Genomic DNA, 461,373 nt, shown 5'->3' on the forward strand with positions numbered 1-461,373 from the left:
ACTCAGACAACAATTACTACAATTTCAGTAGTGACAAGTTTTGTGTTGATTACAATCATGCACATTGTATTTGGTGAGCTTATCCCAAAATCAATTGCGATCAGAAAATCTGAAGCAACTACAATGGCAACTGCTGTTCCCCTAAGAGTTTTTTACACGATTTTTAAACCGTTTATCTGGTTGATGAACTCAATGTCAAACGGTTTCCTGAGATTGGTTAAAATCCACCCGGCTTCCGAACAGGAAATTCACTCCACAGAAGAACTTCAGCTTTTGGTAAAACAAAGTGCTGACAGCGGGGAGATTGAAGAAGAGAACTACGAAATCATCAAAAATGCATTTGATTTTACGGATCATTCTGCTAAGCAGATCATGGTTCCAAGACAAAATATTACTTCCATAGATTTTGAAGAAGATGTGAATGATATCATCAATAAGATTATGGATAGCGGATATTCCCGTATTCCTGTATACATCGACTCCATTGATAATGTTATCGGGATTTTCTATACAAAAGAGATCATCAGGGAATTTGTAAAAAGAAAAGGAAATCTGGATCATGAAGATCTTAAAGATTTAATGCGTGATGCCTTTTTTGTTGTGGAAAGTAAAAAAGTTTCAGATTTACTGAAAACGTTCCAGCTTAAAAAACAGCATATCGCTATTGTTATCGACGAATTTGGTGGAACTGAAGGGATTATTACATTAGAAGATATTCTGGAAGAACTGGTAGGGGAAATTCAGGATGAAGAAGACGATGAAGAAAAAATCGTAGATAAAATATCAGATAATACGTATTGGGTACAGGCTACACAGCCTTTGGATGAAATCAATGAATTTTTACCTAAAAAACTGCCTCTTTCAGAAGAAAGTGAGTACAATTCATTAGCCGGATTCATTCTTTATGAGTTGGAAGACATCCCTGAAGAAAACCAGGAATTTGATCTTGAGGACTACCATTTCAAAATTCTGAAAATGAATAATAAAAGTGTGGAACTTGTAGAATTGGTCTATGAAGAACCCAATGCTATAGATCATTTGGCAGATAAAATTGGAGAAGTTTAAAACAAACAGTTAGAATGAATTTTTATAACAGCATAAAAGATTACGAAGACCCAAAACGCCAGTATGAGGAAGAAGTCCTCGTTCTGGATGATACGGATGAAGTCTATAAACTGGTACTGCATAATGATGATGTTCATACATTTGATTATGTAATAGACTGTCTGATCGAAATATGCAAACATACGCTTGAACAAGCTGAGCAATGTACGATTCTAGTTCACTACAAGGGCAAGTGTACCGTAAAAACAGGCTCAATGGATGTTTTAAAGCCTATGCATGAAAAATTAATTTCGCGCGAATTAACAAGCGAAATCGTATAAAATAAAAACCGGTAAGTTTCTTGCCGGTTTTTTTATTGAATCCGAAGGTGAAAGTTGAAGAATAACAATAAATGACAAAGAGTAGCAGTCTTCAGCAAAGTCTTTTAATCTTTAAATGCTTTAATCTTTTAATTTCTCAATACTCTTACATTGTCATATTTTATCTAAAATAGTATATTTGTACCAACTATAAAGAAACAAAAAAATAATGCTTGTAATAGGAATTGCCGGTGGTACAGGATCCGGCAAAACTACAGTTGTTGATAAGATACTTCAGCAGCTTGATATTGAAGGAATGAATATCCTTTCTCAGGATAATTATTATCATGACAACCAAGGTCTTACATTGACAGAAAGAGAAGCTCTTAATTATGACCATCCGAAATCAATAGACTTTGACCTACTGATAAAACATGTAAAAGCTTTAAAAAATAATGAGCCTATTGAACAGCCCATTTACAGCTTTGTTACTCATTCCAGAACAGGAGATCATGTCACTGTAGAACCTAAAAACGTATTGGTAGTAGAAGGAATTCTGGTTCTTACCAACAAAGAATTACTGAAAGAATTTGATTTGAAGGTATTTGTTCACGCAGATTCTGACGAAAGGCTGATCAGGAGGATCAGGAGAGATACCCAGGAAAGGGGAAGAGATCTGAGCGAAGTATTACACCGTTATCAGACTACATTGAAACCAATGCACCAGGAATTCATAGAGCCATCTAAAAATGATGCCGATCTTATTATCCCTAATATGAAGCAGAATTCCGTAGCGATTGATTTTTTAACTACTGTTATTAAAAACTCGTTGAAAAAACATTAAAAAAATGGAAGAAAACAACCTTATCAAAGACATTCAGCCGAAATCTGAAACATTCAAACTTATACAGAAATATGTTTTGAACAAGTATACCATTACGATCTGTCTGTTTTTGGTATGGATGATTTTTTTCGATAAAACCTCATTTCTTGTAATTAATGAACTCAATGGTGAGATCAGAAAATATGAAGAGCAGCTGGACTTTTACAAAAAAGAATACGAAAAAAATGATGCTTTTTATAAAAAACTGATGAACAACAAATCAGAGAAAGAAAAATACGCAAGAGAAAATTATTTCATGAAAAAACCGAATGAAGAGATCTTCATTTTGGTGGTAGACAGCACAAAAGTTGCTAAAAAGTAATAAAAGTTGAATAGAATTACGTTAATGACGAAAAGAATTTTTAGTTTTTAAAATTCACTTGCGAAGCAGAATTCACCATTGACCATTCACAAATAAAAAAGCTAATGTCAAATACAGATATATTTTCAAACTGGGAGAATTTAGTCAAAAAACAACTTAAGACAGAGGATATTTACCCAATTTTAGAAAAGCAGAATTTGGAAGGAATAGAAGTGAAGCCGTTTTACACGGAAGTTCAGAAGCCTTTGGTAAATCTGCCCAGAGTTGAAGAGAGTACCCATTTGGTAGCAAAATACCATGAAAGTTTAGAAGAAGAAGTATTTGCATTTATCCTTGATCATAACGTAGAAAATCTGGATCAGAAAACTCTTTTTGTCAATAACAAAGAATTGGCAGGGCACATCAGTCCCAAAGAAGAAGACCAGTATTTTTCATTGATTGACATTTTTAATGAAAAAGAAGGAAATATAGACGACCAGCTGGCTAAAGAATTACTGGCTAAAGACTTTAAAAGAAATATCTGTGTTGATATTTCACTGCATCAGAATGCCGGAGCAGCTATTTATCAACAGCTTGGTATTGCGCTCGCAAAAACTAAGGAGCTGGTAGAAGCTTATGGTGCTGAAATTTTGAATAAACTGATATTCAGAATAGCCGTAGGAGGAAATTATTTCTTTGAAATGGCAAAACTGAGAGCCTTTAAAATCATTTTCAACCAGCTTTCCAAAGAATATGGGATGGACGAAGTTCCATACATCTTTGCAGAGACTTCATTGAGAAATAAGGCTGTTTCTGATAATGAAAACAACCTGATCCGTTCTACATTAGAACTTGCTTCCGCAATGATCGGAGGAGCTGATGCTGTTTTTACCAATAATTATCTGGTAAACAGAAGTACGGATAATTCGGAAGAAATCTCTTTTAAACAACAGATTGTGCTGGCTTACGAAAGTATCATCAATGTATTTGAAGATGCAGCGAACGGAAGTTATTATATTGAGGATATTACAAAACAGTTTGCAGAAAAATCCTGGGCATTATTTGTTGAAATTGAAGAAGCAGGAGGTTACCTTGAATTGTTAAAACAAGGCATTATTCAGAAAAAGATCTATGATCATGCGGTTCAAGAACAACAATGGATTGAAGAGGGGAAAATAAAGCTGATTGGAGTGAATTTATACCCTAAATTAGACGTTAAAAAGTCTATAGGAGATCTTTACAACGAAAAAGAAATAAAAGCCGTTCGTTGGGCTGAAATGTTTGAGTAAATTTAATTGCTCCCACAGATTTCTCAGATGACACAGATTTTTACAGTACAACTGTAGAAACTAAATTATACACAAATGAATGAAAATGAGATAAGTTTTTATATCAGAAAATCTATTTTTTCTGTATATAATGAATTGGGACCAGGTTTATTAGAAAAAGTTTATGAGAAAGTCTTGGCATTTGAATTAAAAAATAACGGTTTAAGCGTTAAAACTCAAGTTCCAATACCCATAACATTTAAGGGAATTTTTATTGATTCAAGTTTTATTGCTGATATTATTGTTGAAGACAAAGTTATTATTGAAATAAAATCAATTCCTGAAATAATTAATGTTCATCACAAGCAGCTCCTAACCTACTTAAAATTAACCAAACTGAAATTAGGAATATTGGTTAATTTCAATACTGATTATATTGATAAAAGTATTATTCGAAAAATAAACGGAAACATTTAATAAGCACCATAATCTGTGCAATTTGTGAAATCTGTGGGAAACAAAATATCAACTAAAGAAATCCAAAACTATATCAATGCAAATCTGAATACGGATTTACATGCATTGCTGCTAAAAAAATCGCCTTTTCCGGAAGTTTCTATGCAGGAAATTGTACAGCAGATCAAAGGAAAGCAGGTTGCTGAAAGAAAATTTCCTTTTCTCTTAAAAGAAGGGATCATTTTTCCACCACAGCTTAACCTGGAGCAGGCATCATCAGAAAAAACGGCCCTTTATAAATCCAAAATATTGAAAGGGAGTACATTTATTGATCTTACGAGCGGTTTTGGTATTGATGCCTATTATCTGTCCCAAAACTTTGATCATGTCACTTTGGTAGAGCAGAATACAGAACTTTTAGAAATTGTTGAGCATAACTGGGGTACCTTAGGACGTCAGGCAAGTTTTATCAACAAAAAGCTTGAAGATTTTCTGAGCCAAAATCAGAAACATTTTGATGTTATTTACCTTGATCCCGCCAGAAGAGATCAGCAGAAAAACAAAGTTTTTCTTTTAGAAGACCTGTCTCCTGATATTCTCGAAATTCAGGGAAAATTGCAGTCTATTTCCGATCAGGTAATTATTAAACTCTCTCCGCTTATTGATCTTAAATATCTTGTATCAGTGCTGCCGGGTATTTCCAGAATAGAAATTATTGCCCTGAAAAATGATGTAAAAGAAGTTGTTATTTTTTTATCCAACGAAAATACAGATGAGATTATCTGCAGCTGTGTGAACCTTGAGAGTGGAGAATCTGGCTTTACCTTCAGATTTGGAGAAGAAGAAAGGGCAGAATCGGAATATTCTGAGCCTGAAAAATACATTTACATCCCCAATAACTCTATTTTGAAAGCAGGAGTTTTTAATTTGATTTCACAAAAATTCGGATTGAAAAAGCTTCATCCAAACAGTCATTTTTATACCTCTAGTGAAAAGAAGGAAGATTTTCCAGGAAGAATTTTGGAGATGGAACCGGTTGACTCTAAAAATATTAAGAAAAAAGAACAGTTTAATATCATTTCAAAAAATTACCCCTTAAAACCTGAAGAAATCAAGAAAAAATATGGGTTGAAAGATGGAGGAGATCATTACCTTATTTTTACACAATCCAAAAAAGGGAAAATAATATTAAAATCAGTATAAAAATGTTGCCGAAAAAAGCAGGATTTCTTACTTTTGGGCAATCAAAAATTTAAACATGAAATCGCCGCTGTTTGGATACATCAGAATAGGTTAAAATAGTGCGGTTTCATATGATCTTAAAAAAAATAATTTTACATATGAAAAAATTAGTTATATGTTTAGCAATTGCAACAGTAGCGGTAAGTTGTAAAAAAGTGCCAGCTGGTGGAAATAAAGGGACTTTGAAACTGGAAGAAGGAGTAGAAAGATATTCTGATGCTGCACAGGGAGAAGGTCACGGACATGCAGCTGCTGCAGAACATAAGGAAGAAGTTGCTGTAAAGCCAGAAGCTGTAGCTCCTAAAACAGACAGTACTGCTGCTGCAAAACCTGCTGAAACTGAAAAGGCTCCAAAAGCTGAACACTAATTAGAAGTACAAAATATATAAGTGCCCTGTTTTTGCAGGGCATTTTTTATTAAAAAAGATGGCTATAAAGCTCATTAGCATAAGGTTGGGAAAATCCTCCCTTTTTGTTTGTTCCTGCCGGGCATTTTTTTTAATTTTAACAAAATAAATTTTTACAATGCAAGAGACATTAAATTACATTAACGAAAACAAACAGCGTTTCGTGGATGAATTATTTGAGTTATTGAGAATTCCTTCTATTTCTGCAGATCCGGCGTATAAAGATGACGTTTTGAAATGTGCAGATGTAGTGGCGGCGCACCTTAAAAATGCAGGAGCTGATAATGTTGAAGTTTGCCAGACTAAAGGCTATCCAATTGTTTTCGGAGAGAAAATTTTAGATAAAAGTTTACCTACAGTATTGGTGTATGGACATTATGATGTTCAGCCGGCAGATCCATTAGAATTATGGACAAAACCACCTTTTGAACCTTATATTGAAAAAACGGAATTACACCCTGATGGAGCCATTTTTGCAAGAGGTTCTGCGGATGACAAAGGACAGTTCTTCATGCATCTGAAAGCTTTTGAAGCTATGATGAAAACCAATGCTCTTCCTTGTAACGTTAAATTTATCTTAGAAGGAGAAGAAGAAGTAGGTTCTGTAAGCTTAGGAGACTGGGTGAATGAAAATAAAGAGAAGTTAACTTGCGATTGTATCTTAATTTCCGATACTCATATTTACAGTAATGAACAGCCAACGGTTACAACAGGGTTGAGAGGTTTAAGCTATGTAGAAGTAGAAGTGGAAGGTCCAAACAGAGATTTGCATTCAGGTCTTTACGGTGGGGCAGTTCCAAACCCTATTCACGTTCTTTCAAGAATGATCGCTAATCTGATTGATGAAAACGGTCATATTACAATTGACGGGTTCTATGATAATGTAGAAACGGTTTCAGATGCAGACAGAGCTGATATGAACAAATTGAAAGACAATCCTGAAGAATTCAAAAAATCAATTGGATTAAGTAATATAGAAGGAGAAAAAGGATATACAACTTTAGAAAGAACATCTATCCGTCCTACTTTAGACTGCAACGGAATCTGGGGTGGTTATACCGGAGAAGGTGCAAAAACAGTCATTCCTTCCAAAGCTTTTGCTAAAATTTCAATGCGTTTGGTTCCTTACCAGACTCCTCAGGAAATCACGGAAAAATTCACGAAATATTTTGAAAAAATCGCTCCGGATACCGTAAAAATTAAAGTAACGCCTCACCATGGAGGAATGCCTTATGTTTTACCAACCAATACCAAAGAATTTGCAGCGGCAAAACAGGCGATGGAATCCGCATTCGGAAAAGAAGTTCTTCCATACAGAGGAGGAGGTAGTATTCCAATTACAGCGATGTTTGAGCAGGTTTTAGGAGCTAAGTCTGTATTGATGGGCTTCGGGTTGGATTCTGATGCGATCCACTCTCCAAACGAACATTATGGATTATTTAATTTCTATAAAGGAATTGAAAGTATTCCGTTGTTCTTTGAAAATTATTCAAAGTAATTAAACGAAAATAAGATAAGGTAAGGTATTTCTGGAAAGAGATACCTTATTTTTTTGTTCCTGATTGAGCTGTTTTATCTTTGTGGAAAGACGTTTTTAATAGATTTGAAAATTAAATTCACTGAGAATAAAAGCGTTATTTTTTATTTGCAATAAGTTATTTCACCATTCGAGGAAAGTTTATATTTTTAATACAAAACTTGATTTACTATGAAAAAATACTACTCAATTGCGTTTTTGCTATTGTCAGCCTGCGTTTTTGCACAACAGACTATATCCTTTGAGTTCAATGAAGGATTCAACGTTGGTGATATCCATGGCCAGGCAGGATGGATCAGCACTCCCACAGGAGGAGTTCCTGCAAATGTAACCCATCAGGCCATCAGTGTAGATAAAGCCAGCGACGGAAGCAGTTCCCTCAAAATTGTAAAAGAAGCCACCTACGGAACCCAGTCTGATCCTATTATCGGAGGCTTTTATAACCTGCCGGCACCTCTTGCTTACAACAACTTTTCCGTATCATTTGATATCAATATATCGCAGCTCAACGGCTCTGATTTTGGTTTTCAGGGAGTAAATAGCGTTGATGATCAGCCTGTAGTGAGATTGGATTTTGATAAAACCGGATTGTTCAAGATTCTGAATACAGTATCCGGCATACAGGATTTGATTTCAATATCTTCAAACTGGCTGCCTAATATCTGGTATAGAGTAAAAGTCATAGGAACTGCCACAGATGTCAGGTATTACCTCAATAATATTCTTATTTATACAGGAACTGCTGCAAGTTCAGTGAATATAGACCAGCTGCGTTTTGTGCATAATAATGTCCTGGGATCAGCCTATATTGATAATATTAAAGTAAATAGTGAACTATTGGTTTTAGGGATTAAAGATTCCAGAGTTACCACCAAAGAGATATCAGTTTACCCTAATCCTGCAACTGATTTTATCCATATTAATTCTCTTAGTACAGTAAAAAGTATTGAAATCTATGACGAGTCAGGAAAGCTGATAAAAACTGAAAAGAACAATAGCAGAATGGATGTAAGAGGGCTTTCTGCAGGTGTATATATGGTTAATATCAAAACTGAAGGAAGGAATTTTACAGAAAAAGTAATCATCAGATAAATTATTAATTGATTCTGAAAACCTGTATTCTTTCTATACTGCGACTGTATTTATGGATGATTTTTTTGAAATGATGCTTTTCTTTAGGTTTAATATCTTTATTTGTTTAAGTTAAAATATATTATGTTAATTATTGATTTGGTTTAAAATATTCGCTGATTTTGTCTTTTTGATTAAAATACATATATTTGCTCAAAACTAAAAAATATCATGAAAAAACTTTACATTTTCGCAATTTCGTTGATTTCCTTATCATCTTATGCCCAGCAGACTATCTCTTTTGAAGCCAGTGAAGGATATACAACAGGAAATATTAATGGGCAGCAGGGTTGGATTACTACAAATGATGGAGGGACTCCACCAGTATATTTGACAAGCCAATTGGTATCAGCTGAAATGGCAAGCCAGGGTTCAAATAGTTTAAAAATAACACCAGATTTACCTTATGGACCACAACAAAGCCCTGTAATGGGTGGTTTCTATACCTTTACTACACCATTAACCTATAATAGCTTTACACAATCATTTGACGTAAGACTTACGCAAAAAAGTTCATCAAGCTCAGATTTTGTGTTCAGAACAGTGAGTACAACAGGAGCTGGAGGAATCGTTACTTATATTGATTTTTCTTATGATGGAAGTATTTTAATTGCTACAGCAGGATCTGGTAATTTGGTAAATACAAACCAAACCTGGAATGCCAATACCTGGTACAGAGTAAAAATAGTTTCTACGGCCACAGGAATTCAATATTTCCTGAATGATGCTCTGATCTATACAGGACAACCGTTCAGTAATAATAATATCAATAGAATGGATTTTGTGCATGATAATTATGGAGGTTCTGCCTATATCGATAATATCAAAATCAATAATGAAGCATCACTATCTACAAGAGATGCTGTTAAAAACGATGTGAAACTATCCATTTATCCAAATCCTGCTACTGAAGTGATAAAAATTACAACTCCTAACAAGATAAAACATGTTGAAGTATATGATATGTCAGGAAAAAGAGTAGATGTAACCTTAAGCGGTGATCAGGTGAATGTAAGAAACTTATCTTCCGGAGCCTATTTACTGAATGTAGAAACGGAAGGAAGAAACTTCACAGAGAAATTTATAAAAAAATAAATCCTGATAAATCTTAGTATCAGTAAAACGCTCCAATTGGAGCGTTTTTGTTATTTTAGAGAATTAAAATCGGGAATCAATGGCAGAGAATAAAACAGCTTATATAACAGGAGGAACCAAAGGAATTGGTTTCGGAATTGCTAAAATTTTACTTGAAAATGGAATCTCAGTAGCATTTTCAGGAAGAAAACGAGAAGATGTCATGAAGGCGGAAGAAGAACTTAAACAATATTCAGAAAATGTTTTGGGAATTGTTTCTGACGTAAGAAGCCTGGAAAGCGAGCAGGAAGCAGTAAAATATACTGTTGAAAAGTTTGGAAGACTGGATTATATCATTGCTAATGCAGGATTAGGCATTTTTAAACCCGTAGATGAACTCACTGCGGAAGAATGGAATGATATGATAGAAACCAATCTTACGGGTGTTTTCTATACCTTAAAAGCATCTGTAGAAGAACTGAAAAAGACAGAAGGTTACTATGTTACCATCTCAAGTCTCGCAGGTGCTAACTTCTTTGAAAACGGAACAGGATACAATGCCTCAAAATTCGGAGTGGTAGGTTTTACACAGGCTGCAATGATCGATTTAAGGAAATATAATATCAAGTCTACGGTGATTATGCCGGGTTCGGTGGCAACTCATTTTAATGGAAATATTCCGTCTGAAAAAGACAGTTGGAAGATTCAGCCCGAAGATATGGGGAATCTCATATTGGATATTTTAAAGATGAATCCAAGGGTTTTGCCAAGTAAAATAGAGTTTAGGGCAACAAAACCAGCCAAGTAACTACATCTAATGTATTGAATAATAATTTAATAAGTATTATGCATGCATAATATATTTTTTATTTATATTAGCAAAAATTAATTCAAACAAAATCTCTGCATAAACTGTCATGATTTTATGCATCAAAGGGAAAAAATAAAATAGTACACGTGAAACCTTAAGGTTACATATGACCAATAAAAAATTAAGAACAACATATGAAAATATTAGTTTGCATTAGTAGTGTTCCGGATACTACTTCCAAAATTAACTTTACAGCAGATAAATCTGCTTTCGACAAAAACGGAATTCAGTGGGTAATCAACCCGTTAGACGAATTTGCGTTGACAAAAGCGGTTAAACTTCAGGAATCTCAGGGAGCAACAGTAACAGTAATCAACGTAGGAGATGCTGCTACAGAACCTGTAATCAGAAAAGCGTTAGCAATTGGTGCTAATGATGCTGTAAGAGTAAATCTTGATCCTAAAGACAGCTATTCTACAGCAAAAGAAATTGCAGCTGTAGCTCAAAACGGAGGATATGACCTTATCCTTTGCGGAAAAGAATCTATCGACTATAACGGGGGTTCTGTTCCGGGAATGGTGGCTCAGCTATTGAATCAGCCTTTCGTAAACGCTTCAGTAGGATTAGATGTAAACGGAAGTGAAGCTACTGCAGTAAGAGAAATTGAAGGAGGAAAAGAAACTATTTCTGTGAAATTACCGGCTATCATTGCAGGTCAGAAAGGATTGGTAGATGAAAAAGACCTTATCATCCCGAATATGAGAGGAATTATGTCTGCAAGAACAAAACCTTTACAGGTAGTAGAGCCTACTTCTTCAGAAGTAAAAGTTCAGGGAGTATCTTATGACAGCGTTCCGCCAAGAGCAGCTGTGAAAATGGTTTCTCCTGACAACCTGGATGAATTGGTAAGATTACTTCACGAAGAAGCGAAAGTAATCTAATCTTTAAATTTTTCAATCTTTTTAATTTTTAAATGTAAAACAATGGCAGTATTCGTATACGCAGAAAATATAAACGGAGTTTACAAAAAAGCAGCTTTTGAAGCAGTTTCTTATGCTAAAGCTGTTGCTGATAAAGCTGGAGATACCGTTACGGCAATCTCTGTAAACCCAACAGATTCTTCAGATTTATTATACAAATATGGAGCATCAAACGTCATCAATATTAAAGACGAAGGTCTTAAAAACTTCTCAGCAAAAGCGTTCGCACAGGCTGTAAGTGAAGTAGCAGACGGAAACATTATCGTTTTCCCTCACACAACTGATGCTTCTTCAATTGCTCCTATGCTTGCTGTAATGAAGAACTATTCTTTAATTACTAACGCTTTGGAAGCTCCTGAAAGCCTTTCTCCTTTCCAGGTAAGGAGAAGAGCATTCTCAGGAAAAGGTTTTATGCATGCAAAAGCTGAAGGAAACGGAGTAATCGTTACGGTTTCTCAAAACGCTTTCGGTGTTAAAGAAAATGCAGTATCAGGTTCAGAGGAAGTGAAAAATTTATCAGTAGCTAATGAAGATACTAAAGTGATCTCTCACGAGCAGAGCTCAGGAAAATTAGACCTTAAAGAAGCAGAAGTTGTTGTTTCTGCTGGTAGAGGGATGAAAGGACCTGAAAACTGGGGAATGATTGAAGATTTAGCAAACGTTTTAGGAGCAGCTACAGCATGTTCTAAACCGGTTTCTGATATCGGATGGAGACCTCACACAGAACACGTAGGGCAAACAGGTAAAGCTATTTCTCCGAATCTTTACATTGCTGTAGGGATTTCAGGGGCAATTCAGCACCTTGCCGGTGTAAACTCTTCAAAAACTATCGTAGTAATCAACAGCGATCCTGAAGCACCATTCTTCAAGTCTGCTGATTATGGGGTAGTAGGAGATGCTTTCCAGATTATTCCTGCATTAACAGAGAAAATTAAAGCAATAAAAGGATAAGAAAGTGAATTGTGAATAGTCAATTCGCTTTGCCCGTCAATTTTTAATTAAATAATTCACTCGCGAAGCAAAATTCACTATTGACGTTTGACAATCATCAACAATACAGATAAAAGCTCGGCTTTCCGGGCTTTTATTTTTGCGTAAAAAAGTAAAATCACAATGAAAAATTAATCTATATTTGTAGTTATGGATTATAAGCAGCTAATTATTCGCGGAATATCGTACAGCCAGACACAATCAGGGGCGTACGCATTGTTACTGGAGCATGAAGAAACACACATAAAATTACCTGTTGTTATAGGAAATTTCGAAGCCCAGTCTATCTCTCTCGGATTGGAAAAAGATATTCATCCGCCGCGTCCTCTTACTCATGATTTATTTACAAAATTTATAGTCTCTGCCAACTATGAACTGATCTCTGTGATCATTTATCAGATTGTAGACGGAGTATTCTTCTCCAATATCAACTTTAAAAATAAAGTGAACGATGAAGAATTGATCCTTGATGCCAGAACTTCAGATGCTGTTGCAATGGCAGTAAGATTTGATGCGCCGATATTTACCACACAGCAGGTTCTGAATGAAGCCGGGATCTTATTAGAACTGGAAGATGTTGCCAAAGAAGACCAGTCTTTCTCAGAAACTGTACAGACAGAAGACAACTTAAAATCTCTTTCTATGGAAGAACTTCAGAAATTACTGGAGGATGCCGTTAAAGAAGAAGACTATGATACTGCTCTTGAAATCCAGGAAGAAATCAAGAGAAGGAAAAAGACAATTGACTAAAGAGATACTTTTTATATAAACTATGAATTTAAAATTACGACTGACTGTCCTGAATTTTCTTCAGTTTGCAGTTTGGGGAGCTTATCTAACTTCTATGGGAAATTATTTAGGTTCTATAGGACTAGGCTCCAAAATAGGTCTTTTCTATGCAATGCAGGGAATTGTTTCTATTTTTATGCCTGCAATTATGGGAATTATTGCAGATCGATGGATCCAGGCACAAAGACTCCTTGGAATCTGTCATTTACTTGCTGCGGTATTTTTACTGGCTGCAGGATATTATGGGATGTCAGCTGGAAATAACATTGAATTTTCCAAATTATTTGCTTTGTATAGCTTGAGTGTGATGTTTTATATGCCTTCTATTGCATTGTCAAACTCTGTAGCCTATACGGTTCTTGTTAATAATAATTTTGATACCATCAAGGCTTTCCCTCCAATTCGTACTTTTGGAACTATTGGGTTTATCTGTGCAATGTTATTTGTAGACTTTACAAGTTATCAGAATAATTATTCGCAGTTTTTTGTTTCAGGTGTTTTAGGAATTATCTTATTCCTATATTCATTTACTTTACCTGAATGCCCCGTTAACAAAAGCGATGAAAAAAGAAGCTTATATGATGCTTTGGGATTAAAGGCTTTTAGTTTATTTAAAGATAAAAAAATGGCAACATTCTTTATCTTTTCTATGCTATTAGGAGTTTCCCTTCAGATCACCAATGGTTATGCAAATCCTTTTATAACTAGCTTTAAAGATATTCCATCATTTAAAGATACTTGGGGAGCTAATCATGCTAATGCTTTAATTTCCTTGTCTCAAGTGTCTGAAACAGCATGTATTTTGTTGATTCCATTCTTCTTAAAAAGATTTGGAATTAAAAAAGTAATGCTAATGGCTATGTTTGCATGGGTTTTGAGATTTGGTTTATTTGGACTTGGAAATCCTGGAAATGGAGTCTGGATGTTTATTTTGTCTATGATCGTATATGGTATTGCATTTGATTTTTTCAATGTATCCGGCTCTCTTTTTGTAGATAAAGAAACAGATAAAAGTATAAGATCCAGTGCACAAGGAGTGTTTATGATGATGACCAATGGTTTTGGAGCAACAATTGGGATGCTGTTAGCGCAGGAAGTTGTGAATCATTATGTATTTTCTCAAACTGACCCTTTGTTACAGCTTAAAGGATGGGAAATGTCATGGTATATTTTTGCAGGATATGCTTTAGTAGTTGCAGTATTATTCGCAGTTATTTTTAAACACAAACACAACCCGGAAGATGTTTCATCAGTAAAACATTAATTAAAACTAACATTCTTAAGATATTAAATTGCATTTTTTAAAAAATGCAATTTTTTTTATTTTAAGACCGGAATGTTGCTTTCCGGAAAGACTTTACATCCACTTTCGATGACAAGTCTTTGCTGAAGAAAAAATATGGACTTCAGATCGGGATAAAGATCGTAAATATTAATTTTTAATTTAACAATAAATAGCCTTTTTCTTTGTGTAATAAATAATAATATTAAGGCTTTTTTATAACTAACAAGTGTTCGGGTAAAGAAATCCTATTTTTAAAACACACTATCTAAAAGTGTGTTTTTTTTTGTATTTTGGCACTTTAGTAAATATGAAAAATATTCAGTTATTAGGATTACTGTTAGTAGTAGCAGGCAGTTTTTTACCCTTGGTACACGTGCCTGTTATTGGGAACTGGAACTATTGGAAACTTGATCATTATCTGGCTATTGCATGCTGGATATTTGCTGCATGTGCAGTTTTTGGAATTGTCAATAACAGCGTAAAAATCGTAAGATTTTTTGGTATTTTGCTTATCCTTTTATTTGCATTTACCTTATTCGCTGTGAAAATGCAGTCTTTGCAATACTTTAGCTTTTTACCATTCAAATCATGGCAGGAAACTTTTGCCGGAATCGTTAAGCTGAAATGGGGCTGGGCTGTAGAATTTTTAGGAGCTTTCCTTTTGGTTTTTGCAGGAGGAAGCAAAAAAGTAAATAATCGAACACAACTATAAAGATGAACTTCTTAAAAATATTTTCCGCAGGAATTTTCTTGATGGCAGCTACACAGATTAACGCGCAGACTGCAAATCAGAAAAAACCGGATAATCCGCCTAAATGTGCCAATATAAAAGAAGGTAAATTTGTGAGACCCAATTACCCGGAAGGAATATGGCATATGACCATTAAAGATAATGTTCAGACTGAATATTTCAATAATGGAAAAGACTATATCAAATCAACATTGGTTTTTGTGGATGACTGCAACTACAAAGCAATTATTATGGAGAAATCTGATAAAGATAATCCCATACAGATAGGAGATGTCTTCAATAATAAAATTATAGCAACTCAGGATAACCTTCTGAAAGTTAATACTAAAATTGAAGGAACTCAGTTTGATGTGGTTTATGTAAAAGTGAAATAAATTCAACCTAATAAAACGGAATCTTTGTTCCGTTTAGCTAAAAATAAAAATTATATACATGAAAGAAGTATTCATCGTTTCCGCAGTAAGAACACCTATGGGGAGTTTTATGGGAAGCTTGTCAACAGTTCCGGCTACAAAACTGGGAGCAACTGCTGTAAAAGGAGCACTGGATAAAATTGGTTTAGATCCTAATGCTGTTCAGGAAATTTATATGGGGAATGTTCTGCAGGCAGGAGAAGGCCAGGCGCCGGCTCGTCAGGTAGCTTTAGGAGCAGGTCTTTCAATCAATACACCTTCTACTACAGTTAATAAAGTTTGTGCTTCAGGAATGAAGGCTGTAACAATGGCTGCTCAGGCAATCAAAGCTGGTGATGCAGAAGTAATTGTTGCCGGAGGTATGGAAAATATGTCTTTAGTTCCTCACTATTACAATGCAAGAGTGGCTACAAAGTTAGGCGATATCAAAATGCTTGATGGAATGGTGCTTGACGGTCTTACAGACGTATACAACAAAGTACATATGGGAGTATGTGCAGAAAAATGTGCAGCAGACTATAATATCACAAGAGAAGATCAGGATAACTTCGCTGTAGAATCTTACAAAAGATCTGCAAAAGCTTGGAGCGAAGGGAAATTCAGTGAAGAAATTGTACCGGTTTCTATTCCTCAGAGAAAAGGAGAGCCTGTAATTTTTGCTGAAGATGAAGAATACAAAGCAGTAAACTTCGACAGAATTTCAACCCTTCCTACCGTATTCAAAAAAGAAGAAGGAACAGTAACAGCAGCTAACGCATCTACTTTGAATGACGGTGCTTCTGCATTGATCCTTGTTTCTAAAGAAAAAATGGAAGAACTTGGATTGAAACCTCTTGCGAAAATCGTTTCTTACGCTGATGCAGCACACGAGCCTGAAAACTTTACAACTGCTCCGGCAAAAGCATTACCTATCGCCCTTAAAAAAGCAGGATTAGAAGTTTCTGATATCGATTTCTTTGAATTCAACGAAGCTTTTTCAGTAGTAGGATTGGCTAACAACAAAATCTTAGGATTAGATGCTGCTAAAGTAAACGTAAACGGAGGAGCTGTAGCATTAGGACACCCACTGGGAAGTTCAGGTTCAAGAATCATCGTTACATTAATTAACGTTTTGAAGCAAAATAACGCTAAATACGGTGCAGCAGCAATCTGTAACGGAGGTGGTGGAGCTTCTGCTATCGTTATTGAAAATATCTAACATACAGATAAAGCCATAATTTATGGTTTCAAAGTAAAAAAGCAGGGTTTCATAACCCCGCTTTTTTGGTTACAGAGTGTTTTCTTACGGTTATTACTATACTCTTTAGGCTATTATAGTTAAACTTCTGGTTATATAACCCTACGACAGTATCGATGACATCCGCAGAGGTGTTCAGAACCGGTAAAGAGAGCTTCCACAATCTTATGGTATGTCTGTTAAACCATATTAAATAGTCTTCATGAAGGTATGATTAAGATCCACAGGATATTAAATATGCTGATTTTAGCCGATTTGTTCATAACTGGCACCATAAAAATAATAGTAACTCAACAATAAAATACATTTATCAATATCTAATATTCTGTTTAAGAATATATTACCATTAAGGAATCGATAATTTTTTTAAAAACTTATCCATTTGTTAATGGTTTTTTTATTTTTGTGCTACTAATATATATTTGAAATGTCTGAAACTGAGAATCGACAGCCTAAAAACATAAAGAATAATCCGAAGATTATGAAAGCCTGGGCTGTATATGACTGGGCAAACTCCGTGTATTCCCTGGTGATTACCTCTACTATTTTCCCCATTTATTATTCCATACTTACCACAGCGTATGAGAAAAAGGAATACGTAGCAGAAACCAAAACATGGATTGATGTCCCGGTAAGACATATGATCAAAATTTTTGGAGAAGAATACAAACCGGATACGGTGTACGGATATTCATTAACGATATCTTTCCTTATTGTTGTATTGCTTTCACCGTTTTTATCTTCCTTGGCCGATACAATCGGAAACAAAAAATCCTTCTTACAGTTCTTTTGTTATTTAGGAGCTACATCATGTATGGGATTAGCCATGTTTACAGGAATGCATAACGTATTTCTGGGGCTTCTCTTCAGTATCACGGCAAGTGTCGGCTTTTGGGGGAGTCTGGTGTTTTATAACTCCTTCCTTCCGGATATTGCAACACCGGACAGGCAGGATGCACTTTCTTCCAGAGGATATGTATACGGATATATTGGATCTGTAGTTTTAGTTGTAATCTGCTTGCTGCTGATTCAGGTTTTTGCTAAAGGGGCTGCACAGCAGTTATTATTTACAAGAATCAGTTTCTTGCTTACAGGAGCTTGGTGGTTTGGTTTTTCTCAATATACATTCAAACATCTTCCACAGTTTGGAGATGTAAAAGATAAACTTCCTAAAGATCTTGTATTACTGAACTATAAAAATATTTTCAAAAAACATGAAGAACAGGGAGGTTTTTTTGAAGTATTAAAAGATAATATGAGTTTCTATAAAGATATTGCTAAAGAAAGTTTTCATGAACTCTTTAAAGTAGGAAGAGATCTTTTCAAAGACAGAAACCTGAAGTTCTTTTTGTCAAGTTTCTTCTTTTACAGTGTGGGAATGCAGACGATCTTCCTTATGGCAACTTTATTCGGAAAAAGTGAGATCAATCTGGCTCAGGATAAACTTATCGGAACACTTCTGGTAATTCAGATTGAAGCTATTATTGGGGCTATTATTTTCTCAAGACTATCAAAAAGAATCGGAAACAGGAATGTTATTTCCATTGCAATCATATTATGGATAGCTGCTTGTATATGGGCTTACTTCCTGAAGAAAGAAAGTCCAACAGTAGAATATCAATTTTATGGAGTAGCTGCAGTAGTCGGTTTGGTAATGGGGGGGCTTCAGGCGATGTCCAGATCTACATATTCAAAACTGCTTCCGGAAAATTCAATGGAAAATACAACGTATTTCAGTTTCTATGACGTATTGGAGAAAATTGCCATCATCATTGGAACATTCATCTTTGCAACATTGATCGAGTATTTCAATAATATGCGTATCGCAGCATTATCCATGACTCTATTCTTTGCAGCAGGATTGGTTTTAATACGATTCCTGAAGGTTAAAATGAGAACCGACAGAGAAACATTATAAAATTGAAAGACGTTATTTTTAACGTCTTTTTTTATTTTAAAGAATAAAAAACATTTATTTGATTAATTGATTTGATTTATTTATAGAATTGCCATTAATACTAGTATATAGCTATGTTTTTTCACTATGTTTTGATTTTTTTTGTTTATTTGTAAAAAAACGATAAAAATTATCAAAATCATGAAAAAGCTTCTATTAATTTGTTTTTTGCAGTGTTTTATTCTTTGTTTTTCTCAAAATTTAAAACCTGTTGCTCAAAAAGTTTTGGAATTTCATAATCGAAAATCAGAACTTAAAACCTATGCCTTATTTGAGATAGATAAATCTGCAGATAAAATAGCTGAATACAAAAAAGCAGCAACAGATATTACGGTGATGTCTTTGAAGCCTGCAGAATTAAAAAGATTAATCCAAGATAAACCTGATTTTCTTGAAATCTCTTTTCCCTTTGATGGAGGCAGACAAATCACTGTTGAAATGTACAGACATCAGATCTTAACCAACGATTTTAAAGTAGTTACAGATAAAGGGATAGAAGTACAGTATACACCAGGAGTGTATTATCAGGGAATTGTGAAAGGGGATAATGCTTCTATCGTGGCCTTTAGTTTCTTCAATAACGATATTGTAGGAGTTGCTTCTACCCTTGAATTAGGAAATATAGTTGTAGGAAAAGCTAAAAATTCTGAAGATTTTGTAAGTTACTCGGATTCTAAATTAACAGGATCTAATCCATTTGCCTGTGATGTAGACGGATTGAAAGAAAATCAGGTTCAGAGACCGGTTTTCAACCCTAATAATACCAGCAAAAAGAAAACAGACAACTGCGTAAGAATGTACTATGAAGCAGGTTTCGGCCCTTATACCCAAAATGGAAGTAATACCACAACTACAACCAATTGGGTAACTGCTATGCATAATAATGTTTCAACACTGTATGCAAATGAGAATATTAATGTGGCTTTAAGTGAAGTTTTTGTTTGGACAACCACTGATCCTTATGCAGGCTCACCAAGCACAATTCTGAATCAGTTTAGAACCACCAGAACCTCTTTTAACGGGGATGTGGCACAATTATTAAGAAACCCCGCTACAACAAGTATCGCCTATGTAAATTCATTATGTACTGATTACAGATATTCTTATTGTGGTACAAATTTCACCTATCAAAATGTGCCAACCTATTCATGGAATATAGAAGCTATGACGCATGAACTTGGGCATAATTTAGGTTCACCGCATACCCACGCATGCTTCTGGAACGGAAATAATACAGCTATTGATGGCTGCGGACCTGCTTCAGGAAATAACGAAGGTTGCACGGCTGCACTTCCTGCTGCAGGCGGAGGAACTATTATGAGTTACTGCCATTTGGTAAGCAGCGTAGGGATTAATTTTGCGAATGGTTTTGGTGTACAGCCTGGAACATTGATCAGAAATATAATAGATTCAAAAGGATGCCTTGGTACCAACTGTACCGCTTCTTGCCCTACGTCCATCACGAATTTTAACATTAACAATATCACACAGACTTCTGCAAACGCCACTTTTACAGACGCTCTTTCAACAGCATGGAAATATAAGCTTACAACAGCAAACGGAGCGGCAGTATCTTCAGGAAATGTTAATACACAGTCTTTTAATTTTTCAAATCTACAACCGGCATCTTATTACAGACTAAGTGTAGGAACAGATTGCAGCGGGCCAAATGCATTCCAGTTATCAAAACTTTTTCTGACGGACGGAGCATGGTGTGATGGAACTCAGTTTTTGGACACGGGAGGTTCCACCGGGCAATATAAAGATAATGAAGACCTTGTAAAAACATTTTATCCTACTCCCGGCTCATCTATGACAATGACATTTACAGCATTCGATCTTGAACAGGGCTATGATTTTATGTATGTGTATAATGGCCCTTCTACAGCTTCACCATTATTCGCCAATGGAAATAATCTGAGTGGAAGTACTGTACCCGGTCCGTTTACATCAACAGATCCTTCAGGTGCTATAACCGTAAGATTTGTTTCAGATGGAGCCGTTACAGGAAACGGCTGGAATGTGAACTTCTCTTGTAGTGTCTTAGCAGTAGAAGATATCAATATCAAAAATAATTCAATAGATATTTATCCGAATCCTGCCAAAAATATAATAATTCTCTCTTCAAAAGAAAGATTAAAGGGATATAAAATCTATGATGAAGCAGGAAGGCTGGTTGCTTCCGATTCTTCTTTAAAAGGCAATAAACAGGAAATAAACCTTTCCTCAATTCAGACAGGAAACTATGTGATTACTGTAGAAACAGAGAAGCAGACCATTAATAAAAAGCTGATCAAACAGTAATTTTTAAATAAAACTTTGTAAAAGCCTGATAATATCAGGCTTTTTTCATATATTTATATAGAAAAAATTCGGCCTGAGTTTTGCTTATATTCAGCGGAATAATTTTTAACTTTGCAAAAAGATTTATTGTCAATATGACCAACCCTTTATTTTATGCAAAAATAATCCTGTTTGGAGAATACGGAATGATTGAAGATTCCCAGGGACTTGTAGTACCCTACAGCTTCTATAAAGGAACTTTAAAATTTTCAGATTTGAGTTCAGAATTTGAATTGAACTCCAACAGGCATCTGCAGAAATATTCTGAATTTCTTACAGCACTTGATCTTTCCGATGATTTTAAATTAGATATCGAGAGCTTCAAAAATGATATTTCTAACGGACTTTTCTTTGATTCCAATATTCCTCAGGGATATGGAGTGGGAAGTTCCGGAGCTTTGGTTGCTGCTATTTTTGAAAAATATTCAATCAGCAAACTCAATCCTGAGAATATCTCAAAAGATAATCTTAAAAAATTAAAAGCTATTTTCGGTGAAATGGAAAGCTATTTCCATGGAAAAAGTTCAGGAATGGATCCTTTGATCTGTTACATGAATCTGCCAATCCTTATCGAAAATAAAGAAAATTTAGACAGGGTAAATATTCCGGAAGGAGAAGAAGGAAAAGGAGCTATTTTCCTTATTGATTCCGGGATAACAGGCGAAACAGGTCCTATGATTCAGATCTTCTTTGAAAAAATGAAGACTGAAGGTTTCCGTAAAACCCTGAAAGAAGAATTTATCCGTTACAACAACGCATGTATTGAATCTTTCCTTAAAAAAGATATGAATCCTTTCTTCAGAAATCTGAAAAAACTTTCTCACTGGGCGTATGAACATTTCCGTCCAATGATTCCTGAAAGTATTTTTAATATCTGGAAAAAAGGTCTGGATTCTAACGCTTATTATCTGAAACTCTGCGGAAGCGGTGGAGGCGGCTATATCCTAGGGTTCACAAAAGACTATGCAAAAGCAGAAAAAATGCTTGAAGGCTTCCAAAAAGAAGTGATTTACAGATTTTAAACAGGTTGGAATGAATTCTGAAAAAGAAACTTTCCAATCTAAAAATTATATATCAAAATCTTTACTGTACAGATTTTCACAATTCGTGGGCTTTTTGCTTGGAGCGCGTTTTTTTGTAGCAGCTCTGCTAACATTTGCCCTTTATGTTTCCACTTTTTTCCTGTTCAATCAGGATGAATCTTTCAGAAAATTTGTCTTTGATTTCAAAGTACATGGTATTATTTTCTGTACAGTTCTAACCATTCTCGCCGGTGGCATCATCAATCAGTTTTATGATCTGGAGAAAGACCATATTGTAAAACCTTTCAGAACAAGGGTTCAGAGTTTTATCAAGCAGAAATATTTTCTATACGCTTATCTCGCACTCAGCGCTATTTCTTTAGGAGTGGCGTGGATGATTTCCCATAATGTCTTTGTTTTTTTTGTAGTTTATCAGTTCTTTATGTGGTTTTATAGTCACAAATTGAGCAGAATACTCATTGTAAATAATCTTACCTTTGTCAGCCTTACCCTGTATCCGTTCTTTGGAATGATGGTGTACTACGAAACCTTTTCAAAAAAGGTATTCCTGATGGCAGTTTTTCTTTTCCTTATTTTACTTTGCATTGATATTGTGAAAGATACCCTTACCAGAAGTGTGGACAAAACATTTGGATATACTACAATTCCTAATTATTTTAAAAGCAGAAATACAAAACTTATCCTGACGTCTTTACTCATGGTTACCATGGCCGTTTCTATGAAACTTATTACAAAAACAGGCGTTACCGGATTCATGGCCTATTATTTTGCCGGAGGACTTTTTATCATGATATTATGTATTTATCTTCTCATCAATGATTCCCGGAGAAGTAACTTCTTTACTTTGAATATATTACGGTTCTGGGTTTTCGTAGGAATTATTGCAATGCTTTTAAACGGAATAGAGCATAAATTATAAAAAAAATCTTTAAATAAACTGAGGTTATTATTACCTTTGCATAACTAAATTTAATAAATAGGAATGCCCATTTTTAATGATACTAAAGTTGCATTTGCAGACAAGTCTGATGCACAATTGAGAAAGGCTTACTGGATGTTTAAAATGATTGAACAGCCCGCTCTTACAAGCCTTGGAACATCTATCCTGAATTTTACAGTACACAACAATTTTCCTTTCGTTAACGGAATTGTAAAAAATACCTTATTTGAGCAGTTCTGCGGTGGTGAAACGCGTGAAGAAAGTATGAAGGCTGTAAAACAGCTGTTCAAAAGAGGAGTTGGAAGTATCTTCGATTACTCTATTGAAGGGAAAGAAGATGAAGAAACTTTTGATGCGGTTTGCAAAGAAATTAAGGATATTGTTAGATTCTCAGTGGGAAATCCGGCCATCCCTTTTATCGTATTCAAACCTACAGCTTTTGGAAGAATTGATCTTTATGAAGCCGTTGGAAAAGGAGCGGAGCTTACTACCAGCCAGAAAGAAGAATGGGAAAGAGTGGTAAAAAGATTTGATGAAGTATGCAGTCTTTGCCACGAAAATGATAAAAAAGTAATGGTAGATGCTGAAGAAACCTGGATGCAGGATGCAGCAGACCATCTTTGTGAAGAAATGATGGAGAAGTATAACCAGCAAAAACCTATCGTTTGGAATACCATCCAGATGTACAGAACAGGAAGGCTGGAATATATGGAAGCTAATCTTCAGAGAGCAAGAGAGAAAAATTACTTTATCGGGTACAAAATTGTTCGTGGTGCTTATATGGAAAAAGAAAGAGCCAGAGCAGCAGAAAAGGGATATGCAGATCCTATCCAGCCAAGCAAAGATGCTTCAGATAAGAACTACAATGCAGGAATCGACTTTGTTATGAATCATCTGGATAAAGTTTCTGCCTTCTTCGGAACCCATAACGAAATCTCTTCAGAGCTGATTATGGATAAAATGAAAGCGAAATCTTTGGACACTGACAACCCACACGTTTATTTTGGGCAGCTTTACGGGATGAGTGATAATATTACCTTCTATTTGTCTGATAAAGGCTATAATGTGGCTAAATATCTTCCATATGGACCTGTAAAGGATGTTGTACCATACCTGACCAGAAGAGCCAGAGAAAACACTTCTGTAGCCGGACAAACAGGAAGAGAGCTGGGACTTATCAAAAAAGAACTGGAAAGAAGAAAGAAATAATAGTATTGCTTTACTATACCTATCAGGCCTGCAGATTTGCAGGCTTTTTTATGCAATCAACTTCAATACAGAAGCTCAGTTATCCCTGAAGAAGTAGACTTTTAATCAAATTAATAATAATCGATATAATTATTGTTTACATTAATTATATGTTAAAATAATATGATTTTCATTGCTGATTTGATTTTTAATTTTTATATTTGATAGAGCCATAAAAAACCAATGCATGAAAATGTTTTCATTTACCATCAGGATACTGTTCTTTAACAGAATTTCTCAAAATACATAAGCAAAGTATTATCCTTATAAACAGCCAAAATTATAAAAACATATTTGTGGGATAGATAATCATAAGAAGATAAAAATTCTATCACTGGATATCCATCTCATTTCAAAAAACAAAATAAAGCAATAGCTTTAGTTTTCTTCTTCAAATATTTTTTAACCTGATCATTTTCTTTGATCAGGTTTTTATTTTTAAGGCTCAAAGCTCTCAAATTTTCCGTTTTCATAGAACAAAACAATACGTTTTATCTTATTAGTCTGATTACCAAGTATTTGTCCTAATATTTGATCACTGGAATTTTCTAATCGCTGAGAATCGGATATTTTTTCCGGAGCTTTATTCTGGGCTGGTATAAACGATTCTCCAGCACTTGATGTGGAGGCTTCCATCTCTGTTTCATCACTTCCGAATTCATCATCGTCATTCATCATCGTAAAAAGATCGGGTAGTGGAGTCGGTTTTATTTTCTCCTCTTCGGTATGTTCTTCGTTAATTTCAGATTCGGGTAGCTGGGATTTCAGCATTTCACCTTCACCCGTAACCAACCAATCCCACAGAAGTTCCGGGAAACGGGATTTTATTTTTATGATAAATTCAAGAGACGGTTTGTTTCTTCCTGACGTGATATGCGAAATGGACGAACGCTGCACATCAATCTCATCAGCAAACTCAGAAGGAGTAAGATTAGAATACTCTATAATTTTGGAAATTCTTTCATTTAAACTCATAAAAATAAGCCTTTAATTATTTTACAAATGTAACTTATATAATTTACAAATGCAAAATACAAATGTAAATAATTGAAATTATTATCTATATACATTTGTAACATGGTGACAAAGTATTTTAAATCAATATATTACAAATAAATTACAATTGTATTTAATATATTATTAATCTTCCGGGGGAAATTCTATATGAGCATTCAAGTACTATATTTTACTTATATTAAATGTTTATAAATGTAAATTATTAGATTTTAAAAGGTGATTTAGTCCCTTAAAATGAATCCTTTTTACTGTTTACATAACTAATCGACCGAATTACTCCTTCGGGAGTCAAGATGCTGATAAATGTCCATTTTAAACGATATAATAGCTATATTAAGGGTATTACAGTAGTAAATTACTAATGTAAATACCTTAATTTAAGCCGATATAACACCATATTAAAGAAAAATTGAACCTATTCTAAACAACTATTTTTATTGTCTGTTAATTAACGCTCAGAAATATAAATTAATTAGAATTCCAGAGAAGATTTCTAATTTTTTGAACTATTTACATTTGTATAATAAGATAAACGGCAGAGTTTTCCACAATAATTATGTTTGATAAAATACTCCTCAAAGAAGCTAAAAAAGCCTTTTTTACACTTCAAGTAATATTCTAAATGTAATTTAGATAAACTTTATAACTTGTTGATTTAATGTATTTTAAATATATTGAATTAAATTATTCGCAATCCACAATTTTATCAACAGACAATATGTCATTAGAGACTGTTTGATAGTATTACAGATGTTAATTATTGTTTATTGAATAAAAACAGCAGTATTTAATACTTGTAAATTATTTTAAAAACATGTGTCAAATGTAAATTTTTGCATTTTTACTATTTTTACAAATGTTAATTTAAGTTTTTGCCTAAAAATGGTTAAATTTGATTCTTGTAAATTATTTCTCAAGATGAATTTTGAACAGATCTATTCTCAGACACCCGATTTCTCAAATCGCTATATTTCCCCTGAAAAATTATTTTCTTATCTACAGACGAATCTCAGCGATTATATTAAGGAGATCGGAACATCGTATTTGGATAAGCCTATTTATCGGTTAACTATAGGAACAGGAAAGATTCAGGTACTAGCCTGGTCACAAATGCACGGAAATGAATCCAACGCTACCCATGCGATGTTGGATCTTTTAGTGAGCCTTGATAAGGCACCTGAAATGAAAGCAGAACTGTTCAGCAAAATACAGCTTGATTTTATATTCATGCTGAATCCGGATGGATCTGAAAGATGGACAAGACTAAATGCTGCTGATATTGATCTGAACAGAGATTTTCATAACGAGGCCAGTAAAGAGATTAAGTTTCTGAAACATGCTGTGGCTTCAAAGAAATATGATTATGCATTAAACCTTCATGAGCAGAGAACCATATTTACCACTGACGGTATTCATCCCGCTACGCTTTCCTTCCTGGCACCTTCAGAAAATGTAGAACGGACTGTTACAGAAAACAGAAAAAAATGCATGGCAGTGATTGCAAGTGTATACAACCACTTGAAGGAGATGATCCCGAACCAGATCGGAAGATATTCTGACGAATTTTATCCTACTTCCACAGGTGATAATTTCATCAAAGCCGGAATGCCTACGATCTTATTTGAAGGCGGACACTTTGTAGATGATTATACCAGAAAAGGAACGAGAAAATATTATACTATCGCTCTTTATTATGCACTAAAGGCAATTAGTGAGCTGAACTCTGATATTACAGGCTGGGAAACTTATCTGGATATCCCTGAAAATCAGGAAACGCATTATGATATCGTTTACAGAAATGTAAGGTTGAATACAGACCATGAATGTATTTTGGATATAGCAGTTCAGTACAGAGAGGTCAAAGAAGAGGGGAAAGATGAAATCTCTTTTATTCCTTTTGTAATGGAGGCCGGAGACGTGAAGAAGAGAAAAGGCTGGCTGGAAATAGACTGTACCGGAAAGAAATTTATTTCCGCCACTAAATATCCGAAACTGGATTCTGTAGTGGATTTTAAAATTGAAGACTAAATCAAAAAATTGAGTAAATAAAATCATCAGATTAATATCATCTAATAAAAAACGTTCTCAAAATATTTTGAGAACGTTTTTTATTATTTTCTATCTTTTGTGAAATTAAGATAATATTCAGATTGCACATATCTATTCAATAGGAATGGGCTTTAGCCCATTTACATTAAATAAAGATTCATCCGGCTTTAGCCAAAACTTAATTTCAGAATATAAAGTTTAGTTAATTACTTTAATTCCATTAGCTACAAACCTGATTTCTTCTTTAGGCTGAGTAATCGCATCAATTTCAGCTTGCGGCTTTTTAGCATCTTCAGCATAATGTTTCTGCTCATTCACAGAAGTTACTTTTCTTTCTGCGTTACCTTCCAATACCACGTTTTTACCCTTTAAAGCTGTAGGAACAAAGAAGGCATAGTCTTTCATTTTTACAAAAAACTTAGAATTGTCCTCAGTCTGAATGGTAAGCCAGCATCCTTTTTTATCACAAACATCAGTTACTTTTCCTTTAACAGCTACATTTTCAACTTTTTTATTGTCTTTTTTAAGCTGTTTATTCAATTTATCTACTGTGATCGCTTTAGATTCAGCGGATGGGGCTACCTGATCTCCATAAGTATCACCAATCAAAGCTTTTCCTTCCGGTGGACCAGATTGAGCAAATGCTAATGAAGAAGCTGTTAGAGCTGCTGCAAATAATATTGCTTTAAATTTCATGTTTAATATTTTTCCCAAAAATACTAATTAATATTGAATCATAACCGATTTAAAAATGATAAAAAACAGCTGTTTCAAGGATTTTTCAATAAAATTCAAAATCAAAGACAGATTTGATTATATTTGACGCCTATACTTGACTATGCAAAAAAAACTGAAACTATGGGACGCCATTATGCTGGTGATGGGTTCTATGATCGGAAGCGGGATCTTTATTGTAAGTGCTGATATGACACGAAACCTGGGATCAGGGTTTTGGCTGATTGTGGTGTGGGTTATCACTGGAGTGATGACCGTAGCAGCAGCTATAAGTTATGGAGAGCTCTCTGCACTCTTTCCGAAAGCCGGCGGACAATATACCTATCTGAAAGAAATTTTCGGAAAAAGGATGGGGTTCCTTTATGGCTGGGGATTGTTCACCGTAATACAAACCGGAACGATTGCTGCAGTAGCAATGGCTTTTGGTAAATTTACTGCTTACCTTATTCCTTCACTTAACGATGCTGCTCCAATTTTTCAAAGTGGTGAGTTTAAAATCACCTGGATACAGATTCTTGCGATTGCTGTTATTGTTTTGCTTACTTATATTAATACCAGAGGGGTAGAGAGTGGTAAAATCCTTCAGAATATCTTCACGGGTTCTAAAATTATTGCATTATTAGGCTTAATAGCAGCCGGATTTATATTAGTAGATATTTCCCATTTATCAGAAAACTTTAGCTGGGGAACAGATTCTTTTAATAACCTTAAAAAAGATTTGAGTGGTAATTTCCTTAAAGAAGGATGGGAACCGATTGGAGGAATGACTTTGCTGGGTGGAATTGCAGCTGCCATGGTAGGTTCTGTTTTCAGTTCTGTTGCCTGGGAAAGTGTGACCTTTGTTTCCGGGGAGATTGAAAACCCTAAAAAAAATGTAGTAAAATCGATGATTTATGGCACATCTGCTGTAATGATCCTTTATATAGCAGTCAACTATGTGTACTTGAATGCCCTGGACAGAGACGGAATTGCATTTGCAGCCAATGACAGGGTAGCGGTTGCTGCATCTCAGAATATTTTTGGAAGTGCAGGAACCATTATCATTGCTTTATTGGTAATGATTTCTACATTTGGATGTAATAACGGATTGATTCTGGCAGGAGCGAGAGTTTTTCAGACGATGGCAAAAGACGGAATGTTCTTCAAGTCGGCAGTCAAAAACAATAAAAATGAAGTTCCTGAAAATGCTTTATGGATGCAGGGAGTTTGGGCTTCAATTCTGTGTCTGAGCGGACAGTACGGGAATTTATTGGATATGATCTCTTTCGTAATCGTTCTGTTCTATATGATTACTGTTTTTGGAGTTATTTATTTAAGAATGAAACAGCCGGAACTGGAAAGACCTTATAAGACATGGCTTTATCCGGTAACACCTGTTATTTACCTTATCATAGGAACATGTTTCTGTATTTTACTGTTAATTTACAAACAGCAGTACACATGGCCGGGCTTTGTACTGGTATTGCTGGGACTTCCGGTATATTATTTTATCAACCGGAAAAAGGTAGACGCTTAAATAAAATAAAAGATATAATAGATTCAGGGCTTTCAATTCAGTTTGAAGGCCCTTCTTTTTGAATAATATTTTAAGGTATTATAACAATTATTTGGTGAAAATGCGTATTTTGGTATTCCGTTTTTAAATAAGCGGGACCATGAAGTAAAAACTATAAGTTATGGATACACCAAATTACAGAATGCCTTTCGTACCGTCTACTTTAATGACCGAAGGCGGAAGTATCGATACCTGCGATATGGGGGAAAGTATTGCTCACAATATTATGCTGCTGATCACCACAAAAAAAGGGGAGAACAGATATGATGAAAACTATGGAAACGATGTTTGGAACCTTGAATTCGACAACGGAGTGACAAGTGCCATCTGGGAAAACGTTTTTGTCAAAAGCCTCAGAAGACAAATTCAGGAATATGAACCAAGAATTGTAAGCCCTCAGATCGATGCCCATATACAATTTGTAGAGCACAGCTACGATACTAAAGAACACACCGAAATTAAAAAGAAAGTAAGAATTGCCATCAATGCAAAAATGGAGGAAACAGGAGAACGTTTCAGTTTTTCAACAGAATTGTTTCTAAGCCCGATGTCTATTGATTAATATTTTTAACAGCGAAAGAAAATTATGAATTTAGATCAGAATATTTATTCCAAAGAATCTGTAAAAGCAAGAATGCTTCAGAATGCAACTAAAGTATGGGGATTAAGAAGTCCGCAGTCTTTAGATCCTTTTGTAAAACTGTTGATAGATGCATTCAGTACAGAAGTTTTTAAAGCGAATAATGAAATACAGACGGTAAATGCCCGTATATTGGAAAAACTGGCAAAACTTCTTACACCATCCATTTACACACATCCTATTCCTGCTCATTCAGTGGCTTTTACACAGCCTTATGATTCATCGGAGGTTTTATTGGAACATACGGAGTTTTTCTTCCGTAAACAGATGACTTCCACAGTAAAATCAGAATCCGATAAGCAGCTGAATATCCCTTTTACACCGGTAGGAAATGTAAGGATCAATAAAGTTCATACCTCTGTTATGTTTGTAGGAAATACCTGCTACAGCATAGATGACCGATTTAATAAAATTCCTATTGCAAGATTTCAGGGAAAACCTGAAGATTACAGAAAAATCACAATAGGAGTAGATGTAAGCAAATATATAAGTGAAAACTTTCCTAAATACCTGAGCATATTCTGCTCCAATCCGGCTTTTGAACACCTTGATTTTGTCTATAAACTATTGCCGTACATTTCAGTGTCCAGCAATGGAAGTCCTTTATTTGTAAGAGAAGGATTAAGCTATCTTACAGAAAATCATACGGACGGTTACGAACAGATGTTCAAAGAGCAGTCCATCAGAAATAAAGTGATTAATGATATTAAAAGTATTTACCGCCATAAATTTATTGAAGTAACTGGAATTTCCCAAAGCCTGTTCTCAGAACCCGGACAGCTTCCTCAGAATCTTGATTTCTTAGCAGGAAAAGAAGAAATTACAAAATTCCTGGATAATAAAAGTTTCCTGTGGCTTACTTTTGAATTCCCGCCGCAGTTTTCAGCGGAAATCCTTGATAACTTCTCGTTTGTGCTGAATGCTTTCCCGATCTACAACAGAGGTTGGAAAAAAACAGAATACAGTCTTGATATCATGGGAAATAATATTCCTTTGGTAACTGATGAAGGCGAACATTTCCTTTATGTAGATGAGGTACAGGACGGTGATGGAAGAAAGTACACAGAAATCCCTTTTACACCTGCAGATGATCTTAAAAAAGGTTTATACACTGTAAGAAAAGGAGGAATGGAACGCTTCACAAGCAGAAATGCAGTTGATATGATTGCCAATGTTCTTGAATTGACAAGAGACGAAATTGCAGCATTTTCCCTTTTGAACAGAGATAACGTAAAAGGAGTTCTCAGCGAAATGTCCGATAAAATGAAAACCATGGTGCAGAAAGTAAACAATGCCAAAAGGAATATCAGACAGGAACTGAATTATGTTATCATGGAACCGGTAGAAAAAACCGATCATACCTATGCTTCTTTCTGGGTTACGCATTGTACTTTGGCCAATCACATGCGTCCGGGAACTGAACTATCCAACCAGTTGAAGTCGCAAACCGTTGTATTGCTTACCGAAACATTGGGTGGTGCTGAAGAACAGAAGGGAACAGACAGTATCCAGGCTTATAAATATGCACTTACAACAAGAGATAAGATCATTTCTTTAGAAGATGTCAAAAATTATTGCCGTATGATTCTGAAAGATGAGGTAAGAGAAGTGAGAGTAAGAAGAGGAACCATGATCAGCAACAAACCTAAAGAAGGTTTTGTAAGAACCGTTGAGGTAGAAATTATTCCGCAGAACTATTCTTTCTATGGAAGAGCCTATTGGGAAAACATGGCCAATATTATCAGAAATCAGATCATCGCCAAAGCCATTGACGGGATTGAATATGTGGTAAGAATAAACAATGAAGATGTCGATTTTCAGGATATGTAAATCTTTAAAGAAAATTAAAATCAGTTTAAAATATAAATGCCGTTGTTAATACGGCATTTTTTATTTTGCTGCATTGAAAATCTGCGCTAACCAAAGCATTCAATAGGAACGGGCTTTAGCCCGTTTAACAAAAAGAATATATTCATTAGGCTTTAGCCAAAATCTATATTACCACCTCACAACATTACTATACAAACCTCTATGAATTTATGAAATTTTTATACATTTTATATTCAAAAAAAGTCTATAAAATTTCGTATTTTTGCACGTTGTGATTTTCAGGCAAAGTCACTCCGAATTATGAGCAAATCAACAGAATATATAGAAGTTTACGGAGCACGTGAACACAACCTTAAAAATATTAATGTTAAAATTCCACGCAACGAATTGGTCGTTATTACAGGCCTTTCCGGAAGTGGAAAATCCTCATTGGCTTTCGACACTATTTTTGCTGAAGGTCAGCGTCGTTATATCGAAACATTCTCAGCCTATGCACGTCAGTTTTTAGGTGGATTGGAGCGTCCTGATGTAGATAAAATTGAAGGACTTTCACCCGTTATTGCGATCGAGCAGAAAACAACCAATAAAAACCCGCGTTCTACCGTAGGAACTGTAACAGAGCTCTACGATTTTCTTCGTCTTTTGTATGCAAGAGTTTCGGATGCGTACTCTTTGTCTACCGGACAAAAATTGGTAAGCTATACAGAAGATCAGATTCTGGATACCATCAAAGAAAATTATAAAAAAGAGAAAATCATGCTTTTGGCACCAGTCGTGCGTTCCAGAAAAGGGCATTATCATGAACTTTTTGTACAGATGGCTAAAAAAGGCTACGGACAGGCAAGAATTGATGGCGAATTGCAGGATATTGAATATGATTTAAAGCTTGACCGTTATAAAACCCACGATATTGACATCGTTATCGATCGTTGGATTATCGGGGAGAATGCTTCAGAAGGTAGAATGGAAAAATCATTGCGTACTGCGATGGAAATGGGGGAAGGAATTATTGGAATTCAGAAATTGGGAAGTAAAGACATCGAATACTTTTCCAAAAACCTGATGGATGCAGAAACAGGGCATTCTCTGGCGCTGCCGGAACCGAATACTTTTTCATTCAACTCTCCGAAAGGAAGCTGCCCGAACTGTAAAGGGTTGGGAACCATTAAAAAGATCAATACCGATTACTTTATTGATAATCCAAAACTATCCATCAATCAGGGAGGATTATTGCCATTGGAAGATATCAAATCAAACAAATGGATTCTTTCCCAGATTAAAAATATTCTTGAGATTTTCGGACTGGGATTAACAACGCCTTTGCAGGATATTCCTGAAGAAGCATTGGATTATATCTACAACGGATGTCATAAAGAATTCAATAAAGACCTGAAATACGCCGGAATTACCAAGAAAATTAAGATTGGCTTAGACGGTCTGATTGCTTTCATGGAAGAAATTATTGAGGAAAGAGAATCTTATGAAGCCATTTTGCTGGAAAGACACTTCACAACAGAAGAAACCTGCCCGGAATGTCATGGAACACGTCTTCAGCCTTCAAGCTTAAGTTTTAAAATTGACGGTAAAAATATTGCTGAGATCAATGGTTTAAGCTTATCAGACTTAAAAGACTGGTTAGCTGATGTTAGAGATAAATTCTCAGAAAAAAATAAAATCATTGCTCATGAGATCTTAAAAGAAATTGAAACCAGACTTCAGTTTTTGCTGGATGTAGGATTGGATTATTTAAGTTTGAGCAGAAGTTCAAAAACCCTTTCAGGAGGAGAATCACAGAGAATCCGTCTGGCGACACAAATTGGATCTCAGTTGGTCAATGTACTATACATTCTTGATGAACCGAGTATCGGGCTTCACCAGAGAGATAACGAAAGACTGATTCATTCCCTGAAAAACCTTAGAGATATCGGAAACTCTGTATTGGTGGTAGAACATGACAAAGACATGATTCTTGAAGCCGATGAGGTATTGGATATTGGTCCAAGAGCCGGAAAATTTGGTGGAGAGATTCTATGGCAAGGAAAACCGAAAGATTTGTTGAAAGCAGATACTATCACTGCTCAATACATCAATGGAAAAAGAAAAATTGCAATTCCTGAAGAAAGAAGAGCGGGAAGCGGTAAAAATATTGTTTTAAAAGGAGCTACAGGAAACAACCTTAAAAATGTAACCCTTGATGTTCCCCTTGGAAAACTGGTAGTAGTAACCGGAATTTCAGGAAGCGGAAAATCCTCTTTGATTAACGGAACATTATATCCGATCCTTAACAAACATTTCTACAGAGCAGTTCAGGAACCTTTGCCTTATAAAAAAATTGAAGGGTTAGAGAATATTGATAAAATTGTAGACGTTGACCAGACTCCAATCGGAAGAACGCCACGTTCTAATCCTGCTACTTATACCGGAATGTTTACGGATATCAGAAACCTTTTTGCTGAACTTCCGGAAAGTAAAATCCGTGGTTACAAGCCGGGAAGATTCTCTTTCAACGTAAAAGGCGGAAGATGCGAAACCTGCCAGGGTGGTGGATTGAAAGTGATCGAAATGAATTTCCTTCCGGATGTATATGTACATTGCGAAACATGTAACGGAAAACGTTTCAACAGAGAAACCCTTGAAGTCCGTTACAAAGGAAAATCAATCTCTGATGTTCTGGATATGACCATTGATGAAGCAGTAGACTTCTTCCAGCCGATTCCTAAGATTTTTGCTAAAGTGAAAACATTACAGGATGTAGGTCTTGGGTATATTACCCTTGGACAGCAGTCAACAACCCTTTCAGGAGGTGAAGCACAGCGTATCAAGTTAGCAACCGAATTAGCGAAAAGACAAACCGGAAACACCCTTTATATCCTTGATGAACCAACAACAGGACTTCATTTTGAAGATGTAAAAATTCTGATGGAAGCCATCAATCAGTTGGTAGAACTTGGAAATTCATTCATTATCATCGAACATAATATGGATGTAATCAAATTAGCAGACCATATCATCGACGTTGGACCAGAAGGAGGAAAGCATGGCGGACAGATCGTAGCACAGGGTACTCCTGAAGAAATTGTGAAATCCAAGAAAAGTTTGACGGGGAAGTTTTTGAAGAGGGAATTGGAATAGAATTATAAATATATATTACGGAAAACCACAATGAAAATTGTGGTTTTTTTATTTACTTTTGGGAAAAACGATAATACATGAGCTTTAAACTTTTAGCCATTAGGCCTATGAAAGGTTGTAATCCGAAATTTCTTAAGAATTTAGAGGAGGGAAGAATTTATAAATTTTATAATGATTATAAATTTTGTTCGAATGAAATTGAGTTAATTGGAAATGATTTAAAAGAAATAACTGAAATTAAATTAGAAGAAACATTAATAGAAGACTTCTTCTATCAAAAAAACGAAGATGTTATTACAAAAATAAACGTATCTGCTATTGTTGGGAGAAATGGTAGTGGTAAAAGTGCTTTAATTGAATTATTAGTTGCTTCTATTGTGAAAGTATCCTTAAAAATAGATAAAAATTTTATTAATCCCCATATGCTGTATGAAAAAGGAGAAGATGAAAAGAGCAAGATTAAATTTAATAATAGCATACCGCAAAATTTTCTGAATTGCTTGATTTAGCAATTAAAATAGATAAAATTGGATTTGATTTAACATTATTGAACTCTTATTTCAAGAAAGGTGATGACTATTTATATAATAGCTTTCAAAGAACAATTGCTGATTTCATAATTGAAAATAATTTTTTTTTAAAAACTTGTCATTATTGTAATATTAATTATATCAATGTATTTAATCAATTTATAATATATGAAACTCTCGAAGATTTTTTTCACAGTGCAACAGAACAAGAATGGAAAAAATTACTTGGCAAAAAAACAGGATTAAAAATTTATGATTTTATTTATAAAAATCCTAATTGTAAAACTGATGAATTAATAAAAATAAAAGGTGTAACAATCAATACAATTAGTAAAATTAATTTGAAAGAGATAAATAAGCTAGAAACATCTAAAAATCACTTTACTCTAGATCATGTACTTTCCAAAAAGAACCATGTTTATCTCTCATTATCTATTTATAATTTAGTTCCATCTTGTAGCCCGTGCAATTCTAAATTTAAAGGCGAAAAGGATTTTGTTGATTTGAAGTTTATAAATAGTATATCTCCATCATCAGAAGACTTTAAATTAGATGAATATCTCAATTTTAAATTGAATTTAAAAAAAGATATCAGTAATATAAATCACTTAGAAGATATTGAGGTGAAAATTAAAAATATAAATAGACATACTGATATTGATAATTTCATTGAGATGTTTCAATTGAAGGGAAGGTATGAATGGCATAAAGATATAGCATCTGATTTGATACAAAAAAGGAAAAAGTATTCTAATAGTCAAATTGAAGAAATACTAAAACTCTTCAAAAGAAATCATATTCCAATAAATAGAGGAATGTTTATGAGACATATATTTGGAGATAATATTTTTGAAAAAGAATTAACTTATGAACCGTTTGAAAAATATAAAAAAGACATTGCTAAACAACTAAGGATTATTTAATTATCAATTTCCAATATTAAATTTTCAATTATTTTAAAAATTTATTCATCTGAAAATCAATTAATTATATTTTAATGTTAACTCAATGTTAACTCAATGTAAAATTAATATGAATTATTTTTAATAACTTTGGGTAAGAGATACAAAAAAGGTTAGTATAATATTTAAAACCAATTAGTTATGAAAAATCGAATTCAAATATTGTTTGCTTCACTTTTTGTTTGTGGATTTGCTGCCGTTTTGAACACTGCCAAAGCCCAAACTACCAACCATAATACCATTGAGCCTATTCAGTTGAATAGGAGCGAAACTTTTACAGATATAAGAAATAAACTGGAAGCCAATTTTGACCTTACCAATCCTGATTACAAGCAGGGAACCGTAAACTCAGTAGTGAAATTTGATATTGCAAAAAATGGTAAAATTGTAAATGTTCACTCTACGGGGGACTGTAAAACCGTAAGCAAAGAAATTGAAACAGTATTAAGCGATCTTGATTATAAAGTAGACCGCAATAAACTGACTGATAATATGGTTGCTTACACTTACGTAATGCCTGTGACTGTAGAGATCCACAGCAGATAATATTCTTTGCATATTATTCATGAAAGTGTGAATAATGAAAGCTTATCAGATTAAGTTGTAATAAAAAATAATCAGATAGATTTTAATTTTGCTCTACCATAAAATTAAAACTATATGAAAAATTTAAAGAAGCTGACGAAGTCAGATTTGAAGTCAGTGTACGGAGGAGAGCCTAAAAAATACTGTACGTTTTGCGAATGGGCAAATAAAGTAATTTGCAGTGATGTTCCAATCGTTCAATGTCCGTAAAAAAAATAAAGCCGCTTTATAAGCGGCTTTTCTATTGCTGTGTACTTTGAACAAACTCTGTTAATCTCGTTTTAAGATCTTTGGAATTTCCAATTTTGTCAAAAGTAATATTGTTTATTCTCCATCCTTTTTCAGTATTGATGAGGTGTATGGTATCCGTCCATATAACTTTAGGTGTGGTCATATTGTACTCAAACTCTATCAACGCTTCTGCTGTCTTATCATGTCTTGTAACAGACTTTATTTTATAACCGGTATACCCTTCGTATAAACTTGAAAACATTGCACCTTCAAAGATCAGGGGTTTCTCATCAGGATGATCACTGTTTTTTACTTTCTCAATATCTGCCTTTGAAGCATATATGGCATCTTCCAAAGCTTTCTTTAGATCCTTAGAAAATAAGTCTCCGGAAATTGCCTGATTATAGACAGCTTCATTAGATTTACCATATTGAGTGTAAAGCTCATTCACTTTTTCATTGATCGCTTTATCTGCAGGCTGAATATCATTTTTTTTACAGGCAGTAAAAAACAGAAAAATGGCCAGATATAAAAATAATTGTTTTTTCATCTTTGAATTATAATGTTATGAAGGCTGTCAAATCTTATACCAATAATCTCTTTTTATAAACGATCAATCACTATCCAGTAGTTAGCAACATATTTATTCCGTAGCATTCATACAATAACAAAAAATCAATACATTTGAGTAGATAAAAAAAATTGTGGATCCTATTCTTAACGTTGCTGTCCGTTCCCTCTGCGTTTACCTTTTCATGGTAATTGCTATCCGTTTATTTGGTAAAAATCAGCTTTCTCAGCTCAATGCAGGAGATGTTGTATTGTTGCTGCTGATTTCAAATGCAGTCCAGAATGCGATGGTAGGCCCTGATACTTCTCTCCAGGGCGGAATTATTGCGGCATTAGTTTTGTTTGTCGCTAACTTTATTTTAAAAAGAATCATGTTTTCCAGCCGTTCCTTTCAGACTTTTATGGAGGATGAGCCGGTAATTCTTATCAGAGATGGTGTTGCAGATCAGGCAGCGCTGAACCGTGTAAAAATTACAGAAAGTGAATTGGAAGAAGCAATAAGAGAACATGGAATTGAAAACATAGACAATGTAAAACTTTCCGTTCTGGAAGTGGATGGGAATATCAGTGTCGTTTCTCAGGATGAGAAAAGCAAACAGACCCACTATTCAAGAATTAAAAGGAAAATAAAAAGAAAATACCATTAAATAAGATGAATTACGAATTAAGAGAAATGCTTCCAAGTGATGAAACCCGCGTGTTGGAGATTTTCCGTCAGGGAATAGATGGTGGAATCGCCACTTTGGAAACAGAAGTTCCTACCGCTGAAGCCTGGAGTATGGAATATTTCAATGACTGCCGCTGGGTACTTGAAAATGAAAATAATGAAGTAATAGGATGGTGCGCCCTGAAACCAATCAGCAAAAGAGAAAGTTTTAAAGGAGTTGCAGAAGTTAGCATTTATTTTGATAACGAATACCAGGGAAGGGGATTGGGTTCCATATTGCTTAAAAAGATAATTCTGGACAGCGAGGACCACGGATTCTGGACATTGCAGACCAATATCTTCTCCGAAAATGAAATGGCCATCAAGTCTCATCAGAAAAACGGCTTCAGAGTGGTAGGAGTCCGAAAAAAAATTGGAAAGCTTAACGACGAATGGAAAGATCTTGTTTTGATGGAGAAAAGAAGCGAAATTCTTTAAAGAATTATGAATTATGAATTATGAATTATGAATTATGAATTATGAATTATGAATTATGAATTATGAATTATGAATTATGAATTTGTTTGATAAGCACTAATCTCCATAGTAAAATTCACTATTGACTTGCGAAGCAAAATTGACCATTGACCATAAAAGGCTGTATATTCCAACCTTAAACCTTAAACCTTAAACTCTGAACTCTGAACTCTGAACTTTCCAATTTGGCATTACCCTTGTAATAGTAAAGTTGAAAAAATAGAAATAATGAAAAATTTGATTAAAATTACAGGAGTTCTTATTGTAATGTTTTTGCTGTCATCATGTGTAGTGCATGACAATGGGCGTCGCGTTAAAACAGTTCCGCCGGGACAGGCTAAAAAAATATATGGTGGAAGTGCAAAAGATTATGCTCCTGGGCAGGTGAAAAAAAGAAGCGGCTATTAACAGGTCGTGTAAAATGAAAACTAAAAGCAGGTTTTAACATATATTAGCTTAATTTCAATTTCTTTTGGCATTAACATTGATATATTTCGCTATCGAAATTGAAAAAGTGAAAATAATGAAAAGTTTGTTTAAAGTAGTTGGGGCAGGCGTGGTACTATTTATGCTGTCTTCATGCATAGTGCATGAGCCTCATGGAAGAAGAATGCCGCCGGGTCATGCAAAAAGGTATTATGGTGGAAGTGCAAGATACTATGCACCTGGCCAGGTAAAGAAAGTGTATATTTATGACGATCGTGGTCATCATCACAGAGGCCGTGGTCATGGGCATCACAGATAAAAAAGAAAGCACTGATTTTTCAGTGCTTTTTTATAAATTATAATCTCGATTTTTTCGGATTCAGGTAAGTATTAAAGATCATCACTTCCTGGCCAAACTTTTTCTCAATTCTTTCAGAGATATTCAAAAGCTCACTTTTAATGAAATCTTCCCGCAATTCATCATTTTCAAAGATTAATAAGAGATTGTAATTTTTACCATCTTCAATATAATCACTATGTACTTCAGAAAGAATATATTTGTCTACATCCATTAGGTTTTCAGTCATTAAAACCAATGTTTCATCAATATAATTTTCCCATTCTTCCAGGTTATCTTTCGTACAGTGGAAAGTTATACTTAATACTCCCATATTTTTATGAATTTTTAAGATTTTTTGGATAAATTCTACAGCAAAAATCGGCATTTTTTTCGTAAATTAGCCCGTTAATAAAAATTGGAAATAAATAATTTTCAGACTTACAGCTAAGAGTTTGAATATCATTACAATAAAATTTGTTTATGCAAAAAGAAGGAGAAAGACTGATTCCTATCAACATTGTTGATGAAATGAAGTCGTCTTATATCGATTATTCGATGTCCGTTATCGTTTCAAGAGCGTTACCGGATGTAAGAGACGGCTTGAAACCCGTTCATAGAAGAGTACTTTATGGTATGTATGGATTAGGGGTGTTTTCTAATAGAAAATATTTAAAATCTGCGAGAATTGTTGGGGATGTTTTGGGTAAATATCACCCGCACGGAGATTCCTCTGTGTATGATGCTATGGTAAGAATGGCCCAGGACTGGAGCTTACGTTATCCTCAGGTTGATGGCCAGGGTAACTTCGGTTCAATGGATGGTGACCCGCCTGCAGCAATGCGTTATACTGAGGCAAGATTGAAAAAAATCTCTGATGAGGTGCTTTCAGACTTAGACAAAGAAACAGTTGATTTCCAGAATAACTTCGACGACAGTTTACAGGAACCGACAGTAATGCCAACTAAAGTTCCGAACCTTTTGGTAAACGGTACTTCCGGTATTGCAGTAGGGATGGCAACCAATATGGCGCCACACAACTTATCAGAATCTGTAGATGCAATCTGTGCTTATATCGATAATAAAGAAATTACGATTGATGAGCTGATGCAGCACATCATTGCACCGGATTTCCCTACAGGAGGTATCATCTACGGTTATGACGGTGTAAGAGATGCGTTCCATACAGGAAGAGGTAGAGTTGTTTTAAGAGCTAAAGTTAGCTTTGATGAAATAGGAAACAGAAACGCTATTATCGTTAGTGAAATTCCTTATCAGGTTAACAAAGCAGAAATGATCGCAAGAACAGCTGAGCTTGTTAAAGACGAGAAAATCCCTGGTATCCACGAGATCAGAGACGAATCGGACAGAAAAGGACTTCGTGTTGTTTATGAATTGAAAAACGATGCTATTCCGAACGTTGTTCTTAACCTATTATATAAATATACGGCACTTCAGACTTCTTTCAGTGTAAACAATATTGCATTGGTACACGGAAGGCCGGAGCAGCTGAACCTTAAAGATATCATTCATCACTTTGTAGAGCACAGACATGAAGTAATCGTAAGAAGAACTCAGTTTGAGCTTAAAAAAGCAAAAGAAAGAGCACATATCCTTGAAGGGTTCATGAAAGTGATCGGAACTCAGGATTCATTAGACAGAGCGATTTCTATTATCCGTCACAGTGCAAACCCTCAGGCAGCAAAAGAAGGCTTGATTGAGGCATTTGAACTTTCAGACATTCAGGCTCAGGCGATTCTTGATCTTAGATTGGCTCGTTTAACAGGAATGGAGCTTGATAAGATCCGTGATGAATATGATGCGATCATGAAAGAAATTGAAAATCTTGAAGATATCTTAGCCAATGAGCCAAGAAGATTCCAGATCATTAAAGAAGAATTGATCGAAATCAAAGAAAAATACGGAGACGAAAGAAGAACTGAAATTGATTACTCAGGAGGTGAAATGTCTATCGAAGATATTATTCCGAATGAAGCTGTAGTTCTTACCATTTCTCACGCAGGATATGTTAAGAGAACTTCACTTTCAGAATATAAAATTCAAAGTAGAGGAGGTGTAGGAAATAAAGCGGCTACAACCAGAGATTCCGACTTCCTTGAATATATCGTTTCTGCAACCAACCACCAGTATATGTTATTCTTTACAGAAAAAGGAAGATGTTACTGGTTAAGAGTATTTGAAATTCCGGAAGGCTCCAGAACAGCAAAAGGAAGAGCGGTACAAAACCTTATCAACATTGAACCGGATGATAAGATCAAAGCTTATATCAGAACCAACAACCTGAAGGATTCCGAATATGTAAATCAAATGAGCGTTGTGATGGTTACCAAAAATGGTACAATCAAGAAAACATCATTAGAAGCTTATTCAAGACCAAGAGTAAACGGGGTAAATGCTATTGAGATCAGAGATAATGACCAGTTGTTAGGAGCTTACCTGACCAATGGAAATTCTCAGATTATGATTGCTACTAAAAATGGTAAATGTATTCGTTTCCCTGAAGAGAAAGTAAGAGAAGTAGGTAGAGGATCTATCGGGGTAAGAGGAATCCTGCTTGAAGACGGTGACGAAGCTATTGGTATGATTGTTGTGAATGATGTAGAGAACGAAACAGTACTTGTAGTATCTGAAAAAGGATATGGAAAGAGAACTGCAGTAGAAGACTACAGAATTACCAACAGAGGAGGAAAAGGAGTTATCACCCTGAACATTACCGAAAAAACAGGAAATCTGATCGCTATTCAAAACGTAACAGACGAAGATGGATTGATGATTATCAATAAATCCGGCGTTGCCATCAGAATGGGTATGGATGAAATGAGAGTAATGGGTAGAAATACTCAGGGAGTAAAACTGATCAATCTTAAGAAAAATGACGAAATTGCAGCTATCGCAAAAGTAGCGATGGATAAGGATGTAGAAGAAGATTCTGAAGAAATTGAAGAAGGAACAGATATTGTAGCTGATAACCAGGAAAACGATACAATCCCTCAAGCTGAAAATGAAAATGCAGCAGAGGAAAATGAGAATTCTGATTCTGAAGAATAAATTGTACAATATAAATATAAAATAGTTATTATGAAGAAACTAATTTTAGGAATGGCTATCGTAGCGTCTGCTTTTGCTTTTGGGCAGAAAAAAGATGCCAATGCTTTGAATGCCCAGCTTCAGGAAGCTAATAAAGTTGCTATGGATGCATATAATGCAAAAAATTATGCAGCTGCAGCACCTAAGTTTATAGAAGTTTATGACCTATTGAAGGCTAATGGACAGGACAACAAAATATATATGTATTATGCTGGACTTAGTCACGCATTAGCGAATAACAGCGACCAGTCTATCAAAATATATACAGACCTTGTTAATTCCGGATTTACAGGAGTAGAAACTACTTATACTGCAAAAGAAAAGAAAACAGGACAGGTAGTGAATCTTGATAAAGCGACTTGGGAGCTTATGAAGAAGAACCCGGACTATACTGATTTCAAAACTGAACAGACAAAAAGTATAGAATCAGACTTATACGAAACTCTTACTTCATTACTTCTTAATGCGAAAAAAGCACCTGAGGCTCTTGCTGTTATTGAAAAAGGATTAGTTAAGTTCCCAAACAGCGCTAAGCTTAAAGAAGCTCAGACTACAGCATATCTTCAATCAGGAAATACAGATAAATTTGTTTCCGGATTGAAAGAACAATTAGCTAAGAACCCAAATGACGCAACAAACTGGTATAACCTTGGGGTAATGCAGGCTAAAAACCCTGCTACTGTTAATGATGCTTTAGAAGCGTTTAAAAAAGCAGTTGAGCTTAAGCCTGACTTCTCTGATGCATATCAAAACTTAGTATATACAACTATTGGTGATGATGCTAAGGTAGTAGGAGAGATCAATGCATTGAGAAAAGACAAACCGGATGAGGCTTCTAAATTGATTGATGCAAGAAGAGAAAGATTTGGAAAAGCATTACCATACGCTGAAGGATGGTATAAAGCAAATCCAAAGAGTCTTGATGCAGTTACAGCGTTAAAGGAAATTTACATAGTAACTAAAAATATGGATAAAGTTAAAGAGATGAAAGCTAAAGAAGCTGAGCTTAGTGCTACAGCAACAAAGTAATCATTTGATAACTCAATCATAAAAAGCCGGAACAGGAAATGTTCCGGCTTTTGTTTTTAAGAATAAAGGGGGATGGTTCATTCTGAAAATACATTCTTATTCGATATTTATAAACAGAAATTTTGAATGAAAAAAAACTCTTCTTTGTTTAAATGATAGGTAAATTTCACACAGAGAATTTCTCTGTAATTCCGTATCTTTGAGAAAAATTTTTATAAGATGATCGAGTGGAAAACCGCCAAGGAATACGAAGATATTACCTATAAAAAATCTAACGGAGTAGCAAGAATTGCTTTCAACAGACCAGAGGTTCGTAATGCATTCAGACCCAAGACTACTTCAGAACTATATGATGCTTTTTATGATGCTTCTGAGGACCCTTCAATAGGGGTTGTTTTGCTTTCAGGAGAAGGACCAAGCCCTAAAGACGGAGGATGGGCATTCTGTAGTGGAGGAGATCAAAAAGCCAGAGGACATCAGGGATATGTAGGAGAAGACGGAAGACACCGTTTGAACATTCTTGAAGTTCAGCGTTTGATCCGTTTCATGCCGAAAGTAGTTATTGCAGTTGTTCCGGGATGGGCAGTTGGTGGAGGACACTCACTTCATGTTGTATGTGATTTGACTTTAGCGAGTAAAGAACACGCTATTTTCAAGCAGACAGATGCCGACGTTACCAGCTTTGATGGTGGTTACGGTTCTGCTTACCTTGCTAAAATGGTAGGTCAGAAAAAGGCCCGTGAAATTTTCTTTTTAGGAAGAAACTATTCCGCGCAGGAAGCTTTCGAAATGGGAATGGTAAACAAAGTGGTTCCGCATGCGGAATTAGAAGATACAGCTTACGAATGGGCTCAGGAAATTTTAGGAAAATCTCCGATGTCTATCAGAATGCTGAAATTTGCCATGAACCTTACAGATGATGGGATGGTAGGCCAGCAGGTTTTTGCAGGAGAAGCAACTCGTCTTGCCTATATGACAGAAGAAGCTCAGGAAGGAAGAAATGCATTCCTTGAAAAAAGAAAGCCAAACTTCGGAGAAGATCAATGGATATCCTAAAAATATAACTGATAATTGATAAATGATGATTCATGTATCATTTATCAATTATCGTTTATCAATTATAATTATATGACTGATTGGATAAAAGCCGCAAGGCTAAGAACTTTACCGCTTTCCTTAAGCGGAATTATTATGGGAGCCTTCATTGCAAAATGGAGACTTTACGGAGAAGGTGGAATCTGGGACTGGAAGATTCTGGCACTTGCTCTTTTGGTAACGCTTTTATACCAGATTTTATCAAATTATGCCAATGACTACGGCGATGGGGTAAAAGGTACCGATGCCAAGAGAATCAATGAAGCTGAAGCAAGAGCCGTAGCATCAGGAAAAATTACGGCAAAACAGATGAAAAATGCAGTAATTCTTTTCGCAGCATTGTCTTTCATTGCCACCATTGCTTTGTTGTATGTTGCTTTCATTCCAAATTATATGAATGAGTTTTATATTTTCATAGGATTGGGAGTAGCGAGTATTTTGGCGGCGATTGGGTATACAGTAGGTAAAAAACCTTACGGATACATGGGACTGGGAGATATCTTCGTATTTATCTTTTTCGGACTTGTTTCTGTGTGTGGAAGCTATTTCTTATTTACAAAAACTTTCAGCTGGGATATGTTATTACCTGGAACAGCTGTTGGAATGATGAGTATGGCAGTTCTTAATCTGAACAATATGAGAGATATTGAAAGCGATAAACTATCGGGAAAAAACAGCTTTGCGTTGAGAATAGGATTCAAAAATGCAATGATCTATGAAATGATCCTGTTACAGCTTCCATTGATACTGATCCTTATTTTTTTAGGAGTAAACGGATTTATACAACAGCAAAATTATTATGTTTTCATCGTAATGATCCTGTTGTTCCCATTATCAAAGCTGAGAAGAAATATCATGTCGGTAAAAGAGCCAAAAGAATTAGACCAATATTTAAAGCAGGTAGGTATCATGACGTTTGTAATGGCCATTCTTACGGCAGCCGGACTTAATTTATTTAACTAAATCTAAAAATAGTATATCATGAGTTCTAATGTCTATGTTGAAGCTCAAATGCTTATCAGAAAGCCGGTTGAAGATGTTTTTGAAGCATTTATCAATCCTGAAATAACAACGAATTTCTGGTTCACAAAATCTACCGGAAAATTAGAAGAAGGTAAAACTATTACCTGGGAATGGGAAATGTATGGTGTGAAAAACGCAGTAAATGTACATAAGATCATTCCGAACCAGCTGATCAGAACAGAGTGGGGAGATCCTTCAACGAATGTAGACTACGAATTCAAAACTATGGAAAAAGGAACTCTTGTTATCATTAAGAGCTACGGATTCAGTCAGACTGGCGAAGATCTGCTGAAACAGATTAATGACAATACAGGTGGTTTTACAACGGTTTTAGACGGCTGTAAAGCATATTTGGAACATGGGATTAATCTTAGACTTATTGAAGACAAATTCCCATCGAAATAATAAATTAAAGAAAACACGAATGGCACGAATGCTTTCACGAATATCACTAATCTCATGGTGTTGTTTGTGAAATTATTTGAGTCATTTGTGTTTAATAAACAATTGAAACTAAATTTAAAATGAAAATACAATTCTTAGGGCAAAATTGTTTCCTGTTCACTTACAAGGACAAAACAATTCTGAGCGACCCTTTTTACAACTACAAAAAAGCAGAATCAGGGTTTGATATTACTGCTCAAAAAATCGATTACATCCTGCTGACTCATGCACATGGTGATCATATTGCCGATGTAGCAGAGGTGTTGCAGCATTACCCGGAAGCTACCATCATTGGAGTTCCTGAAGTATGCGGTTACTTCCAACAGGCAAAAAACAAAGACGATGTGAACCTCGGAGGATCAGCAAAAATCGACGATCTTAAAATTTCCATGGTTCCGGCCCACCACACAAGTTCTTTTCCTGATGGAAGCTATGGAGGTGTTCCTGTAGGGTATATCTTCAGACTTCCTGAGGGTAAGAATATCTATTTGGCTGGAGATACAGGAGTAATGGCTGATATGGAACTGTTCCCAAGATTATATGGAAACATTGATCTTTCTATCCTTCCTATCGGGAGCCACTACACAATGTGCCCTCGAAAAGCTTCTTTTGCTGCTGCTGAACTATTGAAAACTCCAAAAGTAATCGGATGTCACTTTGACACTTTCCCTGCAATTGAAATCAATCATGAAAGTGCATTAAAACATTTTGCAGATAAAAATGTAGAACTTGTTTTACCGAAATTAGGCGAGACGTTCGAATTTTAATCAATAACGGGAGTCGGTAATCTGAAAATTAGAAAAATGAAAATGATGCGTAAGGTATTAAAAACAAAAAAAGATAATTATCAAATTACCTCTCTTCTCACTTTAAACCAAAAAAAAATGGCAAGCTACCTAAATCACACCGCTACGACCGATTACCTTTGCTGCGTTCCCACCCTGGAGGATTCTCAGGAGCTGGTTGTTTAGGACTTGCCGTTGCAAAGGTAGGAATATTTTATAAACTTCAAAACTTTATTAAAGAAAATTAGTTGAAAAAATGCAGTGGTAAAGCTAAACGCCTGACATTTAGAGGGAAAATTTTTCAACTTTTTTCTAAAAATTTAAATATGACGAAAAGTCCATCAACACTAGGAATTATACTTTTTATCGCTACAATGATCGTTTTCTTTGTAGTATACACTTTTTTCTCAGGAATCAATTATTTTGATATCTCTTTGAAAGCCAACGCTTTTGTTTTGCCTCTTCTCTATGCGGGGGCTGCTTTCTGGTCTGTAAAATCCTATTGGAACAACCATAGAGTAGTAAAATTCAAAGATGCTTTCAAAAGAGCATTCGTTCCGATGTTTGTCGGAGGAATTCTTTCCATCTTCAGTATTTATGCCTTTTTAAACTTTGTAGATCCGGCGGCTAAAAAGCTGTTGAACTACCAATATGTTCAGAGACAAAAATCAGAATTGGATACAGAATATACTTCTGCAAGAAAAATCCTGAAGCATCAGAAAGATATTGATGAGCTGGATCAGAAGTACACAGAAAGATTACAAAGTTTCACTCCAGAGGCAGTTAAAGGAAAAGATATGCTTACCGCAAGTCATTTTTCAGGATACTTTGCAGCAATTCTTATATTTTACGTAGTTTTGTCGGTGTTTTTCGGAGCGTTTTTCAGAACAAGAACAATACATCAGCCCGAAGAAACAAATCAAGCCTAATTTTTATTAAAATTAAATGAATTTATCTATAGTTATTCCGTTACTGAACGAAGAAGACTCTCTGGAAGAGCTTTTTTCAAGAATTGATAAAGTATGCACAACCAGCAATTTATCTTACGAGATCTGGTTTGTAGACGATGGAAGTACGGATTTGTCGTGGAGCATTATTGAGAATATGAAAGTTCAGTATCCTCAGATCCACGCTATTAAATTTTCCAGAAATTATGGAAAATCACAGGCTCTTCATGCAGCCTTTGAAAGAACAAACGGAGATGTAGTGATTACCATGGATGCCGACCTGCAGGATTTCCCTGAAGAAATTCCTGAACTGTACAATATGGTGATTCATGATAATTATGATATTGTTTCCGGTTGGAAAAAAAAGCGTTTTGATAATGTAATGACGAAAAATATCCCGTCAAAACTATTCAATGCAGCAGCAAGAAAAGTTTCAGGAGTTTATCTTCATGACTTCAACTGTGGTTTGAAAGCCTACAAAAAGCAGGTTGTAAAATCTGTTGATGTTTACGGAGATATGCACCGCTATATTCCGGTACTGGCTGCCAATGCAGGTTTCAGAAGAATCACGGAAAAAGAAGTACAGCATCAGGCAAGACCTTACGGAACATCAAAATTCGGTACTGAAAGATTTGTAAGAGGTTTTCTGGATTTGATAACGCTGTGGTTTGTAAGCCGTTTTGGAGGAAGACCAATGCATTTCTTCGGAGCAGTAGGAACGTTAATGTTTATTGTTGGTTTTCTTTCTGCACTTTGGCTGGGAATTTCTAAACTGATTGACGTTGCAAGAGGAATTTACGGACATTTAATTACCAATAATCCCTGGTTCTTTATTGCTTTAACAATGATGATTTTAGGAAGCCTTCTGTTTGTAGCAGGATTCTTAGGAGAAATGATTATCAGAACCAATCGTGAGCATAAGAATTATAATATTGATGAGGTGATATAATTTTTAAACACTAATGGCACGAATGCTTCACAAATGACGCTATGGTATTTGTGATATTAGTGTAAAAAATTAGTGTAATTTGTGGTTTTTGATAATACATCACAATTCATTATAACAGCTTCATCTTCAAATAAAAGCACTCTGTCAGCAGGGTGCTTTTTTGTAATTTTATAAAAACTTTGAATCAGGATGTTTAAACTCAAACCTATTGTTTTTTATTTTCTTTTACTTTTTGCAACTTCATGTTCATCCAATAAACTTTCTGGTTCATGGGAATTTATTGACATTTATGATGGGGAAATCCATCAGGCAGATACGTTGAAAACCAAGACAAACAATTCCAGATACGGAACAGGAATTCTCACTTTTTATCAGGATAAAACTTTTAGTTCAATGGGGAATAGCGGGACCTATGAAATAGAAAATAATCTGTTGAAAATGAAGTATAATGATGATAAAGAAGCAACTTCAATGAAAATTTCAGGTATAAATAAAGATTATCTGCTTTTGTTTTCACTGGCTGGAAGTCCTAAAACTTGGTTTTATAAAAAAGTAAAAGGAAAGGAGAAATAGTCTTTCCTGAAAAGCAAAAAATTGAAAATTATCAGGTATTTTATTGTCAAAAGACAAAGATTTTTAGAAATTTTAATCCTATTTTTGTTCAAAAGTAATATTGAAAGTCCATTGAGAGCTATGAAAAATGCTTTCATAGATTTTCAATAAATATCTTTACGGTTATAATATAGAATATTTAAAATTAAATATGAAAAAAGTTGTATACACATTGATGCTGATGGCAGTAGTTTCCTGTGGAAAAGTTTCTCCGAAAGGAAATATTGAAAAGAAGGATGTGGATGTTTCGGAGTTCGTCAACCTTGATCTGGAAGGGAAATTCCGTGTATTTTATGCCAAAGGGCCCAAGAATTTTGTAGAAATTGAAACCTATCCAAATGTGGCGAGCAATTTGGATGTGGATGTAAAAGACAAAACACTTTTCATTAAAGAAAAAAGAGGTACAAAAGGCGTAGATTTTTATAATGTAACGATTTATTCAAAATATAATCTGGAAAAAGTAGCCATTTCTGACTCTGTGGAAGTGAATATTTCAAGTGAAATAAAGACCGACAATTTCAGACTTAATATGAAAAATAATGCAAGTTTCATGGGATCTGTCAACACAAGAAGAGCAGAAGTGGAAATGCACAACAGAAGCCGTGCGAATTTTCTTGGATTGTCTAAAGAAGCGGTTATAAAAATCTCAGATACAGCAAGTTTAATTGCTCCTTACTGGAAAATCACCAATCTGAATATCGATTCTAAAAACGGAAATTATGCAGAAGTAAATGTAAAAGATTCTTTGAAAGGGAATATCCAGAATACTGCAAAATTTGTTTACTATAACGATCCTATCAGGGCGTTCAAAATCGATAAGACGACGAAAGTTGAAAACAAAAAACTGGATTAAAAACAGTATTATTTAAACTAGAAACTTTACAAACTATAAAAGAACAACATACAAATATGAATACATTAGAAAAAGCGAAACTTTGGTTAAGTGATACCTTCGATAAAGAAACGAGAGATGCTGTACAGTCATTGATCGACAGCAATTCTCCGGATCTGGAAGATTCTTTCTACAGAGAATTGGAATTTGGGACAGGAGGTATGCGTGGAATAATGGGAGTAGGAACCAACCGCTTGAATAAATATACATTAGGACAGGCTACACAGGGATTGGCGAACTATATGCTTCAACAGTTTAAAGGTGAGGAAATTAAAGTGGCTATCGCTTATGATGTTCGTAATAACTCAAAAGAATTCGGAAAGCTGGTAGCTGATGTTTTGACTGCAAACGGAATTAAAGTACTGCTTTTCAAAGATCACAGACCCACTCCGGAATTGTCTTTCACCGTTCGTGATAAAAAATGTAACGGAGGAATTGTACTGACAGCTTCTCACAACCCGCCGGAATATAACGGTTATAAAGTATACTGGAATGACGGAGCGCAGATTGTTCCGCCTAATGATGAAGCCATTATTAAGGAAGTATATTCTGTGAAATTTGAAGAAATTAAATTCAACGGAAATGATGATCTGATCGAATGGATAGGAGAGGAGCAGGATGATGTATATATCGATGCATGTATTGAAAACTCTACTTATCAGAATGTTGGAAAAGAAAATTTAAATATTGTTTTCACATCTATTCACGGAACAACCTATACAACGATTCCAAAAGCTCTTGAAAAAGCAGGATTCAAGAAAGTTGATCTTGTAAGAGAACAAATGATTCCGAGTGGAAATTTCCCAACAGTAGACTCTCCAAATCCGGAAGAGCCTGCGGCATTGGAAATGGCAATGGATCTTGCAAGAATTACCAATGCAGATATCGTGATCGGAACAGATCCGGATGGGGACAGATTGGGAATTGCGGTAAGAAATCTTGATGGTGAAATGCAGCTGTTGAACGGAAACCAAACCAATACGATCCTTACTTATTATATCCTGAATGAATGGAGAAAGCAGGAAAGAATTACAGGAAAAGAATTTATCGGTTCTACGATCGTAACGTCAGATATTTTCTTTGATATTGCTCAAAAATTCGGAGTTGAGTGCAAAGTAGGTCTTACCGGATTCAAATGGATTGGAAAAATGATCCGCGAAGCAGAAGGAACACAGAAATTTGTGTGTGGTGGCGAGGAAAGTTTCGGATTTATGACCGGAGATTTCGTTCGTGATAAAGATTCTTGTGGAAGCATCCTTTTAGCTTGTGAAATTGCAGCATGGTGCAAAGCCAACGGAAAAACAATGTATCAGTACATGATCGAGATCTATGAAGATCTTGGAATGTATTACGAAGGATTAATCAACATTGTAAGAAAAGGAAAAGAAGGCGCTGAAGGGATTGAAAATATGATGAAAAACTTCCGTGAAAACCCTCCAAAAGAACTTGCAGGATCATTAGTGGAAGAAGTAAAGGATTTCAAAGAACAGACAAGCCTTACCATTTCTACCAACGAGAAAAAAGTAATGAATGATATTCCAAAGTCTAACGTATTGATCTATTACACCCAAGATGGAACAAAAGTATGCGTAAGACCTTCAGGAACAGAACCTAAAATTAAGTTTTATGTTTCTGTAAAAGATTCTGTTACTTCAGAAGCGGATTTCAGAGATAAATTAAAATCATTGGAAGCTAAAATCGGAGCCGTTAAAACAGATTTGAAACTGGATTAATTTCACCTAAAACAGCAGATGATCAAAAAAATAATAGCAGTTTGCCTACTTTCTGCAGCTGTAGTTTCCTGTAAAAAGGAAACTGCAGTTTCAGAGACAAAACTTGAAAATGATTCGATTGCTACTACAGAAACCAAAGAAGATCAGTACAAACCGATAGATACAGCATGTTCTCCCGCTCATAAAACGGAGGATTATATCACATCACTTCAATGGTACCGTACAAAAATCGAAAAAGAAATGGCTGGAAACAGTCCGGAGCAGAATGACAATGTATACGAAGATTATTTAAAAATAAGAGGAAAGTATACAGAATGTCTGATGAACCTGCATACTGATATTTTAGATAAATATGTGAATTATTATAACTATGATAAGGATCAGTACAACTTACCGGACAATGTTAAAAAATTAGCTTCAGAACTGAAAAAAGAAGGCCTTGAGTTCAGGGAAGTAGGAGAAGGAATGACTGAAATCTGGACCGTTCCGGGATATTATTCTTCCATGTTTAAGAATAAAGTAACTCCTGATTATGAAGTCTATATTTCACAGACTGATAAAGAAAGTGAATCCAATTATGCAGCTGATGCTGGATTGATAATTACCTGGGAACAGCTGGGAGACAGGCTTATGTTCTGGGAAAACTTTATGAACAAATATCCTAAGAGCAATCTTATAAAGGCTGTCAAACAGGATTATAAAATATATTTGTCTGATTATCTTTTGGGAATGGATAACACGCCAACCTTTGAAAGAGACATGGACAAAGGAACCGGAAAACTAAACGATGAAAACAGAGCGGAATTCAACAGGATAATTAAAAAATATCCGAATTCCAATACGGCAAAAAAAGTAAAAGAAGCAATAACCCTTTTTGATACACAAATGCCGGTAGATGAAATATATGAGAAGATCAATGGAGAAAGATAATATAAATTTAAAATAAGAAAAAGTGAAAGTTTCAAAATTAGCAGCGAACCTGATCGGTTCTGAAATTGTAAAAATTGGTAACGAAGTAAATGATCTAAAAGCAAAAGGAGCAGAAATTGCCAATCTTACTATTGGTGATCTGAATTCTAATATCTATCCTATTCCGGCATTGCTGAAGGAAGAGATTCAGAAAGCATATCAGAATAATCTGACGAATTATCCGCCTGCAAACGGACTTTTATCTTTAAGAAAAGAAGTTTCCAAAGACCTTAAAAAAAGATGGAATCTGGACTATTCTCCAGAGGATATTTTGATCACTGCCGGATCAAGACCTTTGATCTATGCCGTATACAAAACAATTGTAGACGAAGGTGATAAAGTAGTTTATCCTACACCATCATGGAACAACAATCACTATGCTTATCTTACTTCTGCCAATGCTGTAGAAGTAAAAACAAAACCTGAAACTAACTTCCTTCCAACAGCAGATGATTTAAGACCTCATTTGGATGGGGCTGTATTATTGGCATTGTGTTCTCCATTGAACCCTACGGGAACTATGTTTACAAGAGAGCAGCTTTCAGAAATCTGTGAATTGGTGATCGCTGAAAACAAAAAAAGAGGAGCAGACGAAAAACCGCTATACTTAATGTATGACCAGATCTATTCTTGCCTTACTTTCGGTGCTGAACACGTAGATCCGGTTTCTCTTTTCCCTGAAATGAAAGATTACACGATCTATATCGACGGTATTTCAAAATGCCTTGCAGCAACAGGAGTACGTGTAGGATGGGGATTCGGACCTGCGCATATCCTTGATAAAATGAAGGCACTTCTTACTCACGTTGGAGCATGGGCACCAAAACCAGAGCAGGAAGCAACCGCTAAATTCTATGAAAACTCAGAAAATGTAGATTCTTTCGTTGAGGATTTTAAAGGTAAACTTGAAGAAAGCTTAAAAGTTCTTCACAACGGAGTTCAGGATTTAAAAGGAAAAGGACTTTCAGTAGACAGTATCGAACCAATGGGAGCTCTTTATCTTACCATTAAGTTAAACTATATCGGAAAAACAAAACCGGACGGAGCTGTGATCCAAAACTCTTCAGACCTTGTATTTTACCTGATCAATGAAGCAGGGGTGGCTTTAGTACCATTCTCAGCCTTCGGAGAAGACAAATCTGAACCTTGGTTCCGTGCTTCTGTAGGAGGATTGGCTACCGATGAGATCAAAGTAATGCTTCCAAAACTGGAAAGTGCTTTGAATAATTTAAAGTAGTCTTTACATAAAAAATATATGCTTCGACTCTGTCCGGCATGGCATCGTTAAATCCCAAAATGAGTATTAATTGTGTCATGCTGAGCGGAGTCGAAGCGTTTCAAATATAATATAAACATCAAATATTTGAATTAGATGTACGTTTATCTGTAAAAAATTAAATAAATATTAAAAATTAAACAACCACTTTGTACAACACTCATCTAGGAATTATCTTTGAGACTTTTACACACCTAAATATAATAAAGTCGAAAATTGCACGATGAAAAAACTGAGATTTCTACTCTTACCAGTTTCAATATTGGTATGCTCACAAGAAGTTGATACATTGAAAATAAAGGAGCTGTCCAAGGAATCTGAGCTGCCAAAAGTACAGACTTACACTTTGAAAGACGGCTCTGTCAGAACTTACCCAAAGCCCAAATTATTGGATTTTGTAACGAAATTACCCAGAAACTTTATCAATACAAATAAAGACTTTGTTGCCAAAGATCATGCTTATTATCTTGGCGGTGCCGTTGCAGCTACTCTGATTCTTTTACCATTTGACCAGAAGCTGATTGACAATTCAAGAGAGTTGGGAGAAAGATGGGGAATGGATAAAGATAATAACTACAACAAAATAGGCGGTGTTTTTAAAATTCCCAAGGATATTGGTTCTACTTTATATCTGGTTGGGAATGGTTCTACATTGGTCTTGCTGGGAATTGGTTTCGGAACATATGGTTTGATTAAAAATGATTATAGGGCGCAGGCTACAGCCAGTGGTTTGATGGAAAGTTTAATTCTTTCCGGAGTTTTCACCCAAACCCTTAAAAGAATTACCGGGAGAGAAAGCCCTTTTATTGCTGAGATAAACGGTAATAAAGGCGGTGCCTGGAATCCTTTTCCAAGCTTTTCAGAATTTGGCAAGAATACCTCAAATTACGATGCAATGCCGTCCGGACATTTAACAACCTTTATGGCCGGAATCACTGTGATAGCAGATAATTACCCGGATGCAAAATGGATAAAACCTGTAGGGTACACCTTAGCGGGAGCCTTATGTTTTCAGATGATGCAAAGTAAAGTTCACTGGGCTTCAGATTACCCACTGGCTTTATTAATGGGATATTTTATTGGAAAAACCATATCAAAAAGCAGATATACTTCCTCAGAAGGAGCCATAGGAAAAACAAAATACAATCTCAACTTTACAGCATCCCGCCAATGGGAATATAATATGGTAGGCGTAAAACTCTCTTTTTAAGCTGTCGAAATCTCTGTTTTGTAGAGTAAATAAGATACTTTTCACTACATTTGATCTCAATATAAAAGGAACATTCCAGCGATTGTAAATACTGGAATGAAACCTGTTGAATTAAAGAGAATTACTTAATATTTTTATTGAATGAAAATAATCGCTGTCATCCCTGCACGTTACGAAGCAAGCCGTTTTCCCGGGAAACTAATGCAGATTTTAGGAGAAAAAACCGTTATTACGACTACCTATCAGAACGTAGTGGAAACCGGACTGTTTGACGAAGTATTTGTAGCAACAGACTCTGAAATTATTTTTGATGAAATCGTACAAAATGGCGGAAAAGCCGTTATGACAGGACAGCACGAGACCGGAAGCGACCGTATTGCCGAAGCTGTACAGAATATAGACTGCGATATTGTGATCAATGTTCAGGGAGACGAACCTTTCCTTAAACTGGAACCATTACAGCAGCTGATTGAAGTCTTTAAACATGATGATCAGCAGGAGATCTCCCTGGCATCTCTGAAAATACAGCTGCATGAAAAAGAAGAAGTTGAAAACCCGAATAATGTAAAAGTTATTACAGATAATAATAATTTTGCGCTGTATTTCAGTCGTTCCGTAATTCCTTTTCACAGGGAAGTTTCTTATGATATAAGTTATTTTAAACATATTGGGGTATATGCTTTCAGGAAAGAAGCGCTGTTACAGTTTTCAAAACTGGAAATGAAACCATTGGAAATCTCAGAAAAGATTGAATGTATCCGTTACCTGGAATATGGAATGAAAATCAAAATGATAGAAACCAATTTCATAGGAGTAGGTATTGATACACCGGAAGACCTGGAAAAAGCAAGAAAGCTGATTTAAAAAATGTTGAGGCAAAAAGCAGATTCACAGATTTGCTCTTTCGCCTTTTTTTGCAATTTTACATAAATCCCCCTATATTTGAATTTATAAATAAAATTAATGAAGAAGTTACTATTAGTATTTGGACTGATATTTTCGCATGTGATATTGGCACAGACCGCAAAGGAAATTATAGACAAAAACATTGAATTATCCGGAGGGTTAACCAATTGGAAACTTTTAAATTCTGTATTGCTTCAGGGAAAAGTGGTATTGGGAATCAAAGATGAATATCCGATAAAAATTTATCAGCAGCGTCCAAATCTTACTAAAACATTAATTACTACCGGGGGAAAAGAAACGGCAATTGAAGGTTTCGATGGAACAAAAGGGTATGCAATGAACTATGCTGCAAATAAACTTCAGGAATACCCTGAATATATACCGGAAAGTTTTGATAATGACTTCATTGATTGGGAAAATAAAGGTTTTGATGCCAAATACCTTGGAAAAGAAAAAGTTGGAGACATCTACTGCCATAAAGTAGAACTTACCAAAAATGTGAATAAGAATATGTATTATTTTGATACAAAGACTTATATGCTTTTAAAAGAAGTGAAAAAAGATGAAACACTGATCTATTCTGATTTTAAAAAAGTTGGAAACATTATCATGCCTTTCAGAATTGAATCTTCCAGTACCAAAAAAGACGGAGATTATGTGATGCTACTAAACAAAGTAGAAATCAATAAAGTTTTTCCGGCTAACATTTTTAAATTTTAATTCAACTGCAGCCCGCCTGCATAAAATGATAAAAAATGAAAAATATTTTTTTACTGCTGCTTTCCTGTATAGCATTCCTGCAAAGCTGCACCAACCAAAAAAGTGAAATTTCTAAAGCCAAAACCACTGAACTTATGGGAAAAACAATATACGACTTCAAAGTAGAAAGTCTTGACGGAAAAGAAATCAATTTTGCAGATTTCAAAGGAAAGAAAATCCTGATCGTCAATACCGCTTCAGAATGTGGGTTTACCCCTCAGTATGCTGATCTTGAGAAGGTATATGAGGAATATAAAGATAAATTGGTTGTCGTAGGATTTCCTGCCAATAATTTTGGAGGACAGGAACCAGGAACCAATACCGAAATTGGCGCTTTCTGCCAGAAAAATTACGGAGTGACATTCCCTTTGGCAGCTAAAGTTTCCGTGAAAGGAGATGATACGGCTCCAATATTCAAATACTTAACAGAACAGGAGTTAAACGGAGTAAAGAACACAACTATTCTTTGGAACTTTACCAAATTCTTGGTAGACGAAAATGGAAAACTGATTGATTCTTTTGTAAGTACTACAAAGCCTACTGATCAGGCCATTACAAAATATCTGAAATAAAGAGAAAAAGTATATTTTTACAAGTGGGTGGTTACATCCACTTTTTTTATTTTATAACCATTAATGATTCCTTATGAAGAAAATAATTTTTACCCTTTGTGTCCTGGCTTCCTTTATATTAGGATTTGCTTTTAAAGCCGTTACAGAAAATAAATCTGATGAAACGAAAAGAGTAACCGGTATCGGTGGAATCTTTTTTAAATGTAAAGATCCTAAAAAAATGAGAGAATGGTATCAAAGTCATCTGGGACTTGCCACCAATGAATACGGATCTGTATTTGAGTGGTATCAGGGAGCCGATAATTCTAAAAAAGGATTTAGCCAATGGAGTCCTTTCAGTGAAAAAACAAAATATTTTCAGCCTTCAGAAAAAGATTTTATGATTAATTACCGGGTACAAAACCTTGAAAAACTAATCGGGCAGCTAAAAAACGAAAATGTCACCATTGTTGATAAAATGGAGACTTATGAATATGGAAAATTTGTTCATATAATGGATATAGAAGGAAACAAAATAGAACTTTGGGAACCTAATGATATTGAATATGAAAAGTTAGGACAGAAAATGAACAGCAAAACCACAAAGTAATTAGGAGGTTGCAGGATTTAGGGTTTAGAGAAATTAATAAGAAGGTTTTCATCTTTGGCATGAATCATATTACCTCGCGTCCCGAACCCCGAATCTTTTAATTATTCATTGGTCTTTTCCGCAAAACAAAAGATGTTACCCAGCTTTATGCTGGAGTATCCGTTACTTTTTATTTTTGAAGATTTGATCATTGCTTTTGCAAGAATATTGGTGGGTAGTGGCTTTTGACTTTCTAACAACCCCAGTTTATTGGCAAACTTTATAATCCGGCTGCCTAAAACTTCTCCGGTTCGCTCAGAATTTGTTCGTTCCAGCATTCCTGGTTTGAAAATAGTGATCTTATTGAAATGCAGCTGTTTTACAGCTTCTTCCAGTTCACCTTTCATTTTAGAATAGAAAATCTTAGACTGTGGATTCGCTCCGTAAGCCGAGACCAGAATATAATCTTCTACTTCATTATCTTTCGCAGCTTTCGCAAATTCATATTGATAGTCAAAGTCTACTTTTTTCTGGGCTTCTTTGCTTCCGGCATCCTTTAAAGTGGTTCCCAGACATGAAAACGCTACATCTCCTTTCACCATATCTTTCCATTCCTCTGGTTTTTCAAAATTCACCACATGAACTTTTAGCTTATCATTTTGAATATCAACAGGCTTTCTTACAAAGATATCCACTTCATCAAACTCTTTGTCATTCAATAACTGATTGACAAGATCTTTTCCTGTGGCACCTGTAGCACCTATTACCAAAGCTTTCATAATAATTGTGGTTTTGTGAGATTATTTCTTTCTTAAATTTACTAAATTTGAATTAAAGATTAAAGAATTATATCATTTAATCATTACTAATTGCTTATCACCCATTACTAATAATTGCATGGATGCCAACGAAATTTTAGATTACTGTCTTGCCAAAAAAGGAGTTACGGAAAGCTTTCCGTTTGATAACGAGACTCTTGTACTGAAAGTAGATACCAAAATGTTTTTACTGATGGGCCTTGAAAGGCAGCCGTTATCGATAAATGTAAAAACAGATCCGGAATGGAGTGCAGAACTGCGTCAACAGTATCCTCAGATCACAGGCGCTTATCACATGAACAAAACTCATTGGAATTCCGTAACAGCAGATGGTTTGAAAAGAGATCTGATCTTTAAACTCATTGACCATTCCTATGATTTGGTTTTTAAATCCCTGACAAAGAAGGCTCAGAATGCAGTAAATTCTCTATAAGATAGTAAGAATAAATTGAGGTATGAAATTTGTTATCTATGACCAGTGAAATATACTTTACCTAGTAACAAAATAAAGAACAAATGAGAAACCACCTTTTATTATTCGTAGCAGCGGGTACATTGATGCTGTCAAGCTGCACCAAGCCAGTAAAGAAAAGTACTGCTGAAAATCCAGCTTCAGCTGTCTCAGCTTCTGAAACACTTCCCGAAAATATTAAAATAGAATTTTCAGGAACAGATAATTTTACCATAAAGAATGCATTGCTAAAGGTAAGCTTATATGGAATGGACGAAAAGCTGGCTGATGCTCCCGCTACTTTAATTACAGAAAAAGAATACGAGCAGAAATCGATACCTTTCACCATCAATCTGCCAATACCTAAAGATGCTGAAAGCAAGATCAATCCAAAACCTGCAGGACCTGCAAAATATTATGTAACAATAAGCTGGGATTCTGATGGCAACGGAAAAGCTGATGAAAAAGGAGATATATTTATTGATTATGATAAGCAGTTTCCTACTGTGAAACTGAATAATGAAACTCAGAAAGTTTACCTAAAAGTATTGAAATAAATAAAAAGGCTATTCATCACTGAATAGCCTTTTTAGCAAATAAATCTTTATAACTTAATGCTCTCTTTTCAATCAGATGCCATGAAATATATCCAAGTAGAATTGAAAGTGGCAATGAAAATATAAATAGCATAACAGTGTCAAACTTAAAAAAATAGACTAGCGCCTGCTGTATCGGAAAAGAATAAATATAAATTCCGTACGATGTGTCTCCAATTACTTCTCCTACTTTATTGAGATATCGGGTAGATCTCTCCCCAATAAGAATAACCAGTAAAGGCAGTGTAATATAACAGGTATATTGGGAAATATTCAAATATACACTTACAATAAGAACAATAAAGGAAGCTATAATAAGTATGTTTTCTGTCCTTTTACTGGCATTGAGGTAAGTCAGTACCATTCCTCCTGCAAAAAAGCACATCAGATTGTAAAAATGATTACTTCCCAGTCCCAGTTTCACGAATACTCCATATAGAAAATAAGGCTGAAAAATAGTTAAGATATAACTTGATATAAATAACAGGATAACAACGGTTTTTACAAAAGCTTTTTTACGGATAAAGAATAGCAAAGAGACCATTACATACATGCTGAATTCGTAGCATATGGTCCATAAACTCCCATTGATACTATGTTTGTAAGGATTGTTTTCAAAAACACCGTCAATACCTTTCTGACGGAAAAACAGGGTTAAATTTTGAGGAATGTAAGTGTAAACGGATTTGTTCTGTAAATAAGGAACAGAACTTTCATACACTGCAGGTGCCAGCAAAACGGTGAGAAAAAGCACTACAAATAACGCAGGAAACAGTCTTAACAGTCTTTTCCAGTAATAATCAAGCAGACCTTTGCAGCGAAGCAGGCTTTTGAAAATTAAATATCCGGAGATAATAAAAAAACCATGAACTCCCAGATAAGAGAATTCCATCTGGCTGTTGGTAAGTTGTGATAAAGGATCGCCTTGAGTAGCTCCGGAAAGAGCATAGGAGTGGGTAATAATAACAAGACTTGCAAAAACAAGCCTTAGAAAATCAAAATTATTACTCCTTGAAATCATACGCCTGTGTTAATCTTTTATCCTCATCCAGCCTTTCAATCAGTTTTTCAAGACCTTCAAATTTTATTTCGTCATGAAGAAAATCCCTGAAGCTTACCGTAATTTTCTCATCATAAATATCATCATTAAAATCAAGGATATAAACTTCAACAGTTAATTTCTCGCCATTTACTGTAGGATTGGTTCCGATGCTCAGCATTCCTTTGTATTGGTTGCCTTTTACGAATACTTCTACAATATAAGCTCCTTTCTTAGGTAAAAGCTTAATAGGTTCCGTATCAATATTTGCTGTGGGATATCCAATTGTTCTCCCAATTTTCTTCCCATGAACAACAGTTCCTGAAACAGAGTAGGAGTATCCCAGCATTTCATTGGCATCCTTAATATTTCCTGTTAAAAGGGCATTACGTACTTTCGTAGAACTGATATTATTTTCGTGAATATTGATTGCTTCCATTTGTTCCACATCAAAATCAAGCTCTTTGGATAATTTCTGAAGAAGTTCAAAATTTCCGCTTTTGTTTTTTCCGAAAGAATGATCGTATCCTATAATAAGGTATTTAACGTTGAGCTTATCAATTAAAATCTGACGTACAAATTCTTCTCCGGTTAAGTTTCTGAATTCTTCATCAAACTCCTTCAGGAACAGATTATCAACACCGTATTTTTCAACCAGCTGCTTTTTTTCTTCTAAGGTATTCAGAAGTTTTAAATCTTCATTAGGATTAAAAACAAACCTTGGATGTGGCCAGAAAGTAAGGATAGCAGTTTCCAGATTGTTCTCTGTACCTACTTTAGTCAGTTCATCAATAATGCTCTTGTGCCCGAGATGTACCCCGTCAAACATTCCTAAAGACAATGCTAAAGGCTTCTGCGAGGAATAATCTGTAAAATTCTTGAAAACTTTCAAAACGGAAAAATTTGACTGCAAATATAGAAATAATGTGCCAATGTATCAATATAACAATGGTGTAATCCCTATAACCTTAATATTGCAGTACAGTTTCATTGTTTTATCCGTATAATAGTAAAATAATCTATTCTCAAAAGCATGATAAAAATCTTTTTTTTACCAATTGCGGGTTTATGAAGAATCACTATATTTGCACCAAGAAAAAATTTAGCAATGGCAAACCAAATTAAAGGTAAAATTTCTCAAATTATTGGTCCGGTAATCGACGTTGTCTTCACAGATGTGGAAGCTGTTCCAGCAATCTATGACGCGTTAGAAATTACAAAAGAAAACGGTGAAAAAGTAGTTTTAGAGGTAGAACAACATATTGGCGAAGATACAGTAAGATGTATCGCAATGGACGCTACTGACGGTCTTAAAAGAGGGCAGGACGTAATTGGATTCGGAAATCCTATTATGATGCCAATCGGAGAGGCTGTAAACGGAAGACTATTCAACGTTGTTGGTGATGCTATCGACGGACTTCAAGATATTTCTAAGGATGGTGGTCTACCAATTCACAGACCAGCTCCAAAATTTGATCAACTTTCAACTTCTGCAGAAGTTTTATTTACAGGTATTAAAGTAATCGACTTAGTTGAGCCTTACGCAAAAGGAGGTAAAATTGGTTTGTTCGGTGGTGCCGGTGTAGGTAAAACAGTATTGATCCAGGAGTTGATTAACAATATTGCAAAAGGACACGGAGGTCTTTCTGTATTTGCCGGAGTAGGTGAAAGAACGAGAGAAGGAAATGACCTTTTGAGAGAGATGTTGGAATCAGGTATTATCAAGTATGGTGATGATTTCATGCACTCTATGGAAAACGGAGGTTGGGATCTTTCTAAAGTAGACTTAGAAGCTATGAAAGATTCAAAAGCTGCATTCGTTTTCGGACAGATGAACGAGCCGCCTGGTGCAAGAGCTAGAGTAGCACTTTCTGGTCTTACATTAGCTGAGTACTACAGAGACGGTGGAGAAAGCGGACAAGGTAGAGATGTACTTTTCTTCGTAGACAACATCTTCCGTTTTACACAGGCTGGTTCTGAGGTATCTGCACTTCTTGGTCGTATGCCATCAGCGGTAGGTTACCAACCAACTCTTGCTTCTGAAATGGGTGCGATGCAGGAAAGAATTACTTCAACTAAAAACGGTTCAATTACTTCAGTACAAGCGGTATACGTACCTGCGGATGACTTAACTGACCCGGCTCCTGCAACTACGTTTGCTCACTTGGATGCAACTACGGTACTTGACAGAAAGATTGCTTCATTAGGTATCTATCCAGCGGTAGATCCATTGGCTTCTACTTCAAGAATCCTTGCTCCGGAAGTTATCGGTCAGGAACATTATGACTGTGCTCAAAGAGTAAAAGAAATTCTTCAAAGATACAAAGCTCTTCAGGATATCATCGCAATCCTTGGTATGGAAGAACTTTCTGAAGAAGATAAATCTGTTGTATACCGTGCAAGAAAAGTTCAGAGATTCTTATCTCAGCCTTTCCACGTTGCAGAACAGTTTACAGGTATCCCAGGATCATTGGTAGACATCAAAGACACAATCAAAGGATTTACTATGATTATGGATGGTGAACTAGATCACTTACCAGAAGCTGCTTTCAACTTGAAAGGAACTATCGAGGAAGCTATCGAAGCAGGACAAAAAATGTTAGCTGAAAACGCTTAATAATTAGACATAAAGATAAAAGATACCAGACATGAGACTTTAACGTTGTCTGAAATCTGAAATCTGAAATCTTCAAATCTAACTTAAAATGAATATAAAAATTTTAACACCAGAATACGTAGTTTTTGAAGGAGAAGTAGACTCAGTATTATTGCCTGGGAAAAATGGTGAATTTCACATCATGAAAAACCACGCGGGAATTGTTTCTTCTTTGATCGGAGGTAATGTAAAGCTTTTTGCTAATTCTATTGATGAGGCTTTTGCTAAAAACTTTACCAAAGAAGCTGGAAAAGACTCTGTTTTTGCTTATGCTATCAAAAGCGGTGTTGTAGAATTTAATCATGATAAAGGAATTATCCTTTGTGAATAATTAAATGAAAAGCTAAATATATTTTCAAGAAAGTGTAACTTTGTGTTACACTTTTTTTATTTGTAAAAGTCTGATTGTATGAAGAGAGGCATAGTCATATTCTTTACAGTTCTGGGTGTTTTCCTCCATGCTCAGAATATCAAAACAAAGAGAGGAATTGTCAATCTGGACGGCATTCCGGTAGCGAAACTGTCCAGCAAATCCAGCGAATATACGTTTATGGATCTCAAGGAGACCCCGATGTATACCATAAAATTCATTGATAAAAGTATCGTTGATTCTGTTCGCGACAGCTATATCAGCATCAATAGAGTATATAACAGGGACAAAACGATTGAGATTGATTATTCATCACCTTCGGCGTTCTCCGGTGAAGAGAAGTCAGCAGTTTTTACTTCGGTTAAGGATCTTAAAATCATTGATAATAAAGGAATCAATGTGAAAAATCTTGACGAAATCTTTTCAAATGTTCCCAAAAGAAAGCTGGATACTAAAACTAAAGATGCTTATGCCATCAGAAAGAAAATCGATAAGATGAATATTGAGGTCAATAAAGTGGGAGAGATCTTAAGTAATGGTGTTCCGGTAGGATATTTTACCAATCTGCCTGTAAGTTTCGGCTCAGATGATACCATCATGGATAAAACATCCATAGATATTGAGATTTACGATGCTAAAAGTAAACTTATCGGGAGATATATTACTACCACAAAGCAATTAAAGACCGCAGGCGGAAAATCTTTCACCATTTACAAGGAAATGTCTGGGAGAGCTTCTATTCTAAAGTTTCCAACTTATAAAGCACTTGCAGAGCGCATGGCTATCATGGATCCTAATTTTATTAAAATACAGGAAAAAGTATCTGTGGGTACTGTTTCAAAAGAAAGTCCTAATTAAAAGAAATATCTTTTGTATCAATAGTAACGGGCTTTAGCCCGTTTTTTTATTATAGATGATATTTCATTTGGTTTCTTAATCTACCACCCCGTCAAAAATTCTTTGAATTTTCGCCACCCCTCCGGAGGAGGGGAATATTTTGCCGTTTTTATTCGATGATGGTGAGAAATTTTGATGTATGTTTTTTGTGAGATATTATGATCCTATCAAAACAGATTTTATATATTCAGGAAAAGAAAACTCAAAGAAAATTCTCAATTTTAAAAATCCCTGAGAAAAAAATGAAAATTTTTATAAACTTAAAATCACTCCATTTTCTTTCAATTGCTGCATCGGTTTTGAAAACCAGAACAGTTCAAAATCTTCAAAATTCTCTTCAAATTGGTTCTTAAGTTGTTGAATAGTAGGTTTTTTTGCGTTTTCAATAGAATTCTCTTTCAGTACATTCATCAGCCATTCTGCCTTTTCCTGTTCCAGTTCCACCTTCACTATATTGGTTTTTAAGTGGAATGTAAGTAATGTATACGTACCAGAATATTTCTTTTTATTTTTTACGCGATTCTCAGCGATTACATTTTTTGTCAGAAAGACAACTTTGGAGTTGGTCTTCAATTGAAACTGGCCATCATCTAAAAGACAGTCGTGAATATAGTCCGGATGAATTGTTGTTCTTGGAATTTTAAAATCAAACCATTCCTGAAGTGGTAATTCAAAATTCACTCCATGCATAAAATTGAACAATGATTTTTTTAATCCGAAGCTGAACTTGCTGTGATCGATTCCGGTTTTATCCTGAAAGTCTATATCGTTATTGGCAAACAGAATTTCTTGTTTTACCGGAACAACGCCAAAATCTTCCGGCTTCATTCCGACAGGTGAATGGGCAGTCATGGCAAATTGATGCCAGAAACCACTTTGAAGAATTCCCATTTCAAACATTTGCCGAATCATTTCCAGAGAATCAACCGTTTCCTGAACAGTTTGAGTAGGGTAGCCATACATCAGATAAGCATGTACCATAATTCCGGCTTCTGTAAAATTTCTTGTTACATTGGCAACCTGTTCCACAGAAACTCCTTTGTCAATTAATTTTAACAATCGGTCGCTGGCGACTTCAAGCCCTCCGGAAACAGCAACACATCCTGAAAGTTTTAGAAGGTAGCATAAATCACGGGTAAAGCTTTTTTCAAAACGGATATTCGTCCACCAGGTAACGACAAGATTTCTTCTGAGGATTTCCAGAGCAACTTCTCTCATCAGGGCAGGCGGTGCAGCTTCATCCACAAAATGGAATCCGGTTTCACCTGTTGTTTTAATTAATTCTTCAATCCGGTCTACCAGAATTTTAGCAGAAATAGGTTCGTAGATTTTTATATAATCTAATGAAATATCACAAAACGTACATTTTCCCCAATAGCATCCATGAGCCATCGTAAGTTTGTTCCATCTTCCATCACTCCATAAACTGTGCATGGGATTGGCGATTTCGATAACGGAAATATATTGATCAAGTCTTAAGTCCGTATAATCCGGAGTACCGATATCAGCTTGTTTGTAATCGTGTCTTTTAGAATTATTCTTATAAACAACTTCTTGATTTTCGATGAGAAAAGTTCTTTTAAATTCACCTTCCTCATTGGAAATTTCTAAATTTTGGTGAAGAAGTTCAATAGGAAGTTCACCATCATCTAAGGTAATAAAATCAAAGAATTCAAAAACTCTCTGGTCTTTAATTTCCCTTAACTCGGTATTGGGAAAACCACCACCCATTGCAATTTTGATGTGAGGATGATTCTTTTTGATCCATTGTGCAGATTTAAAAGCAGAGTACAGATTGCCGGGAAAAGGGATTGAAAAACAAACCAGTTTCGGCTGAACCACTTCTATTTTTTCACGAAGAATTTTTAATGTAAATTCATCAATAAACGTTTGACCACCAGATAATTTTGAATATAATTCATCAAAAGAATTGGCACTTTTTCCGAGACGTTCAGCGTATCTGCTGAAACCAAAATCATAATCTATATTTTCAACAATATAATCTGATATGTCTTCTAAGTATAAAGTTGCCAAATGTTTGGCTTTATCCTGGAGTCCCATATTTCCAAAAGCAAATTCCATATCGTCCAGCTGGTTGAAACGGGAAGCTTCAGGAAGGAAATTCATACTGCAGATCTGTCTTGCCAACGTGGGCGTTTTGTCCTGTAAAAACAGAATAACCTGATCTATGGTTTTGATGTATTCTTCTCTTAATGCAAAGATTCTCTGAGAATTTTCAGAGATATTCTGGAGATCAATTTTCTTGCTGAAAACTTTCTGAATTCCGTCTTTTGAGAATAATTCCAATATAACATCAATCCCCAAATCTATCTGATACGCGGAAATATTTTTGGTATTTAAAAATCCTTTAATATAAGCCGTTGCTGGATAAGGAGTATTGAGTTGGGTAAAAGGCGGAGTAATAAGAAGCAGGTCTTTCAACAGAAATTTTTTGCAAAGTTATTCTAAAGTTTTTTCAGAAAAAAATTTTTTCTCCTGATTATAAACAGTGAAGAAAAGTCTTTGGCGCTTTGGTTTCTGAGAATCAGCTCCTATGGGGATTTAATCACTTTACCATTCTGCAGCAATTGTGAATAGTAGTTACTCCTACAGAATGATGATGTTAGGATAATCGATGTATCAAAATAAGTTAGTCGGTTTAACAAATAAGGCATCCGGAGGATTGTGATCAATAAAGTTTAAAAAAGAATCTTCATCAAAATATCCGTCTTCGTCCAGAATTTCGGGGTTCAGTAATCCAATTTCACTGGGTTTTTCCAGGCTGATATTCTCGATGAACTTTCCTGTTTTTCCTGTTATTTCATTATGAAAACTAATTAAATATCTGGAATATATATTTCCTTCGGCAACAGTATAGTGTCCGTTTTCTGCAATCAGAGAAGTCATAATACTTCCACCGATATACGTTTCATTATCATTGCCTGATGCTCCGAATAATACTTTGCTCGTAACATTTCCGGCACAGTAAAGTGAACCGTTGATGATGATATTTTCTGCCTGTATATTACCTGTTGTAATGAGAACGATATAGTCTTCAACAAAAAGGGTTTTGGATAAATGAATATCATCTTCTATGAGAATGATTTTATAACCTTCATTTTCTTCGGTAATCAATTCAAGGGAAGTGCTGTTTTCGTTCTCTATAAGTATAATTTCAGGAGCGTCGTCTTCATTATTAATGTGAAGTGAAGCGTCTTTTATTTTTTCTGCTGTTTCATCATCCAGCATTTCAAGAAACTCGGCAAGACTTTCTTCATCTAAAGAGCTTTCATTGAAGAAATTGTTTTCCAGAGCTTCGTGAGCGATCGTATATAGATTTTCGGATTTTTCTTTGAGTCTTTTGTATAGTTGATCTTTCGTGAGTTTTTGTAATTCTTTCATCGGCTTTTAAACTAAATGCATTGATCTGTTATAGGAGGGAATGCCCATCAATAGACCATTGCAATATAGTCAGATAAATTTTTTTATGCCAGAGAGACGGCCTTATTTTTTAATATTTTTCAAATCAGATACAAAGATACTGGTAAGTTCTTTTTTTAATTAATAAATCGATCTTATTTGTATCATAAATTACTATTCAGAGAAAGAAGTATTACCAGCAGATAATGCCTAGGCAAGCCTTACAGTTTATGCATGATTCAGATTTTTACGGTCTGTAATGACATTTAAAGTAACGCCCATCAAAATAAGAGTAATCCCGATCAGTAAGTTGCTGGTGAACTTTTCATGGAACATCAGTACACTGATCAGCACAGCAACTACCGGTTCAAGAGCACCTAGAATAGATACAGGAGTAGATCCGATATATTTGATTGCATATACAAGACAAAGGCTGGAGATCACTGTAGTAAGGAATGCAAAAATAAGGAAGTTAAAAAAGGTTTCTGCTGAAGGAATGGCGAACGACTCATGAGCGGCCACAGCTTTGGTCATAAAGAACGTGGATGTGAAAAGCATAGAGTAGAAAGTAAGCTTAAATCCGGAAACCTTCATATTCGATTTGTTAACAATAACCATATACAGCGCATAGAATAATGAGCTAAGCATTACAATTCCCAATCCTGTAAAATTAATTCCCAATCCGTTACCTTTCAGGCACAACACAATAACTCCTGTGAAAGCAAGAAGCAAAGAAACAACGGATAATCTGGTAAGCTTCTCCTTGTAAAAGAAAAACATAATCAAGGCTACGATAACCGGATAAATAAATAAAACAGTAGAAGCAATTCCGGCAGTAAGAAAATCATACCCTAAAAACAAAAACTCTGAAGAAAGAGCATAGCAGACTCCAAGTATGGCCAGGATTAATGCTTCTTTTTTATTGATTTTAAAACTTTCTTTGGAATACAGCAAATATCCTCCAACCATTAAGGCTGAAAAGAAAAATCTATAGAACAGAGTAATATCCAATGAAAAATGTGCCTGCTTGATAGGCAGAATAAAAATCGGAATCAGTCCATAGGAAACAGCTGACAGAATCCCCAATGCGTAACCTCTAAGTTTCATGTATTGTTATTGGTATTTAAATAAAAAACCACTGAATCAATCAGTGGTTTTTTTATTTTTAAATTAAATCGGTTTAAAACTTAATCCTTGTTCCTGCAGTAATTTTTGTTCCTGCTCTTTATAGTAACCACTTACTAATTTATCATGAATTGCTTCAAATGCAGCCAGAGTTTCATTAATTTCTGCATCCGTATGGGAAGCGGTAGGAATTAATCTTAAAAGAATCATTCCCTTTGGAATGACCGGATATACTACCACAGAGGTGAAAATACCGTAATTCTCTCTTAAGTCTTTTACCAGTAGAGTTGCTTCTACCGGAGTTCCCTGCATCATTACTGGAGTTACACAAGTGTTGGTATCTCCAATGTTGAATCCTCTTTCTTTAAGTCCGTTCTGTAGTTTATAAACATTCTCCCAAAGTTTAGCTTTGATCTCAGGTTTTGATCTCAACAGCTCCAATCTTTTTAATCCTCCGATTACCATTGGCATCGTAAGAGATTTTGCGAAGATTTGTGATCTAAGGTTGAACTTCAGATATCTGATGATTTCTTTGTCACCCGCAAGGAATGCTCCGAAACCAGCCATTGATTTAGCAAATGTAGAGAAGTATACATCAATCTGATCATTACAGTCCTGTTCTTCACCTACACCGGCACCTGTTTTACCAAGTGTCCCGAAACCATGGGCATCATCTACTAATAGTCTGAACTGGTATTTAGATTTAAGATCGCAGATTTCTTTGATTTTCCCCTGCTGGCCTCTCATTCCGAAAACCCCTTCTGTAATCACAAGAATACCTCCTCCTGTTTCTTCAGCTACCTTAGTTGCTCTCTGAAGGTTTTTCTCAAGACTTGCCATATCGTTATGCTTGTAGGTAAATCTTTTCCCGGAATGAAGTCTTACTCCATCCACGATGCAGGCATGAGAATCCATATCATAAACAATTACATCATTTCTGCTCACCAAAGCATCAATGGTAGAAACCATTCCCTGGTAACCGAAATTCAATAAGTATGCTGATTCTTTTTTTACGAAGTCTGCCAATTCTCTTTCCAGCTGAAGGTGCTGATCTGTTTCTCCAGACATCGCTCTTGCTCCCATTGGATAGAACATTCCATATTCTGCAGCCGCTTTTGCATCCGCTTCTATTACTTCAGGATGATTACACAATCCTAAATAGTCATTGGCACTCCAGAAAATTACTTCTCTCCCCTGAAACTGCATTCTAGGGCCGATAGGTCCCTCTAATCTTGGGAAAATAAAATAGCCTTCACCATAATCTGCAAATTGTCCAAGTGGTCCTGGATTTTCTTTTATTCTTTCAAAAATATCCAACATTGTATCATAATTTTTAAGTAATAAAGCCTTTTTTGTCTGTATACGCAAAAGGCTTTATTTGTATCGTGATTTTATTCGTTTTTATTTGATAAACTCAGTTTTGAAAACTTCGTCATAATTGTGAACACAGTTGTTGACAAATCCCTGTTCGGCCATCCATTGATCACTGTAAACTTTAGTGATGTATCTTGAACCGTGGTCAGGATATATTAAAACAACCATGTCATTTTCTGTAAGCTCATGAGACTGGGCATACTGCATCAATCCCTGTGTTACAGCTCCGGTAGTATAACCTCCCATAATAGCTTCCTTTAAAGCAATTTCACGGGTTCTGTACGCCGACATTTCATCATTTACCCTTACAAATTCATCCACCTTGTCGAAAAGCAGGGCAGCAGGAATCAGGTTTTTACCCATTCCTTCAATCTGATAAGGATGTACATCTTCTTTGTGAATTTCTCCTGTCTCATGATAGCTTTTTAGTATAGAGCCATCTGCATCTACTCCGATAATCTTGATATCAGGGTTTTTCTCTTTCAAAAACTTTGCTGAACCCGATAGCGTACCTCCGGTTCCGGTGCAGGCAAAAAGGTGAGTGATCTTACCTTCCGTCTGTTCCCAGATCTCGGGACCTGTAGTCTGATAGTGCGCATCAATATTCAGCTCGTTAAAATATTGATTGATGTAAATAGAATTAGGAGTTTCCTGGGCGATTCTTTTAGCAACTTCATAGTATGATCTCGGATCATCTGCCGGTACATTGGCTGGGCATATATACACCGTAGCACCCAATGCTTTCAGATAAGCAATTTTCTCAGGTTTTGTTTTATCACTTACTGCAAGAATACACTTATATCCCTTAATGATACATACCATCGCAATAGAAAACCCGGTATTACCGGATGTAGTTTCTACAACTACAGAATCTTCTTTTAAAAGGCCTTTTTTTTCTGCGTTCTCTATAATGTGAAGTGCGATTCGGTCTTTGGTGGAATGTCCAGGATTATATGATTCTAACTTGGCATAAACGGTTGCTGGAATATCTTTTGTAACAGTATTTAGCTTCACCATAGGAGTATGTCCTATTAGGCCAAGAATATTATCGTAAACATTACTCATTATTTGTTATTTTCAATAAAAATCTGACTGCAAAAATACAAAAAAATAAATAATTACTAAACTTTTGTTTGATTTCTAGGGCTTAGTTTTATAAAACTTATTTTCTTATTTGCAGTTTTGACAGGTCTATATTCGCAAATACTACGCCAAAATTTTTAAATTTTGTTAAAACCCGCATAAAATAAGATAAAAGCCTTATTTTCGCATAATTGATTTAATACTATGAAAAATTGGACTTTTAGGCAATGGAACACCGTTTTAGGATGGGTGATTTTCGTCATTGCGTTTTTCACGTACTTGTCCACCATAGAACCCAATTTCAGTTTTTGGGATTGTGGCGAGTACATTTCTTCTGCAGTAAAACTTGAAGTAACGCACGCTCCCGGAGCTGCTTTATTCCAGATAGTGGGTGCCGTGGCAGCCATTTTTGCATTAGGGAAAGGCGAAAATTATTCCATCGTGATCAACGCGATGTCTGCATTGTTCAGTGCGCTGACTATTTTATTTTTGTTCTGGACGATAACTCACTTTGTGAGAAGACTTCTAAACAAAGATTTTGAAGAAATTACAAAACATCAGGAAATCTCTATTTTATTTGCAGGAGCAGTAGGAGCACTTTGCTTTACCTTCTCAGATACCTTCTGGTTCTCTGCAGTAGAAGGAGAGGTTTACTCTATGGCTTCTATGTTTATTGCGCTTTTGGTCTGGTTAATCACCAAATGGGAAAATGAGTACAAAGCGGGAGACAGTGAAAGATGGATTATTCTTATTTTCTTCGTTTTAGGACTTTCTGTAGGGGTGCATATGATGGGTATGCTGGCAATTCCTGCAGTATGTCTGGTATATTATGCAAGAAATTATAAGTTTACCTGGAAAAACTTTATCTGGGCAAACCTTATTACACTGGGAATTTTGATTATTGTTTTCAAAATTATCTTCCCTTTGATTATGACGATGTTCGGAAGACTTGAGATTTTCTTTGTAAATGGCCTTGGACTTCCTTTCCACTCCGGAACAATTGCTGCTTTTGTTTTAATGGTAGCGATCTGCTATTTCTTAATCAAATATGCAAGAAAAGCAAAGAAAAACATCTACCAGACTGCTGCGTTATCTGTGGTTTTCATGATGATCGGGTTCTCTTGCTGGATGGTTATTCCTATCAGAGCCAATGCTAATCCACCGATGAACCTTAATGATCCTGATACTGCAATTGGTATGCTGGACTATTATAACAGAGAGCAGTATGGTGACTGGCCAACAATCTATGGACAGAATTATACAGCTTTCCTTGATGCTAACGGAATCGAGAAAAATGAAGACGGAAGCTTTAAGACACAAAAAACCGGTGAGATCTACGAAAAAGACGAGAAAACCGGAACGTACAGAAAGACAGGAGACCGTTTCAATTACGTTTTCAACAAATCTCAGGTAAGCTTAATGCCGAGAATGTTTAATGAAGATAAGGATGTAATGGCTAACTATATTTCAATGTATGGTGCCCCTGATTTTACATTCAATTATGGAAATGAAGATGTGGCAGACAATCCACAGGCTAAGCAGATTTTTGATGAGCTGAGAGCAAAATACGAAGACAAGTCGATCACCGCTTCAGATTATCTGAAAGTAAAACCTTATAACCTTATCAATGTTCAGAAGCCTTCATTCCTTCAGAATATGGAGTATTTCATTTCTTTCCAGAACGGATACTACTTTGTAAGATATTTGATGTGGAACTACGTAGGAAGACAGAACGACCTTGAAGGAAACATGGAGAGTACAAAAGGAAACTGGATTTCCGGAATTCCTTTCGTAGATAATGTAAATGTAGGAAATCAGGATAAACTGCCTGCTAAATTCAAAAATGAAAGTACGGTAAAATTCTTCTTCCTTCCGTTGATTTTAGGTCTGATTGGGTTCTTTTTCCAGTTAAACAGAGACTTCGGAAGATTCTATGCATTGTTATCTTTATTTATATTAACAAGTGTAGGGATTATTTTCTATACAGGGGTAAAACCTTTTGAGCCAAGAGAGAGAGATTATGCAATGGTAGGTTCATTCTACGCATTCGCGATATGGATTGGTATGGGAGCAGGAGCAATTCTATGGTTTTTGCAGTCTAAAATAAAATCAAACGGAGCTAACATTGCTCTAGGTGTGGTTTTATTAGGTGTACCTTTCATGATGGGCTTCCAGAACTACAATGTTCATGACAGAAGCAACAGATATACCGCTTACGATTATGCGTATTCAGTTTTAAAATCATTACCGAAAAACGATATCCTTTTCGTTTACGGAGATAACGATACTTATCCGGTTTGGGCGATCCAGGAAACAGAAAGATTCAGAGATGATGTGAAGGTAGTGAACTTTACCCTTGCTTCAACGCCCTGGAACCTTGATCAGATCAAGAGAAGAACTTACAACGCTATGGGAATCCCTAGCCAGCTGACCCACGAAGATTACAGAGATGGTGTAAATGACCAGATCTATATGATGAAGAAAGAAGATTGGGAAGGTGTTTTCTCTATGCTGAAAGAACAGGGAGCACCGGAAACAGAATTCCAGTCTTTCAGAAAGTATCTTACTCAGGATTCTTTAACATTGAAACAGGCTATTGAATTCATTAAATTCAAATCTCCTGAAAAAGACGAGTTGTTGAAAATGTACTTCGGGGAAGAGAAATTTGAAAAATACAATATCCTTCCGGTAAATAAATTCATTCTTCCTGTCAATAAAGAAAATGCTTTAAAAGCAGGAATCATCAACAAAGAAGATCTTCCGAATGTAGCCAATCAGATTATGATTACTTACAAAGGAAATACATTGTATAAGAACAACCTGATTCTGATGGATCTTTTAGCGAACTTCGACTGGAAACGTCCGATCAACTTCTCATCAGGAGGTATCTATGACAGTGAAAATATTTTCTATCTTAACGATTACCTTCAGTTTGACGGATTCAGTTACAGATTAATTCCTATCCAAACACCTCCGACAGCTGATGGAGATATGGGAAGAGTAGATACGAATTCTCTTTATAATGTAGTGAAAAACTTCAGATGGGGGAACTTCAAAGACTTAAATGCTCATTTTGATGAAACGGCTACTTCCAATATCATCAGCTACAGAATGTCAGCGAGCAGAGCTGCAGCAGCACTTGCATTGAGCGGACAGAAAGCTAAAGCATTAGAAATTCTGGATCTTGCAGCCAAAGAAATTCCTGCTGAGAAATATAACGACCCTCGTTCATTAAGCTCTATTGTATCAGGATATATCATTGCAGGTCAGGAGCAGAAAGGTCTTCAGATTGCTGAGGTTCTTAAGAAAGGAATCTTTGAAGAATATGATTATTATTTAAGCCTTTCCAAAGCAGATCAAAGCTACCTGAGAAGACAGATGAGAACAAAGCCTATGGAATATTCTCTTGTAGTAGCTGCCGTAACGGATGCTTACACGAAGATCGGGCAGAAAGAAAAAGCATATGCTTATCTTGTAAAATCTATTGAGCCTATTGATAAGAAGTTCAATATATTTGTCAAAGATCTTCAGGAAATGGGCAAAGAGAAGGCGATGAAAGAGTCTGAAAATGTACAGCAGATCACGCCATTCTATCAGTATTTATTTGATGTCATGGAACCTTATGATTCTACTTATTCAAAAGAAAAAGAAAATCAGATTACTACTGCGATTATCAAAGCAACTAAATAAAATACTTAAAACGGGACTTCGGTCCCGTTTTTTTATTATTGGGATTAAGGCTATATTTGTGAAAGTAAAAATACATAATGGCTGAAACACAAAATAGCAAATTCCCAATCTATGCCGTAATTGTTACGGTTCTTTTTAAACTTCTTTTTTTATTAACACACTATATTCAGGAAGATGCATTTATTACCTGGAGAGTGGCTCAAAATCTACTGGATTACGGAGTAATCGGATTCAATGGAGATGTCAAAATCTCTGCATCTACCACTCATCTTTATGTTTTTGTGTCTTACCTTTTCAATTTTGTTTTTGGAAAAGAAAACTTTATTGAACCTCTTTTGATTTTTAATTCTATACTGTTTACGATAGGAACTTTACTGCTTTCCCATTTGGTTCTTAAAAACCCGTGGCATAAAGCAATCTTTATATTTTTGATCGGTATTTTACCGCCAGCAATTAAAATATCAATTCTCGGAATGGAGTACGGAATCCTGTTTTTCCTTGAGATGGCATTGCTGTATTATGGTTTCCATAAAGGGAAAAAATGGGTATTGACACTTCTTCCGGTATTAATCATGTTTACAAGAATTGATACCGTCATATTCCTGGGAATTGTATTTCTTGTAGATATATTCTGGAACAGAAAAATCAGATGGAATTATATTTTTGGAGGTATTCTTGGTGTTTTATCCACGGTTGCTTTCAACTGGCTTTACTTTGGTGAGTTGGTTAATAATACCATTACAGCGAAAAAACTACTTTATAGTGAGAATTTTACGATCCAACAGCATATCGGTTACTTTTTTAAGAGTTTCGGAAACTTTTGGGGAATGCTGAAAGTTCCCGGAGATTTCAATCCTATGACTATTGTGATCTTGATTTTTGAGTTACTTTGCTTTATTTATCTGATCAGACAAAGAGAAAAGAGAAACTACTTTTTATGGATGATCTATCTTTTCGGATGGGTAAAACAGATTATTTTCATTTCTCAGAAAAGCTTGTTCGACTGGTATTATTGGGTACCGCAGCTGCTGCTTTTCGTTCCTGTTCTTATTTTTGTCCTGGAACAAAAGGAGAAGAGAAACCTGTGGTTGTCATTACTTGTTATTTTCTATATTTTCCCAATGCTTATTTTCCAGACTGTTCACTGTATTGCAACAGGAAACGGAGAGTGGAACTACCGCAGAACAATTGGAACCTTTTTAAACCAATATGAAAAAGATAAAAACCAATGGATCTTACTGGAACCTGCGGGTTATGTACCTTACTTTTCAGGATTAAAAACAATTGATGAGGTTGGATTGGTTGATAAACAGATTCAGGAAGAGATTAAAAAAGATAAAGTAAACTACTGGATCAATACCGTAAAAACAAGAAAACCGAAATATCTTCTTTCTTACCAAAACCTTTACGAAGGGAACAGTGCAAATTCATTGTATTATCAAACTCATTACAGACTCTTGAAAGAATTCCGTGTGAAAGATCATCTGAAAAGTGATAATAAGATTCTGGAAAAAATTTACAACCTGAAACCTTCCGGAACAGACTATAATTTGTACATTAGGGTTGATTAAAAGATTGAAATATTTAAGTATTTAAAGATTAAAAAATAAGGAGTTCTCATAACTTTTTCACTCTCAAACCCTCAAACCCTCAAACTTACAACCTGCAACCTAGTATCTAATCCCTAATCCCTGAAAAAATGAAATACTGTGCTTTTCTCCGTGGTGTCAATGTAAAAGGAACCAATATGAAAATGGCTGATGTCTGCCAGGTTTTTAAAGATGCCGGTATGAAAGACGTGAGCTCAATATTGGCTTCCGGAAATATTGTGTTTTCTTCAGATAAAAGCGTGGAAGAACTAAAGACCATTCTTGAAAAAGCGATGTCTGAATATTTTTCGTATGAAGCTTTTTTGTTTGTAAAATCTCAGGCAGAGACAGAGGTTTTTTGGAGCAGTATTCCTTTTGAGAAAAATGAAAACTTCCATATTTATAGTTTTGTAGGAATTCCGGGTGTGGAAAAAGTTTTGATGGAAGAGTTTCAAAAAGCAGTCCAGGCAGAAGACGAAAAAGCGAAGATTATCAATGATATATTTTATTGGCAGGTTCCGAAAGGGAATACCTTAGATTCTACCTTTGGGAAGGTTTTAGGAAAGAAAAGTCTTAAAGATCAGTTGACCAGCAGGAATGTAAATACATTTGAGAAGATTTTGAAGAAATTCTAAATAAATTATTGCGGATGCTTCGACAGGCTCAGCATGACACCGTTAAAAAATAACATTAATGTAATGTGGCCTCGCCGTGTTTGTACATTGATTGTTTTATATTGTTTATTATAATTTTCACATTAATAAAACAGCTGGTATTAGAGTTGTCATGCTGAGCCTCTCGAAGCATCTGTCAATTCATAACCGGAAATTCAATCTTCTTTTGATTACCATATTGTCTATTGTAAGGTACACATTAATAAAACAGCTAGTATTAGAGTTGTCATGCTGAGCCTGTCGAAGCATCTATCAATTAATAACCAAAAATCCAAAAGAGTTAAAAACTATTGCAACCATAGCCTGTTAAAGCAACCAAATAATTTCCAAATCTGAAACTTTCTCAGTATTTTTACTGAACTTTTTAATTACAACAAAATGATTCAGTATTTAGATAATATTTCGCACAAAGATTCAAAAAACTTTTTCCTTATTGCCGGACCTTGTATTATTGAAGGGGAAGATATGGCATTGAGAATTGCTGAAAAAGTAATCAATATCACAGATAAATATAATATTCCTTATATTTTCAAAGGGAGTTTCAAAAAGGCTAACAGAAGCCGTGTAGACTCTTTCACAACCATTGGTGAAGAAAAATCTCTTGAAATCCTTAAAAAGGTGGGAGAGACCTTCAATATTCCTACAACAACGGACATTCATGAAAATGAGCATGCAGCGCTGGCAGCACAATATGTAGATGTTCTGCAGATTCCGGCATTCCTTGTTCGTCAGACTGATTTATTAATCGCAGCTGCGAAAACAGGAAAATGTGTTACCCTGAAAAAAGGACAGTTCCTTTCACCGGAAGCAATGAAGTTTGCCGTTCAGAAAGTAACAGATTCTGACAACCAGAAAGTAGCGATTATTGAAAGAGGAAATTCTTTCGGATATACAGACCTTATCGTAGATTACAGAGGAATTCCTACCATGAGAGAATATGCTCCGGTTATTTTAGATGTTACACACTCTTTACAGCAGCCTAACCAGAATTCAGGAGTTACAGGTGGAAGACCAGACCTTATTGAAACTGTTGCTAAAGCAGGAATTGCAGTAGGAGCAGACGGAATTTTCATTGAAACACATCCTACACCGGAAACCGCTTTATCTGATGGTGCCAACATGTTAAGATTAGATTTATTAGAAGATTTGTTACAAAAATTGACAAGAATTAGAGAATCGATTTTGTAATTGTTAAAAAAACATTAATTTTAGAAATTCTAAAACATTTCTTTTGAAAAAACTAGTTTTACCGCTAAGCCTTATGGTCCCGTTTCTGATTTTCTCCCAACAAAGAAAAAAGGATACAGCGACCACTAGAGTAACCGATATAGAGGAAGTTGTCTTCCAGAAAAAAGCAACAGGAAGAACAAACGACCTTACCAATGTGAGAATTTCAGCAAAAGAAGCAAAATCTGTGGCTTCTATCAACGGTGGAATTGAAGGATTGCTTAAGACACTTCCTTCCGTAAACTCCAATACCGAGCTGTCTTCCCAATATATGGTTCGTGGTGGAAACTATGATGAAAACCTTATCTACATCAATGATATTGAGATCTACAGACCTTTCCTGATCAGAAACTCTCAACAGGAGGGGATGAGTATCATCAATCCGGATATGGTTTCTGCAGTTAATTTTTCTGCAGGAGGATTTGAGGCCAAGTATGGTGATAAAATGTCTTCTGCTTTAAATATCTATTACCGTGAACCTGAAAAATTTGAAGTTTCAGGAGAGGCCAGTTTAATTGGAGGTAGGCTGACAACAGGCCTAGCTTCAAAAAATAAAAAATTTACAGCCTTATTTTCAGGAAGATACAGAAACACCAATCTTGTTCTTAATACCTTGAAGGAAGATACGGACTTTAACCCGACGTATTGGGATTTCCAGTCTTATCTGAATTATCATGTCAGTGATAAATTCTCCATGTCATTTATCGGATATTATTCCAAGAATGATTACGAGATGATCCCTAAGGCAAAAAGTGTTACTTTCGGAAGTCTTCAGCAGCCTATCACTGTAAATATAGGATATGCGGGTAAAGAAAACGACCAGTATAAAAATATGATGGGGACATTCTCCATGAATTATAAGCCGGCTGACAAATGGAAGCTTACTTTGGATGCTTTTGCGTATCAGAATAGAGAAAGAGAATATTATACCATTCAGTCAGCATATGAACTTCAGACGTTTGATCCGGTAACACAGCAGCCTGTGACCTCTTTCGATGTTGGAGGCCAGATAGAACATGCAAGAAATGATTTATTTGTAAGAACATACGGTACACAGTTCAGAGCCAAATTTTCTCCTAATGTAAACACTGACTTTGAAGTTGGATTTAAATATGAGAAAGAAAACCTGAAAGATCTTACTAATGAATGGAAATTGGTAGATTCCGCAGGATACAGCCTTCCAAGACCGGAAATCATCGATCCGAGAACGGGAACTACCGGTGATCTTAAACTGGCTTATTATATTGCAGGACAGAATAATATTGAACCTACAAGAGTTTCAGCATATGCACAATATTCACAGAAGTTCTACTGGGGAGCCAGTAAAGTATTTGTAAATGCCGGAGTACGTGTTGCGAATTGGAGCTTCAATAAAGAAACGATATTCTCTCCAAGAGCCCAGTTTGCTATAAAACCTGATTGGGACAGCGATATGTTGTTCAAAATTTCAGGAGGAATCTACTATCAGTCGCCTTTCTATAAAGAAATTAAAGATTTGGATGGTAATTTTAACTCCAATATAAAGTCACAGCGCTCTATTCAGGTGATTCTTGCCAATGATTATGAGTTCCAGATGTATGACAGACCATTCAAACTAACTACGGAGCTTTACTACAAGAAAATGGATAATCTGATTCCGTATTATATGGATAATGTGAGGATCCGTTATTCCGGGCAGAATAACTCCAAAGGATATGCGTATGGTATTGATACAAGATTATTTGGAGAATTTGTACCTGGTGTAGATTCGTGGTTATCTGCGAGTTATGCCAGAGTATACGAAAATATTGATGGAAAAGGCGATATTCCAAGACCTACAGATCAGAGATTAAGATTTGCGATGTTCTATCAGGATTATATGCCAAGCTTCCCGTCAATGCGCGTAAACCTTACTTTAGTATATGCTATGGGATTGCCTACAGGTGCTCCTGTACTATTCAACAGTAATGGGCAGCCGGATTTTAATGCGGCATATAATTATCAACAGACCCTTCCTTCTTATAAAAGAGTAGATTTAGGATTGACAAAAGTATTCATTGATCCAAAAGAAAAAAATAAGAGATCAGGATTCTGGGGTAATTTCGAGGAGCTGACATTAGGCGTTCAGGTTTTCAACGCATTTAACATTAACAACACTGTAGCGAACCAATGGATCACTGATTATAACAGCAATTATATGTATCCTGTTCCGGTACGTCTTACAGGACGTTTCTTTAATGTGAAGTTAGAGTTTAAACTGTAAAAAATTAAAAGATGAGGTTGATGTTAATCTCTCAAAAAATAAATAAGAGCTTTCGGAGAAATTCGGGAGCTTTTATTTTACCCGAATTTTGTAACAACATTACCAAATTTTATAACAACGGTCTCAGAGATATTTTTATCTTTGTCCTATCAATGAAAAAGATTCTTGCCATATTGTTTTCTATTTTCTACTTCGGTTTTTCTTCCGGAGCAGCTTTTAGCATTCATTATTGCATGAAGGAATTTGTTTCTGTAAGCCAGAAAACAGATGGTATCTGTGCTAAATGCGGTGTGAAAGACAAAAAAAAATGCTGCAAAACAGAGATCAAAGTAGTAAAAGTAGATGATTCCCAGAAATCAGATCTGCTTAAAATTGACTTTTTAGGCCAGATTTCAGAAATTCCTGTGAAACATCAGTTTCCTATTATTGATAAGTCTTTTTCAGCTACCAAGTATACTCAAATCCAGATTAATGGACCACCTGAATACCGGCCGGTCCCAATCTACATCAATCATTGTAATTTTAGAATTTAGAATTCGTCTGTCGTTTTCTGTATCATTACCATGTACAGTTACAGGCGACATGTCCTGACGCATATTCCTGATGCGTTACCCATTATTCTTTATTAAAAATTAATTCTAAAATTTAAAACAATGAAAAAATATATCATTACAGCAGCCTTATCTATATTCTCAATCATTTCATTATCAGCACAATCTAAAAAGGATGCTCAGGTTTCTAAGCTGTATCAGAACTATATTGCAATCAAATCAGCACTAGCTTCAGATGATGCTGACAAAACTTCAAAAGCCGCAACAGAATTCATTAAAACAGCTTCAGCCATTGACTATAAAATGGTTTCGGAAGGGAATCTGAATGTTCTTAGAAAAGATGCTTCTGTTATTTCCGAAGCAAGAAATGTTACCGCTCAAAGAGAAACCTTTCTCAATCTTTCAGACAATATGATCGCTTTAACCAAGGAGTTCAAACTTTCTGAAAATCCAGTCTATGTACAATATTGCCCAATGGCAGATGGCAGCTGGCTGAGCGATGAAAAACAGATTGCCAACCCATACTACGGGAAGTCTATGCTTTCATGCGGAAGCGTAAAGTCAGAGTTTAAATAATTAGTCTATTATTCTTTAAAATAACAAGTTGTATAGCTTAATTTATAATTGACTTTAAGTTGTGCAACTTCTAAAAACTTTGAAATATTATGAAAAAACTGATAATGTTTCTGGTGCTGTTATTCTCTGTTTTTACTTTCGCACAAAATACAAAAACGTATTATACCTGTCCGATGCACGCTGAAGTGGTGTCCTCAAAACCTGGGGACTGCCCGAAATGCGGAATGACTCTGGTTAAAAAGACAGCCGTTGTAAAACCGGAAGCGAAATCTGCAGCTAAAACAGAAACAAAGGCAAAACCTGCAGAAACAAAAATAAATAAGGCAAATAAAGTAAAGGAAACAACTAAGATTGAGCAAGCAAAAGTAATAAAGCCTTCTGTTCAGCCAGAAAAAAAAGTTATATCAACAGTTAAAGCTCAAACTACTTACACATGCCCGATGCATCCTGAAGTAGTTTCGGATAAGCCGGGAAAATGTCCTAAATGCGGGATGGATCTTGTAGAGAAAGAAGATCATTCTCATGTACAGGCTGAAAATCCAAAGGAAGAAAAATCTGTTTTAAAACGTAATTCAGAAAACGGAAGAATTACTTTTGGTGGGAAAACGGTTCGTTACGATCTGTATGTAAAAGATACCATTGTCAATTTCACCGGAAAAAACAGGAGAGCGATTGCGATCAACGGGAAACTTCAGGCTCCGACTTTATATTTTACGGAAGGAGATACAGCAGAAATTTACCTGCACAATATGCTTAAGGAAAATACAGGATTGCACTGGCACGGAGTAATTCTTCCTAATGAACATGACGGAGTTCCATATCTTACGACAAAACCTGTAACGCCCGGAGAAACCCATTTATACAAATTCAGAGTTTCCCAAAACGGAACGTATTGGTATCATTCCCACGAAGCACTTCAGGAACAGATAGGAATGAATGGGATTTTGGTTTTTAAGAAAAGAGAAGGTGAGCCGAAAACAGAATACAATGCTGAGATTCCGGTATTGCTGGGAGATTGGAGTGATGATAATCCGATGCAGATTGCAAGAAGACTTCATATGGCCAATACAGACTGGTATGCTGTAAAGAAAAATGCAGTACAGAGTTACTGGGAAGCCATCAAGTCCGGAAATTTAGGGACAAAAGCATTGAATGAATGGAAAAGAATGGAGGCGATGGATGTGAGTGATGTCTATTATGATAAATTCCTGATCAATGGAACTCCAAGTTCAGATTATTCCAATCTAAAGCCTGGAGACAAAGTAAGATTAAGAGTGGCCAACGGAGGTTCATCTACCTATTTCTGGCTGAATTACGGAGGCGGAAAGATAAAAGTAGTCGGAAATGATGGAAATGATGTAGTTCCGACAGAAGTTGACCGTTTGATTGTCGGCGTTTCTGAAACCTATGATATTGAAGTCACGATTCCGGAGAATAAAAGCTTTGAATTCAGAGCGACTTCAGAAGACAGAATAGGACACGCTTCCCTTTGGCTGGGTTCAGGTGAGAAGGTAGAAGCTCCCAATCTTCCAAGGCTGATGCTTTTTGAAGGAATGAAAATGATGAACGGCATGATGGAAATGAGCGGAAATATGAAGCCTATGACCATGACGATGGGAAATCAGATGATGGATATGAACGAAGTAATGTACCCGGAATTATCTGAAAATCAAAGAAAAACTACAGCCAAACACATCAATGAGATGATGGGAGTGAAGACGAAGGAAGATAAAAAGGAGGATCATTCTCAACACTCAGGAATGGATATGGCAGAAGAGAAAACCATTAAAAGACTGTCTTACAATATTTTAAAATCTCCTGAAAAAACAATTCTTCCTACAGACAGCATCCGTGAAATGAAGTTTACGCTGGAAGGGAATATGAACCATTATCTGTGGACTCTGGATAATAAAACCGTAACGGAAACAGATAAGATCCTTATAAAAAAAGGAGAAGTTCTTAGAATTAAAATGTATAATAATTCTATGATGCGCCACCCGATGCACCTTCACGGTCATGATTTCAGATTAATCAATTCAAAAGGAGAATATTCTCCATTGAAAAATGTGGTAGATATCATGCCAATGGAAACCGTAACGATAGAATTTGCAGCCAATCAGGATGGTGACTGGTTTTTCCACTGCCATATCTTATACCATATGATGGCGGGAATGGGAAGAATCTTCAGTTATGAAAACTCTAAACCCAATCCACAGCTTCCGAACAGAAAATTAGCCTGGAAAAACTTTATACAGGATAATAAAATGACCAGTTCTATGGCGATGCTGGATGTAGCAAGCAATAAGATTCATGCAGAAACGATGACGATGTTCGGACCAAGATGGGCTAACCTGAATGAGTTTCATTCCAACTGGAATTTTGATCATTTTGAAGGAAGTGCAAAAGTAGGACGGTTTTTAGGAAAATTCCAGTGGGCGCTTCCCTATGCAGGAGTAAGAGTTCAAAAAAATCATGAGATCATGGAAAGACAGATGGCAGAGGATATGGGTATGGATTTTCATGGGAAAAAGACCTGGTTCGGACAGCAGAAAGCTTCCAAAAACAAATTTGCATTCATGGTAGGTATGCAGTATGTACTTCCCATGTTGATTACAGCTGATGCAAGTGTAGACCAGAACGGAAAAGTACTGTTAGAACTGAGCCGTGAGGATATTCCACTTTCAAGAAGACTGAGAGGAAACTTCAGCGTCAATTCTGATGGTGAATTCTCAACAGGAATGAGGTATATTCTTCAAAAATGGTTATCCGTTTCCGGAAACTATGATAATGAAATGGGCTGGGGTGCAGGTGTTACTTTAACGTATTAATTTTTTTAACCATATTATTTAAAAAACAATGAAAAATATAATAACCGTACTGTTTGTGGGAGCCACATTATACTCTTGTAATAAACCCAACAGTAAAATATCTGAGAAGAAAGCAGAACCGGAAATTAAAACGACGGGCAAAACTGAACCTGCAGAAATCTCAAATCAGGAGGTAAAAGAAACCCCGGAAGAAAGTAAAAAAGAAACCGGCGAGCTTTCAGCTTTTCCGATTCAACAAATTATCAAAGGCTACCTTCCTCTAAAAAATGCCCTGGCTCAGGATGATTCTAAAAAAACTTCCGATGCGGCTAAAAGTCTGTTTTCTATATTAAAGAAAATAGATATCAGTAAAACCGATGCAAAAAGCAATTCTGAATTGCGTGATATTGTAGAAAGTGCAGCGGAAAACGCAGAGCATATCGGTGAAAAATCTGATGATATAGCTCATCAGAGAGAACATCTGTTATCCTTGAGTAATGATATTACTGATTTAATAAAAGAAAAGGGAACTGGCGGATTGAAATTATACCAGGACTTCTGTCCAATGTACAATAATGGAAAAGGCGGAACCTGGATCAGTGAATCAGAAGAGATTATCAATCCATATGAAGGACAGAAAATGATTAACTGCGGATCTGTAAAGAAAGTATTTTAAAATAGTAAAAAGAGATGAACCGACACATGAAAAACATATTGCTAGGGTTTGTTCTAATTTTTTTACTTATTCAGATTATTCAGCCTGCCCGTAATATTGATTACGGGCAGGTTCCTTCTACAGATATCTCAAAGGTTTATAAACTTCCTGAGAATGTGCAGTCTGTTCTTAGAAATTCATGCTATGACTGTCACAGCAATTCTACTCATTATCCATTTTATTCTTATATACAGCCTTTAAGTTATTATCTTGAAAAGCATATTAAAAAAGGAAAAGAAGAATTGAATTTTAATGAATGGGGGAGCTACAGCCATCGTAAACAGACTAATAAATTAGAATCTATTGTGAATCAAATACAGCAGAAAAAAATGCCGCTTACTTCTTATACTTATCTTCATCCGGAAGCGAAACTTTCCGAAAAACAGATAGGAGAAATAGTTCATTGGATAGAGCTGACGCAGGCTGAAAAGGAAAAATAAGAACTTAAAAACAAAAGCCATCTCGTGAAAGTGAGATGGCTTTATTTAATTGAATACAGAAACTTTATTTAGAAGCTCCTGCGGTTTTTTCGCTTTTTGGTGTATAGGTCACTTTTGAAATATCCACCGTCATTTCCTTCAGACGTTTTGCCACATTATCAGGCATTTCTTTCTGATATCTTCCACCGATTACTTCAGCAAGGAATTTCTCGGTTTCAGCATACATCGCCATACTGTTAACCGGCTTACGGAATCCGTGGCCTTCATCATCGGCAAGGATGTAATTTACCTTTTTACCTTTATCACGCAGTGCAATGACAATCTGATCGGCTTCAGCCTGCTTTACTCTTGGGTCATTCGCTCCCTGAACAATCAGTAATGGCTTATTGATTTTATCTACACTGAATAACGGGCTGGCATCATGCATACGTTTCTTACCTTCTTCAGTTTTAGGATCACCTACCATTCCGTAAAGGAAAGCACGGGCAGCTTCCCAGTAAGCAGGTACAGAATCCAATAAAGTAAAGAGGTTGCTTGGCCCTACAATATCTACTCCAGCAGCATATACATCAGGAGTGAATGCTAAACCTGCGAGTGTTGCATATCCACCATAGCTTCCTCCCATAATTACTACTTTATTTTTGTCTGCGATTCCTTGATCAATCAGGTACTTTACGCCCCAGGTGATATCATCCTGCATTAGTTTTCCCCATTGAAGATCTCCGCCGTTCTGGAACTTTTTACCGTATCCGCCACTCGCTCTGAAGTTGGGCTGTAATACCGCATATCCTCTGTTGGCTAAAAACTGTACGGTTGAATTATATCCCCAATAATCTCTTGGACCTTTCGGACCCCCATGAACGAGAACAACTACAGGTACATTTTTACCGGATGAACCTACAGGTAAAGTCAGATATGCCGGAATTTCAAGTCCGTCACTGCTTTTATAAGAAATAGGAGTCATTGCAGCCAGGTACTTTTCAACTTTTTTCAATTCTGTTCTTGGTGTATACTGAAATAGCAACTGTTTTGTTTTTGCATCAAAAAAGTAAGCTTCAGAAGCATATTTATCACCTCCAACAGCAACTAAGAATTTAGAATAATCATTCGTAGAACTTGAAAAATTAACTTCTCTTCCAGGAAATTTACTTTGCAGAAATTTATAATTATCTTCCCATGTTTTGTCTTTCCAGTAATACTCTGTTTTATCTCCGGTGTAAGAAGTGTAGATCATCTTCCTTGTATTTCTGTCCAGAAACAGTCCTCCAAAATCTACTTTATCTTTAGGATCGCTTTCTATTTTTGTAATCTGTTTTGTTTTCGGATCCATCAGGAATAGGGTTGATTTATCAAGATTCCCTTTATTGGTTACCAGATAGAATTTAGAATTATCCTCGTTCCAGTTTGAAATATAGGCGCTTTCCGTTATCAATGTTTCATAAATAGGCGTAAGTTTATCTCCTTCTTTATAAAAAAACTGGGTAGTTCCTTTATCATCTGTTTTGGACAGCACTCTTAATTTTTCATCCCAGTCAAATTCATAGCTTGTGATGCGGTCTGTATTTTCATAAATCTTTTTCAGTTCGCCTGTTGAGATCTTCAATGAATATAAATCATGCCATGCTTTATCACGGTTATTCAGTCCAATCATCAGTAAATCAGGATCTTTTCTGCTTACCATGTAGATTTGTGCTGTTACCTCTTTAAGAGGTGTTATATTCCTTGATTCCGGAATTCCTGTGGTTACTTTTGCCATAGGATCTACGGCGAAAATATTCATGTTCTCGTCACCATTTCCATCTTTTACATAAAGAATATACTTTCCATCTTCAGACCAGAAATATCCGTTCATCGGACGTTTGCTGTCTGTGAGTGGGCGGGCTTTTTCAAAAGGTTCATCAATTTTTTTAACCCATATATTCATGATGCCACCATATTCTTTCGTAAAGGAAATCCATTTTCCATCCGGGCTCAACTGTCCTCCGGAAATTTCCGGGTTTCCAAAAAATAATCCTCTGTCCAGTACCGGGACCTCCTGTGCTCGTGCTGTATGTACTCCTATGAATAAGAGCAATACATAAAAGATTTTTTTCATGCTGTTAATTTTTAGTTGTTATTAATAAATCGAATATAATTTTTGAAATTTTATCTTTTCCTAAACAGTATTTCTACATTTCCAGTTCTATAATCTTTTTAGCCATTTTTTGATGCATACTTTCCGGAATCATACCCATGAGAAAATTACGTATTGAATTTCCTCTTTCCCATTGAGAAACCTTGCCTATGCTTCGACTTGTGTTGACGATATAATCTACTTTTTTTCTTCTGATACTTTGAAATGCTTCAAAAACAACATTGAAATCCTGATTTTTTTCCAGCAATTTTCCGATGATATAAGCATCTTCAATGGCCTGGCAGGCACCTTGCCCCATATTAGGAGTTGTGGCGTGAGCAGCATCTCCGATAAGACATAGATTTTCAGAATACCATTTGGGAATAGGAGCGAGATCGGAGATTGTATTACAAGTAATATTTTCGTTTGCTGTAGCTTCAATAAGTTGTAAGACCAAAGGATCAAAATCATTAAAAATCTCTGCAATTTCAAGAGATCTCCCGAAGTTTTTTTCATTGATACAGGCATACCAGTATACTTTTCTATCAGAAATTTTTACAAATCCAAAACGTTTTCCTTTTCCCCACATCTCAAAGGCTTCCTGATGATATTTCTCTGGCAGATCGAAATCTAAAAAACCACGCCAGCATTTCTGTCCTGAGTTACGGATTGTTCCGGTTTTTAAAATCTGGTTCCGGATAGGGGATTTTATACCATCAGCTCCAAAAACAATCTGGCTTTCAAATTGATTTCCGTTTTCAAAATCTAAAATATAGTTTTCTCTCTTCTCAATTTTTTGTAGAGAATGATTAAGCTTAATGGAATCGGGAGAAAGGTTTTCAGCTAAGATCTTTTGGAGTTCAGCACGGTGGATCGCAACATTACATGAATTGTATTGAGCCTCAAGTTCCAGAATTTCTGTTTTGGAGATAGGCTGTAAAGATTCGTTGGCAATAACAATTCTATGGATTTTATTACCTGCTTTTTCAATTTTTTCCTTCAATCCCAGTTGATCAAAAACCTGCATTGCATTGACGGCCATCATAATTCCGGCTCCTACAGGTTTTATTTCGGGAGCAGATTCATAAATCGTGAAATCATACTGATGCTGTTTCAGTATATTTCCGAGGGTCAATCCTCCGATTCCGGCTCCGATGATTGAAATGGTGCTCATAAGACATCATTTAATTTATATTGTTAAAATATAGCTTTCCGATACCTTTTTGAAACCATATTTACTAAAAAAGTTGTGCGCTCCATGGTTGTTGACTCCGCTTTCCAATAGGATGAAACTGATATTCCAGTTTTTAGATTCATGGATGGCTTTCTCTAACAGTTTACTTCCCAGTGACTGGCCTCTTACAGACTGATCCAGAAGCATATCTTCTAAAATCGCATACTTTTTAAAAGGACTGTTGATCACATTAAAAACCATCATTCCGACAATTTCCCCATTTTCATTTTCTGCAATCAGAATATTCAGCTTGGAACTGCCATCAGAATTAAAATCAGTAATCAGCTGTTCAGTAAGAATCAGTTCAAGATCCGGATTCCAATGGTGGGAATCGATGGCCCTGCCGGACATCATTTCGCCATGGGAAATATAAGAATCTGTTTTATGGGTAATAAAAAAGTCTACCAGTTCTTTAACGCGGGCTTTATCAGTGAGCCATTTTGTAGTATATTTCATGAGTTGTGTTGGTATTTATTTTAATTTTTTCAATTCTTCTAACAGTTGGTTTTGCTTATTGATGAATTGATTGAGGCTGTCTGTTTTCAGAGGATGGGCATTCTGATACTTTTCAATTTCAGGAAGCGTTTTTCTGATTTTGAAAGCAGTGTATAAGCTATAAATACTTTGCTTGTTACGATAAATTTTACTCTTAAGTTCCTTTATCTTTTGAACTTTTAGATAATACTTATCTGAACTTTCTTTGATGAGGTTCATCATTTCCTTTCTTAAAACTGAATCATTAATAGATTTTGCCTCATTTTCTGCAATCAAATAATAATCTTCTGAATTAGAAATGACGCTGCTATATATACCTTGCATTTTATGAGCATCTTCCTGCATTAAAAATATTTTTTTATCTACTTTCTTAATTTCATCATCATTTTTGATTTTTTCATAATAAATACCGTTAAATATATCCTGAGTTTTACTTAACCTCTTTATTGGCATACTGGATTCCGTGTTCTCAGCGGCTTTTTCTACAATATCATTATTTTGGGATTTAGTTTCTCTGCAGGAAAGTACAGATAACGCAAGTATAGAAGCGAAAAGTATTTTTTTCATAGTCTGTTTTATTTTGGTGTTCTCAACATCATATCCCGTCGACTAAAATTAATCATTTAGAATTTATCGCAAATGAGTAAAGGATATGATTTTAATTAGTTGAATAAACGGTGAAAAATGTTACAGAAGTTTACGGACTGGATGTATGAATACTATCTAAATAAAAAGCGGAGCCTGAAACCAGACTCCGCCTATAAAATTTTTTACGCTAAAAATTATTTACCCAGATAAGATTTTAGGATCTTGCTTCTGGTATTGTGTTTTAGTCTCTTAATTGCTTTTTCTTTGATCTGACGAACTCTCTCTCTTGTAAGATCGAAAGTCTCACCAATTTCTTCTAAAGTCATTGGGTGTTTTCCGTTCAGTCCGAAGTATAATCTTACCAAATCAGCCTCTCTTGGCGTCAAAGTATTCAATGCTCTTTCAATCTCAATTTGTAGAGATTCAAGCATCAGATCTTTATCAGGACTTGGAGATTCTCCTGAACGTAATACATCATAAAGATTAGAATCTTCACCTTCTACTAAAGGTGCATCCATAGACAGGTGTCTTCCGGAGTTTTTCATTGATTCTTTAATATCTTCCTCGCTCATGTCAAGAACTTCAGCCAATTCTTCCGGAGAAGGTGGTCTTTCATTTTCCTGCTCAAGGTGAGCGTATGCTTTATTAATTTTATTGATGGAACCAATTTTGTTCAACGGAAGTCTTACAATTCTTGACTGTTCAGCCAATGCCTGTAAAATTGATTGACGGATCCACCATACTGCATAAGAGATAAATTTGAAACCTCTAGTTTCATCGTACCTTTTTGCCGCTTTCATCAATCCTAGGTTACCTTCATTGATCAAATCGGGTAAAGAAAGACCTTGATTTTGGTATTGCTTGGATACAGAAACTACGAAACGAAGGTTGGCTTTGATTAATTTCTCCAGTGCGGCTCTGTCGCCAGCACGTATTCTTTGTGCCAATTCTACTTCTTCGTCCGCAGTGATCAGTTCCACTTTACCAATTTCCTGCAAATACTTGTCTAATGAAGCAGTTTCCCTGTTGGTAACCTGCTTAGTGATTTTTAATTGTCTCATTTATTTTATCCTCAAAAAAGAGTTACTATAATATATACGTATGAAAAGGTAAAAAGGTTACACGAGATAGAGTATTTTTTGTATAATGTGAACCGTAAAATGTGTAAATATCTTCATGTTTTGGTTTAATTTATTGATATTCAGTATTTTATTTGAATTGTAAAAAAACGGTTTTTTTGTATAATGTCCGAAGTAAAATATATAAGTGTACTTTAAATTAACTAATGTGCTGATAATCAGTTGTTTTGTTCCGGGTTGGATGGTTTTAGATTTGTAATAATGATATTAATTAATTGATAATGAGTGTATTAATTTCTTTTTTGAAAATTAAAATATGTGTCAATAATAAAAAATGTAATTTCCCTAAACCCTAAACCCTAAACCCTAAACCCTAAACAAAAAAAACGAAACCGAAGTCCCGTTTTTATATCTTGAAATACAATTTTAAGCCGCCTTTGGTTAATGAACCCGCAACTCGAAACCCGTATTTAGAAAAGTTCGTTTAATACTTTTGCCAGTCTCAATCCTCCGTATAGAAGCTGTCTTTCCAAAGTATCATTGAATTTATACTGGTAGTCATAAGATAATTTAGAGTCGTTAGGAGTCTGTGCATAAATTTTATTAGCAATCTTATGAGAATCATATAACCAGTCTTCCAGCGTCCCGGACTGTATCTGTGCTACTTCTTCTTTAGATTTGATATCCAAAAGTTTAGAATATTCTGTGTAGCTGTATTTTTGAGAGTCTACCAGTTTTCCGTCCCAAACTGAGTGTAAATTGGTTTTGTCTCCGAAATAGGTAACATTGATTTTGTTTCCTCCCAAATCTTCTGCTCTTCCCACGTGAAGGGGCTGTGCAAGATCTCCCATAATATGGATAAGGAAAATTAAAGCAATTTTTCTGTCTTTTTCAGAAGTGTTTTTGTCTTTAATCTGGCTGGATAATGTGTTTACCTGAGTGTAAAGACTTGGTCCTGCCTGCGCTTTTAAATTTTGTTCAAAAGCTTTAAAGTCGGTCATCGGATCAATGTTTACATAATGCCATGATGAAGCCTGTTTCCATGCTCCTGTGGTATCAGATTTAATGAAATCCGGCCAGTTCGCCCAGTAAGCCAGACGCTCTTTTCCCATGATCTTTTTAATTTCTCTTCTCGCTTTACGGGAAAGATGGTTTTCTGCAATGTCTGCAATAACCCTGTGTCCCGTTAATCCCCATGCATAAGAATAAAGTGAAGAGGCCATGAATGCTAAAATCAGAATTTTAGAATAGATACTTTTCATTTTAAATAACAATTTTCAGTCTGCAAAGATACGGCCCGCTTTCGGAATGAGCATGCATTATCCTGAATTTATTCTATAAGATGATGTTAATAAAACTTAATCTGCATAAAAGAGGTATTTCTACTACGTTTGAAAACTTATATTTTGTTAGATGAAGATAAGAAATCAATAATAGCAGGGATAGGAGAGTGGAGAAAGAGAGAATAGTATCCTTATATATAAGGAAGAATTAAAATATAAAAACTTACCCCGACCTAAAACTTTAACCTTTAATTATCTGATTCTGAATAGTTAATTTTAAATTAAAAAAAACAAATAAACCTTTTATTTACCGTATTTTTACGGAATTTGCTGGAAGTTATTCCTTTTAATGTCAATAAATTATTATTTTTAGGATAAAATTATTTGTAAAATATTTTTTCAAACTTATGAGATATATTATCTTTACAAGTCATAATCAGAGGAAACACTATGTATGAGACTAATATTGTAGATATGCATTACAATAAGCTGCAGACAGACTTTAAGGCTGAAGCTGTGGCTGTTAATCTATTGAAATACCATCGTGCGGTAAGCAATATATTCATTGAGCGTGTTGGCGTGAACGACCGTGCTTACCTGAAGGATATTAAGAGTATTTCAAGCAGTTATTTAGGATTTGACGAAGAAGTATTTACCATAGAGAGTTACAGGGAAGGCATTTATGACTATCTTCCGGAGGGTTTATTCCACCCGCCGTCTCTTGGAGCTTCCAGAAAGAACGTAGATACTGTAGTAAGGGAAATCCGTAAACAAAAAAGGGTAGAAGATGATGCCCGTAAGTTTTTTCGTCCTTTTGAGCTGGAAGTTTTTTTTACGGAAATCAGTGCTTTACTTAAAGAATCTGAATTTGATATTACAAGCAATACGGATTCTTTATTGGAAACCGTAAGTGAGCTTTGGCCTCTGATAAAGATGCTGGATAAGCAGAATGCTTATATCTTCATGCATATTCTTCCTTTTTTCCACCAGATAAGAGGAGATAAAAAATGGTTTGAAAGATGTATGACTGCTTTTCTGCAGGTACCGGTAAATGTTACTTTTTCACCCAACATCATTGATAGGATTGAGAAAAATGATAATTCCATGTTATTGGGAAATTCAAGATTAGGAGTAACCTACATTCCAAGTGGTCCGCATATGGACGGGCAGCGAAACTGGGTGGTGAACATTGGTCCTATTCCTTATGAAGACATGAAGAAGTATATACCAGGAAGTCCGTTCAGAAATGTACTTCAGTCACTGTATGATTATTTTCTTCCGGTAACAGTGGATGTGGAAGAGAATTTTGTTACAGAAAAAGAGGAATATTCATTCAGCCTTGAAGACGATGGAAGAAATGCCAGCCGCCTTGGATACTCTACATTTCTCTAAATTATTTTATTATATTTACAACTACCAACAAAGTATAAATTCGAAAAGAAACAAATGGAAATTTCTTCAGTAAAAGGTATTTTTTTAAGGTATATCTTAATGCCTTTAATCGCAATTATTATGATGGTTATACTGGGTGTAATCCGTAGAAATAAACCTGCGATCAAAATTAAAGTAATTATTATATACGTGCTTCTGTGCAGTTTATGCCTGGCTATTCCGGGATTTTTCGGATTTGCCGGAAATCTCTTTAATCCGTACTGGTATCTCATCGCACAGGTTGTTTACCTTATTTTCGGGATTATTCATGTGAATTTGTTGCATAAGTATTTCAAAAAGCACATCGAATCCCTGGCAATGAGTATTCTGTTTGAGTCTCTGCTTTCATTGACGTGTATCGCTTTGGGTGGATATCTTTTCACTCTGATCTTTAACTGGATGAGTAAAGGAACAGGATATGCTGTAATGGCGGCAACAAGTATGCTGATCTTTGTAGTTCCCATGGTATTTTATTACTGTTATATCCAGTTTATCACGATTCCTTTTGATATTTATAAAACATGGAGATATTCACCGGAGCAGAAACTGCCTGATTTTGAAGGAGCAGATTTTGACAGATTAATGGTATTGAATGTTGAATTGAGCAAAAAATTAGAAGATACCAACCGTTTCAGAATCAAGGCAAAAACACTTCCAACGGGAGTTACTTTCGGAGATTGGTTCTACAGGGTAGTAGATGATTACAACCATAAGAATCCGGGATCTGTTATTCACCTTTCAGACGAAGGAAACGAGCCTTACTATTGGATCTTTTACACTAAAAAATCGTTTTTCAGTTTCAGAAAATACATAGATTTCGACCACGACATTACAACAAACAGCATTTCTGAAAATGAAGTGGTGATTTGTAAGAGAGTCATTCAGCATGAAGAGGAGGGAGTCGCAAGAAAATCATAATCACAAAAAATTAAAAAGTATTAAACATGATACAGCCTATTAAACATTTTGCAATCAACTGGGTGGATGGGATGAAGGTTTCCCAGAGACACCTTAATGATCAGGATAATTTCTTAATTGATACCATCAGAGATTCCAATTCCCTTGGAATTACTACATATAACTACGGACTTCTGCCTATTTCCAATGAATTTACAGACCGTACCATTTTTGATGTTCACAACACTGCAACCAATGATGTACAGCTTGTTATCAAGCGTTGTAGCGCTGTTACGATGGCGGGTTACCGTATTGAGCTGACAGACAGAAGAATCAGCGTAAAGTCTTTGGCGAAATCCATGAACGAAGAACAGGCAGACGGAGAATATTATATCTTAATCTCTGTAAATCCTTTTGATAAAGTTCCTTTTGGAGATATTGACCCTGAAGAAATTCCGCCGCGCCATCCAAGTGCACAGCCTAATCATCATATTGAACTACTTCCTGTAACTTCTCTTAACAGCAGCTACTCGGGAGGTAATTATCTTATCATTGGAAAAGTAGACTTAAAAGGGAATATTGCTCAGGTAGATTCCAACTTTATTCCACCTTGTACGTCTGTACAGAGTCACCCGGCATTAGTGGAATATTACAGCAGCTATGCAAAATCTATCGGGAATCTTCAGCAGTATGCTTTTAAAATTATTCAGAAGACTTCCCATAAAAATCAAAATACAGCGTTGGCACAAAACGTGAAGTTCCTGTGCAGTACAATGGTGAATACCTTTGGAGATATGTATTTCCAGTTCAGAAATATTACGCCTTGGCAGCCGCCAGTATTTCTGATTGAGTCTTTTGCAAGATTGGCCCTTCATTTATATAATTCAACACAGCTTCTTGTTCCTGCTGAATTGGAAGAAATGCTGAACTATAGCCTGGAGTGGAGTGAGATTGCTCCTCATACTTTATTGAACCAGCTTTCTATTGTGGCAGAGACCAATTACGATCATCATAACTGTGGTGAGCCGTTGCTTTATATTCAACAGATGCTGAGAAGCCTTGAAACCATTTTCTCTAAACTAAGCGAACTTGATTACATCGGTCAGAGAAAAGAAAACATCATCGTTAACGAGCAGGAAGTTTCTACCAATACAAATCCTAAGAGAGGTTGGAGTGTATTAGACTAATACAACCATCATTAAAATATAAATCCCGAATGAAAATTCGGGATTTTTTTATGGTATATGAAGTTTATAAAAATAAATTATTATTCCTGTTTTTTGTTTTTCTCTAAAAGCTCAAGCGTATGCTCAACATGTCCGCCTCCTTTCCATTCGTCATGACCTGGAATCACAAGAGTGGCCTGTGAATATTTGTTTTCCAATTTTGTCATGGTTTGTGGCCATTGTGCAACATTGGCTTCTCCTGTATAGCCAAGATCAACTGCTGCTTTGCTTTTCACAAGACATCCTCCATCCAGTATTTTATATTTTGGGAACCATACCACTACATTATCGGCTGTATGTCCTTCTCCAAGAAAGTCTACCACAAATTCTTCCCCGCCAATACGATAAGGTTTCCCTGTTTTGATGATTTCTGTAGAAGTAGCTTTTCCGTCTTTCTTCAGCAGTTCATTGGTTTTTGCTGTTGCATACGTTTTAATTCCTTTGTTGTTATAAAAGCTTAAATCTCCGGCTCTGTCTTCATGTGAATGCGTTGCAAATACTGCGATAACAGGAAGGTTATGGCGCTTTTGAATAGTGTCCAGCAAACTTTGATATTGGGTTTTCTGCCATGGCACATCGAATAAAACAACTCCTTTTTTGGTTACCAGATAAACAGCATTGGTAGAATATTCTTTACCTCCAAATACTCCGAAAGTTTTATAAATATAAAAGTTAGGTTTAATCTGAGGCTCAATCACAAAATCTCTCACCTTGGTGTCCTGAGCGTTTGCAAATGGGCTTAATAACATCGAAATAATAAAAAACGGAATGCTTTTTTTCATAATTTTTTTAGTAATAATTAAATGTTGGGATTTGTCAGAAAAGACAAAGTCTGTAGAATATTTTGCAAACCTAATTAAAAATTAATTTTCAGGTATTTTATGAAGGGGAGTTTAACCGTTTTTTAACGATTTTTGTTAAAATTGGCTTCAGAGAATCAACGGTTTTTATTGTCACAACAAAATATCAATAGGGATTTCAAGCCCTGCCTTTACTGTGTTCATTGATACTAATGTTCTGAAGTGTTTGATATTCTCATTGTTGTAAATATTCTCCGTGTGAGCTTTTCGTAGTCTTTCATAGAAGGAACTACAACTACCAGTACAAAATCTGATTCTCCGGTAACATAATAACACTGCTGGACTTCAGGAGCTGAAGTAAACAGTGTTTGAGCCTGATCTATCAAATCTATTTTATCCCTTTCCAGGAAAACTTCTACAATAAGGGTAACAGAGTGCTTTAACTTTTCTGTATCAATGACGGAAATGTCTGCTTTAATTATTCCGGTTTCCCGCATTCTTTTGATTCGCCTTTGTACCGCAGCAGCTGAAAGACCTATATGATCTCCAATATCTCTTTGTGGAGTAAGATTATTCTTTTGCAGGATCTTAAGGATTTGAAAATCAAATTGGTCAAGTTCATTCATTTTTTTAGAATTAAGGAGTTTAGTGAAACAAAATTGCAAATTAATACTCAAATTTCGTGAAAAATCAAGCAGTATTTGATGCAATTTTGCATTTTAAATAGAATTTATCACTATGAATGTACTAAAAGGTTTTTCTTTGGCGGTATTAGCCGCTTTATTCTGGGGTGTTGCCGGAACATTTGCACAATTTCTTTTTCAGCAGCGGGGAGTTAATATTGAATGGCTGATTACCATACGTTTACTCATTTCCGGGATATGTCTTTTGCTGTATGCAAAGTTTTCTGATAAAACCGAGCTTTTTGAGATCTGGAAAAATAAAAAAGATGCCATACAGCTTGTTATTTTCAGCATAACAGGAATGTTGGCAGTTCAATATACCTATTTTGCGGCTATAAAATATTCTAATGCAGCCACTGCCACTGTTCTTCAGTATGCAGGCCCTGTTATAATTGCTGTATATCTTGCTTTTAAAAATAAAAGAGTTCCTGTTTTGGTTGAAATAGCAGCAATTGTTTTAGCAGTTTTAGGAACTTTTTTACTGGTAACTCATGGAGATACATCCAGTCTTTCTATCTCCGGAACAGCTTTGTTCTTTGGCCTTGCTTCAGCTGTTGCATTGGCTGTTTATACATTACAGCCGGTGAAACTTTTATCAAAATACAAATCTTCTCTTATCATTGGATGGGGAATGTTTTGTGCAGGCATCATATTCAGTTTTGTAAAAGCTCCATGGGACATTCAGGGAGTATGGGATATGCAGACATTTGGCTATACTGCATTTATTGTACTATTCGGAACATTAATCGCTTTTTATTTTTATCTATCAGCAGTTCAGATTATCGGAGGGCAGAAAACAAGTCTTCTGGCATCTATGGAACCACTTTCTGCTACAATTTTAGCAGTGCTTTGGCTTAATGTTTCTTATTCTTTAATTGACTGGATTGGAAGTATATTTATTATTTCAACTGTTTTTCTGTTGAGCATAAAACCTAAGAAGGTTAAAATAATACCGGAGGAAGCAAATTGATCTGAATTATTTTAAATTGAAAAGAGATAGTTCAAGAATCTTATAATAGTGTTTTATGAAATGACAAACTTCACAGGTTTTATAATCTGTGAGGTTTATTTTAAGATGTGCTAAGATTATTTCTTAACCAATATTTTTTCAGTCGCCTTTTTGCTTAAAATTTCCGTTTTGCCATCAATTTCTATCGTCATTGATTTATCAAAACTTTCCACTTTAACGACTTTTACTTTTGTATTCAGGAGAAGTTTTCTGTCATTCAGATAAGTAAGGAAAGCATCGTCAGATAAAGTAACCGAGGCAAAAGTAACATTTTCACCAGGTTCACAGTGGCTCAGTTTCTGCAGATCCTGGGAAATAATATTTCCGTCTTTATCAGGAATAGGCTCTCCATGGGGATCAAATTTAGGATAATCCAGAATTTCATCCATTTTATCGAAAAAGATTTGAGAGTGTACGTGTTCAAGCTGCTCGGCAATTTCGTGAACATTTTCCCATCCAAAATTCATTTTTTTTACCAGAAACATTTCGGTAAGTCTGTGTTTTCGGACTACCAGAGCGGCTTCACGTCTTCCGCCTTCGGTAACGATTAAAGGTTTGTAGGTTTCATAAATGACCCACTTTTTCTCTGCAAACTTTTTCATCATATTATTGACACTCGGCATTTTTACATTCAAAAATTTGCTGAGTTCATTAATCGTAACCTTTCCTTCATTGTCAACTAAATGAAACAAAGCTTTCAGGTAATTCTCTTCTGTTAGGGTTGTTTTCAAAATGTTAGATGATTTTCAATACAAATCTAACAAAATAAAATGAAAGTTTACTCTTGTTATTTTAACTTTTTTTACTTTTACTCTATGAAATTTTCATTCAAAAACGACTATTCAGAGGGATGTCACCCGAATATTCTACAAGCGCTTACAAAAAGTAATTTTGAACAGCAGGCCGGATATGGAGAAGATGAGTATTCATTAAAAGCTAAAACATTAATTAAAGAAAAAATCAACAATCAGGATTCTGAAGTTTTTTTGGTTTCAGGAGGAACGCAGGCGAACTTAATTGTTATTTCAGCGATTTTAAAGCCATATCAATGCGCGATTTCTGCCGCTCCCGGTCATATTCTGAATAATGAAACAGGAGCCATTGAAGCCACTGGACATAAGGTATTGAGCATTGAAACAGCAGATGGAAAATTAAGACCGTCGGACATTATTCCGGTTTTGGAAGGACATAGTAATGTACCACATCAGGTGATGCCTAAGCTGGTGTATATATCCAATTCTACAGAGCTGGGAACCATTTATCAGGCAAAAGAGCTGGAAGAGCTTTCAGCATTTTGTAAAGAAAAGAAATTATACCTGTTTATGGACGGAGCAAGGCTGGGACATGGGCTGACTTCAGAAATCAGTGATCTTACTCTGGAAAAAGTAGCTCTTCTGACGGATGTTTTCTACCTTGGAGGAACCAAAAACGGGGCGTTGATAGGAGAGGCTATTGTCATTAATAATCCCGTTCTTCAGGAAGATTTTGCTTTTAATATCAAACAGAAAGGAGCGTTATTAGCTAAAGGAAGACTGCTGGGAATACAGTTTATGGAACTGATGAAAGACAATCTGTATTTTGATCTGGCGAAACATGCCAATCAGCAGGCTATGAAAATTAAGAATGCATTGCAGAAAAAAGGAATAGCATTTCTTGCTGATACCTATACCAATCAGATTTTTCCTATTGTAAGCAATGAACTTATAAGCGTACTGTCTGAAAGTTTTGAATTTTTTGTCTGGAAAAAAGTAGATGAGAATTCTTCGGCAATACGTCTTATTACTTCCTGGAATACAGGTGATGAAGCAGTAAACCGGTTTATTGAAATCATTGAAACAGAATTACCATAAAATGAAGAGGTTGTCTCAAAAGTATCATTCTGAACGAAATGTAATGTAGTGAAGAATCTCACACAGTTGTTTATTATAGAGATCCTTCCTTCGTCAGAATGACAAAAGGCCGCTATTGGACTTTTGAGACAGCCTCTTTTTGTTTTATAATAATGTATTATTTCTTTAAAGCTTCGCTCACTACTTTACAGTCTGCGGTGTTTAGCTTCTGTCCGTCTTTATAGCTGATTTTTTTCTCATCCGCATATTTAGACTGTCCGTCTTCCTCTTTATGATCTCCAATTCCTTCTGTCAAAGCATTATCTTTCTGGATGAAGTAAATATCTCTTTTGCTTTTTTTACCTTCAGAAGCAAATTCGTAAGTCAGTTTCAGGGTATCTCCGGATTTGAAACCAGTTACATCTCCTGTTGAACTGTCTTTCTCACTGTTTTTATAAGATAATTTTCCGGTGATAGTTCCTAAATTGTCATCAATGGAAGCAAAAACACTGTCTTTTCCTGTCACCCCGATATAGCAGAACGATTTTGGTCCAAGAGTATCTATTACAGGTTCTTCAACAGCGATAGTATCTGCCACTGCCTTGGGAGCCGGAGCTTCAGTTTTCTTATTACAGTTGATTAAAAAAGCTGATACAGCACCCAATAAGATTAATTTTTTCATATCCTTAATTGTTAAAAATCAAATTTCTATTCTGCTAAAATAATAATAGTATTTGTATATTAAAAATAGGATATGAAGAGATAATGATTTTATGATGAAAATTAATATTTCAGAAAATAAATTTTAAGGAAAAATATTAATTAAAAATATTGTTTGGTATGTTTAATTAATTTTTATTTTTCTATCACAGTACTGTGTTCCTGTAATGTTATTCTCCTGATCTCTGCTTATAAATTTTTGTATCAGATTCATTATTATAGAATAACGGTCAGTGTTTTTTAATTGTGTGAGTTTAAGATCTTTGATATCAAAATCCCCAATTAGACGATAGGTTAATTCATTATAGTTATCTAAATTTAAGATATTTAATTCAAAAGCATAGTAATCATTATTATAAGAATAAATGATTTTTTTATCTTGCGAAATTATAGGCTTACTTCCAAAAAAATAGAATAAACGATCCTTTGCATTATACATTTGGTAACCACTGATTTCAAATCCAGAATACTTAAAAAAATAAAAGTTGTCTATTATTGAAACAAGTTTAAATTTTCCTAAAGTGCTATGACGGTCTTTGGGAATTTGGTCTCTTTGATCTTTGTCGCAGAAAAAAAAATCTTTTGATTCTCCTTTTATATTTATTTTTAAACATTTGCCATCATATATGTCTGGGAATTTATTTTGAAATAACTTAAGATTATCCTGACTATTTTCTTCTATATTGATTACTTCGGGAATGGTTTCAGAGAAATTATCAAAGAGTTTTTCTGTAAAAGATATATTGAAATGACCATTAGAATTTATACTTTGCTGTAAGTCCATGCATTTTTGTGTGTAGAATACTGTAGATAGGAGTACAGAGATAAAAAGAAATATTTTTTTCATACCCAAAATTGATACAATTAAATTTTGAATTCCAAAAATAACAATACTACTTGTATTTTAATAATATTGATCATGATAAAATACTTTTTTTAATGCTCTTAAAAATGTCTGATGTTTTTAGGCACGGAAAATGATTGACTATGCAAAATTGATTTTAATGAAAAAGATTGCTAAAGCGCTGGGACTGGGATTGCTGATGCTTGGTCTGCATTTTATATCAGGGCAGACGCCTCAGAATTATATTTACACTTCATCAGGGGATCTTAGGAAAATAGAAAAAATAATTACCCGTCAGGATATCGGAGGAGTACAGATTGTTTATAACTGGAGAGCTTTGGAAACCTCAAAAGATGTGTATGATTTTTCTGTGATTGAAAAGGATCTGGAATATTTAACTTCCATCAATAGAAAGCTATTTATTCAGCTTCAGGACAGGTTTTTTGAGCCACAGGCCAGATATATTCCTGATTATGTGTTGAATGATAAAGAGTATACAGGAGGATTGGTTCCTCAATATGATAATCCGGGGGAAAATAAACCTGTTGGAAGCGGATGGGTTACCCAGCAATGGAATCCTGCTGTCCGGGAGAGATTTCAGAAGCTTATAGGAGCATTGGCACAAAAGTTTGATGGTAAAATTCAAGGAATTAATCTTCCCGAAACATCAATAGATATAGAAATGAAAGCAGATAAAACCGGTTTTAGCTGTGACCGCTATTTTCAGGCTGAACTGGAAAATCTGAAGTTTGCGAGAAATGCTTTCCATCAATCCAATGTACTGCAGTATGTCAATTTCTTTCCCTGTGAATGGGACAATGACCATCAATACATGTCCAGGCTGTTTGATTTTGCTTATAAAAATAATATAGGGCTGGGAGGGCCGGATATTGTTCCGAATAAAAAAGGCCAAATGAAAAATTCTTATCCTTTCTTTAATCAATACAAGGGAAAGCTGCCTTTAGTCGCCATGGCAGTTCAGGAGCCGACTCTCACTTATACAAATCCAAAAACTAAAAAGCCTTTTACCAAAGAAGAATTTGTAGAATATGCTGAAAATTATCTTGGTGTGAAAATTATTTTCTGGAGTGTGGAATCTCCCTGGTTGAGAGATTCCTAATGTATTCTGATAAAGATAATTCTCCTATATTTTTAGGATTCCTCTAAATCCTCTTGCTGCATAATAAGAATCTGCACCATTGTGGTAAGTAAATACAGTATTATATCGTCTGTCACAGAAAAGGGCACCTCCGAGTTCTCTTACCTGTGATGGCGTTTTTATCCAGCTTGAGGTCTTTTGATCAAACTTTCCAAGTTCCTGAAGACTGCGGTATTGTTCCTCTGTTAAAAGTTCAATACCCATTTCTTTGGCTTTGTCGATGACGTTGCTTTCCGGTTTGTTGGCTTTTCTGGCATCCCAGGCTGGATAATCATAGCAAAGGCTTCTACGTTTTGGGCTTTCCGGGGAACAGTCTACGAAAGAGTACTCGTCTGTTTTTTTATTGTAATCTACGATGTCGGGTTCACCTTCTGTAGTTTCCATTTCGTGTAAAGACCAGATTTTTTCGGGATCGGCTTCCAGTTTTTGCTGGATTTTTTCCCATTTCAGATCCTTATGACGATTCATGTTTTTTTCAAAACGGGCTTTTAATGTTTGTAAAAGTTCGTTGATTTGTTCTGGTGTCAGTTTCTTTTTCATGTCAAATTTTGTTTTATTATTGATTGAATTGGTTGGTAGTGTTGGGTCATCGCAAAGGCGCAATTTTTACAAATAAGAGTTTTTTTAAGGCGCAAGGATTTTATCTGCGATAAAATTTCTTTCTTTTTTAAAATGATTAATCAATTATAGTGATTTTTCTGTCTGCAGGTCTGAAATACCAGGAAATAATGACCAATACCAATAATAATACTGCCGGAAAAGTTCTTCCTGCTGTATCACCTACAATAAGATGGGAAATTACAGCGCCTGACATCACGAAGAAAAATCCTGCATAAGCCCATTCTTTTAGCAACAGACGTTTGGGAATCAGGATGGCAATAACGCCCAATATTTTCCATGTTCCGATAATGGTCATCAGGTAAGAAGGATAACCCAAATTGGTGAAATTGAGCAGTTCATCTTTGCTTTTCATCAGCTGCACAATTGCTGTGGAAACCATTCCCAGAGCCATCCAAAGCGTGAATACCCAATAGATGATCTTTGTTCTTTTTTGTGATTGTTGTGGTGTGTTCATGATTTATTTTTTATAGTGAATCGTTTAATCCTATTCCGTCCATGATTTGTGGAATGCATTTTTCAATGCGGGCTTCCCGGGTTTTGGACTGTTTGGCAGAGGAAAAGTGGAGTAGGTAAGCTCTTTGTCTTCCCGGAGTTAATGCCTTAAAAGCTTCCTGCAATGCCGGATCCTGATCCAGTTTGTTCTGAAACTCTTCAGCCATATCAAATTCTTTAGTTTTCTTCATCTCAACTTTAGCACCTGATTCTTCAATCTCAACGGCCTCAAACATATAGTTGAGAAGAACATCTTCCAAATCATTGATTTGCTCTACGTCTGTAAAGCGCACCTGTCTTGCAGCCTGTACATTTTTAGACTGCTGGATCAGAATCTGGTCCGGGTCTTTCATCAAAGCGCCTTTAAAGAAGAGAATCGCACAATATTCTTTAAAACCGTGGATCAGGAAAATATTTTTCCCTTCATAGGTATAACATGGGCATCCCCATTTTAAATCTTCTACAAGTTCGGTGCTTAGGGCTATTGTTCTTAATTTTTCAAATTCTTTGTGCCATTGCTGGCTTTTATCAAAGAAGAAATTGACTTTTGGATTCATGTGTTTTGGGTTTGAGGGTTTGAGAGTATTAGAGTGGGAGTGTTCTAGAGTTTGAGAATATAAACGTTCAAGGTTTAAAGTTTAATGTTCAGGGTTGTTATCCTTTCAAGGGAAATTGACGAGTCACTTGCAAAGCAAAATTTACTATTAACATTCATAATTTGAGCTTTGGTGTTCACTATCTCTCATCTCTTCGTCTATTATCTATTTTCTCTTTTTGACGAGTCACTTGCAAAGCAAAATTTACTATTAATATTCACAATTTGAACTTTGGTGTTCATTGTCTCTCTCTTCGTCTATTATCTATTTTCTCTCTTAAACATTTCCTGCAAACGATTATGCGCCATATTGATTCCCTGGGCGAAAGGTAATTTCAGCATCTGGTCTCTGAAATCTACGGATTTATAGATCGTCTGGATTGTGATTTTGCTGGTGGTATCCGTTATTTTTTCAAATTCTAAAAACTCCATCTGAACAGGAAAAGGAGTGTTTTCCATCTGAAAAGTTCTTATAATTTTCTCATTATCTGTCACTTCGTGAATGGTTCCATTGGCGCTGAAAACTACGTCACCTTGTGGGTTGGAGGTTTCAAAGCGATAACTTCCGTGTTGTTTGTTTTCAAATTTTGTCACTTTGGTGCCCATCCATTGTTCAAAGAGTTCAGCTTCCGTATACGCTTTGAAAAGGAGTTCTACCGGAAGATCAAATTCTCTGGTGATGAAAATTTCCTGTTTTCCGTCTTCTGCGTGGATTTTTGTTTTAAGTTCCATATTTTGAGTTTTGGTGTTGAGGGTTTTCTGAGTATTAGAGTGGGAGAGTTCTAGAGTTTGAGAATACAATCGTTCAAGGTTTAAAGTTTAATGTTCAACGTTGTTATCCTTTCAAAGGTAATTGATGATTCACTTGCAAAGCAATATTCACTATTGATATTTATAGTTTAAACTTTGACGTCCATTGTCTCTCATCTCTCCGTCCATTATCTCTTTATCTCTTATCACTATTGCTTTGATACGCTTTCATTACACTTTCCAGCTTATTGAATTTCTCGTCCCACATTTTGCGGAAGGGTTCTATAAAATCGGCTATTTCTTTCATTTTATTGGGATTTAGGTGATAGATTATTTCGCGGCCGTTTTGTTCAGATCTTAGCAGTTCGCATTCTGTAAGGATCTGGAGATGCTTTGAAACGGTAGGTCTCGCCGTATCAAAATTAGAAGCAATGGCTCCCGCTGTCATCGACTGTGCCGCCACCAACATCAATATAGATCGTCTTGTAGGATCCGCTATTGCCTGAAAAACATCTCTTCTTAAATTCATCGTGTAGTTATTTGACTACAAATATATGTGTAGTTATTTAGCTACGCAAGTTTTTTTTGAAGAAATTTTATTGAAGTCTGTGTAATTGTGATTATTAAAAGAAAAATGGAGAACTGAATGCTCTCCATTTTGTTATGTAAATAATGCTTTTGTAAATTTTTTATTGACTACTTTGTCTCTCATCGATGCTTTATCTGTGAAATTTCTAGAAATATTTCTTATCATTTCGCTATAGTTATCAGTCCCATCATTTTTTTGACGATAGTAAGGTTTAACAGAACTACAGTTTTTGTGTTCAAAGAGAGTGTTAAGTAAAGTCCTATCTGAAATTCCACAAGAATGACCAAATATGAAAACTTGATAATTATTTGAATTTATAAAATCCAGTAGTCGTTTATAAGAATCACTTTCAAGATATTTCATTGACTTAATATTTTGTAGATATTCATTGTCATCAAGATCTTCAATTTCTAAGTAATCTTTATCTATCTCATCTCCAAAACCAAAGATTATTTTATTATCCATTTTATTATTTAAAATCCCATGTATATGTATTACATCAATTGCTATATCATTTTCAAATTCTTTATCAATTGGAGGAGTATGATAGTGAATCTCTGTTGATGTATAATTAAAGTTTAAGAATAAAACTTCATCCGGTCGATATCGAAAGTAATTTGCTGATGCTTCAGATTTTAGTAGTTTTTTGATTTTTGTTTTAGTCGCTTTATCATCTAAACTGCTTAATGCTTTATATAATCTCTTTTCTCGATCTGATAAATCTAGTTCTTGAATGTGAATTCTATTTGAATCCAAATCTTTAATATTTGGGTAAACATTCTGAAAAATTTCTTCTGTTAAATGATTAATAGATAACTCTGAAAAATCTCTAAAATTAAAGTCGGAATATATTACTTCATGTATTGATCTTTTTAAGCATATCTCATCATCAGTACTAGCAAAACTCTTATTAAATTCTGTTTGAATTATTGTAAGATATTCTTCTAATAAAGATTCAATAACTTGGAAATGTTTATTCAGGTCACTTATATCATATCTTCGTGCAGATAATTCTTTATAACTCTTTTTTAATAGTGAATAATATTCCTTTTCAATATCAACCCAATTAAGAGAATAATTTTTTTCTGTTAAAATTTCTAGAAATTTATTTTGATATTCTATGTAACTCTTATTAAATCTTAAACTTGTTAAAAAACTTTTATACTCGGATTCTCCTTTAGCTGCTTCGTTGTATAAGAGTGATGGAACTCGTTTAATTATAATATTATCATCTTGATAGGTCTTACCATAATATTTTTTGTCTAAAACCTCTTTTCTTTTATTTCCCCAATAATCATTAATAAAAGCTCCATAACTTGTTGACATCCCGTGAGCAAGGTCAAAACCATTCCCAATTAAAATTATACGATTCATTATTATTAGTTTCTGTAAAAGCGTTTTTGATATTATTTCTTTTCAATCAGCCTCTCCAACTTCTCAATCATTTCCCTCTGCTGCTCCAGCATACGCTCATAAAGCTCCACCATTTTATCAAGAGGATTGAAAGTAGGCTGTACATTTATTGCATTTAAAGTTGATGTATCATTACTTGTGAAAGTATTAGAAATAATATTCACCGCTTGTTCCTCATCAAAATTCTCAATGGCTTCCGCGGGAACTTTCAAGATTTGAGCTATCTGTGTCAGAATATCAGATTCTACGGTTTCTTTTTGCTCTAAAAGGGAAACTTTCTTCTGGTTCCATTCATCACCTAGTTCAAAAGCCAATGCTTCCTGTTTGATGCCCAGCATTTCGCGGAAACGCTTTATATTTCTACCTTGGTGTATTTTTTTATTTTGCATATCTGTGTCAATCATAATAACAAATATAAAGCTTTAGAACAAAAAAATAATGCTCCTTTTTAAAATAAATGATATTCTAAAATATTCCTCTTTCTGAATAAAAAATACCTCTCCTAACTATAATATCCCCGTAATTATTTCTTGATTTGCTGAAAAATACAAAGATGAAAAAGATGATTAGTATTCGGGGTAAATATAAAATAATTACCTATCGTAACCTTACGGTTTTCCATAAAGGATTTGAGAGAGCCTATCGCAGAATAGTTTTCTTTCCGGAGATCAGAATGGCAGGGAAGTGGCTGCAGGATTGTGGTTTTGAGCCGGGAGATAAGGTGTTGGTGACGGTCAGAAAAAATCAGATTATTCTGGAAAAACAGGTAGTGAGCTATGAATTATAGTTAACAGCTTAATATATTCTTAATGGTTTAATATATAGACTCATCCTGATTTTGATTTTTATTTAACGCAAAGTTTTATCTGATGAGGTGCTTCATTTTAGGGAGCAAAGAGTGGGCAAGTGAATTTGCCTGATGAAGCGGTGTGAATCGTTTTCCGCATATTTGGTGATTAAGCGGATTTTTGAAGTGTATTATTAATCTGTGATATTTGCGTGATGAGTGGGGCAATTATTGTTTTATAAAAATGCCGATGTATTTTCCGCTATATTCTACAACAGTAGTGTTAATATTTTTTTTAGCACAGAAATCCTGATAGGCAGAATTGTCGCCAATATCATCACTGATAAAAACTGCACCGGATTTCAATCTTTTATAAATCTGTTGGTAAGCCCACATTCTTCCGTGGTAGCTTTTATCAGAATCATAATGAAAAACATCAAAAGAAGAAACCTGTTTGAAAATTTTCGGTAAAGATTCTCTATCTGCAAAACGGAATAGCTGCCAATATTTTTTAAGGTCTTCAGGAACAACATATCCTACATACTCATCACCATCCTGAGCAAGATAAGGCATATCTGAGCTGTACAGTGTTCCGTTTCTCTTTTGAAGTGAAAGCAATATGGCTAAAGAAGACCATCCGTAAGCTACTCCGGTTTCAAGTACATTTTGAGCTTTTGTATATTCACAGGCATAATAAATTAGCTCCAGTGCGCCAGGACCGCCCATTGTAATAGGGCATTGTGCTTCTTTTGTAATTGCTATTTCCAGAATATCAGCATAGGTATTTCTGAAATGATCAGTATCCATGGAGAAAAGCCTGGAAACTGCTGTTTTTTGAGAAACTGCTATGGATGCAGCCCAGGAATTTGTTTTTGCTTTTCCTTTGAATGGACTTCTTCTGCTTACCGTATTTTTAATGATTTTTCTGCCCAGTTCAGGATAAAGAGCAGGCCTTTTGAGATACGCTACAAATGTTTTGAGAACTGTTGACATTTCATTGATTATGTTAAAGTTACAAGACAAATGTATTTTTTTTAAATCTATATTGCGTTGAGACAATATAATTTTTATGTTAAATCTGTTCAAGATTTTTTAATACTATAATCCGGTAATTTGGCATAGCTTTTTAAGTGATGAGGTGCTTTATTTTAGGTAGATAAAATTGGTCTCATAAAATTATGAGATTGTGGAGTAGAAATAGTTTCGGCCGCCAAAGGCGGCCGAAATATATGTTGTTATGAGAATGGTATTGTAGGAGAAAGTTATCATCTGTCAAAGGAAAAATTTGTATTTCTTTCCTTCCCAACGATATTTTTATAAAATACTGTACAGATCCACTTTGAGTCTGATTCTTAGTCTTAAAGGTTTTTTTCTGTCTAAAGTTAAAATAGTTTCTTTATACTTAAGGAAGAGTTTTTGTTTTTTTCTTTACAAAAATGTCGGTCCAAAAATATATGGATTACGGTCATAAAAACGGTGATGCTTTTCTGCTTTTTCACTTGGGTAGGTATTTGTCATTTTTATTAGCACACTAAAAAGTGTGTTGTTCAATGACTGCAAATGTATAAAATAATTGTATAAACAGAAAGATAAATTAAACGAAATATTTCAATAATTTTAACTATTTGTTACTTCCAATGCATTGCATGGCTGTATGAAAACGCAAAAATTCTGTTATGATTAGCAGAAAAAAGAACATCATTTATAGTATTTTCTTAATAGGAGATGGCTGTTTGACCACTGAGAAAAGCAGTCCTCTTGAAAATAACTACCTTTGCAGTCCTGTGTTTTCTATCCATTAATCAATATTATCATAGATGAAATTTTTACTAGACCTTTTATTTCGTGTTTTACAGCTTTTTACAGAACCTTATTTCTTATTATTTCTCGCGATAGTTATAATCGCTCTGCTGAAAAGAAAAAATAAACGCAAAAATCTGAGAATAGGAATTGGTATATTGGTAGTTTTAATCATCATCTTTATTGGGAATGGTTTTCTGGGAAAACTTATCTCAGGATATTTACAGAATAGCTATACCCATACTTCGGAGGTGAAGAATATAACTGCTCAGAATCCGGTTATTGTTGTCCTGGGTGGTGGAGTTGTAGACGTTAACAATACCGAAAAACTGCATACGATGTCTTATTCCAGAATCGTTACAGCTTATCAGTTGTATCATGAATTCAAGAAAAATAATACACCTTGTAAAATAGTAATTTCCGGAAAGGGAAGTGGCCACACAAGTGAAGCAGAATTATTCAGTGAAAACTTTAAAAAAATGGGAGTATCAGATTCTGATATTATTAAGGAAGATAAAAGCATGAATACGTATCAAAATGCAAAATTCTCAAGTCCGATTATAAAGAAGCTGGCTCCTGCAAGTGTGTATCTGGTTACTTCGGGTTTTCATGTGAAAAGATCTGTTTCTCTGTTTCAGATATTTGGCTTAAAACCTATTCCGCAGGCATCAGATTTTATTGATACTGAAATAACGGCTTTTCCCAACAGCTATAACGCAGCATTTACTTTTGTCATGCTTAAGGAGGTCGTGGGAATATGGCAGGTGCAGTTATATAACAACTTAGGAGTGAATAAATAATATTTTACAGCTTATTACAGATAAAACCGGACACTTAAAGTTAATTTGAGTGTCCGGTTTTGTTTAAATAAAATGATTTAAACTATACATTTATTATTTTGTTTTTCTTCAGTGAAATTAATGTCTGCAAAACTACAGACGCAATAATAAATGCCAATCCGATATAAAACGAAAGATTAACTTCTTTGCTTTCATCAAAAAATAAAAAGGCAATAATAATAGCATATACCGGCTCCAGATTGAAAGTTAAGTTCACCGTAAAGGCTGGAATTTTCTTTAAAACTTCTGCAAATATCACATAAAGTCCTACAGTACAAAAAAGTGCTAATAGCCCCAAATAAGCCGTGTCTTTTAAGTCAGGAACTATGCTATCTGCTTTGAAATAGAGGAGGTATATGGGCAAAATTGCTCCAAGACATACAGTACCGGCAAGCATCTGATAATAGTTGATAATAATACTGTCAAAACGCTGAACCAGACGTTCATTATAAATAGTATAAAGCGCAGCAACTGCAGAAGAGAATACCCCTAGAATAATTCCCAATTGATAAGATGCATCGAAATGGAAGATGAGACTGATTCCGAGAAGTGTTAAAGCGCTGAGTCCCAATTCTGATAACCGGAATTTTTCTTTGTCAATGACTGGCTTCAGTAAAGCTGTAAAAAAGCTGGTGAGACAATAGCATACAACTCCAATTGATATATTGGAATATTTGATACTTGCATAGAAAAGTACCCAATGTAAAGTAATAAGAAGTCCTGCCTGTGCTATTTTCAGTTTTTCTTTTCCTGAAGTGGTATTTGGAATTTTAAATATTTTCAGGATAAAAAATAAAATAATACAGGAAAACAGAACTCTGTACCAGGTTAAAAGCCCTTCGTTAAGCGATATTAATTTTCCGAATACTCCTGTAAATCCGGCAAGTACTACGGCCAGATGCAATAATAAATATGATTTTTTCATTGAGAATGAACTGTAAAGATTTGAATTAATATTTTTTGTAAGAATTAGAAGCATAAACAATCTTGTTGTTAATTAGTTAACAACACAAGTACACTTCAAATTAATTTGAAAATATTAAGGTGCCGGAGGAGGCAGACAGTTCGAGCGGTTCATATGTATCTGTTGAATGTCAAATATAGAGAAAATAAGGTAAAGTCTACATAAAAAATACATTAAACTTGTGCCCATCAGGGTCTGCAAATACAAATCCATAATAGTTTTCTCCAAAACTCTCAGGTTCTGAAACAATAGTTCCACCGGCATTTTTAACCTCTAGTGCCCATTCATCTACCTGTTCTTTACTTGCTGCGGAAAGGGTAAAGATGATCTCATTAGAAGTTTGAGGATCTCCAAATTTCATTGTTTTTAGGTTTCTTTCTATGATATTTTTTAAGAAAAAATGTATAATAAACTCATTTTCACCTGCAAAAAAGCTTACCAATTCATTAGAAGAGTGCGGGTTATTGGGTTTGAATCCCAGCTCTGTGTAAAATTTATGTGTGCGTTCAAGGTCGGCTACGCCCAGGTTGGCCCAGATCATTTTAGGTTTCATATTATTTTATTTTTTGGTTAGGATAAAGGTATTGAGTTTCATAATGATAAAAGCTGTCATGTGGCAAGATTTTGTAATTTTAAGATCTTAGAGTGAATTTTTTACGACTTCAATTTAACATAATATATATCCGAAAATAAATTATAGGAATATGACTGAGAGTATTGTAAATAAAATCAAAGAGTTAGGAGGAAATACAGATGCCGTAAGTATTGACAAAAATTTTGCCGAGAACTGGCGGAGTATTAGATTTGGACATCATCTTTATGACAGAGATTGGGATGTTTACGGAATAGATGAGTATTATGAAAAATATAAAACCATATATCATAATGATCAGGAAGGCTTTTACAAGAATTTATTAGAACATTATTTTTCTGACCATGAATTGCCGTATGGACAATATTTTCCCAGAGATTGGTTTTTCACGCCGTTTAAGAAAGATACAGAGGATTACGAAGAATTGGACGGTCTTATAGACGAACATGAAATAAAAGAAATTGTAGAAGGCTCTGAAATGGAATTTATTTGTCTATTTTATTTTTACGGTTATCCTGATCATTTTTTTGTCTGTACAACTGATCCGGACCAGGATAATCCTATAGTGTACAGTACAGATCATGAAGTTTATTTTCAGGAAATTGAAAACGAAGGAAGCCTGGAAGATTTTCTGGATCGGTTTATAACCAAGGAAAAGTTCCTAGAAACGGTTAAAGAATATTTGAAAGAGAAATGATAAGAATATGGGATTCTGAAGCGTTTAATACTCTCTTTCAAACAATAATAAAAATCCTATAATTTATATTATGTTAAATTGTGTATATTTTAGGTTTTTCAAATCTGAAATGATCTATTATCTATTTAAGGCTTGATAACAGCTTATAAATTAAAATGGAGAATATTCAAAGATATCCTCCACTAAAAAATATATTAAAATTGCATGGAATGAAATTAAAGAATCATAGCTTACTGAAGCTTAATAATCGTCACGCTGGAAAGGCTCACTCCATCAAAGTTTACAGTTCCGTTAGTACCATTAGCAGCTCTGGTAGATTGTAATGTTAAAACTTGTCCGGCTGTGGCATAGATATAAGATATTGATCCAAATGCAAATCTTCCGCTGGTATTAATATCTGAAGGGTTATTCTGAGGAACCACAGTAGAAATATTTGAAGAAGCAAGAACTCCGTCCAAATTGAAATGGATATAGTCTTGAACTTCAGAATCTTCAGCTGCAGGATTTTGTCTTAATGCAAGATTGGCACTCACCAAATATAACCCTGAAGCATTCAGACGAACCTGATAATTATTCAGCTTCTCAATAACTACAGGGTCATCATTAAATGCTGTAGAGCTGAAAATATCAATGTTTACAGGAGTACTTACAAGATTTGGATTAAAATTCGTAGTACTTGATGAAAGATTATTGAATTTTGCAGCCTTTGTATTGATTGTTGTACCTACTGCAGCCGGAATAATCCATCTATTATTGATCCAGATATAAACTCCAGGAATAACAGCAGTTGTACCTGTCCCCGACTTTCCTGTATTAAAAACCATTGTTCCATCAGGAATATTTGCTGATAATGGAGAGGTATTATTAGTTGCCAGCAAGGCAACCCTTGGAATTAAAACTCCTTTATTAGAAGATGTTACATCTAAAATTGATGAAGAAACAGGATTGGCAGTACCTATACCCACCTGCCCGAATGAAAGGCTACTGCCGGAAAGCAATAGAATTATGTTAAATATTTTTTTCATTGTGTTTTTTGATTGTGAGATTATTTTAGCGTATGCGCGAAATTGCTATGCTGGATTGACCATTAAGGTTGAACGGAACTGCAGCAGAACCGTCACTTCCTGAATAGGTTCCGGTAGTTTTTTTAAGTCTTATACTAATGACATCTCCATCATTAAGTTCAAGATATTCTGTGAATGAATGTGAGAAAAAGCCATAACCATTATCAACTCCTGCAGTGTAATCAGAGTTAATAGCTTGTTCGGTCCCTACCGCTACATTATTGAGGTATACTCTGGCACTTAACGCAATCCTTCCATCATCTCCACCATCAAGTTTATTAAAAGATAACAGTGCAGAAATAGAATATAATCCTGATTTTCCTATCGTTATGGTCTGGTTTGAGGTATTGACTGCATATATGGTAGTACTTTCATTAAAAATTTTGTTTCCAAATAACTTGGCGTTTTGCCATGTAGTCGTATTATAATTGGTACTCACCTCGGAATTGGTGTACTTTACAATTGCATTTTCAATATTGGTATTAAGGCTGGTCCACTGCTGCTCTTCAGCGCTCCACCAGTGCAGCCCTTGTGTGATGGTATTGGGAAAAACTCCTGTAGTTGCTGTATTAAAAACCATAGTTCCGGTAGGAATACTTGCCGCTAAAGGGCTTGTTGATGTACGTGAAACTAATGCAATTCTTGGAAATAATACTCCTTTGTTTGTTGACTCCAACTGAAGAGTTACACCGTCATTAGCTGTTGGAGTATTTATCCCAACCTGACTATAGCCTGAAATTGGACATAATAATGCACTAAAAATGCCTATATAGATTGCTTTCATAATTATCTTAGTCTTTGTATAGAAATAGTTGATGTGTTTGGATTCTTAAAGTAAACCTCAGTCCCTGGGTCTATTTCATATGCCTGAAACCTTAATGTACTTCCTACGGTATTAATAGGAATATAATAGACCACTGATTTACCTACTGAAGCATTTTCGGTACCTCTCCCAGGAATATAAAACTGGTCAGTAACAATATTAGTAGCATTATTTACCAATACTTTAATTCCAAAATTGTCATTAGTTCCGTCTCTGTTGGTAAGATCCAGGTTTAGTATAACTTTATAATATCCTACTTCATTAATTTTCAACGTGGTATTGTTTACTTTTTCATAAAGAGTGATGTCATTATTGAATCTTATATTGGCGAAAAGATCGGCATAGTTTACACCATCATTTAAATCTGTATTAATGTCCTGGTTAGAAAATAGCGCAGTATCATCAGCATCTTTCTGGGCCATTCTGTACCAGAGAGATTTCGTATTATCCCAAAAATAAAGTCCTGGAGTAACTGCATTGATTCCTGTTCCGCTTGTAGATGTATTATAAACCATCAATCCGGTTACTGGGGTTCCGGTTACCGGAGCAAAAACGTTGGCTGCAGTAAGTGCAATTCTTGGAAATAAAATTCCTCCGTTTGATGTACTGCCGGAATAAGGAATACTTTCTACTTGTAGTATAATGTTGGGATTTATAGAGCTGGTTCCGATTCCAACTTGTCCCCAAAAAAAGGGTGCAATTGCAGAGCATGCAATAGTTAAATATTTTTTCATCATTTGTGTTTTATGTTTAATTCTAATCAGTTTATTTCTTTATTTATCCTAAATCTGGTATAAAAAAATATTTCTGTGATTTAATGTTGCAAAGCTATTGCTAAACAAACAATTATACATTATAAATTGATTGTCACAACTTGTCGAATGCTGTCAAAACATGTCATTTTATAATGCTTTTTGTGTCATGAATTGTTGTTGAGCATGAAGTAAAATACATTGTCATAAATGAATAATATTTAGCTGAATATTTCTTGAATTGTGTATCATTTAATTTTAGTAATCGCTCATTTTGAGGCATAAAAAAACCACTCTGAAAAGAGTGGCTGAACTATTAAATTATAATATTATAAACTTGTTTAATTTCAATCTGCATTAGTTCGGATATTTTATAGCATCCGTCAGCTCTATCGGATTATTGTATTTTTTCAGACGAGACTGGATTGTTTTGGTCATTTCTCTGAAATCAGGCTTCACCTCTTTTCCTTTTTCATCTATAAATTTTGCTTGCACATTACTTGATTTCATTTCTCTTAAAGGGTCATTATAATAATCTAAAGACACTTTCTGTAACTGCTTTTGCGGAACAGTAAGTGCTCCTTTGTACATATCCTCAAAATCTAAAGTATCAGATTTTTTCTTTATAGAATAAAGATTAAACTTATAAGAGCCGGTAGAATCTGCCATCTCGATAATCAATCCGGGTAAATTTCTAAAAATATAAGGTCCAGCCTGAATGGGTACATCTTGAGTATACCATGCTTCCCAGGTTCTTCCTTTATATTTTAAAATTGCTTTTCTACATAGGTAGGTACTTATTTTTTTGGTCTCAGGTTTAAGTTCCCAGTTTAGATTTACCAATTCTTTTATTTTATATGTATCTCTGAAAAAGAAATAATATTTAAAACTTAAGTTTTCTTCATCGTTAATAACTAAAAAGCTGTTATCTCCTATCGCAGGTCCTTTAAATCCTGTACTTCTAAGTGAATCTACCTGATATTGTTTTTCAGTCAGAAACTTAGACTTTCCTCCCTGAACGAAAAGCAGCATGCTTTTATTCGTTGTTTCCGAGCTTAAAGAGTCTTCTTTATAAGAAAGTTGATAATCAATCCGGAAATTCTGGGCAAAAAAATTAGAGGATAGAAAAATGAGGACTAGGTTTATTAAAATTTTATAATTCATAATAAAGATGGATTTATCATTTAATTGAATTCTGCGGTATAGGGATTATAATTGCAGTTTACTTTATATCCGATGTTAGCTTTCTCCGGAATATAGGTTGTTGTGCAGCAATATCTGAATTCACAGACATTACAAGGCTCAATATCATCTCTTTTAACATTCCATAATTTCGATAATTTTTTTACAGTACTGGTTTTTATTTCTTCAAAATTATCCAAGATATTTCCGTAGCTGTTTTTATCTGAAAAATTATGTTTTATATTTCCGTCTTCATCAATAAATATAGTCTTGAACAATGCTAAATTATAATTTTTTGCCACATTATACGCATTAATACTTATGGCAATATCATACAGATTAAATTGGGTTAAAAATAATTTAGAATCATCACAGGTGATATAATTTTTAATAATATCATTACTTTTTACAGATCGTTTTCTTGGAGAATTAAATAACGTAATAGAAGTAATCCGTTTATTATCATACACTCTGTTATTTATTTTTTGGTTGGGAAAAGAAAGTGATAAATTAACAACCCTAGAATATTCCAGGGCTGACAATATCTCCAGTAGCTGTTCCATACAGCTTTCATTATCTATATGAAGGTGCAGTCTTCTGATTCCCAATTGCTGAATATTTTCCGCAAACGTGTCCATATTATCATAAATATGCTGTGATAAAACAACTGTTGCAAAAAGAATTTCTGAGGTATCCTCATTGATACTGATATCAGATAACTCAGGAAAAGATGGGTTGCTGGAATAAAAAATAAATTCCTTTTTTTCTAAAAAAATCAGATATTCTTTGGCTATCTTATTGAATTTATATTCTTCCAAAACATCGCTAACTTTTCTCCCTTTTATATCTTCAACAAAATCTATTAAGGTATTAGGTATGAATTCTATAGTTTCTCTTTGGATATCATATATTGTACTTCTTTCAAAACCTCTTACCAATATACAACAGGAAAAGAAGTTGACATATTTGTCTTTATTGCTCTGTATATAAATTGATCCCATCTTTGTATATTCTTAAACAGTGTATTTCCGATTGATGAATGGATGTTGTGACTTGTCTACTCAGATTATTCCTTCTTGCCTTTTTAGTATCTGGAAAAGGAAAAATATGTGAAAAAACAACAGGAAACAATTCCTTATTATGCTTTAATTCTTGTATTAAACTTTTTTTCATGTGTTCATAGTTTTTAGACAATGAGCGACTTCATAATGAAGATTGTAATTACATGGTAAAGAAGTCATTCTGAACTGCCCGGAAGGATTTACTTCCAAAAAATAATATTCGCCGTCATCAGCTTTTATCATGTCTACAGAGCCCGTATTCAATCCTATTTTTTTCATCAGAGCAGATATTTTTTTATCCACAGAATCCGGGAGAATATAAGATACATATCTGTTAGGACTCTCATAGTTGACTTGTCTGTAATCTGTTTTTGTCTGGGCATCATTTTGAGAAAATATAGCCATACTGTAATTCTTTCCGTTCAGGTGGAAGATCCTAAGTTCATATTCTTTGTTGATCATTTCCTGAAATAAACTCGGAAAGAAGTTTTTATAGCTTTTAATTCTTTTCTCGCTTAATTGAGTGGTGAAAAAAAAGAAAGCTTTATCATCAATACCGATGACCGATCCTTCATTTATAGATTTAGTAATATACGGCTGGTCATAGTTTAAGTTATCCGAATTGTTCGTTATATACGTTTTAGGAATTTTAATGCCTATCTCATGAGCGGCCATTAAAGTTCCTATTTTAGTCATGGATTCCAGTTTCTGATAATGATTAAGCCATTTTTTATCTTTTAAAAATTCAAAAAATATATTTAATGTAGAGATATATTCTGATTCTAAATAATTTAATAATTCTATATTTTTTTCAGTTTTTATATTTTCTTTATACCTGTTAAAAAATCCGAATTTCCTAAACCAAACACATTTGATTTCTGACATATCCACTTTTCCAAAAAAATGATTTTCTACAATCAATTTAGGATGTGGCTGTAATTCAACATACATTTTGGTTTTTCCGGTAAATAAATCCAGGTCGTTAATTCTTATATACTTTTCACCAAGAATTGACAAGTGTTCCATTACCCAATTTGTATCATCATCTTTGGGGGTAGACAAAATTAAAATCATGCTATAATAATTTGAAAAAATTATTTGAAGTAAGTGATAGAGAATGAAATTTGCCTATTCTAAAGGCTTTTTTCTCTATGGAATTACAAAAAAAGACAAAAAAAGTCACCTCAATACAATTGAGGTGACCATTTTTAGCCTGTAATTACTTACGATCCCAAGATGAATCATCAGCTGTACCTCCATTATAAATAAGGGTAATACAGTTGCCCATTTCAGCATCCAGCACTAATTGATTTTGTTGATTTTGTAATCCTGCATAAACAGTTTTTAAATCACCTAATTTTTTACCTTTTAAGGATTCTAGTGATTTTTTAGAATTTTGATTTTCTTTTTTCATGGTTAAAATGTTAAAGATTAGATTTCAAAAGTATAGAAAAAAAATAATGTTAACTCTAATAAATGGTGATTTTTTTATTATGTTAAATCCTTTATACAAAGGATTTTATGCCGTAATTCAATAATATGTGATTATTTTTAATCACGTAAAATAAATAATTTTAGACACCAAATAGTGTTCTATTATAGGTAGTTAGCACATGAATTTTATCATGTGATGATGTTCATTTTTACAGATTAATTTTATAGTAATGGAAGCTAAAAACTAGAAAAAAAATTTATGGAACAGTAATTTTTTTTTTCATTTTGTTGTTTTTTCTATAGCAAATACTTAAAATTTTAAAAGTATAACTGCACATATTGGAAAATTTCAGATAGTTATCAGCAAATTTGGAATCACAAATAATAAAAACCAGCTTAAAAACTAATATAAGGCAGATGTGATATAATCTGGATTGATGCTTTTTGATATCAATTGAAAATAGAAAAGTTAGAAAGTTGTCTTCCATGAAGGAAGCTCTCATGATGTTATTTTAACCGCTGAAATCTTAAAAGTTATAAATAGAAAGGTTCTTTAAGACTCAGTCTGACAGGATCATGCAATACACAATGATTAAAATTAAATGGGCCAGTTATTTAATTTTTAAAATAAAAAAGAGACTGTCTAATAAGACAGCCTCAAATTTTTTTACATGTAATGCTTATTGACTAGCAAGTTGATCCGCACTCAAGTAATTTGATGTGGATTACACCATTAACAACACATTGTGTCTGGCATAAAGCGTTAGTTACAACAGTGCTTACACCGCCAACTACACCACCTACTGTAGATCCTACGCCAGTAACTACGCCACCAACGATAGTACCTACTCCGCCTACTACTCCACCTACAACACCTCCTAGTCCACCTAGAAGTCCGCCGATTGGATCTAGTAATCCGTTACCTGAAATAGCTTTTAATTCGTTTCTGTCTAATTTTTTTAAGTTTTTCATAACTATAATTTTATATGATTATTACATCACGAATATATGAATAATAATATTACAATTGCAAATTATTTTCAATAAATTAATTATATGTTTTTATTATTTAATATTTCATTAATATATGTGTGTTTTAGTAAAAATATGATTTTCACTTATATGTGATTGATTTACTAAATGTTAAAAATAATAACTCAATTTGTGAAATTTAGAGTTATTATTTCTGTACTAAATTCTGTTTATTAATGATGATTATTTAACCTATGTAGAGCTTTGTATATTTGTTCGGAAATCTGATTTTAGGCTGCGAAAATTAAGTGTTCAAGTGTGAAAATTTCCTGGCTTTAGTAAAAATGGAGAGATGAGCTGCTAAATTTCCTTATATCTTAGAGTAAAACAAGGTTTGGTGGTTGGTAACGCATACAAATTTTGTATTTTTGCTTACATACTTTTATCAATGTCAATTTTTTCAAATAATATACGCTTCTTAAGAGCCAAGAGAAAGCTCTCCCAACAAAATGTAGCTGATGAACTGATGATTTCCAGAGTCCGTTATTCAAAATATGAGAACGGAATATCTGAACCTCCTATCGAACTGCTTGTAAAAATCTCCAAATATTTTCATGTAAGTATTGATCTTATGCTGTCGGTAGATATCCAGAAGTATCCTATGGATGATATGCTGAAATTGCCGGACAACAGAATTGTGCTTCCGGTTGCGGTAGACACACATGGAAATGATACCATAGAGATTATCCCTCAAAAAGCTTCTATGGGATATCTGGAAGGTTACAGTGATGTAGATTATATTGAAAGTCTTCAGCGTATTGCTCTTCCCTTCCTTACGAACGGAAAATACAGAGCATTCCCTGCAGATGGGGATTCTATGCCTCCATTCAGAAGCGGCTCCTATATTGTAGGAAAATATGTGGAAGGAATTAATGATTTGAAACAGGGAAAAACCTATGTTTTTGTTACGTTGAATGATGGGATTACCTATAAACGTTTTAAGGAAAGAAAAGAAAATGCAATCTGTGTAAGTGCTGACAATTCTTTTTATGAGCCTTATGAGATTCCGTTTGAAGAAGTTGTAGAAATCTGGCAGTATGCTTCAGGAATTTTTCCGGAAGATTTTGAGCCGGGTGACTATGAAAGCTATAATTTTAAAGAAATGTTCCGTGAGCTGAGACAGGACATCAGGGATCTTGATAAAAAGGTTTCCGGTCGTCGCCGTAAACAATCTTAGTTTTCAATCAACCATATTATATACTATACTCCTGATTTTATAAACCGGGAGTATACTATATATGATCTTGTTATTCTTGAGTTACAATTAGTCTGCGAGCTCAATCCATACCGGAGCATGATCGCTGCTTTTTTCCCAGCCGCGTACATGACTGTCTACTCTACCGGACTGCAGTCGGTTCTGCAGATAAGGACTCAGTAAAATATGGTCCAGCCTCATGCCTGCATTCCTGTCGTAAGCTTTGTATAAGTAGTCCCAGAAGGTGTATATTTTTTCTTCGGGATAAAGACTGCGTATCGCATCAAGCCATCCTTTCTTCTGAAGATCTTTGTAGGCTTTTCTTACCTCTGTTCTGTACAGGGCATCATTTTCCCAGCGTTCAGGTTTGTACACGTCAATAGGTTCGGGAATGATATTAAAATCGCCGATAAGAATAGCGGGAAGTTCCATGGTGATAAGTTGGCTGGTTCTTCTTTTAAAACGTTTGATCCAGGATAATTTATAATCGAATTTTGGTCCAGGATAAGGATTGCCATTCGGGAGATAGAGACAGCAGATGACCATTTTATCAATGATTGCTTCAATATAACGGCTTTGAATGTCTTCGGGATCTCCGGGTAAAGATCTTTGTACCTCCGTAATTTCTTTGTTTTTCGCTAGTATAGCAACTCCGTTCCAGCTTTTTTGTCCATTCCAGATCGCCTCATAGCCTGCTTTGTTAATTTCTTCTACCGGAAAACGTTCCTGAGGTGCTTTTAATTCCTGAAGGCAGACAATATCCGGCGAGGCTTCTTTAAGCCATTTCAGTAAGACAGGCAGGCGTCCGTTGACTCCATTAACATTATAAGTGGCTATTTTCATGATGGAATTTTTTGAATAAATCAGTTTTTTTAATTACGGCAATAATTATTCCATCATAATTGCTTTTTATGGGTTATTTAATTGAAAAATAATCTAAAAAATATAAGTTCTGACGAATAATTTCTGGGTTGTGATGTAAAAATAGAAAATGCACGGAGGTGGTGAGAAACATAGCTGTAGTTTAATCTACCTCTTTGGTTTTTAGGGTTTCGATAGCATCTTTACCATTGCGGGTTAGGATCACTTCGTGCCCTTCTTTTAATAATTTGTGCTCTATCGTTTTTAGAATCAGTTCGTCGTCTTCAGCGATTAGAATCAACATAGTTTTATTTTTTTTATTGTATTAAATTGTTAATTAATTGTAATCCTATTGTTATTTCCTGGATAATTTCTTTTTCCATAGAAGCAAAATCCATATCTGGATCTGCTTTATTTTCCCAGCTGGCCGTATTTTTTGCAAGCTGTACCAATCCCGCTGTTCCTGCTGTTCCTTTGAGCTTGTGAAGGATCAATTTCAGATTGGTGCTGTCTTTTTCTGCTGTGCTTTTTTTAATATCTTCTTCAGCTTGGGTAAGTTGTTGTATTACGAGACCCAAAAATATTTTTCTGAAATCTTCATCATCATCGCCTATTTGTTCATTCAAAAGATTAATGTCCAGGTATTTTGTCTGATCTATAGAATCCTCAGAAACCGTATAATTTTTATTCATAATGTATTTCTTCAGCATTTCCAGAAGATCGGCCTGTCTTAAAGGTTTAGGCAGAAAATCATTCATCCCGGAATTCATACATTTTTCTCTTTCACCCAATACATTTCCGGCTGTTACTCCAATAATCGGAACATCGGCATAACCGGGAAGTAAACGGATTTGTTTTGTAGCTTCAATACCATCCATTACCGGCATCTGAACATCCATTAAAATGATATTGAATGCTTTTTCTTTACATTGTTCCCAAGCCTGAAGACCGTCTGTAGCTTCTGTGAGTTCTGCATCGGGAATTAATGAACGTATCATTTTGTGGTTCAGGACCATATTTACAGGGTTGTCATCTACCAGCAAAACATTAGGCGCCTGCATCAGTAATGAAGCTTCTGTTTCCGGCTGTGGAATTTGGCTGATTTCCTTTTCTGTGTATTTTACGGCCTGTTTCAATGTTTTATACAGCTCTTCAGATTTGATAGGCTTCAGCAGGAAGTAAGAATTGTTTTCCTGGCGGAAAGAATTGATGACATCATGCTCTTCAGAAGAGGTATGAAGGATAACCAAAGGTGAAAGTTCATTTTGCTTGTTAAACATTTCCTTGATTTTTTCTATTGTTTCCAGTCCCGAAATGATCGGCATATGGTAATCCATAAGAATAACATCGAAACGCTCTCCTGCAAGAAGTATCTGAAGGGCTTCCATACCATTGGCAGCAAGCTTTGAATCTATATTTTTATAGGCAAGCATATGCTGAAGAATCACTCTGTTGGCCTCGTTATCATCAACAATAAGAACTCTGTTTATTTTCAGATCTTCATCTTCAGGGCGTTCTGTCATTTCACAAGGAATCTGAATGTCAAAATAGAAAACAGAACCTTTATCAACCTCGCTCACCAGTGACAGGCCGCTTCCCATATATTTCAGAATATTGTTTGAAATGGTAAGTCCAAGTCCTGTTCCACCATAACGTTTGCTGATAGAGCTGTTTTCCTGTGTAAAGGCATCAAAAATAAACTGCTGTTTCTCTTTAGGAATACCGATTCCCGTGTCCCGAACTGAAAATCTTAATGTGATATCTTTATGGTCAAGCTTCAGCTTTTCTACTTTAAGCTCTATTTCCCCCTGTGCTGTAAACTTGACAGCATTTCCAAGGAGGTTGATCAGAATCTGCTTGAGTCTGGATTCGTCCACCCAGATGGTTTCAGGAAGCCCCTGTTCTATATTTAACAGTAATTCTATATTTTTTTTCTGGGATTGATAAAGGATCACATTGATCACCTGACTTACAATATCATATACATTGGATTTTTCAATTGAAAGATCCATTTTTCCGGATTCTATTTTAGAGAAATCAAGAATGTCATTGATGATGTTTAAAAGGTTTTCTCCGGATTCATTAATATAATTCAGGTATTGGGTCTGTATTTCATTCAACGGAGTTTTTAGCAGAAGATCAGAGAACCCGATGACACCATTCAGCGGAGTTCTGATTTCATGACTCATATTGGCCAAAAATTCTGATTTTGCTTTATTGGCTATATCAGCCATTTTCTTGGCGGTTTTAAGCTCTTTATTGATTCTTACCGATCCTGTAATATTTTGTGCAGAAACAATGATTCCGCCTATTGTATGAGTGGAAAGATACCATGGTGTAACTTCTATATTGTAATGCTGAATGACTTCTTTATCAGGAATTTCTATGGCCATATCTTCATTTTTATAGGCAATTCCTGCCAGGGCATCCTGATAAATCCTGATTCTTTCATCCGGTACATCCGGAGAAATTTTAAACATATTTTCTCCGATCAGTCTGATATCATTCATCTGGAATTCATCTTTCCAGCTGCTGCTTACGGAAAGGTAATTGAGTTCTTTGTCAAACATAGCAACCGTTGCAGGAACATAGGCGACAAATGACTGAAGCATCGCCTCTTTTTTGGCCAGTTCAAGGTAGATGTTTTTGAAATTATCAATATCCTGAATAATTCCATATACTCTGATACAAGTTCCGTCTTCAAACTCAGGTATTCCTTTTACCCTTACCCAGATCGTCACACCGTCATTCCGTACAAGTTGTAATTCTTCATCGTAAGGAATACCTTCTTTTACAGCTCTTTCAAATAATAGTTTCAGTTTTTCGCGGCTGTCTTCGCTATAGAAGCCGAGTGCATTTTCCAGATCAGGCTGGAATGTTTTATCTATTTTGTGTATTTCTCTGGTAGACTGTGACCAAAATACGGTATTCTTTTTAAGATTCACTTCCCATCCTCCCACTTGAGCCACAGCACTTGTCTGTTCCAGCATTTTTTTGGTATGAACAAGATCTTTTTCCAACGTCATTCTTTCGGTGACATTCAGTGCAGTACTTACTACATAAGGTTTTCCTTCTTTGTTGATTTCTACCAGATTGTGGTACATCCAGATGACTTCTTCACCTCCTTTGGTTTTCAGGATCATGGTTCCAAAATCTTCCTGGTTTTTGTTAATTCTTTCCAGGTACTGTTCCAGTAGCGGCCAGTTTTTTTCAGGGACAAGATCTTTCAGGTTGAGTCCTTCCACCTCTTCTACGGAATATTGCAGTGTTTCTCTTCCTTTTTCGTTTACCTCAGTGATATTCCCTTCCATATCATGCATACTCATCAGGCCTATTGCATTTTCGAAGAAGCTTCTGAAACGGCGTTCAGAACTTTCAAGTTTGAGTTTTTCATCGATACGTTGGGTAATATTGATTCCGAAACAGAAAATTTCAGAGTGCTTCTGATTCAGTTTCAGATACCATTCTACAATAATAGTCTGTGTATCATCTATGTTTGTAGAAGTAGTGAATGTTACTTCTTCATCTGTAGTGGGAAGATTTTTAGTCAGTAATTGCAGTTGGGAGTTGTGGCTGCCTAAAATATTGAGGAAATTCTGGTCAATAACCTGAGACTTCTCCAATTGGAATATGCTTTCAAAAGCCGGATTGACGTCTTTTATAGAGAAATCCTTATCCAAAACACAGATCAGGTTGTTGGAAATACTGAAGGTCTGTTGAAAGTATTCAGCCTGAATATTTTTTCTTTTCCCCATCAGGACTTTTGTGATGGCCTCTCCTATTTTTTTAAGGGTAGAAATCTGATCGTCTGTAATTGTTTTAGGTTTATAATCGATAACGCAGATGGTTCCTAATACGAAACCTTCATCATCAATCAGGGGGATTCCTGCATAAAACCGGATTCCACCCGCCAGAATAAGTGGATTATCAAAAGATCTTTCGTCTAATAAAGTATCATTGATAACAACAACATCTCCATTTGCAATAGAATATTGGCATAAAGTACTCTTCCTGTCAACAAAATCAAGATCAAGACCCACACAGCTTTGAATAGTCTGAGTTTCGCTTTCCATCATGGCAATAAGTGCTGCAGGACAGTCGGTCACCAGGCATGCCGTTTCTGCAAAAATGTCTAACTGGGGATCTTTTTCAAGGTTTAAAAGATCCAAAAACTCCAGTTTCCTCATTCGGGCTTCTTCATTCCCAGGAATTGGATACTTCTTCATATATTATTTCAATGATTAGAGATTTTTCTTTTTTGATTATTAAAAAATGATAATCAGAACCTTAAAGTTTATATTTTAAACATTTTTAGATACCTTAAATTATTATTTTAATAAGTAAACCAAAATACGAAATTATTTCCTATTCCATTATAGTAAATTTGACAATAAAGGTATATCTCTGTTTATTTCAAATGAATTGAAGTTGATTTTGTATTTTGAAGGAAATAAAGGGCATTATGAAAAGAAAAAGTACCATATCTTATGATAGGGTACTTATGTTTGAAACCGTTAAATAAATTGAACTTATTGATTATTGTTGGTTTCTTTTAAATTGAACTGTATTTATATTGTATTTGAGTGTTTTATGAATTAACTGTTATGTTTTGATTTGAAACGGCAAATGCTACAGCAGCATCTACATGAATCTGGATGGTATCAAATACCGGAACGGCAACATCTTCCTGCTTGATCAGAAGTGGAATTTCTGTACATCCTAAAATAATACCCTCTGCTCCACGATCTATAAGCTCCTGAATGATTTTCAGGTAATTTTTTTTAGTTTCAGGGTTAATAATTCCTCTGCTTAACTCATTTCTTAAAATATCCTCGATATAATCTCTGTCTTCACTACTCTCAGGAATAAGAGGTTCCAGGCTGGCTTCTCTCAGTTTATCCTTATAAAAGTCCAGCTCCATCGTATAGCTTGTTCCTAATAAACCGATTTTTTTTAATCCTTTCCGTTGAACAGCATTAGCTGTAGCCGTTGTAATATGAATGAGTGGTAATCCTATCTGTTCTTCAATCCTGTCGGCAACAATATGGGCTGTGTTGGCACAAAGTACAATAGCTTCAGCTCCGGACTTTTTTAAATTTTCGGCGGCATTATACAGAAGTTCATAAGTAGCATCCCAGTCGTAATCTGCATTAAATTGCTGAAAATGGTTAAAGTTGACAGAATAAATAATACATTCCGCAAAATTCAATCCGCCTAATTGCTGATTAATTCCTTCATTCAGAAGGCGGTAATAGTCTAAAGTAGAAGCCCAGCTGATACCTCCTACTAATCCTAATTTTTTCATATCTTCTTATTTTTTGTTCAGTAAAAGTAGATATCTTTGCCGTATTGTAACAGATACAAAGAATGAATATATTATTGTAACAGATGAAGGATTTTCAATACATAGCATTGGCGGATAAGTTTGAGCTTTCCATTAATAATGGAACGTATCCGGTTGGAGCCAAGCTTCCATCATTACGCAGTATACGGCAACAATCTAAAACAAGTGTTGGGACTATTCTGAAAGCTTTCACTCTATTGGAAGATAAAGGTTTGGTGGCAGGAAAAGAAAGATCAGGATTTGTTGTCCTCCGTACTTCAGTTTCTTCTGTAAATCTGCCAAAACAGGCTGAAAACAATACTCTCGCTCAAAAAATAGCGATTGGGAAAGTATTACAGGAAGTATCATTTCCGGATTCAGAAAACAAATCTTATGTTTCATTTTTTAACGCTGTTTTACATCCGGACCTTCTGCCTTTTAATGCTTTACGGAGAAGTTTGCAGCAGGCTTCCAGAGATTTAACAGGACAGCATTTACAGTATGAACCTCCTGCAGGAAATAGTCAGTTGAGAACCGAAATTGCCCGCAGATCTTTCCTTTGGCAGGGTAATCTTTCAGCTGATGATGTGATTGTCACCAATGGCGCATTGGAAGCTGTCAGCTTATGTCTGCGTGCTGTAACAAAAGCAGGTGATACTGTACTTGTGCAGTCCCCCATCTACCATGGTATCTTGCAGACAATCGAAAGTCTTGATCTCAAAGTCATTGAATTCTCAGGCTGTCCTTTGGCCGGAATCAATATTCAGGAATTGAAAGAAATCTGCAGCAGGCAAAAGACTTCGGCATGTCTGTTACTTTCGAATTTTAATAATCCAAATGGTATTACTTTAAATAATGAAAAGAAATCAGCAATAGCCGCTTTTGCTGAAAGAATGCAGGTTCCGGTCATAGAAGATGATATTTATGGGGATTTACATTTTCAGTCACAACGCCCAACAACTATAAAAAGTTATGATGAACATGGCTGGGTTATGCTTTGCTCCTCTTTTTCCAAATCAGCTGCACCTGGTTACAGAATCGGCTGGTGTGCTGCTGGACGGTTTTCAGAGCAGGTCGTCAAATTAAAAGCTGTTACTAATGTTGCTACGGCAAGCATTGTACAATCCTCTTTATTACAGTTACTGAAAACAGGAGCTTATGATCGTCATCTGCGAAAGCTTAGACCTGAACTGCACAGATTGATGTTATTGACGATTCAGACGATAGAAAAATATTTTCCATCTGATATCCGGATGAGCCGGCCCGAAGGAGGTCTGGTAGTATGGATAGAGCTGCCTGCCCATATTGATGCATTTGAGCTTCAGAAAAAAGCCATTGATCAGTTTGTAAATTTTGCTCCGGGACCGCTGTTTTCCAATAATGGTGATTACAGAAATTATATCCGGATCAGCTGCAATAATGTTTGGAATGATAAAGTAGAAAATGCTCTGAAAAGATTAGGCAGTATTATAAAAAGCATGTAAATAAATCACAAAAAAACAAGGCGGACACAATCAATCCGCCTTGTACTCTCCCAAATAATTAAATATGAAAAAATATGAATGTCTATATCAAGCAGGCTTTCAGCATTAGATCATGCAGGTCTGTATTTTTAATAAAAGGCTGTAAAAGTTCATTTCCGGGACCATAGGCTGCCACTTCCACATAATCTCCGGAATGATCCATACTGATCCACCCTACAGAATTCCTGCTTTTCTGAATTTCCGAATAAAGCTTGAAAGGCAGTTTTTTATAATTATAGAGCCCTTCTTCCTCTTTCTCCAATCCGTTGTAAAAACTCAGAAGATGTTTGGCTTCATCATCATTCAGAATGATTTTGTTGCCTTCGTAGATCCAGTCTTTGATATCTTTAACTGAATAGTCCTTCTGAATCTTATTCAGAATATATTCGTTAGTATACTTATAGTCTGAAATGCTGTTAAAGTTTTTGGTGGCATCAGTTCCGTAAATTGTTCCGGGATTGGCATTTCCATGATCTGTAGTGATGATGACTAATGTGTTTCCGTCTTTTTCGGCAAAATCCATTACCGTTTTTACTGCTTCATCAAATGCCAGCTGATCGTGAATGAGTGCAGCTACATCATTGGCATGGGCAGACCAGTCTACTTTTCCGGCTTCTATCTGAAGTACAAAACCACCGGAATGATCTTTCATCTGATCAATTGCGGTCTTTGCCATTTCAGCAAGAGTCGGTGTATTTTTAAATTCCTGAAGATGGGTTCTGTCAATGCTGTACGGCAATGCTCCTGTACTGAATATTCCTAATAACTTCTCTCCTTTTTTGATTTCTTTCAGGTCGTTTTGTGTTTTTAGAATTTGGTACCCTTTTTTGCTGTATAGGGAATAGACATCTTTCTTGTCTTCTCTTTTTGCAGGATTGAAAAATTCGTCTCCGCCTCCCAGCAGCACATCTAATTCCAGCTCGGCATACATTTCAGCGATTTGGGGTTCTGCATTTCTTTTTGAAGAATTTACACAGAATCCAGCAGGAGTAGCATGGGTAATGGTAACGGTTGTTACACAGCCTGCTTTCTTTCCTGCTTTTTTATATTGCTGCCATATGGGAAGATACTTTTCTCCGTTGGGTCCCATGTTCAGGGTTCCGTTTTTAACCCGTATTCCGCCTCCGAAGGCTGAACTTGCCGCAGCAGAATCTGTAACGATAGAAGTTGCTGAAGCAGTATCCATCAAGGCACGGGTTACTTTTTTGTCGTGATACAGATTAAGCCAGTTACTTCCCTTTCCCAAAATATTCCGGGAATACAGGTCTGCCATTGAAAGCGTTCCGAGGCTCATCCCATCACTTACCATAAAGATGATGTTCTTTGCTTTTCCTGCCCGGGGATTTTCACTCGTTTTCCCGAAGCTCCAGAGATCAGACGGTGATAAGGTCAATAAACCTGAAAGTAATGCTGAACCTTTTAGAAATTTTCTTCTGTCCATATTGTTTTGAAATAATGTGGTAAGTTATTGCATTTAATTTTTTATCGAAACCAAGTTGCATTAATTAAAAGTTAATTTTAAATGTTCTTTGGAAAAGGATCTTCAAAAGGTATTTTTTGTTCAAGCAATTCTTTTTCCTGTTCATTAATAAGACAATCCTGAAGATCTGATATCATTTGATCTTTATCCAGATTCTGCCCGATAAATACAAGCTCATTGATTCTGTCGCCCCAATTTTTATCCCATCTGCTTTCTATAAATTCCTGATTTTCTGTAAATGAAGAATACTGTACCCGTTGGTTCATAGGCATACTGCCCCACCATACTCCTGCCTTTTCAAGTCGGAAAGAGCCGCCAGCCTGGGAAAAGTTCAAAGCATCACTTGGTCTTGAAGCCAGCCAGAACAGACCTTTTGCTCTTATTGTTCCTTCCGGATAATGATAGTTCAGGTATTCCCAGAGTCTTAAAGGGTGAAACGGTTTTTTATCCCTGAACACCATTGAGCTTATTCCATATTCTTCAGTTTCCGGGGTATGATGCTCGGATTGTAATTCTTTTTGCCAACCTGCTGAAGATTGTGCTTTATCAAAGTCAAAAAGTTGGGTATTTAAAATCTGCTGAGGTTCAACTTTTCCAAATTCGGAATTCAGGATAACAGCATCAGGGTTTAATTTTTTAATGGCAGCCTTTAAAAAGCCAAGTGTTTCAGCATCTATAAGATCTGTTTTGTTTAAAATAATAACGTTCGCAAACTCAATCTGGTCGGTAAGAAGGTTGACAATTGTCCGGTAATCTCCTTCCATATCGGTAAGGTCACGATCCACCAGCAGTTCATTGGAACCGAAATCTTTCATAAAATTGAAGCAGTCCACCACTGTTACCATTGTATCTACATAGCTGAAGCGGGAAAGGTCTATTCCACTCTCTTCATCAATATAAGTAAAGGTTTGGGCAACCGGAATGGGCTCACTGATTCCTGTACTTTCTATTAATAAATAATCAAAGCGATTTTCGTGGGCAAGACGTTCTACTTCTACCATCAGGTCTTCACGGAGTGTGCAGCAGATGCATCCGTTACTCATTTCCACCAGTTTTTCTTCTGTTCTGGAAAGGGTATTTTGATTTTCAACAAGGCGGGCATCAATATTAACTTCACTCATATCATTTACAATGACAGCTACTTTCAAGCCTTGTTTGTTGTGCAGAATATGATTAAGCAATGTGGTTTTTCCAGCTCCCAAAAAGCCGCTGAGTACCGTTACAGGAAGTTTCTTCGTCATGTATTTAATGTTTATGATTTTTAAAATTGATGATATGACCAGTGATTAAACCGGCTGTTCCAAGATAGATCAGAGGGATATGAATCTCAAATATCAGATCTGTCAATACAGAAATAAAAATGAGTGAAACAGATATCCAGAATAAAAGTTTCAGCCATCGGTTGGTTATTTTTTTGGTAACCCTGAACACGACAACGGTACCGATGCAAAGGAAGGCTAAATCGATATAGGGATTATGGGATATGCCCAAAGGGACAATCAGCAATAACGGAAAGACTATACAATGAATCAGGCACAAAACAGCAGCGGAGATTCCTACAGCATCAAGAATTTTTGACTTCATAATAGTATGGATTAATTTTCTTATTGTAACTTTGTTGCAAAAGTATACATAAAAAATCAAATAAAGCAACTTTGTTGCATTAAAATATGAAACAGGTCAGAAATACGCATGCTAAAACTGAAATTTTAAATCTTATCAATGACTCAGATATAGCCCTTACCCACTCTGATATTCAGAAGAAATTGGGTGATCTATGCAATAGAGTAACCATCTATAGAGTTTTGGAAAGACTTGAAAACGAAGGGGCTATCCATAAGATCGTCAATATTGATGGCGTGGTGAATTTTGCGAAGTGTAGCGGGAAATGTACTCATGAGCAACATTTTCATAATCATGTTCATTTCAACTGCAAAGAATGTCATTCTGTGACGTGTATTGAAAACGCAATCCCGGAAATCAGTTTGCCGGAACATTTTATCGCACAGGAATATAATTTTATTATCAGCGGGATCTGTCCGAAATGTGCTGATGCTTAGTTGATATATAATAAACAGGCAGATTCGCTAATTTGCAAATCTGCCCGTTTTTTTATCACAATAAAATCTCTGCTATAAAGAAGAGATATAGACTTCTATTTTGGTACCATCATAATTGAAAGTGCCGTCAGAATTTCTTTTGCCTAATACCCATTTCATATCTACGGGTACAGACCATGCAGAACCTAATGAGAATCCGTTAACAGATCTTATTTCATTTCCTTTTCCTGTTGTAACAGCTGAATGAAAGAAGGTTTTATCAATAAGCCTGTAAAAACCAATCGCTTTTCCTGCCGGGATGGGTGAATATCCATCCCATTTTTCTCCCGCCGGATAATTGAATAGAGTTAACCATTTTTGTCCGGCTGATTCTGCCAGCTGAGCAGGACTTATAGAGGCACCCCGCATATATAAAGCATAGGCAACCACATCATGACATACTCCACTGTTGTATTTCGAGATATTCTCTGCTCCTGAGAGAATAGCATGAGCAACGGGTGCTCTTTCGGATAGGGATAGCTGAGCCTTCCTGGCTCCTTCCGGTGTAATAAATGACATATAATATTTTGTTTGGTAGCGTAAAGATACAGCTTTAAATTTAATCACCTTTGTTGGAGAATAAATGTGTTTTGAAGAATAAAGAAACCGTTTTTAAGTTTTGGCTAAAGCCGATGAGTTTTATGTTTAAATTATTAAAACGGGCTAAAGCCCGTTCCTATTGAATATCTATGATTTCCATGGATATTATATTTTTTATTATTTGCTAGATAATGATAGTGTATACTTTTTAGACTGATTTTTATATCAATAGAAGTGGGCTTTAGCCAAAACCTACTACTCTTTTTAGATAAATTTCCAATCCCATTTTCTTTCTTATGACTAAAAATAATTTAACAATAGTACATACATTCATAGCTGAACAGTTTCCCATCTTTGAAAGTGAAAATAAGAAGGCCTGCATCACCATTCTGAATGTGATATTCGTGTGGAGAAGAGATCCAGCGTGCAGATAGCATATCACCGAAACGGGTTACAAAATTCTTTTCATCATAACCGGAATCCATACGTTCATTTCCCAATACTAAAGCTTCACCATTACTGAAGGACATTTTGTAGATACTTCCGGAAACTTTTCCTTTATATTCTTCAAAAGCAATAATGATATTGGGTGTTCTGTAAAAATATTGAGGATCCCAGCCGCATTCCGGCATATTGGGAATGTCTTTCACTTTCTGCATCTCCAGTTGTTTCATCTGTGTATCTGTGATTTTTCCGTCAAAAAGGGCGGTTCCCTTCCACATAAAATGGAGATTCAAAGCTTTTAGTTTTTTTTCATAGGCTTCTGTTCCCGGTTTTTTTGCGAATTGATCTGCCAGAAGAAGTTCAAAGTCGATATCTATCTTTGGATTTTCTATGCCGGTATTAGATTCTTTCCAATATTGTAAAGCTTGTTTAAGGTTTTTATCCTCGATCCATGCTATTTCACGTAATCTTCCAGCCTGAGACAGTTCTTTTTCCCTGTCTTTGCCTTTTACTGCCAGATAGTCTTTTAGTACTTTTTCATAGGTAAGTTCAGTACCCAGATATTTCATTTGGATATATTCGGGATTTTCGTGGAAATGATCCCCCATGTAGATCCAGCCGTCCTGATATAAAGGGACATAATCAATACATACCATTTCATTTAAAGCGGCTCTCCTTACCGGTATGCTTTCTGTGGTAGGAGCTTTTCTTACGCGTAATTCCGATACCTGTACATAGAAATGAGGACATTGGAATCCTTGTGATCCTCTGTTAAAATATTGGGCCGGCTCTCCGGCAGATTTTTTGCCACGCATGGTTTTTTGTAAAGGCTGATGATCTATGAAACCAATATCACCATTACTTACCTGTACTTTGTATTGTGTTCCGGTAGAATCGAGAAGGTAAACGGGTGCCTCGGTAGAAAATATTCCCAGAATATCTTTATTATTTCCCTGATCACGAAAGAGATGTCCCCATTCGGATGTATAAACCGGGTGCTGGCCAGCACTTTGAGCCATGGTATTGTAAAAGCAACAGTGAATGATGCCGGCTCCTAAGAGTATCTTTTTCAATATTTAATAACTTGTAAAAGGTGTAAATCCTCAGTTTTTACCGATGGATTGGTTATTGTTATAGGGTTATTTTCTTCAAAAATACTGAAAAATGAAGGGCTGTCCTATACTTATTGTTATTCAGAATGGGTATAAATTCCATCCTATTCACTTCCTTCCATTGGGTAGAGTAAATAAAAATACTATTTTTATCGGCCAAAAAAAGTAAAGACTAATTTATGCCGACTGATGCTTCTCATAAGCTGATTCCGATGACCACTTTCGTGCTGGAATATTATTCACACGAAGGATATGCCGATCTTCAGATTTTGAATCTGATGAATAATTATGCCAATTTTTTAAAGAAGCGTTTGACTCTTGGAATGTTTGTTCCCTTAGATCGTGAGGGAAATATTCTGAAAGAACCTAAAAATTATACGGCATGGAAATCTCTTGACCATAATGACGGAAAAAGAACTGATATTGCAGGATTTGAAGAATATGCCGAATACCAGAAGGCAGAGCAGAACTGTATGTTTGAAGCTTTCAAAGTAGATTATAACGGATATTCAAAAGTTCGTATTACAGCTGCCTATGATTCTTCCATAGAGCTTTCTTTCAATAAAAATGACCTGCTTCCTTCAGGATTCAATGATGTAGAATCCCTTACGGTATTTGATGATATATTTTTGACATCCAGTGCGTTAAGGGCGATCGGAATAAAAAGGTAAAACTTTAGATATAATAAAAAACGTTTATCACCTGATAAACGTTTTTCTTTTTGATATACTATCTTACACATTCTCCTGAATGGCAGTGATAGCCTGAGGGACACAGCCCGTTGATACAGGGCCCCGCAGCATCAGGATAGCATCTTTCATCTGCCCGGCAATGAGAATGAGGCGGGCATAGGGAAAGCAGGTTTCCAAGGCAAACGCCTACAGGAAGAGGGAGATTAAGTTCAATACCGATTTCTCCAATGATGTTTTTCAATGTTTTTCTGTTTAATTTTTTCATGGTCTTTGTTTTAAGGTGTTATTGTTTGTTTACTATGTTTTCAAGTTCTGTAATGAAACCTTTCTGTGCAGCATTGATCCGTTGTTGTGCTTCTTCCGAAGAGAACCATTCCCATTGATTTACTTCAGGAATTTCTATTATTTTGCCGGATTTGGGTGGCCATTCTAATGAAAAGGTATTGCTGTAAAGATCTGAAGTGTCAATATCTCCTTCCAAAGCCCATGCATAAACTATTTTCCCACCTTTTTGCTTAATAGGTGATAATTCAATAAAGTTTCCTTCCGCTGTTTTTCCTGTTTCTTCTTTAAATTCCGTTAATGCACGATCCAATGAATTTTCATCTGGAAGCATCTCTCCTTTTGGAATAGACCATGCTCCGAGGTCTTTATTTTTCCAGAAAGGCCCACCGGGATGAACCAGAAAGTAATACAGACTGTCTTTATCTTTTTTAAAGAGCAAAATCCCTGTACTAATTTTCATAAGCTTAAAGGTTTGATTATTAAAGATATGAAAAAATAAATATTAATTGAATGCAAAGAAAGTCTATATATTTTTCCGGATTTTTGCGTTTTCAGAGATTATGTTACAACTTCCATGGATTAAGCTACTCTGTTTTTATAATTATGCCCGAATTTTGTATCATAAATAAAAGCAGCTAAAATATCCTGTTTATTTTCAATGCAATACATAACCCGAAAAATAGAAAACAATGCAAACTATATTAGGTGCCAATGGACAGATTGGTGAAGAACTGGCAAGAGAACTGAAAAGAAATTATACTTCAGACATCCGTATTGTCAGCAGAAACGCTAAAAAAGTAAATGATACAGATACTGTTTTCTCAGCAGATTTATCAGATAGAGAAAAAGCAATAGAAGCCGTGAAAGGAAGTGAAATCGCTTATTTTACCCTTGGCCTTCCTATGGATACGGATTTATGGGAAAAACAGTTTCTGAACATTATGAAAAATGTTATTGAAGCCTGTAAAATCAACGGAACCAAACTGGTGTTTTTTGATAATACCTATATGTATCCTCAGAATAATCAAGTGTTAACGGAACAAACCGGATTTGCTCCTGTGGGAAGAAAAGGAATGGTAAGAAAGCAAATGACAGACATGCTTTTAAAAGAAATGAAAGCCGGAACCATAGAAGCTGTTATCTGCAGAGCTCCTGAATTTTATGGTCCCGGAAAAACGCAGAGTATTACCAATAGCCTTATTTTTAATGCTATTAAAGAAGAAAAGAAACTCAAAGTTCCTTTAAGAAATGATAAAGTGCGAAGCCTGATCTGGACACCTGATGCCAGCCGTGCGACTGCTTTGATCGGAAATACACCCGATGCCTACGGACAGACATGGCATTTACCGGTAGATGATCATAAGCTGAATTATAAAGAATTTATTGCTTTGGCTTCTCAGATCTATGGAAAAGAATTCAGGTATTCCGTAATTCCGAAACTGTTTTTTACAATAGGATCTTTATTCAACAAAAATGCAAAAGAATTACTGGAACTGCTTCCGAGATACCAATATGACAATCTTTTTGATGACTCAAAATTCAGAAAGAGATTTCCGGAATTTACGGTAACGACTTACAGAGAAGGAATTGAGAAGATCAAAAAAGAACAGCAATCAGCAAAATAATTTCGTTAAAATAAGTAACTTAGAAATAACAATACCACAACCGAAGGGCAAAATATTCCCCTCCTTCGGAGGGGTGGCGAAAATTCAAAGAATTTTTGACGGGGTGGTAAAAAAGAAATAAAATGAAAGCTCCGGAAAAAGTAAACTCCATCACCGCATTACACAGATACCTGAATCTAAAAAGGCCTTCCAACCCTTTGATCAGTGTCTTTGATTTTAATGAAGTGAATATTGATCCTGAAACTATTTTAAGTTCGGTGACTACGGATTTTTATGTAGTTTCCATTAAAAAAGACTGTGCAGGCAGATGTAAATACGGACAGCATTATTATGATTTCGAAGATGGTATTATGTATTTCATTGCTCCCCACCAGGTATTACAGTTTGAAGATATTCTGCTTTCTGAAGTAAGAGGAAGCGTGCTGGTTATTCACCCTGACTTTCTGCAGGGATATCCGTTAGCTTCCATAATAAAAGATTATGGCTACTTCTCCTATACTGCAAATGAAGCTTTGTATCTCTCCGAAAAGGAAGAAAAATCCGTAACGGATATTATGGACAATATCAGCAGGGAGATAGAAGCTAATATGGATGGTTTCACCCAGGATTTACTGGTATCCAATATCGATTTGCTGTTAAAATACTGCGACAGATTCTACAACCGCCAGTTTTTAACCCGAAAAAAGGTGAATCATGATCTTTTAAGCCAGCTGGAAAATCTTCTCGATGATTATTTTAAAGATGAAAACTTATTGATTAATGGCATTCCTACTGTACAGTTTGTGGCGACGCAGATGAATATCAGTCCCAATTATTTGAGCGATATGCTAAGAGTTCATACAGGACAGACTACCCAGCAGCATATCCAGAACAGAGTAATAGAAAAGGCAAAAGAACTGCTATCCACCACCACACTGTCTGTTTCTGAGATTGCTTATAATTTAGGATTTGAACACCCGCAGTCTTTTCACCGTTTATTTAAAAACCAAACCACTGTTTCACCTTTAGAATTCAGAAAATCTTTTAATTAATAGTAGCATGATGAAAAAAATATTACTAATCGTAACGAATGTAGATCAATATGCCAGCGGTAACTTTAAAACCGGTTTATGGCTGAGTGAACTTACCCATATTTATCATGCAGCAAGGGAAAAAGGATGGCAGATTACCATAGCTTCTCCTAAAGGCGGAAATACTCCTGTTGATCCGGAAAGCCTTAAACCTCTGGTCCTTGATGAAATTTCAAAAAAATATTATGAAAATCCAGGGTTTATGAATGAACTAACACATACAAAAAGTCTCAATGAGGTAAAGAGTGAATCTTTCGACTGCATTTATTTGGCTGGAGGGCATGGAACAATGTATGACTTTCCTGACAATACAACTCTACAGATTATACTAAGAAACCAATATGAAAATAATAAAATGGTCGCAGCGATCTGTCATGGAGTTGGAGGATTATTGAACGTAAAGCTTTCTGATGGAGAATACATGATCAAAGGTAAAAATATCACTGGATTTGACTGGTTTGAAGAAACTTTGGCAAGAAGGAAAAATGAAGTTCCTTTTAATCTTGAAGCAGCTCTTAAAGAACGGGATGTATATTATAAAAAAGCTTTTATTCCGATGACTTCCAATGTTGTGGTGGATGGTAATTTGATCACGGGACAAAATCCGTTCAGCTCTAAAGAAATGGCTAAAGTGGTAATTCGTGAACTTGAAAAATAAAAGCGGACAATGATATAATGTATTTAAATTTCTTTAGACTATGCAAAAGTAAAACGCAAAATTTAAAGATGTAAGCTTTTTATTAAAGTGAGCAAAGATTACGACTGTGTCGTTGATGAAGCTTTGAACTATACACCACTTAAAACAATCAATTGCTAAATCTAAATAATTGTTGAGAGACTAAGATATCCTGTATTTAATTTTATCGAAGATAAAATCCTTGCGCCTTATAGCAGCCTTTTTTAATCATGTTGCGCCTTTGCGTTTCCAAAAACATTTTATATAAAAGCATTCAAAAAAAACGCAAAGTTTTAATGGTTTCAGATTTTTACTAAAAATGAGTAATGATAGTGTCAATAGACGATATCATGAATTTTTTCCCCCTTTGATTCCTCAAATTAAAGTAAAACATTAAAATCTTTGCGTTTAATTAAAGCACACTTTTTCCCTAAGGTTTATTATGATCAGTTTTTATGATAAAATTGATTTTGTTATCGTGATGAGACTCATGGCAATAACTACCATTCCTACCACAACAAACATTTTCTTTGTTGGAAGTTTTGCAGTAAGCATCGCAGAAAACGGAGCTGTAAAAACACCACCCAGTAAAAGTCCCAAAACAATATTCCAGTGATGAATTCCAATAGTGAAAATAAATGTTATCGCACTTGTTACGGTCAGTAAAAACTTGGCTACAGTGGAACTTCCCACGACATAACGGGGGATCCTTCCCTCTTTGATCAGTGTTCCGGTTACCAAAGGTCCCCAGCCACCGCCAGCAAAGGAATCAATAAAACCTCCTGCCAATCCTAATATTCTGAGATTGGTTCTGCGTTTGGTTTTTGTTTGCCCTGATTTTTTATCTTTAAATGCATTTCTTAATATATTAATCCCAAGGTATAATGTGTAGCAGGCAATAACAGGTTTTACAATATGAGCATAATGTTCCCCATAGTGAGACAGCGTCAATGCACCGATAACAGAACCTATAATAGCCAGCGGGAATAACACCCACACCATTTTCTTATTGACATTTCCCAGTTTGTAATGGCTGAAACTTCCTGCTGCTGTGGTAAACGATTCTGCAGAGTGGATGCTCGCACTCACAACAGGAGGTGGAACATTCAGCAGTAGAAGAATGGTGGTACAAATCACCCCATAGCCCATTCCCATGGATCCGGCGACAATTTCCGCCATAAAACCTGCAAATAGCATCCAGTAAAAAATATGTCCATCCTTATTCAGAAAATACTGGATATCACCTGCAAGACTAAACTGATACACTACAAGTCCAAATAACCCGAAAAGAAGTAAAACACCAATGATTGCAAGGTAAATATTGGCTTTTCTTTGGGCTATTTTGGTAATATTAATCAGTTTTTCAATTTCCATATCCGGTTTTAAAGAAACTTTTCCATCGGACAGATATTCCGTAGTGATTTTGTTGAGTTCCTTCACTTTATAATTGAAATCTCCCGTCAGTTTGTTTCGGATATGCTGCATATTATCCAACACATGATCCATTTCGTCAGGAATGACTTCGGTAAAGGTTTCCCTTAATCTCTTGGCGATAGTCGGAGATTTTCCGTTGGTAGAAATAGCAATTTTGAGGCTTCCTTTTTTGACAATGGAACCTAAATAAAAGTCACACAGATCAGGCTTGTCAGCAATATTCACCAATACATTTTTTTGCTGGGCTTTTTCTTTGATTTCTCCTGCCAGTTCAATATCATTTACTGCAATAATCGCAAGATCTGCATCATTAAAATCATAATCATCATAGCCTCTTTCATGCAGGGTTAGATTAGAAAATTCATGTTGCAGGGTTCTGACTTCAGGAATAATTTCTTTAGCCACCAGTTTGATGGAAGTATCCGGAGAGTTTCCAAGTACCGACTCCAGTTTTTCAAGGGCAACCTTGCCACCGCCGATGATCAGCAGTGACAGGTTTTCAAGTTTTAAAAATATGGGATATAGAGAATTGCTCATCCTGATTACAGTTTTAAGTCATAAGTAAAAGCGAGATAATATAGTCCTCCGATTTCTGGGCCCGCTGCATACTGGAAATAACGGCGGTTAAGCAAATTGGTGGCTCCAATTTTAATATTTGCATGAATTTCAGGGAGTTTCCATGTTGCCTGTGCATCAATCGTATAATAAGCAGGAATTGATCCTGATGCTAAAGGACTTTCCCACATAAAACCGCTCTGCCATCTTGCCACAAGGGTAAAACCTATGTTTTTAACAATCTCTCTGTTTCCTACACTTACATTCACCATCCATTTTGGAGTGTTGAAAGCTGTGATAAACAGATCTGAATTATTATTGGAAGCAAGATCATTATAGGAAACATTGGTGTTCACATTATAGTTTCCGGTAATATTATATCGGATTCCTAAAGAGGTTCCATAACTTTTGTAAGTGCTGTTACTATTGGTATAAACCCTGTATCTGTCCTGTTTACTTCTGTCGAGCATTGCAAGTACGGCTGCATTGCTTCCCACCTGGCTGTTTTTTGGAACTGCCACTTCTACCTGTCCCAGGAATCCTTCGTAGATGTTGTAATAGAAATCCCAGTCCAGCACCAGTTTGTTATTGAAAAACACAGAATTATATCCTACTTCAAATGAATTGATTTTTTCCGGCTGTAGTTTTTGTAAACTGGCTACCGTTAAAAGCTGTTTATTATCCTGAGCAGCCTGGCTTTGGGTTTTTCCTGCATCCACATCTGCATTTACCGCTGAGGTGAACCGGTCAATAGAAGCCAGTGTATAAGAATTTTCAAGATAGCCTAATCCGTCATTTACTTTTGAAAGCCCTCCTACTCTTCTTACATTCCCGTTATTCACGAAAGAAAGTGCTTCAAATAACGAAGGGAAACGATATCCGTTTTGAAAAGACGCCCTGAAGTTATGCTCTTTAACAGGAGAATACACCACACTGATTCTTGGATTCAGCTTTGCTTCAAACTCCGGGTTTCTGTCGATACGTAATGCGGCATTGATTTTTAATTTATCATCAAAGAAAAGCTTGGTAATCTGTGCAAAAGCTCCATATTTCTGATAGATAACATCTTTCCCGAATGTACCGTTGGCTAAAGGAATATTTCTTTCACTCACAGGACGGTTGAAATCAACAAAGTTATTTCCATCCGGAGTAATGCTGTACAGTCGGTAATCTACACCAGCCAGAAGGCTGAAAATTTTCACAAATCTGCTGAAATCATAGGTAAGTTCACCCTGATAAAACCGGGATTTCTGTTCAAGCTTTGCTCCTCCTGTTGCCGGAGCTCCTGCAATTCCTGCATTGGCTGAATCCCAGTTATTGATTCCGATAATGGTATTTTTTAACTGTTCAAAGGCTGCGGTTCCGGGGACTGCCCTGTTTTTATCGGCTTCCTGACGGGCGAGAATAAATGCGTCATTAAGATTGGTTCCAGCATTTAAGCTGTTCTGAAGAGCAGTCTGAAATATATTTTTCCAGTTGGTATTGGAAAGATTCGTAAGGTCCAGATTGTCTGCCAAAGGTTTCAGGTTATAAGAATCTCCTGTATTTTCAATAGATACATAAGCTCTGAAGGTTAATTCTCTTCCTGTCAGTTCTACTTTATGGTTCTGAACCGTAGCGTTCTGCAAGCGGATTTTATTTCCTCTCTGGAAAGTTCCGTCCAGCAAGCCGTACCGATACACATAAGAAGTTCTCCACTGATCTCCGAAACGGTAATATAATCCTGCATCGAATTTGATATTCTTCACATCAGGACTCACAAGATCTTTCTCAAGATATCCTGTTCTGGAAACGTTGAATGTAGTAGGTTTACCGTTGTAATCCACTTTTACGGCAACACGGTTGTTTCTTTCGTCACCATATTTATTCCAAAGGTCTTCAGCCGGATTATTGGCCAGCGAAAAATTAGGATTGGCTGTTACCGATGAACCGGAATTCTGATCAGTAAGATTGTTGGAAATCCAGTCTGTTCCACTGAAATACGAAGCATTCACCTTTACTGCAAAGTTTCTATTGAACACTTTTGCAAAGCGGATGGCACTTTCTCCCAGAGAACTTATTTTATGATTGACATTGTCCACATGATTCACTCCGCCACGGAAATAAACACTTATTCCTTCAGAAGTAAACGGATCTTTCGTCTGTAAACTCGCCAGTCCGTTAATGGCATTCATTCCGTACAGTGCTGAAGCGGCTCCCGGGGTTACTTCCATCGACTGGATATCCAGTTCGGTAGGTCCTATTGCATTTCCCAAAGGAACTCCCAGCGTTGCAGACTGTACATCTACACCATCTACCAACTGCATAAAACGAAAATTATTAGGTGAGTTAAATCCTCTTGAATTAGGAATTTTTAAGGTAAGACTGGAGGTTAAAAGCTGTAACCCTTTTACGTTTTCCAGCGTTTCATAAAATGATGCTGCCGGACTTTCCCTGATCGTTTTGATATCAATTTTTTCAATCGCAATCGGAGATCTTAATATTTTTTCCGGAACTCTGGAAGCTGAAATCACGACATCATCAATGATGGTATTCTGAGGGTTCAGCCCTATTGTTATTTTGTTGGAAGGAGAAAGAATTTCAACCGTCTGGCTGCTGAACCCGTCTTTCTGAATAACCACTCTGAATGGAATAGTAACTCTTGTTCTGAGCTTAAAATTACCCGATTGATCGGTTAATACGGTGTCCTGTGTATTTTCGATCTGGACTTTTACAGAATCGAGACCTTTATGTGTTCCTGTATTTTTGATGCTTCCGCTAAGCTCTATAAGCTGCTGCTGTGCTTCTGCCAGGTTAAAAAATAGAAATGTAAATGCTATAATGCCTGCTTTAGGTAGAAAATTTCCCTGCTTTTTGTTTTTCATTTTTTCTTCATTTTTTAGATTGAGAATGAAGCTGTCTGAACTTTTACCTTTAATGATGAAAATTTTCAATATCGTTTTATGTTACAATTGAAGGGCTTAAAATTCCCCTCCACAGGAGGGGTGGCAAAAATTCAATGAATTTTTGACGGGGTGGTTTATGCCGTTAATATCATGCTGAAATTGCTTTGCCTTATGTTCGCAATGACAGGATGTCGTATTAACTTTTCCTCATAGTTCAAAAAGTTGAAACAGCTTTTTATGTATTGTTATTTAAGAATCAACAACACATACACATTCGTCTGCCTAAAAGAAGAGGTTGATTGTTTTTGTTTTTTTTCAGATCATAATGAAAATTAGCCATATAATTAATTTAAGGTGTGTAAGTAACGGTATGAAAAATCACCAAATGTTTCCTCTGTAAGTCTTTTCTGTACATAAATTCCGAAAAGTTCATCCAGTGTGGTCAGAATTTCTTCTTCACCAATATTTTCTTTAAATTTTGTATTCAGTCGCATTCCCAGACGGTCTCCTCCGATGTGGAGATTATATTTCCCATAGGCTGTTCCCACAAATCCGATTTCAGCATTGGGAGATCTTCCGCAGCCATTTGGGCAGCCGGTCATACGGATCGTGATATCTTCTTCCAAAAGGCCATATTTTTCAAGAATAGGTTCTATTTTTGTGACCAGAGAAGGCAGATAACGCTGAGCTTCTGCTAAAGCGAGTGAACAGGTGTTTAAAGCTACGCAGGCAACAGAATTTTTACGTAAGGCACTTGCACCGTTTGTATAATTAAAGATTCCGTATTCTTTTAAAATATCTTCAATTTCAATCTTATCTTTTTCATCAATATCAGCCAGAATAAGGTTCTGGTTGCAGGTAAAACGGAAATTAGCTTTTCCCGTTTGTGCGATTTTTAATAATCCTGATTTTAAAGGATATTCCTCTGTGTTAAGAATTCTTCCGTGCTCTACAAATACGGTATAAAACCATTTTCCTTCGTGATTCTGAATCCAGCCATAACGGTCTTTTCTCTGTTCAAACTTAAATTCGCGGGCCGGTTCGAAACTGAATCCTGTTCTTTTTTCTACTTCAGCTCTGTACTGGTCGATACCCAATTTATCAATGGTATATTTTAATCTTGATAATTTACGGTCGCTTCTGTTTCCGAAGTCTCTTTGAACCGTGATGATTTCGTAGACGGCCTTCAATACTTTTTCTTCCGTATCCACAAATCCAAGGATGGATGCAAGACGGGCATAAGTGGCTTCATTACCGTGGGTGGCTCCCAATCCTCCTCCGGCAGCAATATTGTAACCCACAATTTTATCATTCTCAATAATTGCGATCAGTGCAATATCATTGATAAATACATCTACATCATTATTGGGCGGAACAGCAATTCCTATTTTCAGTTTTCTTGGAAGATATCTGTCCTGATATAATGGATCTTCTTCTGCTTTACGATCAACCAAAAGTTCGTCATCAATCCAGATATCGTAGTAAGATTTGGTTTTTGGAAGACACATTTCACTGATTTTCCCTGCCAGTTCGTAAGCTTCCTGCTGTAAAGGGGATTCTGAAGGATTGGCTGTACAGGTAACATTTCTGTTGACATCTCCACAGGCTGCAATAGAATCCAGATACTGAAGATTGAAGCTCTGAATGGTAGGTCTTAAATGAGATTTTAAAATACCATGCAGCTGAATCGTTTGTCTTGTCGTTACTTTGATGGTTCCTGTTGAGTGATCTTCGGCCGTTTCATTCAATCCTACCCATTGTTCCGGAGTTAAAAAGCCGCCGGGAAGCCTTAATCTGATCATGTAGGAATATAGCCATTCCAGTTTTTTGGAGACACGCTCTTCCCTTCGGTCTCTGTCGTCCTGCTGGTACATTCCATGGAATTTGATCAAAGTTTGGTCATCTTCCCGGATAGCTCCGGTAAATTGATCAGCAAGGCTCTCTTTTAAAGATCCTCTGAGCCCGTTACTGCTGGTTTTAATCCTTTCTACCGGTGAAAGGTTTTCTTTATTGTTGTTCATAATTATTTCCTTTAATTTTTTACGAATACTTCTTTACTTCGTTTAATAAACATCTTTGGCATATCTGCCGTCAAGCTCCATTTCTTCCAGATAGTTTACAGCATCTTCTTTGCTGCGTTTTCCTTCATTCTGAATAATGGTCAGAAGTGTTTGTTCCACATCACGGGCCATCGGTTCTTTAGCGCCACATACGTATACTGATGCGCCTCCTTCCAACCAGTAAAATATTTCCTGAGATTTTTGCTCCAGCCTGTGCTGAACATATACTTTTTCATTTGTATCCCTGGAAAAAGCAAGGTCTAAATGCGTTAAGCTGCCTGTTTTAAGGAAATCCTGAAGTTCAGCCTGGTAAAGAAAATCTGAAACAAAATTCCTGTCCCCGAAAAACAACCAGTTTCTTCCTTCCGCACCCGTTGCATCACGTTCCCAAAGAAAAGACCTGAAAGGTGCAATACCTGTTCCCGGTCCTATCATGATAATATCTTTATCGGCTTCCGGCAGTTTGAAGTGTCCTGCATCCTGAATATAAAACTCCACCTCTTCTCCTTCTTTGAATTCACTCAGAAAGCCACTGCATAAACCATTATGTTTCTGATGATCGATAAAGAATTCTGATCTCGCAACCGTAATATGAATTTCCGTGTCACCATGAGCTTCCAGCGACGAAGAAATTGAGTACAGACGCGGTGCCTGGGCGGTTACTATCTGTAGGATTTCTTCAAATTCATCTGCATTTTTTACGGGATAAATTCTGAGGAGATCAAGAAGGCTGAGTCTCACTTCCGGGATGGAATGTCCCGTTATTTTTGCATATTGAGCAACAACAGATTTGAGTAAATAGCTGATGTTAAGATGCTTGTACAGCAGTTCTTCAACAGAAGCTGTAACCTTTGATGTTTCTATTTGTTTTTGAGGATCAATTCCTGTCAGCGTAATAATTTCATCCACTACTGGTTTTGAATTGAACGGAATAACTCCCAAAGCTGCTCCTGGTTGATAGACAAGTGCTTCTTCAGTTTCAATTTCAATATGATACGTTTCTTTTTCAGAAGTAATATCGTTCAGATTAATGATAGCCGAAACTTTCCCATGATATTTCTTTCTACCGGAAGTAATCTTTGGTGCTGCAACATTTTTTGTACTCTGACCAGCATTTTTATTAACGGTGTCGAATACATGCTCTATCCAATGGGAAGCTTCCTGCTCGTAATCAATATCACATTTTTTTAATGGAATGATGCGTTGAGCGCCTAATATTTCAAAACGTGAATCTACATCTTCTCCGGTTTGGCAGAACAGAGGATAACTGCTGTCTCCCAAGGCCAGTACTCCATATTTCAGTCCGCTGAGATTGATTTCATTTTCATGAATATAATCGTAGAATTTTTTGGCAAGAGCTGGTGGTTCTCCTTCTCCCTGTGTACTGATGACTACGAAAAAGAATTCTTCTTTAGCCAGATCTTTTGGTTTGTATTGAGAAAGGTCAGCAAGCTTAACCTGAAGTCCTTTTTTCTTCACGATACCTGCCAATGCTGTAGCCAGTTTTTTGCTGTTTCCGGTTTCTGTTCCGTAAGCCAGCGTTATTTTTTTTACGGCATTTTGAGTGCTGTTATTGAGTTGCTGTGGCGGTAGTGCGGCGGTCAGCGAAGTTCCTCCGGCAATGCCTGCAAGATATCCGCTTGCCCAGATGGCTTCATCTCGGGAAAGGTCTCCGGAGATTTGTTTTAATACATTTAATTTTGTTTCAGACAGCATATTCAAAGAAATTTTGAGTTGTAGGGATTAGACTTCCGTTTTCCACTGATTTGAAGTAAAGACCTTCCTGTTCTGCATTTTCAAGCCATGAAAACTCTTCGTGCAGATTGACAATCTTGCCAACCACAACCAAAGAAGGTGATGCAAAGACTTTATCTCCGAATTTTTCGTTAAAATCATCAAATGAGGAAGTGTACACCTTTTGATAAGGCGTTGTGGCCTGTTCAATGACTGCAATTTTTTTATCACTTGAAATCCCTAGCTGTATAAGTTTTTCTACAAGAGGAGTAAGATTTCCTTTGGACATGTAGAAAACAAGAGTATCATTAGTAAAAGCAAGTTCTTTCCAGTATTCTTCAGTTACAATTTCTGATTTATAATAGGTCAGAAAACGAACGGATGTAGAATATCCTCTTGCTGTTAAAGGCATCCCTGCAAATGCTGCTGCTCCTAAAGCTGCTGTAATTCCCGGAATGATCTCGTAAGGAATATGATTTTGCTTTAAAGCCTGCAGTTCATCCAGAATATTGGAAAATATGGAAACATCTCCTCCTTTCAGCCTTACAATGGTTTTATTCTGACGGGCATATTCCACCATCAATGTATTGATATGAGACTGAGGGGTGGAAGCATTTTTGCTACATTCTTTCCCTACATAGATGATTTCTGTATTTTCATTGACGTATGTTTCCAGAATTTCAGGACTTACAAGGCGGTCACATAAAATGACGTCTGCTTCTGCGATCGCTTTTACTGCTTTTACAGTGATCAGTTCAGGGTTGCCGGGCCCTGCACCGATAAGGTAAACCTTTGGTGATTTTATATTTGTTTTCATTGAAGTAGATGTTAATTAAGGATTTAGAAGAGTCCTTCCACAGACAGATACCTTTCTCCGGTATCGTAATTAATCGTCAGGATTTTAGCGTTAGATGGTATTTCAGGTAACTGTTTTGCGATGGCTGCTAAAGCGGCTCCGGTAGAAACTCCCACAAAAAGGCCTTCTTTTTTAGCGGCATTGAGGGCGTATTCATAAGCTTCTTCCTTCCCTACGGTAATCACGCCGTCTAAAAGAGTTATATCCAGAATGGAAGGAACAAATCCAGCTCCTAGCCCCTGTAGTGGGTGTGGTGCCGGGCTTCCTCCGCTTAAAACAGGAGATAATTCCGGTTCTACGGCGAATACTTTTACGTTTGGGTATTTTTCCTTTACTGCTTTTGCAATTCCGGTGATATGTCCTCCGGTTCCTACTCCGGTAATAATATAGTCGAGCCCATCCGGGAAGTCTTTTAAAATTTCCTGAGCAGTAGTCTCAACATGGACTTTTACGTTGGCAGGGTTATCAAACTGTCTTGGAATCCATGAATTAGGAGTGTCCTGAGCCAATTCATTAGCTTTCTCGATAGCGCCTTTCATTCCTTTTTCTCGTGGAGTAAGCACGAATTCTGCACCGTAAGCTTCCATAATTTTGCGGCGTTCTATACTCATGCTTTCCGGCATGACAAGAATGAGTTTGTATCCTTTTACAGCTGCTACCAGGGCCAGACCTATTCCTGTATTTCCACTGGTAGGTTCTATGATGGTGCTGTCTTTATTTAGTAATCCTTTGGCTTCTGCATCTTCAATCATGGCCAGGCCAATTCTGTCTTTAATGCTTCCGCCAGGGTTGCTTTTTTCAAGTTTAATCCAGATTTCATGATCTGAATTGAATAATTTATTAATTTTTACGACGGGAGTATTTCCAATCGTTTCTAATGCGTTCTGAAATCTCATATCAATTTATTTTTTTGTTTTTTTAAATGACAAAGGTTAATGATTCCGGTAATGAAGTATTATCCTTTATTTTTATTTCACTTTTGTGGTAAACGAGTGAATTGGCAGGAACATCCTGTGTTATCCAGACATTTCCTCCGATAATGCTTTCTCTGCCTATGGTAGTTTCGCCTCCCAAAATGGTTGCTCCAGAATAGATAATCACATCATCTTCAATATTGGGATGCCTTTTCTGGTGAGCTTTTTCTTTGGAAACATTCAAGGCTCCGAGGGTAACTCCCTGATAGATTTTGACATTATTTCCAATGACTGTTGTTTCCCCGATCACAATTCCTGTCCCATGGTCAATAAAAAAAGACTTTCCGATGGTAGCTCCCGGGTGAATATCAATTCCTGTCTTGCTGTGAGCATACTCTGAAATGACACGCGGTACTATTTTCACTTTCTGACTCCACAACTGGTGTGAAATACGATAGACATAAGTGGCAAAAAAGCCGGGATATGCCAGATAGACTTCTTCCAGAGAATCGGCCGCGGGATCAAATTCTACAATAGATTTTGCATCCAGTACCAACTGATCATAAAGGTCAGGCAGAGATTCAAAAAACTGATTCACCTGTTTCTCAGTACTGTCCTGATCACCTGTTACGGTATTGATCTGTTCTGAAAGAGTTTCCCGCAATGCTTCAAAATTTCTTTTAAGCTGATCTTCAGTATTATCATTCTGAGGAAGGAAAAGTGTTTCATACAAATCCTTAACCCATCTTTTAGTCTTTATCTTATCAAAGAATCCATGATTACTATTTTGTTTGGTCTGATGAATTCTTTCTATTAAGTGATCGGAAATTGCCATTTTTTCTATTGAATTATACAGGCTGCTACCGTTGAATTGGACGTTTCATCCACCAAAATGGCAGAGCCCGTTGTTTTATTATTGGTAAAGCTGTCATAGACCAAAGGCTGTGCCGTTCGCAGGGTAACTTTTACAATTTCGTTCAGTTTAATTTCGCTGTCTGCCTGTTCCTGGATCAGGGTGTTGACATTGATTTTGTAATCTACCTCTTTTACAATTGCTTTCACAAGTCTGCTGTTCTGCTGCAGAAGGTATTTATTCCCCGGTTGTAAAGGTTTCTGATCAAGCCAGCATAAGAGAACTTCCAGGTCTTTTTCAACGGACGGAATCTGTTCTTCCGTGACAAAAATATCTCCTCTGCTGACATCTAAATCATGAGCAAGATGGATCACTGCAGGCTGTCCTTCAAAAGCTTCCTCTTTTTCAATACCATTGATCTCAATTTTAGTAATTTCAGTGGTCAGATCTGCCGGAAGAATATGGATTTTGTCTCCTTTTGTGAATTTTCCACTTAATATTTGTCCGGCGTATCCTCTGTAATCATGCAGTTCTTCGGTCTGAGGGCGAATTACATACTGAACCTGAAAACGGTTTCCGTTGTTTTTTTCTTCATTCAGGGTTACTTCTTCAAGATATTCAAGAAGTGAATTTCCTTCGTACCAGTCTGTTCTGGTAGATGTTGAAACGATATTGTCTCCTTTCAATGCTGAGATCGGAAAATAAGTGACATCGTTTAATCCCAGATTTTCTGCAATTTTTGAATATTCAGATTTAATAGATTCAAAAACTTCTTCCGAATAATCTACCATATCCATTTTATTGATGGCTACAGCCACTTTCTTTAATTGTAATAAAGAAGCGATAATAGAATGTCTTCTGGTTTGTTCAATCACGCCTTTCCTTGCATCGATCAGGATAACCATCAGATCAGAGTTTGATGCTCCGGTAATCATATTACGCGTATACTGCACGTGGCCGGGTGCATCAGCGATGATAAATTTTCTTTTTGCGGTTGAAAAATAACGGTAAGCAACATCAATGGTGATTCCCTGTTCTCTTTCTGCGCGAAGACCATCCGTTAAAAGGGCAAGGTCTACTCCGTCTTCATTTTTATTTTTTGAATGTTTTTCAAGGACTTCCAACTGGTCCTGTAAAATACTTTTGCTATCGTAAAGCAGTCTGCCGATAAGGGTACTTTTGCCATCATCAACGCTTCCTGCTGTTATAAATCTTAATATATCCATACGATTTTAATTATAAATGATAAGTGATAAATGATAATTGATGAAATACTTTGTGTAATCATTGATTAATTATCTTTTATCATTGATTAAAAATAGCCTCCTTTTTTTCTGTCCTCCATAGCGGCTTCTGTCACTCTGTCGTCAATTCTTGTTTCGCCGCGTTCTGAAATTCTGGTTGCTACAATTTCTTCAATGACGGCATCTATTGTGACCGCATTGGACTCTACTGCTGCGGTACAGGTCATATCTCCAACGGTACGGTAGCGTATTTTTTTGGTAGCGATGATGTCTTCAGGTTCTAATACAACATGTGAAGAATTGGCAAGCCACTGGCCGTTAAAATCTACCACTTCCCTTTCATGCGAGAAATAAATAGAAGGAAGTTCAATTTTTTCTCTTCGGATATAATTCCAGATATCGAGTTCTGTCCAGTTGCTGATAGGGAAAACTCTTACATTTTCTCCTTTGTGGATTTTTCCATTAAAAATATTCCACAACTCAGGACGCTGAAGTTTAGGATCCCATTGTCCGAATTCATCACGAACTGAAAATATTCTTTCCTTGGCGCGGGCTTTTTCTTCATCTCTTCTGGCTCCTCCGATACAGGCATCAAATTCAAATTCTTCAATGGTATCAAGAAGAGTGTAGGTTTGCAGCCAGTTTCTGCTTGGGAATTTACCTTTAGCCTCGGTTAGTTTTTTACTTTTGATAGTGTCTTCCACTTTTCTTACTGCCAAAGTAACATCTAGCTGCTTTACCAGCTGATCACGGAAATCCAATACTTCCGGAAAGTTGTGCCCGGTGTCCACATGAACAAACGTAAACGGGATTTTTCCGTGAAAAAAAGCTTTTCTTGCCAGGTGAGCCAGCACAATACTGTCTTTTCCTCCACTGAATAATAATGCCGGACGTTCAAATTGACCTGCTACTTCTCTTAATATATAAATAGATTCGGCTTCTAACTGATCTAAATAGTTTAACTGCTGTATTGACATGTTTTTCTTTTTTATTGATGAATATGCAGACCGCATTCTTTTTTATTGGCATCTTCCCACCACCATCGGCCTGCCCTGAAATCTTCCCCTTCTTTGATCGCTCTGGTACATGGTTCACATCCTATGCTTACAAATCCTTTCTTGTGAAGGTAATTGTAGGGTAAATGATGTTTTTTTACATATTCTGCCACCTGTTCTGTCGTCCAGTGAAGGATGGGATGGAATTTTATGATCTGATTATCCTGATCCCACTCCAGCTGGGGCATATTCTGCCGGTTTGGGGAATGTTCGGATCTAAGACCGGTAATCCATACTTTATAACCTTCCAGTGCTTTTTTTAATGGATGAACCTTACGGATGGTACAGCACGCTTTCCTCTTTTCAACAGACTGATAAAAAGAATCAGGACCGTTTTCTGTTACAAATTCTCTGAGCTCTTCCATATCCGGATAATAGGCTTTGATGTTCTTTTTGAAGAAAGCTTTTGTGGAAGTCCAGGTTTCGTAGGTCTGCTCAAAAAGTCTTCCTGTATCCAGAGTAAAAATTTCAATATTTAAATCTTTTATCAGATGAGTGATCACCTGATCTTCGTAACTGAAGCTGGTTGAAAAGATCACTTTATCCGGAAATCTTTCAGCCAGTAATTGCAGTCCATTAGTTTGAAAAGAAGCTTCAGTAGCTTCTCTCAAAAGGTTTTCGTATTCATTTTTCAGACTGTTTTCCATTTTGAATTGAGATTTAAGTCCTGCAAATATATACAAAATTCTATAACTCCTATCAAAATAGTAGAATTTAAATAAAAAAATTTTATTCTTGAGTAATAAACTTAGTCAGAGTAGCCTCCATCATGCTTGTTCTGGTCTTTTCACGAACGATCATTAATTCTTTTCTTAGGTAACAGACTGCTTCATCCACACAATCATCACAGGCCTCGTAAAAGTTTAAAGAGACACATGGGGTTAATGCAATTGGACCGTCAAAAATGCGGTAAATATCTGCTAGTGAAACTTCATCGGGTGATTTCAGTAAATAGTACCCTCCTACTTTACCCTGTTTACTGTTGACAAGTTTGGCTCTTTTAAGTTCAAGAAGGATTTGTTCAAGAAATTTTTTGGGGATGTTCTCGTCTTGTGCAATAACAGAGGTTGGCAGAAAGCCCTGGTTATAATTCCTTGCTAATCTGACCATTGCTTTAAGCGCGTATTTGCAACGTTTTGACATCATAATTTCTGCAAGTTATGATAAATATCTGATAAATGAAATGTTTTCTGTGGAAGGCTTTGATGTATTTCAACCAAAAAAGTCACAAAAGATTAAAAAAACATTTAAGTATATTTTAAGTGACAGGTAGGCTGTTGAGAAGTACACTGAAGCTTTAAAAATCAAAGATTTTTATTGATTGCTTTGTATAACCTAAAGGAAAGAATATATACAATCATCTGTGTAGATCTGTGAAATATGCAGTGAAAGATAACCACCCCGTCAAAAATTCTTTGAATTTTCGCCACCCCTCCAATGGAGGGGAATTTGCGGACCTCCGGTTCTAAGGATCAGAGATGTTTACTATTTCTGTAATATAAAGTAAGCCAGCTCCCTATCTTCCCGTTTTAGGTTTTCAATTCTCTTAAAGTTGTTGTTCAGAAGAACTTTCTGAGAACCTATATTATCAAGATCGGTTACAGCAACGATATCTTTCTGATGATTTAATGATAAACAATAATCAACAAGGGCTTTACAAACTTCAGTTCCAAGGCCTTTTCCCCAATAATTATCACCCAAAGTATATCCTATTTCCAGCTGATCGGGATTATCAAGGAAGATTCTGGCCAGACACATTCCTACAAAATCGTTATTTTGAGTGTCGAATATTCCCCATCTGCTGAATGGTCCTTCTTTATAATCTGCCACTGCTTTGTCAAACATTTCCTTATATTCTTCAGGAGTTTTATAAGGCAGATAGCGGGTAACATTCTCATTTTCAAAAAGAGTGGAAAACAAAGGAAATTCTTCAGGTGTAAATTCACGGATGATGATGGTGTCGTTTTTATAATGCATTGGAATTGTAATTACAGAATAAAAGTACACAAATAAATGAAGAACTGCTCATAAATAGAATAAAAAATTGGGCTTACAATGAAGCCCAATCAACTGCATATGAATAGTAAACTGTTATTCATATTTCTGAGAAAAGTGTTTTGTTATTTAAAAAATTTTAAACCAATCTGTAACTGCTTTGAAGTAATAATCAGCAGGTTGATGGTGTTGCAGACCACCGCCGCCAGAATATTGTCCATAGGTTACCGTTTGATCCTATTTTTTAATGAATTTTTGGGAAGATTTCCCTAAAGAAGTTTCAATATCAATTAAATAAGTTCCGCTTAGGAAGTGTTTAACATCAACCTTCTCACCCATAACTTTAGCATTCATTTTTCTTCCAAACATATCATAAACAGAAATTGACTTAATTTCACCTTTTGTTTTAATATTTAATACATCAGAAACCGGATTTGGATAGATAGAAGTTTCTGAGTTTATTGTATCAACGTCTGCAGTGGATAATGATAATGCACAAGGGGTTGTAATACTGCCATTTGGTTGTGTATTGTATCCAAACGCAGTTACAGAATAACCTGAACCATTGGCCCCAACAGTCAGTTTGAAATAGCCGTTAATATTGTAGCCCTCGAATTGGTTTCTAAAACCAACATAAGCGGTTTGGCCAGACCAGTTAGTGTATGTAGGAGTGTACACGTCAAGTTGTCCGGGAGTACCAATTGGGTAACCTATATTATTTGCATTAGTTATAGTGGTGCAAGCCGGAATTAAACTGATATTTCGTGTTCCTGTCTGGCAAACTAATCCTTTCCAATAGGTTTCCAATTTTAATTGATTGGCTCCATAGTACCAGGTGCCATACCCTGCATCATCACTAAGCTCCGGGTTAATGATAAAATATTTCCAAGTTGCCCCTGAGTTGGTGGTTACTGTTGTTGGTGTTGGGTTGGCATAACTTTCCAGAGGAGTTCCTGTAACTATTTTATAAGGATCTTTGTAAGAAAAAGTTAATGCCAGAGCTGTCGTTGATCCTAATGAAGTTACGCCTCCTGTTATAGCCGGATTCAGGAATGTAATTGATGAATTCAGGACCTGACTTTTAGGATGACTGGTTGCCGCACCATTTATGCTAAGTGTAGCAGTAGTAGGGCTTGTAACCGCTATAGCTGCTGTTAGTCCTGCTGGTAATGAAGAAGTGAAATGTGTTCCTGCAGTAAGAGTTGTTCCATTGGGAACGGCAAATGTAGCTCCCTTTAGCGTAATCGTTGATGTAGGGACAGATGCTACTGTTCCATCTAATGACACGGCTCCATTATTGTTTAAGTTCTCTGTAAATGTACTGTTGCTAAGGGTTAATCTAGGTGGAGTATTGGCAACTCCGGTAGCGGCTAAGTTAGCAGGCTGCCATAAATTCATTCGCGAAGGATGGTTTAATGCTGCCAGCATTCTGTTAACCTGTCCATTGGTAAACATTTTATAACAACCGGAAGAACCATTGTATCCCATATAGTTTTCAACGTTTACTTTTTGTCCAAGACAATTGTTTCCAGCTGAACATCCTAATCCGGAAGAAGTATTTTCTACAGGGGTGTCAGCAACTCCATCACCATCATTAGTTGGGTTTGCAGTTGAACATGGAACATTAAATGTGTGTTGAAGATTTAACCAATGCCCGAATTCGTGAGTAAATGTATCAGAAAACTCGTTTGAAGCCACTGTTCCTGCAGCATTAAATATATAACGTCCATTATAAACAACTCTGGCTGTATTTACTGAAGTCATGTATGAATCCGGATACCAGGCAACTCCTGATTGATATAAATCTTTATTAGCATATAGGTCATTTTGAATATACACATTCATATACTTTGTATTATCCCATGCATCTGTGCCAATTTGTGCATCATATCCACCTCCGTTGCCATATCCACCTTTGAAAGGGTGAAATACCACTCCGCTTGTTGCTTTTCCGGTTGGATCAATTTTAGCTAATCGGAATTCAATACTTAATGCTGCTCTGATAGATTGGAAATCAGGATCCACAGTATTTGAATCCGTGTTAATTCCATTGAAATTTAAGTTGATTTGTTCCAGTAAGTCAACTACTTTTTGGTAATTTACTTTTACATTACTTTGAGATTCTCCATACACATGAAAAACCACAGGGATGATGTAGGTTGGATTGCTGACCCTATTATTCAATGAGTTTTTGGCTGAACCCATTTTCTTTACGAAATTTTGGGTGTATTTCTCAAAATTTTCATATTCAGCCTTAGATTTAGGGTGCAGTTCAAAATGTTTTTTCATCATTTCATCTGCTTTACACTCACGAGGTCTGTTTTCTTGCGCAAAACCTATTATTGGAAATAGGGAAACAAGTACTAGTAATTTAAATTTTTTCATAAATTTTGGATTTGGTTGTTAATAAATTATTTGAATAATCAAATTGTTTTGTGCTTAATTTTGTGTTTTATGTGATGTTTTTTAACTAAATCTTTCAGGGTTGAATATCTTTATCTCAACCGTCGGCTTTTGGTCATTGGCAAGTTCTGAAACTGTTTTCCCAAAAATGGGTCCTAAACTTAAACCCATCATACCGCCGCCGCCTGCGATAATCAGGTTTTTGAGTTTGGAAGACTGTCCCAGATAAGGCAGCCCATCCGGAGCACAGGGTCTGTAGCCGAACCAGATTTCAGATTCTTTGGGTTTTTCAATCTGAAAGTCAGGTAAATATTGTGGAATAGACCTGATGATCCCTTCTACCCTTTTCATATTAATTTTGTCATGATGGGAAGCCAGTTCCATCGTTCCACCGAAGCGGATCTGCCCGTTCATAGGAGTGACAGCCACTCTTGCTTCCAGTAATAAAGCAGCATGATTCAGGGTGTTGACCGGATTTTCAGGGGTATGCATGAAAGAATATCCTTTTCCGGGCATTAATTGAATTTTGATTCCTGCCTTCTGAGCCAGTTTAGGGAGAAATGAACCTCCGGTTATGACGAAACGGTCTGCTGTAAACTTTTTATCATTGGCAATTATGGTTTTAATCATATTTCCTGATTTTTCAAAGCCGGTTACTTTGTGATGAGTATGAAAAACGACACCATTACTTTTAAGATAAGAGATCATTTGTTTCATCAGTTTCATGGGATTCATGTGACCATCACATTTGTAATTGATCCCTCCGATAACATCCAATTGAACATTGGGTTCAAGTTCCTGAATATCTTTTTTATCCAGAATATCAACGGGTAAACCCATCCTGGTTGCTTTGTGGGCAAGCTCTATCTCTTCTTCTGCAACTTTCTCTGTTTTATAGAGCATTAAAATACCATTCTGATTAAGCTCAAAATCAAATTCATCCTTTGTGGCAATCTCGTTGTAGAGGATGCTGCTCGCCAGATTAAGGTCTCTGATGGCTGTTGCTGAGTGGTCCACATGCTTTTGGTTAGAGTGTTTTAAGAATTTTATCCCCCAGAAAAACAGGTCAGAATTCAATGAAGGCTTTACATAAAACGGACTTTTGCTATCAAACATCCAGCGGATTCCTTGTGCCACAACACCTGGTGCCGCTAACGGAGTAAAGTGGCTGGGTACAATCATTCCCGCATTGCCATAAGAACAATTGTTGGTAAGATCGTTCTGCTCCAGAATTTCTACACTCCAGCCTTTCTCTAAAAGGTAATAGGCGGAGCTTAAACCTGCTATTCCTGCACCAATAATGAGTGCTTTTCCTTTATTCTGTGTCATATGTTTGTTTACATAACCTGAAATCCCTGCCAGTAAGGATCTTCATCATCAATAATAATATGATTATAACCGGTGATTCTTGCCCAGCCTTCTACTGAAGGGATAATTGCCGGTTTTCCGCCAACGGTAGCCGTTCCTTCAATTCTCCCGATAAACTGGGATCCGATATAGCTTTCATGGATAAACTCTTCGCCTTCTTTTAATTTTCCTTTAGCATACCATTGAGCCATTCTTGCAGAGGTACCTGTTCCGCATGGTGAACGATCCAATGCATTCTCTCCTACTAAAACAGCATTTCGTCCACTGGCTTTAGGGTCTTTGGGATTACCCGTCCATTGAATATGGCTTAATCCGGTAATGTGTTCATTCTCAGGATGAATAAACTGGTATTTTTCATTGAGTAGTTGTCTGATGATTTTTCCATAATGAATAAGCTGGCTGGCTGTAAAATCGGAAATATCTCTGAAATTCTCCTGAGGGTCTATAATTGCATAGAAGTTCCCGCCATAAGCTACATCCGCTTTTATCAATCCGAGATCAGGACAATCAACTTCCAGGTTTTCAGCATACAGAAAGGATTTTACATTGGTTAGTTTTACAGAGGCTACTTTTTTGTCTTCCTGTACATAATCAATAAGAATAAGTCCTGCCGGTGTTTCCAGGCGCAGCTTGCCGGGAATTTTGGGAAAAATCAAACCTTCTTCTATAGCAATGGTTACTGTACCTATCGTTCCGTGTCCACACATGGGAAGACATCCGCTGGTTTCAATATATAAAACTCCGATATCGTTTTCTTCGTCAAAAGGCGGATACAAAATACTTCCACTCATCATATCATGGCCACGGGGTTCAAACATGAGCCCTTTCCGGATCCAGTCATATTCTTTCATAAAATGAAGGCGACGTTCCATCATGGATTTTCCTTTTAAAATAGGACCTCCTCCTGCTACAAGACGTACAGGGCAGCCACAGGTGTGTGAATCTATACAAAAAAATGTTCTGTTCATGTGGTTTGTAATTTTAATGATTCTGAATTGACTTCTCCATCTACTATTCTGCTGATCTGTAACGGATTTTCATTTCTCAGCTCTTCGGGTAAAAATTCATCCGGCCAGTTTTGGAAAGAAATAGGACGGATAAACCTCTTTACAGCATCAGGTCCTACGGAGGTAAAACGGGAATCAGTAGTGGAAGGAAAAGGGCCTCCATGCTGCATGGCATAAACAACTTCTACTCCTGTAGGCATTCCGTTGAAGAGTAACCTTCCGCATTTATCCTTCAGAAGATTAATAAGCATCAGATGATTCCGGGCATCTTCATCGGTAGCTGCTACGGTAATTGTTAACTGTCCTTTCAGTTGTTTTGCGATTTCCGTTATCTCTTCCTGGGTTTCGCAAGTTACAATGATACCAAAAGGCCCGAAAACCTCTTCACTTAGTACATGATTTTTCATGAAGTTTTTGGCGTTGGTTTCTATCACGATAGCACGTCCGTACTCTTCATTAATTTCTGTATGTGCTGTTGCAATAATGTGTACTTCAGGCTGTTCTGCTGCTCTGATTTTATATTTTTCAAAACTTTCAAAAATTCCCTTGTGAAGCATCTTTGCAGGAATAACCTCCTGAATTTCATTTTTCAGGGTAATGATAAAACGGTCCAGAGATTCTCCTTTAAGAGCAATACATACTCCCGGATTGGTACAGAATTGTCCCATTCCTAATGTTAAGGATGAAAGATATTCTTTAGCGAACGCTTCTGCTCTGTTTTCAAGCAAATCCGGCAGGGCAAATACTGGATTGATGCTGCCCATTTCTGCAAAAACAGGAATAGGATCTTCACGGTGATTCGCCATGTCGAACAACGCCTTCCCTCCGGCAAATGAACCGGTAAATGCAACGGCTCTGATCTCTTTATGCTGAACTAAATAAGCCCCAATGTCATTGGATATTCCGGTAATATGGCTGAAGATTCCTTCAGGCCAGCCACATTCTTTCACGGCAGCTGTTATAGCATCAGCCATGAGTTGAGAGGTCTTAGGGTGAGCCGGATGAGCTTTTACAATAACAGGACAACCTGCTCCAATAGCACTTGCCGTATCACCGCCCGCTGTAGAAAAAGCAAACGGGAAATTACTGGCCCCGAAAACAACTACAGGTCCTATACCCACATTGTATTTTCGGATGTCTCCTTTTTGTTTGTCAGATTGTGCAAGATCAATTCTTGGTTCTGTATATATTCCGGTGGCTACCGCTTTGGCATAGCTTCTCCATTGTCCTGTTGTTCTTGCTTTTTCACCAGTAAGTCTGGCTAAAGGCAGCGATGTTTCAGTATGAGCCGTTGTCAAAAGTTCTTCTCCCAGTGCTTCAATTTGATTGGCGACTGTGTTCATGAAGGCAGCCCGTTCTTTTATAGTGGTATTCTTCAGGAACTGGAAGGCTTCAACCGCCATCTGAATTCTTCTATCAATATTTTGCGGTGATGTTTCTTCTATCATATCTGTATTTCCGGAGTTAGTAGTTTCGGACGATTCACTCTGCCTTCTTCAATAATCTTTTGAATTCTTTCAGCTTCCTCTCCATGAAGTTCCAGACGTGGAGCTCTTACATACGGACTGCTTATTCCTTCCGCTGTAGCAGCCAGTTTGATATACTGAATAAGTTTTGGGTGGATATCAAGTTCCAGTAATGGCATAAACCATCTGTAGATTGATACGGCTTTGTCGTATTCATTTGCTTTCACATAGTTGTACATGGCCATGGTTTCATTAGGGAAAGCATCTACAAGACCTGCTACAAGTCCGTCTGCACCAAGCATGAGGGTTTCCAGACAAATGGTGTCTACTCCTCCTAGAATTTTAATTCTTTTTCCAAAGCGGTTGATCATTCTGGTTACATTGGCAAGATCTCTAGTAGATTCTTTAACAGCCTGAATGGTTGGATATTCAATAAGTTCCTCAAACATTTCAAGGGTAACATATATTCCGTAATCAACCGGATTGTTATAGATAAGGATTGGAAGGTCCGTAGCGGAAGCCACTGCTTTGAAATATTCTACTACTTCACGATTATCGGCTTTATAACGCATCGGAGGAAGCAGCATGAGCCCGTCAGCACCTGATTCTTTAGCTTTTTGAGCAAAGTTTACTGCATTTTTGGTAGTATTTTCAGAAAGGTTAAGAATGACAGGAATTCTTCCCTGTGTTATCTTTTTTGCATATTTCAGCAGTTCAAATTTTTCTTCAGTTTCTAACGCGCTGGCTTCCCCTAATGTTCCCGCAAGGATAATTCCGTGAACACCTGCTTTGATCTGGGCTTCTGTATTGAGAGCAAACATTTCAAAGTCTATCTCACCTTCTTTGGTAAAAGGAGTTAATACAGCAGGATAAATACCTTCCCAGCTTAGTTTTGTACTCATATCAAATAATATTTATTCAAAACTAGGTGAATTTTAAAACGGTAAATGTTAATATTTTAATAGATACTAACCGTATTTTAACAAGTTGCTTTTTATTGCTCTATGGTAGCCTCTTTATAGTGTTTAAGGTATTCTTTAGGCGAATATTTCATAATGGACTTGAAAACCCGGTTAAAATTGGTAAGACTATTGAATCCACTGTTAAAAGCCACAGAAGAAATACTGTACATATTGCTGGATGTCAATAGTCTGCAAGCTCGCTGTACCCGGAGTTCATTAAGATATTCAATATAAGTGATTCTGGTTCGTTTTTTAAAAGATCTGCAAAATGCCTGAGGAGTCATACAGGCTTCCTGAGCAATACTGTCAAGGGTAAGTTTTGTCTGGGCAAAATTCTTCTTAATAAAGGTTTGGGCATCTATAATTCTTTGATCATAGTCTGAAATATGATTTGGCAGATTCTTTTCTGAAGATAAGGGAATATGCAGATGCCTGTTTTGCATAAGATGGTTTAAAATCCTGATAAAATCTATGATCTGTTCTACTCCTTCTGTTTTTTGTAATGCTGCAATGTTTTCCCCGATACATATTTTTAATTTAGGGGCGACCTGGAAACCGACTTCTGAATGGGCTATAAAATTTTTAAGTTCTCCAAATTCCGGTAAGTCAAAAAATGCAGCGATCTTTTTATACGGATCAAAAAATATAGAGATGGAATGAACTTTTTGTTTTTCATCTTTATCAAAAGTACCCCGGAAGACATGTGATTGATTAGCTCCCAGATAGAAAATATCGCCAGCCTCAAAATTAAAGAGATTTTGTTCTATGGCCAGTGTTCCGTGTCCTTTAAGGATCCACATGATCTGGGTTTCCGTATGGCGATGGAAGTAAGGATAAAAATTGGGCATTATATCTTCCTGAATACGGATACTTTTGTTGGTATCAGCAGGGACTGAAAACTGAAGACTCTTCATAGAATCAATATTTTGATGTAAAAGGTTAAAATATGACCGAATTTAAGCAAAATATGAACACTGGATATCATATTAAAATCCAAACTTTACACTATTCTTTATTTTACTAAATAAAGAGCGGTCAATAGTACAAAATCGTACCTTTAAAGCTTTAAATTAAAAAGTATTCATAATATGTTTTCAACACAAACCTATCAAGATAGAAGAGCAGTTTTACAAAGTAATGTATCGGGCGGAATTTTATTGTTTTTGGGAAATATAGAGAATCCGGTGAATTTTGAACACAATCCTTATTATTTCCGTCAGGACAGTACCTATTTATATTATTTTGGAATCCAGGAACCCCGTATTGCGGCCATTATTGATATTGATGAGAATAAGACCATTGTTTTCGGAGATGAATTAAGTATAGATGACATCGTATGGATGGGCAGACAGGAAACCCTTAAAGAAAAAAGTCTGAAATCCGGAGTACAGGAAACCATGCCGTATGCAGAACTTTCTCAATATATTCTAAAAGCACAGACTTCCGGCAGAAAAGTACATTATCTTCCTCCTTATCAGTCTTCCAATAAAATTTTACTTGCCGATCTTCTTGGGATTAAAATAACAGAATTACAACCTTCTGCAGAAATGATTAAAGCCATTGTGAAGCAGCGGTCTATAAAAGAACCTCAGGAAATAGTGCAGATAGAACAGGCCGTGAATGTATCCAATGAAATGCATTTGCTGGCGATGCAGATCGCAAAACCGGGCCTTAAAGAATATGAAATTGCGAATGCCATTCAATATCTGGCTGCCAATAAAGAATGTCAGATGTCTTATCCTCCGATTGTAACCATAAACGGAGGAATTCTGCATAATCACTATCGCCTCAATACTTTGAAAGAAGGGGATCTTTTCCTTAACGATTCCGGAGCGGAAACGGCAATGGGATATGCGGGTGACCTTACCAGAACATTTCCTGTGAGCAAAACTTTTAGTACAAAACAAAAGGAAATGTATGAAGTGGTTCTGAATGCTTTTAATAATGCGCAACAGCTTCTGAAACCGGGTGTTCGATTCAAGGATATTCATTTGAAAGCTTCTCAGCATCTTGTAGAAGGTCTTATTGATCTTGGATTGATGAAAGGAAATCCTGAAGAAGCGGTAAAAAACCATGCCCATACCCTATTTTTCCAATGCGGATTGGGACATATGATGGGACTTGATGTACATGATATGGAAGATCTCGGAGAACAATACATTGGCTATACCGAAGAAGAACCAAAAGATACCAAAACATTCGGTCTTAAATCCTTACGTTTAGGAAAGGCTCTTGAATCTGGATTTGTAGTAACGGTTGAACCCGGTATTTATATGATCCCGGAACTGATTGATATCTGGCAGGCTGAAAATAAAAATGCAGATTTTATCAATTACGATAAAGTAAATGAATACCGAAACTTTGGAGGAATCCGTGTGGAAGATGATTTCCTGATTACTGATGACGGGTACAGACTTCTTGGGAACGGACTGATCAAAACAGTTGAAGAAATTGAAAATTACAGAGCTGAACATTGAGCTTAATCAAATAATAACTATGAAGAATATAAAAAAACTAACCGTTATTGCATTATACTTCCTGTGTTTGTCACCATTGGCTGCACAAAAAACACAGTGGACTCCGGATGGCAATGCTTATTATTCATTTACTAAAAAGGGGGTTGAAATTGTTGATGTACTGCATCCCGGAAAAGATCAGACTCTTTTAAACAGCAATGAACTTGTTCCTATGGGAAGTTCTGAACCACTGCAGGTACAAAGTTTCCAGGTATCTCCTGATGACAAAAGTTTATTACTCTTTGCCAATACCCGAAAAGTATGGAGAGACAATACCCGTGGAGATTACTGGATTTTTGACAAAAACACTAAAAAACTTACCCAGCTTGGAAAAGAATTGCCTTCTTCATTGCTGATGTTTGCAAAATATTCTCCGGATGGAAAAAAAGTAGCGTATGTATCCAAGCATAATATGTATGTTGAAGACCTTTCAAACAACCAGATTACCAAAATCACAACTGATGGTACAGACGGCATGATCAACGGTACTTTCGATTGGGTATATGAAGAGGAATTTGGAACTCAGGATGGTTTCCGATGGTCACCGGACGGAAACAAAATTGCTTACTGGAAGCTGGATGCAAGAGGTACAAAAAACTTCCTGATGATCAATAATACAGACAGTCTGTATTCATTTACTGTTCCTGTAGAATATCCGAAAGTAGGAGAAAATCCTTCAGGCTGCAGCATCTGGTTTTATGATCTTGCTTCTAAATCTTCAAAGAAAGCAGATATTGCAGGAGATGAAATGCAAAACTATATTCCGAGAATGGAATGGGTGCTGGATTCTAAATCTGTTATTCTTCAGCAGCTGAACAGAAAACAGAATCAAAGCAAAATCATCGTGGCAGATGCCAACTCTGGCAGCAGCAAGACTATTCATACGGAAACAGATGCTGCATGGATTGATATCAAATCCCGTTGGAACGATAATGACCCAAGTGGCTGGGACTGGATTGAGAATGGAAAGGAGTTCCTTTGGCTTTCTGAAAAAGATGGATGGAGACATATTTATAAAATAGATATGAGCGGCAAGGAAACATTGATTACCAAAGATGCTTTCGATGTGATAAAACCTGAGTTTTTTGATGTTCAGAACAAACAGATCTACTTTTCAGCATCACCCAATAATGCGACTCAACAGTACCTGTACAAAGTAAATATGAAAGGAGGAAAAGCACAAAAAGTAACTCCTGAAGCTTACACAGGTTCCAATACATACACGATATCACCCAATGGGAAAATCGCGATGTTTACCAACAACAGTGTCAATGCAATTTCAATGGGTTCTGTAATATCACTTCCGGAACATAAAGAACTCGTTGCTGCTAAGAGAACAGCAAAAGCAGATCCTGCAAAGTCTAAAACAGAGTTTTTCCAGATTACCACACAGGATGGTGTTACACTAGACGGATGGGTGGTAAAGCCTAAAAATTTTGATCCTAATAAAAAATATCCGGTTGTTTTCACAGTTTATGGAGAGCCGGCAATGCAAACAGTTACAGATAGTTTCTATACAGGCTGGAACCAATTATACGTTGGAGATATGGCTGAAGATGGTTACCTGTATGTTTCTCTTGAAAACCGCGGAACACCTGCTCCAAGAGGACGTGAATGGAGAAAATCGATTTATCGTAAAATAGGACAGCTTAATATCCGTGATCAGGCAATGGGAGCTAAAGCTTTATTTGCAAAATGGCCTTATGCAGATACTTCAAGGGTTGCCGTATGGGGCTGGAGCGGCGGAGGTTCATCTACCCTGAACCTTTTGGGACAATATCCTGATATTTACCAGACCGGGATTGCTATTGCTCCGGTAGCCAATCAGTTGTTCTATGACAATATCTATCAGGAAAGATATATGGGGCTTCCACAGGAAAACAGAGAAGATTTTGTGAATGGGTCTCCACTGGCTTATGCTAAAAATCTAAAAGGAAATCTTTTACTGGTTCATGGAACAGGTGATGATAATGTACATTACCAGAATACGGAAGTCTACATCAACGAGCTGGTAAAATACAACAAACAGTTTCAGCTGATGTCATATCCTAACCGTACACACTCCATTGATGAAGGGGAAGGTACGTCAGAGCACCTTGCTACTCTATTTACAAAATATTTAAAAGAACATTGTCCTCCGGGAGGAAGATAGAAAAGAAAAAACCAGATATCAAATTATCTGGTTTTTCTTTTAAATAGAGGTAATGAATATTGATCCTGCTTATTATAAACTGTAAGCCAGCCCTACATTTCCTATTCCTTTATATCCAAAACCTGCTTCAGCACTTACTCCCAATCTGCCTCCTAATCTAATTCCGAGCCCTGTAAGTTGATAATTAAAATGTGAGATACTTTGTAAAGGATTCCTACTCTTTTCCAATGTTAATCCTAATCCCAATCCGGAATACATACGAAATTTTGGTTTGGATATATAGTTGTAGTTACTTTTTACGGCAAAAGTATAATTGTGTGATTTTTCCGTTGATTTATCGGAATATTCTCTCGTTACCTGTTGATATGCGAGGTCTGTCCCAATAATCCATTTATCCTTTATTGCATAGTTATATTCAACAACAAAAGCTCCGGAATTTTCTGTCTCATAAGGGCCATAACCGAATGTAAAAACACTGGTAAAAGCATTAATAAAATCTGTGGTCGTTCCAAGTCCATAGGCAATTTTTATCTCTGAAGTTCCTTTACTTTGGGCTTTAATCACGGTACTGCCAACAATTAATAATAACAAGCAAATAGTTTTACATAAAGTGGTAAATAAATTTTTCTTTTCCATTTTGCAAAATTAAAGCTAATAATGCAGCAGTAGAGCTTTATCGCATTAGAATACAATTAGAACTCACTTAAAATATGGTTAAAGACATCACCTCTTTTGAAAGTTTACAGATAAATGTTGGGTTCGTTTTATCTTCTTTTAAATACAATGGTCCAGGTTATATGAAAAGGCTCTCCTTTGTATTTGTCTGTCTCTTTCATGACAATCTTCATTGTTGTTTTATCCAGCTGGGCGATTTCAAATCTTCGCTCATAATTACCCCCGTCAAATAAAGATAAGATTTTGTCTTCAGGATGTAATTCATACGAAAAATAAAGCTGTCCGCTATCAATAATGGAGCCGTCAGCATTAAACTGCATGAGGTCTTTGCTGTTTAATTTGTAATTTTTTACCGTTCGGTTTCCATTAGCTTCAATCCCTTCACTTTCTGAGAGTACCGGCTGCCACTTCCCGACAATCATTTTTTGATAAGATTGCTGATAAGGAATACTGAATGACAATGCTGTCAGACAAAAAGTAACCATAAACAGCGTCAGGTTGAAAAATTTCATCATAATTTTGCTTTTGGGGTGAGTGAGTGTCATTAACTCATGTTCAAATGTAGTGACAATCTGTTTAACTCTATGAAAATTGTTTTTATATCCTTACTTTTAACTTATTAAATACATAAAACCACTCATTTGAAACTGCCACTCTCCTATTATTCAAACCAAGACGTTCTTTTTCTTGCTCAGAATCTTCTGGGGAAAGTTCTTTTTACAGATATTAATGGTGAAATAACAGCCGGAATTATTGTAGAAACAGAAGCCTATTTCGGAGTTCTGGATAAAGCTTCCCATGCGTATGGCGGCAGACGGACAAACCGCACGGAAACGTTGTACAGTCATGGTGGTATTTCCTATGTTTATCTATGCTACGGAATTCATCATCTGTTCAATGTTGTAACTTCTGTAAAAGATGAGCCTCACGCTGTGTTAATCAGAGCTGTTGAGCCATTAATAGGAAAAGACATTATGGAACTCAGACGGAATATGTCTGCCGATAAAGCAGCTATTTCTTCCGGCCCCGGATCTGCAGCCAAAGCTTTAGGTATTGATCAATCTTTTAATAAAAAAGATCTGGATGGAAATGAAATATGGATTGAAGATCACGGAATTCAATATCCTGCCGATGACATTATAAAAGCTCCCCGTATAGGCGTTGCGTATGCTCAGGAAGATGCCCTTTTACCCTGGCGTTTTTTTGTGAAAGGAAATAAATATGTGAGTAAACCTAATACAATATAACAATTACAATTCGTGAATTGTATGATAAAACTCTTTATAATAAGCAACAAGCTGATCGAGTGAAAACCCCCGGTTCAAACCACTGGTATTGGGCAAAACCCAGACTTTTGCTCCACTGAAATCTTCTGTCTGCAGTCCCCATAGAATTTCTTTCTTTTTAGAGAAAGCTTTGTAAGCAGCCTTACCGAGAAAAGCTACATATTGAGGCTTATATTCTGTTATTTTTGTTTTAAATGTATCCAAAGCATTGTCAAACTCTTCTTTTGAAAGTTCATCAGCACGGGAAGTTGCCCTTGCGACAGCAGTTGTGAGTCCCAGCCCGAAATCCAGAATAGAAGTATCATTCACCGCTTCAATTTCATAAGAAGTAAACCCCGACTGGTGAAGGACTTTCCAGAAACGGTTACTCTTTCCCGAAAAATGATGGCCGTCATCCGATGATTTTAAACCGGGATTGATTCCACAAAAAAGGACGTTAAGATGACTTGTAATGATATCTGTTAGCATAAATGAGATGAATAGGTCTGAAGAAAAAAAAGATTTCTGCTCACTCTTTTCCAAGGTATAAAGATATTAATATTAGGAATATATTCAGACTTACATTCATTATGGAATATTGAACGGTTCACTGTCTGTATCATACGTTCTATCTCTCTTTTTTGCAGTGTCACAAAGTTTATTATATTGAATATGAATGGGTAATGGTAATTTTGTATTATTAATTGAGATGGAGCCTTTTATTGTAAAGAACTTCATTTTTAATGAAATTTTCAATAAAAGCAACATCATTAAAAATAAGTAGTATGAACTGGATTGCATTAATTATCGCAGGAATTTTTGAAATTGGATGGCCTTTGGGACTTAAATTATCTCAACAACCGGAAAATAATAAATGGATCTGGATCATATTTTCTATCATATGTATGTCCGTTAGTGGCGGATTTCTCTGGTACGCTCAGAAAAGTATCCCTATTGGAACAGCCTATGCAGTTTGGACCGGAATTGGTGCTGTAGGAACTTTATTGGTGGGAATTCTGTTTTTTCAGGACTCAGCAAGTATTTTACGATTGCTCTCTGCATTACTGATTGTTGTAGGAATAGTTGGGCTTAAAATATTTTAAAATAAGATATTCCTCCTGAAAAAGAAATTGGCTTAAGATTATCACTAATCATTAAGCCAATCATCATTCAACATTAGCATAATCAACTAACCACATTTATCTCATTTGGTTTTCTATATTCCGGTGATTTTCACTCTTTTTTTGATTTCTCATCAAGTATCTTTTGCTATGTAAATTTGGATAAAAAGTAAAGAATTGAGTCAAAGATATATATCAACAACGCGATAAAATCTACTAAAATTATAAACTAAGAAAGAGAAACAGCAAAATTGCCGGTTTCCTGAATTTTGAATTGAACGACTGAAAATTCCCCTCCCTCGGAGGGGTGGCAAAAATTTAAAATTTTTGACGGGGTGGTTTAGACACTTCCCTCTTAAAGCTCCAACAATGGTTTATACGTCCTTCCCACCGGAAGGTTTTTCCCCCTAATCTGAATGACATTGGCCGACTTAACTTCTATTTTGGCTTTTGAAATGATATACGACTTATGAATACAGACAAACATTTTGGGATTTAGAATCTTTCCTATTTTACTGATAGGCATTTTAAAAGTGAAAGTTTCTGTTTTTGTATGAATGTGAATATACTCTCTTAAGCTCTCAATGTAGAAAATATCCTGCAGAATAATTTTAATTTGCTTTTTCCCGCTATTGATGAAGATATAATCACGTTCAGATACTTCCAGTAATGCATCCTCCGCTTCCATTAAATATTTGAACTTCCCGATAGCAGCCTGAAAGCGCTCATAGGGAATAGGTTTCATCAGATAATCTGCAAAATCAAGTTCGTAGCCTTCTACGGCATACTGATGATAGGCCGTGGTAACAATAACGAATGGAGGATTTTTTATTTTCCTCAGAAAGTCAAAGCCTTTTACCACGGGAAGGCGGAGATCCAAAAACATCAGATCCACCTCATGAACGCTTAAAAGATTACTGGCATGTACAGCATCAGCACATTTTATATTCTTAATTCTGAATTAAAGTTTTCTTTAAAAATTCCTCCAGATCTTTGCCATGAAGATTCTTAGCTAAAATTGTTCCCTGTCCGTCGATGATGATATTAAAAGGAAGTTCATCAATTTCGTAAAGTTTTGCGACAGGACTTTTCCAGAATTTTAAATCACTGATCTGTATCCACTGGATATTAAATCTGTCAATTGCTTTCTGCCAGCTTTCCTTATTTTTATCTAAAGAAATCCCCAGAATTTCAAACTTATTATTTTTTACCTGTTCAGAATAGGTATCATAAAATGTTTTCAGCTCAGGCTGTTCCTCTACACAGGGAGCACACCAGGTTGCCCAGAAATCAATCAGAACTATCTTTCCTTTTAATGTTGAAAGGGCAAATGAAGTTCCGTCTGCCTTGGTCATTGTAATTTCAGGAGCTTTTTTGCCTACTTCTATTGTACTTTGAGCGGCAACAGATTCTGAGAAAATTATTAAAAGTAACAGAGTTAAAGCATTCTTCATATTAATCATTTGTAGGATAATCTTTATCCAGCCAGTCTGTTTTGATGTTTTTCGGAAGATTTAAAAGCTTCGCGTTTTTAAAGCCCATTTCCATCAGTAAAGCAAAAGCAGGACGTATATTAGGACATTTTACAAAAGGACAACATCCGCAGTAGATTACGATTTCTCTGTTTTTAGGAATGTCTTTCAGATAGTTTCTCAGTTTTTCCAGGTTCTCAGGCTCATGCGTTGGTCCTATATCTACAGAACCTTTGATGATGGCCTCAGGACCCACCGAAATGATTACCAGATCTTTTGTTTTATGCTTTTCGATTCGGGAAGCCAGTAACGCCGGGTCCATCAGCTGGCTGTCTTTCCATGGATCCTGTTTTTGCTGTGCCTGACTGAAAATGGAACAGACAAAGCAAGCGATAATAAACAAATACTTCATACTTCTATTTTTCACAAAGATAGAAATGTTTTATAGAGGATTACAGGAAAATCAGCGTTTACGGGATATTTTGAAGAGAACAGTTTTTTTTGAGTGATATGAATCACATTCTAAGTTCAAGATTCTATAATGAACAGTGTTCCCCGTGAATGGCTGATCCAATAATGAAGTTAATTTCCCTGAATAACAGTGTTTTAAAATGAAAATTTTTTGTGATTTTGTCAAGTTTAAACAACTCTAGTATTAAATACTGAATATTTTGCAGCTTATATTTTTTTGGTTTTAAATATTTAATACATTTATAGTAAGTATCATTCAACAAAAATACCTAAAAATGGAAGAAACATTCCGGCCTGATGCCATCATCATAGGAAGCGGACTGGCAGGGCTTACTGCTGCCATGGAAATTACCAATGCCGGAAAAAAAGTACTGCTTTTGGATCAGGAAACTGAACAGAATATAGGAGGACAGGCATTCTGGTCTTTCGGAGGGCTGTTTCTTATTAACTCGCCACAGCAAAGGAAAATGGGGATCAAAGATTCTTATGAACTGGCACTTCAGGATTGGAAAGGAACAGCAGGTTTCGATCGTCCGGAGGACTACTGGCCCCGTCAATGGGCTGAAGCTTATCTGAAATTTGCTGCAGGTGAAAAGTATGAATACATTTCCAGATTAGGCATCAAGCTGATGTTTATGGTAGGTTGGGCAGAGCGTGGTGATGGTTCTGCAACAGGGCACGGGAATTCGGTGCCTCGTTTTCATGTAAGCTGGGGAACCGGGACAGGTGTAGTAAAGCCTTTTGTAGAAAAAGCATACAAAGCTCAGGAAAAAGGATTGCTGCAGATGAAGTTCAGACATCGGGTGACGGAATTTATCTTAGAAAACGGGAAGATAAAAGGTCTCAAAGGAGATATTCTGGAGAATGATACTAAAGAAAGAGGTGCTGAAACGAACAGAAATGTGATTTCATCATTTGAATATACCGCTCCGAATATCATTATAGCTTCCGGAGGAATTGGCGCCAATCATGAGCTGGTAAGAAAAAACTGGCCGGAAAGACTTGGTAAAGCACCGGAAAATATGGTTTGTGGCGTTCCTGCTTATGTAGATGGCAAAATGATTGGTATTGCAGAAAATACAGGAGCTCATATTATCAACCGTGACAGAATGTGGCATTACACAGAAGGGTTGCAAAACTGGAATCCGATCTGGCCTAACCACGGAATCCGCATATTGCCTGGGCCTTCTTCGTTATGGTTTGATGCAAAAGGAAAACGTCTCCCCGCTCCTTTTCTTCCCGGATTTGATACACTGGGAACTTTACAGTATATACAGGAAACAGGTTTTTCTTATTCATGGTTTATCCTCACTCAGAAAATTATTAAAAAAGAATTTGCCCTTTCAGGTTCAGAACAGAATCCGGATATCACGAACAAAGATTATGTTCTTTTTCTGAAAAGGATTTTTGGTAAAAGGGCTCCGGGACCGGTAGAAGACTTTAAAGAACATGGAAAAGACTTTATTGTATCAGATAATCTGGAAGATTTGGTTAACAGGATGAATGAGCTGGCCGGAAATAACCTTTTGAATTATGAAAAAATAAAATCTCAGATTGAAGCCCGTGACAGAGAATTAGACAATAAATTTTCAAAAGATACTCAGGTTAATTATATCCGGAATACCCGGAATTATTTAGGGGATAAACTTGGGCGTGTAGCTGCTCCCCATAAGATTTTAGCTCCTGAAAACGGACCTTTGATTGCTGTACGGCTCAATATTTTAACCCGTAAAACATTAGGAGGTATAAAAACCAATCTGAATGGTCAGGTTTTAAAAGATGACGACAGCATTATTGAGGGATTATATGCTGCCGGAGAAGTGGCTGGTTTTGGAGGTGGCGGAATGCACGGTTACAGAGCGTTGGAAGGTACATTTTTGGGAGGCTGTATCTTTTCAGGAATGAAAGCCGGAAAATATATTGCAGGACTTAAAAATTAAATAATAGTAAAGAATGAGCAGTTATTTCGATCATAAAGTGATTTGGGTTACCGGAGCCTCATCAGGTATCGGAGAAGCTTTGGTAACAAGTCTTGCAAAGAACAGCAATGCTAAAATCATCCTGTCGTCCAGAAAAGAAGAACAGCTGCACGCGGTGGCTGAAAAAGCAGGATTGAATACAGATCGGTATGCAGTGATTCCTTTAGACCTGAAGAATTATAAAGAAATGCCTGCCATTGCAGCAAAAGCCTCAGAACAGTTTGGAAAGATTGATATTCTGATTAATAATGCAGGACTTTCTCAACGTTCTTTAGCCATGGAAACGGATATTGAAGTGGATAAACAACTTATAGACATTGATTATATCGGAACGGTGGCCCTTACTAAAGCAACAGTACCTTATATGATCCGAAACAATGGAGGGCAGATTGCGGTTGTATCCAGTCTTATGGGAATATTCGGAGCTCCTATGCGAAGTGGTTATGCCGGAGCAAAACACGCCTTACATGGTTTTTTTGATGCTTTACGGGCGGAATTATTCAATCAGAATATTAGGGTTACGATTATTTGTCCGGGTTTTATACAGACCGATATTTCCATTAATGCAGTTACAGGAGACGGTTCATCACAAGGCACAATGGATGATGCCACGGAAAATGGAATGCCTGTAGATATTTTCGCAAAAAAAATGCTCCATGCCATTGAAAAACAGAAAAAACAAAAAGCCATAGGAGGTAAAGAAGTAATGGCTGTTTATCTGAAGAGATTTTTTCCGAACCTGTTGGCAAAAATAATTCGCAGGGCGAAAGTAGTATAAATACAAGCACCATTCAATACTGAACCGTGCTTGTATGTTAAAAAGTTTTTACTAAACCTATTCCTACAGTTTTATTCTGATAAAATGGCATTACCATTGTGGAAGAGAGTGTATTTTTACTCTTGTTCTTCCCTCGCAATAAATTATCAATTTTTGGAAACAGCCAATAGGCAAGTTCGGTAGACAGAATTCCAAATCCGGCTCCTGCCACAACATCCCCCAGCCAGTGTTTATCATTCAGCATTCTGTATACCCCTGTGAAAATAGCAAACGGATATCCTGAAATGCTCAGCCAGAAATTGCTGTCTTTATATTCCCTGAACATAAATTGTGCTGAAGAAAATGCTGTCGCTGCATGTCCTGACGGAAAAGACAAAGTATTAGATCCGTCCGGTCTTTCCTCTTTTACAAGATACTTTAAAGGCATTGTAAAGGCTGCTGCAATTAATTGTGAAGAAGCATAAATGATAGTGCGGTCTCTCAGGTTATGTTTCCCTTTTATCCCGGCGGCATTCAATCCATATACAATGACCGCAGGAGCATACTGGGTATAATTATCCAGTTTTATTTGTGTGGGCTGATGTTCGCTGATCTCCACTTTTGTAGAAATATTAAGTTGTTTCAGATTATTCATCGTCAAACCTGCTACTCCATAGACAATGAATGCTGTTGGAATAATCAGGCTTTTATAATTCAATTTGCTCTTTTGAATTTCTGTAGTGATTATGCTATCCTGTAAAGGTTTCTGAACTTCAATAGTGTCATTTGTATTCTGAGCATTGATTGTGCTTAAAGCTGAACTCAAAACCAAGATATACACCAGTGTTTTTTGAAAGTATTTTTTCATCCTAAATCACATTTATAATTATTCAATTCCGTATCAAAATTTATAACTATACCCAAACCGGATCACCTGAGTTTCATAATAATCATTGCTTGTATAAGCGAACCCGCTGCCGTGAATTGACTTTTTGATGACCATTGTATTGAGTAAATCCGAAGCATTTAAAAACAGTTCGCCCTTCCCTTTCTGAATGGATTTTTTCACTCCTGCATCCATAGAAAACCTTGATTTTATTCTTCCCTGCGGAATAATATCCGGAGCCAGATAAACCAGTGTAAACTGCATGTCCAGGCCTTTTGAAAAATGAAAAACGTTATTCATTTTGACATTCCCTGAAATGGCAGTCTGCTGGTTTGCCGAGAAAGTATTAGGTTTTGGATACAGATTTTCTACAGTAAATGCATTGATCTGATTACGGTATAAATTCCCGTTGACATTAAAGGTATAGACACCCGATATCTTTTGATTCCATATCGTTTCAATTCCTGTATTATAGCTTTTTCCGGCATTCTGGAATATGGCATAAATAAGAGTACTGTTCGGAACAATACTTGAAATTCTTGTGATGGTTCCGGCAGCAAAACGGTGGTATAATGCAGAATAAAAATATCCGTTATCCCAATTGTGTTTATATCCCAATTCAATGGAATTTGTAAACTGAGGACGCAGTGCCGGATTTCCTACCTTAATGATTTCTGCATCATCATACTTTGGAAAAATACGGATGTCCACTTCATTAGGACGGTCTACCCTTCTATTATAAAATACAGAGAACTTATTGCGGTCATCAAGCTTATAAGCAAGTCTGAAATTCGGGAATGGCTGGGTATAATTGTATCCGTCACTTTTATAAGTTGGGTGGTTGGGATTTACATCATATTGAATTTTTACGTATTCCAGTCTCAGTCCCAGTTCTGCTTCCCATTTTTCATTTTCAAAAACATAATTTCCGTACACTGCAGGAATAAATTCTTTATAATCGGCTTTTCCTCCTGCAGAAGCATCCAGCACAGAGTTGGCACCGGGAATAAAATTCATGTTGGTAGGAATGTTTCTGTTTCTTAATTTAATCCCGGTTTCTATCCGGCCGTATTTTAAAGGTTTTACATAATCTACGTTGAAATCGTAAACCTGTTCATCAGATAATAATTTGAAGGCATCAGTTCCTGTGGAAGAAGGAAGATAATTATCATAGAAATACTTTTCATCCTCTCTGTGGAAAGTATAATTGAACCCTACGTTCAAAACATGTCCGGCATCTTTGAATTTATGCTGATAAGAAGCGGTTCCCATCACGGTTGTTTTCAGCTCGTCTTCCAAAAACTGCCACAGACGCAGACGTTGAGACATGTCTCCATTGAAAAACGGCTGATCTCCCCTGTCGATGATCTTTTCGCTTCCATACATTCCTGAAATGGTTAAGGTATTTTGCGGATCAATAGTCCAGTCTATTCCTGTTTTAGTGGTGAAAAAATTCGTATTTCTGTTTCTTTTCAGCTGAGAATTAATAACGGTTCCATCATCATAAGTACGGGTTACAAATTCATTTTTATTAAGGGTTTCGGTATATAAATTATCGGCCTGCAAAAATATATTTACCTTGTTTTTTCTGTAATTAACAGACAGTGAAGGATTTATTTTAGGTGTTAGTGTATATTGCGGTCTTATTGTGGGAAGGTTTTCTTTTCTTACCCAAAGAGAACCTAAACCTGTTGTAAATCCTGCTTTTCCGTTCCATCCGTTCTGTTTATTCTTTTTCATGATGATGTTGATGATTCCCGCATTTCCATTCGCATCATATTTTGAGGAAGGATTGTTGATGATTTCAATTTTATCAATAGCAGAAGCCGGAATATTATCCAGCCCTGTCTGGCTTCCAAATCCGGTGAGAGCAGTCTGTTTACCGTCAATAAGTACCGTTACTTTATCATTTCCTCTTAATTGTACTTTACCATCTTGCACAGTAATTCCCGGAAGGTTCTGCATGCTTTGTAATACCGATCCGCCACTTTGGTTGATGTTGTCTGCTACAGAATACGTTTTTTTATCAAGTCGGCTGTCTATCTCATTCTTTTTAGATGCCGTAATAGTGATGGCTTCTATATTGGTTTCATTTTCCTGTTTCTGATTCAGTTCAATAGCAGGGATTTCCAGAAACTCTGAAAGACTTCCTATGAAAACAGGCTGAGTGTACGTATCATATCCGGTGATGGAGGTTTCCAGAAGATAATGGTCCGGTTTTATGCCTGTAATAGAAAATCTTCCTTCCTCATTGGTAATGGTTCCAGCAGTAAAAGTGCTGTCTTTTTCTTTTTTTAAAATAATATGGGCGTAAGGTATTGCAGTTTTATCTTTATTCATGATTCTTCCGGATGCCGTTACAGAAGCTGTCTGCGCTGAAACAAGGGAAGAAATTACCATACAGGTTGGAAAAAATAACAAGGCTGTCTTATTCATTCTGCTAGTCTTTATTTTCTATAAAAAGTTTGTTATAAGGGAAATATTAATTATTCGTTTTGAAGAGGTAATTCCCGGCTGTGTTTTCTTTGTGAGATGATAATCATCAAAATCATCAGAGCAAGCGATATCAGGGAAGCATTGAGTGTTCCAAGGTCCAGACCTCCTGTAGCTAAAGGTTTTGTCAAAAGATCTCCGAATGTGGCACCAAATGGTCTGGTAAAAACAAAAGCAATCCAGAACAGAACAACATGATTGATTTTTGTTAAATAATGAAGTGCCACTACTACTAATATAATGAGCCCGGTGATTAAAGCTCCAGCCATGTATCCAAGTCCTAAATTATCACTCAGAAAATCTCCAAAAGCTGTTCCCAGGCTATTGGAAAATAAGATGGCCGTCCAGTAATAGAATTCTTTATTTCTTTCAAAAATGGGATAAACCTCAAGGTTTTTATATTTTCGATACCATAAGAATAAGGAGTTTAAAAGACCAAAAAGCAAAATCAGACTCCCCACCAGATATCCTGCTTTTAAAGTACGGTCGATAAAATCGGAGATTTCTGTTCCCAAAGTTGTTGTTGCGATAATCACGATCCAGTAAACTGCCGGAATATATTTTTTTACACGAAGCTGTACGGATAATATGAGAATGAAAAATGCGAGGGTAACCAAAATTCCTACAACATATCCCAGATTAAGAGTCATAGAAATAAAATCACCCAAAGTTTCCCCCAATGTAGTGGCTACAATTTTCATAAGCCAGAAAAGGAGTGTAACGGCTGCTACTTTGTTTGCTGTTCTCATTTTGCTTTGTTTTTAGATGCCACAAATGGCATTGATTCAGAAGACCAGATAATTATTGTGAATGAAGATTTGTTTTTCAGTCATTACAAATAAATATCTGCCTCAGTATTTTCCATACAAAGGTGCAATGCGATTTAGAAGAAATTTTGAATTGCCGGAGCCGTGAAATTCTTTAACTATAATTTAACAGTGAAGATATGGCGATTGTTTTCAAAGCGATAGCTGATCGTCCAATGATGAAACCTGCAGATTTCCTGAATGATAGCGAGTCCCAGCCCGCTTCCGCTGTTATCTGTTGAAAGTTTTGAAAACCTTTTGAATAAAAAATCCGTATTCAGCTTTTCAGCTCCGGAATTGGAAACTTCAAAAGATAAACCCGTCAATTGTATAGAAATAAAACCTCCGGGAGAAGTATGGCGAATGGCATTGATGATGAGGTTGTTGATCAGTATTTCTGTTAGAATGCTGTTTCCATTCACCTGTACACTGCCAGAGATCTCTTCCTGAACGGAAATATTTTTTTGCTCAAAATGTTCCCCGAGCGTATCAATACTTTGTTGAAGTAAATGGTCAAACAAAACAATCTCAGAACTGTCAAACTGGTTATTTTCAATTTTAGCAAGCAGCAAGAGGTTTTTATTGATGCGGGAGCTTCTTGTAAGAGCCTTGTTTATATCTTCAGCAATTCTGTACTGCTTTTCAGTGAGATTCTGATCCTGAAGCAAAAGATCAAGTTTATTCTTAATGATGGCCAAAGGAGTCTGCAGCTCATGGGAAGCGTTTTCTGTAAATTCTTTCTGGGTTTTATAAGTAGAAATATTACGTTCTATCAGTTTATAAAGAGACTGATTCAGTTCTTCAAATTCTGTGGTGTCAGAAGCTGGAAATTGTATGGTATTCTGACTGTTAAGATTGAAGGTTTTCAGTTGATCCAATGTATCTCTGAATGGTTTCCAGATAGATGAAGAAAGCTTTCTGTTCAGGTATAAAAGTCCTAAAACAATGATTACAAAGAAAAAAATGGTAATCATCGCAATCACAGCTATTGTTTCGTGTGATTCCTCAATATTGGTCTGTATGGTAAAAAGATAAGGTTTGTTCTGAAGATAAACGACTTTTTTCAGGCATCTGTAGCGCTCCTTTTTTTGTTCCGAAATAAAAGGAAGGTGCTTTTCATAAGTATAAACCGTATCCCTTTTTATTTGTTGATTTGAAATTTTCTCAATATTCGTTTCAGGCTGGATGTCATTCCATAACGCAAGGCTTTTATCCAATTCTTTTTCAGACAGCTTTAATTGATTAAATTCATACGCCGTTTTCTCTACGATAATCTGATTATGCTCATCCAGTTCACCTTTCCAGATGGTATCCACCACAAAATAATATACAGGAATACTTATCATCAACACAATAAGTACGTAGATGAGAAAGGGTTTTGTGGTTTTGGTGAGTAGAGGCTTCAACATAATTATAAATTATAAATGATGAATTATAAATTATGAGTTATGAATTGTTATTTTCTACGGAAGACTATTTGTTTTTTGATGTAATGATGATGCTTCGGATTATTTTTAATATTTCTATGGCTTCATTATTTATGCTTTCAAATTCAGTAGATGATAAATATTCAGTATGATATAAAAGTTCAATCCAGTAAATAGATTCATCACATTCTTTTTGAGCAACAGCGAGTTTATGAATAAAGTCAGCTTTACTTTCTGCATTCTGTGACTCCCTTATTAAAGCTCCTACTGCTGTTCCACTTCTTAATAACTGTTTACTCAGAACATATTCATTCCTAGAAGTAGAAAGATATTTAAAAAGATTAATAATCCTTATTGCAAAATTAAAACTCTTATCTTTCAGTACATTTTTCTTTTCACTCATAATTTATAATTCATCATTTATAATTCATAATTCATAATTAATCTAGCTTTCCCACTTATACCCCGTTCCATACACCGTTTTCAGATAATGTCCACATCCCGCATCATACAGCTTTTTTTTAAGATTTTTTACGTGAGCATATACAAAATCATGATTATCAAGCATGTCTGCAAGGTCTCCGGAAAGATGTTCTGCGAGTGTACTTTTGGAGATGACTTTATTTTTATTGCCGATAAAATAAATTAAGAGATCAAATTCTTTTTTAGTTAATGAAATGGCTTCATCATTTACAGCAACTGTTTTAGCCAGCAAATCAATCTGAAGTTCATTTTGTTTTACCACATTGGAACTGCTGAACTGCTTTCTCCGGATAATAGAATATACCCTTGCCATAAGCTCGGAGAGATGAAAAGGTTTGGTAAGATAATCATCCGCACCCAGTTTTAAGCCCTCAATTTTATCATCCAGAGCATTCTTGGCAGAAATAATAATTACGCCGTCCTGTTTCTGTTGCTTTTTTAATTCTTCAAGTATTTTCAGACCATTTCCATCCGGAAGCATAATGTCCAGTAAAATGCAGTCATAGTCAAATATCTCTATTTTACTCATAGCTTCACTGAATGTACTGGCTGCTTCACACAGGTAGTTTTCTCCGGACAGATATTCGGAAATACTTTGGGTAAGTGCTGCTTCGTCTTCAACGATTAGGATTTTCATGCCATAAAACTATCATTAAATTTTGAAGAAATTTTGAATTTAAGCGAATAAACATAAAAGATACAAACTATTTATTTCCTCCCGGAACCTGTGCCTTCTCATAAATCAATCCTTCATTTTTTAACTCTGTCCAGAATTCAACAGGAATGGTAGTATTGAGAGCTTTCATATTATCTTTTACCTGTTCAGGCTGGCTGGCTCCGGGAATAATAGAAGCAAATTCATCAGAAGCCAATACAAAATGAAGAGCAGCATCAATAATACTTATGTTGTATTTTTCTGCAATAGAAGCCATCCGGGCTCTTTTCTCATGCATTCCTTTTGGGATCACATCTTTATAATTGTAGCGCTCTCTTCCTGCCAGATACCCTGAATTATATCCTGCTCCCGAAACAAGTTTTACCCCCGCTTTTCTCACAACGGGAAGCAGCCGGTCCACCGCATCTTCATGCTCCAGAATAGAATACTGCGTTGCAGAAAGACAGATATCCGGATCCGCAGAATCAATACAATCTAAAATAGGTTCTATCTTATTCACACCCATTCCCCATGCTTTGATAATTCCCTGTTCCCTAAGCTTTGAAAGAATTTTAAAAGCCCCTTCTCTAGCCTGTTTCAGAAAATAGGGATAGCGGTCTCCTACCTGATCTTCAGACAGGTCATGAATGTAAACAATATCAATATGACTCAGTCCGGTTCTTTCCAGGCTGTCTTCAATAGATCTTTGCACAGCATCAGCCGTATAATCATGGAAGAAATCATAATGAAGAGGATTTTTCCACATGGTAGGTGGAACTTCGGATTCAGGAACTTCATGAAAAAGCCTTCCTGCTTTGGTTGAAAAAAGAAAATCATTTCTGTCTTTATCCTTAAGAAAATCTCCGAATCTTCGCTCACTCTTAGTCAGTCCATACCAAGGAGACGTATCATAATATCGGATTCCGGAATCCCAGGCTGTTTGCAGTATCTGATGAGCCTGTTCATCTGTAATATTTTCAAAAGCCGTTCCTATCGCTACTCCACCTATTCCCAGTCGGTGCTTTTCTGTTAAAATCTCTGTTTTCATATGAATATATTTAAAGTGTTGGATTCTTAAACAGGCTGCAAACATCGTGCGAAACGTTAAAAGGAAAATAGACGGTACATCCTGAAACTCTTGTTTCTCATTAAAACAAGGTAGGTTTTGTTGTTTTAAACATTATGTTAAATATTTATTTTGGAACTTCTTTGGTCCTGTTATTGAATCTCTTTCAGTACACCATTTCAATAACAATTTATTATGAAAAAGCATATTCTAATCATAGGAGGAGGATTTGCGGGCATCAATCTTATCAAATATCTCAAAAATGATAAAAGATTCAGAATAACCCTGGTTGATAAGAATAATTATCATTTTTTCCCGCCACTCATCTATCAGGTTGCAACTTCCTTTATAGAAGCTTCCAATATCAGCTACCCTTTCAGGAAACTTTTTTCCAACGATAAACATGTGAAATTTCATATGGGAAGCCTGTTGAAAGTAAACCCTGAAAGTAAAACAATAGAAACTGATACGGGAAACCTGAACTATGATTATCTGGTATTGGCATTAGGAACAGAATCTAATTTCTTTGGAATGGAGAATGTAAAGAAATGTGCCCTGCCTATGAAAAATATTGAAGAAGCTCTTTATCTCAGAAATCATATCCTGCTGACCCTGGAAGAAGCTGCCCGGAATAAAGACATCAAAGAAGCAGAAAAACTTCAGAATATCGTGATTGCAGGAGGTGGTCCTACAGGAGTAGAACTGGCAGGGATGCTGGCCGAAATGGGAAAATATATTGCTCAGAAAGAATATCCTGAAATAAAACTGGGGCTTTCTAATCTTTATCTGATTGATGCTTTGCCTACCTTACTTTCACCCATGAGCCGACTCGCCCAGGAAACAGCCTATGAAAAACTGAAAGAATTAGGCGTTAAAATTCTGCTGAATGTTTCCGTAAAAGATTATACAGACAATAAAGTCATATTAAGTGACGGAAATTCTATCGAGACAGAAACCCTGATATGGACTTCGGGGGTGATAGGGAAAGAAATCCCGGGTTTACCGGAAGAAAGCATTGGAAAAGGAAGACGGGTTTTGGTGGATGCCTATAACAAAGTAGAAGGAATCACAAATATATATGCATTGGGAGATATTTCTTTAATGCTGGCCGAAGAAAAATATCCGAAAGGCCATCCTCAGCTCGCTCAGGTTGCCATTCAGCAGGGTAAAAATCTCGCTGCTAATTTTAAACGGATAGAAGACGGCAAAGTTCTGGAGCAATTCCGGTACAATGATAAAGGCAGTATGGCCATTATTTCAAAATACAATGCTGTGGTAGATCTTCCAAAGCATTCTTTTAATGGATTCATAGCGTGGCTCACCTGGCTTTTCATTCATATTATTCCTTTGGTAGGATTCAAAAATAAAATTCAGATGGCAATGGACTGGTTCCGTCTGTTTATCACCAACAATCCATCCATCAGGCTTATTCTCTTTCCGAAAAGAAATACAGGAAACGGATAATTAGAAAAAATACCAACACTTAAATCTCTATTATTATGAAAAATCAAAGAAGACCTCCTTTTTTTGGAGAAACAGTGGTCATTACAGGTGCTTCAAGTGGTATTGGGAAAGCAACAGCAGAAGCTTTTGCGGAACAGGGAGCAGATCTTGTGCTGGCAGCAAGAGGTGAAGAAGCTTTGAAAGAAACGGCAGAACTATGCAGAAAACTTGGGGCTACGGTGATTGTTGTTCCCACAGATACTTCTATAGCCGGAGATGTTCAAAATTTAGTTAAAGAAGCCCTTGAATTTAGTGGTAAAATTGATTATTGGGTTAATAATGCCGGAGTGCTGGCATTTGGTAAATTTGAGGAAATTCCGGTTGATGTGAGCGATCAGATCGTGAAAACAAACCTGCTGGGATATATGCACTCGGCCCATGCAGTGCTTCCTGTCTTTAAGAAACAAAAAAAGGGAGTATTGCTTAACAATATTTCCATTGGCGGATGGATGCCTGCACCGTATGGAACAGCCTATACGGCCTCAAAATTTGGAATCCGTGGTATGGTGGAAACCTTACAGGGAGAAGTTTCAGATTTTCCTGATATTCATATCTGTGCGCTTTACCCGGGATTTCAGAAATCATCAGGAATAGAACATGCCGCTAATTATTCAGGAATAAAACTCAGTACACCTCCTCCTTCATTTGATCCGCGTAAACTGGCCGCTTCCATTGTAGAGACTGCCAAGAACCCAAAAGAAGCTACCTATCCCGATTGGTCTGCAGTGGTATTTAAAAACCTATATGAAATGTTTCCGGGAGTCATCCGCTATGTCTCTTCAGCAGGAATGCGGATGGTCATGAAAAAAGCGCATCAGGATAAAAATACCGGCGGAAATGTACAGGAACCTTCTAAAGGAAATATGAGAATTGATGGGAAAACATTGTTTTCCATTCCCGCAAAACCTTTGATCTGGGCAGGTGCAGGACTTATTGGAGCAGTAGCTGCAGGATTATTATTGACGGGTAATTCTAAGAAAAAATGATAAAGTTTGTCATAAATAAAGATGATGAACAGAAATTGAGAAAGGTGTTTTTAGGTATTTTTGTAAGATATTTCATAAATTTACGGAGCTGTATCCATTCATAGCAGCATAAAAATGTTTCCAAGGTGAAAATTCACAACAAAAAAAAGTACCTGAGCTTCCTTAAATTTAAAAGAGATTTCCAGAAATACGGATTAGAAAAAGCACGCAGCTATGAGCTTATTCTGCATTGGCTGAACAACAGGCTGAGCCGAAATCAGTTTCTTGTTCTTTCCGGGATTCTGGTAGGCTGTACGGCGGGTCTTGCAGGAGTTATTCTGAAAACGCTGGTACACTACATCCACAATTTTATTACCAATAAAGTCCACTTTGAATATCAGATCCTGTTCTATATTGTTTTTCCTTTTTTAGGAATTGTTCTTACAACCATGATTGTTCTGACATTGTTCAAAGGACAGGACCGTAAAGGTATCGGGGCTATTCTCTATGAAATTGCACAGAATTCCAGTATCGTAGCTTCCGTTAAAATGTATTCTCAGGTGATACAAAGTGCGGTTACCGTAGGGTTGGGAGGTTCAGCAGGGCTGGAAAGTCCTATAGCCGTTACCGGAGCTGCTATTGGCTCAAACTATGCACAGACCTACAGATTAAGTTACAAAGAACGTACTTTATTGCTGGCTGCAGGTGCTACAGCAGGGATTGCATCGGCATTCAATGCGCCTATTGCCGGAATTATGTTTGCCTTTGAAATTCTGTTGACGGGAGTGGTTTTTACAGACTTTATTCCTTTGGTTGTGGCTGCTGTCTGCGGAAGTCTTTTGTCGAGGATTTTGCTTCAGGAAGATGTTCTTTTCAGGTTTTATACAAGAGATGCGTTCAACTATAAAAATGTTCCTTATTACCTTATCTTAGGAATTGTAACAGGCTTGTATGCCCGTTATTTTGTAATTATTTCTCAAAAAGTAGAACATTTTATAAAAGGGCTTCAGCTTTCCAGAATGCGTAAAGCAATGTTTGGAGGCGCTGTACTTTCGTTATTATGTGTTCTTTTTCCTCCCTTATTCGGAGAAGGATATGAAACCGTGAAAGCATTTACCAACGGAAATACCCATTCTATTATTGAAAACAGTTTTTTCAGATATTTTGAGATCGGAGAATGGACCATTATTATATTTTTAGTTCTGGTATTGCTGTTAAAAGCATTTGCCACTTCTTTTACGATATTCAGCGGAGGTAACGGAGGTAATTTTGCTCCATCCCTTTTTGCAGGAGGAACTTTAGGCTACTTATTTGCTTTGGTTTGCCAGCATATAGGTTTTACAGATGTTCCTGTAACGAATCTTGTTCTGGTAGGAATGGCCGGAGCAATGAGCGGCGTTTTGTATGCACCTCTTACGGCAATATTTCTGATTGCTGAATCCAGCTTCGGGTATGATTTGTTCATTCCTCTGATGATTGTTTCTGTGATGTCTTACCTTATTGCCAAATGGTTTTCCCCAATTTCTCCGGAACTGAAATCATTAGCAGATGAAGGAAAGATTTTCACCAATAAACATGATAAAAACCTTCTTTTTGCTTTGAGAACTGAAGATTTTATTGATAAATATTCACAGACAATTAATGAAAATGCTCCTGTTACAGAACTTTTTGAAATGGTAAAGAATGGCGACAAAAATATTTTTGCCGTTGTGGATGAAAATAGAAAACTGAGAGGAGTTCTTACATTAGATGATATAAGACCTTATCTTTTTAACAAAGAGATGGATACTTCCCAACTGGTTGCCCAGATTATGAAAACCCCACCGGCTATCCTGCACCGTGAAAATAAACCGCTGGATATTCTTCAGACTTTTGATGATACAGGCGTATGGAATCTTCCGGTAGTGAGCGAAAATAATGATTTTGTAGGCTTTATTTCAAAATCTTCAATATTGATGAGCTACAGACAGCTGTTGAAAGAATATTCTGATTAATATTAAATGTTGAATATAACAACCGAAAACCTGAATTCCCTTCCTTTGGAGGGGTGGCGAAAATTCAAAGAATTTTTGACGGGGTGGTTAGCGTCGTCACATCATAAAAAATCCGTTCATCACTGAACGGATTTAATTTTAGTCTATAATGAAAGTTGAAAAATTAGTTGCTCGCTTTATTCAATAGATCGATATCTTCCTGATCCAGAATAAGTTTTGGGGCATTGAATACCGTTTCAAGCTGTGATGCACTCGTAGCACTTACAATAGGAGCCGTGATCAAAGGATTGGATAACAGCCATGCCAGAGAAACCGTTCCCTGGGTAGTATTGTGTTTTGCGCTTACCTGATCCAATGCTTTTAACACTTTAAGCCCTTTATCATTTAAATATTTTCTTACGCCCTCTCCTCTCGCACTTTTCACAAGATCGGCTTCATCACGGTATTTACCCGTTAGAAAACCTGCAGCAAGAGACCAATAAGGAAATACGCTTAAATCAAACTGTTCTGCCAGAGGTGCATAATTTCCCTCAAAACCTTCTCTTTCCATCAGATTATAGTGAGGCTGCAATGCAACATATTTTGGAAGATTATTCTTTTCTGCAGCTTCAAATGATGCTTTTAATCGCTCAGGTGATAAATTGGAAGCAGCAATATAACGAACTTTTCCAGCCTTTATGATCTCATCATACGCCGAAAGCGTTTCTTCTACCGGAGTTATATTGTCATCAAAATGTGTATAATAAAGATCAATATGATCGGTCTGAAGCCTTTTCAGCGACTCATCTACTGATTGTAAAATGTGTTTTCTGCTGATATCATAGCCATGTTCTTTGGTTTCAGAACCTACTTTGGTTGCCAGAACGATATCATTACGGTTAGAACGGCTTTTCATCCACTTTCCGATGATCTCCTCAGACTGTCCCCCTTTGCCATTTACCCACCATGAATAAGTATCTGCAGTATCTACAAAATTGAATCCTGCTTCTGTAAAGCGGTCCAGTATATCAAAAGACTGTTTTTCATCCAATGTCCATCCAAAAACATTTCCTCCGAAATTGATTGGCGCAATCGTTAAATCGGTGTTCTTGATCTTTCTTTTTTCCATAAAAATAATTTTACTAAGTGACCTCTAAGGTAAGGAATATTAAGCCCTGAGGATATTCAAAATAGCCATTCCCATTATAGTTATTATTAATGAAAATGCTGATGTTTACACGATTTTTTTGATTATTATTTTTGGAATAATTAGAAGTTAGGAAAAACGCAAAGACGCAAAGAATTTTTATCTGTAACATCGTTTATAAGGCGCAAGGATTTTATCTCCGATAAAATTGTATGCTGTAAAAATTAGACACACACTTGCTGAAAATCTTTGATTTTCTGGCGTCTTAAATTTATAAAGTAATATTATAACCTTTTGCGCCTTTGCGATATTCCAACAATATACTTATTAGAAAAAGCAAAATCTGTTTTTAACACTTTATTAAATGATTGGAAGTTGGATAAACGCAAAGACGCAAAGAATTTTTATTTGTAAGATCACTTATAAGACGCAAGGATTTATCTCCGATAAAATTGTATCCCGCAAAACTAGACACGCGCTTATTGAAAATCTTGATTTTTTATCGCCTAAGATTAGGCATACTATTATAAATCTAGCATCTGTACGATTCTTCAACAGAACAGAAAAAAACAAAAACAGCCTCCGCGTTGAAAGCTGTTTTTATTATCTATCAATTAAAAAATACGGTTATTTTTCAACCTGTGGAACCTCAATAGAAGTAAGCTGAAGTTTATACTCCTGTAATTGCAGGTTGATGGTTGATAATCCGTTGCCGAAGAATGATGATCCTTTAAAAAGATCATGATAATATTCTATTCCTTCAAGTATATTTTTCTTGAAAGTATTCCATTTTTTTGTTTGGGAATGGGTAATCTCTACTGATGATGTGATTTCCTTTCTCAGATACTCAACATACATTTTCAGTTCGTTGATGAACATATTCGGGCGTTGAGTATGGGAAAGAATATTGGTATTTCCATAAATATGTTTTATCATCTCCGAAAGTGAAACTTCTTTATCAAAAAAGGCGATATTGGGTCCGGGACATATCACAACACCTTGTTTTTCTCCTTTGATTTCAAGATTTTGCTCCATATATGCCGCATTCACAAGTCCTACACACAAACATGCTTTATCGGTTATTTGAGACTTTCTTCTATCGAACTCCTTTTCTGTTAAGGTTTCCCGGTCAGTATACAGTTCTTTCAGTTTTATATCCTGATATTTTTTGGAAGCGGTGCAGGTTCCTTCGGGAGAGAATTCTTTGCTTAATGCCAAAAGTTTTTTGGGACATGAACTTCCATATTTACCTTTGGCTTCTTTTTCATATTTCAATGTTTCATTAGAGGTACCTTTTACCGTGTTGAAAGGAACTCCCAATGGCGAAATATTACTCAGATACAGATCCTGTTCTTTTGATTTCACAAGCAGATTCCGGGTTTCGGTGTCTACAGATGTTGCTTCTGGTACCAGTAAAAATGGTGAGCCCCATCCTACACTGTCTACATGATAATTAGACAGCAAAAACTCATGTTCTTCGGAAGTTCCTACTCCGCCCTGAACGGTAATTTTCATTTCCAGAGGTTCGGAAACAGTACATTTTCCTTTTTGTTCCAAAGCAGCTGTCATTAAGGCATGTGCTGACTGTATAAGCTCATTTTTTTTCTGCTTAAATTCTTCCATGATTGGACCAAGAAGCATTCCTTCGGTTGCAAAGGCATGTCCTCCGCAGTTCAATCCGGATTCTATTCTGTATTCTGAGACCCACAATCCTTTTTTAGCCAGAAAATTTCCCTGGATCATTGCAGAACGGAAGTCGCTTACTTTAAGGATGATCTTCTTTTTAATATTTCCGTTTTCATCAGGATAAAAGTCTTCAAACTCTTCCATGTAGCTGTACAGACGAGGATTCATTCCTGCAGAAAGAACCATTGATGATGACAGTTTGCTTTTGGCAAATCCTCGCAGTGAAGCATGGGCGTCATTATACATTACCGGAAGCTGTTCGTTGTTCTGATAATTGTCTTTATCCACTTTCGTCATGATATTGACGTCAATACTTCCCGGTTTTAGGTTAGATTCTATGAAGTTCTTGATGTTGGAGCTCCAGTTATCTTTTTGATTGATAAGATTCTGAAGTCCGTTTTTAAGGTCCGAAGTATTCGGAAGTATGGCCATGAAGTCTTTTAATGCCTCAGTATTTTTGCTGATTTCCTGTTTGAAAGATTCAAATTTTTCATTCACGATATCATCTACCATATCCAGATAGGCAGTAATTCTTTTTGCCCTGTAATCATCTGTCTTTGTTGAGATTCCAAAATAGTCGAGATTAAACTTTTTATTATAAAAGTTCTTCATCTTTTCAAGGATTTCATCATCAATGATGGAGATCACAGAAGAAATTCCATATTGGGCAACACGAATCGGGCTGTCTATGGTGTAAGCCAGTCCCATTACCGGAATATGGAAATTGTGCAAAGGTTTTTTTGTCATAAATTTTCGATAAAAGTTCTTTTCTTATTCATCTAAAAAATCCTTTAAAAACTATTCACTTCTTAAATGTATTATTTTAAAATGAATTATGCATTAAATAATATTTTGTAAAATGAAAAACATGTCAAATATCATTTTTTTCAATTGTTTGAAATAAAAAAGATCAGCCGGATAACTGATCTTTTTTTCTTGTATGTTTATTTTAACCGCAAAAGTCACAAAAGTTTTTTACACTTAAGTCTTTCATAAGAACCTTGCTTAAACATAATAAGTACACCTAAGTTTTTGAAAATCTTTGATTTTCGCTTATGTGAAATTTTCTGCGTCATCATTTTAACTGGCCTAATTAAGATGTTTCAAAGTAAAAGCTTTTGTGACTTTTGTGGTTTTACTTAATTATTCTGCTTTGTTTTTAAGCATCATCAGAAGGCTGTAAGCCCCTTTCTGTACAATTTTCTTATCCTTTAAAACATCAGCTTTTAATATCTCTGTAAACCGATCATCAGAAATTCCCATTACTACCGGAATCATTTTGTAATTGGATTTTCCGAGATCTTCAAAAACATAATTTTTGTTTTCAAAAGATACTACCGCTTCGTTGGGAAGCCCTTGTGTGTAACGGCTGCTGATATTTACTTCAGCATTGATGTACATTCCTTTTACAAATTCAGAATTTACCGAAGACAATTTAGCAATTGCCGTTGCAGATCCCCCATTTTCAATACTTGGAACTACACTGACGATTCTGGCGTTGGATTTTACATCCGGATTCTGATTGTTGTACACTAAAATTTCCTGGCCCACTTTCACATCATTCACATCATTTTCAAATACTTTTAACTCCAAAAGTAATCCTGCCGGATTGATCAGCTCAAATAATGTATCTGCCGGATTGATGTATTGTCCATTGTTCACAAGAATCTTGCTTACAAAACCGGTAAACGGAGCATAAATATTGATTTTACTTCTGATATTTCCGGTACTCAAACCTTTGGCATTGATTCCGATGATTCTGAGTTTTTCTTCAAGTCCTTTTAAAGTAGCATTAAGGGTAGAATAATCTGCCTGAGCGGTCTGCATAGTCTTATCACTGCTTGCTTTACTCGTATTAAGGTCTTTCTGGCGGTTAAAGTTCAATCTTGCCGCTTCAAGCTGTGCTTTTGTCACCAGATAATCCTGCTGAAGCTGTATAAACTGTGGATCTTCTACAACGGCGAGAACCTGACCTTTGTTGAAATGACTTCCATTAATTACGTTGATAGATTTAATATGTCCGCCCATAATACTGGAAACCGAACTGATATGGGATGGTGCAATTTCTGCTTTTCCATTCAGTCTTACCAGCTTTTCCATATTCCTGTTCTGAATGGATGTGGTGGTAATTCCTACAGACTGAATTTGTTTTTCTGTAAGATGAACCGAATTTTCATTGTTTTTGGTAAATTTTGTGTTTTCGTAAACCGTTTTTTCTTCCTCTTTTTTTCCTGAACATGAAGATAAAGTAAGGATTAAAGCAAGGCTGTATATTGATATATTCTTGAAATGCATGACGTTGTTATTTTGAAATTAAGAAATTAAGTTCGGCACTGATCTGATTCAGTTTTTCCAGCTGATCAATATAGTCTGCTTTGGTTTTTACGGCCTGGTTCACCAATATTACCCAATCCAGATAATCAATTTCTCCCACTTCCATCTGTTTCTGGGCTGTTTTTAAAATAGTTTCAGATTTTGGAAGTTGTTTCTGCTCATAATTTTCAATGATTCTCTGTTGGTTCATATAATTATTCAGCTGCTGTCTCAATCTGTTTTTAAGTTCAATTTCTTTTCTTTGGTATTGATTTTCAGAGATGGCAATTTTAGCCTGCGCCGCCTTTGCCAAAGCTCTTTGTCCTTTTGTAAACAATGGAATTCCTACGCCCACCTGAACTGAATTGAAACGGTTATTGTTGATGTTTTTCATACTCTGATTGGTGTATCCGACAAGAAGGTCGGGAAGAAGTCTGCTTTTCTCCAGCTGTACTTCGGCCTCTCCTATTTTGATCTGTTGCTGCAGATACTGAAGTTCAGGATGTTGTTTTACCATTTCCTCGGAAATCTGAAGGCCGATATTCATCGTTGGTTTATCCGCAACAGGCTGATAAGAAGTTTCGGACTGAAGTAATAACTGAAGCTGAAGTTTTGCCATATTCAGGTCATTTTCAAGACTGTTTAGCTGTACTTTCACCTGTTCTTTCTGGATTTCAGCGGTTGATTCTTCCAGAATGTTGGCTTCTCCTTTTTTTAATCTTAATCCGGCCTTGTCAGCAAAATTATTGTACATCTGGCTGATATATTCCAATACTTTTTTCTTCTCCTGAAGTACCAATATTCTGTAGAAAACGTCTGTAACTTCTTTAGTGAGCTGCGTTTTGGTCAGATTCTGATTGATGATACTGGCAGACCATTCCGCATCCAGCATCTGTTTTCTTTTTGAATATACGGTAGGAAAGTTGAATCTTTGAGAGATTCCGAATGAATTATCGGTTTCCTCTCCCTGAATCTGCCCGAATCCTCCTGTAACTTCCAGCTGCGGAATATCCAGATAACTGGCTTTCAGTTTTTCCTGATAATCTGATACTAATTTTGAATTTTTAAGGGTTCCGTTTTGCTGATAGGCCTTTTCCAAAGCTTGGTCATAAGTAATGTTTTCCTGAGCCTGAAAACTTCCGAAAGAGATAAGCAATAAGAAAACTGACAGTTTTTTATAATTGGTTTTTTTAGAGAATTTCATTTTATCTTTATTAATATTTTCAAACAAAACATAGAGAATAGGAAGTACAAAAAGGGTTAAAAGTGTAGCGAGCATCAAACCTCCAATAACCACAGTTGCCAAAGGTCGCTGTACTTCTGCTCCGGCACCGTTACTGATCGCCATGGGAAGGAATCCTAATGAAGCAACAAAAGCAGTCATTAAAACCGGACGAAGCCTGATTTTTGTCCCTATCAGTACAATTCTGTTGGTGTTGGTTATTCCGGTCTTTTTCAATCGGTTAAACTCTGATATCAAAACTATTCCATTAAGTACAGCAACTCCGAATAAAGCGATGAATCCTACCCCCGCGCTGATGCTGAAAGGCATTCCTCTCAACGCCAGAAAATAAACACCTCCTATGGCTGACAATGGAATGGCAGTATAGATCAGTAAGCTGTGTTTTACAGAACCAAAGGCGAAGAACAGCAACAGGAAAATCATCACTAATGAAATCGGAACGGCAACTCCGAGTCTGGCTTTGGCTTCATTTAAATTTTCAAAGGCTCCTCCATAAGAAATAGTATAGCCAGGTGGTAACTTCAGGCTTTTACCTGATTTTTGCTGAAGCTCTTCCACGATACTCTGAACATCCCTTCCTCTTACATTAAATCCTACGATAATTCTTCTTTTGGTATCTTCTCTCTGGATCTGGTTCGGGCTGTTTTTAAGCTCAACTTTTGCCAATTGTGACAATGGAATCTGTTCTCCCGAAGAAGTAGGAACCAAAAGATTCTGAATGCTGGTAATATCTTTTTTATGCTCATTATCCATTCGGACAACGATGTCAAACTTTTTCTCACCTTCATATAAAGCCCCTGCTGTCTGCCCGGCAAAAGCCATATTGATCACTCTGTTGATATCTGCTACCGAAATATTATATCGGGACAGTTCAGAACGGTTATAATCAATCACAACCTGTGGAGCACCTACAACGGGCTCAATGTAAAGATCCTGAGCACCTTTTACCGTATTGATGATACTTCCCATCTTTTTTGCATAAGCAGCAAGGCTGTCGAGATCTTCTCCATAGATTTTGCATACCACATCCTGTCTGGCTCCGGTCATTAATTCATTGAAACGCATTTGTACAGGAAACTGGAAGCTGGTAGTCAATCCAGGAATAACGTTCAGAGCTTTACTCATTTTATGAGAAAGTTCGGGAAATGTTTTGGCAGAAGTCCATTCCTTTTTAGGTTTTAAAACAATGATCATATCTCCGGAATCCATAGGCATCGGTTCTGTAGGAATTTCTGCGCTACCAATTTTCATGACTACCTTTTGTATTTCAGGAAACTGGGTTAAAAGGATATTGGCGGCCTGAGTGGTTGCTTTTTTGGTTTCGTTAATATTGCTTCCCTGAAGGATTCTCATTTCAACTGCAAAATCACCTTCTTCCAAAGATGGAATGAATTCTCCACCCATTCTGGAAAGGGTAAGAACAGCACCAACAAACAGGGCTAATACTCCCAGAATAATGGTTTTTCTATATTTAAGGGCTTTTATCAGGAATTTCTGGTGACTCGTTTCCACTTTGCCCATTACGCGGTCTGAAATATTTTCTTTTTCCTTCTTTTTTCTGCTCAGTACCAGAGAGCTCATCATGGGAATATAAGTAAGGGAAAGAATAAATGCTCCAATCAGTGCAAAAGCAACGGTTTGAGCCATTGGTTTAAACATTTTTCCTTCAATTCCCTGAAGCGTAAAAATCGGAAGGTATACAATTAAGATAATGATCTGCCCGAAAACCGCACTGTTCACCATTTTGGTAGCAGAACCGGAAACCTGGTCATCCATTTCTTTTTTGCTGAGCATATTGTCTTTTCCGAAATGCTTTTTATGGGCCAGCTGATGCAGCACAGCTTCTACGATGATGACGGCACCATCTACGATAAGTCCGAAATCAAGTGCTCCAAGACTCATCAGATTTCCTCCTACGCCAAAAATATTCATCATGATGATCGCGAAAAGCATGGCTAAAGGAATCACAGAGGCTACCAGTAATCCGGCTCTGAAGTTTCCTAAGAATAAAACCAGAATGAAAACAACAATCAAAGCTCCTTCCATCAGGTTTGTTTTTACTGTACTGATGGTGTTGTTTACCATTTTTGCACGGTCAAGGAAAGGTTCAATGACAACGCCTTCAGGCAATGATTGCTGTATTTTTTCCAGTCTTTCTTTAATATTTCCAATCACAACATTGGCATTCTCCCCTTTCAGCATCAGTACAATAGCTCCGGATACTTCTCCGGTATCATTATAGGTCATGGCGCCATATCTTGTTGCGTAACCTATTTTCACAGAAGCAACATCTTTAATGTGTACCGGAATACCTTCTTTGGTTTCTGCCACCTGAATATTTCCGATATCTTCCGTACTTCCCAGAAGCCCTTCACTTCGGATAAACAGAACGGTTTCTTTCTTTTCAATATAGGCACCTCCTGTATTTTGGTTATTCTTCTCCAATGCCCCAAAAACATCGTTGATATTGATATTGAATGCCTGAAGTTTGTTTGGATTAATGGCAATTTCATATTGCTTCAGTTTTCCTCCGAAGCTGCTGACATCTGCCACTCCTTTAGTTCCCAGAAGCTGTCTTCTGACCACCCAGTCCTGAATGGTTCTGAGTTCAGTTTCATCATAGACATTTTCATATCCTTTTTTGGCCCTTACAACATATTGGAAAATTTCCCCCAATCCTGTGGAAATAGGACCTAATTCCGGTTTACCGATTCCAGCAGGAATGTTGTCCTGAACAAGCTGTAAACGTTCCTGAACCTGTTGACGAGCCCAATAGACATCAGTCTTATCATCAAAAACTACCGTTACCAATGAAAGCCCAAAACGTGAAAAACTTCTAAGTTCTGTAATTCCGCTGATGTTGCTGGTAGCCTGTTCGATAGGAAATGTAACAAGACGTTCTATATCTGCAGCACCGTAAGAAGGCGCTGTGGTAATGATCTGGACCTGATTATTCGTGATGTCCGGCTGAGCATCGATGGGTAATTTGGTTGTTTCATATACCCCAAAAAGGACAAGCCCCACTGTAAACAGAGCAATGATGAGTTTATTCTTTACAGAAAACTCAATAATTTTATTTAACATGGAAAAACTATTAATTGATAACCCGAAGTGTCTTATTAAAGTTGCTGAAGTCTTTATTTGTAAAATAGCAGAAGATATCATACCCGTAAGTAAGAATATCTGCCTGATGCTCATGTGCTTTGTTGTAAACTTATCATGATGAAAAATTTAAACAAAATTTAGTAAAGACATCATAAACAGTGTTATAATGCACAACAGGTTAAATTGATGTAATAATAAATAAACTGCTTTAAGGCTAAAGCAATGTCAGTATAAAATCTGTTAAGAAAGTCGCGGAGGCTGGAAAATCTGAGAAAGGTAATAATTAGAGAAATCTTTTTCCTTATAAATACTGTTTTTCTTGGAAACAGTAATTTCTTTAGGTTTTTTTATTTCGAATGTAAGTTCCGGAAGCTGGGCATGTACAGTCAGTACGATGGGAGGATTGATAAACGGCAGTTTCTGATCGGTATCCCAGTCAGAATCCTGTTTGTGGTTATCATAATGCTCCATCACAAATTCTGATAAGCTTCCGTGGTATTCCATATAATGTTCCACAAACATAGGCACCTTCAGTACTTCCCCCGCATTGGTGGTAGCCAGCACATACATCATCGAGCATAATATGGAGAACCATTTTAACATGGGTACAAATATAAGGCTTAAATTTTTCTTAAACAGGCTCTGGTATTAATTTTTTGATAATTTTAGCCAGTTTAAAAGTGGTTTAAATAAATAATAGCTATTACTAATAATGTTAGATTTATCAAACAAAAAATCATAGTTTTGATTTCAATCTGCTTAGGGTTTCCTGAGAAATATTTAGATAGGAGGCTACCATTTTGTTAGAAAGCCGTCTTACCACAACAGGATTTTCACTCAGCAGCTGACGGTACTTTTCAAGGGCATCCTGAACAAGGAAAGACATCAGTCTCTTTGTGTTGCTCACATAGGCTGTTTCCAGATATATTCTGTAAAATTTTTCCCATTGCGGAATAATTTCCAGGAGATGGTAAAAACTTTCATGACTAATGTAATATACTTCTGAATCCTCCACGGCCTGAATAAATTCGTCGGAGGGTTCAGAAGTAATAAAACTGGTTAATGCGGTTGCAAACTGATTTTCAAATGCAAAATACCGCGTGGAATCCTGGCCTTCTTCATTGATGAAAAATATACGGAGACATCCGTTTACAACAAAAAATGTCCGTTGGCTGTGTTGCCCGTTGGTAAGGAGCGTTTCGTTCTTTTTTAATTGAACAGATTTGAAATAAGAAAGAATGGTATTCAATTCTTCATCCGTTACTGATATTCTATTTTTAATATATGAAGCTAAAAGTTCCTGCATGTAAGCAAAAGTAGTGATAAAAAGGTTTTGCTTACTATTTTTATCTAAACGGTCTACATATTTTCTGCCTGTCCGGCTTTCCAGTACGAGCAGATATATAAACCATGAGGATCCCATTGCAGAGTTGTTTTAAAATAAATACGAAGTTCATGTACTGTTGCATATTCTGCAGCGATATACACATATTCTTTCAAAACTCCGGGTGGAAACTGAACCGATTTTACAGCTTCTGCGAGCCGGCTTCCCTCTTCCGGATGAGGATTATGAAGCCATTCAACGGATATATCTGCTGCGGAACACAGAATAAGTTCATCTTCCTTGCCTGCTACCTCTAATAGTATTTTTGCTGATACATAAGGAGGAAATTGTTCTGCAATGGCACAAATAACGGGTAATGCTGTTGCATCTCCAGCCAGCAGATAAAAATCGGCATCAGGAATCAGAGGTCTTGTACTTTCTTTCATTCCTATTTCCAATGAATCACCAGAATTTGCTTGCAATGCCCAGGCAGAAGCAGGTCCGTTATCACCATGGGCAACGAAATCTACACTTAATTCCCGATTTTCCAGATCGATTTTTCTGTTAGTATACGTTCTGATTAAAGGATCGCTTTCCTTTTTAGTTGGAATAAAGATTTTGTTATTAGAACCAGACCGTACATTAGCCAGCATTTCAACCTGATTTTCATTGATTTCAAATACTACACGGATAAGATGTGGAGTAAGATAATGTTTATTTTTAACGATAAATGCAGAACGTATTTTTTTTGTTTTTTCTGCTTGAGTAATTATAGAATTTTCCATTTTTATTTTTTATTACATAGTAGAATAACCATAGACACAACACAGCTGATTCCCCCGAAAAGGTACACTGCCTGATAATCAAACCAGCCGGCAATAAGTCCGGCAATAGGTCCTGCCAATCCTAATGAAAGATCAACAAAAGCAACATATGCCCCCAAGGCTGTTCCCCTCATTTGTGGTTTTACTTTTTGAATGGCAAGAACTCCCAAAGCTGGAAAAACCAATGAAAATCCAACCCCGGTTAATCCACATCCGATAATGGCCAATGTTTTGGAAGCAGACGTCCAGATCAGCAGCTGTCCTGCCACTTCGATGATCAGAGAAATGAAAGCAATCTTAAAACCTCCGTATTTATCCGGAAATGAAGCAAAGAAAACCCTGGTAAGAACGTAACATATTCCGAAAACCATAAAGGCAAGTGAAGCGTCACCCCAATTCTTTTGCGAGAAAAATAAAGCAATAAAAGAGGCGATACATCCAAATGCCATTGATGAAAAAGCAAGACTCAGTCCTTGGCCTGATATTGCACCGATTACTTTGTAAAAAGGTGTTCGCACATGGTCTTTATCTACAGGAATAGAAGGAAGTTTTGCGGTAGAAAGCCAGCTTACAAGCGGAAGTAAGGCTATAAGGATAAAAGCAGGAAGAATATTGTATTCTTTACTCAACCAGATACTCACAGGAGCTCCGATTGCGATTCCCGCATACATAGCAATACCGTTCCAGGTCATTACTTTTCCGGAGTTAGAATGTCCTACAAGCCCTATTCCCCATGTTAATGCTCCCGTAACCAGAAAGCTTTCACCAACACCATGGATGATTCTTGCTAGTAAAAGAAAGATAAGCGCCATTAGCGGATGAGCCTGAAATAGTACCGCAAGTACATAAACAATCCCGGCAATAACCGCTAATATCACACCGGACATTTTACTTTTCTTAGCTCCTCTGGTATCTGTAATTTTGCCGGAATAAGCGCGGGTCAAAAGTGTTGACAACGACTGGAGGCCAATAACAAGCCCCACAATAATGCTATCAAAGCCTAATGTGTTCTGGACAAATCCGGGAAGTACTCCCAGAGCAATTCCTATCGTAAGATAAACCCCAAACACCGAAATGATAATGGGAGCAGTCACCTGAAAGAAATTAATAGTCTGTCCTTTTTCTAATGTTGTACTCATAAATTTTGTTTAAAATATTCGGGTGCAAAGGTCCCTGTACAACAAATACTAAACTTTGATCTAGATCAAAAAAGGCAGAAAATAGCTATTCAAAATCCAATAACCCGTCGCTGAGCTGTTTCCATTGTATTTTAGCAGCTCCCATCATTCCTCCGGCAGCGATAGTAAGATTCCTGATAACATCAAAGAATTTGGCATTCAGATTAGGTCTTTCATTTCGTCCATACACTGCGGCTTTTAAATGAGCAGGACTTTTTGATATCATGAAAGTAGAGGTTGATCCGGAACTGTAAAAATGAGCAATATGGCGGTTTTTTTTATCTTCCGGATTTCTGGATGGTCTGCAGGTCATTGTTATACTTTCAGCAAAGCTGTTCTCATAAAAACAGATATCTGTAATCTCTACCCAATCATATCCTTTGGCCTCAGATTCTCCCGGTCCCGGAATATCAATCCTGATAAAATCTCCTTTCTGTGGTTCACGATCCACGGGACGGCCATTGAAATCGTAAAGTTTAAATGCTGCAAATGCTTCTCCACAATAACTTTGCCACTTATTGACTGAAAAAAAACGCTCTTTTAATGTTTCAAATTTCAACGCCATAGAGTCCTGATCAAATAATTTTCTGGTTTCCGTATCATGGAAACCTCCGAATTTTTGTTTAGGAACTCCTTTAAATTTTTTGGGACTCATGCAATATGTTTTGGAGAAATTACTGTAAAAAACCTATAGAATTTTATGAGTAGAGTCACAAAAAAGTTAAACATTTGTTTGAAAAACATGCTAAAGAAGCTTTGTTTTTATAATAATTCACTTTTTGCAACTTTTCAATTTGGGTTAAAAAACGGCATACAATTCATTAGGAAGCGAATTATATTTAACAGGATATGTTTTTTGCATAAAGAATTTCGGAATCCTAAAGAAAACTAAAATCATTTAGAGAATAATTATTTTCACTTAAAATAGATATTTTTTAAAAAAAATGAGCTTATGATGTTTTGCATAACACGATTTTTGTTTATATTTGTGAATCGAAATAATTTTTTTTCATCATTTGTGTTTTTTTAAGGTCTCCATTCGTGGAGACCTTTTTGTTTTCAATAATATCATAATTGAATATTGACTGTAGAAGTGGAAAATAATGTAAAATGTGAATTATATCCTTTTTCAAACAAGTCAATTGCTTTTATATAAAGGAATACTCAAAGTTTTAAGATCTCAATAACTCTCTTTTCAGCTATATTTTGACCGCCTCTGCCGTGCTTTAAACGGCTATTGAATTGTTTTGATAAAATCTGTGGGTCTGAACTGCATGACAGAACAAAAACTTCTGGTATAGGCCTGTACACTCTTGTACCCTACTTCATAAGCAGTTTCTGAAATGGTAAGATGACCGGCGCTCAGAAACTCCAGACTTTTAATGATACGCAGCATCTGCTGGTATTTACTTAAGGTGAGCCCGGTTTCTTTTTTGAAAATACGTTCTAATGTACGGAAAGACAAAAGTGCAGTATCGCTGAGATCTTCCATTTTAATTTCATCCCGGTAGTGGTGATGAAGATGCTCAATAACTTTGGTAAGACGCTGATCTTTTGGAAGACTGATATGAAGAGTTAATGAATGCTCTACAAATCGTGGAAGTTCGTTGAACAATGCTTTCAGAAATAGGTTTTCATCGTCATCTGAATTCATCTGCTTAGACCATTTTTCAGCATATTTTATCATTTCTTTTAAAACCGGGGGTACAGAAAACACATTGATTTCATGATAAAAAGGATTTTTTGTCCTGATATCAGCAAACATAATCATCAGTTTGATCTTTTCGGAATGTGAATTGGTTTTATGAACGGCGTTTGGAGGAATCCATACTGCATGATTTTGTGGGAGCAGGTAAATTTTTTCTTCAATAGTAATGTATTGAAAACCGCTTTCCACGTATACCAGCTGGCCTTTCTGATGATGGTGAAGAACATCATCATGAACCCAGTTTTCTTCAAACCATACAAAATAAGGCTTCTTCAGATCATCAATATTTATGCTGTCGCTAGCGTTCATGTCGTTTTAGGTTAAAACTTTGGCAAAATTAAACAAAATTACTGTACTAATTTTGTGGAAAAGTTTTTATTATGATGAAGAATGAAGTAAAAAAGAATGCTTCGTATGTTTTATTAATCATTAACGTTCTGGTAGTTATATTAATTTCCAGTAACCTCCGCTCACCGATTGTGGCCGTAGCTCCTGTATTGGGTGAAGTAAGAGATGCATTGAAACTGGATAATTTTCAGGTAAGTCTGCTTACCTCTATTCCACTGTTTATGTTCGCGGCTTGCTCTGTATTGGTCAGCAAATTTTCTAATAAGTTCGGAATCAGTAAACTTCTGATGTATTCCCTGATTATTTTAAGTTTTGGCTTATTTCTAAGAATCAGCGGATCTCTTTGGCTGTTATTTTTAGGATCTATATTCATTGGGTTAGGGATATGCATTGGAAACGTGGTCACTCCCGGATATGTTAAAAATAATTTCCCAAAGCAGATTGGCCTTATGACAGGTATTTTTGCCGTATCCATGAATCTTACAGCAGCTTTGGCTTCTGGTTTTAGTGTGAAGATAGGGGAACTGACAGGGTTTGGATGGAAAGGTTCTTTAGGAATCTGGCTGGTGATTGCAGCATTGGGTTTTCTTGTTTTAGCATTGGAATTTATCTTTAATAAAAGAAATCCAAATCTGCCGAAAACAGCACTCAGTACTTCTGATTTTAATATGTTCAGATCTGCTCAGGCATGGAATATCAGTATTTTTATGGGCTTGCAGTCTTTATTTTATTACTGTCTGGTGGCCTGGCTGCCTTCATTTCTTGCAGATTTTAATATGCAGGGAGAAAGTTCGGGATGGGTTTTCTTTGTGATTCAGATTACGATGATTCCTGTGACGTTCTGCTGCCCGATTATTGCCAGCAAGATGAAAGATCAGAGACTGATGATTCTTTTTATATGCACTCTGATGTTCGGAAGCACGATGATGTTTGTGTTCCTGAAATCTCAATGGATTTATGTGAATGCTGTGATCATAGGGATTTCCAACGGTTTATCTTTCAGCTTATCTATTCTGTTTTTTTCTACGAGAACGAAAAGCAGTATCAATGCTGTTAAGATTTCCGGAATGGCGCAGTCTGTTGGATATCTGATTGCAGCATTTGGGCCTCCATTATTTGGAAAACTGCATGATTGGGATATTTCCTGGAACAGCTCATTTTATTTATTAAGTTTTGCAGTAATGCTGATGTTGTATTTTGGATTGAAGGCTGCGAGAAATAAATGTGTAGAGGATTAGTATAGTCAGGTTACACGTCTTTTATTGCTGGAAGCTACCCATTCTTCTTTTTGGCATCTTGGGCAGCTTCCGGCATTACCCGCTTTTTTAGGTTCTGTAAACCCACAGAATATACAAGAGTAATGCTTTTCCTCATGAATATATTTTAACGGATTATCTAATGAGCCTGGCATAATAGGAAGCCCGTATCTTACAGATTCACCTTCTAAAAAGAATACACTAATCTCTCCTGATATTTCTTCTATAGCCATTTCAATCTGCCCGAGTTGCGAAACTCCTTTTAGTCTCAACTCTGCAAAGAATTCGTCACTCCCAAGATTTTCTTTTTGAAAGTTTTTAATTGAAAATTCGCCATTTTCTACCAGGCAGATGGATTTTCCTTCAACCAGATTTTCAAAATTTTTACTTTTTCCTATAAAATGGGTCACAATAGAATATAGGAGAATAATAACAATAAAAACAATAAGGGATGAAATAATTCCGACATCTTTATTAAACATAGGGTCTCCTGCTGCCGATCCCAGGCCGATAATAACTACCAATTCAAAGATTGAGAGCTGTTTTACACCTCTTTTTCCTAAAATTCTAAGTCCAATGATAATAGCCAGAAACATAATCATGGTACGAAGAATAATCTCTAAAAGAAATGACCATTCTTCGTGTCCCAATAATAATTCTTTCCAATCAAGATTTAAGAGAAAAACTGACAGCATACAAATTATTTATCAGGGAATATTCAAAAAATAAGCCATAACTTCTGTTGTTTATTTCAGGTTTACTTCTTCGCCATCTTTTAGTATGAAACATTGGTTTTCGTATCCTTTTTCAATTATTTTTTTCTGGATAAAATTCCGGTCTTCCTTACAATGGCTTACGGTTTCAAGATGAGTTACCCAAACAGTGGATTCCGGAGCGTAATCACAGACTTTTATAATGTCTTCACTGGTCATAATAATAGGATCTCCCACTGAAAAAGTAGCGGCCCCTCCTGCAACAATGATGTGCTGTGGCTGATGTTTATCAATTTCCTTTGCAATTTCATCATACCAGATGCTGTCACCTGCAATATAAACGGATTTATTATCTGCTTTAAAAACAAAACCATTCACAATTCCCATTTTTTCTCCAATCTCTCCGGTTCCATGCTGGCCTTTGGTTATAGATATTTCAGTGTTTCTCCAATGGAGTTTATTATTCACAACGATAACGTTTGTAAAACCCTGTTCTGTAATTTGTTCTGAGATGACATCCGAACAGATTATCGGAATGTTTTTGTCCAGAAGTTCAATAGCTGCAGTGTCCCAGTGATCGGGATGAAGATGGGTAACGGCTACAGCATCTATTTTTTCCAGTTTTTGATTTAATTCTTCCTTGCTAAAAGGCAGGTCTACCAGAGGATTCAATAATTCGTTGTCTACCATTGGGAATTTACCGAGAGACCCTTTTTCTCCAAGCATTGGATCTACGAGGATGGAAATTCCATCAATATTCAACAGCAATGTTGCATTGCGCCATAATTGTAATTTCATTTTGACTAAGTTTGTACGGCAAAGCTATTGCTCAACCAGGATAAAACAATCGAAGGTTACCAAAAGGTTAACCATAAATATTCAACTGACTTATGAATTTTGAAGAATTTAAAAACTGTGGATTAAGACGGAGCCTGAATATCCTTTCAGGGAAATGGAAACCGCTGATTCTGCACAATCTTTTTGAGGAAGATAAAGTACGTTTTGTAGAACTTTGGCGAAGCATGCCACGGGTTTCCAAAAAAGTACTTGCTGAGCAGTTGAAACAGCTTGAAGAAGATCTTATCATTGAACGGATTGAAGTCTACAATTTTCCGCCTGAGGTATATTACAAATTAACCGATAAAGGTCAAAAACTGGGGCCTATTCTTTCTGAATTGCATTCATGGGGAAATGGACTGGTGTAAAACAAAAACCTGAACATCTTTTTACTTTTATAAAATTTTTATCATACATTTGAAAACACAACCTAAAAATTATATACTTACACAGGTTACATTATAACCTCAAAAATTTTTATTAAAAAACCAAACAATGAAAAAACAATTATTATTTGTGCTTACTCTCGTGGCACAAGCTTCCTTTGCACAAATTATTTCCAAAGATCCTGCGTTTGCTTCAAACGGTATTTATACTCTTCCAGCAGGAAGCTCATATTTAGGAACGGGAAACACTTATTCAGGAGAATTAACTGCAGCAACAACTTCAGTATTTTATAAATCCTACAATACCAGCACCAACCAATTAATTATTTCTAAAGCGACAACTTACAGTGGTTCTTTAGATCCGACTTTTGGTACGAATGGTAAAATTGCCTTGAACTACGATAATGGTTCTCTTGTTGGAGTGATAAGATATACCGATGATAAATTAACTTTACTACTCAAACGATATGACTCTACAAACAGTACGTATTATTTGGATGTAGTTCGCTTACTTTCAAATGGACAATTAGACCCTTCATTCGGAAATGGAGGAATAAAGGCATTAGCCAATTTATCCGTTTCTTTTGAATTAACTAATCTTATACAACAGGGCAATAAAATTCTTGTTTCAGGAATAAGTATGGATTCTTTTGGACAGACTGACTGGAAAACTCATACATTGAGATTAAATTCTGATGGAACACCAGACAATAGCTTTGGGAATAACGGAGAAATATTGACTTATCAACAGAATCCTTTTCAGAGTAATTATCTTCCTAATATCATTTTAGATAACCAGCTTAATCTTCTTTTTTTCGGAAATGGTAAGATAAAAAAATATACTGTTGACGGGCAGCTTATGGCCGGTTTTGGCAATAACGGAGAAGTTTTGTTTAGTGGAGAACCTAGTATTGTAAAAGTAGATTCTGCTGATAAAATTGTATATGCAAAAAATGATTTATCGGGGCAGACTCCACCTGTTTTAGGAAGACTTAATGCGGATGGTACACCAGATACCACATTCAATTATAATGGGATTGTTGGTCTTGAATTTCGGGATATCTATGAAAAAAACGGTTCTTATTATATTGCGGGCTATGCTGGACCGAATAGTAGTGGATATACTTATTATTATATCTCTAAGCTTGCTCAGAATGGAGCTGTTGATCCTGCATTTGGAGAATATATAGAAAATGATCCTAATTTAATTTATCATAGCATTAATTCAATAAAGGTTTTTGATGATAATATCATTGTGAGCACCGATGGAGAAACATTCAATATTGTTAAATATTTTCTAAACGGCACTGCTACATTAGCAACAAAAGGAACGGTGAAAAACAATCCTGAAATTACTTTTGAAAGCCCCGTAGAACATCATTTAATGTATCAGTCAAAAGAAAAAATTGATAAAATAGAGATCTATTCTGCCGATGGAAAATTAGTGAAAACTGTTATAGAAAATAAGTCTGATGTTTCCGAACTTTCTAAAGGCGTATATTTTGCAAAAACAATTTTTGAAAATGGAAGATTTTCTACAAAAAAACTAATTAAGAAGTAAGTATATTTACATTTAAAAAACTAATAACAATTCTATCAATGAAAAGAATCATCATTGTGATTTCCTTTGTATCAAGTACATGGGCAGCTGCTCAAATTACGCCTCCTCCTATTCAAAGATCTATACCAACATCTCGCGGGCTTACTATCAATTCAAGAAAAGGGACATTAATTGAGAAGAAAATTATTAATGTAGGTAAGTTTAAAAACCTGAATATTCAAAAAATTGCAACGAAAGATCCTTCGGACAATTCATCAGAAACTTTTCTGGGGATGATGTATGAATATGAAACCTTTGATGAAATATCGAAAAAGACTCTTACGATTGATAAGAATGAACTAGGAAAGCTGATTCAGGCTCTTCAGACCGTGGAACAGAAAGAAAATGAAAAAGCGAATCAGGAGACCAAATATAAATTTGTCACGATGGGTAATATTGAATTCGGGAGTGTTTACCGTGAGAAATTGTCCTCTTGGGTTAACTATATAAAACTTCCGTCCCATTATTTAAATCAGAATTTAATGGAATTCAATAAAGAGGAATTGAAGGAATTGATTACTATTTTGAAGAAAGGAGAACAGGAGCTTTAAAGAAGCCTGCAAAAGGAGAAGTGATTGTTTAAACCATAATACATACACCTTATAGGCTTACAAAACCTATAAGGTGTATTAAAATCTGAAGAGAATCAACCTATTCTTTAAACTGATCCAGAACTTCTATAATATTCTGATATACAAAATCCAATTCTTCGGATGTAATGCAATAAGGTGGAACCAGATAGATTACATTTCCCAGCGGCCTCATAATAATCCCTCTCTGTAAGAATTCATTGTAAAGCTTCTTCCCTATTTCGTTGAAATAAGAAGTACCATTCCCGGTTTTAAAATCGAAAGCTAAAATAGTCCCGATCTGACGAACCTTTTCTACATGAGGATGAAAAGCAAGTGCTTTTGCAAACTCTGAATGTTGATGAGTGATGCGGTTGATATTCATTTGAGTTTCGTTTGTCAAAAGTATTTCCATACTGGCGAGAGCGGCCGTACAGGCTAAAGGATTAGCTGTAAACGAATGCCCGTGAAATAAGGTTTTATAACGGTCATCCGACAGAAAAGCATTGTAAATTTCATTGGAACATGTAGTGATTCCCATGGGCATCGTACCTCCCGTTAAACCTTTTGAAAAGCACATGATGTCCGGTTTTTCTGTAAGATAATCTGCTGCGAAAAGTTTTCCTGTTCTTCCAAATCCTGTAAACACTTCATCCTGTACCATAAGAATACCTTCTTCCCGGCAGAATTTCATGAGCTGGCTAAGATCTTCAGCATCATATATCAGCATTCCAGCCGCACCCTGAACCAATGGTTCATAGATAAAACAAGCCACTTCATCAGCCAGTTCTTTAATCTGTGACTGCAGGGTTTTCAGGTTTTCAGGATTGGGTGTGTCAATGAAAACAACTTCAAACAGCATGCTTTCAAAAGGTTTTGTCCAAAAGCTTTTTTCACTTACAGACATCGCTCCGAAAGTATCTCCGTGATAAGCATTTTTAAAAGCTAAAATCTTTGTCTTCTTTTTTTCCTGATTGTACGCATATTGAATACACATTTTTAAAGCTACTTCAACTGCTGTGGAGCCATTATCAGAATAAAAAACTTTCTCCTGACCCGCCGGAAGCAGCTTCAATAAATTTTCCGAAAGCTGTACTGCAGGTTCATGTGTAAATCCGGCAAAAATAACTTGTTCCAAAGTATTCAGCTGTTCAAAAACACGCTGGGCAATATAAGGATGAGAATGCCCATGCAAAGTAACCCACCAAGATGAAACGACATCCATATATTTCTTTCCTTCGTTATCATAAAGATAAATTCCTTTTCCTTTTACAATAGGAATGGCATCATCAGCTGTTTTCATCTGCGTATAAGGATGCCAGTTGACAGCTTTATCTCTTTGTTGCAGGCTGATTTCTTTTGTTATTGTATTCATATTATAGATCTAAAAAGTAGAAATGAATGATAAATTGTTTAAGTTTTAGCGTAATGATCGCTAGGTTTTTCACTTTGCATGCTGTTGTTTTAAGTTCGCGAAGGCGTTTCACTAAGCAATTAGAAACATTCTGCATTGCTAAATAGAATGGCTTTACGAACGAAATATTTTTCAGAATAAAAAATCTTTCTTTGTGAACATTAGCGTTAAAAACTAATCATATATTGATGTGAAAATTGAAATGAGTGATGGAGATGGATTTAACAATAATTTAGTTGAATATATTGTAATGTTGCATTGATCGCAAAGGTGCAAAGTTTTATCATAGATTGCGAAAATTTTAAGGCACAAGAAAATCAAAGATTTTCAGCAAGTGAGGTATCATAAATTTCCTTGTAGATTTTTTTAATTTGCATAATCTGCAAGAGAATGAAAATTTGCACTTTTCAATTTTATTGGAGATAAAATCATTGCGCCTTAAAATATTATTTACCTTAAAAATCTTCGCGTCTTTGCGTTTTCCAACTCATATCCGATTACAGCAGTTTATAAAAATTCAAAAACCAATTTTATAATAAGTGCTATAATAACAATAATCCAACTCATCACTCATAATTTATCATTTATCATTTATAATTCATAATTTTCTAACAGCATGTTTCTTTTTTCATCATAGGTTTCAGTCCTAATGTCTGAAGCATCTGCATATCTTCGGAAACTCCAGGATTAGGTGTTACCAATAACGTTTCTCTTTCTCCTGTGAAAATAGAATTGGCCCCTGCCATAAAGCACCACGCCTGCTCTGTTTCCGACATTTCTATACGACCAGCACTTAATCTTACCATAGAAGAAGGCATTACAATTCTTGCGGTAGCAATCATTCTTACCATTTCCCAGGTATCTACTTTTTCATTGTCTTCTAAAGGTGTTCCTGCAACCCTCGCTAATGCATTGATAGGAACAGATTCCGGATGTTTTGGCATTGTTGCCAACGTCAGAAGCATTGAAATTCTGTCTCTATGGGTTTCACCAAGTCCGATAATTCCTCCGGAGCATACTGTGATTCCTGCTTTTCTTACGTTATTGATGGTATTGATTCTATTGTCAAAAGTTCTGGTAGAGATGATCTCTTCATAATACTGTTCAGAAGTATCCAGATTGTGATTGTAAGCGTATAATCCAGCTTCCTGAAGTCTAACAGCCTGTTCTTCTGTAAGCATTCCCAGTGTACAGCAAACTTCCAGACCAAGATCGTTTACGCCTTTTACCATATCAATTACCCTGTCGAAATCGCGGTTGTTACGAACTTCACGCCATGCTGCTGCCATACAGAATCTTGAAGATCCCGAATCTTTTGCTTTTTGAGCGTGGGCAATTACAGTTTCTGTAGGTAACAAGGCTTGTACTTTAATATTGGTATGGTAACGTGCTGCCTGCCCGCAGTATGAGCAGTCTTCAGGGCATCCTCCGGTTTTGATAGATAATAATGTGGAAATCTGTACCTCAGAAGGATCATGCCACTCACGGTGTACGGTTGCTGCTTTATAGATCAGTTCCATCAGAGGAAGGTGATAAATTTCTTCAATTTCCTCTTTGGTCCAGTTGTTTCTCAATGTTGTTTTAGTATCCATTATCATATTTTTGTTATTGTTAATTGCTTTGCAGCATTTTGTATTGATTCCTTATCGGTATGATTGATCTCTGGAATCCTTATAATTTTTGTTTCTTTTTCAATAAAACTGCAGATCACCCTTTCTGTATCTTCGGGAAAGTCTCCGTTAAGAATCAGGTACTCTAATTGTATCTCTCTTTGCTGTAATGCGATGATTGATAGTAAGCTGTGATTGATGCAGCCTAAATAATTTCTGATCACCAATGCAGCTGGAAGGCTTAACCTTTCTATCAGATCAATCATAAAAGTAGTATCCGAAATGGGAACCATAAGACCTCCTGCTCCTTCTACAATTAATGATCTCTCTGTTTCAGGCAGTTGAAAATCATTCAGGTTTATCGTAATATTCTCTTCTCTTGCCGACTGATGTGGAGATGCCGCCAGCTGTAAACGATGGGTTTCCGGATGACAAAATTCGATATCTGTCCATGCTTCAATTTTATGACTATCTGTGAAATGCAGGTCACCCGATTGTATAGGTTTCCAGTATTCTGTTTTAAAATGCTGAACCAAAACGGCTGAACAGACTGTTTTTCCTATTTCGGTTCCTATTCCTGTTATAAATAATTTCATTTTTTGAGATTCGGGGTTCGTGTTCCGAGGTTTTGAAAGTTTATTTTTTAGTTTTAAATAAATTCTTTAATAATTTCTGTCAGTTTTATAATTTCTTCTTCTGTATTAAAGCTGTGAAGGCATATCCGTAATCTTTCACTTCCTTCTTTTACGGTAGGACTGTAGATGGCGTAGGTTAAAAATCCTTCTTCAGATAAAGTTTGTTGTAATTCCTTCAGTTTTTGATTGTCGGGGATTACAATAGCCTGAACCGGGCTTGTTTCTGCCGATGGAGAATATAAATTTTGATTTTGGAAAATTCTGATATTATTCTGAAGTTTTTTAGTCAGCTCCAGATTTTGATCCAGAAATTCATATCCTGTTTTTATACTCATCCACTGGAAATCCTGTGCTGATGTTGTATAAATGAACGGGCTTGCAAAATTGATCAGGTAAGATTTCACTGTTTCATTACAAAGAATGGCTGCTCCATGCGCTCCGAGAGCTTTTCCATAGGTCACAACTGCTGCCGAAACATGATTCTGTAATTGATATTTTTCAATCAAGCCATATCCAAAAACTCCGAATGCATGCGCTTCATCTACAATCAAAGAAGCTTTATATTTACCTGCAATCGAAGCGATTTCCTGAATAGGTGCAAAATCTCCTTCCATTGAATAAAGACTTTCTATCGCGATATAACAATGACCTTCCTGTCTTTTTAAAATATCTTCAAGATCTTCAAGATCATTATGCCTGAACTTTAGTTTTTTAGCATTCGACAGTTTGCAGGCATCATGCACTGACCGATGAATCTGTTCGTCCACAATAACTACATCATGACGACTGGGAAGCGTAGAAAACAAAGCCAGATTTGCATTATATCCGGATGGAAAAAGTAATGCAGATTCAAACTGATGTTTCTGTGCAATTTCATTTTCAACAGAAACTGCAATTTGACTATTCCCGCTGATTAACCTTGAGCCTGTACTTCCGGAAAGCAGCTGAGGATTATCCATAATCTTTTGCAGTAGCAAATATTGGAGTTCTTTACTTTTTGCAAATCCAAGATAGTCATTGGAATAAAAATCGGTTCCATCAGATTTAAGCCGCAAACGCCTTAATGTTCCCTTCTCTTTTCTTTTATCAAGGAATTCCTGAAAACGAAAGATATTACTAAGCATAGTTCAATTGAGCGACTTCCTGAGTAATTGCATTAATCCACTCCTGATGCAGTTCTTTTTCTATTGTTAAAATATAATCTGCATGATGTTTCCAATCTGGTGAAAATTCATTCAGCTGGTTGATCATTTCTTCCAAGTGTCCTTCTTCTTCAAGGATAATAGATTTTACCATAATTTTAGAAGAAGCTTCGGTAAGTGCCTCCTGATAAACCGGATAAAGTTCGTCAGCGCGTACCTCAATCGCATAGGTTACAAAAAGATAGGCAGCATATTTAATATCTGTTTTATCAAGGTTGAAAGCTTTCTGAAGATAACGGCAGGCTTTTATATCCAATGAGTGAAGATATTGGCTTGTTGCAATAGGGGCCAGAAGTTCTGTGCTTTCATAGGTTTTACATAATTCTGGATCTATTTTTCCAATCTGTTTTTTTAAATAATAAGCGTGGCGGTGCTCTTCAGCAGCGTGTTTCAGCTGGATCTGAGAAACCAAAATAGGATGTTCACATTTTGATATTTTTCTTGCACCGGCGTTTTCCATAAAAGAAAGTGTGTTCAGCCATTTGGCATGGGTACTTCCTTCCTGTACAATTTTTTTTAACAGATGATGAAATTCCATAGATTTTTATTTTGATGTCAAAAGTAGTATATTGCCGGATGGTTACATGGTGCCAGTTTTGATATTATGGATAGTCCGGTTAAGATTCCTTATGAAAGTTTTATAAAAATTGATAGAAAATCAGAGACTTCTATCTATCTACAGATTGCCAATCAGCTAATCAATGCCATTCAGAGAGGCTTTTTGCCTTTCGGAACCAAGCTTCCAGGGACAAGAACTTTCAGTGAAATGCTGGAAATCCACAGAAATACAGCAGTTGCGGTTTATGATGAATTATCGGCTCAGGGCTGGACGGAGAGCTTTCCCAACAAAGGAACATTTATCATTGGAAAAGATCAGGAAAAACCTGTGAAATTGAATGATTTTAAGCAAAATAACCTTCAAAACTACCCTGTTTCTACTGGTTTTTCATTCAAAATGTCTAATATTCTTGATAATCCTTTTGAACATTCGGACTGTGAGTATGTCTTTAATGATGGGGTGCCGGATATCCGTTTAACCCAAATCGGACAACATTCAAGATTTTATAGCTCAATTTTGAAGCGTAAATCTAATCAGAAGGCTTTGGGACATTATAATCATGATGGAAGTGAATTTTTTAAAGAACATTTATCTCAATATCTGAATCTTTCCCGCGGGCTTCCTATTTCCAAGAATAATCTGCTCATCACCCGAAGTACGGAAATGAGTATTTATATTGTTTCTGAAATTCTTCTTTCTGCCGGTGACACTGTATTGGTAGGCGCTTTGAGTTATTTCTCAGTCAATATGATCTTTATGAAAGCTGGCGTTGATATTGTTTCGATTCCCATTGATGAAGAAGGAATTATAGTGGAAAGTGTTCGTGAAGCCTGCAAAAAGCAGAAAATACGGATGCTTTATCTGACACCTCATCACCACTATCCTACTACCGTTGCTTTGAGTGCTCAGAGAAGGTTTGAGTTATTGGAATTAGCGAATGAATATGGATTTATTATCTTGGAAGATGATTATGATTACGAATTTCATTACGACAAAAGTCCGATTCTTCCTTTGGCCAGTGCTGATACGAATGGAATGGTAATCTATATTGGATCTTTCGGGAAATCGTTGGCGCCGGGATTCAGAACAGGATTTATCGTTGCTCCGGAGAATCTGATGACAGAAATGCGTAAATATCTGGGAATTATAGACCGCCAAGGAGATATTTTGATGGAAAGAGCACTTGGAGAAATGATTGCAGAGGGGGAAATTAACCGTTATCTGAAAAAATCTTTAAAGGTATATCAGGAAAGACGTGATTATTTTTCTGAATTACTGAAAGAAAATTTAGGTGATTTCATTACTTTTCAGAAGCCTTCCGGAGGATTGGCCATATGGCTGGAATGGAATATTCCGTTGAATCTGATGCAGCTGAGCAGGAACTGTGCAAAAGACAATCTTTTCATTCCCAAAACATTACTGTATCAGAATAAAGATCTTACGGCCATGCGCTTAGGATTTGGAGATCTTAATTTTGATGAGATGAACAAAGGAATTGTGGTTTTTTCAAAAAATGTGAAAGGGTTGGTTGGGTGATTTTATATATTGAACAATACTAGATTAGTAATTATAAAAATTTTATCTTCTTTTTAATTAATAATAGTCTTCATTACATGAATTATTTATATTTGAGACTAGATAATTTTTTAATATAATGAATAGAAATTACAAGTTGTATAAAGACAGTGATTTATCAGAAGATCAAATAGAATCGGATGTTGCATCTTATTTAGGATTTATTACTCCTTTTTGGTCAAAAAGATTTAGATTAAAATCAGTTGATGAACAACTAACAGGAGCTGATAAACTTTTTGATAGATTTATTCCATTATATCTCCAATTTAAGGTATCCGAAGGTTTAAAACCATTAAGTGTTAGCTTTAATCTTAAAAGTCCAGATAGACCCTTACAAAGAATTAGAACTTTCAGAAGATCGAATAATATCAATGCTGATCCAACATTATATTTTCGATTAAGGGATAAGGCTAGAACTGCTATAGATTTTCAACATAATATATTGAAATCTCTCCATAATCCTCCTTTCCAATTTGCTTTGTATATTGCTCCATTAACTCTTTCTATAGATGAATATAATAGTTCTCTTGAGCTATCAATGACTAGCAGATTTTTAGGATTTAATCCATTTATCCATAGAAATGAAACACTTTTTACCGAAAGTTTAAGACAACAAATTGGTTTGATCCCCTTTCTAAGAGGTCATATTTCAATTCCTCCGCATGAAATAGTAACAACTTCAGAACATTATTATTCATATTCAAAAGCAGGTACTAATATAGCTTGGCATAGTGGCACAAAACTTCTTGGAGACTTTCGCTTATCAACTCAAATTATAAATATCTATAAAAATGTTTACTTAAATAATGAAAATACTTTTAACCAAGAAAAATATATTAATTTTATTGATGAATTCTATAAAGCACAGAGAGTTAACCAACCTTTAGCATCAACAGAATATAAAATCTTAAATTTTGCTAATTATTTAAAATTAGAACATAATATTAAACTTATGTTATTAAGTATTGATAAACAATAATACTAGCTTTAGATACAATTGTCTTCTAATCTGGAACTATCTAATTTTTTCATATTTACAATATTTTAATAAATAAAAGTAAAAGCCCCTTTCCAGAGGCCTTTATTAATGATGAGTAGGAAAAACAACTTTGTTTTTCTTATGTTTTGGTTTCTTCTTTTTCTTATTCAAATAAATAATAAAACCGGTAATTGGGAGTGACAGTGCGATAAGCGCTGCCAGAAAATAGATAATTCTGGTGGTTAGTCCCAGGATGCTTCCGGTGTGAAGATCATAATTTCTTTCTCTTAATGCGGTTCCATATCCGATATTTTTGTTTTTATAAGATTGAGATTTTAAAATATCTCCTGAATATTGATCAAAATTAAAATGTTCATTTCTATACTGCCTTCCGTCATAAGTAAGTTCAGCATAATAGGTTCCTTCTTCCGATCTTGGAAAATTGACAAGTGCTGATTTTTTGTCTTTCAATCCTTTTTCCATAGTATTTCCAATCAGATTAAGAATATTTTCACGGTTTGAAAACTCTTTGGAAGGAATTGTACTTTTGGCTTTCTTTTCTGTGGGCGTATTTCCGTTCAGCGTGTTCTTTACCCATTTATCTACATCTTCAAAGCTCCATATCAATGCGGAATAAGAGATTAAAAGTAAAGGAATGATAGCATAGAACCCTAAGACATTATGAGCATCATAGTTAATCCTTTTCCAATTGGCTGATGTTTTAATGAAAAACATTCCTTTCAGCATGGCTTTACTCATTTTTCGGGGATACCATATCACAAGCCCCGATAAAAGAATGACAGCAAATATTAACGTAGAATAGCCGGTAATCGCTTTTCCGATTTTTTCCCCCAGCAAAAGCCTTCTGTGAAGATCCAGTACAATTTCGAAGAAGTCTTTTTTGGCATCTTCTACTTCCTGTACTTTTCCGGTGTAAGGATCTATATAAATTCGATAATAATAAAGATAAGTTCCCCAATACGTCCATGCTTCGTCGTTCATTTTTAAGGTACGGAATACGTAGGTTCGTGAGGGATCGGAAGGCATCACTACTCTTTTGACTTTCAACCCTTCGGGAAGTGCTTTTTCTGCTTTTTCCGTAAGTTCTGACAATGATAGTTTTTTTCTTCCAATGTTTTCAACATAATATCTGTTGGGGTGAACAATATATTTTAATTCTTCTTCAAAAGCCAGGATACATCCTGTAGCAGCCATAATAACAACTATAAGCCCGGACGTGAGTCCGAGCCATAGATGTAACTGATATGCAATTTTTCTAAACTTTAACTTCATTCTTAAAATTTAAAGCTTACCTCAGCAACAAAATTACGAGGCATCTGAGCGACTACCACTCCCTGTCCTGCAAAATATTGTACATTACCCAGGTTATTCATTTTAAATCCTAATCTGTATCTTTCTTTTTCAAGAGAAATGGAAGCATTCACTAAAGTATAGGCAGGGAATGCAAACTGTCCGGTAACGGTTTTATTTCCGGTAATCTGTTTCCCGACACGGTTTACCCCAAAACCAACTCCAAGTCCCTGAAGTCCTTTGATAGGAAGGATATAACTGATCCATGAATTGAATACATTCGCAGGACCTGCAGACTCAGGACGACGTCCCTCTACAGCGGGGTCAGACTTTTCGTATCTGCTGTGGTTATAGCTATATCCGGCCATAATGTTTAATCCCTGAACAGGATTCATGATGGTTTCAATCTCAATTCCTTTACTTCTTTGTGTTCCATCCTGAACAACAATATTGTATTCTTTTCCGTCACGGATAACGCCACTTCCTCTCTGGATATTATCCACAAGAATATCGTAGTATCCAACGGTGAAATTAATTTTATTTCTCCAAAGATTTCCTTTAATTCCTACTTCCCACTGATTTGCCATCTGAGGTTTCATTTCCCCGCTAATGTCCGGAAGCTGCTGTGCAACAGGTGCTGTATAGCTGAAACCGTTCATATAATTACCATAAGCAGATAACTGGTCTTTAAGGATCTGGTATACGATTCCCACTTTTGGAGACCATGCAGTCTGGTTGAAATCACCGGTACGTTTATTATCATTAAGGTTAAGCTGTCCTTTACTTTCGTAATGATCCATACGTAAGCTTAAAAGGGTAATCAAACGATCTGTAATGTAAGTGACGTTTGAAATATAGGCTCCATAAAGGTTTGATGCAGAATTATTTCTTACCAAAGGCGTTTTGCCTGCCTGAATGGCTGTCTGAGTAAATGCCTGGATTTTTTGAAGAGCAAGATCTTTAGAAATATTCGGATATCCTTCTAAGCTTTGTCCGTTAACATTATCAAAGACTACAATTGGAGAATGGTTATTATTGATCGTCTGATTCAGATAATCCAATCCAATCAAGACTTTATTTTTAATTTTACCGATGTTAAATTGCCCATTGAAGTTCTGCTGAATACTTGTAGAAGAAGCTTCTGAGTTCTGCCATTGTACGTTACGTTCCAGCATGGCATCACTTGTATTTCCTCTGATAAACTGATATTGATATAATCCTTCTGTTTTTCTGAAGTTTCTTGAAAGCAAAGTCTGTGAAGTCCATTGATCTGAAATTTTGTAATTCGCTTCTGCTTTTACATTGATAGATGGTGCTTTTAAAGTCATATCATTGTTAGAGTATGATCTTTTCCAGTCAAATCCAAGTTCATCAGGATTATGGGCAAAATATTGCCTTGTTCTCGGAAGGAAAATAATCGGAGTATTGGTTCCTTCATAATTGTAAATCTGAGCTCCTAAGTTAAATTTCAATCTTTCATTAACCTGATAACTTACTGTAGGCGCTACAAAGAATGACTTCCTGAATTCAGAATCTCTGAATCCGTTCTGATACTGATAAGCGGCATTCAAACGGAATAACATATTTCTGGATTCTGTAATCGGGCCATAAACATCAGCGGTTACACGGTTCAGGTTATAACTTCCCATAAGATAAGAAGCTTCTCCTCCGAAATAATCTTTTGGTTTTTTGGTTACTGCATTAATCAAACCTCCAAAAGAAGTTACAGCACCTCCGTACAATGTTCCTGCAGGTCCTTTGATCACTTCCAGACGTTCAAGATCGGCAGGATCTATTTCTCCGTTGGTGGTTGCAGGAACACCGTCTACCATGGATACTTTGGTAGGAAAACCTCTAAGGCTGTAGTAGAAACTTCCGTCTCCTGAACCTCTTCCCGGGCTTCCCTGCATTTTTACCATACCCGGAACGTTTTTCAATACTTCCGAAATATCGTAAGTAAGCTGTTCCTTCATAATCTGCTGGTTGATGCTTGTGTAAGCCTGTGGGTTTTCAAGCACTTTCAAAGGCATTTTAGCCACTGAAGTACTGTCTTTATCCAAAAATTTATTTCTGCTCACTGCATATATGGTAATTCCTTCAATCACATTATTGTGTAAAGGAGCGTAGATCGCAGGAATTTCGTAGACATCTTTCTGAATGTGGATAGGTTCCCTCATCAGTTCGATATCATTTAAAACCACCTGAAGCGTATATTCTCCAGGTGGCACATTTTCAAAGTAATATTCTCCTAAATTATTGGTTTTTGCCTGATAAGACGTGTTGACAAGTCTTAAAATAGCATTTTTAACTGGTGCTTTTTCAGACAGCATGATTTTGCCATGAATTCTGTCGCCTTGCTGTGCAAAAAGCGAATTTGAAGATAAAGCAAGACCAAGAAGTAATATAAGGGTTTTAGATGTTTTCATGCTGTAAGTTTTGTAACAGGGGATAGTTTATTTTACCGTTTTGTGATAATGGGAATGATTCTATACGTTCTGTGCGTACATATTGGGGATTAATACGCAGTTTATTTTTAATGGTTTCGGTGATGATCTGAGGATCTATTTCCGGATTGTCATACAATACCACGATTTTTTTATCATTGGCATTCAGACATACGAAAGTATTGCCCTGCATTTCATTTTTAAGGATAAATTCTACCTCATCGAGATTAAGACGTATTCCGAAAAGCTTCATGATACGTTTTATTCTTCCTGTGATATAATAAATTCCGTTTTCACCTTTTCTGGCGGTATCTCCGGTATGCAGTACAGAAGGCTGCTCATACGTGGAAAGATCCTCCAGTTTATTGGCATAGCCTCCGAAAATACTGATATGAGAAAACAGTAATTCATCCGTTTCAGGATCAATTTTGAAGCTTCCTCTTTCTACCACATTTCCGATTGATGTTTCTTCTTCCAGCAACCCTTCTGTGGTAAGATAAGCCATTCTTCCTCCTGCCTCCGTTTGTCCGTATTGTGCAAAGAAATCTTTTTTAAACTCGTGACAATAAGAGAAAATCGTTTTTCTCAATTCAGCGTTAATCACCCCTCCGGTATGGGTAAAATACCTCAGGCTTGGAGAATCTTTTCTGAAAAATCCTATTCTGTTCAGGTTTTCATAAAGGAAAGGAACTCCGCCCAACGTGCTGTACCCATACTCCTCCATTTCGTCCCAGAATGCTTTCTGCATAATGTCTTTATCTGTACACACGATTCTTCCGGCACGCATACAATTGGTAGTGAAAATAGAGAATCCATATACGAAGTTGATCGGAACATTTAAAGGAACTACATCCGTTCCCTGAATCGGCATGTACTGAAGAATGCTCAATGCGTTCTGATAAAGGCTTTCATCAGATAATTTAACCAGTTTCGGAACACCTGTTGTCCCTGAAGTACTCAAAAGGATTTTGATGTCAGGGTGAATCGTAACTTCACTCTTATAATCATCCTTTGCAAAGATGTTGATGTTGTCTGAGAATGCTTTCAGAGTATATCCTTCAATGGCTTCTCTTTGGGGATCAAAGATATATTTCGGATGGTATTCTGCCTCAATACGTTCTTTGAATTCCTCATGCAGTTTCTGTCCCAGTACCGCAATCGTATGTGCTGTTCCGTAAAAATTGAGAAGCACCTCAATACTGGACAGTTGATTGTCATTGTACAAAAAGAGCAGGCCTTTTTCTACCGGGTTTAAGCCTAAAGACCGGTACAGTGTTCCCACCGGTATTGTTGTACCGGTGGAAGCATCTGTAAACCCCAAGTTCTTATTGGCAATTACATTTTCTAAAATTTTCATATGCTTAGTTTTCTACGAATACTTCGTATTTTTTCATTTTTTCGCGAATCTTTCCGACGGTTCCCATCTCCAGAATATCGTTAAAATCAAACTTGATCTGATAAAACTGTTCAAGTGCTTCTACGATAAGAAGATGAGACATAGAATCCCATTCCGGGATTTCCTGATACGTTAGTTTTTCATCTACCAATTCTTTCTTTATTGCAATGGCAGAGGCGATAATTTCATAAAATTCTTCTGTAGTGTTCATTTTAAATTTTTATAGTTTTCCATTTTCCATTTTTAAAAATCATGAGGAATAGTACAGCCAAAACTATTTCCGAGGAAACAATAGCGGTAAATATTCCTCTCAGTTCCCACTGAAACCTTACTCCTAAGAGATAAGCCAACGGAAGCTGAATCACATAAAACATCACGAGATACAGTAATGTAACCTGTAGAATGTTTCCGGCCGCATTCAGAGCACGGCTGATTACCATAGTGAATCCTAACAGCAGATACGCCATAGAGACCACATGGATGTATTGAACCGCATACCTTGCAACTTCCGGTTCTGTAGTGAAAAATTTCACCACATATTCCGCTGCAATCTGCCAGAATAAGGCTACAAGTACCAGATACGTCATATTGATGGTTCCTGCTCTCCAAACAGTTTTTTCAGCACGTTCCGGTTCTCCGGCACCTAAGTTCTGTCCTGTAAGAACTCCGGCAGCATTTCCTATTCCCCAGGCAGGCATCGTAGCTACGGAAGCAATACGCTGGGCAATGATATATCCTGCAAGTGCTGTAGTTCCGAAAGTGGAGATGATCTTCACCATAATCAGCCAGCTTGATGTTGGGATGATATATTGAACCAATCCTCCAAAGGCTATTTTCAGAATTTTCTGCAGTAAGGGTACATCAAGCTGTAAAGGAACTCTGATGCTGATGCTGGTTTTTCCGGACATCAATACGAATGCCTGGTATAAAACCCCTAAAAGTCTTGATAAAACCGTAGCATACGCCAATCCCATCAACCCAAAAGCAGGTATAAATCCTAACCCGAAAACAAGGATCACTGCAAAAATGATATTGGAAATATGACAGATCCAAAGTGATTTCATGGCAATATCGGCGTCACCAGCCCCTCTGAAGAGTCCATTCACAGAAAGGCGGAGAATCACAAGCCCGATACTCAGGAAGACCAGTCTTGAGAAAGAAACGCCTTCGGTTACCGTACTGGCATTGATTCCCAGAAAACCAACGATTTCTGATGCAAAAAAGCAGGAAACTCCACCAATAAGCACCGCAAAAAACAGGGCCAGCAAGATGATGTATTGGGCTGTTCTGCCCATTCCTTCTTTATCTTTTTCACCTGCTCTTCTGGCGGTAAGGGTTGCTGCTGCAATTCCCAAACCTACGGCAATAGCATAGGCAAAGTTGATATAGTTATCTGTAATTCCCACAAGACCAAGAACCTTGTCACCCAATTTTGCGATAATCAATAGGTTGACGCTTACAAAAACAGATTCCATGACAAGTTCCATCACCATGGGAATGGCAAGACTAAAGATGGAACGGTTGATACTTCCGGAAGTCAGTTCAACTTTCTTTCCGGCTATGGCTCCATACGTAAAAACCGCTCCTTCTTTTAGTATATGCAGGAATTTCCTCATACTGCTGCTACTGAATTTTTATTGGCAATCTGATACAGCGGATTTGGCAGTGCTCCGTCTTTTCTCGGAATGGCAAATGCCTTGTTTTCACTGTAACCGTTATTTTTCAGACGCAGGCTGTTGATATAGAATCTTTTGAATGCCGGCACGTACAGGTCATACTTTTCATATCTTTCCTGAAGATGGGTATTCTCAGCTTTATAATTTTCTACACAGTTGTGAACCAGTTCCCAGAATGTCTCTTCATTAAAGTTGGAATACGTATGCAGGGCATTTGACAGATATCTGAAGAAAGCATCAAAAACGCCAAGTAAAATAAACAACGGGATATTTTCTTTGTTGGAAGACTGAATCAAACCATCTGCAAGGTGTGCAGGAAGTTTTTCTCTGGCTTCTGTAGTAAGTACAATATCATCCACAAAATCTTTGATTACGATTCTTTTTGGAACTCCATTTTTCAAAACAACCATAATGTTTTCTCCATGTGGCGTTACACATAATGAATGGGTGTAATAAATGTGTAATAATGGGGTAAGATAGGCATCAAGATAGCTTTCAATCCATTCTTTGATACTCACACCTGCTTTTTCTGCGAATGCCTGAACCAGTGGAACTCCATTCTCATCTACATAAAGTAAAGAAGCCATGGTTACCATTTGCTCATCTTCTTTCAGATAATTTTCAGCACTTTCTCTCCATAATGCGCCAAGGAATTCATTATATTGATATGGTACGCTAGCAATGGCTCCATATTGTGGATGCAGATACGTGATGGCAGCCTCTTCTCCTAAGAAAATAGTTTCTTTATTCTCCAGATAAACATCATCTTTAATCAAACCTTTTACCCAATCTGTAATGGCTGGAGCAATTTTCATCTGCTTAGGGGATAATCCTCTGATATTTCCCGTACTCAGAATAGAAACAGCTGTTTTCAGGTATCTCTTTTTAGGATGATCTACATTGAATAAAGTACGGATACTCTGCTGCGGACTGTACGTATCACTACCCTCACCCAATTGGATTAAAAGTCCAGAAGCGATATCTCCCGCAAAATGAATCTGAAGCTTATGCTCCCACTGCCATGGATGTACAGGAATAAAATGATAATCTTCAACAACTTTTCTTTTGCTCAATAGCTGCTGCTGAAAATCATTATATAAATCCTCTCCTATTTCAGAACGATAAAATTCTTCTCTGTTAATATGTTCCAAAGACTGGAATGACGATCTGCTTTTATGAGAAGCCAGCCAGATTACTTTTAAATTTTCATCGGCTTCAGGGGCAAATGTTTTAAGATCTCTTGGAGAAAAACCTAATCGGCTTTTGTTTACAATTACCCATGGATGTCCGGTCATATTATGCTCTACCGTCTGATAATCCGCATCTGCAAGCTCTTTTGAAGACATTACTCCTCTTGATAAGATTAAAGCATCACAATACAAAGTATGCAGTAATTCTTCCGTGTATCTTGCAATGGTATAAGGATCTAAGTCAAAAACAGTCTGCATTTCGAGGAAGAAAGCGGCTACATCTACAGAAGACAAATCTTCACCGTTTTCTGTTTTTGTAATGCTGTCTTTATCAATGTGCCAGTAATCCATCATTCTTTCCTGTCCGCGGAAGCTGTAGACAATATTTTCAACTCCGGTTTCAAGGGTAAAAACAGTATATCCGTTTTTATTTTCAAAGGTTACCACAGGCTTTAGAAGCTCTTCGTGCATCAATTCTGCGATGGTTTTAGCCATTAAATTTCTGTTGGCCTGATTCCAGTTTTCCTGGCTTACTGTATTTTTTAAGTTGGTGTTCATTTTTTGATTAAATTTTGGCAGTTGGTAAATCAGCATATTTTTCTACATCGAAATCCTGGAAAGCAATTTTCTTTTCAATTTTATAATGCTCTCTTCCCAGAATATCATTGATGATGTAGGAATTACGGTACGCAGCCATTCCCAGATCTGTAGAAATATAGCTGTGAGTATGAACTTCAGCATGAAGCACATAAATTTCCCCTCCGTTGTGGTCTATTGAATAATTTCTGTTGACATCAAACAATCCGCTGGAATCTCTCTTGATTCTATCCTGAATATTCTTTAAGAATGCAGGCTCATGATAACGGTATCCTGTTCCCAGAATCAGATAATCCGCTTCCTGATCATAAGGTACTTCCTGCTCCAGTTGGGTAAACTCAAGATTGATGAAATCCGGGTTGCTGTTGTCTACTCTATTCAACTGGCTGTTAGGAATAATTTTAAGATTAGGATCAGCATTATCGATATTCAGATCATAAATAAAATCGTAGATATCATTGATCAGATCGTAATTGATTCCTTTAAACTGAGCCTGCTGTTTGCTTAAAATGGTTTTCCTTGCAGACTCGCTTCTGTTGTAGAAATATTCTACATAATCAGGTGAAGTAAGCTCCAGCGTCAACTTAGAATATTCCATAGGGAAAAATCTGTCCGGACGGGAATACCATCCCAGTTGTGTTTCTTCATTCCTGTTTTGAAGAAGGTCATAAAATACCTCTGCAGCACTCTGGCCAGAACCGATAATCGCTATTTTTTTACCCTGAGACAAAAGTTCTTCTTTTCTATACAGATAAGAACTTGTATGAATAACACGGGAATCATCCTTCGGAATGAAAGAAGGAATATGAGGCTGTGTCCCCGTTCCTAAAATCAATCTTTCCGTTTTGAAAACCGTAGTTTCTTTGGTTTTGGTGTGAATAGTCGTTATATGATATAAACCATCTTCATAAGTAATATCCACTACCTGAGTAGAAAAACGGCATTGTGGAAGCTGTGCAATCACCCATTGGCAGTAACGGTTGTATTCTTTTCTCGGAATGAAAAAATCTTCTCTGATAAAAAACTTATACAGTCTTCCGGTTTCTTTCAGATAGTTCAAAAGGCTTAAAGGATTGGTAGGATCAGCCATGGATACGCAGTCGCATAAAAATGGGGTCTGCAGGGTTACATGGTCAATCATCAGTCCCGGGTGCCAGTCGAAACCATCTCTCTGGTCCAGGAAAAGGGTTTTCAGTTCCGAAATCGGATTGGATAATGCGGCAAGTCCCAGATTGAAAGGACCTATGCCTATGCCTATTACATTGTATACGGCTTCGTTAGTCATTTTTTGTGATGTTTGTGGTGATTTGTACCTCTTTATTCTGTGGGAATTTTTCCCAGTACCATTCTCTGTAACAGAAGTTCAGGTTGGCTTTTTTATGAGGCATTTCTATTACTTTATCTACTTTGAAGCCTACATGGGCTTTATTCATCATAGATGCAAGAGAGTCTACAGATCCTTCGCCTACCATTTTTCCTACCTGTGGCTGTGCAAAAACATAATCAACCATAGATTGAGTGGATGGAGATACAAATTTCTTTTTAGGATCAATAGGTGCAATAAACTGGTGTGTTCCATAATCGGTAGGCAGTACTTCATAATAATCGCCTACGATATCTCTGCAGGCCCAATACACCTCAATATTGCATGAAGGTTCATCGTTTCCTGCGATGATATAACTGTGCGCTTCATCACTTGGAAGCATCAGCCTATAGTAGGTTTCCAGCTCATCTATCGGCCAGTTCATCTGCCAGATTTTTACGGCATGTTCACGGTTGAACCATTCATGAAGCATTTCAAGGTCATTTTCAAGATCTATAGGACGCATACTCATCGTCACATCTTCTTTCTGGAAGTATCTTTTAAAGAAAACTTCTGTTCCCTGCGGATTAATTAACTGATCCGAGAAGAAATGCTTGTGAAGAAGGTTTGGAACTTTAGCATAAGAAATTGAAGAAGCATTTACACCTCCATCTACATCAGCAACCGCCGACTGAAGGTTTGATTTTACTGCCCAATATCTTTGATTCAATGCATAATCCGTTAATGAGGAAGGTTCAGTTTCATGAAGATTTTCAAACTCTCTGTACAGAATATGGATTAATCTTCTTTCTTTAACCAGACCTGTTTTACCTATGGAAGCAATCAGTGCACTCAGGTTGCTTACCAAAAGATGATGAGAAACAATATCCAGAAGACGCTCATCTCTGATGAAAAGATCTTCAATTTCAGGATAATCTTTGATCAGAGACTCATATTTTCCTTTAAAACTTTCTTTGATCAAATATCCTTGCCCATCTCTTACGTAAATAGATTGAGGAAGTAATTGATTATCCAGCTGAACAAGCAGATTCTGCTGATGAACTTCAGGAGCCATGCCTAATTGATTGTACAATCTGTTTAAAGGAGAAAGCAGCAGGTTTACATACTTTTCAAACCAGATAATAGCTGCTTTTTCTGTATCTACACCCAATTGATTCGCAACATTTTTAAAGAAATGCGTTGTAAAATTAAACCCATCTGTAGATTCATCCTGACAAAGTCTTGCTAACAGAATCACTTTATCTTCATTTGAAAAAGGATTTTCGCGGAGCAGTATATTCAGACTGTCCATATTCTTTCCTTCATAATGAACGCTTAGTGTGGAAGGTTCCAACAGTAATTTAAAATTCGGGAAATTTTGTTCAAATGAAGTCTTTACATTTTGCCACCATATTGCGGAAGCGTATCCTCTGTTGAGATCTTTTAAGCTGTTTGTTCTTACAGAACCAGTCATTAAAACATGCAAAGAGAACTTTAACATCCAGCTAAAGTCCGGATTATATACTGTTCTTATAGAAGATGTTGCATAAAAATCCTCACCCAAAGGTCCTATGTGAATAATTTTCCCGGAACCCAGCATTTCAGGATATTCTTCGGTTGATAAAAGATACTGTGCTTCCCATGGATGGCATGGAACTATATAAAAATCATTTGTGTTTTCAAAATCGTAGCTTTCCGGTAAAGAAGTCCATTTTTCGAAGATTTCTTTTGCAGAAATTCCTGGAAGGGACTTTTCCGTGATGCAGTCTTTGTGAATCAGGAAATAATCCAGTTGAAATCCTTTTCCGAATTCTGGACCATATAAAAGCTGTTCTTCCTCAGAGAATCCCATTCTTGATTTGGTGAAAGGATGCAGATTGTGTCCGGCAGGAAGCATTTGCTCAGATTCAAGGAAAGAATAGGTCAACAGCTGATCATCCTGAAGACAAGCTTCTGTTGTCAGTTCCAGGTTTCTTAAGCTGCTTTGAATTCTTTCCACAAAGTTTCTGAAACCCGTTTCGTTTGTAGTCTCAGAAAGTTCTCTGTAAACCAGTCCAGTAAGCTTTTGATCATTCACTTCAAAAACTTCCTGATTTTGGTGATCTACCGCCCACAAAACAGGTCCGTATTCATGAAAAAGAGTTTCGGAACGATAAGAAACCGGAGCAAATAAAAACAGTCCGCTTTTCTTCATTTCAAATCTCATAAACAGTGTATAATCGCTGTTCTGAAGAGCTTTTGCCGTGAGAAGATCATATTTCGGAACGCCCTGATAGAATTTTCCGTTTCCCAGTTCTCTCAGCATTCCGTTCAGCAGAATTCTGAAAGTAATTTCCCGGGCTTTTTCTCCCGTTTTATTTTTCTGAATTAAAGTCTTTTCCATGATTTTTGATTGTGGTGAGAATTTGATGAATGTCTTCTGTAGTCGTAATCGGGTTCAGGAACGTAAACTTCAGATAGAAGTTCCCGTCCACTTTGGTACTTGCTACCAGGATTTCCCCGCTGTAGAACAGTTTCATCTTGATGTATTGATTCAGCGCATTCAGATCACTGATTTCCGGATTGATATATCTGAAAACAAGAACACTTAAGTCAGAATCTGAAAGAAGCTCAAAATCTGCATCTTCCGTAATCATTGCGGCTGCATCTTTGGTAAGATCAATCACGGTGTCTGTGTATTCTGCTAATTGTTCTTTACCCATCATTCTTATAGTAAACCAAAGTTTTAAAGCATCAAATCTTCTCGTACTCTGAGTAATGGATTTATTGATCTGTGCCGGAATCTCCTCTTCGTCCATTTCTTTCGGATTCAGATAATCGGCGTGGTGTTTAAGAATCAACAGTTCTTTTTTATTTTTAACAATAAAAGCACTGCTGCTAATGGGTTGGAAGAATGATTTGTGGTAATCAATCGTTACAGAATCTGCTCTTTCAATACCATTGATCAGGTCACGGTACTTTTCACTTAATAATAAAGCGCAACCGTAAGCTGCATCTACGTGCATCCAGATGTTATATTGTTCCGCAATATTGGCGATATCATCTAGTGGATCAATATTTCCAAAGTCTGTGGTTCCAGCTGTTGCTACAATACCAATAGGGATGTTTCCCAGCTGTTCTTCTCTCTTGATATACTTTTTCAAAAGAGAAATATCCATACGGAAACGGTCATCAGTAGGTACTTTAACAATACTTTTCTCACCCAGTCCCATAATGGAAGCATTTTTCAGATTGCTGAAGTGAGATTTATCTGAAACAAATATTCTGAAACGGCTTGCCTCCGCTGGCAGACCATCCATTTTAATGTTGTGATGATATCTTTTCTGAGAAAAACAGTCACGCATCATGACCAATCCCATTAAATTACTCTGTGAGCCCCCTGCGGTGAAAACACCGTCGCTTTCATTCGTATTATATCCAATCTGACCGGCAGTCCAGTCGATCAGTTTTCTTTCCATAAAAGTTCCTCCTGCGCTTTGATCATAAGTATCCTGTGAAGAATTGATGGCACTTACAAGAATTTCTCCTGCCAATGCCGGGATTACTACCGGACAGTTAAGGTGAGCTACATATTGTGGAAGGTGAAAAGCTGTGGCATGTTTTACATAAATATCATCTACTTCTGCCAGAAGCTCATTATAATTGGAAAGTTTTTGATTAAGATCAATCTGTTCCACCATTCCTTTCATTGTTTTGGCTTCTATACCACTGAAAGGCTTGTTGTTTCTGTGAAGAAATTCCTGAACCAGGTCTAAAGTACTATTGACAGCATTACGATAATGATCATAATTGTCAGGATGAAAAATATTCCCAAAATTCCCCGAAATGTGAGGTGAAGTTGTGCTTGCGAGCTCTTCTAGGGATATTAAATTGTTGTTCATAAAAGTTTTGTAATGTGATTTTTTAAATCTGTGAGTTGTTGTGGTTTTTTCGATATACTACTATATATATCTGATAGTCAGGTTTTTAAATTTTGCATTTTTTATTATAATTTATTTGGTGATTGCGTAATTATTACTAAATTTGAACCAGCTATTGTTATTTAGAATAATTAAAAACAAAGATAAAAATTATTACTTAACACCAAATTTTTTTTAATGAATTCTACAGAAATTTTAGATAAAGACTGTTCAACAGCGGTAAAACTGCTTCCTACGGTCATAGAAGTCACCTCTCAGGAAAGAAGAATGATAAAAGATGCGGCTCTGCATCTTCAGAAAAAGTATGACAATTATGAAAACCGTGATTTTATAAAACATGTACATCAGCTGGCGTCTTATTTCTTACCGGAGAGAATTTTAAACATAGCGGCTGATTTTGCGAGTGACTTTTCAAAAAATCAGTATGGTGCACTGATCTTTACAGGATTAATGGATATCGATCAGGAGGATATAGGATCTACCCCTCCCAATTGGCAGGCGGCAGATTATTCGAAATTTAATTTATATGGTTTTGCATGTGCACTTATCCATGGGGCACTCCCTTCAAAACCTGTACAATATTATTCACAGCGTAAAGGTGGCGGATTAATTCATGCCATCATTCCTGATGAAAAAATGAAGGAAACGCAGACAGGATCAGGGTCTTCAACAGACTTGTATGTACACACGGAAGATGCTTTTCTGAAACATCAGGCTGACTACTTAAGCTTTATGTATGTAAGAAATGAGGAGCAGGTTCCTTCTACGCTTTATTCTATCCGTTCTCATGAATCTATCGGGGACAATTACAGACCTCTTTTTGAGCGTATCTATAAAATTCCGAAAGATGCCAATCTGGAGACAGGAGAAAATGAAGAAGAGACATTAGATTCTGTACTGTATGGTAATTATAGTCTTCCGTTTATGCGATTTGACGCTGCAGAACAGCTTTTTAATTCCAGCATAAGACAATCGGATGAAGCGCAAAGTACACTCCATGAATTCTGGGAAGAAGCCAGACATTTGATTTATTCAGGATTTACGCCTCAGGCAGGAGACGTTATTCTGGTTAATAATCACTTATGTGCTCACGGAAGGTCGGCTTTCCGTGCAGGAGTAAGAAATATTGACGGAATAGAACATCCGTGCGAGAGAAGAATCATGCTTCGTATGATGAGTAAAGTGAGCCTTATTGATATGAGAGCACATACACTTACAGAAGATCCGTTCTTTGTGATAGAAGAACATTTGGGTAAAAACTTTCAACATTTTTAATATGCTGACTTGTTAGCATTTTTGAACATCAATCAATCGAAATCCTTTTTGGGCATAGCTCAAAAAGGATTTTTTTATTTGGTTAATCCTTGTTAAAGGTTAATGAGGTAAGTTTCGGCTAAAGCCAATATTATATTAACAACAAAAACAAGCGGGCTAAAGCCCACTCCTATTGATATAAAAACTAATCAATATTCAATAGGAACGGGCTTTAGTCCGTTTAAATAAATATAAAATAAATCCTTTGGCTTTAGCCGAAACCTAAAATCAACTGTTATACCCCTTGTCAAGATTTGAAACCTTGACAAAGGGTATAATTTATTGTTTAAAAAACCTGTCAAATAAAGACAATTGCTCAGATAATGATCTGCTCCAATATTCCGGAACGTGTCCTCCCAAAGATTCTGTGTAGAGATGCTGAACCTTCATTTCTGTCAGTTTTTTATGAAAATTTCTATTCATGTTGATCATCTGGGTATCTTCTGTTCCACAATCAAAAATATATTGCTGTCCTGCTCCGGACATTAATTTTACTTTACTGTCAGTAAGGAAATTGGGATTAATTGATTCTAATGGTCCCAGAACTTTATTCACCATATATTTCTGATAGCCTTCTCCGAAAGAATTGAAATCCAAGGCGCCACATGAGCTTCCCACGATACCAAATGTTTTGTTATAAGTAACTCCTATATTGGTAGCTCCATAACCGCCCATACTCCATCCCAAAATTCCGCGGAATCTTTTCTCTGCTTTTACCGGATAATTTTTATCAATAAATTCTACCAGTTCTTTTCCAATAAAGGTTTGATATTGTGAATCTTTAAGAATGGGGCTATCTACATACCATGAACTGTAATTTCCGTCCGGAAGTACATAAATTGTTTTGTATTCCTGAGCTTTTTTAACCAAATCAGGAATGTCCTGCTTAATAATTCTGTCCGGATTACCGCTGAAACCATGAAGGATATAAACCGTTGGATAGGTTGTATTAGGCTGAGTATTTGGGGTAATGATGACTGTTTTGATTTTTTTATTCATTTTGGGACTGAATACTTCCTGATGAATAATTTTTTGTGCTGATAACTGTACAAATGCAGTCAGTACAAAGATAATGTTGATAAGCTTTTTCATGTTGAAAATGTTTAATTAATGAATAATCACAGGCTTTTAATTATAAAACATATAATATACCAATGATCTTTTGACATAGCAAAATTGCAGCAGAAAAAGAACAAAAGCCTCAACATATGTTGAAGCTTTTATTACTTTATTTTACTCAGACTTACAATATCAGTTGAGCTCCTTCTTTATCCGGCTAAGTTGTGTAGGCGTAATTCCCAGATAAGAAGCAATATGGTGCTGTTTTAATCTGCTGTAAAGGGACTTATTTTCAACCAGTTGTAAATAACGTTTTTTTGCTGTTTCGTACTTTAACGAGACTTCCAGAGGTTCTTTTTTTACCACCCAGTTTTTCTCCAGATAATACAGATGAAAAAGTGCCAGATCATGATGCTTTTCAAGCAGTTCCCGGTAAGTTTTTGCAGGATATTGTATCACTGTGCAGTCTTCCAGTGCTATGATTGTGAAATCACTAGGTTCATTTTTAATAATGGCGGCTGTGGAAGCTACAAAACTGTTTTCTTCAAAGAAAATTTTATAAATATTATTTCCCTGTTCATCTACCGTGTAATATCCTATCAGCCCGGATTTGATGAAGTAATAATATCTCGCCATTGAACCGGATTCCAGCAGTAAATCATTTTTGTGATAATGCTTTTCAGTACATATATCGAGTAAAGCCTTCACCGTTTCATCAGATAGCGGGTAATATTGGTTGATTTCTTTTGTAAATTCTGAATGGTTCATTTTGGTATTTAGAAGGTATAATGAATTGTATTACATAATCATCTGTGAAAATCTGTGTAATCAGTGGTTAAATACAATCTTTCTATTTTGAAGAAAATTAATCCAATATTTTTTTCATCATAAGATCAGTCTGCTCCTCTTCCCCAAGTCTGAAAATATGTTTATCGAATTCAACAAACCCGTTTTTCCTGTAAAAATTGAGTGCTCTTAAATTTTCTTCCCAGACTCCAAGCCATAAGTATGATTTATTCAGATGTCTTGCTGTTTCCAAAGCCTGGTTATAAAGAAGCTGACCTACTTTTTTTCCGTGATGGCTTTTCTTTACATAGATTCTTTCAATTTCCAGGCTGGTTTCGTCCTGAAGTTCTGTCTGTGCTTTTCCTGAATTGACTTTCAGGTAACCAACCGGATTGTCTTCTTCCCAGGCAATATAGAAAAATGAATCAGGATTACTCAGCTCTGATTTTATCTTTTCAGTATTAAAGCTTTCTTCCAGATACTTTTTCATAGCCTCTTCAGTATTATCTTCTGCAAACGTTTCAGTGAAGGTTTGTATACCAATATTCTGAAGTATTTCGAGGTCTTTTTCGCTGGATGTATTGATAATAATTGATGACATAAAAGGTATTTATTGTTCTAATTTATAAATAAGATTTTTTATTTCAGGTAAGGTTAGTTCTGTTTTTGTTTCTGATGCTATTATATTTTTTAAAATTTTGAGGTGAGCCGTCTTTAAAGCATCTTCGCTTTTCACTTCCTGATCGGGTATCACTCCTATATGTTCCCAATTCTTTTGAGTACTTAAAGCTGTTATTTTTCCTGCCGGAACAAGCAGTAAATATTGATTTTGAACCATAAAATGGTCTACCGGATTGGCTGCACCTCCTGTTTTTTCACCAATTACTTCGGCAAGTTTATATTGCTGTAAAAAATAGGCAACAGCTTCTCCGGCCGAAAAAGTATTTTTGCTGGTAAGAATATAGATCTTTTTATGAAGATATTTCTGTCCGGAAACTTTGGGTTGGGTACTGTCTACAACCGTTTTCTGATTATGTCTGAAATACGTGGTATAAAGATCTTTTTTCTGATCAAAAAAATAGCTTAAAAACAAAAGAAGCATCCCGTTTTCTCCACCTCCGTTTTCTCTGAGATCAATAATCAAAGAATGGGTATTGGCAACAAAGTCCATGGTGGCAGCTAAAGTTTTTTCACTGGCTTCAGGAGAGGCAAAACCTTTATAATTGATATACCCAATATTTCCCGGAAGTCGCTGAACTGTTTCAAATCCGAAATTTTCAAGACTATTGTGTTCATTGTTCAATTTCTCTTTCTCTTTTTCACTCATCTGTTTTTCAGGCGTGTAGTTTTCGAGATATTTAACAAAAAAATGTTCGTCTTTAATAGTTGTTCTTAACTTTTGAGTAAGAAGATCCGCAAAATCTTTTTTATTGAGGTCTTTAAAAGTTCCTTTTTTAAGTTCACTTTGAAATAAAGAGTCCACTTTTTTATAAGTTTCTTTATCAATATAATGACTTTTTACTTTTTCTGTAATATCAGCAAGCACTACTGAAATATCATTTTTCTGGGCACTCGAAAATAAGAAAGTGAAAAGGGAAATCCCAACATATAATTTTTTCATTGAAATAAGGATTTAATATTTCAACAAATGTATTTTAATGAGTTCTGTATGAATTGTAAAAATGGAAACTCAGATAAATAACCAGACATTATTCTGATCAGTATCTACATTCTCAAAGAATTTCCCGGGGCTTATTCTGGTGAGTTCTTTAAAATCTTTAATAAGATGGGACTGGTCATAAAACAGATGTTCGTAGGAAAGTTCTGTAAGATTTCTGGATTTTTTATTTGAAATCAAGACATTACGAAATCGCTGTATTTTTCTGAATTCTGAAGCGGGTTTAGCCAGATATCGCTGAGATATTTTGTTGACATACTGTCTCGTGATTTTATTTTTTGAAGCAATTTCTTCGATACTCAATTCTGTTTCAAAATCATTCAATATTGTATAAGCCAGATGTAAGTTCCTCTTCCGGAATTTGGAAAGACAATAGTTTTCCAGTATTTCAATTTGTATTTTCCTGTCAGACTCTTTTAAAACAGCGCCCATAATCTCTGTAAAGTCTGAAAGAAGGATTTCCTGTTCCAGGTCTTCGCTTTTATCAGCATTAAAAAAATGATAAATACCCAATGGTTTAAAGTAAACGGTAACTTCATTAACCGATTGCCGATAAAAAATTTCAGTAGGCACAGAGCATCTGAATACAAAATCAACCACTATATTTTCAGAAGAAGATCTGGTAATTTCTACCCATCCTTTGTCCTGTGTAACAGAGACATCCTGACATGCTGACACGATAAAGTAATTGTCCGGAAATGTAAGATATTTTACCGGTTTCTGATGATCATCTTTTTCTATAAAATAATATCCTTCAATATAATCTTTCAAAACAGAATGCATCGGCTTATAAAAAGTAACTTTCATATGAGTGATGGGTTGAAAGTAAAAATACAAATAGAAAACAAAATCCTGAAACTTTGTTCAGGATTTATATTTGTTTATGAAAACAGTATTTTTTTAAAAGCTTCGGAAGCCAGATGTACCTGTACGCTCCAATCATCTGCTGCGTCACTTCCTGCGTCATCAGAAATATATTTCAGACATAAAAACGGAATATTTTCCTGTTGAGCAATCAACGCGAGTGGATAAGCTTCCATATCTACAATATTATAATCTGTCTCAGAGTGATTCATTTCAAAACTGTCACCGCTGCCACAGATTCCTTCTTTCAAGACATCCATTTTAAGGCCATATTCCAATACAGGGGGCACTCCTGATAATGGCGTTTCATAGAGCTTAAATCCAAGCCCTCTTACGTCCATGTCTCTCTGGATGAACTTTGTACAGCATACTACTTCTCCTTTGTGAAATCCTTTACTTCCTGCAGAACCTAAATTTACAATCAGTTTAGGTTTTCTTGCTTGAATTTCTTTGGTTAATTCTATCGCCGCATTTACCTTTCCGATGCCTGTAATTAATTTATTTTTATCATCAAAAACAGTTCCTGCTTCGGAATCTAATGCAAAAACAAAAAGGGTATCGTCAATTGAATAGTGAGTTTCGTTGTTAATTTTTATCATGGAGAAATCAGATTTATACAGCTGTTGGTACTGCATGACAAAGATACAACAGGTTTTTCTAATATATTAAATTAAAACCCCAAAACAAATCAATTGTTTTGGGGTTTTATTATCTTAAATACTGCATCCGTCAGCATCACAGGAAGCTCCGGCACCACCGGAAAGATCCTTAAACGGACTTACAGTTTCTTTATAAGTCTGCTGAAGTGCATTTTCAAATGTCTCTACAGGCTGAGCTCCGGAAACGGCATATTTACCGTTCAGGACAAAGAATGGAACTCCGGAAACGCCATTATTTCTTGCTTCAAGAATATCCTGGTTAACTTCATCATCAAGTTGATCTGTAGTAACAGCTTGTATTGCATCTTCTTTGTCAAGTCCTAAACTTTCAGCAAGAGCTACCAAAACTTCTGTATCTCCTACATTTTTACCGTCAATAAAATGAGCGATAAACAAAGCTTCTTCCATTTCATTGGATTTATTGTGCTTTTTAGCCAAGTGAAGTAATTTATGGGCACTGAAAGTATTGGTGATCAGAGTTTTTCCAAAATCAAAATCAATTCCTGCTCCTTTTCCCATTTGAGTTACCTGTCCAAGCATTTGCGTTGCCTGAGCTTCGCCAACTCCTTTCTTTTCTCTGAAATACTGAATGGTATCCTGAGTTTTATTGGGATCTAAAGTTGGATCCAGTTGAAAGCTCTTCCACTCTACTTCTACTTCATCTTTGAAAGGCAGCTTGCTTAAAGCCTGTTCAAAATTATTTTTTCCGATATAGCAAAACGGACACATTACGTCCGACCAGATTTCTATTTTCATTGTATTTAATTTTAAATCAAATTGATAATACAAAGTTACTACAATTTATCCAATGTAATAAAAATTGTTACAGTTTAATTCTGACAAATGGAAACAACCTGGCTTCGTTTTTCAACTCTGCTTTTCAAGATCATCATCAGAAATGCAAGAAGCCCGAAAACAACACCTATCCAGGGAATATATGCTACTCCTTTTGTAACGATGATCCAACCTCCTATCGTAGTTCCCAGCGTTACTCCCAGATTTCCGAAAGACGTAGCCAGACTGTTGGCAAATTCCAGTGAATCTGGTGCGGACGAGATCATATAAGCTGATGCATTCAGAAAACTTGGCGAATACAGAAATCCCCAGACCCCAATTACCAGAATTGTTGCCCATAAATTTCCATCACAAAAATATAAAAGTACAGGTATTAAAATGGTTCCGGAAAGAAAAATAGCCGTAGTACCCGCAATATTTTTATTAAGCATTTTTCCGGCAACTCCATTGGCTGCAACTCCGATAAGTCCAAACAGCAGCAGCATATAGCTGACCATTGACGTATCCATTCCTTTTGCTTTGTTCAGATAATCTGCAAAGTAGCTGTAAGTAGAAAACCAAGCCGTAATCATGAAAAAGTTAGTCAGAGTACTTAGAATAAATGGAGGCTGCTTCAGGATTCTGATCTGGTTTCCATAGGATTTTTTTTCTTTCACAGGCATCGGGGGAAGAAGGAAGTAAATGACCACTAAAGCAATCAGACTTACCGCAGTCTGTATCATAAATGAATATTCCCAGGACCAAAGTCCAGCAATCCATGTTGCAAAAGGAACCGTTGTAACCATAGCAATGGCTACTCCATTAAATACAATTCCCATCAGCTCATTTTTTTTCCGGTCATCTGCCTGGGAAACTGCCACAGATAAAGCTGTTGCAATATACACGGGTTGTAGAAATGCCGGTAAAATCCTAACCAGCATCAACAGCCAGAAAGGTGGTGAAAAAGAAGATACAAAACCTGTAATCAGAAACATAAAAATGGCTGCAAGCATTATTTTTTTACGATCAAACCCTGACGTAAATAAGGTCATAAAAGGTCCTGTAAGAGCGATAATTAATGCAAAAGCACTCAACAGATACCCTGCTTTGTCTATACTGATTTTATAATGTTCTGCAACTTGTGGAAGAATTCCGATAACCCCAAATTCTGTTGTAATAACGGCTATAAATCCCAGACATCCAATGTATGCGTACTTTTTCATTATACTTTTTCTTGGACAGAATTTAAATTTTGATGAGCAAAAACAGCCATTTCACCTATTGCAGACTGTACTTCTTCCAGAATTTCTCCCATATGCATAAATCCGTGGACCATATCTTTGTAAAGACTTGTTGTAAGTGTAACACCTGCATTTTTCATATTTTCAGAAAGCTGTTTCCCATCATCAAGCAAAGGATCATGCTCTGCAAGAATTATTAAAGTGGGTGGAGTTTCTTTAAAATCTTTTATTAAGACAGGAATCGCCAAAGGATTATCCTTTTCTTCTTTGGGAAGGTACCAATCCCATGCTTCAACACCGCCCTGCTTATTAAGAACAGGCCCGTTTTCATAAGTTTCCCATGATTTTGAATTGAGTTGATTATCGACTGCAGGATAAATTAATACCTGAAATTTCAGATGCTTTCCCATTTGAGTAGAGGCAGCCGTAGCCAATGCTGCGCCAGCGCTATCTCCTATTATTCCTATTTTATCAGGATCAATTCCTAAAGAATCTGCATTTTCTATGACCCATTTTATGCTGTCAAGAGAATCGTTTAAGCCTGCAGGAAAAGGATGTTCCGGAGCAAGACGGTAATCTACAAAAATAACCACAGATCCGGTTTTATTGGCCAGTTTACGGACTACTGCATCATGGGTTTCATATCCTCCAGCAATAAACCACCCTCCATGAATATAAATAATAGCCGATGAATTCTGAACATTCTTTCCATTGGGACGGTAAATCCGAATGGGAATCTGATAATTTTCCTGTTGAATCTCCAATTCTTCAATCATTGCTACGGATTCCTTTTTGCCGCTAAGCTGAAGGGACATTGTTTCAAGATATTTACGGGCTCCGTCTAAGGAACTCTGAGGATTGAAGGGTTGTATTTTTTCTAAATGATTTAAAATCTGTGTTATTTTAGGTGCTAATTGCATTATTATTTTGATTTAAGTTACTATTATTTTGCAGGGAACGTAAGCGCTATTATTCCTTACTGCCGCATATTTTCTGCTTTCTGTGTGTAAAATTAAATCTCAAACCTTACATTTGCACTGTATACAGCTAAATGTATGGTACGAACAAATTTGTAAGTAATGGGAAAGCTAAAAGAAAATTCAACGAATAATATCAACAGACAGTATATACAGGGATGTGATCTGAGTTATGCTGTATGCAAAATCGGAGGCCGGTGGAAACTTATTATTTTAAACAAACTAAAGGACGGGAAATTGCGTTTCAGCGAACTTAGAAACTCTATTTCAGGAATAACGGAAAGAATGCTTACCCTGCAGCTGAGAGAGCTGGAAAAAGAAAGCTTAGTAAAAAGAACTGTTTATGCAGAAGTTCCTCCAAGAGTAGATTATGAACTTACAGATATTGCCCGGGAACTGATTCCCATATGGAAACAGCTTGATGAATGGGGAGGAAAACACAGAGAAATGATGCTGGCACAGGAAACAACAGAAGCGTAAGAGATTCTGCAGATTTTGAACCTGAATAAACTTGAAAATAAAAGGCGCGGGATTTTATCTTTGATAAAATCCCGCGCCTTAAACAATCAGCAATATAAAATTTTACATCTCTGCATTTGCTCTATTTACCCTTTTTGAAAACAGAATATGAGCGATCAGGGCCAATACTCCAAACACGGTTCCTACAAAACACACCCCACTCCATTGAGCCTTTTGCCATGCAACGGAAGCCAGCCATGTTCCCAGTGATCCCCCAATGAAATAAGATACCATATACACTGTATTCAGCCTGTTTACAGCATTTGATTTGATCAGAAAATAATTGGTTTGGTTCATAATATGACTTGACTGTACACCAAGATCAACAAGAATAACACCCACAATCAATCCCCAATAGGTTTCTCCGGCAAAATAAGTAAAGCCCCAGCTGCCAATAACGATCAGTAAAGAATACAATATAATACGGTTAATATCCAGATATTTTTGAAGCTTTCCCACTTTTGCAGCAGCTAAAGCTCCTACAGCTCCTGCCAATCCAAAACTTCCTACAACAGATGATCCGGCATTAAAAGGAGGTTTCTCCATATGAAAAACCAAAGTTGTAAACAATGCGCACATAGATCCAAATGCCATTGCCCCGCGGAAAGATGCCAGCTGAAGAACAGGTTGTGTTCTTGCCAGGTGGGCAACAGAACGCATTAGTTCTTTGTAAGTTCCTTTAAAATTAGGAGAAAGCTCAGGAAGCATTTTATAAACAGCCAACCAAACCAGGATCATCAATCCTGCTGCAATACCAAACATTGCCCGCCAGCCCCAGACTTCTCCTACAATTCCACCCACAAAACGGGAAAGAAGAATTCCCAGTAATAATCCAGACATTACCAATCCAATATTGGCAGATTTTTCTTTATCTGATGAAAGTTCTGCTGCAATAGGAACAAACAATTGCGGAATAACTGATGTAGCTCCAATCAGTAAACTGGCCGCATACAACATCCACAGCTGAGTGGCAAAAGTCATCCATAAAAGAGATCCGAAAACGAGAAACAGATCTATTAAAATCAGTTTCTTGCGGAAAAATTTATCACCCAACGGAACAATCAGCAACAGCCCCAATGCATACCCGATCTGAGTAAGTACAGAAATTTTGCTTGCTGCGCTCTCAGAAACCTGCAGTTCTTCTGAAATAAGTGCCAGTAAAGGCTGATTATAATAATTGTTGGCGACGACCAGTCCGGAAATAACGGCCATAAGCCAGATAACAGTCCGGGAAATACCGTGGGAAGAACTCTCCTGCATTACGTATAAGTTTTTATTTGAATTGAAAAGTGACTGACAGCAGACCAAAAATAATCCGTCAGATTTTTTAAGAGATCAAAGATAATCATTAAAAAAAGAAATTATTCGCCCCTTGGCTTTACATTTCTATGAATACTATAAGATTCTGCGGTAAGTAGAATGATTTCAACACTCTGTCTGTATCATTGTTTTTATTGATGATATATATCGATGGAAAACCTTTTGAATGTTAGAAATATTAAGGAAATTTGCAGCATGAAAATCATTCCGCTCAAAGAAGGCAATTTTTCGGCAAGTAAAACCAAAGACTTCACTCTTTTAACAGAAGAAAATTTTGATAAAGTTGGTGGAATCAAAATGTCTGTACAGCCTTTTCTTATCATTACTGAAAGTGATTATATCCTTTTAGATGCAGGAATAGGCTGGAAAAATGAATCCGGAACAACTGTGATTTCAGAAATTCTGAAAAGAGAAAATATTCATCCTGATCAAATCACAAAGCTATTACTCTCCCATCTCCACAAAGACCATATTGACGGTGCCGTAACCGTTACAGATAATGGCTTTAAAGCCACTTTTCCGAATGCTCAGATTTATATCCAGAAACGTGAGCTTGATTTTGCTATGGAAAAGAAAGGCAATCCTTCTTTTGATTTTACTATTCTGGAACAACTGGTTCAACTGCCCAATATTACTTGGATGGAGGAAGATGAGGGGCAAATTACAGATGAGATTTCCTATGAAGTAGTGGGTGGACATACTCCTTTTATGCAGGTTTTCTGGATCAGGGAAAATGGCGAAACAGCTTTCTATGGAGCTGATGATCTTCCACAGGCCTCTTATTTAAAATACCATGTAGCCTATAAAAGTGATTTCGATGGCAGAAAAGCAATGGAATTACGTCTTAAATGGGAAAAAGAGGCAAAAGAAAACCGTTGGAAAGTTCTTCTTTATCACGATCTGGAAAGAAATGTAATAGAAATCAAATAAAAAAATGGTTTAAATTTCATTAAACCATTTATAAATATCAAATTCAGAAGGAATATTGAGTTTCTTTCTGATCCTGTTTTTCCTGTTTTGTATCGCCTTAGGTGTTACAAAAATACAAGTTGCAATTTCCTTAGTGGTCATATTGAGCTTAAGGTAAATACAAAAGATCAATTCAGAATTTTTAAGGGCAGGCTGTATAGCGGATAACTTTTTAAAAAAATCAGGATGAACCAGTCTGAATTTATTCAGCAGACGAGGAGAATTTGCCTTGGCTAAGGCCATAATCTCGTCTTGTACAAGAATTTTCTGCTTCAAATCCTCTAAGTTGGGTTCAGGTTTTCTATTTTTCATAATACTTTCTCATCTCTACTCATTTCAGATACCACATCTTTTGTGAATCTGTACAAAGTCTTTATTTTCTCTACTCAATCTGTGTTTTTGCTGATTTAACATCGGGAACAAAATAATTTTTATGTATTCAAAATTTCATTGGTTTTCATTAATATATTGCAATAATTCATAGCATATAGTTTGTATTTATTGAATGATTATGTTAAAAAAATCACACTTATGAATTTTATTTCATTTTTATACTGGCAAAGAAAGAGAAAATGATTAAAATTTTATAAAAACCGTGTACCACATAGATACCACGTTATATTTTAAACAAAAATATCTTAACTGCTTTTATCAGCCAGTTTCCCTTTATTTACACTTTAATTTTGGGTGGGATGTAAATGTAACGTGTTATTGCCTTTACTTTTTATGATCTCAGTCAATGTTTTCAAGGTTAAACACGCATAAAAAAATGAATATATGTGGTATATGAATGGTACCACATGATAAGAGAAATCAAGAAAATCGGTGTTTCTTTATTTTATAAATAAATCACAACTATGATTATTGAAAGTTTATTAATTTCTTTTGGGGCAGAAACAAGAACTTATCATACAGGCGAAATGATTTTCCATGAAAAAGAGTTTCCAACCCATTATTACCAGATTGAAAAAGGGAAAATTAAACTCAATAATTATATGGAAGACGGGAAAGAATTTATTCAGAATATATTCTCAGATGGTCACAGCTTTGGAGAATCTCTGCTTTTTGTTGACCGGCCTTATCCCATGAATGCTGTAGCGATAGAAGATTCCGTTATTTACAAAATGCCAAAGCAGAATTTTCTGGATCTGGTCAAAAGTAATCCTGAAATTTCACTCAGCATTTATGAATGTCTTGCTGAAAGAATGTACTATAAATATATCATGTTTTATAATCTTTCTTTCCAGAATCCGGTTGCTAAACTCAAACTGCTGATGGATTACCTGAAGAGTTATCATGAGGATAAAGCGCCTTATTCTTTCCAGATTCCTCTTACCCGCCAGCAAATGGCTTCACTCACCGGATTATGTGTAGAAACGGTTATACGGACCATAAAGCAGATGGAGAAAGATCAGATTGTGAAAATAGAAAAGCGTAAGATTCATTATTAAAAAAAGCCGGACATATCCGGCTTTAATTATTGTTAAAAAATGTAATCATTTTCTTTAAACGCTACAATCCTCTACTGATCAAGCTGTCTCTGAAATTCTTCCAGATATTTGGCAAGGTGAAGACCGTCAGCTAGTCCGTGATGTGCTTCAATAGAAACCGGAAGATATTTTCTGCCGTCGCGAATGTTGAACCTGCCAAAAGCAATTTTAGGAACCGATTCTGTAGTATTAAAATCTGTAGGATGCAATATAGCACTGAAAGAATTCCATGGAATGGTCGTATGTCTTACGTGGTCTTTCCCCAACCTTTCATTGCTTAATCTTAATCCTGAAGTCTGATGCACTCCTTTTATCTCCTCCTGAAGCGCTGCATTGAAGGTTTCAAAATCTTCTGAGAAAGATGTAAATGAAAATCCGAAAGTACCATCCGGTCTTCCGATCGTACTGCCGGCATGTACAGTATCAAACTGTATCACCTGACCATCAATGATTCTTAGCTTTAATTCATCAATAGTATTGATCGCCACCATAGACTTGTGAAAATAATAGGCAAAAAAAGAATATCCTTTTTCTTTAGCGGTATCATACGCTTTTGTACAGTCTACCTCCGTTGTAAATCCAAAATAAGGGCTTGCCATTTTAGAAAAAAATTCAAAATGTTCTTTTCTGTTCCAGTTCTCTATATCTACAATCTTCATTACTTCTTATTTGCTGCAAATTTCGGCATTTTTTACCGGTTTCAGGGACTTACTATTCAAAAATGTCAGGAGAAATAATACATTTTTCACCTAAAGTTTGACCAAAGCATAATTATTGTATGTATTACCTTAAAATCTTAGTATTATGGAGGTTCAAAATTATAAAGGAAATAATTGGTCTGCAAGAAAAGCAGGTTCAATATATGTGGTTAGTCTTGATAATCATTCCAATATTGTAGAGGCTTTGACGGATTTTATCAGGAATCGGAATATCCAGGCAGGAGAAGTCTCTGGAATAGGAGCTGCAAGTGAAGCAACACTTCGTTTTTTTAATACTGCAACCAAAAAGTATGTTGACAAAACCTTTAAAGAACAGATGGAAGTCACTAATATCACAGGAAATATCTCTGAAATAGAAGGAAAACTAACCCTTCATCTTCACATTACGTTGGGAAGAGAAGATTATACTGCTTTAGCCGGACATCTGTTGGAGGCAAAAATCCAGGGAGCTGCAGAATTTATTATATATCCGCTGGATACCAGAGTCGTAAAAATTAAAAATGAAGAAATAGGAATCAATCTTTATAATTTTGAAAAATAAAATTTCGGTTGCCATTGAAAGTGGTATTTTTGATGAAATATTTATGTGATGTTTGAGGTTCTTCTTTCCCATATTGAGAATAAAGTTGATATTAATGACGACCAGAAAAGTCAGGTTCAGTCTTTTTTTACCCTTAAAAAACTTCGTAAAAAACAGTATTTGCTTCAGGAAGGAGATATTTGTAAAGCTTTGTCTTTTGTAAGCAAAGGGCTGCTGAAATCTTATTTTCCGGATGAAAAAGGAAATGAGCATATCAATATGTTTGCCTTTGAGGGCTGGTGGATCTCAGATTTCAATAGTTTTATCAATCAGGAAAAATCAGTCCTGAATATTGATGCTGTTGAAGAAACAGAAGTATTGATGATTACATTGGAAAATTATGAAAAAATGCTGCTGGAAATTCCTGTAATGGATCGTTATTTCAGAATTTTATATCAGAATAGCCTCGTTACCAAAGATTACAGGCTTATTGTCTCCAATGGCTACACTGCAGAAGAAAAATATCTTCAACTGGCAAAGAAGAACCCGGAAATGATTAAAAGAGTGCCTCACAATCTTATTGCCTCATATCTTGGCCTTGCTCCTGAGACCGTAAGCAGGATCCGTAAAAAGAATTCCCTGAATAACACTTGATCCAGATCAACCCAAATGCATGATCCAAATCAAGGATAAAAGCCTGTTAGCAGCCATAATTTTGTACAAGAAATTTTACAATACTTATGGAAAATATTGCATTGGTAGTAGGCGCTACCGGAATTACAGGAAGTAACCTTGCAGAAGAATTAATCACTCAGGGCTGGATAACATACGGATTGTCCAGGAATCCAAACACCAATATCCCAGGTCTCAACCCTATTAAAGCAGACCTGATGAATGAACAGAATCTTGCTGAAGCCCTGGAAGGGATCTCTCCTACCCACATTTACTTTACCACCTGGATGCGTAATGATACCGAAGAGGAAAACATCCGAGTCAACAGTATGCTTGTGAGAAATCTGTTAACTGTTTTATCTTCTAAAAAATCAGTGAAGCATGTCGCTTTGGTTACAGGGCTTAAACATTACCTGGGACCATTTGAAGCCTACGCTAAAGAAGGCGTTTTACCTGAAACTCCTGTCAGAGAAGAACATCCAAGACTTCCACTTCCCAACTTTTATTATGCACAGGAGGATGAAGTGTACAAAGCTTCCGAAAGAGACGGCTTTACATGGAGCATTCACAGACCTCACACCGTTGTCGGTTATGCAGTAGGAAACTTGATGAATATAGGGGCAACATTAGCTGTATACGCCAGTATTTGCAAAGAAACAGGACGAAAATTTATCTGGCCGGGATCTGAGGCACAATGGAATGGTATTTCTGATGTAACAGACGCTAGAGTCTTAGCTCAACAATTGGTTTGGGCATCCACTGCAGAATCAGCGAAGAATCAGGCATTCAATATTGCCAATGGAGACATTTTCCGATGGAAATGGCTATGGAAAAGATTGGCAGACTGGTTTGGTATAGAAGCTGAAGGTTTCGAGGGTACGATAAAACCTCTTGAAAAAGAACTGGAAAACGACCATGAAATCTGGGTAGCAATTGCAGAAAAATACAGTCTGAAAGAAAAAAATCTTAACCGTCTGTCTTCAGCATGGCATACCGATCTGGATCTGGGAAGACCTCTGGAAGTAATGTGTGATATGTCAAAAAGCAGAAAACTAGGCTTCACAGCTTATATAAGTACTGAAGATTCTTTTACAGATGTCTTTAAAAGATTAAGAGCTGAAAATATGATCCCTTAATAGAAATTGTCGGAAAATGCAAAGATGCAGGAAAATTACAAATGATCGATAGAATCTCACAAATCTTGAGAATTATGCAGATGTTGTAATTAATCGACAAGCATTTTGAAATATTCAAGATTAAATTTTATCGGAGATAAAATCATTGCGCCTCAGAGCGCTCACATTGTAAACCTTTCTTGCATCTTTGCGTTTTTCCAATAGTTAAATTATAATATAGTTGTGTTTTTTTAATGGTTAAAAAGTTATACCTCCGTAGTCGTCACCCCAAATTTCTTTTTAAAAGAAGAATAAAAATGGGACAAATTCTCAAAACCCAGATCAAGATAAATATCTGAAGGCTTTTTATCCCTGTTTTTAATTAAATAATAGGCTTCCTTTAACCTTTTTTCTTTCAGCCATTGTTTCGGGGTCATCTGAAATGTCTTATTGAAATCCCGTTTAAAACCTGATAAACTACGACCTGTAAGTCTTGCAAAAGCATCCACCGATACATTGAACATGAAATTTTTGTTCATAAACTCTGCAAGGTCAATTTTATAAGGTTCAGAAAAATCAAAAAGGAGGTTTTTAAGATCCGGATTACTCAGCAAAAGGAGTTCTATGGCCTCTTTGACCTTTAACATCGCTAATTTTGGTGGGATTTCCTGTGTTTTATTAATGTAAGGAATAAGAGATGTAAAATAGCTCTTAAAAAAATCATTGGGCTCAAAAAACAAACGCTGATTTCCCGGAAAATTATTATTTACAGTGATTTTGTTTTCATTGGCATATTGTCTCAGCGTTTCATCATCAAGTGTAATTGAGATAAACTGATACTTTTCATGTGCTGAAGGATATTTAATAGTTCTGATCAGTTGATTTTTCCTGACCAGAACTACTGTATTTTCTTTGATCACAGTCTTACCCTGCTCATGAAAAGCATGCGTTTCTCCGGAGATCTGAAATCCCAGAAAATGGTCGGGAATAAACTCTTCATGACCTCTGTAAGACTCAAAAGCACATGAATAAACCAGTTTATCGAATATGATCTCAGAAGTGTTTTCCATCATACAAATATCTGAAATTAACCAATAGCCTGAGCGCCTGCTTCTGCAATTTGTTTATCCTGCTCGGGAGTCCCGCCTGAAGAGCCTATTGCACCAATGACATCTCCATCTGCATTTTTAAGGATAACACCACCCGCAATAGTGAGAAGCCCCTCATTTGAATTCAGCATTCCGTAACCGTGAATACCGGTTTCTGAGATAATTTCACCCATCAAATCACTGTTTACACCAAACATAACTGCTGTTTTTGCTTTTTTAATGGCAAAATCAATCACTCCGTAGACGCTGTCCAGTCTTGCCAGTGCGACAAGATGTCCTCCGGTATCTACCACAGCAATGCTTACAGGAATATTCATAGATAATGCTTTTTCCTTTGCTGCATGCAGTGCTTTTTCTGCGGTTTTATAATTCAGTTTCATGATATTAGCTTTTTGCGGTCCATGCATCTGCCTGAAGCTGTTTTACAAAATCTTCAGTTTCTTTTGGATGTACATTTCTAAAATGACTCTCATCATCTAATGCTACATTCACGATCACCTCTGCCATAGACTGTGGATCCAGCTGATGAGCTAAAGATTCTGCGGCTCCATCAAAAGCGGATTCCGGTGTGAAGTTAACTTTTGGATCATACCAGTGGAAAATAGAATCTACTCCTCTGTCATTAAATCCCGTTCCAAATACCCCTGGATTACAAGTTGCAATTTTGATATTAAATGGAGCAAGTTCAGTTCTCAAGCCTTCAGCGATAGATTCCAAAGCATGTTTTGATGCACAATAAGCGGCTACATACGGAACGGTCCATAAACCTCCCATTGAAGAGGTGAAAACAATCTTACCACTTTTCTTTTCAACAAACTTTTTGATAAATCCCTGTGCAAGATTCAATGCACCAAACACATTTACATCAAACATTGAGCGGATAATATCTACCGGCTGTTCAGCAATCGGACCTCCTTCCATGATTCCTGCATTGCTGATTAAAACATCTATTTCATACTTTTTTAAGATATAATCAATATCTCTTTGGCTGGTTACATCCAGTTTATCGACTGTAAGATCAATTCCCTGTTCATTAGCTTCGCGGATTAAATCACTCATCTGAGGATAGACCTGTGTTGTAGCAATTACCTTATGTCCTTTTTTGGCAAGATCAAAAGCAGCAATCTTTCCGAATCCACTAGCTGCACCTGTAATTAAAATTGTTTTACTCATTGTATTCTTTTTTAATGATGATACAAATTTCTAAGATTTCGGGAAGCACAATATTGCTGCAGCGTTCAATTTTATATTGCTGAAAAGTTCAGACAATCCATTAAAAAGGGAATTTTTCGCTAAATAAACACCCTTTTAAAATCATAAAAAAATATATTTATCGTTAGATTTGTAGCTTTCAAACTAAAAAACCATGTATGCTTAAAATTAAGACACTCTTATTCATTTTTTTATCCACTTCTTCCTTTAGCTTTGCTCAAAACTGTACTTGTGAAAGTAATTATCAATGGGTAAAAAAAACGTTCGAGGAAAATGATGCCGGATACCAATATATAATTGATAAAAAAGGACTTCCGGCTTACCAGACTCATAACAATGAATTTCTGAACAGAATTAAAAATTCAAAATCAGATACTGAATGCACCCAGACTATTTATGAATGGCTTAAATTCTTCAGATCCGGACATATTTCCATTAAAATGATCGAAAAAGAGAATCAGCAAGCCCAGCCTCAGCCGGTAGTCTCAGCCATAAATAGTAACACAGAAATCGTAAAAGTAAATATTGAAAAGTTTAAAAAGGAAGTTTCATCCAAAAAAGATTCTGATATTGAAGGGATCTGGGAAGTCCAGCCTTACACGATAGGAATTAAAAAATTTGGAGATGTTTATAAAGGTTTTATTATCCAATCCGGAGCAGAAAACTGGAAACCTTATGATTTAAAACTGACTTTTAACGCGGATAAAACAAAAGGAACATTCTACTTAAGAAACAAATCCGGGCAGGAAATAAATAACATAAGATTCATCGGGAAAAATTATCTTGAAATCAATGACTTTATCCTGAAAAGAGTTTCACCGAAATTTGAAAAAGAAGAAGGTATTGAAACTTATTTCGAAGCAGCACAGGCAGGAAAGCCTTTTTTAAAACAGATTAATAAAACTACCCTGCTTTTAAGAATTCCTTCCTTTAATGGAGCATTGAAAAAAGATATAGACAGCGTTATCACAGCCAACCAATCTAAAATTGAAAGCACAGAAAACCTCATCATTGATATCAGAAATAATGGCGGCGGAAGTGACAACAGTTTTGCCAAAATTATCCCTTATATCTATACAAACCCTATCCGAAGTGTCAGAACACAGCTTTATTCTACGAAACTGAATAATCAGAGAATGCTTGATCTTTATGATAATTACCAGAAATATGGAATTCCGGCAGAAGAAAAAGAGTATCTAAAGAAAGCCTACGACAAATTAAACCAGAATTTAGGCAAGTTTGTAAGCCTGCAGGACGATGGAAAGATTGTTGGAATTACTAAAATAGATAAAATTTCACCTTATCCGAAAAATGTAGGAATTATCATCAATGAAGGGAACGGCAGCACTGCAGAAGAGTTCTTACTGGCAGTCAAACAAAGCAAAAAAGTAAAACTTTTTGGGACGACCACAGCAGGAGTTCTGGACATTTCAAATATGTATTTTGTAAATTTCCCTTGTAACGAATTTAAACTGGGATATTCACTTTCTAAAAGCTTCCGTATTCCGGAGATGGCTATTGACGGAAAAGGGATTCAACCGGATTATTATATAGACAAAACAATTCCTGATTATCAATGGATTGATCATGTAAGCGATATCCTTAATGAAAAATAAAATAAGAGCTGTTTCTACTTGAAACGGCTTTTTTCATCTGTTTTTCAGACATTCAATCGAAAAAAACAAACTGTTTATTGTAAATTGGTTAAGTTTTTGAAGCTTATTCTATAAAACCAGTCACACCATTGAAATTAATCACATTTACAAAAAAAGGAATTTTCTGTCCCCAGGGAAAATTTTATATCGATCCATGGAGGCCTGTAGATATGGCGGTTATTACCCATGGCCATGCTGATCACGCTCGTTGGGGAATGAAGAAATACCTTTGTCACCATTTCACAAAACCTATTCTGCACCAAAGAATCGGAATGGATATCGAATGCCAGAGTGTAGAATACGGAGAAGTTATCAACATCAATGGGGTAAAACTCTCTCTGCATCCTGCCGGACATATTATTGGTTCTGCACAGATCAGACTTGAATATAAAGGATATGTGACCGTCATTTCAGGGGATTATAAAGTTCAGGATGATGGATTAAGCACTCCTTTTGAGCTGGTAAAATGCAATGAATTTGTTACAGAAAGTACTTTCGGCCTGCCTATTTACAATTGGCTTGAAGTTCCGGATTTAAATAAAAAATTACAAAACTGGGTGCTGAAGAATAAGGAAAATAATAAAACATCCGTGTTTATCGGGTATTCTTTAGGGAAAGCGCAACGTATTATGAAGGCGGTGGAAGATCTGGGAAAAATATACGTCCACTATTCCATCGGAAAGCTGAATGAAGCCTTTGAAACAGTAGGAATCGACCTTCCGGACTACACCATTGCTGATTTCAGGGAACGTCCAAAAGAAATGGAACATGAAATTGTAATTGTTCCTCCCGCTTTACTTGACAGTAATATCATCAAAAAAATTCCAGATCCTGCTACTGCAATATGCTCCGGCTGGATGCAGGTTCGCGGTGCCAGAAGATGGCGGAGTGCAGATGCAGGCTTTGCCATGAGTGACCACGCAGACTGGAAAGGTTTATTACAGACTGTAAAAGCAACAGAAGCTGAACTTGTACACGTTACGCACGGACAAACCGAAGTTTTTTCAAAATATTTGAATGAAATCGGAGTTCGGGCAGATGTTGTGGAAACCTTATTTGGAGAAGACGAAGAAGAATCTGAAAAAGAACCCCTTGAAACCCCGGAATCATGAGACATTTTGCAGACCTTATCAACGCTTTGGAAACCACCAATAAGACCAATGCTAAAATAGATGCCATCATCGATTATCTGGAACGTGCTCCCGATGAAGATAAAGTATGGTTTATCGCCTTGTTTACAGGAAAAAGGCCCAAGAGAAATGTCAATACCAATTACATGAAAGAATGGGCGCTGGAAATCACAAAACTTCCTTACTGGCTGTTTCAGGAATCTTATTCTTCCGTAGGAGATCTCGGGGAAACATTATCGCTGATTCTTCCACCTCCTGAGGAAAATATAGAGCGTACCTTATCAGAATGGATGAATGATATTGTCGGTTTAAAAGGGAAAACAGATGCAGAAAAAAAAGAATTTGTACTGCACTCATGGAACGGCCTGGATTACACTGAACGATTGATTTTCAATAAATTAATTGGCGGGAGTTTCAGAATCGGGGTATCAGATAAAACCCTGATCAATGCTCTGACAAAGTTTTCCGGCCAGGAATCCAGTGCACTGATGCATAGCTTAATGGGAAAATGGCAGCCGGATGAAGTTTCTTTTAAAGAGCTTATTGAGGCTGAAAATGTGAATCCGGATAATTCAAAACCCTATCCTTTCTGTCTTGCCTATCCTTTGGAAAAAAAGCCTGACGAACTGGGAAATTCTGATGAATGGCTGGTAGAATACAAATGGGACGGAATACGCGGACAGATCATCCGGAGAAATGATGAAGTCTTTATCTGGTCAAGAGGTGAAGAACTTGTAACCGAACAATTCCCGGAAATCACCGAAGTTATAAAAGCCATGAAAGGCAACTTTGTGATAGATGGAGAAATACTTGCGGTAAAAGATGATAAAGTTTTAAATTTCAACGAATTACAAAAAAGATTAAACAGGAAGACTTTAACTAAAAAAATGCTGTCGGAAATTCCGATAGAAGTCTTTGCTTATGATCTATTAGAGCTTGAAAATAATGATCTGAGAGAGAAGCCTATCTCCGCAAGAAGAGCTTTGCTTGAAGAATTATTATTAAATGAAAATCCTCAGAACATCAAAATTTCCAAAAGTCTTGACTTTGAAAATTGGGAAGAGCTGGACTCGCTTCGTGAAAATTCAAGAGAAGTAAACAGTGAAGGATTGATGTTAAAACAAAAAAATTCACCCTACCATTCCGGCCGGAAAAAAGGTGACTGGTGGAAGTGGAAAATCAATCCGTTGACTATTGATGCAGTGCTTATTTATGCTCAAAAAGGAAGCGGCAGACGAAGCGCTTATTATACCGATTATACTTTTGCTGTAAAAAACGGAGATGCACTGGTTACCATAGCCAAAGCCTATTCAGGATTAACGGACAAAGAAATTATGGAAGTAAGCAGGTTTGTGACCAAAAATGCCATTGAGAAATTCGGACCTGTGAGAACGGTAAAAGCAGAACTGGTTTTTGAAATTGCTTTTGAAGGAATAGGTTTCAGCAATCGTCATAAAAGCGGTGTTGCTCTCCGGTTTCCAAGAATTGTACGGTGGCGGAAAGACAAAACCGTAAACGAAATTGATGATTTGGAAGAGATTAAAAAATTAATACAATAATACTTTAACGCAATGGCACAAGGATTTTTGACTGATTAGTAATTTTTTGTTCGCAAAGGCCTAAGTTCAGCTACAATAAAATACAAACTTTGCTAAATGAAACACCCTTTCGATTGAATAAAACAATATCAAATAAACTCTTAGTGTCCTTAGCGTTAAAATTTAAAATAAATAAAATTGGCAGCTTTTGAACATAGCGACGGATTAAAGATCATCCAACAATGGATGACAGATAAAGGTATTGCCCCTTTTAAATTTCAGCTGGAAACCTGGAAGAAATTCGGAAACGGCTACAGCGGAATGGTAGTCGCTCCTACTGGTTTCGGAAAAACTTTTTCTGTCTTCTTAGCATTGATTTCAGATTTCCTGAATCATCCTGAGAGCTATAAAAAAGGGTTGAAAATGATCTGGATTACTCCACTACGCTCTTTATCCAAAGATATTGCAAAAGCGATGCAGGAAGCTATTGATGAAATAGGACTTGACTGGACTGTAGGCGTAAGAAACGGAGATACCGATCCGAAAGTAAGACAGCAGCAGATCAAAAAAATGCCTGAAATTCTTGTTGTAACCCCCGAAAGTCTCCATTTGCTACTCGCTCAGAAAAATAATGACCGTTTTTTCACAGATATGAAATGTGTGGCTGTGGATGAATGGCATGAATTATTGGGTTCAAAGCGTGGTGTCATGGTAGAACTGGCCATTTCACAGCTTAGAAAATATGTCCCGAAGATTAAAATCTGGGGCATCACAGCCACTATCGGGAATCTGGACGAAGCCATGGATGTTCTTATTCCTTATGACAGTAAAAAGACAAAAATTACAGCCAAAGAGCAGAAAAAGATAGATATTCTCCCGGTTTTCCCGGACGAAATAGAAATATTACCGTGGGCAGGTCATCTTGGGAATAAGCTTGCTGATAAAGTTGTTCCGATTATTCTGGAATCAAAATCTACCATTGTATTTACCAATACCAGAAGCCAGAGTGAAATGTGGTATCAGCTTTTATTGGATGCCTACCCCGATTTTGCAGGCCAGATTGCGATTCATCACAGCTCCATTGATGCCCATTTGAGGATCTGGATTGAAGAAAATTTAAGTTCAGGTAAATTAAAAGCAGTGGTTTCCACATCATCGCTGGATCTTGGTATTGATTTTAAACCTGTGGACACCGTTATTCAGGTAGGATCTGCCAAAGGAGTTGCGCGTTTTCTGCAAAGGGCCGGACGCAGCGGGCACTCTCCTTTTGAAACCTCCAGAATCTATTGTGTCCCCACTCACTCTTTGGAATTGATTGAAGTTTCTGCTTTAAAAGAAGCCGTGAAACAGAAAGTTGTTGAGCCCAGAGAACCACAGGTCTTATGCTTTGATGTTCTGGTTCAGTTTCTGATGACACTGGCTGTTGGTGACGGTTTTTATCCTGATGAACTCTACGAAAGAATCAAAAAAGTATATGCCTTTCAGGAAATGCTCGATGAAGAATGGAAAAGCATTCTCGAATTTCTTACGATTGGCGGCAGTGTTTTAAAGAACTATGAAGAATTCCATAAGGTAGTCATTACGGAAGATGGACTTTACAAAGTGACTTCAAGAAAGATTGCCATGCTCCACAGAATGAATATGGGAGTGATCGTAAGTGATGCCATGCTGAAAGTGAAATTTATTTCCGGAGGTTATATCGGAATGATTGAGGAATATTTTATTTCAAAACTGAAAAAAGAGGAAAAATTTATTCTGGCCGGGCGTACTCTGGAGGTCGCAATGATCAAAGATATGACCGTGTATGTACGAGCAGCCAAAGGAAGAGCTCTTGTTCCCAGTTATCTTGGCGGAAGACTGCCTCTAAGTACCAATCTTGGACATTTTTTAAGAGAAAAGCTGTCCCATGCTTTAAATCCGAAGGCTTCAGAAAAGGAACTGAAATTTTTGCATCCATTGCTCGTCAATCAGGAGAAGAACTCTCATATTCCTAAAGAAGGAGAATTTTTGGTGGAGATGATTAAGAACCGTGAAGGATATCATTTGTTTATGTATCCTTTTGAGGGCTGTCTGGTGCATGAAGTCATGGCTGCACTGATTGCTTACCGCATTTCAAAACTGGCTCCTATCTCCTTTTCGATGGCAATGAATGATTACGGATTTGAACTGTTCAGCGATAAAGAAATTCCTTTAAATGAAGAGAATTTGCAACAGATTTTAACCCGGGACAATCTGATGAACGATGTGATTGCCAGTATCAATTCTGCTGAAATGGCGAGAAGAAAATTCAGAGATATTGCTGTAATTTCAGGAATGGTGATTCAAAACTATGCCGGACAGCAGCGCTCCAATAAATCATTACAGAGTTCAGCCGGACTTATTTTTAAAGTGCTGGAAGACCATGATGCCAATCATTTTTTAATTAAACAGGCCTATACGGAAGTCTTTAATATGCAGCTTCAGGAGCAACGACTTGTAGAAGCTTTTAAAAGGATTGAAAAGTCTGAAATTATTCTAAAACACTCCCGTTCCTTTACTCCGCTAAGTTTCCCGATCAAAGTAGACAGTCTGAGACAAACACTTTCCAGTGAAGGGCTTGATGCAAGAATTAAAAGAATGCTGAAGCTATCCAATATAAGTGATCTTTTATAATCAATTAATGTGTTTTCTGTAAGAACAGATATGCCGATGAATATTTGTTTATCGCAAAGACGCAAAATATTGATCATAATAACGTTTTAAGGCGCAAAGATTTTATCTCCGATAAAATTTAGTCACGTTAATCTTGCTGAAAATCTAATATTGAGCGAAGTCGAAATGTTCCTGCGCCTTAAATAAAAATAGATAATATAAATTTGCGCCTTTGCGAGATTCTAAAATTTATAAAATCAATAAAAAACCTATCGTTTTAATCTTATTCTTAGCCTAATATTCTGATTGAATTCTCTTGATAAATTTAAATAATCACCGTAACTTAGAGTATACCTTAGAAGTGGTAAATAAAATTTAAATAATGGAAAAATTGTTCTTGGTCCGTCACGGACAGTCACTCTGGAATCTGGAAAACAGATTTACGGGGTGGAAAGATATTGATATAACCGAAGCCGGTATTGAAGAAGCCAAAAAAGCAGGTCTTGCTTTAAAAGGAGAAAGAATAGATATTGCATTCACCTCGGCGCTCATCAGGGCGCAGCACACCCTATCCATCATTCTGAATGAAATAGGAAATCCTGATATACCAATCGTTAAAGATAAAGCATTAAACGAACGTTCTTACGGAAATCTGGAAGGATTAAATAAAGCTGAAACCGCTTTGAAATATGGTGATGAACAGGTTCATACCTGGCGCAGATCCTATGATGTGGTTCCTCCCGGAGGGGAAAGTCTTAAAGATACCTACAACAGAGTAATTCCTTATTTTGAAAGCCAGATAAGACCCTTATTAAAAAGAGGCGAAAATGTATTGATTGTCGCTCATGGAAACAGCCTTCGTGCACTGATTATGTACCTTGAGCATCTGTCTCCTGAAGAAATCTTAGAAAGAGAAATCGCTACAGGCTTTCCTCTGACTTATGTTTTTGATGAAAAGTTTCATGTAAGCCGGAAGGTAGGCTGATTACATTAATATAACGTAACTTTAAACATTAAATATTCAATTATAAAGCGTGTTTATAGCAACCAAAAGCATCCCTGTACAAGATGAAACTTTCATTCTGACCAATCAGCGTGCATTATTCTGGGAAAGAGAAAAAGCCCTTATTCTTTCTGATCTTCACATTGGAAAAACAGCTCATTTCCGCAAAAATGGCATTGCTCTGGCAAATCATATTATGAAAAGCGATCTGGAAAGATTATCAGCATTGATTGAATTTTTTCAGCCTGAAAAATTTATTGTAGTTGGAGATTTACTTCATGCAGGAGACAATTCTGATGTGGATGAATTCTGTACATGGAAAAATCAATATCCTAAGATACAGTTTTATCTTATTGAAGGAAATCATGACCGCATTTCAAAAGTGTTGGAGAAAAAGCTATGTTTTCAACATAAATCTGAGTGGCTGGAAATAGATGGGATTACCTTTATTCACAATTTTGATACGGCCAGACCTGAATTCCAGATTACCGGACATATTCATCCCGGAATTGTCCTGAATTCTGCTGTAAAAAACATCAGACTTCCCTGCTTTGCTCTCAGCAGTAATCAGTTGTTACTTCCGGCTTTCAGTGAATTTACGGGACTGGATACTAAAAATCTGCCTAAGAACAGTACATTTTTTGTATTTACAGATGCGGAGATTTACAAGGTTTGATGTAAGAATCTCTTGTTATTATTTATATTTAAAATAATTTTGACAGTCTGGTTTATAAATCATGATCCTTGTCAAGGTTTTAAACCTTGACAAGGATAAAAAACAAAAATAAAGGCAGATAAAAACCTGCCTTTATAACACTATCCACTTCATGTCATCAATCTGTTGATGACTTCTTCATTCACTTAAATCTAACATATGAGGTTTACTTTTTGCGTTAAGCACATGATATGAAAATCAATATTATTTGTTTGCGTTTATTTTGTCTTGCTTAAACGGATACTGTAAACCGTGATCAATACTGTAACTAAAAGGAATAAAGCTCCGATCCAAGGAGTACTTTCCAAGCCCAAAGAGGAGGTAACAATCATTCCTCCCACATAAGATCCGACTGCAATACCCATATTGAAGGCAGCAATATTAATCCCTGAAGCTACATCTTCTGTTCCAGGAAGTTCTTTTTCAGCAATCTGTACCACTAATAGCTGAAGTCCGGGAACAGAAGCAAATGATAAGGCGCCTAAAAAGAAAAGTGTAATGATACTTAACACCGGGCTGCTTACAGTAAAATAAAAAGCAAGCAATACCAATCCCTGCGCAGCAAACATCCATAGAAGTGCTTTCAATGGGTTTTTATTAGCAACTTTTCCTCCAATCAAATTACCCAGTGCAATGGCAATTCCATAAATCAAAAGGATAAAAGTTACGGTAGACTCCTGAAACCCTGTAATTTTCTGTAAAATAGGTGACAGATAGGTAAACACTACAAATGTTCCCCCATATCCCATGGCTGTCATTAAAAAAGCGAAAATCAGACGTCTGTTTCCCAGTACTTTAAACTGACTTTTTAAAGAAGCTGTTTTACCGTTTCTCAGATTGTTGGGAACCAATAATAAACTGGCAACTAATCCGACAATTCCAAGGATGGAAACCCCTATGAACGTTGCTCTCCATCCGAAATGCTGTCCTATAAAAGTTCCTAAGGGCACTCCGGTTACAATCGCCAGTGTAAGGCCGGCAAACATAATAGATATTGCTGTAGCCCTTTTCTCCTCAGGAACCAATGAGGCTGCAATGGTAGAACCGATGGAAAAATAAACCCCATGAGCAAATCCCGTAAGAATCCTGGCCAAAACTAAAGTAATAAAACCGGGAGCAATGGATGCCAGCCCATTTCCGATAACAAACAACAGCATGATAGAAACCAAAAGTGTCTTGCGCGGAATTTTCCCCGTTAATGCCGTTAGTATCGGAGCTCCAATAGCTACTCCTATCGCATAAAGACTTACCAATAGTCCTGCGGAAGGAATTGTTATGCCTAAATCAGAAGCTACTGTTGGAAGCAGTCCTACAATGACGAATTCCGTAGTTCCTATTCCGAAGGCACTTATCGTTAATGCCCATAGTGCTGCAGGAAGACCTTTTTTAGCAGTCTGTGTTGCAGTATTGATCTGTATTTCTTTTTGATAATTCATTGTCTTGTATTTTGTTGATATTGACAAGGCAAATTTCCGACGAATAATTGTATTATAAAAATTATTTAAATTCTATCAATATATCAGAATAATGATAGTTTTATTTTCAATTTAAAATTTGTTCCTTTGTACAATAATCACTTATTTTTAATGAAGAAATCAGAAGCAACCCGTCTTACTATTCTCCAGAAAGCGTTCGAACTGATCTATGTGAAAGGTTTCCAGACCACAAGCATTGATGAGATTATTGCAACGACTCAGGTGACCAAGGGTGCTTTTTATTATCATTTTAAAACCAAAGATGAAATGGGGCTCGCTATTATCAATGAACTGATGAAGCCCAATTTCAGACGTAATTTTATTGAATCCCTTCAGAATAATAAAAATCCATTAGACAATATTTATGAGATCATATACAATCTTCTGATGGAAACTGACTTTTTAAAAGTTGAATACGGCTGCCCTACTTCCAATTTTGTACAGCAGATGGCACCATGGCATACTGCGTTTACCCAGGCTTTGCACGAACTTTCAAAAGAATGGGAAAATGCTTTCGCGGAAAGTATTGAAAAAGGTAAGGAAACAGGAATCATTAAGAAAGATGTCAATGCCAGAGAAGTAAGCGTTTTTGTTATTTCCGGGTATTGGGGCGTCAGAAATCTCGGAAAAGTTGAAAATTCCAAAGAGGTTTATCTTGTTTATTTAAAGGGACTTAAATCATATTTCAACACTCTTCAATAATTTTTTTGATTAAAAACATACTAGTTAGTATGTTTTTATTATACCTTTGCTGTGTTCAAAAAAATAAATAATGTATCAAACCCTGACTTTTTTACATTCACAGACCCGCTGGCTGGTTTTAATAAGCTTGATATACGCCATTTTCCGTTCTTATAAAGGATATTCCTCAGACAGGAAATTTACCGGAACAGATAACTCTGTAAGACATTGGACAGCTACCATAGCTCATGTACAATTAATTATCGGAATGATATTCTATTTCAAAAGTCCGGTGATTCAATATTTCTGGAAAAATTTTAATGAAGCCAAAGAATCTTTTGAACATCTGTTTTTCGGGTTGATTCATATTTCATTGATGATTACAGCTGTTGTGATCATCACTATCGGTTCCGCTTTAGCCAAAAGAAAACTTTCAGATAAAGACAAATTCAAAACCATGGGCATCTGGTTTTCTATTGCACTGATTATTATTTTCATTGCTATTCCGTGGCCTTTTTCTCCTTTAGCAAACAGACCTTATTTCAGATAATTATGATGGATTTATTCAAAACAAAAATCGGCCGGCTAAGAATTCTGGCGATTTTGGAAGGCATTTCATTATTAAGTTTAGTGTGTATTGCCGTTCCGATGAAATACTGGATGGGAAACCCTTTATTTGTACGATTAATAGGCCCCGTTCATGGAACTTTATTCCTGCTCTTTCTGTTTAATACGCTGAGCATTGGTGTAGAACAGAACTGGAAATTTAAAGAGATTACATGGAAAGTGATTCTTGCCTGTTTTATTCCTTTCGGAACATTTTATATTGATAAAAAAATACTGAGTAAACTATGAAAAATGTTCTTATAGTCTGTGGAATAGCTTTTATACTGTACGTTGTATATAGGGTTTATCGGTTTCAGACCTTAGATAGCGGATTGCCTGAACTGATCAGAAAAGGAGCAGTGATTCTTGATGTAAGAACTGAAAAGGAATACGAAACGGGACATATAGAAGGGTCAGTTAATATTTCATTAGGAACAATCAGAGAGCGGTACGTAGAATTGGATCCAAAAAAAACATATATCACCGTATGCTCCCATGGACTACGCAGTGTAAAAGCAGAAAATATCCTGAAAGAAAGAGGTTTCAAACATATTTACAATGGCGGTGCATGGAGCGATCTTCAACAAACAATTAACCATAAAATAAACCCTCGTGACAGAGTCTGAAGAGGGTTTATATTTTTAAACCGTTTTATCATCCAGCCATACCACTTTTTGTTCAGATGAATGCTCCTGTCCTATGATATTCCTATATAACTCAGGTCTTCTTGCCTTAATATACCTGTATCCTCCTGACTGGCTGAGCTTTTCAGAAGTAATAACCGCAGATTCAAAACTGTCTTCCCATGACCGGCATTCTGCAATGACGTCTCCGAATGGATCTATAATCATGGAACAACCGTTTTTCAACTGATCATCATCCATACCGACAGGATTTGAAAAAACAATATAAGCCCCATTATCATAAGCTCTTGACGGAAGCCATTTCATCAGCCAGTCTCTGCCTTTCATTCCATTAAATTCTAAACGTAAAGAGGTCGGGTCTGCTATCCTGTTTTCCCAAAGCTGAGGATCAACAAAACCTGCTCCAGGCCTTGTAGAAGGAGTACACATCGTAACGTGGGGCATAAAAATAATTTCTGCACCAAGAAGCCTTGTTGCCCTAACGTTTTCAATAATATTATTGTCATAGCAGATAAGAATACCGCACTTCCAGCCCATGATATCAAATACACAATATTCGTTACCGGGTGTAAGATGGGGATTGATAAATGGATGTAATTTTCTGTATTTAGCTTTCAGTCCTGTTTTATCAACACATACATACGCTTTGAAAAGATAATCCTGTTCATCCTTTTCAAATAGCCCGGCTAATATGGTGATGTCATTCTGCGCTGCAATTTCCTGCAGTTTTTGAATACTCTCCCCTTCCGGAATACATTCTGCAATATCAAGAAGTTGTTCCCTTGAAAGTTTCCGGGCAAAAGTATACCCTGTAATGGAGCATTCATGAAAAGCAATAACATGAGATCCCTGGGAAGCAGCCTGGCTGGCCAGTTTTTCAATGACAGACAGATTATACGTCTTATCTCCGCTCTTATTTTCAAATTGTGCAGTTGAAATTTTAATATTCATTGTTTTTTTAAGCAAAACTAGAGGACTCTGCTTATCAAAAATTGTATAAAACCGACATGCTTGTTTACAGCTGAATGAAATTGACAGCCATTTTATTTTCTGTCTTCAAATACTGTTTGGGAGTAAGCCCGATATTGTTTTTAAATTCCCTGATAAGATGGGACTGGTCAGAAAAGCCTGCTTCATAAGAAAGAACCGTCATGTTTCTATTATCAACACTTTTATTAATAAGGCTTAAAAAGTAATGAAGACGGATAATATTTCCATATTTTTTAGGTGATATTCCCATATGAAATTCAAATTTTCTTTCCAGATGACGTTCAGAATATCCTGTGAATTTTTCTAATTCTTTGGAGGATACAGCTCCTTTATTTTGAAGAATATATTGCTGTGTGGACGCTATAACATGGTGATCCGTGTTTATTTTTTCAGATAAAAATTCAGTAAAAAAAGCATTCAGATCATTGATAACAGTCAAAGGATTGGTTTTCTTAAAAAGTTTTTCCTGAAATACTTCCAGCTTATTTTTTAGAACATCTTCCACAGAAACAATCTGATTTCTAACCTCTTTGGCGGATGTTTTTAAAAGAATATTTAAAAAATAAGGCTGGAATACAATAGCAATCAAAGAAAATTTCCCTTTTGAAGAGAAGTCTTTATAACCGTTTAGAGTTCCATAAAAAAAAGAAAGCGGCATCCGATCTTCTGAAATACCGGAATACAGATTCATATCTCCGGAAAGAATAAGCCCGGAACTGCCATCCGTAAAAAGCCTTAAACGCCTTATATCCTCTTCAGAATTTTCCAAAAAGATATAATGTCTTATAAAAGGAGCCAAATGTTCAGGCGGCGAAATCTGCATATACCAAATGTACATAAAACTTATTGGTAGAAAAAGAAACTGTTTTAATAATCAATTTTATCGAAGATAAATACTTGCGTCTTTTTGATTTCCAGTAAATACCATCAGTTTTGAAAGAAATCTATTCCAGGTACCACATTTTATTACCTTTTGGTCAGGTATTTGAATAATTTAGTTTACACCAATTATTTAAAATATTATATTATGTCAACACAGAATCTCAGCCATCTCGAGGCGATCAAAAAAATCAAAGAACTTTCAGAAAGTGCAAAAATATGTATGTTCTGTACAGAATTGGAAACTGTTCCTGTTAATTCAAGGCCTATGACCCTTCAGGAAACAGATGACAGTGGAAATCTCTGGTTTATCAGCAGTGGAACCAGCAACAAGAATTTTGAAATCAAAGAAGACAGAAGAGTACAGTTATTTTTTATGAATAACAGTGATTCGCAGTATCTTTCGGTTTACGGAGAAGCTTCTGTTTATAAGGACAAAGCTACCATAGAAGACAAATGGTCTCCTTTAGCGAAAGCATGGTTCGATGGAAAAGACGATCCCAATGTTACCATTATCCGTGTAGAGCCTAGGGAAACCTATTATTGGGATACCAAAGCTGGAAAACTGGTCAGCCTGTTTAGCTTTGTCGCCTCTGCAATCACAGGAATTAAAACTAATAATTCTGACGGTGTAGAAGGAAACGCAACCATTTAGAAAATTCTGAACAGGTAATAAATTCTCTCAAAGATTTTACAGATAAATGTTATGAGGAAGAAAACAAAAAACGAGGCTGTTTCAGAAAGTCAAATAATTGGCTTTTGTCATTGACTACGTCGAATCTTCGATTTCTGACGAAGGAAGAATCTCACAGAATGACACTTCTGAGACAGCCTCGTTTATACAACAAGATTAATATTCTATTTTTTCACATCTTCCATAGATGCTCCAAAATTGATATGAAGTACGTTTCCGTTGGGTGTTACTAAAGCAGGTACAGACTTTACGCCTGCCTTTTCGGCCTCTTCAATTCTGTTTCTGTCATTTCCTAAGTGGATAACTTCAACATTTTCCGAACCTATAAGGCTGATAATATCATGCTCTGCACTGATACATACAGGACATCCTGCGTGATAAAAAATGGATTTTTTCATAAGATTGTATTAATTAACAAGGGTTTTAATAATATTTTTTAATTCTTCAGTTTCTTTTTCCTGAAGAGGTTTTAAAGGACTTCTCAAATTTCCGCCGTCTTCGCCGAGAATCGTAAGCCCTGATTTTACAGCTCTTGGCAATCCTTTATTGACAATAAATTTTAAAAGATCGAACTGTTGGTAGAAAATAGCTTTTGCTTTTTCAAGATTTCCTTCTTCAACGGCGTTATAAAGGCTGATGGTAAGTTCGGGAATAAGATTCGGGGCCGCTGTACACCAACCTCTTGCTCCGGCAGAAAAGGCGGCCAAAGCCAAAGGATTAGAACCATTATAGAATGCCACTTCTTCTCCCAATTCTCTTCTCAAAAAGTGCATTCTCTGAATATCTCCTGTACTTTCTTTGATCATGGTTACATTAGGAATTTCCAGAAGTCTTTTCAACAAGGCTGGTGACATGTCTACTCCACTTGTTGCCGGATTGTTATAGGCCATAATCGGAATTGAAATCTTCCGGGCTACAGCATCATAATGCGTTACAATCTCATCATCTGTAAGTTTCCAGTAACTCATCGGGATAATCATAACCGCATCAGCACCTGCTTTTTCTGCAAACCGGGCGTGATGAATCGTTTTTTCTGTCGTAAGATTGGAAACCCCTACAAGCGTTGGAATTCTTCCTTTTACCTGCTGTAAAGTAGCTTCCGTCACTTCTTCTTTTTCTTCATCAGATAAATAAGGCATTACCCCGGTACTTCCCAACGGAGCAATTCCATGGTTTCCGGAAATAACCAGTCTTTCTACCAAATGTTTGAAAAGAGGAATATTGACTTTTTCATTTTCATCAAAAGGTGTTATGGGATAGGCAATAATCCCTTTAAATGGAACATTTTTCATGTTTGCTGATTTAAAAATTTAAAATAATTCTAAACCATTAAGAGAACCTAAGCTGTTAAGAATATTGAGTTGAAAAAGCATCTTAATGGTTTACTATTTATTATTAAAGGTCTCTGCCCTCTTCTTCTCTCAAAGCAACCCCCAGATTCTGCAGCTGAGGAGCATTTTCGCAGGCAATATACTTGGCGGGTTCAGTATCGCTGAGATTCTGATGCTTATGCCACGCCCATGAAGGAATATATACGGCATCTCCTGCTTCCCAATGCACTCTTTCATCTTCTACTTCTGTCCAGCCTTTCCCTTCGATCACATATAATACAGTTTCGTAGGTATGGCGGTGTCTGTTGGTCTGCTGTCCGGGAGTAAGTCCGCCAATCGTCATGCTGACATTCTTACTTGGTAGATCTACAAAGAAAACGGGATGTTTCCTTTCTGTTGAAAATTGGTTGTGTTCTCCTGCATTTTCAACATTTTTATGAATCAAATGGCTTGGCTTTACATACTTGGGTCTTGCAAAAGTTTCGTGGAAATCTTTAGAACTGAATTGTTTCTTATCCATGATTTTAAAATTATTATGGTTTTGTGCTTTATTGCATGACAAAATTATTTTATATTTGGACCATTCAAATGATTCAGTTTTTACATAAATAGATAGTCCAGATGTTACGCCCTTGGAAATTAGAATTGGAAATTGATAAAAAGCTTGATAAAGCCGTTTATCTACAGATTGCAGATACCATTATCAGTGATATCCGCTCAGGAAGATTAAAAGCCGGAGATACACTTCCCGGAAGCCGGAATCTTGCACAAACCCTGAAAATCAACAGAAATACCGTGGTAGAAGCTTATCAGGTATTAATCAATGAGGAATGGGTCATTTCGAGAGAAAGGAAAGGCATTTTTGTATCCGAAAGATTGCCTGTTTTGCATGAAAGAAATGCTGAAACAACCCAAAACTCTCACCATCAACCCGGAAAAGCAGGTGCTATTTTAATTAATTTTGATGATGGTCATCCCGACAGTAAGATTGCCCCTGTAACGGAACTGGCAAGGGCATACAGGCAGATTTTCAGCATTAAGGCGAAGTGGCAGATGATGGGCTACGGAGATGAACATGGTGACAGGGAATTCCGCAAAATGATTTCTCAAATGCTCAACCATCAGCGCGGAATGCATATTCATGAAGATGAGATTTCTATTACAAGAGGCAGCCAGATGGGAATGTTTCTGACCGCTCAGACTCTTTTTACTTCCGGTGATGCTGTTATTGTAGAAGATCCGGGATATCAGCCTGCGTGGCAAGCTTTTGAGTATGCGGGAGCACAACTTTTACCTGCACCTGTAGACCATGAAGGAATCAGTATTAAAGCTATTGAAAAGCTTTTAACAAGGCATCAGAATATAAAAGCAATATACATTACCCCTCACAGACAATATCCTACTACTGTTACTCTGAGTTTATCCAGAAGATTAAGATTAATAGAATTGTCAAACCAATACAATATCACGGTCATTGAAGATGATTACGATAATGAATTTCATTTCGGTTACCGCCCTATCCTGCCGATTTCAAGCTTTCCGGAACTTCAGAATTATGTTTATATCGGAACGTTGAGTAAGGTGGTTGCACCGGCTTTGAGAATTGGCTATCTCGCCACTACCAATCAGGAATTACTGAAAAAAATAGGAAATCTGAGAAAGATTATTGATGTTCACGGAGATGTCATTATGGAACAGGCCGTTCTTCAGCTGATAAAAGAAGGTGCTGTAAAGAAACACATCAGAAAAGCAACTGTTCATTACAGGAATAAAAGAGATTTTGTTTTTGAGCTGCTGAAAAAACACATGAATGGGATTGCAGATTTTACGTTGCCTGAGGGCGGGCTTGCTTTTTGGATTGTGCCTAAAGTAAAATTAGATTGGGATGCTGTAACTTCTCAGTTATTGGAAAAAAATATAAAAATCATTCACCCGAAACAGTACAGTCAGCATCATGTAAATGGATTCAGATTGAGCTATGGTGCGCTTTCCGAAGAACAACTGGAGCAAAGTATTCCTGTTATTTCAGAAGTTTTTGCTCAGTTTTTTTAATATTTGAATAGCATAAAATGAAAAAATCTGTGGTCAAATAGTAACCACAGATTTTATTTTTTTGAAATCTATTCTACTTCAAAAACCGCCTGGATTTCAACAGAAGAATTCACCGGAATTGAAGAGGCTCCAAAAGTCGCTCTCGCATGTTTTCCTTTGTCTCCGAAAACTTCAACGGCCAGGTCAGAAGCCACATTCATCAAGTCTGCATGTTTTGTATAATCATCTTTTGTATTGAAAATTCCTGTAAGCTGTACACATTGTTTTACTCTGCTCAAATCTCCTCCTACCGCTTCATTCAATACAGAAATAACGTTTAGCATGGTCACTTTTGTAGCGTCTTTTACCTGTTGTTCATTCACTTCAACACCTAATTTTCCCGGATTGAGAATTTTCCCGTCTTTCAAAGCAACCTGATTAATAAATACCAGATTTCCGGAACGCACAAACGGCTGATAGTTTCCTGCCGGCTTAGGAACCTGAGGAAGCAGAATATTTTTCTGTTTCAGTATTTCATTGAAGTTCTGATGAATTTCAACGATAGGTGTACTTTTTTTCGGGCGGGTGTCTTTCAGTGCCAATGCTATTTTTGCAAAGTTTTTTCCTTGAAGTTCAGCAATATTCCGTTCTCCTTTGGTAGGTCTTTCCACATCTTTTAAAGAAGCCATACTTGTCACTCCTAAAACGGTATTTCCCTGCGGAATAGCTTTGTTCAGCTCTTCTGTTCCACGAATTCCGTTAGGTACCAGTACCATCCCGTGTACGGCAAGGCTGTTCCAGAATGCCTGAAGAGCAAGCTCCTTTCCTGCCCCGCTTCCTGCTGACATAAAAACAGTAGCCGGAACTCCTTCTAAAGCATGATTGGTCCAAAGCTGAACGGTTTTGGATAAAAATTCACTCATTCCCGTACTGATATTTCCAAAATAAACCGGTGAGCCAAAAGCAATTCCATCATAGTTTGTGAGTTCATCTGCTGTTGCTAAAGGCAGATTTTTCAGATTGGGATGTTGGGAAGGTTTGACTAATTTGATATAAGGAACCGCATTATTTTCGCTTTCAATGCCTTTGGCGACCTCTTTGGCCAGTTCGTAAGTTCCGCCATTATCAGAATGGATAAGAACCAGTATTTTAGCTTTATTTTGTGCCATGATATGGGTGGTATTAGATAATAAAATTAAAATAAAAAAAAGACATAATTTTTTCATTCAGAATAAGATATAAGTTAATATTTTTTGTTGAGACTATTGATTTTTAATGTCTGTTATCTTGCTCATACAAAATTACTATTGTCGTTTTTATTAAATTTGCCAAAATATACATACAAAACGACAATATGAAATGTGGACTGATTGAAAAAACGGAAAGCCAGTTTGTAGATTCCATCGAAAAAGAAGCTTACGTATGGTGTGAAAAAAACTGGAGACATGACAATTATGAACACCAGCATAACCGTGCCCAGCTCACCTTTGTGGAAGAAGGATACCAATATTTCCATATTGACCGGAAAATCTATCTTGTCCCACAACATCATGTCATTTGGATTCCCTCACAAAAAGCCCACAAAATAACGTCTGAAGCACAAACGGTGAATCTAATGGTATTTCTGTTTAAAAATGTTTTTGATGATGAATTTTATCAGAATGTACAGGTATTTGCCGTTCCTCCTGTTCTTAAGGAGATGCTTTTGTATGCATCAAAGTGGAATCAATCATTGGATGAAAATGAAGAACAGGATATTTTCTTTAAAGCGATATTAAAGAGTCTCCCTAATTTCTGCAAAGAAAGCAGCGGACTGGAAATACCTGTTCCTACAGATACCAGATTGATTCCTGTATGTAATGATATCAATGCTCATTTTAAATATAATCTGGATATAGATTCGTTAGCTGAAAAAGCGCAAATGTCTGTGAGAAGCCTTCAGAGAATTTTTAAAAATGAAACAGGAATTACGCTGCAAAAATACCTTCAGCTGACAAGGATTTTAAAAAGCATAGAGCTGATAGATACCAGGCAATACACCTTGAGTGAAGTTGCTTATAAAGTGGGCTATCAAAGTCTCTCCGCATTTACATCGTCGTATTTTGCCATTATGCAGGTGAAGCCCAAACTCAACAAAAATTAAGGGGTTTCATCATGAGGCATATCAACCGGTTTTGATTCCGGTGAACCTTTTTCACGAAGCCAGACAGATAAAAGTACAAGAGAAGCTACTGCCAGAAATTCACTCTGCCAGTTCTGAAAAGATTCAAACCAAAACCTTGATTCTGAAATATACTGAATTGCTGTTATGGCAGGTTTGCTTTTCATCATCTGTTCATCGTTAAAATCCTTAAGGCTTCCATAGAAATGTAAAATAAAACTCGTCAGAAATAGGATTGCAAACGCAAGTGATAGTGAATGTCTATAGATTTTCAGCCATATTCCTCCTTTTTTAACGGGCCATGGCGCTTTGGAATGTGCTATGGGTTCTCTGTCAACATCTTCTTTGTCTGTCAGAGATTTTGATTCGCTGGAGCCTTTTTGTCTGAGCGAGATGGTTAACAAAACATAAAGCATCATCTGAAGAAATTCACTTTCCCAATTTTCAAAAGTGGCCTGTATAAAATGACCACTGTGGATGTATTCGCCGATCTTTAAAGCAGAGCGGCCGTTTTCAATCAGTTCTTTATTTTCTGTTCTCCAACCCATAAAAAATTGCCCTGCAAGAAAAATAATCATCAGGGTAATGAGAACAATACTTAAGCTGTTGCGATAAAAGAAACCGGGGCGTGACATGGGTTTGGGTTTAAAGTTTATGGGTTGCGTTTTTGATATGGAAATATCTTCTGCAGGTTCTTTGTGGTAGGTCCGGTAAGAATTTTTCCGTTGACATTGAAACGGGATCCATGGCATGGACAGTCCCAACTCAGCTCGGCACTGTTCCAGCGGACTTCACAACCAGCATGCGGACAGGTACTTTTCAGCAGATGCAAAGTCCCGTCATTTTCTTTATAAAGCGCATAGGATTCTGATTCGTAACGGATCACTTTCGCCTCACCTTCTCCTACTTCTGAAAAGGAATCAATTTTTTCGGTTACAATCTTATCTTTTATAAAGTCAAATGCTACGGTTGCAGCTTCTTTTACAAAATCCGAGAATCCGGCAACGGGTTTGATTCTTGAAGGATTGAATAAATCACCGTATTTACTTTTTCCGGTAACAATCAGATCATGCAGAATCTGTGAGGAAAGCGTCCCGAATATCATTCCGTTACCCCGGAAGCCTGTTGCAGCAAAGATTCTTTGTTTAGTTCCCGGAAGCTTTCCTATATACGGCAGACCGTCCACAGGTTCATAGTATTGACTGGACCAGGTGTAATATACTGTTTCCACCTCAAAATATTTTCTTACATAGTTTTCAAGCTTTGAAAAACACTCTCCGGTATCATCTGCATGCCCTGTTTTGTGATCTTCACCACCGGCAATCAATAAATTTTCCCCATTGAGGCTCTGAATTCTGTAATAATGATAAGGTTCACAGAGATCATAACCAAGTTCCCAGGGATATTTATCATTTTTCATTGTAAATGCCATGGCATAGCTTCTGTAAGGAGCATTGGTGAAGTGAAGAAGGTTGACACCAGGCGGAATATGGGTGGCATATACTACATTTTTTGCTTTTATCTCGCCTTTTGACGTTTTTAAAACTACATAATCTTCCCTCTCATCATGATCTTCACAGAGACAGTTTTCCTGAATAGATCCACCAAGATTTATAAAAGCGTCACAAAGTCCTTTGATATATTTTATGGGATGAAAATGCCCCTGCCCCGGAATAAGCACCGCTTCTTTGAATGGGATCGGAAAAGGAATTTCATTTACATAACTCATTTCATGGCCTACGTTGGCTGCTCCTTCTACAATATCTTTCAAACGATCCTCCTGTTTTTCATCCAACGCAAAAAGATAGGCTGACTTCCGTGTAAAATCACAGCTGATCTTATACTGATGGATATTATTTTCAATAATTTTAATGGCATCAACTCCTGATTGTGCATATAATTTGGCATTATCCAATCCAAAATCACGGATGACCTGATTAAAGGTGGTATCAAAAAAATCATTTAAATGGGCTGTTGTACCTCCTGTAGTACCAAATCCTATATTGGAAGCTTCCAGGATAATACACTGCTGCCCGGATTCCTGAAGCTTCAACGCTGTTGAAACTCCTGTAATTCCGCCACCTACTATGGCAACATCAAATAGCGGGCTGAGATCAGCTTCTGCAGAAAATTTTCTGACCTCTTCCTGCCATATACTTTTTCTTGCACCGTCTCTGTACATAACCAGAATATTTTGTTGTTAAACTTATCTGATACTCAAGGTATCGCTTTCGGGCAGACCTGTTTTACCAGCATTGGCCGGGTTATTCTTTTGGTCTCTTTTTTTGTTTTCATCTTCATCAATATTACACCTGCAGGAAGTAAAAGCAAATAAACTTATCACTCCCAAAATAAATGCTGTAGTTTTCATATTCTAATATTTTGTTGGGTTTATAATTTTAACCGTTTACGATCAATCCTCCATTGGGATGAAGTACCTGTCCCGTAACCTGTGAGGCCTCAGTACCTGCCAGAAATAAAAAGCTAAACGCGATTTCTTCCGGTGTGGCATTTCTTTCCAGAGGAGGTTTGTCAGGATTCTCTTCTTTTTCGTCAAATGTTTCTTCAGTAAGCGGAGTTGCAACCGGGCCTGGAGCAACAGCATTGACACGGATTCCTTTGGTTTTTGCCTGTAATGCCAGCGAACGGGTAAAGGAAACAATAGCGCCTTTTGTTGCTGAATAATCTAACAATTCAGGGTGTCCCTGATAAGCAGAAACGGAGGTTGTATTGATGACAGAGCTTCCTTCTTTCAAATAAGGAAAAACGACTTTCGTTAGTAAAATCATTCCAACAATATTAGAATCAAATGTCTGCCTGATGTTTTTCTCTTCAAGATCTTCAATTCTATCGGCAGGAAACTGAATTCCTGCATTATTGACGAGAATATCAATTTTCCCGAATGCGGAAATGACTTCTTTCACCGTTTCTTCACAGAATTCATAATCATTGATATCACCTTTGAAAATAATGCATTTTTTATTCAGACTTTCAATTTCTGCTTTTGTTTTTCCGGCATCATTATCACTGGAATGGTAAATAATTGCAATATCTGCTCCTTCCAATGCAAAAAGAAGAGCTACTGCTTTGCCAATTCCACTGTCTGCTCCGGTAATCAAAACGGATTTGTTTTCTAATTTTCGCATCTCATCATTTTTTTATTTTTCTCCTGTAGATTTCTGAATTTCTTCCATTTATTTCAAGATTAAAAGCCTGTTAAGTTCACTTTTAAAACAGCCTAAAATAAATTCCGTATAATACAGCTGGGCATTCAGGGCCTGAGTTTTGGGATGTAATTCCAGTTTTTTAGTCAGAATGATCTCCCCTTTATAGGAAAATGAGAAATACGCAAAAATTTTATACCCGGAATTCCGGATGGGTGTGCAGTAGCCGGTGGTAGCAATAGACCAGTCCGATTCGTAGAGCTTTGCAACATTTAATGCCATGGTTTCTGCAATATTTTCTGAAACACAGTCACATTCTTCAGCTTCCTGTCTGTTGACCTTTAATAGTCTTACTTTCTCTGGTAAAGAATAAGTTGTCATGCCCCCCTTGTAAAACATTGAGGCATTGGGCATCTGTGAAAAGGCCAGCTGCAGACATCCTGAAGTGACACTTTCAGCAATTGAAATGGTCTCATCGGTAGTCATCAATGACTGGCTTATATATTCTAAGAGATTTTGTTGAAAATCCATATTATTATATTTGGGGTGATTGCTTTATAATTATTTTAAAAGCTTGCTTGCTTCCATGGGTCAAGAACGACCTTTACACATCCGTCTTCTTTTTTATCAAAAATTTCATATCCTTTACTTACTTCATCAAGAGATAAACGGTGGGTAATAACATCATCAAGAGTGATCCTTCCGGTTTCCACATAATTCATGAGCCTGTCTATAATGGGATGAACATTGCACTGTCCTGCTTTAATTGTGATTCCTTTATCAAAGATCTGTCCGAGTCTGAAATTATCATAGTTAACAGGATAAACTCCTAAAACGGAAACAATACCACCCCGGCGTACAGCACTCATGCAGGCTTCAAGAACTTTAATGGACCCTTTTTCAAAGTTTAAAACAGCTTTTGCGCGGTCTATAAAACTTCTTTCTGGTTCAAAGCCTACGGCTTCAATACACAAGTCGGCACCTCTTCCATCTGTCATATCCCTGATCTGTTGTATGGTGCTTTCGGCATCTTCCCACAAAATGGTTTCGCATCCTGTGAGCATTTTTATTCTTTCTAATCTGTAGGGAAGGGTATCGATAACGATGACTTTCTTTGCATTATGCAGAATTGCGCTTTTTACAGCCATGGTACCTACAGGGCCTGCACCAAAAACAGCAACTGTTTCTCCTCCTTTGAGCTCTCCCCACATCACTCCCGTATAACCGGTCGGAAAGATATCTGTAAGAAATAAAACCTGTTCATCGGTAAGGTTTTCCGGAACTTTTCTGGGTCCGAAATGAGCGTAGGGAACCCTTACATACTGTGCCTGTCCGCCATTATATCCGCCATAAAGGTCACTGTATCCAAATAATGCTCCTCCTTTTTCTGTAAAAATTCCTCCTTCCGGGCCGTAATGATCCGGATTGCTGTGCTCACAGGCAGTAGGGAGCTCGTGCTGACAGAAAAAACAGCTTCCACAGGCAATGGGAAAAGGAACTACTACCCTGTCGCCTGCTTTTAAATTGCTGATATTTTTTCCTGTTTCTTCTACAATACCCATAAACTCATGTCCCATTACCATGGGTCTGGCTTGAGGAATACCTCCTGAGTACATATGGAGGTCACTCCCACAAATGGCTGTGGAGGTTACTCTCAGAATAATATCATTTTCATTAAGAATTCTGGGATCTTCTATGGTGTCACAGGTAATATTACCCGGTGAGTGAAAAACGGCTGCTTTCATAATTTAAATATTTAAAGTGATTGGTGTTGGTGTGAAGGGTATTATGATTACGCGTTTCTCTCCATTTCAAGATCCCAGACTCTGTGTTTGGCAATAGCATTAATAAATTTATCTGCCGGATTTCCATCTTCCCAAGTAATAATCCCCGGATCATCATGTTGCTTAGCTGATACATTGGAATTATGATAAAGTGCCTGTGTATCTGTACCGAAATAAATGGCCTTACAATGCTTATAAGCTTCATTGATAAAATGCAGGACATGATGTTTATTTTCCGAAATCATCAGTTCTTTTACAGATTCTGCACCAGAACAGATGAATAGTGCATCGAAACAGACACTGGCAGTATTGGTCAGAGAATATTTCGGGATAAGATCTGTACCATCATTGGTTTTTACAGGAGCAAGACTTGGCGCGATTAATTCAACTTTAGCTCCTTCTGCTTCAAGTTCTGTTTTAAGATCGCTGACAGCTCCACCATCAACACCGTTGGCCAGGATAAATCCTATTTTTCTGGTTTTAATGGTATTTTTAACGGTATGTCTCATGCTTAAGGCGTCAGAAATCTTTGTATTAGGTTCCCTTTCTTCGCTCTGAAGTTCTACGATATTACTATCTGCCGGCAGACTTTGGTTGGGCCATTCTAATTTTTTGACTTCTACCCCTAATTTTTCTGCAACTCTCCAGGCGAGAATCATGTCAATATACGCCAGCTGCCCTACCACCCTTTCTCTAATTTCAGGACGGGTCACTTTAGACAATTCAAAGATCAATGCATTCTGAAGGTGAGTTTTTTCAGGTGTCGACTGACTGTTGTAGAATAGCTTAGCCTGCGAATAATGATCTACAAAACTTTTACTTCTTTCTCTGATCTTTACCCCGGAAACTCTTTCCTGCTGGGAAGTAAATCCACCTTCAGACATCATCGCCTGAAAAGGACACCCACCGCCTATAGAATTGGGTTCATAGCTCGTTTTTCCTTTAACAATCTGCTGTCTCATATGTCCGTCCCGTTGGTTATTATGAACAGTGTTGAGAGATCTGTTAATCGGGATTTCATGGAAATTGGGCGATCCCAGTCTTGACAGCTGAGTATCGGTATATGAAAATAATCTTCCCTGCAGCAACGGATCATTCGTAAAATCTATTCCGGGAATGATATGTCCGGGATGAAAAGCTACCTGTTCAGTTTCTGCAAAAAAATTATCCGGATTTCTATTAAGGGTTAATGTTCCTACTATTTCTACAGGAACTTCTTCTTCAGGAACCAGTTTGGTAGGATCCAGAAGGTCAAAATCAAATTTGTGCTCGTCTTCTTCAGGAATTAATTGTACGCCAAAATCCCATTCAGGATAGTCGCCGTTTTCAATTGCTTCCCAAAGGTCTCTTTTGTGAAAATCAGAATCTACTCCGGAAATAATCTGAGCTTCGTTCCAGGCTACGGAATGCACTCCCAGTTTTGGTTTAAAATGGAATTTTACGAAATGTACTTTTCCTTCCTCATTAATGAATTTAAAAGAATGTACTCCAAAACCTTCCATCATTCTCAAACTTCTGGGAATAGCTCTGTCGCTCATCACCCACATAATCATATGCATACTTTCCGGCATGAGTGAGATAAAATCCCAAAATGTATCATGAGCGGAAGCGGCTTGCGGAATTTCATTATCCGGCTCAGGTTTTACCGCATGTACCAGATCCGGAAACTTCATAGCATCCTGGATAAAAAATACAGGTATATTGTTGGCTACGAGATCATAATTTCCTTCATCAGTATAAAATTTTATAGCAAAACCTCTTACATCTCTGGCCAGATCTGTACTTCCTTTACTTCCTGCTACAGTTGAGAACCGAACAAAAACGGGTGTTTCTTTTCCCAGTTCTGTTAAAAATTTTGCTTTGGTATAAGCTGCAAGGCTTTTGTTAAGTTTAAAAACTCCGTGTGCACCGGAACCTCTTGCATGTACTACTCTTTCAGGAATCCTTTCATGATCGAAATGAGTAATCTTTTCTCTAAGGATAAAATCTTCCAATAATGAAGGACCGCGCTCTCCGGCTTTTAAAGAATCCTGATTGTTATTGATCTTTAAGCCCTGATTGGTAGTCAGTTTTTCATTTTCATTGGAAGTGCTGTGTACATCCAGTTGTTCTGCTTTTTTGTTGTGTTCGTTGGTTTTCATATTCATAATCTTTTTGTGGTTGGTGTAAGGTTGAAAGCAGTGAGATGAGATACTCTGAAGAATTAATCTGCTCTTTTCTCCAGAATTTCAAGAAGTCTGTTGATATATTCTTCCTCCTTCAGCACCTTATAGTAAGCCGTTTTGGCATACAAAGTGAAATCCGGAGATTCAAATCTTATTTCAGCATCCATATCAGTAGTTTCCGTACTATTTTTAGTATGAAACTCACGGATATGAAGGATATATTCTTCTATGTAAGCATCTATTACTCCTTTCAGAATCTCGCACTGAGCATTATTTTTAATCTTTTCCAATGATTTGATCAGAAAAGCAGTCACTCCGTAAGAATTGATAATAAGCGGAAATAAAGATTCATTCTCTATTGCGTTATTTTTATCATTCAACCCGGAATGTTGTAAAGTGTCGTTTTCAAATATCATGTTCAAAAAGGGTATTAGTTATGGGTAGCTTTTAAATATTGCTCAAAATAGTGGAGGTCGTTTTTATCCTTGATGGACAGATAAAACATGATCTGTTCCGGCTCTTTTAATCCAATACTGTTGAAACAGTCAAAGTGAGCAATTAATGCCTGTATATTTTCAATATCAATATCTTTCAGGATAATGAATAAAAGAAAAATGTTTTCTTTGATCTCTTTGGCATAGATCGCTGCCCCGTCCTCAAAACACTCCCCTGCATGAGGTATTTTTATAAAATCTTTGTGTCTCAGCGTTTTTATTATTTTCTGACCGTCCATATATATTTTGATTTCATGGTTAAAATAAGCCATATAGAACAAGCTACATGGCTTATTATGTGTTTTTAATCTTCCTGCTCTGCATCAAAATTGATGGATGTTTCCGCAATATCTGTAAGATGCGAATCAGTGTCTTCTTCTTCCTGAAGTGTTCTCTCAAGGAGATCGGCAGCTTTATCATGTCCCATGGTAATTGCAAGCTGTGCAAGCCCTCCATACGTTGCAATTTCGTAATGTTCTACTTTTTGTGCTGCAATAATCAATGCAACATCTCTTGTTGCAGAGCCGTCTTCAGTAGATTTAATTACTTCTTCACCTTCTTCAATGATTCCTTTTATAGCCTTACATTCTTTTTTTTCGGGCTTTTCGTCAATAAGTTTGAAAACTTTTTCCAGACGTTTTACATGCTTTTGGGTTTGAAGATGATGATCTTCAAAGGCATCCTTCAATTCTTCGGTGGTAGCAGCTTCCTGCATTTTTTCCAACGCATCAAGAATGGCATTCTCAGCATAATAAATATCTTTCAGGGCACTTACAAAGAATTTGTGAAGCGGGGCATTTTTCATTTCATCCTTGTTGACAGTCGTCTTATCTGCGGTGCCTTTCTGAGTTGCAGAAACAGCACTATTGGTTTCTAATATTTTATTGGGCATGGTGTAAAATGATGTTTTGTTTAAAAGGATTACCTCTTTATATAGGTATAGAGAGGCAATCCCGGAAAAAGAATTATGAATTACGTCTGCCTCCGAATCCGGAACGTCCTGATGACCTTCCGCCTCCGTGAGATGCCTGGCCTCCCATTCTTGCAATTCTTGTACGGTCTGCTTTACTCATCGCTGCAAAACCTCTTCTTGAACTGCCTGAATTGGAATTATTCGAACTACGGCCTGAACTATTGTTACTATTTCCTGATCTTGAATTCGAACCTCCTCGTCCTGAGTCAGAACCTGAATTTGAAGATCTTCCACCACCATGAGAAGCCTGGCCTCCCATTCTGGCGATTCTTGTTCTCTCAGCCTGGCTCATAGAAGCAAAACCTCTTCTTGAGGTACCATTTCCTGATGATGATCTGCCTCTTCCTCCTGAACCTGAGCCAGAATTTGAGCGTCCACGGGATCCACCTCCTGAACTTCCTCCACGAGAGCCTCCTCTGCCCGAAGTAAATCTTCCCTGGCTGTCTCTCTGCTGATTTCCGTTTCCACTTCTGGAACCGCTTCTTCCTCCACTACGGCCTCTCTGATCATAATCGTCGTCATCTTCATTGTCATAATCTTCATCCTCATCATAATCGTCGTCATATTCATCATAATCTTCATCGTCGTAATCGTCGTCTGAGTCATCATTTTCGTTATCAAAATAGTTTTCATATTCTGAAAAATCATCGTCATAATCATCATCTCTTGATGCATCATTATAACCGTGGTCATATCCTAACTGGTAAACTTCTTCCAGGTTTTCCGGTGAATGTGACTGCCCTCTTGAACTGCGGTTTCTTGAATTTCTAGTGTTCATAACTGAATTTTTATATTAATATTTAGTGATGTGTATTGCAGTCCGTGACTAGTATTAGACGGCAACAGTTGGGTGTCGGTAATTTTAAAATGATTATAAAAACAAATGATTTTGTGCGTGCCTTTTACTAAGGTCTTAAGTATATATTGAAAAACTTATATATCAAATGTACGTCAGAATAACTCACTTTTTTATGACCTGAGTCATGTTAAAGCAGATTAATACAAAATTTTTCGGTCTTGTAAAGTAATGCTGCCTTCTTTCTCCATTTTTTTTAAGGTTCTGATGACAGTTTCCACACGCAGACCCGTGAGATTGGCGATCTGCTGTCTTGTAAATGCTATATGAAAGCAGTGATGACAGTCTTCATCGTGGTAACTTTTAAGGTAATCCAATAATCCTATCAGTCTTTGCATAGGATTTTGAGAAGCCAGGCTCTGCACCATTTTAAGTTTGTAATAGATTTCCTGTGAAAGACAGGCATTCATTTCCAAAGAGAGATAAGGATGCTGACTGATCATTTCAAAGAAATTATTTTTAGGAAGTCTTATTATTCTGGAATCTTCAAGAGATACAGCATTGACGGGATAATTCTGGCTGAGGAAAAGCATTGCTTCTCCAAAACTCTGTTTTTTGCCTAAAAAATTATGAATAAACTCTTTTCCGTCTTCATTATAATTATTAAGTTTTACTTTTCCCTCATTGATCTGAAAATAATAAAGTGCATGATCTCCTTCCTTAAAAACCGGCTCCCGTTTTTTATAATCCCTTCCTTCCGCACCAAAAGAGTACAGAAGGTTTTCATCAATATTCATGCAGCTTATTGTTTTCATAAATTCATTAGGTTTTAATTGAAAAAATCACAAAATCATATACCTGAAATTCATTCTAATATAAGATTTTGCGATTTTCAATTCTTAGGATTTTATCCCTTTCCATATGTTTAATGGTCCTTATAGCAGTTTCCACACAAAGGCCTGTAAGACTTGCCATCTGCTGCCTCGTTAAAGGGATCAGAAATGAATAAGGAGTTATATCCTTTTGAAAGCTCTTAAGATAATCCATCAGCCCTTTTAATCTCGTAGAAGGATTTTGAGATGAGAGATTCTGCATCATGACAAATTTATAATAAAGGCGTTCGGAAAGAAAATTGCTTACCTCCATGTATAATTCAGGAGATTGATTCAGTAAATTGAAAAATAAGGATTTATGAAGTCTTAGAACAATACATTCTGTAATGGCTTCAGCATTCATAGGATAAGGTTTGTCTATGAAAAGGATAGATTCTCCACAGCTTTCTCCTTCGGATAGGATATTTTGAATAAATTCTCTCCCTTCCTCATTATAATTGTTGAGTTTTACCTGTCCTTTAATAATCTGGTAGTAATAATTACAAGTATCCCCTTCGCAGAAAATAGTCTCTGAAGGGGTATAGTGTCTCGTTTCTGCTCCCGCTGAAATCAAAATATTTTCGTCGATAACCATAATAGTTGCTTTTGGCGTTGTTTTCTTCTTCTCTTCTTCTTAGTCTTAGTAAAAATATCATTGGGAACTGATAGGATATGCATGCAAAAATTGAACCTTTATGATTAGCCAAAACGTTAAATAACGTTAAATGAATTGTCACTTTTAAATAATTTCAGATTTATTAATTGAAATATATCAATAAAGTTGTTTAATTTTTAATATTTTCACAAATAAACCAGACATTCAATATTCTGCTTAAAAGTAAGGCTTAAAGCTCAAAAAAACCCGTTTCGCTTCATGAAAACGGGTTTTTTACGATAATAATGGACAAAACAGTTATTTTTTTGTTGTTGTATTCTTATTACTTCTGACGGTATCCATCTTATTTTTTGAAGAAACCGTATCAGTACGTATAGTATCTGAAGGAAGAGGTGTAACGGTAGAAATAGTATCAGTCCTTATGGTATCGGTTACAATACTATCGCTGGTAGATACTTCTGTTTTGTGTTCTTTTTTACAACTCAGGACAGTGATTCCTATAAGTAATGTTGACAGGATGAATTTCATAATAATATATTTTGTGGTGATATTTCAAAAGTAGACTATTATGAAGCTGCATTCTTATGACTTAAGTCATAAAGCTTTATTTTTAATTATTTCGCAAATTTTTTAGTTCCTGCAACACACAGGATAACACCTATTGTCACTCCCAACATTCCCATACTCACCTGCTCATGAAGAAACCAGGCAGCCAATGCCAGTCCAAAGAAAGGCTGAAGCAGCTGCAATTGTCCCACTGTAGCAATACCACCCTGCGCCAGTCCTTTGTACCAGAATATAAAACCAATGAACATACTGAAAAGGGAAATATAAGCCATCCCAAACCATCCCTGAAAACTCACATTTTGAATATCATCAGGAAAATAGATGAAAAATAAAGGAATCATAATAGGAAGTGCCAGTACTAATGCCCAGGAAATCACTTGCCAACCACCAAGTGTTTTGGATAATTTGGCACCTTCAGCATAACCCATACCACATAAAATAACAGCGAGCAGCATCAGAATATCCCCAATCGGCGAGGCAGATATTCCTTGCGAAACGGCATATCCAATCACTAAAAGACTTCCAACAATCGAAAAAAACCAAAATACAGGATGAGGTCTTTCGCCGCCACGCATTACTCCAAATACAGCAGTTGCCAAAGGAAGCATTCCCAGGAATACTATAGAATGGGCCGAAGTAAGGTATTGAAGAGCCAATGCCGACAAAAGAGGAAAGCCTACCACACAGCCAAGAGAAACCAGCAACAAAGGAGTTAATTGTTCTTTAACAGGACGCTTTTCTTTACCCAGCCATAATACAATAAGAGCTAATATCCCCGCCACGGCTGCACGAACAATCGTTACAAAGGTAGGACTCATTTCCATTACAGCTAATTTGGTAGCAGGTAAACCACCACTAAATAATACAACTCCTATAAAGCCGTTGATCCATCCGCTTATATTTTCATCTTTTGATATCTGTTTTGTCATCATCTTATTGAAGCTTTTAATTGATGGTTCAAAATTAGAAAGGATAATTAGATAAACACAGTATCAGTTTTGTATATTTGCATGAGCACAGTTGAAAATATGAGTAAAGAATTTTTATATACAGAAATTGCAGACGGTATTGCAGGACAGATCAGGAATGGTATTTTAAAGGCCGGAGACAAACTTCCTTCGGTAAGAATGCTATGCCAGGAACATCAGGTAAGTATGAATACAGCCAAGCGTGTTTTCCTGGAACTGGAATCCCAGTCCTTGGTAGAATCTAAGCCGCAATCCGGTTATTTTGTAAGTCAGTTATTATCCGCAAAACTTCCATTGCCGGAAGTTAGCCGTCCGTCATTGATTGCCAATAATGATGAACCGGATGAATTGATCAGTAAGGTTTATGAAAATATGGGTAAAAAGGATCTTACTTTTTTTTCTATCGGAATTCCGTCCGGAGATCTACTACCTCAGGCAAAACTGAAAAAAGAAATCGTAAATGCCATCAGGGAATTAAAAGATGGCGGTACAGAATATGAGGAGCTTCAGGGAAATCTGAAATTAAGAAGAATGATTGCCATACGTTCTTTGCAATGGGGAGGAAATCTGAGCGAAAATGACCTGATAACGACGAATGGCGGAATGAATGCTTTATCTTTCTGCTTAATGGCCTTAGGAAAACCAGGTGATACAATTGCTATTGAAAGCCCTTGTTACCCGGGAATTCTACAGCTGGCCAACGGATTGGGCTTAAAAGTTCTGGAACTTCCTACGCACCCTACTACGGGAATAGAAATTGAGGCTTTAAAAAAAGTAATACCCAAAATAGATATCTGCCTGCTTATTCCCAATTTCAATTCACCTTTGGGAAGCTGCATGCCTGACGAAAATAAAAAAGAAATTGTAAAAATTCTTTCGGAAAATAATATTCCATTGATTGAAGATGATGTGTATGGAGATTTGTATTTCGGCTCTACTCGTCCGAAATGCTGCAAGTCTTTTGATAAAGACGGAAATGTATTGTATTGCAGCTCTATTTCAAAAACTTTGGCTCCGGGATATCGTGTAGGCTGGATTGCGCCCGGAAAGTATAAAGATAAGATACTGAAGCTTAAGCTCCTGCATTCCACTTCCTCTATTTCGATTGTCAATGAAGCTGTAGCCAACTTTCTGAAATCCGGCAAGTATGAAAAACATCTTCAGCAGTTGCGCCGGACTTTGCAAAATAATTATCAGAACTATGTTCAGACTATTGCAGAATCTTTCCCGGAAGGCACCAAAACCAGCCGTCCACAGGGAGGATTGTCTTTATGGATAGAATTTGATAAGAAAATACGGACAACTGAGTTATACGATCTGGCCATCAAGCAAAACATAAGTATTGCTCCCGGAAGAATGTTTACCTTTCAGGAGCAGTTTGAAAACTGTATGAGACTGTGCATAGGACTTCCCTGGTCAGAAGATACGCAGGCAAAACTCAGACAGGTTGGACAGCTTGCCAAAAAGATTTATTTGAAGTAAGGAAGATAGAGGCTGGAAGATGGAAGCTATTAGAGTTTTAAGAATAGATTATGTCAATTCTTATTAATAACGATGTTTAAATAATAACGATCAAGTTCTTTTTGTCTTTACCAGAACTTCAAGCTTCCCTCTTCCTGCCTTTTCTATTTGTTATCCGGAACGAAATTTTTTCTCGCCAGCTCTTTTCTTACACGGCTAAGACTTTCAGGAGTAATTCCAAGGTAAGAAGCAATCATCCATTGCGGCACTCTCAGAAGCAAATCCGGATACATTTTAATGAATTTCATATATCTTTCTTCCGCAGTCTCACCAAGCAAAGAGTTGATTCTGTTCTGAAGACTTCTGATATGTTTCTGAAGCAGAAAATCACTTCTTTCAATGCTGTTTGGAAACTGTTCAACCAGCTTATTAAAGAAATCCGGATGCAAAAACAGAATTTCTGAATCTTCAACCGCTTCTATATAATAAATGGATTTTTCATTGAAATAAAGACTGCTTCGGTCGGAAATCAGCCAGCTTTCAGGGGCAAACTGTATAATATGCTCTTTCCCGTTTTTATCAATGGAATACATCTTCAACAGCCCTTTTTCTACAAAGAATATATGCCTGCAAATTTCACCATACTGAAGAAGAAACTGATTTTTAGGAATTTTCTTTACTTCATAGTGCAGGCTGCAAGTGTTCACATTTTGGAGGGGAACATTTAAAACTTTGGCTAAATAATCATTTATATTCTTCATGATACAATCTGGCTTAAAGAAATATCCTGGTGTGAAGCATTGTTCACAGGTTTTCCGTTCTCTATTACAATCAGCTGCGGACTTTCATGTCTTATTTCAAAATCTGCGGCTATTTTATTGGAAACAGGTCTGTAAGCCAATAGATCAAGGTAGTATACATTGACTGGCTGATCTGAATTTTCAACTTCTTTTTCAAAGTTCTTCAGTACAGTTCTGCTGATAAAACAGCTTGTTGAATGTTTAAATATAGCAATCTTATTCTGAAAAGAGTCTTCTATAGCTTTTGCAAGGTCTTCTTCAGACTCTATTTTTTTCCAGAATGTTTTTTGGTCAGGGGTTTCGTTTTTTCCACCGAATATTTTATCAAAAAAACTCATACATTAAATTGTTTTAGATGGTGATCAAGATGTTTGTACTCTAAAAATGTCCAGTCTTTTTCAGTCATGTTTCCAAATAATCTGTGATGATCCGGCAGGCTGTTTTTTTCACAGGCTTCCCGAAATTCCTCCAGCGTTTTCAGCAGATTGGCTTTTGATACATCAAAATCACACTCAAAATTAACGATTAGTTTTTGAAAAGTAGGCATGTTTCTGGGAATTCCATTATTGAAGACATACATTTCTGCTTTCGTGAGTATTCCTATTGCCTTATACAGAATATTAATATGGGGTAATTCCACTTTTATCAAGGCTACCTGAAGAACCAGGTCACAATGCTTTAGCATTTGACATACGTTCATTTTCCCCCATTTTCCAGGGGAATTTTCAGATAACATGGAAATTCGGTCTACAATTTCCTTATAGTATATGGGATTATTAAGACGCTTCCTTACCAACCTTTTTCTATCTTCAGATTTTCAATATGAGCAAAATGATGATTACAGTGCCAGACGTATAAAGCAAGACTTTCTCTTAAATTATAATTTTTATTATGCTCCGGATGATGAAAGGTTCTTTCAAATTGTTTATTCGTAAGGCTTTTAAGGAGTACAACCCATCTTTGGTGTGTTCCTTTCAGCATTCTCATAGCTGGTTTTACAGGCATATGGAAACTGTCCTGAAGCTCAGCCCATTTGGCTTCATCATAAGGTTTTATGGTAGGATTATCTTCGGTAAGAGCCAGTTTAAAACGTATAAAACTATTCATATGACTGTCAGAAAGGTGGTTGATAACCTGCCTCACAGTCCAGCCTCCTTCTCTGTAAGGAGTATCCAATTGATCGTCCGTAAAATGTTCAATGAGATTTTTTAGCCTGCCGGGAAAGTCTTTGATTACTTTGATGTAAGTATCCAATGTAGTATCACAGATGTTTTCCGGAACTTCAAACGGGCCAACTGGAAACTTTTTATTCTCTAAATCACTCATTGCTCAAGGTTTTAATTTGTAATTATTGCCGATTTGTCCGGTTATTATAGGTAAGAACAATGTAATATCAGCTTGTGTAAATTTATCAAAAATTCAAGAAACTAAGGTGAATAAAGCATTAATTATAGAGATAATAATTTTTGTGGTACCAATTGTTCATAAAAAAGGCTTCACGGATCAACTGAAGTCTTTTATAAATTATATTGAAAGATTAATAACCATGCAGATCAATACCTTCTGTTCTTTGTAAGGTTACTTTTTTCCCCATTTTCTTTTGAATCACTCTGAAATGCTGCAGTTCATCATCCGTCAGAATACTGATTGCTGTTCCTTTCTCATTAGCACGCCCCGTTCTTCCGATACGGTGAATATAATCTAAAGGAGAACGCGGCAGTTCATAATTGATCACACATGGTAATGACTCAATATGAATTCCACGCCCAATCAGGTCTGTTGCTACCAAAATCTGGGCTCCGTTTACTTTAAACTCTTCCAGGTTATTTCTGCGGGCACCCTGCGATTTCTGACTGTGAATAGCCACCGCTTTAATTTTATTCTTTTTAAGTTTTTCCACCAGATTATCTGCAGACCTTGTAGATGAAACAAAGATCAAAGCCTTTTCCACCTTTTTTTCTTTAATCAAATAACGCAGGAAAGGGCCTTTATTCTCCGGAGAAACATGATATGCAAACTGTTCTATATTATCAATTTCAACTTCTTCTTTTTTAATTTCGATAATAGTGGGATTGATGGACAGGCGTTCTTTCATTTCAGAAACCTTATCATTCAAAGTTGCTGAAAATAAAGTCGTTTGTTTTACCACAGGCATCATTGCGAAAAGTTTATTCATTTCTTCTCCAAAGCCCAGCTGAAACATTTTATCCGCTTCATCAATCACCAAATGCTGGATTCCGGAAATACTCAACGCATTATGCTCAATTAAGTCTAACAAACGTCCGGGAGTAGCAATAAGAACTTCTACCCCAAACATTCCCTTCATCTGCGGATTGATAGAAACACCTCCATAAACCGCCATTGTACGAACTTCACGCTTGAGATTTTCTGTAAAAGCTCTGAAAACTTCATCGATCTGAATGGCCAATTCACGGGTAGGAACCAATATTAAAACCTGAACATTACGGTCCTTTTTAACTTCAGAATTCTGTAATTTTTCTAAAATCGGCATTACGAAACAAGCCGTTTTTCCGGAACCTGTCTGTGCAATTCCCATCAGGTCTTTTCCCTGCAGAATAACAGGAACTGCCTGCTCCTGTATTGGAAATGGTTTCAAATACCCCAGTTTATTTACAGAACGAATAATATTGTGTGATAATCCTAACGATTCAAATGACATAAAAATACTTATTTACTGCAAAGATAAGCTATTGAGATTTAGTTTCAGATAAAAGGTCAGAAGCCTGAAGATGGAAGAAGGAAGTAATGATAGGCATAAAAACAATGATGCTCTCTTTCATCCTTTTAAAAGAACTGTTATATAAAGGCAGTTATTTTTCTTGCCGATTTGTCCGATAATTAGGGTTTGGACAAATTTTTGAAGATTAGTTTTGTAAATTTATCAAAAATTCGAGAAATCAAAATATGAAAAAAGCGTTAATAATAGTCGATGTACAGAATGATTTTTGTGAAGGCGGAGCACTGGCAGTCCCTGGATCCAACGAAATTATCCCGTATATCAATCTTCTGATGGAGGAAAATGCATATGATCAGGTGGTTCTTACACAGGACTGGCATCCTGCAGGCCACAAAAGTTTTGCAAGCAGCAATGGCAGACAGGTTGGAGAAAGTATTATTTTAAATGGTGTTCCACAGTTTATGTGGCCGGATCACTGTGTTCAGGGAACTTTCGGGGCAGAATTCCACAAAGATCTGAACAGAGACAAAGTAACTCACATTGTACAAAAAGGTAAAAATATTGAGATAGACAGCTATAGCGGTTTCCAGGATAATAACCATTTTATGAAAACCGGACTGGATGATTTCTTAAAATATCATGATATCCAATTGGTAGAAATCGTTGGATTGGCATTAGACTATTGCGTTAAATTCACGGCTCAGGATGCTGTAGCCAACGGATATGTAACATGCCTTCATTTCAATGGAACACGTGCTGTAAACGTAAAACCAGACAACGCCAGAGATGCCATCTACGAGATGATTGAAAAAGGAGTGACAGTTTTGGGATAGTTCTTTTTTAATGATGAATTATAAATGATGAGTTATGAATTCTGGAATTCACAACTTAATACAAAAAAAGCGCAGAAAATAATTCTGCGCTTTTTTATTTTTTACACTTAAATGTACTTTTCAAAATAATGGAATAAGTTACAATCCTGAATCTATAATTCATCATTTATAACTTATAATTCATCATTATATTAAAGCATTTTAAGGTTGTTTACTTCCAGTTCTGTAAGGATTCTCCAGTGTCCTCTCTTGATATTCTTCTTCGTTAATCCTGCAAACATTACTCTGTCTAAAGCTTCCACTTCGTACCCTAATCTTTGGAATATTCTTCTGATAACACGGTTCCATCCAATATGAATCTCGATTCCGATCTCATTTTTAGGTTTTCCTTCAATGTACGAAATCTGGTCAACAACGGCTACTCCTTCATCAAGACGGATCCCTTCTGCGATAAGACGTAGATCTTCACCTGAAAGCTTTTTATCTAACGTTACATGATAAATCTTTTTAGCATCAAAAGATGGATGCGTTAATTTTTTAGTCATGTGTCCATCATTGGTCAATAGAATAACCCCCGTTGTAGAACGGTCTAATCTTCCAACCGGGAAAACTCTGTAAGGAGAAGCATTAGCTACAAGATCCATTACTGTTTTTCTCGCTTTGTCATCTTTCGTCGTAGAAATGTAACCTTTTGGCTTATTCAAAAGTACATAAACCGGTTTTTCAGGAGTAATATTTTGTCCGTCAAAAACTACTCTGTCAGTTTTCTGTACCTGATAGCCCATTTCGTTGACTACTTTTCCGTTTACTTCTACCAATCCCTGAGTAATAAGATCATCCGCTTCTCTTCTGCTGCAGATCCCTGAATTGGCAATATACTTATTGAGACGGATAGTGTCTTTATGAACATCTTTGTCAATTTTGTTTAACCTTCTTTTTTGTACAAAAGATTTTGCTCTGTCATCTCTTTCATCTCCATTAGAGGGTCTTCTGCCATATTTCAGACTACCTCTTTCATATTTATCTCTTGTATCAAAGCTTTTTCCTCCTCTTTTGGGTTTTCCGAAAGATTTTCTCTCAAAACTCTCACTTTTATTCGTGATGTATGGTTTTCTTTCAGATTTTGAACCCATATCTTCGTTGGAACCTTCAGAGCTGTCAGTATTTCTCTTGAATGGTTTTTTATCGAATTTTGAGTTAGACCCTCTATGTTCCGGAGCTGTTCTGCCTCCGTCTTTAGAAAAAGGTTTTTTAAAAGGTTTTGATCCTGAAGAATTTCCAGATCTGGAAGCACGAGAATCATCAGAACTTTTCTTGGTTGAAATTCTTGGTCTCTTTGATCTGTCTGAATTATTATTATCTCTGCTCATTCTAAAAATTTCTGCAAAGATAGTAATTTAGTTACGAGTTAAAAATTAAGAATCATAACTTTGCACTATAGTTTACATTTTAACTTTACAAATATTAGAAGATGATAACAATATTAAACGATAATTTTTCTCAGCTTAACGAGTTTCTTCATGAAAAATCTTTCAGTAAAATTTTCATTCTCGTTGATGAAAATACTCATGAATACTGCCTTCCTATTCTTTTGGGAAATATGGAAACAGACCTTGGCTTTGAAATTTTAGAGATTGAAGCCGGAGAAGAAATGAAAAATATCCAGACTGCCAATCAGCTTTGGGAAATTCTTACGGAAATGCAGGCAGACAGAAAAGCGCTGGTTATCAATCTTGGGGGCGGTGTGATTACTGATATGGGAGGATTTGTGGCATCTACTTACAAAAGAGGAATACAGTTCATCAATATCCCTACTACTCTTTTATCTATGTGTGATGCTTCTATAGGAGGAAAAACGGGTATTGACCTGATGCATTATAAAAATATGGTGGGAACTTTCGCTTTTCCTGAACAGATCTTTATTTTTCCAAAATTCTTAGAAACATTACCATTTAAAGAATTGAGAAGCGGATTCGCTGAAATGCTGAAGCACGGATTAATAGCTGATAAAAATCATTGGGATCAGCTGATTCAGGTTCGTAAACTGGAGGTTGAGACAGTAATTCCACATATTCAGACTTCTATGAATATTAAGCAGGACGTTGTAGATAAAGATTTTCATGAACAGAATATCAGAAAAACATTGAACTTTGGGCATACAATAGGTCACGCTGTAGAAAGTTTATGCTTGCAACAAGGAAATCCTATCCTTCACGGGGAGGCGGTTGCCATGGGAATGATTGCAGAAGCTCATCTGGCTTATCTGGAGAATCTTATTTCTGAAACAGATGCAGATATGGTCATCGAAAATGTTCAGAGATACTATCCTTACCTGGATATCAGTGATTTTAAAGACGAAGATATCACGGCATTATTACTGAATGATAAAAAGAATACAGATAGTAAAATCAACTTTTCATTACTTTCAGAAATAGGTTCTTGTACTTATGACCATCAGTGCAGCCAGGAAAATATCCTTGAATCGCTGTCTTTTTATAGAAAATTGAATAATGCTTAACTATTTTTTGGAAAGATAAACCCGGTTTGAAAGGTTATTTTTAACAAAATTGTCAATTTAGACCTCTTCTAAACAAATGTTTATTTAAATATGTAACAAATTGAAAATCAACTATATAATTTCAATACCACTTATTATCTAAGTGGTATTTTTATTGATTTTAATCATAAAAAATATTTTTGGCAAGCAATTTGAAAGATACTCTGCGTTCAACTGAAAATGCTGAACAAGTAGTAAAATTTAAAATTAAGAAAGAGTAAAATTAAAAAAATTAAAGTTATGAAAAAGTTAATTTTAGGATTAGCGTTAACTGCAGGAACATTCGCATTCGCTCAACAGACAGGAAACACATCTTCTAATCCAGTAACATTTGGGGTAAAAGGGGGAATGAACGTATCTTCACTTTCAAAAGACAGTGGTCTTGATGATCAGAAATCTAAAATTGGATTCAATGCAGGGGTATTTGCCAACATTCCGTTAGCAGCTTCATTCAGCGTTCAACCGGAAGTATTATATTCACAATATGGTAACAAATCAGATTTCACCTCATTTGGGACGAAATTTTCGGCTTCTACTAAATTAGATTATGTTACTGTACCGGTAATGTTCCAATACAACCTTATTCCTGACCTTTATGTTGAGGCAGGACCAGAATTCGGTTTCATGGTAAGCGCTAAAAATAAATTGAAAAATGAATCCAACGGAGATTCTACTACATCAGACAATTACAAAGATAATTTCAATACATTCAACTTTGGTATTGGTCTTGGTGCCGGGTATTACTTTACTCCGAACCTTGGACTTACAGCACGATATGTTGCAGGTTTAACTGATATCGCAAAAAACAGACCTAACGGTTCTGATGCGGTAAGAAACAATGTATTCCAGGTAGGTTTAGCTTATAAATTCAAATAAGCTTACACATTCACTAACAAATTTTATATTCAATAGAAAAGATCAGATTAATTTTTTAATCTGGTCTTTTTTTATAGGTAAAGCATTGATCCTTTGATAAAACATCAAAAATATATCCCAAACTATTGATTTTTCAATCTGTTAAAGATATATAAAGTCTTTATTGAAGGGAGTTCGCGGCATATTGTTTGTTGCTTTCCGAGCGTTAAACAACTTAAATTAAAACTAATCTATGAAAAAGATTTTTCCAGGCCTGGCACTTATCGCAGGTACTTTTGTTTTTGCTCAGAACACTTCAACTGATGCTACTCCTCCATCCACATCTTCTTCTTCTAAAATCAAATTCGGTTTGAAAGCAGGACTTAATGTTTCCACTCTTTCCAATATGGATATGAAATCAAAAGCTGGATTTTATGGTGGTGTTTTTATGAATATTCCTGTCGCTAAGGATTTCTCTGTTCAGCCTGAAGTATTATACAGTAATGTAGGAGGTAAACAGAAAGGAGACAGTAATGCAAAACTTGAAGTAGAATATATTTCCATTCCCGTAATGTTTCAATATAAAGTACTTCCTAATCTTTATGTAGAAGCCGGACCACAATTTAGCTTCTTAATGGATGCCAGATTAAAGGACGATGTAGGGAGTTTACACCTTAAAAATGCAACCAGAGGCTTTGATTTCGGAATCGGCTTGGGAGCCGGTTATAATATAACCAAAAATATTGGTGTAAATGTGAGATATACTGCAGGCTTATCTGATATTGTGAATGCAAAACAACAGAGATATCTTTATGGGTATGGCAGACCAGGATCTGTAAGAAACGGTGTATTCCAGGTAGGAGTAAATTACAAATTCTAAAGCTTATTAGCTTTTCTCGTTAAGTTTTTATAATTAAAGTGGAGCCGGATTAATTTTAATCCGGCTTTTTCATGTAAAATAAAGATTACTTTTTCCAATTTATAGCATAAACACTGGATTTATAATATGTTTTAACTTTGGCACGCAGTTTGATTCTTAATGAAATGTTAAATAAAACTTAAAAACTATTAAAATATAAAACTTATGAAAAAGATTCTTTTAGCTCTTGCCCTGGTAGCAGGTACTTTCACTTTCGCTCAGAAGACTTCAACTTCTACTGCTTCATCTTCCCCAGTTAGATTTGGTGTAAAAGCAGGTCTTAATATTTCAACTATTTCTAACAGTGATTTGAATTCAAAAGCTGGATTTTATGGGGGTGTTTTTGCAAACATTCCTGTAGCACAAGACTTCTCTGTACAGCCAGAAGTATTATACAGCGGTTTGGGTGGTAAATATAAAGGTAACGGTGATCTAAAACTTAATACGGATTATATCGCAGTACCGGTAATGTTACAGTACAACCTTATTCCTAATTTATATGTAGAAGCTGGTCCTCAATTCGGCTTCCTTATCAGTGCTAAAGGAAAAGGAAATGGTGGATCTGTAGATGTTAAAGATAATTTGAAAACTTTTGATTTCGGAATTGGTCTTGGAGCTGGATATTATTTCACACAAAATATTGGAGTGAATCTAAGATATACCGCAGGATTATCTGATGTTCCTAAAAACAACCCAGGTGATGCTTCTAGAAACGGAGTATTTCAGGTTGGTTTAGCTTATAAATTCTAAGAAATCAGATTAGCTTTTAAAGCGAAATTTCTAATCAATACAAAGCCGGATTATATTTAATCCGGCTTTTTTATTTGGCAGATACTTTTTGGCAAGAAATTTGCGTACTGAGTAATGATTGTACTCTATTCCGGAAATCCCAACATATGATTCCGTTTTTACAATGAAGCAGGTATTGGTTCAGTTGATCAATCAATTGAATTTTAATACTCAAACGCAACTATTACCATTATAAACTTTTAACGGGAACAGCATTGGGTTGATTAACACTAGAATGCAAGGCAGGATACAGCAATGTATGTTGTTCAATAATTAGATACATTTTGATTTCAATAGAAAAAGTCAGGTTTATTAGTTTAGGCCTGACTTTTTCGCTTATTGCATGATTTTTATCACTTCTCCCGTTTGTGGCAGATATTTTGTCGCAATGAAGAGAAATTAAATTAAACTTTAAATCATGAAAAAACTCTTTATAGTACTGGCAGTGGCGGGCGGCCTTTTCGCGAATGCACAGGAAAAAACTCAATCAAAAACTTCTTCTCCTGGTACTTTTGGTGTTAAAGCAGGTCTGAACGGATCTACGCTTACCAGAGGAGACGGTTATGAATATGATAATAATGAAAAAATGAAAGTAGGTTTTCATGCAGGGGTGTTCGCCAATATTCCGGTTTCTGAAAAATTCAGTATCCAGCCTGAGCTTCTTTTCAGCCAGCTGGGATCAAAATCAGACTATAACTACAGAACAAACTCAGGGAACTACAGAAGAACACAGCACTATGATTACAGTACAACATTAAATTATCTTTCTCTTCCTGTAATGGTTCAATATAATATTCTTCCTCAGCTATATGTAGAAGCAGGCCCTGAATTTGGATACCTATTGGGAGGAAAAACAAAAGGAGATTTAACTACTATTGAAACTACCGGGAATTCAATTACAATTGATCATACGGAACATATTTCAAAAAATATTTCAACAGGTCTTTTTAACCGTTTCAATCTGGGATTAGGTATTGGTGCCGGATATTACTTTACTAAAAGCTTTGGGGTAACCGCAAGATTTACTGCTGGTATTACTGAAGTTTACAAATATAATGATGATGATAAAGTAAGAAATAATGCACTTCAGATTGGAGTTGCTTATAAGTTTAAATAGGGATATTTATTATTTTCAAAATGATACCGGGTCTATTAGGGTCCGGTATTTTTATTTCAGATCCTGAAAACAATCCGGATACTCCATTTTTTTTAGAAAAACAGCTTCTGCTTTTAAATTTTTTATCATTTCAATTATCTACAGTAATATTTTTCGACTCTTCAACTCTTTTCATAAAATAGTCAGTTTGGTATACATTTATTCATCAAAAAGGGATAAATGATTAAGAAAAATCTTTCTGAAAACCTCTTTAAAACCCCTGCAAATAGGTATTTTTCAACTTTGGCAAGCAATTTGCAAAATAATTGGAGTCTGATTGAGAAATCATCCGACACACAAATAGTAAAATTAAAAAAATAAAATTATGAAGAAGTTATTTTTAGGATTAGCATTAACTGCTGGTACATTAGCTTTTGCTCAAGAGACAGAAACAAAAACAGTAAATGCATCACCACTAAAAAAAGATGTTCAACCCGTTAGATTCGGGATTAAAGCAGGAGGAAACTCTTCTTATTTCAGTCAGCAGAAGTTTGGGATCAACACCCAGCAACTAGGTTTCCATGCAGGTGCATTCGTTAATATTCCAATTTCAAAACAATTTAGTTTCCAGCCAGAGGTTTTATTCAACCAAATGGGGGCTAAAGATGTAATGTATTCTACAGAAACTGACAATGGCGTTACGAATGTGAAGACTAAAGTACAGAGCAGAGTACAAATGAACTACATTTCAGTTCCATTAATGGTTCAAATGAGACCTATTGACAAGTTTTATATTGAAGCAGGACCAGAATTCAGTTATTTCCTTAATGGAAAAAACAAATCGGAATCTAGTGTAGCAAGTACTACAGGAGGCGTTACAACCACCACTGCTAGTTCAAACTCTCAGGATATCGACAAAGATATGATCAACAAATTCAATTTCGGATTGGGTCTTGGTTTAGGGTATGATATCACTTCCAACATTGGTGTAAGTGCAAGATACGTAAACAGCTTAACTAAAATTGATAAGAGCAGACCTGCTGCTGAAAACAACAACAGAGTATTTCAGTTAGGTTTGAACTATAAGTTCTAATTAAAAAAAACCAATTTTTTAACCGAAGTGCATTAACCTGCACGTATAAAATAGCCGGAAGATTTTTCTTTCGGCTATTTATATTTAAAAATAGGGCAATTATATACAATTTTATATTAATCCTGCTATCTCATTATTATGACTCTGTCATTCTGAATGTAACAGTGAAATGAAGAATTCAGGCTTTACATGAGATTCTTCCTTCGTCAGAATGACAATGGTGTAAAATTCTATAGTCACCCAGAATATTTATTCAAATATTCTGGGATCATCACTGATTACCCCGTCTATTCCCATATCCTTTAATTCCTTCAATCTTTCTTTTGTATTTACAGTCCATGGGATTACTTTCATTCCTAATGCGTGGCATTCCTGTACTAATTGTGGGGTCACAAGATTATGTTCGGGGCTGTAAATGGTAGGGGTAAAACTCAAAAATTTCATATCTCCTGCCACTCCACTTAAATGATCAGGATACATTTTGAATTTCTCTACAGGAATGTTTTTAAAATAAGCCTGTTGCTGAGCCAGCTTTTTATCATCTACTTTTTCAACCAGAAGAGCGGTCATTATTTTAGGATATTCTTTATGAAGGATTTCCAGTGTTCTGGGATCAAAAGACTGGATAATCACTCTGTCCTGAATTTTTTTCTCTACAATAATCTTCATCATCAGATCTACAAATTCTTTGGGTTCCGGATGAAATATATTATCAGAAAATGGACGGGTTTTAGTTTCTATATTATAAAAAGGCAACGGTCTTTTCAGCTCACGGGCATAAGCCTCACATGCATCTATGATATCGGAAAAAAGAGGTTTTTGAACCTTCATTTTCTTTTGATCAGGATAATTACTCATTTTCTTTAAACCTACATCAAATGTCTTAATTTTTGCATAAGGCATTTCATAGATTTTATAATAAAAACCTGAGTCTTTTGGAATGTAGGTTCCATCCGGCTTGGTAACCAACTCCGGCGAAAGGAAGGCATCATGGGAAAGAATTACCTTTTTGTCCTTTGTGATAGCCAGATCCATTTCCAGGGTCGTTATATTCATTTTTAAAGCATTTTTCATTGCCGGGATGGTATTTTCCGGGTAAAGAGATTTCCCTCCACGATGTGCCTGTTTATCGAAAGATTGTGAAGTGTAAAGCTGGGCAAATACCAGAAAAATACCCGTGAAAAATGCGTTTTTCATATCCTGAAGTTTTAATCAGACAAAATTAAAACTCTATTGTATATTGTATAATACAGGAATATTAAGCTTCTGCTACATTTATAACAAAAAGAGCCAGGTGATAGCCCGGCTCTTTTGTTTTTATGATTTTAATAAAGAGATTAGTTGAATAAATCTACCTCTTCTCCTTTTCCTACAGGATATTCTTCTGTAAAGCATCCGAAACAGTGATTGGCAGAACCTAAAATGGTTTTCAGGTTATCTATGCTTAAAAACTCCAGGGAATCTACTCCTAAATAATTTTTAAGTTCTTCTGTGGTCATGTTGGCAGAGATTAGATCATCTTTAGACGGAGTATCAATTCCCAGATAACATGGTGCAATGATTGGCGGAGAAACACTTCTGAAGTGGATTTCCTTCACACCTGCATCTTTTAGAATTTTAACAAGTCTCTTAGATGTTGTCCCTCGAACGATAGAATCATCAATGATCACTACTCTTTTATCCTTCATCTCAGAGATGATCGGGTTCAGTTTAAGGTTCACTACCCTTTCTCTCATTTCCTGTGTAGGAACAATGAAACTTCTTCCGATATATCTGTTTTTAATCAAAACAGGACGGAAAGGGATTCCTGAAGCTTTAGAAAAACCAATAGCAGCAGGAACTCCGGAATCCGGAACTCCAATAACCAGATCAGCCTCTACAGGAGCCTGTTCCCAGATTTTCTCCCCGGATTTTTCTCTGATTTCGTATACATTGATGTTTTCTAAAGTAGAGTCAGGTCTTGCAAAGTAAATATATTCAAAAGAACAGATTCTCTGCTTTCCTTTCGCCTCATCCATCATATAAGAATGAAGTTTTCCAGGTTCGTTTTCATTGGTATAAATGATCTCACCAGGAAGGATATCACGTACATATTGAGCTCCTACAGCATCCAATGCCACAGATTCTGAAGCTACTACATAAGATCTTTCGTCGATAGCTCCTAAAACCAATGGACGGATTCCGTTGAAGTCTCTGAATGCAAAGAATTTATTTCTTGTCATTCCCACTACGGAATAAGCTCCTTCGATCTTTTCCATGGTTGCTTTAATAGCTCCGCGAAGACCTAAATCAAGGTTTTTCTGGATAAGTCTCAGGATCACCTCAGAATCGGATGTCGCTCTGAAAACTACGCCTTCAGCCTCTAATTCTGCTTTTAATTCTTTTGCATTGGTAAGGTTACCGTTGTGTGCTATAGAAAGTATAATCTGGTCATATTCGTTTTTCGCGAAAAATGGCTGGAAATTATATTTCTTCTTATCTCCTGCAGTGGTATAACGGGTATGCCCAATTGCAGAATTTCCCATAAAAGTTTCAGGTTCCTGAATTTCTTTATAAACATCTAAAACCAGTCCTTCATCTTTCATATTTGTGATTCTTCCATCTTTTAAAACGGAAATACCACAAGCTTCCTGGCCTCTGTGCTGTAATGCAAAAAGACCAAACTGTGAAAGAGAGAAAGTATCCAGATCATTATCCGAATACATTCCGAAAATCCCACACTCTTCATTGGGAGCATCCAGTCTTTCCTCTTCCTGAGTTCTGAAAAGATTTCTTCCGTAAGTCTGGGTTTCAAACTGTTTTAAATATTCACTTTTATGAATGTCTAAACTTTTCATTTCTATTTTTTCTAATTGTAGATCTTAGAAGTCAGATTTCAGACTAAAAGCTAACTTCAAATTTAATTTTGTTTTAACCAACAAAGTATTTTCAGTATCAACATCTGATATCTGAAATCTGGTATCTAAAGTCTTATTTCTGTAAAAGATTTTTAAGACGGTTGTAGATTTCTACATAAGCCTCAGTAACTTCTCCTAAGTCTCTTCTGAATCTGTCTTTGTCAAGCTTCTTCATAGTATCTTTGTCCCAAAGTCTGCAGGTATCCGGAGAAATCTCGTCAGCAAGGATAATTTCACCGTCTGAAGTTTTACCTAATTCGATTTTGAAATCTACAAGGATAATATTGATTTTATCAAACAGGTCGATAAGGATCTCGTTGATATCCGAAGTCAATTCATACATTTCGTCAAGCTCTTCATAAGTAGCAGCGCCTAAGAAAACAGCATGGTGATCATTGATAAGCGGATCTCCCAATTCGTCTTTTTTGTAGCAGATATCGAAGATGGTTACCGGAGATTTGATTCCTTCTTCCACTCCTAATCTTTGTGCCATACTTCCTGCAGAGTAGTTTCTTACCACCATTTCCAAAGGAATGATAGATACTTTTCTTACCAACTGCTCTCTTTCGTCCAATTGTTTGATGAAATGAGTTTTGATTCCTTTTTCATTTAAGTATTCAAAAATAAGGGTTGTGATAGCGTTGTTCATTTCCCCTTTAAGATCAACCTGACCTTTCTTTTGAGCGTTAAATGCTGTAGCATCGTCTTTGAAACGTACTACTACTTCATCAGGATTATCGGTTGCAAATACTTGTTTTGCTTTCCCCTCGTACAACATTTCTTTCTTTTGACTCATAATTTTACTTTCTAAATTGTAGTTAGATTTATTGATTTATTTTATAATTATTCCTGTTAAGACAGCCAGTCCAAAACTCAGCAGTGTACCAATTAATACATATTCTGTAAGTTTTCTCTGTTTTGCCTGTGCAAGGTCGCTAAACCTGAAAACAGATTTGGCAGCCACCATGAAACCTACGCCTTCCCAGTGATTCACCATGATAAAAGTGAAGACCAGCAGACGTTCTAAAATTCCGATATATTTTCCGGCACTTGATAAAGATTCGGTTTGAATAGTGTTGGGGCCATCTGGAGCGGGTGTCCATGATGACAGTAATATTTTGATAAAAATAGATGTGGGTGTCGTTAAAAACAACGCTGCCATAATTATCTTTAAAAATTCCTGATTCTGTAAAAATTCAAAGCTGAATTCCTGGAAATACAGAGAAACTCCGGCAATTACCAGAACATGCAGCAGCTGATCAATGAAAAACCATCTTTTTTTAGTCTTTACATTTTGAAATGTCAGTTTGGCGGCATCAATAATAAAGTGAGTGATCCCTACCAAAACGGCTACCCACCAAAGTTTCAGATCCCAAAGAAAAATAAGACTTAATACAGTGTGAATCAGAACATGAAGGTATAAAAACTTACTTTTTAGTTTATAGTTCTCCTTATCTGCAACCCATGAATTTGGCTGAAGTATAAAATCTCCGAGTAGATGTGCCAATATGAGTTTGATAAAGATCATGCCTATAGTTCTGAGATTTTCTTTCTGAAATACTGGTTGGTTTCCACGATAAGCTCATAGTTGGCTCGCTTCAGTCTCTGACTTACAGAAGACTGTGAAATAGCAAATCTTTTAGCAAGATCTTCCTGGGTAATATCCTGATTCATGATCATTTCATGAATAATCTCTGCCGTAGCCATAGTCCAGTTGTCAAAATCTTTGGAAGACCATTTCAACAGGATATTAAGATCCCTGTCCACTGGATCGCTGGATGTTTTGATAGCAACAGTGTGTCCGTCATTTTTAAGGTCATTAAGCAGTCTTCCGGAATGTACATAGGCCGTACCATTGGATTCTGTGATTTTTTCAGAAGAGAAACTTTCTTCACCAATACCTATGGCCATCCTTACATCTAAATTTTCCAGACTTTTAATAAGAGATTTTATGGCTAGAAACCGCCAGAAAACGTCATCAATATTGCATTTGAACTGGAACTCATCTCCCCTGTAGATTTCCCATGTGCCAGGAGCGCTTCCCCATCTTTCGAGAAGATTTTTAAGTCTGGTAATCCAAACTTCAGTGTCCGCATGCTGTGAATTTATAATATCACCGGTAATGACCGCTATCATACTGCAAATATAAGCATAATTACTTATAAATAAAAAATATAAGCAGAAACACTTATAGATATTGATTATTAGTGAATCTGCTTATATCGATTATGCAGTAACCATAAGGTTTTTAGGCTTTTAATGAAAAACTTAAATTTATGAAAATACAAAAAACTGATGAAATTTTTATCATTACATTTACTTTAACTCTACATTTTTAACTTTATTTTTAAGCAAGAAGCTATTCCTGCTATCCACTCATACTCTATCTTTTAATAAACTGATGGGCCTTATCATCAAGCTGCAAGAAATAAATTCCCGCCGGAATTCCCTGCACTGAAATATTTTTCTTATTTCTGAACGGATCTTTCTCTGTGTAAATCACTTTTCCGGAAAGATCTATAATCCGGGCTGTTTTTACCTGTTCAGCAGCTCCGCTTACATAGAGATCATCGTAAACCGGATTCGGATATATTTTAAATTCATTGGCAGAAGCAATCAGTTCAGAGGTTGACAGTGTACCACCAAGATCCTGACAGTAATTGGAAGGATAAGAATCCCATTGGTTGATATTAAAGCTGCTTGCCGGCTGATTAACCGTACTTTTTCTGTATAAAGAGACGTTTCCATTATTATTAGTCGTGTATTTTACGCCGATAGCATCTATCGTAACCGTTTTATTATAAGCAAGCTCCACATAATTCTGTCCTGCAAACAACATAGGATCAGAAGCCGTTACAAATCTTGCCTGATCATTGGTATAACATGATAAAGTCGCTTTTGGATTCAAAATAACAAAAGTTTCATTATTTCCTACTTTTCCTTCCAACTCATAGGTATCTCCACTATAAATAGCTCCTGACGAATTGTTTTTAAACTGGATATTGATCCTGTAATTATTTAAATTGACTTCATGTCCTGTTTTATTAACGATTTCCAGGGCATTATTCTTAACGAAATCTGTATTGGTTCCTGAAATATACTTTGTAATCATAAGGTCCTGAGCATATGAATCTGAAGCAATTGTTGAAGTTGTAACCGTATTACTGAACGCAGATTCCAGATAAGCTTTATCAAAAGCTTTCACTGTAAAAGTATACGTTGTGGAAGGGCTCAGGTGATCTATGCTAATGGAAGTTCCTTTTGTAACAGCTACAGGTGTTACTGAACCATTCATATAAATTCTGTATCCTAAAACATCGGTATCAGGAGAAGCTGTCCAGTTCAAATTTACAAAATAGGCATTCTGCTGCGTTGAAACGAGGGATCCGGGAGCCGTGGGAGCAACATTGTCAGGTGTTTCAGACCAGATCATATCAATCCACTCAGGATGGTCAATAAATGGATTTCTGTTTTTCTGAATGGTATAGATAGCATTATTCCTGTCGATTTCTCTCTGCGAAACAGGATCTGCAGCGCTCCATTGCTTCAGCATGGCAACATAGGGAAGATCAACTGCTCTTTCTTCCGTTCCGTCAAGCGGACACTGATCTGTAGCCGGTGTTAAGTTGGCTGATGTAGTATAGGCTGTATTAAACGACCCCAGTTTTCCTTCATATCTTACGGCAAAATATAATAAGGTTCTTGCAATATCCCCTTTAAACTCGTTAATAGGTTCGTAAACTCTTCCGGTATAAGGATAATTCGGAATTGCAGCATTGGACATCCTCGAAGTATTGCTGAAAATATAATGATTGGTATTATTTCCTATTCCATAAGGATAATTATTCCTGCGCTGATTGATATAGGCATCAACAGGAATAATGAAGTTAAGATCCGAATACATAGGATAATCACTGATAGAAGAACTTGTACTGAATGTACTTTGAGGCATCATATGTTCTCTGTTGTAGCCCAGTCCTTCTCCGGATGCACCCGCTATTAACTGATCCGATTTGTATTCATAAGCATCCGGTCCAGAAGGTATTTCCGAATAGATATCCAGCATGTACTGTGTATTGGAAGCATCATGATCATAATATTTATCGAGGTCAGTCTGATTATAAAGTGTCTTCAGATCATCATAATGCCAGTTGACCATTTTATCCGAAATAATATCGTGCAGCTTCGACTTTAGGGCGTACCCCGTCAATCCGGCTGTTCCGTCATAATATCCGGCAGGTGCCTGCGCAGAAATATATGATGAAATTAAAATGATAGGAAGTAAATTTTTTTTCATGCTTTAAAAATTGGGGAACTAAAATAGTGAAATAAAAAACGGAAAAGATTGAATATTTTATTAAGAAAACATTAATTCTGAAAATATAAAAAATTGAAAATTAAACGCATTACCGCTTAAATATTACGAATGAAATAATTTATTTTAGCATTCCATCAATTTGGTTATCTTTGGGCACTAACTATTATTATATGAATACAGAGACTATTGACAACATCAAAATGATAGCGGAGACGGCTAGAGAATTTGCAGAAAAGAATATCAGACCGAACATTATGGAGTGGGATGAAAGCCAGACTTTTCCAAAAGACTTATTCCACCAGTTAGGTGAGATGGGTTTTATGGGAATTGTTGTTCCTGAACAATATGGAGGTTCTGGTTTAGGTTATCATGAGTATGTGACTATTCTGGATGAAATTTCTCAGGTTGACCCATCTATCGGTCTTTCTGTAGCAGCGCACAACTCACTTTGCACCAATCATATCTATGAATTTGGAAATGAAGAGCAGAGACACAAATGGCTTCCTCAGCTGGCTTCCGGAAAAGTAATCGGAGCTTGGGGACTTACTGAGCACAATACAGGTTCAGATTCAGGAGGCATGTCTACTACCGCTGTAAAAGATGGTGACGAATGGGTTATCAACGGAGCTAAAAACTTTATCACTCATGCTATTTCAGGAGATATTGCCGTAGTAATGACAAGAACAGGAGAAATAGGTGCTAAGAATAACTCTACAGCTTTTGTTTTAGAAAAAGGAATGCCTGGTTTTACTTCCGGGAAAAAAGAAAATAAATTAGGAATGCGTGCTTCCGAAACTGCAGAACTCATCTTTGATAATGTGCGCGTACCGGATTCTCACCGTTTAGGAGAAGTAGGTGAAGGTTTCAAGCAGGCTATGAAAGTATTGGATGGTGGTAGAATTTCTATCGCAGCTCTAAGTTTAGGTACTGCGAGAGGAGCTTACAAAGCTGCTCTGAAATACGCAAAAGAGAGACATCAGTTCGGAAAACCTATTGCAGATTTCCAGGCTATCAACTTCATGTTAGCAGATATGGCTACAGAAATTGATGCTGCTGAACTTCTTATCCAGAGAGCTTCTACTTTGAAGAATGCAAAACAGAAAATGACAAAAGAAGGAGCTATGGCAAAACTGTATGCTTCTGAAGCTTGTGTAAGAATTTCTAACAATGCAGTTCAGATTTTCGGAGGATACGGTTATACAAAAGATTTCCCGGCTGAAAAGTTCTACAGAGACTCTAAGCTTTGTACAATCGGTGAAGGTACTTCTGAGATTCAGAGACTGGTTATCGGAAGAGATATTACAAAATAAATCTTTAAATCCCAATACAAATGATTAAACAGGCACTTTTAGGTGAATTTCTGCACGAAGCGGAAAACACCAGAAAAATTTTACAGGCAATCCCTGACAGCGCACTGGACTGGAAGCCGTCCGAAAAAAACTGGACAACCGGTCAGCTGGCCTCTCATATTGCTGAAGTATACAATTGGTACGAATCCACTTTCAATGAAGATACTTTTGATATGGGTGCATACAAGTATGACAAAGGAGACATTTCCAAAGCGGAAAATATCCTTGCAAAATTTGAAGAAAATGTTGCCAACGCACAGAAAGTTTTGGAAAACTCGGATGAAAACACTTATTTTAATGAATGGAAAATGGAAATGAACGGAAATGTACTTTTCCCGCCATCTCCGAGAATTCAGGTGGTAAGAGGCTTTCTTTATAATCATCTGTACCATCACAGAGGCGAATTGGTTGTTTATTTAAGATCGACCGGGAACAAAGTCCCTGGACTTTATGGTCCTACTGCTGATGATAAAATGTAATTAAGAATTATATAATTATACTAAGCTGTTTCAAAATGAAACAGCTTTTTTTATACACAAACATAGAGCTATATAGTAACATTTACTAAAATTCAATTCACTGATACTATTCACATATAATTAAATAATTAATAAATTTTATTGTCTCATTTTAATAAATTAATAAAAATATACATGTATTTCATTTTTTTTAAAATTAAAATTCATTTCATTGCTTTTGTATTTCTTTTATTAATAAGCTTTTTCAATTATATTCAATGTATCGCATAGTATTTTAAGTCCGTGTTCTAAATTTCTCTTAAAAAATTTTGTTTTTGATAATATATTTTTTGTTAGCTTTGATATTCCACAATCAAATTTAATATTTAATATGAAAAAACAATTAACGCTGATTGGAATGCTCCTTATCTCGGGTATTTCTTTCGCACAGACTGACCGTCTTTGGTCTGAAGGTTCCAGAAAAACTTCCTCAGAGGTTTTTGAAAACAAAACCGGTATCAGCAATCCTAAAGTTTACAACCTAAACATCGACGGATTGAAAAATGCTTTAGCAAAAGCTCCCAAAAGACTGGCTGCAGGCGAAAAATCAGAACTCATCATCTCTTTTCCAAACTCTGAAGGCAGAATGGAAAATTTTAAAGTGAGGGAGAATTCCAATTTTGCCCCTGAACTGGCAGCAAAATATCCGGATATCAAATCCTACGTAGGACAAGGTCTGGATGATCCTAATTCCACAGTCTATTTCAGCGTTTCTCCGCTTGGACTGTCATCAATGGAAATCTACGGTGATAAATCTGCCGTTTTCATTGAACCTTACACCAAAGATCTTTCCACTTATGTAGTGTACAGAAAATCTGACAAAAAAGACGATCTTAACAAGTTTGAATGTACAGTAGTAGATGCTGCACAGAAAGGAGTTTCCAACTCTGCTCTTGCGGCAAGACCTAATGCAGATGATGCCAAACTGAGAACATTCAGACTGGCTCTATCTTGTACCGGAGAATACACTACTTATTTCGGGGGTACAAAAGCTCAGGCTTTAGCTGCAATGAATACCACAATGACCCGTGTAAATGGTGTTTTTGAAAAAGACTTCGCGGCAAGAATGGTTCTGATAGCCAACAATGACGCTGTAATCTACACCAATGCTTCTACAGACCCTTATTCTGCAGCTTCCGGAATGAGCAGCTGGAATTCACAGTTACAAAGTACTTTAACTTCTGTAATTGGTGAGGCCAATTATGATATCGGACACTTGTTCGGTGCTTCCGGAGGTGGAGGAAACGCAGGCTGTATCGGCTGTATCTGTACAAACGGATCAAAAGGAAGCGGATATACTTCTCCGGCAGATGCTATTCCTTCAGGAGATAATTTTGACATCGACTACGTGGCTCACGAAATGGGACACCAGTTCGGAGGAAATCATACATTCTCTATGAATAATGAAGGTACTGGTGCCAATATGGAACCGGGATCAGGATCAACAATCATGGGGTACGCGGGAATTACCAGCCAGGATATTCAGCCGCATTCTGATGCATTTTTCCATGCGATAAGCATTCAGCAGATCACCAATAATATCAAAGCTAAAACTTGTTCTGTCAATACAAATACAGGAAATTCAATTCCGACAGCAAGCGCAGGCTTAGACTATACAATTCCAAAAGGAACTCCATTCGTACTGACAGGTACAGGAACAGATGCTGACGGAGATTCTTTAACCTATATCTGGGAGCAAATGGACAATGCTTCTTCTTCTCAAACAGGAGCAAGTTCAGCAGCCAGTGCAACAAAAGCTTCAGGGCCAAACTTCAGATCATGGACTCCTACCACTGCTCCTGTAAGATACTTCCCAAGAATGGCCTCAGTGTTAACAGGTGCAACAACTACAGCAGGTTCTGAAATCACTGTAGAAGCTCTTTCTTCAGTAGCAAGAACATTGAATTTCAGATTTACTGTTCGTGATAACAAAGCCGGAGGTTCAGGAAACAATTCTGATGACGCTGTAATCACTGTTAACGGAACTGCAGGACCATTTAATATCACTTCACAGAATTCAGCAACAACGTATGCCGGAGGAAGTTCTCAAACGATCACATGGAACGTTGCAGGAACTACAGCTAATGGTGTAAATGCCGCTAATGTAGATATCCTTTGGTCAACAGACAGTGGAAATACATGGACTACCTTATTGGCAGGAACTCCGAATGACGGTTCACAGGCAGTAACCATTCCTAATGCCAATACAACGACAGGAAGAATTATGGTAAAAGGATCAAACCACATTTTCTTTGATGTTAACAATGCTAACATTTCTGTAAATGCTGGTTCCGGAACTCCTGACACTATTGCTCCTACAGCTCCTACCCTTGCAGCTTCAGGAACTACTGCTACAACAACCAACCTTTCATGGTCTGGTGCTACTGATAATGTAGGCGTTACCGGATATGACGTATATCAGGGGGCTTCATTAATTGGTTCTACAGCTACAACTACCTATACTGTAACAGGACTTACTCCATCAACAACGTATTCTTTCTCTGTTAAAGCAAAAGATGCGGCAGGAAATGCTTCTGTTTCCAGCAATACAGTAAGTGTTACCACTCTTGCAGGAGGAAGCGTTTCATATTGCTCTTCTTCGGCATCCAACACTGCTGATGAAAGAATTGGAAATGTGACGTTCGGATCTATTAATAATACTTCTACAGGAACAGCAGGTTATGAAAACTTCACTTCAGTTTCTACCAATGTAACCAGAGGAAGCGCTTATACAATCTCTATAACTCCGGTTTGGACATCAACAAAATATAGCGAAGCATACGCTGTTTATATTGACTACAACGGTGATGGAGACTTTACAGATAGTGGAGAATTAGCATGGACAAAAGCCGGATCTACAACAAGCCCGGTTACAGGTTCTATCACCATTCCGGCTACAGCAACTGTTGGGTCAACAAGAATGAGAGTAATGATGAAATACAGTTCAATCCCTACTTCATCATGTGAAGCTTTCACTTATGGCCAGGTTGAGGATTACACCCTTAATATCGTTTCTTCAGGAAAAGGAGATCTTCAGAATACAAAAGATCTGATCACAGATATTAAGCTTTATCCAAATCCTGTAAGAGATATCCTTTATATTTCCAACACAACTTCAGAAGACTATAAAATCTTCGATATGGGTGGAAAACTAATTGATTCAGGAAAACTTCAGAGAGGCTCTGTGAATGTAAGTAATCTTATCAAAGGTGCTTATATGCTTCAAATTGGAGAATCATCTAAAAGATTTATTAAAAATTAATAACTTTTAAAATTAAACGATGTGAAAAAACTGCCCTTAATAGGGCAGTTTTATTTTTTTTACAAAATGTAAAATATTATATTAAATACATTTATGATTATAATTAATTTCATAAAAATATTTTATTTAAAATAAAATAACTAGTATTTGAGTTTTTTGATTTAAATTTATCGCACAATAATATTCTTTTATTGTACCGTTTACCCCAGTTTGTATTTAAGGGAGCTCCAAAGTTGTTTTTACACGTCTGACAGTTGCTTCTCTCGACCCGTTTTATCCAATTGATTTTTAATAAAATATATTGCCAGAAAATCTATTATCAAAGCAGATTCCGTTTATTTTTTTGATTGGAAAAACATTAATACTATTTATATCAATATTTCCACTTAAGATTTTTGTAAAGAATGATGTTTCAAAAAAGGTAGCCCCTTCTAATACCTCCTATTTTAAAATAATTTAAAATTTTTTATATGAAACATTTATTTAAGTATCTCTTTTTTTTAACTATTACTTCGCTCTCAGTTGCCTGTAGCTCAGACAATGATGATGTAATAGACATCAATCCCGATATCACTACGGTATTCTACAAAAATGCAGATGAACTGGCAGTAACTTATGACCCCAATAATTCGGTGAGCCAGGCGCTTAAAAATCAAGCTTACGATTTATACAAAAGAGGAAAATGGAGTGAACTGGAATCACTTTTTAAGGCTAATAATTTAAATGGCGGATGGCCACCTGCTAACGGAGGCTACAATATAGTTGATGATGTTGCTTTACAGGTTGGGCAGAAATTTGATAGATACAGCGGAGCTGTAGGCAGTTACAACGGAACAGGTGTTCCTACTTTGGGAGGAAGTTTCACAAGCCCTATCATCAACGGATATACTTATACGTTTACCCAAAGAGCATTAAACCAGCCTGAAGACAAGTACGATTTCTATTATGAGATTGATGTTCTGAATAATTCAATGCAGTTTAAAACTCAGACAGCAGACATCATTCCTTGGTTTAGCCAGGCTGGAAAAGGAAAACAAACCATGTGGAAAATTCCAATTGACATCAACACTGGTTATCAGAAAACATGGAATAAGCTGGCAGAAGAAGGTTATATAAAAGTCACTATTAAGAAAAGTCCAAGCGGAAAATACCCTAACTTAGTAGGCACAGTTATTCAGCCATAAATCAACTCAGATGTATTCAATTTCAAATAAAATAAGCATTATTAAACAAGCTTCTGTTACAAAAAGTACTTTCATTAATGATGAAGCTCTTCCCACAGCCGTTACTACTTTTACCTGCTGTAATTGTGGTCATGAAAATACCATTGAGATAAAGCCTTACGAATCAGGATTTCCCATCTTCCAGTTGTACAATGAAGAGAAAGTAACCTCCAAAAGTGAATTGTTAAAACATGGAATTGTTAATGAGACCTCCCAAAGAATGCTTCATTTAGGAGAACTGACCGTTAATGATCTTCCCACTTTATATTTTGGGACAGATTGTTCTTCCTGCCATTCAAAATACATATGTGTATTCAGCTATGGCGAAAAACAGCCGGGATTGATGATATTGAGTATATCAGGTATCTGGAAATACGGATAACTGAAATAATGTATTGAATACAAACCAAAATAAAAAAGCAAAAGTCCACAACCTGAAAATTGTGGACTTTTTATGAAAATGTATTATTTAAATATATTTTATTCGACGAATTCATATTTTCCCACATAAATAAAGGAGATCAAATCCTTTAGCAAATCTTCTTTTCACCTAAATTTACTCCATGAAACTAACTTTTTCTGAATCAATCAAACTTTAGATGGAAAGATTACCTAAGAAAACTCTGATTTTAACAATAATTTGGATTGCCTACAGTTTTACAGATTATTTTATTCTACCCTATTTCTTTAAACCTCTTTTATGGCTTTTAGCATGTTTGATACTATTGATTTTATCTTTACGACAAATCGTAAAACGATTTAAAGAACGCACAAAAATAACATCAACCGGAATTATTAGTTTTTTAACAACTATTGTTCTTTTCTTTTTAACCTTTTATAGATTTAATAAAATTCCAAGCTCCATAATCGAAAAGTTAGACTGGAAAATTTCTTATTATAAACGCCATCAAATAGTAAATGAAATTTTAAAGGAGACTATAAAACCCAATACTTCAATGAAAAATGGAATACATAAGCTTTCATTTGACTTTCCAATTATTTCAAATGGAGGAAATGACATTTGGATCTATGAGAATAAAACAGAAAATACAAAAACAATTAAATTTTGGATCTCCCGTGGTTTTTTTGAAGCACCACAAATCTACTTTATATTCACCAACGATCCCAAAACTAAAATGAGTTACGAGAAACTTATAAAAAATGACCCTGAACTTAATTGGAAATTAGAAGATCAATGGTATCGAATAGTGGAACGATATTAAAACCTCTCATAAATTTCAATCAGAGCTTTCCAAAAACATGATATTAGAAAGCCTAAAATTCTGAACTGTTCAATTCCCTCCATCATTACATTTTCCTTCTGTACATTTCACATTTTACAAATCCTTTTCTATCTTTGTGGGAAATAAAAAAATTCATGGATAAAATTGATAGTCTGAACCAAGTAGCAGAATTCCATACTACTTTCAAAGCCCCTATTTTAGATACCCCACAAATTCCTTCTCCGGAAAGATGCAATCTTAGAGTAGAACTTTTACAGGAAGAATTAAATGAACTGAAGCAGGCGATTGCAGACAATAATATTGTAGAAATTGCAGATGCATTATGTGATCTTCAGTATGTTTTGAGTGGTGCTGTGCTGGAATTTGGACTTGGCAGCAAATTTGTAGAGCTATTCAACGAAGTTCAGCGTTCCAATATGTCGAAGGCATGTGATAATGAAGAACAGGCAAAAGAAACTGTTGAATTTTACAAAGAGAAGGAAGTAGAATCTTTTTATGAAAAGTCTGGAGAAAAATTCAATGTTTACAGACAGGCAGATCATAAAGTATTGAAAAACAAATACTACTCTCCTGCTGATTTAAAATCAATTATCGAAAAATAAAATATGAAAAAATTTATTACCAATATTGTTGCCTTTTCAAGTCTGTTTTTAGCTGCACAACAGCTTAGCGCTCAAAAAGTAGTGGTAAACCGTGAAGTTGAAACTCAGAAAGACGGCAAAATGCTTTTAGGAAACCAATTGAAAGAGCAATTTTTAAAAGCTCCTTATGCAGATTGGTATGTAAAGGAACATGATGAATATGCCCTTGACCAAAAAGCAGTCAGTGAATTAAAAAAAGAGAAAATCGGGACCTATGACATTATTGTTTTCATGGGAACATGGTGTGAAGACAGCCACAGAGATTTTCCAAGACTGATGAAAATATTGGAAGCCGTAAACTATCCGGAAAATAAATTAAACATTATTGCTGTAAACCGTAAGAAAGAATCTCCTACCGGGGATGAAAGTCTTTATAATCTTCAGAAAGTCCCTACCATTATCCTTAAAAGATATGGAAAAGAGATTGGAAGAATCGTAGAAATGCCTACTACAGGCTATATTGAAAGAGATTTAGTTGAAATCCTTAAAAAGAACGATTCCTCAGTTATTAAAGAAATTTTTAAATAGATTTGAGAAATTATAGAACAATCCTGTCCTTTGCAGCCGGTGCCGGCGCTATGGTGCTTCTGTTTTTTGGTCTGAAGTCCTGCCTGAACCTTGGAACTAAAACTGAACAGTCGGATTATTATATCCTGACCAATCAGATTTCCAAGATGAATAAGATGGTGGTGCTGGAACAGAACACTTCGAGTATGCAGAAAACCAAAATGGGCTATGAAGTATTCGGGAAAGAAGTTTCCAGCAACAGCATTATTACGTATACAAAGACCAATGCACAGGTTTCTTATGATCTTAATAAAATGAAGATCGAGGTAGATTCCATCAACAAAAAACTGGTTATTACAGAACTTCCTGACGCTGAGATCAGAATCACACCTAGTGTTGAGATTCAATCTTTAGATGATTCTTTCATTAACAGAATTTCAGAAAAAGATATTAAGAATGTTACCGCAAAAGCTAAAGAAACGGCAGAAAAATCAATTGATCAGAATCAGTTGAGAAATGAAGGCCGTAAACAGCTGATGGAAAACCTGAATAATGTTTTTGTTTTGGCGAAAGCTCTGAATTACACCATTGAGGATAAAACCGGGAAAATTGGTATTTTAGGACTTTAGGATAAAATATTTCCGTTTGGCAAACACTTTGAATGATACTATCCATATTCTTGAAATTAAAAATTTAAGTCATGGATACAAAAGGAAACACCAAAAAGAAAGAATCTGCCAATACTGCAGAAACTAAACAGCAAAATCAGGATTTCCAGAACATTCCTGCTGCATCGAAAAAGTCTAATCCGCCTGATATTGACAAAGAAGATATTCAGAAATCTTCAAAGAACAAATCAGGAAAAACGGATAATACAAAAAAATAAAAGAGCCATCAGGCCTTTATAATTGAAAAGTTCCGTCTCATACGAGGCGGAACTTTTCTTTCTAACTATCTAAATGAACTTATTGTTTTCTATACAATCGTTGATTTTCCGATTTTTATATTTTCAAAATTATAATACGATTTCTCGGAATATCTGATATGGTCTGCAATAAAGCTTCCCACTTCACTTGTTGAGTAATATTGCTTGGTATTAAGATCAATAGTAACATATTTGTTCTCAATAGCATGTTCTACAGATTGTCTTAATTTCTCAGCGGCAGCATGTAGATTCAGATGATCCAACATCATGGCTACGCTTAAAATTGAAGCAACAGGATTCGCTATTCCTTTTCCTTTGGCCTGTGGGTATGATCCATGGATAGGCTCAAATAAAGCGTTCTTCTCTCCTACCGAAGCAGATGGAAGCAGCCCGATAGAACCACCAATCACACTGGCTTCATCCGAAATAATATCACCAAACATATTTTCAGTCAAAATAACATCAAAATGTTTAGGGTTAAGGATCAACTGCATGGCTGCATTGTCTACAAACATATAATCAAGCTGTACATCCGGATATTCCGGAGCAATTTCCTGGCATGTTTTTCTCCACAGCCTTGAAGTATCCAGAACGTTCGCCTTATCAATAAGAGTAAGCTTTTTATTTCTTTTCTGAGCTTCCTGAAATGCCATATGCGCAATTGGAATAATATCTTCACGGCTGTATTTGCAGACATCATAAGCATAATTACCTTCCGGATCTGTAAATTTTTCACCAAAATAAATTCCACTTACCAATTCTCTGAAAATCTGGATATCAGCCCCATCAATAATTTCTCTTTTAAGCGGACTTTTATCAATCAATGATGGATATGTTTTCAAAGGACGGATATTGGCAAACAATCCCAATTCTTTACGGAGTTTCAACAACCCTTGTTCAGGTCTTACTTTCGCTTCAGGATTATTATCAAAAACCGGATCACCAATGGCTCCGAAAAGTACGGCATCAGATTCTTTACAGATCTTTAATGTTTCTTCAGGTAAAGGATTTCCTGTCTTGAAAATAGCTTCTGCCCCGATTAATCCATAGTCAAAATGGAATTTGCATTGAAAAGCTTCAGCAATAACATCTAATATTTTAATGCTTTCACTGATGATTTCCGGGCCAATCCCATCTCCGGGAAGAACCGCGATTTTAAAATAATTGTTGCTCATTTGTTTTTTGTGTCTTTAGTTCAAAATTTGTGATCGTCTGTTTTCTGCTGATTAAAAAATCAATATCGTCATAGCCGTTCAACAGACATATTTTTTTATAAGAATCAATCTCAAAAGTCTCCGTCGTATCTTTAAAGCTTACGGATTGTAATTCCACATCAATCGCGATCTCATTGTTTGGATTTTCATTGATTCCTTCTAAAATTTCTTTTAAAAATTCTTCAGAGACTTTTACCGGAAGAAGTCCGTTATTTAAAGCATTTCCTTTGAAAATATCAGCGAAATAACTGGAAATAATTACTTTGAATCCATAATCTGTCAAAGACCAGGCTGCGTGTTCACGGCTGCTTCCACAACCGAAATTGTTTCCTGCAACCAAAATTTCACCACTGAATTTAGGATTATTTAAAACAAAATCAGGATTGGGTTCTCCTGTATGGATATTGAATCTCCAGTCTCTGAACAGATTTTCTCCAAAACCTTTTCTGTCTATACTTTTCAGGAATCTTGCCGGAATAATCTGGTCTGTATCTATATTTTCTGCCGGCAATGGAACTGCACGGGATTTTAAAACTACTAATTTTTGCATGTATTCTACATTGTTAGACTTGAACCACAAAAGTCACAAAAGTTTTTTTCACCTCTGTTTACTTAAGGATGGATAAAAGAATCCATATAAGAAGTTCGCAAAAGAATGAAAATCAAAAATTTTCATAAAGCTTAAGTGCTCTTTTTATGTAAGCAAATGATAACTTCTTCTTACAAACGACACAACCTTTTGTGCCTTTTGTGGTTAAAATAAATTTAAAATTACTTTTAGTTTAAACTTTCAAGGGCTGATATTTTACCTTCTATTGCTGCTTTTGCTGCGGTAAGCGGGCTGGCAAGAATTGTTCTTGAACCTTGTCCCTGTCTGCCTTCAAAGTTTCTGTTGGAAGTGGAAACACAATATTCACCTTCAGGAATTTTATCATCATTCATCGCCAGACATGCTGAGCATCCCGGCTGACGGATCTGAAATCCTGCATCATTGAATATTTTATCCAGACCTTCCTCATAAATCTGTTTAACCACCTGTTGAGATCCGGGAACAATCAGGGCTTTTACAGCTTCCGATTTGCTCTTCCCTTTAATATATTGAGCTGCAGAACGGAAATCCTCTATTCTTGCATTGGTACAGCTTCCTATAAAAACATAATTAACTTTGATGCTGTTAACTGTCTGTCCGGCTTCCAATCCCATATATTGCAGTGCTTTCTCCTCCGATTCATTTTGAGGAACCGGAATCACTTCACGGATAGAAATCCCCATTCCAGGGTTTGTTCCGTAAGTAATCATCGGATAAATATCTGACGCATCAAAACTTAGTTCTTTATCAAATGTAGCTCCTTCATCCGTTTTCAGAGTTCTCCAATACTCTACTTTCTCTTCCCAATCTTCTCCTTCCGGAGCAAATTTTCTTCCCTGAACATATTCAAAAGTCGTTTCATCGGGAGCAATCATTCCTCCTCTGGCACCCATTTCAATGCTCATATTGCAGACAGTCATTCTTCCTTCCATAGACATTTCTTCAAATACATTGCCTGCATATTCACAGAAATATCCTGTTCCGCCATCAGTTCCTATTTTTGAAATGATATAAAGAATCACATCTTTGGACTGAACATTTTCATTCAGTGTACCATTGACTGTAATTCTCATTGACTTTGGTTTATTCAATAACAGACATTGGCTCGCAAATACCTGTGCAACCTGGCTTGTTCCGATTCCAAAAGCAATAGATCCAAATGCACCATGCGTAGACGTGTGGCTGTCTCCACAAACAATACTCATTCCCGGCTGGGTAATTCCTAATTCCGGAGCAATGATATGAACGATTCCCTGATATTGATGTCCCAATCCGAAGAGTTCAATATTGTTTTTCTTACAGTTTTCCGTAAGCTGTTCTACCTGATTTCTTGAAAGTTCATCTCTGATAGGCTGTTCCTGATGTAAAGTGGGTACGTTGTGATCTGCAGTGGCTACAATCTGTTCCGGCCTGAATATTTCCAGATTTCTGGATTCAAGTTCTGCAAAAGCCTGAGGACTGGTTACCTCATGGATAAGATGTTTGTCTATATAAATAATCTGAGGTCCGTCAGGAATGGTTTCTACCACGTGAGCGTCCCATACTTTATCAAAAAGTGTCTTTTTACTGTTGTTCATTTTACTTTTATGTTGATTTAAAATCAAACCTATCCTATTTTTCTGTTGAAAGAATCCATCATCATGCTCAGATCATCGTTACCTATTTCTTTTTTAAGATCAGCAATTTTCAAAAATTCCTGGTATAAATAATCAAGTTCATTTTTGGTAACTTCATAGCCGATATGTTTGAAACGGTAAGCCAATGCTGAACGTCCGCTTCTGGCGGTAAGAATGATTGAAGAAGCATTCACGCCTACTTCTGCCGGATCTATGATTTCATAAGTTTCTCTATTCTTGATAACTCCATCCTGATGAATTCCTGAGCTGTGAGCAAAGGCGTTGGCTCCTACGATCGCTTTATTGGGCTGTACAGACATTCCCATCAGATCAGATACCATTGCACTCATTTCATTCAGCATTCTTGAATTGACATCCGTATGAAGATTCAAGTCTTTATGCTGTTTTAAAATCATGACAACTTCCTCCAAAGCCGTATTACCAGCTCTTTCTCCTAGCCCGTTGATGGTACATTCAATTTGACGCGCTCCGTTGATAGCTCCCGCAATTGAATTAGCAGTAGCCAGCCCCAGATCATTATGGCAATGGCATGACAACACTGCTTTCTCAATTCCTTTTACGTTTTCTCTCAGATACTTTATTTTCTGACCATACTCTTCTGGCAGACAATAGCCTGTTGTATCAGGAATATTTAAAACCGTTGCTCCGGCTTTGATAACAGCCTCACAAACTCTTGCCAGATATTCATTATCCGTTCGTCCCGCATCTTCAGCATAAAATTCTACGTCTTCTACATACGTTTTGGCATATTTTACCGCTTCGGCTGCTCTTTCAATAATATCTTCTCTTGTTGAGTTGAATTTATATTTAATGTGAGAATCAGAAGTTCCGATTCCGGTGTGTATTCTTGGTCTCTTTGCAAACTTTAGTGCTTCTGCGGCTACATCAATATCTTTTTTATTCGCTCTTGTCAGCCCGCATACTTTAGCTTTTCTTACCAATTTTGAAATTTCTGAAACAGATTCAAAATCTCCAGGACTGGAAATCGGGAATCCTGCTTCAATGATATCAATCCCCAGCTCATCAAGCCTTTCAGCAATAATCAGTTTTTGTTCCGTATTCAGTTTACATCCCGGAACCTGTTCCCCATCTCTTAGTGTTGTATCAAAAATTTCAATTTTTTCGGAATTCATAAGTGAAGATTTTTACTTAATTTTGGTTCAAAACTACGGGTTGCAATATTTTTTCATTTTCACTTTTTCTGAAAATTACAATACTCAACCGTTGAAAAAACAATCATATCCATTTATTAATCAGTATTTTAATTTATAAAAATTTACAATGGCAGAATTGCAGAAAGATTTTTTGTTTGTATTGGTAAAGTCATTGACCACCTCTGAAAAACGACAGTTTAAGTTGTATGTAAACCGTCTCGGAATTAATGTAGATGCTAAATTTCTATTGTTATTTTCTGAAATGGACAAGATGAAGGAATATGATGAAAATATAATTATTGAGAAAAAAATCTCTACCAAACAACAGCTTTCCAACCTTAAAGCCCATCTTTACAAACAGATTCTTGTAAGCCTCCGTATGAACCCGAGTCATCAGAACTACAGAATTCAGCTTCGTGAACAGTTGGATTTTGCTAATATTCTGTATCAGAAAGGACTTTACAAGCAGGCTCTGAAGATACTTGACAAAACCAAACAGTCTGCATTGGAACTGGATGAAAAAAGTATTGCTTCTGAAATTATAGACCTTGAAAAAGTAATTGAATCACAATTCATTACCCGAAGTATTGAAGGTCGTGCCGAAGAACTTATCAAGCAATCTCAGGAAATAAGCAAACAGAACCGTTATACCACAAAACTGTCCAATCTTTCTCTGAAATTATACAGTGAAATGCTTACTCACGGCTATGTAAAAAATGATGCAGACCGACAGGAAGTGATGGATGTTTTTAATGCCCAGATTAAAAACATAAACCCAGAAAAGCTAAACTTCACAGAAAAACTCTGGTATTATAAAGCTCATGTCTGGAAAAACCAGCTTTTACAGGACTATAAATATACCTTGAAATATGCTTATCAGTGGGTAGATCTGTTTCATAAAAAGCCTGAAATGATCTACAGCCACCCGGTTTGGTACATTAAAGGGAATACTTATCTGCTGAAAATTCTGTTTTTGTATGGAAATATTGATATTCTCGAAGAGCATTTTGAAAATTTCAATAAAATGGTACATGCAGAGAATTTTGTGCAGAATGAAAATCTTCAGTCTCTTATTTTTCTTACCCATTACAATACACTGATGAATATTCACTTTGTAAAAGGGGAATTTTTCACAGGAACCAAGCTAATTCCTGAAGTGGAATTAAAAATGGAAAAACTCAGAGAAAGAATAGATGAGCACCATTTTATGATTCTCTATCTGAAAATGGCCGCTATGTTCTTCGGCAGTAAAATGTTTGACAAATCTATTGAGTATTCTATGAGAGTCATAGAATCCAAAGGAAATGTACAGGAAGATCTGCTGTTTCACACCAGAATTCTGATCTTAATGGCAAAATATGAATCAGGAAATGATGAAGATTATGATGAATTTATTGCTTCCACTTTAAAGTTTGCTAAAAAAATGAAAAAGCCGGAAGAGTTCCATTTTGAAAGCATTCAGTTTTTCAAGAACCAGAATAATCAAGTACCGGACCAGAGACAGAAAACCTTTGAAGCCTTTGATAAAAAGCTGGAAGAGTATTCCAATAATGAATACTATAGACGTTCATTATTCTATATTGATATTCATGGATGGATTAAATCTAAAGTCCAGAATGTAGATGTGATCGAGATTATTAAGCAAAAAGTTAAATATAAAAGAAAACATTAAATAAAAATACACAAACACTTAATTTACAAAACATTATTGAGTTTACCTCATGTGAAATAAAACACCCAATAAGTTGTTTTATTTTTAATATACTCTCACAGATTTAGTATTAACAGGTCACTCCTCTGGAGCTTTACTTTTACGGGGAATTAATTTTTTTTCTATTAACAGTAGATTCTGATGGGATTAAATCCAGCTCCGGAGGAGCTAACAGTTAATAGGAGTATTTGTTTTAAAATGATAGCTCCAGAGGAGCGACCTGTTAATTATGATTTTATTTATACATATTCTTTATAAAGTTCAAAGCATTTTTATGACTGATTTTTTCAACCAGCTCCGATGAAAATCGTTCTTCAATTTCTTTATTGACCGCCGGATATACTGAAGCATTGGAATGTTCAGGAAAGAAAAAAGGATGACGGGATTTGTCCGGGTGATCTTTCCAGTAGAAATAATCTGCACCATAGGCTATGCTGTCTTCTCCACCCAGATCCAGCCCATATTGAATATGCTCATAGAGTCTTTCGGGATGTTCAATATCAACATAATCTTTGATAAAATTCAGGCCAATCAATCCTTTTCTGGAAATCACTTCTTTCGCCAGTTCATCAGGAAGGTTTCTATTATTTTTGTAAACAGTTCTGTAGTTGGAGTGGCTTGCCAGAATAGGAATTGAATAATTTCTTTGATCGATATAAGTGAAAATATCATAAGCAAGCTGATCACTTGTGTGGGCTAAATCAATGGCGATTTTCCGGTCAGAAATATAGTCGATCAGCACTTTTCCATCATCTTTTAATCCCGCTGTAGCATTATTTCCGCCTCCAAAACGGTTTTCCAGGTGATGGGTTATTCCAATATAAAAGACTTTTTCAGTGTTTTCAATAATGGTCTCCAGATTTTTGAATCCGGATTCCAGACTTTGGTTTTCATCGCAGAAAGCAGATGCATTTTCAATAGAAGCAATGACTCCTACCCGGTTTTTATTTTCCAGAGCGTTGAAATTATCATGATTAAAAAGGAAAAAATTCTCGTTCTTGATCAATTTTGAAAACAATTTGCTTTGTTCCAGTCCGTGAGTTGTGCTATTAGCTCCTGTTCCCGCATACATCACCATCACCTGAAGTTTTACATTTCCATCCTGTAAATAAGGCAGCGAACAACCTAGTTCTTTATCATCAAGCGCTGAATCTGATCTTAGAAGATAATATAGAAGATCACAATGTAAATCAATGTTTATCCTATTCATAGGGATTGTAATTTTTGAAATTTAATATTTATTGGATTCTAATTGAATATGGATATTGTATTTCAGAGATTTATAAAACCATCTTATTTTCAATTATTAAAACTTTTATTATTGCATCAATATCCTGTATTCATCGGATTAAGATATTACTTTTAATCTTCTGAAACTTATATTTTTATTCTTTTTATAAGATTTAAAATTTCTATTGCTTTTTTTGTAATCTATTTAAAAACAAAACCAGGAAAGTGATGAATTCCAGTTCTGTTAAGGTCATAAAAGTAATAAAATTCTTTCTTGGGAACACCATAATATAAACTCTATAACTCCCAAACGTTAAAAATCTTTCTATTTTCGATATTAATTCTCATTCTAAATACAGATGGATATAGTATTTTATCTAAAAATTCCGTATTTTTGCCTCTTAAAATTTCTTAGTAAACAATGATAAAAATTACACTTCCAGACAATAGTGTCAAAGAATTCGAGGGAGCAGTGACTCCTCTAGATGTGGCAAAATCTATAAGCGAGGGATTGGCTAGAAACACCATTTCCGCAATTGTTAATGACAAACAAGTAGAAACAACCACACCTATAACCACGGATTCTACGGTACAGCTTTTGACCTGGAATGACGATCTTGGAAAGAAGGCTTTCTGGCACTCTTCTGCCCACCTTTTGGCGCAGGCTATCCTTGATTTTTATCCTAATGCTAAGTTGACCATTGGTCCAGCTATCGAAAGCGGATTCTACTATGACGTAGATTTCGGGGATGAAAGCTTATCTGAAAAAGATTTTGAAAAGATTGAGAAAAAGATCTTAGAAAATGCGAAGAAAGGTTCTACCTTCTCTCTTTATCCGGTTTCTAAAGAAGATGCTTTAAAAACATACGCAGACAATCCGTACAAAGTGGAACTGATCTCTAATCTTAATGATGGAGAAATTACTTTTGTAACGCACGATAACTTCACAGATTTATGTCGTGGTGGTCACATTCCGAATACTGGAATTGTAAAGGCGGTTAAAATTTTAAATGCAGCCGGAGCTTACTGGAGAGGTAATGAAAAGAACCCTCAATTGACAAGAGTATATGGTATTTCTTTCCCTAAACAGAAAGATCTTACTGAATATCTTGAAAGATTAGAAGAAGCTAAAAGAAGAGACCACAGAAAATTAGGTAAAGAACTTGGAATTTTTGCATTCTCTGAAAAAGTAGGCGCTGGGTTGCCGCTTTGGTTACCAAAAGGAACTGCTTTAAGAAGAAAACTTGAAAATTTCCTTTCTGATGCTCAGAAAAAAGGAGGTTATGAATTTGTAATGTCTCCACACATCGGGGCAAAAGAATTGTATGTAACTTCAGGACACTGGGATAAATATGGGGAAGACAGCTTCCAGCCGATTAAAACTCCGAATGAAGGGGAAGAATTTTTGCTGAAACCAATGAACTGTCCTCACCACTGTGAAATTTACAAAACTTCACAATGGAGCTACAGAGATTTACCAAAAAGATATGCAGAATTTGGTACGGTATACAGATATGAGCAAAGTGGAGAACTTCACGGTTTAACGAGAGTTCGTGGATTTACTCAGGATGATGCTCACCTTTTCTGTACTCCGGATCAGCTTTCTGAAGAATTTGAAAAGGTAATTGATCTTACCCTTTATGTATTCAAATCTTTAGGGTTTGAAGATTTTGTAACTCAGGTTTCTTTGAGAGATCCTGAAAACAAACAAAAGTATATCGGTTCTGATGAAAACTGGGAGAAAGCAGAAAGTGCCATCATCAATGCAGCTCAGAAGAAAGGATTAAAAACAGTTGTGGAATACGGTGAAGCGGCATTCTACGGTCCTAAGCTTGACTTCATGGTGAAAGATGCTTTAGGAAGAAAATGGCAGCTGGGAACAATCCAGGTAGATTATAACCTTCCTGAAAGATTTGATCTTCATTATATCGGAAATGATAATGAAAAACACAGACCGGTAATGATCCACAGAGCACCATTTGGTTCTATGGAGCGTTTCATTGCTATTTTGTTGGAAAACACTGCAGGTGATTTCCCATTATGGCTAAGCCCGGATCAGTTTATTATTCTACCGATCAGTGAAAAATATGTAGATTATTCAAAAAAAGTTTCACAATTTTTGGAAAATCACGATATTAGCGGTCAGATTGACGACAGAAACGAGAAGACAGGTAAAAAGATCCGTGATGCTGAATTGAACAAAATTCCTTTCATGCTTGTCGTAGGAGAAAATGAAGAAAATGAAGGCACGATTTCTGTAAGAAGACGTGGAGAAGGAGATCTTGGAGTCATGAAAATGGAAGATTTCGTTGCTTACTTTAAAAAAGAAGCAGCCATATAAATTTAAAATTAAAAGATTGAAGGATTCAAGAGTTAATACAATAACAGAATCTTTCAATTTTTAAATATTTGAATCAATTAAATTAAGTAATTAACCAATAAAATTATAATACAATAGCACAAAGATTTAACAACAGGGGCCCACAAAGACGTCCGGTACAAGAGGACTTACACTTGATCAACGATAAAATTCGTGTGAGAGAGCTTCGTTTGGTGGGCGATAACGTAGAGCCAGGAATTTATCCAATTGACAAAGCAAGACAGATTGCTGCAGATCAGGAATTGGATTTAGTAGTAATTTCTGATAAAGCAGAACCTTTTATTGCAAGAGTATTAGAATATAAGAAATTCTTATACGAGCAAAAGAAAAAACAAAAGGAACTTAAGGCTAAGCAAGTAAAAGTGGTAGTAAAAGAGATCCGTTTCGGACCTCAGACTGACGACCACGATTACGAATTCAAAAAGAAGCATGCTGAAAAATTCCTTGAAGAAGGTTCTAAATTAAAGACCTACGTATTTTTTAAAGGACGTTCGATTATCTTTAAGGACCAGGGAGAAATTTTGCTTTTAAAACTTGCTCAGGAACTAGAGCACGTAGGAAAAGTAGACCAGCTTCCTAAACTTGAAGGAAAAAGGATGATTATGATGATGAGTCCTAAAAAACCAGCAAAATAATTAAGTCATTATTTTAATATAAAAAAACCTCAAATTACTTTGAGGTTTTTTTATGCTTTAATCTTAAGAAGAGAATGCCATACTACTCTGCCGTCTATCCTTCAAAATCACCACAATCATGCTCTGTGAAAAGAGGTAAAGCTTTTTCGGTCGTAAAATATTTGGATATTCTTTTGTTTTTTAATTCCAGTTTTTTGCCTTCTATTACGAGTTCATAAACGGGTGCTTTATCTATTTGGGTTAAAATATAGGTTCTTTCCGGTGTTTTAAAAACAGTTTTGTTTCCTTCATTAGAGTATGAAAAATCATCAATTATAAAAGTATCTTTTTCATCACAGACATTCGTCCATCTGATTTGCTTCTTTGTTATAGACAGGCTTGTCAGATCGCATGAATAACAGTTCCCGGAGAACTCTATACCATATTTATCATGTACATTGGTACTTTTACTATTCAACAAATCAATAGGAACTAATGTTGAAAAATCACCTGGTATTTCTAATGTTGCCGGATCAATCTTCACTGGTTCTGGTTTAGATGCTGCAATTTCTTTTTTGGTGTCCGGAGAGGTATTTTTTTCCACTTTTTTGTCTGTAGCGGGTGAACAGGATGCCAGTAAAGCAGTCACCACTGAAAGGCTGATTATTAAGTTTTTCATGTTGATAAAAGTAAATTACAATATTGGGTTTGTCGTTTTGTAAAATTGTCCAAATTCTGCCACTTCATATATCCCTGTTTTCAGCCATTTATTGCCCATATTCAGGCGTTTTTGTTGGCTGCTGGTCCGAATACCAATACATTTGCCCCAAAATATAATAAATGAAAGTCATCAATCAAATCTTTATATCGTCAATGATGGTTCTTGCAGGATGCAATCAACAGAATAAAACATCAGAGAGTAACAAATCCGAAACTGAAGTTAAGCAAAAAACAATAACATTATCTGATTTCAAAAAAATAAAAGGTGTGGATAATGTTCAGGAAGTACCATTTCAATTATTTACCAAGCTGGATTCTATACAGTTTTTTGTAACGCCGAGTAAAGATGCCGCTCATTTGAAAATGGTTTATAATAAACTTGATAATTACTATGGATTTGAAGAGTTTGAAGACTTCTATTCTATCCATTACAGCATTAATAACAATATTTCGAACAGTATTGAAGCATTTGTCCTGAAATCAGAATTCACTCCGGCATATGAGCTTACTTTAAAGGGTTTGGATCTCTATGAGATCAGAAGCAGTACATTTAAACAATCTGATGATTTTAAGAATAAATCTTTTAAGAAATTTGGAACTATTACTGAGATTTCAGAACAGGAATTTAAAACCAGTTCAAAAAATAGAATCAACGAAACATTGGTAAAAAATCCAAATATACAACTGCAGGCAGATAACTGGGTATACAAAGAAAATGGCAGAAAAGAAGTGATTACACAACATGAAAGCATCTCTACAGAAACGGGGCCGCTTGCCAATGAATATGTAGGAAGATCACCTTACTTAAACCTGGAAGTATTCAAAGAAAATTCTGATGAAGTTGTAGATTCCTATTATTCCTTTTTCAATATAAAAAACGCAGTTATGTTTGAACTGAGTACAGAAGGCTATCCACAAATCCTTCCTTCCAAAGGCTGGGTTACCTTTGTTTCATCCAATAATGATGTGGGGAGTAATTTTGTGATTTCCAAATATTTTCCACAAACCAAAAAACAGGACAATCTTTTGTATGTGAATTTCACTAACTTCAAAATAGCAGATGATAAAAAAGCATTCTGGACAGATCATGATACTTTTTATGCAGAAGTCTACCCACTTAATTCCGCTTCGGCTAATGGTAAAAAGCAGAAAACGGCTTATATAAAAATCCAGTTGAAGGCTGATCTGTTTTAGGATAAATTAAAAAACCCCTGAAATCAGCCAGTGTTTATGGGAATAAAGTCCAATATCTTTGCTGCAATATTTAAAGAGATACAATGAAAAAATTAAGTTTGACCTTCCTTTTTTGTTTATTAAGTTTTATGACTTTCGCGCAATCGCTGAAAGTGGTTATTAAGCAGGACGGAAAAGTGATTGAGCCTGTGAATGATGTTTATGAGCTGAAAAAATCCACTTTCCAATTTGAGATTACATCTACCAACCTGGAAGGATTTTTAATAGGTGCCACTACGAATAAAGATATCTATGCAGGAGCTCTGGGCGTTTTGAATATGGATGTGCCATGGTTTCAGAATACAGGTATGGCAGAAGAGCTATATAATAAGGACAAAGAGATGTTTCTGATGGATTCTGCACCATCGTACTGGTACTATACAGATGCGAAGGATCACAGATTTGATAAAAACCCTAAAGGTAATGCCAAACAATGGACAGCTACCCGTACTATTACAAGGTTTTATGATATCATGGTAGATCAGCCCATCAATCTGAAAGATTTTGACGGCAGCGTTTTTATGCTGATGTATCAGCCTGAATATAATGATGAATATGATTTAATAGGAAAGAAAAACCTGTTTCAGGCTGCGTTGAAATTCAAAGACTAAGAGAACACACCCGATTATTTGATTATATAAAAAAAGGTCTGCTTTTACGATGTAAGCAGGCCTTTTTGTTGGATGAATATGTTATTCGATCACCAAACCGTATTCTATAGCCAGCTTAATGGCAGAACTAAGATTAGAGGTTTGAAATTTTTCAATAAGATTTTTTCTGTGGCTTTCAACCGTGTGCGGGCTGATAAAGAGCTTTTCTGCCATTTGATTGGTTGTAAGTCCTTTTGCTGCCTCGGCTAAAATTTCCTTTTCTCTTCGGGTCAGTTTCGGGACATGATTTAATCCATCTGCAGATTTTTTTTCCAGAACAGATCTGGTTTGTGAGCATAAAAATCGGTTACCGGCATTTACGGCTGTAATTCCTTCAAGGATTTCGGAAACTGAAGCATTTTTCTGAATGTATCCCAAAGCACCTTCAGCCAAAGTACTGTTAATAACAGGCAGTTCATTGTGAACGCTGAGAATGATAATCTGAAGGTTACTGTACTTTTTCTTTAAAGGCTTTATCAGCTCGATGCTGTTGATATCTGCCAGATTGATGTCCAGCAGTAAAATATCAACTGCTTGTTTTGCCAGACCTGCATTCATTTCTGAAACGTTTTTGAAACAGTCTACAACATCTATCGTATCGCTGTTTCCTAAAATATTTTTCAGTCCTTCCAAGAGAAGTGGGTGATCATCTGTTATGGCTACTTTTATCATGCTTAATGAATAGGAATTTGAAGTTCTATACTGGTACCAATATTCAGTTCGGAGGTGATATTCATTGTTCCTTTTAAAAATTGGACTCTTAATTCTATGTTGTGAAAACCTGCTGTTTTTCTCACATCCAGGTTTGTATGATCGAAGCCTTTACCATTATCTTCTACCGTAAGGTTTAACAGATTTTCTTCTTCGCTTACCTGAACAATAATCTCTGAAGTCTCGGCATGTTTTATCGCGTTATTTACCAATTCCTGAATGATTCTGTAGATAATCAGCTGCTTTTCCTTTGATATTGAATTGCTGTAATTGATAAATTCGGTATGGATTTCTAATACGTTATTGGATATACGGGAAGCAAACTCCTGAATGGCTACTTCCAATCCATATTTCGTTAATAAATCAGGCATTAAATTATGTGCTACTCTTCTTAACTCTTCTACAGCTCCATCAATTTGCTCAATCGATTTTGAAATTCCTTCTTCTATATTTTCGGACTGATGAGGATTTAAATAAGACAACTGATGTTTCGTTCCTGAAAGCAAACCTCCCAATCCGTCATGAAGATCACGGGCAAGGCGGCCGCGTTCCTGCTCCTGCCCTTCAAGCAATGCGGTAAGCGTAGATATTTTTGAATTTTGTTTCTCTTGTTCCATGGCTAAAGCATGCAGCTCGTCTCTTCGTTTAATAGACTTTGCACGCTGTTTATAGGCATAAAGCAATAAGAGAATCAGAACAATGAAAAAGATAATAAAAAAGATGTAGTACGTATTGATCTTTTCCTTGAATGCCAACAGTTTTTTAAAGTTGTTGATATCGTTATTTTTCTGCTGGGTTTCCAGTTTTGCCAAACGAAGCTGCTGTTCTTTTTTCTCTGATTCAAGTTCTGAAAATTTCAGTCGCTCACGCTGGTTTTCTTCTACCAGTTTTAGGTTGTTGTAGACCTGCTCACGCTGTGCACGCAAAATGTTAATCAACTTAATTTCCTGTGCTTTTTTGTCACTTTCCAGTTGTAATTTGATGTATTTCTGCTCCTGTCGTTCTTTATCAAACTGCGATTCTAATCTTTTGGTAATATCCAGTTTTTCCTGATCGTAAACACTTTTGTATTGATCAACATAGCTTTTATAATAAGTCAGTGCTTCTTTGTAATTCCCTTGCTCTTCACTGATTCTGGATAAAGACTCAAGAATAGACAGTTCAATATTATGATCTCTCACCGGACTTTTTCCAATTTCCATAGAGGCTTTTAGAAAATAAGATTTGGCTAAATCATAACTCTTATTCTGCAGCGCCAGTTCTGCCAGAATCCCAAACGAAGAAGCGATATGAATGGCATCACCGGTTTCCAGACTTACTTTATTGGCAAGCTGGGCATATTGCATCGCCTTATCACTGTCAAATTCTGTATATAAATTGGCTAAATTAATGGCCGCATAAGAAAGACTGCTTCTGTTAAGCATCCTGTCTTTATTTTTGTTGAAAGTCGCAATAGCCTGCAGATAATACTGCTCTGTTTTATCTCTTAACTCTGTATTTGATGGATTTTGAATGTATTTTTGTTCATACACATACCCCATTCGCATATAGGCATCGAAGATAAGATTTGGATCATTTTGCCTGGATGCCAGCAACAGAAACTGTTTACTATATTTTTCTTCCAGCTGGTATTCATTGAGATTAGAATAAATAGTGGATAATTCTTTTGCTACATTGCCAAATCTCCCGTACAGCGTAGAAGTTGTTGGTGAGTTTTCGTAATAATCAATCGCTTTAAGGTAAGCGGCAACAGCATCGGTCGTTTTATTATTACGGGTAAGGATCCAGCCTCTTGCATATTGTACATAACCTTTTGCTTCATTACTATTCGTTTTTAAGCTATAGGCATTTGCCATGTCAAGACTTTTTGAAGACTCCGCTGTTTTATTATCCAGCCGATAGTTCATGGCTTGCACCGCGTATAAAATTGTAGCATACTTTCCGTCTGTCTGTCTTACAGCAATGGAAATATTGGTTTCTAAAATCTGATAAGATTTAGGTTTAAGGTTATGAAAAAATAAGGCAGTCACGTATTTGGGAGCCAAGTTGAGCTGTTCTGCCGTATTGCTTGATGCATGATTGTATTCTCTTTCTAATTTGCTTAAAACATCCTGCGCCTGAACAAAAAACGGACAAATAAGTAAAATAAATATAAATAATAACCTGTGCATCAAACCCTTATCTTTATTAAATTGCATTCCATTAAGGAACGTAAATATAGGTAAATCCCTGCTAATCTATCTCGAAACCATGTCTTTCGGCAAAAGATCTCCATTTCTGAAATTTCTTTTCGTTTTTAAAGGCCGGATCTTCACCATAGTAATGCAGTAAACGTTGAGTAGCATATTCGTAGGCACTGTAAGCATTGGCCTGTTCAAAGTACTTAATGGCTTTCTTCACATCTGTTTTTACACCCATACCGAGTTCGTAGATAATACCATAATAAATACCTGAATATGACTGATCATAGTCTTTCTTTAAGTATACCAAAAGGTTTTTATAATCTCTGAACTGGTAATAGATTTCTGAAATTTTATCGTAATTATAGGAGTATTTTTTTTCGGCTTTCTGATAAAAATCCAAGGCTTTATTGTAATCCTGAAGCACATGTTCTCCAAAATAATACAAATCACCCAGGTTGACAAGTGCCATTTCGTCACCAAGCTCAGCACTTTTTCCGTATGCCTGAATTGCTTTTTTGATGTTAAAAGAATACCCTATTCCGTTGTGATACAAAGCCCCGATATTGTTCCAGGCTACAGGATGGTTTTGTTGTGCTGCTTTTTCGTAACAGAAGATTCCTTTTTGTGGATCAAACAGTGATTCTATTTCAGGATCGGTAAGCAGTATTCCTATTTCTACCAGGCTGTCTGTGTCACCTTTTTGAGCAGATAATTCAAACAAACGAAGGGCTTCATGGTAATTTTGATTTTCTTTTGCGTCAAAAGCCATTTTTTTAATGGTTCCGACTTCCATGAACTGTTCGGCGCTTTTACCTGCCTGACTTTTCCAACGGTTATAAAAGGAAGTAAAGTATTCCAAATCTTTTCCCCGGAACGAATACCGGTCCAGATAAATGGCTCCATATTCGGAAACCTCTACCCTATGAATACTTCTGTCTTCATCCATTCTAAACATATTTTCATCCTGATACAGAAACAACAGACCTTCTTCTGTTCTATAATTCAAAGGATTGGAAATATAATTGTATAATTGGGCTGACAGACCATTCTCAAAATCAAACAATTGATACCCTTCATTTTTTTGAATAGATAAAAATCCATTTTCCACATAATGAATTTGTTTAATTTCCGATTGGGGAACGATTAACCAACTTTCATTGTCTGCATCAAAAAGTCCTGATCCTGTTTGGGTTTCCAGAATAAAGACATTGTTTTTGTATCCGGCATTGGATTGTGCCTTTACCTTAATAATAGATTCATTTTCTAAAAGAAACTGATGTTTTAAAGTGTGATACATCTGCCAGTTTTTATCTTTACGAACAGCAAGAGTTTCAAAATTATCAATTAAAATCAGCTGATCTGCTTCGTCAATGATAAGGTTTCCTTTTTCATCTATTAATTTTCCTTTTTTATCAAATTTGTTTGGTTTAATCCAGAAACAGGTACTTGTTTTTACGATACTTCCTTCTAAAAAATCACCCAGATAGTTTCCTTCTTTCGTATAATATTTACGCTTGCCGGTTCCTTTTTGTTTGGTGAAAAACAACTCGGGAAAATAATCGTATTCATAAGGGCTTTCGCTTTCTATAGGGATAATAAGTCCATTTTCATCACTGTAAATTCCAAACTTCCCGTTATTCTCTACGCCTAATAATCCATAGGCTACTCTTTCAATAGCATCATAGCCGGGAGGAACCATCCAGGTGTTTGAATAGATTTTTAAAATTCCTGATTTTCCATTCACTTTTACTTCGCCTAAAGGCTCCTGCGCAAAATCAAATACATCAAAGGCTTCTTCATACACCGGAGAAACCCATTCTTTTCCGTTACTTTGCAGATAACCGAATAAACTATCTTTTTGAATCACAGATATACTGTAATTATAGTCTGCTTCAAAAATATCATCATAAATGGCTGGGGCTAAAATATTCCCTTTTATATCCTTCAAGCCAAATTTTCTATCTTCTTCAAATATGGAGGATGCGGCTTTTTTATAAGCAAGTTCCTCAAAATAGCCCAATCCGTAATCAATCCAGTCGGTTTGTAAAATTTCGAGAAATGAGGAATATCCTGTCTGCGAGAACAGGGAATCCAGCAACGAAAGATTTTGAGTTTTTACAGCCTTTTTATAGAGTTTGCTTTTCTGTTGAATTTCCACCAGCCATTCCTTTGCCTGTACCTTATGCTTTTCTTCGTTCATATTGAAAACATCCGTTGCATTCAATACAAAAGAGTCATAAGGCAAAGCTTCCAGGAACTCAAACATTTTATTAACAGGCTCGTAGTAAGCTTTCTTGTAATGCAGCTGGTAAGTATCTGCCAGCAGGTTGAAAAAGTAACGCAACTGAACAATTCCCTGGTTTTTATCTGAAAAAAACTCAACGCCTTCCACTTTGATGTCTTCTGCCAGCAGAGGATACAGCAATAATGGAATTTCGTAGTTCCACTCGCCCAGATAGGTATCGAATGTCTGATTCGATTTTTGATCGTAATTATATAAATAAATCCGGTGTGCCATTCATTAAATTTTATCCGTCGGAAAGCAGTAAAACGTTTTCCGGTTACAGGGATTGTTATTGAAATTAAATATTAGTATTTTGTGAAGCTGTCATCTGTAATTTGTTATTAAGTATTCTTGCAGCTGGTGTACGTTACCAAAAGATACTCAGCCCTATTACTTTTACAGCTTCTTCTTCACTCAATTTTATTTGGCTAGTGTTTTTACCCATTCGTTTTAGTGTTTGCTCGAAATAAGAATTTATTTGTTAATTGGGCGTGAAAAAGAAAGCTATAAAAGTTATAAAAATATTTATATAAGTAAATGTGAATGACTTTAAATCACGAGGTTCTTCATCGGATTAGTTTAATATTTTTCCGGATTAAAGGTAATAAAAGGGGTTGCATGAAAATATCCCTGATAACAGTGGTTTTTAGTTTATTTATTTTTTTAGAATATACTCCATCACATTTTTTAAGGCCTGTAGACTTCAGCCTGTTCAAATAGTATCATATAACAATAAAATGCGGTTAAGACTACTCCAATAAGCCCGGAAATAAGAAATCCGAAGATATAATATCGTCCCGTTTTATTTTTCTTTAGTATAGAATTGATAATAAAAATGATGAGCGTACATAAAAATCCTGTTCCGAAAAACAGAATCAAAACAGCAATAAACAACGCTCTTTCCAGGTGTAAATCTGCAGATGACAGCATAATATAATTTAGTTTATAATGAAATCTTATTCATCGTATTCAGCAATATTAGAGAGAATTGAAGAACACTGCAATCCCGATTATCAGCTATATTTTAAAGTAGATATCACCTTTCAAAGGTTACCAAATATATTATCTGCAAATTTCAAATAATACTGAGGTTTATATTCCTCTATACTTTTAAAATATTAATGATGTATTATTTATTTACATTTTGTCAATCATAATTCCATCACACTATTATATTATAAAACTACAATCTGTTCTATTATGATTGTTTTACAAATAAACACTAAATAGTGTGTTAAATAAAATTAAAAAATACCGTAAATAAACATTTACATTAAATATTAAATTCTTTAATATGTGAATTATATTAGAAAACTATTATATTTGCCTCGTCAAAAAATAACCTATGAAATTAAAATTATTGACTTTTTTAAGTCTTTCGATGCTATTAGCATCTTGTGCTCAGGACGAAAATCGTGATAATACAATGCCTGCCGAAAAGAAGATTGGTGTACAAAAAAATAACACTTCCCGCATTGGAAATCTTACGACTGTAGAACTCTTACAGGAAGTATATAATCCTTCGGTATTAAATGCAGGGGAAGCCATTACTTTGGTGCAAAACGACAGAAAATATCAACTCATCATGCAGCCTGATAATAATCTGGTGCTATATATGACAAGATTTGGGCACACTTCTGCATTATGGAGTTCCAACTCTTATTCTGCCCTTGGCGGTATAACGCAACTTATTGCACAAAATGACGGAAATATGGTCATTTATAGAAATGGAATTCCTCTATGGAACACCAATAAAACGGTTAACTTTTATGTGAATGATCCGCACATGAAGCTTCAGCTTTTCTCCAGGTCCGGAACACTGATTACTCCAGGATTCAGAATGAAATTTGTTCTGGGAGGAAATAATCAAAATATAAATGATGTCTTCGAGGTGGATTTCAATTAAAAATTAGACTTATTACTTAACCGTTTCTTTGAAACGGTTTTTTATTGATATGATAAAATCAAGATTATAACCCGTTGAATTGATTTTTTTCGTATCTTTGCGCACTATTATTCCTAATGTCTTTAGGAGTAACCAAAACAGATATTGATAACAAAAACAATAAAAAAGCAGAACAATGCCAAAATTAAAAACGAAATCAGGTGCTAAGAAACGTTTTGCTCTTACCGGATCTGGTAAGATCAAAAGAAAAAACGCTTACAAAAGCCACATCTTAACTAAGAAAGAAACTAAGCAGAAGAGAAATCTTACTACTACTTCTTACGTAGCTAAAGTGGACGAGAAAAGCGTACAACGTCAATTAGCAATTAAGTAGTTTTTATAAATCTATATTCGGTTTATAAGAATTCAAACAAATTCAACATTTTAACCCTGAAACGGTGCAAATAAGAGTAACATCAGTTGCCGCCCTTTTCAAAAAAACAATTTAAATTATGCCAAGATCAGTAAATGCCGTAGCTTCAAGAGCTCGCAGAAAGAAAATTTTTAAGCAAGCTAAAGGTTTTTTCGGTAGAAGAAAGAACGTTTGGACTGTAGCTAAAAACGCGGTAGAAAAAGCAATGCAATATGCTTACCGTGGTAGAAAAGAGAAAAAGAGAAACTTCAGAGCACTTTGGATCACTCGTATCAACGCGGGAACCAGAGAGCACGGAATGTCTTACTCTCAATTTATGGGAGCTCTTAAAAAGAACAACATCGAACTTAACAGAAAAGTTTTAGCAGATTTAGCAATGAATCACCCTGAAGCTTTCAAAGCTGTTGTAGATCAAGTAAAATAATGTAGAATAGATTTTGTTATCAATATAAGTCCCGGGTTTTTCCCGGGATTTTTTTTGCTTTATACTTTTCAATTCTGTGTGTTTTCAAGTTGAAATTCAGTTTCAGTTACTTCAGATTTCAGAGGCATTTGATATATCATTAATAAAATTCATCTAATCATAAAGTAGAATACTGAATTTTCAACATAAAATATTTAAAATAACAGAAAAATATACATTAAAACCAATTCATTAAATGAACATCAGCCTAACATAACAATAAACTGTATAAAAAGTTATATTATTATTAAAAAACTAATTAATTACATTAAAACAGATTTAATTATTAATAATAAATCATGATTTATTGCTATATTTACAATCTCTAAATAAAATATCAAAATGAAAAGAGCTGCAGTTTTTTTGCTGACTTCCATTGCACTGCAAAATATGGGTGCACAGAGTTTTATTCAGGCTTATAAAAACCGGGCTGATATGGTCACGCAAGCCAATATCAATACCAACCTTCAGGAATTTGCAGGCTTTGGAATAAAAAAAACAGGGACAACAGCTAATAATAATGCGCTGGACTGGCTAAAAAACAAATACCTGTCTTATGGATATACAGCCAATGATTTCTCTGAAGATGCTTTCACCTATGGAGGCAATGCATCAAAAAACCTGATCATCACCAAAACCGGTACTTTGTACCCTAACAAATATGTTATTATCTGCGGGCATTACGACACCATCGTAGGACCTGGGGTAAGCGACAATGGCAGTGGAACTTCTATCATCCTTGAGGCGGCAAGAATTCTGAAAGATATTCCAACAGAGTATTCTATTAAGTTTATCCATTTTTCCGGAGAAGAACAAGGTTTGGTGGGAAGTAATCATTATGTAAACAATGTAGCATACCAGGGAGGTACAAAAGTTCTGGATATAAAGCTGGTTTTAAATATTGACCAAGTTGGAGGTCTTATAGGAAATAATAACAATACCATCACCTGCGAAAGAGATACAGGAGGAATGTCTTCCAATAACGCAGCATCTAATACTATGACTCAGGAATTGATGACATGTACAACCCTCTACTCTCCTCTGCAAACCAATCTTTCTTATGCTTACAGCTCAGATTATATGCCTTTTGAAGCTAAAGGATATACAATTACAGGGTTTTATGAGTATATCAAAAGTAATAATGAGCACACTGTAAGTGATACCTATGCCAATATCGACCCTGTATATGTTTTCAATGTAGGAAAAGCGGCTGTGGGAGCATTACAGCATTTTGCCGTTGCCACAACATCAAGTAATCTTTTGAGCACCCATGAGACCACAGCACAGAAGCCAGCAGAAGAAATCAGAATTTATCCCAATCCTGCAAAAGATCTTATAACGGTAGAATTTCAGCAAGAAGTAACATCATTCAAAGTTGAGATTAATGACATGGTAGGAAATATAGTTTTAAATGCTGAAAACGAAAAAAAAATAAACACATCCGGTCTTACAAACGGAGTTTATATGGTTACTATCAAAACGGATAAAGGAAATACAACAAAGAAAATAATCATTAATAAATAATGTCAGACTTGAGATACAGATGAATGTTAGATTTATCTGTACTTCAGTATTACAATCATAAAATGAAGAAAATCGCTACTTTTTTACTGGCTTCCATCGTCATGCAAAGTCTTGGAGCTCAAAATTTCATTCAGGCTTATCAGGACAGAGCGAATATGGTAACCCAGACCAATATAACAACTTACCTTCAGGAGTTTGCCAATTTAGGAGTAAAAAAAACGGGTACAGCAGCAAACAATAACGCTCTTGAATGGCTTAAGACCAAATACCTTTCCTATGGGTATACTGCCAGCCAGATGGCAGAAGATCCTTTTACTGCAGGAAGTTATAATTCTAAAAACCTGGTGATTACGAAGACAGGAACTGTGTATCCTAATAAATATGTTATTATCTGCGGCCATTTCGACAGTATTACCGGTTCGGGAGTCAATGATAACGGAAGCGGAACTTCTATTATTCTTGAAGCAGCCAGAATCCTGAAAGATGTACCAACGGAATATTCTATAAAATTTATACATTTTTCCGGAGAAGAACAGGGACTTCTGGGAAGTACTCATTATGCCAATACGGTAGCATATCAGGGAAGTAACCGTGTTTTGGATATCAAACTTGTCTTTAATCTGGATCAGGTGGGCGGTGTGATGGGAAATAACAACAATACAGTTTACTGTGATCAGGATCTCGGTGGGCTTACCTCCAATAATGCCGCTTCTGCTGTTGTGACTCAGGAATTAAGAAACTGCACAGCACTTTATTCACCTCTTCTGACTGCTGTAGATCCGGCTGAAGATACAGATTATATTCCTTTTGAGCAGAAAGGCGAAGTGATCACAGGATTTTTTGAAAGAATCAGAAGTACATATCCGCATACAGTAAATGATACTTTTGCCAATACGGATCCCGTGTACATTTATAATATAGGAAAAGCATCTGTGGGGGCACTTCAGCATTTTGCTGTTGCTACGGGTACATTGGGTACGCATGAAGCTGTGGTAAAAAATACATTGGAAACTGTAAAAATTTATCCAAATCCGGTAAAGGATATCATCAATATTGAACTTCCTGATTCCGGAATTAAGAATTTTACTTTTGAAGTGACCGATTTCCAGGGAAGATCTATTTTCAAGAAAACAAATGAAACAAAAATCAATGCTTCGGGATTGGAAAATGGCGCTTATCTTGGAATTTTAAAAGCTGGAGATCAGACTGTGGTAAGAAAAGTGATGATTGAAAGATAATTTGCATTGCATATCATAAATTATAAAACCTTTGAAGCTGTTCAAAGGTTTTTACTTTTCAGATAACTGCACATATTAAGTATCTGCAACACATCAACGTCTTTCAATGCGAAATCTATTGATAACATAGTAAAAATTTCATTTTATTTTAAAACATTAAACACTTCTTTGTGATTTATTTACTACATTCGTGTTACCAAAATAATATCATATATGAAAAAATTTACAACAGTTTTATGCACTGCACTGATGATGCAGAGTATAGGGGCGCAAAGTTTTATCCAGGCTTATAAAGACAGAGCGGATATGGTTACCCAGGCCAACATTACTACAAATCTTCAGGAATTCAGTAATTTAGGAGTGAAAACTACAGGTTCAGTAGCCAACACCAATACATTGAACTGGATTAAAAACAAGTATCTTTCTTATGGTTATACTGCCAGCCAGATTGTAGAAAGTCCGTTTACTTTCGGAAGCACCAGTTCTAAAAACCTGATTATAACTAAAACAGGAACACTCTATCCCAACAAATATGTTATTATCTGCGGGCATTTTGACACCATTTATGGCCCTGGAGTGAATGATAACGGAAGCGGAACTTCTATTATCCTTGAAGCGGCAAGAATTCTAAGAAATGTTCCGACTGAGTATTCCATCAAATTTATCCATTTTTCCGGTGAAGAACAAGGATTAAAAGGAAGCAGTCACTATGTAAATAATGTGGTGTATCAGGGAGGTGTACGAAAATTAGATATAAAGCTGGTCTTTAATCTTGACCAGGTAGGCGGAGTAAAAGGAAACAACAATAATACAGTGTATTGTGATGAAGATCAGGGAGGTCTTTCCAGCAATAATGCAGCTTCTGCAGCAGTAACTCAACAGCTGAGAAACTGTACAGCACTCTACTCTCCTCTTCAGACTGCCGTAGATCCGGCTGAAGACACAGATTATATTCCTTTTGAACAGAAAGGTGAAGTGATTACGGGATTTTTTGAAAGAATCAGAAGCACTTATCCTCACAGCTCCAAAGATACTTTCACCAATATGGACCCTGTCTATGTTTATAATATTGGAAAGGCTACTGTGGGAGCTTTACAGCACTTTGCAACAGCTTCCACTACACTGAGCAAACCAGCATCTAAAAACGCTCTAGAAACAGCAAAAATCTATCCCAATCCCGCCAGCAATGTTCTCAACATTGAAATCCCGGATTCTAAAGAAACAAACTTCAGTTTTGAACTCAGTAATTCTATGGGAAGATCAATACTGAAAACAACTAATGAAAGAAAGATTGATGTTTCCAGCCTTCAAAACGGAGTGTATATTGGAGTTTTAAAAGTAGGAGATCAGATTCTTGTTAAAAATATCATGATTGAAAGATAAAACATCTTCATATTCAGAATAAAGAAAACAGCAGGGGACTCTCCTGCTGTTTTGTATTTCCAAGGTACCTCATTTTACTTTAAACAGTCATTTTGTAATGCTAATTCTTTAATTTTAGAAATTATATCTTCATCATTAATAAATCCAGCTCTGATATCTGTTAGTAATTCTTCTAATGTTATTTTATAATGATCTGCTTTATTATATGATAAAAAACCTATTATTTCATCAAAAGCACTGTCATAGTCTTTTAATTTACAATAAGATAGATATTTAATTTGAGAAGCTAATTCATTTTTAGGATTTTTTTGCAGTAATCTATCAGCAATTTCGATTGCCCAATCATACTCTTCTAAATTAAACCAACAATTTGACATGAATAACAACCTGTAGTTCTCAGACTTTAAGGATAAAACATTTAATGTCTCTAAAATAGTAAGTGCTGGGATGTACTGTCCTCCATCCATCAAATTTTTAGCTTTTTGTAGGGGAGTCATGAGTTAAAAGATTAGTCTATTTTTTAAAATTAAAAACATTTTTTCATTTTGAAGAAGTACAAATTTCTTTTTCCTATCAAATATTCAAAGGTTTTATTTATTTCTGTTTTGAAGAATCTCCTCTATCTCTTCCATTGAAAACCCTTTCGCTTTTAATAAAATCAAGAAGTGATACAGCAAATCTGCGGCTTCATTTTTAAAAAGGTCTTCATTATTGTCCTTCGCTTCTATTACCAGCTCTACGGCCTCCTCACCTACTTTTTGAGCCATTTTATTGATTCCTCTCTGATATAATGAGTAAGTATATGAGTCTTCAGTCTTCATATCTATTCTTTGAGATATTTTCTCTTCCAGCTCATACAGAAACCCTTTTGCATTTTTTTCACCGAAACAACTGAAGCTTCCCGTGTGACAAACTACATTTTTTGGAACAGCTTTAATTAAAATGGTATCCTGATCGCAGTCTATATTAATACTTTTTACCGTTAAAAAATTACCTGACTCTTCCCCTTTGGTCCACAATCTGTTTTTGGAACGGCTGAAAAAGGTAACAATGCCTTCTTTTTTTGTTTTTTCAAAGGCTTCTTCATTCATGTAGCCCAGCATCAGCACCTGCAATGTTCTGCTGTCCTGAATGACCACCGGAACAAGGCCGTTATCTTTATTAAAATCTATTTTCATCGTACTTCAATTTTTTGAGTTTTTAACTGTTGTTTTAAATCCTGAATCCCTATTTCATTAAAATGGAATATACTGGCTGCCAATGCTCCTGTAGCCTTTGTTTCATTAAATACTTTAACAAAATCATTTACAGCACCAGCTCCTCCTGAGGCAATCACCGGAATACTGACCGCTTCAGAAACCAGCTTTGTGACCCTGAGATCAAACCCATTTTTAGTGCCATCACCATCCATCGAAGTCAGCAGAATTTCTCCTGCTCCCAAACGCGCTGCTTCCTGTGCCCATTCTATAGTAGTAAGCTCAGTGGCTTCTCTTCCTCCTTTGATATGCACAAGATCAAGATCACCAACCTGCTTTGTATCAATAGCTACCACAACACATTGGCTTCCGAATTCTTTAGCCAGATCAGAAATAAGTGCCGGATTTTTTACAGCCGAAGAGTTGATGCTGATCTTGTCTGCACCCGCTTCCAAAAGCTTCCCGACATCTTCTACAGATGATATCCCACCTCCTACTGTAAAAGGAATACTAAGCTCTTTGGCAATATCTTTTACCAGCTCTACAAATGTTTTTCTATCTTCAATAGTTGCCGTAATATCCAAAAAAACAAGCTCATCAGCACCTTCCTGTTCATACTTTTTGGCCAATTCAACCGGATCGCCTGCATTTTTAAGGTCTTCAAAATTGACTCCCTTTACTGTAGATCCATCTTTAATATCCAGACATGGAATGATTCTTTTCTTAAGCATTTTCAATAAAGTTTTGAAGTTGTTGCAGGCTTATTTTACCCTCATAAATTGCTTTTCCGATAATTGTCCCGGCACAGCCGATATCTTTCATTTTATAGACATCAGCGATGCCTGAAATGCCTCCGCTTGCTACGAGCTGAACAGATGTTTTATATAAAATCTCAATATACAGTCCTGTGGACGGGCCTTCCAGCATCCCATCCTTTGAAATATCGGTACATATTGCTGTCTGCATTCCTTTTTCCTGATACTGAAGAATAAAATCAACAATATCATGATTGCTTTCTTCCAGCCAGCCGGAAGTTTTAATCTTCCTGTTTTCACAGTCTGCCCCCAGAATAATTTTCCCGGAACCGTATTTTTCCAGCATTTTGAAACAGAATTCAGGGTCCTGAACAGCAATACTGCCCAAAGTAATCTGCTTTGCTCCGGAATTAAAAGCCGTTTCAATATCTTCCTGAGTTTTTAACCCTCCTCCAAAATCAATATGCAGTGAAGTTGAAGCAGCGATATTTCCCAAAACCTTTTGATTGACAATATGTTTCGATTTCGCCCCGTCAAGATCCACTAAATGAAGATATTGAATCCCAAAGCTTTCAAATTCTTTTGCCACTTCTACAGGATCTTCATTGTATATTTTTTTTGTACTGTAATCTCCTTTTGACAGACGGACACATTTCCCGTCGATAATATCTATAGCCGGAATTATTTTCATCATTATAAATTTATAAAGTTTCTGACAATCTGATTTCCCACTATTCCTGATTTTTCAGGGTGAAACTGCACTGCATAGAAATTATCTTTCTGCAAAGAAGCACTGAATGGCAGGATGTAATCACAAACAGATGTTGTAAAGTCTGAAAGCTCACAATAATAGCTGTGAACAAAATACACATCATTATTCTTTTCTATCCCTGAAAATAATGGCGATGTCTGTTCTGAAAGCGTATTCCAACCCATATGCGGAACAATATCCTTTGCCGGAAATTTTCTGACATTGATATCAAAAATCCCCATTCCTTCGGTATCTCCTTCTTCATTTCCTTTACACATCAGCTGCATTCCTAAGCATATTCCTAAAACAGGCTGTGTAAGGCCAGGAATCAAAAGATCAAGTTCTTTTTCCTTTAACAGTTTCATCGTTGAAGAAGCCTCTCCAACGCCGGGAAAGATCACTTTATCAGCTTTTAAAATCTGTTCAGGGTCATCTGTGATCACAGAATCAATATTCAACCTGTTGAGTGCATTCTGAACAGAATTGACGTTTCCTCCGTTGTATTTTATTATGGCAATCATATTTATAAACTTCCTTTTGTAGAAGGCAAACTGTAATTAGTATCTGATTGGTTTACTGCCATTTTAATGGCTTTAGCAAAGGCTTTAAAGATGGATTCAATCTTGTGGTGTTCGTTATCTCCTTCTGCTTTTATATTCAGATTGGATTTCGAGGAATCTGTAAATGATTTAAAGAAGTGAAAAAACATTTCTGTTGGTACATCTCCTATTTTTTCTCTTTTAAATTCAGCATCCCAAACCAACCAGGGTCTTCCTCCAAAATCAATGGCCACCTGAGAAAGACAGTCGTCCATCGGAAGCAGGAATCCATATCTCTCAATCCCTTTTTTCTTTCCTAAAGCTTTTACAATAGCCTCTCCCAGCACAATCCCGGTATCTTCTATCGTGTGGTGCTCATCTACAGTAAGATCTCCATTAACTTTAATCTTAAGATCCATATTCCCGTGTCTTGCGATCTGGTCAAGCATGTGATCAAAAAAGTGAAGCCCTGTTGTAATATCTGATTTTCCGTTTCCATCGAGATTAACTTCAATTTCTATATCGGTCTCATTGGTTTTTCGGGATACCTTTGCCTTCCTCATTCCTGATTTTAAGAACTGATAAATCTCTGCCCATCTCGTCGTAGACAGCTCTGCTTCTTCATTAAAGTTTTTGTTAAGACAAATAGCTTTAGAACCCAAGTTTACAGCTAATTGAACATCAGTACTTCGATCACCAATTACATAAGAATTTTCAAGATCATAGTTGCCATAGATGTATTTCCCCAGCATTCCGATTCCTGGTTTTCTTGTCGGGAGATTTTCGTGTTCAAAACTTTTATCAATTAAGATATCACTAAAAATGATCCCTTCATTTTCAAATGCCTGCAGCATTTTCTCCTGTGGTTTTATAAAATTTTCTTCGGGAAAACTCTCCGTTCCCAGCCCATCCTGATTGGTTACCATTACCAGTTCATAATCCAGTTCATTGGCAATTTTTGAAAGGTATTGGAAGACTCCCGGATAAAACTCAAGCTTTTCCAGAGAATCAACCTGAAAATCCGTAGGCGGTTCAATAATCAATGTTCCGTCACGGTCTATAAAGAGTACTTTTTTCATTTTCAGATACTTTTTAAAAGATTAATTAATTTTTCATTTTCTTCACGGTTTCCCACATTGATCCTGATACATCCTGGAATGGCAGGATCTCTTCTGCTGGTTAAAATCTCTTCTTCAAGCATTTTTCCATATACATTGTCCACGTTTTCCATTCTGATCAGAAAGAAGTTCGCATCTGTGGAAAATACTTTTGAAATGCATGTAATTCCTTCAAACTGCTGCTTCAGCCATGTTCTCTCTTCCAAAATGCGGTTTACGTTTTCCTGAAGTCTGCTTTCATCATCCAATGTTTTTAAAATCAGTTCCTGGCTCAATACATTTACGTTATAAGGCGCTTTTACCGTATTAATAAGGCTGATAATTTCTTCAGATGCATAAGCCATACCTACCCTTGCTCCGGCAATTCCCCATGCTTTGGAAAAGGTTTGCAGTACGATTAAGTTAGAATATTGATCCAAAAGCTCCAGGCTTGATTTTTTTCCTGAGAATTCGATATAGGCTTCATCTACCACCACAATTCCTTTGAAATTCTGAAGGTAAAATTCAATATCATCAACACTATTTCCCGTAGGATTGTTAGGCGAACATAAAAAGAAGATTTTAAGAGATGGATCTGCTGAAATTTTTAAGAAATCACTTTTGATGATCTCAAAGTTTTCATCCAGATCCAGTTTCAAAACTTTATTTTCATTAATAGTTGCATAGAAAGCATACATCGCAAAAGACGGATTCATCATCAGAATGGCATCTTTTTTAGGCTCACAGAAAATTTTAATGATAAGGTCTATCAGCTCGTCACTTCCGTTTCCTATGGCAATCTGTGAGGGTGAAAGTTTTTTAAGACCCGCAAGCCTGTTTTTAAGCTCTTTCTGAGTAGAATCCGGGTAACGGTTGCATTCCCCAAAAGGACTTTCATTCGCATCCAGCATAACGGGTGCATTAAATTCATTGTGATCCCTGAAACTGATGTAGGGCTGTAATTGTACTATATTTTCTCTTACCAGAGTCTTGATACTGTTATTTTTCATTGTATTGTTTATTTAAAACTATTTTTAAACCATTAAGATGAATTGAATTATTAAGGATATTGAAGAAAATATATTCAGATCTTTATTAAGCTGTGAGCTGAATTCCAATCTATTAAAATCTTAACTCTACTTAAAAACTTCATTTTCTTAATGGTTCAATTCTTTTTTGTTAAACGCAAAGGCGCAAAGTTTTTTAATCCTTTTGCTTTTTTCAATATTATTTTGCGTCTTTGCGTTTTCCAACATTTATTATTTTAATCTTATGGATACCGCATTTTTGTGGGCAAACAGGCCTTCTGCTTCTGCCATGAGTTCTATTGTTTTTCCTAAATTCCGGAGACCTTCTTTTGAAAGATGCTGGAAGGTTATTTTCTTCACAAAACTATCCAGTGAAACTCCGCTGTAGTTTTTTGCATATGCATTGGTAGGAAGAGTGTGATTGGTTCCACTGGCGTAATCTCCGGCACTTTCACAGGAATAATTTCCAAGGAAAACTGAACCTGCATTCTGAATTGCCGGGATATATTTTTCAAAATCGGCAATGGCCAGAATAAGGTGCTCAGGAGCATAAAGATTACTGAATTCAAGAGCTTCTTCCAAAGTATTCACCAAAATAAAAGAACTGTTTTCCAAGGCCTGAGCTGCAAATTCATTCCTTGGTAATTCTTTGATTTGCTGCTCAACAGCACTGATTGTTTCATTAAAAACTTTAATATCAGTCGTAATAAAAACAACCTGGCTGTCACTACCATGTTCCGCCTGTGAAAGGAGGTCTGCGGCACAAAATTCAGGAACAGCCTGTTCATCTGCTATCACGAGAACTTCACTCGGACCGGCAGGCATATCGATCGCAATCCCAAAACGCTGAGCATACTCTTTAGCGGCTACGACAAACTGATTTCCCGGGCCGAAAATTTTATTAACCTGAGGAATACTTTCTGTTCCTAAAGTCATTGCAGCTACAGCTTGGGCGCCACCTGTTTTAAAGATTTTTGAAACTCCGCAAAGGTCTGCCGCATACAGGATCGCAGGATTGACATTTCCATTTTTATCCGGAGGTGTACACAGAATGATTTCTTTACAACCTGCAAGGTTTGCAGGAACAGCAAGCATCAGCACTGTAGAAAATAAAGGAGCAGTTCCTCCGGGAATATAAATACCCACTCTTTCAACTGCACGGTTCTCGCGCCAGCAAACAACACCTTTCGTAGTTTCGATTTTTTGAATCTCCTGTTTTTGTGATGCGTGAAATATTGAAATATTCTCCTTTGCCTGTTGAATCGCCTGTTTCAGTTCATCTTTTACCTGCTTTTGTGCATCTTCAATTTCTTCTTTGGAAACCGAAATGCTTTGAGTATCTGCTTTATCGAATTTTTTATTGAACTCTATTAGAGCTTTATCTCCGTTTTTTTCAACTTCTGCAAAAATTTCTGTGATGAGCCCTGAAATTTCTTTCTGCTCAAGAACAGGGCGCTTTACCAGGTCTTTCCAGTTGTCTTTTGTGGGAAATCTGTATATATTCATTGTACTATTTTTAATTTTAACAAACTATTACACTGTTGACTTTTAATTTTTTTTTACGCAAAGGCGCAAAGTTTTTTTAATCCTGATATTTTTTAAGGCGCAAGAAAATCTAAGATTTTCAGCAAGTATGTAAGTATTTGAATGGTATTCAATTTTATCGCAGATAAAATCTTTGCGCCTTACAACAGTCTTAATTTTTATTCTTTTGCGTCTTTGCGTTGACCAACATTTTAAATAACCATTTTATCAATTGGAATGATTAAAATGTCCTGGGCACCATTTTCTTTAAGTTCATCAATCACTTCCCAGAAACGCTCTTCATCAATTACAGAATGAATGCTGCTCCAGCCTTCTTCTGCCAACGGAATTACTGTAGGGCTTTTTAATACAGGAAGAACTTCTGATACTTTCTGAATTTTTTCATTGGGAACATTCATCAGAATATATTTTGAGTTTTTTGCTTTTAAAACAGCTTTAATTCTGAATACAAATTTTTCCACAATCGCTTCTTTTTCAAGGGATAATTGTGGGGTCTGAGCTAATACTGCCTCGGATTTGAGTAAAGTAACCGTTTCGCGCAATCCATTTTTGAACAATGTGCTTCCGGAGCTGACAATATCACATATCCCGTCTGCCAGACCGATATTAGGAGCTATTTCTACGGAACCTGAAATGACGTGAATGTCTGAAGTGATTCCTTCTTTTTCTAAAAAGTTTTTAAGAGTATTTGGATAGGAAGTGGCAATTTTTTTACCTTGAAAATAAGAGAGTTCATCGGTTTCCACTTCTTTGGGAACGGCCAATGAAACGCGGCATTTTGAAAACCCAAGCTTTTGGATTGTTTTTATATTTTTACCTTTTTCAATCAGGAGATTTTCGCCTAGAATAGCAACATCCACCACTCCATCTTCCAGGTATTGCGGGATGTCTGAATTCCGAAGGTACATGATTTCCATCGGAAAGTTATCTACTGAAACTTTGAGCTGGTCTTTCCCGTTGTTGACGAAGATTCCGCAGTCTTTGAGAAGCTGTAGAGATTCTTCGTAAAGCCGGCCGCTTTTTTGGATTGCAATTTTTAATTTACTCATTTTGCCTTTTTTGGGTCCGAGCAAATAAAAACTGATCTATTGAAATTTCTGAGGAGAATTCAGGAAACAAAAAAACCGCCTATTTACTCAGACGGTTTTAATTATTTTTGATTTTAGCACATACTTATATCAATCAATTCCGCCTAACAGAGATGATGATGATAATGATGTAATGCTAAAAAAGTTGGTTTCATTGTATTGAATTATGATGCAAATGTAGGATTTATTTTTAAAATGCAAAGTTTTTTCAGATAATTTTTTGATAAAAATTCATCAACTGTTTTGCAATAGGTTCGTCATTAAATTTCTGAACAAACTCGAAACCCTTTTCCTCACGGCGTTTTCTCTCAGATTCATTTTCCCAGAGAAATTTGAGTTTAGCCCGAATATCAAGATCATTATCCGGATTGATATAAACAGAGTCTTTTCCTCCTGCTTCGGGCAGACAGCTTGTATTGCTTGTAACCACAACAGTTTTGGAGAAAAGTGCTTCAATCACAGGAATTCCGAAGCCTTCAAAGAAACTCGGATAGACAAAAATATCTGCCAGTTTATAGATCGCAGCCAATTCATCTATAGAAACTCCCTCCAGAAACAGCACCTGTTTTTCCATCTTGTTTTTTTTAAGGAAACTCTCTATTTTCTGATAATATTTGGTCTTCCTTCCCACTACTACAAGAGGAATTTCTGTACCCTTGATTGCTTTTACGACATTTAAAAGATTTTTACGGTCTTCGATGGTTCCTACGTTGAGGATAAATCTTTCAGGAAGATTATATTTGTCCTTTACAGCCTGCATCAGTTCAGGAGACTGCTGTTCTTTAAAAGCATGATGGCATCCTTGATAAATGACTTCAATCTTAGTCTCAGGAACTTTTAAATACTGAATAATATCTCTTTTGGTCTGTTCTGAAATAGCAATGATTTTGTCGGCCATATCAGCTGCTTTTTTAAATTTCCAGAAATGTATTCTCCTGTCAAAAAAAGAGTAATACTGCGGATATCTTACAAAGATAAGATCATGAATGGTAACCACCTTTTTAATAGGTTTTGAATCCCATTTTAAAGGAAGTTCACCGGATAAACCATGGAAAATATCAGCTCCTTGCTTTTGGGCATCTTTACCCATTTTCAGCTGGCGTGAAAAATTTCCTTTTGAGGTTTCAATACAATGAACATTCGGGCGCTCAAGGATCTCTTTTCCGCGCTCTGATTTATTTTTATTAAGCAGCAGATACTCGTTATCCGGTTCATACTCAGAAAGTATTCTTACCAGATCTCTTGAGTAATTTCCCAATCCGGATGTGTTATGGAAAAACCGTTTTGCATCAAAAGCAATCTTCATCGTTGTATCTGTTTTTGAAATTCCTGAAATGTACCGAATGTATATCCTTTCGCTTTCAGCCAGCCTACGAACGAATCAAATCTTTCCACCATTTCTTTTCCTGAGTTTTTTACCGTAAATCCAGGAAGTTTAAAGGCTTCATCTTTAATCTCTGCAAATTCCCATGGATGGAAATAAATATTAAGATAATTGTCCTTTTTCAAGGTATCTGAAGCCAGTTTTTTATACAAAAACAGCGGAAAATTATGGAAACTTAACCAAAACAAAGGAATTCTGAAGTTAGGAGATACCGAGGCTGGAACCTGAATTACACCCCCTTCTTTGAAATAGGTTCTGGAAACTTTTAAATTATTATATCTTCCCGGTAAAAACGTAGGATTGATGGATGAATTGTAGGAATATCCTGCCCTTTCAACTTCTTTTTCGTCTACGGGCATCATTCTCGGCATTCTCAATCCGGTTACTCTGGTAGAAAATAATTCTTCCAGTTTTTCTCTTGATTCTTTCAGGTGTTTGTCTTCAAATTCTGAATGAAACCACGTGTGAGAAGCCAGTTCATGACCTTCGCTCAATAGTCTTTCAATAAGATGTCTGCTGTTTTCTGCAAAAACTACGGTAGAAAAAAAAGTAGCTTTTGCATTATGTTTTTTAAGGATATCGAGTATTCTCTCTAATCCTGTCTGTGAAATTGAAATCTGCTTTTCAAAGGGAATTTCACCCTTATATTCTAATGGCATATCAAATTCTTCAATATCAAAACTCAATAAAACCATTCTAAAAATTTTTGTTTTTAATAATATAATTAGGTCTGTCTTTTACCTGTTTAAATATTTTACCTAAATAAATCCCCATGATTCCGAGGATGATTAACTGAAGTCCTCCGAAGAAAACAATCGTCATAATCAATGAAGCCCAACCTGAGATCTCCGTTTTTGCAATAAAGGAATGAACCACATAAGCACCATATCCGATTACTGAAAGTGCTGAGAATAAAAAGCCCAGATAAGCTGCCAAATATAATGGTTTCACACTGAAAGCTGTAATTCCCGTAAAGGCAAAGGTGAACATTTTTTTAAGATTATAACTGCTTTTTCCTGAAAGTCTTTCTGCAGCGGTAAAATCAATTCCAATCTGTTTAAACCCCATCCAACTCGTCAGGCCTCTGAGAAATAAGTCATCTTCGTTAAAGTTTCTCATTACATCAACTGCTCTGGCATCCAGCAATCTGAAATCTGAGCCGCCTCCTTTCGTTAAATTAACGTCTGACAGGCTTGATAAAAGTTTATAAAACAAATCTGATGTTTTTCTTTTAAAGAAGGATATCTCCTTAGGATAAGTCCTGAAAGTAAAAACCACATCATAGCCTTCTTCCCATTTCTGAATCATTTCAGGAATAATTTCCGGCGGATGCTGAAGATCTCCGTCCATCGAAATAACTGCATTTCCCTGTGCACTGTCCATTCCTGCTTTCACAGCGGGCTGATGTCCAAAATTCCTCGAAAACTCAATGAATTTCACTTCATCGTATTGGTTGGAAAGTTCTTCTAATTTTTGTTGTGTATTGTCTCTGCTGCCATCATTTACAAATATGATTTCAAAGTCGTAATTAGGTAAGCCATCAAAAACTTCTTTAATTTTCTGATGGATCATTGCGACATTTCCTTCTTCGTTATAGGCAGGAATTACAATTGAAATTTTCTTCATATTTATTAATTCAGGCTGTAATTTTTCTCAAAATCTTTAGTCAGAAGTTCATAAGTTACTCTCAACCAGATTACAATACAAGGTACAGCTTTTAATGAATATTTGATAATATAGTTTTCTTTTACAAATTTCGGGAATAGGTCCGAAGTGGAAAAACATGTGAAAATAATAACGAAAACAAGCAATCCTATAATAAGCGGTGTTCTTTCTTTCTGAAGGAAAAACCAAATCAGCACTCCTACAACTGCAATAATATAGGTTGGAGATTCTGAACTGGAACTGAACAATACCAAAAACAGTAATGTTGAAGCCAGAATCATCAATTGGAATGCATAGTGCTTATACTGCTTAATTCTGATATATGGTAAAGCAAAAAGCGGTAATCCGCCGGCTAAAAATACAAGATTGGAAATAGAAGCATCTCCTAAAATTCTTCTTACAAAGCCCATCAATGAGATGTCCTGCATATTTCCCAACACCTGATTTTCACTGTTTTTTTCTACAATAGACTGAAACCAGTCTGAGTAACACTGAATCACAAACTGCGGGCTTGAATAGGCCATTGGAAGTACGAAAAACAATACTGCAACAGCAATTCCTGAAAGAATAAATTTCGCTTTATTTTTAATGAAGAAAAACTGTGTCAATCCTACAATTCCGTAGATTTTCACAAATATTCCTATTAAAATTGCCGTTACAGATTTTACCTCTTTTCTTTCGTAAATATAGACTGCAGATAAGAGTAAAAGACCTGTCAGTGCTACATTAAACTGTAAACTTAAAGCTGCTGTAATGTATTCCTGAAGGCAAAGCAGTCCGAAAATTGCTTTTTTACTGTCTGAAAACGGCAGTTTGTAAATACCATAAATGAAGATAAAAGTATTGGCAATATTCCATAGTGAAATTCCCAGCCAATCCGGCATCATGGCAAACGGAGCAATCAATGCACTGAAAAATACGCCATAATGGTTTAAATCAAAATAAAGATCGGGATAATGGATAAATAAGTTTTTCTGATTGACAGTATTAAAAAATACATTTTTAAAAATCAGATAGTTATTGATCGCATAATCTCCTCTCAGATATTTGGAAATTGCTGTAACAACGGATATAATAAGATAAACCCCAAATATATATTTAGGGTTTAATAATATTTTAAGAAATTTTTCTTTCAAGATTGTAGTTTTAGTTTAAAGTATTAATCTTAAACAGCTACATTATTCTCCCTCAATGCATCATTAAGAGATGTTTTCTTATCTGTAGATTCCTTTCTCTGACCAATGATCAAAGCACATGGAACCTGGTATTCTCCAGCAGGATACTGTTTTGTATAGCTTCCAGGGATTACTACTGAACGTGCAGGAACTCTTCCTTTGATTTCGATAGGTGTATCTCCTGTTACATCAATAATTTTTGTAGAAGCTGTCAATACTACGTTTGCACCCAGTACAGCTTCTTTTTCTACGTGAACTCCTTCTACAACAATACATCTTGAACCGATGAAGCAGTCATCTTCAATGATTACCGGAGCTGCCTGTAACGGCTCCAATACTCCACCGATACCTACACCACCACTCAGGTGAACATTTTTACCGATCTGTGCACAGCTTCCTACTGTTGCCCATGTATCTACCATTGTTCCTGAATCTACATAAGCACCAATATTTACATAAGATGGCATCAAAATCACTCCCGGAGCAATATAAGCTCCTTCTCTTGCCACTGCATGTGGTACAACTCTCACCCCTTTTTCAGCATAATTTCTCTTTAAAGGCATTTTGTCATGAAATTCAAACGGACCTACTTCAATAGTTTCCATTTTCTGGATCGGAAAATACATTACTACTGCTTTTTTCACCCATTCATTTACCTGCCATCCGTTTTCAGTAGGCTCTGCTGTACGAAGTTCACCTTTATCAACCAAAGAAATAACCTCTCTAATTGCCTTCTGGCTGTCTTCATTCTGCAATAAATCTCTGTTGTCCCAGATATTTTCAATAGTTTGTTGTAACGACATGTTTCTTATTTAAAATTATACCGGCCAAAGATACAAAAAAGTTCAGCAAAACGGGTTTTAACATCATGCTTTTAATAAAGACTCAACATGCGCTTCACCCTCATTTTGTAGGTCAGGTAAATTTGCCCATGTTCTTTTAGGAGATACTCTTCTTCAAGCCTGATCTGGATCTGGATCAAAATACTTCCTATCAGAAAAAAAGCAAGCGCAATGACAGTAGGAAAAACAAGCCAAAATCCGATAAGACTGATGGTCATTCCCAGGAATATGGGGTTTCTTGAAAATCTGAATAATCCATGGGTTACCAAATCTGTTTTCGTTGTACTGTCAATCCCGATACGCCATGAGTTTTTCATTTGTAACTGGGCAATAACAACCCAAATCAAGGCCATCATCATTAAAACTAAGCCTGTGTATTGAATGAGATTATATTCCAAAACATTGATTTTAAAAGCAGGGAAAATATCTTTCGGAAAAAATAAAAGAAGTATCACATAGATAAACAAAGCAAATAAAACCAGCTTAAAATAAAAACCGACAAGTCCATATGCCGAATCATCTTTGGGAAGAACATTAGGATTTTTACCTATTTGCTTAGCCACTCTGTAGCTGATACCTACAAAAGAGACCAAAAAGAAAATAATAAAGTAAAAAGGGATAAAAAATCTGATGAAATCTGCCATATGATAATAGTTTTAGGCAAATTTGCTAAGTTTCGTGATGCAATGCTATTGCAATGATAAATGGCAGATAGATGACAAACGGAAACGTAAAAATTTCCCCCTCCGGAGGGGTGGCGAAAATTCAAAGAATTTTTGACGGGGTGATTTGTAAAGACTAACGAGATAACTATAAGTTTTGGCTAAAGCCAATTGATTGATTGCCATTTTATTGAACGGGCTAAAGCCCGCTCCTATTGAATATTTCACTCATTATGATCTCGCTGATTGAGGAGATTACGCAAGATTTTAAATGTATTTATTTCAAAATAATAAACTCCATCGTTTTTACTACATGTTTTTCCTGAATAATTCCCCGCGAATATTGAATATTATGATCACTGTTATATTTTGTCAGATATGCCTGATTAATTTCTTCAGTAAGATCATTTACATCTTCAGGAATCATAGCTTTTATAGAATAAACTGTTTCGCCACATTGAATCTCTCCTGTGGAATCTTCTAAAAAAGTATTGTACCAGCTTTTTTCGGCAAGTCCCCACGACCTTGCAAATATTCGGTTTTGGACTACAACCATCCATATTTCCAGAAATTCAGGTCTTTGATGTCCGGCTTTTATTCCGATAATCGTATGATTTTGAATGTAATCTAATGCTTTTTCTTTATTCATTATCTTAATTTTATGTAAAACTAAAACATGAGTAGATGAATCAAAAATTATTTATGTACAAGGCAGGAAATATGATGTAGTTGAATGCTTTTCTGATGTAAAGAATATTTTAAAGCATCATGTTACCAAGAGCTGTCTGCAGACATTCTTTATAGCTTTTGGCGACTGTAATTTTTAAATCACCGCAGATTAAGTGATTGTCTTCTAAAGATTCTATATTGGTGAGATTGACAATATATGAATTGTGGACCCGCATAAATTCGTCCGGCAGGGTTTCAATGAGATCTTTAAGTGTTTTGTAGTAAATATATCTTTTATGATCTACGGTATGAACTTCCACATAGTTTCCGAGCCCCTTGATGATAATAATATCTTTGAAGAAAAGCTTGACCAGCTTTTTATCTGTTTTAATGAAGGCAAAGGTCCGGTTTTCTATCATTTAAAAGATTTTTTACAGAACTCTTTGGGCATGAAGGTAGGCCTTATTCCAATATTTTTCGTTCAGGGATGAAATAATCACCCCTTTTGAGGTAGAAGCATGGATAAACTTCACTTCTCCGTCAGGCCCAATATCATGAACAATTCCTACATGAGATACTCTGCTTCCTCCTGCTGTGGCAAAAAACAAAAGATCCCCAGGTTTTACGTCTCTGATATCAATATTTTTTCCGGCTTCAGCCTGATCAGAAGATCTTCTTGGGAGGTTGAAGTCGTTTTCTTCAAATACTTTTACGGTAAATCCGGAACAGTCAAATCCTGATGATGTATTTCCCCCGAATTTATAGGGTGTTCCGATGTATTTTTCGGCGTCCTTCAAAATATCATTAATTGATCTGGATACACTTCCGTCAAATTTTGAATCCAGTTTTCTGAGGTTCTCAGATTTTGCAACTGTCTTTGTATTTGATTTCTTACTGCCGGAAACACTTTTCGATGACCCACAGGACACTACAAAAGCAGATGCAATCAGTAAAACAGACCACTGCTTTATTCTCATTTTTTGTTCAAATAATCCCAATCCCATATTCGTCTGATTTTTACTCGGTTAAGTAATTCTTCAACAAATATACATTTTATATTTTAATTACGATATAACTATACTACAACTATATGATAAATATATGTTAAAATTTTATTTTCAAGTATTTATTGGTATATTTGATTTCTATTTTGAAGATATGGCAACATATGAAAGTCTCATTAAGATCACCGGGGCTGTAGGTGACCTTGTATTTTATAATCTGAACGGCAAAAATGTGGTTCGGAAGAAAAGCGGGTTTAATAAAACAGCTTTTAAAAAAAGTCCATCGTATGAGAAAGTGCGGCAGAACAGCTCGGAATTCGGGCATTGCTCTAAAATTGGGAAGATTATCCGGAATACTCTGAACCTCTACATCAAAGAAGCAGGTGATCCCCTCCTCTACCAGAAGTTCGCAAAGGTTATGACAACGATCAAAGATCTGGATATGATTTCCGAAAGAGGAAAACGAACAGTTGAAAATGGTTTAATGACTGAAGAAGGAAGAAAGCTTCTGAGAGAATTTCAGCTGGGTACAATTCCTAATATTTTAGATTGTATAAGAATTGAGAATCATATCCTATATAAAAACGATGATTGTATCGCTGATAGAGCCGTAATTGCAACGATAAAATTAAATTCTGAAAATTACAGCACAGAATATGCTGAAGAAATAATCAGCTGGAATCAGCGGCAAAGGCCTTTTAAAAAGTATTTTTCAGAGAATGATCTTCTCCTTTATTTTATAGTTCTGAAGAATGATCACGATGAGATTACCCGAATGGGATTTGTTTAAATAAAAAAGTCTGCAGAATTTGCAGACTTTCTTGTTTTATTTCTTCTCTCCTTTCCAGCTTCCTGACTGTGCAGGTGTTGGAAGTGAATTGGACCAGTTTCCGTTTCCTTTTTTTTCCGTTGTTAACGTTCCTTTGAAATCTCCTTGTGAAGGAAGTCCTACTCTTGCGTTAAGATCTCCCGATTCACTTAAATTTCCGGAAATACTATAGTTTTCATTATTAACATCGGAATGCATTGTTCCTACCACTTTACCACTCTCATCTACCACGAAGTTCCAAACTCCTTTATCATTTCCTTCATAAGAACCTGACCATGTTCCTACATAATCATAGATGGTATCATCATCAGAGCTGCAACCGATAAATAAAAACGCCGTTAATAAAAGTAAAAAAAGTTTCTTCATAGTTTCAGTAGTTTTATAACCTAAAATCCTGTTATTCTCGATGGAATTCCCTTCTAAAAATTCCGTCACAGAGAATAGTGCTTAATATTTATTATTTTTTTGTTCCGTGCAAATCTACTAATTTTTTCATTCAAATTATCTGAATTTTAATTAGCACCCAATATGTTTATTAAAAAACAACATATTTTGGCTAAAATACAAATATTTTTCAAACAAATACAAGGTGTATGATTTTTGAGTTATTAAAAAAATGATACATGAAATCTGATATTACTCTACTCAATATTCGTTTACAATTAGTTTACATGAGATTTCAGGCAATTTTCACATCCGTTTTAAAGTTATTTCATATCTTAGTGAAAAATTTAACCTTTTTCAAAAATAACATGAAAACAAAAACATTCTTTTTGGCAGCACTTGCTATTGGTGGGAGTCTGGTAGCTCAGGTAGGGATTAACACATCCACTCCTTCTCACACATTAGATGTCAATGGCCTGGTAAGAGTAAGAGGACTTTCAAATGCTGAAAAAAAAATTGTTGCGGCGGATGCACAAGGAGTTTTAACTCTTATCTCTCCTGAAGAAATTTTCGCTCCGAAAGCTTTATTGAACACTTCTACCTCTTCCAGTGAACAAAGACTTACAATTTACGAAGGAAAATGTTTCCAACCTGGCGATAATGCTTCTTCCTGTACCGTTTCTGTCAACCATTACTCCTCTTGTGCGGGGTTCAGTAATCCTGTAGATACTCAAATTATAGTAGGGCAAGGAATTAACACAGGAAATGGACAGTTTCTAGGAACATGGACAGCCCGATATGTTGATAATAAAGGATTTGCAAACACAACTCCTGTTGCTAATCAGACAGCGCCTGACTATCCCAGAATCTCTTACCCAAGTACCAATACAGTGAACTATTTAGGAAGTGGAAACTTTGCGGGCCAATGTAATACGGATCTGGTAACTACCATCAACCAGGCCACCGGAGATATAAAAGTAGAGTCTGTAAAACGAAGCATGTTTGCACATCTTGTGTATCTTATCAACATCGCCCGTTCCAGATCTTTATAATAGTCGATATTTGATTTCAAAAGAGACAGCCACAATTGAATTGTGGCTGTTTTTGTTTTTACTAAATAAAATCCTTTTTTCAGAGGGTAAAATAATTTATTTTTATTGGGAACGCATTCACATGAACAATCATATAGTATTGCATTTTTATTACTAAAAACACTCTGAAAATGAGTTTAAATGATATTCAGATTAGCTATATTTGGTTTAAATATTAAAATATGAAAGTAGTTTTTGTATCGGATGATTTAAAGGAAATTGAGATTACCATTCCAGCGGTTGAATTTGATATATTACCCGTTGTGGGTGACTGGATTAATATAGAATCCTATGTAGATGAAATACAGTGGCAGGAAATTGAAAAGTATTTATATTCAATCAATAAACTGGCATTTGGAATGATTAATGGCAGAACCTGGACCAGAGAAGATGATGAAAATATCCTGTATGCTCACTTAACATTCAGCTCGCTCGATGAGTAAGTAAAAAATAATTATACCTTTTAAAACTAACTTGTTGTTAACTTCTTTACTTTCATAATAATTACGAAAAAAGATGCCAGTAAAAACAGAACTCCTGCGGCCATAATCGCTGCAGAGGGATTGCTCTCCAGAATATATTTATAAAATGCTCCAAAAGTCAAGGTCTGTATCAGCATCGGAATCACAATCATCATATTAATCACCCCCATATAAACTCCTCTTTTGTTCGCAGGGATTGATGGAGATACCATGGAGTAAGGAAGCCCCATCATGGCAGCCCATCCGATTCCAAAGAGAGCCATAGGCAGCAGTATTATATTTTCATCCATGATAAACGGAAGTACCAGCAATGATATTCCTGTAATCACCAGACAAAATGCATAAACACTTTTGGCAGAATATTTCAGCGCAAAAGGAATCAGAAGAAGTGCTGATATCAGAGTAATAAAATTATAAAAACCATTCATCAGGCCTGTCTGCCCAACTGCTTTTTCTACCAGACCGAGTACATTTTTTGCCCACAGCAGATCATTCTGAGACACAACATATCCATTTTTTGATAGTCTGATAAGTAAGTTTGCTTTTTCTTCATCTGCTTCCGAAACATGATAGAGAGTCCTTTTGATCATAGGGGTAACAAACTGCCAGTAACAGAAAAGTGCATACCATTGAAATAAGTAGACCAATGCCAGCTGCCAAAGTATTTTTGGCATATTAACAATAGCTTTAAAAATATCGATGAACGGTGTAAACAATGTATCATTCTCTTTTTCAGCTTTTAACTGAATAAGCTCTTCATCTGTTGGAGGAATTTCCGGTGTCTTGTATACAGACCATAGCACAGAGATAACAGAACAGAATGAACCCAGAAAAAATGAATAATAAACCCATGCAGGAATTCCCCCTGCTTCACTATTCCCGCCAAAATATTTCTGAAAAATAAAAAGGGAAAGATTAGCCAGTGTAATTCCGCCACCTACAAAAAGACTCTGCATCTGAAAGCCAAAAGTCTGCTGCTCTTCAGGAAGTTTATCTCCAATGAAAGCTCTGTAAGGTTCCATAGCTGTATTATTGGCGGCATCCAGAATCCAGAGAAGTCCCACTGCCATCCAGATCGAAGAGCTGAACGGAAAAACAAATAATGCAAGACTACATAGTACCGCTCCCAATAAGAAAAAGGGCTTCCGGCGTCCCCATTTTACGCTCCATGTTTTATCACTTATTGCTCCTATCAGCGGCTGAATAAGTAATCCCGTAACAGGACCTGCAAGATTAAGAATAGGAAGCTGATCTGTATGAGCCCCTAAAAAAGAATACAACGGATTGACAGCGGTCTGCTGCAACCCAAAGCTGTATTGAATGCCGAAAAAGCCAACATTCATATTCCAGATCTGCCAAAAACTCAGTCTTGGTATTATTTTCTTATTCATAGCTCAGGCTTTATGATTTGATAGTTCTTATCCAGTAAGAGATCTGCTTTTTCTTTGAACTGATGAATAATCTTATGTTCGATCTCTAACACTTTTTCAATAAAATCACTTTGTTCGTCACGATTTCTTTTCATCCGGTTTTCAAAGGTATCTTTATAAGTACGATCTATGAAGATAGTTAAATCAAAGTCATCAATACTCAACACATAAGTACCTTCAACAATAATAACCTGAACACCTTCTATCTCCAGGGTTTCCTCAGTTATAGAGTTTTCAGCATAATGGATTAAAGGCTTTGTAATAAAAGGTTCTTGCTCTTTAAACTTTTTTATATTGTCCTGAATCTTATTCAGATGTACTTCATGAATACCTACATGTTTAAGATCCTTTTGCCGGTTTTCATGGTTGCTTTTAGGAGGAAGCTTAAAATAATCATCCATTTGTATCACCAGGCTTTTTATTCCGTTTTTCTCCAAAATTTCACTTAAAGCAAAGGCTGTGACCGATTTTCCACTGCCACTTTCTCCTCCAATTCCAATAGCCCATTTTTGAAACGGCTGCCGTCTTTCCCTTATTATCTGGTAAATATTTTCAGCCGTGTCCAAATGTTTCTGCTCTAAATGTATGACATCTCCAATCATCTTTTAATCCGTTTTAAAAATATATAAATTGTATTGTAACCTGATCCTGATCTTTGTATCAGATCTTCATCAGAAGGTAGCCGCAAGCTGAAAAGCAAAGAAATTCAGTTCCTGAAGGGATCAGCTGATCTGTAGAATAATATTCGCTGAAATCTGCTCCTTTTTCTGTGAGAAGTTTTTCGTATTCAGTTACAATTTTCAGTGGTATTTCATCATGCTTTCTTTTTTTCAATCCCAGGCAAAGCCAACCAAGATATATGGGCCATGATCCGCCATTATGAAAATGATAAGGTTGATTTTTAAACTGATAGCTGTAATTATTTTCAAGTAAATTCCAATCCGGATCTTCTGGGAATACAATCGGATAAAATACTGGCAGCATCCAGTGACCGAACTCGATTTTTAACTGTTCTAAAAAATGAGTAAAAGCACTTAAATCTAAATCCAGACCTAAAAACACAGCCAATGCATTTCCAGCAAGATCAAATCTTTCATCATATCCATTTGCGTTCAATGATGCCCAGAAATAGGGTTTTTCGGTTGCTTTCTGATAAGCATTTTCATGATATCGGTCTGCATCAGTACTGCTTTTCCTGAAATTGTTTTCTATCAGCTCTTTTGTTTTTTCAGCAAGAGATTGCAGATTTGCATCTTCATATACTTTCGCTGCACTTTTGAACGCCCAATAGCGAAGTACATTATCGTACAGAACATAACCTGAGGTGACATATTCATCTGCCCAGTTCCCTCCCAAAGGGCTATACACCAAACCTCTCTGATTGAATTCCCAGGTTTTCAGACAGGAAAATGCCTTATCTATTTTTTCTTTTAAAGCTTTTTTAAAGTCTTCATCCTTTGCATACATGATATATTCGCAAGCCCCGATAATCCACCAGACTGTTGCATCTGTTCGCCCTACAAGTGTTCCGTAACTAACTTTTTCACCATCCACATTAGAAGGAATCTGACCATTTTCAGCCTGATGTTTTGCCAGTGTTTTCACCGATTTCCTCAGTCCATCCACAATTGTTTGATTTTTGATTAAAATCCCCGTAATCCCTGTCATCATTGAGTCCCGAGACCATACTCTGGCATAGTTATCTTTTCTTTCGCAAGAAGCAAGAATTCCCTGTTCTGAGATGGACTGTTCTATAACCTGTAAAGCTTTTTGTGTAAACATATTATTGAATAAGTTGTTTTTATAAATCACCGTAATGATTTTCAATGAGATATCTGTTAATAAAATTAGAAATCAAATTTCACACTTGCACCAATTGTTCTTCCCGGCAGAGTTCTCGCTCTTACAATACCATTGGTTCCCTGTAATGATCCTTCTTCTGCTTCGGTGATAGCAAGCGCATTAAACACATTATTAGCGTTCACATTCAGTGTCAGATTATTGAACAGTCTGTATGAAATGTATGGATTTATAATTATATAGCCCGGCATAATCAGCTTATTGCTATCCTGAGTAAATGCTTTTGTAGAGCCCACAGCAAAGAATCCAAAGCTCAGCTTTTCTATATTAACATTAGGATTGAATGAGTACATCAGCTTGGGAGTTCTTCTTGGCATATTCCCTATTATTGTCGGATCTATTGCATTTTTAATTTCGGCATGAGTATAGGTAAGACCTGCTTTGATATCAAAATTTTTATTGATCTTATAGAACCCATCGAACTCAATTCCCCAGGACTGGTACTTGTTTTCTGTTCTTATCTGGGTGGTTGCTTCGTAATTCGCCTCGATGGTTTTTGCGTAAAAGAAAGTTGTATTCAGAAAATAATTGGCTCCTCTTAGTTTATAACCGGCTTCAATCTGATTGAGTTTATTCACTTTTACAGCATCTAAGGCCGGGTCATCATTATTAGTATAATTGTATCCGGCAAAAAGAATTCTGTCAGCTGACGCACTTCCCCCCTGGCTTACTCTGGCAAAAATGGCATGATGAGAATTTAAGGTATAGTTTGCTCCAAATGAGTATCCGAAAATACCATATTTATAATCAACAGGAACAGTGCCATCTACTACAGCCACTGAAAGTTCAGGAGTTTCAATAATTCCGTTTTGATTCACGTCAATGATACGTGTTGTATTTTTTGTTCCGGAAAAACTTCCTGATACATTTCCAAAATCATATCGTGCCCCAAGATCCAGAGTTAGGTTCGCAATCGGATTAATTTCCACCTGCGCATGAGGTGCAATCACGGAATACTTAGTATCGTAATTTCTATTTACGCCTCCCCAATCCGGAACTCCATAGTGAAGCAGACCATTGTCTGTAATTTTAGTTCCCGTATTGCTGATGATATCTACCAATCTTGCATTATTATCGGAAACTTCCATCAGATAAGTATTCCAGTTCCAGGATAAGTTGATATTTTGAGTACTGTTGTACACTCCGGCATTGAGTTTTATCTTATTCCACTTTTTACTCATATTCAAATCGCTGAAAAAGTTGTTCAGATTATTCAGTTTGGTATTGAATAACACTGTTTTCATATACTTTGTATCGTTATCTACAGCATTGCTGGTTCCTGCATAGACTGCGTTTCCATACCCGGCAATAGATTCCAAAATTTCAGATTTACTGCCAACAGCTGCAGGAAAAGGTGCTAAAAACTGTCCGTCATTTGCAGCATATCTTGCCTTCGCATCTAATTTCCATCCGGCACCCAGATCATAATTAAATTCCATCCCTACAGTTTTGGATACAGAATGCATCCCATCACGGATATCACTTTTCAGAATCTGTCCATTTCCGCCAAACGTAATATCATTCTTAAAATTAGCAGACTGAAGAGCTCCTGTTAAGATATTGTAATGGGCCAGAGAGCTGTAATCAGGGTTGGAATCTGAACCTGAAACTGCGACAGGCATTGGCATATATGCTGCTGTTCTGTCATCGAGATATTTACCATAAATCCGGATACTTCCTTTTTCGAATTTTTTTAGTAAAGATAAACGAAACTGTCCTCCGTTATTAGAGGTATATCCTGTCTTTCTGGGACCGTCTCCACCTCTGTAAAAACCACCTACTCCAATATAAAAGTCTTTCCCAAGAGGTGTTCCATAGTCTACATCTGTTCTGAAGTTATTATAATTCAAACCTACCTGCTGGGTTATGCTACCTCCTTTCTTTTCTCCTGTTTTTGTAATGAAATTGATAATACCTGCGGGTGAGTTTGATGCAAAAACGGATGCAGAACCTCCTCTCAGGGCCTCAACTCTGGATACAAAAGAATCAAATCTTGTAAACTGATCCTGCGTTCCAAAAGCAATATCTCCAAACTGCATTACCGGAAGCCCATCTTCCTGAATCAGAAGATATCTTGACCCTCCTGCAGAAACAGGAACTCCTCTTACCGTAATATTTGAGTTTCCTTCACCTCCTGAAGACTCACTGCGGATTCCCGGAATTGTCCTAAAAATTTCAGCTGTAGTCCTGGGTGCTGCATTGATGATATCAGCTTGTTTTAGAGTTGAAATTGAAGTACTTGTCTTAATGGAGGATTTAGGATTGGAATTACCTGTAATAACAACTTCATCTATGACCTTATTTCTGGCTGATATGGTATCATGAACAGTATCCTGAGAGAACATAAAAGCGGCTATATTAATAGTCCCTAAAATCAGCAATTTCTTTATTACTTGTGCTTCCATAGCATTTCTAAATTTTTGTTATGTCTCAAAAGTATTTTTTTTAGCATCTCAAAAAGGGATTTTGAACAGGGTATTAACGCTATGTTAATTTCAAACGGTTGCGCAAACGGTTGCGGTTGATAAGTTTTCATTACATTAACTTTTTCTTAACACATTAAAACTATTTATTTAACAAATATTAACAAAATATTTTACTACAATTATTCTTAATTTCTCCCAATAATTGACATGAACTCTTAAAATGAAAAGAACGACCATAAAAGATCTTGCGAAAATGCTCAACATTAGTACTTCAACAGTTTCCAGAGCATTAAAGGATCATCCTGATATAAGCAGTTCTGTTAAGCTCAAAGTGAAGGAAGCGGCAGAAACGTTTAATTATATTCCGAATGATTTTGCCATCAGTTTCAGGAAAAACTCTTCTAAGGTGATTGGTCTTATTGTTCCGGAAATTTCCATGTTTTTTTTACCATCAATCATTAATGGTATTTCATCCATTCTTAATAAAGAAGGATACCGTTTTTTTATATTATCATCCAATGATTCCTTTGAAACAGAAAAGGAACATATAGAAACCTGCATCAATTCCCGAGTAGATGGTATCCTGATTTCATTAACAAATGAGACCAAAAATGGTGAACATTTGAAAAAACTGAAGGAAATGGAAATTCCGGTTATTATTTTCGATAAAACGATTCCTCAGCAGAGTTTTGAATCTGTAATTTTTGACAATATAAAAACAGCCGAACAGTGTGCAGAAAAATTAGTTGACCAGGGATGCAAAAATATACTGGCAATTTTTGGCGATGAAAATCTTGAAATCACACAAAGCAGGCTCAAGTCATTCGAAAACAAAATCAGACAATTTCCTTCTATCCGATTGAATATTATATTCTGTAAATCTGCTGATATTGTAAAACAAAAACTGGATCTTTTGTTAGATGACCATTCATTTGATGGATTTTTTGCCATGAGTGATGAAACTTTAATGGGCCTCCATAGCTCATTAATCAAAAGAAACCTAAACAACACGAATAAGAAAGTAATTGCTATAAGTGAAGGAACTTTACCGAAATATCTGGATGAAACATATGAATATCAAATCAATGATGGATATAAAATGGGAACATTTGCCGCTACAAAACTAATGGAAAAAATCAAAAAACTCAATCCTAACTCTCCAACAAATCCCTATAATTGTTACTATTTATAGCTTAAAAGAAAATAGAAATACATTATTAATATGAAACAGTTACCGATTGAAGAAACCTTTTCCTCACCGCAATGGTTAAAAATAATCTGCTATTTTTTTGGACTTCTCTTAGGTTTGACGGGATTTGGGCTTCTTATGCAGAAAGATCTTCCCCGGGAAATTATTTTTTTGGTACCATTCATTTTCCTGATTGCTGTTAGTATGCTGATGTATACCCGGCTAAGACTAATCATTTCAAATACAGAAATCCTCTTTACAGGAGGTTTGAGACAACATCAGTTTCTTTGGACTGATATTACAGGAATAGATATGAAAATTGTTGGAAAATATCAGACCCCAATCTGTATTGTACATTACGGCAAGAAATCACTGGAACTTCATAGAGGTTTTTACTTAAAAGGACAGTTCAATAGAATCTTATCATTGTTGGAAACAAAAGCCGCACCGGAATTATTTTCTGAACAATATCAATCGATCCGTCATCACCTCAGTTAATTTGTTAAAACTACAATAAAAAAGCCCCCATAGGGAGGCTAAAACTATTGGATGAATGAAAAACTTATCCCAAATGTAGGAAATATTCATTCTGTCATTTATGCGTACAATCATAATCAGAGATTTTTATTTTAATAGAAAAATCTCTGAGAAAAACAGTTTGTGACATCATTTTTATGAAGGAACATATGCTCTCAATAAAAAAGCTGCAAAGAATAAACTTTACAGCTTTGATTTTCATAGTATGTTTTTAGAATCTTTTTTCTAGTCTGATAATTATCCTGAATTTAGTTTTGGAACTTTACAAAATCCAGATAAAAAGAAGGGTTGCCTCCATTGAAGGATGCTGGCACTACTCCATTTGTTTTCCCTGCCAAGACAGTATACGTTCCTGGTGTGGCGAAATATAATACCCTGTTCTGATCTCTTGGAAACATATATGCAGCCGTGTTTGATCCACAGTAGCTTCTCCAGACATCACCTATACCGTTGATATAGAAAAAGTAATCATTACAGTCAGAATTGATAGCGATTCCGCATCGGAAAAAATACCAGCCCTTTGCCGGAATGGTAACCTGAACTCCCGTATTCAATCCACCACCACCCGTTCCTCCTGTAAAAGGATTTACCAATGCTCCGGTATACGGTGTCCAATTATTGGCAAATGCTGTAGTAACGGTAGAAGACCATGTTGCCAATCCGTTTGCATCACTGGTCAGTACATAACCCAGCTGCTGGGTGCCGTCTTTGATCTGAAGAGCCCCATTGGTAGTTCCGTTATCAATAACAATCTTTGCACTGGCAGCTCCTGCCGGTACTGTATTGGTTCCTACCAGAACTTTTCCTGTACCGTTGATGCTTAAATTGTTTCCTGCCGTTGCAATATCAGTTGTCTGCGAAAGGGTTCCTCCCAATTTTACATCTGTACCGGATAAAGTAAGACCGTTACTTGCTGTGATATTATTATTAATGATTGTTGTTCCGCCATTTCCATTACCTCCTGCAAGCTCAGTAACCGTCATAAATCCTATTCCCGGATTCAGCTGTGCAGTTCCGGCTCCTCCCAATCTTACCTTTACAGAGGTATCAACTGTAGGTCTGTAAATAGCATAGGCTTCCGGCTGGCCGCCAATAGATGTTGCCGGATAATTATTGATGGCATCCACAACTCCTGTTGTACTGGAAGGAAGAACAGAGTTATTGGAAGCGTCTACCCATTCATACACAAAGAATCCTCCTGCCAGCGAAAAATCTGTGGCATGCAGCTGACAACGGAGCACATAGGTTTTACCTGCTTTCAGATTGAAAACACCTGCGCTGTAAGTAATATTATTGGAGGCAATGACAGATCCAAATGTCACATCTGATCCTGTAGATACGGATTGGGCTGCGTTTGGCTTCACAATAATATAATCCCCTGTAGCAGATGTTCCCGTTGAAAGAAGTTCCCATGTAGAATTCGTTCCGGTAAGTCCCGTACTCACCAGCTCCACGCTCTGATTGGCTGGTACTGAAATACTGGCATTTCCGTTAATTGTTTCCGGAGCCACGGCATTCACGGTGATCTTAAAGTTTGTGTTGTTTTTAATTCTGTAAATCCTCCCTTTGAAGTTTCCAACCCCACTGATGGAAGGTGGTAAACCGAATACGGCATCTGAACTTCCATTGTATGAAACGTGGAAATCTGATAATGCTAAATTATAAGTGGCTGTAGTGACCGCTTTATAATTAGCAGCCAATGATCCGTTAATATCCATCGTAGAACCGGGATTCACTGTGTTGACCCCAACATTTCCTGCCTGGGCAAAAGCAATAGCCGGACTCAGGGCTATCATTGCAAAGATTAGTTTTGTAGAAATTTTAACCATTTATCATTAATTTATTTACATTAATAAACCCGATTGTTTAACATAATGTAAAAGTATCAGAATAAATTCTACAGAAAACATCACCATGCGTAGAAAAAAACTAAGCAAATTGTAGAAAATTTTCTACACTCAAAAAATAGCTTTTATTTACAAAAATCAGTATTACGACATATAAGCTTCATACAGTTTAATAAGATCGGCCAGATTACTTGTTTTCAGCTTTTTATGGATTCTTTTTTTATAGGTACTGATTGTGGACATCTGAATATCCATCTCATTTGAAATTTCCAGATTACCGTTTCCTTTTACCATGAGCATAAAAATTTCATACTCTCTTTCTGATAAACTTTTTATAGCATCAAGAGTGGAAGGCTGTAAAAGTCTGTTGACTATACCGTTTGGATAATAATTTCCTTCTGAAAACATTTTCATCACGGCTTCAGAAATGATATCTACCTTACTTAGTTTATTAATATATCCATCTGCCCCTTCCTTGATATACTGTATGGCAATCTCATCTTCATAAGCCGAAAAAACAAGTATTTTCAAGGCAGGATCAAGCAGTTTGATTTCTGAGATCATTTTTTTATTTCTGCTTTCAGGCATATTGATATCCAGAATAAGCAGATCAAATTTTTGCCTTGAAATTTTATCGAAAGCTTCAGGATAATCAGAAGCTGTATCTATCAGTACATCAGGAATGCGCGATTCTAAAATGATGGCGGTTCCTGTTAATACAATATCATGATCATCTGCTATAAGGATCTTTTTAATCATTTTTAAGATTTTTTAAGAATTAATTGGAAAGAAGTACCTTTTGTTTCGTTTCTTCTGATTATAATTTTACTTTCTAACATTTGGAGCAACTGAAGTATCAGATGGAGTCCCATCCCGTATTTTTGTAATAACAGCTTCTCATTTTCAATATTCTCCTGAAGCTTGGTGTAATATTCAATCTTGTGCTCATCCATGCCGATTCCTGTATCTGTAATTTCCAGAATAACAGCTTCCTGTTCATCCGATCCGGTTATGATAATATTCCCGTTTCGTGTATATTTTACAGAGTTATCCATCAGGTTATGAATAATAACAGCCAGAATATTTTTACTGATCTGTATCATTAGTTCTTTATCTACATTATTAACAATTGCCGTGTTATGATTAGCTGCAATCTCATCAAAAAGGATTTTCTTTTCCTCCACCAGGTCATAGAAGGAATACAATTCTGTTTCGTCAGTCCTGTATTCATTGTATATATCAGCATATTCTTTGAGTGTTTTCGTGAAATTGTATAACTGGTTGGATGATTTATAAATAGAATTCAGAATCCTTTCAGTGCGGTGCAAACTCATTTCCTGATAATCTAAAGCTTCTTTGCTGGTCAAAGCAATAAACTTCAACGGTGTGGTAATATCATGGGTAATGGTCCCGATGAGCTTTTTCTGCTGTTCGATTTCCTTTCCCAGTTTTGTTTGAGTAATTTCCAGGTTTTCCACAGTTTCTGAAAGAGTTCTGGTTCTTAAACGGATTATTTCTTCCAGTTCACGGTTCTTCTTTTTATGAAAGCTCGTCCGCCATCTTACGGATAAATAAAGCAAAAAAAGCAACAGAAAAGTGATAAACAGTTTAAACCATAGCGTTTGATAAAAAAAAGGAGGAATGATAATTTTAATTTTCTTAAAAACATATTCCTGCTTATCAGAAACAAGCATTCTAATGGTAAGAACATGGATACCATAGCCAAGGTTATTGAGTAAAAACTTCCGGTCCTTTCCTACAGACATCCATTTACCGGTTCCATTATCATCCCATTTTGTTTCAATGACAATATTATCAGGGTTTGCATAGTAAGGGACATCAATAAACAATTCAACCCGTCTGTTTTCCTGGCTCAGCATTAATGTATTTGTAAACAATCTTTCCTTATCATCAACCAAAGCCCTTTCTATACACATGTCTGTGGGATAATAACTTTTAACTTTCAAGGGATTAAAAAATACAAGCCCATTTAATGAGGGTAAAACAAAATCGCCATTTTTCAATTTGTTGCCATTTACATTACTTCCGCCATTAAATTCGTTGGTGTTAAAACCTGCTTCTTTTGAATATCTGTAATAGTTCAATTTTAAATTCCGGTTTTGTACATATTTCAAAAGCATGTTTTCTCTTATCTTGTACAAGCCATTGTTGGTTGGAATCCAGAAATAACCATCCTGATCTTCCAGCAGTGTGTGGGGAGATAAAAGATTCCCTTCCGGATCACCGGGCATTTTTATAAGCTGATTGTTTTTTATAAGATAAAAACCTCTTCCCAGAGTGGTTACCCATAAATTTCCATCTGTAGTATGTACAATATCACGGATTGACAATTCATTTTTCCCGGTTAAATCGTAGATTTTATTATGATTGACTGATATTTTGTACAATCCTTTTATTGTACCAACCAAAATATCACCCTTTTCTGTTAAAATAATCTTAGTAGGTTCATTTGCAAACAGATATTTTTTCTTTAAAGACTTATAGGGTAAATCTTCATAAATGCTTAGTGTACCTGTGAATTCTGTATTTCCTTTTTTTTGTTTCGCTGCCAGTACATAGTATTTTCCATTGGCAAAGAAGAAATCTTTCACAGTGTCTTCTCCCGTAGAAATACTTTGGAAATCTGTAAAATCAGAATTTTTATTGTATACAAAAAGAGTTTGTTCTCTTCGGGTTACAATATTTCTATGCTTGTCAAAATTTAAAAAATAGGATATATTTTTTTCGAAGTTTTTGCTTTTAACCAGTCCGTTCCTGTTATAAATTTCTCCTGCGGGGTTAATTACACATGAATCATTATAAGGTTGGATCGCATAAAAGACAGCTGATGATTTTGGAGTACTCTTTTTCGAAGAGGTAAAATCTGTTAAGCTCACTATTTTGAGTCCGTCTGTGCTGCTCCCAATATAAAGCTTTTTATATTTTTCATCATAATAAATGCTCATCAGGTTACTTTCGCTTATATGATCCAGCTGAACCAATTTTAATAGCTTGAGTGTTCCATCCTTGTAAATACATCTGTAAAGAATATCATTATTCAATATAAATCCCTGCCCATTTGTTCTGTTCCAGAAAATTTTGCTTCTGACATCCGCTACAAGGGGTAGATCATAAGAACCTGTAATTTTCCCTTCTTCTATTTTTTTTACTTTTTTAGTATTCCGATCAATATAAAACAGGATATCTCCTATTGTAAAGGCATTTGGATCATTTTTATAAAGCGGTTTTACATCAAGTGTAACCTGTGATTTCGAAAGAAAATCTTCATAAACAAAGGAATTCTGTGTGATAAAATATCTTCCTTTTTTGAAGTCCATAAAAAAATAAACTCCCGGAGATGGGCTGTAGCTGTAGTTTGAAATACACAGATGATAATTGATATTATCTTTAACAATAATTGTTGGAAATCTTTTTATACTTTTAATAACTTTGGGGACCTTTTGGTGTATTAAAACTGTTTTTCCATAATCTCCTGCTGTAAAAATGCTGTCTTTTTTAGAATCACCGTAAAAATAAGTAAACCGCTGGCTATTTAATGGGAAATTTTTACGAACAAAAAAATTGAGTCCGTCATATCTTACGATTCCATTTTCTGTTGTTAGCCAGATAAAACCATATTTATCTTTTATAATATCTTTTACACTATTCTGAGGGAGTCCGTTATCTGTATTGAAAAGCTGCACAGTATATTGCTGAGAGTAAATCAAAAGAAAAGCAAACAGAAAACCAACTGTAAGAATATTTCTACACAAACCAATCATTTTTTACCAATAGTGTAAAGATAATTTATTTAAACACATTATTTGCCAAAATATGTCTCATTGAGTTTTTATGTCAAATATTTCCTATTGGTTTAATATTTAATTCATAACAAAAGTAGGTTTATATGTATTTTTTTCCTTTTTGATAAAAATTGCAAGTCATTAGAATGTAAACCATTAAAAACAAATAAGGAGACTAATTGATGATCTCTCCTTTGCTGTCATCTAATTTTTCACGAAACTTCTGAAGATCTTCAGGGTTAGGTTTTGTCCATTCTTCAGTTTCACCGATAATTTTCAAAGGCATTTCTGAACGATAAGAACGGGTGGGATTTCCTGGAAATTTTTTGTCTGTTACATTGGGATCATTTTCATAAATACCTGTTGGTTCTACAATGTATACACGCTCTGCTCCATCGCCTTTTGCTAGAGCAGCGGCAAGCCCTGCGCCGTTAATCAAAGCTGTGAAATAGATATGATTCATTTTTAATTCTGACTTATAATTTGAGATTCCGCCAGACGTCAGCAGATCTCCAACCTGTAAATCTGCTTTTGTTCCATGGTAAAAAGGTCCTTTATCAGAAGGATGATTTTGTAATAACAGTGCCAGTTCGGAGTTCTTTTTTGATGTTTCAGGATCTCCTAATTCCTCATAGCATTTGGAAATATTCAAATAAAGAGAAGGTAAGGCACTTTTAACCGTATCATCATTTATTTTTAAAGCAAATTCCAGAGAGGTTTCAAGCCACTTCAACCGATCAGCAGGTGTTTTTTGATGACGAGATACATAATGAGCTGCCAGAAATTTTTCATGATCGTCTGCCGCTTCTTCCCAGGCTTGTAAAAACAGTCTTTTGGCCTCCTCAGGCATGGCTTTATCTTCCATATTCATCCCCTGAAGGCAAAGTTTGATAACATTATTAAATGGTGAAAACTCCATGTTTTATTTTTTTATTATTTCTGAATGTACTGTATGCTATTGAGCAAATTTATACAAAATATAAAAAGGCTGGTTGCCCATTGACTGAAATTATTTTAATGTTCTCCCTGATAACACCATCACTATAAGTAGTCCTATCTGATCTGAATTTACAGCTATTAATAATCATTTGAGAAACGGAGCTTTTCAACGATTGTTTATGCCTGTTTATCGAAAATCAGGACTGTTTTACAGTATTATGAATGAACTTTACATCAGCAAAAGAGCAATAATACTCAACTATAAATACCATTATTATGAAAACAAAAATCGGAATTACAGAAAAAAACACAGAAGCCGTTGCAGAACAACTGGCAAAACTATTAGCTGATGAGACACTGCTTTACATCAAAACAAGAAATGCACACTGGAATGTAACCGGAGACAACTTCCACGCCAACCACATTTTCTTTGAAGAACAGTACAAACAACTGGATGAACTGATGGACAGCGTCGCAGAACGCATGCGAAAAATAGGACATTATGCTCCGGCAACCATGAAAATCTATCTGGAACTGACTCATTTAACTGAAGATAGTGAAAGAACCAATGACGGACTCGGCTTTATGAAAGACCTTTTGAGCGACCACGAAAGCATCATCGAGTTTCTCCGTGGAAACATCACTCCTTTTGCTGAAAAATACAAAGATTACGGAAGCAGTGACTTTATAACGGGTCTGATGGAAACCCATGAAGAGATGGCCTGGATGATCCGTTCATATTTTAGATAAAAAGATATTTTTAACTTAAAGAAATTAATATGAAAACCAGATTTAAACATCTGCTAGCCATTCTGTTTGTTAGCCTGGGAGTCTTAGGAAATTTTGTATATGGACAAAAAACACCTGTCAAAAACATTGTTTTGGTTCATGGAGCTTTTGTAGATGGCTCGGGCTGGGAAGGAGTATATAAAGAACTTGTCAAAAAGGGATATCATGTTTCTGTAACTCAACAGACTTTACTTTCTTATGAGGATGATGTGAAGCAGGTAAACAGAATTATTGACCAGCAGGACGGTCCCTGCATCCTGGTAGGTCACAGTTATGGCGGTGCCATTATAACCACCGCGGGAAACAATCCAAAAATTGCCGGACTGGTATATCTTGCTGCACATGCTCCTGATGAAGGCGAAACTGAGGCAGACAACGGAAAAAAATATCCGTCAGAATATAAATCTCTAATTAAGGGAAATGACGGATTTGATTATATAAATCCAGTCAACTTTCCTGCAGACTTTGCCGGAGGTGTAGCTAAAGAAAAAGCAGATTTTATGGCTTTCTCACAAACGCCTACGCAGGATTTGGTTTTTCACGCCATTATTCATCATCCGGCCTGGAAATCAAAACCAGTCTGGTATATGGTTGCTAAAGCAGATAAAATTATAAATCCAGACTTGGAACGTTTCTATGCAAAGCGGGCCAATAGCAAAAAAACAATAGAAATTGCAGGTGCAAGCCATTGTGTCTTCATGACCCATCCTAAAGAAGCTGCTGAACTTATTATTGATGCCGCCAAAGGAAGTGAATAAAATTTGATATACACAATATCTTATTAGTTTACAAAATCAAGCATAATGAACGAATGTCCGAAAATAATTAAGTAGTATATTTGTATAAACAGAAAGAATTATACCTATGAAAGCTTTAATCGTGGATGATAACGACATTGCAAGGACAACTTTAGCACATCTGGCAAAACAGATTCCTAATCTCACGGTTATTGATGAATTTTCCAATGCGATCAGCGCTTATAATTACCTGCAGTCCAATCCGGTCGATTTAATTTTTCTGGATATAGAAATGCCTGAAATGACAGGAATTGAACTTACGAAAACACTTTCAGGTAAAGATACCATTATCATTTTCACAACTTCCAAAAAAGAGTATGCACTCGAAGCTTTTGAGCTCAATATTGCAGATTATCTTTTAAAACCTATTATGCCGGCAAGATTCCTGCAGGCGGTAAGCAAAGCACAAATCATTCTCGAAAGCAGAAAAGAAAATGTGGAAGTAACCAGAGATGAGTTCCTTTTCGTAAGAGATTCCAATGTTACCAGACGCTTAAAGCTGGATGATATTTTTTACGCAGAAGCCATGGGCGACTATGTGAAATTTTATACAAAAGAGAAAATGTTTGCCATTCATGGTAAAATGAAAACCGCTGAAGAACGTCTCCCGAAAGATCATTTCATAAGAGTTCACCGCTCTTATATTGTTTCTGTAAGTAAGATTGATACGCTTCAGGATGGCGGGATTATGATCAACGGTAAATTCATTCCCGTAGCGGATGCCTATCGTAAAGCACTCAATACAAGAATGAACGTTTTTTAGCAGTCGGAGATTGCTGACCTTCCTACCACTCTATTTTTGATCTTAATCCTTCAATAAACTTAGGGTTATCTTCTTCTTTTACCGATACTTCCACCTTTAATCAGATCGTTATTTATGAAAAAAACATCTTCAGTAATGAATAGTAAACGATTCAGTTATTTCATTATCCTGGCATTTATTGCGGGTTCGCTCCTATTGATCATTGTTCAGATCAATTCGGCAAGAAATACCAAAGCTCTTATTCAAAATAACAATACCCTTCTGAATGAATTACGTTCAAGCAACCATTTACGGGAGATTGACCGTGATATTCTGGGAGTGGAAAGCAGGATCAGAGCTTCAATTGCCACGAATGACATATCGCATCTGGAAGGTATTGATCAAAAAATCAATCAGATTGAAAATTTTCTGGACTCTCTCTCCAGAGACAATGTAAATGCCGAAGAAGAAAAGCTGATCCACAGGTTAAGCGTTCTCGCCATGGAAAAGAAAACCACCAAAGACAAATTAATGCAGCGTTACAGGTCTTTGGGAAATATGGATGACAATACCTCAATTGCCAATCCACGCGCAAGAAATATTTCTAATGAAATCACCAGGATTACTGCCAAGATCTATGAGAGCAGAAGGCTGAATATGGTTGAGCTCAGTCAAAAAAGTGGAAAAATGGGACAAAAAGCAAGGTTCTATGATATTTCATTGCTGGTTTTGCTCATATTAAGCGGATCCATTGTAGGATATCATATTCTTCGTCAGTTTAACCGTCAGAGATTATTGATCAGTGAACTTGATATTGCTGAAAAAAAGGCATTGATTGCCGCACAAACCAAGGAAAATTTTCTGGCTAATATGAGCCATGAAATCAGAACGCCTTTAAGCGGAATTCTGGGATTCACCAATCTGCTTCAAAAACGTCCACTGGATGAAACATCCGCAGAGTTTGTCTCTTCCATACAGCGTTCCGGAGAAAACCTGATGACCATCATCAATGACATCCTTGATTTATCCAAAATAGAAGCAGGAATGATGCGCATCACACCGGGAATTTTCAGCATCAATGGACTGGTCAATTCCGTTGAGACATTCTTTACAGAACGGACAAAAGAAAAAGGCCTTATTATTTCCAGTACTATCGAGTCCTCGATTCCTGATACGTTGGTAGGAGATGCAACAAGATTAACTCAGATTCTGGTCAACCTGATCGGAAATGCTGTGAAATTTACCCAGCAGGGAAATATTACTATTGAAATTTATAGTAAACAGCAGACTGAAAAAGAAGCTGTAGTCGGATTCAGGATTTCAGATACCGGCATCGGAATTGACAAAGAAAAGCTCAGTGAAATTTTTGAAAGATTCAATCAGGGAGAAGACTCTACGACCCGAAATTACGGAGGAACCGGATTAGGATTATCTATCGTGAAAAGTTTAATTGTATTGCAGAATGGAGACATTGAAGTGACCAGCGAACAAGGCAAAGGCACAACATTTCATTTTTACCTACCTTACGGAATTGCTGAAGAACAGCTTACTGTACTTCCGGAAGCTGATCCACATTATTTTAAAGATAAATCGAATATTCCCCTGAAAGTTCTGGTGGTAGATGATAATGTGATCAATCAAAGCCTGATGAAACATTTACTTTCCCAGTGGAATATTGATTTTCATGTGGTGTCAAACGGTCTTGAAGCAGTAGGTTATCTTAAAAATAATGAATGTGACCTGATATTAATGGATATACAGATGCCACAAATGGACGGATATGCTGCCACACAAAAAATAAGAGAAGAACTGAAGCTTAATATTCCAATCATCGCAATGACCGCCCACGCTCTGCCAGGTGAAAGAGAAAAATGCCTGAGCCGTGGTATGAATGAATATATTCCGAAGCCTGTGAAGGAAGAAGAACTGTTTACGCTGATTTCAAAATTAGGATTGAAAGAAAACAACAGATCCGAAAAGAAAACCGAAGATACACCATCTGATTATCAGTACATCAATTTAACTTATATGCACACTGTAAGCGGTGGCGACAAAAGCTTTGAAAAGCTGGTCACCCAACAGTTTATTGAGAATATTCCCAATCATTTACAGCAGCTGGCAACAGCATATAAAAATCAGGATTTTGCAGCTATGAAATTATGGGCTCATGACCTGAAATCAAGTATTTCCATAATGGGACTACACCCTTTATTAAAAGAAAAACTGGATATTCTGGAGACAGCTTCAGAAGAAAACCCTGAGTTGAAAAAAATATTGACAGAGGTACAGGAAATTCTGTTACAGGCTGTTTCCGAAGCTGAATCATTTTCAAAATCACTTTAAAAACTAGAAAAAATGAACTTATTTTTACCTATACACATCCGCAGTCTTACGCTAAAAAACAGGATTGCATTATCTCCTATGCAGCAATACAGTGCTAAAAACGGAATTCCGGGCAACTGGCACCTCGTTCATCTGGGAAGCCGGGCTGTAGGCGGAGCCGGACTGATTCTCACAGAATGCACTGCTGTTTCAGAAGAAGGGCTGGCCACATTATACGATGTAGGAATCTGGAATGAAGAACAGAAAAATGCATGGAAAAACATTGTGAATTTCGTTCACGAACAGGATGCAAAAATAGGCATTCAGCTGTGGCATGCCGGAGGAAAAGGAAGTCTGAAGCATCCCAATGAAAGGATGAAACCTCTCACACCGGAAGAAGGAGGCTGGACTGTAAAATCGTCTTCTGCAAGAGAATTTAACGGCGTTTTTGCTGAAGAGCTTACGATAGATGAAATCAGGGGGCTTACCGCTAAATTCGTAAAAGCAGCACTCCGTTCTGTTGAAGCAGGTTTTGACACCATTGAACTTCACGCAGCCCATGGTTATTTATTTCATCAGTTTTATTCCGCCGTGATCAATAAAAGAAAGGATCAATATGGTGGAAGTTTTGAGAACAGAACCCGGTTTCTGATAGAGACCGTTCAGGAAATCAGGAAAGTGATTCCTGCTGAAATGCCTTTGTTCGTAAGAATTTCTTCAGTTGATTATATAGAATCAGATGAAGCCTGGACCTTGGAAGATAGTATCAGACTTTCAAAAGTACTCAAGGAAAACGGTGCAGACTTCATTACTGCATCCGGCGGCGGATTTACCAATGTAAGCAAGGACAAGGTATTTCCCGGATATCAGGTTCCTTTTGCAAAATCAATTAAAGAACAGACGGGAATTATGACCGGAGCTGTCGGAATGATTACAGAAGCAGAACAGGCCAATGATATTATTGCCAACGGAAATGCAGATCTGGTTATTATTGCCAGAGAGCATTTGCGGGATCCTTATTTTGCAATTCACTCTGCTAAAACATTAGGTGTTGAAACAGAGATTCCATGGCAGTATAAAAGAGCGTATTAAATCAAACAGAAAAAAATATCAGTTATGGAAAATCAGGGCGCCTCCGTTGTTATTACTCATCATATTCAGGATGGAAAACAGCAGGAATACGAAAAATGGCTGGACGCAATTGTTCCGGTTACCAAGCATTCAGAAGGATTTATTGATCTGCAGATTGTACGTCCTATTCCTGATCTGACTTTTGTATATACTGTTATTATCCGTTTTGATACCATTAAAAACCTTAGAAACTGGATGGAATCAGATGACAGGAAAAAACTCATTGAACAAGCCAATCCATTATTCACAAAAAATGACAATTACCAGATAAAATCCGGACTGGATTTCCTTTTTAATTCAGAAAATGAAGGCAATAAAGTTCCTGTCCGCTGGAAACAGTTTCTGGTTACCTGGTCTGCCATTTATCCGCTATCAATTCTTATTCCTGTTGTCATCCTTCCCTTTTTAAGAATATTTTCAATTCCTGCCAATCATTATTTCGACGGATTTGTCAATTCAGGGATCATCGTTTTTCTGATGATATTCTTAGTAATGCCTAATTATACCAGACTGATCAAAAAATGGCTGTATAAATAACCCATTTTTAAAATTACTTATTATCAATCACTGTAACCCACAGTGATTTTTTTATTTTCAATACCATTCATCCTGTTACCATTTGAACTTCCCCGGCTTATTCAACGATACTTTTCGCCTGTTTACCGAACAGCAGTAAAAATTAAAACTGTCGGTTGGTAGCTTTACATCATCAATAAAATAAACAATCAAAACCAATAGCTATGGAAATCGTACAAACACCCGAAAATGCACTATCTCATTCAAGCGTAAGCGTTATCATTAATGCACCCATTGAAAAAGTGAATATCGCAGACTGGCTGCTTAATCTGCCTGATGCCGAATATCAACGTTGCTCAACCCAGCATATCGGGGCTGCAATTTCAACTACTTTTGATGGTAAGCCAGTATCTTTAAATGTCGAAACCATTGGAGATGCACTAATGGTTCAGCATTATGTTGCAGATGTTCACCGTCCTGATTATTGCCGAATGCTTTCCATCTCTGATTCAATTACCAAAAACGGACGTACAAAAGTACAGGTTTTATGGGAACTGAAAGTGACAAAGATTGATGAAAACACCTGCCTTTATACCAATGAAATTCATGCAACAGCTACCCCTGAAATGTTTGAATATCTTAAAGAACATGGCATCAACCTTACAGATGCCGCTGCATCAAGACAAGCTGCTTCTGATACTCACAATCATGAAGAAACTCCAAATTTTGCAAAAAGCATTGAAAATAAAGCATTAACAGGTCAATATAACCAGCCTTTTTAACACTGGTGGCACCTCTATATTTTTTCAACGACACTTTTTGCCTTTTCACCGAATGACACCTAAAAATAATAGGGTTTCTGGGTAGCTTTACAATAACAAAAACAAAGAAAATTAATCACTAAAAAATAATAATATGAACTCAACATCATTAAGTTTCAGATACGAATTAGAAAAAAAAGAACCACGTACCAATGATGGCGGCACAACAAGAGGAGCTTCTGTAAAAGAATTTCCTGCGTCTATAGGTATTGCGGGAGTTTCCATGAGACTACAGCCCGGAAGCATGAGAGAACTTCACTGGCATGCCAATGCTGCAGAATGGGCTTATGTGATTTCAGGAACGGTACGTACAACAATCATTCATCCGGACGGTCACAGTTATACGGATAATTTTGAGCCCGGTGATGTCTGGTATTTTCCAAAAGGTTATGGCCATTCTATTCAGGCTACAGGAACAGAAGAATGTCATTTTATCCTGATTTTTGATAATGGTAATTTTTCGGAAGACCATACGTTCAGCATTACAGATTTTGTTTCAAGTATGCCCCCTGAAATCGTTGCACAAAATCTAGGTTTGAGTCTAGAAGAAGTAGCAGCACTTCCCCAGAAAGAGGTTTACTTCGCTGCAGGAGTTGTTCCTGACGAATTATCCGCTAATGCTGCAGCCCGCCCTGAAGAATCAGATATTGAGCTGACAAGTCTTCACCGCTATCCTTTGCATTCTCAGCAGCCAAGAATTATTCCCGGCGGAGGTCTTCAGAGACTGGTTACCCGTAAAGAATTCCCTATCAGCACAACAATGGCCGGATCTGTACTGGAACTTCAGCCCGGAGCATTAAGAGAAATGCACTGGCATCCCAATGCTGACGAGTGGCAGTATTTCATTTCAGGACAGGCAGAAATGTCGGTGTTTTTGGCAGAAGGTGTTTCTGTTACAGAGCAGTTCAATGCCGGTGATGTGGGTTATGTGCCTATGGGAGCAGGACATTACATCAAAAATACAGGAGACACGGTCTGTAAAGTACTGATCGGATTTAATAACGGCACCTATGAATCTATTGATGTAAGCGAATGGCTTGCAGGAAACCCGAAAGATGTAGTCATAACTAATTTCGGACTGAAAGAAGGAGAAATAGAAAAATTTCCTGAAAAGAAAGTATTTATTAAACCTGGAAAATAAATACTTTGGTTCCGGAAACACAATCTCTTATTTCTGACGGATCTGTCAGAATACAGGAGAAACTTGCAATATTCCTGGCTTTTATCGCAGGATATACCGATGCCACAGGACTGATTCAATGGAAAACCTATGTTTCTTTTATGAGTGGAAATACCACACAGCTGGGAGCCGCTTTTTTCAATGAAAAGTCCGGTATAATCATTACTTCTGTTACAGTTATCTTATTTTTTCTGACCGGAATTTATACGGGTACCTGTTTATCTTTATGGAAGAGATGCAGGGTTAAAAATATTACCTTCTACATTGTTTCAGGAATCATGATCTTTTACAGTATCGCTGATTATTATGAACATATTGCGAATGTGGTATCCATCGCAGTGATCGGTTTTTCGATGGGCCTTATGAATACGATTGTAACATCAGTCGGCAGCCAAAAGATCAATACCGATTTTGTTACAGGAACTTTAAACAGCCTCGCAAGAGCGGCAGCCCTGTTTGTAATGAATGATAATAAAGACCAGCGCAATGAATATAAAGCGAATATCTTTCACTTATTATTCTTATGGCTGGGTTTTCTCTCCGGTGCTTCGGCGGCTCCTTTCCTACTCGCTTTTTCAGGAAACTGGACACTGATTTTTCCGGCAGCTTTACTGCTGATCTGCGCATTAACAATACCAATTTCAACTCTTAAAAACTAATCCAATGTTACAAAAAAATACAGTTGCTCCTGATTTTACATTATTTGCAACTCCTGATCAGAAAATCACCTTATCCGAATTCAGAGGCAGAAACGTCATCCTTGCCTTTTATCCCGCAGACTGGAGTCCGGTTTGTAGTGACCAGATGGCTTTGTATAACGAAATGCTGAAATATTTCAAAAAATATGATGCTGAGATCTTCGGAATTTCTGTAGACAGTAAATGGTGCCACCTCGCATTTTCACAATCCAGAAACCTGCACTTTCCATTGCTGGCAGATTTTGAAGCAAAAGGAGAAACCGCAAAGAAATATGGCGTTTATAATGATGAGGAAGGGGAATGCAACAGAGCTCTTTTTGTCATTAATAAAGATGGCATCATCCAATGGAGCTATCTCTCACCTACGGCGATCAACCCAGGTGCGGACGGAATTTTAGAAGCTTTAGAAAACCTTAATACAAAATAAATATGTCATTAAAACCATCAGTCAGCAATGCTGACCATACCCAGGGCAATTTGGATGCCGATTTAGTCATTGTTGAATACGGAGATTATCAATGTCCTTATTGTGGAGCCGCCTATCCGGTTCTTAAAGAATTAATGAAAGAATATGGAAATCATATCAGGTTTGTTTTCAGAAACTTTCCTCTGTCGGAAATGCATCTTTATGCAAGGTCGGCAGCGTTGGCAGCAGAAGCGGCAGGATTACAGGGGAAATTCTGGGAAATGCATGATGCTATTTATGAAAATCAGGAATTTCTGAATGAAAACCTACTATTAAAGCTGGCGGAAAAACTGGATTTAAATATCTCTCAATTCAAAGCAGATATTCAAAAGCAGACATTGGCAGAAAAAATAGATACCGACTTTGAAAGCGGTATTGTCAGCGGAGTGAACGGAACTCCATCTTTTTTCATTAACGGAAATAAATTCAATGGCAGCGCTGAAGATCTTTTTCAGCTGGTACGTGAAAATACCATTAATTAAACAAAATCATTTTTAAAATAAATCAATTCATAACATTAAAAACATAACAACAATGAGCACATTAACATTAAAAGACGGAACAGAAATTTTTTACAAAGATCAGGGAGAAGGACCAGTATTGATGTTTCACCACGGATGGCCTTTATCATCTGATGACTGGGATGCACAGGTAATCTTTTTCTTACAGAAAGGATACAGAGTCATTGCCCACGACAGAAGAGGACACGGACGTTCAAGCCAGAATATTTACAATCATACCATTGAACAATATGCTTCTGATGCGGCTGAACTGGTAGAATTTCTTGATTTGAAAGACGTCGTTCACATCGGACACTCAACAGGTGGTGGTGAAGTGATCCGTTACGTAAACAAATATTCTAACGGAAGAGCTAAAAAAGCAGTTCTGATCAGCGCCATTCCACCGGTAATGGTAAAAAGCGAAAGCAATCCTGATGGTGTTCCGATTGAAGTTTTTGACAATATCAGAGACCAGACCTTAAACAACAGAAATCAATTTTATATTGATTTGACATTTCCTTTCTACGGTTACAACAGAGAAGGAGCCAACATCAAGGAAGGTATTCAGAGAAACTGGTGGAGACAAGGAATGATGGGCGGTATCGTAGCACATTATGACGGTATAAAAGCTTTTTCTGAAACAGATTTAACTGAAGATCTGAAAGCCGTTGACATTCCTGTTTTGGTGATGCATGGTGAGGATGATCAAATTGTTCCTATTGCAAATGCAGCATTAAAATCAATTAAATTATTAAAGAACGGAAAACTGATTACCTATCCCGGTTTCCCCCACGGAATGCCTACCACAGAGCACGAAACAATTAACAAAGATATCCTGGAGTTTATCAGATCTTAACCTGATCTTCTCTTACTTTTATACTAAGATGAGTCTTTTATAAGACTCATCTTTTTTATCATTTTCAGAAAAACATGATATTTTTATGCCGAAACTTCAGCATATCAATGATATACAGAGCACAAAATCAGTTTTGTAAGTAATCTTTAATCGTTTTCAATACTCCAAAACTGTCATTAGTAGAAGCTTCAAAATTAGCTGCCTGCTTCACATTCGGGTGAGCATTTTCCATAGCATAGGAATATTTTGCATTCTTCAGCATTTCTATATCATTCATATAATCCCCGAAAGCCATCGTATTTTCAGGAGAAATCCCCAGTGACTTCTGAAGTATTTTCAGAGCGTTTCCCTTATTGATATCTTTATTCATGACATCCAGCCAATGCGCTCCAGAAACAACAACTTCAAGTCCCTGATCTTCAAATTTTTTAAGGGCAGGATAAAGATGCTTTTCGGAACCATCCGGATGATAAACTGCAATTTTAAAGGCGGTATCATCAATTTTTTCCGTCAGATCATCTTTCTTCATATTTTTGGTATAGTACTTTGAGAAAAAATCTACAAACTGCTGATCGTCGGTTTCATAATAAGCATATTTCTTAGCGGATAATACAGCTTTAGCACCCGGTATTTCACGAACTGTCTTGATGATCTCAACAATATGTTTATACTCCAGGGTATCAGCAAAAAGTTCCTGATCTTTATAGATTATATAACCTCCGTTTTCAGCAATAAAACCGATCTCGCTCTCTATATCTCCGAAATAATGGGTTATCCCGGGCATCTGCCTTCCGCTTGCCGGTACAAATAAAATGTTTCTTTTTTTCAGTTCTTTATAAACATCCGAAAACTCAGGGCTCATTTCATGGCTGGAATTAAGAAAAGTCCCGTCCATGTCCGTAACAATCAATTTAATATGCTCCATAATTTTTAGTGGGAAAAGCTACATTCTGAATGAATCAGAATTACAATTGGTTTATTCTTTTTCAAAGATACCGATTTTATTATTTTTTCTTACAATGAATATTTCTTAATATTTTATTTTGCCCTAACTTTTTAATACCTTGAATTTTCCTTTTGCTACGTTCCCTATTCGGTAAAAACAATTATAATAGTCATTAGCGACAGCCCATATCCAAATTTGAAAAAGTAAATTATTATTTAGGCAATAAGTATAAAATTGATCATTACCACAAAAAACATTCAGTATATTTGTAATAGGACTCATCGTATTTAAAATGTTGACAGATAAATTTGGAAGGAATATTAATTATCTCAGGCTTGCAATTGTAGACCGTTGTAATCTCCGATGTACATACTGCATGCCGGAAAATGGTCTTACCTGGATCAAGCAAAAGGAATTAATGACTGATGAAGAAATGCTCAGAATCTGTTCTGTATTTACAAAAATGGGAGTAGATAAAATCCGGATCACCGGCGGAGAACCCTTTGTACGAAAAAACAGCATTGAACTTATCCGGGAAATATCACAATTAGAGGGCCTGACTGATCTCAGTTTAACAACCAATGGCCTTCTTACCGAGCCCTATATTCCGGAACTTAAAAAATTCGGGATAAAATCTGTTAATCTAAGTCTTGATACCCTTGATAAAGACCGATTTTTCAAAATTACCAGAAGAAACAGCTTTGATAAGGTCATGAAAACGTTAGAAGCTCTTCTTCAGCATCATATCAAAGTAAAAATCAATACGGTGGTGATGGAAAATGAAAATATTGAGGATATTATTCCTTTGGTGGAACTTACGAAAGATCTTCCCGTTGATGTGCGTTTTATTGAAGAAATGCCTTTCAATGGTGGTGATACAGATATTTCTCTGAAATGGAATTTCTCACATATTTACAACTATATAAAAGAATATTTCCCTGAAATACAAAAGATTCAAGATCCTAAACATTCAACGGCATATAATTATAAGATTCCCGGCTTTACTGGAAATATAGGAATCATTGCGGCATATACTCGTTCATTTTGCGGAGATTGCAACAGAATAAGAATCACACCTTCCGGTATTCTCAGAACCTGCCTTTATGAAGGTACCGGTGTAAATCTCAAAGATGAGATCCGGATGGGAAAAACAGACAAAGAGCTGAAAGATATCATAATCAACAGCATACAAAACAAACCAAAGGACGGATGGGAAGCTCAAAAAGAGAGTCTTAGCGCGTCACAAATTCATCAGTCTATGGCAACAATCGGAGGATAATTATGGAAATGATCAGTGTACAACAGGCAGAAGAAATTATACTTTCTCAAATCAAAAACTTTGGAACCGAAGAGATTTTCTATGAAAATGCTTTAGGAAGGATTTTAGCTGAAAGTATTACAGCAGATTCCGATTTGCCACCCTTTGACAGATCTACAGTAGATGGAATTGCAATATATTTTAATTCATATAAAAATGGAATTCACACCTATAAAATAAAAGCTGTACAAGCCGCCGGAGAACTTCCTGTTTTTATTGATACTGAAGACGAATGCATTGAAATCATGACCGGAGCCGCCTTAGATCCTTCTGTAGATACTGTGATTCGTTATGAAGATATTTCGATTAATAATAATCTGGTGGGCTTTACGATTCCGATAAAAAAAGGACAGAATATCCATCTGAAGGGAAAGGACAAAAAAGCAGGAGAAATATTGGTAAAAGCCAATCAGGTCATCACCCCCTCCATTCTCGGGATTGCTGCATCAGTCGGAAAAACATTGTTAAACGTAAAAAAACTTCCTAAGGTTGCTATTATTTCCACCGGAGACGAAATGATATCCCCTGAAGACCAGCCTACTCCATTTCAGCTAAGACGTTCTAATGGAATCACTATAAAATCCGTTTTGGAAAAATATAAGATCAGTGCAGATCTGCTGCATTTGAATGACGATTTTCAATTAATAAAGAACGAGCTTTCGAGATGTATCGAAACATATGACATTTTGCTGATGAGCGGCGGAGTGTCTATGGGAAAATTCGATTATCTGCCTAAAGCCTGTGAAGAAGCGGGAATAGAAAAACTTTTTCACAAAATAAAACAAAGACCCGGAAAACCTTTTTGGTTTGGAAAAAGCCAGAATGGAAAACTGGTTTTTGCCTTTCCCGGGAATCCTGTTTCCGTATTGATGTGTCTTCACCGATATTTTATTCCCTGGCTGGAAAGATCTTTAGAGATTCCGGAAACTGCCCAATATGCGGTTTTGCAGAATGATCTTGATTTCCCTTTTCCATTACAGTATTTTGCTCAAGTAAGACTCAGTGTTAACTCATCGGGGCAGGTCATTGCAGAATCTGTCAATACCAATGGTTCCGGAGATTTTTCCCACCTTGCGGAAACCGATGCATTTATAGAACTTCCTCTGGAAAAAAATGAATTCACGAAGGGTGAAGTCTACAAAGTCTGGAAATATAATTTTTAATCTTACACATGACAAATTTTTCACATCTTAATAAAAAGGAACAACCGGGCATGGTAAATGTCGGGCAGAAAAAAATTACACACCGAAAAGCAGTAGCTAAAGCGGTGGTAATACTTCCTGAAAATATTTTGGCTGCACTTCAACAGGAAGATTTCAAAACAAAAAAAGGCTCAGTATTTCAGACCGCTATTATTGCCGGGATAATGGCCGCTAAAAAAACAGGCGAACTAATCCCACTCTGTCATCCGATTGGTATGGATAACTGTGAAGTAGAGATTGATATCAATACTGAAAACGAAATTGAAATCTATTGCACTGCTGAGATTGAAGCTAAAACAGGTATCGAAATGGAAGCTCTTACAGGAGCATCTGTTGCTGCCCTTACCATTTATGATATGTGCAAAGCAATGAGCCATGATATTGTAATCAAAGAGATAAAACTAATCGAAAAATCAGGTGGAAAAAATGATTTCAAAAGAGACTGATTTCCCTCAATTGAACGGGCTGGTACTTGCAGGAGGAAAAAGCCTTAGAATGGGAAATCCTAAAGATAAAATCAATTGGCACGGGAAAGAACAGCGGTATTATGCAGCTGATCTTTTAGCTCCGTTTTGTGAGAATGTTTTTATTTCCTGCAGACAGGACCAATTGGAACATTTCGATACGGATTATAACGCCCTTACCGATACTTTTTTAAACATGGGCCCTTTCGGTGGAATACTTTCTGCCTTGCGTACCCAAAGAGATAAAGCATGGCTGGTGGTAGCTTGTGATCTTCCCCTGCTGGATAAAAATTCATTAGAATTTCTGATCCGGTCCAGAGATGCTGAAAAAGCTGCTACAACCTACGAAAGTCCTTTTGACGGTTTGCCCGAACCTTTGATCACCATCTGGGAACCTAAAAGCTATCCCTTACTCCTGAATTTTTTAGGCTTAGGAAATACCTGTCCCAGAAAAGTTCTGATGAATAGTGATACATTAATCCTGAAACCCAATAATCCTGATGCTTTGATGAATGTAAATACACCGGAAGAAATGACAAAAGCAAAGGAAATTCTAAAGAAATCATAAAAACATGCCTATGAACGATCCTTTTGAACGCTATCACTGCCAGATCTCTTTACCTGGATTTGGTATTTCTTCCCAGGAATTGCTTCATCATGCTAAAATTCTGATTGTGGGCATGGGAGGTCTTGGCTGTCCTACGGCACAATATCTCGTTTCTTCAGGAATAGGTACGATTGCTCTTGCGGATGATGATCTCGTCTCGGAAAGCAATCTGCACCGTCAGATTCTATATACTCCCCAGGATATCGGAACGTATAAAGTAGATGCTGCGGCAAAAAAACTACAACAGCAAAACCCAGCCGTTTCCATAATTCCTTATCGTTTAAAGGTAACTTCCTCAAATGTTATGGATTTGATTTCTGAATTCGATCTGATTGTGGAAGGAACAGATAATTTTGAAACGAAATGTCTGTTGAATGACGCCTGCGTTCTGGCTGGAAAACCTTTAGTTTATGGTGCTATTTACCAATATGAAGGCCAGGTAAGCATCTGGAATGTCTTACAGGAAGATGGCACCTACTCCCCCAATTACCGTGATGTTTTTCCTGATGCTGAAGAATCTCAGGTTCCCAACTGCAGAGAAGGCGGTGTACTTCCTACGTTAGCAGGCATTATTGGATGTATGCAGGCCAATGAAGTTATAAAATATTTTACCCAGCCACAGGATGTATTAGCCGGAAAATTATGGCTGATGAATGTTCTGAACGGCAAAACCCAGGTTATTAAATTAAGAAAAACATCTGCACAAATTACATCTTTGCCCCAGACTGTTCAGATTATTACGTTTGAACAGCTGATGCAGGAGAAAAATCATTTTGAAATTATAGATGTACGTTCTGTAGAAGAACATCAACATTTCAATATCGGCGGAACCAATATTCCTGTGGAAGAACTACAACACCATGTACATTCCTTTTCCGGTTTGTCAAAACCTCTTTTGGTGTATTGTCAATCCGGGAAACGCAGTGCAGAAGCTGTAAGAAAGATAAAAAAGGTTTTCCCTGACAAAGAAGTGTTTTCATTAAAAGGCGGCATTCATACCATACAGCCTTAGGATTACAGACTCAATTTCCGTGAGTTCAGATTCTTTACATTTATCTTTTAATCAAATAAACTTGCATCGGAATAAAAAACCTTTCCATCATATACTCTTGCTGGCGAGGTATAAGGATGTTCTTCTATTTTTCCGACATTCATAATATGCTCTACTTTCCAGCCTCTTGCTTTAAGATAATCAGAAACCATAGATCTGTGGCATCGCCACCATACCGCTTCAGAGCACATAAAAGCTGTTGTCTTTTCCCTGGCAATGTGTTCCAGCTTTTCAACCGCGGTTACAAATTCTGAGGTTTGCATATAATCAGCATATCCCCGGAAAGATTCATTCCGCCATCGGCTGTTTACTGAACCGGGCTGTACCTTTCTCCTGCCTCCCAATTCTTCAAGATGGACATATTCAATATTATTTTCAGGGAGTATCTTTTCCAGATTTTCTTTATTGAACCACGGATACTTTTTTGATCCCGGAAATCTCCGGATATCTGCTAAAAATTTAACGTTAAACGAATTAAGCATTTCAATGAAATCATCCAATGAATGAACAGAATGTCCGATTGTATAAATCACATTTTTTTCTGAAACCTTCATATAATTATCTTTAGCCCTGTCAATCAATAATATTCTGAGTCATTTTTTGAGAATCAGCAATCCGTTCTCCTGTCATCTCATGAATCGTTTCATCAATCATAATACACATACTATTGAGAGCCAAATCATTGGCATCTGTTCCAAAAGGCTCCTCGATCTCATCTGCTATCGCTTCAAACGCAACAAAGGTATAAGCCACAAATACCACAATAAGCGGTGTAAACCATCCTAATGAATCTACCAGTCCAAACGGCAGCAGAAAACAATAGATATACACCGTCCGATGCAGCAGAACCCTGTAGCTATAAGGAATTGGCGTTGAAATAATTCTTTCACATCCTCCCAAAATATCAGAAAGCTTATCAAAATTTTCATCAAAGCGTGCCTGCTGAATAGAATCCATACCGCCTTCCTCTTTTGCTTTCTGAACCCATTCTGCAAGCAATCTCATAATAACTGCCGGTTTATATTTGGATGCTGCTACAATTTTCAGTTCGTCTTCATTAAGCCTTACCTGTAAATCTTCATAAGCATCTGTTCCTCTCAGCTGATGTTTCAGTGCAAAGACAAAAGCACTAAGTAACTGAACAAAATGATGAACTGAAACCTGATTATGGTCTAGGTTTTTCAAAGTGAGTGCCTGGCGGGTCAATGCGCGGGCCGTGTTCAACAAAGCTCCCCATAACTTACGTCCTTCCCAGAACCGGTCATAGCTGGCATTGTTTCTGAATCCGAGAAATAAGGCCAATACAAAACCGAAAAGCGTAAGGGGTGCAGGATTTAACGGAACCTTAAATGAAAGAATCGTTCCATGGAAATAAGTCACCACTAAAGAAAGCATTAAAAGCAATCCCAAACGGGGAAGCAATGCAGGCAAAACAGAACCGTGCCATACAAAAAGCATTCTGAACCAGTGTTCCTTTTTTCTTATGATCATTGTTAAACTCTAAAATATTATGTGGTATATCAGCTCCAAAATTTAATCGTAGAAAATAGTTTCTTGATGATTATAATCTGTTGCATTTAAGAAGGTTCAAGACCTGTTCCGGCTGCTGCAATTACGTGATCATCAATCTTTTTAAAAATATCAGGACTGTGTTTCCGGATTTTGATACGGACATATTTGGAAGCAGGCATATTGGCTCCATTTACTACGTTATTGATGGATACCAAAACATTGGTTTCCGGAAAATAGGTCATGGTACTTTTCTGCGGGATAGGATATTTTACAACAATAAAAAGAGGGGCTATTCTTTCGATTCCATCATCATAATTGAAAAGGTCTACGTGGTCTCCTTCTTTGAGACCGGCCTTCTCAATATCTTTTTCATTCATCATGACAATTCTTCTTTCATTGAAAATCCCACGGTAACGGTCATTCAAGCCATAAACAACCGTATTGAACTGGTCGTGTGTTCTGGTTGTTCCCATCAGATATTCATCATCGGCAAGCGAATTGTCAGGCACAGCTGTTATATTGAAAGCTGCTTTTCCCGGATAAAATTCACTGTTGAAGATACCATCTCTTGGTCCGTTCGGAAGGTAAAAACCTCCTTTCTGCACTACTCTTTCATTATAATTTTCAAATCCCGGAATACATTGTTCAATATCATTACGAACGGCATCATAGCTATTAATAAATTGATCCCAATCTACCACAGAACGTTCACCCAAAACAGCTTTTGCCATTCTGCAGGCAACATGCGTTTCGTTGATGAGGTGTTTTGAAATAGGATCGAGAACACCTCTTGACCATTCTACAACACCCATTGAATTTTCTGTACTTACATGTTGAAGTTCTCCATTGATCATATCTTTTTCACTTCGGGAAATTACCGGTAAGATCAAAGCTTCTTTCCCATGGATAAGATGGCCTCTGTTAAGTTTTACAGAAACAATCACAGACATTTCCAGTTTTCGCATGGCTTCTGCGGTAAAGGTTGTATCCGGTGCTGCCGAAAGGAAATTTCCACCCATACAGAACATAAACTTTACTTTTTCCTGATGCATTGCTTTCAATGCGTTCACAACATCGTAACCGCCTTCCCTGGGAACTTTGAAACCGTAATATTCTTCTAATCTGTCTAATTGTTCAGTTGTAGGATGATGGTTAATCAGTAATGTTCTGTTTCCCTGCACATTGCTGTGGCCACGAACAGGACAGGCTCCTCCACCCTGAATTCCTATGCTTCCTTTCATCAACAGGAGATTCACAATATTATAAATCATTTCCACACCATTATGCTGTTGGGTAATTCCCATGCCCCAACAAATAATAATGCGTTTTTTTGAAGCAATCATCTGTGCGGCCTCTCTTAGATTTTCAACCGAAATGCCACATTCTTCTGATAAGAAATTGAGATCATAGCGTTTCAATTCTTCAACCAATTCTTTGAAACCTGCCGTTTTGTTAATTATAAAATCCTGATCTAAAACTTTCCCCGGATTTTTAGCTTCTTCTTCCAATACCAGAATCTGAAGGGCTTTTAAAAGTGCCATATCTCCATTGATCCTGACGGGAAGGTATAAATCTGACAATTCATAAGGCTTATTAAGTAAAGCACGAACTTCCTGAGGGTTTTTGAAACCCTTTAAACCAGCTTCAGGAAGCGGATTGATGGCCATAATTTTTGCTCCGTTCTTTTTCCCTTTAGTCAAAGCGGAAAGCATTCTCGGTGAATTCGTTCCTGGGTTTTGTCCTATAATAATGATGAGATCCGTATCATAAAAATCTTCCAGCTTTACCGTTCCTTTTCCAATCCCAATACTTCTGGAAAGCGCATAACCAGAGGTTTCGTGGCACATATTGGAACAGTCCGGAAAGTTATTGGTTCCGAATTCACGGGCAAACAGCTGGTACACCCAGGTGGCTTCATTACTGGTTCTTCCTGAGGTATAGAATATGGCTTCATTAGGAGAATCCAAAGTGTTCAGTTTTCCGGCAATTTTTGCAAAGGCATCATCCCAGCTTATCGGCTGATAATGTGTTCCTCCTTTTGGAAGATACATGGGTTCTGCAATTCTTCCTAACTGGCTGATTTCAAAATCTGTTAGTTTCGCTAAATCATATACTGAATTTTCTCTGAAAAAATCTGCTCCTATTGTTTTCGAGGTTGCTTCTTCCGCCAGGGCTTTTGCCCCGTTTTCACAGTATTCACCCAACTTAGAACGTTCGTCATCCGGATCCGGCCAGGCACAGCTCGGGCAATCGAAACCGTCAAACTGATTCATACTGAAAAGTGCCCTTCCTCCACGGAGAACAGAAGCGTTGAGCACCAGCTGGTCCAGTGAATGGATAACAGCCGGAAATCCTGCTGCCCAGAGTTTTGGTGGTTTCAGTTTCAAATCCAGCAATTTATAAGGAGGTTCTGCTGAAGGTAACTGGCCTTTGTCCTCTCTTATTGTATTGAATTCATCTCTGTTTTCCATGATTTTTTAATTTAAAAAATTAGCACTTTAAACTTGGGTTAGGATAATTGTCGCTTTGATCTTCCAAAGTATTATCAATGCATACAAAATCCTTTTCTATTAAAATTTTCACCAGCCCGGATTGTCCGTCAAAGCCGACTCTGTCTGTGGAAATCCATTCTGTGATCATTGTTCCGGGCATTTTCAGAACAATTTTATTTTCAATAAAAGTCGCAGAAAGTTCTGAATCGTCAGTTTTTTCGATAGTATAAATAAACGGACGGTCTATAAATTCTGTAAAGCTTGAGATGACTCCGCTCTTCCCTAGTTCTGCAACTTCAGACTGTGTAAGGCGAAATCTTACTGAATTATCTTTAATTCTTATTTTCATAATAAATTTTCAATTTTAAAATGGCTCCCGTTATGGTAAATATTAAAGCGATTATCCCGTAGAAAGCCCAATAAAGTCATATCAAATTCTTTTACGAGATCTACTGCCAGGCTGGAAGGTGCTCCTATTGCTGCAACAGTAGTAATTCCTGCCATTGCCGCTTTCTGAATAAGTTCAAAACTGGCCCTTCCGCTTAAAATCAGAATTTTATCCGTAAGAGGAAGAAGGTCCGCAGACATGGCATGTCCTATAAGTTTATCCAATGCATTATGTCTTCCTACATCTTCCCGTAAAGCAAGCAGATTGCCTTCCAAGTCAAAGATACCGGAAGCATGTATACCTCCTGTAGCACTGAAATTATTCTGAAAAGAACATAGTTTTTCGGATAACTGATAGATGGTTTCAAGGGAAACAACCGTATTTTCTTTTTTCTGATGAAGGAAAGGGCTTACGGTTCGTATAGATTCTATGGAGCCTTTTCCGCATACGCCACAACTGGAAGTCGTGTAAAAGTTCCGGTCGGCTTTCCTGAGTTCAGGAACAAAATTATCGACAAGCTCAACGATCACAACATTTTCATTGTTTCTGGAACATTCTGATTCAGGGTAATGTATAGTTTTAATCTGATTCCGGTTGGAAATAATTCCTTCGGTAAATAAAAAGCCTGCTGCCAGTTCTGCATCGTTTCCGGGAGTCCGCATGGTTACAGATATATTTTTAGATTCTTTTTGATCTGCTGCAAGATATGAAACCCTTATTTCCAAGGGTTCTTCTATAGAAATATCATCTGTAAAAGGAAAACTGCTGTTCCCATTGATTTTGACAATTTCTATCTGTTTGACTGATTTATTGGATAACAGATCGGCTTTCATGATTTAACAACTGGTCTAGTAAAGGTACAAAATTTTATTCCTCAAATCAGGGATGTGCAGAAACCCATTCTTCTCCGTTTTCCAGCACTTCTTTTTTCCAGATAGGAACCGTTTGCTTGATCGTCTCAATAATATAGCTGCACGCATCGAAAACAGTATTTCTATGCCCATCGCTTACGACGATTATTACCGCTGTATCACCCGGAAATAAAGTTCCGGTACGATGGTGAATTACAATATTTTTTACTGAGAATAAAAAAATAGCTTTATCTGCAATTTTCCGCATCTCCTTAACGGCCATAGATTCATAGCACTCATACTCCAGTCTGGTAACAGTTTTATCTTTGGTATGATTTCGTACTGTTCCTACAAATGATGCAATTCCCCCGCATGCCGGATCGGAAGCAAGGGTAAAACACTCTTGGATATCTAGTGGATTCTCTGTTATTTTTATATCAATCATATCTGTTATCCGCCACTTACCGGAGGGATTATTGCTATTTCGTTAGAAACTGTTACAATTTGACTGTCTTCTGCATATTCATCATCAACGGCAATAAAATAGGATTTCAGTTTTTTCAGTTCCGGAAAATCTTTTTCCAGCAATGTTTTCAGTGCTTCAACATCGGCACCTTCTTCTATTTCTATTTCTTTTTCCGAGGTTCCGAAAATGTCTTTCGTGATTCCGAATGCTAATATTTTGAGTATCATTTTTACTTTTATCTGATTAACAATATTATATAAAAACATTTAGGATAATAATCGTTCTTTAATAATTAAAAAAACTCAATGCTCCGTAAATATTGCAGAATATTATTTTCTTACAATAATACTGATTTTTAAAGCGGTATTTGAGCTTAGGATAAAAAAGTTAGCCCTGCAATTTGTAAAAAGAATGTTCTAAAGTGGTTAGGGAATAAAAAAAATCCTGCAAACTTTAATTTTTGCAGGATGTATACATCTTTTTAGTAGATTCTGAAGATTTCATCAGATACATAAAGTGGAGAATACGGGATTCGAACCCGTGACCTTTTGACTGCCAGTCAAACGCGCTAGCCAACTGCGCCAATCCCCCATATTTTCTTTAATCGCGAAGCGGGTACAAAAGTAAGTATTTAAATAATATATGCAACTATTTTGTGGTTTTTATTTCATGAAAATTTGAAACTCTTCTATAGTTCTTTCTGATCATATTAAGTTATAGACAAAAAGCAAAAGAATCCAATAACTATAGGGCTATAAAAAAGGCCGATAACCGGCCTTTATAAATTAATGAACTTCTTTATCCCATGGTGCTTTAATAAGAACACTACAAGCAAAAGTACAAGATGCGATTGAGCTAAATTCTCCAATATATCTGGTTCCACAGGTACATGAGAAGCCTCCTCCAATTGTTTTTAAGGCATTTCTTGATAATTTTTTCATAATAAAAATTTTTGATTAGGCTGTAAAATTAAAGATGGATAAAATCCACTGCAAGGAAGAATTAGTAAGTGTGCATGAGTAGAAAATAAGTGTAGAAAGAATAAAAATCACTTCAGGTATCAAATATAATGTTCATCCCCTATTAAGAGGTTTAACATAAAAAGATAATCGTTACGGGTTTCCGTAAATAAAATACAGCCTATAAAAGTATCTTAGAAGTATGAAAGAATTTATTAAAGATTGTCTATTATTTCAAAGTTCGGATTGGCCTGTAAAAATAATCGGAATGATCACCTGGCTATGTATAACAGGATGGCTGGTTTTGGTTTACCAGATCTTTTTTAAGTAGCTTTATTAATTTTTGGAAAATATCCAGGAAACAGAAAGACAGAACTGGAGCTTATAAAAACTCAGCACGAAAGAGACAACAATAAATGAAATGAATTCCAGAAGTTTGACCACATACTCAAACCTGGCAAACGAAGCATTTTCTCAGTAAATGACAAAAGAAAAGAAGATTTGCATCTTACTTACTATGGATGAATAATATAGCGTATCAACACTACAACACCGTATATTTTTCATAAAACGGAGTAATCTTAGTCTTTACAATAACTAATGTAACTAAATCATTACATATCAGACAGGATATAATCATGGTCCTATACCATCTTTTAATTGTAAAGGTAATCCAGTTTCCCTTTTCGATCAATTGGTACATTTTTTTCTTAAAATACCTCACAATATGATCCTTCCTCTTTCCTTTTAATGAAAATAAGTCTTTCATAATCTTTGATAATCTTTAATAATCTTTAGTTTAACAAGTTTTTATGTTATCCTTATTTCATGGTTAGTTTTATTATTCCAAATATAGTGAAATACAAGCATTGACATTATGATTAAGATCATAAAATTTATGTTAAAATATCATAAATCCCTTATAACAGGGAATTTTTGTTTACAGATGATTGGTAAAGGAGTAAAAAAACAAGCAAAAAAATGTGGTACTTTTTTTTATAAAATTTACTGAATATGGTTTATTTTTTGTTGTGCGTTTTATAAATTTTTAAACATAATTCATTATTAACTTATAAAATTTAAAGACATGATAATAAGTGAAGATTTATTATTAGCCTATGGTGCAAATTATGAAAGCTTTGAAACGAATCAAACGATTTTTCATGAAGGAAATTTGCCAAAGTTTTATTATCAGATTATTAATGGTATTGTTGAACTAAACAATTATCACGAAGACGGTAAAGAATTTATTCAAAACATTTTGTATGACGGGGAGAGTTTTGGAGAATCATTTCTTTTTGATGAAAAGGTCTACCCTACCAATGCTACCGCTAAAATGCCCTGCACTGTTCTCAAATTATCCAAAACAGATTTCTTCAGCTTACTGGATCAAAATCCGGAAGTTTCTTCCAAAATGTTTAAATGCCTGGCTGAGCGGTTATATTACAAGTATGTGATGCTATTTAATGTTTCCTCACCGGATCCCTTAAATAAGCTCAAAACAGTAATGGACTATCTGAAGGGCAATAATGACAATAACAAATACTCATTTCAGATTCCTCTCACGAGACAGCAATTAGCTAATTTAACAGGGCTGCGCGTGGAAACAGTGATCAGAACAATTAAAAAAATGCATAATGCGCATTTAATAAAAGTTCAGAACAGAAAGATATTTTATTAAAAATCAGGAATTCGGTAATAGCAGACAAAAAACTGAGAAACTCCCTGAAAAAGGGAGCTTCCCAGCATATATTAAGACATTTGTGTATTGCTCGTACAAGTTTCGGGTATCAATAAGCTGCTGTCAATCAAATAATGATAAGACAGAAGTATTCCCATTATTAAAATTTATATTTTCTGAACCTACTTATGAATCGATATCATTATTGTTCTACGATGGTCAGAGAATTGTATGCTCCGCTTCCTGATATATCAAATTGGCTTATTGTACCGTCAAATGCTACTGTGATCCAGGTAAAGGGTCTTAACTTATCTCCTTTGTTCAAATAAACACTTACGGTACATGCAGAACCCACAGGTACGGCATTAGGACTAGCTCCTGTGTCTGAAGCATATCCGTTATTAGTTTTTACCCTTTGAGTGATTGTACCTCCGGTATTTCTAACCTCCCAAATGGCTTCTGTCTGGTTATTTCCTCCGGTATTTACCTGGCTGGACTGCAGAGCAAAAGTAAAGGTTGCAAAATATACGCCTGTTCGGGGAGCAACAAACTCTCCTGTGGCGGGATCAAAATTGTTGGTAGGCACTCCAGAATCTGAGTCAAGTTTTTCAACCCAATTGGTTAAATAAGAGGATCTACGTTGTACAATACCAGATTTAGTTCCTATTTCTGAGGGTGTTGCACTTTCAAACACATAGGTATCCTGAGTGATCTTATTAGCCATCACAACAATACGGGGCTTACCTTTAGGAAAAAAACTTACCCAGTTTATACCGTCAGAAAACTCTAAATAACCTTTTACTCCAATGGCAGGACTTGCAACATACCGCAAAGCTCCTGCTCCAGCCTGGCTCGCAGTTTTATCGGTATTGCCTATCGCAATTGAACCATTATTTCCACTGCGTAAATCTACAGCAACCTTAGGGCTGGGAACTAATACTCCTAACCTACCCATATTGTCTATAACAACCTTACCAGCATCAGTACTGATTTCAACGGGATTTATCGGATTTCCTACTCCAAATCCTATTTGTGCATTAACACGGAGAACTCCTAAAAGCAGAAGAGTAAAAATTAAGAGTGCTTCTTTGATTTTATATAGCTGTATCATCATTATATTTTTTTATAACTCACTAATACTTAGATTATTTAATTTTCCATCATTTAAGGTATTCCTTGCAGCACCCAGATTATGTTTAACACTGAATTTAATAGTGTTACCTGTCTTGAGGTTGAAGATGGCATTACAGTTTCCGCTTATAAAATTGCTTACAGCTCCTGCCTGAAATGCAGGATAAGAGTTTACTGTTTTAAATATGGGAATATTCTCAGCACTCTGATTACTTTCTATTGCCGTTTCTATAAAGGTATTCTTAGGGATATTGCCACTAGCTAGCGTAATATTAAATGACACCAGATAAAATCCGTCACGGGGAGCTGTAAAAGTACCGTTGGAAGGATCAAAGTCTCCATTTGGAACTGCCGTGCCTAGATCAACGGTCTCATTCCAGCCTGATATTGGAGTGGTTGTATTGTTTCCAATACTTTGCGCAGAGGTTTTATTGGCATTAACAAGTGCTTTGGTTGGAGCTTTAAGGGGAAGCGCAATCCATTGTTCACCATCTGAATATTCTAAAAATCCACTTGTATTATAACGTATAGCACCGGCACCAGCCTCAATTGGAGTTTGCACACTTGGTCCCACCCCGATAATTCCTTTATTGTCTGCAGAACGGAGATCAAGTTTGGTAACCGGATTCAGCAAGCCGATTCCAAGGTTGCCTGTTGTACCTACCACAATATCATTAGCTGCTTTCAGAGCATCCGGGGTATCACCGTTGTCTTTTGCTGCATCTATGTGTAAAGTCTGTGCAGGATTATGAGTAAAAATACCTACCTGCGCAAAAATGTTCCCTGAGGAAAAACATAAAATATATGCAAGCAGTGTAAATGGTATACTCCTATTCTTTTTCATCATATTGAATTTTTTAATGTTCGATAATTGTTAAATTATTAAACCCATCATCCGGATTAGTGGGATCTGTAGAATTACTTGTGACCCTGAGCGTAACAGCACCACTCGAGATGAGATTATGCCAAAGCCTCGTCACTACTTTTGTACCTGCATTCAATGTAAGGGTAACTGTACTTGATCCTCCGGCCTGGGTAGATCGTGTTGCATTAGCATCATCGGGAGTGCCTGTCATCGATTGTCCGAAAGTTTTATACACACTTGCCAGCACTGTGTTTGTTGTTGTATTGTAAAATTGTGATTCAACTCTGGAACCGTCATTTATAACGACCCCATTAAAATTAAAGGTTAATAAAAAAGTATATGTACCATCACGGGGAGCTGTAAAGACTCCTAAAGTTCCATCAAAACTATTGCTCATATCACGTACTACATTCCAGTTACCGATATTGGTTGCTGAGCCCTGTGTTATTGACTGGCTTGTAATTTTACGTGCAACAACAACCGACTTCTGGGGAGCAACATAGGCCTTGCTCCATACTGAGCCATCTGATACTTCAATCTTTGGCCCTACAGGTGCATTGATGACATCATACCTTACAGCTCCTGCTCCTGCCACAGACGCACTCATCGTAGTTGTATTTAAACCCATTGCATTTTCCGGGCCCAAAGACCTCATGTCAAGCTTTACCTTAGGATCAAGAACTCCTAACCCTAAAAAACCTGTAGTCTTGTTGATAATAACATCGTTTGCAGCCTGAGCAGCTGTTGGTATTCCGGTCGCAGCATTATCTCTTGCGCCATCTACATGTAAAATACCCTGAGGATTTGATGTTCCAATCCCTGTTTGGGCGTCTAAGGGAGAAAAAAGGCCATACATTCCACCCAATATTACTATGGTCATTTTTTTATTCATCTGTTGCATATTTTTAATTGAATGATGATCTATAAGAGATCTTTCAAAAGGTTGAGAACTATTTAGATAGGAAAAAGACTTTTCCATTTAGTAACAGTATTCCTGCTTAGTTTAAAATGCCCGGCAAGTTGGGAATTGTTCAGCCTATTCTTCTTTTGATATTCTAATATTTGATAAATTACAGATTCATTATAAGAGCGGTGTTTCTGATTAAAAACACTGTTTTCTTTGGAGCTGTTTCTGAAAAGAAGCTCATTAAGGTCTATAATATCAAGCACTGATAAATTTGATTTATCTAATAAATGGCTGCATATTTCTTTTTTTTCAGGGAATTTTATATTGATGATATCATTAAAAATTTTTTTATAATCAGGTGTGTTTTTCATTCAATTAATCTTTCTTTTTTGATTGTGCATATTTGTTCACCCATTTGTACAAGGTAGATCTCGGAATTCTGTACTCCTGTACAATTTGCATTTGTGTTTTATTTCCATTTCCAATTTGTTCCAGAATAAAGTCTACCATTTCTTTTGTATAGATATTTTTCCGGTATTGAGGAAGAGAGGTTTTCTTTTCAGAATCATTTGAAATCGCTTGTGGAGCATAAAGGATCAGATACTGAGAATAAAGTCTGAAAAAATCATATTCCAGCAGTGTACTTAGTTTCAGTATGATTTCAGAATCCAAAGACTTTTCAGATAAAATAGAATTCAGTTCGTCTTCTGTACATTTTAGAAATTTACATATTCGGAGTATATTGATATTCCGTTCTTCAATACGTAGTTTTATCAGAGATCCTATATGAATGTTCTTAAGATCAAGGATCATTGGCGTAAAGCTTTTACAGTTATTTTTTTCATCATTCAGGTTTTGTGTTTAAAGTTTTGTGTTCACATCAAAAGTTGTTTTATTCCATATCTATTTAGATTTAACTGATATAATTTTTAAAAATCCTTGTCACAGCATAAAGCAATTCTTCAATCACAAATGTAGATGATTGACATAGACCAAATGAGAGTGTATGGTAAGAAATTCGGTTTATATTACTGGAAAAGATGTTGTAAAATATCCATATTATAAAGCAGTTGATGCTCTTTAACTTTTAAGATTGAGGATGTTTTTTTAACAGTAAATACATTCTTTTTAAGCTATTCATTTTTCCTGCATTCTGCATCTTTTGATGTCTGAAATCTATTGAAGGAAAAATAGTATATGACCGGAACAGGTAAAATCTAAGGTTAAAAACACATAATAGAATAAAAAGAAAGTACGATGCATGAAAATGCCTATTAATACAGATCAAATTAATAATCAAATATTTATCTTAAAAAACAGCATTATAATTTCCGAAATAATTACATTTAAATAACAGATAAATACTTAAAATAACGCTAAAATTGCAAACAGAAAAAACAACGTAATTAGGATGAAAAACAACATTATTCTTTTGTTCACCTGTATCATTTTCGGTTTTTATCACGCACAGATCAACAACCGGAGCATCACAAAACAGAGCATAGAAAAGAAATTAGTATCAGCTAAAAATACATCTCTGGATCCCAGGAAAAAGATTCAGCTTTATTTACAGATATTCAAAGATGCTAAAAACATTAATGACAGAGAATCTATCCTTACCAGTGGAAAGAACTTAATGATGCTTTATTATAATACCGGTGAAAATGAAAAATCTATTGAATATTCGTATCAAGTAGAAAAGGCGGCTAAAGAAACTGACGATAACGAATCTATTGCTATGGCATATATTGAGAGAGGAAATGCCCTTTCTGCATTGGGCCTTTTTGATGAAAATTACAAAGAACTCCATAAAGCAGAATATTATGTCAATAAACTTACCGATGAGAACAAAAAGCATTTTAACAGGGCACATATTTACCAAGGGTTAACGGCTGGCTATTATATTCCTAAAAAAGCCCATCAGGACACTATTTTATTGTATTTCAAAAAAAGTCTGCAGGAAGCAGAAAAAATAAGCGATGTTGAGAATTCACGGCAGACTGATGAAAAGTATGACATGATCTCCTATCTTTATATGAATATAGGAATGCATTATGCGATGATTTCGAAGCCCAAACGACTGGATATTGCTGAAGAATACCTGCAGAAATCATTAAAGATCATGAATCAAAGGAAATTTACCCAGATGAAAGTTGATAAAATTCCTATATTAAATTATTTGGGAAATTTCTATTCGGAACAGGGTAAAAATAAGGAAGCCATTGAGTACGCACGGGAAGTTTTACAATTAGAAAAGAGAACCCATTCTCCTGCCAGCAGAGTGGCTGCGTATGCTACAATGACAAATTCTTTTGAAAGCCTTAAAAATAAAGATTCTACCATCAAATATATGGCTCTTTATTCAAACCTTAGCGATAGTTTAGCCCATTCCAATAAAATGTCTGCTGATAAAACTATAAAAAAAATAAGCCAGCAAAAAGATAAAATTCATCAGGATAATATCTTACTGTTTGCAACCGTTTTTTTTGTCATTGCCCTGATTCTTGCTACAGGAGGATGGTGGTACTGGAAACGGAATCAGAACAAACTTCATCAACGATATGAAACAATTATTGAAAATCTCAAAAAAGAAGTTCAAGTCTCTGAAAAGCAAGACACTGAAATCAAAATAGAGAATAAAGGAGCAGAAAATAATCTAAGCATCTCAGAAGAAACTACAGCCTTATTACTAAATAAGCTTTCAAAATTTGAAAAATCCGAAAAGTTTCTGAAAAAAGATCTGACCCTAACTTCTTTATCCAATTCACTGGCTACCAACCCAAGATATCTTTCAGAGATTATCAAACAATATAAAAATAAAAGCTTCAATAATTACATTAACGGACTTCGGATTCAATTCATTACAAACAAGTTATATGACACCCCTATCTTCAGAGAATATAAAATAAGCTATCTGGCAGAGGCTTGCGGTTTCTCTTCAAGAGAAGTTTTTGCAGTTATCTTTAAAAAAGAAACAGGGGTAAGCCCTTCATATTTTATCAGCCATCTGAAAAAAGAAAAACTACAGAATGATGAATCTATCAACAATGTCTGAAAAATGAAGTATCTTCGTTAGAGACAGAAATTTTTATCAATTATGAAGTTAGAATTATATCAAATAGATGCATTTACTGAAAAAATTTTCCATGGAAATCCAGCCTGTGTCGTTCCTTTAGAAACCTGGTTACCCGATGAGCTGCTTTTAAAAATTGCCCGTGAAAATGCCGTAGCAGAAACAGCTTTCTTTATCAATAACGGCAGTACGATTCATCTGAGATGGTTTACCCCTGAAATAGAGATGGATTTATGCGGACATGCCACCTTGGCCACAGCGCATTGCCTGATCTCAATCTTAAACTATGAGAGCAATAGAATCGTTTTTGAAACTAAAAGCGGTGAATTAACAGTTGAGGTTAAAGATGGTGTTTACTATATGGATTTTCCTTCAAGAATGCCTGAAGCTGCTGTTCTTCCGGAAATCTTGTCCAGATCGCTCAATATTCAGCCCAAAGAAGTTTTCAAATCAAGAGATTATATTCTGGTGTATGATTCTGAGGACGACATCAAAAATATCAACATTGAAAGATCTGTTTTTGACCTTATCAATCTGGATCCTGGTGGTCTTGTGGTAACAGCTGCCGGTACAGACAGTGATTTTGTTTCAAGATACTTTACGCCGCAGTCATCTATTCTCGAAGATCCTGTAACCGGTTCTGCACACTGCTCGCTCATTCCGTTCTGGTCTTCAAGATTAGGAAAAGATACGCTTTTTGCCCGTCAGCTGTCTGAAAGAGGCGGACAGCTCTATTGTGAAAATAAAAAAGAAAGAGTGATTGTAGCGGGTAAAGCCAAAACGTATTCTATGGGACATCTATGGATAGAATAATATAATCCCAATTAAACTGAATAGTCAAGCAGCTCGTTCTGGAGAAGCATATATATTGGAATGACAGTAAAAAAGGCATTAACTATCTTTGGTTAGTGCCTTTTCTGTAAAAATTTGGTTCTCCAAAAGAATGCAGACAAAAATCCCAATAAAAATTTTTTATTAAATATGAACGAAATTAAACTAGATTAATTTCAATGAACTCAAACTGTCCTACATTTGCTAAAGAAATAAGACAACAAAAAATTATCACATAAATCAACAATTAACATTAAAAATTTAAAACTATGAGCACATTTACATTAAAAGACGGAACTGAGATTTTTTACAAAGACCAAGGACAAGGACCAGTATTAATGTTTCACCACGGATGGCCATTATCATCTGACGATTGGGATGCACAGGTGATCTTTTTCTTACAGAGAGGTTACAGAGTAATTTCCCATGACAGAAGAGGCCACGGCCGTTCAAGCCAGAATATCTATAACCACACTATTGAACAATATGCATCTGATGCTGCGGAACTTGTAGAATTTCTTGATTTGAAAGATGTAGTTCACATTGGACACTCTACAGGTGGTGGTGAAGTAATCCGATATGTACATAAATATGCCAATGGCAGAGCAAAAAAAGCGGTATTAATCAGTGCTGTTCCTCCGGTAATGGTAAAAAGTGAAAACAATCCTGATGGCGTTCCAATGGAAGTTTTTGATGGAATCAGAGAGCAGACTCTGAACAACAGAAACCAGTTTTATTTTGATCTGACTTTCCCTTTCTATGGATACAACAGAGAAGGAGCCAACATCAAAGACGGAATTCAGAGAAACTGGTGGAGACAAGGAATGATGGGTGGAATTGTTGCTCACTACGACGGTATTAAAGCATTTTCTGAAACTGATTTTACAGAAGATTTGAAAGCCGTTGAAATTCCGGTTTTGGTTTTACATGGAGAAGATGATCAGATTGTTCCTATCGAAAATTCTGCTATAAAATCAGCAAAATTATTAAAGAACGGTAAATTGATTACTTACCCAGGTTTCCCTCACGGAATGCCGACTACAGAGCATGAAACTATCAATAAAGATCTTTTGGAATTTATCCAGTCTTAATAACAGAACATACCTATTATAAAAAAAGGTGGACTATTTCAGTCCACCTTTTGTTTTTGTCATATTATAATCTTTTTGTGCCATACCTTATTAATCAATAATAAAGGTTTTTACGTTTCAGATAATTGATAAGCTCTTTCGGACGGTCGGTCTGAATAATGTTGACTCCTTTATTAATATACCAATCATAAACATCAGGATTATCCAGGACCTGATCATCATTATTTCCGGCATTATGATGCGGCCACAATGAATTGACCCATACTTTGATCTTTTTTTCTCTTAAAGGTTTAAAATCAATCAGATTCTTTTCCGTTGTTCCTACTGTAAATTCAAAGCCATAAATTTTATAGTTTTTGATATAATCTGATATTTTTTTAAGATCTTCACTTTTACCTAACTGGATAATCGGCATATAATGAATATCATTTTTAATGTCGCCATATTTCTGATTGAATTCTATGTAGGATTCATGACCTTTAAACAAAATCTGATCAAGCATATTTCTTTTTTTCACCAAGGGATATACCTGTTTGATGTAATCAAAACCTTTATCCAGATTCAGAAGAATTTTTCCGTCTGAGATTTCCAGAATTTCCTGTAACGTGGGAACTCTCATTTGCGTTTCCACTCCAAGTCCGTCTCTCAGATGCAGTTTTTTGATTTCTTCCAGTGTAAAATCAGACGGTTTTCCTTTTCCTGTTGTCGTTCTGTCGATCGTATTATCGTGCATCAGGATCAAAATACTGTCTTTGGTCATGGCAAGATCTATTTCAGCCATATCCACTCCTTTTTCGATAGCCTTTTTTATGGCCCATACTGAATTTTCCGGAGCCTCTCTCCAATCACCGCGGTGGGCAACCACCATTACTTTATCATCAGGAAAATCAGAAAGTAAAATTTTCTTTTGTTGCGCAATGAACAGTGAAGAAAAACTCAGAAGAAATACTTGTAATAATTTATTGTTTAGCATAATTTCAAATGTTTAATTAATATCCGGGATTTTGTTTAATGGCTGGATCTGTATTGATCTGCCCCTGCGGAACAGGCATAAGAAGATGATAAGGTTTAATCTGTGCGGTACTGTAACCCGGATTATTAGCAAAATGAGCAGTCATCACCGGGATTGCTTTTCCTGTTCTCAAAAGGTCAAACCAACGGTGGCCCTCTCCTACAAACTCAAGTCTTCTTTCGCGGTCAATTTCATTCAGCAGAAGATCTTTTGTTGAAAGGTTTACAGCAGCAACTCCTGCTCTGGTTTTAATTTTATTCAGATATAAATTCGCATTGGAAATGTCATTCTGCTCTGCAAAACACTCTGCCATCATCAGGAACACATCGGCTAATCTCAGCACCACAAAGTTGCTTCCTCCATCTGCAATGGTATTCGATGTTTTCACCAATTTCTTACTAAAAGGAATTCCGTTTGAAGTAAGTCCTATATATGCCGAACGTCTGGTATCTCCGGCTGAGTAAAGATTGTAGACTTCTTTGGTCGGAAGATTGTGTCCTTTGGCCCCGGAAACCGATCCGGAAGGGCTGAACATCTGAAACGCTGTACTACCCTCCGAATTTCCGTTCAATCCGGAAGTAAACTGTACATCAAAAATAATTTCAGCATTATTTTCATTAGTAACATCAAAAATTTTATTGACATCCGGTAAAAGCTGGTAACCTAACGATTCAATCTGATTTAAATAAGTCAATGATTCAGCAAATTTCTTCTGTGTTAAAAGCACTTTACCCATAATTCCCAACGCAGCTCCTTTAGTTACTCTCCCCTTTTGTGAGGTTGTTGCAGGCAAAAGATCAATAGCTTCTTTCAAATCCTTTTCTATAGCAGAATACACCTCAACAACAGGAGTTCTTAGCTGCCCGAAATAATCGTTAACATTCGTAGTTTCTTTTAAAACCAACGGAACATCACCATAAATTCTTACGAGGTTAAAATACATCAACGCCCGAAGAAATTTCATTTCGCCAATCCTTGTATTCTTCAGGGCATCCGTCATATCAGGAATTTTTCCAATCCTCGTCAGAATAATATTCGCCTGCTGAATACCGATATAATGATCTTTCCAGGCACTTGCAATAAGGCTGTTATTAGGCTGAATTGTAAAAAAATCAAGTTCACCATACGTAAAAGAATCATTGGCAGGAACCTCATCATAAGTATTATCTGAAGGTAATTCACCCAAAGCCGGCATTGCCAGCTGATATTGTCCTGTGTACTGAAGAGCGCTGTAAACTGAAATGATACCCTGCTCAATTTCAGAAGAATTGGTATAAAATTGCGATGAAACTTTCTGTGCCTCAGGGTTGACATCCAAAAGATCAGACGAGCACGAGCACATCACCGAAAGGCTGAATATTGTAATGAATATTTTTTTCATGATTTTAGAATTTAAGGTTAAAGCCCATAGAATAAATTTTAGCGACCGGATAATATGCCTGATCAAATCCCTGTGTAAGAACATTGTCCGAAGTAGCATCGATGTTCATTCCCTTGTATTTTGACAGCGTGAAAAGGTTGTTTCCTACCAGATAGATCTGTGCGTTTTCTATCCCGATATTTTCAAGCATAGATTTAGGGAAATTAAAAGCCAGTCGAAGCGATCTCAGTCTCACATAATCTGCATTTTTAAAGTATAAATTTGATGTTCTGGCCTCTTTCCTGTTGTTGGAGAAGTTCATATTCGGCATCCCGAAAAAGCCATCAGGATTGGTAACTGCGTTATAGCGGTTGTCAAAATAATACTGTGAAGCCATTCCGAAGCCTTCTCCTGATTCTAAAGTGGTTACGGCATCCGCATTATAGATTTTCTTACCAATTTCGCTGTATAAGGAGAAGCTCAGCTCAAAAAGCCCGTATCTGAAATTATTATTAAAACCAAGAATGTATTTCGGAACACCGCTTCCAAAGCTTCTTTTATCATTGACGTCAATTTTTCCGTCACCATTCAGATCTTCCATAATATAATCCCCTACCATCGTTCCGGTAATATGTGGCGAATTGTTGATCTGCTCCTGAGTTTTATAGATTCCAAGGATATTGTAGCCGTACATTTCACCAATTGAACCTCCTACTTTGGTTACAGAGAAGTTATTCTCACCCGTGATAATCTGGTTCTGGCCGTTTGCAAGCGCTAACACTTCATTTTTATTGGTTGAGAAATTAAAACTCCCGGAATACGTAAAATCTTTAGCAATGGTAAACGTTTTTGAGGCAATCTGTAATTCAAAACCGGAATTTTTGATCTTACCGATATTCTGAAGTGAGGTACTGAAACCGGATTGTTGCGGAACGGGAACATCCAACAACAAACCGTCTCTGTTCAGGATATAATAATCTGCAGAAATGTTCAGGATATTTTTAAACAAAGAAAAATCGATCCCGAAATTGTTTGATCTGGACTTTTCCCAGGAAATATTCGGATTGGGAGCTGTTGCCGTTGTGTATCCCGGCACTAAAGTTCCTCCAAAATTATAATTATCAGGATTCATCAATGAAAGTGCCCCGAAATTAGGAATCTGATTATTTCCGTTGCTTCCAAGACTGTATCTAAGTTTCAAATCTGTCACGAAATTATTTTCAGGAAAGAAATTTTCATTACTGACGGTCCAGCCTGCAGAAAATGCATAGAAATTTCCCCACTTAGAGTTTTTTCCGAAACGTGAAGAACCGTCTCTACGATAGGAAGCCATCAGGTTATACTTATTGTCAAACGTGTAATTAACTCTGGTAAAATAAGACATCAGCCGCCATTTGTATTGCGTTAATGTATTTTTAAATGAAGTTCCGCCTGCAATATTCCGGATACTGTTATCAGGAAATGCGGTAGCTTCAGTTAAAAGCTGTGTATTATCTTCCTGCTGGAAAGACTGCCCGGCAATGGCATCCACCCGGTGAGAACCCCATTTTTGATCAAATGAAAGTAAATTTTCTATTAAATAATTTTTGCGGATATATTCTGTTCTGTTGGCAAAAGTCACATCCGGAGCTGCTGCTCTGTACGCTCCTACCGAAGAAGGGTCGAAGAAATTGTATTCGTAATTGGAATAATCTCCACCTACGGACAATCTGTATTTCAGACCTTTTAACAATTCGAGTTCAGTGAAGATATTCCCGAATGTTTTAAATAATGTATATTTTCTGTTGGTCATTTCCTGAACGGCCACAGGATTTTCTACCAAAGCTCCATCCGTTGCTGTATTTCCCAGAATCTGCTGAGAAATGGCAAGACTTCCATCATTATTATAAGGTTTAAAAAAAGGATACATTGCCGTAGCCATCTGCAAAGGATTATAACTTCTTGAATTTTCTGCAGCATTGATTGTACCCGTTGCGTAAGACGGCGTCATCGTTACCCCTATTTTCCATTTATCTGTAAGCTCAGTTGAAAGGTTGATACTGGTAGAAAATTTTTCGTAATCTGTCCCGATAACGAGTCCTTTTTGTTTAAAATAACTCATGGTAAAAGCATATTTGCTCTTATCACTTCCTCCGGTAATATTCAGTGAAGTCTGGCTGATGGGTGCTGGCTTCATGACAGTATTCAACCAGTCGGTATCTGTTAGTCCCGGCTCCTTTGCGAGGTAAGGTGCTAAATAATCGGGAATTAATTCTCTTAAAGAAGCTCCTTTGCTTATTCTTGTGGCATTATTATCGGAAATACTTCTGTTACTCCCTTTAGAAAGATAATTGTTGTCTCTTGCTTCCTTCAGAAAAGTGGCCATATCATAAGCGTTGACCAGTTTCACATTATCGCTTCTCATCTGCATTCCGTAATAGGAATCGAAAGAAACAGCCATTCTCCCCTTTTTTCCCTGCTTTGTTTCAATGATAATCACTCCGTTTGCTCCTCTGGAACCATAGATTGCGGCTGAAGCGGCGTCTTTTAAGATATCAATTTTGGCAATAGAATTAGGATCAATAGCATTCAGATTAGAACCTTCAGTTAATGGCAGCCCGTCTACAACGATCAAAGGATTGGAACCTGCCGTCAATGTTCCGATACCTCTCACCCGTATTGAAGGCGAACTTCCCGGACTTGCATTGGCCTGGGTAATCTGAACTCCGGTTGCTTTTCCTGCAATAATATCTCCAAAATTACTGGAAGCCACTCCTTTCATCTGCTTCTCATCAATAGAAGAAATAGAGCCGGAATTGTTTTTCTTACTCTGCTTCCCGTAGCCCACCAAAACAACCTCATCAATATTTTTTTCTCTTGATTTTATCGTGTCTTTAATTGGGTTTATATACTCTGCAGACTGTTGAGCATTGGTTCTCTGAATTTTTGCCATCGCTCTTGCATTGAGACGAACCGTCACCGTTTTTTGATCTACATTAAAATCAAGACCGATATTCTTCTTCAGATAGTCTAAAGATGCTAATAATGACTGATAGTTGACTTGTGATTCATCCACCTGTATATCTTTCAGGTCTGAAACCGAATAAAAGAATTTTACGCCATGCTCTTTTGAAAGTTTTTCAAAGATTTTAATCAAAGGCGTTTTCCGCTGAATAACGGACTGTTGAAAACATTTGTTAGCCTCTGCATAGGTAAAATGTGGCGCACACAAAAGACCCAACAACATCATGCTAATTGTTGTTTTTTTCATAGCTTTGCTGAAATTAGTTGTTATTGACTGATTTATTTTCAATGCATCGGTAACCCCAATTACTGGTGCATTATTTTTCTAAAATGATATGATTTGCTGATTGTTTTCCTGCGGTAAGATTAAATGGAAATCCTATTGTTTTAATAACTTTATCCAGATCTCCGGTGATGTTTCCGTTTATTACATTCTCCTTGTAATGCTGAGGATAGGCTATAGAAACATTGTAGGTCTTCTCCAATTGAGAAATGGCCTCCCCGAATTTCATTTCATTAAAATCAAATGTTTTTACAACATCCTGATCGTAGAAATGTTTCTCGGCTCCGTCCTTGTCAGCAAGCCAGGTTTCTTTGGGCAGAAGAAATGTTGTATTTCCTTTGTAATCAATTTTTACTTTCCCTTCTTTCAGATAGACTTTCTTGTCTGCAGATCTCTGATCAAGCAAAAATTGGGTTCCCAACACTTTTACTTTAAATCCATTGGCATCAATGATAAACGGCAGCGCTTTATTTTTAGCAACACTGAAAAATGCTTTTCCTTTAAAAGAGACATTCCTGGTTTTCTTTCCGAAACCATCAGTCAGCTTCAATTCACTTTCAGGTTCCAGTGTAATGATACTTCCGTCAGATAGTATAAATTCTTTTTGAACCTTTTCTGTTCTGAAAACTATTTGCTGATGATCAGGAGATTTCATTTCATTTCCTGTAGAAAACAAAGTAATCAGTGTAAATAAAGGCAAAAGAACAGCCGCAGCCAATAAAAATCGTTTTGTATTCTTTCTGAATCTGATTTTGCTCTCAAGTCCATTCCAGATTCGCTGATCTGCCGAATCTTTCATTTTCCGGTTTTCTTCTTTAACTGATTTCCATTGATTGTCGAAATCCATAAACTCTTTTTTGATCTTTATTAGAGAATACGCAGGAAGTGTAGAATCGTCAACCTCTATTTTTTTGATTTAACGATTTGTTCATATGGGTTGATATTCCGTTAAAGTTGAAATTGATTTTATTTAAATTAATTAAGGTAATTATATACGATTTTAAATTAATCCTGCTATCTATTATTATGACTCTGTCATTCTGAATGTAACGCAGTGAAATGAAGAATCCAGGCTTTACATGGGATTCTTCATTCGTCGGAAAGAGATTTGAAATGAAGCTTGTTATCAATATAACAAAAAAGGTTAAAACCAAAAATTCAAGTTGGTCCTTAGAAATTTCAAAACCTTGTTGACATGTTTTTCAACAGCTGTTTTGGAAATATGATTTTCCTGCGCGATGGTAAAAAGACTGAGATTCTGGATTTTGTTTTGGATAAAAAACTCACGGCTCTTTTCAGGAACTTGTTCCAGAAGACTTTCTATTTTTTTTAATTGATCTTCCTGCTGCAGTTGCTTTTCGATTTCAGAGCTTTCTTCATCCTGATTTTCCGGGGAATTTTCCAGTGGAACGAAGATCATTTTTCTTTTACGATAGAAGTTGGAGATTTCCTGTTTGGCAGATTTAAAAATAAGTGCTTCAATTTCTGAAGGTGAGTGGGTTTTGGATAAGTACTTCCAGACATGCATAAAAATATCCTGAACAATTTCTTCTATATCTTCTTCTTCCGAAAGGTATTTTGCTACAAAAAAATACACCCTGTGCTTGTAACCGGAATATATTTCTTTAAAATGATCCATCCTTTAAATGTCTTTGAACCTATAACTCAATGATGCAAAAGTATCTAAAAGGGATGTCAATCATATTAAATTCATATTAAGTTTAAATTCATGACCATAATGACTAAAGAGTGACTGTCTTTTAACAGGTTTAGATTACCTCAAAAAGAAAAATCTAAATCATCAGCTGAAGGCCTGAAATTAGAATGCATTGCTGCTGTAAAATAATCACAGAATATCTGATAAATTACAGAATCAGTAGCTGTTGCCCGGATTCCAAGCTGTGTATAAACAGTAAGTATCTGGTGGGATAATTGACTTGTCAATTCTGTTCCATAAGTATGAATCTCATTTTGCTGATCTGCTGAAATCTCTTTATTATCAGCAAGAATATTTTCAATATTCCGGGCAATATTTAACACCTTTTCCAGATGCTTTTCAACAGATTCTGCAAAGTTTTTGAAATGGATCTGAGGACGGATAAGCCTTGCCTCTTCAATAAAATGAGAAGCCATTCCAAGGTAATTCACCAAAAGGGTCAGATCAGCAAAAACCCGAAAAGGAACGCTGTCCAGAATATCATCCGTGAAGAAATGGTCGTACACAAAGCTGTAATCTTCGTTGACCACAACATTCTCAATGGTAAATGAATAAGTACCGCTGGCTTTCATTCCCATAGATTTCCAGTTAGGGATGATTTCAGCCTGCTCTCTCGGAATAATAAAGGAATGAATCATCTCATTGCCTTCGTGATCTAATAAAGGTTTGCCCTTTTCTGTAATTGTGGCATTCAGTGTAAAATGCGTCAGATGGGGAGCTCCTGTGGCAAAATTCCATAATCCATTAATAATATAGGTGTTATCATTTTGCTTTTCTGCAGTTCCGCCAACCATTCCGCTTCCTCCAAAACAAATGTCAGAATTGGTAAACAGTAATTGAGCAATTTCAGGTTTTATGTTTCTTGAGAAATAATTGGCTCCGGCACAGAGTGTCAGCATCCAGCCAAAGCTTCCATCGGTTTCAGCCCAGCCAAATAATGCTTTAAGGCCTTCTTCAAAACGATATCCTAAACCTCCATATTTTTTCGGTACCCAGATCTTCAGCAATCCTTTTTCATGAATATGCTGTATCACCTTATCAGAAATTACAGAAGCTCCCTGAAGTTCTTTTCTGATGTCTTTAATATTGAGCATTAGCTTTGGTTTTAATGATTTTTTGCCATTCCATATACCCGGAGATTGCTACTAAAAATAAGAATGATGTTAACACAGCATAGAGATACAATTCTTTATGCAGCAGCAAGGGTATGGAAATAATATTACTGATATTGAGAATCACCCAGTTTTCAATTTTTCTTCTTGCCATGAGCCACATTCCGGCCCAGGCAAAAGCACTTACCAAGGAATCCCAAACGGGAACATCCGAGTCTGTAAAATGAGTAAGAAAAAACCAGAATAAGCTAAAAGTTCCCAGCACAATTCCTCCGGCAATCCACTTTTCAGAAGTTGAGGTGACAGAGATCTCCATTTCAGATTTCTGTTTCCCGAATTTCCAGTACAGCCATCCGTAGATGCTCATGATCAGATAATAAAGGTTTAAGGTAAATTCAGCATACAGTTTTGAGGTAAGCATCACATACAATGTAAGCAGAATACCGGCAATTCCGAAAAGATAGTTATTGACATTGTTTTTACGGGCCAGTAAGACCTGAATTACTGAAAATAAGACTCCGAACCATTCAGGCAAGGTAATCTGTTTTAAAATTTCCTGCATCATATTAATTTAAAAATCAAATGATGAGATGATAAGTAAGCAATCCCTACGCCGGCATTATCCGGATCAGGTGTGGAAGTACATTCCTGGGTATCATCTCAGCCACTGTTACCAGTAGCACCCCATTGTTGGGGGCAAAGGTCCTGTTTTTTTTCCGTAAAAAGAAAGAATATCGGAATTTTATTTATCCTGTTAACCCATTTTTTTTATTAAAAATAAATAAGCTCATATAAGAAAATCATCCGCCAGACTATATGATCAGGATTATAAAGATGCTGCTGAGTAAATGATAATTTAGTACAATATTATGTTTAATCTAAAAAGTATATATTATGGATAATCGACAAGAAATATCGTTACTGAACGACTTGCTTCACATTACCAATGACAGAATTGAAGGTTTTGAAAAAGTTGAAGGAAAAGTATGGGAAATGTATCCTGATGTAAAGGATGAATATGACCATATGATTTCCCAGTCGAAAATTATGAAAAATGAACTCATTAATCTAATCACTGAAAGAAAGGGCGTTCCGGAGGACTCACCATCTATCGCAGGAGCTATTCACAGAACATGGATTGACATTAAAAATTCTTTTACCATGGGAAATCTGGTAGAATCTACATTGGAAAATGTAGTGTTTGGAGAAAAAGCAGCCATAGAAACTTATGAGAATGCTCTGGGCTATGGTAATCTTAGTGAAAAGAGTAATAAAATTGTGGCCGAACAGCTTCGCAATCTAAAAAGCTCTTACAACCAGTTTAAGAAAATTGAAGAATATAAAAAGAAAGAATAATCAACAAAAAACTCCCCTTACAAAAGAGGAGCTTTATTAATCAAGAACAAAATAATATTTAATCCTTTTCAAAATTATCAAATATCCTGTGTCCTTTTTATGATGCAGGTCATATTATTTCACAGCATTTTTAGCTTTTTCTGATTCTTTCAGATGATGCTCCAATGTAGGAAGCGTCTTACCTGCAAAGGATTTCAGAGAAGATTCTTTTCCTTCCGCTGCTTCTTTTTTGAATTCTTCTATGTCTTCTTTATGATCACTGACCATAAGATCGGTATACTTTTTATCAAAGTCTTTTCCTTTCTTAGCTTTCAGATCATCATACATCTTCTGCTTTTCAGCATCCAGACCTGCAGGTAAGGTATAGCCTGTTCCCGAAGCCCATTTCTTGAGCTCATCATTCGCTTTGGTATGATCTGTGACCATCATCGCTCCTAAAGATTTTACAGCTGGATTTTCAGCATTGGTTGCTGCCAGATCTCCCATCATCACTTCCATCAGCCCTCCTTTTGCTGCTGCATCTGCAAATTTTTTATCCTGATCACTGAGAGAGGTGGTTTGGTCTTTTGGTTCTGCCATTTTGGTGGAATCACTCACTGTCATGCCGGATTCAGCTGGAGGAGACATTGTTGTGCTTTCCGGGGAGTGGCTGGACGATGTCGGTTCATTTTTTTTGCAGGCCGTCAAAGCAGCCACCGCAAAAAGTGTTACTACAAGATTTTTCATAATATTAAATTTTAAATGGTGATATAAATGAAGCCAATAAGAACTTCTTTTATAAATGCAACAATTTATCTGCCAAAAGAGATATTGCAAACACACTCCACCAATCATAAAATATTATAAATGAATATTCTACAATTGACGAACCAACCGAAATGTAAGATTGATACGCTGCTTCATCGAGGTTACAGATTTAGCAATCCGATGTTCCCAGTTCTCCTGCAGATTTCCTTTCATAATCAGTAATGAACCATGAGGAAGAGGCAGGCTGTATTTACTCTGATGATGGTCTTTTTTCCGGAAATCAAAGTTTCTGGTCTGACCTAAACTTATTGATGCAATCACCGGGCGGCTTCCATATCTGCTTTCCTTATCCCGATGCCAGGCAACAGAGTCATTATGATCCCGGTAAAGATTAAGCAATACGGAATTGAACTGATAGCCAAATGTTTTTTCTATTCTTTGTCTTAAAGAAAGAAGTTCGGGAGTCCACGGATTAGTCTCCAGCTCACCATTACCCGAAGGATAGGTATTTTCCTGATCTCCATACCATGCCGTTAAGCGCGGTGTCAGCACCATCTTATCATACATTTTTTGGGTTCTTTGTTTCCAGGGAGCAGTTTCAAGCAGATGAGCTTTAAGCCGGTCAGCTTCTTCCTGATCCAGAAAATGTTCTCTGTATTCAAGAAGATCTTTTGGAAATTCATACAGGTCTTCTGAATCGAACAAACTAAGCTGGGTCATATTTTTTTAACTTTTTAAATACTGGAATTATATTTCTCTTTAAAGCATAACAGCTGGTACTCACTTTTGGTTTTCCTGAGATTTTTTACCGGATAAATTTTTATTGTTCTTTGAATTGTATGCTATAGGAGAAAATCAAATTGATACAAATAATAACTGCAAATATATTAAAATTGATACAAAATCAATCAAAAGCTAAAACAGCTTTTTTAAAATCTCCTGAGATTTCCACAATAAAAAGGAGACCAAAAATAAATCCGGTCTCCTTTTTATAATGAATACATACTTTTTTACATTGCTTTGCTGTTGAGATTGGTATCCGCAACTTTTGTTAACAGCTCGTCACATTTTTTCTCTTCTTCCAATGTGCTTAAAAGATGTTTAAGGCAATCCTTCTCTTTCAATACTTTTGCAAATGCTGCAAGGGTACCGTATGTGGCGATTTCGTAATGTTCAACTTTTTGTGCTGCTGCAATGATTCCTGCATCTCTTACTGCTCCCGGCTCTGTCTCTTCCAGGATACTTTTTCCTTCATCCAATAATCCCTGCATAGCATCGCATTTCTTTGCCTGGGCTTTTTTTCCTAAAGCTTTAAAACATTCTTCCAGTCTTTCAACGTGACCTTCTGTTTCAGTAATATGCTTGTCAATAGCTGTTTTAAGTTTTTCGCTGGTCGCATTTTTCATCATTCTTGGCAGTGCTTTCAAGAGTGCCTTTTCAGCCCAATAAATATCTTTCAGTGAATCTTCAAAAAGATCTTCCAAACTTTTGGCTGCATTTTTTTTAGCCGGAGTTTTTGCAGATGTTTTCGCGGGTGTTGTTTTTTTAGCCGGTGATTTTTTGGCTGCTGTTTTAGTTTCCATAATATAATAATTTAGTGTTTGATTGGTGATAAATCTGCAACTATAAGACCATTTTTGCCTTAAATGCTGAGATGTGGTATCTAAAATTCTTGAAGAGTATAGTTATTTTAAGGCTTATATTTCTTTACCCACACGCTTACAGATCCCGGATTGACACAAAATATGGCTTTCCCATTTTCATCAGTGTGAATTTCTTCATGGCGGTTCTTTAAGAAATCAATATAGGTTGAATCTGCATGCTCTTTTCCCAATTCTATTTCTTTGAAGCCCTCATCACTATTAGACATAATCACAATACATCCCGGATGCTTTTCATTTCCGTTCCGCACAAAAGCCACACAGTTGGGATGATCAAAATAATCGATCTGTTTACCGTATGCAAAACGTTTTCTCACTTCAAGAAGGCTGGGAAGCTCCTCCACTTTTGATATGATAATATGTATTTCCTGATCTTCTCTTACATCGATATATTCTGCTCCAAAAAGATCTGGATAGAATACGCAGGGATAAGCCTCATCAGAAAGGAGAATAATTGTATATGCTATAGGCTTAAACCAATCTTCCACTGAAGATTCAAGTGCCTGGAGCTGTTGTGTATCATGGTTTTCTACAAAAGAAACTGAAAACACGGGTTTCTTTTCCAGAAAGCTTCCTTTTAAAATCTGGCTCAGATTATAGTCTTTTCCTTCTTTTGAAGCCGTGAAAAAATTATAATGCAGCGGGGCATCAAAACAAGAGATAAGATCATTCATTTTATCTGAAAAATATTCAATTTTTTCTGCTTCGTCTTTCCAGAATTCTCCCAGAATATAGCAATCAGGATTCAATTCTGTTTTAATATAAAAGATCCATTCTTTCAGGAAATCTGAAGAGATGTGCTTTAAAGCATCCAGCCGAATCCCATCAACTTTCGTGGTATCCATATACCACTTGATCCACTTTTTCATTTCTTCTACTACATAAGGATTACGGTATTCTATATCAGCACCCATCAGATAGTCATAGTTACCCAACTGATGGCTTACAGCATCTGTCCACTCTTCACCATATTCATTATGGATTTTAAAAACACCTTTTAGCTCCCCTCCTTCTTTGATGACATAATCAATACCGCTGAAGCATTGATGATTCCAGATAAAATCTGAATAAACCCCTTTTCTTCCCGGAAAAACAAACTGAAAACCTTTCAAAAAAATTCTTTTTCATAATAATCTCGGTTTTAAATAAATGATAATACAAGGTATCAAAACAACAGTATAAAGTTTATGACTCTAGTCAATTACCAAACGTTATATCAGCAAAATGATGAATAATTAGAATATTTTAAATAAACAACAATCATCACAATGAAAAATATAAAGAAGTGCATAATTATTTTATTCATTTAAAAATATTTCCTGTTTATGATAATTCACTTTTATAACAAATTGTAAATTAAAGAACTGAATTAATTAATACACACAAAAAAAGCGAGTAATAATGGATCATTCGCATGCTGTACGAAATCACGTAATGAAGATTTAATACTTTATTAAAAAATAAATATCCATCTTTGCAGCCTTAAATTCAAAAACGCTAGTTTATTTCATGAGCATTATTTTTAAAAAGCGACTATTTATAGCGCTTGTATTACCTACGGCCGCCCTTTATTACGGGCAGAGTACGAAGGATTCTTTAGAGAAATCAAAATCTATTGATGAGGTGATGTTGGTAGGTAGAAACCTTTCCCAAACAGCCAAAGAAAGAAAAACTCCTGTTGCAGTTTCCACTATCAAAGCTGCAGAAATTCAGGAAAAATTAGGAAACAGAGAGTTTCCTGAGATTATGAAGTCTACTCCATCCGTGTATGTGACCAAAGTGGGCGGAGGTTTTGGAGACAGCAGAATCAACATGAGAGGTTTTGATGGGGCTAACATTGCAGTGATCATCAACGGACAGCCGGTGAATGACATGCAGGGAGGTACTGTATACTGGTCTAACTGGACCGGGTTGGCAGACATTGCGAGCAACATTCAGATCCAGAGAGGTTTGGGAGCATCCAAATTTGTAGTTCCTTCTGTAGGGGGAACGATCAATATTGTGACCAAAGCTACCGATTCTGAGCAGAAAGCAATGATCAAAGGAGAAGTAGGTAATGATAACTACTCCAGAATATCTGCAATGTACTCTTCCGGGCTAAAAAACAAATGGGGAACAACTGTATTGCTTTCCCGTTGGCAAGGTGACGGTTATATCAATGGAACGAAAGGAGAAGGTTATTCCTGGTTTTTCTCAACAGGATTTAAGCCTAATGAAAAGCATGCGTTCAATTTAATTGCAACCGGAGCGCCTCAGGTACATGATACAAGAAGGTCTTCTGCAACCGGAGCAAATGTGGCTACTCTACAGCAATTGGATACTTATGGAAGAAGATACAATCCTCAGACAGGAATGTTGAATGGTTCTCAATTTAATTTGGCTCCTAACTTCTATCATAAGCCTATTGCATCATTGAACTGGGACTGGACAATGAATGATAACCTGAAGTTATCTACCGTTCTTTATGGTTCTTGGGGACGTGGCGGCGGTGGTACCGGACTGAACGGTTCTATCAAAAACGGCAGCGGCCAGACTATGAATTTCATGAATTATGGTGCAGGCGGAGACGGTACGATCAACTGGGATATGATTTACCGCTATAACAGAGGTGGTATGGTAACCGATTATAACGGAAACACTTTCCAGAAATCAACCTTTACAGCTCCTGCGGGCTCTCCTGGTGATTATAACGGGCAATATGTAGCTACACTGAACGGAACCAATGGTATCGTAAGAAAGCAAAGTATTAATGCTCATGACTGGTATGGTGTAATTGCAGATCTTAATTACAAAAAGAATAACTGGACCTTTAACGGAGGTATTGATCTTAAAACTTACAAAGGGGCGCTTTACGATATTGTAACCGATATGCTGGGATCTGATGCCTTATTTGTTTCAAGTACGGCAAATGCTCCAAAAGGATATTATATCAACAACACGGTAAAACCGGAACCTCTTACTAAACTTAAGGATGCTCAAAAAGTATCTATTCACAATGAAGGTCTGGTAAAATGGGCAGGTTTATATGGAATGGTTGAATACAGCTCTGAAAAACTAAGTGCATCTGTTCAGGGATCAGTTTCTGAACAATACTACAAAAGAAGAGATTATATGCTGTATACTCCGGGAAACCAGGAAACAAAATGGTATCACAAAACGGGTTATATTGTAAAAGGAGGTGCCAACTACAATATAGATGAGCATCATAATGTATTTTTCAATACTGGAGTTATTTCAAGACAACCATTATTCAACGCGCTGTTCCCTTCCAACCAGAATATTTACAACGATGCAAAGAATGAAAGAATCTTCTCTGTAGAGTTAGGATATGGTTTCAAATCCCGTTATGTAGATGTAAATATCAATGCTTACAGAACGCAGTGGGATGACAGATTTATTTCAAGAACCTTTAATGCAGGAGCTGCAGATGTAGCTAACTTCTCACAATTACAACTTGGAAATGCTTATTTCTACAACGCTCTGAATGTTGGACAGATACACCAGGGTGTTGAATTGGAAGCGAAGGCAAGACCATTTGCCAACCTTAGACTGAGAGGGATGTTATCATTAGGAAACTGGAAGTACAAAGGAAATGCAAATTTCAATATTCTTGATGTTCAAAACAATCAGGAAGTGGCCGGAGCTACAGGAGTTATCAACATCAAAGATCTAAAAGTTGGAGATGCTGCACAAACTACAGCAAGTCTGGGAGTTGATTATAGCATTACCAAAGCTTTCAGTATTGATGCCAACTGGGAATATTATGACAAGCTATATGCACAGTTTAACCCAATCAATTTCCTTACTGAGGCAGCAAGAGAAAAAGGAATTGTAAAATTGCCAAGTTATAATTTATTTGACGTAGGTGCTTCTTACAAGTTCACACTTGACGCGAAAAAGTCTTTAACATTGAGAGCGAATGTGTACAACTTATTCAACAAATATTATATTTCTGAATTAAGCTCCAATATTTTTGCAGGTGACAAAATTGCCAGCGGTCCAAATGCCGGAAAAACTTACCAGGAAACCGGAAGAGTTTATCAGGGTATTGCTGATGGTAACACAGGATTCCTTGGTTTTGGAAGAACCTGGTCTGTTGCAGCGACTTTGAGATTCTAATATAATTTCATTTCAATAATGAATTCAAAGAACCCGCCACGATTTGGTGGGTTCTTTTGTATTATATGATTATTTTAAAGAAATAAATAATATATTAGACATTAAAAATCATTTAACTCTTTTCAATTAGATATGGATCAGGAAACCACAGATTATATTATTAACTATTTCGGTAACTTAATGACTAAAAATGAAAAGTTAGCCCTAAAACATCAAATGTCTTCTTTCAAGAGTAATGAAAATCCACAATTCAGAAAGATAATGATAGATAAAGGCTGGATAAGTTCCGACCCTGAAATCACAAATCTATTAGAAAATGGTTATGAGGTCTTTAAACAAAACATTGTAACGCGCATAATGACTGAAACTCCTGAAAAAGTTTTTTTTAATAATTGTCCAAAATGTAACAAACTTGCCCGTACTCCGCATGCAAAGCAATGCAGATTTTGTGGATATAGCTGGCATCATTTAACTGTTGCCCAATTTAAACTTAACGATATTATTCAGATTACAGGAAGACAGTTTTTCTTAATAGGACAAATTATAGAGGGCGAAATCAGGGAAGGGCAAAGAATAGATTTGAGAATACTTGGACTTAATAAAAAAATCAAAATTGAATCCATTGAATTTGCTCTTAAACACCAGGATGGAAAAGCGTGGGAAGATATTTCTCTTGGAACAAATGAATTAACAGAACAAGACAAAGAATATATGAAAAGTATACATCCTTTCAAAGAATCACTTGATATTATTATAGAATAAAAAACAGCTAAAGCATTAGTACAACTGTTTTTTATATAACTAAAATCTACTTATTTTGAATTCTTCACCTGCAGCGCCCTCTGATAAAAAGACTGGCTTGCAATTTTCTCCTCAGCCTCATCAATAGCTGCCAGCAGATTATTATTGTTATCGGTAATTTCTCCCAGAATCTGTGACATCAGCTCCCAAACGGGTTTCATTTTTTCAATAAGTTCCTGTCCTTTAGAAGTTAATTTAAAAAGCCTTTTCCGTTCATCCTGTTTGTCTTTTTCCCATTGTATTAACTCCAACTTTTCGAGTTCTTTGAGTAGGGTGATAGTGGATGGATGGGTATACCCTATTTCATTGGCAATTTCGACAACGCTTGCTATCTCTTTTTTATAAATGGTAAAGATCACCGGAAACCATTTCAGTTCAAAATCAATTCCGAATGCTTTATAGATCAATGCTCCATCTTTCCTCAATTGTTCACTCAAACGGTGCAATCTGGTTGATATGGCAAGAATTCCTGCTTCGTTGATCACATTCATATTCTGTAAATATTTAAATGGTAAAAAATATCATCGGCACTCATTAAAGGAAATTTTACAGGGAGATTTCTTTTTTCAACCTTCACAAACTGATTCCTTTCGTAGAAACGCTGTGCAGCTTTCAGTACCGTTATGGTTCCCAAATATAAATCATCAATTCCGTTTTCGCGGCAGAAAGAAATTAAAACTTCCAATAATTCCTGAGCAATATTCAATTCTTTGCCTCTGAATTCCTTTTTAACAAACATTTTTCTGATCGCTCCTGCCCTTTTGTCAAACTTAACCAAGGCAATAGAACCTACCAATTCGTCTCCCACAAAAGCACCCCAAAAGTTACCGCCTGCTTCTGTATAAAAACTTTCAATCTGTAAAAGATCAGGCTGGTCTTTAATGGTGATCGGAATATTAAACTCCTTCTGCTGAATATTCAAAATCAGGTCAATCACCTGTTCCGAATAAGAATTTCCTATGGGTTGTATCTGTAATTTCATAGTGGCTGAATTTTAAAGTATAAAACTACGTAGTTAAATACATATATCCAAATTGATTTTGCCTATTAAATAATTTTAACATGATCAATAATTAAAAAAACGTATGCCATTATTGACATACGTTTTATAGTTTATATTGAAGAATACGGTTATTTCCAACCTCCTCCTAAAGCCTGATAAAGCTCTACGGCAGCTTTCATTTTACTGTATCGTGCATTCGAGATGTTAAGTTCAGCATTCAATGAATTTACACTTGCATTCAACACTTCAAGATAGTTTGCCATACCATAATTTACCAGTTCCTGAGAATAGTCAACCGATTTTTTGTAGGCATCCAGCTCATGTTGTTTTAATTCAATAAATGAATCCTGTACAGAGAAAACTCTGATAGCATCTGAAACTTCTTTACCAGCAGTAAGAACGGTCTTTCTGAAGTTCAGATAAGCAGTTTCCTGATTGGCAAGACTTACATCATAGTTTGTTTTGATCTGTCTTTTGTTCAGAATTGGCTGAGCCAGCCCTGCTACTACATTCGCAAATAATGAATTTACACTGAATAAGTGATCAATATCCACAGATTGAAGACCACCACTCCCTGTCAATTTTAAAGTAGGGTAAAACTGAGCTTTGGCAGAATTCGTCAGTTCGAAAGCATTCATCAAGCTGTATTCTGCTCTCATTACGTCCGGACGGTTAGCCAGAAGCTGAGTAGGATATCCCAATTTTAAATCGATCGGAAGGTTCTGTCCTTCTAATGTAGATCTTTCAATAGAATGAGAGGGTTCTCCCATTAAAAGACTCATGGTGTTTTCAAGAAGCTGGATCTGTGTATCAATATCAATCAGTAATGATTTTGCATTGAACACAAGAGCCTCACTCTGCTGTACCGCTACTTCAGTAACTGTTCCTGAAATTTTTAAAGCCTTTGTTGTTTCTAAGTTTTTCTCTCTTACCGCAATGGTTTCTGTAATAATCCTCTTCTGCGCATCAAAAGTTAACAATTGATAGTACGCAGAAGCGATGGAAGATACCAGACTGCTTTTAACTGCTTTATGGGCTGCAACAGTTCCCAAATAAGTGGCAAGCTGTGCTTTCTCCTGTGCTCTTAATTTCCCCCAGATATCTGCTTCCCATCCAATACTTGCCGTAATGTCAAACTGGTTTACATATCGTCTTTCTCCAATGATCTGCCCAAACTGAGTATTGATAGACTGGGTTTGGAAAGTATAGTTGGGTCCGATAGAAAGTGTCGGCTGATAGGCAGCTTTACTTTGCTTCAGATAAGCTTCTGCGGAATTAATACTTTCTAAAGCAATTCTGATATCCAGATTGTTTTCCAAAGCTTTTGAAATGTGTCCCTGCAGTATAGGATCTGTGAATATTTCTTTCCATGAAATATCTGCAATGCTGGTACTGTCTGAAGGAAGCATATCTGTACGAAACAGCTTTTCGTCTACCACGTTCTTCGGTCTTTCATATTCTTTTCTTGCCATACAGGATGATATGGCTCCGAGTATGAAAACTGAAAAAGTGATTCCTTTTATGATGTTTAATAAACTCTTCATTATAAAAAATTAGAAATTAGATGTAAGAGACCGGAAGTTAGATATGGTTTTAGAATAATTGTCTAAGATCTAACTTCCAGCTTCTCTAATTAATTTTATTCTGCTAAATTGATATCTTCTTTTTTGATAGGTTTAATTTTTTCCTGCAGTGTTTCAAAAATCACATACAGAACCGGAATTACAAATAATCCCAAAACAGTTCCTATCAATAGTCCGATAGCCGCACCCGTAGCGATAGATCTGTTACCTACTGCTCCGATTCCACTTGCCAGAACCAATGGTAATAAACCAAAGATAAAGGCGAATGATGTCATTAGAATAGGTCTTACCCTTGCTTTCGCTGCATTGATGGCTGACATTACAATGGTTTCTCCATGATGTCTCCTTTGAACAGCAAATTCGACAATAAGGATCGCATTTTTCGCCAGTAATCCCACGAGCATGATCAGGGCAATCTGGAAGTAAATATTATTCTCCAGTCCCATAATCTTCTGTCCGAAATAAGCCCCCATTACCCCAAGAGGAAGAGAAATAATAACGATCAGCGGAAGGATATAACTTTCATACTGCGCAGAAAGGATAAAGTAAACAAAGATCAAACTTAACCCGAAAATCAGAAGGGTCTGAGATCCTGAATTTAATTCTTCTCTGGTCAACCCTGTAAATTCTACGGCATAGTTTTGATTCAGTGTTTCATCAGCTACCTGCTGTACCGCTGCAATCGCGTCCCCGGAACTGTATCCGTCAGAGTTTGCCCCTGTCACTTTTACTGAAGTAAAGAGGTTATAACGGCTTACAGATTGTGGTCCGTATGCTTTTGTCAATGTTACAAACTGTGAGATCGGAGACATGATACCTGATCCTGTTCTTACATAGAGCTGATTCAGATTTTCAATGTTTTTTCTGTTTTCAGGAAGAGCCTGAACCATTACCCTGAACTGTTTTCCATACTTGGTAAAGTCGGCAGTATAAATACCTCCGATATATCCCTGCATCGTAGCCAGAATATCATTGACAGAAACTCCAAGCTGCTTGCTCAGCGGAACATTAATTTCCATCTGATATTGAGGATATTTAGTATTGAATGAAGTTTGCGCAAACTGAATTTCCGGTCTCTGCATAAGCTTACCGATGAATTCATTGGTTTTCGCATCAAGATCAGCATATTCTCCACCTGACTTGTCAAGTAATACCATTTCAAAACCTGCACTGTTACCAAATCCCGGTACACTTGGCGGTTGGAAGAATACTACTTTAGCATCAGGAACAGCTCCTACAATTCCAAATAGTTTTTTGGTGATATCTTCAGAAGTCTGTCCGTCTTTTTTTCTTTCTTCAAATGGTTTCAGTTTAACAAAGGCAAGACCGTTGTTACTTCCGTTTCCGGATAAAAATCCTCTCCCGGTAGAAATCGTTACGTTCTGTACACCCGGAACTTTCAGCGCCTTAGCCTGAAGCGTTTTCAAAGCGTTGTAAGTTCTTTCCATAGAAGCTCCCGGAGGAAGCTGAACATCTGTAAAGATAATCCCTCTGTCTTCTGTAGGTACAAATCCTTTCTTCATACTGCTGCTTGCCCAGAATAAAATTCCTCCGGTAACAGCGAAAATAATAAGGGTTACCCATTTATGTCTTAACAGGAATACAAATCCTCTTCCATAACGTTCAGTAGTTGTTTTAAAAGCAATATTAAACTTATAGAAAAACTTCTGTAACAGATTTAAGTTTTTATACTCTTTATGGTGCTCTGCGTGAGGTTTTAAGAATAATGAACATAAAACCGGACTCAGCGTTAATGCATTAATCGCAGAAATGATGATGGCTATAATCAGCGTGATACCAAACTGCTGGTAGAATACCCCTGTAGGCCCTGTAATAAACGTCACCGGGATAAATACCGCTGCCATTACCAACGTAATAGAGATAATAGCCCCTGTAATCTCATCCATCGCTTCCACCGTTGCTTTTTTAGCATCTGAAATACCATGTTCCATCTTGGCATGAACAGCCTCGACGACGACAATGGCGTCATCCACCACAATACCGATGGCAAGTACCAATGCAAATAAGGTCAATAGGTTTAATGAATATCCGAAGAGATTCAGGAAGAAGAAAGCCCCCACAATAGATACCGGAACCGCAATGGCCGGGATCAGCGTAGATCTGAAGTCCTGAAGGAAAATATATACTACAATAAATACCAGGATGAAGGCTTCGATCAGGGTATGTACTACCTTTTCAATAGAAGCTTCAAGGAATTCATTGGTATCAAAGTTGAAAGTATACTTTACACCTTTTGGAAAAGTACCTTCAGCTGATTTCAGATAGGCTTTGATATTTTTAATAATCTCCTGTGCGTTAGATCCCGGAGTCTGGAAGATCCCCATACTGATGGAAGGATTGTTTCCGTTCTCCCCGATTCCTGTATAAGATTGTCCTGCCAGTTCTACTTTGGCAACGTCTTTCAGCATCAGGTTTTGTCCGTTTGCAAGAGATTTGATGATAATATTATCGTACTGTTCTTTATCGTTGAATTTACCTACATATTTGATGATATATTCAAAAGAACTTCCGCTGTTTTGTCCGATAGAACCTGCTGCTGCTTCTCTACTCTGCTCGTTGATCGCATTGGTAACATCGGTAGGAGTTACGCTGTAAGCAGCCATTTTTGCAGGATCCAGCCAGATTCTCATTGAGTAGTTTTTACCCCCGAAAACGTTGGCATCCCCTACACCATTTACCCTTTTCAGGTTTGGAATAATGTTGATGTTCAAAAAGTTCTGAAGGTATACATCATCCAGATCTTTATTTTCAGAATAGAAAGACATATACATAAGGGCACTGGTCTGCTGTTTCTGGGTTACAACCCCCGAACGCGTTACTTCAGACGGCAAAAGAGGTGTTGCTCTGGCCACACGGTTCTGTACGTTTACCGCTGCAATATCCGGATCTATTCCTTGTTTGAAGAAAACCTGGATCTGAGCAGAACCGTCATTTCCGGCACTGGAAGTGATATAATCCATACCTTCCACCCCGTTGATCTGTTCTTCCAAAGGTACTACCACACTTTTCATCACCGTTTCAGCATTGGCTCCCGTATAGTTTGCGGAAACACTCACTGTAGGTGGTGCAATATCCGGATACTGTGTAACCGGTAACGAGATCAGTCCCAGCACACCGAGAATCACAATCAGGATTGAGATTACGGTAGATAAAACCGGCCTGTTAATAAAGTTTTTTATCATTAGAATTTCGGTTTTATTGATTGAACAAGACTATCCATTTTGATTGGCTTCGGTTTTACTGCTGTTCCAGGTTTCAAACCTCCGATACCAGCTGCAATAACTGTTTCACCTTTGTTAACTCCAGATTTGATAAGCGCTAAATTGTCGATTCTGTCAATAACATTTACAACAACATTTCTCGCAGTATCTCCTTTTTCTACTTTGTAAACGTAAACAATACCCTGTTGCTCGTAAGTAGCACTTTCAGGCACTACAAGAACATTATCATATCGCTGAGGGAATCTGATCGTTCCGCTGTTACCATTACTTAATAATTTCTGAGCATTCGAGAAAGCAACTCTGAACTGAATAGTCCCTGTTGTAGGATCAATTTGTCCGGTAATGGCTTCAATTTTCCCTTTTTCAGGATAAAGACTTCCGTTAGCAAGTTGAAGCTCAACCATCGGTAAGTTTTTGATTTTCTCAGGCATAGAAGCTCCCGGAGACTTTTCAAGGAAATCAAAATACTCTTTTTCATTCATTGCAAAGTAAGCATAGATCTCAGACGTATCAGAAATCGTTGTCAGAGGAGTCTGATCAGACGGTCCTACCAAACTTCCTACTTTTAAAGGCAGTCTTCCGATCACCCCTGAAATAGGTGCACGAATGATAGAATATTCGATATTGGCTTCTACTCCCTTATAATTGGCTTGTGCCTGTCTTTTAGAAGCGTTGGCCTGTTGTAACTGTGCCTGTGCCTGTGCCAGCTGAGCCTGTGCAGTCTGCAGCTGTACGTTACTGATGATGTTTTTCTGAACCAAAGGTTTTAGTTTATTTACTTCAACCTGAGCAGCATTTACAGAAGCCTGAGCAGCAGCAATACTGGATTCAGCAGCACCAATTCCTGCTTTGGAAGCGGCTGCATTTTCGTTCAGTATATTGGTTTCCAGACGGAACAAAGGCTGTCCTTTTGTAACATATTGTCCTTCATCTACCAATACCTGGGTAATATATCCCTGTATTTTTGCACGTACATCATTGTTTACCCTACCCTGGATAGTAGCCGGAAACGTCTGATAACCCACTATATTTTTTGACTCCACGGAAACAACAGGGTACGGCTTGGCACCATCCTGTTTCGGAGCTTCTTTTTTGCAGGCAGTCAGTGAAAGCGCTGCAATGGAAAGTATAACTAGCTTATTATTCATTTTATAGTTTATTAAGAGATTCCTGTATATTTTCTATGTTTTTGTTTAAGAGTGCTTTGTAAACTTCTATTCTTTCATTGTATCCATCGTCTTTACTTTTTTTAAAATTGTTTAAATCATCTAATAGTTTCATTTCGTCCTTCATTTTCTGGACAATTTTCTCGAATCGTATTTTTTTGTATTCATCATTGATGAAAAAATACCGTTTCCGCTCATCCATTTTGTTATGATCAACAATAAGCTGAGCATTTAACAATAAGGAAATACTGGTAGAAACGGAGCTTTTACTCGCGGAGAGCACCTCAACAAATTCGTCAAAAGTAATTCCTACTTTCTCATAGTCAAAAAGAAGGTAGGAATAGATTTTTGATGCTAAAGGGGGTAAGCTGAACACGGTGCCATAAAATCTTACGGCATCCTGAAAAATTTTCTCATCAATTTCTATACTCTGGTGCATATATAAAAATTTGAACAAAAGTAGAAATTAGTTCAGAACCAAACGAACAAACCTGATAGAGTTTATAAATACAGGCCGGTTTAAAAATTCAATGAAAGATGATTTAACTTTTGGCTTAAATTATAATCTTCTCAAAAGCCTTTCTCATGCCGTCTCTCAAAAGAACCTCTCCACAATAGGAATATCCTCTGCCTTCAAGGATTTTCAACATGGCAATATTATCATGGTTGGTGTCTACTTTAATACTCTGAATGTCATGGGATTTAGTGAATTCTTCGATGTGATCAAAAAATTTCTTTACCATTCCCTGTCCTGCAAATTTTTCATCTACAGCCACTCTGTGAACCACTACAAACTCACCATCACTCAGCCATGCTCCTTCAATGGTACTGTAAGCAGGTTCATCATTCAGAATCAAAGCTCCATATACTGCAATTTCTCCGTCTACTGTCAAAACATGTCCGAAACCTTTGGCAATATCACTTTCCACCGTTCCCAGATTAGGGTATCCGTTCTGCCATTGTGTACTTCCATCTTGTCTTCTTCTTTCAATAGATTGCTGGATAATTTCCCAAATCCTGTTTCTGTCTTCAATTTGCGATTGTCTTAGTTTGATCTCCGGGTTCATGTTGTTTGGTAGATTTAAAAAATTAAAAGATAGAATGATTTAAGAATTGAAAATCAGAATAGCTGCTCGTTCAACCTCTGAAATATTCATCTTTTTAATGGTTTGTAATTAATTAAAAAACCGAAAATTAATTAAGATTAATTTTCGGTTTGAAGTAGTAAAATTTAAAATTATGAAATTGTTTATTGATTTTCACTTTGTTGAAGGTAAGCATCAATAATTTCAAATGCTTTTTTTTCTTCTTCCAGATCTACCATTACTTTCAGCGAAGTTGCTGTTGGAGTTGTGGTAAACGTAAGATAGTTATTTTCAACGGTATTTGCAATTTGCGCGTCATCCAATTTAGACTTAACCAACTGAATTTCTGAAGGGTTATCACTTACATAAACTGATACTCTCGTACTTCTTTCCATATTCTAATTGTTTGAGTATCTAAATATACGATGTTTTTTTTAAAATTACAAATCCCGGGTTTTAAATTTTATTAATATTGTTTTCAATTTTATCTAAAGCAAGCTGGATTTCTTCTTTAGTAACATTCAAATGAGGTCTGAAACGAAGAGACTGATCTCCACATGGAAGAATGATTAATCCATCCTTGAAAAGCTCGTTCATCAGGTGATTTCTCTGTTCTGCGGATGGCAGATCAACGGCACACATCAGGCCTCTTCCTCTTGCATTTGAAATTTTTTCAGGATATTTTTCGGCAAGAGCTTTCAAACTTTCCAATAAGAAGTCTCCGACTACTCTTGCATTCTCCACAAGGTTTTCTTTTTCGATCACTTCCATTACCAGCTGGAAACGAAGCATATCAATAAAGTTTCCTCCAAATGTAGAATTGATTCTTGAGCTTTCTCTGAAAACATTGTTCGGAACTTCATCAAATTTTTCTTTATTGGCTAAAACACCACAAACCTGTGCTTTTTTACCAAAAGAAATAATGTCCGGTTTTGCTGTAAAATGCTGGAATGCCCACATTTTTCCTGTAATGGCAATCCCTGTCTGAACTTCATCAAAAATAAGTAAGATTTCGTTGTCATCACAGATTCTTCTTAATCCCAAAAGGAATTCGTCTCTGAAATGATTGTCACCTCCTTCTGCCTGAATAGGTTCTATGATAATACAAGCCACTTTATCAGGGTGCATCAAAATAGCTTCTTCAATCTGAAGTAAAGCAAGGTTTTCATTTTTGATGGTTTCTTCAAGGTTTTCTTCTGTAATCGGGAACTTTAATTTCGGATTTAAAATTCTCGGCCAGTTGAACATTGGGAAATATTGGTACTTTCTTGGGTCAGAAGTATTGGTTAAGCTCAAAGTATAACCGCTTCTTCCATGGAAAGCCTGTTTGAAGTGAATGCAGATTCCTGCTTCAGTGTCTAATCCTTTTGCAAAGTTTTTGCGCGTTTTCCAGTCGAAGCATGCTTTCATAGCATTTTCAACGCCCAGAGATCCGCCTTCGATAAAGAAAGCATATTGTAATTCTTCAGGGATAACCACTCTTTCGAATACTTCAAGGAAATGAGCATATTCTTCTGAGTAAACGTCAGCCAGAGTAGGTTTATTTACAGCCATTCTTCCCAGCCATTCTGATCTTTCTAAAAGATAAGGATGATTGTATCCGATAGATGCTGATGCAAACATAGAGAACATATCCAGGTACTCCTTGTCTGTAAGTTTATCATAAAGCCATGATCCGTGTGATTTTTCAATATCCATCACAAAATCGAAACCGTCTGCCAACACATGTCTTCCAACTGTTTCTTTTACTTTATTTGCTTTTATATCTAATGTCTGTTCCATAATAAATTGTTGTGTGATTTAATAAATGAATGATTAAATGATCCAAAGAATGAAGCATTTAATCATTCAGGTTATTAAGTTTTATGTTTTTTGAGTGCTTTAAGTAAAGCTTTTATAAATCAAATTTAATCCCTTGTGCCAAAGGAAGTTGTGCGGTGTAATTTATAGTATTGGTTTGTCTTCTCATATAGTATTTCCAAGCGTCTGATCCAGACTCTCTTCCTCCTCCGGTTTCTTTTTCACCACCGAAAGCTCCACCAATTTCAGCACCGGAAGTTCCGATATTTACGTTGGCAATACCACAATCTGAACCTGCGTGAGAAAGGAATAATTCTGCTTCTCTTAAGTTCTGGGTCATGATCGCAGAAGATAGTCCTTGAGGAACATCATTCTGAATTGCGATAGCTTCTTCCAGTGTTTTGTATTTGATCAGATATAAGATAGGTGCAAAAGTTTCATGCTGAACAATCTCATAAGAGTTTTTCACTTCTGCAACACAAGGTTTCACATAACATCCGGATTCATATTCTTTTCCAGTTAAAACTCCGCCTTCAACAACGAATTTTCCACCTTCTTTTTTACATTTCTTGATAGCTTCTTCGTATTGATTTACAGCATCAGTATCAATCAGAGGACCTACGTGATTATTTTCATCCAATGGATTTCCGATTTTCAGTTGTCCGTAAGCTTTTGTTAATCTTGTTTTCACTTCATTGTATACACTTTCATGGATAATCAGTCTTCTTGTTGAAGTACATCTCTGGCCTGCAGTTCCTACAGCTCCGAAAACAGCTCCAATGATCGACATATCAATATCAGCTTCTTTTGTAATGATAATAGCGTTGTTTCCACCCAATTCAAGGATAGATTTCCCGAATCTTTCTGCTACTTTGGAAGAAACCATTCTTCCTACTCTTGTAGATCCTGTGAAAGAAACAAGGGCTACTCTTTTATCATCTACTAATTTCTGTCCGATTTCGTGGTCTGATACCAATACACTTGAAACTCCTTCAGGAAGATTGTTTTCCTTAATTACTTCCATCATGATATTCTGGCATGCAATTGCACAAAGCGGTGTTTTTTCAGATGGCTTCCAGATGGTAACGTTACCACAGATCCAAGCCAATGCCGTATTCCAGGACCAAACGGCTACCGGGAAGTTAAATGCAGTAATGATTCCTACTACTCCAAGCGGATGGTATTGCTCATACATTCTGTGTCCAGGTCTTTCAGAGTGCATGGTGTACCCCTGAAGCTGTCTTGAAAGTCCTACAGCAAAGTCGCAGATGTCTATCATTTCCTGAACTTCTCCAAGTCCTTCCTGTAATGATTTACCCATTTCGTAAGAAACAAGTTTACCAAGATCATCTTTATATTCTCTTAATTTTAAGCCCAGCTGTCTTACGATCTCTCCTCTTTTGGGAGCCGGGATCAGTCTGAATTCCTGAAACGCCTTCTGAGCCGTTTCAATTACTTTGTCATAATCACTTTCTCCGGAAGTTTTTACTTTAGCGATCAACTTTCCGTCTACAGGAGAAATGCTTTCTATCACCTTTCCTGAAGCGAAATATTTGCCGCCTGTTGAGGTACCTTTGTTCTCTTCTTTAATACCTAAATTTTTAAGCGTTTTTTCGATTCCGAAATCCTTTACTTTTTTTGACATAAAATCTTACTTTTCGTTCTCTCTAAAGATAAAAATATTATGTGAACCTCAAAACTTTAATTTTTAATGTGTTTTTTATTTGGACTAATTATAAACATGCTTATCTTTGCAGGGTAATCATTTTGATAATCACCAATGGAAAATTCACAAGAAAATAACTCAAAGCTTAAGAAGTGGTTCAAGCGTGTGGGATGGGCAGGACTTGCTTTCTTTACCATTAAAGGCTTGATTTGGCTCGTCATATTCTACGTTGGAGCAGATAGTCTCCAAAGTTGTATAAAATAAAAAAGCAGAGAAATTTTCTCTACTTTCTTTTTTGGTATAGGGTTAATTGAATTGTTATTTATTTATTGAAAAGCTAAAAAAAGAATCCTTTTTTATATTTTCTGTAATTTCAAAAAGAGAAGAAGTACCGTCTTTTAACAGCTATATTCCCTGAAAATAGCATGTATACTTCACAATTCATCTTTTTCAAACTACTCTTTCTTCTTCCTCCCTGCATTAACCAGGCTTTGATGCAACAGGTATTCTATCTGTCCGTTCACACTTCTGAAGTCATCATTGGCCCACTTTTCGAGGAGTTTATAAGTAGACTCATCTATCCTTATCACAAAAGATTTTTTGCTTTTGCTTTCTGAAGAGTTCTGAGCTTTTTCTGATTTCATTTTCTAAATTCTCTAACATTATTCTGACTATTGTAGTGTAGAAAATACACACACTACAATCTACTTATTAATTTTTCACTTTTAATTATAAAGTGTTCCTGCATTTAATACCGGTGTTGCAGCTTTTTCTCCGCAAAGAACCACCATTAAATTGCTTACCATTGCTGCTTTTCTTTCATCATCAAGCTCAACAATATTCTCTTCTGAAAGTTTTTTCAATGCAAGGTCTACCATTCCTACAGCACCTTCCACAATCTTGGTTCTTGCTGCTACGATAGCCGTTGCCTGCTGTCTCTGAAGCATAGCTCCTGCAATTTCCGACGCATAAGCCAAATGCGAAATCCTGGCCTCCTGAATCACAATTCCTGCTTTTGAAAGACGGTCTGTAAGTTCCTGCTCCAAAATAGAATTGATTTTATCTCCACCTTCTCTCAACGTAATCGGAGCATGATCATCCTCTAAATTATCATAAGGAAAGCTCATTGCCAAATGACGTACTGCTGCTTCACTCTGCATTTTCACGAAATCAGAATAGCGCTCCACATCAAAAGCTGCTTTATAAGTATCTCCCACTTTCCAGACGATGACAACCGCAATTTCAATTGGATTTCCCATTTTATCGTTTACTTTCAAAGTCTGCCCTTGTAAATTTTCAGAACGTAAAGAAATTTTCTGTGATGAATACAAAGGATTGATGAAGAATAATCCGTTTTCTTTTACACTCCCAACATATTTTCCAAAAAAGTTCAGCACTCTTGAGTGGTTGGGTTGAATAATCATTAAGCCTTTTAAGAAAAAGCACGAAAGAAGAAAGCAAAGCATGGCGATAACCACATAGGCTATACTTTGATCTACTCCACTAACAAAAAAGTAAACTGCTGCCACAAACAAGGCAAGGCAGATGACCAGTGTAAGATAACCCGACATAGGTTTTAATGTTTTTTCCATGATTGAATTTTAATTTGATATTATTTTGATATCATAAAGATGGTAATAAATTTTGAATTATGAGTTATGAATTGTGAGTTTTTTGATATGGGTTTCGTGATTCGAGATATTTAACTAAGCGCAAAGTTCACGAAGTTAATTTATTATTAGTGCTTTACTTTGTACTCTAAGGCACTTCGTTTAGCTAAGACTCTCCTCATTTTGCTGAGTAAAACGCCTTCGCGAGCAATATTCATCATACTATACATCATTGCGAACTTAGCGTTAAAACAGCTCCCCAAAATGCCAAAACAACAGGAATAAAAAAATCCCGGAAAATAAATTCCGGGATTTTAATTGATATGTTGAATTTTTTATTTCTTCGTTAAGGTTTTAAACTTGAAATAAGAAACAGCTGATAAAAGAATCATTGTTCCTATTCCGATGTATACCCAAGCCGGTACTGGTACCGGATCTCCCGCTGCATAGGAGTGAAGTCCGCTTAAGTAGTAGTTTACCCCAAAATAAGTCATTACCATTGAGCAGAATGCAAACATCGTTGCTACGTGGAATGCCCATCTGCTTCTCAATCCAGGTACTAATCTCATGTGCAGTACAAATGCATATACCATGATGGAAATGAACGCCCATGTTTCTTTCGGGTCCCAGCTCCAGTATCTTCCCCATGATTCGTTTGCCCAGATTCCCCCTAAGAAGTTTCCTACTGTTAATGCAAACAATCCGATGGTTAATGACATTTCAGAAACAATTACCAATTCCTTTAATGTAGTATCGTGGTGAATTTTATAAGTTTCTTTATTGGATATTATGTAGAATACTAATGAGATCACAGCAATAATCATCGACAGGGCGAAGAATCCATAACTGGATGTAATAATGGCTACGTGAACAATTAACCAATAAGATTTCAGTACCGGAACAAGCGGCGTGATCTGTGGATCAAGAGCTGAACCTCCGTGAGCAAATCCCATCATAATAACTGCCACCATAAATCCGGCTGCAGGAATTAATGCATTGGAATTTCTGTATAATAATAAACCTGCCGTAATACCTACCCAAGAGATGAAGATAATAGCTTCATATCCGTTACTCCAAGGTGCATGTCCTGAAATATACCATCTTGCCACAAGTCCTAAGAAATGACAAAGATATCCTACTAAACCAACCGCGATGATTACTTTGATGATTTTATTTAAAACTTTATTGGATTTAAACAGCTCAACAAATCCTAAGATTAAAAGGAGTCCTCCGATAATAGTATAAAAAATCAAGAGTTTAAAGTTAATATCTGCTTTATTCATGAAAACCTCAAGATCAACTTTAGATTTTGCTGGAACTACTGCTTTACCCCATTTCTGCTGGTATTCTGAAAGCTTCGCTAACTCAGCATCCGCTTTACTCCAATCACCTGTTTTCTGTGCGGTAAGAGCTTCAGCAAAATAAGGTCCCATCACCTGCTGAGATTCCATGTCCGGTTCAAATTTTTGATCTAACCATGAATGCCATGTGTGGTTGGCATCATTTTTCACAGGAACAATTCTCATAAACTGACCGCTGAAGAACTCATTGAAGATCTGTACCCTCTCGTTTACAGCAATTACTTCTTTGTCGTAGTTCGTTTGTTCAGCTGGTTTTTTACGGAATGCCGTATTATAATCATGCTCTAAGATATATGTTAGATTACCATTGGCATCTGCCGGGAAAAGGTTCATCAGTGAAGTATATCCGTCTTCATCTGCCTTTGTTTTATTTTTCAGTTCATCACCTCCTTTCGTTCCCACTTTGATCATCGGAACCATAGTCCAGCTTGGTGTGTCTGTATTGATTGAAAGGAACCATTGGTTGGCAGTCAGATACTTTCCGTCTGTTCCTTTAAATTCGTCTTTTTTGTATAATTTTCTTAAAACATCCAATGCTTCTGTATTGATAGGAACAATTCTTCCTTCAAAACTTTGTACCAAAAGATATCCGAATTTATCAGCATGTTCTTTACTGATTTTGTTTCTGGCAATAATTTCATCCGGAGTGATAGATCTCATTTTACCCATCGGTGTAGCCAGAGAATTCTGCTTTGGAGCAGCGCCATCAAGCGGTTGAGCAGATGGAGCCGGAGCATGGGTATGATTATCACCTTCTACATGAATGTGTTCTCTGCTTCCGTCCGTAGTCCCGTGAGTTTCGATTTTTTGTGCGTTCAACCCTAAGCTTAAAAACACTAAAAGTATTGTTGCTGCTTTTGTTTTCTTTTTGTTGGCATCAGTCAGCATTTTATTCAGTTTCCAGAAGTGAGTTCCTTTCCAGAAGAAGATCACAAACATTCCTAAGAATAAAAGTCCGTATCCGATATAAGAAATCAAAGTTCCCCAGTAATCATGGTTTACAGAAAGAACTGTTCCCATTCTGTCCGGATCAAAACTTGACTGGAAAAAACGGTATCCTTTATGGTTAAGAACGTGATTCATATAGATTTTATAAGGGGTTTCTTTACCCTCATCAATGATTTTTACATGACTTTCATAAGCACTTGGAGATGAACTCCCAGGATAAGTTTCCATAATGAAGTCATCCAACTTCAAGGCGAAAGGAGTATTGTATACTTTAGGTCCGAATCCAACCATGATGTTTAAACCATCCATAGTCACCTGCTTGTAAGCATTAGGATTTCCTTTTTCAACAGAAAGGTCTACCAATTGTTTTGTTTTTGGGCCCTGAAGCTCAATCTGAAGCATATCAGGAACATTGGCATCTTTCTTTCTGTCACCTTCAATCGCGATCAGTCTTCCTTTTTTAAGACCTTCAGGTACTACAAGCTTCAATTCGTTGATGGTATATAAACTTCTCAGTGCCAAAGGCTGAAACTCATTTTTCACAGTACTTCCTGTTGCCTGAGTAGCCATGGTCATATAGCTTGCATCTACAGGAGTTTTGATGAATAATTTTCCTCCCTCATTTTTGAATTCAACTGCTCCTTCAATCGCTCTGTTGAACGTCACCAAAGTTCCGTTGATCGATTTTGTCTCACCCGGTTTGATGTAAATGTTCTGTCTTCCGGTGTTTCCGGTAGAAACCAGATGAAGATATTCTGCACCGTTTGGCTCAGCGACAAGACTGTCTTTTTTTCTTTGAATATATTCTTTAGCAAACACTTTCACTTCTTTTCCGTGGAAATCATACGTTGCTTTTAAATCTTTGTTCAAAGGAGACATCAGATAAGGAACATCCTGGTAATTCAGCACATCACCTTTCTCTTCGATCTGAATTTTAAAGAAATTTTTATCCGTTACGATCTCGTTTGAAGTTTCACCTTCTCTGATGTGCATTTGCCCTTCAAAACTGATGTATCTTGTGATGGCACCACCGATAAAAATAAAGATAAAGGCAAGGTGAAAAACAAGAACCGGCCATTTCTCTCTTTTCCATAGTCTGTATCTTCCGATATTTCCTATGAAGTTAAGAATGAGCAGGACCATGATCAGTTCGAACCACTTGGCCTCATAAATTAATGCTTTTGCTGTAGGAGTTCCGTAGTCGTTTTCTAAGAACGTTGCATAAGCCATTGCAAATGCGTACACCAGCAACAATACAGCCATTGTCCTGGTTGAGATAAGAATATCTTGGAGCTTCTTCATGATTTATTGTACTTGACATGCAAAAATAAGCATGATAAACCACAAAGAGCTTAAAAAAAGCTGTTTTTTGTCACTTTGGCCTCCGTTTTGCTTATTTTGAAACGTTCTTAATAAGCCTGAAAGCATTAGGAAAAATTCAATTTCCAAAACCACAGAAATAAAGATTCATAATACCTATATCCACGATTGAAGGCTTCTATCTTTAATCTCAGCAATTGATTCTGAAACTTCCAAAAATGGTCAATACTATTAAAGAATTTTCTTTCTGATTTTACTTAAAAATTCATGTGTTATTCCCAAATAAGCTGCAACCTGCTGCTGGGTAAGTCGTTGTTCCAATCCGGGATATTTTTCAAGAAATTCAAGATAACGTTTATCTGCCGTTTTACCCGTTAATGAAAGTATTCTTCTCTGCAATGCTACTGAAGATTTCTGGTTCATGATCCTGAAAAGTTTTTCTATCTGAGGCATGGTCTCATACAAATGTTCTTTATCTTTTTTGGAAATCATCAATACTTCGCTTTCTTCAAGAGCTTCAATATTCAGAATACTCGGAACATTATTGATTAAACTGTCGATATCCGTGATCCACCATCCTTCTACTGCAAAATACAAGATTTGTTCAAATCCGTTTTCATTCAGGTAATAGATTTTGAAACAGCCACTCAAAACAAATCCTTCAAAATTACAATAGTTCCCTTCTTTGAGAACAACTTCTTTCTTTTTAAATTTTCTGTATTCAAAAGGCTTCATAAACCGGCTGAAATCCTCTTGGGAAAGATGTATATATTGACTGATATTTTTAAGAAGTAAATCGAACATTGTTTTATTTAAGCAAAATAAAGGTATCAAAATTATTGACACCTTTATTCAATTAAGTTATGTTAAGTTATTTTTGTTCTTAAGCAATGGAACTTCATTTTTTTTGTTGGGTAAACGCAAAGACGCAAGGTTTTATCATTCGTATTGTTTATTTTAAGACACAAGGAAACCGAAGTTTTCAGCAAGATAACCTGTTTAAATTTTATCGGAGATAAAATCTTTGCGCCTTACAGCACAATTTTTAATATCATTTTGCGCCTTTGCGTAACCAAAACAGGTTCACTTTAAAACCTACTTACTTAAAAATTCTTTTGTATTTATTACATGAGCATACAGGTTCCCAAGAGCAGAGATTCCTGCTAAAAAAGATCTTTGAACTTCTGCAGCCTTTACCACTTCCCCATTCAATTCCCGGTTTCTGGTTGCTGTAGCATCTCCAATAATTGTATTATTAAATCCAAAGTCGAAAGCCGCTCTCGTAGTTGCTTCTACACAAACATCCGTCATCATTCCTGTAATGACCAGATTTTTGACTTTGTTCGACTGAAGATAGTTCAGGAGATCCGTTTCCCGGAAACTGTTGGGAAAATGCTTCGTGATTACTTTTTCGTCTTCTTCAGGTAAAACCAACTGATTAATCTTGGCTCCAGCCGTATCCGGAAGAAAAAAAGTAGCTCCCTCATTCGTTGAAATATGCTTAATATGAATGACAGGAAGATTATTTTTCCTAAAATATTCTAAAATCCTTTTGGTGTTTTCTCCAGCCTGCTCAGCATTTTCCAATATCATTTTTCCTCCGGGGAAATAATCATTTTGTACATCGATAATTAATAATGCGGTGTTTTCCATTTTTTGTTTTTGTGCGTTGATTGTAATCATTGAAATAAATATCAGACCTAAGGTCAGAATAATTTTGAATCTGTTTTCCATACATGAAATTTTCTGAGACAAAATTATAACTGTTTCAAATCCTGACCTTTGAACTAGTTCAAAAAACACATCTGATCTTAATAATGTCAATCATAATTTTTAATAGTATTATTTTTTTCATTCCTTTATATTTAAATCAGAAATTTTATTATCTTTTTTAAATAAAAACAAATATGAATGAGTTAATATAATTTAACAGCATCAGATTTGCAATAACAAAAAAAATAGCCCTATTTTTATTTATTATTGCAAACAATATTTTTTAATCAAATTTTAAATAATCGTTGTAAAAATCGGGGATTTCCAAAAAGTTTTTTGGAGAAAAAAGATTCTTTTAGTGTTGAAAAAACATTAAATTTGCGACATTGATATTATGGATAAAAAGACACAAAAAAAACAGACTGAATCGCCTGAAACAGGCAAAATTTTATCTAAGCCACGTATTTTTTCGGGGCTTACTTTTATACTTTTATCGGCTGTTCTTGCATTCTCATTCATTTCTTATTTAATGAACTGGAAAGCAGATCAAAGCCAGGCCGGAACAATGCTTGACAAGAGTATAAAATCTTCCAATATCTTTGGCAAGGCAGGTGACTGGCTGGGGAATATTTTCATTTTCGAAAGTATCGGTATTGCTTCATTCATCATTGCATTTTTATTTCTTGTTGTGGGTACGCTGATTCTTAAGAAGAAAATCTTCAAACCATGGAAAACCTTCGGGCACTCTTTGTTTTTTATCTGCTGGCTTCCGATTTTTATGGGAGCACTTACTAAAGGACAAGGTGTTTTAGGAGGAGTGTACGGGTTTCAGATTATGGATTATCTTAATTCTATTATTGGAACGGTAGGTCTATGGACTGTATTGGCAGCAAGTATCCTTTTATATTTTATTCTTGAGTTTAATCTTCGTCCAAGTTCTATCAAAGCAAAACTGGATAAGATCAATGAAAATACTATTGGAAAAGTAAAATCTATGATTCCTGATTCTAATGATGACTTCGAGGCAGATGAGGAATTGAAAGAAGAAGCTGAAGAAATTGAAGAAACAGCTCCATCGCGTGTTACGGTAAGTGATGTTACCAATAGCACTTCCAACAATTCAATCCATACAGTAAAAGAACCAGAACCTGTAAGTGTTCCGAAAGGATTTCCGGAAGTTCCGGTTTCAACCGATATAGAAACCATTACGACTCCAAACCACACTTCTTTTGAAGCGGAGCCGAGAGAGGTTGCCCAGCCGGTAAGTTTAAATCTTTCTACAAAACCTATTGTTCCGGTTTCTTCTCCGGAAGAAGCATTTGATATCAGACCATCTGCTCCATCTTCTGCTGTAAACACTGCACCGGCACAGGAAAACATTAAATTCAATGTAGAAGTAGCTCCCGTAATTGACATTCTGGATGATTCTGATAAAAAATCTCAGGAATTGATAGAAAAGCATGGTTTATATGATCACAAGCTTGATCTGGCTAAATTCCAAATGCCGCCTGTAGAATTACTGAAAGATTATGGCAGTGAAGAAATTTCCATCAATAAAGAAGAATTAGAAGAAAATAAAAACAAGATCGTTGGGCTTCTGAAAAACTTCAACGTCGGAATCGCAGAGATCAAGGCAACAATAGGTCCTACTGTTACATTATATGAAATTGTACCGGAAGCGGGAATCAGAGTAGCAGCTATTAAAAAACTTCAGGATGATATTGCATTGAACCTTTCTGCTTTAGGAATCAGGATTATTGCTCCGATGCCAGGGAAAGGAACAATTGGTATTGAGGTACCAAGAAAAAACCCTACCATGGTTTCTATGCGTTCTGTAATTGCTTCTCAGAAATTCCAGAATACAGACATGGATCTTCCGGTGGTTTTCGGAAAAACGATTTCTAACGAAATTTTTATGGCCGATCTTTCAAAGATGCCTCACTTACTGATGGCGGGTGCAACAGGTCAGGGCAAATCTGTAGGGATTAATGCAATCCTTACCTCACTTCTTTATAAAAAACACCCAAGTGAACTGAAGTTTGTTATGGTGGATCCTAAAAAAGTGGAACTTTCTTTATATTCAAAAATTGAAAGACATTATTTAGCAAAACTGCCGGATGCAGAAGAAGCAATCATTACAGATACCAATAAAGTAATCAATACACTGAACTCTCTTTGTATTGAGATGGACACACGATATGATCTTCTTAAAAATGCTTTCTGTAAAAACCTGAAAGAATACAACAAGAAATTTGCAGAAAGAAAATTAAACCCTGAAAACGGACACCGTTTCTTACCTTATATTGTATTGGTAGTAGACGAGTTTGCAGATTTGATCATGACTGCAGGAAAAGAGGTAGAATTACCAATTGCCAGACTGGCACAGCTTGCAAGAGCCGTAGGAATTCACCTTATCGTAGCAACACAAAGACCGTCTGTAAACGTAATTACAGGTATGATTAAAGCCAACTTCCCTGCAAGAGCTGCCTTCAGAGTAATCTCCAGTGTAGACTCCAGAACGATTCTCGATTCTCCGGGAGCAGATCAGCTGATTGGTAAAGGTGATATGCTTTATTTCAATGGAAATGAGATATTAAGACTTCAATGTGCTTTCGTAGATACACCAGAGGTAGAAAGACTTGCTGAGTTTATTGGAGAACAGAAAGGATATGCTTCTGCATTCTTACTTCCTGAATATGTTTCTGAAGACTCTACAAGTACAGTAGGTGCTTTTGACCCGAACGAAAAAGATGCTTTATTTGAAGAAGCAGCAAGAATTATCGTTTCTACCCAACAAGGTTCTACCTCAATGCTTCAGAGACAATTGAAACTGGGATACAACAGAGCCGGAAGAATTATGGATCAGCTTGAAGCCAGCGGTATCGTGGGAGGTTTTAACGGAGCTAAAGCAAGAGAGGTCCTGATCAGTGATCTTCATTCTTTGGAACAGTTTTTGGAAGACTTGCGTAGTTAAGGGAAAAATTGAATGATTTAACCTTTCAAAATTTAAAATGTCTAAAGATTATTAAATAAAAAAATGAAAAATATTATTTCAAAAGTTATATTAGGAAGTTTTGTTGTAGGTGCAGTAGGTATAGCCAATGCTCAGAAGATTGATGCTAAGGCTAAAAAGATATTGGATGATATTACAGCCAACTACAATTCTAAAAAGAATTCTTACTTCAAATTTTCTTTTGGAAGCGGCCTTAACGGGCAGGTGACGAAAACTGAACCAGGTATTTATTATGCTGCGGGAGAAAAATACAAACTGAAGATCATGGATACGGAACAGATCTTTGATGGAAGCAAGATTTACAATATCAATGCAGATGATATGGAAGTAACAGTCGCTAAGCCTAACGGAAGCGGCACCATGTTCTCCCCTATCAACTACCTTACAACTTACAGAAACGATTACAATGTAACATATAACGGTAAGAAGATGGTAAATGGTGTGAATGCTGATTTCATTAAACTGACACCGGTAAAAGCAAACGGAATACAGTTCGTATATCTTTTTGTAGATTCTGCTAAAAAACAAATGGTAAAGCTGGAACAACACGGAAACAACAAAGATGTGGCCGTAATTGCGATTAAAGAATACAAAGAAAATCAGCAACTGGACCCTAATATGTTTGTTTTTGACAAGAATAAGTTTAAAAATTACGTAATTACGGAACTTTAAAAAGCTGAAAGTGAATTGGCAAATGAGCAAATTTGCTTTTTAAGTTAAAAAAATAACAAAATATAAAAAGCCACAAGTAAAACTTTGTGGCTTTTTGATTAATTTTGGCGCATGTTAAAAATACTAGACCGATATATCATAAAAACCTTCTTTGGACCGTTTTTCTTTATATTCAGCGTATTGTTTTTTATTTTTATTGTAAACATTATCTGGGTTCAGTTAGGACAGTTTATGGGAAAAGGATTAAGCTACTGGCAGATCCTTAAACTTCTTTTTTATCTTGGGGTAAACGTCATCAGCATGGTGTTACCGCTTACTATTCTCCTTGCGAGTATTATGTCGTTTGGAGAATTTGGGGAACGGTATGAGCTCGCAGCAATGAAAGCGGCAGGAATTCCTTTGACCAGAGTAATGACTCCCCTACTGGGAATTTCAACAGCGCTTGCCATTATGTTGTTTTTCTTCTCCAATAATATTATCCCGGATTTTCAGAAAAAGGCTAAGAATATGCTTTTTAATATTGCCCAGACAAAACCGGCAATCAACTTTACTCCGGGCCAATTTATTGATCAGATCCCCGGTTATATGGTAAAGTTTGACAAAATATACGGAGAAAACGGAGAAAATATTGAAGGAGTTTTTGTACATAAAAAAGCCAATGCTTACGAAAATCAACAATCTGTTGTAGCAGAAAAAGGAAAATTTGTTCCTGCAGCTAATAAGAATTTCCTGAAGCTTGTTTTATATAACGGATATGTATTTGAAGATGCCTTTGCCGGAAAAGGAGATAATGTAAGACAGAAACAACCCGATCAGGCCATTAAATTTGACACATTGGTTTCTCACTTTGACATCAGTGAAATCATTAATAAAGCGATCGAAAAAGAGCAGATCACGGATGACTACCGTTTTCAGACTTACAATCAGCTTGACGGAACAATTAGCAAAAACAAAAAAGATAATAAGCAGTTCTTTGATAATATTGGCTCCGAGATTCTTAACCAGACCAATTCCGTTGTGACTTATATGGATAAAGGCAATAAGCATAAAGTAGCTCCAAAAACACAGATCAAGTTAGATACGGTAAAAGGAGAAAAAAAGCTTGAAATCCTTTATAATTCGTACACCAGACTGGATAACCTGAAGTCTACACTGGAGTCTAAGAAGAATGAATATAGTTCCAATGTAAAATATTTCAGCAAGGTTGTTATTTATCAACAGAGAATTGTAGCATATTCGGTGACCTGTATTATCTTCTTCCTGATTGGAGCCAGTTTAGGTTCTATCATCAGAAAAGGAGGAATGGGGCTTCCGGTAATCATCGCTATTGTGATTTTCATTATTTTCTATGTAATGAATGTTGGGGTAGAAAACATGTCATGGAGCGGAAAAATGAATCCTTACCTTGCCGCGTGGCTTCCTAACCTGATCCTTCTTCCTTTTGGAGTCTGGATGACGTATAAAGCCCTTACGGATTCACAATTATTTGATGCTGAAAAATACAAAGCACTATTCAAACCTATAACTAAAAAGTTTACCAAAAGTAAAGAACATCAGAGATATCAATAATTCTGATATCAATAATAAAAGTAAAAAGCTCCGATTTTTTTTCGGAGCTTTTTTGTTGAGTTATTTTGAATATAAAAAATTATATTTGCTGGAACTTAAAAACAATACCATGAAGAAATTACTACTTATTGGCCTTTTCGGTCTTGTATCCCTGAATGCTTATGCTCAGGATCAGGATGAAAACGGAACCTACAACGGTGAAAAATACGGCTACATCATTGACAAATCCGGAAAAAAGACTGAAGGCGTTGTCCATCTGCACGGAGGATATTCCAGTCCGTGGCAAAATCAGTTAAAAGTAAAATTTGCAGCCATTGCTGATATTGACAAAGTAAAAAACAAGATCAAATTCAAAACCTACGACACAGGCGATATTAAAGAATATATGGTGTATGAAGGTGATACTCCAAGAATCTTTAAATCGGTAAAATATTCGAACATGAGAGAAGCTTTAAACAGTTCTGAAAGCTTAACAGGGTTGTCAGCAGGTTTTAAAGCGATCAATAATCTTTCAAGAACAGATCAGTTCGCAGAAGTAGTGACAGAGGGTAAAGTAACCGTTTATAAACTCTATGGTTATCCTACAGCTCTTTCTCCCAACAGCACGCAGGCAATTACACAGGCAGAAACAGACCGTTTAAGAGAAAATCCGAATTATATCTTTTCTAAAAAAGGCGGAAAAGTGGAAGAACTTACTCCTGCAAAAGCAAAAGTCATCCTTGCAGACTGTCCATATGTAAAAGCAAAAATAGCAAAAGGAGAATATGGTTCTCTTAAAAATGAAGAAAAGAAGAGATCCGGTTTCGGGAAATTTATCAGAGATGAAATCAGCAATGCTACAGTAGATAAACTTTCAATTATCAATGAAGTGATTTATGATTACAATGAAAATTGCAAATAAAAACTAAGGCTTTCAATCGAAAGCCTTTTTCATGGCATTATTTTTTTATTTTTATCCACCACCAAACCATTTGTCTTATGAAAATTCTATTTCTCACAGCAAGTTTATTTCTTGTTATTTCATGTAAAAATGATAAAGCAGTTCATAAAGAATCTGCTTCAATAGACAGTTCTGTTGCCAAAAAGGATTCTGCACAGACCAGCACTGCGGAAGATCCAATTGATCAGATTAAAAAAGGGTATGCTGCCCTTCAGGCTCAATTGGAGGCTAAAAAACTAAGTCAATCAAAATTTACTTATGATTGTAATGATGAACCTTCAGGGGAAGTTACTTTCCATTCGGACAAAAATGAGATCAAAGTGATTGAGCATTTTTACGCAGAACACAGTCATTTCTCCGGATCTGAAAAATATTTTATAAAAGATGGAAAGCCTTTCTTTATATTCAGACAGGAAACTGTATGGAATTTTGATGGCGGTACTCCCGAAAAACCTGTTACAAAAGATGATATTACAGAAACCCGTATCTATCTTCAGAATGACAAACCCTTGAAATGCCTTGAAAAGAAATACAGCATAAAATCTGATCAGAAAGAAAAAACAGCGGATAACATTCCAGGTAAAGAAGTGCAGTGTAATGTAGATGAATTACTCAAGACCTATCAGTCTCTATTAAAACACAAAGACCAAAAAGGATCAATAGAATGCCTGTAAAAGCAAAAGAGGTTGTTTCAAAAGTCAAATGATTTAACACTTGTCATTGACACAACCTCTTTTATTCTTTTATGTTTTAAAATTTGTAAACAAAAGCATTGATATTCATTCCTGCCCCTACAGAAGCAAATAATACCACATCATCTTTCTGTATTTTATGATGTTCAAGCTCATCCTTTAAAATCATCGTCAGCAAAGATGGAATGGTCGCCACACTGCTGTTTCCAAGCTTATGAATGACCATAGGCATTATATTTTCAGGAACCGGTGTATTATACAATTGGTAAAATCTGTTAACAATAGCCTCATCCATTTTTTCATTAGCCTGATGAATGATAATTTTATTTAACTGACTAATGGAATATCCACTGCTGTCCAGGCATTTTTTCATGGCATCAGGAACATTTACTAAGGCAAATTCATAAATTTTTCGCCCATCCATTTTGATGTATTTTGTATCCGGGCATTTATCATTGTTATAAGATTTCCCAAAATACAGATAATCTTTCTCCTCAAAGGTATAGGAAGCTGACAAGTGGGCCTTTATTCCGGAGTCATCATCATTATTTACTTCCAGAACAGCCGCTCCTGCTCCATCAGCGTAGATCATACTGTCCCTGTCATGAATATCGACTACACGGGAAAGAGTTTCCCCGCCAATCACCAGACATCGTTTTGCAATACCAGCTTTAATAAATGCATTAGCCTGTATCACACCTTCAATCCAGCCGGGACATCCAAAAAGGACATCATACGCCACACAGAAGTTATTTCTGATTCCTAATAAATGCTTTACCCTTGCCGCAAGGCTTGGAACCGCATCGGATTGAACTGTTCCAAAACGAACATCTCCAAAATTATGGGCAAAAATAATATAGTCTAATGTCTCAGGATCTATTCCCGCATTTTCAATGGCAGCCTTTGCTGCAATAAATCCAAGATCTGAAGTAACCTCTGTACTATGAGCGTATCTTCTTTCTTCAATACCCGTAATTTTTTTTAATTTATCTGTAATAGATGTATTATTTTCTTTTAATAATATACCCTTTTCATTAAGAAAAATATGCTTATCAAAAAACAGATTGGTTATCGTTTCAGATGGTATGTAGTTGCCTACACCAATAATCTTCGTCATCACTTTTAAAATGTTTAATTTCCTGTTTTAAGTTAAGTCTGCAGGAATAATTCTATAAATATAATGAATTAACGCAAATACTCATCAATATATTATGGAATGATCCCTCTTTACGATAAAGTTCTAAACAAAAACACCAAATACATAGTTTAAAAGCAATAGAACAAGCTTATCTGGAAGAAAAAAAAGAGGCTTCCCATCGGAAACCTCTCTTTTATTTTCAACAACTGAAAATTATACTTTCATAATTTCAGCTTCTTTTGTCTTAAGATGCTCATCGCAAAGCTTTACATATTTGTCTGTATAAGTCTGGATTTCTTCTTCCACTCCTTTTACAACATCTTCAGAAACACCGTCTAATTTTTTAAGTTCTTTCAAACCGTCCTGTCTTGCGTTTCTTACTGTTACTTTAGTGTTTTCAGTTTCCACTTTAGCCTGTTTTGCAAGCTCTTTTCTTCTTTCCTCTGTTAAAGGCGGAACATTCAGAATAATGTTTTCTCCGTTGTTAGAAGGTGCGAAACCTAAGTTTGAATTGATGATCGCTTTCTCAATCGCATTGATTGCAGTTCTGTCCCAAGGTTGAATAGAGATTGTCATTGCATCCGGAACAGAAACATTCGCAACCTGGTTGATAGGAGTCATTGCTCCATAGTATTCTACCATTACATCCTGAACCATTGATGTAGAAGCACGTCCTGCTCTAATTCTTTGAAATGCGTGATCCAGGTGCTTTACAGCTGCATCCATGTCTTGTTTTACAGATTCTAATATAAGATCTAATTCTTCCATTATTATATTAAAGTTTGATAAATTACACATCTATTAATTAATCTGAATATCAATTAGTTAAAACTTAAAAACCCTGTAAACACCAGTGTTCTTTCACTGTTTTAAACTATTTTTTTCTATTCAGTGCTGCAAAAATAATGATTGTTTTTGAATAATAGGTATTTCACAGATGGATTTTGTGTACTTGTCCCTGCTTAAAAAAAAGAAGATGGCTTTTAATGGTCCTAAATGAAGTCTTCCGGTACAAATACCTATAGGATATTTTGGTTATTTCTACTGATTTACAAGCCATTTTTTATGACTTATTTTACTTTATCATTTAGTAAAGTTCTCAACAGAGATTATAATATCACACAAAAGAGAATTTTATGTAAAAGAATTCATAATCACTTTATAAACTAATTTAAACCAATCACATTATGACAAATCCATCTTTAGATGCCTATCAACAAGTATTTGGTATGGCAGGTCTTGCCAACCGCGCAGGAGGCTACAACGGTTTTGGTATCCAGCTACAGCAACAGCTTCAGTATGATTTATCCTATTATTTTAACAATGTTCCTCCTGTTAAAATAATGGATCAGAAAACACCTTCCACAGCTAATCCTTCAGTTCTATCGGAATTAGGAAGCTGGGATCTTGTCTGGGGTCCTGCCCTGATCGAAGAAAAAAATGAAAAGGGAGTTCCTACAGGAGTTGCAGATAATGCATTATACGTAGTTAAATGTGACGCTGTTGCATTTCCGGGAGGTCCTACATTGCCCGCTTATGTTGTTGCTATTGCAGCAACTAATCCATCATCCCTTTACGATTGGGAAACAGAAGATTTCTCAGTTTCAGAAGTGGTAAACTGGACGACTTATAACCCTTCCAATTTTGCTCCATCACCTTATAATGGTACTGATCCTTATATTTCAAAAGGTACAGCTACCGGTGTAAGCATCCTTCTCGGACTTGAAAGCCCAGATTCTGCAGCTTCACCTAAAACTACACTGCAGCAGTTTCTTGCAGGCTTAAATCCGGAACCGGGTACAGCTATTATATTTTGCGGACATAGTCTTGCAGGAGCATTATCGCCTACCCTTGCTCTTTATCTGAAAGAAAATAAAGATCTGAATGCATTCGGTGTAAAACTTGTATATCCTACCGCCGGACCAACTCCGGGTGAGGCAGCATTTGCCAGCCTGTTCAACAGCAAATTCCCACCGTTGCCACCAGGATGGCAGCAACAATCAGGTACCTACCAAAGTTGGAATACCATGCACTGGAATGATCTGGATGTTGTCCCTCATGCGTGGCCGGTATCAGAACTGGAAAAAATTGCAACTATATATGGACAGGCCACTACCAATATGACGGCTTCCATATTAAAAGCTTTACAAAAGATGGCTATTGATGATTCTTCAAAATCAGGAGCCAACTATACAAGAATACAAAACCAATCGCTTCCGGGCCAACTACAACACTCAAGCAGTTCCTCGATCAGCATCAAAACACCTCCGGCAACCTTACAAGATTATATGCTTCAGTTATCAGTACAACATGTGGGCATGTATAATGGTATTCCTGCAACCGGATCTGATCCTCAGGTGACTGGTCTTATTCTACCAAAGCCATTGCCCAAACCGGACGTTGTGAAGCTGGTACCGGGAGTAACTGCTGTCACCGAGTTTGAGATGATCATGAAAATAATAAATCAGATCATTGAATGGGTTTTCTCCCACTACACTCTGGTTGAAAAGGAAAATGCCACGCAAAATATTGAAGCAGATAAATAGGCATTAAAACTGCTATAAAAACAAAACACCTGTCACGATAATCGTGGCAGGTGTTTTTTATATTTTTTCTAATAAATTGATTATAAATCAACCAAAGTACCTACATTTTCTCCGTCAACAATTTTTGAAAGGTTACCATCTTTATTCATATCGAATACAATGATTGGCAATTTGTTTTCGTGGCTCAAAGTAAAGGCAGTCATATCCATTACTTTAAGATTTTTTTCAAATACTTCATCGAAAGATAATGAATTGTATTTTACAGCATTAACATTCTTTTCAGGATCGCTGTCATAGATACCGTCTACTCTTGTTCCTTTTAAGATTACATCAGCTCCAATTTCGATTGCTCTCAAAGTAGCGGCTGTATCTGTAGTAAAATAAGGGTTTCCAGTTCCTGCTCCGAAGATGACAACTCTTCCTTTTTCAAGGTGTCTTACCGCTCTTCTTTTGATGAAAGGTTCAGCTACTTTATCCATTTCGATAGCAGACTGAAGTCTTGTCTTGATGCCTGCATCTTCCAACGCCCCTTGCAATGCCATACCATTAATGACTGTTGCCAGCATTCCCATATAGTCTCCCTGCACTCTGTCCATTCCTTTTGCAGCTCCTGCAACACCACGGAAGATATTTCCTCCTCCAATCACGATCGCAACTTCACAGCCTTTTTCAACTACTTTTTTGATTTCAACAGCATATTCCTGTAGTCTTTCGGTATCAATACCATATTGTCTGTTTCCCATTAAGGCCTCACCGCTCAGTTTCAGAAGGATTCTTTTATATTTCATCTTTTATTTTTAATAACTTTTTACTAGTAGGGTTTCCCCGGAATTTGATTTTGCAAATATAATCATTAAAAATTTTGATAAAAGAAAAATATTAAATAGAAATAATGTAAGAAATATTTTGAAAAGTACGAAAAAGGATTATTTTTGCATTAATTATAAATTGAGTTGAAGAAAATTATCATTTTTTCATTATTTCTATCAGGAATTGTTTCTTATGCGCAAACAGGAACAAATGTTTATCCGTTCTTAAATGTACCTGTATCTGCAAGACAGGCTGCTTTGGGTGGCGATGCAATTTCGATAAGAGATTATGATGTTTCCTTTGCTATTGCAAACCCTGCCCTATTAAATAAAGATTCTGACAAACAGCTTTCTGTAAACGCAACAGCTTATCTTGCCGATTCAAAATACGGAACTATTGCTTATGCCAAAGACTTTGATAATGGCCATATGGCTACCATCAATGCCAGGTATATGAGCTATGGAAGTACACCGAGAACGGATGAAAGCGGTTTCGAAAACGGAGAATTCAAAGCTTCGGATGTAGCCATTGGCGCAGGCTATGCCTACCAGTTTGAGGAAGACTGGACAATTGGTGGAGGACTTAATTTTGTTACCTCAAAAATTGACAACTATACTTCTTCCGCAATTTCAGGAACAGCGGGAGTTACCTATCATAATAAAAAAAACAAAGAAGTACTTTCTTTGGTAATGAGAAATTTTGGTTTCCAGCTGAAATCATTCAATGGGACAAGAGAAAATCTTCCCTTCAGAATTGATCTTGGATATACCAGGATAATCAAAAACTTCCCTCTTGCGATTACCATTACAGCGCATGATCTTCAGAAGTTTGACATTTCTTCAGAATATAATCTGGACGGACAGAAAGTGAATGCCGGCAGAAAAATTGCAGACCACTTTTCATTGGGAGCTGAATTGTTTCCGGAAAAGAATTTCAACATCCGGTTGGGTTATAATGTAAAAAGAGGAAATGAACTGGCGGTTGCAGATCAGAGAAATTTCTCAGGACTTTCTGCAGGATTTGGAGTTAAAGTTTCCAGATTTCGTATAGATTATGCACACGTAAGATATCACAACTCTTCTAATGTCAATCAGATAGGAATTTCTATGGACCTTTCAAGCCACAGAGGAGAGTAATCTTCCGGCTTAAATTTTCTTAATTATTCTGAATTTTTCTTACTTCCTCTTGATTTTTAAGAAAAAATCTTGAAATTTGCAGTATGAAAAAACCTGTAATTGCTATCGATGGGTACTCGTCTACCGGAAAAAGTTCTATCTCTAAAATCATTGCAGATAAACTGGGACTTATTCATATGGACACAGGAGCTCTCTACCGAGGAGTTACCTGGTATGCATTGCAGCACTGTCTGGACGAAAATGAAGGAATTGATCTGGATATATTATTCTCTTCTTTAGACCAGATCAGCCTTGAGTTTAAAAATAACGACGGAACACTTATTCTTTTCCTTAATGATACGGATATCTCTAAAGAAATTCGTACCAATATAGTATCTGACAATGTAAGCCTTGTTGCCAAGCAGAAAGAAGTAAGAGACTTTTTGCTGCAGTCACAGCGCACTTTGGCAGAAAAAGGAGGTGTTATTATGGATGGACGTGACATTGGGACAGTAGTTCTGCCAAATGCTGACTACAAATTCTTTCTTACTGCCAGTATTGATGAAAGGACCAAAAGAAGGTTTCTGGAACTACAAGGTTTGGGAATTGAAGCAGATAAAGAACAGGTAAAGCAGAACCTTATAGAACGTGATAAGATTGACAGCGAGCGTGAAATAGCCCCATTAAAGCAGGCTGAGGACGCCATAGTTATTGATAATTCGGAACTGACCAAAGAAGAAACAATAGAGCTTATTTTATCTCACATCGAAAAGATTTAACAATTTTTAATAGGCTTAAAGCCTCCTTTGGTATACAAATTGTAAGTTTTATTACTGTAAAAACTAATCTATTATTAATTATTAAAAAACTTAAAATGTCTAGAAAAGGAAATAATACAGCAGGTATATTGGCAGGACTTCTTGCAGGTGCTGCGGCAGGTGTAATCTTAGGAATGCTTTATGCACCGGAAGAAGGTAAAGAAACCAGAAAAAAAATCAAGGATAAAGCAAATGATCTTAAAGATCAGGCTAAAAATAAATACGGAGAGGTTTCTGAAAAAGTAAAAGACCAATATGGCAATATTTCTTCTACTTTCAAAGAAACGGCAAGCAGCGTAGCACATACTGTGAAAGACGGATATGACAAATATAAAGATCAGATTGTTTCTAAAACTGCAGATTTGGCAAAAGATGTAGAAGCAGAACTGAACGATCTAAAAAAATAAGTAATTTATCTTTTTAAGTAAATTACAGAAAGGAACTTTTGCACAAAAGTTCCTTTTTTTGTAACTTTAAAAAAAAACAATGATAGAAACTATTAAAGAATACGCCTCCAAGAGAATAGATCTTCTGAAAATTGAAGCGACTGAAAAGTCGTCTCTTTCTGCCGGGCTCATTACTTACTTTGTAGTACTGCTTGTTGCTTTTGCTTTTTTTATTATCCTTTTCAATTTTGGAATCGCTTTCCTTATCGGAAAAGCACTGGATAATTATTCTTACGGATTCTTAATTGTTGCTGCATTCTATGCACTGGTAATGGCATTCGTCGTTGCCTTCAAAACTAAGATCGTAAATACTGTTGCAGATCAGGTTATTAAATTTTTAAATCATTAAACTATGGGCAGAAAATACGAGAGCATAGAAGAATTAAGAAGAAAGAAAAAACTGCTTCAAGGTGAAATAAGTGATCTGGAGAATCTTCTTACCTTCAAAAATACGAAGGAAAGCCTGAGTGCATTTACCAACGGATTAAGTGATCAGTACCTTCAGGAAAAAATAGATGAAGACGGTGATGAAAAAGTAGTTCTCAGAAAGGACATCATTGCCAAGCAGCTTACCTCAGAAGTAAAAGATTTGTTGATTAACAAAAATACCGCTGTAGGAATTGCAAGCTCTGCTTTCAAAGGTGGTAATATTACAGACAGCCTTGTTAAACTAGGAGTTACCGCTATTGTAGGAAATTACGCCAAAAAGAACATGAAAAGCTCCAACTGGAAGAAAAAACTTATTGGTGCTGCATTGATCTACCTTGCGCCTATAGCATTGAAGTATGTCAGAAAAAAGATGGAAGTATATCAGAAAAATAAAAGTGTTTCCAGTATGGAACAACTGATTTAAGGAATTAGGGCTTAGGATTTAGAAAATAGTTTACATTTTCACTTCCTAGGCCCTAATTTCTAAATCTTATTTTGAAAATAACTGACCTAAAATAATCCCCGCAGCCATTGAAACATTCAGGCTTTCTGTAGACTGGGATTTTCCAAATCTTGGAATACTGATACTTTTTTGTAAAAGCTTTTCAGTTTCCGGTCTCATTCCGTTTCCTTCATTTCCTAAAATCAGATTGATTTTTTCAGGTTTCTCAAACGTGTAGATGTTCTCCCCTTCCATATCCGTTCCGATATTTATATTTTCCGTTGCAGAAAGATATTCCACAAGATCAGTATACACTACATTAACCCTTGTAAAAGAGCCCATAGTTGCCTGAATCACTTTTGGATTGTAGACATCTACGGTATCTTCACTGCAGATGATTTGTTCTATCCCGAACCAGTCTGCCAGTCGTATAATGGTCCCTAAATTTCCGGGATCCTGTATTCCATCCAAAACCAGCTGTATATTCTTATCCGTCAATTTTTCTTCCTCGGCAAGACAGCATACCGCTACGGAATCTTTTGGCGTTTTAAGAAAACTGATTTTTTTTAATTCATTTTCAGAGATATGGATAACGGGAATATCAGTACGGTCCAATTTTTGTGGATCGGTTGAAAATATTTCTTTAACTTTAAAGTTAGAATTAAAAAGTTCACAAATGATTTTATTACCTTCAACCAAAAACAAATTGTATTTTTGTCTGAACTTCTTTTTATCTAAAGATTGTAAAACTTTTATTGTATGAGCTGTAAGCATTATAAGAATTCTCCTCAAAAATATTATAAAATTATCTCATTTGCAACATTTGTTGGTCTCCTTTATGCTTGTAGTACGACAAAAAAAGTTCCTGAAGGCGAATACCTGCTTACCAAGAACACATTAGGGTTCGAGGATAAGAAAGAATTTTTCGATGAGGAACTGAAAGATTATATTCAGCAAAAGCCCAATAAAAAGCAATTCCTTTTCATGCCATTAAGTCTTCTTCTGTACAATATGGCTGATCCGAAATATGATACGATACTTAATGAATACATGACTTATCCTGGTGAAATGAGAAATCAGAAGCTGAGAGACTCTTTATTCCTTAAATACGATATGAAAAGTAGTGTCGGAAAAAGCCTGCTGTTCGATCGTTTACTGCATAATTGGGGAACACCACCGGTAATTCTTGATCAGACCAGAAGTGAAAAAAGCGCTGAGTCTATTAAAAAAAGACTTACTTACAGAGGATATTGGGATGCAGACGTAACCTTTAAACATAGCCTGGACTCTGCTTCAAAAAAAGCAACCGTTAATTATTCTATTAAACATAACGACCCTACCATGATCAAGGATTATTTTTACAATATTCCGGATCAGGGTATCAAAGGCTACTACAACTATAATCTGAACAAAAGTCTTGTGAGATCCGGGCAGATACTTGACCAGACCGTTCTTGAGAGAGAGGTAACCCGAATTACTGATATGATGAGAGAGTTTGGTTTCTACAGATTCAACGCCTCGAATGATGAGGTATATTTTGTGGCAGATTCTCTTAAAAGCAGAAAGCAGATTCCTTTGACACTGGAAATCCATAAAGACTCTCTGGATACACCTTATAAGATTTCAACTTTCGGAAATATAGATGTTGCCATTGTAGATGAGCCTGGTGATTACCCTAAAAATACAAAAAAAGACAGCTTAAGAAGAATAAGGTTCCATACGATGAATGACAAATATAAACTTTCATCTATATGGAGAGCTATTATTCCGGACAGTAAAAAGGTTTTTGATCAGACTAAGCTTGATGTAACCAAGAGAAACCTTTTGGCCATGAATAATTTCAGCATCGTTAAGGCAAGAGATTCCCTGAGACAAGGAGGAATGTCTTCACCTAACGACAGTATTGTTGATTTATTATATGTATTAAAACCGCTTCCGAAGTACGAATTTAAACTGGGAACAGATATCAATTATTCTCAGGTCTTAAATCTCGGTATCTCTCCTTCCGTAGACCTTACTACCCGAAACGTTTTCAGAGGGGCAGAAAACCTTTCCACAAGCCTTTCAGGGACATTTGGATCGATCAGAAGTACCAAGGATATTGATAAAAGAGTTGCCGCCTATGAGATATCAGCTCAGGCATCTTTGAATTTCCCGAGGCTTTTGCTTCCTTTTAATTATTATAAATTCATTCCTAAAAGATATACGCCAACTTCATCTATTTTGTTGGGGGCATCCATACAGAACAATATCGGTTTGGGAAGGTTGATTTTCAATACGGGGCTGAACTATCAGGCAAGTGTTAATGATCAGGTGTATCACAAGCTTACTTTATTCAATACTCAGATCAGTTTGACAAAAAATAAAGATGCCTACTACGATTACTTTGTGAATGACGGAAGGGTAAAAGATGAAGTTTTCGGAAATTATTTTATGTTTAACCCGGAAACTGCGCAAACCGGACAAGATTATAAAGATGGAAAACTCAGTGTAGATGAGGTTTCCAAAAAGATTATTGAGAATGATGCTTACCGTGGAAGTCTCGATCAGCAGGGAAGAGATCTTTTAACAGCATTTACAGGAACTTTGGTGAACAAAGACAGACAGACGCAGGATGTGCTTATTTCTTCCATGATTTATAACTTTGTATACAGTGAAATCGGGAAAAAAGAATATCCAAATGCCTTTTATTTCAATGGGAAAGTTGAGCTTGCAGGTAATATTTTAAGCTTATTCAATAAAAAGGATAACGACGGAGGTGTTGTTACCGGTCCTCAAAAAACCATTTTCGGACTTCCATATGCACAGTTTATAAAATTTGATATTGATGCCAGGAAGTATTTTAAATTCAATGGAAACCAGACATTGGTACTTCGCCAGTTTATCGGGGTTGGAATACCGTATGGAAATTCTCAGGATATGCCGATCATCAAATCATATTTTAATGGAGGTTCCAACGATATCAGAGCCTGGGTGGCATTTGGAGGGTTAGGTCCTGCAGATTCTCAGGTGGATGAAAGAGTACGTACTTACATGACAGATAATTTGAAGCTTACCACCAATATTGAATACCGAATTCCATTCAATAAGACTTATGAGGGAGCTTTATTTACCGATATAGGAAATACATGGAGCCTTCGTAACTATAATGACGGATATGGGGACGAGTTTAAATTCAATAAGTTTCTGAAGCAGGTAGGTATCGGAAGTGGATTCGGATTAAGGGTTAATATCGCCTATGTAACGGCCAGAATTGACCTTGCTTATAAGATCTATGACCCGAATAAACCTGATGGAGACCGATGGAGATTCAAATATATCCAGCCTTTTAAACCTACTGTTAATATCGCGTTCGGATATCCTTTCTAATCAATCCGGAGAAACGCCTAAAATAAAATAGACTACAGCAATCACACGGGCGAGGATTTCCCTCGTCTGGTTTCTGTAGAAACTTTCGGACTTTGTGACATCCTGAGCATCAAATCCCAAAGCATTCATATCATTATTTCTCGCAAAAAACAAAGCCCTAAGGTTGTGATATCCCTGAGATACAATAATGACATTCTTCTTTTTATACACATCCTTACAACGGAGAATACTTTTATAGGTATTGAAACCTTTCGGGTCTTCCACAATAATATCTTCAGGAACCCCTTCCAGATAAACCAGGTAATTTTTCATTGCTCTCGGCTCATTGTAACCTGTACTCTTCTCCCCGCTCACTATAATTTTCTTGATCTTCCCATGATGATAAAGAAGAGCCGCAGCATCCATTCTTTTCGTAAAATACGGATTAGATTTTCCAGATCTCATTTTCGGAGATGTTCCCAAAACCAATGCTACTTCTCTTGGCGGGATTTTTGAGATTTTAGTATAGGTTCTCCCGTTGGTAAGCCCGAAAACCCACACATTACAGAAGCATATCATCAGAATTCCTAATTCCAATGATATAAAGCCCAGGTTAAATATGTTCCTAATAACTCTCAACTAAGATCAAAGTTAAGCTTTATTTTTTTACTTTTCACAATAGACATACAAGCTAATATGTGCCCCTGCTCTTCCTCTTTTTCAGTAAGATATTCATTTTCCAGCAGTTCCACTTCACCTTCCTCCAAAGAACATTCACAACTTCCACAAATTCCGGACTTACACGAATAAGGAACCGGAAACTTTTGAATCAAAAGCTGCTGCAGGATTTTATCCTTGTTATCAGGAAGATGAGTAGTATATTTTTTTCCGAGCATGGTAAATTCAACCTCTATATCTTCAATCAGAGGAAATTCTTTTTCTACAGGATAAATATCATCATTAAATTCTTCAAAAAGTTCAAAATGGATGTTCTTTTTCGGAATTCCGTGGTGATAGCAAGCATTGGCCAATGTCTTGATCATTTCTCCTTTCCCGCAGATCAGCACTTCGTCCACTGCATCCCAGATCGTAGATTCTTCGTCGGTATCATCCAAATGAAGTATCTGATTGATGATAAGATTTAATTTCTTGGCATCCAGTCTGCCATAAAAAAACTGATCTCCTGTCTTCTCCTGGGAAAAAAAGTAAAAAATCTGAAGTCTGTCTCCACATGTTCTGGCAAGATTATCCAATTGATCACGGTACACCAGATCGTCAGAGCTTTTATTTCCAAAAAATAAAAATAACCGTGTTCTGGGTTCGTTGTGAAGAATATTTTTAAAATGGCTCAGAATCGGTGTAATTCCAATGCCGGCAGCAAAAGCTACAATCGTCCTGAATTCACTGGGTTTGGATACGATGGTAAATCTTCCTGCGGGTTCACTCACCCATAGTTCGTCACCAGCTTTATAGTTTTGAAATAATTGCGAAGTAGCCCCTTCAACGGAATTAACTTTTATCCCCAGACATATTTTACCTTCATAGGGAGCCGAAGTCATTGAATAATCATTAATAACCTCTTTCCCATGTGCCTGAAATCTTATACTGACGAACTGCCCGGCTTCAAACCTGAAATTTTCCTTTAAATTCTCAGGAATATCAAACTCCAGAGAAAAAGTATTTTTGGTCAGCTCTTCCTTTTTCGCTATTTTTAACGGATGAAACTGTATCAGTTTCCCTTTATAGATTTGTTGTTCCATAACTTCAATTCAAAAATAGATAAAAAATAATTTATGAAGAAGATAATTTTATCAACGTTACTCCTTACTGCATTGTACAGCTGTAAAAAAGAAGGTCAGAAAACCGAAAATACAGCAGCTGCAGATTCTGTTTCTGTAGCCCAACCTACGGGTGCTGAGGAAAGTACGTATGTTCCCAAAGAACTTTCTCCTGAAAATGTAAGTCAGTATTTAGCAAAAAATAATGATACTTTATATGTCACTAACTTTTTTGCAACCTGGTGCGGACCATGTATGAGAGAAATTCCAAGTTTTAAAAGCAAGATGGAGGAACTGAAGGGTAAACCCGTAAAATTCACTTTCATCAACCTTGATGATAAAGCTGACTGGGCTGATGCTGTAAAGAATTTTGCAACAGAAAATAAGCTGGGAAAAAGTGTGATCTTACTGGATGGACAAAAACTGGATCAAAATTTCTTCACTTCCAATTTCAAACAATGGGACGGAGGTTCTATTCCTTTTACTTTTATGAGAAAAGGAGATAAAACCGATGAATATCTGGGAATGATGACGGAAGATGTATTAAATTCAAAAATCGATTCTTTCTTACAATAAAAATAGACTGAACTTTTTCTGAATCATGTCAAAAAGATTTAAAATCCTGTGTTTGCTATTCGTGATTGCCATTATTATGAGTGCGGTCATCAATCTGAATACAGGATTTTTAAGTTTAGATTTCCAGGATTTCTTCCAGAATTCTGATCATAATCAAATCGCTGAAATCCGCATCAATCGTGTTCTTGTAATGATGTTAGCCGGAATTTCAATTCCTACTTCAGGTTTTCTGATGCAGGAATATTTTCAAAACCCGCTGGCAGGACCTGATATATTGGGAATCACTTCGGTTGCGAGTCTATCGGTTGCCTTTTATATTTTCTTTTCCCACGATATTTTACTTCCAGAGTTTTTACAGAACAGTTTTCTCAGTTTGTCAGCCATTGGGGGAAGTTTGCTCTTAATGCTGATATTGCTGTCAATGTCTAACAGATTTCAGGACAAATCTTATCTTATTATTTTCGGGTTTCTTGTATCTGCTTTTGCCGGGGCCATCGTATCATTGCTTCAGTTTTATGCAGAGAATCAAAGCTTAAAAAACTACATATTATGGTCTTTCGGAGCCAATAATATGGTGACCAGGAACCAGATCTATGTATTGTTTGTTTTGGTGTTAATTGGGACATTTATCTGTTTCAGAGCTATAAAACCGCTTATTGGAAACTCTCTCGGCAGTTCCTATGCACAAAGTTTAGGTGTAAATCTAAAACAGCTGAAGCTTTTAATAATAGTTGCTTCCTCTCTCCTTTCAGCTTCTATTACGGCATTTCTGGGACCAATTCTCTTTATAGGAATTATTGTTCCTCACTTCTGCAGACTCGTTTATAATCCTTCAAAACTTTGGCAGCAGTGGATTCTCAATATGTTTCTGGGAATGCTGATTATGCTGCTATTCTCAGTTATTGCGGAAAAAACACAGATTCCTTTGAATGTAATAAGCTCTGTGTTTGGGATTCCTGTGATTCTGATGATGCTTCTGAAACAGAATAAGGTATAGGTTTTTGTTGGAAACGCAAAGACGCAATAAACTTTTAAAAACTTTATATTTTTAAGACGCAAAGATTTTATCTCCGATAAAATTGAACACCGCGTATTCTAAATATTCTAAAAAAATATCCTAAATCCCTTGCTGAAAATCTTTGATTTTCTTGCGTCTTAAAATACGCCCAATGCATTAAAAAACTTTGCGCCTTTGCGTTTACCCAACATTTCGCATCAATAGGCATACAAGCCACACTTTATAAGAACAATTATTTTTTACTACGTTCTAAAACGCAAATCATTAATAAAAGTCATTGTAATTATTAAACAACTATTCATATATTTAAACTTAATAAAACACCACAAATGACAGAAAATGAATTATCAAAAGTAGTTTTTGAAGCAGGATTAAAGATTCATAAAAAGCTTGGAGCGGGGCTATTTGAACATGTATATGAAGAATGTATGTTCTATGAACTAACAAAATCAGGCATTCATGTAGAAAAGCAAAAATTACTTCCTATTATTTATGAAGATTTGAAAATAGACAATGCTTTTAAACTTGATCTAATAGTTGAAAGCAAAGTAATTCTGGAGATAAAAACTGTTGAATATATATCGCCCGCTCACAAAGCACAGCTTTTAACCTATTTAAAAATGACAAACTGTAAATTGGGGCTATTGCTCAATTTTCAATCTGATATTTTCAAAAATGGAGTAACAAGAATTGTAAACAACTTATAAAATAAACAGGATAAAAATTTGGCAAAGTCAAATTCCTTGCGCCTTAAAACATTATTTTTGTAAAACAATTTGCGTCTTCGCGTATAACCAACAAAAACATGCACCTACAGATCAAACAGGCAAACATCGGTTACAAAACAACATTAATCTCCAATGCCAATGCGGACTTGAAGCTTGGTGACGTATGCTTGTTGATTGGTAATAATGGTGTAGGAAAAACAACGCTGATCAAATCTATTCTGCACCAACTCCCTTTACTGAATGGGGAAATTTCTATTAATGGAAAAAATGTAAAAAGTCTTTCTGTAAAAGAAATTGCTGAGAATATTGCTATTGTTTTTTCAAAATCAATTATTCCGCAGCATTATACCGTTGAAGATCTTATTTCTCTTGGAAAATACATCTACTACCCTTTTTATTTTGAGCTAAAAAAAGAAGACCGTGAGGAAGTGGCCCACATCATTGAAGAACTGGATTTAAATCAATACAGATATACCCTTCTTAAAAACCTGTCGGACGGAAACCTTCAGAAAGCTTTTATCGGACGGGCGATAACCCAGAATTCTCCCATTATTATTCTGGATGAACCCACTACCCATCTGGACGAAAAAAACAAGATTATTATTCTTAAAACCTTAAGGAAACTTGCTAAAGAACAGAATAAACTTATCCTGTTTTCTTCCCATGACTGGAGATTGGCCAAAGAGTTTGCAGACAAAATATGGTATGTAAAGGAAAAACAGCTGTATTCAGGAATTGTTGAGGATATTCTTCTCCAACATGATGAACTCACCAATGCATCATTATTTCAAATCAATGAAACTTTTATTCCGCCATTCATCTCGGCACCGCAGTTTCATAAGGAAATGCTGTATTCTCTGCTTCAAAAAAACTTCCCAAAAGACCTGTCAGCCCTTAATTTTGACTTTCAGAATGCTTTTTGGGTAATTACTAAAGATTCAGCCCGATACCAATGTGAATCTTTTGAAGAAATCATCAATTTGATTCCAAACATTCATTAATACTGAGTTTTCTTTGATTAATCCACATACTATGCATGCATAGTACTATGCTAATCATACAATTTAATCTATTTATTATCAGGTTATTAACAAAATTTAACGTTAATAAATACTATGCATGCATAATATTTATTATATTTGGGTAAAACCATTGGCGCAAAAATGATGGATAATAATAAGGAAAAAATAGAAAACGTAGATTTAATTTTAAAGCAGACCT

Annotated in this window: 437 protein-coding genes, 1 tRNA gene, 1 other RNA gene and 1 riboswitch (2 of these 440 running past the window's edge); of the genes, 196 read left to right on the forward strand and 243 right to left on the reverse strand. The window is 36.3% G+C overall.

The genetic code is table 11. From position 1 onward, the window contains the following. The 24 genes from ACLMCG_RS00595 to ACLMCG_RS00710 form a co-directional block, all read left to right on the forward strand. Positions 1-1,065, forward strand: partial view of a hemolysin family protein gene (locus ACLMCG_RS00595; RefSeq protein WP_413958392.1) — the 3' portion only. It extends 294 nt beyond the left edge of the window; only the last 1,065 of its 1,359 coding nucleotides appear in the window; its start codon lies beyond the left edge, outside the window; its stop codon occupies positions 1,063-1,065. Positions 1,066-1,079: 14 nt separating this feature from the next. Then, positions 1,080-1,385 carry an ATP-dependent Clp protease adaptor ClpS gene (locus ACLMCG_RS00600; RefSeq protein ID WP_052186520.1) on the forward strand — a complete coding sequence of 102 codons (306 nt, stop codon included), beginning with the start codon at positions 1,080-1,082 and terminating at the stop codon, positions 1,383-1,385. A 208-nt stretch (positions 1,386-1,593) separates the two neighbouring features. Continuing rightward, complete coding sequence (gene udk, locus ACLMCG_RS00605) at positions 1,594-2,208, forward strand: uridine kinase (protein ID WP_129057369.1); 615 nt, start codon at positions 1,594-1,596, stop codon at positions 2,206-2,208. Positions 2,209-2,212: 4 nt separating this feature from the next. Next, positions 2,213-2,569 (forward strand): FtsB family cell division protein, encoded by a 357-nt coding sequence (locus ACLMCG_RS00610; RefSeq protein ID WP_047374422.1) that lies wholly within the window; start codon positions 2,213-2,215, stop codon positions 2,567-2,569. 104 nt (positions 2,570-2,673) lie between these two features. Continuing rightward, positions 2,674-3,837, forward strand: a complete 1,164-nt coding sequence (locus ACLMCG_RS00615) for a methylmalonyl-CoA mutase family protein (RefSeq protein WP_413958393.1) — start codon at positions 2,674-2,676, stop codon at positions 3,835-3,837. Positions 3,838-3,912: 75 nt separating this feature from the next. Next, positions 3,913-4,293, forward strand: a complete 381-nt coding sequence (locus ACLMCG_RS00620) for a GxxExxY protein (protein ID WP_413958394.1) — start codon at positions 3,913-3,915, stop codon at positions 4,291-4,293. 33 nt (positions 4,294-4,326) lie between these two features. Beyond that, complete coding sequence (locus ACLMCG_RS00625; protein ID WP_413958395.1) at positions 4,327-5,475, forward strand: class I SAM-dependent methyltransferase; 1,149 nt, start codon at positions 4,327-4,329, stop codon at positions 5,473-5,475. 137 nt (positions 5,476-5,612) lie between these two features. Beyond that, positions 5,613-5,882: a hypothetical protein gene (locus ACLMCG_RS00630; protein ID WP_223600800.1), complete on the forward strand. Its 270-nt coding sequence runs from the start codon at positions 5,613-5,615 to the stop codon at positions 5,880-5,882. A gap of 157 nt (positions 5,883-6,039) precedes the next feature. Continuing rightward, complete coding sequence (locus tag ACLMCG_RS00635) at positions 6,040-7,419, forward strand: dipeptidase (protein WP_223600799.1); 1,380 nt, start codon at positions 6,040-6,042, stop codon at positions 7,417-7,419. A gap of 210 nt (positions 7,420-7,629) precedes the next feature. Then, complete coding sequence (locus ACLMCG_RS00640; RefSeq protein ID WP_413958396.1) at positions 7,630-8,550, forward strand: T9SS type A sorting domain-containing protein; 921 nt, start codon at positions 7,630-7,632, stop codon at positions 8,548-8,550. Between the two features lie 210 nt (positions 8,551-8,760). Continuing rightward, on the forward strand, positions 8,761-9,684 hold the full coding sequence (locus tag ACLMCG_RS00645) for a T9SS type A sorting domain-containing protein (RefSeq protein WP_413958397.1): 924 nt from the start codon (positions 8,761-8,763) through the stop codon (positions 9,682-9,684). Between the two features lie 79 nt (positions 9,685-9,763). After that, positions 9,764-10,471, forward strand: coding sequence for an SDR family oxidoreductase (locus tag ACLMCG_RS00650; RefSeq protein ID WP_413958398.1), 708 nt, complete (start codon positions 9,764-9,766; stop codon positions 10,469-10,471). 197 nt (positions 10,472-10,668) lie between these two features. Then, positions 10,669-11,415 (forward strand): electron transfer flavoprotein subunit beta/FixA family protein, encoded by a 747-nt coding sequence (locus tag ACLMCG_RS00655; protein WP_065398045.1) that lies wholly within the window; start codon positions 10,669-10,671, stop codon positions 11,413-11,415. A 42-nt stretch (positions 11,416-11,457) separates the two neighbouring features. Next, positions 11,458-12,405 (forward strand): electron transfer flavoprotein subunit alpha/FixB family protein, encoded by a 948-nt coding sequence (locus tag ACLMCG_RS00660; RefSeq protein ID WP_413958399.1) that lies wholly within the window; start codon positions 11,458-11,460, stop codon positions 12,403-12,405. 189 nt (positions 12,406-12,594) lie between these two features. After that, positions 12,595-13,194, forward strand: a complete 600-nt coding sequence (locus ACLMCG_RS00665; RefSeq protein WP_047425437.1) for a bifunctional nuclease family protein — start codon at positions 12,595-12,597, stop codon at positions 13,192-13,194. Between the two features lie 22 nt (positions 13,195-13,216). Further along, positions 13,217-14,497: an MFS transporter gene (locus tag ACLMCG_RS00670; protein ID WP_223600793.1), complete on the forward strand. Its 1,281-nt coding sequence runs from the start codon at positions 13,217-13,219 to the stop codon at positions 14,495-14,497. Positions 14,498-14,825: 328 nt separating this feature from the next. Then, positions 14,826-15,230 carry a hypothetical protein gene (locus tag ACLMCG_RS00675; protein ID WP_142717992.1) on the forward strand — a complete coding sequence of 135 codons (405 nt, stop codon included), beginning with the start codon at positions 14,826-14,828 and terminating at the stop codon, positions 15,228-15,230. 2 nt (positions 15,231-15,232) lie between these two features. Further along, a complete protein-coding gene (locus tag ACLMCG_RS00680; RefSeq protein ID WP_223600791.1) occupies positions 15,233-15,643 on the forward strand; it encodes a hypothetical protein in 411 nt (136 codons plus the stop codon). A 58-nt stretch (positions 15,644-15,701) separates the two neighbouring features. After that, on the forward strand, positions 15,702-16,880 hold the full coding sequence (locus tag ACLMCG_RS00685) for an acetyl-CoA C-acyltransferase (protein WP_223600790.1): 1,179 nt from the start codon (positions 15,702-15,704) through the stop codon (positions 16,878-16,880). Between the two features lie 466 nt (positions 16,881-17,346). Further along, complete coding sequence (locus tag ACLMCG_RS00690; protein WP_223600789.1) at positions 17,347-18,837, forward strand: MFS transporter; 1,491 nt, start codon at positions 17,347-17,349, stop codon at positions 18,835-18,837. A gap of 264 nt (positions 18,838-19,101) precedes the next feature. Further along, the gene (locus ACLMCG_RS00695) at positions 19,102-21,180 is read left to right on the forward strand and encodes a M12 family metallo-peptidase (RefSeq protein ID WP_413958400.1); all 2,079 of its coding nucleotides are present in this window, start codon (positions 19,102-19,104) and stop codon (positions 21,178-21,180) included. Positions 21,181-21,314: 134 nt separating this feature from the next. Continuing rightward, entirely contained in the window at positions 21,315-22,241 is a 927-nt protein-coding gene (locus ACLMCG_RS00700; protein ID WP_413958401.1) for a mevalonate kinase, read from the forward strand. 10 nt (positions 22,242-22,251) lie between these two features. Further along, a complete protein-coding gene (locus ACLMCG_RS00705) occupies positions 22,252-23,181 on the forward strand; it encodes a UbiA family prenyltransferase (protein WP_413958402.1) in 930 nt (309 codons plus the stop codon). Positions 23,182-23,244: 63 nt separating this feature from the next. After that, complete coding sequence (locus ACLMCG_RS00710) at positions 23,245-24,411, forward strand: proline dehydrogenase family protein (protein WP_413958403.1); 1,167 nt, start codon at positions 23,245-23,247, stop codon at positions 24,409-24,411. Positions 24,412-24,888: 477 nt separating this feature from the next. Here ACLMCG_RS00710 and ACLMCG_RS00715 read toward each other — a convergent pair whose 3' ends face one another. Further along, a complete protein-coding gene (locus ACLMCG_RS00715; protein ID WP_413958404.1) occupies positions 24,889-25,425 on the reverse strand; it encodes a helix-turn-helix transcriptional regulator in 537 nt (178 codons plus the stop codon). A gap of 960 nt (positions 25,426-26,385) precedes the next feature. On the opposite strand from ACLMCG_RS00715, the gene ACLMCG_RS00720 reads away from it, so the two are divergent. Further along, the gene (locus ACLMCG_RS00720; protein WP_413958405.1) at positions 26,386-27,495 is read left to right on the forward strand and encodes a M14 family zinc carboxypeptidase; all 1,110 of its coding nucleotides are present in this window, start codon (positions 26,386-26,388) and stop codon (positions 27,493-27,495) included. Between the two features lie 219 nt (positions 27,496-27,714). On the opposite strand, the gene ACLMCG_RS00725 is transcribed toward ACLMCG_RS00720, so the two are convergent. Then, positions 27,715-28,212 carry a DUF4920 domain-containing protein gene (locus ACLMCG_RS00725; protein ID WP_413958406.1) on the reverse strand — a complete coding sequence of 166 codons (498 nt, stop codon included), beginning with the start codon at positions 28,210-28,212 and terminating at the stop codon, positions 27,715-27,717. Between the two features lie 142 nt (positions 28,213-28,354). Between ACLMCG_RS00725 and ACLMCG_RS00730 the strand changes: the two genes are divergently transcribed. The 8 genes from ACLMCG_RS00730 (at position 28,355) to ACLMCG_RS00765 (ending at position 37,695) form a co-directional block, all read left to right on the forward strand. Further along, on the forward strand, positions 28,355-29,767 hold the full coding sequence (locus ACLMCG_RS00730) for an APC family permease (RefSeq protein ID WP_413958407.1): 1,413 nt from the start codon (positions 28,355-28,357) through the stop codon (positions 29,765-29,767). A 160-nt stretch (positions 29,768-29,927) separates the two neighbouring features. Continuing rightward, positions 29,928-30,368 (forward strand): GPW/gp25 family protein, encoded by a 441-nt coding sequence (locus ACLMCG_RS00735; protein ID WP_047374475.1) that lies wholly within the window; start codon positions 29,928-29,930, stop codon positions 30,366-30,368. 24 nt (positions 30,369-30,392) lie between these two features. Continuing rightward, a complete protein-coding gene (locus tag ACLMCG_RS00740; protein ID WP_413958408.1) occupies positions 30,393-32,276 on the forward strand; it encodes a type VI secretion system baseplate subunit TssF in 1,884 nt (627 codons plus the stop codon). Between the two features lie 300 nt (positions 32,277-32,576). Then, a complete protein-coding gene (uvrA, locus tag ACLMCG_RS00745; RefSeq protein ID WP_413958409.1) occupies positions 32,577-35,408 on the forward strand; it encodes an excinuclease ABC subunit UvrA in 2,832 nt (943 codons plus the stop codon). A 77-nt stretch (positions 35,409-35,485) separates the two neighbouring features. Beyond that, positions 35,486-35,917, forward strand: a complete 432-nt coding sequence (locus tag ACLMCG_RS00750) for a hypothetical protein (RefSeq protein WP_413958410.1) — start codon at positions 35,486-35,488, stop codon at positions 35,915-35,917. Continuing rightward, the gene (locus ACLMCG_RS00755) at positions 35,905-36,861 is read left to right on the forward strand and encodes a hypothetical protein (protein ID WP_413958411.1); all 957 of its coding nucleotides are present in this window, start codon (positions 35,905-35,907) and stop codon (positions 36,859-36,861) included. The genes ACLMCG_RS00750 and ACLMCG_RS00755 overlap by 13 nt, the downstream gene beginning before the upstream one ends. Before the next feature lie 180 nt (positions 36,862-37,041). Beyond that, positions 37,042-37,446, forward strand: coding sequence for a hypothetical protein (locus tag ACLMCG_RS00760; RefSeq protein ID WP_413958412.1), 405 nt, complete (start codon positions 37,042-37,044; stop codon positions 37,444-37,446). A gap of 114 nt (positions 37,447-37,560) precedes the next feature. After that, the gene (locus ACLMCG_RS00765; protein WP_077417018.1) at positions 37,561-37,695 is read left to right on the forward strand and encodes a bacteriocin-like protein; all 135 of its coding nucleotides are present in this window, start codon (positions 37,561-37,563) and stop codon (positions 37,693-37,695) included. A gap of 31 nt (positions 37,696-37,726) precedes the next feature. On the opposite strand, the gene ACLMCG_RS00770 is transcribed toward ACLMCG_RS00765, so the two are convergent. Beyond that, positions 37,727-38,266: a hypothetical protein gene (locus ACLMCG_RS00770; RefSeq protein WP_413958413.1), complete on the reverse strand. Its 540-nt coding sequence runs from the start codon at positions 38,264-38,266 to the stop codon at positions 37,727-37,729. 154 nt (positions 38,267-38,420) lie between these two features. Here ACLMCG_RS00770 and ACLMCG_RS00775 point away from each other — a divergent pair, with 154 nt between their 5' ends. The 4 genes from ACLMCG_RS00775 (at position 38,421) to ACLMCG_RS00790 (ending at position 40,214) form a co-directional block, all read left to right on the forward strand. After that, positions 38,421-38,933 (forward strand): DUF421 domain-containing protein, encoded by a 513-nt coding sequence (locus tag ACLMCG_RS00775; protein ID WP_114821366.1) that lies wholly within the window; start codon positions 38,421-38,423, stop codon positions 38,931-38,933. 5 nt (positions 38,934-38,938) lie between these two features. Continuing rightward, positions 38,939-39,430: an N-acetyltransferase family protein gene (locus ACLMCG_RS00780; RefSeq protein WP_413958414.1), complete on the forward strand. Its 492-nt coding sequence runs from the start codon at positions 38,939-38,941 to the stop codon at positions 39,428-39,430. 267 nt (positions 39,431-39,697) lie between these two features. Continuing rightward, a complete protein-coding gene (locus tag ACLMCG_RS00785) occupies positions 39,698-39,877 on the forward strand; it encodes a quinol oxidase subunit 4 (RefSeq protein WP_223600773.1) in 180 nt (59 codons plus the stop codon). A gap of 115 nt (positions 39,878-39,992) precedes the next feature. Beyond that, positions 39,993-40,214, forward strand: coding sequence for a hypothetical protein (locus ACLMCG_RS00790; RefSeq protein ID WP_223600772.1), 222 nt, complete (start codon positions 39,993-39,995; stop codon positions 40,212-40,214). Positions 40,215-40,251: 37 nt separating this feature from the next. On the opposite strand, the gene ACLMCG_RS00795 is transcribed toward ACLMCG_RS00790, so the two are convergent. Then, a complete protein-coding gene (locus tag ACLMCG_RS00795; protein WP_223600771.1) occupies positions 40,252-40,620 on the reverse strand; it encodes a DUF4286 family protein in 369 nt (122 codons plus the stop codon). 95 nt (positions 40,621-40,715) lie between these two features. Here ACLMCG_RS00795 and gyrA point away from each other — a divergent pair, with 95 nt between their 5' ends. The 6 genes from gyrA to ACLMCG_RS00825 all read left to right on the forward strand — a co-directional run bounded on the left by gyrA (position 40,716) and on the right by ACLMCG_RS00825 (position 47,698). Further along, positions 40,716-43,301: a DNA gyrase subunit A gene (gyrA, locus tag ACLMCG_RS00800; RefSeq protein ID WP_223600770.1), complete on the forward strand. Its 2,586-nt coding sequence runs from the start codon at positions 40,716-40,718 to the stop codon at positions 43,299-43,301. Positions 43,302-43,331: 30 nt separating this feature from the next. After that, positions 43,332-44,369, forward strand: coding sequence for a tetratricopeptide repeat protein (locus tag ACLMCG_RS00805; RefSeq protein ID WP_223600769.1), 1,038 nt, complete (start codon positions 43,332-43,334; stop codon positions 44,367-44,369). A gap of 219 nt (positions 44,370-44,588) precedes the next feature. Beyond that, positions 44,589-45,425, forward strand: coding sequence for a 1,4-dihydroxy-2-naphthoyl-CoA synthase (locus tag ACLMCG_RS00810; RefSeq protein ID WP_223600768.1), 837 nt, complete (start codon positions 44,589-44,591; stop codon positions 45,423-45,425). Between the two features lie 72 nt (positions 45,426-45,497). Then, positions 45,498-46,427 (forward strand): 1,4-dihydroxy-2-naphthoate octaprenyltransferase, encoded by a 930-nt coding sequence (gene menA / locus ACLMCG_RS00815; protein WP_223600767.1) that lies wholly within the window; start codon positions 45,498-45,500, stop codon positions 46,425-46,427. Positions 46,428-46,445: 18 nt separating this feature from the next. Next, positions 46,446-46,892: an SRPBCC family protein gene (locus ACLMCG_RS00820; RefSeq protein ID WP_413958415.1), complete on the forward strand. Its 447-nt coding sequence runs from the start codon at positions 46,446-46,448 to the stop codon at positions 46,890-46,892. Between the two features lie 119 nt (positions 46,893-47,011). Then, the gene (locus ACLMCG_RS00825; protein ID WP_223600765.1) at positions 47,012-47,698 is read left to right on the forward strand and encodes a metal-dependent hydrolase; all 687 of its coding nucleotides are present in this window, start codon (positions 47,012-47,014) and stop codon (positions 47,696-47,698) included. A gap of 115 nt (positions 47,699-47,813) precedes the next feature. On the opposite strand, the gene ffs is transcribed toward ACLMCG_RS00825, so the two are convergent. After that, an RNA gene (ffs, locus tag ACLMCG_RS00830) (signal recognition particle sRNA small type) lies at positions 47,814-47,911 on the reverse strand. Positions 47,912-48,042: 131 nt separating this feature from the next. On the opposite strand from ffs, the gene ACLMCG_RS00835 reads away from it, so the two are divergent. From ACLMCG_RS00835 to ACLMCG_RS00890, 12 genes are all read left to right on the forward strand, one after another. Next, positions 48,043-48,645: a DUF4199 domain-containing protein gene (locus tag ACLMCG_RS00835; RefSeq protein ID WP_413958416.1), complete on the forward strand. Its 603-nt coding sequence runs from the start codon at positions 48,043-48,045 to the stop codon at positions 48,643-48,645. Between the two features lie 16 nt (positions 48,646-48,661). Further along, positions 48,662-49,612 (forward strand): glycosyltransferase family 2 protein, encoded by a 951-nt coding sequence (locus ACLMCG_RS00840; protein ID WP_047425488.1) that lies wholly within the window; start codon positions 48,662-48,664, stop codon positions 49,610-49,612. A 189-nt stretch (positions 49,613-49,801) separates the two neighbouring features. Beyond that, positions 49,802-50,185, forward strand: coding sequence for a lipocalin family protein (locus tag ACLMCG_RS00845; protein WP_413958417.1), 384 nt, complete (start codon positions 49,802-49,804; stop codon positions 50,183-50,185). A 190-nt stretch (positions 50,186-50,375) separates the two neighbouring features. Further along, on the forward strand, positions 50,376-51,077 hold the full coding sequence (locus ACLMCG_RS00850; RefSeq protein ID WP_213279613.1) for a GIN domain-containing protein: 702 nt from the start codon (positions 50,376-50,378) through the stop codon (positions 51,075-51,077). 56 nt (positions 51,078-51,133) lie between these two features. Further along, positions 51,134-52,849 carry a phospho-sugar mutase gene (locus tag ACLMCG_RS00855; RefSeq protein ID WP_223600762.1) on the forward strand — a complete coding sequence of 572 codons (1,716 nt, stop codon included), beginning with the start codon at positions 51,134-51,136 and terminating at the stop codon, positions 52,847-52,849. An 18-nt stretch (positions 52,850-52,867) separates the two neighbouring features. Then, positions 52,868-53,779 carry a hypothetical protein gene (locus ACLMCG_RS00860; RefSeq protein WP_223600761.1) on the forward strand — a complete coding sequence of 304 codons (912 nt, stop codon included), beginning with the start codon at positions 52,868-52,870 and terminating at the stop codon, positions 53,777-53,779. 22 nt (positions 53,780-53,801) lie between these two features. After that, a complete protein-coding gene (locus tag ACLMCG_RS00865) occupies positions 53,802-55,055 on the forward strand; it encodes a pyridoxal phosphate-dependent aminotransferase (RefSeq protein WP_413958418.1) in 1,254 nt (417 codons plus the stop codon). Positions 55,056-55,317: 262 nt separating this feature from the next. After that, positions 55,318-56,304, forward strand: a complete 987-nt coding sequence (locus ACLMCG_RS00870; RefSeq protein ID WP_413958419.1) for a phosphatase PAP2 family protein — start codon at positions 55,318-55,320, stop codon at positions 56,302-56,304. A 141-nt stretch (positions 56,305-56,445) separates the two neighbouring features. Beyond that, positions 56,446-57,168 carry a 3-deoxy-manno-octulosonate cytidylyltransferase gene (gene kdsB / locus ACLMCG_RS00875; RefSeq protein ID WP_223600756.1) on the forward strand — a complete coding sequence of 241 codons (723 nt, stop codon included), beginning with the start codon at positions 56,446-56,448 and terminating at the stop codon, positions 57,166-57,168. A 99-nt stretch (positions 57,169-57,267) separates the two neighbouring features. Then, positions 57,268-57,930, forward strand: a complete 663-nt coding sequence (locus ACLMCG_RS00880; RefSeq protein WP_223600755.1) for an outer membrane lipoprotein-sorting protein — start codon at positions 57,268-57,270, stop codon at positions 57,928-57,930. Between the two features lie 35 nt (positions 57,931-57,965). Beyond that, a complete protein-coding gene (locus ACLMCG_RS00885) occupies positions 57,966-58,541 on the forward strand; it encodes a glutathione peroxidase (protein WP_413958420.1) in 576 nt (191 codons plus the stop codon). Positions 58,542-58,614: 73 nt separating this feature from the next. Continuing rightward, the gene (locus ACLMCG_RS00890; RefSeq protein ID WP_413958421.1) at positions 58,615-59,130 is read left to right on the forward strand and encodes a VOC family protein; all 516 of its coding nucleotides are present in this window, start codon (positions 58,615-58,617) and stop codon (positions 59,128-59,130) included. 101 nt (positions 59,131-59,231) lie between these two features. On the opposite strand, the gene ACLMCG_RS00895 is transcribed toward ACLMCG_RS00890, so the two are convergent. After that, positions 59,232-59,888, reverse strand: a complete 657-nt coding sequence (locus ACLMCG_RS00895) for an NAD(P)H-binding protein (protein ID WP_413958422.1) — start codon at positions 59,886-59,888, stop codon at positions 59,232-59,234. A 118-nt stretch (positions 59,889-60,006) separates the two neighbouring features. Here ACLMCG_RS00895 and ACLMCG_RS00900 point away from each other — a divergent pair, with 118 nt between their 5' ends. After that, positions 60,007-60,360, forward strand: a complete 354-nt coding sequence (locus tag ACLMCG_RS00900; protein WP_413958423.1) for an MmcQ/YjbR family DNA-binding protein — start codon at positions 60,007-60,009, stop codon at positions 60,358-60,360. An 83-nt stretch (positions 60,361-60,443) separates the two neighbouring features. Beyond that, positions 60,444-60,935 (forward strand): hypothetical protein, encoded by a 492-nt coding sequence (locus ACLMCG_RS00905; protein WP_413958424.1) that lies wholly within the window; start codon positions 60,444-60,446, stop codon positions 60,933-60,935. Between the two features lie 16 nt (positions 60,936-60,951). On the opposite strand, the gene ACLMCG_RS00910 is transcribed toward ACLMCG_RS00905, so the two are convergent. Beyond that, entirely contained in the window at positions 60,952-61,995 is a 1,044-nt protein-coding gene (locus ACLMCG_RS00910; protein WP_413958425.1) for an acyltransferase family protein, read from the reverse strand. Further along, a complete protein-coding gene (locus ACLMCG_RS00915) occupies positions 61,979-62,905 on the reverse strand; it encodes a bifunctional riboflavin kinase/FAD synthetase (protein WP_413958426.1) in 927 nt (308 codons plus the stop codon). The genes ACLMCG_RS00910 and ACLMCG_RS00915 overlap by 17 nt, the downstream gene beginning before the upstream one ends. A 216-nt stretch (positions 62,906-63,121) precedes the next feature. On the opposite strand from ACLMCG_RS00915, the gene atpD reads away from it, so the two are divergent. The 3 genes from atpD to ACLMCG_RS00930 all read left to right on the forward strand — a co-directional run bounded on the left by atpD (position 63,122) and on the right by ACLMCG_RS00930 (position 65,897). Beyond that, the gene (gene atpD / locus ACLMCG_RS00920; protein WP_149832333.1) at positions 63,122-64,630 is read left to right on the forward strand and encodes a F0F1 ATP synthase subunit beta; all 1,509 of its coding nucleotides are present in this window, start codon (positions 63,122-63,124) and stop codon (positions 64,628-64,630) included. An 88-nt stretch (positions 64,631-64,718) separates the two neighbouring features. After that, positions 64,719-65,000 (forward strand): FoF1 ATP synthase subunit delta/epsilon, encoded by a 282-nt coding sequence (locus tag ACLMCG_RS00925; RefSeq protein ID WP_077417074.1) that lies wholly within the window; start codon positions 64,719-64,721, stop codon positions 64,998-65,000. Between the two features lie 78 nt (positions 65,001-65,078). Further along, entirely contained in the window at positions 65,079-65,897 is an 819-nt protein-coding gene (locus ACLMCG_RS00930; RefSeq protein WP_413958427.1) for a hypothetical protein, read from the forward strand. Positions 65,898-66,188: 291 nt separating this feature from the next. Here the strand turns inward: ACLMCG_RS00930 and ACLMCG_RS00935 are convergent, their stop codons facing one another. The 5 genes from ACLMCG_RS00935 to ACLMCG_RS00955 all read right to left on the reverse strand — a co-directional run bounded on the left by ACLMCG_RS00935 (position 66,189) and on the right by ACLMCG_RS00955 (position 72,920). Further along, positions 66,189-68,378, reverse strand: coding sequence for a B12-binding domain-containing radical SAM protein (locus ACLMCG_RS00935; protein ID WP_413958428.1), 2,190 nt, complete (start codon positions 68,376-68,378; stop codon positions 66,189-66,191). Positions 68,379-68,576: 198 nt separating this feature from the next. Beyond that, positions 68,577-69,338 carry a hypothetical protein gene (locus ACLMCG_RS00940; protein ID WP_223600746.1) on the reverse strand — a complete coding sequence of 254 codons (762 nt, stop codon included), beginning with the start codon at positions 69,336-69,338 and terminating at the stop codon, positions 68,577-68,579. A 246-nt stretch (positions 69,339-69,584) separates the two neighbouring features. Further along, positions 69,585-70,463, reverse strand: a complete 879-nt coding sequence (locus ACLMCG_RS00945; protein ID WP_413958429.1) for a DMT family transporter — start codon at positions 70,461-70,463, stop codon at positions 69,585-69,587. A 63-nt stretch (positions 70,464-70,526) separates the two neighbouring features. Next, positions 70,527-71,798 (reverse strand): aminotransferase class I/II-fold pyridoxal phosphate-dependent enzyme, encoded by a 1,272-nt coding sequence (locus ACLMCG_RS00950; protein ID WP_223600989.1) that lies wholly within the window; start codon positions 71,796-71,798, stop codon positions 70,527-70,529. Positions 71,799-71,882: 84 nt separating this feature from the next. After that, a complete protein-coding gene (locus ACLMCG_RS00955; RefSeq protein WP_413958430.1) occupies positions 71,883-72,920 on the reverse strand; it encodes a PLP-dependent cysteine synthase family protein in 1,038 nt (345 codons plus the stop codon). Between the two features lie 222 nt (positions 72,921-73,142). Here ACLMCG_RS00955 and ACLMCG_RS00960 point away from each other — a divergent pair, with 222 nt between their 5' ends. From ACLMCG_RS00960 to ACLMCG_RS01005, 10 genes are all read left to right on the forward strand, one after another. Further along, on the forward strand, positions 73,143-76,628 hold the full coding sequence (locus ACLMCG_RS00960; RefSeq protein ID WP_413958431.1) for a DUF2723 domain-containing protein: 3,486 nt from the start codon (positions 73,143-73,145) through the stop codon (positions 76,626-76,628). A 77-nt stretch (positions 76,629-76,705) separates the two neighbouring features. Next, entirely contained in the window at positions 76,706-78,199 is a 1,494-nt protein-coding gene (locus tag ACLMCG_RS00965; RefSeq protein WP_413958432.1) for a hypothetical protein, read from the forward strand. A 128-nt stretch (positions 78,200-78,327) separates the two neighbouring features. Further along, positions 78,328-78,852, forward strand: coding sequence for a DUF1697 domain-containing protein (locus ACLMCG_RS00970; protein WP_413958433.1), 525 nt, complete (start codon positions 78,328-78,330; stop codon positions 78,850-78,852). Positions 78,853-79,269: 417 nt separating this feature from the next. Further along, the gene (gene kdsA, locus ACLMCG_RS00975) at positions 79,270-80,079 is read left to right on the forward strand and encodes a 3-deoxy-8-phosphooctulonate synthase (RefSeq protein WP_047385197.1); all 810 of its coding nucleotides are present in this window, start codon (positions 79,270-79,272) and stop codon (positions 80,077-80,079) included. 43 nt (positions 80,080-80,122) lie between these two features. After that, positions 80,123-82,360: a TonB-dependent receptor plug domain-containing protein gene (locus ACLMCG_RS00980; protein ID WP_213279591.1), complete on the forward strand. Its 2,238-nt coding sequence runs from the start codon at positions 80,123-80,125 to the stop codon at positions 82,358-82,360. A 152-nt stretch (positions 82,361-82,512) separates the two neighbouring features. Next, positions 82,513-82,893 carry an HYC_CC_PP family protein gene (locus tag ACLMCG_RS00985; protein WP_413958434.1) on the forward strand — a complete coding sequence of 127 codons (381 nt, stop codon included), beginning with the start codon at positions 82,513-82,515 and terminating at the stop codon, positions 82,891-82,893. A gap of 120 nt (positions 82,894-83,013) precedes the next feature. Next, the gene (locus ACLMCG_RS00990; protein ID WP_413958435.1) at positions 83,014-83,487 is read left to right on the forward strand and encodes a DUF3347 domain-containing protein; all 474 of its coding nucleotides are present in this window, start codon (positions 83,014-83,016) and stop codon (positions 83,485-83,487) included. Positions 83,488-83,576: 89 nt separating this feature from the next. Continuing rightward, the gene (locus ACLMCG_RS00995) at positions 83,577-86,315 is read left to right on the forward strand and encodes a multicopper oxidase domain-containing protein (RefSeq protein WP_413958436.1); all 2,739 of its coding nucleotides are present in this window, start codon (positions 83,577-83,579) and stop codon (positions 86,313-86,315) included. Positions 86,316-86,343: 28 nt separating this feature from the next. Continuing rightward, positions 86,344-86,970 (forward strand): DUF3347 domain-containing protein, encoded by a 627-nt coding sequence (locus ACLMCG_RS01000; protein WP_413958437.1) that lies wholly within the window; start codon positions 86,344-86,346, stop codon positions 86,968-86,970. Between the two features lie 26 nt (positions 86,971-86,996). Continuing rightward, positions 86,997-87,449 (forward strand): heme-binding domain-containing protein, encoded by a 453-nt coding sequence (locus ACLMCG_RS01005; RefSeq protein WP_413958438.1) that lies wholly within the window; start codon positions 86,997-86,999, stop codon positions 87,447-87,449. Positions 87,450-87,513: 64 nt separating this feature from the next. Here ACLMCG_RS01005 and ACLMCG_RS01010 read toward each other — a convergent pair whose 3' ends face one another. From ACLMCG_RS01010 to ACLMCG_RS01035, 6 genes are all read right to left on the reverse strand, one after another. Next, on the reverse strand, positions 87,514-89,544 hold the full coding sequence (locus tag ACLMCG_RS01010; RefSeq protein WP_413958439.1) for a S9 family peptidase: 2,031 nt from the start codon (positions 89,542-89,544) through the stop codon (positions 87,514-87,516). 73 nt (positions 89,545-89,617) lie between these two features. Continuing rightward, complete coding sequence (locus ACLMCG_RS01015; RefSeq protein WP_413958440.1) at positions 89,618-90,736, reverse strand: FAD-dependent monooxygenase; 1,119 nt, start codon at positions 90,734-90,736, stop codon at positions 89,618-89,620. Positions 90,737-90,751: 15 nt separating this feature from the next. Continuing rightward, positions 90,752-91,252, reverse strand: a complete 501-nt coding sequence (locus tag ACLMCG_RS01020; protein WP_052186419.1) for a GNAT family N-acetyltransferase — start codon at positions 91,250-91,252, stop codon at positions 90,752-90,754. 15 nt (positions 91,253-91,267) lie between these two features. Then, on the reverse strand, positions 91,268-91,858 hold the full coding sequence (locus ACLMCG_RS01025; protein WP_413958441.1) for a hypothetical protein: 591 nt from the start codon (positions 91,856-91,858) through the stop codon (positions 91,268-91,270). A 215-nt stretch (positions 91,859-92,073) separates the two neighbouring features. Next, on the reverse strand, positions 92,074-92,940 hold the full coding sequence (locus ACLMCG_RS01030) for an RNA polymerase sigma factor RpoD/SigA (RefSeq protein ID WP_002979276.1): 867 nt from the start codon (positions 92,938-92,940) through the stop codon (positions 92,074-92,076). A 488-nt stretch (positions 92,941-93,428) separates the two neighbouring features. Continuing rightward, on the reverse strand, positions 93,429-94,220 hold the full coding sequence (locus ACLMCG_RS01035) for a S1/P1 nuclease (RefSeq protein WP_223600728.1): 792 nt from the start codon (positions 94,218-94,220) through the stop codon (positions 93,429-93,431). Between the two features lie 495 nt (positions 94,221-94,715). Between ACLMCG_RS01035 and ACLMCG_RS01040 the strand changes: the two genes are divergently transcribed. The 3 genes from ACLMCG_RS01040 to ACLMCG_RS01050 are packed head-to-tail and all read left to right on the forward strand — an operon-like array spanning position 94,716 to position 97,756. Beyond that, a complete protein-coding gene (locus ACLMCG_RS01040) occupies positions 94,716-95,633 on the forward strand; it encodes a type VI secretion system baseplate subunit TssG (protein ID WP_223600727.1) in 918 nt (305 codons plus the stop codon). A gap of 54 nt (positions 95,634-95,687) precedes the next feature. Further along, positions 95,688-96,590, forward strand: coding sequence for a TssN family type VI secretion system protein (locus tag ACLMCG_RS01045; protein ID WP_223600726.1), 903 nt, complete (start codon positions 95,688-95,690; stop codon positions 96,588-96,590). 26 nt (positions 96,591-96,616) lie between these two features. Further along, on the forward strand, positions 96,617-97,756 hold the full coding sequence (locus tag ACLMCG_RS01050; protein WP_047374599.1) for a hypothetical protein: 1,140 nt from the start codon (positions 96,617-96,619) through the stop codon (positions 97,754-97,756). Positions 97,757-97,836: 80 nt separating this feature from the next. Here the strand turns inward: ACLMCG_RS01050 and blaIND are convergent, their stop codons facing one another. Together blaIND and ACLMCG_RS01060 are read right to left on the reverse strand one after the other, a co-directional pair. Next, positions 97,837-98,577 carry an IND family subclass B1 metallo-beta-lactamase gene (gene blaIND / locus ACLMCG_RS01055; RefSeq protein ID WP_413958442.1) on the reverse strand — a complete coding sequence of 247 codons (741 nt, stop codon included), beginning with the start codon at positions 98,575-98,577 and terminating at the stop codon, positions 97,837-97,839. 227 nt (positions 98,578-98,804) lie between these two features. Beyond that, complete coding sequence (locus tag ACLMCG_RS01060; protein WP_413958443.1) at positions 98,805-99,221, reverse strand: Lrp/AsnC family transcriptional regulator; 417 nt, start codon at positions 99,219-99,221, stop codon at positions 98,805-98,807. Between the two features lie 112 nt (positions 99,222-99,333). Between ACLMCG_RS01060 and ACLMCG_RS01065 the strand changes: the two genes are divergently transcribed. Next, positions 99,334-100,248, forward strand: coding sequence for a DMT family transporter (locus tag ACLMCG_RS01065; protein ID WP_413958444.1), 915 nt, complete (start codon positions 99,334-99,336; stop codon positions 100,246-100,248). Positions 100,249-100,364: 116 nt separating this feature from the next. Here the strand turns inward: ACLMCG_RS01065 and ACLMCG_RS01070 are convergent, their stop codons facing one another. Continuing rightward, positions 100,365-101,018 carry a metal-dependent transcriptional regulator gene (locus ACLMCG_RS01070; RefSeq protein WP_223600722.1) on the reverse strand — a complete coding sequence of 218 codons (654 nt, stop codon included), beginning with the start codon at positions 101,016-101,018 and terminating at the stop codon, positions 100,365-100,367. An 84-nt stretch (positions 101,019-101,102) separates the two neighbouring features. On the opposite strand from ACLMCG_RS01070, the gene ACLMCG_RS01075 reads away from it, so the two are divergent. Further along, positions 101,103-102,137, forward strand: coding sequence for a threonine aldolase family protein (locus ACLMCG_RS01075; protein WP_413958445.1), 1,035 nt, complete (start codon positions 101,103-101,105; stop codon positions 102,135-102,137). A 157-nt stretch (positions 102,138-102,294) separates the two neighbouring features. Here ACLMCG_RS01075 and ACLMCG_RS01080 read toward each other — a convergent pair whose 3' ends face one another. Beyond that, on the reverse strand, positions 102,295-102,798 hold the full coding sequence (locus ACLMCG_RS01080) for a hypothetical protein (RefSeq protein ID WP_413958446.1): 504 nt from the start codon (positions 102,796-102,798) through the stop codon (positions 102,295-102,297). A gap of 162 nt (positions 102,799-102,960) precedes the next feature. Then, the gene (locus tag ACLMCG_RS01085) at positions 102,961-103,620 is read right to left on the reverse strand and encodes a hypothetical protein (RefSeq protein WP_413958447.1); all 660 of its coding nucleotides are present in this window, start codon (positions 103,618-103,620) and stop codon (positions 102,961-102,963) included. A gap of 220 nt (positions 103,621-103,840) precedes the next feature. Here ACLMCG_RS01085 and ACLMCG_RS01090 point away from each other — a divergent pair, with 220 nt between their 5' ends. After that, complete coding sequence (locus ACLMCG_RS01090) at positions 103,841-104,800, forward strand: hypothetical protein (protein ID WP_413958448.1); 960 nt, start codon at positions 103,841-103,843, stop codon at positions 104,798-104,800. 24 nt (positions 104,801-104,824) lie between these two features. Here the strand turns inward: ACLMCG_RS01090 and ACLMCG_RS01095 are convergent, their stop codons facing one another. The 7 genes from ACLMCG_RS01095 to ACLMCG_RS01125 form a co-directional block, all read right to left on the reverse strand. Further along, positions 104,825-105,379: a DUF4256 domain-containing protein gene (locus ACLMCG_RS01095; RefSeq protein WP_413958449.1), complete on the reverse strand. Its 555-nt coding sequence runs from the start codon at positions 105,377-105,379 to the stop codon at positions 104,825-104,827. Between the two features lie 136 nt (positions 105,380-105,515). Further along, on the reverse strand, positions 105,516-105,914 hold the full coding sequence (locus ACLMCG_RS01100) for a DoxX family protein (RefSeq protein ID WP_413958450.1): 399 nt from the start codon (positions 105,912-105,914) through the stop codon (positions 105,516-105,518). A 10-nt stretch (positions 105,915-105,924) separates the two neighbouring features. Then, on the reverse strand, positions 105,925-106,509 hold the full coding sequence (locus ACLMCG_RS01105; protein ID WP_413958451.1) for a YdeI/OmpD-associated family protein: 585 nt from the start codon (positions 106,507-106,509) through the stop codon (positions 105,925-105,927). Positions 106,510-106,808: 299 nt separating this feature from the next. Next, positions 106,809-107,279 carry an SRPBCC domain-containing protein gene (locus tag ACLMCG_RS01110; RefSeq protein WP_413958452.1) on the reverse strand — a complete coding sequence of 157 codons (471 nt, stop codon included), beginning with the start codon at positions 107,277-107,279 and terminating at the stop codon, positions 106,809-106,811. A 214-nt stretch (positions 107,280-107,493) separates the two neighbouring features. After that, positions 107,494-107,826 (reverse strand): ArsR/SmtB family transcription factor, encoded by a 333-nt coding sequence (locus ACLMCG_RS01115; RefSeq protein ID WP_047423136.1) that lies wholly within the window; start codon positions 107,824-107,826, stop codon positions 107,494-107,496. A gap of 132 nt (positions 107,827-107,958) precedes the next feature. Further along, complete coding sequence (locus ACLMCG_RS01120; protein WP_413958453.1) at positions 107,959-109,260, reverse strand: AbiH family protein; 1,302 nt, start codon at positions 109,258-109,260, stop codon at positions 107,959-107,961. A gap of 32 nt (positions 109,261-109,292) precedes the next feature. Next, complete coding sequence (locus ACLMCG_RS01125) at positions 109,293-109,703, reverse strand: XRE family transcriptional regulator (protein WP_413958454.1); 411 nt, start codon at positions 109,701-109,703, stop codon at positions 109,293-109,295. 149 nt (positions 109,704-109,852) lie between these two features. Here ACLMCG_RS01125 and ACLMCG_RS01130 point away from each other — a divergent pair, with 149 nt between their 5' ends. After that, on the forward strand, positions 109,853-110,086 hold the full coding sequence (locus ACLMCG_RS01130; protein WP_413958455.1) for a SymE family type I addiction module toxin: 234 nt from the start codon (positions 109,853-109,855) through the stop codon (positions 110,084-110,086). 228 nt (positions 110,087-110,314) lie between these two features. Here ACLMCG_RS01130 and ACLMCG_RS01135 read toward each other — a convergent pair whose 3' ends face one another. Beyond that, positions 110,315-111,079 (reverse strand): O-methyltransferase, encoded by a 765-nt coding sequence (locus ACLMCG_RS01135; protein ID WP_413958456.1) that lies wholly within the window; start codon positions 111,077-111,079, stop codon positions 110,315-110,317. An 824-nt stretch (positions 111,080-111,903) separates the two neighbouring features. Between ACLMCG_RS01135 and ACLMCG_RS01140 the strand changes: the two genes are divergently transcribed. Beyond that, entirely contained in the window at positions 111,904-112,686 is a 783-nt protein-coding gene (locus tag ACLMCG_RS01140) for a YdcF family protein (RefSeq protein WP_413958457.1), read from the forward strand. A gap of 82 nt (positions 112,687-112,768) precedes the next feature. Here ACLMCG_RS01140 and ACLMCG_RS01145 read toward each other — a convergent pair whose 3' ends face one another. Then, the gene (locus ACLMCG_RS01145; RefSeq protein WP_413958458.1) at positions 112,769-113,650 is read right to left on the reverse strand and encodes a DMT family transporter; all 882 of its coding nucleotides are present in this window, start codon (positions 113,648-113,650) and stop codon (positions 112,769-112,771) included. Positions 113,651-113,846: 196 nt separating this feature from the next. Further along, the gene (locus ACLMCG_RS01150) at positions 113,847-114,242 is read right to left on the reverse strand and encodes a VOC family protein (RefSeq protein WP_413958459.1); all 396 of its coding nucleotides are present in this window, start codon (positions 114,240-114,242) and stop codon (positions 113,847-113,849) included. Positions 114,243-114,393: 151 nt separating this feature from the next. Between ACLMCG_RS01150 and ACLMCG_RS01155 the strand changes: the two genes are divergently transcribed. Next, on the forward strand, positions 114,394-114,978 hold the full coding sequence (locus ACLMCG_RS01155; protein ID WP_413958460.1) for a hypothetical protein: 585 nt from the start codon (positions 114,394-114,396) through the stop codon (positions 114,976-114,978). Positions 114,979-115,208: 230 nt separating this feature from the next. Here the strand turns inward: ACLMCG_RS01155 and ACLMCG_RS01160 are convergent, their stop codons facing one another. The 8 genes from ACLMCG_RS01160 to ACLMCG_RS01195 all read right to left on the reverse strand — a co-directional run bounded on the left by ACLMCG_RS01160 (position 115,209) and on the right by ACLMCG_RS01195 (position 122,266). Next, positions 115,209-116,003: a hypothetical protein gene (locus tag ACLMCG_RS01160; protein ID WP_223600707.1), complete on the reverse strand. Its 795-nt coding sequence runs from the start codon at positions 116,001-116,003 to the stop codon at positions 115,209-115,211. Positions 116,004-116,028: 25 nt separating this feature from the next. Then, entirely contained in the window at positions 116,029-116,826 is a 798-nt protein-coding gene (locus ACLMCG_RS01165; protein WP_413958461.1) for a hypothetical protein, read from the reverse strand. 2 nt (positions 116,827-116,828) lie between these two features. Further along, the gene (locus tag ACLMCG_RS01170) at positions 116,829-117,599 is read right to left on the reverse strand and encodes a hypothetical protein (RefSeq protein WP_413958462.1); all 771 of its coding nucleotides are present in this window, start codon (positions 117,597-117,599) and stop codon (positions 116,829-116,831) included. Between the two features lie 375 nt (positions 117,600-117,974). Next, a complete protein-coding gene (locus ACLMCG_RS01175) occupies positions 117,975-118,781 on the reverse strand; it encodes a GLPGLI family protein (protein ID WP_413958463.1) in 807 nt (268 codons plus the stop codon). A 20-nt stretch (positions 118,782-118,801) separates the two neighbouring features. After that, on the reverse strand, positions 118,802-119,800 hold the full coding sequence (locus ACLMCG_RS01180) for a hypothetical protein (RefSeq protein WP_413958464.1): 999 nt from the start codon (positions 119,798-119,800) through the stop codon (positions 118,802-118,804). Between the two features lie 168 nt (positions 119,801-119,968). Then, positions 119,969-120,934, reverse strand: a complete 966-nt coding sequence (gwsG, locus tag ACLMCG_RS01185) for a grasp-with-spasm system ATP-grasp peptide maturase (protein ID WP_413958465.1) — start codon at positions 120,932-120,934, stop codon at positions 119,969-119,971. Positions 120,935-121,079: 145 nt separating this feature from the next. Then, positions 121,080-121,274, reverse strand: coding sequence for a hypothetical protein (locus tag ACLMCG_RS01190; protein WP_223600701.1), 195 nt, complete (start codon positions 121,272-121,274; stop codon positions 121,080-121,082). A 707-nt stretch (positions 121,275-121,981) separates the two neighbouring features. After that, positions 121,982-122,266, reverse strand: a complete 285-nt coding sequence (locus ACLMCG_RS01195) for a bacteriocin-like protein (RefSeq protein ID WP_002979306.1) — start codon at positions 122,264-122,266, stop codon at positions 121,982-121,984. Between the two features lie 448 nt (positions 122,267-122,714). Here ACLMCG_RS01195 and ACLMCG_RS01200 point away from each other — a divergent pair, with 448 nt between their 5' ends. Continuing rightward, positions 122,715-123,503, forward strand: coding sequence for an XRE family transcriptional regulator (locus tag ACLMCG_RS01200; protein ID WP_223600700.1), 789 nt, complete (start codon positions 122,715-122,717; stop codon positions 123,501-123,503). Between the two features lie 87 nt (positions 123,504-123,590). On the opposite strand, the gene xth is transcribed toward ACLMCG_RS01200, so the two are convergent. The 4 genes from xth to ACLMCG_RS01220 form a co-directional block, all read right to left on the reverse strand. Further along, positions 123,591-124,364 carry an exodeoxyribonuclease III gene (gene xth, locus ACLMCG_RS01205; RefSeq protein ID WP_413958466.1) on the reverse strand — a complete coding sequence of 258 codons (774 nt, stop codon included), beginning with the start codon at positions 124,362-124,364 and terminating at the stop codon, positions 123,591-123,593. Between the two features lie 181 nt (positions 124,365-124,545). Next, positions 124,546-124,686 carry a hypothetical protein gene (locus ACLMCG_RS01210; RefSeq protein ID WP_413958467.1) on the reverse strand — a complete coding sequence of 47 codons (141 nt, stop codon included), beginning with the start codon at positions 124,684-124,686 and terminating at the stop codon, positions 124,546-124,548. A 13-nt stretch (positions 124,687-124,699) separates the two neighbouring features. Continuing rightward, entirely contained in the window at positions 124,700-128,608 is a 3,909-nt protein-coding gene (locus ACLMCG_RS01215) for a response regulator (RefSeq protein WP_413958468.1), read from the reverse strand. Positions 128,609-128,970: 362 nt separating this feature from the next. After that, complete coding sequence (locus ACLMCG_RS01220) at positions 128,971-129,687, reverse strand: aspartate/glutamate racemase family protein (RefSeq protein ID WP_413958469.1); 717 nt, start codon at positions 129,685-129,687, stop codon at positions 128,971-128,973. A gap of 83 nt (positions 129,688-129,770) precedes the next feature. On the opposite strand from ACLMCG_RS01220, the gene ACLMCG_RS01225 reads away from it, so the two are divergent. Next, positions 129,771-131,189 (forward strand): PLP-dependent aminotransferase family protein, encoded by a 1,419-nt coding sequence (locus tag ACLMCG_RS01225; protein WP_413958470.1) that lies wholly within the window; start codon positions 129,771-129,773, stop codon positions 131,187-131,189. An 82-nt stretch (positions 131,190-131,271) separates the two neighbouring features. On the opposite strand, the gene ACLMCG_RS01230 is transcribed toward ACLMCG_RS01225, so the two are convergent. From ACLMCG_RS01230 to ACLMCG_RS01240, 3 genes are all read right to left on the reverse strand, one after another. Further along, positions 131,272-132,669 carry an alkaline phosphatase gene (locus ACLMCG_RS01230; RefSeq protein ID WP_413958471.1) on the reverse strand — a complete coding sequence of 466 codons (1,398 nt, stop codon included), beginning with the start codon at positions 132,667-132,669 and terminating at the stop codon, positions 131,272-131,274. 77 nt (positions 132,670-132,746) lie between these two features. Further along, positions 132,747-133,949: a GTP-binding protein gene (locus tag ACLMCG_RS01235; protein ID WP_223600684.1), complete on the reverse strand. Its 1,203-nt coding sequence runs from the start codon at positions 133,947-133,949 to the stop codon at positions 132,747-132,749. Positions 133,950-133,953: 4 nt separating this feature from the next. After that, positions 133,954-134,292, reverse strand: a complete 339-nt coding sequence (locus ACLMCG_RS01240; protein ID WP_223600683.1) for a MerC domain-containing protein — start codon at positions 134,290-134,292, stop codon at positions 133,954-133,956. Between the two features lie 86 nt (positions 134,293-134,378). On the opposite strand from ACLMCG_RS01240, the gene ACLMCG_RS01245 reads away from it, so the two are divergent. Beyond that, on the forward strand, positions 134,379-134,768 hold the full coding sequence (locus ACLMCG_RS01245) for a Fur family transcriptional regulator (RefSeq protein WP_223600682.1): 390 nt from the start codon (positions 134,379-134,381) through the stop codon (positions 134,766-134,768). Positions 134,769-134,840: 72 nt separating this feature from the next. Here ACLMCG_RS01245 and ACLMCG_RS01250 read toward each other — a convergent pair whose 3' ends face one another. Then, positions 134,841-135,326 (reverse strand): hypothetical protein, encoded by a 486-nt coding sequence (locus ACLMCG_RS01250; protein ID WP_047423104.1) that lies wholly within the window; start codon positions 135,324-135,326, stop codon positions 134,841-134,843. Positions 135,327-135,658: 332 nt separating this feature from the next. Then, positions 135,659-136,864, reverse strand: a complete 1,206-nt coding sequence (locus ACLMCG_RS01255; RefSeq protein ID WP_413958472.1) for a hypothetical protein — start codon at positions 136,862-136,864, stop codon at positions 135,659-135,661. A gap of 218 nt (positions 136,865-137,082) precedes the next feature. On the opposite strand from ACLMCG_RS01255, the gene ACLMCG_RS01260 reads away from it, so the two are divergent. Then, positions 137,083-137,574, forward strand: a complete 492-nt coding sequence (locus tag ACLMCG_RS01260) for a hypothetical protein (protein ID WP_223600678.1) — start codon at positions 137,083-137,085, stop codon at positions 137,572-137,574. Positions 137,575-137,632: 58 nt separating this feature from the next. On the opposite strand, the gene ACLMCG_RS01265 is transcribed toward ACLMCG_RS01260, so the two are convergent. Next, positions 137,633-137,860: a hypothetical protein gene (locus ACLMCG_RS01265; RefSeq protein ID WP_047423096.1), complete on the reverse strand. Its 228-nt coding sequence runs from the start codon at positions 137,858-137,860 to the stop codon at positions 137,633-137,635. An 18-nt stretch (positions 137,861-137,878) separates the two neighbouring features. Then, positions 137,879-138,340, reverse strand: coding sequence for an NUDIX hydrolase (locus ACLMCG_RS01270; RefSeq protein WP_413958473.1), 462 nt, complete (start codon positions 138,338-138,340; stop codon positions 137,879-137,881). Positions 138,341-138,569: 229 nt separating this feature from the next. On the opposite strand from ACLMCG_RS01270, the gene ACLMCG_RS01275 reads away from it, so the two are divergent. The 3 genes from ACLMCG_RS01275 to ACLMCG_RS01285 all read left to right on the forward strand — a co-directional run bounded on the left by ACLMCG_RS01275 (position 138,570) and on the right by ACLMCG_RS01285 (position 141,233). After that, positions 138,570-139,505 (forward strand): NAD-dependent epimerase/dehydratase family protein, encoded by a 936-nt coding sequence (locus ACLMCG_RS01275; protein WP_413958474.1) that lies wholly within the window; start codon positions 138,570-138,572, stop codon positions 139,503-139,505. A 122-nt stretch (positions 139,506-139,627) separates the two neighbouring features. Next, entirely contained in the window at positions 139,628-140,536 is a 909-nt protein-coding gene (locus ACLMCG_RS01280) for a helix-turn-helix domain-containing protein (RefSeq protein WP_413958475.1), read from the forward strand. 10 nt (positions 140,537-140,546) lie between these two features. Next, positions 140,547-141,233 carry a type 1 glutamine amidotransferase domain-containing protein gene (locus ACLMCG_RS01285; RefSeq protein ID WP_413958476.1) on the forward strand — a complete coding sequence of 229 codons (687 nt, stop codon included), beginning with the start codon at positions 140,547-140,549 and terminating at the stop codon, positions 141,231-141,233. A gap of 471 nt (positions 141,234-141,704) precedes the next feature. On the opposite strand, the gene ACLMCG_RS01290 is transcribed toward ACLMCG_RS01285, so the two are convergent. The 18 genes from ACLMCG_RS01290 to ACLMCG_RS01375 form a co-directional block, all read right to left on the reverse strand. Beyond that, positions 141,705-143,222, reverse strand: a complete 1,518-nt coding sequence (locus tag ACLMCG_RS01290; protein WP_413958477.1) for a TSUP family transporter — start codon at positions 143,220-143,222, stop codon at positions 141,705-141,707. A 5-nt stretch (positions 143,223-143,227) separates the two neighbouring features. Beyond that, complete coding sequence (locus tag ACLMCG_RS01295) at positions 143,228-146,104, reverse strand: TonB-dependent receptor (protein ID WP_413958478.1); 2,877 nt, start codon at positions 146,102-146,104, stop codon at positions 143,228-143,230. A 365-nt stretch (positions 146,105-146,469) separates the two neighbouring features. Then, entirely contained in the window at positions 146,470-148,146 is a 1,677-nt protein-coding gene (locus ACLMCG_RS01300) for an NADPH-dependent assimilatory sulfite reductase hemoprotein subunit (protein ID WP_413958479.1), read from the reverse strand. A gap of 42 nt (positions 148,147-148,188) precedes the next feature. Next, complete coding sequence (locus tag ACLMCG_RS01305) at positions 148,189-149,901, reverse strand: sulfite reductase flavoprotein subunit alpha (protein WP_413958480.1); 1,713 nt, start codon at positions 149,899-149,901, stop codon at positions 148,189-148,191. After that, entirely contained in the window at positions 149,891-150,736 is an 846-nt protein-coding gene (cobA, locus tag ACLMCG_RS01310; RefSeq protein WP_413958481.1) for a uroporphyrinogen-III C-methyltransferase, read from the reverse strand. The genes ACLMCG_RS01305 and cobA overlap by 11 nt, the downstream gene beginning before the upstream one ends. 23 nt (positions 150,737-150,759) lie before the next feature. Next, a complete protein-coding gene (gene cysK, locus ACLMCG_RS01315) occupies positions 150,760-151,671 on the reverse strand; it encodes a cysteine synthase A (RefSeq protein WP_413958482.1) in 912 nt (303 codons plus the stop codon). 22 nt (positions 151,672-151,693) lie between these two features. Beyond that, positions 151,694-152,524, reverse strand: a complete 831-nt coding sequence (gene epsC, locus ACLMCG_RS01320; RefSeq protein WP_413958483.1) for a serine O-acetyltransferase EpsC — start codon at positions 152,522-152,524, stop codon at positions 151,694-151,696. 5 nt (positions 152,525-152,529) lie between these two features. Then, a complete protein-coding gene (locus ACLMCG_RS01325; protein ID WP_413958484.1) occupies positions 152,530-153,768 on the reverse strand; it encodes a sulfate adenylyltransferase subunit 1 in 1,239 nt (412 codons plus the stop codon). An 86-nt stretch (positions 153,769-153,854) separates the two neighbouring features. Next, entirely contained in the window at positions 153,855-154,763 is a 909-nt protein-coding gene (gene cysD, locus ACLMCG_RS01330) for a sulfate adenylyltransferase subunit CysD (RefSeq protein ID WP_413958485.1), read from the reverse strand. An 11-nt stretch (positions 154,764-154,774) separates the two neighbouring features. Then, positions 154,775-155,488 carry a phosphoadenylyl-sulfate reductase gene (locus ACLMCG_RS01335; protein ID WP_413958486.1) on the reverse strand — a complete coding sequence of 238 codons (714 nt, stop codon included), beginning with the start codon at positions 155,486-155,488 and terminating at the stop codon, positions 154,775-154,777. 82 nt (positions 155,489-155,570) lie between these two features. Continuing rightward, positions 155,571-155,987, reverse strand: a complete 417-nt coding sequence (locus ACLMCG_RS01340; RefSeq protein WP_213279538.1) for an RrF2 family transcriptional regulator — start codon at positions 155,985-155,987, stop codon at positions 155,571-155,573. Positions 155,988-156,326: 339 nt separating this feature from the next. After that, on the reverse strand, positions 156,327-156,818 hold the full coding sequence (locus ACLMCG_RS01345) for a GNAT family N-acetyltransferase (RefSeq protein ID WP_413958487.1): 492 nt from the start codon (positions 156,816-156,818) through the stop codon (positions 156,327-156,329). Positions 156,819-157,073: 255 nt separating this feature from the next. Then, positions 157,074-159,221 carry a zinc-dependent metalloprotease gene (locus ACLMCG_RS01350; RefSeq protein ID WP_413958488.1) on the reverse strand — a complete coding sequence of 716 codons (2,148 nt, stop codon included), beginning with the start codon at positions 159,219-159,221 and terminating at the stop codon, positions 157,074-157,076. 81 nt (positions 159,222-159,302) lie between these two features. Continuing rightward, complete coding sequence (locus ACLMCG_RS01355) at positions 159,303-160,568, reverse strand: NAD(P)/FAD-dependent oxidoreductase (RefSeq protein ID WP_413958489.1); 1,266 nt, start codon at positions 160,566-160,568, stop codon at positions 159,303-159,305. Between the two features lie 8 nt (positions 160,569-160,576). Further along, a complete protein-coding gene (locus ACLMCG_RS01360) occupies positions 160,577-161,575 on the reverse strand; it encodes a 4-hydroxyproline epimerase (RefSeq protein WP_413958490.1) in 999 nt (332 codons plus the stop codon). Next, positions 161,572-163,062 carry an aldehyde dehydrogenase (NADP(+)) gene (locus tag ACLMCG_RS01365; protein WP_413958491.1) on the reverse strand — a complete coding sequence of 497 codons (1,491 nt, stop codon included), beginning with the start codon at positions 163,060-163,062 and terminating at the stop codon, positions 161,572-161,574. The genes ACLMCG_RS01360 and ACLMCG_RS01365 overlap by 4 nt, the downstream gene beginning before the upstream one ends. Continuing rightward, a complete protein-coding gene (locus ACLMCG_RS01370) occupies positions 163,059-163,982 on the reverse strand; it encodes a dihydrodipicolinate synthase family protein (protein ID WP_413958492.1) in 924 nt (307 codons plus the stop codon). The genes ACLMCG_RS01365 and ACLMCG_RS01370 overlap by 4 nt, the downstream gene beginning before the upstream one ends. Before the next feature lie 92 nt (positions 163,983-164,074). Further along, positions 164,075-164,956, reverse strand: a complete 882-nt coding sequence (locus ACLMCG_RS01375) for a helix-turn-helix domain-containing protein (protein WP_413958493.1) — start codon at positions 164,954-164,956, stop codon at positions 164,075-164,077. Between the two features lie 174 nt (positions 164,957-165,130). On the opposite strand from ACLMCG_RS01375, the gene ACLMCG_RS01380 reads away from it, so the two are divergent. Together ACLMCG_RS01380 and ACLMCG_RS01385 are read left to right on the forward strand one after the other, a co-directional pair. After that, entirely contained in the window at positions 165,131-166,519 is a 1,389-nt protein-coding gene (locus tag ACLMCG_RS01380; protein ID WP_413958494.1) for an aminopeptidase P family protein, read from the forward strand. A 19-nt stretch (positions 166,520-166,538) separates the two neighbouring features. Beyond that, a complete protein-coding gene (locus ACLMCG_RS01385) occupies positions 166,539-168,710 on the forward strand; it encodes a DPP IV N-terminal domain-containing protein (protein WP_413958495.1) in 2,172 nt (723 codons plus the stop codon). 72 nt (positions 168,711-168,782) lie between these two features. Here the strand turns inward: ACLMCG_RS01385 and ACLMCG_RS01390 are convergent, their stop codons facing one another. Next, positions 168,783-169,301: a hypothetical protein gene (locus tag ACLMCG_RS01390; protein ID WP_413958496.1), complete on the reverse strand. Its 519-nt coding sequence runs from the start codon at positions 169,299-169,301 to the stop codon at positions 168,783-168,785. Between the two features lie 173 nt (positions 169,302-169,474). Continuing rightward, positions 169,475-169,900 carry a hypothetical protein gene (locus ACLMCG_RS01395; protein WP_413958497.1) on the reverse strand — a complete coding sequence of 142 codons (426 nt, stop codon included), beginning with the start codon at positions 169,898-169,900 and terminating at the stop codon, positions 169,475-169,477. A gap of 126 nt (positions 169,901-170,026) precedes the next feature. Here ACLMCG_RS01395 and ACLMCG_RS01400 point away from each other — a divergent pair, with 126 nt between their 5' ends. After that, entirely contained in the window at positions 170,027-170,632 is a 606-nt protein-coding gene (locus ACLMCG_RS01400; protein ID WP_413958498.1) for a DNA-3-methyladenine glycosylase, read from the forward strand. Between the two features lie 3 nt (positions 170,633-170,635). Here ACLMCG_RS01400 and mug read toward each other — a convergent pair whose 3' ends face one another. Beyond that, positions 170,636-171,139 (reverse strand): G/U mismatch-specific DNA glycosylase, encoded by a 504-nt coding sequence (gene mug, locus ACLMCG_RS01405; RefSeq protein WP_413958499.1) that lies wholly within the window; start codon positions 171,137-171,139, stop codon positions 170,636-170,638. Between the two features lie 296 nt (positions 171,140-171,435). Between mug and ACLMCG_RS01410 the strand changes: the two genes are divergently transcribed. Then, positions 171,436-171,753: a DMT family transporter gene (locus tag ACLMCG_RS01410; RefSeq protein ID WP_413958500.1), complete on the forward strand. Its 318-nt coding sequence runs from the start codon at positions 171,436-171,438 to the stop codon at positions 171,751-171,753. Positions 171,754-172,126: 373 nt separating this feature from the next. On the opposite strand, the gene ACLMCG_RS01415 is transcribed toward ACLMCG_RS01410, so the two are convergent. Genes ACLMCG_RS01415 through ACLMCG_RS01425 form a run of 3 tightly spaced genes read right to left on the reverse strand, consistent with a single transcriptional unit; the run spans position 172,127 to position 173,655 of the window. Continuing rightward, entirely contained in the window at positions 172,127-172,726 is a 600-nt protein-coding gene (locus ACLMCG_RS01415) for a LytR/AlgR family response regulator transcription factor (protein WP_413959405.1), read from the reverse strand. After that, positions 172,722-173,225, reverse strand: a complete 504-nt coding sequence (locus ACLMCG_RS01420) for a TlpA family protein disulfide reductase (RefSeq protein WP_413958501.1) — start codon at positions 173,223-173,225, stop codon at positions 172,722-172,724. The genes ACLMCG_RS01415 and ACLMCG_RS01420 overlap by 5 nt, the downstream gene beginning before the upstream one ends. A gap of 1 nt (position 173,226) precedes the next feature. Further along, positions 173,227-173,655: a rhodanese-like domain-containing protein gene (locus ACLMCG_RS01425; protein ID WP_213279521.1), complete on the reverse strand. Its 429-nt coding sequence runs from the start codon at positions 173,653-173,655 to the stop codon at positions 173,227-173,229. A gap of 334 nt (positions 173,656-173,989) precedes the next feature. Here ACLMCG_RS01425 and ACLMCG_RS01430 point away from each other — a divergent pair, with 334 nt between their 5' ends. Both ACLMCG_RS01430 and ACLMCG_RS01435 read left to right on the forward strand, forming a co-directional pair. After that, positions 173,990-175,654, forward strand: a complete 1,665-nt coding sequence (locus tag ACLMCG_RS01430; protein WP_413958502.1) for an FAD-binding dehydrogenase — start codon at positions 173,990-173,992, stop codon at positions 175,652-175,654. 13 nt (positions 175,655-175,667) lie between these two features. After that, a complete protein-coding gene (locus ACLMCG_RS01435) occupies positions 175,668-176,471 on the forward strand; it encodes an SDR family oxidoreductase (RefSeq protein WP_413958503.1) in 804 nt (267 codons plus the stop codon). Between the two features lie 37 nt (positions 176,472-176,508). Here the strand turns inward: ACLMCG_RS01435 and ACLMCG_RS01440 are convergent, their stop codons facing one another. The 7 genes from ACLMCG_RS01440 to ACLMCG_RS01470 all read right to left on the reverse strand — a co-directional run bounded on the left by ACLMCG_RS01440 (position 176,509) and on the right by ACLMCG_RS01470 (position 184,248). Next, positions 176,509-177,318 (reverse strand): phosphatase PAP2 family protein, encoded by an 810-nt coding sequence (locus tag ACLMCG_RS01440; protein ID WP_413958504.1) that lies wholly within the window; start codon positions 177,316-177,318, stop codon positions 176,509-176,511. 33 nt (positions 177,319-177,351) lie between these two features. Beyond that, positions 177,352-179,772, reverse strand: a complete 2,421-nt coding sequence (locus ACLMCG_RS01445) for a TonB-dependent receptor domain-containing protein (protein ID WP_413958505.1) — start codon at positions 179,770-179,772, stop codon at positions 177,352-177,354. A gap of 50 nt (positions 179,773-179,822) precedes the next feature. Then, positions 179,823-180,578 carry a hypothetical protein gene (locus tag ACLMCG_RS01450; protein ID WP_413958506.1) on the reverse strand — a complete coding sequence of 252 codons (756 nt, stop codon included), beginning with the start codon at positions 180,576-180,578 and terminating at the stop codon, positions 179,823-179,825. Positions 180,579-180,754: 176 nt separating this feature from the next. Next, complete coding sequence (locus ACLMCG_RS01455) at positions 180,755-182,044, reverse strand: sensor histidine kinase (protein WP_413958507.1); 1,290 nt, start codon at positions 182,042-182,044, stop codon at positions 180,755-180,757. Between the two features lie 64 nt (positions 182,045-182,108). After that, positions 182,109-182,465 (reverse strand): four helix bundle protein, encoded by a 357-nt coding sequence (locus tag ACLMCG_RS01460; protein ID WP_413958508.1) that lies wholly within the window; start codon positions 182,463-182,465, stop codon positions 182,109-182,111. A 42-nt stretch (positions 182,466-182,507) separates the two neighbouring features. Further along, positions 182,508-183,182, reverse strand: a complete 675-nt coding sequence (locus ACLMCG_RS01465; protein ID WP_413958509.1) for a response regulator transcription factor — start codon at positions 183,180-183,182, stop codon at positions 182,508-182,510. Positions 183,183-183,249: 67 nt separating this feature from the next. Next, positions 183,250-184,248: an aldo/keto reductase gene (locus ACLMCG_RS01470; protein ID WP_413958510.1), complete on the reverse strand. Its 999-nt coding sequence runs from the start codon at positions 184,246-184,248 to the stop codon at positions 183,250-183,252. A 213-nt stretch (positions 184,249-184,461) separates the two neighbouring features. Between ACLMCG_RS01470 and ACLMCG_RS01475 the strand changes: the two genes are divergently transcribed. The 3 genes from ACLMCG_RS01475 to ACLMCG_RS01485 all read left to right on the forward strand — a co-directional run bounded on the left by ACLMCG_RS01475 (position 184,462) and on the right by ACLMCG_RS01485 (position 188,728). Next, complete coding sequence (locus ACLMCG_RS01475; protein WP_413958511.1) at positions 184,462-185,730, forward strand: NAD(P)/FAD-dependent oxidoreductase; 1,269 nt, start codon at positions 184,462-184,464, stop codon at positions 185,728-185,730. A 35-nt stretch (positions 185,731-185,765) separates the two neighbouring features. Beyond that, positions 185,766-186,755 (forward strand): SDR family oxidoreductase, encoded by a 990-nt coding sequence (locus ACLMCG_RS01480; RefSeq protein WP_413958512.1) that lies wholly within the window; start codon positions 185,766-185,768, stop codon positions 186,753-186,755. 125 nt (positions 186,756-186,880) lie between these two features. Continuing rightward, a complete protein-coding gene (locus ACLMCG_RS01485; RefSeq protein WP_413958513.1) occupies positions 186,881-188,728 on the forward strand; it encodes a chloride channel protein in 1,848 nt (615 codons plus the stop codon). A 163-nt stretch (positions 188,729-188,891) separates the two neighbouring features. On the opposite strand, the gene ACLMCG_RS01490 is transcribed toward ACLMCG_RS01485, so the two are convergent. From ACLMCG_RS01490 to ACLMCG_RS01535, 10 genes are all read right to left on the reverse strand, one after another. Further along, positions 188,892-189,836: an aldo/keto reductase gene (locus tag ACLMCG_RS01490; protein WP_413958514.1), complete on the reverse strand. Its 945-nt coding sequence runs from the start codon at positions 189,834-189,836 to the stop codon at positions 188,892-188,894. Between the two features lie 645 nt (positions 189,837-190,481). Continuing rightward, complete coding sequence (locus ACLMCG_RS01495; RefSeq protein ID WP_413958515.1) at positions 190,482-192,287, reverse strand: hypothetical protein; 1,806 nt, start codon at positions 192,285-192,287, stop codon at positions 190,482-190,484. Positions 192,288-192,683: 396 nt separating this feature from the next. Further along, positions 192,684-193,835 (reverse strand): efflux RND transporter periplasmic adaptor subunit, encoded by a 1,152-nt coding sequence (locus ACLMCG_RS01500; protein WP_413958516.1) that lies wholly within the window; start codon positions 193,833-193,835, stop codon positions 192,684-192,686. 7 nt (positions 193,836-193,842) lie between these two features. Further along, the gene (locus ACLMCG_RS01505) at positions 193,843-198,180 is read right to left on the reverse strand and encodes a CusA/CzcA family heavy metal efflux RND transporter (protein WP_413958517.1); all 4,338 of its coding nucleotides are present in this window, start codon (positions 198,178-198,180) and stop codon (positions 193,843-193,845) included. Between the two features lie 261 nt (positions 198,181-198,441). Beyond that, the gene (locus tag ACLMCG_RS01510; protein WP_413958518.1) at positions 198,442-198,804 is read right to left on the reverse strand and encodes a hypothetical protein; all 363 of its coding nucleotides are present in this window, start codon (positions 198,802-198,804) and stop codon (positions 198,442-198,444) included. A gap of 133 nt (positions 198,805-198,937) precedes the next feature. Next, positions 198,938-199,507, reverse strand: coding sequence for a Crp/Fnr family transcriptional regulator (locus ACLMCG_RS01515; protein ID WP_413959406.1), 570 nt, complete (start codon positions 199,505-199,507; stop codon positions 198,938-198,940). Between the two features lie 53 nt (positions 199,508-199,560). After that, entirely contained in the window at positions 199,561-200,310 is a 750-nt protein-coding gene (locus ACLMCG_RS01520; RefSeq protein WP_413958519.1) for a siderophore-interacting protein, read from the reverse strand. Between the two features lie 2 nt (positions 200,311-200,312). After that, the gene (locus ACLMCG_RS01525) at positions 200,313-201,488 is read right to left on the reverse strand and encodes an MFS transporter (RefSeq protein ID WP_413958520.1); all 1,176 of its coding nucleotides are present in this window, start codon (positions 201,486-201,488) and stop codon (positions 200,313-200,315) included. Positions 201,489-201,573: 85 nt separating this feature from the next. Further along, positions 201,574-202,182, reverse strand: coding sequence for a hypothetical protein (locus ACLMCG_RS01530; RefSeq protein ID WP_223600624.1), 609 nt, complete (start codon positions 202,180-202,182; stop codon positions 201,574-201,576). 579 nt (positions 202,183-202,761) lie between these two features. After that, positions 202,762-203,544 carry a helix-turn-helix domain-containing protein gene (locus tag ACLMCG_RS01535; protein ID WP_223600623.1) on the reverse strand — a complete coding sequence of 261 codons (783 nt, stop codon included), beginning with the start codon at positions 203,542-203,544 and terminating at the stop codon, positions 202,762-202,764. 71 nt (positions 203,545-203,615) lie between these two features. Between ACLMCG_RS01535 and ACLMCG_RS01540 the strand changes: the two genes are divergently transcribed. Beyond that, positions 203,616-204,821 carry a CynX/NimT family MFS transporter gene (locus ACLMCG_RS01540; RefSeq protein WP_413958521.1) on the forward strand — a complete coding sequence of 402 codons (1,206 nt, stop codon included), beginning with the start codon at positions 203,616-203,618 and terminating at the stop codon, positions 204,819-204,821. A gap of 5 nt (positions 204,822-204,826) precedes the next feature. Here ACLMCG_RS01540 and ACLMCG_RS01545 read toward each other — a convergent pair whose 3' ends face one another. Both ACLMCG_RS01545 and ACLMCG_RS01550 read right to left on the reverse strand, forming a co-directional pair. Then, positions 204,827-205,534 carry a DUF421 domain-containing protein gene (locus ACLMCG_RS01545; protein WP_413958522.1) on the reverse strand — a complete coding sequence of 236 codons (708 nt, stop codon included), beginning with the start codon at positions 205,532-205,534 and terminating at the stop codon, positions 204,827-204,829. Between the two features lie 51 nt (positions 205,535-205,585). Beyond that, on the reverse strand, positions 205,586-206,350 hold the full coding sequence (locus ACLMCG_RS01550) for an MBL fold metallo-hydrolase (RefSeq protein ID WP_413958523.1): 765 nt from the start codon (positions 206,348-206,350) through the stop codon (positions 205,586-205,588). Positions 206,351-206,442: 92 nt separating this feature from the next. Between ACLMCG_RS01550 and ACLMCG_RS01555 the strand changes: the two genes are divergently transcribed. From ACLMCG_RS01555 to ACLMCG_RS01565, 3 genes are all read left to right on the forward strand, one after another. After that, a complete protein-coding gene (locus ACLMCG_RS01555; protein ID WP_413958524.1) occupies positions 206,443-206,757 on the forward strand; it encodes a winged helix-turn-helix transcriptional regulator in 315 nt (104 codons plus the stop codon). Between the two features lie 127 nt (positions 206,758-206,884). Beyond that, a complete protein-coding gene (locus ACLMCG_RS01560; protein WP_413958525.1) occupies positions 206,885-208,336 on the forward strand; it encodes a T9SS type A sorting domain-containing protein in 1,452 nt (483 codons plus the stop codon). Between the two features lie 38 nt (positions 208,337-208,374). After that, complete coding sequence (locus ACLMCG_RS01565) at positions 208,375-208,926, forward strand: hypothetical protein (RefSeq protein ID WP_413958526.1); 552 nt, start codon at positions 208,375-208,377, stop codon at positions 208,924-208,926. A 100-nt stretch (positions 208,927-209,026) separates the two neighbouring features. Here ACLMCG_RS01565 and bioA read toward each other — a convergent pair whose 3' ends face one another. The 5 genes from bioA to ACLMCG_RS01590 all read right to left on the reverse strand — a co-directional run bounded on the left by bioA (position 209,027) and on the right by ACLMCG_RS01590 (position 214,343). Then, positions 209,027-210,319 carry an adenosylmethionine--8-amino-7-oxononanoate transaminase gene (bioA, locus tag ACLMCG_RS01570; RefSeq protein WP_413958527.1) on the reverse strand — a complete coding sequence of 431 codons (1,293 nt, stop codon included), beginning with the start codon at positions 210,317-210,319 and terminating at the stop codon, positions 209,027-209,029. Positions 210,320-210,966: 647 nt separating this feature from the next. Next, the gene (bioB, locus tag ACLMCG_RS01575; protein WP_413958528.1) at positions 210,967-211,950 is read right to left on the reverse strand and encodes a biotin synthase BioB; all 984 of its coding nucleotides are present in this window, start codon (positions 211,948-211,950) and stop codon (positions 210,967-210,969) included. A gap of 2 nt (positions 211,951-211,952) precedes the next feature. Beyond that, on the reverse strand, positions 211,953-212,564 hold the full coding sequence (gene bioD / locus ACLMCG_RS01580) for a dethiobiotin synthase (RefSeq protein WP_413958529.1): 612 nt from the start codon (positions 212,562-212,564) through the stop codon (positions 211,953-211,955). 53 nt (positions 212,565-212,617) lie between these two features. After that, the gene (locus tag ACLMCG_RS01585) at positions 212,618-213,727 is read right to left on the reverse strand and encodes an aminotransferase class I/II-fold pyridoxal phosphate-dependent enzyme (RefSeq protein ID WP_413958530.1); all 1,110 of its coding nucleotides are present in this window, start codon (positions 213,725-213,727) and stop codon (positions 212,618-212,620) included. Next, a complete protein-coding gene (locus ACLMCG_RS01590; RefSeq protein WP_413958531.1) occupies positions 213,720-214,343 on the reverse strand; it encodes a hypothetical protein in 624 nt (207 codons plus the stop codon). Before ACLMCG_RS01590 ends, ACLMCG_RS01585 begins: the two co-directional genes overlap by 8 nt. 66 nt (positions 214,344-214,409) lie before the next feature. On the opposite strand from ACLMCG_RS01590, the gene ACLMCG_RS01595 reads away from it, so the two are divergent. Beyond that, a complete protein-coding gene (locus ACLMCG_RS01595) occupies positions 214,410-215,900 on the forward strand; it encodes a PLP-dependent aminotransferase family protein (protein WP_413958532.1) in 1,491 nt (496 codons plus the stop codon). A gap of 118 nt (positions 215,901-216,018) precedes the next feature. Next, positions 216,019-216,918 (forward strand): hypothetical protein, encoded by a 900-nt coding sequence (locus ACLMCG_RS01600; protein ID WP_413958533.1) that lies wholly within the window; start codon positions 216,019-216,021, stop codon positions 216,916-216,918. A 105-nt stretch (positions 216,919-217,023) separates the two neighbouring features. On the opposite strand, the gene ACLMCG_RS01605 is transcribed toward ACLMCG_RS01600, so the two are convergent. Genes ACLMCG_RS01605 through ACLMCG_RS01645 form a run of 9 tightly spaced genes read right to left on the reverse strand, consistent with a single transcriptional unit; the run spans position 217,024 to position 230,716 of the window. Beyond that, positions 217,024-218,211, reverse strand: coding sequence for a PepSY-associated TM helix domain-containing protein (locus ACLMCG_RS01605; protein ID WP_413958534.1), 1,188 nt, complete (start codon positions 218,209-218,211; stop codon positions 217,024-217,026). A gap of 2 nt (positions 218,212-218,213) precedes the next feature. After that, a complete protein-coding gene (locus tag ACLMCG_RS01610; protein WP_413958535.1) occupies positions 218,214-220,655 on the reverse strand; it encodes a TonB-dependent siderophore receptor in 2,442 nt (813 codons plus the stop codon). Next, complete coding sequence (locus ACLMCG_RS01615) at positions 220,642-222,030, reverse strand: AMP-binding protein (protein ID WP_413958536.1); 1,389 nt, start codon at positions 222,028-222,030, stop codon at positions 220,642-220,644. The genes ACLMCG_RS01610 and ACLMCG_RS01615 overlap by 14 nt, the downstream gene beginning before the upstream one ends. A gap of 4 nt (positions 222,031-222,034) precedes the next feature. Beyond that, a complete protein-coding gene (locus ACLMCG_RS01620; protein ID WP_047374822.1) occupies positions 222,035-222,280 on the reverse strand; it encodes an acyl carrier protein in 246 nt (81 codons plus the stop codon). A 1-nt stretch (position 222,281) separates the two neighbouring features. After that, positions 222,282-223,685: an MATE family efflux transporter gene (locus ACLMCG_RS01625; protein ID WP_413958537.1), complete on the reverse strand. Its 1,404-nt coding sequence runs from the start codon at positions 223,683-223,685 to the stop codon at positions 222,282-222,284. After that, on the reverse strand, positions 223,682-225,493 hold the full coding sequence (locus ACLMCG_RS01630) for an IucA/IucC family protein (protein WP_413958538.1): 1,812 nt from the start codon (positions 225,491-225,493) through the stop codon (positions 223,682-223,684). Before ACLMCG_RS01630 ends, ACLMCG_RS01625 begins: the two co-directional genes overlap by 4 nt. Before the next feature lie 7 nt (positions 225,494-225,500). Next, a complete protein-coding gene (locus ACLMCG_RS01635) occupies positions 225,501-226,817 on the reverse strand; it encodes a lysine N(6)-hydroxylase/L-ornithine N(5)-oxygenase family protein (protein WP_413958539.1) in 1,317 nt (438 codons plus the stop codon). Further along, positions 226,810-229,218 (reverse strand): GNAT family N-acetyltransferase, encoded by a 2,409-nt coding sequence (locus ACLMCG_RS01640; protein ID WP_413958540.1) that lies wholly within the window; start codon positions 229,216-229,218, stop codon positions 226,810-226,812. Before ACLMCG_RS01640 ends, ACLMCG_RS01635 begins: the two co-directional genes overlap by 8 nt. After that, positions 229,190-230,716, reverse strand: coding sequence for a pyridoxal phosphate-dependent decarboxylase family protein (locus ACLMCG_RS01645; RefSeq protein ID WP_413958541.1), 1,527 nt, complete (start codon positions 230,714-230,716; stop codon positions 229,190-229,192). Before ACLMCG_RS01645 ends, ACLMCG_RS01640 begins: the two co-directional genes overlap by 29 nt. 216 nt (positions 230,717-230,932) lie before the next feature. On the opposite strand from ACLMCG_RS01645, the gene ACLMCG_RS01650 reads away from it, so the two are divergent. Further along, positions 230,933-232,030 (forward strand): TauD/TfdA family dioxygenase, encoded by a 1,098-nt coding sequence (locus tag ACLMCG_RS01650; RefSeq protein ID WP_413958542.1) that lies wholly within the window; start codon positions 230,933-230,935, stop codon positions 232,028-232,030. Positions 232,031-232,348: 318 nt separating this feature from the next. Here ACLMCG_RS01650 and ACLMCG_RS01655 read toward each other — a convergent pair whose 3' ends face one another. From ACLMCG_RS01655 to ACLMCG_RS01695, 9 genes are all read right to left on the reverse strand, one after another. Continuing rightward, entirely contained in the window at positions 232,349-233,161 is an 813-nt protein-coding gene (locus ACLMCG_RS01655; RefSeq protein ID WP_413958543.1) for an alpha/beta hydrolase, read from the reverse strand. Positions 233,162-233,320: 159 nt separating this feature from the next. After that, on the reverse strand, positions 233,321-233,896 hold the full coding sequence (locus ACLMCG_RS01660) for a Crp/Fnr family transcriptional regulator (RefSeq protein ID WP_413958544.1): 576 nt from the start codon (positions 233,894-233,896) through the stop codon (positions 233,321-233,323). Between the two features lie 97 nt (positions 233,897-233,993). Next, positions 233,994-234,515, reverse strand: coding sequence for a GNAT family N-acetyltransferase (locus tag ACLMCG_RS01665; protein WP_223600600.1), 522 nt, complete (start codon positions 234,513-234,515; stop codon positions 233,994-233,996). A gap of 9 nt (positions 234,516-234,524) precedes the next feature. Next, positions 234,525-235,535 (reverse strand): S41 family peptidase, encoded by a 1,011-nt coding sequence (locus tag ACLMCG_RS01670; RefSeq protein ID WP_413958545.1) that lies wholly within the window; start codon positions 235,533-235,535, stop codon positions 234,525-234,527. 69 nt (positions 235,536-235,604) lie between these two features. After that, the gene (locus ACLMCG_RS01675) at positions 235,605-236,399 is read right to left on the reverse strand and encodes a helix-turn-helix domain-containing protein (RefSeq protein WP_413958546.1); all 795 of its coding nucleotides are present in this window, start codon (positions 236,397-236,399) and stop codon (positions 235,605-235,607) included. Between the two features lie 74 nt (positions 236,400-236,473). Beyond that, a complete protein-coding gene (locus tag ACLMCG_RS01680; protein WP_309435439.1) occupies positions 236,474-237,055 on the reverse strand; it encodes a nucleosidase in 582 nt (193 codons plus the stop codon). A gap of 114 nt (positions 237,056-237,169) precedes the next feature. Further along, the gene (locus ACLMCG_RS01685; RefSeq protein ID WP_413958547.1) at positions 237,170-237,871 is read right to left on the reverse strand and encodes a DsbA family oxidoreductase; all 702 of its coding nucleotides are present in this window, start codon (positions 237,869-237,871) and stop codon (positions 237,170-237,172) included. Positions 237,872-237,945: 74 nt separating this feature from the next. Then, positions 237,946-239,112, reverse strand: coding sequence for an MFS transporter (locus ACLMCG_RS01690; RefSeq protein ID WP_413958548.1), 1,167 nt, complete (start codon positions 239,110-239,112; stop codon positions 237,946-237,948). After that, positions 239,112-240,050, reverse strand: a complete 939-nt coding sequence (locus ACLMCG_RS01695) for an alpha/beta hydrolase (RefSeq protein ID WP_413958549.1) — start codon at positions 240,048-240,050, stop codon at positions 239,112-239,114. Before ACLMCG_RS01695 ends, ACLMCG_RS01690 begins: the two co-directional genes overlap by 1 nt. 159 nt (positions 240,051-240,209) lie before the next feature. On the opposite strand from ACLMCG_RS01695, the gene ACLMCG_RS01700 reads away from it, so the two are divergent. Then, positions 240,210-240,587 carry a winged helix-turn-helix transcriptional regulator gene (locus tag ACLMCG_RS01700; protein WP_223600594.1) on the forward strand — a complete coding sequence of 126 codons (378 nt, stop codon included), beginning with the start codon at positions 240,210-240,212 and terminating at the stop codon, positions 240,585-240,587. A gap of 102 nt (positions 240,588-240,689) precedes the next feature. Here the strand turns inward: ACLMCG_RS01700 and ACLMCG_RS01705 are convergent, their stop codons facing one another. Then, positions 240,690-241,886, reverse strand: coding sequence for an MFS transporter (locus tag ACLMCG_RS01705; protein ID WP_309871163.1), 1,197 nt, complete (start codon positions 241,884-241,886; stop codon positions 240,690-240,692). A gap of 255 nt (positions 241,887-242,141) precedes the next feature. Between ACLMCG_RS01705 and ACLMCG_RS01710 the strand changes: the two genes are divergently transcribed. Continuing rightward, positions 242,142-242,876, forward strand: a complete 735-nt coding sequence (locus ACLMCG_RS01710) for an MBL fold metallo-hydrolase (RefSeq protein ID WP_413958550.1) — start codon at positions 242,142-242,144, stop codon at positions 242,874-242,876. 9 nt (positions 242,877-242,885) lie between these two features. Here ACLMCG_RS01710 and ACLMCG_RS01715 read toward each other — a convergent pair whose 3' ends face one another. Beyond that, complete coding sequence (locus tag ACLMCG_RS01715; RefSeq protein ID WP_223600592.1) at positions 242,886-243,227, reverse strand: helix-turn-helix transcriptional regulator; 342 nt, start codon at positions 243,225-243,227, stop codon at positions 242,886-242,888. Positions 243,228-243,772: 545 nt separating this feature from the next. On the opposite strand from ACLMCG_RS01715, the gene ACLMCG_RS01720 reads away from it, so the two are divergent. After that, positions 243,773-244,366: a Crp/Fnr family transcriptional regulator gene (locus ACLMCG_RS01720; protein WP_413958551.1), complete on the forward strand. Its 594-nt coding sequence runs from the start codon at positions 243,773-243,775 to the stop codon at positions 244,364-244,366. A gap of 71 nt (positions 244,367-244,437) precedes the next feature. On the opposite strand, the gene ACLMCG_RS01725 is transcribed toward ACLMCG_RS01720, so the two are convergent. Beyond that, complete coding sequence (locus tag ACLMCG_RS01725; protein ID WP_413958552.1) at positions 244,438-245,064, reverse strand: CatA-like O-acetyltransferase; 627 nt, start codon at positions 245,062-245,064, stop codon at positions 244,438-244,440. Between the two features lie 145 nt (positions 245,065-245,209). Here ACLMCG_RS01725 and ACLMCG_RS01730 point away from each other — a divergent pair, with 145 nt between their 5' ends. The 3 genes from ACLMCG_RS01730 (at position 245,210) to ACLMCG_RS01740 (ending at position 247,452) form a co-directional block, all read left to right on the forward strand. After that, positions 245,210-245,665, forward strand: coding sequence for a PPC domain-containing DNA-binding protein (locus tag ACLMCG_RS01730; protein WP_413958553.1), 456 nt, complete (start codon positions 245,210-245,212; stop codon positions 245,663-245,665). Between the two features lie 48 nt (positions 245,666-245,713). Next, positions 245,714-246,298 (forward strand): Crp/Fnr family transcriptional regulator, encoded by a 585-nt coding sequence (locus ACLMCG_RS01735; RefSeq protein ID WP_413958554.1) that lies wholly within the window; start codon positions 245,714-245,716, stop codon positions 246,296-246,298. 86 nt (positions 246,299-246,384) lie between these two features. Beyond that, positions 246,385-247,452: an SDR family oxidoreductase gene (locus ACLMCG_RS01740; protein ID WP_413958555.1), complete on the forward strand. Its 1,068-nt coding sequence runs from the start codon at positions 246,385-246,387 to the stop codon at positions 247,450-247,452. A 245-nt stretch (positions 247,453-247,697) separates the two neighbouring features. Here the strand turns inward: ACLMCG_RS01740 and ACLMCG_RS01745 are convergent, their stop codons facing one another. From ACLMCG_RS01745 to ACLMCG_RS01755, 3 genes are read right to left on the reverse strand one after another with little or no spacing between them, the layout of a single operon-like run. Continuing rightward, positions 247,698-248,504: a helix-turn-helix domain-containing protein gene (locus ACLMCG_RS01745; RefSeq protein WP_413958556.1), complete on the reverse strand. Its 807-nt coding sequence runs from the start codon at positions 248,502-248,504 to the stop codon at positions 247,698-247,700. A 14-nt stretch (positions 248,505-248,518) separates the two neighbouring features. Further along, a complete protein-coding gene (locus ACLMCG_RS01750) occupies positions 248,519-248,920 on the reverse strand; it encodes a GlcG/HbpS family heme-binding protein (protein ID WP_223600587.1) in 402 nt (133 codons plus the stop codon). Between the two features lie 4 nt (positions 248,921-248,924). Beyond that, positions 248,925-249,713, reverse strand: a complete 789-nt coding sequence (locus tag ACLMCG_RS01755) for an SDR family oxidoreductase (protein ID WP_223600586.1) — start codon at positions 249,711-249,713, stop codon at positions 248,925-248,927. Between the two features lie 197 nt (positions 249,714-249,910). On the opposite strand from ACLMCG_RS01755, the gene ACLMCG_RS01760 reads away from it, so the two are divergent. From ACLMCG_RS01760 to pdeM, 6 genes are all read left to right on the forward strand, one after another. Continuing rightward, complete coding sequence (locus tag ACLMCG_RS01760) at positions 249,911-251,368, forward strand: S41 family peptidase (protein WP_413958557.1); 1,458 nt, start codon at positions 249,911-249,913, stop codon at positions 251,366-251,368. Between the two features lie 128 nt (positions 251,369-251,496). Next, positions 251,497-252,519, forward strand: a complete 1,023-nt coding sequence (locus tag ACLMCG_RS01765) for a ligase-associated DNA damage response exonuclease (protein ID WP_413958558.1) — start codon at positions 251,497-251,499, stop codon at positions 252,517-252,519. After that, complete coding sequence (locus ACLMCG_RS01770) at positions 252,516-254,096, forward strand: ATP-dependent DNA ligase (protein ID WP_413958559.1); 1,581 nt, start codon at positions 252,516-252,518, stop codon at positions 254,094-254,096. Before ACLMCG_RS01765 ends, ACLMCG_RS01770 begins: the two co-directional genes overlap by 4 nt. Before the next feature lie 177 nt (positions 254,097-254,273). Then, entirely contained in the window at positions 254,274-256,727 is a 2,454-nt protein-coding gene (locus tag ACLMCG_RS01775) for a ligase-associated DNA damage response DEXH box helicase (RefSeq protein WP_413958560.1), read from the forward strand. Between the two features lie 361 nt (positions 256,728-257,088). Beyond that, a complete protein-coding gene (locus ACLMCG_RS01780) occupies positions 257,089-257,691 on the forward strand; it encodes a 2,3-bisphosphoglycerate-dependent phosphoglycerate mutase (RefSeq protein WP_413958561.1) in 603 nt (200 codons plus the stop codon). Positions 257,692-257,740: 49 nt separating this feature from the next. After that, on the forward strand, positions 257,741-258,385 hold the full coding sequence (gene pdeM, locus ACLMCG_RS01785) for a ligase-associated DNA damage response endonuclease PdeM (RefSeq protein WP_413958562.1): 645 nt from the start codon (positions 257,741-257,743) through the stop codon (positions 258,383-258,385). A gap of 257 nt (positions 258,386-258,642) precedes the next feature. Here the strand turns inward: pdeM and ACLMCG_RS01790 are convergent, their stop codons facing one another. Continuing rightward, positions 258,643-259,860, reverse strand: a complete 1,218-nt coding sequence (locus ACLMCG_RS01790; RefSeq protein ID WP_413958563.1) for an MFS transporter — start codon at positions 259,858-259,860, stop codon at positions 258,643-258,645. A 150-nt stretch (positions 259,861-260,010) separates the two neighbouring features. Between ACLMCG_RS01790 and ACLMCG_RS01795 the strand changes: the two genes are divergently transcribed. From ACLMCG_RS01795 to ACLMCG_RS01810, 4 genes are all read left to right on the forward strand, one after another. After that, positions 260,011-260,601, forward strand: a complete 591-nt coding sequence (locus ACLMCG_RS01795; RefSeq protein WP_413958564.1) for a TetR/AcrR family transcriptional regulator — start codon at positions 260,011-260,013, stop codon at positions 260,599-260,601. 70 nt (positions 260,602-260,671) lie between these two features. Then, positions 260,672-261,130 carry a hypothetical protein gene (locus ACLMCG_RS01800; protein WP_413958565.1) on the forward strand — a complete coding sequence of 153 codons (459 nt, stop codon included), beginning with the start codon at positions 260,672-260,674 and terminating at the stop codon, positions 261,128-261,130. 2 nt (positions 261,131-261,132) lie between these two features. Then, positions 261,133-261,435 carry a DUF3817 domain-containing protein gene (locus ACLMCG_RS01805; RefSeq protein WP_047422960.1) on the forward strand — a complete coding sequence of 101 codons (303 nt, stop codon included), beginning with the start codon at positions 261,133-261,135 and terminating at the stop codon, positions 261,433-261,435. Then, the gene (locus ACLMCG_RS01810; protein WP_413958566.1) at positions 261,432-261,812 is read left to right on the forward strand and encodes a rhodanese-like domain-containing protein; all 381 of its coding nucleotides are present in this window, start codon (positions 261,432-261,434) and stop codon (positions 261,810-261,812) included. The genes ACLMCG_RS01805 and ACLMCG_RS01810 overlap by 4 nt, the downstream gene beginning before the upstream one ends. Before the next feature lie 15 nt (positions 261,813-261,827). Here the strand turns inward: ACLMCG_RS01810 and ACLMCG_RS01815 are convergent, their stop codons facing one another. Together ACLMCG_RS01815 and ACLMCG_RS01820 are read right to left on the reverse strand one after the other, a co-directional pair. Further along, on the reverse strand, positions 261,828-262,781 hold the full coding sequence (locus ACLMCG_RS01815) for a nitrilase family protein (RefSeq protein WP_413958567.1): 954 nt from the start codon (positions 262,779-262,781) through the stop codon (positions 261,828-261,830). A gap of 64 nt (positions 262,782-262,845) precedes the next feature. After that, complete coding sequence (locus ACLMCG_RS01820) at positions 262,846-263,643, reverse strand: helix-turn-helix domain-containing protein (RefSeq protein WP_413958568.1); 798 nt, start codon at positions 263,641-263,643, stop codon at positions 262,846-262,848. A gap of 204 nt (positions 263,644-263,847) precedes the next feature. Here ACLMCG_RS01820 and ACLMCG_RS01825 point away from each other — a divergent pair, with 204 nt between their 5' ends. Next, complete coding sequence (locus ACLMCG_RS01825) at positions 263,848-264,354, forward strand: pyridoxamine 5'-phosphate oxidase family protein (RefSeq protein WP_413958569.1); 507 nt, start codon at positions 263,848-263,850, stop codon at positions 264,352-264,354. A 203-nt stretch (positions 264,355-264,557) separates the two neighbouring features. Here ACLMCG_RS01825 and ACLMCG_RS01830 read toward each other — a convergent pair whose 3' ends face one another. From ACLMCG_RS01830 to ACLMCG_RS01840, 3 genes are all read right to left on the reverse strand, one after another. After that, positions 264,558-264,791 carry a thioredoxin family protein gene (locus tag ACLMCG_RS01830; protein ID WP_413958570.1) on the reverse strand — a complete coding sequence of 78 codons (234 nt, stop codon included), beginning with the start codon at positions 264,789-264,791 and terminating at the stop codon, positions 264,558-264,560. A 9-nt stretch (positions 264,792-264,800) separates the two neighbouring features. Next, positions 264,801-265,685 (reverse strand): dihydrodipicolinate synthase family protein, encoded by an 885-nt coding sequence (locus tag ACLMCG_RS01835; RefSeq protein ID WP_413958571.1) that lies wholly within the window; start codon positions 265,683-265,685, stop codon positions 264,801-264,803. A gap of 103 nt (positions 265,686-265,788) precedes the next feature. Beyond that, positions 265,789-266,244: a cupin domain-containing protein gene (locus tag ACLMCG_RS01840; protein ID WP_052198582.1), complete on the reverse strand. Its 456-nt coding sequence runs from the start codon at positions 266,242-266,244 to the stop codon at positions 265,789-265,791. Positions 266,245-266,345: 101 nt separating this feature from the next. Here ACLMCG_RS01840 and ACLMCG_RS01845 point away from each other — a divergent pair, with 101 nt between their 5' ends. Continuing rightward, complete coding sequence (locus tag ACLMCG_RS01845; protein WP_413958572.1) at positions 266,346-267,776, forward strand: PLP-dependent aminotransferase family protein; 1,431 nt, start codon at positions 266,346-266,348, stop codon at positions 267,774-267,776. Positions 267,777-267,844: 68 nt separating this feature from the next. On the opposite strand, the gene ACLMCG_RS01850 is transcribed toward ACLMCG_RS01845, so the two are convergent. Then, complete coding sequence (locus ACLMCG_RS01850; protein ID WP_413958573.1) at positions 267,845-268,981, reverse strand: Atu1372/SO_1960 family protein; 1,137 nt, start codon at positions 268,979-268,981, stop codon at positions 267,845-267,847. Positions 268,982-269,109: 128 nt separating this feature from the next. Here ACLMCG_RS01850 and ACLMCG_RS01855 point away from each other — a divergent pair, with 128 nt between their 5' ends. Then, entirely contained in the window at positions 269,110-269,898 is a 789-nt protein-coding gene (locus ACLMCG_RS01855; RefSeq protein ID WP_413958574.1) for an AraC family transcriptional regulator, read from the forward strand. Here ACLMCG_RS01855 and ACLMCG_RS01860 read toward each other — a convergent pair. The 15 genes from ACLMCG_RS01860 to ACLMCG_RS01930 all read right to left on the reverse strand — a co-directional run bounded on the left by ACLMCG_RS01860 (position 269,895) and on the right by ACLMCG_RS01930 (position 282,279). Then, entirely contained in the window at positions 269,895-270,551 is a 657-nt protein-coding gene (locus tag ACLMCG_RS01860) for a DUF6766 family protein (protein ID WP_413958575.1), read from the reverse strand. The two genes, ACLMCG_RS01855 and ACLMCG_RS01860, sit on opposite strands and share 4 nt — an antisense overlap. 17 nt (positions 270,552-270,568) lie before the next feature. Further along, positions 270,569-272,098 carry an FAD-dependent oxidoreductase gene (locus ACLMCG_RS01865; RefSeq protein WP_413958576.1) on the reverse strand — a complete coding sequence of 510 codons (1,530 nt, stop codon included), beginning with the start codon at positions 272,096-272,098 and terminating at the stop codon, positions 270,569-270,571. 24 nt (positions 272,099-272,122) lie between these two features. Then, complete coding sequence (locus tag ACLMCG_RS01870; RefSeq protein WP_413958577.1) at positions 272,123-272,287, reverse strand: hypothetical protein; 165 nt, start codon at positions 272,285-272,287, stop codon at positions 272,123-272,125. Between the two features lie 28 nt (positions 272,288-272,315). Then, on the reverse strand, positions 272,316-273,062 hold the full coding sequence (locus ACLMCG_RS01875; RefSeq protein ID WP_413958578.1) for an SDR family oxidoreductase: 747 nt from the start codon (positions 273,060-273,062) through the stop codon (positions 272,316-272,318). Between the two features lie 48 nt (positions 273,063-273,110). Beyond that, on the reverse strand, positions 273,111-273,611 hold the full coding sequence (locus tag ACLMCG_RS01880; protein ID WP_223598619.1) for a CinA family protein: 501 nt from the start codon (positions 273,609-273,611) through the stop codon (positions 273,111-273,113). Positions 273,612-273,646: 35 nt separating this feature from the next. After that, complete coding sequence (locus ACLMCG_RS01885) at positions 273,647-274,825, reverse strand: zinc-dependent alcohol dehydrogenase (RefSeq protein WP_413958579.1); 1,179 nt, start codon at positions 274,823-274,825, stop codon at positions 273,647-273,649. Positions 274,826-274,872: 47 nt separating this feature from the next. Further along, positions 274,873-277,011 (reverse strand): catalase, encoded by a 2,139-nt coding sequence (locus ACLMCG_RS01890; protein WP_413958580.1) that lies wholly within the window; start codon positions 277,009-277,011, stop codon positions 274,873-274,875. A gap of 56 nt (positions 277,012-277,067) precedes the next feature. Next, a complete protein-coding gene (locus ACLMCG_RS01895; RefSeq protein WP_223598621.1) occupies positions 277,068-277,445 on the reverse strand; it encodes a hypothetical protein in 378 nt (125 codons plus the stop codon). A gap of 14 nt (positions 277,446-277,459) precedes the next feature. After that, positions 277,460-277,762 (reverse strand): hypothetical protein, encoded by a 303-nt coding sequence (locus ACLMCG_RS01900; RefSeq protein WP_413958581.1) that lies wholly within the window; start codon positions 277,760-277,762, stop codon positions 277,460-277,462. Between the two features lie 65 nt (positions 277,763-277,827). Beyond that, a complete protein-coding gene (locus tag ACLMCG_RS01905; RefSeq protein ID WP_413958582.1) occupies positions 277,828-278,415 on the reverse strand; it encodes a ferritin-like domain-containing protein in 588 nt (195 codons plus the stop codon). Positions 278,416-278,488: 73 nt separating this feature from the next. Next, positions 278,489-279,274, reverse strand: coding sequence for a stress-induced protein (locus tag ACLMCG_RS01910; protein ID WP_413958583.1), 786 nt, complete (start codon positions 279,272-279,274; stop codon positions 278,489-278,491). 218 nt (positions 279,275-279,492) lie between these two features. Then, a complete protein-coding gene (locus tag ACLMCG_RS01915) occupies positions 279,493-280,107 on the reverse strand; it encodes a Crp/Fnr family transcriptional regulator (RefSeq protein WP_413958584.1) in 615 nt (204 codons plus the stop codon). A gap of 55 nt (positions 280,108-280,162) precedes the next feature. After that, the gene (locus tag ACLMCG_RS01920) at positions 280,163-280,759 is read right to left on the reverse strand and encodes a Crp/Fnr family transcriptional regulator (protein WP_223598624.1); all 597 of its coding nucleotides are present in this window, start codon (positions 280,757-280,759) and stop codon (positions 280,163-280,165) included. 318 nt (positions 280,760-281,077) lie between these two features. After that, positions 281,078-281,308: a hypothetical protein gene (locus ACLMCG_RS01925; protein ID WP_413958585.1), complete on the reverse strand. Its 231-nt coding sequence runs from the start codon at positions 281,306-281,308 to the stop codon at positions 281,078-281,080. Between the two features lie 86 nt (positions 281,309-281,394). Then, complete coding sequence (locus ACLMCG_RS01930; RefSeq protein WP_413958586.1) at positions 281,395-282,279, reverse strand: DMT family transporter; 885 nt, start codon at positions 282,277-282,279, stop codon at positions 281,395-281,397. A gap of 96 nt (positions 282,280-282,375) precedes the next feature. Between ACLMCG_RS01930 and ACLMCG_RS01935 the strand changes: the two genes are divergently transcribed. Beyond that, positions 282,376-283,797 (forward strand): PLP-dependent aminotransferase family protein, encoded by a 1,422-nt coding sequence (locus ACLMCG_RS01935; protein WP_413958587.1) that lies wholly within the window; start codon positions 282,376-282,378, stop codon positions 283,795-283,797. A gap of 143 nt (positions 283,798-283,940) precedes the next feature. Here the strand turns inward: ACLMCG_RS01935 and ACLMCG_RS01940 are convergent, their stop codons facing one another. The 5 genes from ACLMCG_RS01940 to ACLMCG_RS01960 all read right to left on the reverse strand — a co-directional run bounded on the left by ACLMCG_RS01940 (position 283,941) and on the right by ACLMCG_RS01960 (position 287,256). Next, a complete protein-coding gene (locus ACLMCG_RS01940; protein ID WP_047374905.1) occupies positions 283,941-284,537 on the reverse strand; it encodes a Crp/Fnr family transcriptional regulator in 597 nt (198 codons plus the stop codon). Next, positions 284,534-284,914 carry a bacillithiol system redox-active protein YtxJ gene (gene ytxJ / locus ACLMCG_RS01945; protein ID WP_413958588.1) on the reverse strand — a complete coding sequence of 127 codons (381 nt, stop codon included), beginning with the start codon at positions 284,912-284,914 and terminating at the stop codon, positions 284,534-284,536. Before ytxJ ends, ACLMCG_RS01940 begins: the two co-directional genes overlap by 4 nt. Continuing rightward, a complete protein-coding gene (locus tag ACLMCG_RS01950; RefSeq protein ID WP_413958589.1) occupies positions 284,911-285,372 on the reverse strand; it encodes a DUF1569 domain-containing protein in 462 nt (153 codons plus the stop codon). Before ACLMCG_RS01950 ends, ytxJ begins: the two co-directional genes overlap by 4 nt. Then, positions 285,366-285,902, reverse strand: a complete 537-nt coding sequence (locus tag ACLMCG_RS01955; protein ID WP_413958590.1) for a YfiT family bacillithiol transferase — start codon at positions 285,900-285,902, stop codon at positions 285,366-285,368. Before ACLMCG_RS01955 ends, ACLMCG_RS01950 begins: the two co-directional genes overlap by 7 nt. 211 nt (positions 285,903-286,113) lie before the next feature. After that, positions 286,114-287,256 (reverse strand): DEAD/DEAH box helicase, encoded by a 1,143-nt coding sequence (locus ACLMCG_RS01960; protein ID WP_413958591.1) that lies wholly within the window; start codon positions 287,254-287,256, stop codon positions 286,114-286,116. Positions 287,257-287,501: 245 nt separating this feature from the next. On the opposite strand from ACLMCG_RS01960, the gene pncA reads away from it, so the two are divergent. After that, positions 287,502-288,107 carry a bifunctional nicotinamidase/pyrazinamidase gene (pncA, locus tag ACLMCG_RS01965; protein ID WP_047374914.1) on the forward strand — a complete coding sequence of 202 codons (606 nt, stop codon included), beginning with the start codon at positions 287,502-287,504 and terminating at the stop codon, positions 288,105-288,107. Between the two features lie 191 nt (positions 288,108-288,298). On the opposite strand, the gene ACLMCG_RS01970 is transcribed toward pncA, so the two are convergent. Further along, the gene (locus tag ACLMCG_RS01970) at positions 288,299-289,477 is read right to left on the reverse strand and encodes a pseudouridine synthase (RefSeq protein WP_413958592.1); all 1,179 of its coding nucleotides are present in this window, start codon (positions 289,475-289,477) and stop codon (positions 288,299-288,301) included. A gap of 101 nt (positions 289,478-289,578) precedes the next feature. Here ACLMCG_RS01970 and aroB point away from each other — a divergent pair, with 101 nt between their 5' ends. The 6 genes from aroB to ACLMCG_RS02000 all read left to right on the forward strand — a co-directional run bounded on the left by aroB (position 289,579) and on the right by ACLMCG_RS02000 (position 295,416). Further along, positions 289,579-290,625 (forward strand): 3-dehydroquinate synthase, encoded by a 1,047-nt coding sequence (gene aroB, locus ACLMCG_RS01975; protein WP_413958593.1) that lies wholly within the window; start codon positions 289,579-289,581, stop codon positions 290,623-290,625. A 279-nt stretch (positions 290,626-290,904) separates the two neighbouring features. Beyond that, positions 290,905-291,540: a porin family protein gene (locus ACLMCG_RS01980; RefSeq protein ID WP_223598633.1), complete on the forward strand. Its 636-nt coding sequence runs from the start codon at positions 290,905-290,907 to the stop codon at positions 291,538-291,540. 232 nt (positions 291,541-291,772) lie between these two features. Continuing rightward, complete coding sequence (locus tag ACLMCG_RS01985) at positions 291,773-292,399, forward strand: porin family protein (RefSeq protein WP_413958594.1); 627 nt, start codon at positions 291,773-291,775, stop codon at positions 292,397-292,399. A 204-nt stretch (positions 292,400-292,603) separates the two neighbouring features. Next, positions 292,604-293,188 carry a porin family protein gene (locus ACLMCG_RS01990; RefSeq protein ID WP_413958595.1) on the forward strand — a complete coding sequence of 195 codons (585 nt, stop codon included), beginning with the start codon at positions 292,604-292,606 and terminating at the stop codon, positions 293,186-293,188. Between the two features lie 457 nt (positions 293,189-293,645). Beyond that, positions 293,646-294,344 carry a porin family protein gene (locus ACLMCG_RS01995; protein WP_413958596.1) on the forward strand — a complete coding sequence of 233 codons (699 nt, stop codon included), beginning with the start codon at positions 293,646-293,648 and terminating at the stop codon, positions 294,342-294,344. 364 nt (positions 294,345-294,708) lie between these two features. Continuing rightward, on the forward strand, positions 294,709-295,416 hold the full coding sequence (locus ACLMCG_RS02000; RefSeq protein WP_413958597.1) for a porin family protein: 708 nt from the start codon (positions 294,709-294,711) through the stop codon (positions 295,414-295,416). Positions 295,417-295,665: 249 nt separating this feature from the next. Here ACLMCG_RS02000 and ACLMCG_RS02005 read toward each other — a convergent pair whose 3' ends face one another. The 6 genes from ACLMCG_RS02005 to ACLMCG_RS02030 form a co-directional block, all read right to left on the reverse strand. Then, entirely contained in the window at positions 295,666-296,613 is a 948-nt protein-coding gene (locus ACLMCG_RS02005) for a glycerophosphodiester phosphodiesterase family protein (protein WP_413958598.1), read from the reverse strand. 140 nt (positions 296,614-296,753) lie between these two features. Next, positions 296,754-298,253, reverse strand: coding sequence for an amidophosphoribosyltransferase (gene purF / locus ACLMCG_RS02010; protein WP_223598639.1), 1,500 nt, complete (start codon positions 298,251-298,253; stop codon positions 296,754-296,756). Positions 298,254-298,386: 133 nt separating this feature from the next. Further along, entirely contained in the window at positions 298,387-299,109 is a 723-nt protein-coding gene (purC, locus tag ACLMCG_RS02015) for a phosphoribosylaminoimidazolesuccinocarboxamide synthase (RefSeq protein ID WP_027372243.1), read from the reverse strand. Positions 299,110-299,145: 36 nt separating this feature from the next. After that, the gene (locus ACLMCG_RS02020; protein WP_413958599.1) at positions 299,146-299,841 is read right to left on the reverse strand and encodes a DUF3307 domain-containing protein; all 696 of its coding nucleotides are present in this window, start codon (positions 299,839-299,841) and stop codon (positions 299,146-299,148) included. Between the two features lie 2 nt (positions 299,842-299,843). Further along, on the reverse strand, positions 299,844-300,449 hold the full coding sequence (locus tag ACLMCG_RS02025; protein ID WP_047422919.1) for a SatD family protein: 606 nt from the start codon (positions 300,447-300,449) through the stop codon (positions 299,844-299,846). A 247-nt stretch (positions 300,450-300,696) separates the two neighbouring features. Beyond that, the gene (locus tag ACLMCG_RS02030; RefSeq protein WP_413958600.1) at positions 300,697-302,610 is read right to left on the reverse strand and encodes an endonuclease; all 1,914 of its coding nucleotides are present in this window, start codon (positions 302,608-302,610) and stop codon (positions 300,697-300,699) included. A gap of 191 nt (positions 302,611-302,801) precedes the next feature. Here ACLMCG_RS02030 and ACLMCG_RS02035 point away from each other — a divergent pair, with 191 nt between their 5' ends. The 10 genes from ACLMCG_RS02035 to ACLMCG_RS02080 all read left to right on the forward strand — a co-directional run bounded on the left by ACLMCG_RS02035 (position 302,802) and on the right by ACLMCG_RS02080 (position 312,261). Beyond that, positions 302,802-303,941 carry an acyl-CoA dehydrogenase family protein gene (locus ACLMCG_RS02035; RefSeq protein WP_047422917.1) on the forward strand — a complete coding sequence of 380 codons (1,140 nt, stop codon included), beginning with the start codon at positions 302,802-302,804 and terminating at the stop codon, positions 303,939-303,941. A 20-nt stretch (positions 303,942-303,961) separates the two neighbouring features. Then, complete coding sequence (locus ACLMCG_RS02040; RefSeq protein ID WP_413958601.1) at positions 303,962-304,459, forward strand: DinB family protein; 498 nt, start codon at positions 303,962-303,964, stop codon at positions 304,457-304,459. 370 nt (positions 304,460-304,829) lie between these two features. Next, positions 304,830-307,760, forward strand: a complete 2,931-nt coding sequence (locus ACLMCG_RS02045) for a reprolysin-like metallopeptidase (RefSeq protein ID WP_413958602.1) — start codon at positions 304,830-304,832, stop codon at positions 307,758-307,760. 470 nt (positions 307,761-308,230) lie between these two features. Continuing rightward, complete coding sequence (locus ACLMCG_RS02050; RefSeq protein WP_223598645.1) at positions 308,231-308,944, forward strand: glycohydrolase toxin TNT-related protein; 714 nt, start codon at positions 308,231-308,233, stop codon at positions 308,942-308,944. A gap of 10 nt (positions 308,945-308,954) precedes the next feature. Further along, positions 308,955-309,365: a hypothetical protein gene (locus ACLMCG_RS02055; protein WP_413958603.1), complete on the forward strand. Its 411-nt coding sequence runs from the start codon at positions 308,955-308,957 to the stop codon at positions 309,363-309,365. A gap of 217 nt (positions 309,366-309,582) precedes the next feature. Next, complete coding sequence (locus ACLMCG_RS02060; RefSeq protein ID WP_413958604.1) at positions 309,583-310,206, forward strand: hypothetical protein; 624 nt, start codon at positions 309,583-309,585, stop codon at positions 310,204-310,206. A gap of 155 nt (positions 310,207-310,361) precedes the next feature. Further along, entirely contained in the window at positions 310,362-310,829 is a 468-nt protein-coding gene (locus tag ACLMCG_RS02065) for a nucleoside triphosphate pyrophosphohydrolase family protein (RefSeq protein WP_047374946.1), read from the forward strand. A gap of 3 nt (positions 310,830-310,832) precedes the next feature. Continuing rightward, positions 310,833-311,396: a TlpA family protein disulfide reductase gene (locus tag ACLMCG_RS02070; RefSeq protein ID WP_223598648.1), complete on the forward strand. Its 564-nt coding sequence runs from the start codon at positions 310,833-310,835 to the stop codon at positions 311,394-311,396. A gap of 2 nt (positions 311,397-311,398) precedes the next feature. Continuing rightward, entirely contained in the window at positions 311,399-312,004 is a 606-nt protein-coding gene (locus tag ACLMCG_RS02075; RefSeq protein ID WP_142716873.1) for a DUF4230 domain-containing protein, read from the forward strand. Between the two features lie 71 nt (positions 312,005-312,075). Continuing rightward, entirely contained in the window at positions 312,076-312,261 is a 186-nt protein-coding gene (locus ACLMCG_RS02080; protein WP_047423221.1) for a hypothetical protein, read from the forward strand. An 89-nt stretch (positions 312,262-312,350) separates the two neighbouring features. Here the strand turns inward: ACLMCG_RS02080 and leuB are convergent, their stop codons facing one another. From leuB to ACLMCG_RS02100, 4 genes are all read right to left on the reverse strand, one after another. After that, on the reverse strand, positions 312,351-313,475 hold the full coding sequence (gene leuB / locus ACLMCG_RS02085) for a 3-isopropylmalate dehydrogenase (RefSeq protein ID WP_413958605.1): 1,125 nt from the start codon (positions 313,473-313,475) through the stop codon (positions 312,351-312,353). After that, positions 313,456-314,064, reverse strand: coding sequence for a 3-isopropylmalate dehydratase small subunit (gene leuD, locus ACLMCG_RS02090; protein WP_223598650.1), 609 nt, complete (start codon positions 314,062-314,064; stop codon positions 313,456-313,458). Before leuD ends, leuB begins: the two co-directional genes overlap by 20 nt. Positions 314,065-314,291: 227 nt before the next feature. After that, on the reverse strand, positions 314,292-315,680 hold the full coding sequence (leuC, locus tag ACLMCG_RS02095; protein ID WP_413958606.1) for a 3-isopropylmalate dehydratase large subunit: 1,389 nt from the start codon (positions 315,678-315,680) through the stop codon (positions 314,292-314,294). Between the two features lie 29 nt (positions 315,681-315,709). After that, positions 315,710-316,873, reverse strand: coding sequence for a 2-isopropylmalate synthase (locus ACLMCG_RS02100; RefSeq protein ID WP_213279428.1), 1,164 nt, complete (start codon positions 316,871-316,873; stop codon positions 315,710-315,712). A 148-nt stretch (positions 316,874-317,021) separates the two neighbouring features. On the opposite strand from ACLMCG_RS02100, the gene ACLMCG_RS02105 reads away from it, so the two are divergent. Then, a complete protein-coding gene (locus tag ACLMCG_RS02105; protein WP_413958607.1) occupies positions 317,022-318,566 on the forward strand; it encodes a hypothetical protein in 1,545 nt (514 codons plus the stop codon). Positions 318,567-318,840: 274 nt separating this feature from the next. On the opposite strand, the gene ACLMCG_RS02110 is transcribed toward ACLMCG_RS02105, so the two are convergent. After that, positions 318,841-319,815 (reverse strand): dipeptidase, encoded by a 975-nt coding sequence (locus tag ACLMCG_RS02110; protein ID WP_413958608.1) that lies wholly within the window; start codon positions 319,813-319,815, stop codon positions 318,841-318,843. 441 nt (positions 319,816-320,256) lie between these two features. On the opposite strand from ACLMCG_RS02110, the gene thrS reads away from it, so the two are divergent. Next, positions 320,257-322,176: a threonine--tRNA ligase gene (gene thrS / locus ACLMCG_RS02115; protein ID WP_223598655.1), complete on the forward strand. Its 1,920-nt coding sequence runs from the start codon at positions 320,257-320,259 to the stop codon at positions 322,174-322,176. 173 nt (positions 322,177-322,349) lie between these two features. After that, positions 322,350-322,850, forward strand: coding sequence for a translation initiation factor IF-3 (infC, locus tag ACLMCG_RS02120; protein ID WP_185114236.1), 501 nt, complete (start codon positions 322,350-322,352; stop codon positions 322,848-322,850). A gap of 94 nt (positions 322,851-322,944) precedes the next feature. On the opposite strand, the gene ACLMCG_RS02125 is transcribed toward infC, so the two are convergent. Further along, complete coding sequence (locus tag ACLMCG_RS02125) at positions 322,945-323,508, reverse strand: hypothetical protein (protein WP_413958609.1); 564 nt, start codon at positions 323,506-323,508, stop codon at positions 322,945-322,947. Positions 323,509-323,669: 161 nt separating this feature from the next. Between ACLMCG_RS02125 and ACLMCG_RS02130 the strand changes: the two genes are divergently transcribed. Beyond that, positions 323,670-324,743: a resolvase gene (locus ACLMCG_RS02130; protein ID WP_413958610.1), complete on the forward strand. Its 1,074-nt coding sequence runs from the start codon at positions 323,670-323,672 to the stop codon at positions 324,741-324,743. An 83-nt stretch (positions 324,744-324,826) separates the two neighbouring features. Beyond that, on the forward strand, positions 324,827-325,393 hold the full coding sequence (locus ACLMCG_RS02135) for a hypothetical protein (protein WP_223598659.1): 567 nt from the start codon (positions 324,827-324,829) through the stop codon (positions 325,391-325,393). An 81-nt stretch (positions 325,394-325,474) separates the two neighbouring features. On the opposite strand, the gene ACLMCG_RS02140 is transcribed toward ACLMCG_RS02135, so the two are convergent. From ACLMCG_RS02140 to ACLMCG_RS02155, 4 genes are all read right to left on the reverse strand, one after another. After that, positions 325,475-326,104, reverse strand: coding sequence for a response regulator (locus ACLMCG_RS02140; protein WP_413958611.1), 630 nt, complete (start codon positions 326,102-326,104; stop codon positions 325,475-325,477). A gap of 2 nt (positions 326,105-326,106) precedes the next feature. After that, positions 326,107-328,314 carry an ATP-binding protein gene (locus ACLMCG_RS02145; protein ID WP_413958612.1) on the reverse strand — a complete coding sequence of 736 codons (2,208 nt, stop codon included), beginning with the start codon at positions 328,312-328,314 and terminating at the stop codon, positions 326,107-326,109. A gap of 61 nt (positions 328,315-328,375) precedes the next feature. Continuing rightward, a complete protein-coding gene (locus ACLMCG_RS02150; RefSeq protein ID WP_413958613.1) occupies positions 328,376-330,844 on the reverse strand; it encodes a tetratricopeptide repeat protein in 2,469 nt (822 codons plus the stop codon). A 453-nt stretch (positions 330,845-331,297) separates the two neighbouring features. Beyond that, positions 331,298-331,540 carry a hypothetical protein gene (locus tag ACLMCG_RS02155; protein WP_413958614.1) on the reverse strand — a complete coding sequence of 81 codons (243 nt, stop codon included), beginning with the start codon at positions 331,538-331,540 and terminating at the stop codon, positions 331,298-331,300. Between the two features lie 415 nt (positions 331,541-331,955). On the opposite strand from ACLMCG_RS02155, the gene ACLMCG_RS02160 reads away from it, so the two are divergent. The 6 genes from ACLMCG_RS02160 (at position 331,956) to ACLMCG_RS02185 (ending at position 337,536) form a co-directional block, all read left to right on the forward strand. Next, on the forward strand, positions 331,956-332,516 hold the full coding sequence (locus ACLMCG_RS02160; RefSeq protein ID WP_413958615.1) for a hypothetical protein: 561 nt from the start codon (positions 331,956-331,958) through the stop codon (positions 332,514-332,516). A 175-nt stretch (positions 332,517-332,691) separates the two neighbouring features. After that, positions 332,692-332,889 (forward strand): 50S ribosomal protein L35, encoded by a 198-nt coding sequence (gene rpmI, locus ACLMCG_RS02165; RefSeq protein ID WP_002979658.1) that lies wholly within the window; start codon positions 332,692-332,694, stop codon positions 332,887-332,889. 118 nt (positions 332,890-333,007) lie between these two features. Next, positions 333,008-333,352, forward strand: a complete 345-nt coding sequence (gene rplT / locus ACLMCG_RS02170) for a 50S ribosomal protein L20 (RefSeq protein WP_034694451.1) — start codon at positions 333,008-333,010, stop codon at positions 333,350-333,352. A gap of 381 nt (positions 333,353-333,733) precedes the next feature. Then, on the forward strand, positions 333,734-334,915 hold the full coding sequence (locus tag ACLMCG_RS02175) for a M28 family peptidase (RefSeq protein ID WP_413958616.1): 1,182 nt from the start codon (positions 333,734-333,736) through the stop codon (positions 334,913-334,915). 62 nt (positions 334,916-334,977) lie between these two features. Continuing rightward, entirely contained in the window at positions 334,978-336,153 is a 1,176-nt protein-coding gene (locus ACLMCG_RS02180; RefSeq protein ID WP_414136854.1) for a M28 family peptidase, read from the forward strand. Positions 336,154-336,366: 213 nt separating this feature from the next. Further along, a complete protein-coding gene (locus tag ACLMCG_RS02185; protein ID WP_413958618.1) occupies positions 336,367-337,536 on the forward strand; it encodes a M28 family peptidase in 1,170 nt (389 codons plus the stop codon). A gap of 74 nt (positions 337,537-337,610) precedes the next feature. Here the strand turns inward: ACLMCG_RS02185 and ACLMCG_RS02190 are convergent, their stop codons facing one another. The 18 genes from ACLMCG_RS02190 to ACLMCG_RS02275 form a co-directional block, all read right to left on the reverse strand. Further along, positions 337,611-338,033 carry a hypothetical protein gene (locus ACLMCG_RS02190; RefSeq protein ID WP_413958619.1) on the reverse strand — a complete coding sequence of 141 codons (423 nt, stop codon included), beginning with the start codon at positions 338,031-338,033 and terminating at the stop codon, positions 337,611-337,613. A gap of 93 nt (positions 338,034-338,126) precedes the next feature. Then, complete coding sequence (gene hisIE / locus ACLMCG_RS02195) at positions 338,127-338,714, reverse strand: bifunctional phosphoribosyl-AMP cyclohydrolase/phosphoribosyl-ATP diphosphatase HisIE (RefSeq protein WP_413958620.1); 588 nt, start codon at positions 338,712-338,714, stop codon at positions 338,127-338,129. Further along, positions 338,711-339,463 carry an imidazole glycerol phosphate synthase subunit HisF gene (gene hisF, locus ACLMCG_RS02200; RefSeq protein ID WP_413958621.1) on the reverse strand — a complete coding sequence of 251 codons (753 nt, stop codon included), beginning with the start codon at positions 339,461-339,463 and terminating at the stop codon, positions 338,711-338,713. Before hisF ends, hisIE begins: the two co-directional genes overlap by 4 nt. Then, entirely contained in the window at positions 339,456-340,178 is a 723-nt protein-coding gene (gene hisA, locus ACLMCG_RS02205; RefSeq protein ID WP_413959407.1) for a 1-(5-phosphoribosyl)-5-[(5-phosphoribosylamino)methylideneamino]imidazole-4-carboxamide isomerase, read from the reverse strand. Before hisA ends, hisF begins: the two co-directional genes overlap by 8 nt. A 2-nt stretch (positions 340,179-340,180) precedes the next feature. After that, positions 340,181-340,759 carry an imidazole glycerol phosphate synthase subunit HisH gene (gene hisH / locus ACLMCG_RS02210; protein ID WP_413958622.1) on the reverse strand — a complete coding sequence of 193 codons (579 nt, stop codon included), beginning with the start codon at positions 340,757-340,759 and terminating at the stop codon, positions 340,181-340,183. A 2-nt stretch (positions 340,760-340,761) separates the two neighbouring features. Beyond that, a complete protein-coding gene (gene hisB / locus ACLMCG_RS02215; RefSeq protein WP_413958623.1) occupies positions 340,762-341,856 on the reverse strand; it encodes a bifunctional histidinol-phosphatase/imidazoleglycerol-phosphate dehydratase HisB in 1,095 nt (364 codons plus the stop codon). Positions 341,857-341,858: 2 nt separating this feature from the next. Then, positions 341,859-342,884, reverse strand: coding sequence for a histidinol-phosphate transaminase (gene hisC / locus ACLMCG_RS02220; RefSeq protein WP_413958624.1), 1,026 nt, complete (start codon positions 342,882-342,884; stop codon positions 341,859-341,861). Positions 342,885-343,133: 249 nt separating this feature from the next. Further along, complete coding sequence (gene hisD, locus ACLMCG_RS02225) at positions 343,134-344,408, reverse strand: histidinol dehydrogenase (RefSeq protein ID WP_413958625.1); 1,275 nt, start codon at positions 344,406-344,408, stop codon at positions 343,134-343,136. Between the two features lie 230 nt (positions 344,409-344,638). Beyond that, positions 344,639-345,496, reverse strand: a complete 858-nt coding sequence (gene hisG / locus ACLMCG_RS02230; protein WP_413958626.1) for an ATP phosphoribosyltransferase — start codon at positions 345,494-345,496, stop codon at positions 344,639-344,641. 247 nt (positions 345,497-345,743) lie between these two features. Further along, positions 345,744-346,841, reverse strand: a complete 1,098-nt coding sequence (locus ACLMCG_RS02235) for a glycosyltransferase family 4 protein (protein ID WP_413958627.1) — start codon at positions 346,839-346,841, stop codon at positions 345,744-345,746. After that, the gene (locus ACLMCG_RS02240) at positions 346,838-347,614 is read right to left on the reverse strand and encodes a polysaccharide deacetylase family protein (RefSeq protein ID WP_413958628.1); all 777 of its coding nucleotides are present in this window, start codon (positions 347,612-347,614) and stop codon (positions 346,838-346,840) included. The genes ACLMCG_RS02235 and ACLMCG_RS02240 overlap by 4 nt, the downstream gene beginning before the upstream one ends. A 1-nt stretch (position 347,615) precedes the next feature. Next, positions 347,616-348,545: a glycosyltransferase family 2 protein gene (locus ACLMCG_RS02245; protein WP_413958629.1), complete on the reverse strand. Its 930-nt coding sequence runs from the start codon at positions 348,543-348,545 to the stop codon at positions 347,616-347,618. Between the two features lie 5 nt (positions 348,546-348,550). Next, the gene (locus ACLMCG_RS02250; RefSeq protein ID WP_413958630.1) at positions 348,551-349,720 is read right to left on the reverse strand and encodes a glycosyltransferase family 87 protein; all 1,170 of its coding nucleotides are present in this window, start codon (positions 349,718-349,720) and stop codon (positions 348,551-348,553) included. Positions 349,721-349,749: 29 nt separating this feature from the next. Further along, positions 349,750-350,562 carry a 2,3,4,5-tetrahydropyridine-2,6-dicarboxylate N-succinyltransferase gene (locus ACLMCG_RS02255; RefSeq protein ID WP_223598680.1) on the reverse strand — a complete coding sequence of 271 codons (813 nt, stop codon included), beginning with the start codon at positions 350,560-350,562 and terminating at the stop codon, positions 349,750-349,752. A 71-nt stretch (positions 350,563-350,633) separates the two neighbouring features. Continuing rightward, positions 350,634-351,245: a methyltransferase family protein gene (locus ACLMCG_RS02260; protein ID WP_413958631.1), complete on the reverse strand. Its 612-nt coding sequence runs from the start codon at positions 351,243-351,245 to the stop codon at positions 350,634-350,636. A gap of 295 nt (positions 351,246-351,540) precedes the next feature. Then, on the reverse strand, positions 351,541-351,912 hold the full coding sequence (locus ACLMCG_RS02265; protein ID WP_413958632.1) for a DUF2255 family protein: 372 nt from the start codon (positions 351,910-351,912) through the stop codon (positions 351,541-351,543). Between the two features lie 109 nt (positions 351,913-352,021). Beyond that, a complete protein-coding gene (locus tag ACLMCG_RS02270; RefSeq protein WP_413958633.1) occupies positions 352,022-352,351 on the reverse strand; it encodes a LytR/AlgR family response regulator transcription factor in 330 nt (109 codons plus the stop codon). 12 nt (positions 352,352-352,363) lie between these two features. Beyond that, complete coding sequence (locus tag ACLMCG_RS02275) at positions 352,364-352,936, reverse strand: C40 family peptidase (protein WP_223598684.1); 573 nt, start codon at positions 352,934-352,936, stop codon at positions 352,364-352,366. Between the two features lie 154 nt (positions 352,937-353,090). On the opposite strand from ACLMCG_RS02275, the gene ACLMCG_RS02280 reads away from it, so the two are divergent. Continuing rightward, positions 353,091-353,726, forward strand: a complete 636-nt coding sequence (locus ACLMCG_RS02280) for a hypothetical protein (protein WP_413958634.1) — start codon at positions 353,091-353,093, stop codon at positions 353,724-353,726. A gap of 36 nt (positions 353,727-353,762) precedes the next feature. Here the strand turns inward: ACLMCG_RS02280 and ACLMCG_RS02285 are convergent, their stop codons facing one another. Further along, the gene (locus tag ACLMCG_RS02285) at positions 353,763-354,131 is read right to left on the reverse strand and encodes a hypothetical protein (RefSeq protein ID WP_413958635.1); all 369 of its coding nucleotides are present in this window, start codon (positions 354,129-354,131) and stop codon (positions 353,763-353,765) included. Between the two features lie 386 nt (positions 354,132-354,517). On the opposite strand from ACLMCG_RS02285, the gene ACLMCG_RS02290 reads away from it, so the two are divergent. Continuing rightward, positions 354,518-355,201, forward strand: a complete 684-nt coding sequence (locus tag ACLMCG_RS02290) for a hypothetical protein (RefSeq protein ID WP_413958636.1) — start codon at positions 354,518-354,520, stop codon at positions 355,199-355,201. 221 nt (positions 355,202-355,422) lie between these two features. Then, positions 355,423-355,683, forward strand: coding sequence for a hypothetical protein (locus ACLMCG_RS02295; protein ID WP_223598688.1), 261 nt, complete (start codon positions 355,423-355,425; stop codon positions 355,681-355,683). A 26-nt stretch (positions 355,684-355,709) separates the two neighbouring features. Here the strand turns inward: ACLMCG_RS02295 and ACLMCG_RS02300 are convergent, their stop codons facing one another. The 4 genes from ACLMCG_RS02300 to ACLMCG_RS02315 form a co-directional block, all read right to left on the reverse strand. After that, entirely contained in the window at positions 355,710-357,113 is a 1,404-nt protein-coding gene (locus tag ACLMCG_RS02300) for an MFS transporter (protein WP_413958637.1), read from the reverse strand. Next, complete coding sequence (locus ACLMCG_RS02305; protein WP_413958638.1) at positions 357,110-357,754, reverse strand: hypothetical protein; 645 nt, start codon at positions 357,752-357,754, stop codon at positions 357,110-357,112. Before ACLMCG_RS02305 ends, ACLMCG_RS02300 begins: the two co-directional genes overlap by 4 nt. A 58-nt stretch (positions 357,755-357,812) precedes the next feature. Then, on the reverse strand, positions 357,813-358,934 hold the full coding sequence (locus tag ACLMCG_RS02310) for an amylo-alpha-1,6-glucosidase (protein ID WP_413958639.1): 1,122 nt from the start codon (positions 358,932-358,934) through the stop codon (positions 357,813-357,815). 65 nt (positions 358,935-358,999) lie between these two features. Continuing rightward, a complete protein-coding gene (locus ACLMCG_RS02315) occupies positions 359,000-361,417 on the reverse strand; it encodes a TonB-dependent receptor (protein ID WP_413958640.1) in 2,418 nt (805 codons plus the stop codon). A gap of 241 nt (positions 361,418-361,658) precedes the next feature. Here ACLMCG_RS02315 and ACLMCG_RS02320 point away from each other — a divergent pair, with 241 nt between their 5' ends. Both ACLMCG_RS02320 and ACLMCG_RS02325 read left to right on the forward strand, forming a co-directional pair. Further along, positions 361,659-362,630 (forward strand): LacI family DNA-binding transcriptional regulator, encoded by a 972-nt coding sequence (locus ACLMCG_RS02320; protein ID WP_413958641.1) that lies wholly within the window; start codon positions 361,659-361,661, stop codon positions 362,628-362,630. A 30-nt stretch (positions 362,631-362,660) separates the two neighbouring features. Continuing rightward, positions 362,661-363,125 carry a hypothetical protein gene (locus ACLMCG_RS02325; RefSeq protein WP_223598694.1) on the forward strand — a complete coding sequence of 155 codons (465 nt, stop codon included), beginning with the start codon at positions 362,661-362,663 and terminating at the stop codon, positions 363,123-363,125. A 287-nt stretch (positions 363,126-363,412) separates the two neighbouring features. On the opposite strand, the gene ACLMCG_RS02330 is transcribed toward ACLMCG_RS02325, so the two are convergent. The 4 genes from ACLMCG_RS02330 to arr form a co-directional block, all read right to left on the reverse strand. Further along, positions 363,413-364,960, reverse strand: coding sequence for a hypothetical protein (locus ACLMCG_RS02330; RefSeq protein WP_414136855.1), 1,548 nt, complete (start codon positions 364,958-364,960; stop codon positions 363,413-363,415). Between the two features lie 195 nt (positions 364,961-365,155). Further along, complete coding sequence (locus ACLMCG_RS02335; RefSeq protein ID WP_413958643.1) at positions 365,156-365,770, reverse strand: response regulator; 615 nt, start codon at positions 365,768-365,770, stop codon at positions 365,156-365,158. A 2-nt stretch (positions 365,771-365,772) separates the two neighbouring features. Then, the gene (locus tag ACLMCG_RS02340) at positions 365,773-368,793 is read right to left on the reverse strand and encodes a sensor histidine kinase (protein ID WP_413958644.1); all 3,021 of its coding nucleotides are present in this window, start codon (positions 368,791-368,793) and stop codon (positions 365,773-365,775) included. Positions 368,794-368,989: 196 nt separating this feature from the next. Beyond that, the gene (arr, locus tag ACLMCG_RS02345; RefSeq protein ID WP_413959408.1) at positions 368,990-369,403 is read right to left on the reverse strand and encodes an NAD(+)--rifampin ADP-ribosyltransferase; all 414 of its coding nucleotides are present in this window, start codon (positions 369,401-369,403) and stop codon (positions 368,990-368,992) included. Between the two features lie 626 nt (positions 369,404-370,029). Here arr and ACLMCG_RS02350 point away from each other — a divergent pair. From ACLMCG_RS02350 to ACLMCG_RS02405, 12 genes are all read left to right on the forward strand, one after another. After that, positions 370,030-370,503 carry a Dps family protein gene (locus ACLMCG_RS02350; RefSeq protein ID WP_413958645.1) on the forward strand — a complete coding sequence of 158 codons (474 nt, stop codon included), beginning with the start codon at positions 370,030-370,032 and terminating at the stop codon, positions 370,501-370,503. 29 nt (positions 370,504-370,532) lie between these two features. Next, entirely contained in the window at positions 370,533-371,300 is a 768-nt protein-coding gene (locus ACLMCG_RS02355) for an alpha/beta fold hydrolase (protein WP_413958646.1), read from the forward strand. Positions 371,301-371,406: 106 nt separating this feature from the next. Next, positions 371,407-372,102 (forward strand): LytR/AlgR family response regulator transcription factor, encoded by a 696-nt coding sequence (locus ACLMCG_RS02360; RefSeq protein WP_413958647.1) that lies wholly within the window; start codon positions 371,407-371,409, stop codon positions 372,100-372,102. Positions 372,103-372,237: 135 nt separating this feature from the next. Further along, positions 372,238-374,424: an ATP-binding protein gene (locus ACLMCG_RS02365; protein ID WP_413958648.1), complete on the forward strand. Its 2,187-nt coding sequence runs from the start codon at positions 372,238-372,240 to the stop codon at positions 374,422-374,424. Positions 374,425-374,436: 12 nt separating this feature from the next. Then, the gene (locus ACLMCG_RS02370) at positions 374,437-375,495 is read left to right on the forward strand and encodes an NADH:flavin oxidoreductase/NADH oxidase (RefSeq protein ID WP_413958649.1); all 1,059 of its coding nucleotides are present in this window, start codon (positions 374,437-374,439) and stop codon (positions 375,493-375,495) included. A 24-nt stretch (positions 375,496-375,519) separates the two neighbouring features. Beyond that, entirely contained in the window at positions 375,520-376,071 is a 552-nt protein-coding gene (locus tag ACLMCG_RS02375) for an antibiotic biosynthesis monooxygenase (protein WP_413958650.1), read from the forward strand. A gap of 203 nt (positions 376,072-376,274) precedes the next feature. Beyond that, positions 376,275-376,832 carry a hypothetical protein gene (locus tag ACLMCG_RS02380; protein WP_413958651.1) on the forward strand — a complete coding sequence of 186 codons (558 nt, stop codon included), beginning with the start codon at positions 376,275-376,277 and terminating at the stop codon, positions 376,830-376,832. A 133-nt stretch (positions 376,833-376,965) separates the two neighbouring features. Beyond that, positions 376,966-378,012 carry a cupin domain-containing protein gene (locus tag ACLMCG_RS02385; RefSeq protein WP_413958652.1) on the forward strand — a complete coding sequence of 349 codons (1,047 nt, stop codon included), beginning with the start codon at positions 376,966-376,968 and terminating at the stop codon, positions 378,010-378,012. A 5-nt stretch (positions 378,013-378,017) separates the two neighbouring features. Beyond that, positions 378,018-378,710, forward strand: coding sequence for a YoaK family protein (locus ACLMCG_RS02390; RefSeq protein ID WP_413958653.1), 693 nt, complete (start codon positions 378,018-378,020; stop codon positions 378,708-378,710). A 4-nt stretch (positions 378,711-378,714) separates the two neighbouring features. After that, entirely contained in the window at positions 378,715-379,176 is a 462-nt protein-coding gene (locus tag ACLMCG_RS02395; RefSeq protein ID WP_413958654.1) for a redoxin domain-containing protein, read from the forward strand. A gap of 2 nt (positions 379,177-379,178) precedes the next feature. Then, positions 379,179-379,697 (forward strand): DsbA family protein, encoded by a 519-nt coding sequence (locus tag ACLMCG_RS02400; protein WP_413958655.1) that lies wholly within the window; start codon positions 379,179-379,181, stop codon positions 379,695-379,697. Between the two features lie 52 nt (positions 379,698-379,749). Further along, on the forward strand, positions 379,750-380,571 hold the full coding sequence (locus tag ACLMCG_RS02405; protein WP_223598710.1) for an alpha/beta fold hydrolase: 822 nt from the start codon (positions 379,750-379,752) through the stop codon (positions 380,569-380,571). 127 nt (positions 380,572-380,698) lie between these two features. On the opposite strand, the gene ACLMCG_RS02410 is transcribed toward ACLMCG_RS02405, so the two are convergent. Beyond that, the gene (locus ACLMCG_RS02410) at positions 380,699-381,496 is read right to left on the reverse strand and encodes a Cof-type HAD-IIB family hydrolase (RefSeq protein WP_223598711.1); all 798 of its coding nucleotides are present in this window, start codon (positions 381,494-381,496) and stop codon (positions 380,699-380,701) included. A gap of 313 nt (positions 381,497-381,809) precedes the next feature. Between ACLMCG_RS02410 and moaA the strand changes: the two genes are divergently transcribed. Genes moaA through ACLMCG_RS02435 form a run of 5 tightly spaced genes read left to right on the forward strand, consistent with a single transcriptional unit; the run spans position 381,810 to position 386,120 of the window. Next, positions 381,810-382,796, forward strand: a complete 987-nt coding sequence (gene moaA / locus ACLMCG_RS02415; protein ID WP_413958656.1) for a GTP 3',8-cyclase MoaA — start codon at positions 381,810-381,812, stop codon at positions 382,794-382,796. Between the two features lie 2 nt (positions 382,797-382,798). Next, the gene (locus ACLMCG_RS02420) at positions 382,799-383,998 is read left to right on the forward strand and encodes a molybdopterin molybdotransferase MoeA (protein ID WP_413958657.1); all 1,200 of its coding nucleotides are present in this window, start codon (positions 382,799-382,801) and stop codon (positions 383,996-383,998) included. A gap of 8 nt (positions 383,999-384,006) precedes the next feature. Beyond that, positions 384,007-384,483, forward strand: coding sequence for a cyclic pyranopterin monophosphate synthase MoaC (gene moaC / locus ACLMCG_RS02425; RefSeq protein WP_223598714.1), 477 nt, complete (start codon positions 384,007-384,009; stop codon positions 384,481-384,483). After that, complete coding sequence (locus ACLMCG_RS02430) at positions 384,464-385,069, forward strand: NTP transferase domain-containing protein (protein ID WP_413958658.1); 606 nt, start codon at positions 384,464-384,466, stop codon at positions 385,067-385,069. The genes moaC and ACLMCG_RS02430 overlap by 20 nt, the downstream gene beginning before the upstream one ends. A 10-nt stretch (positions 385,070-385,079) precedes the next feature. Beyond that, positions 385,080-386,120 carry a ThiF family adenylyltransferase gene (locus ACLMCG_RS02435; RefSeq protein WP_413958659.1) on the forward strand — a complete coding sequence of 347 codons (1,041 nt, stop codon included), beginning with the start codon at positions 385,080-385,082 and terminating at the stop codon, positions 386,118-386,120. 47 nt (positions 386,121-386,167) lie between these two features. Here ACLMCG_RS02435 and ACLMCG_RS02440 read toward each other — a convergent pair whose 3' ends face one another. From ACLMCG_RS02440 to ACLMCG_RS02480, 9 genes are all read right to left on the reverse strand, one after another. Further along, entirely contained in the window at positions 386,168-386,713 is a 546-nt protein-coding gene (locus tag ACLMCG_RS02440; RefSeq protein ID WP_413958660.1) for a DUF488 family protein, read from the reverse strand. Positions 386,714-386,732: 19 nt separating this feature from the next. Further along, positions 386,733-387,650, reverse strand: coding sequence for a bestrophin family protein (locus ACLMCG_RS02445; RefSeq protein WP_413958661.1), 918 nt, complete (start codon positions 387,648-387,650; stop codon positions 386,733-386,735). 86 nt (positions 387,651-387,736) lie between these two features. Continuing rightward, positions 387,737-390,142 (reverse strand): FdhF/YdeP family oxidoreductase, encoded by a 2,406-nt coding sequence (locus ACLMCG_RS02450; RefSeq protein ID WP_413958662.1) that lies wholly within the window; start codon positions 390,140-390,142, stop codon positions 387,737-387,739. 19 nt (positions 390,143-390,161) lie between these two features. Then, complete coding sequence (locus tag ACLMCG_RS02455; protein WP_223598720.1) at positions 390,162-390,512, reverse strand: DUF7009 family protein; 351 nt, start codon at positions 390,510-390,512, stop codon at positions 390,162-390,164. Continuing rightward, the gene (gene fdhD, locus ACLMCG_RS02460; protein WP_413958663.1) at positions 390,509-391,384 is read right to left on the reverse strand and encodes a formate dehydrogenase accessory sulfurtransferase FdhD; all 876 of its coding nucleotides are present in this window, start codon (positions 391,382-391,384) and stop codon (positions 390,509-390,511) included. Before fdhD ends, ACLMCG_RS02455 begins: the two co-directional genes overlap by 4 nt. 46 nt (positions 391,385-391,430) lie before the next feature. Beyond that, a complete protein-coding gene (locus tag ACLMCG_RS02465) occupies positions 391,431-391,847 on the reverse strand; it encodes a molybdenum cofactor biosynthesis protein MoaE (protein WP_413958664.1) in 417 nt (138 codons plus the stop codon). A gap of 5 nt (positions 391,848-391,852) precedes the next feature. Further along, positions 391,853-392,095 (reverse strand): MoaD/ThiS family protein, encoded by a 243-nt coding sequence (locus ACLMCG_RS02470; protein ID WP_413958665.1) that lies wholly within the window; start codon positions 392,093-392,095, stop codon positions 391,853-391,855. A gap of 290 nt (positions 392,096-392,385) precedes the next feature. Beyond that, positions 392,386-392,459, reverse strand: a tRNA-Ala gene (locus ACLMCG_RS02475). A gap of 194 nt (positions 392,460-392,653) precedes the next feature. Next, positions 392,654-392,809 (reverse strand): hypothetical protein, encoded by a 156-nt coding sequence (locus ACLMCG_RS02480; protein WP_223598723.1) that lies wholly within the window; start codon positions 392,807-392,809, stop codon positions 392,654-392,656. Positions 392,810-393,914: 1,105 nt separating this feature from the next. Between ACLMCG_RS02480 and ACLMCG_RS02485 the strand changes: the two genes are divergently transcribed. After that, positions 393,915-394,508 carry a Crp/Fnr family transcriptional regulator gene (locus ACLMCG_RS02485; protein WP_223598724.1) on the forward strand — a complete coding sequence of 198 codons (594 nt, stop codon included), beginning with the start codon at positions 393,915-393,917 and terminating at the stop codon, positions 394,506-394,508. Positions 394,509-394,710: 202 nt separating this feature from the next. Here the strand turns inward: ACLMCG_RS02485 and ACLMCG_RS02490 are convergent, their stop codons facing one another. The 5 genes from ACLMCG_RS02490 to ACLMCG_RS02510 form a co-directional block, all read right to left on the reverse strand. Next, complete coding sequence (locus ACLMCG_RS02490; RefSeq protein WP_413958666.1) at positions 394,711-395,622, reverse strand: hypothetical protein; 912 nt, start codon at positions 395,620-395,622, stop codon at positions 394,711-394,713. Between the two features lie 9 nt (positions 395,623-395,631). Next, positions 395,632-396,486 (reverse strand): hypothetical protein, encoded by an 855-nt coding sequence (locus ACLMCG_RS02495; RefSeq protein WP_413958667.1) that lies wholly within the window; start codon positions 396,484-396,486, stop codon positions 395,632-395,634. A 10-nt stretch (positions 396,487-396,496) separates the two neighbouring features. After that, on the reverse strand, positions 396,497-397,384 hold the full coding sequence (locus ACLMCG_RS02500; protein WP_413958668.1) for a hypothetical protein: 888 nt from the start codon (positions 397,382-397,384) through the stop codon (positions 396,497-396,499). Between the two features lie 74 nt (positions 397,385-397,458). Next, a complete protein-coding gene (locus ACLMCG_RS02505) occupies positions 397,459-397,782 on the reverse strand; it encodes a helix-turn-helix domain-containing protein (RefSeq protein ID WP_413958669.1) in 324 nt (107 codons plus the stop codon). A gap of 4 nt (positions 397,783-397,786) precedes the next feature. After that, positions 397,787-398,224: a transposase gene (locus ACLMCG_RS02510; RefSeq protein ID WP_413958670.1), complete on the reverse strand. Its 438-nt coding sequence runs from the start codon at positions 398,222-398,224 to the stop codon at positions 397,787-397,789. Positions 398,225-398,822: 598 nt separating this feature from the next. Between ACLMCG_RS02510 and ACLMCG_RS02515 the strand changes: the two genes are divergently transcribed. The 3 genes from ACLMCG_RS02515 to ACLMCG_RS02525 all read left to right on the forward strand — a co-directional run bounded on the left by ACLMCG_RS02515 (position 398,823) and on the right by ACLMCG_RS02525 (position 402,406). After that, positions 398,823-400,466 carry an AraC family transcriptional regulator gene (locus ACLMCG_RS02515; protein WP_413958671.1) on the forward strand — a complete coding sequence of 548 codons (1,644 nt, stop codon included), beginning with the start codon at positions 398,823-398,825 and terminating at the stop codon, positions 400,464-400,466. Positions 400,467-400,508: 42 nt separating this feature from the next. Beyond that, a complete protein-coding gene (locus ACLMCG_RS02520; RefSeq protein ID WP_413958672.1) occupies positions 400,509-401,297 on the forward strand; it encodes a PhzF family phenazine biosynthesis protein in 789 nt (262 codons plus the stop codon). 287 nt (positions 401,298-401,584) lie between these two features. Then, a complete protein-coding gene (locus ACLMCG_RS02525; protein WP_309435599.1) occupies positions 401,585-402,406 on the forward strand; it encodes an alpha/beta hydrolase in 822 nt (273 codons plus the stop codon). 94 nt (positions 402,407-402,500) lie between these two features. Here the strand turns inward: ACLMCG_RS02525 and ACLMCG_RS02530 are convergent, their stop codons facing one another. The 7 genes from ACLMCG_RS02530 to pnuC all read right to left on the reverse strand — a co-directional run bounded on the left by ACLMCG_RS02530 (position 402,501) and on the right by pnuC (position 411,458). Next, positions 402,501-403,379, reverse strand: coding sequence for a glycerophosphodiester phosphodiesterase family protein (locus tag ACLMCG_RS02530; protein WP_413958673.1), 879 nt, complete (start codon positions 403,377-403,379; stop codon positions 402,501-402,503). A 16-nt stretch (positions 403,380-403,395) separates the two neighbouring features. After that, positions 403,396-404,799, reverse strand: a complete 1,404-nt coding sequence (locus tag ACLMCG_RS02535; RefSeq protein WP_413958674.1) for a RagB/SusD family nutrient uptake outer membrane protein — start codon at positions 404,797-404,799, stop codon at positions 403,396-403,398. 4 nt (positions 404,800-404,803) lie between these two features. Then, complete coding sequence (locus ACLMCG_RS02540; RefSeq protein WP_413958675.1) at positions 404,804-408,028, reverse strand: SusC/RagA family TonB-linked outer membrane protein; 3,225 nt, start codon at positions 408,026-408,028, stop codon at positions 404,804-404,806. Positions 408,029-408,098: 70 nt separating this feature from the next. After that, positions 408,099-408,911 carry a FecR family protein gene (locus ACLMCG_RS02545; protein ID WP_413958676.1) on the reverse strand — a complete coding sequence of 271 codons (813 nt, stop codon included), beginning with the start codon at positions 408,909-408,911 and terminating at the stop codon, positions 408,099-408,101. Between the two features lie 297 nt (positions 408,912-409,208). Then, entirely contained in the window at positions 409,209-409,703 is a 495-nt protein-coding gene (locus ACLMCG_RS02550; protein WP_413958677.1) for an RNA polymerase sigma factor, read from the reverse strand. A gap of 140 nt (positions 409,704-409,843) precedes the next feature. Then, positions 409,844-410,875, reverse strand: coding sequence for a hypothetical protein (locus tag ACLMCG_RS02555; protein WP_413958678.1), 1,032 nt, complete (start codon positions 410,873-410,875; stop codon positions 409,844-409,846). Beyond that, a complete protein-coding gene (pnuC, locus tag ACLMCG_RS02560; RefSeq protein WP_223598738.1) occupies positions 410,862-411,458 on the reverse strand; it encodes a nicotinamide riboside transporter PnuC in 597 nt (198 codons plus the stop codon). Before pnuC ends, ACLMCG_RS02555 begins: the two co-directional genes overlap by 14 nt. Before the next feature lie 23 nt (positions 411,459-411,481). Next, a riboswitch (TPP riboswitch) is annotated at positions 411,482-411,590 on the reverse strand. A gap of 197 nt (positions 411,591-411,787) precedes the next feature. Between pnuC and ACLMCG_RS02565 the strand changes: the two genes are divergently transcribed. After that, complete coding sequence (locus ACLMCG_RS02565) at positions 411,788-412,249, forward strand: PA2169 family four-helix-bundle protein (RefSeq protein WP_413958679.1); 462 nt, start codon at positions 411,788-411,790, stop codon at positions 412,247-412,249. A 114-nt stretch (positions 412,250-412,363) separates the two neighbouring features. Here ACLMCG_RS02565 and ACLMCG_RS02570 read toward each other — a convergent pair whose 3' ends face one another. From ACLMCG_RS02570 to amyA, 4 genes are all read right to left on the reverse strand, one after another. Continuing rightward, positions 412,364-412,975 carry a DUF4142 domain-containing protein gene (locus ACLMCG_RS02570; protein WP_413958680.1) on the reverse strand — a complete coding sequence of 204 codons (612 nt, stop codon included), beginning with the start codon at positions 412,973-412,975 and terminating at the stop codon, positions 412,364-412,366. A gap of 129 nt (positions 412,976-413,104) precedes the next feature. Then, complete coding sequence (locus ACLMCG_RS02575; protein ID WP_413958681.1) at positions 413,105-413,716, reverse strand: alpha-ketoglutarate-dependent dioxygenase AlkB family protein; 612 nt, start codon at positions 413,714-413,716, stop codon at positions 413,105-413,107. 290 nt (positions 413,717-414,006) lie between these two features. Beyond that, the gene (locus ACLMCG_RS02580) at positions 414,007-414,579 is read right to left on the reverse strand and encodes a ferritin-like domain-containing protein (RefSeq protein WP_223598742.1); all 573 of its coding nucleotides are present in this window, start codon (positions 414,577-414,579) and stop codon (positions 414,007-414,009) included. Positions 414,580-414,686: 107 nt separating this feature from the next. After that, positions 414,687-415,769 carry an alpha-amylase gene (amyA, locus tag ACLMCG_RS02585; protein WP_413958682.1) on the reverse strand — a complete coding sequence of 361 codons (1,083 nt, stop codon included), beginning with the start codon at positions 415,767-415,769 and terminating at the stop codon, positions 414,687-414,689. Between the two features lie 397 nt (positions 415,770-416,166). Here amyA and ACLMCG_RS02590 point away from each other — a divergent pair, with 397 nt between their 5' ends. Further along, on the forward strand, positions 416,167-418,776 hold the full coding sequence (locus ACLMCG_RS02590; RefSeq protein ID WP_413958683.1) for a TonB-dependent receptor: 2,610 nt from the start codon (positions 416,167-416,169) through the stop codon (positions 418,774-418,776). Positions 418,777-418,908: 132 nt separating this feature from the next. Beyond that, positions 418,909-419,538: a hypothetical protein gene (locus tag ACLMCG_RS02595; protein ID WP_413958684.1), complete on the forward strand. Its 630-nt coding sequence runs from the start codon at positions 418,909-418,911 to the stop codon at positions 419,536-419,538. A 50-nt stretch (positions 419,539-419,588) separates the two neighbouring features. On the opposite strand, the gene ACLMCG_RS02600 is transcribed toward ACLMCG_RS02595, so the two are convergent. The 15 genes from ACLMCG_RS02600 to ACLMCG_RS02670 form a co-directional block, all read right to left on the reverse strand. Continuing rightward, positions 419,589-420,068: a MarR family winged helix-turn-helix transcriptional regulator gene (locus ACLMCG_RS02600; protein WP_223598748.1), complete on the reverse strand. Its 480-nt coding sequence runs from the start codon at positions 420,066-420,068 to the stop codon at positions 419,589-419,591. Then, entirely contained in the window at positions 420,065-420,559 is a 495-nt protein-coding gene (locus tag ACLMCG_RS02605) for a GNAT family N-acetyltransferase (protein ID WP_413958685.1), read from the reverse strand. Before ACLMCG_RS02605 ends, ACLMCG_RS02600 begins: the two co-directional genes overlap by 4 nt. Positions 420,560-420,708: 149 nt before the next feature. Next, complete coding sequence (locus ACLMCG_RS02610; protein WP_052186405.1) at positions 420,709-422,124, reverse strand: efflux transporter outer membrane subunit; 1,416 nt, start codon at positions 422,122-422,124, stop codon at positions 420,709-420,711. Between the two features lie 95 nt (positions 422,125-422,219). Then, complete coding sequence (locus ACLMCG_RS02615) at positions 422,220-425,366, reverse strand: efflux RND transporter permease subunit (protein WP_213279248.1); 3,147 nt, start codon at positions 425,364-425,366, stop codon at positions 422,220-422,222. After that, the gene (locus tag ACLMCG_RS02620; protein ID WP_309870892.1) at positions 425,366-426,553 is read right to left on the reverse strand and encodes an efflux RND transporter periplasmic adaptor subunit; all 1,188 of its coding nucleotides are present in this window, start codon (positions 426,551-426,553) and stop codon (positions 425,366-425,368) included. Before ACLMCG_RS02620 ends, ACLMCG_RS02615 begins: the two co-directional genes overlap by 1 nt. Position 426,554: 1 nt before the next feature. Continuing rightward, positions 426,555-427,010, reverse strand: coding sequence for a transcriptional regulator (locus ACLMCG_RS02625; protein WP_318845994.1), 456 nt, complete (start codon positions 427,008-427,010; stop codon positions 426,555-426,557). A 115-nt stretch (positions 427,011-427,125) separates the two neighbouring features. Continuing rightward, entirely contained in the window at positions 427,126-427,638 is a 513-nt protein-coding gene (locus ACLMCG_RS02630) for a GNAT family N-acetyltransferase (protein WP_047375086.1), read from the reverse strand. A 182-nt stretch (positions 427,639-427,820) separates the two neighbouring features. Next, entirely contained in the window at positions 427,821-428,051 is a 231-nt protein-coding gene (locus ACLMCG_RS02635) for a DUF2007 domain-containing protein (RefSeq protein ID WP_034694374.1), read from the reverse strand. A 61-nt stretch (positions 428,052-428,112) separates the two neighbouring features. After that, entirely contained in the window at positions 428,113-429,438 is a 1,326-nt protein-coding gene (lat, locus tag ACLMCG_RS02640) for an L-lysine 6-transaminase (RefSeq protein WP_309870887.1), read from the reverse strand. A 112-nt stretch (positions 429,439-429,550) separates the two neighbouring features. Next, a complete protein-coding gene (locus ACLMCG_RS02645) occupies positions 429,551-431,101 on the reverse strand; it encodes an aldehyde dehydrogenase family protein (protein ID WP_047422806.1) in 1,551 nt (516 codons plus the stop codon). Positions 431,102-431,577: 476 nt separating this feature from the next. Continuing rightward, on the reverse strand, positions 431,578-431,766 hold the full coding sequence (locus tag ACLMCG_RS02650) for an Arc family DNA binding domain-containing protein (protein WP_223598751.1): 189 nt from the start codon (positions 431,764-431,766) through the stop codon (positions 431,578-431,580). Positions 431,767-431,847: 81 nt separating this feature from the next. Further along, positions 431,848-432,714 (reverse strand): SPFH domain-containing protein, encoded by an 867-nt coding sequence (locus ACLMCG_RS02655; RefSeq protein ID WP_047422804.1) that lies wholly within the window; start codon positions 432,712-432,714, stop codon positions 431,848-431,850. A 353-nt stretch (positions 432,715-433,067) separates the two neighbouring features. Further along, a complete protein-coding gene (ccsA, locus tag ACLMCG_RS02660) occupies positions 433,068-436,343 on the reverse strand; it encodes a cytochrome c biogenesis protein CcsA (protein ID WP_413958686.1) in 3,276 nt (1,091 codons plus the stop codon). Positions 436,344-436,592: 249 nt separating this feature from the next. After that, complete coding sequence (locus ACLMCG_RS02665; RefSeq protein ID WP_413958687.1) at positions 436,593-437,165, reverse strand: Crp/Fnr family transcriptional regulator; 573 nt, start codon at positions 437,163-437,165, stop codon at positions 436,593-436,595. Positions 437,166-437,456: 291 nt separating this feature from the next. After that, complete coding sequence (locus ACLMCG_RS02670; RefSeq protein WP_413958688.1) at positions 437,457-438,095, reverse strand: cysteine hydrolase family protein; 639 nt, start codon at positions 438,093-438,095, stop codon at positions 437,457-437,459. Positions 438,096-438,468: 373 nt separating this feature from the next. On the opposite strand from ACLMCG_RS02670, the gene ACLMCG_RS02675 reads away from it, so the two are divergent. The 5 genes from ACLMCG_RS02675 to ACLMCG_RS02695 all read left to right on the forward strand — a co-directional run bounded on the left by ACLMCG_RS02675 (position 438,469) and on the right by ACLMCG_RS02695 (position 444,942). Beyond that, positions 438,469-441,048: a DNA translocase FtsK 4TM domain-containing protein gene (locus tag ACLMCG_RS02675; protein ID WP_413958689.1), complete on the forward strand. Its 2,580-nt coding sequence runs from the start codon at positions 438,469-438,471 to the stop codon at positions 441,046-441,048. 63 nt (positions 441,049-441,111) lie between these two features. Further along, positions 441,112-441,759 carry a LolA family protein gene (locus tag ACLMCG_RS02680; RefSeq protein WP_223598756.1) on the forward strand — a complete coding sequence of 216 codons (648 nt, stop codon included), beginning with the start codon at positions 441,112-441,114 and terminating at the stop codon, positions 441,757-441,759. A 111-nt stretch (positions 441,760-441,870) separates the two neighbouring features. Continuing rightward, positions 441,871-443,328, forward strand: a complete 1,458-nt coding sequence (locus tag ACLMCG_RS02685; protein WP_413958690.1) for an LptF/LptG family permease — start codon at positions 441,871-441,873, stop codon at positions 443,326-443,328. 109 nt (positions 443,329-443,437) lie between these two features. Beyond that, a complete protein-coding gene (locus tag ACLMCG_RS02690; protein WP_223598758.1) occupies positions 443,438-444,229 on the forward strand; it encodes a hypothetical protein in 792 nt (263 codons plus the stop codon). 77 nt (positions 444,230-444,306) lie between these two features. Next, complete coding sequence (locus tag ACLMCG_RS02695; protein WP_413958691.1) at positions 444,307-444,942, forward strand: hypothetical protein; 636 nt, start codon at positions 444,307-444,309, stop codon at positions 444,940-444,942. A 76-nt stretch (positions 444,943-445,018) separates the two neighbouring features. On the opposite strand, the gene ACLMCG_RS02700 is transcribed toward ACLMCG_RS02695, so the two are convergent. Further along, the gene (locus tag ACLMCG_RS02700; protein WP_413958692.1) at positions 445,019-446,080 is read right to left on the reverse strand and encodes a 3-oxoacyl-ACP synthase III family protein; all 1,062 of its coding nucleotides are present in this window, start codon (positions 446,078-446,080) and stop codon (positions 445,019-445,021) included. A gap of 231 nt (positions 446,081-446,311) precedes the next feature. Beyond that, the gene (gene frr, locus ACLMCG_RS02705; RefSeq protein ID WP_047422796.1) at positions 446,312-446,866 is read right to left on the reverse strand and encodes a ribosome recycling factor; all 555 of its coding nucleotides are present in this window, start codon (positions 446,864-446,866) and stop codon (positions 446,312-446,314) included. A 419-nt stretch (positions 446,867-447,285) separates the two neighbouring features. Between frr and ACLMCG_RS02710 the strand changes: the two genes are divergently transcribed. Further along, positions 447,286-448,644, forward strand: a complete 1,359-nt coding sequence (locus ACLMCG_RS02710; protein WP_413958693.1) for a lipase family protein — start codon at positions 447,286-447,288, stop codon at positions 448,642-448,644. 80 nt (positions 448,645-448,724) lie between these two features. Here the strand turns inward: ACLMCG_RS02710 and pyrH are convergent, their stop codons facing one another. After that, complete coding sequence (pyrH, locus tag ACLMCG_RS02715; RefSeq protein ID WP_223598763.1) at positions 448,725-449,432, reverse strand: UMP kinase; 708 nt, start codon at positions 449,430-449,432, stop codon at positions 448,725-448,727. A gap of 165 nt (positions 449,433-449,597) precedes the next feature. Between pyrH and porQ the strand changes: the two genes are divergently transcribed. From porQ to ACLMCG_RS02740, 5 genes are all read left to right on the forward strand, one after another. Next, positions 449,598-450,590, forward strand: a complete 993-nt coding sequence (porQ, locus tag ACLMCG_RS02720; protein ID WP_413958694.1) for a type IX secretion system protein PorQ — start codon at positions 449,598-449,600, stop codon at positions 450,588-450,590. Positions 450,591-450,673: 83 nt separating this feature from the next. After that, entirely contained in the window at positions 450,674-451,348 is a 675-nt protein-coding gene (cmk, locus tag ACLMCG_RS02725; protein WP_413958695.1) for a (d)CMP kinase, read from the forward strand. A 95-nt stretch (positions 451,349-451,443) separates the two neighbouring features. Further along, complete coding sequence (locus ACLMCG_RS02730; protein ID WP_047375131.1) at positions 451,444-451,794, forward strand: YtxH domain-containing protein; 351 nt, start codon at positions 451,444-451,446, stop codon at positions 451,792-451,794. 79 nt (positions 451,795-451,873) lie between these two features. After that, positions 451,874-452,182 (forward strand): phage holin family protein, encoded by a 309-nt coding sequence (locus tag ACLMCG_RS02735; protein ID WP_034694332.1) that lies wholly within the window; start codon positions 451,874-451,876, stop codon positions 452,180-452,182. A 3-nt stretch (positions 452,183-452,185) separates the two neighbouring features. Beyond that, positions 452,186-452,686 (forward strand): phosphoribosyl-ATP pyrophosphatase, encoded by a 501-nt coding sequence (locus ACLMCG_RS02740; protein WP_223598766.1) that lies wholly within the window; start codon positions 452,186-452,188, stop codon positions 452,684-452,686. Between the two features lie 66 nt (positions 452,687-452,752). Here the strand turns inward: ACLMCG_RS02740 and ACLMCG_RS02745 are convergent, their stop codons facing one another. Next, a complete protein-coding gene (locus ACLMCG_RS02745) occupies positions 452,753-453,478 on the reverse strand; it encodes a TrmH family RNA methyltransferase (protein WP_413958696.1) in 726 nt (241 codons plus the stop codon). Between ACLMCG_RS02745 and ACLMCG_RS02750 the strand changes: the two genes are divergently transcribed. Continuing rightward, on the forward strand, positions 453,464-456,073 hold the full coding sequence (locus ACLMCG_RS02750; protein WP_413958697.1) for a BamA/TamA family outer membrane protein: 2,610 nt from the start codon (positions 453,464-453,466) through the stop codon (positions 456,071-456,073). The genes ACLMCG_RS02745 and ACLMCG_RS02750 overlap by 15 nt on opposite strands. Here the strand turns inward: ACLMCG_RS02750 and ACLMCG_RS02755 are convergent, their stop codons facing one another. Further along, positions 456,074-456,631: a vancomycin high temperature exclusion protein gene (locus ACLMCG_RS02755; protein ID WP_374200534.1), complete on the reverse strand. Its 558-nt coding sequence runs from the start codon at positions 456,629-456,631 to the stop codon at positions 456,074-456,076. A 56-nt stretch (positions 456,632-456,687) separates the two neighbouring features. After that, entirely contained in the window at positions 456,688-457,812 is a 1,125-nt protein-coding gene (locus ACLMCG_RS02760) for a 2Fe-2S iron-sulfur cluster-binding protein (protein ID WP_413958698.1), read from the reverse strand. A gap of 33 nt (positions 457,813-457,845) precedes the next feature. On the opposite strand from ACLMCG_RS02760, the gene ACLMCG_RS02765 reads away from it, so the two are divergent. The 5 genes from ACLMCG_RS02765 to ACLMCG_RS02785 form a co-directional block, all read left to right on the forward strand. After that, on the forward strand, positions 457,846-458,406 hold the full coding sequence (locus ACLMCG_RS02765) for a TlpA family protein disulfide reductase (protein ID WP_413958699.1): 561 nt from the start codon (positions 457,846-457,848) through the stop codon (positions 458,404-458,406). 25 nt (positions 458,407-458,431) lie between these two features. Then, positions 458,432-459,403, forward strand: coding sequence for a FecCD family ABC transporter permease (locus ACLMCG_RS02770; RefSeq protein ID WP_413958700.1), 972 nt, complete (start codon positions 458,432-458,434; stop codon positions 459,401-459,403). 350 nt (positions 459,404-459,753) lie between these two features. Next, a complete protein-coding gene (locus ACLMCG_RS02775; RefSeq protein ID WP_223598772.1) occupies positions 459,754-460,131 on the forward strand; it encodes a GxxExxY protein in 378 nt (125 codons plus the stop codon). A gap of 98 nt (positions 460,132-460,229) precedes the next feature. After that, positions 460,230-461,153, forward strand: a complete 924-nt coding sequence (locus ACLMCG_RS02780) for an ABC transporter ATP-binding protein (RefSeq protein ID WP_413958701.1) — start codon at positions 460,230-460,232, stop codon at positions 461,151-461,153. A 165-nt stretch (positions 461,154-461,318) separates the two neighbouring features. After that, positions 461,319-461,373, forward strand: partial view of a MarR family winged helix-turn-helix transcriptional regulator gene (locus ACLMCG_RS02785; protein WP_034694513.1) — the beginning only. It continues 398 nt past the right edge of the window; only the first 55 of its 453 coding nucleotides appear in the window; its start codon is at positions 461,319-461,321; its stop codon lies off the right edge, out of view.

Source organism: Chryseobacterium sp. S90 (assembly GCF_047444895.1).
Taxonomy (GTDB): domain Bacteria; phylum Bacteroidota; class Bacteroidia; order Flavobacteriales; family Weeksellaceae; genus Chryseobacterium.

Excerpts from the sequence above, each read along its gene's own strand:
- ACLMCG_RS00600 (WP_052186520.1), top strand. The coding sequence starts at position 1,080 with ATGAATTTTTATAACAGCATAAAAGATTACGAAGACCCAAAACGCCAG.
- udk (WP_129057369.1), top strand. The coding sequence starts at position 1,594 with ATGCTTGTAATAGGAATTGCCGGTGGTACAGGATCCGGCAAAACTACA.
- ACLMCG_RS00610 (WP_047374422.1), top strand. The coding sequence starts at position 2,213 with ATGGAAGAAAACAACCTTATCAAAGACATTCAGCCGAAATCTGAAACA.
- ACLMCG_RS00615 (WP_413958393.1), top strand. The coding sequence starts at position 2,674 with ATGTCAAATACAGATATATTTTCAAACTGGGAGAATTTAGTCAAAAAA.
- ACLMCG_RS00620 (WP_413958394.1), top strand. The coding sequence starts at position 3,913 with ATGAATGAAAATGAGATAAGTTTTTATATCAGAAAATCTATTTTTTCT.
- ACLMCG_RS00630 (WP_223600800.1), top strand. The coding sequence starts at position 5,613 with ATGAAAAAATTAGTTATATGTTTAGCAATTGCAACAGTAGCGGTAAGT.
- ACLMCG_RS00635 (WP_223600799.1), top strand. The coding sequence starts at position 6,040 with ATGCAAGAGACATTAAATTACATTAACGAAAACAAACAGCGTTTCGTG.
- ACLMCG_RS00640 (WP_413958396.1), top strand. The coding sequence starts at position 7,630 with ATGAAAAAATACTACTCAATTGCGTTTTTGCTATTGTCAGCCTGCGTT.
- ACLMCG_RS00645 (WP_413958397.1), top strand. The coding sequence starts at position 8,761 with ATGAAAAAACTTTACATTTTCGCAATTTCGTTGATTTCCTTATCATCT.
- ACLMCG_RS00650 (WP_413958398.1), top strand. The coding sequence starts at position 9,764 with ATGGCAGAGAATAAAACAGCTTATATAACAGGAGGAACCAAAGGAATT.
- ACLMCG_RS00655 (WP_065398045.1), top strand. The coding sequence starts at position 10,669 with ATGAAAATATTAGTTTGCATTAGTAGTGTTCCGGATACTACTTCCAAA.
- ACLMCG_RS00660 (WP_413958399.1), top strand. The coding sequence starts at position 11,458 with ATGGCAGTATTCGTATACGCAGAAAATATAAACGGAGTTTACAAAAAA.
- ACLMCG_RS00665 (WP_047425437.1), top strand. The coding sequence starts at position 12,595 with ATGGATTATAAGCAGCTAATTATTCGCGGAATATCGTACAGCCAGACA.
- ACLMCG_RS00670 (WP_223600793.1), top strand. The coding sequence starts at position 13,217 with ATGAATTTAAAATTACGACTGACTGTCCTGAATTTTCTTCAGTTTGCA.
- ACLMCG_RS00675 (WP_142717992.1), top strand. The coding sequence starts at position 14,826 with ATGAAAAATATTCAGTTATTAGGATTACTGTTAGTAGTAGCAGGCAGT.
- ACLMCG_RS00680 (WP_223600791.1), top strand. The coding sequence starts at position 15,233 with ATGAACTTCTTAAAAATATTTTCCGCAGGAATTTTCTTGATGGCAGCT.
- ACLMCG_RS00685 (WP_223600790.1), top strand. The coding sequence starts at position 15,702 with ATGAAAGAAGTATTCATCGTTTCCGCAGTAAGAACACCTATGGGGAGT.
- ACLMCG_RS00690 (WP_223600789.1), top strand. The coding sequence starts at position 17,347 with ATGTCTGAAACTGAGAATCGACAGCCTAAAAACATAAAGAATAATCCG.
- ACLMCG_RS00700 (WP_413958401.1), top strand. The coding sequence starts at position 21,315 with ATGACCAACCCTTTATTTTATGCAAAAATAATCCTGTTTGGAGAATAC.
- ACLMCG_RS00705 (WP_413958402.1), top strand. The coding sequence starts at position 22,252 with ATGAATTCTGAAAAAGAAACTTTCCAATCTAAAAATTATATATCAAAA.
- ACLMCG_RS00710 (WP_413958403.1), top strand. The coding sequence starts at position 23,245 with ATGCCCATTTTTAATGATACTAAAGTTGCATTTGCAGACAAGTCTGAT.
- ACLMCG_RS00715 (WP_413958404.1), bottom strand. The coding sequence starts at position 25,425 with ATGAGTTTAAATGAAAGAATTTCCAAAATTATAGAGTATTCTAATCTT.
- ACLMCG_RS00720 (WP_413958405.1), top strand. The coding sequence starts at position 26,386 with ATGAATTTTGAACAGATCTATTCTCAGACACCCGATTTCTCAAATCGC.
- ACLMCG_RS00725 (WP_413958406.1), bottom strand. The coding sequence starts at position 28,212 with ATGAAATTTAAAGCAATATTATTTGCAGCAGCTCTAACAGCTTCTTCA.
- ACLMCG_RS00730 (WP_413958407.1), top strand. The coding sequence starts at position 28,355 with ATGCAAAAAAAACTGAAACTATGGGACGCCATTATGCTGGTGATGGGT.
- ACLMCG_RS00735 (WP_047374475.1), top strand. The coding sequence starts at position 29,928 with ATGGATACACCAAATTACAGAATGCCTTTCGTACCGTCTACTTTAATG.
- ACLMCG_RS00740 (WP_413958408.1), top strand. The coding sequence starts at position 30,393 with ATGAATTTAGATCAGAATATTTATTCCAAAGAATCTGTAAAAGCAAGA.
- uvrA (WP_413958409.1), top strand. The coding sequence starts at position 32,577 with ATGAGCAAATCAACAGAATATATAGAAGTTTACGGAGCACGTGAACAC.
- ACLMCG_RS00750 (WP_413958410.1), top strand. The coding sequence starts at position 35,486 with ATGAGCTTTAAACTTTTAGCCATTAGGCCTATGAAAGGTTGTAATCCG.
- ACLMCG_RS00760 (WP_413958412.1), top strand. The coding sequence starts at position 37,042 with ATGAAAAATCGAATTCAAATATTGTTTGCTTCACTTTTTGTTTGTGGA.
- ACLMCG_RS00765 (WP_077417018.1), top strand. The coding sequence starts at position 37,561 with ATGAAAAATTTAAAGAAGCTGACGAAGTCAGATTTGAAGTCAGTGTAC.
- ACLMCG_RS00770 (WP_413958413.1), bottom strand. The coding sequence starts at position 38,266 with ATGAAAAAACAATTATTTTTATATCTGGCCATTTTTCTGTTTTTTACT.
- ACLMCG_RS00780 (WP_413958414.1), top strand. The coding sequence starts at position 38,939 with ATGAATTACGAATTAAGAGAAATGCTTCCAAGTGATGAAACCCGCGTG.
- ACLMCG_RS00785 (WP_223600773.1), top strand. The coding sequence starts at position 39,698 with ATGAAAAATTTGATTAAAATTACAGGAGTTCTTATTGTAATGTTTTTG.
- ACLMCG_RS00790 (WP_223600772.1), top strand. The coding sequence starts at position 39,993 with ATGAAAAGTTTGTTTAAAGTAGTTGGGGCAGGCGTGGTACTATTTATG.
- ACLMCG_RS00795 (WP_223600771.1), bottom strand. The coding sequence starts at position 40,620 with ATGCCGATTTTTGCTGTAGAATTTATCCAAAAAATCTTAAAAATTCAT.
- gyrA (WP_223600770.1), top strand. The coding sequence starts at position 40,716 with ATGCAAAAAGAAGGAGAAAGACTGATTCCTATCAACATTGTTGATGAA.
- ACLMCG_RS00805 (WP_223600769.1), top strand. The coding sequence starts at position 43,332 with ATGAAGAAACTAATTTTAGGAATGGCTATCGTAGCGTCTGCTTTTGCT.
- ACLMCG_RS00810 (WP_223600768.1), top strand. The coding sequence starts at position 44,589 with ATGATCGAGTGGAAAACCGCCAAGGAATACGAAGATATTACCTATAAA.
- menA (WP_223600767.1), top strand. The coding sequence starts at position 45,498 with ATGACTGATTGGATAAAAGCCGCAAGGCTAAGAACTTTACCGCTTTCC.
- ACLMCG_RS00820 (WP_413958415.1), top strand. The coding sequence starts at position 46,446 with ATGAGTTCTAATGTCTATGTTGAAGCTCAAATGCTTATCAGAAAGCCG.
- ACLMCG_RS00825 (WP_223600765.1), top strand. The coding sequence starts at position 47,012 with ATGAAAATACAATTCTTAGGGCAAAATTGTTTCCTGTTCACTTACAAG.
- ACLMCG_RS00835 (WP_413958416.1), top strand. The coding sequence starts at position 48,043 with ATGACGAAAAGTCCATCAACACTAGGAATTATACTTTTTATCGCTACA.
- ACLMCG_RS00840 (WP_047425488.1), top strand. The coding sequence starts at position 48,662 with ATGAATTTATCTATAGTTATTCCGTTACTGAACGAAGAAGACTCTCTG.
- ACLMCG_RS00845 (WP_413958417.1), top strand. The coding sequence starts at position 49,802 with ATGTTTAAACTCAAACCTATTGTTTTTTATTTTCTTTTACTTTTTGCA.
- ACLMCG_RS00850 (WP_213279613.1), top strand. The coding sequence starts at position 50,376 with ATGAAAAAAGTTGTATACACATTGATGCTGATGGCAGTAGTTTCCTGT.
- ACLMCG_RS00855 (WP_223600762.1), top strand. The coding sequence starts at position 51,134 with ATGAATACATTAGAAAAAGCGAAACTTTGGTTAAGTGATACCTTCGAT.
- ACLMCG_RS00860 (WP_223600761.1), top strand. The coding sequence starts at position 52,868 with ATGATCAAAAAAATAATAGCAGTTTGCCTACTTTCTGCAGCTGTAGTT.
- ACLMCG_RS00870 (WP_413958419.1), top strand. The coding sequence starts at position 55,318 with ATGAAAAAACTGAGATTTCTACTCTTACCAGTTTCAATATTGGTATGC.
- kdsB (WP_223600756.1), top strand. The coding sequence starts at position 56,446 with ATGAAAATAATCGCTGTCATCCCTGCACGTTACGAAGCAAGCCGTTTT.
- ACLMCG_RS00880 (WP_223600755.1), top strand. The coding sequence starts at position 57,268 with ATGAAGAAGTTACTATTAGTATTTGGACTGATATTTTCGCATGTGATA.
- ACLMCG_RS00885 (WP_413958420.1), top strand. The coding sequence starts at position 57,966 with ATGAAAAATATTTTTTTACTGCTGCTTTCCTGTATAGCATTCCTGCAA.
- ACLMCG_RS00890 (WP_413958421.1), top strand. The coding sequence starts at position 58,615 with ATGAAGAAAATAATTTTTACCCTTTGTGTCCTGGCTTCCTTTATATTA.
- ACLMCG_RS00895 (WP_413958422.1), bottom strand. The coding sequence starts at position 59,888 with ATGAAAGCTTTGGTAATAGGTGCTACAGGTGCCACAGGAAAAGATCTT.
- ACLMCG_RS00900 (WP_413958423.1), top strand. The coding sequence starts at position 60,007 with ATGGATGCCAACGAAATTTTAGATTACTGTCTTGCCAAAAAAGGAGTT.
- ACLMCG_RS00905 (WP_413958424.1), top strand. The coding sequence starts at position 60,444 with ATGAGAAACCACCTTTTATTATTCGTAGCAGCGGGTACATTGATGCTG.
- ACLMCG_RS00910 (WP_413958425.1), bottom strand. The coding sequence starts at position 61,995 with ATGATTTCAAGGAGTAATAATTTTGATTTTCTAAGGCTTGTTTTTGCA.
- atpD (WP_149832333.1), top strand. The coding sequence starts at position 63,122 with ATGGCAAACCAAATTAAAGGTAAAATTTCTCAAATTATTGGTCCGGTA.
- ACLMCG_RS00925 (WP_077417074.1), top strand. The coding sequence starts at position 64,719 with ATGAATATAAAAATTTTAACACCAGAATACGTAGTTTTTGAAGGAGAA.
- ACLMCG_RS00930 (WP_413958427.1), top strand. The coding sequence starts at position 65,079 with ATGAAGAGAGGCATAGTCATATTCTTTACAGTTCTGGGTGTTTTCCTC.
- ACLMCG_RS00940 (WP_223600746.1), bottom strand. The coding sequence starts at position 69,338 with ATGAAAGAATTACAAAAACTCACGAAAGATCAACTATACAAAAGACTC.
- ACLMCG_RS00945 (WP_413958429.1), bottom strand. The coding sequence starts at position 70,463 with ATGAAACTTAGAGGTTACGCATTGGGGATTCTGTCAGCTGTTTCCTAT.
- ACLMCG_RS00955 (WP_413958430.1), bottom strand. The coding sequence starts at position 72,920 with ATGAGTAATGTTTACGATAATATTCTTGGCCTAATAGGACATACTCCT.
- ACLMCG_RS00960 (WP_413958431.1), top strand. The coding sequence starts at position 73,143 with ATGAAAAATTGGACTTTTAGGCAATGGAACACCGTTTTAGGATGGGTG.
- ACLMCG_RS00965 (WP_413958432.1), top strand. The coding sequence starts at position 76,706 with ATGGCTGAAACACAAAATAGCAAATTCCCAATCTATGCCGTAATTGTT.
- ACLMCG_RS00970 (WP_413958433.1), top strand. The coding sequence starts at position 78,328 with ATGAAATACTGTGCTTTTCTCCGTGGTGTCAATGTAAAAGGAACCAAT.
- kdsA (WP_047385197.1), top strand. The coding sequence starts at position 79,270 with ATGATTCAGTATTTAGATAATATTTCGCACAAAGATTCAAAAAACTTT.
- ACLMCG_RS00985 (WP_413958434.1), top strand. The coding sequence starts at position 82,513 with ATGAAAAAGATTCTTGCCATATTGTTTTCTATTTTCTACTTCGGTTTT.
- ACLMCG_RS00990 (WP_413958435.1), top strand. The coding sequence starts at position 83,014 with ATGAAAAAATATATCATTACAGCAGCCTTATCTATATTCTCAATCATT.
- ACLMCG_RS00995 (WP_413958436.1), top strand. The coding sequence starts at position 83,577 with ATGAAAAAACTGATAATGTTTCTGGTGCTGTTATTCTCTGTTTTTACT.
- ACLMCG_RS01000 (WP_413958437.1), top strand. The coding sequence starts at position 86,344 with ATGAAAAATATAATAACCGTACTGTTTGTGGGAGCCACATTATACTCT.
- ACLMCG_RS01005 (WP_413958438.1), top strand. The coding sequence starts at position 86,997 with ATGAAAAACATATTGCTAGGGTTTGTTCTAATTTTTTTACTTATTCAG.
- ACLMCG_RS01010 (WP_413958439.1), bottom strand. The coding sequence starts at position 89,544 with ATGAAAAAAATCTTTTATGTATTGCTCTTATTCATAGGAGTACATACA.
- ACLMCG_RS01015 (WP_413958440.1), bottom strand. The coding sequence starts at position 90,736 with ATGAGCACCATTTCAATCATCGGAGCCGGAATCGGAGGATTGACCCTC.
- ACLMCG_RS01020 (WP_052186419.1), bottom strand. The coding sequence starts at position 91,252 with ATGAAATATACTACAAAATGGCTCACTGATAAAGCCCGCGTTAAAGAA.
- ACLMCG_RS01025 (WP_413958441.1), bottom strand. The coding sequence starts at position 91,858 with ATGAAAAAAATACTTTTCGCTTCTATACTTGCGTTATCTGTACTTTCC.
- ACLMCG_RS01030 (WP_002979276.1), bottom strand. The coding sequence starts at position 92,940 with ATGAGACAATTAAAAATCACTAAGCAGGTTACCAACAGGGAAACTGCT.
- ACLMCG_RS01035 (WP_223600728.1), bottom strand. The coding sequence starts at position 94,220 with ATGAAAAGTATCTATTCTAAAATTCTGATTTTAGCATTCATGGCCTCT.
- ACLMCG_RS01040 (WP_223600727.1), top strand. The coding sequence starts at position 94,716 with ATGCATTACAATAAGCTGCAGACAGACTTTAAGGCTGAAGCTGTGGCT.
- ACLMCG_RS01045 (WP_223600726.1), top strand. The coding sequence starts at position 95,688 with ATGGAAATTTCTTCAGTAAAAGGTATTTTTTTAAGGTATATCTTAATG.
- ACLMCG_RS01050 (WP_047374599.1), top strand. The coding sequence starts at position 96,617 with ATGATACAGCCTATTAAACATTTTGCAATCAACTGGGTGGATGGGATG.
- blaIND (WP_413958442.1), bottom strand. The coding sequence starts at position 98,577 with ATGAAAAAAAGCATTCCGTTTTTTATTATTTCGATGTTATTAAGCCCA.
- ACLMCG_RS01060 (WP_413958443.1), bottom strand. The coding sequence starts at position 99,221 with ATGAATGAACTTGACCAATTTGATTTTCAAATCCTTAAGATCCTGCAA.
- ACLMCG_RS01065 (WP_413958444.1), top strand. The coding sequence starts at position 99,334 with ATGAATGTACTAAAAGGTTTTTCTTTGGCGGTATTAGCCGCTTTATTC.
- ACLMCG_RS01075 (WP_413958445.1), top strand. The coding sequence starts at position 101,103 with ATGAAATTTTCATTCAAAAACGACTATTCAGAGGGATGTCACCCGAAT.
- ACLMCG_RS01080 (WP_413958446.1), bottom strand. The coding sequence starts at position 102,798 with ATGAAAAAATTAATCTTATTGGGTGCTGTATCAGCTTTTTTAATCAAC.
- ACLMCG_RS01085 (WP_413958447.1), bottom strand. The coding sequence starts at position 103,620 with ATGGACTTACAGCAAAGTATAAATTCTAATGGTCATTTCAATATATCT.
- ACLMCG_RS01090 (WP_413958448.1), top strand. The coding sequence starts at position 103,841 with ATGAAAAAGATTGCTAAAGCGCTGGGACTGGGATTGCTGATGCTTGGT.
- ACLMCG_RS01095 (WP_413958449.1), bottom strand. The coding sequence starts at position 105,379 with ATGAAAAAGAAACTGACACCAGAACAAATCAACGAACTTTTACAAACA.
- ACLMCG_RS01100 (WP_413958450.1), bottom strand. The coding sequence starts at position 105,914 with ATGAACACACCACAACAATCACAAAAAAGAACAAAGATCATCTATTGG.
- ACLMCG_RS01105 (WP_413958451.1), bottom strand. The coding sequence starts at position 106,509 with ATGAATCCAAAAGTCAATTTCTTCTTTGATAAAAGCCAGCAATGGCAC.
- ACLMCG_RS01110 (WP_413958452.1), bottom strand. The coding sequence starts at position 107,279 with ATGGAACTTAAAACAAAAATCCACGCAGAAGACGGAAAACAGGAAATT.
- ACLMCG_RS01115 (WP_047423136.1), bottom strand. The coding sequence starts at position 107,826 with ATGAATTTAAGAAGAGATGTTTTTCAGGCAATAGCGGATCCTACAAGA.
- ACLMCG_RS01120 (WP_413958453.1), bottom strand. The coding sequence starts at position 109,260 with ATGAATCGTATAATTTTAATTGGGAATGGTTTTGACCTTGCTCACGGG.
- ACLMCG_RS01125 (WP_413958454.1), bottom strand. The coding sequence starts at position 109,703 with ATGATTGACACAGATATGCAAAATAAAAAAATACACCAAGGTAGAAAT.
- ACLMCG_RS01130 (WP_413958455.1), top strand. The coding sequence starts at position 109,853 with ATGAAAAAGATGATTAGTATTCGGGGTAAATATAAAATAATTACCTAT.
- ACLMCG_RS01135 (WP_413958456.1), bottom strand. The coding sequence starts at position 111,079 with ATGTCAACAGTTCTCAAAACATTTGTAGCGTATCTCAAAAGGCCTGCT.
- ACLMCG_RS01140 (WP_413958457.1), top strand. The coding sequence starts at position 111,904 with ATGAAATTTTTACTAGACCTTTTATTTCGTGTTTTACAGCTTTTTACA.
- ACLMCG_RS01145 (WP_413958458.1), bottom strand. The coding sequence starts at position 113,650 with ATGAAAAAATCATATTTATTATTGCATCTGGCCGTAGTACTTGCCGGA.
- ACLMCG_RS01150 (WP_413958459.1), bottom strand. The coding sequence starts at position 114,242 with ATGAAACCTAAAATGATCTGGGCCAACCTGGGCGTAGCCGACCTTGAA.
- ACLMCG_RS01155 (WP_413958460.1), top strand. The coding sequence starts at position 114,394 with ATGACTGAGAGTATTGTAAATAAAATCAAAGAGTTAGGAGGAAATACA.
- ACLMCG_RS01160 (WP_223600707.1), bottom strand. The coding sequence starts at position 116,003 with ATGAAAAAAATATTTAACATAATTCTATTGCTTTCCGGCAGTAGCCTT.
- ACLMCG_RS01165 (WP_413958461.1), bottom strand. The coding sequence starts at position 116,826 with ATGAAAGCAATCTATATAGGCATTTTTAGTGCATTATTATGTCCAATT.
- ACLMCG_RS01170 (WP_413958462.1), bottom strand. The coding sequence starts at position 117,599 with ATGAAAAAATATTTAACTATTGCATGCTCTGCAATTGCACCCTTTTTT.
- ACLMCG_RS01175 (WP_413958463.1), bottom strand. The coding sequence starts at position 118,781 with ATGAATTATAAAATTTTAATAAACCTAGTCCTCATTTTTCTATCCTCT.
- ACLMCG_RS01180 (WP_413958464.1), bottom strand. The coding sequence starts at position 119,800 with ATGGGATCAATTTATATACAGAGCAATAAAGACAAATATGTCAACTTC.
- gwsG (WP_413958465.1), bottom strand. The coding sequence starts at position 120,934 with ATGATTTTAATTTTGTCTACCCCCAAAGATGATGATACAAATTGGGTA.
- ACLMCG_RS01190 (WP_223600701.1), bottom strand. The coding sequence starts at position 121,274 with ATGAAAAAAGAAAATCAAAATTCTAAAAAATCACTAGAATCCTTAAAA.
- ACLMCG_RS01195 (WP_002979306.1), bottom strand. The coding sequence starts at position 122,266 with ATGAAAAACTTAAAAAAATTAGACAGAAACGAATTAAAAGCTATTTCA.
- ACLMCG_RS01200 (WP_223600700.1), top strand. The coding sequence starts at position 122,715 with ATGTCAATTTTTTCAAATAATATACGCTTCTTAAGAGCCAAGAGAAAG.
- xth (WP_413958466.1), bottom strand. The coding sequence starts at position 124,364 with ATGAAAATAGCCACTTATAATGTTAATGGAGTCAACGGACGCCTGCCT.
- ACLMCG_RS01210 (WP_413958467.1), bottom strand. The coding sequence starts at position 124,686 with ATGTTGATTCTAATCGCTGAAGACGACGAACTGATTCTAAAAACGATA.
- ACLMCG_RS01215 (WP_413958468.1), bottom strand. The coding sequence starts at position 128,608 with ATGAAGAAGTATCCAATTCCTGGGAATGAAGAAGCCCGAATGAGGAAA.
- ACLMCG_RS01220 (WP_413958469.1), bottom strand. The coding sequence starts at position 129,687 with ATGAAAAAATTAGGATTAGTAGGAGGTATCAGCTGGGCTTCTACTTTA.
- ACLMCG_RS01225 (WP_413958470.1), top strand. The coding sequence starts at position 129,771 with ATGAAGGATTTTCAATACATAGCATTGGCGGATAAGTTTGAGCTTTCC.
- ACLMCG_RS01230 (WP_413958471.1), bottom strand. The coding sequence starts at position 132,669 with ATGGACAGAAGAAAATTTCTAAAAGGTTCAGCATTACTTTCAGGTTTA.
- ACLMCG_RS01235 (WP_223600684.1), bottom strand. The coding sequence starts at position 133,949 with ATGACGAAGAAACTTCCTGTAACGGTACTCAGCGGCTTTTTGGGAGCT.
- ACLMCG_RS01240 (WP_223600683.1), bottom strand. The coding sequence starts at position 134,292 with ATGAAGTCAAAAATTCTTGATGCTGTAGGAATCTCCGCTGCTGTTTTG.
- ACLMCG_RS01245 (WP_223600682.1), top strand. The coding sequence starts at position 134,379 with ATGAAACAGGTCAGAAATACGCATGCTAAAACTGAAATTTTAAATCTT.
- ACLMCG_RS01250 (WP_047423104.1), bottom strand. The coding sequence starts at position 135,326 with ATGTCATTTATTACACCGGAAGGAGCCAGGAAGGCTCAGCTATCCCTA.
- ACLMCG_RS01260 (WP_223600678.1), top strand. The coding sequence starts at position 137,083 with ATGCCGACTGATGCTTCTCATAAGCTGATTCCGATGACCACTTTCGTG.
- ACLMCG_RS01265 (WP_047423096.1), bottom strand. The coding sequence starts at position 137,860 with ATGAAAAAATTAAACAGAAAAACATTGAAAAACATCATTGGAGAAATC.
- ACLMCG_RS01270 (WP_413958473.1), bottom strand. The coding sequence starts at position 138,340 with ATGAAAATTAGTACAGGGATTTTGCTCTTTAAAAAAGATAAAGACAGT.
- ACLMCG_RS01275 (WP_413958474.1), top strand. The coding sequence starts at position 138,570 with ATGCAAACTATATTAGGTGCCAATGGACAGATTGGTGAAGAACTGGCA.
- ACLMCG_RS01280 (WP_413958475.1), top strand. The coding sequence starts at position 139,628 with ATGAAAGCTCCGGAAAAAGTAAACTCCATCACCGCATTACACAGATAC.
- ACLMCG_RS01285 (WP_413958476.1), top strand. The coding sequence starts at position 140,547 with ATGAAAAAAATATTACTAATCGTAACGAATGTAGATCAATATGCCAGC.
- ACLMCG_RS01290 (WP_413958477.1), bottom strand. The coding sequence starts at position 143,222 with ATGAGCAATTCTCTATATCCCATATTTTTAAAACTTGAAAACCTGTCA.
- ACLMCG_RS01295 (WP_413958478.1), bottom strand. The coding sequence starts at position 146,104 with ATGAAAAACAAAAAGCAGGGAAATTTTCTACCTAAAGCAGGCATTATA.
- ACLMCG_RS01300 (WP_413958479.1), bottom strand. The coding sequence starts at position 148,146 with ATGAACAACAATAAAGAAAACCTTTCACCGGTAGAAAGGATTAAAACC.
- ACLMCG_RS01305 (WP_413958480.1), bottom strand. The coding sequence starts at position 149,901 with ATGCTGTCTGAAACAAAATTAAATGTATTAAAACAAATCTCCGGAGAC.
- cobA (WP_413958481.1), bottom strand. The coding sequence starts at position 150,736 with ATGAAAACAAATATAAAATCACCAAAGGTTTACCTTATCGGTGCAGGG.
- cysK (WP_413958482.1), bottom strand. The coding sequence starts at position 151,671 with ATGAGATTTCAGAACGCATTAGAAACGATTGGAAATACTCCCGTCGTA.
- epsC (WP_413958483.1), bottom strand. The coding sequence starts at position 152,524 with ATGGCAATTTCCGATCACTTAATAGAAAGAATTCATCAGACCAAACAA.
- ACLMCG_RS01325 (WP_413958484.1), bottom strand. The coding sequence starts at position 153,768 with ATGGATATATTAAGATTTATAACAGCAGGAAGCGTTGATGATGGCAAA.
- cysD (WP_413958485.1), bottom strand. The coding sequence starts at position 154,763 with ATGTCAATACAGCAGTTAAACTATTTAGATCAGTTAGAAGCCGAATCT.
- ACLMCG_RS01335 (WP_413958486.1), bottom strand. The coding sequence starts at position 155,488 with ATGGAAAACAGTCTGAAAAATGAATACGAAAACCTTTTGAGAGAAGCT.
- ACLMCG_RS01340 (WP_213279538.1), bottom strand. The coding sequence starts at position 155,987 with ATGATGTCAAAACGTTGCAAATACGCGCTTAAAGCAATGGTCAGATTA.
- ACLMCG_RS01345 (WP_413958487.1), bottom strand. The coding sequence starts at position 156,818 with ATGCATTATAAAAACGACACCATCATCATCCGTGAATTTACACCTGAA.
- ACLMCG_RS01350 (WP_413958488.1), bottom strand. The coding sequence starts at position 159,221 with ATGAAAAAATTTAAATTACTAGTACTTGTTTCCCTATTTCCAATAATA.
- ACLMCG_RS01355 (WP_413958489.1), bottom strand. The coding sequence starts at position 160,568 with ATGACACAGAATAAAGGAAAAGCACTCATTATTGGTGCAGGAATAGCA.
- ACLMCG_RS01360 (WP_413958490.1), bottom strand. The coding sequence starts at position 161,575 with ATGAACAGAACATTTTTTTGTATAGATTCACACACCTGTGGCTGCCCT.
- ACLMCG_RS01365 (WP_413958491.1), bottom strand. The coding sequence starts at position 163,062 with ATGATAGAAGAAACATCACCGCAAAATATTGATAGAAGAATTCAGATG.
- ACLMCG_RS01370 (WP_413958492.1), bottom strand. The coding sequence starts at position 163,982 with ATGAGTACAAAACTAAGCTGGGAAGGTATTTATCCTGCTGTATTAACT.
- ACLMCG_RS01375 (WP_413958493.1), bottom strand. The coding sequence starts at position 164,956 with ATGAAGAGTCTTCAGTTTTCAGTCCCTGCTGATACCAACAAAAGTATC.
- ACLMCG_RS01380 (WP_413958494.1), top strand. The coding sequence starts at position 165,131 with ATGTTTTCAACACAAACCTATCAAGATAGAAGAGCAGTTTTACAAAGT.
- ACLMCG_RS01385 (WP_413958495.1), top strand. The coding sequence starts at position 166,539 with ATGAAGAATATAAAAAAACTAACCGTTATTGCATTATACTTCCTGTGT.
- ACLMCG_RS01395 (WP_413958497.1), bottom strand. The coding sequence starts at position 169,900 with ATGATGAAATTTTTCAACCTGACGCTGTTTATGGTTACTTTTTGTCTG.
- mug (WP_413958499.1), bottom strand. The coding sequence starts at position 171,139 with ATGCTAACAGATATCATTACAAGTCATCTTAACGTCCTTTTTTGTGGA.
- ACLMCG_RS01410 (WP_413958500.1), top strand. The coding sequence starts at position 171,436 with ATGAACTGGATTGCATTAATTATCGCAGGAATTTTTGAAATTGGATGG.
- ACLMCG_RS01420 (WP_413958501.1), bottom strand. The coding sequence starts at position 173,225 with ATGAAGAATGCTTTAACTCTGTTACTTTTAATAATTTTCTCAGAATCT.
- ACLMCG_RS01425 (WP_213279521.1), bottom strand. The coding sequence starts at position 173,655 with ATGAAGTATTTGTTTATTATCGCTTGCTTTGTCTGTTCCATTTTCAGT.
- ACLMCG_RS01430 (WP_413958502.1), top strand. The coding sequence starts at position 173,990 with ATGGAAGAAACATTCCGGCCTGATGCCATCATCATAGGAAGCGGACTG.
- ACLMCG_RS01435 (WP_413958503.1), top strand. The coding sequence starts at position 175,668 with ATGAGCAGTTATTTCGATCATAAAGTGATTTGGGTTACCGGAGCCTCA.
- ACLMCG_RS01440 (WP_413958504.1), bottom strand. The coding sequence starts at position 177,318 with ATGAAAAAATACTTTCAAAAAACACTGGTGTATATCTTGGTTTTGAGT.
- ACLMCG_RS01445 (WP_413958505.1), bottom strand. The coding sequence starts at position 179,772 with ATGAATAAGACAGCCTTGTTATTTTTTCCAACCTGTATGGTAATTTCT.
- ACLMCG_RS01450 (WP_413958506.1), bottom strand. The coding sequence starts at position 180,578 with ATGAGAACAGCAAACAAAGTAGCAGCCGTTACACTCCTTTTCTGGCTT.
- ACLMCG_RS01455 (WP_413958507.1), bottom strand. The coding sequence starts at position 182,044 with ATGTTGAAGCCTCTACTCACCAAAACCACAAAACCCTTTCTCATCTAC.
- ACLMCG_RS01460 (WP_413958508.1), bottom strand. The coding sequence starts at position 182,465 with ATGAGTGAAAAGAAAAATGTACTGAAAGATAAGAGTTTTAATTTTGCA.
- ACLMCG_RS01465 (WP_413958509.1), bottom strand. The coding sequence starts at position 183,182 with ATGAAAATCCTAATCGTTGAAGACGAAGCAGCACTTACCCAAAGTATT.
- ACLMCG_RS01470 (WP_413958510.1), bottom strand. The coding sequence starts at position 184,248 with ATGAAAACAGAGATTTTAACAGAAAAGCACCGACTGGGAATAGGTGGA.
- ACLMCG_RS01475 (WP_413958511.1), top strand. The coding sequence starts at position 184,462 with ATGAAAAAGCATATTCTAATCATAGGAGGAGGATTTGCGGGCATCAAT.
- ACLMCG_RS01480 (WP_413958512.1), top strand. The coding sequence starts at position 185,766 with ATGAAAAATCAAAGAAGACCTCCTTTTTTTGGAGAAACAGTGGTCATT.
- ACLMCG_RS01490 (WP_413958514.1), bottom strand. The coding sequence starts at position 189,836 with ATGGAAAAAAGAAAGATCAAGAACACCGATTTAACGATTGCGCCAATC.
- ACLMCG_RS01495 (WP_413958515.1), bottom strand. The coding sequence starts at position 192,287 with ATGACAAAAAAACCTTTGCACAATTTCCATATTCCGGTAATGGGACTG.
- ACLMCG_RS01500 (WP_413958516.1), bottom strand. The coding sequence starts at position 193,835 with ATGCATTTCAAGAATATATCAATATACAGCCTTGCTTTAATCCTTACT.
- ACLMCG_RS01505 (WP_413958517.1), bottom strand. The coding sequence starts at position 198,180 with ATGTTAAATAAAATTATTGAGTTTTCTGTAAAGAATAAACTCATCATT.
- ACLMCG_RS01510 (WP_413958518.1), bottom strand. The coding sequence starts at position 198,804 with ATGTTAAAATGGTTCTCCATATTATGCTCGATGATGTATGTGCTGGCT.
- ACLMCG_RS01515 (WP_413959406.1), bottom strand. The coding sequence starts at position 199,507 with ATGCAGGAACTTTTAGCTTCATATATTAAAAATAGAATATCAGTAACG.
- ACLMCG_RS01520 (WP_413958519.1), bottom strand. The coding sequence starts at position 200,310 with ATGGAAAATTCTATAATTACTCAAGCAGAAAAAACAAAAAAAATACGT.
- ACLMCG_RS01525 (WP_413958520.1), bottom strand. The coding sequence starts at position 201,488 with ATGAGTACAACATTAGAAAAAGGACAGACTATTAATTTCTTTCAGGTG.
- ACLMCG_RS01530 (WP_223600624.1), bottom strand. The coding sequence starts at position 202,182 with ATGAGTCCCAAAAAATTTAAAGGAGTTCCTAAACAAAAATTCGGAGGT.
- ACLMCG_RS01535 (WP_223600623.1), bottom strand. The coding sequence starts at position 203,544 with ATGAACGCTAGCGACAGCATAAATATTGATGATCTGAAGAAGCCTTAT.
- ACLMCG_RS01540 (WP_413958521.1), top strand. The coding sequence starts at position 203,616 with ATGATGAAGAATGAAGTAAAAAAGAATGCTTCGTATGTTTTATTAATC.
- ACLMCG_RS01545 (WP_413958522.1), bottom strand. The coding sequence starts at position 205,534 with ATGCTGTCAGTTTTTCTCTTAAATCTTGATTGGAAAGAATTATTATTG.
- ACLMCG_RS01550 (WP_413958523.1), bottom strand. The coding sequence starts at position 206,350 with ATGAAATTACAATTATGGCGCAATGCAACATTGCTGTTGAATATTGAT.
- ACLMCG_RS01555 (WP_413958524.1), top strand. The coding sequence starts at position 206,443 with ATGAATTTTGAAGAATTTAAAAACTGTGGATTAAGACGGAGCCTGAAT.
- ACLMCG_RS01560 (WP_413958525.1), top strand. The coding sequence starts at position 206,885 with ATGAAAAAACAATTATTATTTGTGCTTACTCTCGTGGCACAAGCTTCC.
- ACLMCG_RS01565 (WP_413958526.1), top strand. The coding sequence starts at position 208,375 with ATGAAAAGAATCATCATTGTGATTTCCTTTGTATCAAGTACATGGGCA.
- bioA (WP_413958527.1), bottom strand. The coding sequence starts at position 210,319 with ATGAATACAATAACAAAAGAAATCAGCCTGCAACAAAGAGATAAAGCT.
- bioB (WP_413958528.1), bottom strand. The coding sequence starts at position 211,950 with ATGGATACTAAAACAACATTGAGAAACAACTGGACCAAAGAGGAAATT.
- bioD (WP_413958529.1), bottom strand. The coding sequence starts at position 212,564 with ATGAAATTATTTATAACAGGAATAGGAACCGAAATAGGAAAAACAGTC.
- ACLMCG_RS01585 (WP_413958530.1), bottom strand. The coding sequence starts at position 213,727 with ATGCTTAGTAATATCTTTCGTTTTCAGGAATTCCTTGATAAAAGAAAA.
- ACLMCG_RS01590 (WP_413958531.1), bottom strand. The coding sequence starts at position 214,343 with ATGGAATTTCATCATCTGTTAAAAAAAATTGTACAGGAAGGAAGTACC.
- ACLMCG_RS01595 (WP_413958532.1), top strand. The coding sequence starts at position 214,410 with ATGGATAGTCCGGTTAAGATTCCTTATGAAAGTTTTATAAAAATTGAT.
- ACLMCG_RS01600 (WP_413958533.1), top strand. The coding sequence starts at position 216,019 with ATGAATAGAAATTACAAGTTGTATAAAGACAGTGATTTATCAGAAGAT.
- ACLMCG_RS01605 (WP_413958534.1), bottom strand. The coding sequence starts at position 218,211 with ATGAAGTTAAAGTTTAGAAAAATTGCATATCAGTTACATCTATGGCTC.
- ACLMCG_RS01610 (WP_413958535.1), bottom strand. The coding sequence starts at position 220,655 with ATGAAAACATCTAAAACCCTTATATTACTTCTTGGTCTTGCTTTATCT.
- ACLMCG_RS01615 (WP_413958536.1), bottom strand. The coding sequence starts at position 222,030 with ATGAAAATTTTAGAAAATGTAATTGCCAATAAGAACTTGGGGTTTACA.
- ACLMCG_RS01620 (WP_047374822.1), bottom strand. The coding sequence starts at position 222,280 with ATGAACACTACAGAAGAATTTTATGAAATTATCGCCTCTGCCATTGCA.
- ACLMCG_RS01625 (WP_413958537.1), bottom strand. The coding sequence starts at position 223,685 with ATGAGGAAATTCCTGCATATACTAAAAGAAGGAGCGGTTTTTACGTAT.
- ACLMCG_RS01630 (WP_413958538.1), bottom strand. The coding sequence starts at position 225,493 with ATGAACACCAACTTAAAAAATACAGTAAGCCAGGAAAACTGGAATCAG.
- ACLMCG_RS01635 (WP_413958539.1), bottom strand. The coding sequence starts at position 226,817 with ATGACTAACGAAGCCGTATACAATGTAATAGGCATAGGCATAGGTCCT.
- ACLMCG_RS01640 (WP_413958540.1), bottom strand. The coding sequence starts at position 229,218 with ATGGAAAAGACTTTAATTCAGAAAAATAAAACGGGAGAAAAAGCCCGG.
- ACLMCG_RS01645 (WP_413958541.1), bottom strand. The coding sequence starts at position 230,716 with ATGAACAACAATTTAATATCCCTAGAAGAGCTCGCAAGCACAACTTCA.
- ACLMCG_RS01650 (WP_413958542.1), top strand. The coding sequence starts at position 230,933 with ATGAATTCTACAGAAATTTTAGATAAAGACTGTTCAACAGCGGTAAAA.
- ACLMCG_RS01655 (WP_413958543.1), bottom strand. The coding sequence starts at position 233,161 with ATGAAAAAGCTTATCAACATTATCTTTGTACTGACTGCATTTGTACAG.
- ACLMCG_RS01660 (WP_413958544.1), bottom strand. The coding sequence starts at position 233,896 with ATGAACCATTCAGAATTTACAAAAGAAATCAACCAATATTACCCGCTA.
- ACLMCG_RS01665 (WP_223600600.1), bottom strand. The coding sequence starts at position 234,515 with ATGTCATCAATTATTATCAATACATCCAGCGAAAAAGACCTCGAAATA.
- ACLMCG_RS01670 (WP_413958545.1), bottom strand. The coding sequence starts at position 235,535 with ATGAAAAAATTATATGTTGGGATTTCCCTTTTCACTTTCTTATTTTCG.
- ACLMCG_RS01675 (WP_413958546.1), bottom strand. The coding sequence starts at position 236,399 with ATGAAAGTTACTTTTTATAAGCCGATGCATTCTGTTTTGAAAGATTAT.
- ACLMCG_RS01680 (WP_309435439.1), bottom strand. The coding sequence starts at position 237,055 with ATGATAAAAATTAACAACGAAACTCACTATTCAATTGACGATACCCTT.
- ACLMCG_RS01685 (WP_413958547.1), bottom strand. The coding sequence starts at position 237,871 with ATGAAAATAGAAATCTGGTCGGACGTAATGTGTCCGTTTTGCTATATC.
- ACLMCG_RS01690 (WP_413958548.1), bottom strand. The coding sequence starts at position 239,112 with ATGAAAAAGTACGCATACATTGGATGTCTGGGATTTATAGCCGTTATT.
- ACLMCG_RS01695 (WP_413958549.1), bottom strand. The coding sequence starts at position 240,050 with ATGCAATTAGCACCTAAAATAACACAGATTTTAAATCATTTAGAAAAA.
- ACLMCG_RS01700 (WP_223600594.1), top strand. The coding sequence starts at position 240,210 with ATGGGAAAGCTAAAAGAAAATTCAACGAATAATATCAACAGACAGTAT.
- ACLMCG_RS01705 (WP_309871163.1), bottom strand. The coding sequence starts at position 241,886 with ATGCAGGAGAGTTCTTCCCACGGTATTTCCCGGACTGTTATCTGGCTT.
- ACLMCG_RS01710 (WP_413958550.1), top strand. The coding sequence starts at position 242,142 with ATGAAAATCATTCCGCTCAAAGAAGGCAATTTTTCGGCAAGTAAAACC.
- ACLMCG_RS01715 (WP_223600592.1), bottom strand. The coding sequence starts at position 243,227 with ATGAAAAATAGAAAACCTGAACCCAACTTAGAGGATTTGAAGCAGAAA.
- ACLMCG_RS01720 (WP_413958551.1), top strand. The coding sequence starts at position 243,773 with ATGATTATTGAAAGTTTATTAATTTCTTTTGGGGCAGAAACAAGAACT.
- ACLMCG_RS01725 (WP_413958552.1), bottom strand. The coding sequence starts at position 245,064 with ATGAAGATTGTAGATATAGAGAACTGGAACAGAAAAGAACATTTTGAA.
- ACLMCG_RS01730 (WP_413958553.1), top strand. The coding sequence starts at position 245,210 with ATGGAGGTTCAAAATTATAAAGGAAATAATTGGTCTGCAAGAAAAGCA.
- ACLMCG_RS01735 (WP_413958554.1), top strand. The coding sequence starts at position 245,714 with ATGTTTGAGGTTCTTCTTTCCCATATTGAGAATAAAGTTGATATTAAT.
- ACLMCG_RS01740 (WP_413958555.1), top strand. The coding sequence starts at position 246,385 with ATGGAAAATATTGCATTGGTAGTAGGCGCTACCGGAATTACAGGAAGT.
- ACLMCG_RS01745 (WP_413958556.1), bottom strand. The coding sequence starts at position 248,504 with ATGATGGAAAACACTTCTGAGATCATATTCGATAAACTGGTTTATTCA.
- ACLMCG_RS01750 (WP_223600587.1), bottom strand. The coding sequence starts at position 248,920 with ATGAAACTGAATTATAAAACCGCAGAAAAAGCACTGCATGCAGCAAAG.
- ACLMCG_RS01755 (WP_223600586.1), bottom strand. The coding sequence starts at position 249,713 with ATGAGTAAAACAATTTTAATTACAGGTGCAGCTAGTGGATTCGGAAAG.
- ACLMCG_RS01760 (WP_413958557.1), top strand. The coding sequence starts at position 249,911 with ATGCTTAAAATTAAGACACTCTTATTCATTTTTTTATCCACTTCTTCC.
- ACLMCG_RS01770 (WP_413958559.1), top strand. The coding sequence starts at position 252,516 with ATGAGACATTTTGCAGACCTTATCAACGCTTTGGAAACCACCAATAAG.
- ACLMCG_RS01780 (WP_413958561.1), top strand. The coding sequence starts at position 257,089 with ATGGAAAAATTGTTCTTGGTCCGTCACGGACAGTCACTCTGGAATCTG.
- ACLMCG_RS01790 (WP_413958563.1), bottom strand. The coding sequence starts at position 259,860 with ATGAATTATCAAAAAGAAATACAGATCAATACTGCAACACAGACTGCT.
- ACLMCG_RS01795 (WP_413958564.1), top strand. The coding sequence starts at position 260,011 with ATGAAGAAATCAGAAGCAACCCGTCTTACTATTCTCCAGAAAGCGTTC.
- ACLMCG_RS01800 (WP_413958565.1), top strand. The coding sequence starts at position 260,672 with ATGTATCAAACCCTGACTTTTTTACATTCACAGACCCGCTGGCTGGTT.
- ACLMCG_RS01805 (WP_047422960.1), top strand. The coding sequence starts at position 261,133 with ATGATGGATTTATTCAAAACAAAAATCGGCCGGCTAAGAATTCTGGCG.
- ACLMCG_RS01810 (WP_413958566.1), top strand. The coding sequence starts at position 261,432 with ATGAAAAATGTTCTTATAGTCTGTGGAATAGCTTTTATACTGTACGTT.
- ACLMCG_RS01815 (WP_413958567.1), bottom strand. The coding sequence starts at position 262,781 with ATGAATATTAAAATTTCAACTGCACAATTTGAAAATAAGAGCGGAGAT.
- ACLMCG_RS01820 (WP_413958568.1), bottom strand. The coding sequence starts at position 263,643 with ATGCAGATTTCGCCGCCTGAACATTTGGCTCCTTTTATAAGACATTAT.
- ACLMCG_RS01825 (WP_413958569.1), top strand. The coding sequence starts at position 263,848 with ATGTCAACACAGAATCTCAGCCATCTCGAGGCGATCAAAAAAATCAAA.
- ACLMCG_RS01830 (WP_413958570.1), bottom strand. The coding sequence starts at position 264,791 with ATGAAAAAATCCATTTTTTATCACGCAGGATGTCCTGTATGTATCAGT.
- ACLMCG_RS01835 (WP_413958571.1), bottom strand. The coding sequence starts at position 265,685 with ATGAAAAATGTTCCATTTAAAGGGATTATTGCCTATCCCATAACACCT.
- ACLMCG_RS01840 (WP_052198582.1), bottom strand. The coding sequence starts at position 266,244 with ATGGATAAGAAACAATTCAGTTCTAAAGATTTCCACGAAACTTTTGCA.
- ACLMCG_RS01845 (WP_413958572.1), top strand. The coding sequence starts at position 266,346 with ATGTTACGCCCTTGGAAATTAGAATTGGAAATTGATAAAAAGCTTGAT.
- ACLMCG_RS01850 (WP_413958573.1), bottom strand. The coding sequence starts at position 268,981 with ATGAAAAAATTATGTCTTTTTTTTATTTTAATTTTATTATCTAATACC.
- ACLMCG_RS01855 (WP_413958574.1), top strand. The coding sequence starts at position 269,110 with ATGAAATGTGGACTGATTGAAAAAACGGAAAGCCAGTTTGTAGATTCC.
- ACLMCG_RS01860 (WP_413958575.1), bottom strand. The coding sequence starts at position 270,551 with ATGTCACGCCCCGGTTTCTTTTATCGCAACAGCTTAAGTATTGTTCTC.
- ACLMCG_RS01865 (WP_413958576.1), bottom strand. The coding sequence starts at position 272,098 with ATGTACAGAGACGGTGCAAGAAAAAGTATATGGCAGGAAGAGGTCAGA.
- ACLMCG_RS01870 (WP_413958577.1), bottom strand. The coding sequence starts at position 272,287 with ATGAAAACTACAGCATTTATTTTGGGAGTGATAAGTTTATTTGCTTTT.
- ACLMCG_RS01875 (WP_413958578.1), bottom strand. The coding sequence starts at position 273,062 with ATGCGAAAATTAGAAAACAAATCCGTTTTGATTACCGGAGCAGACAGT.
- ACLMCG_RS01880 (WP_223598619.1), bottom strand. The coding sequence starts at position 273,611 with ATGGATTTTCAACAAAATCTCTTAGAATATATAAGCCAGTCATTGATG.
- ACLMCG_RS01885 (WP_413958579.1), bottom strand. The coding sequence starts at position 274,825 with ATGAAAGCAGCCGTTTTTCACTCACCGGGTAATATTACCTGTGACACC.
- ACLMCG_RS01890 (WP_413958580.1), bottom strand. The coding sequence starts at position 277,011 with ATGAATATGAAAACCAACGAACACAACAAAAAAGCAGAACAACTGGAT.
- ACLMCG_RS01895 (WP_223598621.1), bottom strand. The coding sequence starts at position 277,445 with ATGATATTTGAAAACGACACTTTACAACATTCCGGGTTGAATGATAAA.
- ACLMCG_RS01900 (WP_413958581.1), bottom strand. The coding sequence starts at position 277,762 with ATGGACGGTCAGAAAATAATAAAAACGCTGAGACACAAAGATTTTATA.
- ACLMCG_RS01905 (WP_413958582.1), bottom strand. The coding sequence starts at position 278,415 with ATGCCCAATAAAATATTAGAAACCAATAGTGCTGTTTCTGCAACTCAG.
- ACLMCG_RS01910 (WP_413958583.1), bottom strand. The coding sequence starts at position 279,274 with ATGAACACTAGAAATTCAAGAAACCGCAGTTCAAGAGGGCAGTCACAT.
- ACLMCG_RS01915 (WP_413958584.1), bottom strand. The coding sequence starts at position 280,107 with ATGAAAACAATAAGCTGCATGAATATTGATGAAAACCTTCTGTACTCT.
- ACLMCG_RS01920 (WP_223598624.1), bottom strand. The coding sequence starts at position 280,759 with ATGGTTATCGACGAAAATATTTTGATTTCAGCGGGAGCAGAAACGAGA.
- ACLMCG_RS01925 (WP_413958585.1), bottom strand. The coding sequence starts at position 281,308 with ATGAAATTCATCCTGTCAACATTACTTATAGGAATCACTGTCCTGAGT.
- ACLMCG_RS01930 (WP_413958586.1), bottom strand. The coding sequence starts at position 282,279 with ATGATGACAAAACAGATATCAAAAGATGAAAATATAAGCGGATGGATC.
- ACLMCG_RS01935 (WP_413958587.1), top strand. The coding sequence starts at position 282,376 with ATGAGTAAAGAATTTTTATATACAGAAATTGCAGACGGTATTGCAGGA.
- ACLMCG_RS01940 (WP_047374905.1), bottom strand. The coding sequence starts at position 284,537 with ATGAAGAATATAAATGATTATTTAGCCAAAGTTTTAAATGTTCCCCTC.
- ytxJ (WP_413958588.1), bottom strand. The coding sequence starts at position 284,914 with ATGAGTTTTTTTGATAAAATATTCGGTGGAAAAAACGAAACCCCTGAC.
- ACLMCG_RS01955 (WP_413958590.1), bottom strand. The coding sequence starts at position 285,902 with ATGAGTGATTTAGAGAATAAAAAGTTTCCAGTTGGCCCGTTTGAAGTT.
- ACLMCG_RS01960 (WP_413958591.1), bottom strand. The coding sequence starts at position 287,256 with ATGTCATTTGAATCGTTAGGATTATCACACAATATTATTCGTTCTGTA.
- pncA (WP_047374914.1), top strand. The coding sequence starts at position 287,502 with ATGAAAAAAGCGTTAATAATAGTCGATGTACAGAATGATTTTTGTGAA.
- ACLMCG_RS01970 (WP_413958592.1), bottom strand. The coding sequence starts at position 289,477 with ATGAGCAGAGATAATAATAATTCAGACAGATCAAAGAGACCAAGAATT.
- aroB (WP_413958593.1), top strand. The coding sequence starts at position 289,579 with ATGATAACAATATTAAACGATAATTTTTCTCAGCTTAACGAGTTTCTT.
- ACLMCG_RS01980 (WP_223598633.1), top strand. The coding sequence starts at position 290,905 with ATGAAAAAGTTAATTTTAGGATTAGCGTTAACTGCAGGAACATTCGCA.
- ACLMCG_RS01985 (WP_413958594.1), top strand. The coding sequence starts at position 291,773 with ATGAAAAAGATTTTTCCAGGCCTGGCACTTATCGCAGGTACTTTTGTT.
- ACLMCG_RS01990 (WP_413958595.1), top strand. The coding sequence starts at position 292,604 with ATGAAAAAGATTCTTTTAGCTCTTGCCCTGGTAGCAGGTACTTTCACT.
- ACLMCG_RS01995 (WP_413958596.1), top strand. The coding sequence starts at position 293,646 with ATGAAAAAACTCTTTATAGTACTGGCAGTGGCGGGCGGCCTTTTCGCG.
- ACLMCG_RS02000 (WP_413958597.1), top strand. The coding sequence starts at position 294,709 with ATGAAGAAGTTATTTTTAGGATTAGCATTAACTGCTGGTACATTAGCT.
- ACLMCG_RS02005 (WP_413958598.1), bottom strand. The coding sequence starts at position 296,613 with ATGAAAAACGCATTTTTCACGGGTATTTTTCTGGTATTTGCCCAGCTT.
- purF (WP_223598639.1), bottom strand. The coding sequence starts at position 298,253 with ATGAAAAGTTTAGACATTCATAAAAGTGAATATTTAAAACAGTTTGAA.
- purC (WP_027372243.1), bottom strand. The coding sequence starts at position 299,109 with ATGAGTCAAAAGAAAGAAATGTTGTACGAGGGGAAAGCAAAACAAGTA.
- ACLMCG_RS02020 (WP_413958599.1), bottom strand. The coding sequence starts at position 299,841 with ATGATCTTTATCAAACTCATATTGGCACATCTACTCGGAGATTTTATA.
- ACLMCG_RS02025 (WP_047422919.1), bottom strand. The coding sequence starts at position 300,449 with ATGATAGCGGTCATTACCGGTGATATTATAAATTCACAGCATGCGGAC.
- ACLMCG_RS02030 (WP_413958600.1), bottom strand. The coding sequence starts at position 302,610 with ATGAAAAAAAATTTACTTCCTATCATTTTAATTTCATCATATATTTCT.
- ACLMCG_RS02035 (WP_047422917.1), top strand. The coding sequence starts at position 302,802 with ATGAATACAGAGACTATTGACAACATCAAAATGATAGCGGAGACGGCT.
- ACLMCG_RS02040 (WP_413958601.1), top strand. The coding sequence starts at position 303,962 with ATGATTAAACAGGCACTTTTAGGTGAATTTCTGCACGAAGCGGAAAAC.
- ACLMCG_RS02045 (WP_413958602.1), top strand. The coding sequence starts at position 304,830 with ATGAAAAAACAATTAACGCTGATTGGAATGCTCCTTATCTCGGGTATT.
- ACLMCG_RS02050 (WP_223598645.1), top strand. The coding sequence starts at position 308,231 with ATGAAACATTTATTTAAGTATCTCTTTTTTTTAACTATTACTTCGCTC.
- ACLMCG_RS02055 (WP_413958603.1), top strand. The coding sequence starts at position 308,955 with ATGTATTCAATTTCAAATAAAATAAGCATTATTAAACAAGCTTCTGTT.
- ACLMCG_RS02060 (WP_413958604.1), top strand. The coding sequence starts at position 309,583 with ATGGAAAGATTACCTAAGAAAACTCTGATTTTAACAATAATTTGGATT.
- ACLMCG_RS02065 (WP_047374946.1), top strand. The coding sequence starts at position 310,362 with ATGGATAAAATTGATAGTCTGAACCAAGTAGCAGAATTCCATACTACT.
- ACLMCG_RS02070 (WP_223598648.1), top strand. The coding sequence starts at position 310,833 with ATGAAAAAATTTATTACCAATATTGTTGCCTTTTCAAGTCTGTTTTTA.
- ACLMCG_RS02080 (WP_047423221.1), top strand. The coding sequence starts at position 312,076 with ATGGATACAAAAGGAAACACCAAAAAGAAAGAATCTGCCAATACTGCA.
- leuB (WP_413958605.1), bottom strand. The coding sequence starts at position 313,475 with ATGAGCAACAATTATTTTAAAATCGCGGTTCTTCCCGGAGATGGGATT.
- leuD (WP_223598650.1), bottom strand. The coding sequence starts at position 314,064 with ATGCAAAAATTAGTAGTTTTAAAATCCCGTGCAGTTCCATTGCCGGCA.
- leuC (WP_413958606.1), bottom strand. The coding sequence starts at position 315,680 with ATGAACAACAGTAAAAAGACACTTTTTGATAAAGTATGGGACGCTCAC.
- ACLMCG_RS02100 (WP_213279428.1), bottom strand. The coding sequence starts at position 316,873 with ATGAATTCCGAAAAAATTGAAATTTTTGATACAACACTAAGAGATGGG.
- ACLMCG_RS02105 (WP_413958607.1), top strand. The coding sequence starts at position 317,022 with ATGGCAGAATTGCAGAAAGATTTTTTGTTTGTATTGGTAAAGTCATTG.
- ACLMCG_RS02110 (WP_413958608.1), bottom strand. The coding sequence starts at position 319,815 with ATGAATAGGATAAACATTGATTTACATTGTGATCTTCTATATTATCTT.
- thrS (WP_223598655.1), top strand. The coding sequence starts at position 320,257 with ATGATAAAAATTACACTTCCAGACAATAGTGTCAAAGAATTCGAGGGA.
- ACLMCG_RS02125 (WP_413958609.1), bottom strand. The coding sequence starts at position 323,508 with ATGAAAAACTTAATAATCAGCCTTTCAGTGGTGACTGCTTTACTGGCA.
- ACLMCG_RS02130 (WP_413958610.1), top strand. The coding sequence starts at position 323,670 with ATGAAAGTCATCAATCAAATCTTTATATCGTCAATGATGGTTCTTGCA.
- ACLMCG_RS02135 (WP_223598659.1), top strand. The coding sequence starts at position 324,827 with ATGAAAAAATTAAGTTTGACCTTCCTTTTTTGTTTATTAAGTTTTATG.
- ACLMCG_RS02140 (WP_413958611.1), bottom strand. The coding sequence starts at position 326,104 with ATGATAAAAGTAGCCATAACAGATGATCACCCACTTCTCTTGGAAGGA.
- ACLMCG_RS02145 (WP_413958612.1), bottom strand. The coding sequence starts at position 328,314 with ATGCACAGGTTATTATTTATATTTATTTTACTTATTTGTCCGTTTTTT.
- ACLMCG_RS02150 (WP_413958613.1), bottom strand. The coding sequence starts at position 330,844 with ATGGCACACCGGATTTATTTATATAATTACGATCAAAAATCGAATCAG.
- ACLMCG_RS02155 (WP_413958614.1), bottom strand. The coding sequence starts at position 331,540 with ATGCTGTCATCTGCAGATTTACACCTGGAAAGAGCGTTGTTTATTGCT.
- ACLMCG_RS02160 (WP_413958615.1), top strand. The coding sequence starts at position 331,956 with ATGAAATTAAAATTATTGACTTTTTTAAGTCTTTCGATGCTATTAGCA.
- rpmI (WP_002979658.1), top strand. The coding sequence starts at position 332,692 with ATGCCAAAATTAAAAACGAAATCAGGTGCTAAGAAACGTTTTGCTCTT.
- rplT (WP_034694451.1), top strand. The coding sequence starts at position 333,008 with ATGCCAAGATCAGTAAATGCCGTAGCTTCAAGAGCTCGCAGAAAGAAA.
- ACLMCG_RS02175 (WP_413958616.1), top strand. The coding sequence starts at position 333,734 with ATGAAAAGAGCTGCAGTTTTTTTGCTGACTTCCATTGCACTGCAAAAT.
- ACLMCG_RS02180 (WP_414136854.1), top strand. The coding sequence starts at position 334,978 with ATGAAGAAAATCGCTACTTTTTTACTGGCTTCCATCGTCATGCAAAGT.
- ACLMCG_RS02185 (WP_413958618.1), top strand. The coding sequence starts at position 336,367 with ATGAAAAAATTTACAACAGTTTTATGCACTGCACTGATGATGCAGAGT.
- ACLMCG_RS02190 (WP_413958619.1), bottom strand. The coding sequence starts at position 338,033 with ATGACTCCCCTACAAAAAGCTAAAAATTTGATGGATGGAGGACAGTAC.
- hisIE (WP_413958620.1), bottom strand. The coding sequence starts at position 338,714 with ATGAAAATAGATTTTAATAAAGATAACGGCCTTGTTCCGGTGGTCATT.
- hisF (WP_413958621.1), bottom strand. The coding sequence starts at position 339,463 with ATGCTTAAGAAAAGAATCATTCCATGTCTGGATATTAAAGATGGATCT.
- hisA (WP_413959407.1), bottom strand. The coding sequence starts at position 340,178 with ATGAAAATAATTCCGGCTATAGATATTATCGACGGGAAATGTGTCCGT.
- hisH (WP_413958622.1), bottom strand. The coding sequence starts at position 340,759 with ATGATTGCCATAATAAAATACAACGGAGGAAACGTCAATTCTGTTCAG.
- hisB (WP_413958623.1), bottom strand. The coding sequence starts at position 341,856 with ATGAAAAAAGTACTCTTTATAGACCGTGACGGAACATTGATTATTGAA.
- hisC (WP_413958624.1), bottom strand. The coding sequence starts at position 342,884 with ATGAAAAATAACAGTATCAAGACTCTGGTAAGAGAAAATATAGTACAA.
- hisD (WP_413958625.1), bottom strand. The coding sequence starts at position 344,408 with ATGAATATATACAGATTTCCCACAAAAGACAACTGGAAAGACCTGGTA.
- hisG (WP_413958626.1), bottom strand. The coding sequence starts at position 345,496 with ATGAGTAAATTAAAAATTGCAATCCAAAAAAGCGGCCGGCTTTACGAA.
- ACLMCG_RS02235 (WP_413958627.1), bottom strand. The coding sequence starts at position 346,841 with ATGAAGATTGCTTTTGATGCAAAACGGTTTTTCCATAACACATCCGGA.
- ACLMCG_RS02240 (WP_413958628.1), bottom strand. The coding sequence starts at position 347,614 with ATGGTTTTATTGAGTTTTGATATTGAAGAATTTGATATGCCATTAGAA.
- ACLMCG_RS02245 (WP_413958629.1), bottom strand. The coding sequence starts at position 348,545 with ATGAAGAAAATTTCAATTGTAATTCCTGCCTATAACGAAGAAGGAAAT.
- ACLMCG_RS02255 (WP_223598680.1), bottom strand. The coding sequence starts at position 350,562 with ATGTCGTTACAACAAACTATTGAAAATATCTGGGACAACAGAGATTTA.
- ACLMCG_RS02260 (WP_413958631.1), bottom strand. The coding sequence starts at position 351,245 with ATGGCAGATTTCATCAGATTTTTTATCCCTTTTTACTTTATTATTTTC.
- ACLMCG_RS02265 (WP_413958632.1), bottom strand. The coding sequence starts at position 351,912 with ATGAATAAAGAAAAAGCATTAGATTACATTCAAAATCATACGATTATC.
- ACLMCG_RS02270 (WP_413958633.1), bottom strand. The coding sequence starts at position 352,351 with ATGATAGAAAACCGGACCTTTGCCTTCATTAAAACAGATAAAAAGCTG.
- ACLMCG_RS02275 (WP_223598684.1), bottom strand. The coding sequence starts at position 352,936 with ATGGGATTGGGATTATTTGAACAAAAAATGAGAATAAAGCAGTGGTCT.
- ACLMCG_RS02280 (WP_413958634.1), top strand. The coding sequence starts at position 353,091 with ATGGCAACATATGAAAGTCTCATTAAGATCACCGGGGCTGTAGGTGAC.
- ACLMCG_RS02285 (WP_413958635.1), bottom strand. The coding sequence starts at position 354,131 with ATGAAGAAACTTTTTTTACTTTTATTAACGGCGTTTTTATTTATCGGT.
- ACLMCG_RS02290 (WP_413958636.1), top strand. The coding sequence starts at position 354,518 with ATGAAAACAAAAACATTCTTTTTGGCAGCACTTGCTATTGGTGGGAGT.
- ACLMCG_RS02295 (WP_223598688.1), top strand. The coding sequence starts at position 355,423 with ATGAAAGTAGTTTTTGTATCGGATGATTTAAAGGAAATTGAGATTACC.
- ACLMCG_RS02300 (WP_413958637.1), bottom strand. The coding sequence starts at position 357,113 with ATGAATAAGAAAATAATACCAAGACTGAGTTTTTGGCAGATCTGGAAT.
- ACLMCG_RS02305 (WP_413958638.1), bottom strand. The coding sequence starts at position 357,754 with ATGATTGGAGATGTCATACATTTAGAGCAGAAACATTTGGACACGGCT.
- ACLMCG_RS02310 (WP_413958639.1), bottom strand. The coding sequence starts at position 358,934 with ATGTTTACACAAAAAGCTTTACAGGTTATAGAACAGTCCATCTCAGAA.
- ACLMCG_RS02315 (WP_413958640.1), bottom strand. The coding sequence starts at position 361,417 with ATGGAAGCACAAGTAATAAAGAAATTGCTGATTTTAGGGACTATTAAT.
- ACLMCG_RS02320 (WP_413958641.1), top strand. The coding sequence starts at position 361,659 with ATGAAAAGAACGACCATAAAAGATCTTGCGAAAATGCTCAACATTAGT.
- ACLMCG_RS02325 (WP_223598694.1), top strand. The coding sequence starts at position 362,661 with ATGAAACAGTTACCGATTGAAGAAACCTTTTCCTCACCGCAATGGTTA.
- ACLMCG_RS02330 (WP_414136855.1), bottom strand. The coding sequence starts at position 364,960 with ATGATAGCCCTGAGTCCGGCTATTGCTTTTGCCCAGGCAGGAAATGTT.
- ACLMCG_RS02335 (WP_413958643.1), bottom strand. The coding sequence starts at position 365,770 with ATGATTAAAAAGATCCTTATAGCAGATGATCATGATATTGTATTAACA.
- ACLMCG_RS02340 (WP_413958644.1), bottom strand. The coding sequence starts at position 368,793 with ATGATTGGTTTGTGTAGAAATATTCTTACAGTTGGTTTTCTGTTTGCT.
- ACLMCG_RS02350 (WP_413958645.1), top strand. The coding sequence starts at position 370,030 with ATGAAAACAAAAATCGGAATTACAGAAAAAAACACAGAAGCCGTTGCA.
- ACLMCG_RS02355 (WP_413958646.1), top strand. The coding sequence starts at position 370,533 with ATGAAAACCAGATTTAAACATCTGCTAGCCATTCTGTTTGTTAGCCTG.
- ACLMCG_RS02360 (WP_413958647.1), top strand. The coding sequence starts at position 371,407 with ATGAAAGCTTTAATCGTGGATGATAACGACATTGCAAGGACAACTTTA.
- ACLMCG_RS02365 (WP_413958648.1), top strand. The coding sequence starts at position 372,238 with ATGAATAGTAAACGATTCAGTTATTTCATTATCCTGGCATTTATTGCG.
- ACLMCG_RS02370 (WP_413958649.1), top strand. The coding sequence starts at position 374,437 with ATGAACTTATTTTTACCTATACACATCCGCAGTCTTACGCTAAAAAAC.
- ACLMCG_RS02375 (WP_413958650.1), top strand. The coding sequence starts at position 375,520 with ATGGAAAATCAGGGCGCCTCCGTTGTTATTACTCATCATATTCAGGAT.
- ACLMCG_RS02380 (WP_413958651.1), top strand. The coding sequence starts at position 376,275 with ATGGAAATCGTACAAACACCCGAAAATGCACTATCTCATTCAAGCGTA.
- ACLMCG_RS02385 (WP_413958652.1), top strand. The coding sequence starts at position 376,966 with ATGAACTCAACATCATTAAGTTTCAGATACGAATTAGAAAAAAAAGAA.
- ACLMCG_RS02395 (WP_413958654.1), top strand. The coding sequence starts at position 378,715 with ATGTTACAAAAAAATACAGTTGCTCCTGATTTTACATTATTTGCAACT.
- ACLMCG_RS02400 (WP_413958655.1), top strand. The coding sequence starts at position 379,179 with ATGTCATTAAAACCATCAGTCAGCAATGCTGACCATACCCAGGGCAAT.
- ACLMCG_RS02405 (WP_223598710.1), top strand. The coding sequence starts at position 379,750 with ATGAGCACATTAACATTAAAAGACGGAACAGAAATTTTTTACAAAGAT.
- ACLMCG_RS02410 (WP_223598711.1), bottom strand. The coding sequence starts at position 381,496 with ATGGAGCATATTAAATTGATTGTTACGGACATGGACGGGACTTTTCTT.
- moaA (WP_413958656.1), top strand. The coding sequence starts at position 381,810 with ATGTTGACAGATAAATTTGGAAGGAATATTAATTATCTCAGGCTTGCA.
- ACLMCG_RS02420 (WP_413958657.1), top strand. The coding sequence starts at position 382,799 with ATGGAAATGATCAGTGTACAACAGGCAGAAGAAATTATACTTTCTCAA.
- moaC (WP_223598714.1), top strand. The coding sequence starts at position 384,007 with ATGACAAATTTTTCACATCTTAATAAAAAGGAACAACCGGGCATGGTA.
- ACLMCG_RS02430 (WP_413958658.1), top strand. The coding sequence starts at position 384,464 with ATGATTTCAAAAGAGACTGATTTCCCTCAATTGAACGGGCTGGTACTT.
- ACLMCG_RS02435 (WP_413958659.1), top strand. The coding sequence starts at position 385,080 with ATGAACGATCCTTTTGAACGCTATCACTGCCAGATCTCTTTACCTGGA.
- ACLMCG_RS02440 (WP_413958660.1), bottom strand. The coding sequence starts at position 386,713 with ATGAAGGTTTCAGAAAAAAATGTGATTTATACAATCGGACATTCTGTT.
- ACLMCG_RS02445 (WP_413958661.1), bottom strand. The coding sequence starts at position 387,650 with ATGATCATAAGAAAAAAGGAACACTGGTTCAGAATGCTTTTTGTATGG.
- ACLMCG_RS02450 (WP_413958662.1), bottom strand. The coding sequence starts at position 390,142 with ATGGAAAACAGAGATGAATTCAATACAATAAGAGAGGACAAAGGCCAG.
- ACLMCG_RS02455 (WP_223598720.1), bottom strand. The coding sequence starts at position 390,512 with ATGAAAATAAGAATTAAAGATAATTCAGTAAGATTTCGCCTTACACAG.
- fdhD (WP_413958663.1), bottom strand. The coding sequence starts at position 391,384 with ATGAAAGCCGATCTGTTATCCAATAAATCAGTCAAACAGATAGAAATT.
- ACLMCG_RS02465 (WP_413958664.1), bottom strand. The coding sequence starts at position 391,847 with ATGATTGATATAAAAATAACAGAGAATCCACTAGATATCCAAGAGTGT.
- ACLMCG_RS02470 (WP_413958665.1), bottom strand. The coding sequence starts at position 392,095 with ATGATACTCAAAATATTAGCATTCGGAATCACGAAAGACATTTTCGGA.
- ACLMCG_RS02480 (WP_223598723.1), bottom strand. The coding sequence starts at position 392,809 with ATGAAAAAATTATCAAGAAATGCCTTAAAAACAATTGGAGGAGGCTTC.
- ACLMCG_RS02485 (WP_223598724.1), top strand. The coding sequence starts at position 393,915 with ATGATAATAAGTGAAGATTTATTATTAGCCTATGGTGCAAATTATGAA.
- ACLMCG_RS02490 (WP_413958666.1), bottom strand. The coding sequence starts at position 395,622 with ATGATGATACAGCTATATAAAATCAAAGAAGCACTCTTAATTTTTACT.
- ACLMCG_RS02495 (WP_413958667.1), bottom strand. The coding sequence starts at position 396,486 with ATGATGAAAAAGAATAGGAGTATACCATTTACACTGCTTGCATATATT.
- ACLMCG_RS02500 (WP_413958668.1), bottom strand. The coding sequence starts at position 397,384 with ATGACCATAGTAATATTGGGTGGAATGTATGGCCTTTTTTCTCCCTTA.
- ACLMCG_RS02505 (WP_413958669.1), bottom strand. The coding sequence starts at position 397,782 with ATGAAAAACACACCTGATTATAAAAAAATTTTTAATGATATCATCAAT.
- ACLMCG_RS02510 (WP_413958670.1), bottom strand. The coding sequence starts at position 398,224 with ATGATCCTTGATCTTAAGAACATTCATATAGGATCTCTGATAAAACTA.
- ACLMCG_RS02515 (WP_413958671.1), top strand. The coding sequence starts at position 398,823 with ATGAAAAACAACATTATTCTTTTGTTCACCTGTATCATTTTCGGTTTT.
- ACLMCG_RS02520 (WP_413958672.1), top strand. The coding sequence starts at position 400,509 with ATGAAGTTAGAATTATATCAAATAGATGCATTTACTGAAAAAATTTTC.
- ACLMCG_RS02525 (WP_309435599.1), top strand. The coding sequence starts at position 401,585 with ATGAGCACATTTACATTAAAAGACGGAACTGAGATTTTTTACAAAGAC.
- ACLMCG_RS02530 (WP_413958673.1), bottom strand. The coding sequence starts at position 403,379 with ATGCTAAACAATAAATTATTACAAGTATTTCTTCTGAGTTTTTCTTCA.
- ACLMCG_RS02535 (WP_413958674.1), bottom strand. The coding sequence starts at position 404,799 with ATGAAAAAAATATTCATTACAATATTCAGCCTTTCGGTGATGTGCTCG.
- ACLMCG_RS02540 (WP_413958675.1), bottom strand. The coding sequence starts at position 408,028 with ATGAAAAAAACAACAATTAGCATGATGTTGTTGGGTCTTTTGTGTGCG.
- ACLMCG_RS02545 (WP_413958676.1), bottom strand. The coding sequence starts at position 408,911 with ATGGATTTCGACAATCAATGGAAATCAGTTAAAGAAGAAAACCGGAAA.
- ACLMCG_RS02550 (WP_413958677.1), bottom strand. The coding sequence starts at position 409,703 with ATGGATCATTTTAAAGAAATATATTCCGGTTACAAGCACAGGGTGTAT.
- ACLMCG_RS02555 (WP_413958678.1), bottom strand. The coding sequence starts at position 410,875 with ATGCTCAATATTAAAGACATCAGAAAAGAACTTCAGGGAGCTTCTGTA.
- pnuC (WP_223598738.1), bottom strand. The coding sequence starts at position 411,458 with ATGATGCAGGAAATTTTAAAACAGATTACCTTGCCTGAATGGTTCGGA.
- ACLMCG_RS02565 (WP_413958679.1), top strand. The coding sequence starts at position 411,788 with ATGGATAATCGACAAGAAATATCGTTACTGAACGACTTGCTTCACATT.
- ACLMCG_RS02570 (WP_413958680.1), bottom strand. The coding sequence starts at position 412,975 with ATGAAAAATCTTGTAGTAACACTTTTTGCGGTGGCTGCTTTGACGGCC.
- ACLMCG_RS02575 (WP_413958681.1), bottom strand. The coding sequence starts at position 413,716 with ATGACCCAGCTTAGTTTGTTCGATTCAGAAGACCTGTATGAATTTCCA.
- ACLMCG_RS02580 (WP_223598742.1), bottom strand. The coding sequence starts at position 414,579 with ATGGAAACTAAAACAGCAGCCAAAAAATCACCGGCTAAAAAAACAACA.
- ACLMCG_RS02590 (WP_413958683.1), top strand. The coding sequence starts at position 416,167 with ATGAGCATTATTTTTAAAAAGCGACTATTTATAGCGCTTGTATTACCT.
- ACLMCG_RS02595 (WP_413958684.1), top strand. The coding sequence starts at position 418,909 with ATGGATCAGGAAACCACAGATTATATTATTAACTATTTCGGTAACTTA.
- ACLMCG_RS02600 (WP_223598748.1), bottom strand. The coding sequence starts at position 420,068 with ATGAATGTGATCAACGAAGCAGGAATTCTTGCCATATCAACCAGATTG.
- ACLMCG_RS02605 (WP_413958685.1), bottom strand. The coding sequence starts at position 420,559 with ATGAAATTACAGATACAACCCATAGGAAATTCTTATTCGGAACAGGTG.
- ACLMCG_RS02610 (WP_052186405.1), bottom strand. The coding sequence starts at position 422,124 with ATGAAGAGTTTATTAAACATCATAAAAGGAATCACTTTTTCAGTTTTC.
- ACLMCG_RS02615 (WP_213279248.1), bottom strand. The coding sequence starts at position 425,366 with ATGATAAAAAACTTTATTAACAGGCCGGTTTTATCTACCGTAATCTCA.
- ACLMCG_RS02620 (WP_309870892.1), bottom strand. The coding sequence starts at position 426,553 with ATGAATAATAAGCTAGTTATACTTTCCATTGCAGCGCTTTCACTGACT.
- ACLMCG_RS02625 (WP_318845994.1), bottom strand. The coding sequence starts at position 427,010 with ATGCACCAGAGTATAGAAATTGATGAGAAAATTTTTCAGGATGCCGTA.
- ACLMCG_RS02630 (WP_047375086.1), bottom strand. The coding sequence starts at position 427,638 with ATGAACCCGGAGATCAAACTAAGACAATCGCAAATTGAAGACAGAAAC.
- ACLMCG_RS02635 (WP_034694374.1), bottom strand. The coding sequence starts at position 428,051 with ATGGAAAGAAGTACGAGAGTATCAGTTTATGTAAGTGATAACCCTTCA.
- lat (WP_309870887.1), bottom strand. The coding sequence starts at position 429,438 with ATGGAACAGACATTAGATATAAAAGCAAATAAAGTAAAAGAAACAGTT.
- ACLMCG_RS02645 (WP_047422806.1), bottom strand. The coding sequence starts at position 431,101 with ATGTCAAAAAAAGTAAAGGATTTCGGAATCGAAAAAACGCTTAAAAAT.
- ACLMCG_RS02650 (WP_223598751.1), bottom strand. The coding sequence starts at position 431,766 with ATGAAATCAGAAAAAGCTCAGAACTCTTCAGAAAGCAAAAGCAAAAAA.
- ACLMCG_RS02655 (WP_047422804.1), bottom strand. The coding sequence starts at position 432,714 with ATGGAAAAAACATTAAAACCTATGTCGGGTTATCTTACACTGGTCATC.
- ccsA (WP_413958686.1), bottom strand. The coding sequence starts at position 436,343 with ATGAAGAAGCTCCAAGATATTCTTATCTCAACCAGGACAATGGCTGTA.
- ACLMCG_RS02665 (WP_413958687.1), bottom strand. The coding sequence starts at position 437,165 with ATGTTCGATTTACTTCTTAAAAATATCAGTCAATATATACATCTTTCC.
- ACLMCG_RS02670 (WP_413958688.1), bottom strand. The coding sequence starts at position 438,095 with ATGGAAAACAGATTCAAAATTATTCTGACCTTAGGTCTGATATTTATT.
- ACLMCG_RS02675 (WP_413958689.1), top strand. The coding sequence starts at position 438,469 with ATGGATAAAAAGACACAAAAAAAACAGACTGAATCGCCTGAAACAGGC.
- ACLMCG_RS02680 (WP_223598756.1), top strand. The coding sequence starts at position 441,112 with ATGAAAAATATTATTTCAAAAGTTATATTAGGAAGTTTTGTTGTAGGT.
- ACLMCG_RS02685 (WP_413958690.1), top strand. The coding sequence starts at position 441,871 with ATGTTAAAAATACTAGACCGATATATCATAAAAACCTTCTTTGGACCG.
- ACLMCG_RS02690 (WP_223598758.1), top strand. The coding sequence starts at position 443,438 with ATGAAGAAATTACTACTTATTGGCCTTTTCGGTCTTGTATCCCTGAAT.
- ACLMCG_RS02695 (WP_413958691.1), top strand. The coding sequence starts at position 444,307 with ATGAAAATTCTATTTCTCACAGCAAGTTTATTTCTTGTTATTTCATGT.
- frr (WP_047422796.1), bottom strand. The coding sequence starts at position 446,866 with ATGGAAGAATTAGATCTTATATTAGAATCTGTAAAACAAGACATGGAT.
- ACLMCG_RS02710 (WP_413958693.1), top strand. The coding sequence starts at position 447,286 with ATGACAAATCCATCTTTAGATGCCTATCAACAAGTATTTGGTATGGCA.
- pyrH (WP_223598763.1), bottom strand. The coding sequence starts at position 449,432 with ATGAAATATAAAAGAATCCTTCTGAAACTGAGCGGTGAGGCCTTAATG.
- cmk (WP_413958695.1), top strand. The coding sequence starts at position 450,674 with ATGAAAAAACCTGTAATTGCTATCGATGGGTACTCGTCTACCGGAAAA.
- ACLMCG_RS02730 (WP_047375131.1), top strand. The coding sequence starts at position 451,444 with ATGTCTAGAAAAGGAAATAATACAGCAGGTATATTGGCAGGACTTCTT.
- ACLMCG_RS02735 (WP_034694332.1), top strand. The coding sequence starts at position 451,874 with ATGATAGAAACTATTAAAGAATACGCCTCCAAGAGAATAGATCTTCTG.
- ACLMCG_RS02740 (WP_223598766.1), top strand. The coding sequence starts at position 452,186 with ATGGGCAGAAAATACGAGAGCATAGAAGAATTAAGAAGAAAGAAAAAA.
- ACLMCG_RS02750 (WP_413958697.1), top strand. The coding sequence starts at position 453,464 with ATGAGCTGTAAGCATTATAAGAATTCTCCTCAAAAATATTATAAAATT.
- ACLMCG_RS02745 (WP_413958696.1), bottom strand. The coding sequence starts at position 453,478 with ATGCTTACAGCTCATACAATAAAAGTTTTACAATCTTTAGATAAAAAG.
- ACLMCG_RS02755 (WP_374200534.1), bottom strand. The coding sequence starts at position 456,631 with ATGATATGCTTCTGTAATGTGTGGGTTTTCGGGCTTACCAACGGGAGA.
- ACLMCG_RS02760 (WP_413958698.1), bottom strand. The coding sequence starts at position 457,812 with ATGGAACAACAAATCTATAAAGGGAAACTGATACAGTTTCATCCGTTA.
- ACLMCG_RS02765 (WP_413958699.1), top strand. The coding sequence starts at position 457,846 with ATGAAGAAGATAATTTTATCAACGTTACTCCTTACTGCATTGTACAGC.
- ACLMCG_RS02770 (WP_413958700.1), top strand. The coding sequence starts at position 458,432 with ATGTCAAAAAGATTTAAAATCCTGTGTTTGCTATTCGTGATTGCCATT.
- ACLMCG_RS02775 (WP_223598772.1), top strand. The coding sequence starts at position 459,754 with ATGACAGAAAATGAATTATCAAAAGTAGTTTTTGAAGCAGGATTAAAG.
- ACLMCG_RS02780 (WP_413958701.1), top strand. The coding sequence starts at position 460,230 with ATGCACCTACAGATCAAACAGGCAAACATCGGTTACAAAACAACATTA.